The 461373-nt window shown below is 45.3% G+C and carries 425 protein-coding genes, 2 tRNA genes, 1 riboswitch and 2 other annotated features (2 of these 430 running past the window's edge); of the genes, 73 read left to right on the plus strand and 354 right to left on the minus strand.

Features of this window, described 5'->3' with window-relative positions:
• The 27 genes from KAI36_RS15310 to mtrB all read right to left on the minus strand — a co-directional run.
• On the minus strand, positions 1-153 hold the 5' portion of the coding sequence (locus tag KAI36_RS15310) for an IDEAL domain-containing protein (RefSeq protein ID WP_013371655.1). Its footprint begins 27 nt before the window's first position; the window shows 153 of its 180 coding nt (coding positions 1-153); its start codon is at positions 151-153; its stop codon lies beyond the left edge, outside the window.
• Between the two features lie 22 nt (positions 154-175).
• Positions 176-682, minus strand: coding sequence for a gamma carbonic anhydrase family protein (locus KAI36_RS15315; protein WP_025723088.1), 507 nt, complete (start codon positions 680-682; stop codon positions 176-178).
• Between the two features lie 52 nt (positions 683-734).
• On the minus strand, positions 735-1844 hold the full coding sequence (locus tag KAI36_RS15320; RefSeq protein WP_025723087.1) for a hypothetical protein: 1110 nt from the start codon (positions 1842-1844) through the stop codon (positions 735-737).
• A gap of 166 nt (positions 1845-2010) precedes the next feature.
• Complete coding sequence (locus KAI36_RS15325; RefSeq protein ID WP_071641371.1) at positions 2011-2613, minus strand: histidine phosphatase family protein; 603 nt, start codon at positions 2611-2613, stop codon at positions 2011-2013.
• A 69-nt stretch (positions 2614-2682) separates the two neighbouring features.
• Positions 2683-3309, minus strand: coding sequence for an anti-sigma factor (locus KAI36_RS15330; protein WP_220025335.1), 627 nt, complete (start codon positions 3307-3309; stop codon positions 2683-2685).
• Entirely contained in the window at positions 3306-3902 is a 597-nt protein-coding gene (locus KAI36_RS15335; protein ID WP_013310707.1) for an RNA polymerase sigma factor, read from the minus strand. Before KAI36_RS15335 ends, KAI36_RS15330 begins: the two co-directional genes overlap by 4 nt.
• A gap of 711 nt (positions 3903-4613) precedes the next feature.
• The gene (locus KAI36_RS15340) at positions 4614-5702 is read right to left on the minus strand and encodes a prephenate dehydrogenase (protein WP_220025336.1); all 1089 of its coding nucleotides are present in this window, start codon (positions 5700-5702) and stop codon (positions 4614-4616) included.
• A 26-nt stretch (positions 5703-5728) separates the two neighbouring features.
• On the minus strand, positions 5729-6832 hold the full coding sequence (gene hisC / locus KAI36_RS15345) for a histidinol-phosphate transaminase (RefSeq protein ID WP_220025337.1): 1104 nt from the start codon (positions 6830-6832) through the stop codon (positions 5729-5731).
• A gap of 57 nt (positions 6833-6889) precedes the next feature.
• The gene (gene trpA, locus KAI36_RS15350) at positions 6890-7696 is read right to left on the minus strand and encodes a tryptophan synthase subunit alpha (protein WP_220025338.1); all 807 of its coding nucleotides are present in this window, start codon (positions 7694-7696) and stop codon (positions 6890-6892) included.
• Positions 7693-8889: a tryptophan synthase subunit beta gene (gene trpB, locus KAI36_RS15355; protein ID WP_071641375.1), complete on the minus strand. Its 1197-nt coding sequence runs from the start codon at positions 8887-8889 to the stop codon at positions 7693-7695. The genes trpA and trpB overlap by 4 nt, the downstream gene beginning before the upstream one ends.
• The gene (locus KAI36_RS15360) at positions 8886-9557 is read right to left on the minus strand and encodes a phosphoribosylanthranilate isomerase (protein ID WP_220025339.1); all 672 of its coding nucleotides are present in this window, start codon (positions 9555-9557) and stop codon (positions 8886-8888) included. The genes trpB and KAI36_RS15360 overlap by 4 nt, the downstream gene beginning before the upstream one ends.
• The gene (gene trpC / locus KAI36_RS15365) at positions 9554-10348 is read right to left on the minus strand and encodes an indole-3-glycerol phosphate synthase TrpC (RefSeq protein WP_220025340.1); all 795 of its coding nucleotides are present in this window, start codon (positions 10346-10348) and stop codon (positions 9554-9556) included. The genes KAI36_RS15360 and trpC overlap by 4 nt, the downstream gene beginning before the upstream one ends.
• On the minus strand, positions 10338-11384 hold the full coding sequence (gene trpD, locus KAI36_RS15370; RefSeq protein ID WP_220025341.1) for an anthranilate phosphoribosyltransferase: 1047 nt from the start codon (positions 11382-11384) through the stop codon (positions 10338-10340). The genes trpC and trpD overlap by 11 nt, the downstream gene beginning before the upstream one ends.
• A gap of 34 nt (positions 11385-11418) precedes the next feature.
• Entirely contained in the window at positions 11419-12969 is a 1551-nt protein-coding gene (gene trpE, locus KAI36_RS15375) for an anthranilate synthase component I (protein ID WP_071641382.1), read from the minus strand.
• A gap of 386 nt (positions 12970-13355) precedes the next feature.
• Positions 13356-13730: a chorismate mutase gene (gene aroH / locus KAI36_RS15380; protein ID WP_013310718.1), complete on the minus strand. Its 375-nt coding sequence runs from the start codon at positions 13728-13730 to the stop codon at positions 13356-13358.
• A gap of 2 nt (positions 13731-13732) precedes the next feature.
• Positions 13733-14827 carry a 3-dehydroquinate synthase gene (gene aroB, locus KAI36_RS15385; protein WP_220025342.1) on the minus strand — a complete coding sequence of 365 codons (1095 nt, stop codon included), beginning with the start codon at positions 14825-14827 and terminating at the stop codon, positions 13733-13735.
• Position 14828: 1 nt separating this feature from the next.
• Positions 14829-15998 (minus strand): chorismate synthase, encoded by a 1170-nt coding sequence (gene aroC / locus KAI36_RS15390; protein WP_013310720.1) that lies wholly within the window; start codon positions 15996-15998, stop codon positions 14829-14831.
• A 229-nt stretch (positions 15999-16227) separates the two neighbouring features.
• Positions 16228-17028 carry a CheR family methyltransferase gene (locus KAI36_RS15395; protein WP_276572469.1) on the minus strand — a complete coding sequence of 267 codons (801 nt, stop codon included), beginning with the start codon at positions 17026-17028 and terminating at the stop codon, positions 16228-16230.
• A 30-nt stretch (positions 17029-17058) separates the two neighbouring features.
• The gene (ndk, locus tag KAI36_RS15400) at positions 17059-17502 is read right to left on the minus strand and encodes a nucleoside-diphosphate kinase (protein WP_220025343.1); all 444 of its coding nucleotides are present in this window, start codon (positions 17500-17502) and stop codon (positions 17059-17061) included.
• 110 nt (positions 17503-17612) lie between these two features.
• Positions 17613-18587: a polyprenyl synthetase family protein gene (locus KAI36_RS15405; protein WP_013310723.1), complete on the minus strand. Its 975-nt coding sequence runs from the start codon at positions 18585-18587 to the stop codon at positions 17613-17615.
• Positions 18584-19450 carry a menaquinone biosynthetic enzyme MqnA/MqnD family protein gene (locus KAI36_RS15410; RefSeq protein WP_220025344.1) on the minus strand — a complete coding sequence of 289 codons (867 nt, stop codon included), beginning with the start codon at positions 19448-19450 and terminating at the stop codon, positions 18584-18586. Before KAI36_RS15410 ends, KAI36_RS15405 begins: the two co-directional genes overlap by 4 nt.
• On the minus strand, positions 19407-20066 hold the full coding sequence (locus KAI36_RS15415) for a UbiX family flavin prenyltransferase (RefSeq protein ID WP_013310725.1): 660 nt from the start codon (positions 20064-20066) through the stop codon (positions 19407-19409). The genes KAI36_RS15410 and KAI36_RS15415 overlap by 44 nt, the downstream gene beginning before the upstream one ends.
• A gap of 5 nt (positions 20067-20071) precedes the next feature.
• On the minus strand, positions 20072-20938 hold the full coding sequence (locus tag KAI36_RS15420; protein ID WP_220025345.1) for a UbiA-like polyprenyltransferase: 867 nt from the start codon (positions 20936-20938) through the stop codon (positions 20072-20074).
• Positions 20931-21659, minus strand: coding sequence for a demethylmenaquinone methyltransferase (locus KAI36_RS15425; RefSeq protein WP_220028140.1), 729 nt, complete (start codon positions 21657-21659; stop codon positions 20931-20933). The genes KAI36_RS15420 and KAI36_RS15425 overlap by 8 nt, the downstream gene beginning before the upstream one ends.
• Before the next feature lie 9 nt (positions 21660-21668).
• On the minus strand, positions 21669-22538 hold the full coding sequence (locus tag KAI36_RS15430) for a heptaprenyl diphosphate synthase component 1 (protein ID WP_220025346.1): 870 nt from the start codon (positions 22536-22538) through the stop codon (positions 21669-21671).
• A 116-nt stretch (positions 22539-22654) separates the two neighbouring features.
• The gene (locus KAI36_RS15435; RefSeq protein WP_023989175.1) at positions 22655-23206 is read right to left on the minus strand and encodes a hypothetical protein; all 552 of its coding nucleotides are present in this window, start codon (positions 23204-23206) and stop codon (positions 22655-22657) included.
• 98 nt (positions 23207-23304) lie between these two features.
• Complete coding sequence (gene mtrB, locus KAI36_RS15440; protein ID WP_013310730.1) at positions 23305-23535, minus strand: trp RNA-binding attenuation protein MtrB; 231 nt, start codon at positions 23533-23535, stop codon at positions 23305-23307.
• A gap of 37 nt (positions 23536-23572) precedes the next feature.
• Between mtrB and KAI36_RS15445 the strand changes: the two genes are divergently transcribed.
• On the plus strand, positions 23573-23866 hold the full coding sequence (locus KAI36_RS15445) for a hypothetical protein (RefSeq protein ID WP_220028221.1): 294 nt from the start codon (positions 23573-23575) through the stop codon (positions 23864-23866).
• 71 nt (positions 23867-23937) lie between these two features.
• Here the strand turns inward: KAI36_RS15445 and KAI36_RS15450 are convergent, their stop codons facing one another.
• The 5 genes from KAI36_RS15450 to KAI36_RS15470 form a co-directional block, all read right to left on the minus strand.
• On the minus strand, positions 23938-24210 hold the full coding sequence (locus KAI36_RS15450) for an HU family DNA-binding protein (RefSeq protein WP_013310732.1): 273 nt from the start codon (positions 24208-24210) through the stop codon (positions 23938-23940).
• A gap of 247 nt (positions 24211-24457) precedes the next feature.
• Positions 24458-25444, minus strand: coding sequence for an ABC transporter permease (locus tag KAI36_RS15455; RefSeq protein ID WP_013310733.1), 987 nt, complete (start codon positions 25442-25444; stop codon positions 24458-24460).
• Complete coding sequence (locus tag KAI36_RS15460) at positions 25441-26958, minus strand: sugar ABC transporter ATP-binding protein (protein WP_220025347.1); 1518 nt, start codon at positions 26956-26958, stop codon at positions 25441-25443. Before KAI36_RS15460 ends, KAI36_RS15455 begins: the two co-directional genes overlap by 4 nt.
• Positions 26959-27024: 66 nt before the next feature.
• Positions 27025-28140, minus strand: coding sequence for a sugar ABC transporter substrate-binding protein (locus KAI36_RS15465; RefSeq protein WP_013310735.1), 1116 nt, complete (start codon positions 28138-28140; stop codon positions 27025-27027).
• A gap of 333 nt (positions 28141-28473) precedes the next feature.
• On the minus strand, positions 28474-29406 hold the full coding sequence (locus KAI36_RS15470; protein WP_220025348.1) for a zinc-binding dehydrogenase: 933 nt from the start codon (positions 29404-29406) through the stop codon (positions 28474-28476).
• Between the two features lie 131 nt (positions 29407-29537).
• Here KAI36_RS15470 and KAI36_RS15475 point away from each other — a divergent pair, with 131 nt between their 5' ends.
• Entirely contained in the window at positions 29538-30449 is a 912-nt protein-coding gene (locus KAI36_RS15475) for an MmyB family transcriptional regulator (protein WP_220025349.1), read from the plus strand.
• 330 nt (positions 30450-30779) lie between these two features.
• On the opposite strand, the gene spoIVA is transcribed toward KAI36_RS15475, so the two are convergent.
• The 16 genes from spoIVA to KAI36_RS15555 all read right to left on the minus strand — a co-directional run bounded on the left by spoIVA (position 30780) and on the right by KAI36_RS15555 (position 44683).
• The gene (gene spoIVA / locus KAI36_RS15480; RefSeq protein WP_023989182.1) at positions 30780-32258 is read right to left on the minus strand and encodes a stage IV sporulation protein A; all 1479 of its coding nucleotides are present in this window, start codon (positions 32256-32258) and stop codon (positions 30780-30782) included.
• A gap of 38 nt (positions 32259-32296) precedes the next feature.
• Positions 32297-32434, minus strand: coding sequence for a hypothetical protein (locus tag KAI36_RS15485; protein WP_013371690.1), 138 nt, complete (start codon positions 32432-32434; stop codon positions 32297-32299).
• 245 nt (positions 32435-32679) lie between these two features.
• Positions 32680-33030 carry a 2Fe-2S iron-sulfur cluster-binding protein gene (locus KAI36_RS15490; protein ID WP_220025350.1) on the minus strand — a complete coding sequence of 117 codons (351 nt, stop codon included), beginning with the start codon at positions 33028-33030 and terminating at the stop codon, positions 32680-32682.
• Between the two features lie 39 nt (positions 33031-33069).
• Positions 33070-33720 (minus strand): hypothetical protein, encoded by a 651-nt coding sequence (locus tag KAI36_RS15495; RefSeq protein ID WP_220025351.1) that lies wholly within the window; start codon positions 33718-33720, stop codon positions 33070-33072.
• 178 nt (positions 33721-33898) lie between these two features.
• Entirely contained in the window at positions 33899-34174 is a 276-nt protein-coding gene (locus tag KAI36_RS15500) for a stage VI sporulation protein F (RefSeq protein WP_013310741.1), read from the minus strand.
• Positions 34175-34340: 166 nt separating this feature from the next.
• Positions 34341-35381 carry an NAD(P)H-dependent glycerol-3-phosphate dehydrogenase gene (locus KAI36_RS15505; protein WP_276572445.1) on the minus strand — a complete coding sequence of 347 codons (1041 nt, stop codon included), beginning with the start codon at positions 35379-35381 and terminating at the stop codon, positions 34341-34343.
• Entirely contained in the window at positions 35374-35982 is a 609-nt protein-coding gene (plsY, locus tag KAI36_RS15510) for a glycerol-3-phosphate 1-O-acyltransferase PlsY (protein ID WP_220025353.1), read from the minus strand. The genes KAI36_RS15505 and plsY overlap by 8 nt, the downstream gene beginning before the upstream one ends.
• Positions 35983-35993: 11 nt before the next feature.
• Positions 35994-37316 carry a ribosome biogenesis GTPase Der gene (der, locus tag KAI36_RS15515; protein WP_013310744.1) on the minus strand — a complete coding sequence of 441 codons (1323 nt, stop codon included), beginning with the start codon at positions 37314-37316 and terminating at the stop codon, positions 35994-35996.
• A 147-nt stretch (positions 37317-37463) separates the two neighbouring features.
• Entirely contained in the window at positions 37464-38690 is a 1227-nt protein-coding gene (rpsA, locus tag KAI36_RS15520; RefSeq protein WP_220025354.1) for a 30S ribosomal protein S1, read from the minus strand.
• Between the two features lie 120 nt (positions 38691-38810).
• On the minus strand, positions 38811-39404 hold the full coding sequence (locus tag KAI36_RS15525) for a lysophospholipid acyltransferase family protein (RefSeq protein WP_071641411.1): 594 nt from the start codon (positions 39402-39404) through the stop codon (positions 38811-38813).
• The gene (cmk, locus tag KAI36_RS15530; RefSeq protein WP_134904023.1) at positions 39401-40108 is read right to left on the minus strand and encodes a (d)CMP kinase; all 708 of its coding nucleotides are present in this window, start codon (positions 40106-40108) and stop codon (positions 39401-39403) included. Before cmk ends, KAI36_RS15525 begins: the two co-directional genes overlap by 4 nt.
• Positions 40109-40237: 129 nt before the next feature.
• Complete coding sequence (locus KAI36_RS15535) at positions 40238-40897, minus strand: flagellar brake protein (RefSeq protein WP_220025355.1); 660 nt, start codon at positions 40895-40897, stop codon at positions 40238-40240.
• Positions 40898-41061: 164 nt separating this feature from the next.
• Entirely contained in the window at positions 41062-42447 is a 1386-nt protein-coding gene (ypeB, locus tag KAI36_RS15540; RefSeq protein WP_220025356.1) for a germination protein YpeB, read from the minus strand.
• Positions 42448-42712: 265 nt separating this feature from the next.
• Positions 42713-43408 carry a glutamic-type intramembrane protease PrsW gene (gene prsW, locus KAI36_RS15545; RefSeq protein WP_025723061.1) on the minus strand — a complete coding sequence of 232 codons (696 nt, stop codon included), beginning with the start codon at positions 43406-43408 and terminating at the stop codon, positions 42713-42715.
• Positions 43409-43493: 85 nt separating this feature from the next.
• Positions 43494-44108, minus strand: coding sequence for a genetic competence negative regulator (locus KAI36_RS15550; RefSeq protein ID WP_013310751.1), 615 nt, complete (start codon positions 44106-44108; stop codon positions 43494-43496).
• 197 nt (positions 44109-44305) lie between these two features.
• Positions 44306-44683 (minus strand): hypothetical protein, encoded by a 378-nt coding sequence (locus KAI36_RS15555; RefSeq protein WP_013310752.1) that lies wholly within the window; start codon positions 44681-44683, stop codon positions 44306-44308.
• A gap of 94 nt (positions 44684-44777) precedes the next feature.
• Between KAI36_RS15555 and KAI36_RS15560 the strand changes: the two genes are divergently transcribed.
• A complete protein-coding gene (locus KAI36_RS15560; RefSeq protein WP_220025357.1) occupies positions 44778-45710 on the plus strand; it encodes a polysaccharide deacetylase family protein in 933 nt (310 codons plus the stop codon).
• A 142-nt stretch (positions 45711-45852) separates the two neighbouring features.
• Here KAI36_RS15560 and KAI36_RS15565 read toward each other — a convergent pair whose 3' ends face one another.
• On the minus strand, positions 45853-46194 hold the full coding sequence (locus KAI36_RS15565) for a hypothetical protein (RefSeq protein ID WP_025723058.1): 342 nt from the start codon (positions 46192-46194) through the stop codon (positions 45853-45855).
• Positions 46191-46778 carry a type II CAAX endopeptidase family protein gene (locus tag KAI36_RS15570; RefSeq protein ID WP_025723057.1) on the minus strand — a complete coding sequence of 196 codons (588 nt, stop codon included), beginning with the start codon at positions 46776-46778 and terminating at the stop codon, positions 46191-46193. Before KAI36_RS15570 ends, KAI36_RS15565 begins: the two co-directional genes overlap by 4 nt.
• Before the next feature lie 185 nt (positions 46779-46963).
• Positions 46964-47213 (plus strand) — a binding site (T-box leader).
• Positions 47214-47474: 261 nt separating this feature from the next.
• Between KAI36_RS15570 and serA the strand changes: the two genes are divergently transcribed.
• Positions 47475-49067 (plus strand): phosphoglycerate dehydrogenase, encoded by a 1593-nt coding sequence (gene serA, locus KAI36_RS15575; RefSeq protein WP_013310756.1) that lies wholly within the window; start codon positions 47475-47477, stop codon positions 49065-49067.
• A gap of 216 nt (positions 49068-49283) precedes the next feature.
• On the opposite strand, the gene KAI36_RS15580 is transcribed toward serA, so the two are convergent.
• The 6 genes from KAI36_RS15580 to KAI36_RS15605 form a co-directional block, all read right to left on the minus strand.
• Positions 49284-50726: an ATP-binding protein gene (locus KAI36_RS15580; protein ID WP_071641423.1), complete on the minus strand. Its 1443-nt coding sequence runs from the start codon at positions 50724-50726 to the stop codon at positions 49284-49286.
• 1 nt (position 50727) lies between these two features.
• Positions 50728-51444: a response regulator transcription factor gene (locus KAI36_RS15585; protein WP_013310758.1), complete on the minus strand. Its 717-nt coding sequence runs from the start codon at positions 51442-51444 to the stop codon at positions 50728-50730.
• A 109-nt stretch (positions 51445-51553) separates the two neighbouring features.
• Positions 51554-52312 carry a pseudouridine synthase gene (locus tag KAI36_RS15590; protein WP_013310759.1) on the minus strand — a complete coding sequence of 253 codons (759 nt, stop codon included), beginning with the start codon at positions 52310-52312 and terminating at the stop codon, positions 51554-51556.
• A gap of 78 nt (positions 52313-52390) precedes the next feature.
• Positions 52391-52921 (minus strand): spore maturation protein, encoded by a 531-nt coding sequence (locus KAI36_RS15595; protein WP_023989198.1) that lies wholly within the window; start codon positions 52919-52921, stop codon positions 52391-52393.
• 7 nt (positions 52922-52928) lie between these two features.
• Positions 52929-53672 (minus strand): nucleoside recognition domain-containing protein, encoded by a 744-nt coding sequence (locus KAI36_RS15600; protein ID WP_220025358.1) that lies wholly within the window; start codon positions 53670-53672, stop codon positions 52929-52931.
• A 57-nt stretch (positions 53673-53729) separates the two neighbouring features.
• The gene (locus KAI36_RS15605) at positions 53730-54992 is read right to left on the minus strand and encodes a D-alanyl-D-alanine carboxypeptidase family protein (RefSeq protein WP_220025359.1); all 1263 of its coding nucleotides are present in this window, start codon (positions 54990-54992) and stop codon (positions 53730-53732) included.
• A 208-nt stretch (positions 54993-55200) separates the two neighbouring features.
• On the opposite strand from KAI36_RS15605, the gene KAI36_RS15610 reads away from it, so the two are divergent.
• Positions 55201-55923: a protein-glutamine gamma-glutamyltransferase gene (locus tag KAI36_RS15610; RefSeq protein ID WP_220025360.1), complete on the plus strand. Its 723-nt coding sequence runs from the start codon at positions 55201-55203 to the stop codon at positions 55921-55923.
• Positions 55924-56014: 91 nt separating this feature from the next.
• Here KAI36_RS15610 and ytfJ read toward each other — a convergent pair whose 3' ends face one another.
• The 20 genes from ytfJ to KAI36_RS15710 form a co-directional block, all read right to left on the minus strand.
• The gene (gene ytfJ / locus KAI36_RS15615) at positions 56015-56506 is read right to left on the minus strand and encodes a GerW family sporulation protein (protein ID WP_220025361.1); all 492 of its coding nucleotides are present in this window, start codon (positions 56504-56506) and stop codon (positions 56015-56017) included.
• 129 nt (positions 56507-56635) lie between these two features.
• Entirely contained in the window at positions 56636-57349 is a 714-nt protein-coding gene (locus tag KAI36_RS15620; RefSeq protein WP_220025362.1) for a DUF2953 domain-containing protein, read from the minus strand.
• A gap of 165 nt (positions 57350-57514) precedes the next feature.
• Positions 57515-58126 (minus strand): SMC-Scp complex subunit ScpB, encoded by a 612-nt coding sequence (gene scpB / locus KAI36_RS15625; protein WP_013310766.1) that lies wholly within the window; start codon positions 58124-58126, stop codon positions 57515-57517.
• Entirely contained in the window at positions 58095-58889 is a 795-nt protein-coding gene (locus tag KAI36_RS15630) for a segregation and condensation protein A (protein ID WP_025723051.1), read from the minus strand. The genes scpB and KAI36_RS15630 overlap by 32 nt, the downstream gene beginning before the upstream one ends.
• 172 nt (positions 58890-59061) lie before the next feature.
• Positions 59062-59526, minus strand: coding sequence for a 6,7-dimethyl-8-ribityllumazine synthase (ribH, locus tag KAI36_RS15635; protein WP_023989205.1), 465 nt, complete (start codon positions 59524-59526; stop codon positions 59062-59064).
• Positions 59527-59605: 79 nt separating this feature from the next.
• Positions 59606-60289 carry a 3,4-dihydroxy-2-butanone-4-phosphate synthase gene (gene ribB, locus KAI36_RS15640; RefSeq protein WP_220025363.1) on the minus strand — a complete coding sequence of 228 codons (684 nt, stop codon included), beginning with the start codon at positions 60287-60289 and terminating at the stop codon, positions 59606-59608.
• 60 nt (positions 60290-60349) lie between these two features.
• Positions 60350-61015 carry a riboflavin synthase gene (ribE, locus tag KAI36_RS15645; protein ID WP_220025364.1) on the minus strand — a complete coding sequence of 222 codons (666 nt, stop codon included), beginning with the start codon at positions 61013-61015 and terminating at the stop codon, positions 60350-60352.
• Positions 61016-61346: 331 nt separating this feature from the next.
• Positions 61347-61520, minus strand: a riboswitch (FMN riboswitch).
• 68 nt (positions 61521-61588) lie between these two features.
• On the minus strand, positions 61589-62056 hold the full coding sequence (locus tag KAI36_RS15650; protein WP_013310772.1) for an IDEAL domain-containing protein: 468 nt from the start codon (positions 62054-62056) through the stop codon (positions 61589-61591).
• 219 nt (positions 62057-62275) lie between these two features.
• Positions 62276-64564, minus strand: a complete 2289-nt coding sequence (locus KAI36_RS15655) for a thiamine pyrophosphate-dependent enzyme (RefSeq protein WP_220025365.1) — start codon at positions 64562-64564, stop codon at positions 62276-62278.
• Positions 64564-65577 (minus strand): 2-oxoacid:acceptor oxidoreductase family protein, encoded by a 1014-nt coding sequence (locus KAI36_RS15660; protein ID WP_023989209.1) that lies wholly within the window; start codon positions 65575-65577, stop codon positions 64564-64566. The genes KAI36_RS15655 and KAI36_RS15660 overlap by 1 nt, the downstream gene beginning before the upstream one ends.
• Before the next feature lie 251 nt (positions 65578-65828).
• Positions 65829-66263: a peptidylprolyl isomerase gene (locus tag KAI36_RS15665; RefSeq protein ID WP_013310775.1), complete on the minus strand. Its 435-nt coding sequence runs from the start codon at positions 66261-66263 to the stop codon at positions 65829-65831.
• Between the two features lie 162 nt (positions 66264-66425).
• Entirely contained in the window at positions 66426-67793 is a 1368-nt protein-coding gene (gene lysA / locus KAI36_RS15670) for a diaminopimelate decarboxylase (RefSeq protein ID WP_220025366.1), read from the minus strand.
• A 110-nt stretch (positions 67794-67903) separates the two neighbouring features.
• Positions 67904-69598, minus strand: coding sequence for a spore germination protein (locus KAI36_RS15675; protein ID WP_220025367.1), 1695 nt, complete (start codon positions 69596-69598; stop codon positions 67904-67906).
• A gap of 26 nt (positions 69599-69624) precedes the next feature.
• Positions 69625-70047, minus strand: a complete 423-nt coding sequence (locus KAI36_RS15680) for a stage V sporulation protein AB (RefSeq protein WP_220025368.1) — start codon at positions 70045-70047, stop codon at positions 69625-69627.
• The gene (locus KAI36_RS15685) at positions 70044-70697 is read right to left on the minus strand and encodes a stage V sporulation protein AA (RefSeq protein ID WP_023989212.1); all 654 of its coding nucleotides are present in this window, start codon (positions 70695-70697) and stop codon (positions 70044-70046) included. Before KAI36_RS15685 ends, KAI36_RS15680 begins: the two co-directional genes overlap by 4 nt.
• 176 nt (positions 70698-70873) lie before the next feature.
• Entirely contained in the window at positions 70874-71629 is a 756-nt protein-coding gene (gene sigF, locus KAI36_RS15690) for an RNA polymerase sporulation sigma factor SigF (protein ID WP_023989213.1), read from the minus strand.
• 11 nt (positions 71630-71640) lie between these two features.
• Positions 71641-72096 carry an anti-sigma F factor gene (gene spoIIAB, locus KAI36_RS15695; RefSeq protein ID WP_013310781.1) on the minus strand — a complete coding sequence of 152 codons (456 nt, stop codon included), beginning with the start codon at positions 72094-72096 and terminating at the stop codon, positions 71641-71643.
• Positions 72093-72446, minus strand: a complete 354-nt coding sequence (gene spoIIAA / locus KAI36_RS15700; protein WP_013310782.1) for an anti-sigma F factor antagonist — start codon at positions 72444-72446, stop codon at positions 72093-72095. Before spoIIAA ends, spoIIAB begins: the two co-directional genes overlap by 4 nt.
• Before the next feature lie 96 nt (positions 72447-72542).
• On the minus strand, positions 72543-73736 hold the full coding sequence (locus KAI36_RS15705; protein ID WP_220025369.1) for a D-alanyl-D-alanine carboxypeptidase family protein: 1194 nt from the start codon (positions 73734-73736) through the stop codon (positions 72543-72545).
• Between the two features lie 213 nt (positions 73737-73949).
• Positions 73950-75593 carry a glycoside hydrolase family 55 protein gene (locus KAI36_RS15710; RefSeq protein WP_220025370.1) on the minus strand — a complete coding sequence of 548 codons (1644 nt, stop codon included), beginning with the start codon at positions 75591-75593 and terminating at the stop codon, positions 73950-73952.
• A gap of 205 nt (positions 75594-75798) precedes the next feature.
• Between KAI36_RS15710 and KAI36_RS15715 the strand changes: the two genes are divergently transcribed.
• Complete coding sequence (locus KAI36_RS15715; RefSeq protein ID WP_220025371.1) at positions 75799-77010, plus strand: O-antigen ligase family protein; 1212 nt, start codon at positions 75799-75801, stop codon at positions 77008-77010.
• 123 nt (positions 77011-77133) lie between these two features.
• Here KAI36_RS15715 and KAI36_RS15720 read toward each other — a convergent pair whose 3' ends face one another.
• The 7 genes from KAI36_RS15720 to KAI36_RS15750 form a co-directional block, all read right to left on the minus strand.
• Positions 77134-77958 carry a purine-nucleoside phosphorylase gene (locus tag KAI36_RS15720; protein ID WP_220025372.1) on the minus strand — a complete coding sequence of 275 codons (825 nt, stop codon included), beginning with the start codon at positions 77956-77958 and terminating at the stop codon, positions 77134-77136.
• 72 nt (positions 77959-78030) lie between these two features.
• Complete coding sequence (gene xerD, locus KAI36_RS15725; protein ID WP_025723042.1) at positions 78031-78975, minus strand: site-specific tyrosine recombinase XerD; 945 nt, start codon at positions 78973-78975, stop codon at positions 78031-78033.
• A gap of 105 nt (positions 78976-79080) precedes the next feature.
• Positions 79081-79323 (minus strand): YqzK family protein, encoded by a 243-nt coding sequence (locus tag KAI36_RS15730; RefSeq protein WP_023989220.1) that lies wholly within the window; start codon positions 79321-79323, stop codon positions 79081-79083.
• A 166-nt stretch (positions 79324-79489) separates the two neighbouring features.
• Positions 79490-79987, minus strand: a complete 498-nt coding sequence (fur, locus tag KAI36_RS15735) for a ferric iron uptake transcriptional regulator (protein WP_023989221.1) — start codon at positions 79985-79987, stop codon at positions 79490-79492.
• A gap of 99 nt (positions 79988-80086) precedes the next feature.
• A complete protein-coding gene (gene spoIIM / locus KAI36_RS15740; RefSeq protein ID WP_220025373.1) occupies positions 80087-80740 on the minus strand; it encodes a stage II sporulation protein M in 654 nt (217 codons plus the stop codon).
• Between the two features lie 188 nt (positions 80741-80928).
• The gene (locus tag KAI36_RS15745; protein ID WP_075154400.1) at positions 80929-82125 is read right to left on the minus strand and encodes an endonuclease Q family protein; all 1197 of its coding nucleotides are present in this window, start codon (positions 82123-82125) and stop codon (positions 80929-80931) included.
• Between the two features lie 4 nt (positions 82126-82129).
• On the minus strand, positions 82130-82741 hold the full coding sequence (locus KAI36_RS15750) for an NUDIX hydrolase (RefSeq protein WP_276572446.1): 612 nt from the start codon (positions 82739-82741) through the stop codon (positions 82130-82132).
• A 121-nt stretch (positions 82742-82862) separates the two neighbouring features.
• Between KAI36_RS15750 and mciZ the strand changes: the two genes are divergently transcribed.
• Positions 82863-83006 carry a Z-ring formation inhibitor MciZ gene (mciZ, locus tag KAI36_RS15755; protein ID WP_076159536.1) on the plus strand — a complete coding sequence of 48 codons (144 nt, stop codon included), beginning with the start codon at positions 82863-82865 and terminating at the stop codon, positions 83004-83006.
• Positions 83007-83077: 71 nt separating this feature from the next.
• Here mciZ and KAI36_RS15760 read toward each other — a convergent pair whose 3' ends face one another.
• A complete protein-coding gene (locus KAI36_RS15760) occupies positions 83078-84211 on the minus strand; it encodes a tripeptidase T (RefSeq protein ID WP_220025374.1) in 1134 nt (377 codons plus the stop codon).
• Positions 84212-84296: 85 nt separating this feature from the next.
• Between KAI36_RS15760 and prli42 the strand changes: the two genes are divergently transcribed.
• Complete coding sequence (gene prli42, locus KAI36_RS15765) at positions 84297-84401, plus strand: stressosome-associated protein Prli42 (protein WP_023989226.1); 105 nt, start codon at positions 84297-84299, stop codon at positions 84399-84401.
• 121 nt (positions 84402-84522) lie between these two features.
• Here the strand turns inward: prli42 and lipB are convergent, their stop codons facing one another.
• From lipB to KAI36_RS15795, 6 genes are all read right to left on the minus strand, one after another.
• Positions 84523-85221, minus strand: coding sequence for a lipoyl(octanoyl) transferase LipB (gene lipB, locus KAI36_RS15770; RefSeq protein ID WP_025723036.1), 699 nt, complete (start codon positions 85219-85221; stop codon positions 84523-84525).
• 45 nt (positions 85222-85266) lie between these two features.
• The gene (locus KAI36_RS15775) at positions 85267-86658 is read right to left on the minus strand and encodes a dihydrolipoamide acetyltransferase family protein (protein ID WP_220025375.1); all 1392 of its coding nucleotides are present in this window, start codon (positions 86656-86658) and stop codon (positions 85267-85269) included.
• A gap of 87 nt (positions 86659-86745) precedes the next feature.
• On the minus strand, positions 86746-87732 hold the full coding sequence (locus KAI36_RS15780; protein WP_220025376.1) for an alpha-ketoacid dehydrogenase subunit beta: 987 nt from the start codon (positions 87730-87732) through the stop codon (positions 86746-86748).
• A gap of 2 nt (positions 87733-87734) precedes the next feature.
• On the minus strand, positions 87735-88763 hold the full coding sequence (locus KAI36_RS15785) for a thiamine pyrophosphate-dependent dehydrogenase E1 component subunit alpha (protein ID WP_220025377.1): 1029 nt from the start codon (positions 88761-88763) through the stop codon (positions 87735-87737).
• Positions 88764-88903: 140 nt separating this feature from the next.
• Positions 88904-90325: a dihydrolipoyl dehydrogenase gene (gene lpdA / locus KAI36_RS15790; RefSeq protein ID WP_025723033.1), complete on the minus strand. Its 1422-nt coding sequence runs from the start codon at positions 90323-90325 to the stop codon at positions 88904-88906.
• A 126-nt stretch (positions 90326-90451) separates the two neighbouring features.
• Positions 90452-90685, minus strand: a complete 234-nt coding sequence (locus tag KAI36_RS15795) for a hypothetical protein (protein ID WP_220028142.1) — start codon at positions 90683-90685, stop codon at positions 90452-90454.
• Positions 90686-90894: 209 nt separating this feature from the next.
• Here KAI36_RS15795 and KAI36_RS15800 point away from each other — a divergent pair, with 209 nt between their 5' ends.
• Positions 90895-91491, plus strand: coding sequence for a thymidine kinase (locus KAI36_RS15800; protein WP_023989232.1), 597 nt, complete (start codon positions 90895-90897; stop codon positions 91489-91491).
• A 171-nt stretch (positions 91492-91662) separates the two neighbouring features.
• Positions 91663-92439, plus strand: a complete 777-nt coding sequence (locus KAI36_RS15805) for a sporulation protein (RefSeq protein WP_220025378.1) — start codon at positions 91663-91665, stop codon at positions 92437-92439.
• 109 nt (positions 92440-92548) lie between these two features.
• Here KAI36_RS15805 and KAI36_RS15810 read toward each other — a convergent pair whose 3' ends face one another.
• From KAI36_RS15810 to KAI36_RS15980, 35 genes are all read right to left on the minus strand, one after another.
• Positions 92549-92953, minus strand: coding sequence for a hypothetical protein (locus KAI36_RS15810; protein WP_220025379.1), 405 nt, complete (start codon positions 92951-92953; stop codon positions 92549-92551).
• A gap of 365 nt (positions 92954-93318) precedes the next feature.
• Positions 93319-93873 carry a hypothetical protein gene (locus KAI36_RS15815; protein WP_258382179.1) on the minus strand — a complete coding sequence of 185 codons (555 nt, stop codon included), beginning with the start codon at positions 93871-93873 and terminating at the stop codon, positions 93319-93321.
• A 114-nt stretch (positions 93874-93987) separates the two neighbouring features.
• Positions 93988-95688, minus strand: a complete 1701-nt coding sequence (locus tag KAI36_RS15820; RefSeq protein WP_220025380.1) for a methyl-accepting chemotaxis protein — start codon at positions 95686-95688, stop codon at positions 93988-93990.
• Between the two features lie 324 nt (positions 95689-96012).
• The gene (locus KAI36_RS15825; RefSeq protein WP_220025381.1) at positions 96013-96906 is read right to left on the minus strand and encodes an IS3 family transposase; all 894 of its coding nucleotides are present in this window, start codon (positions 96904-96906) and stop codon (positions 96013-96015) included.
• Complete coding sequence (locus KAI36_RS15830) at positions 96903-97199, minus strand: transposase (RefSeq protein WP_220025382.1); 297 nt, start codon at positions 97197-97199, stop codon at positions 96903-96905. The genes KAI36_RS15825 and KAI36_RS15830 overlap by 4 nt, the downstream gene beginning before the upstream one ends.
• Positions 97200-97292: 93 nt before the next feature.
• Positions 97293-98042, minus strand: a complete 750-nt coding sequence (locus KAI36_RS15835) for a class I SAM-dependent methyltransferase (RefSeq protein ID WP_220025383.1) — start codon at positions 98040-98042, stop codon at positions 97293-97295.
• A 430-nt stretch (positions 98043-98472) separates the two neighbouring features.
• Entirely contained in the window at positions 98473-99276 is an 804-nt protein-coding gene (gene spo0A, locus KAI36_RS15840; protein ID WP_023989239.1) for a sporulation transcription factor Spo0A, read from the minus strand.
• Between the two features lie 216 nt (positions 99277-99492).
• Positions 99493-100653, minus strand: coding sequence for a SpoIVB peptidase (spoIVB, locus tag KAI36_RS15845; RefSeq protein WP_023989240.1), 1161 nt, complete (start codon positions 100651-100653; stop codon positions 99493-99495).
• Between the two features lie 123 nt (positions 100654-100776).
• On the minus strand, positions 100777-102495 hold the full coding sequence (gene recN / locus KAI36_RS15850; RefSeq protein WP_028540598.1) for a DNA repair protein RecN: 1719 nt from the start codon (positions 102493-102495) through the stop codon (positions 100777-100779).
• A gap of 58 nt (positions 102496-102553) precedes the next feature.
• A complete protein-coding gene (gene ahrC / locus KAI36_RS15855; RefSeq protein WP_013310809.1) occupies positions 102554-103003 on the minus strand; it encodes a transcriptional regulator AhrC/ArgR in 450 nt (149 codons plus the stop codon).
• Between the two features lie 16 nt (positions 103004-103019).
• A complete protein-coding gene (locus KAI36_RS15860) occupies positions 103020-103496 on the minus strand; it encodes a hypothetical protein (RefSeq protein WP_220025384.1) in 477 nt (158 codons plus the stop codon).
• Between the two features lie 155 nt (positions 103497-103651).
• The gene (locus KAI36_RS15865; protein WP_025723025.1) at positions 103652-104503 is read right to left on the minus strand and encodes a TlyA family RNA methyltransferase; all 852 of its coding nucleotides are present in this window, start codon (positions 104501-104503) and stop codon (positions 103652-103654) included.
• A 76-nt stretch (positions 104504-104579) separates the two neighbouring features.
• Complete coding sequence (gene dxs / locus KAI36_RS15870) at positions 104580-106478, minus strand: 1-deoxy-D-xylulose-5-phosphate synthase (protein WP_220025385.1); 1899 nt, start codon at positions 106476-106478, stop codon at positions 104580-104582.
• A 107-nt stretch (positions 106479-106585) separates the two neighbouring features.
• The gene (locus KAI36_RS15875; RefSeq protein WP_220028144.1) at positions 106586-107509 is read right to left on the minus strand and encodes a polyprenyl synthetase family protein; all 924 of its coding nucleotides are present in this window, start codon (positions 107507-107509) and stop codon (positions 106586-106588) included.
• Positions 107481-107741 (minus strand): exodeoxyribonuclease VII small subunit, encoded by a 261-nt coding sequence (gene xseB, locus KAI36_RS15880; RefSeq protein WP_013310814.1) that lies wholly within the window; start codon positions 107739-107741, stop codon positions 107481-107483. The genes KAI36_RS15875 and xseB overlap by 29 nt, the downstream gene beginning before the upstream one ends.
• On the minus strand, positions 107731-109044 hold the full coding sequence (xseA, locus tag KAI36_RS15885; protein ID WP_258382180.1) for an exodeoxyribonuclease VII large subunit: 1314 nt from the start codon (positions 109042-109044) through the stop codon (positions 107731-107733). Before xseA ends, xseB begins: the two co-directional genes overlap by 11 nt.
• Positions 109045-109107: 63 nt before the next feature.
• The gene (gene folD, locus KAI36_RS15890) at positions 109108-109965 is read right to left on the minus strand and encodes a bifunctional methylenetetrahydrofolate dehydrogenase/methenyltetrahydrofolate cyclohydrolase FolD (RefSeq protein ID WP_220025387.1); all 858 of its coding nucleotides are present in this window, start codon (positions 109963-109965) and stop codon (positions 109108-109110) included.
• A gap of 37 nt (positions 109966-110002) precedes the next feature.
• Positions 110003-110452, minus strand: a complete 450-nt coding sequence (nusB, locus tag KAI36_RS15895; RefSeq protein ID WP_013310817.1) for a transcription antitermination factor NusB — start codon at positions 110450-110452, stop codon at positions 110003-110005.
• Positions 110453-110587: 135 nt separating this feature from the next.
• On the minus strand, positions 110588-110821 hold the full coding sequence (locus KAI36_RS15900) for a DUF2273 domain-containing protein (protein ID WP_023989248.1): 234 nt from the start codon (positions 110819-110821) through the stop codon (positions 110588-110590).
• A 15-nt stretch (positions 110822-110836) separates the two neighbouring features.
• Complete coding sequence (gene amaP, locus KAI36_RS15905; protein ID WP_013310819.1) at positions 110837-111376, minus strand: alkaline shock response membrane anchor protein AmaP; 540 nt, start codon at positions 111374-111376, stop codon at positions 110837-110839.
• A 73-nt stretch (positions 111377-111449) separates the two neighbouring features.
• A complete protein-coding gene (locus tag KAI36_RS15910; RefSeq protein ID WP_013310820.1) occupies positions 111450-111863 on the minus strand; it encodes an Asp23/Gls24 family envelope stress response protein in 414 nt (137 codons plus the stop codon).
• 125 nt (positions 111864-111988) lie between these two features.
• Positions 111989-113332, minus strand: a complete 1344-nt coding sequence (gene accC, locus KAI36_RS15915; RefSeq protein ID WP_023989250.1) for an acetyl-CoA carboxylase biotin carboxylase subunit — start codon at positions 113330-113332, stop codon at positions 111989-111991.
• A 61-nt stretch (positions 113333-113393) separates the two neighbouring features.
• Positions 113394-113885, minus strand: a complete 492-nt coding sequence (gene accB, locus KAI36_RS15920) for an acetyl-CoA carboxylase biotin carboxyl carrier protein (RefSeq protein ID WP_025722274.1) — start codon at positions 113883-113885, stop codon at positions 113394-113396.
• Between the two features lie 138 nt (positions 113886-114023).
• On the minus strand, positions 114024-114848 hold the full coding sequence (locus KAI36_RS15925) for a SpoIIIAH-like family protein (RefSeq protein WP_220025388.1): 825 nt from the start codon (positions 114846-114848) through the stop codon (positions 114024-114026).
• Between the two features lie 62 nt (positions 114849-114910).
• The gene (gene spoIIIAG, locus KAI36_RS15930; protein ID WP_029517255.1) at positions 114911-115552 is read right to left on the minus strand and encodes a stage III sporulation protein AG; all 642 of its coding nucleotides are present in this window, start codon (positions 115550-115552) and stop codon (positions 114911-114913) included.
• 16 nt (positions 115553-115568) lie between these two features.
• A complete protein-coding gene (spoIIIAF, locus tag KAI36_RS15935) occupies positions 115569-116339 on the minus strand; it encodes a stage III sporulation protein AF (RefSeq protein WP_220025389.1) in 771 nt (256 codons plus the stop codon).
• 39 nt (positions 116340-116378) lie between these two features.
• Positions 116379-117569: a stage III sporulation protein AE gene (gene spoIIIAE, locus KAI36_RS15940; protein ID WP_023989255.1), complete on the minus strand. Its 1191-nt coding sequence runs from the start codon at positions 117567-117569 to the stop codon at positions 116379-116381.
• A 12-nt stretch (positions 117570-117581) separates the two neighbouring features.
• Complete coding sequence (gene spoIIIAD, locus KAI36_RS15945; RefSeq protein WP_013310826.1) at positions 117582-117971, minus strand: stage III sporulation protein AD; 390 nt, start codon at positions 117969-117971, stop codon at positions 117582-117584.
• Between the two features lie 8 nt (positions 117972-117979).
• Positions 117980-118183, minus strand: a complete 204-nt coding sequence (gene spoIIIAC / locus KAI36_RS15950; RefSeq protein ID WP_010345636.1) for a stage III sporulation protein AC — start codon at positions 118181-118183, stop codon at positions 117980-117982.
• A gap of 12 nt (positions 118184-118195) precedes the next feature.
• Positions 118196-118714, minus strand: a complete 519-nt coding sequence (gene spoIIIAB / locus KAI36_RS15955; RefSeq protein WP_029517252.1) for a stage III sporulation protein SpoIIIAB — start codon at positions 118712-118714, stop codon at positions 118196-118198.
• Positions 118707-119702, minus strand: a complete 996-nt coding sequence (spoIIIAA, locus tag KAI36_RS15960) for a stage III sporulation protein AA (RefSeq protein WP_220025390.1) — start codon at positions 119700-119702, stop codon at positions 118707-118709. Before spoIIIAA ends, spoIIIAB begins: the two co-directional genes overlap by 8 nt.
• A gap of 409 nt (positions 119703-120111) precedes the next feature.
• Positions 120112-121365, minus strand: coding sequence for an aspartate kinase (locus KAI36_RS15965; RefSeq protein WP_028540593.1), 1254 nt, complete (start codon positions 121363-121365; stop codon positions 120112-120114).
• A 197-nt stretch (positions 121366-121562) separates the two neighbouring features.
• Positions 121563-122120 (minus strand): elongation factor P, encoded by a 558-nt coding sequence (gene efp / locus KAI36_RS15970; RefSeq protein WP_023989259.1) that lies wholly within the window; start codon positions 122118-122120, stop codon positions 121563-121565.
• Between the two features lie 33 nt (positions 122121-122153).
• Positions 122154-123227, minus strand: a complete 1074-nt coding sequence (locus KAI36_RS15975; protein ID WP_061829060.1) for a M24 family metallopeptidase — start codon at positions 123225-123227, stop codon at positions 122154-122156.
• 81 nt (positions 123228-123308) lie between these two features.
• Positions 123309-123890, minus strand: coding sequence for a YqhR family membrane protein (locus tag KAI36_RS15980; RefSeq protein ID WP_220025391.1), 582 nt, complete (start codon positions 123888-123890; stop codon positions 123309-123311).
• A 286-nt stretch (positions 123891-124176) separates the two neighbouring features.
• On the opposite strand from KAI36_RS15980, the gene KAI36_RS15985 reads away from it, so the two are divergent.
• From KAI36_RS15985 to KAI36_RS15995, 3 genes are all read left to right on the plus strand, one after another.
• Complete coding sequence (locus KAI36_RS15985) at positions 124177-125178, plus strand: ABC transporter substrate-binding protein (RefSeq protein ID WP_220025392.1); 1002 nt, start codon at positions 124177-124179, stop codon at positions 125176-125178.
• Positions 125179-125429: 251 nt separating this feature from the next.
• Positions 125430-126422 carry a DUF1385 domain-containing protein gene (locus KAI36_RS15990; protein ID WP_071641501.1) on the plus strand — a complete coding sequence of 331 codons (993 nt, stop codon included), beginning with the start codon at positions 125430-125432 and terminating at the stop codon, positions 126420-126422.
• 7 nt (positions 126423-126429) lie between these two features.
• Positions 126430-126750: a hypothetical protein gene (locus tag KAI36_RS15995; protein ID WP_023989265.1), complete on the plus strand. Its 321-nt coding sequence runs from the start codon at positions 126430-126432 to the stop codon at positions 126748-126750.
• A 117-nt stretch (positions 126751-126867) separates the two neighbouring features.
• On the opposite strand, the gene KAI36_RS16000 is transcribed toward KAI36_RS15995, so the two are convergent.
• From KAI36_RS16000 to mntR, 3 genes are all read right to left on the minus strand, one after another.
• Positions 126868-127857, minus strand: coding sequence for a patatin-like phospholipase family protein (locus KAI36_RS16000; protein ID WP_023989266.1), 990 nt, complete (start codon positions 127855-127857; stop codon positions 126868-126870).
• A gap of 95 nt (positions 127858-127952) precedes the next feature.
• Positions 127953-129695 carry a family 10 glycosylhydrolase gene (locus KAI36_RS16005; protein WP_220025393.1) on the minus strand — a complete coding sequence of 581 codons (1743 nt, stop codon included), beginning with the start codon at positions 129693-129695 and terminating at the stop codon, positions 127953-127955.
• Between the two features lie 136 nt (positions 129696-129831).
• Positions 129832-130257: a transcriptional regulator MntR gene (gene mntR / locus KAI36_RS16010; protein WP_007430946.1), complete on the minus strand. Its 426-nt coding sequence runs from the start codon at positions 130255-130257 to the stop codon at positions 129832-129834.
• A 252-nt stretch (positions 130258-130509) separates the two neighbouring features.
• Here mntR and splB point away from each other — a divergent pair, with 252 nt between their 5' ends.
• On the plus strand, positions 130510-131574 hold the full coding sequence (splB, locus tag KAI36_RS16015) for a spore photoproduct lyase (protein ID WP_220025394.1): 1065 nt from the start codon (positions 130510-130512) through the stop codon (positions 131572-131574).
• On the opposite strand, the gene KAI36_RS16020 is transcribed toward splB, so the two are convergent.
• The 8 genes from KAI36_RS16020 to adhE form a co-directional block, all read right to left on the minus strand.
• Positions 131567-132283, minus strand: coding sequence for a cytochrome c biogenesis CcdA family protein (locus KAI36_RS16020; protein ID WP_220028145.1), 717 nt, complete (start codon positions 132281-132283; stop codon positions 131567-131569). The genes splB and KAI36_RS16020 overlap by 8 nt on opposite strands.
• Before the next feature lie 166 nt (positions 132284-132449).
• Positions 132450-134468: a methionine--tRNA ligase gene (metG, locus tag KAI36_RS16025; RefSeq protein ID WP_220025395.1), complete on the minus strand. Its 2019-nt coding sequence runs from the start codon at positions 134466-134468 to the stop codon at positions 132450-132452.
• Between the two features lie 427 nt (positions 134469-134895).
• Positions 134896-135174 carry a membrane protein insertion efficiency factor YidD gene (yidD, locus tag KAI36_RS16030; RefSeq protein WP_220025396.1) on the minus strand — a complete coding sequence of 93 codons (279 nt, stop codon included), beginning with the start codon at positions 135172-135174 and terminating at the stop codon, positions 134896-134898.
• 1 nt (position 135175) lies between these two features.
• Complete coding sequence (locus tag KAI36_RS16035; protein ID WP_013310843.1) at positions 135176-135667, minus strand: Fur family transcriptional regulator; 492 nt, start codon at positions 135665-135667, stop codon at positions 135176-135178.
• Between the two features lie 253 nt (positions 135668-135920).
• The gene (locus KAI36_RS16040; RefSeq protein ID WP_220025397.1) at positions 135921-138143 is read right to left on the minus strand and encodes a copper amine oxidase N-terminal domain-containing protein; all 2223 of its coding nucleotides are present in this window, start codon (positions 138141-138143) and stop codon (positions 135921-135923) included.
• 219 nt (positions 138144-138362) lie between these two features.
• Positions 138363-139121, minus strand: coding sequence for a pyruvate formate-lyase-activating protein (gene pflA, locus KAI36_RS16045; RefSeq protein WP_220025398.1), 759 nt, complete (start codon positions 139119-139121; stop codon positions 138363-138365).
• Positions 139122-139172: 51 nt separating this feature from the next.
• Positions 139173-141434: a formate C-acetyltransferase gene (gene pflB / locus KAI36_RS16050; RefSeq protein WP_025722256.1), complete on the minus strand. Its 2262-nt coding sequence runs from the start codon at positions 141432-141434 to the stop codon at positions 139173-139175.
• Between the two features lie 326 nt (positions 141435-141760).
• Entirely contained in the window at positions 141761-144373 is a 2613-nt protein-coding gene (gene adhE, locus KAI36_RS16055; protein WP_023989274.1) for a bifunctional acetaldehyde-CoA/alcohol dehydrogenase, read from the minus strand.
• Between the two features lie 258 nt (positions 144374-144631).
• On the opposite strand from adhE, the gene KAI36_RS16060 reads away from it, so the two are divergent.
• Positions 144632-145348 (plus strand): Crp/Fnr family transcriptional regulator, encoded by a 717-nt coding sequence (locus KAI36_RS16060; RefSeq protein WP_013310849.1) that lies wholly within the window; start codon positions 144632-144634, stop codon positions 145346-145348.
• Between the two features lie 139 nt (positions 145349-145487).
• Here KAI36_RS16060 and KAI36_RS16065 read toward each other — a convergent pair whose 3' ends face one another.
• Positions 145488-146255 (minus strand): DODA-type extradiol aromatic ring-opening family dioxygenase, encoded by a 768-nt coding sequence (locus KAI36_RS16065; RefSeq protein ID WP_071641517.1) that lies wholly within the window; start codon positions 146253-146255, stop codon positions 145488-145490.
• 317 nt (positions 146256-146572) lie between these two features.
• On the opposite strand from KAI36_RS16065, the gene KAI36_RS16070 reads away from it, so the two are divergent.
• Positions 146573-146872 (plus strand): hypothetical protein, encoded by a 300-nt coding sequence (locus KAI36_RS16070; protein ID WP_226887755.1) that lies wholly within the window; start codon positions 146573-146575, stop codon positions 146870-146872.
• Positions 146873-146997: 125 nt separating this feature from the next.
• Here the strand turns inward: KAI36_RS16070 and KAI36_RS16075 are convergent, their stop codons facing one another.
• The 6 genes from KAI36_RS16075 to KAI36_RS16100 all read right to left on the minus strand — a co-directional run bounded on the left by KAI36_RS16075 (position 146998) and on the right by KAI36_RS16100 (position 152354).
• The gene (locus KAI36_RS16075) at positions 146998-147342 is read right to left on the minus strand and encodes a winged helix-turn-helix transcriptional regulator (RefSeq protein WP_034095058.1); all 345 of its coding nucleotides are present in this window, start codon (positions 147340-147342) and stop codon (positions 146998-147000) included.
• A 246-nt stretch (positions 147343-147588) separates the two neighbouring features.
• On the minus strand, positions 147589-148320 hold the full coding sequence (locus KAI36_RS16080) for a ThuA domain-containing protein (RefSeq protein ID WP_013310853.1): 732 nt from the start codon (positions 148318-148320) through the stop codon (positions 147589-147591).
• Between the two features lie 20 nt (positions 148321-148340).
• A complete protein-coding gene (locus tag KAI36_RS16085; RefSeq protein ID WP_013310854.1) occupies positions 148341-149309 on the minus strand; it encodes a sugar phosphate isomerase/epimerase family protein in 969 nt (322 codons plus the stop codon).
• A gap of 77 nt (positions 149310-149386) precedes the next feature.
• The gene (locus KAI36_RS16090) at positions 149387-150469 is read right to left on the minus strand and encodes a Gfo/Idh/MocA family protein (protein WP_013310855.1); all 1083 of its coding nucleotides are present in this window, start codon (positions 150467-150469) and stop codon (positions 149387-149389) included.
• Positions 150462-151229, minus strand: a complete 768-nt coding sequence (locus tag KAI36_RS16095; RefSeq protein ID WP_220025399.1) for a sugar phosphate isomerase/epimerase family protein — start codon at positions 151227-151229, stop codon at positions 150462-150464. The genes KAI36_RS16090 and KAI36_RS16095 overlap by 8 nt, the downstream gene beginning before the upstream one ends.
• An 18-nt stretch (positions 151230-151247) precedes the next feature.
• Positions 151248-152354: a Gfo/Idh/MocA family protein gene (locus KAI36_RS16100; RefSeq protein WP_220028146.1), complete on the minus strand. Its 1107-nt coding sequence runs from the start codon at positions 152352-152354 to the stop codon at positions 151248-151250.
• 166 nt (positions 152355-152520) lie between these two features.
• Here KAI36_RS16100 and KAI36_RS16105 point away from each other — a divergent pair, with 166 nt between their 5' ends.
• Positions 152521-153339 (plus strand): AraC family transcriptional regulator, encoded by an 819-nt coding sequence (locus tag KAI36_RS16105; RefSeq protein WP_023989280.1) that lies wholly within the window; start codon positions 152521-152523, stop codon positions 153337-153339.
• An 83-nt stretch (positions 153340-153422) separates the two neighbouring features.
• Here KAI36_RS16105 and KAI36_RS16110 read toward each other — a convergent pair whose 3' ends face one another.
• The 5 genes from KAI36_RS16110 to KAI36_RS16130 form a co-directional block, all read right to left on the minus strand.
• Positions 153423-154907, minus strand: coding sequence for an alpha-N-arabinofuranosidase (locus tag KAI36_RS16110; protein WP_220025400.1), 1485 nt, complete (start codon positions 154905-154907; stop codon positions 153423-153425).
• A 321-nt stretch (positions 154908-155228) separates the two neighbouring features.
• Entirely contained in the window at positions 155229-155507 is a 279-nt protein-coding gene (locus tag KAI36_RS16115; RefSeq protein WP_023989282.1) for a DUF6171 family protein, read from the minus strand.
• 96 nt (positions 155508-155603) lie between these two features.
• Entirely contained in the window at positions 155604-155924 is a 321-nt protein-coding gene (locus KAI36_RS16120; RefSeq protein ID WP_013310862.1) for a hypothetical protein, read from the minus strand.
• Positions 155925-155996: 72 nt separating this feature from the next.
• A complete protein-coding gene (locus tag KAI36_RS16125) occupies positions 155997-156941 on the minus strand; it encodes a Gfo/Idh/MocA family protein (RefSeq protein ID WP_220025401.1) in 945 nt (314 codons plus the stop codon).
• A 163-nt stretch (positions 156942-157104) separates the two neighbouring features.
• A complete protein-coding gene (locus KAI36_RS16130) occupies positions 157105-157794 on the minus strand; it encodes a TerC family protein (protein WP_025722249.1) in 690 nt (229 codons plus the stop codon).
• 351 nt (positions 157795-158145) lie between these two features.
• On the opposite strand from KAI36_RS16130, the gene KAI36_RS16135 reads away from it, so the two are divergent.
• Positions 158146-158763: a TVP38/TMEM64 family protein gene (locus KAI36_RS16135; protein ID WP_220025402.1), complete on the plus strand. Its 618-nt coding sequence runs from the start codon at positions 158146-158148 to the stop codon at positions 158761-158763.
• Positions 158764-158941: 178 nt separating this feature from the next.
• Positions 158942-159913 (plus strand): peptide-methionine (S)-S-oxide reductase MsrA, encoded by a 972-nt coding sequence (gene msrA, locus KAI36_RS16140; RefSeq protein WP_220025403.1) that lies wholly within the window; start codon positions 158942-158944, stop codon positions 159911-159913.
• 105 nt (positions 159914-160018) lie between these two features.
• Here the strand turns inward: msrA and KAI36_RS16145 are convergent, their stop codons facing one another.
• Positions 160019-160822 (minus strand): lipid II flippase Amj family protein, encoded by an 804-nt coding sequence (locus KAI36_RS16145; RefSeq protein WP_220025404.1) that lies wholly within the window; start codon positions 160820-160822, stop codon positions 160019-160021.
• Positions 160823-160973: 151 nt separating this feature from the next.
• Between KAI36_RS16145 and KAI36_RS16150 the strand changes: the two genes are divergently transcribed.
• Entirely contained in the window at positions 160974-161423 is a 450-nt protein-coding gene (locus KAI36_RS16150) for a DUF2188 domain-containing protein (RefSeq protein WP_068941523.1), read from the plus strand.
• Positions 161424-161492: 69 nt separating this feature from the next.
• Here the strand turns inward: KAI36_RS16150 and KAI36_RS16155 are convergent, their stop codons facing one another.
• Positions 161493-162197 (minus strand): YitT family protein, encoded by a 705-nt coding sequence (locus tag KAI36_RS16155; protein WP_013310869.1) that lies wholly within the window; start codon positions 162195-162197, stop codon positions 161493-161495.
• A 462-nt stretch (positions 162198-162659) separates the two neighbouring features.
• Positions 162660-163550, minus strand: a complete 891-nt coding sequence (locus KAI36_RS16160) for a DMT family transporter (RefSeq protein ID WP_023989291.1) — start codon at positions 163548-163550, stop codon at positions 162660-162662.
• Between the two features lie 307 nt (positions 163551-163857).
• On the opposite strand from KAI36_RS16160, the gene KAI36_RS16165 reads away from it, so the two are divergent.
• The 4 genes from KAI36_RS16165 (at position 163858) to KAI36_RS16180 (ending at position 168143) form a co-directional block, all read left to right on the plus strand.
• Positions 163858-164259 carry a YhjD family protein gene (locus KAI36_RS16165; RefSeq protein ID WP_220025405.1) on the plus strand — a complete coding sequence of 134 codons (402 nt, stop codon included), beginning with the start codon at positions 163858-163860 and terminating at the stop codon, positions 164257-164259.
• Positions 164260-164477: 218 nt separating this feature from the next.
• A complete protein-coding gene (locus KAI36_RS16170) occupies positions 164478-165941 on the plus strand; it encodes a spore germination protein (protein ID WP_220028147.1) in 1464 nt (487 codons plus the stop codon).
• On the plus strand, positions 165934-167025 hold the full coding sequence (locus KAI36_RS16175) for a GerAB/ArcD/ProY family transporter (RefSeq protein WP_220025406.1): 1092 nt from the start codon (positions 165934-165936) through the stop codon (positions 167023-167025). The genes KAI36_RS16170 and KAI36_RS16175 overlap by 8 nt, the downstream gene beginning before the upstream one ends.
• Positions 167022-168143: a Ger(x)C family spore germination protein gene (locus KAI36_RS16180; RefSeq protein ID WP_220025407.1), complete on the plus strand. Its 1122-nt coding sequence runs from the start codon at positions 167022-167024 to the stop codon at positions 168141-168143. The genes KAI36_RS16175 and KAI36_RS16180 overlap by 4 nt, the downstream gene beginning before the upstream one ends.
• A gap of 14 nt (positions 168144-168157) precedes the next feature.
• Here KAI36_RS16180 and KAI36_RS16185 read toward each other — a convergent pair whose 3' ends face one another.
• Complete coding sequence (locus KAI36_RS16185) at positions 168158-170683, minus strand: transglycosylase domain-containing protein (RefSeq protein ID WP_220025408.1); 2526 nt, start codon at positions 170681-170683, stop codon at positions 168158-168160.
• A gap of 216 nt (positions 170684-170899) precedes the next feature.
• Between KAI36_RS16185 and KAI36_RS16190 the strand changes: the two genes are divergently transcribed.
• Entirely contained in the window at positions 170900-172168 is a 1269-nt protein-coding gene (locus KAI36_RS16190) for a DNA polymerase IV (RefSeq protein ID WP_220025409.1), read from the plus strand.
• Positions 172169-172319: 151 nt separating this feature from the next.
• On the opposite strand, the gene KAI36_RS16195 is transcribed toward KAI36_RS16190, so the two are convergent.
• The 4 genes from KAI36_RS16195 to KAI36_RS16210 form a co-directional block, all read right to left on the minus strand.
• On the minus strand, positions 172320-172607 hold the full coding sequence (locus KAI36_RS16195; RefSeq protein ID WP_220025410.1) for a stage VI sporulation protein F: 288 nt from the start codon (positions 172605-172607) through the stop codon (positions 172320-172322).
• A gap of 111 nt (positions 172608-172718) precedes the next feature.
• The gene (gene recG, locus KAI36_RS16200; RefSeq protein ID WP_220028148.1) at positions 172719-174767 is read right to left on the minus strand and encodes an ATP-dependent DNA helicase RecG; all 2049 of its coding nucleotides are present in this window, start codon (positions 174765-174767) and stop codon (positions 172719-172721) included.
• A gap of 1 nt (position 174768) precedes the next feature.
• Positions 174769-175638, minus strand: coding sequence for a DegV family protein (locus KAI36_RS16205; RefSeq protein ID WP_220025411.1), 870 nt, complete (start codon positions 175636-175638; stop codon positions 174769-174771).
• A gap of 49 nt (positions 175639-175687) precedes the next feature.
• Positions 175688-177472 carry a DAK2 domain-containing protein gene (locus KAI36_RS16210; protein WP_220025412.1) on the minus strand — a complete coding sequence of 595 codons (1785 nt, stop codon included), beginning with the start codon at positions 177470-177472 and terminating at the stop codon, positions 175688-175690.
• A 509-nt stretch (positions 177473-177981) separates the two neighbouring features.
• Here KAI36_RS16210 and rpmB point away from each other — a divergent pair.
• The gene (gene rpmB, locus KAI36_RS16215) at positions 177982-178170 is read left to right on the plus strand and encodes a 50S ribosomal protein L28 (RefSeq protein WP_013310881.1); all 189 of its coding nucleotides are present in this window, start codon (positions 177982-177984) and stop codon (positions 178168-178170) included.
• Between the two features lie 231 nt (positions 178171-178401).
• On the opposite strand, the gene spoVM is transcribed toward rpmB, so the two are convergent.
• From spoVM to KAI36_RS16310, 19 genes are all read right to left on the minus strand, one after another.
• Positions 178402-178482 (minus strand): stage V sporulation protein SpoVM, encoded by an 81-nt coding sequence (gene spoVM / locus KAI36_RS16220; protein WP_010345573.1) that lies wholly within the window; start codon positions 178480-178482, stop codon positions 178402-178404.
• Between the two features lie 390 nt (positions 178483-178872).
• On the minus strand, positions 178873-179541 hold the full coding sequence (rpe, locus tag KAI36_RS16225) for a ribulose-phosphate 3-epimerase (RefSeq protein WP_023989299.1): 669 nt from the start codon (positions 179539-179541) through the stop codon (positions 178873-178875).
• Positions 179542-179545: 4 nt separating this feature from the next.
• Positions 179546-180463 (minus strand): ribosome small subunit-dependent GTPase A, encoded by a 918-nt coding sequence (gene rsgA, locus KAI36_RS16230; RefSeq protein WP_220025413.1) that lies wholly within the window; start codon positions 180461-180463, stop codon positions 179546-179548.
• A 73-nt stretch (positions 180464-180536) separates the two neighbouring features.
• Positions 180537-182816 (minus strand): Stk1 family PASTA domain-containing Ser/Thr kinase, encoded by a 2280-nt coding sequence (gene pknB, locus KAI36_RS16235; protein ID WP_076292977.1) that lies wholly within the window; start codon positions 182814-182816, stop codon positions 180537-180539.
• Positions 182813-183589 (minus strand): Stp1/IreP family PP2C-type Ser/Thr phosphatase, encoded by a 777-nt coding sequence (locus tag KAI36_RS16240; protein ID WP_025723490.1) that lies wholly within the window; start codon positions 183587-183589, stop codon positions 182813-182815. Before KAI36_RS16240 ends, pknB begins: the two co-directional genes overlap by 4 nt.
• A 6-nt stretch (positions 183590-183595) precedes the next feature.
• On the minus strand, positions 183596-184636 hold the full coding sequence (rlmN, locus tag KAI36_RS16245; protein ID WP_013310887.1) for a dual-specificity RNA methyltransferase RlmN: 1041 nt from the start codon (positions 184634-184636) through the stop codon (positions 183596-183598).
• A 187-nt stretch (positions 184637-184823) separates the two neighbouring features.
• Positions 184824-186239 (minus strand): 16S rRNA (cytosine(967)-C(5))-methyltransferase RsmB, encoded by a 1416-nt coding sequence (gene rsmB / locus KAI36_RS16250; RefSeq protein ID WP_220025414.1) that lies wholly within the window; start codon positions 186237-186239, stop codon positions 184824-184826.
• Positions 186236-187195 carry a methionyl-tRNA formyltransferase gene (gene fmt / locus KAI36_RS16255; RefSeq protein WP_220025415.1) on the minus strand — a complete coding sequence of 320 codons (960 nt, stop codon included), beginning with the start codon at positions 187193-187195 and terminating at the stop codon, positions 186236-186238. Before fmt ends, rsmB begins: the two co-directional genes overlap by 4 nt.
• 6 nt (positions 187196-187201) lie before the next feature.
• Positions 187202-187699, minus strand: coding sequence for a peptide deformylase (def, locus tag KAI36_RS16260; RefSeq protein ID WP_013310890.1), 498 nt, complete (start codon positions 187697-187699; stop codon positions 187202-187204).
• Between the two features lie 132 nt (positions 187700-187831).
• Positions 187832-190408, minus strand: a complete 2577-nt coding sequence (gene priA, locus KAI36_RS16265) for a primosomal protein N' (protein ID WP_220025416.1) — start codon at positions 190406-190408, stop codon at positions 187832-187834.
• Entirely contained in the window at positions 190408-191712 is a 1305-nt protein-coding gene (gene coaBC, locus KAI36_RS16270; protein ID WP_220025417.1) for a bifunctional phosphopantothenoylcysteine decarboxylase/phosphopantothenate--cysteine ligase CoaBC, read from the minus strand. The genes priA and coaBC overlap by 1 nt, the downstream gene beginning before the upstream one ends.
• A 90-nt stretch (positions 191713-191802) precedes the next feature.
• The gene (gene rpoZ / locus KAI36_RS16275; RefSeq protein WP_013310893.1) at positions 191803-192006 is read right to left on the minus strand and encodes a DNA-directed RNA polymerase subunit omega; all 204 of its coding nucleotides are present in this window, start codon (positions 192004-192006) and stop codon (positions 191803-191805) included.
• 122 nt (positions 192007-192128) lie between these two features.
• The gene (gene gmk / locus KAI36_RS16280; RefSeq protein ID WP_013310894.1) at positions 192129-192701 is read right to left on the minus strand and encodes a guanylate kinase; all 573 of its coding nucleotides are present in this window, start codon (positions 192699-192701) and stop codon (positions 192129-192131) included.
• Between the two features lie 14 nt (positions 192702-192715).
• Complete coding sequence (remA, locus tag KAI36_RS16285; protein ID WP_005548256.1) at positions 192716-192976, minus strand: extracellular matrix/biofilm regulator RemA; 261 nt, start codon at positions 192974-192976, stop codon at positions 192716-192718.
• Positions 192977-193032: 56 nt separating this feature from the next.
• The gene (locus KAI36_RS16290) at positions 193033-193920 is read right to left on the minus strand and encodes a YicC/YloC family endoribonuclease (protein ID WP_220025418.1); all 888 of its coding nucleotides are present in this window, start codon (positions 193918-193920) and stop codon (positions 193033-193035) included.
• A gap of 35 nt (positions 193921-193955) precedes the next feature.
• On the minus strand, positions 193956-195842 hold the full coding sequence (locus tag KAI36_RS16295) for a bifunctional homocysteine S-methyltransferase/methylenetetrahydrofolate reductase (RefSeq protein ID WP_028540559.1): 1887 nt from the start codon (positions 195840-195842) through the stop codon (positions 193956-193958).
• Positions 195843-195997: 155 nt separating this feature from the next.
• Complete coding sequence (locus tag KAI36_RS16300) at positions 195998-197023, minus strand: hypothetical protein (RefSeq protein ID WP_023989310.1); 1026 nt, start codon at positions 197021-197023, stop codon at positions 195998-196000.
• 207 nt (positions 197024-197230) lie between these two features.
• The gene (gene dapF / locus KAI36_RS16305) at positions 197231-198064 is read right to left on the minus strand and encodes a diaminopimelate epimerase (protein ID WP_220025419.1); all 834 of its coding nucleotides are present in this window, start codon (positions 198062-198064) and stop codon (positions 197231-197233) included.
• A gap of 108 nt (positions 198065-198172) precedes the next feature.
• The gene (locus KAI36_RS16310) at positions 198173-200971 is read right to left on the minus strand and encodes a calcium-translocating P-type ATPase, SERCA-type (RefSeq protein WP_220025420.1); all 2799 of its coding nucleotides are present in this window, start codon (positions 200969-200971) and stop codon (positions 198173-198175) included.
• A 229-nt stretch (positions 200972-201200) separates the two neighbouring features.
• Here KAI36_RS16310 and KAI36_RS16315 point away from each other — a divergent pair, with 229 nt between their 5' ends.
• Positions 201201-202946, plus strand: coding sequence for an Rqc2 family fibronectin-binding protein (locus tag KAI36_RS16315; protein ID WP_220025421.1), 1746 nt, complete (start codon positions 201201-201203; stop codon positions 202944-202946).
• Positions 202947-203039: 93 nt separating this feature from the next.
• Here KAI36_RS16315 and KAI36_RS16320 read toward each other — a convergent pair whose 3' ends face one another.
• The 9 genes from KAI36_RS16320 to KAI36_RS16360 all read right to left on the minus strand — a co-directional run bounded on the left by KAI36_RS16320 (position 203040) and on the right by KAI36_RS16360 (position 212338).
• Positions 203040-203909, minus strand: coding sequence for a PHP domain-containing protein (locus KAI36_RS16320; protein ID WP_220025422.1), 870 nt, complete (start codon positions 203907-203909; stop codon positions 203040-203042).
• Complete coding sequence (locus tag KAI36_RS16325) at positions 203906-204865, minus strand: selenium metabolism-associated LysR family transcriptional regulator (protein WP_220025423.1); 960 nt, start codon at positions 204863-204865, stop codon at positions 203906-203908. Before KAI36_RS16325 ends, KAI36_RS16320 begins: the two co-directional genes overlap by 4 nt.
• A gap of 209 nt (positions 204866-205074) precedes the next feature.
• Positions 205075-205512 (minus strand): hypothetical protein, encoded by a 438-nt coding sequence (locus tag KAI36_RS16330; RefSeq protein WP_023989315.1) that lies wholly within the window; start codon positions 205510-205512, stop codon positions 205075-205077.
• A 230-nt stretch (positions 205513-205742) separates the two neighbouring features.
• A complete protein-coding gene (locus tag KAI36_RS16335) occupies positions 205743-206003 on the minus strand; it encodes a YlbG family protein (protein ID WP_023989316.1) in 261 nt (86 codons plus the stop codon).
• Positions 206004-206042: 39 nt separating this feature from the next.
• Positions 206043-206483, minus strand: coding sequence for a YlbF/YmcA family competence regulator (locus KAI36_RS16340; protein ID WP_220025424.1), 441 nt, complete (start codon positions 206481-206483; stop codon positions 206043-206045).
• 108 nt (positions 206484-206591) lie between these two features.
• Positions 206592-208616 carry a helicase-associated domain-containing protein gene (locus KAI36_RS16345; RefSeq protein WP_220025425.1) on the minus strand — a complete coding sequence of 675 codons (2025 nt, stop codon included), beginning with the start codon at positions 208614-208616 and terminating at the stop codon, positions 206592-206594.
• Positions 208617-208622: 6 nt separating this feature from the next.
• Positions 208623-210443 carry a DNA repair helicase XPB gene (locus KAI36_RS16350; protein WP_220025426.1) on the minus strand — a complete coding sequence of 607 codons (1821 nt, stop codon included), beginning with the start codon at positions 210441-210443 and terminating at the stop codon, positions 208623-208625.
• 175 nt (positions 210444-210618) lie between these two features.
• Positions 210619-211047 (minus strand): CBS domain-containing protein, encoded by a 429-nt coding sequence (locus KAI36_RS16355; protein ID WP_023989320.1) that lies wholly within the window; start codon positions 211045-211047, stop codon positions 210619-210621.
• A 91-nt stretch (positions 211048-211138) separates the two neighbouring features.
• Positions 211139-212338, minus strand: a complete 1200-nt coding sequence (locus KAI36_RS16360; RefSeq protein ID WP_220025427.1) for a M20 metallopeptidase family protein — start codon at positions 212336-212338, stop codon at positions 211139-211141.
• Positions 212339-212588: 250 nt separating this feature from the next.
• On the opposite strand from KAI36_RS16360, the gene ftsW reads away from it, so the two are divergent.
• Positions 212589-213848, plus strand: a complete 1260-nt coding sequence (gene ftsW, locus KAI36_RS16365; protein WP_025723472.1) for a putative lipid II flippase FtsW — start codon at positions 212589-212591, stop codon at positions 213846-213848.
• A 226-nt stretch (positions 213849-214074) separates the two neighbouring features.
• Here ftsW and KAI36_RS16370 read toward each other — a convergent pair whose 3' ends face one another.
• On the minus strand, positions 214075-214440 hold the full coding sequence (locus KAI36_RS16370) for an Asp23/Gls24 family envelope stress response protein (protein WP_013310912.1): 366 nt from the start codon (positions 214438-214440) through the stop codon (positions 214075-214077).
• Between the two features lie 192 nt (positions 214441-214632).
• On the opposite strand from KAI36_RS16370, the gene cax reads away from it, so the two are divergent.
• On the plus strand, positions 214633-215703 hold the full coding sequence (gene cax, locus KAI36_RS16375) for a calcium/proton exchanger (protein WP_071641588.1): 1071 nt from the start codon (positions 214633-214635) through the stop codon (positions 215701-215703).
• A gap of 141 nt (positions 215704-215844) precedes the next feature.
• On the opposite strand, the gene KAI36_RS16380 is transcribed toward cax, so the two are convergent.
• From KAI36_RS16380 to KAI36_RS16400, 5 genes are all read right to left on the minus strand, one after another.
• Complete coding sequence (locus KAI36_RS16380; RefSeq protein ID WP_007431028.1) at positions 215845-216135, minus strand: Fpa/YlaN family protein; 291 nt, start codon at positions 216133-216135, stop codon at positions 215845-215847.
• A gap of 141 nt (positions 216136-216276) precedes the next feature.
• Positions 216277-216519 carry an HPr family phosphocarrier protein gene (locus KAI36_RS16385; protein ID WP_013310915.1) on the minus strand — a complete coding sequence of 81 codons (243 nt, stop codon included), beginning with the start codon at positions 216517-216519 and terminating at the stop codon, positions 216277-216279.
• 89 nt (positions 216520-216608) lie between these two features.
• Complete coding sequence (locus tag KAI36_RS16390) at positions 216609-217724, minus strand: aminopeptidase (RefSeq protein ID WP_013310916.1); 1116 nt, start codon at positions 217722-217724, stop codon at positions 216609-216611.
• A gap of 76 nt (positions 217725-217800) precedes the next feature.
• Entirely contained in the window at positions 217801-218652 is an 852-nt protein-coding gene (locus KAI36_RS16395) for a hypothetical protein (protein WP_481856490.1), read from the minus strand.
• A gap of 196 nt (positions 218653-218848) precedes the next feature.
• Positions 218849-220834 (minus strand): sensor domain-containing diguanylate cyclase, encoded by a 1986-nt coding sequence (locus KAI36_RS16400; RefSeq protein ID WP_220025428.1) that lies wholly within the window; start codon positions 220832-220834, stop codon positions 218849-218851.
• A 436-nt stretch (positions 220835-221270) separates the two neighbouring features.
• Between KAI36_RS16400 and rpsD the strand changes: the two genes are divergently transcribed.
• Complete coding sequence (gene rpsD, locus KAI36_RS16405) at positions 221271-221870, plus strand: 30S ribosomal protein S4 (protein WP_025723468.1); 600 nt, start codon at positions 221271-221273, stop codon at positions 221868-221870.
• Positions 221871-221948: 78 nt separating this feature from the next.
• On the opposite strand, the gene KAI36_RS16410 is transcribed toward rpsD, so the two are convergent.
• Positions 221949-222818 carry an AraC family transcriptional regulator gene (locus KAI36_RS16410; RefSeq protein ID WP_220025429.1) on the minus strand — a complete coding sequence of 290 codons (870 nt, stop codon included), beginning with the start codon at positions 222816-222818 and terminating at the stop codon, positions 221949-221951.
• Positions 222819-223018: 200 nt separating this feature from the next.
• Complete coding sequence (gene tyrS / locus KAI36_RS16415) at positions 223019-224272, minus strand: tyrosine--tRNA ligase (protein WP_220025430.1); 1254 nt, start codon at positions 224270-224272, stop codon at positions 223019-223021.
• A 66-nt stretch (positions 224273-224338) separates the two neighbouring features.
• Positions 224339-224605, minus strand: a binding site (T-box leader).
• A gap of 135 nt (positions 224606-224740) precedes the next feature.
• Here tyrS and KAI36_RS16420 point away from each other — a divergent pair.
• Entirely contained in the window at positions 224741-227764 is a 3024-nt protein-coding gene (locus KAI36_RS16420; protein WP_220025431.1) for a transglycosylase domain-containing protein, read from the plus strand.
• 123 nt (positions 227765-227887) lie between these two features.
• On the opposite strand, the gene acsA is transcribed toward KAI36_RS16420, so the two are convergent.
• Positions 227888-229603 carry an acetate--CoA ligase gene (gene acsA / locus KAI36_RS16425; protein WP_220025432.1) on the minus strand — a complete coding sequence of 572 codons (1716 nt, stop codon included), beginning with the start codon at positions 229601-229603 and terminating at the stop codon, positions 227888-227890.
• Between the two features lie 246 nt (positions 229604-229849).
• On the opposite strand from acsA, the gene KAI36_RS16430 reads away from it, so the two are divergent.
• On the plus strand, positions 229850-230482 hold the full coding sequence (locus tag KAI36_RS16430) for a GNAT family N-acetyltransferase (RefSeq protein ID WP_061828998.1): 633 nt from the start codon (positions 229850-229852) through the stop codon (positions 230480-230482).
• 12 nt (positions 230483-230494) lie between these two features.
• Here the strand turns inward: KAI36_RS16430 and KAI36_RS16435 are convergent, their stop codons facing one another.
• From KAI36_RS16435 to KAI36_RS16450, 4 genes are all read right to left on the minus strand, one after another.
• Positions 230495-231193, minus strand: coding sequence for a 5'-methylthioadenosine/adenosylhomocysteine nucleosidase (locus tag KAI36_RS16435; RefSeq protein WP_220025433.1), 699 nt, complete (start codon positions 231191-231193; stop codon positions 230495-230497).
• A gap of 114 nt (positions 231194-231307) precedes the next feature.
• On the minus strand, positions 231308-232315 hold the full coding sequence (gene ccpA, locus KAI36_RS16440) for a catabolite control protein A (RefSeq protein WP_023989333.1): 1008 nt from the start codon (positions 232313-232315) through the stop codon (positions 231308-231310).
• Positions 232316-232422: 107 nt separating this feature from the next.
• The gene (gene ytxJ / locus KAI36_RS16445; RefSeq protein WP_013310927.1) at positions 232423-232764 is read right to left on the minus strand and encodes a bacillithiol system redox-active protein YtxJ; all 342 of its coding nucleotides are present in this window, start codon (positions 232762-232764) and stop codon (positions 232423-232425) included.
• A gap of 101 nt (positions 232765-232865) precedes the next feature.
• Positions 232866-233312: a hypothetical protein gene (locus tag KAI36_RS16450; protein ID WP_023989334.1), complete on the minus strand. Its 447-nt coding sequence runs from the start codon at positions 233310-233312 to the stop codon at positions 232866-232868.
• Between the two features lie 338 nt (positions 233313-233650).
• Between KAI36_RS16450 and KAI36_RS16455 the strand changes: the two genes are divergently transcribed.
• Complete coding sequence (locus KAI36_RS16455; RefSeq protein ID WP_220025434.1) at positions 233651-234187, plus strand: type 1 glutamine amidotransferase domain-containing protein; 537 nt, start codon at positions 233651-233653, stop codon at positions 234185-234187.
• Positions 234188-234374: 187 nt separating this feature from the next.
• Here the strand turns inward: KAI36_RS16455 and ptsP are convergent, their stop codons facing one another.
• The 4 genes from ptsP to aroA all read right to left on the minus strand — a co-directional run bounded on the left by ptsP (position 234375) and on the right by aroA (position 240057).
• On the minus strand, positions 234375-236120 hold the full coding sequence (gene ptsP / locus KAI36_RS16460) for a phosphoenolpyruvate--protein phosphotransferase (protein ID WP_220025435.1): 1746 nt from the start codon (positions 236118-236120) through the stop codon (positions 234375-234377).
• Positions 236117-238000: a glucose PTS transporter subunit IIA gene (locus KAI36_RS16465; RefSeq protein WP_023989337.1), complete on the minus strand. Its 1884-nt coding sequence runs from the start codon at positions 237998-238000 to the stop codon at positions 236117-236119. The genes ptsP and KAI36_RS16465 overlap by 4 nt, the downstream gene beginning before the upstream one ends.
• 296 nt (positions 238001-238296) lie before the next feature.
• Entirely contained in the window at positions 238297-238731 is a 435-nt protein-coding gene (locus KAI36_RS16470) for a CoA-binding protein (protein WP_013310932.1), read from the minus strand.
• Between the two features lie 33 nt (positions 238732-238764).
• On the minus strand, positions 238765-240057 hold the full coding sequence (aroA, locus tag KAI36_RS16475; protein ID WP_220025436.1) for a 3-phosphoshikimate 1-carboxyvinyltransferase: 1293 nt from the start codon (positions 240055-240057) through the stop codon (positions 238765-238767).
• Between the two features lie 269 nt (positions 240058-240326).
• On the opposite strand from aroA, the gene KAI36_RS16480 reads away from it, so the two are divergent.
• Complete coding sequence (locus KAI36_RS16480) at positions 240327-240632, plus strand: rhodanese-like domain-containing protein (protein ID WP_010345522.1); 306 nt, start codon at positions 240327-240329, stop codon at positions 240630-240632.
• A 247-nt stretch (positions 240633-240879) separates the two neighbouring features.
• Here the strand turns inward: KAI36_RS16480 and gndA are convergent, their stop codons facing one another.
• Both gndA and KAI36_RS16490 read right to left on the minus strand, forming a co-directional pair.
• On the minus strand, positions 240880-242286 hold the full coding sequence (gene gndA / locus KAI36_RS16485) for an NADP-dependent phosphogluconate dehydrogenase (protein ID WP_069080015.1): 1407 nt from the start codon (positions 242284-242286) through the stop codon (positions 240880-240882).
• Positions 242287-242459: 173 nt separating this feature from the next.
• On the minus strand, positions 242460-243059 hold the full coding sequence (locus KAI36_RS16490; RefSeq protein ID WP_025724013.1) for a hypothetical protein: 600 nt from the start codon (positions 243057-243059) through the stop codon (positions 242460-242462).
• Between the two features lie 279 nt (positions 243060-243338).
• Between KAI36_RS16490 and KAI36_RS16500 the strand changes: the two genes are divergently transcribed.
• On the plus strand, positions 243339-243971 hold the full coding sequence (locus KAI36_RS16500) for a YktB family protein (protein ID WP_220025438.1): 633 nt from the start codon (positions 243339-243341) through the stop codon (positions 243969-243971).
• A gap of 25 nt (positions 243972-243996) precedes the next feature.
• On the opposite strand, the gene KAI36_RS16505 is transcribed toward KAI36_RS16500, so the two are convergent.
• A complete protein-coding gene (locus KAI36_RS16505; protein ID WP_220025439.1) occupies positions 243997-245280 on the minus strand; it encodes an MFS transporter in 1284 nt (427 codons plus the stop codon).
• Between the two features lie 185 nt (positions 245281-245465).
• Between KAI36_RS16505 and KAI36_RS16510 the strand changes: the two genes are divergently transcribed.
• A complete protein-coding gene (locus tag KAI36_RS16510) occupies positions 245466-246941 on the plus strand; it encodes an aminotransferase class I/II-fold pyridoxal phosphate-dependent enzyme (protein WP_220025440.1) in 1476 nt (491 codons plus the stop codon).
• A 114-nt stretch (positions 246942-247055) separates the two neighbouring features.
• On the opposite strand, the gene KAI36_RS16515 is transcribed toward KAI36_RS16510, so the two are convergent.
• Positions 247056-247361: a DUF1292 domain-containing protein gene (locus KAI36_RS16515; RefSeq protein WP_007431055.1), complete on the minus strand. Its 306-nt coding sequence runs from the start codon at positions 247359-247361 to the stop codon at positions 247056-247058.
• Between the two features lie 79 nt (positions 247362-247440).
• Entirely contained in the window at positions 247441-247998 is a 558-nt protein-coding gene (locus KAI36_RS16520) for a hypothetical protein (protein ID WP_023989343.1), read from the minus strand.
• 201 nt (positions 247999-248199) lie between these two features.
• Here KAI36_RS16520 and KAI36_RS16525 point away from each other — a divergent pair, with 201 nt between their 5' ends.
• Positions 248200-248958 carry an MBL fold metallo-hydrolase gene (locus KAI36_RS16525; RefSeq protein ID WP_028540538.1) on the plus strand — a complete coding sequence of 253 codons (759 nt, stop codon included), beginning with the start codon at positions 248200-248202 and terminating at the stop codon, positions 248956-248958.
• A 122-nt stretch (positions 248959-249080) separates the two neighbouring features.
• On the opposite strand, the gene KAI36_RS16530 is transcribed toward KAI36_RS16525, so the two are convergent.
• Positions 249081-249317 (minus strand): DUF3892 domain-containing protein, encoded by a 237-nt coding sequence (locus tag KAI36_RS16530; protein WP_025724007.1) that lies wholly within the window; start codon positions 249315-249317, stop codon positions 249081-249083.
• An 87-nt stretch (positions 249318-249404) separates the two neighbouring features.
• Positions 249405-249848 (minus strand): GNAT family N-acetyltransferase, encoded by a 444-nt coding sequence (locus KAI36_RS16535; RefSeq protein WP_220028150.1) that lies wholly within the window; start codon positions 249846-249848, stop codon positions 249405-249407.
• Between the two features lie 141 nt (positions 249849-249989).
• Between KAI36_RS16535 and KAI36_RS16540 the strand changes: the two genes are divergently transcribed.
• Positions 249990-250061 (plus strand) — tRNA-Val (locus KAI36_RS16540).
• Positions 250062-250350: 289 nt separating this feature from the next.
• Here the strand turns inward: KAI36_RS16540 and nirD are convergent.
• Together nirD and nirB (KAI36_RS16550) are read right to left on the minus strand one after the other, a co-directional pair.
• Positions 250351-250680 carry a nitrite reductase small subunit NirD gene (nirD, locus tag KAI36_RS16545; protein ID WP_025724005.1) on the minus strand — a complete coding sequence of 110 codons (330 nt, stop codon included), beginning with the start codon at positions 250678-250680 and terminating at the stop codon, positions 250351-250353.
• Positions 250681-250692: 12 nt separating this feature from the next.
• Entirely contained in the window at positions 250693-253125 is a 2433-nt protein-coding gene (nirB, locus tag KAI36_RS16550) for a nitrite reductase large subunit NirB (protein ID WP_220025441.1), read from the minus strand.
• A gap of 445 nt (positions 253126-253570) precedes the next feature.
• Between nirB (KAI36_RS16550) and KAI36_RS16555 the strand changes: the two genes are divergently transcribed.
• Together KAI36_RS16555 and KAI36_RS16560 are read left to right on the plus strand one after the other, a co-directional pair.
• A complete protein-coding gene (locus tag KAI36_RS16555; RefSeq protein WP_025718435.1) occupies positions 253571-254173 on the plus strand; it encodes an ANTAR domain-containing response regulator in 603 nt (200 codons plus the stop codon).
• 19 nt (positions 254174-254192) lie between these two features.
• Positions 254193-255266: an anthranilate phosphoribosyltransferase gene (locus KAI36_RS16560; RefSeq protein ID WP_220025442.1), complete on the plus strand. Its 1074-nt coding sequence runs from the start codon at positions 254193-254195 to the stop codon at positions 255264-255266.
• Positions 255267-255392: 126 nt separating this feature from the next.
• Here the strand turns inward: KAI36_RS16560 and nasC are convergent, their stop codons facing one another.
• A complete protein-coding gene (nasC, locus tag KAI36_RS16565) occupies positions 255393-257573 on the minus strand; it encodes an assimilatory nitrate reductase catalytic subunit NasC (RefSeq protein WP_220025443.1) in 2181 nt (726 codons plus the stop codon).
• Between the two features lie 86 nt (positions 257574-257659).
• Positions 257660-259834, minus strand: a complete 2175-nt coding sequence (gene nirB / locus KAI36_RS16570; RefSeq protein WP_220025444.1) for a nitrite reductase large subunit NirB — start codon at positions 259832-259834, stop codon at positions 257660-257662.
• Positions 259835-260253: 419 nt separating this feature from the next.
• Here nirB (KAI36_RS16570) and KAI36_RS16575 point away from each other — a divergent pair, with 419 nt between their 5' ends.
• The 4 genes from KAI36_RS16575 to KAI36_RS16590 all read left to right on the plus strand — a co-directional run bounded on the left by KAI36_RS16575 (position 260254) and on the right by KAI36_RS16590 (position 266742).
• Positions 260254-261495 carry a nitrate/nitrite transporter gene (locus KAI36_RS16575; RefSeq protein ID WP_220025445.1) on the plus strand — a complete coding sequence of 414 codons (1242 nt, stop codon included), beginning with the start codon at positions 260254-260256 and terminating at the stop codon, positions 261493-261495.
• Positions 261496-261874: 379 nt separating this feature from the next.
• Positions 261875-263593 carry an NAD-dependent malic enzyme gene (locus KAI36_RS16580; protein ID WP_220025446.1) on the plus strand — a complete coding sequence of 573 codons (1719 nt, stop codon included), beginning with the start codon at positions 261875-261877 and terminating at the stop codon, positions 263591-263593.
• A gap of 99 nt (positions 263594-263692) precedes the next feature.
• Positions 263693-264652, plus strand: a complete 960-nt coding sequence (locus tag KAI36_RS16585; RefSeq protein WP_220025447.1) for an AEC family transporter — start codon at positions 263693-263695, stop codon at positions 264650-264652.
• 326 nt (positions 264653-264978) lie between these two features.
• Complete coding sequence (locus KAI36_RS16590) at positions 264979-266742, plus strand: methyl-accepting chemotaxis protein (RefSeq protein ID WP_220025448.1); 1764 nt, start codon at positions 264979-264981, stop codon at positions 266740-266742.
• Positions 266743-266838: 96 nt separating this feature from the next.
• Here the strand turns inward: KAI36_RS16590 and KAI36_RS16595 are convergent, their stop codons facing one another.
• From KAI36_RS16595 to KAI36_RS16625, 7 genes are all read right to left on the minus strand, one after another.
• Positions 266839-267891: a glycoside hydrolase family 53 protein gene (locus KAI36_RS16595; protein ID WP_220025449.1), complete on the minus strand. Its 1053-nt coding sequence runs from the start codon at positions 267889-267891 to the stop codon at positions 266839-266841.
• 102 nt (positions 267892-267993) lie between these two features.
• The gene (locus KAI36_RS16600; RefSeq protein WP_276572447.1) at positions 267994-270081 is read right to left on the minus strand and encodes a beta-galactosidase; all 2088 of its coding nucleotides are present in this window, start codon (positions 270079-270081) and stop codon (positions 267994-267996) included.
• 28 nt (positions 270082-270109) lie between these two features.
• Positions 270110-270988 carry a carbohydrate ABC transporter permease gene (locus tag KAI36_RS16605; protein WP_069010559.1) on the minus strand — a complete coding sequence of 293 codons (879 nt, stop codon included), beginning with the start codon at positions 270986-270988 and terminating at the stop codon, positions 270110-270112.
• Between the two features lie 27 nt (positions 270989-271015).
• Complete coding sequence (locus tag KAI36_RS16610; protein WP_025718416.1) at positions 271016-271906, minus strand: ABC transporter permease; 891 nt, start codon at positions 271904-271906, stop codon at positions 271016-271018.
• A 246-nt stretch (positions 271907-272152) separates the two neighbouring features.
• The gene (locus KAI36_RS16615; RefSeq protein ID WP_220025450.1) at positions 272153-273835 is read right to left on the minus strand and encodes a type 2 periplasmic-binding domain-containing protein; all 1683 of its coding nucleotides are present in this window, start codon (positions 273833-273835) and stop codon (positions 272153-272155) included.
• A 121-nt stretch (positions 273836-273956) separates the two neighbouring features.
• A complete protein-coding gene (locus KAI36_RS16620; protein WP_220025451.1) occupies positions 273957-275582 on the minus strand; it encodes a response regulator transcription factor in 1626 nt (541 codons plus the stop codon).
• Positions 275557-277377 (minus strand): sensor histidine kinase, encoded by a 1821-nt coding sequence (locus tag KAI36_RS16625; protein ID WP_076159414.1) that lies wholly within the window; start codon positions 277375-277377, stop codon positions 275557-275559. Before KAI36_RS16625 ends, KAI36_RS16620 begins: the two co-directional genes overlap by 26 nt.
• Before the next feature lie 114 nt (positions 277378-277491).
• Between KAI36_RS16625 and KAI36_RS16630 the strand changes: the two genes are divergently transcribed.
• On the plus strand, positions 277492-277692 hold the full coding sequence (locus KAI36_RS16630) for a hypothetical protein (RefSeq protein WP_220025452.1): 201 nt from the start codon (positions 277492-277494) through the stop codon (positions 277690-277692).
• A 20-nt stretch (positions 277693-277712) separates the two neighbouring features.
• Here the strand turns inward: KAI36_RS16630 and KAI36_RS16635 are convergent, their stop codons facing one another.
• On the minus strand, positions 277713-278150 hold the full coding sequence (locus tag KAI36_RS16635) for a NucA/NucB deoxyribonuclease domain-containing protein (protein WP_209942798.1): 438 nt from the start codon (positions 278148-278150) through the stop codon (positions 277713-277715).
• Positions 278151-278290: 140 nt separating this feature from the next.
• On the opposite strand from KAI36_RS16635, the gene KAI36_RS16640 reads away from it, so the two are divergent.
• Positions 278291-278485: a hypothetical protein gene (locus tag KAI36_RS16640; protein WP_013310963.1), complete on the plus strand. Its 195-nt coding sequence runs from the start codon at positions 278291-278293 to the stop codon at positions 278483-278485.
• Positions 278486-278872: 387 nt separating this feature from the next.
• The gene (locus KAI36_RS16645) at positions 278873-279175 is read left to right on the plus strand and encodes a hypothetical protein (RefSeq protein WP_013310964.1); all 303 of its coding nucleotides are present in this window, start codon (positions 278873-278875) and stop codon (positions 279173-279175) included.
• A gap of 69 nt (positions 279176-279244) precedes the next feature.
• On the opposite strand, the gene KAI36_RS16650 is transcribed toward KAI36_RS16645, so the two are convergent.
• From KAI36_RS16650 to KAI36_RS16700, 11 genes are all read right to left on the minus strand, one after another.
• Positions 279245-281131: an Ig-like domain-containing protein gene (locus KAI36_RS16650; protein WP_220025453.1), complete on the minus strand. Its 1887-nt coding sequence runs from the start codon at positions 281129-281131 to the stop codon at positions 279245-279247.
• Between the two features lie 120 nt (positions 281132-281251).
• On the minus strand, positions 281252-281674 hold the full coding sequence (locus KAI36_RS16655; RefSeq protein WP_023989366.1) for a hypothetical protein: 423 nt from the start codon (positions 281672-281674) through the stop codon (positions 281252-281254).
• A 16-nt stretch (positions 281675-281690) separates the two neighbouring features.
• Positions 281691-282359, minus strand: coding sequence for a uracil-DNA glycosylase (locus tag KAI36_RS16660; RefSeq protein WP_071641636.1), 669 nt, complete (start codon positions 282357-282359; stop codon positions 281691-281693).
• A gap of 259 nt (positions 282360-282618) precedes the next feature.
• Positions 282619-283281: an S-layer homology domain-containing protein gene (locus tag KAI36_RS16665; RefSeq protein WP_220025454.1), complete on the minus strand. Its 663-nt coding sequence runs from the start codon at positions 283279-283281 to the stop codon at positions 282619-282621.
• 119 nt (positions 283282-283400) lie between these two features.
• On the minus strand, positions 283401-284687 hold the full coding sequence (locus KAI36_RS16670; protein WP_220025455.1) for a glycoside hydrolase family 140 protein: 1287 nt from the start codon (positions 284685-284687) through the stop codon (positions 283401-283403).
• 71 nt (positions 284688-284758) lie between these two features.
• Positions 284759-286063 (minus strand): PTS sugar transporter subunit IIC, encoded by a 1305-nt coding sequence (locus KAI36_RS16675; RefSeq protein WP_025718394.1) that lies wholly within the window; start codon positions 286061-286063, stop codon positions 284759-284761.
• A 45-nt stretch (positions 286064-286108) separates the two neighbouring features.
• Positions 286109-287518 (minus strand): glycoside hydrolase family 1 protein, encoded by a 1410-nt coding sequence (locus KAI36_RS16680; RefSeq protein ID WP_220025456.1) that lies wholly within the window; start codon positions 287516-287518, stop codon positions 286109-286111.
• 46 nt (positions 287519-287564) lie between these two features.
• Entirely contained in the window at positions 287565-287864 is a 300-nt protein-coding gene (locus tag KAI36_RS16685; RefSeq protein ID WP_023989371.1) for a PTS sugar transporter subunit IIB, read from the minus strand.
• Positions 287861-288220 carry a PTS sugar transporter subunit IIA gene (locus KAI36_RS16690; RefSeq protein ID WP_025718389.1) on the minus strand — a complete coding sequence of 120 codons (360 nt, stop codon included), beginning with the start codon at positions 288218-288220 and terminating at the stop codon, positions 287861-287863. The genes KAI36_RS16685 and KAI36_RS16690 overlap by 4 nt, the downstream gene beginning before the upstream one ends.
• 177 nt (positions 288221-288397) lie before the next feature.
• Positions 288398-290347: a BglG family transcription antiterminator gene (locus KAI36_RS16695; RefSeq protein WP_220025457.1), complete on the minus strand. Its 1950-nt coding sequence runs from the start codon at positions 290345-290347 to the stop codon at positions 288398-288400.
• Between the two features lie 42 nt (positions 290348-290389).
• The gene (locus KAI36_RS16700; protein WP_220025458.1) at positions 290390-291460 is read right to left on the minus strand and encodes a LacI family DNA-binding transcriptional regulator; all 1071 of its coding nucleotides are present in this window, start codon (positions 291458-291460) and stop codon (positions 290390-290392) included.
• 310 nt (positions 291461-291770) lie between these two features.
• On the opposite strand from KAI36_RS16700, the gene KAI36_RS16705 reads away from it, so the two are divergent.
• From KAI36_RS16705 to glpK, 4 genes are read left to right on the plus strand one after another with little or no spacing between them, the layout of a single operon-like run.
• Positions 291771-293234 carry an L-fucose/L-arabinose isomerase family protein gene (locus KAI36_RS16705; protein WP_220025459.1) on the plus strand — a complete coding sequence of 488 codons (1464 nt, stop codon included), beginning with the start codon at positions 291771-291773 and terminating at the stop codon, positions 293232-293234.
• 54 nt (positions 293235-293288) lie between these two features.
• A complete protein-coding gene (locus tag KAI36_RS16710; RefSeq protein ID WP_220025460.1) occupies positions 293289-294134 on the plus strand; it encodes a transketolase in 846 nt (281 codons plus the stop codon).
• Between the two features lie 2 nt (positions 294135-294136).
• Entirely contained in the window at positions 294137-295072 is a 936-nt protein-coding gene (locus KAI36_RS16715) for a transketolase family protein (RefSeq protein ID WP_220025461.1), read from the plus strand.
• A 12-nt stretch (positions 295073-295084) separates the two neighbouring features.
• Positions 295085-296602: a glycerol kinase GlpK gene (glpK, locus tag KAI36_RS16720; protein ID WP_220025462.1), complete on the plus strand. Its 1518-nt coding sequence runs from the start codon at positions 295085-295087 to the stop codon at positions 296600-296602.
• Between the two features lie 152 nt (positions 296603-296754).
• Here the strand turns inward: glpK and KAI36_RS16725 are convergent, their stop codons facing one another.
• Together KAI36_RS16725 and KAI36_RS16730 are read right to left on the minus strand one after the other, a co-directional pair.
• Positions 296755-296946: a hypothetical protein gene (locus KAI36_RS16725; RefSeq protein WP_220025463.1), complete on the minus strand. Its 192-nt coding sequence runs from the start codon at positions 296944-296946 to the stop codon at positions 296755-296757.
• 46 nt (positions 296947-296992) lie between these two features.
• Positions 296993-299053: a glycosyl hydrolase 115 family protein gene (locus KAI36_RS16730; RefSeq protein WP_220025464.1), complete on the minus strand. Its 2061-nt coding sequence runs from the start codon at positions 299051-299053 to the stop codon at positions 296993-296995.
• 256 nt (positions 299054-299309) lie between these two features.
• Here KAI36_RS16730 and KAI36_RS16735 point away from each other — a divergent pair, with 256 nt between their 5' ends.
• Positions 299310-301253, plus strand: coding sequence for a serine hydrolase domain-containing protein (locus KAI36_RS16735; RefSeq protein ID WP_220025465.1), 1944 nt, complete (start codon positions 299310-299312; stop codon positions 301251-301253).
• Positions 301254-301438: 185 nt separating this feature from the next.
• On the opposite strand, the gene aspS is transcribed toward KAI36_RS16735, so the two are convergent.
• The 16 genes from aspS to KAI36_RS16815 all read right to left on the minus strand — a co-directional run bounded on the left by aspS (position 301439) and on the right by KAI36_RS16815 (position 367870).
• Entirely contained in the window at positions 301439-303208 is a 1770-nt protein-coding gene (gene aspS / locus KAI36_RS16740) for an aspartate--tRNA ligase (protein WP_220025466.1), read from the minus strand.
• A gap of 65 nt (positions 303209-303273) precedes the next feature.
• Positions 303274-305547 (minus strand): ACP S-malonyltransferase, encoded by a 2274-nt coding sequence (gene fabD / locus KAI36_RS16745; RefSeq protein WP_220025467.1) that lies wholly within the window; start codon positions 305545-305547, stop codon positions 303274-303276.
• Positions 305548-305578: 31 nt separating this feature from the next.
• On the minus strand, positions 305579-306532 hold the full coding sequence (locus KAI36_RS16750) for an acyltransferase domain-containing protein (protein ID WP_220025468.1): 954 nt from the start codon (positions 306530-306532) through the stop codon (positions 305579-305581).
• Between the two features lie 61 nt (positions 306533-306593).
• Positions 306594-307469 (minus strand): SDR family NAD(P)-dependent oxidoreductase, encoded by an 876-nt coding sequence (locus KAI36_RS16755; protein WP_220025469.1) that lies wholly within the window; start codon positions 307467-307469, stop codon positions 306594-306596.
• A gap of 60 nt (positions 307470-307529) precedes the next feature.
• On the minus strand, positions 307530-316400 hold the full coding sequence (locus KAI36_RS16760) for a hybrid non-ribosomal peptide synthetase/type I polyketide synthase (RefSeq protein ID WP_220025470.1): 8871 nt from the start codon (positions 316398-316400) through the stop codon (positions 307530-307532).
• Between the two features lie 31 nt (positions 316401-316431).
• Positions 316432-329832: an SDR family NAD(P)-dependent oxidoreductase gene (locus tag KAI36_RS16765; RefSeq protein WP_220025471.1), complete on the minus strand. Its 13401-nt coding sequence runs from the start codon at positions 329830-329832 to the stop codon at positions 316432-316434.
• 50 nt (positions 329833-329882) lie between these two features.
• A complete protein-coding gene (locus tag KAI36_RS16770) occupies positions 329883-349586 on the minus strand; it encodes an SDR family NAD(P)-dependent oxidoreductase (RefSeq protein WP_220025472.1) in 19704 nt (6567 codons plus the stop codon).
• The gene (locus tag KAI36_RS16775; RefSeq protein WP_220025473.1) at positions 349570-360714 is read right to left on the minus strand and encodes a hybrid non-ribosomal peptide synthetase/type I polyketide synthase; all 11145 of its coding nucleotides are present in this window, start codon (positions 360712-360714) and stop codon (positions 349570-349572) included. Before KAI36_RS16775 ends, KAI36_RS16770 begins: the two co-directional genes overlap by 17 nt.
• A 221-nt stretch (positions 360715-360935) precedes the next feature.
• Complete coding sequence (locus KAI36_RS16780; RefSeq protein WP_025723537.1) at positions 360936-361685, minus strand: polyketide synthase; 750 nt, start codon at positions 361683-361685, stop codon at positions 360936-360938.
• A gap of 45 nt (positions 361686-361730) precedes the next feature.
• Complete coding sequence (locus KAI36_RS16785; protein ID WP_075154436.1) at positions 361731-362492, minus strand: enoyl-CoA hydratase/isomerase; 762 nt, start codon at positions 362490-362492, stop codon at positions 361731-361733.
• Positions 362489-363751 (minus strand): hydroxymethylglutaryl-CoA synthase family protein, encoded by a 1263-nt coding sequence (locus tag KAI36_RS16790; RefSeq protein WP_220025474.1) that lies wholly within the window; start codon positions 363749-363751, stop codon positions 362489-362491. The genes KAI36_RS16785 and KAI36_RS16790 overlap by 4 nt, the downstream gene beginning before the upstream one ends.
• Before the next feature lie 15 nt (positions 363752-363766).
• Entirely contained in the window at positions 363767-365014 is a 1248-nt protein-coding gene (locus KAI36_RS16795) for a beta-ketoacyl synthase N-terminal-like domain-containing protein (RefSeq protein ID WP_220025475.1), read from the minus strand.
• On the minus strand, positions 364992-365231 hold the full coding sequence (locus tag KAI36_RS16800) for an acyl carrier protein (protein ID WP_013310983.1): 240 nt from the start codon (positions 365229-365231) through the stop codon (positions 364992-364994). Before KAI36_RS16800 ends, KAI36_RS16795 begins: the two co-directional genes overlap by 23 nt.
• Positions 365232-365280: 49 nt before the next feature.
• Positions 365281-366030 carry a 4'-phosphopantetheinyl transferase family protein gene (locus KAI36_RS16805; RefSeq protein WP_258382183.1) on the minus strand — a complete coding sequence of 250 codons (750 nt, stop codon included), beginning with the start codon at positions 366028-366030 and terminating at the stop codon, positions 365281-365283.
• A 146-nt stretch (positions 366031-366176) separates the two neighbouring features.
• Entirely contained in the window at positions 366177-366698 is a 522-nt protein-coding gene (gene loaP / locus KAI36_RS16810) for an antiterminator LoaP (protein WP_220025476.1), read from the minus strand.
• A 494-nt stretch (positions 366699-367192) separates the two neighbouring features.
• The gene (locus tag KAI36_RS16815; protein ID WP_220025477.1) at positions 367193-367870 is read right to left on the minus strand and encodes an MBL fold metallo-hydrolase; all 678 of its coding nucleotides are present in this window, start codon (positions 367868-367870) and stop codon (positions 367193-367195) included.
• A 730-nt stretch (positions 367871-368600) separates the two neighbouring features.
• Here KAI36_RS16815 and KAI36_RS16820 point away from each other — a divergent pair.
• Positions 368601-369734, plus strand: coding sequence for a hypothetical protein (locus KAI36_RS16820; protein WP_220025478.1), 1134 nt, complete (start codon positions 368601-368603; stop codon positions 369732-369734).
• Between the two features lie 184 nt (positions 369735-369918).
• Here KAI36_RS16820 and KAI36_RS16825 read toward each other — a convergent pair whose 3' ends face one another.
• The 3 genes from KAI36_RS16825 to KAI36_RS16835 form a co-directional block, all read right to left on the minus strand.
• Positions 369919-370704 (minus strand): hypothetical protein, encoded by a 786-nt coding sequence (locus tag KAI36_RS16825; protein ID WP_220025479.1) that lies wholly within the window; start codon positions 370702-370704, stop codon positions 369919-369921.
• A gap of 13 nt (positions 370705-370717) precedes the next feature.
• Positions 370718-371785, minus strand: coding sequence for a thermonuclease family protein (locus KAI36_RS16830; protein ID WP_220025480.1), 1068 nt, complete (start codon positions 371783-371785; stop codon positions 370718-370720).
• A gap of 113 nt (positions 371786-371898) precedes the next feature.
• A complete protein-coding gene (locus tag KAI36_RS16835) occupies positions 371899-372234 on the minus strand; it encodes a YolD-like family protein (protein ID WP_220025481.1) in 336 nt (111 codons plus the stop codon).
• Positions 372235-372395: 161 nt separating this feature from the next.
• On the opposite strand from KAI36_RS16835, the gene KAI36_RS27370 reads away from it, so the two are divergent.
• Positions 372396-373286: a hypothetical protein gene (locus KAI36_RS27370; protein ID WP_258382184.1), complete on the plus strand. Its 891-nt coding sequence runs from the start codon at positions 372396-372398 to the stop codon at positions 373284-373286.
• A 215-nt stretch (positions 373287-373501) separates the two neighbouring features.
• On the opposite strand, the gene KAI36_RS27740 is transcribed toward KAI36_RS27370, so the two are convergent.
• From KAI36_RS27740 to KAI36_RS16880, 8 genes are all read right to left on the minus strand, one after another.
• Entirely contained in the window at positions 373502-373585 is an 84-nt protein-coding gene (locus KAI36_RS27740; RefSeq protein ID WP_277813538.1) for a putative holin-like toxin, read from the minus strand.
• Between the two features lie 109 nt (positions 373586-373694).
• Complete coding sequence (locus KAI36_RS16850) at positions 373695-374084, minus strand: hypothetical protein (RefSeq protein WP_179085378.1); 390 nt, start codon at positions 374082-374084, stop codon at positions 373695-373697.
• Between the two features lie 14 nt (positions 374085-374098).
• Positions 374099-375241, minus strand: coding sequence for a hypothetical protein (locus KAI36_RS16855; RefSeq protein ID WP_220025483.1), 1143 nt, complete (start codon positions 375239-375241; stop codon positions 374099-374101).
• A gap of 255 nt (positions 375242-375496) precedes the next feature.
• On the minus strand, positions 375497-376564 hold the full coding sequence (locus KAI36_RS16860; protein ID WP_220025484.1) for a fibronectin type III domain-containing protein: 1068 nt from the start codon (positions 376562-376564) through the stop codon (positions 375497-375499).
• 168 nt (positions 376565-376732) lie between these two features.
• Complete coding sequence (locus KAI36_RS16865) at positions 376733-377158, minus strand: NucA/NucB deoxyribonuclease domain-containing protein (protein WP_220025485.1); 426 nt, start codon at positions 377156-377158, stop codon at positions 376733-376735.
• Between the two features lie 139 nt (positions 377159-377297).
• Positions 377298-377933: a hypothetical protein gene (locus tag KAI36_RS16870; RefSeq protein WP_258382185.1), complete on the minus strand. Its 636-nt coding sequence runs from the start codon at positions 377931-377933 to the stop codon at positions 377298-377300.
• A 56-nt stretch (positions 377934-377989) separates the two neighbouring features.
• A complete protein-coding gene (locus KAI36_RS16875) occupies positions 377990-378556 on the minus strand; it encodes a hypothetical protein (RefSeq protein WP_076295976.1) in 567 nt (188 codons plus the stop codon).
• A 244-nt stretch (positions 378557-378800) separates the two neighbouring features.
• Positions 378801-379034, minus strand: coding sequence for a hypothetical protein (locus KAI36_RS16880; RefSeq protein WP_220025486.1), 234 nt, complete (start codon positions 379032-379034; stop codon positions 378801-378803).
• Positions 379035-379653: 619 nt separating this feature from the next.
• On the opposite strand from KAI36_RS16880, the gene KAI36_RS16885 reads away from it, so the two are divergent.
• The 4 genes from KAI36_RS16885 (at position 379654) to KAI36_RS16900 (ending at position 381783) form a co-directional block, all read left to right on the plus strand.
• The gene (locus KAI36_RS16885) at positions 379654-379956 is read left to right on the plus strand and encodes a hypothetical protein (protein ID WP_220025487.1); all 303 of its coding nucleotides are present in this window, start codon (positions 379654-379656) and stop codon (positions 379954-379956) included.
• Positions 379949-380500 (plus strand): hypothetical protein, encoded by a 552-nt coding sequence (locus tag KAI36_RS16890; protein WP_220025488.1) that lies wholly within the window; start codon positions 379949-379951, stop codon positions 380498-380500. The genes KAI36_RS16885 and KAI36_RS16890 overlap by 8 nt, the downstream gene beginning before the upstream one ends.
• A gap of 96 nt (positions 380501-380596) precedes the next feature.
• Positions 380597-380893 (plus strand): transposase, encoded by a 297-nt coding sequence (locus KAI36_RS16895; protein ID WP_220025382.1) that lies wholly within the window; start codon positions 380597-380599, stop codon positions 380891-380893.
• Positions 380890-381783, plus strand: coding sequence for an IS3 family transposase (locus KAI36_RS16900; RefSeq protein WP_220025381.1), 894 nt, complete (start codon positions 380890-380892; stop codon positions 381781-381783). Before KAI36_RS16895 ends, KAI36_RS16900 begins: the two co-directional genes overlap by 4 nt.
• A 68-nt stretch (positions 381784-381851) precedes the next feature.
• Here KAI36_RS16900 and KAI36_RS27380 read toward each other — a convergent pair whose 3' ends face one another.
• The 43 genes from KAI36_RS27380 to KAI36_RS17110 form a co-directional block, all read right to left on the minus strand.
• Entirely contained in the window at positions 381852-382469 is a 618-nt protein-coding gene (locus KAI36_RS27380; RefSeq protein WP_258382186.1) for a glycoside hydrolase family protein, read from the minus strand.
• Entirely contained in the window at positions 382469-382735 is a 267-nt protein-coding gene (locus tag KAI36_RS16910) for a phage holin family protein (RefSeq protein WP_220025489.1), read from the minus strand. Before KAI36_RS16910 ends, KAI36_RS27380 begins: the two co-directional genes overlap by 1 nt.
• 2 nt (positions 382736-382737) lie before the next feature.
• Positions 382738-383028 carry a hypothetical protein gene (locus KAI36_RS16915; protein WP_044649346.1) on the minus strand — a complete coding sequence of 97 codons (291 nt, stop codon included), beginning with the start codon at positions 383026-383028 and terminating at the stop codon, positions 382738-382740.
• Between the two features lie 21 nt (positions 383029-383049).
• Positions 383050-383271 carry a hypothetical protein gene (locus tag KAI36_RS16920; protein ID WP_220025490.1) on the minus strand — a complete coding sequence of 74 codons (222 nt, stop codon included), beginning with the start codon at positions 383269-383271 and terminating at the stop codon, positions 383050-383052.
• Positions 383272-383329: 58 nt separating this feature from the next.
• The gene (locus tag KAI36_RS16925) at positions 383330-383683 is read right to left on the minus strand and encodes a hypothetical protein (RefSeq protein ID WP_220025491.1); all 354 of its coding nucleotides are present in this window, start codon (positions 383681-383683) and stop codon (positions 383330-383332) included.
• Between the two features lie 35 nt (positions 383684-383718).
• Positions 383719-384498: a BRO family protein gene (locus KAI36_RS16930; RefSeq protein WP_220025492.1), complete on the minus strand. Its 780-nt coding sequence runs from the start codon at positions 384496-384498 to the stop codon at positions 383719-383721.
• Positions 384499-384741: 243 nt separating this feature from the next.
• Positions 384742-385104, minus strand: a complete 363-nt coding sequence (locus KAI36_RS16935) for a hypothetical protein (RefSeq protein ID WP_220025493.1) — start codon at positions 385102-385104, stop codon at positions 384742-384744.
• 24 nt (positions 385105-385128) lie between these two features.
• Positions 385129-385491: a hypothetical protein gene (locus KAI36_RS16940; RefSeq protein ID WP_137062651.1), complete on the minus strand. Its 363-nt coding sequence runs from the start codon at positions 385489-385491 to the stop codon at positions 385129-385131.
• 468 nt (positions 385492-385959) lie between these two features.
• A complete protein-coding gene (locus KAI36_RS16945) occupies positions 385960-386346 on the minus strand; it encodes a YjcQ family protein (RefSeq protein ID WP_220025494.1) in 387 nt (128 codons plus the stop codon).
• Between the two features lie 267 nt (positions 386347-386613).
• Positions 386614-387210, minus strand: a complete 597-nt coding sequence (locus tag KAI36_RS16950) for a stalk domain-containing protein (RefSeq protein ID WP_220025495.1) — start codon at positions 387208-387210, stop codon at positions 386614-386616.
• A gap of 64 nt (positions 387211-387274) precedes the next feature.
• The gene (locus KAI36_RS16955; protein WP_220025496.1) at positions 387275-389419 is read right to left on the minus strand and encodes a phage tail protein; all 2145 of its coding nucleotides are present in this window, start codon (positions 389417-389419) and stop codon (positions 387275-387277) included.
• A gap of 12 nt (positions 389420-389431) precedes the next feature.
• Entirely contained in the window at positions 389432-390061 is a 630-nt protein-coding gene (locus KAI36_RS16960) for a phage distal tail protein (protein WP_220025497.1), read from the minus strand.
• 33 nt (positions 390062-390094) lie between these two features.
• Positions 390095-390235 (minus strand): XkdX family protein, encoded by a 141-nt coding sequence (locus tag KAI36_RS16965; RefSeq protein WP_220025498.1) that lies wholly within the window; start codon positions 390233-390235, stop codon positions 390095-390097.
• Entirely contained in the window at positions 390232-390591 is a 360-nt protein-coding gene (locus KAI36_RS16970; protein WP_220025499.1) for an XkdW family protein, read from the minus strand. The genes KAI36_RS16965 and KAI36_RS16970 overlap by 4 nt, the downstream gene beginning before the upstream one ends.
• Positions 390588-391562: a pyocin knob domain-containing protein gene (locus KAI36_RS27385; protein WP_258382187.1), complete on the minus strand. Its 975-nt coding sequence runs from the start codon at positions 391560-391562 to the stop codon at positions 390588-390590. The genes KAI36_RS16970 and KAI36_RS27385 overlap by 4 nt, the downstream gene beginning before the upstream one ends.
• A gap of 18 nt (positions 391563-391580) precedes the next feature.
• A complete protein-coding gene (locus KAI36_RS16980) occupies positions 391581-391991 on the minus strand; it encodes a phage tail fiber protein (RefSeq protein WP_220025500.1) in 411 nt (136 codons plus the stop codon).
• Between the two features lie 12 nt (positions 391992-392003).
• On the minus strand, positions 392004-392558 hold the full coding sequence (locus tag KAI36_RS16985) for a phage tail domain-containing protein (protein WP_220025501.1): 555 nt from the start codon (positions 392556-392558) through the stop codon (positions 392004-392006).
• Positions 392558-397960 (minus strand): phage tail tape measure protein, encoded by a 5403-nt coding sequence (locus tag KAI36_RS16990; RefSeq protein WP_220025502.1) that lies wholly within the window; start codon positions 397958-397960, stop codon positions 392558-392560. Before KAI36_RS16990 ends, KAI36_RS16985 begins: the two co-directional genes overlap by 1 nt.
• A gap of 89 nt (positions 397961-398049) precedes the next feature.
• Positions 398050-398229: a hypothetical protein gene (locus KAI36_RS16995; protein WP_014599919.1), complete on the minus strand. Its 180-nt coding sequence runs from the start codon at positions 398227-398229 to the stop codon at positions 398050-398052.
• Between the two features lie 106 nt (positions 398230-398335).
• On the minus strand, positions 398336-398674 hold the full coding sequence (locus tag KAI36_RS17000; protein WP_220025503.1) for a hypothetical protein: 339 nt from the start codon (positions 398672-398674) through the stop codon (positions 398336-398338).
• 67 nt (positions 398675-398741) lie between these two features.
• Entirely contained in the window at positions 398742-399527 is a 786-nt protein-coding gene (locus tag KAI36_RS17005) for a hypothetical protein (protein ID WP_071558614.1), read from the minus strand.
• Between the two features lie 43 nt (positions 399528-399570).
• Positions 399571-399783 carry a hypothetical protein gene (locus KAI36_RS17010; RefSeq protein WP_220025504.1) on the minus strand — a complete coding sequence of 71 codons (213 nt, stop codon included), beginning with the start codon at positions 399781-399783 and terminating at the stop codon, positions 399571-399573.
• A gap of 10 nt (positions 399784-399793) precedes the next feature.
• Positions 399794-400228, minus strand: a complete 435-nt coding sequence (locus tag KAI36_RS17015; RefSeq protein ID WP_220025505.1) for a hypothetical protein — start codon at positions 400226-400228, stop codon at positions 399794-399796.
• Complete coding sequence (locus tag KAI36_RS17020; protein ID WP_258382188.1) at positions 400225-400782, minus strand: hypothetical protein; 558 nt, start codon at positions 400780-400782, stop codon at positions 400225-400227. Before KAI36_RS17020 ends, KAI36_RS17015 begins: the two co-directional genes overlap by 4 nt.
• Before the next feature lie 17 nt (positions 400783-400799).
• Positions 400800-401375 carry a hypothetical protein gene (locus tag KAI36_RS17025; protein ID WP_220025507.1) on the minus strand — a complete coding sequence of 192 codons (576 nt, stop codon included), beginning with the start codon at positions 401373-401375 and terminating at the stop codon, positions 400800-400802.
• A complete protein-coding gene (locus KAI36_RS17030; protein WP_220025508.1) occupies positions 401375-401809 on the minus strand; it encodes a hypothetical protein in 435 nt (144 codons plus the stop codon). The genes KAI36_RS17025 and KAI36_RS17030 overlap by 1 nt, the downstream gene beginning before the upstream one ends.
• The gene (locus KAI36_RS17035; RefSeq protein WP_220025509.1) at positions 401799-402188 is read right to left on the minus strand and encodes a hypothetical protein; all 390 of its coding nucleotides are present in this window, start codon (positions 402186-402188) and stop codon (positions 401799-401801) included. The genes KAI36_RS17030 and KAI36_RS17035 overlap by 11 nt, the downstream gene beginning before the upstream one ends.
• A gap of 17 nt (positions 402189-402205) precedes the next feature.
• Positions 402206-403219 carry a major capsid protein gene (locus tag KAI36_RS17040; RefSeq protein ID WP_220025510.1) on the minus strand — a complete coding sequence of 338 codons (1014 nt, stop codon included), beginning with the start codon at positions 403217-403219 and terminating at the stop codon, positions 402206-402208.
• A gap of 15 nt (positions 403220-403234) precedes the next feature.
• Positions 403235-403615, minus strand: coding sequence for a head decoration protein (locus tag KAI36_RS17045; protein ID WP_220025511.1), 381 nt, complete (start codon positions 403613-403615; stop codon positions 403235-403237).
• Positions 403616-403617: 2 nt separating this feature from the next.
• Entirely contained in the window at positions 403618-404922 is a 1305-nt protein-coding gene (locus KAI36_RS17050) for a hypothetical protein (protein WP_220025512.1), read from the minus strand.
• Between the two features lie 5 nt (positions 404923-404927).
• Entirely contained in the window at positions 404928-406388 is a 1461-nt protein-coding gene (locus tag KAI36_RS17055) for a hypothetical protein (RefSeq protein WP_220025513.1), read from the minus strand.
• 182 nt (positions 406389-406570) lie between these two features.
• Positions 406571-406717: a phage terminase small subunit-related protein gene (locus KAI36_RS17060; RefSeq protein ID WP_346730187.1), complete on the minus strand. Its 147-nt coding sequence runs from the start codon at positions 406715-406717 to the stop codon at positions 406571-406573.
• 273 nt (positions 406718-406990) lie between these two features.
• A complete protein-coding gene (locus KAI36_RS27390) occupies positions 406991-407125 on the minus strand; it encodes a hypothetical protein (RefSeq protein WP_258382336.1) in 135 nt (44 codons plus the stop codon).
• Positions 407126-407151: 26 nt separating this feature from the next.
• Complete coding sequence (locus tag KAI36_RS17065) at positions 407152-407655, minus strand: hypothetical protein (RefSeq protein ID WP_220025515.1); 504 nt, start codon at positions 407653-407655, stop codon at positions 407152-407154.
• Positions 407656-407672: 17 nt separating this feature from the next.
• Complete coding sequence (locus tag KAI36_RS17070) at positions 407673-408140, minus strand: hypothetical protein (RefSeq protein ID WP_220025516.1); 468 nt, start codon at positions 408138-408140, stop codon at positions 407673-407675.
• Between the two features lie 470 nt (positions 408141-408610).
• Positions 408611-409075, minus strand: coding sequence for a hypothetical protein (locus KAI36_RS17075; RefSeq protein ID WP_220025517.1), 465 nt, complete (start codon positions 409073-409075; stop codon positions 408611-408613).
• A 208-nt stretch (positions 409076-409283) separates the two neighbouring features.
• Positions 409284-409511: a hypothetical protein gene (locus KAI36_RS17080; protein WP_220025518.1), complete on the minus strand. Its 228-nt coding sequence runs from the start codon at positions 409509-409511 to the stop codon at positions 409284-409286.
• 251 nt (positions 409512-409762) lie between these two features.
• Complete coding sequence (locus KAI36_RS17085; RefSeq protein WP_220025519.1) at positions 409763-410353, minus strand: restriction endonuclease; 591 nt, start codon at positions 410351-410353, stop codon at positions 409763-409765.
• Between the two features lie 695 nt (positions 410354-411048).
• Entirely contained in the window at positions 411049-411855 is an 807-nt protein-coding gene (locus tag KAI36_RS17090; protein WP_220025520.1) for a hypothetical protein, read from the minus strand.
• A gap of 152 nt (positions 411856-412007) precedes the next feature.
• Positions 412008-412172, minus strand: coding sequence for a hypothetical protein (locus KAI36_RS17095; RefSeq protein ID WP_220025521.1), 165 nt, complete (start codon positions 412170-412172; stop codon positions 412008-412010).
• Positions 412173-412314: 142 nt separating this feature from the next.
• The gene (locus KAI36_RS17100; protein ID WP_346730188.1) at positions 412315-413772 is read right to left on the minus strand and encodes a DEAD/DEAH box helicase family protein; all 1458 of its coding nucleotides are present in this window, start codon (positions 413770-413772) and stop codon (positions 412315-412317) included.
• Positions 413690-414529: a phage terminase small subunit gene (gene terS, locus KAI36_RS17105; RefSeq protein ID WP_346730210.1), complete on the minus strand. Its 840-nt coding sequence runs from the start codon at positions 414527-414529 to the stop codon at positions 413690-413692. The genes KAI36_RS17100 and terS overlap by 83 nt, the downstream gene beginning before the upstream one ends.
• Before the next feature lie 259 nt (positions 414530-414788).
• Positions 414789-415343: a site-specific integrase gene (locus KAI36_RS17110; RefSeq protein WP_220025523.1), complete on the minus strand. Its 555-nt coding sequence runs from the start codon at positions 415341-415343 to the stop codon at positions 414789-414791.
• Positions 415344-415705: 362 nt separating this feature from the next.
• Here KAI36_RS17110 and KAI36_RS17115 point away from each other — a divergent pair, with 362 nt between their 5' ends.
• Complete coding sequence (locus tag KAI36_RS17115) at positions 415706-416311, plus strand: hypothetical protein (RefSeq protein ID WP_220025524.1); 606 nt, start codon at positions 415706-415708, stop codon at positions 416309-416311.
• A 289-nt stretch (positions 416312-416600) separates the two neighbouring features.
• Here KAI36_RS17115 and KAI36_RS17120 read toward each other — a convergent pair whose 3' ends face one another.
• Together KAI36_RS17120 and KAI36_RS17125 are read right to left on the minus strand one after the other, a co-directional pair.
• Positions 416601-416855 carry a hypothetical protein gene (locus KAI36_RS17120; protein ID WP_220025525.1) on the minus strand — a complete coding sequence of 85 codons (255 nt, stop codon included), beginning with the start codon at positions 416853-416855 and terminating at the stop codon, positions 416601-416603.
• 220 nt (positions 416856-417075) lie between these two features.
• Entirely contained in the window at positions 417076-417492 is a 417-nt protein-coding gene (locus KAI36_RS17125) for a MerR family transcriptional regulator (protein ID WP_258382189.1), read from the minus strand.
• 181 nt (positions 417493-417673) lie between these two features.
• On the opposite strand from KAI36_RS17125, the gene KAI36_RS17130 reads away from it, so the two are divergent.
• The gene (locus KAI36_RS17130; protein ID WP_220025527.1) at positions 417674-418795 is read left to right on the plus strand and encodes an NADH-dependent flavin oxidoreductase; all 1122 of its coding nucleotides are present in this window, start codon (positions 417674-417676) and stop codon (positions 418793-418795) included.
• A 335-nt stretch (positions 418796-419130) separates the two neighbouring features.
• Here the strand turns inward: KAI36_RS17130 and KAI36_RS17135 are convergent, their stop codons facing one another.
• The 13 genes from KAI36_RS17135 to KAI36_RS17195 form a co-directional block, all read right to left on the minus strand.
• A complete protein-coding gene (locus KAI36_RS17135) occupies positions 419131-419772 on the minus strand; it encodes a hypothetical protein (RefSeq protein ID WP_220025528.1) in 642 nt (213 codons plus the stop codon).
• 297 nt (positions 419773-420069) lie between these two features.
• Entirely contained in the window at positions 420070-421854 is a 1785-nt protein-coding gene (locus KAI36_RS17140) for a DUF4365 domain-containing protein (RefSeq protein ID WP_220025529.1), read from the minus strand.
• Positions 421855-422027: 173 nt separating this feature from the next.
• A complete protein-coding gene (locus KAI36_RS17145; RefSeq protein ID WP_220025530.1) occupies positions 422028-422420 on the minus strand; it encodes a hypothetical protein in 393 nt (130 codons plus the stop codon).
• Complete coding sequence (locus tag KAI36_RS17150; RefSeq protein ID WP_220025531.1) at positions 422417-422734, minus strand: hypothetical protein; 318 nt, start codon at positions 422732-422734, stop codon at positions 422417-422419. Before KAI36_RS17150 ends, KAI36_RS17145 begins: the two co-directional genes overlap by 4 nt.
• Positions 422735-422782: 48 nt before the next feature.
• On the minus strand, positions 422783-423259 hold the full coding sequence (locus KAI36_RS27395) for a hypothetical protein (RefSeq protein WP_258382190.1): 477 nt from the start codon (positions 423257-423259) through the stop codon (positions 422783-422785).
• A 113-nt stretch (positions 423260-423372) separates the two neighbouring features.
• A complete protein-coding gene (locus KAI36_RS17160; RefSeq protein ID WP_220025532.1) occupies positions 423373-423789 on the minus strand; it encodes a hypothetical protein in 417 nt (138 codons plus the stop codon).
• Positions 423782-423973 carry a hypothetical protein gene (locus KAI36_RS17165; RefSeq protein WP_220025533.1) on the minus strand — a complete coding sequence of 64 codons (192 nt, stop codon included), beginning with the start codon at positions 423971-423973 and terminating at the stop codon, positions 423782-423784. Before KAI36_RS17165 ends, KAI36_RS17160 begins: the two co-directional genes overlap by 8 nt.
• A complete protein-coding gene (locus KAI36_RS17170) occupies positions 423970-424161 on the minus strand; it encodes a hypothetical protein (RefSeq protein ID WP_220025534.1) in 192 nt (63 codons plus the stop codon). The genes KAI36_RS17165 and KAI36_RS17170 overlap by 4 nt, the downstream gene beginning before the upstream one ends.
• Positions 424158-424577, minus strand: a complete 420-nt coding sequence (locus KAI36_RS17175; RefSeq protein WP_220025535.1) for a YopX family protein — start codon at positions 424575-424577, stop codon at positions 424158-424160. The genes KAI36_RS17170 and KAI36_RS17175 overlap by 4 nt, the downstream gene beginning before the upstream one ends.
• 150 nt (positions 424578-424727) lie before the next feature.
• Entirely contained in the window at positions 424728-425105 is a 378-nt protein-coding gene (locus KAI36_RS17180) for a hypothetical protein (RefSeq protein WP_220025536.1), read from the minus strand.
• A gap of 58 nt (positions 425106-425163) precedes the next feature.
• Positions 425164-425601, minus strand: a complete 438-nt coding sequence (locus tag KAI36_RS17185; protein WP_220025537.1) for a hypothetical protein — start codon at positions 425599-425601, stop codon at positions 425164-425166.
• 54 nt (positions 425602-425655) lie between these two features.
• Positions 425656-426030 (minus strand): hypothetical protein, encoded by a 375-nt coding sequence (locus tag KAI36_RS17190; RefSeq protein ID WP_220025538.1) that lies wholly within the window; start codon positions 426028-426030, stop codon positions 425656-425658.
• A gap of 33 nt (positions 426031-426063) precedes the next feature.
• Positions 426064-426777, minus strand: coding sequence for a DNA cytosine methyltransferase (locus KAI36_RS17195; protein WP_258382191.1), 714 nt, complete (start codon positions 426775-426777; stop codon positions 426064-426066).
• A 142-nt stretch (positions 426778-426919) separates the two neighbouring features.
• Between KAI36_RS17195 and KAI36_RS17200 the strand changes: the two genes are divergently transcribed.
• Positions 426920-427486, plus strand: coding sequence for an HNH endonuclease (locus KAI36_RS17200; RefSeq protein WP_220025539.1), 567 nt, complete (start codon positions 426920-426922; stop codon positions 427484-427486).
• A gap of 115 nt (positions 427487-427601) precedes the next feature.
• On the opposite strand, the gene KAI36_RS17205 is transcribed toward KAI36_RS17200, so the two are convergent.
• The 3 genes from KAI36_RS17205 to KAI36_RS17215 form a co-directional block, all read right to left on the minus strand.
• Positions 427602-428273, minus strand: a complete 672-nt coding sequence (locus KAI36_RS17205; protein WP_220025540.1) for an HNH endonuclease — start codon at positions 428271-428273, stop codon at positions 427602-427604.
• A 73-nt stretch (positions 428274-428346) separates the two neighbouring features.
• Entirely contained in the window at positions 428347-428529 is a 183-nt protein-coding gene (locus KAI36_RS17210) for a hypothetical protein (protein WP_220025541.1), read from the minus strand.
• Positions 428526-428714 carry a hypothetical protein gene (locus tag KAI36_RS17215; protein ID WP_220025542.1) on the minus strand — a complete coding sequence of 63 codons (189 nt, stop codon included), beginning with the start codon at positions 428712-428714 and terminating at the stop codon, positions 428526-428528. The genes KAI36_RS17210 and KAI36_RS17215 overlap by 4 nt, the downstream gene beginning before the upstream one ends.
• 269 nt (positions 428715-428983) lie before the next feature.
• Here KAI36_RS17215 and KAI36_RS17220 point away from each other — a divergent pair, with 269 nt between their 5' ends.
• Complete coding sequence (locus tag KAI36_RS17220; RefSeq protein WP_061829347.1) at positions 428984-429193, plus strand: helix-turn-helix domain-containing protein; 210 nt, start codon at positions 428984-428986, stop codon at positions 429191-429193.
• A gap of 28 nt (positions 429194-429221) precedes the next feature.
• Here KAI36_RS17220 and KAI36_RS17225 read toward each other — a convergent pair whose 3' ends face one another.
• From KAI36_RS17225 to KAI36_RS17290, 14 genes are all read right to left on the minus strand, one after another.
• Positions 429222-429449: a hypothetical protein gene (locus tag KAI36_RS17225; RefSeq protein WP_220025543.1), complete on the minus strand. Its 228-nt coding sequence runs from the start codon at positions 429447-429449 to the stop codon at positions 429222-429224.
• On the minus strand, positions 429446-429760 hold the full coding sequence (locus KAI36_RS17230) for a hypothetical protein (protein WP_220025544.1): 315 nt from the start codon (positions 429758-429760) through the stop codon (positions 429446-429448). The genes KAI36_RS17225 and KAI36_RS17230 overlap by 4 nt, the downstream gene beginning before the upstream one ends.
• On the minus strand, positions 429711-430229 hold the full coding sequence (locus KAI36_RS17235; protein WP_220025545.1) for a DUF1064 domain-containing protein: 519 nt from the start codon (positions 430227-430229) through the stop codon (positions 429711-429713). The genes KAI36_RS17230 and KAI36_RS17235 overlap by 50 nt, the downstream gene beginning before the upstream one ends.
• Entirely contained in the window at positions 430229-431359 is a 1131-nt protein-coding gene (dnaN, locus tag KAI36_RS17240) for a DNA polymerase III subunit beta (protein WP_220025546.1), read from the minus strand. Before dnaN ends, KAI36_RS17235 begins: the two co-directional genes overlap by 1 nt.
• A gap of 116 nt (positions 431360-431475) precedes the next feature.
• Positions 431476-432426, minus strand: coding sequence for a primosomal protein DnaI (gene dnaI / locus KAI36_RS17245; RefSeq protein WP_220025547.1), 951 nt, complete (start codon positions 432424-432426; stop codon positions 431476-431478).
• A gap of 6 nt (positions 432427-432432) precedes the next feature.
• Positions 432433-433491, minus strand: coding sequence for a replication protein (locus tag KAI36_RS17250; protein ID WP_220025548.1), 1059 nt, complete (start codon positions 433489-433491; stop codon positions 432433-432435).
• Positions 433492-433518: 27 nt separating this feature from the next.
• Complete coding sequence (locus KAI36_RS17255; protein WP_220025549.1) at positions 433519-433917, minus strand: hypothetical protein; 399 nt, start codon at positions 433915-433917, stop codon at positions 433519-433521.
• Between the two features lie 23 nt (positions 433918-433940).
• The gene (locus tag KAI36_RS17260; RefSeq protein ID WP_220025550.1) at positions 433941-434639 is read right to left on the minus strand and encodes a hypothetical protein; all 699 of its coding nucleotides are present in this window, start codon (positions 434637-434639) and stop codon (positions 433941-433943) included.
• A gap of 60 nt (positions 434640-434699) precedes the next feature.
• The gene (locus KAI36_RS17265) at positions 434700-435083 is read right to left on the minus strand and encodes a hypothetical protein (protein ID WP_258382192.1); all 384 of its coding nucleotides are present in this window, start codon (positions 435081-435083) and stop codon (positions 434700-434702) included.
• Positions 435084-435088: 5 nt separating this feature from the next.
• Positions 435089-435457: a hypothetical protein gene (locus tag KAI36_RS17270; protein ID WP_220025552.1), complete on the minus strand. Its 369-nt coding sequence runs from the start codon at positions 435455-435457 to the stop codon at positions 435089-435091.
• A gap of 105 nt (positions 435458-435562) precedes the next feature.
• Positions 435563-435994: an ORF6C domain-containing protein gene (locus KAI36_RS17275; RefSeq protein WP_076264689.1), complete on the minus strand. Its 432-nt coding sequence runs from the start codon at positions 435992-435994 to the stop codon at positions 435563-435565.
• Positions 435991-437112, minus strand: a complete 1122-nt coding sequence (locus KAI36_RS17280) for a ParB N-terminal domain-containing protein (RefSeq protein WP_220025553.1) — start codon at positions 437110-437112, stop codon at positions 435991-435993. The genes KAI36_RS17275 and KAI36_RS17280 overlap by 4 nt, the downstream gene beginning before the upstream one ends.
• 16 nt (positions 437113-437128) lie before the next feature.
• On the minus strand, positions 437129-437410 hold the full coding sequence (locus KAI36_RS17285; protein ID WP_076264691.1) for a helix-turn-helix domain-containing protein: 282 nt from the start codon (positions 437408-437410) through the stop codon (positions 437129-437131).
• A 66-nt stretch (positions 437411-437476) separates the two neighbouring features.
• Positions 437477-437662, minus strand: coding sequence for a helix-turn-helix domain-containing protein (locus KAI36_RS17290; RefSeq protein WP_068942310.1), 186 nt, complete (start codon positions 437660-437662; stop codon positions 437477-437479).
• Positions 437663-437886: 224 nt separating this feature from the next.
• Between KAI36_RS17290 and KAI36_RS17295 the strand changes: the two genes are divergently transcribed.
• From KAI36_RS17295 to KAI36_RS17305, 3 genes are all read left to right on the plus strand, one after another.
• Positions 437887-438315 (plus strand): helix-turn-helix domain-containing protein, encoded by a 429-nt coding sequence (locus KAI36_RS17295; protein ID WP_076264692.1) that lies wholly within the window; start codon positions 437887-437889, stop codon positions 438313-438315.
• Positions 438316-438333: 18 nt separating this feature from the next.
• Positions 438334-438747: an ImmA/IrrE family metallo-endopeptidase gene (locus KAI36_RS17300; protein WP_254664495.1), complete on the plus strand. Its 414-nt coding sequence runs from the start codon at positions 438334-438336 to the stop codon at positions 438745-438747.
• A gap of 75 nt (positions 438748-438822) precedes the next feature.
• Positions 438823-440133: a tyrosine-type recombinase/integrase gene (locus tag KAI36_RS17305; protein WP_220025554.1), complete on the plus strand. Its 1311-nt coding sequence runs from the start codon at positions 438823-438825 to the stop codon at positions 440131-440133.
• Between the two features lie 76 nt (positions 440134-440209).
• Here the strand turns inward: KAI36_RS17305 and KAI36_RS17310 are convergent.
• Positions 440210-440295: transfer RNA gene (locus KAI36_RS17310), tRNA-Leu, on the minus strand.
• 246 nt (positions 440296-440541) lie between these two features.
• Between KAI36_RS17310 and KAI36_RS17315 the strand changes: the two genes are divergently transcribed.
• Positions 440542-440700, plus strand: coding sequence for a hypothetical protein (locus tag KAI36_RS17315; RefSeq protein ID WP_013311032.1), 159 nt, complete (start codon positions 440542-440544; stop codon positions 440698-440700).
• A 129-nt stretch (positions 440701-440829) separates the two neighbouring features.
• Positions 440830-441018, plus strand: coding sequence for a hypothetical protein (locus KAI36_RS17320; protein ID WP_220025555.1), 189 nt, complete (start codon positions 440830-440832; stop codon positions 441016-441018).
• A gap of 76 nt (positions 441019-441094) precedes the next feature.
• Here KAI36_RS17320 and KAI36_RS17325 read toward each other — a convergent pair whose 3' ends face one another.
• The 3 genes from KAI36_RS17325 to KAI36_RS17335 all read right to left on the minus strand — a co-directional run bounded on the left by KAI36_RS17325 (position 441095) and on the right by KAI36_RS17335 (position 441907).
• Complete coding sequence (locus KAI36_RS17325) at positions 441095-441247, minus strand: hypothetical protein (protein ID WP_179085923.1); 153 nt, start codon at positions 441245-441247, stop codon at positions 441095-441097.
• 96 nt (positions 441248-441343) lie between these two features.
• Positions 441344-441670, minus strand: a complete 327-nt coding sequence (locus KAI36_RS17330; RefSeq protein WP_025723546.1) for a YnfA family protein — start codon at positions 441668-441670, stop codon at positions 441344-441346.
• A gap of 54 nt (positions 441671-441724) precedes the next feature.
• Positions 441725-441907 (minus strand): hypothetical protein, encoded by a 183-nt coding sequence (locus tag KAI36_RS17335; RefSeq protein ID WP_029517708.1) that lies wholly within the window; start codon positions 441905-441907, stop codon positions 441725-441727.
• Between the two features lie 353 nt (positions 441908-442260).
• Between KAI36_RS17335 and KAI36_RS17340 the strand changes: the two genes are divergently transcribed.
• Both KAI36_RS17340 and KAI36_RS17345 read left to right on the plus strand, forming a co-directional pair.
• On the plus strand, positions 442261-442539 hold the full coding sequence (locus KAI36_RS17340) for a hypothetical protein (RefSeq protein ID WP_220025556.1): 279 nt from the start codon (positions 442261-442263) through the stop codon (positions 442537-442539).
• A 31-nt stretch (positions 442540-442570) separates the two neighbouring features.
• Positions 442571-443602, plus strand: a complete 1032-nt coding sequence (locus KAI36_RS17345; protein ID WP_220025557.1) for a glycosyl hydrolase — start codon at positions 442571-442573, stop codon at positions 443600-443602.
• Between the two features lie 71 nt (positions 443603-443673).
• On the opposite strand, the gene KAI36_RS17350 is transcribed toward KAI36_RS17345, so the two are convergent.
• From KAI36_RS17350 to KAI36_RS17375, 6 genes are all read right to left on the minus strand, one after another.
• Positions 443674-443889, minus strand: a complete 216-nt coding sequence (locus tag KAI36_RS17350) for a hypothetical protein (protein ID WP_013311038.1) — start codon at positions 443887-443889, stop codon at positions 443674-443676.
• 186 nt (positions 443890-444075) lie between these two features.
• Positions 444076-445179 (minus strand): glycerol dehydrogenase, encoded by a 1104-nt coding sequence (locus KAI36_RS17355; RefSeq protein ID WP_220025558.1) that lies wholly within the window; start codon positions 445177-445179, stop codon positions 444076-444078.
• Positions 445180-445312: 133 nt separating this feature from the next.
• Positions 445313-445861 carry a GNAT family N-acetyltransferase gene (locus KAI36_RS17360; RefSeq protein ID WP_220028158.1) on the minus strand — a complete coding sequence of 183 codons (549 nt, stop codon included), beginning with the start codon at positions 445859-445861 and terminating at the stop codon, positions 445313-445315.
• 201 nt (positions 445862-446062) lie between these two features.
• Entirely contained in the window at positions 446063-447049 is a 987-nt protein-coding gene (locus KAI36_RS17365; protein WP_220025559.1) for a ketoacyl-ACP synthase III, read from the minus strand.
• Between the two features lie 31 nt (positions 447050-447080).
• Positions 447081-447431, minus strand: a complete 351-nt coding sequence (locus KAI36_RS17370) for a hypothetical protein (protein ID WP_220025560.1) — start codon at positions 447429-447431, stop codon at positions 447081-447083.
• Between the two features lie 175 nt (positions 447432-447606).
• Positions 447607-448260 (minus strand): cell wall hydrolase, encoded by a 654-nt coding sequence (locus KAI36_RS17375; RefSeq protein WP_220025561.1) that lies wholly within the window; start codon positions 448258-448260, stop codon positions 447607-447609.
• 457 nt (positions 448261-448717) lie between these two features.
• On the opposite strand from KAI36_RS17375, the gene KAI36_RS17380 reads away from it, so the two are divergent.
• Positions 448718-449383 (plus strand): cupin domain-containing protein, encoded by a 666-nt coding sequence (locus KAI36_RS17380; RefSeq protein WP_220025562.1) that lies wholly within the window; start codon positions 448718-448720, stop codon positions 449381-449383.
• A 112-nt stretch (positions 449384-449495) separates the two neighbouring features.
• Positions 449496-449726 (plus strand): LSm family protein, encoded by a 231-nt coding sequence (locus tag KAI36_RS17385; protein WP_013311045.1) that lies wholly within the window; start codon positions 449496-449498, stop codon positions 449724-449726.
• A 188-nt stretch (positions 449727-449914) separates the two neighbouring features.
• On the opposite strand, the gene KAI36_RS27400 is transcribed toward KAI36_RS17385, so the two are convergent.
• Positions 449915-450043, minus strand: coding sequence for a hypothetical protein (locus KAI36_RS27400; protein ID WP_013371969.1), 129 nt, complete (start codon positions 450041-450043; stop codon positions 449915-449917).
• Between the two features lie 168 nt (positions 450044-450211).
• On the opposite strand from KAI36_RS27400, the gene KAI36_RS17390 reads away from it, so the two are divergent.
• Positions 450212-450478, plus strand: coding sequence for a DUF2642 domain-containing protein (locus tag KAI36_RS17390; protein WP_025719729.1), 267 nt, complete (start codon positions 450212-450214; stop codon positions 450476-450478).
• Positions 450479-450550: 72 nt separating this feature from the next.
• On the opposite strand, the gene KAI36_RS17395 is transcribed toward KAI36_RS17390, so the two are convergent.
• Complete coding sequence (locus tag KAI36_RS17395; protein WP_220025563.1) at positions 450551-452095, minus strand: GH25 family lysozyme; 1545 nt, start codon at positions 452093-452095, stop codon at positions 450551-450553.
• 238 nt (positions 452096-452333) lie between these two features.
• Positions 452334-453359 carry a YeiH family protein gene (locus KAI36_RS17400; protein WP_023989410.1) on the minus strand — a complete coding sequence of 342 codons (1026 nt, stop codon included), beginning with the start codon at positions 453357-453359 and terminating at the stop codon, positions 452334-452336.
• A gap of 118 nt (positions 453360-453477) precedes the next feature.
• On the opposite strand from KAI36_RS17400, the gene KAI36_RS17405 reads away from it, so the two are divergent.
• Entirely contained in the window at positions 453478-454365 is an 888-nt protein-coding gene (locus tag KAI36_RS17405) for a LysR family transcriptional regulator (RefSeq protein WP_220025564.1), read from the plus strand.
• Positions 454366-454429: 64 nt separating this feature from the next.
• Here KAI36_RS17405 and KAI36_RS17410 read toward each other — a convergent pair whose 3' ends face one another.
• From KAI36_RS17410 to KAI36_RS17435, 6 genes are all read right to left on the minus strand, one after another.
• Positions 454430-456007: a glycoside hydrolase family 43 protein gene (locus KAI36_RS17410; RefSeq protein ID WP_220025565.1), complete on the minus strand. Its 1578-nt coding sequence runs from the start codon at positions 456005-456007 to the stop codon at positions 454430-454432.
• Positions 456008-456023: 16 nt separating this feature from the next.
• Positions 456024-456980 carry a pectinesterase family protein gene (locus KAI36_RS17415; protein WP_220025566.1) on the minus strand — a complete coding sequence of 319 codons (957 nt, stop codon included), beginning with the start codon at positions 456978-456980 and terminating at the stop codon, positions 456024-456026.
• A 25-nt stretch (positions 456981-457005) separates the two neighbouring features.
• A complete protein-coding gene (locus KAI36_RS17420) occupies positions 457006-457890 on the minus strand; it encodes a dienelactone hydrolase family protein (protein ID WP_220025567.1) in 885 nt (294 codons plus the stop codon).
• 23 nt (positions 457891-457913) lie between these two features.
• Positions 457914-459275, minus strand: coding sequence for a glycoside hydrolase family 28 protein (locus tag KAI36_RS17425; protein ID WP_220025568.1), 1362 nt, complete (start codon positions 459273-459275; stop codon positions 457914-457916).
• 131 nt (positions 459276-459406) lie between these two features.
• Complete coding sequence (locus KAI36_RS17430; RefSeq protein WP_190297585.1) at positions 459407-460927, minus strand: extracellular solute-binding protein; 1521 nt, start codon at positions 460925-460927, stop codon at positions 459407-459409.
• A gap of 28 nt (positions 460928-460955) precedes the next feature.
• Positions 460956-461373, minus strand: the 3' portion of a protein-coding gene (locus tag KAI36_RS17435; protein WP_013311055.1) for a YesL family protein. 206 nt of this gene lie beyond the right edge of the window; the window shows 418 of its 624 coding nt (coding positions 207-624); its start codon lies beyond the right edge, outside the window; the stop codon is at positions 460956-460958.

Here is a 461373-nt window from a genome sequence, read left to right on the forward strand (position 1 = left end):
AAGATGACGAAAAGCTACTTCATCTCCGGAGGCTAGCGCCTCATCAATATCCTTGTAGAGTTTTTCACTCCGGTGTTTACGTAATGCCTCGTCCAAAACCATTTCAGCAGACAGGCCCAACATTACTTCATAAGTAACCTTCATTTTATCCATAGGATGCACCTCCAACATGAGTTTAAGAGATCCTATATTCTTTTCCTTTCGCCACATAGCTGAGTGCCGTTCGTGACATCCGCTGCAAATCTGCATCTGTCAATTCGCGCACCACTTTGGCAGGTGTACCGAGAGAAAGAGTATAGGGTGGTATTTTGGTATTTTCCGTAACGACCGACCCTGCTCCTATTAAAGCATATTCACCAAGCTCCGCTCCGTTGAGTACAATGGCCCCCATACCGATTAAAGTGCCTTTGCCTACCGTACAACCGTGGATTATTGCAGCATGACCTACCGAAATGTCATCCGCCAGCAACAGGGGCTGATCCGTGTTCACATGTCCCACGACACCGTCCTGAATATTGCAGCGTTCACCGATGATGATAGGCGCCATATCTCCGCGCAGTACGGCATTAAACCATACAGAGGAATCTTGACCGATCGTTACTTTTCCGACAATTTTTGCTCCTTCTGCCACATAGACAGATGAATGGAGCTGTGGCATGTTTCCGTTATAGTGAATCAGCATCAATTTCACCCTCTCATTTTGGGTGAAATTCTATCAACATGTGTGCTGCTTGTCAATGGAGCCGTATACCCGAGTCGTTCCGCCCAATGCGGCACTCTCCCGCCAACTTCAGCCCCCAGGCCGTCATCTGTACAGATGGTCCCGTCGAATGTTCACCCTGACGAAGCATACCCAAGTGAAGCATCATTCGTATAATCCTCTGATCAAAGACCGAACGGGGCGTATCATAGTAAAACGGTCGAATCAGTGGGCCGATATGTACAAAAAGCGACTCTGAGGACGTCCAAGGCCTGGCACATTCTCCAATCCAGTAGACTAGAGAGAGCAAATTAGGAACGGCTCCTTTATACAATCTTAACCAAAACCTGAATAGCTGTATCATTTCTTGCTCAATTGTATGCTCCTGATGCGCTTCTCCCTTTGCCGTCAGCACAACTTGGTCCCCTTTCTCCTCAATGTACTTGGAGTGACGGGCATAATCATACAGTAGTGCCATTCGGTCTGGATAAAACTTAAAAGAGGAGCCATACCCGAAACGCCATCCTCCCTTACCCAAAAGCGGCTCCGCAATGTGCAAATGCTCCATCAGCTGCTGCTGATTGCGACGATACCAAGCTCCCTCGGGATTTAGCGGAACCTCATGCTGCCCCATGTATTGAAGGAAAAGCCGTAAATCCTCTGCCAGCAGATGTCCTTCATCCCGGTACGACGACGGTTCGCTTACCCGGGTCATTCCGCTTTGGAAGTCATGTACCATAACACGTCGAAAGCGCTCCTTCATATCCAACGGAATTTGGAACAAATACCTCGTATTGTGCGTCGAACCGTTGAACAACCAGCCACTAGAACGCAGACGGGTCACAATATCCCTTGGCCGCTCACCAGGATTCTCGTCCTCTTCAACAGACTGTTTGGCTATTGCAATCAATTCCTCCATGCTGAAATACGGTCGGTCATCGAACAGCAGCGCGTTCAAAAACCTTACCTCTGACAACCTCAGCTCCTTGACCTGCGTCTCAAAAAAACTACTGCTGCCGAGCTTCGTCAAAATCCCCTGGATCAACTCATGTTTGGAATTAGGTTTACAGTCACAATCGTAATACACCGCGATTCTGTTCAAATGCACAATATCCGCAAATGTCAGCATATCCGCCAGATTCATTGTTCCATCGCCTCGTCACTGGACTGTCATCCGGAATTGATTCTTACCTGTTGTACCCACAGCTTTGACGGATTGTTCATACTCTAAACCTCTTTTTTTGCAAAGGTATAATTAAAAAACAAAAAAGACCACGACTCCTACGATAAGTAGAAGCCTTGGTCTTTTACTAACTTTTTGAGTTACAGTCACTTTTCTCTTGCAAATGCTTCGTGCAATTATACAAAAGTGGTGCCCAATCCATATCCTCACGCTGGAGTACACTAAGTGACAAATTGCCGATTCGTTCCGTGAATTTTTCCTGATACAGAGCCTTATACAAATTAGCCAAAAAACCGCCGTGGGAAACGACCAGCAGATTCTTGTCCCGATTTTCCGTCCAAATGGCCTCCATAAAAGCTAGCCCACGAAGCTGAAGATCCGCATCGCTTTCCTGCCCGAGATCCAGCAGATGCCAGTCGACTCCCCACTTTTCTTCACGCTCGGCCTGTGTCATGCCCTCAACCTGACCATAAGCACGTTCTCTTAGTCGATCATCTGGCTCTAACAACGGGAGATGCAGAGCAGAAGCAATAATCTCCCCGGTCTCTTTCGCTCTGGAGAGACTACTTGTAATAAGCCCGTCCCAATGATAAGGCTCTTCCTTTAATCGTGCTGCCAGCAAGCGTGCCTGTCGGCGCCCTTCCTCATTCAACGGAATATCACTGTGGCCCTGGATTTTCCCTACCGCATTCCAATCCGTCAATCCATGTCTGATCAAGCCAATAAGCATCGTGTCGTTTCCTCCGCTGTTTTGTTATTCAGTCATTGTTATGATTCATATTGGAGCCCAGCTGTCCTGCTAACTTCTGACCCTTCTCGCCCGATGGATCCAGCCCAGAGAAAATAAAGCAAGCGCAAGTGCCAATACAGACAACAGCATCCAGTATTGCGGATAAGTAGGAACAATGCTAGCAACCAGCGGGTCCATAATGCCACTATTCACATCTTTAATGTGGTATTGATATTGTGGAGATGTACTTGTAGTTTCCAACAGGCCTGTCGGTAAAATACCAGTGTCCATGACAGGAGCTGCTTGAGGGGGATTTTCCTGAGAGGAGCTTCCATTCCAGTTCAAAAACAAAAAGCTACATAAAAATACGGCCAAGAAGCCGGCGATCCATACAGACATATACTTACGGGCTGCTGGGTTCACACGCGCACGTCGATGCTCGCCCGGAACAAGCCACGGTGATTCTTCATAAATTCGATCCATGACCCTGCGATTCATTGCCTCTAGCTTATCATCTGTTATTTCAAAGGAAATATCACGAATGGCGGATCGATTTTCTTTTGACAAATCCCACTCTTTTTCTTCCGAACCATGCTCCCACCCAGCAGACGAGCTTTTGGCCCGTCTGCGCTCCGAGTCTTGTTTCGATACATTTTTGCCTGTAGCGAACAAATCCTCAGTGTCCCTGGATTTCATTGGCTGCTCATCCCTTCGTTTTCCTCATAGAGAGGCTCAAAAAAATAAGGCTCCAACTGCGTCTTCACACTGGTTCTTGCCCGGAAAAGCAATGACTTCACCGCACTGACCGTCTGTCCTAAAATAGTCGCAATCTCCTGATAATCTAATTGCTCATATTCACGCAAAATCAGCGCAGATCGCTGCTTCTCAGGCAATCTATTGATCGCTTCACGAACCATCTCTACCTTCTCACCGCGAAGGACGGCCTGCTCCGGAATTACATCCGATGGAGCTACCGGTACATAACCGCTCTCCTCCAATGGAACCTGACCGCTACGGTGCTTGCGAAGCTCACTTAGCACCGTATTGCGTGCAATTGTATATAACCAAGTGGAGAACGATGCGTCTACCTCGCGAAAAGAGTGCAGGCTCCGATACGCTTTATAAAACGTCTCTGAGCATAAGTCCTCAGCAATCATTTCCAGGTTCGAACTTTTCAGCATATGATAAACAAAAGCTAAAATTTTACGTTGGTGCCGCCTCATTAATTCTGAATAAACCTCAACATTACCTTGTTTGATTTCCTGAATCATCTGGGAATCTGTCATCATCCGAGTGAGACCCTCCTCGCCCATACATGTGCTGTTTTCCCGTTCGATTCTGTCTATATATACCGAACAGGTCAAAAAAAGTTGCGCCCTCTGCGCAAATGGATGAAACAGCATCATGGAACATTTGTTATTTTCTTACCCTATGTAGTGCCAACATTAACGGTGCTATCCCCAACAATATTCAACATCCAAAATGGACTTACCCATTGTACCACAAAATGACCGCCAGTAAAAAAGTCCAAAATCCCCACGATTTCCATCAATGCCTCCCTAACGCTGGCAACTAATTCATTTATACAGCTTTTCAATGGATTTTAAATTTTTTCAAGATTAAATGACTAACCGATTGAAAGTGTTCTATTCAAATGCACCAATAAGGATAAATACACAAAAAGAAAACGCTTTAAAAAAATATTGACAAAATGAAAACGTATACATATAATAAAAGTACAGTATGGTTTCTCTCCACTCCTATCCTACTCAGCTACTTCACTAAAAGTAGCTACCACCCGGGGCTTTACCCGGGTGGTCTTTTTTTTGTTCAAAAACAGGAGCTTTAAAAAAAGCGGACGAAGAAACCTTCGTCCGCTCTAAATCTTTTCTACTACTTCACTCCCAGAAAGTGTGTGTTGCTTTTAATGCGGTCAGTAGCGCAGAGGTTCATTTGAATCTGGAGAAGCGGCCTCCTTAACGAACATCTCACTTTCCTTCCTATACCACCACTTTATACCCCATCGAATCCAGCAGAATCTTGGCACGCTCCCAATCCTGCTCTTGACGGAAGGAAAGTCGCATGATGCCTGGGACATCCTCCCGGCTTTCAATGATTTGCATATTGCTCAGATTAATGCTGTGATTACCGAGTTCCATAGCAATTCGCCCGATAATCCCTGGGGTATCCGGTACATCAATATACAGATCAAACGTGGAGACGATGACTCCTTTGCGACGCTCTGGCAGTTCACTGCGGAAGTGCCCAGCTGTCAAAAACTCGTCAGCGATTCCCTCACCGTCTTGTATTCTCAGTAAATGGGTAAAACGCTCAATCTGTCCGTTCCATTCTTCCAACAGACCTAGTAAAACTTCACGATTGCTCAATAAGATGTCCCGCCACACAACGGGATCACTAGAGGCTATCCGTGTAATATCACGGAACCCACCGGCAGCCAATGTACGGTACAACGGGTTTTCATCATTGTGCTTTCGCACCTGATTCACCAGCGCCGCTGCAATAATGTGCGGAAGATGACTAATCGCACCGACAATGTCATCGTGCATATCAGGTTGGACACGCACAACATGAGCACTAGTATATTTTAATAAACGTTCCAGTGAACTGTATGCTTCTTCAGGCACACCCTCTGCCGGGGAAAGCACATAATATGCGTTTTCAAACAGCAACGCGGAAGCAGCCTTTACACCGGAACGCTCTGAACCGGCCATCGGATGACCACCGATAAAGTAAGCGTTGCGCAAAGAAATTTCTGTTGCTTTTTTGGCAATTGCCGATTTCGTGCTGCCTACATCAGTGATAATACAACCCGCTTTAAGCGGTAGCCTGCTTAACAGTTCGAGATAATGCTCCAGTAAGCCCACAGGTACGCATAAAAAAATAAAATCGGCATCCGCTGCCGCTTCTTCAACCGAGAGAGTCGCGGTGTCCACGACACCACGGCTTAACATCGGTTCCATCAGTTCAGGGAGATGAGCATGGCCGACAACAGTAATATCCGGCTTCCCTTTAAAACAAAGTGCGAGGGACCCACCAATCAGTCCCACGCCGAAAATGGCAATCTTCATCAATTATCAAATCCCATCTGCGGAAATTATAGGCGTACTTTCGCCGCTTCCGCCCCCAGGACCTGTTCCAGCGCACGAATAAACAACTCATTTTGCGGCTGTGATCCAACCGACACCCTAATATATGTCGGATATTTGTGATGACCTGCGCGAATAATCACACCTTTACGAAGCAACTCCTGGAATACTTCACCGGATGGACGACGTACATCCAGCATAATAAAATTACCATGTGCCGGGAAAGACTCCAGTCCCAGACGCTTCAGCTCATTTTGCAAATAAGCTCTGCCCTCTGCATTACGATCCCGGCATTCTTGAACAAATTCCTGATCTTCCAAGGCAGCAATGGCCGCAGCCTGTGCTACCCGTGATGTATTAAACGGTTCACGAACCTGATTTATCAAGCGAATGATTGACTCAGCTCCCATACCATAACCAATGCGCAGCGAAGCAAGCCCATAGATTTTGGAGAAGGTGCGTAATACAACCAGGTTTTCATACGCTGGCAACAAACCAATGCCGTCGGGATACGAGCGATCCGTCACAAACTCGGCGTAGGCTTCATCCAGTACAACCATGATATGCTTTGGTACTTGGTCCAAAAAAGCAATCAGCTCTGCTTCGGGTACAATCGTGCCCGTCGGGTTATTTGGATTACAGATCCAAATAATTTTTGTACGGTCATTGATGTGGGACAGCATAGCATCCAGATCATGTACACCGTCACGCAAAGGCACCTCAACTGCAACCGCTCCCTCAATTTCCACGTTACTTTTGTATACGGAAAATGTCTGATCGGCCATAATGCTTTCTTCCCCGGGAAGGAGGAAAGCACGCGTAATCAACGCAATAATTTCGTCAGATCCGCAGCCATAGATAAACTGTTCCTCTTTTAAACCCGTCCGTTTAGCTAGTGCCTGTGTCAAAGCTACCGCACTTCCGTCAGGATACACACTAATGTTAGCAAACTCCTGCTGAATGGCCTGCAATACTTTAGGAGAGCTACCATACGGATTCTCGTTCGAGGCGAGCTTGATGACTTCATCGAGTCCCAGCTCACGTTTTACGTCTTCAATCGGTTTACCGGGCTGATATACTGGCAAATGTACAATATGCGGTTTAGGTTGCATGCCCCTACCTCCTCTATCCAATCAGAACATATTTATTACTTTCTATTTTGACAGCCATTACTGCTTTAATTGTGCCACAAAATTATGAATTTGCAAAAGACCTTCTTGCCTGCGCGCAGAATCATTCAGCAATGGAATGGCCTCCTCCACCTGACGTACAATAGCACTGCCGACCACAACTCCATCGCAAATGTTTGAAAACCGGGCTACCTGCTCTTGAGTAGAGATCCCGAAGCCGACCGCTACCGGAATATCCGTATGCCGTTTGACCTGCGCGATAAAGCCCTCTATACCTTCAAAAAAGGAAGCTCTTTCCCCGGTTACACCCAGCGAGGATACACAGTATACAAATCCTCGGGCCTGACGGACAATTCGCTCGATCCGCTGTTCAGAAGTTGGAGCCACCAGAGGAATCAGATGCACACCCAGCTCTGCTGCCCGTCCTCCCAGCTCCTCCGCTTCCTCAAGCGGAAGGTCCGGAATAATCAGACCGCTGATACCGTGCTCCTGCAAGCCTGCGAAGAAAGCATCCATACCCATCTGTAATACAGGGTTATAATACGTGAACAGAATAAAAGGCAGGCTTGAACCTGCCGCCCTAGCCAGAGAAGCTGTCTCCATGCACGTGCGGATGGAAATTTGCCGTTTCAGTGCACGCTCAGACGCGCGCTGAATTACAGGACCGTCAGCCAGCGGGTCGGAATAGGGTACACCCAGTTCCAATATGTCAGCTCCGGCCGACTCTAACTGCCGAATGATCTCTATTGTAGTATCCACATCCGGGTCGCCTACCGTCAGAAAAGGAATTAATGCCGTTTTGCCTTCATTTTTAAGGCGACCAAACGCCTGATCAATTAAATTCATGACGGATTTCCTCCCAAATACTTGATAATGGAGTCCACATCTTTATCCCCGCGTCCAGACAAACAAATAACGATAATATCATCTGCCGTCAACGTAGGTGCCAGCTTGACGACCTGTGCAACTGCATGTGCCGACTCTAGTGCAGGAAGTATTCCTTCGGTACGGCAGAGAAGCTGAAGCGCATCCAACGCTTCCTGATCTGTAATCGGAACATACTTGGCCCGCTCAATATCTTTCAGGTATGAATGCTCCGGTCCAACACCTGGATAATCCAGTCCAGCCGAGATGGAATGCGCAGGCTGCACTTGTCCGTACTCGTCCTGAAGCAGATAACTCATAGAGCCTTGGAAGACCCCTTGTGTTCCCTTGGTCATCGTAGCTGCATGGAATTCCGTTTCGACACCTTTTCCAGCGGCCTCCACGCCAATCAAAGCGACGCCCTGATCCTCAATAAAAGGATAAAACATGCCGATGGCATTGCTTCCGCCACCGATCGCTGCCACGATGACATCCGGAAGTCTGCCTTCCTTCTCTAGGATCTGGCGACGTGTTTCATCACCAATCACACGTTGGAAGTCCCGCACCATCATCGGATACGGATGTGGGCCGACAGCTGAACCCAAAATATAGAACGTATCATGGACATGGCTGACCCAGTAACGCAAAGCTTCATTCCCGGCATCCTTAAGTGTACGTGTACCCGATGTCACCGGAATGACCTCTGCACCCAAAAGCTGCATCCGAAAGACGTTTAGCTGCTGACGCACTGTATCCTCTTCGCCCATAAACACCTTGCATTCCAATCCGAGCAACGCAGCCACAGTCGCTGTCGCGACACCATGCTGTCCTGCGCCTGTCTCAGCAATGACCTTCTGTTTACCCATACGCTTCGCCAACAAACCCTGAGCTAATGCATTATTGATTTTGTGGGCACCGGTATGATTTAAATCTTCGCGCTTCAAGTAAATTTTAGCCCCGTCCAAATGCTGGCTCAGACGCTCCGCATGATAAAGCGGCGTTTCCCGACCAGAATAGTCCTTTAGGAGCCCGTTCAACTCTGCTTTAAACTCGGGATCATCCGCGTACTTACGGTAGGATTCCTCCAATTCAATCAGTGCGTTCATCAACGTTTCCGGTACAAAACGTCCTCCAAATGTTCCAAAACGTCCGTTGTTATCAGGTAATTGTGTCATGCCTGCTTCACCCTTTCTACGAATGCTGTGATTTTTGCAATGTCCTTGACTCCGTTCGTCTCTACACCGCTGGATACATCCAGCCCATCGGGATGATACTCATGAACTAGCTTTTCCGCATTATCGGCAGTCAGCCCGCCGGCTACAAACAAAGGAATTCCATGTTGATGAGTCCAAGCCTGATAGGCAGGAATTCGATCCCACGCAAACGTTTTTCCGGAGCCGCCACCATACAGGGGATCGTATGTATCCAGCAGTAAAGCGTCAATTGTCCCGACATAGGCATCCAATTCGTCCGCCGAGCGTTCTATCTGTCCTTGACTGTCCACAGACCATGCCTTGAATACCTGTATACCAAAATGCTCCCTGATCTCCCGACAGCGCTGCGGACTCTCCTGTCCATGCAGCTGTATGACATCCAAGGGTGCTTTCTCCATCACTTCATTTAACAGTGCATCACCAGGGTTCACAAATACACCCACGCTGCGCGGTCTGCTGCCTGAGGTCCATTCATCCAATACGCGAAGCAGCTCTCCAGCCTGTACGCCGTCAATCCGGCGCTTGCTGTCGGCAAACACAAAACCTATATAATCGACCGGTAAGTTTACCATAGATTTTAGCACTTCAACGCTTTGAAGTCCACAAATTTTTATGCCCGTTTTGTTCATGCTTTAATCCCGTCCATCAATTCGGCTACAGCCTGTCCTACATCTTCCTTGCGCATCAGATGCTCCCCGACCAGGATACCGTGTGCACCTACCGAATGCAGATACTTTACATCTTCCGGTCCCGCAATTCCGCTCTCACTGATGAACGTAACCCCTTTAGGAATTAGTGAGATCAGCTCCTCTGTCGTCTGGAGACGAGTCTCGAATGTCCGCAGATTTCGGTTATTTACACCAATTAAGGTTGCTGTCCCCAGCTCCAGCACCGCTTTAAGCTCCTCACTGTCATGCACCTCTACCAATGTGTCCAGCCCGAGGTCGTTGGCGATCTGTAAAAAGGACCCTAATACACGCGGTTCAAGGATAGCGGCAATCAACAGCACCGCATCCGCTCCCAGCAGACGAGCTTCATATATTTGCCGTTCATCAATGATAAAATCCTTTCGCAGCAGCGGAATCTTCACCTGATCGCGAATTTGCTGTAAATATTCAGGGCTCCCCTGAAAATACGTCACATCTGTCAGTACAGAAATGCAATCCGCTCCTGCTCCCTCATATGCACGTGCAATGTCCACAGGGTGGAAATCCGGTCGAATTAACCCTTTGGATGGGGAAGCCTTCTTCACCTCAGCAATCAGTCCGAGCGGACGGTTGCGTCCGCTCGCGATCGCATTTTCAAATCCTCTCGTCGCAGATAAATCAGCAATTAATCGTTCAGCTTCACTTATTTGAAAATGCTTCTTAAGCTGCTCCACTTCTTGTCGCTTCGTCACCACAATTTTATCAAGATACATATTGATATTCCCCCGTTGCCTGTATTAATTGATCCAGCTTGGAAAGTGCCAATCCCGAGTCAATGGCTTCTGCCGCTCGTGCTACTCCGTCCGTCAAGGTGGCTACTGCGCCTGATACATAAATGCACGCTCCTGCATTCGCTAACACAACATCCCGATAAGATCCATGCTCTCCGTTCAAAATTCGTCGTATGATATCTGCGTTAACCTGTGCGTCGCCGCCCAGCACCTGATCGAGAGAATGCGTCTGCAAGCCCAGATCCGACGGATGAAGCTCGAACGTGTGAACCTTGCCGTCCTTCAGCTCGGATACTCGTGTCGCAGCTGAAATACTAATTTCATCTAGTCCATCCAGACTACTGACAACCATGGCCCGTTTGGAGCCGAGCTGGTTCAATACCTCGGCAATGACTTCCGTTTTGTTGGCGTCATAAATGCCCAACAGCTGCCGATCCGCACCAGCCGGATTCGTCAAAGGACCAAGCATATTGAATACCGTCCGCACACCCAGCTCGCGGCGCGGCGCGGCGGCATGCTTCATAGACGGATGATACAGCTGTGCGAATAAAAAGCAGATGCCGATTCGGTCCAGACATGACCTAGCCTGATCACTCGTCAAATGAATGTTGACTCCCAATGCCTCCAGGACATCAGCGCTCCCGGCACGGCCACTTGCAGAACGATTCCCATGCTTTGCTACCCGTACAGACACCGAAGCTGCGATGATCGCGGATATCGTAGAAATATTAAACTTGTGAATACCCGAACCTCCAGTGCCACATGTGTCCAGCAGACGACCACTGCCTTCTTCAGCTTGCACTGGACTAGCGTAGCTACGCATAGCCTCGGCAAAACCAGTGATTTCATCTACCGTTTCCCCTTTGAGGCGAAGAGCCGTCAGCAGCCCGCCAATTTGCGCCTGTGTAGCACTTCCACTCATAATCTGTTCCATTACGCTACGGGCCTCCGTACGCGAAAGATGCTGTCCCTCAATGATCCTGCTTAACCCCACTTGCATCATGTCATGTCGTTCCATTGTCGTCTCCTCCTCAAAATCAGATTTTTGTGTGTTACGGAGTGTACAAATAATCCTGGTTGATGACGCTGTTATAGGGCTGTGTCGTTGCCGGGAACATCACTTCTGCCGTGCGGATTGCCTTCAGCAATGCCTTTGCTTTGTTTACCGTCTCCTGATACTCGCTTTCCGGAACCGAGTCCCACACAATTCCAGCGCCTGCCTGGACATAGGCCCGGTTCTTTTTAAACACAATCGTGCGAATCGTAATGCAAGCGTCCATATTGCCCGAGAAGCCCAAATATCCAATCGCCCCTGCATAGGGTCCACGTGCTTCCCGCTCCAACTCAGCAATAATCTCCATGGCCCGTAGCTTCGGAGCCCCCGATACAGTGCCAGCTGGCAGACAAGACAGGAAGGCATCGAAGAAATCTTTGTCCTCACGTAGCTCACCCGACACATTGGAAACAATGTGCATGACATGGGAATAGCGTTCAATCTCCATAAACGTATCGCATTTGACTGTGCCAAACTGTGATACACGGCCCAAATCATTTCTTCCCAAATCGACCAGCATCAGATGTTCTGCACGCTCTTTTTCATCGTTTAGCAGTTCTTCAGCAAGTGCCGCATCTTCTGTCTCCGTTACGCCACGCGGTCTCGTTCCTGCAATAGGACGGGTTTCTACCCGGCCGTTTTCCACCTTAACGAGTGCCTCAGGCGAAGTGCCTACGATGATCTCGTCATCCATTTTCAAATAATACATATATGGCGACGGGTTCATCGTGCGCAGCACGCGGTATACCTGTAAAGGAGAGGCCTCTGTATCAATGTGAAAACGCTGGGATAGTACAACCTGAAAAATGTCACCGGAGCGGATATACTCCTTCGCCTGCTCCACGTTTGATATAAATTGTTCCTTCGTCATATTGGATTGGATCTCACCTAGTTCCACATCATCAGGAATGGAAGCCGATCCTAATCGCTCGGGCGGGGTCTGCTTGCGCAGATACTGCGCCGTTTCCTCCAACCTGCGTTCCACATCAGCATAAGCAGCACGAATGTCCTCATCGCGGAACCCTTCGCCTACATGCACATTGCCGACCAGCAAAATTTGCTGTTTCACATGATCAAAGACAATTACTTGATCGCAGAACATAAAACGAATATCATCCATATTCAAATCATCTACCGAATGCTCTGGCAGCTTTTCATAGTATTGAAGCAAGTCATATCCAAAAAATCCGATAGCCCCGCCTGTAAATGGAGGCATTTCTTTCAGTTTCGGACTACGGTATTTACGAAGCAATGCTTTGAGCGCTTCAATCGGCTTGTCGTTTAATATTTGCCGTTTACCGTGTTGTTCCAATATCAAACGTCCTTTTTTACCCGAGACCATTAGGAACGGGTCTGTACCGATGAATGAATGTCGCGCCCACTGTTCGCCTCCCTCTACACTCTCTAGCAGAAAGGCACGGTCCCGCTCGGCATACCGACGGAAAATCCGAATCGGCGTCTCCATATCAGCCAGCACTTTTTTGTACACAGGAATCAGGTTAAATTCACTCGCCATCGTTATCACTTGCTCCACATGCGGCGTTAACATGAGATCACTTCCTTTCCAAATTGGCGCAGAACCAAAGGAGAGAATATAAAAAAGCCTCTACCGGTAAGGTAGAGGCTGTCAGTTATTGAAATTATAAGAATGCTCCATATGTAAAATGACTACAGCAAATAGATAAGTATACACTCATCCCTTTTGTCTAACCGCGCAGGTTGCCTCAAATAAGCTTCTCTGTAGAAGAATATCTCTTCATAGACAAAAGCTTACCCGCTACCGCCGATCTCTGTAATCTCATATGGAATTGGCTAAGGCTGCACTCTTCTCATCTCAACTCTGTCTCTGGCTAACTCTACTCTACTTAACTCTGCTACACACACTATATCTCATGGGATGTTACTTTGGCAACCATCAACTTTAAAAACGGGCACTTATTTCCCTTGGGAAGCCAGATCCGGTCTTAACGCCTGTGCTCCGTTCAAATATACATGTTTAATTTCCCGCTGGGATTTATCGGTGTTCACCTGTACCATCAAACGGATGCACTTGGGTAAACTGCCTGCCACAGGAATTTCTAATGCACACATGAGCGGAACCATATCCCAGCCATCTAGCTGACGAATGGCCTTGGCTGGAAAGGCAGTATCAAGATCATGAGTCACCGTAATCCATACGTTACTAATATCCTCCGGCTGAATTTCATTGTAGGATACAATTTCCTCCAGTAGTTGGCATGTTGCTTCCAAAATTTCGTTTTCTTCATTATTCACTACGGTCGTCGCGCCACGAATTCCCCGATTGTACATCGTTACGCCCCCTCTTTTAACTGTTCAATAACTCGTCGGATGTAAGAGACGGAAATATCCTTCACAACCTCCACGTGCCCGATGCTACGTGGGACGACAAAAGTAATGCTGCCTTCTTTGAACTTTTTGTCATGCATCATCGCGTCCAGCAGCCGATCTGTATCGAGATGTGACGGAAGGGAGGTCGGTAGCCGTAGCGAAGACAACATATCCTTCGTTTCATCTACCAAAGAAGGATCTGCCCCCAGCTTCACACCCAGAAGTGCGGAGCCGACCATACCAATAGAAATGGCTTCCCCGTGTAAAAACTCACCATATCCCGCAATGGCTTCAATGGCATGACCAATCGTATGACCTAGGTTTAGAATAGCGCGTAAATTATTTTCTCGTTCATCGCGCGACACCACTTCAGCTTTTACGGAACATCCCTTTTCCAGACCGTACTCCAGAGCTGTCGCATCCAGCGCAAGCAAATCAGTCGCATGGTCACGGCACCACTGGGCGAAATCAGCATCCCAGATCAAACCATGCTTGATCATTTCAGCAAGCCCCGCAGATACCTCACGAGGAGGCAAGGTAGACAACGTATCTACGTCATATAACACAAGTTCCGGTTGATGGAAGGCTCCTATCATATTCTTCGCCAAAGGATGGTTGATGCCGACCTTACCGCCCACGCTACTATCATGGGCAAGGATCGTAGTGGGGATCTGTACAAACTTGACACCTCTCATATAAGAAGCTGCCACAAATCCAGCCAAATCACCCACCACACCACCACCAAGTGCAATAACGGCTGAATTGCGATCCAAACCGCCCTCAATGGCTGCTGTTATGACCTGCTCAAATACAGCAAGCGACTTGGAGGTTTCACCTGGCTTAACGACAAAGGACACTGTCTTGTAGCCAGATGCCTGAAGATTGCTCTCCAATGTTGCCAAGTAGAATCCCGCTACATTTTCGTCAGAAACAATCAACAACGGGCTTTTTTGCGCAATTCCTCGTTCCTTCAACAACTCTCCGGCTTGATGTAGCAGCCCTCGCCCGATATGAATAGGATAAGAACGTTCGCCAAGCTGTACCGTCAGCGTACTCATCTTAGTACCGCCCCAGTTGTTCTTCGTAGGATGCAATATTCGCGCGAATCTCTTCAATCGAATCCCCACCGAATTTTTCTAGCAAAGCTTTCGCAATCTCCCAAGCTACGACATGCTCCATGACTACGCTTGCCGCTGGCACTGCACATGCATCCGAACGCTCAACCTGTGCGGTGAACGCTTCCTTTGTATCAATGTCGACGCTTTGCAACGGCTTGTAGAGTGTAGGAATCGGCTTCATTACGCCACGAACCACAACTGGCATTCCATTCGTCATACCACCCTCAAAACCACCCAAACGATTGGTACGACGGTGATATCCACGTTCCTCATCATATAGAATCTCGTCATGCACCTGTGAACCGCGCAATTCCCCTGCTTCAAAGCCGATGCCAATTTCCACGCCTTTAAATGCATTAATCGACATGACGCCTTGTGCGATACGTGCATCCAGTTTCCGATCATACTGTACATGACTGCCCAGACCAATCGGAACACCTTCTACAATACATTCCACTACCCCACCGACTGAATCACCTTCTTGCTTGATCAGATCAATGTATGCTTCCATTTTCTTTTCGGTTTCTGGATCGGTTACTCTCACCGAGGAGGCTTCTGTCACGGCAATCAGCTCATCAATCGGCAAATCACGGTAAGGAGCTTCGATTTCCCCAATACGGATGACCTGACCTGCCACCTTGATTCCGAACTCAGCCAGCAATTGACGGGCCAAACCGCCGCATGCCACACGAATTGCTGTTTCACGTGCACTGGAGCGTTCCAGCACGTTACGAAGGTCCTTCAAGTTGTATTTCATTCCGCCATTCAAATCCGCATGACCCGGACGTGGCCGGTGAACCCGACGCTTTTCTTCATCACTGCCTTCAATAGGCTCAATATTCATAATGTTCTGCCAGTGCTTCCAATCGTTATTTTCCACAACCAGCGCAATCGGTGCACCTGTGGTATAGCCGTGACGTACGCCTCCGGCAATCTTCGCCGTATCTTTTTCAATCTGCATACGCCGACCCCGTCCATACCCTTTCTGACGACGATGCAGCTGAAAATTCAATTCCTCAAAATCCAATTTTAAATTGCTCGGCATACCCTCTACAATGGCAGTTAGCTGGGGACCATGCGTTTCCCCCGCGGTTAAATAACGTAAACTCATGACGCGTTCCCCCTTTAAACTGTTAAACTGTGCATCGCTAAAATCTTTAACTGTGCTTCATTATAGTATACGCACCTTTCTTTGACAAGAAAAGCCACGTGTATGCAGATAAACAAAAACACGCCTCTTAGCCAAAGGGGCTAAAGGACGTGCTTTGCTGATAAGCCAACCATCAATTACTCAAGGATATAAATAAGTTCCTACAAAACTTTGGATGATATATGCAGGCTTATGCTTTTTTGCGATAAAAAAAGGTTTCCGTCGATTCTAGACCATATTGGTTAGGAGAAAAGATTTGCTCTGTACTACCGACAAATAACACACCGCCGGGACGAAGACTGGCTGCAAACTTTTGGTACAACGTATGTTTGGCCTCTTCTGTAAAATAAATCATTACATTTCGACAGATAATGAGATCATAGCCATCCTCAAACCGATCCAGCAGCAAGTTTTGCTTTTGAAATTTCACGGCTTGTTTCAAACGGTCATCAATTCGATACATCGCACCATCCGGCTTAAAATATTTGCTAGCCACCAGCTCAGGTACATCCTTGAGCGAACGCTCCAAATATTTGCCTTCCTTGGCTTTTGCCAATGCACCGTCATCAATGTCGGAAGCTGTAATGGAACAATTTCCTAAAATCCCTTTACCGTCGAGAACCATAGCCAGGCTATAAGGCTCTTCACCAGTCGAGCAGGCCGCACTCCACAGCTTAAGCTTCTGCTTCCCCACAAGCAGTTGTGGCAAGATTGTATCCCGTAGTACTTCCCACCGATTGGGATTTCGCCAAAATTCCGAAACATTGATCGTCATCCGATCCAGAAATTCATAGAATAGAGGTTTTTCCTTCATCATGGCATCATAAAAAGAAACAAAACTGGGAAACCCGTTTTTGTTGCGAAGCGTAGTTAACCGCCTTTTCATCTGTGCTTCTTTGTATTGTGCAAGATCAATACCTGTGCTGTCCTTGATTTTGCGGATAAACGCTGTGTAATCGGGGTCCGTCTGACCCAGTTCCATATCCGTCATGCTACCATCCTTCTTCATACGTAATTTAACTTACATCCAGGTCGCCACACTTTTTTCATACCGAACGGATTCTTCCGGCATGAAAAAATTTGCAATCTCGCGCTCTGCGCTCTCCGGTGAATCTGAACCATGAATGAGGTTAAACGGTGTATGTGCTGCAAAGTCTCCACGAATTGTGCCCGGAAGAGCTTCAGTTACTTGTGTTTTACCAATCAACAAGCGGGAAAGCGTAACAATGTTATCCCCTTCCCATACCATAGCAAACACAGGGCCTGATGTGATAAAACTTACAAGCTCTTCAAAAAAAGGCTTGCCCACATGCTCCGCATAATGCCGTTCTGCTTGTTCTCTAGTTACTTGCACAAGCTTACCAGCCGTCATTTTGAAGCCCTTGTCTTCCAGTCGACTGATGATACGTCCAATCAATCCACGTTGTACACCATCCGGTTTAACCATCAAAAAAGTACGATCCATCGGCTCACTCCCAATCCAATCTAATGTATTTATACAGTACTAAACTGTATTGTAACAGAAAGCTTGGAACTGGTTAAAGCATTTTGTCACAGCAAACCCAAAACACAACTTTAGTAGGAGCGGCGTGTTACAAAATGAGCAATATCGCGTAGCGTCTTTTTTGTTTTGACATCTGGTAGTAAGTCCAGCGCGTTTAGCGCTTTATTAATATATCGGTCGGCGAGAATTTCAGCTTTAGCGATTCCTTCACTTTTTTTGATCATATCCACCGCTTTGCGTGCGTCTCCTTGCCCATCTCCATCCTGAATGCGGCGGATTTCAGCCAGTAGATCGGCACGCAACTCAGGCTGTTCAAGCGCATAAATCACCGGAAGCGTAATATTCCCCTGTCTCATATCGCTGCCCGGCGGCTTGCCAATCTTTTTTTCCGTGCCACACAGGTCAAGCAGATCATCCTGAATTTGAAAAGCCATACCTACGTTATAGCCGTAGCTGTACAGCAGGGAATTGACACTTTCTCGTGCCCCTGCAGCCATAGCTCCCAGCTGGCAACTAACCGCAATCAACAATGCCGTTTTGCGCCGTATGCGAAGTAAATAATTACGCACACTCTGATCCACATTAAAAAAATCACGAATTTGTTCCATTTCACCAATCGACATCTGCACCAGCGCTTTAGACAGTACCCGGTGAATGTCGGGATTCGGCAGTCCAGCAGCAATAGACAGCGCACGTGCATATATGTAGTCTCCGGTGTACATAGCCACCCGATTGTCCCATTTGGATTTCACGGTGGGTTGACCACGTCTCATTTCCGCATCGTCAATCACATCGTCGTGAACGAGAGAGGCAGAATGAATCAGTTCCAGAGGTACCGCTATACGCTTAAGCTTGTCCAGATCATATTCTCCAAACTTGCCTCCCAGCAATACAAATACGGGACGCAAACGCTTGCCCCCTGCTTTAAGCAGATGAAGCGACGTATCATTAATCAACGGCTCCGTACTGTCGATACTGCGATACAACTCTTCTTCTATAAAGTTCATATCCTTCTTTAATAAACCGAACAAATCCAATCGTTTCATTCTTTCACCCGTGTCAGCGTATTGTCACTCCAGAGAAGCGGCTTTACTCGTCGGTCAAGCAGCCCCAGTTCATGCGCATACTGAAAATAAAGCTCTAAACCTTGTTGTTGCTTCTCTCCAAAATCATAACACAGATTAGTAAAGTAGCGCTCCCAATAATCTCTCAGACCTCCAATTTCCTCGCATGCTTCAGAAATAACAGGCGTCAGGTCCGACAGACTACGCTGCTTGCTTGCGCGGAACGCACTTGCAATTTCAGCCACCGCCGCGGGATTTTGAGCAGCAACAGCACGTCGTACTGCCCATACAGCAAAAGTCATACTATAGCCCGTCCAGCGCTTCCACTCTTCTCCGAGGTCCGTAACATACAGACCTTCGCTTCGCCAAGATGCCTTAATCGCGTGATCTCCAATCAGTAGCCCTGCATCTGCCTGTTCCAGCATCAAGTCAAGATCCGGTTCACAGTCAAAATAGGAAGGCTGACCTTCCCATGCCTTTTGCATCAAAATTTTCAACAAATTCACGGATGTAGCAGACGTATTCGTTAGTGCAATGGTTCCGTTTTTGATTTCGGCCAGCGGCTTGCGTGAAAATAGTAAAATGGATTGCACAGGACCATCTGCACTGACGGATAAATCCGGCAACAATAGCATTTCCTCAGCACCCGATGCATACGCAAATGAGGACATCGCACTGATATCCAAACTCCCATTCAGCATACCTCGATTCAATTCAGCCGGAACTTTAGAAACCATCTCCGCCGAATGGAGAAGCTCAGAAGGATTAAAATAATGAAAAATAGGCCAAGCGTTTGTATATTTAATTTTTCCGATTGTGATTGTCTTGGTGTCCGGCGTCGGCATCGGAATCCCCCCATCTCGTAAACAGTTGATGTTCTATACGCAAGCTGTCCAATACTTTGCCTACGAGGAACAGCACAATATCATCCAGCGTCTTCGGATGAAAGTAAAAAGCCGGCATAGCCGGAATCATTTTGACGCCGAGTCTCGCAAGCTTAAGCATGTTTTCCAAATGAATGGCATGTAGAGGCGTTTCACGAGGCACAAGGATCAGCGGACGACCTTCCTTCATCATCACGTCCGCTGCCCTCGCCATGAGGTTATCGGATGAACCGTGTGCTACTGCTGACAACGTCCCCATCGAGCATGGCATAATAATCATCGCATCCACCAAATAAGAGCCGCTCGCAATCGAAGCTCCAATATCTGTGAACGGATGGTATACAAGAGAACCGGGACGGCCTCCGAATTGTTCATTCAAAGCCCCTTCCCGGTCAGTCACATTCCAGCCCAACTCCTCTTTCAAAACCCGCCAGCCAGCATTGGAAACGATCAGGTGAACTGTGTATTGCAAGTCCAGCAGAGTCTCTACCAGTCGCACACCATAAATGCTTCCGCTCGCGCCTGTAATGCCAATAACGATTCGTTTGCCTTGATGTCCGCTCACCTGATTATTCATTAGTATTAACGCACCACCAAATCAATCAGTGTAAAAGCAAACACGACAGTGCTAAGTACACCGTTCATAGTAAAGAATGCCGTCTGCAAACGACTCAAATCTTTTGGAGATACGATATAGTGTTCATAAAATAAAATAATGTACGAAATAATCATGCCCGCCAGATACCACCAGCTTAAATCTGCAATAAAGAACAGTACAATAAATCCGATTGCCGTAATGACGTGGAATGCCCGAGCGATGTTCAACGCACCTGCTACACCAAAACGGGCAGGAATAGAATAAACTCCTTCGTTTTGGTCAAAATCTATATCCTGACAAGCATAAATTACATCAAATCCCGCCGTCCAAAAGGCAATCGTGAGATATAGTACGATAGCGGTCAAATCTATTTGTCCCGTTACTGCAACCCACGCGCCGAGTGGCGCCAAACCAATGGTCAGACCAAGTACAATATGGCAAAGCCAAGTGAAACGCTTGGTGTAAGAATAAAAAACGAGCATAAAAAAGGCCAGCGGGAACAGCTTGAACGCCAGCGGACTTAACTTGAATGATGCCCAGAATAACAACACCAAACTGACGATAATGAAAATCACCACTTCGCTCGATTTGAGCAACCCCGCCGGGATAGCGCGTCCTGCTGTGCGTGGATTTTTCCCGTCAATCACCCGGTCAATCATACGATTGAAGCCAAAAGCCGCGCTACGTGCGCCAACCATAGCTAGCAGGATCCAGCCGATCTGCGGCCAGGAGGGAAGGTTGCCTGTCACGATAACAGACCCCAATACAGCCCCCATGAATGCAAATGGGAGCGCAAATAACGTATGTTCAATTTTAATCATTTCCAAAAAAATAGCAATTTTCTTAAACATGCTGACTCTCCTTGATTCCAATGTGCAATGCCGCAATGCCTCCGGTGAGAGAATGAGCCTGAACATCCTTCAATCCGACTTCACGGAAGATGCCAGCTAACTCATCCCTTCCTGGAAAAAGCGCCAACGAATCAGGGAGCCATTTATACTGCTCATAACGTTTGGCGAACAATTTGCCGAGCATGGGCAAGATGTGTTGAAAATATGTGTAGTAAATTCCCTTGAACGGCTGCCAAGTAGGCTTGGACAATTCCAGACATACGACCTGCCCGCCAGGTTTGACGACTCGTTGCATCTCCTGTAACACATGGCGCAGATCAGGCACGTTGCGCAGACCGAAACCAATCGTCGCATAATCAAATGAATTATCTTCAAAAGGTAGTTCCATCGCGTTGCCCTGAACAAGCTTAATTTGCTTTTCACGGGATTCTGATGTAATCTTACGCTCGCCAACATTGAGCATGTTCTGACTAAAATCGAGTCCTACGATGTAACCACTTTCACTTGCTCGCGCCATCGCAAGCGTCCAGTCACATGTACCACAGCAAAGATCAATTGCCGTATCGCCGCGATGCATGTTCATTTTTTTCATCGTAAATTTCCGCCAAGCCTTATGTCTGCGAAAGCTCAGTATATCGTTCATCAAATCGTATTTACCTGCTATGCTTTCAAACACGCCATGAACGAATTGCTCTTTCGGCTTGGTGTCGCTTGATCCCATCACGTTCACCTAACCTTCCCTCACAACTGGGTGCGGACTATTTAGCAGCTTCAGGAAAGGCTCAAGCATGCGTTCAAATTCCTCGATCCCCGTATTTTGATCATCTGACAGGATCTGCCGGATGTGTGTAACAGCCGTGCGAAGCTTGTCCAGTATCGCATCCTCGGCTTTGTATTTCACAACAAGCTTACGCCATGCTTCAGTGTCAGTACCGCTCTCTGAAAGCAATGCCTGCTCGTTCCGATCCCCGTTACCATAAATATGCCAGAACATATATCCGAAACGGGACTTGTCCGGTTCTGTCCGCTTGCCCCATTCCTCCACCAAGGTATCACAGAGGGCAAATTTGTTGAGAAGCTGCTTCCAAATTTCCTGATCCTGTTCTGCTACAAGTGAAGTGAATGATAAAAAAAGCTCCTTTTTGAAACGAACCATCTGAGTTAAATACTGAGTTGCATCCAATCGGAATTGCTTCATCCCCCAGTACAGACTCATTTTCCCTGCGTTCACTTCACATACAGCATCACTCAGCTTCGAAATGGCCGTGATGCGGCCTGCCAGTGCAAGCAGCTGATAAAAACGACTGCTAAAATAGTCCCCAGCTAACACTTTCAGCTGTCTGGAACGCATCTCCTCCGGGCTCCGTATACCGGATAAAGTATCAATCATATCATGCGTATCCAGCCCCATCTGCACAAGTGAGGTTACCAATGCGTACAGTTCGTCCTCACTGGCATGCAGCTCCTGCGCATTCCGGTTCAAAAACACAAACATCAAACGGGTACGGCTGTCAGGAAAAGCCGGCATTTCCGTATGTTGTTGAATCATGTCGTATTCCACATATTTCCTTGCTAATTGGGGTACGCGATACGGTTTCATCCTAAGCCTCCGAGACATGACTTTCTGCTATACTCAAATAATTGCAATGCCTTATATTATATCACAATTTAAAATGATTCGCGACTAAAGTACTGTAGGTCCACCGGCAGAAACATCTAATCTGTATATACACCGTTAAACCTGTTTTGCCACATGGGCGTTACTGTAATGCGGAAACGGGATTTCAAATCCTCTGGCAATTCCGCGCCTTCCCGGCTTCTCAGCTGTTCCAATGCCTCGTTCGTCCACTCGTTCCGGCGTATATCGGATGCAAGCAGCAAATGACGTTCTCCTGACCATTCGTCCTGTGTCACCACCCGAAGCAGCAATTGCCGTACATTCGTCGTTCCGTAAAAGCTAAAGGCGGCAAGCTCCGCCATGTTTTGATAAATCTCTAGTGGGGCAGTTTCTTCCTTGGACAGCTTGACATCCAGGGTCAGGACTGAATGTTCCCAGCTTGCGCTTGCAATCGGTGTGGTCAACGGTAGCTCGTTCAGCGTATCCACCAGATTGTCATCCGACAGCAGCACCCGTTGCTGAGGCGAAATCGTCGCCTGTGTCTCGCGAACTGCTGCGGTTCCTGAGTCCAGCACCTGTAAGGACGGCAGCAACACAGCTGCTGCGATGGTTATGAGAATGGAGCCACCGAATACAATCCAAGGTTTCATCAGAGCCTCCCCTGACCTCTACCTCATAATGTGGGTTTGCTACGGTAAAGGTCCTCACTCTCATTCTACAACAAAAAAAAGCAGGCTATGCCTGCATTTTAATCCTCCGTATCTACTACCCCGTGCTTAGTCATCACAACGGCTTTGCCGCGAATTTTAATAGCAGAAGTATGATCCGTAAATTGGACGATCAGCACCTCGCCCTTGTCCAATTTTTCTGAATGATGCAAGCGTGTATCCTGACCTCTGGTCAGACCAAAAACCTGACATCCGTTGCTTTTCGCTTTAATTACGACGTACTCACTGCTACCCGTCACGTTATCTTCCATGTCCTTTTCCTCCCTGAGAGCCGAAGCTATACTTTTTATGATGGAGATTCAAGCTTGTTTTGTCAACTACATGCTTCCTTCGCTACCTGCAACAATTAGCGTGTCCCGAGCCATACTATCCGTGCAGTCCCATCCATTAAGGAAAGGAACGGATCTGATGAAAAACTATCTTCCCGCCAATCTCAGTCCTGCCCAAATCGAACGACTTCAACAGCTGGAGCATGAATTTGCCGAGCTAACAGGTGAACCCCTAGTGCTGATCGCTTATGCCTCGCGAAACGGCAGAACAGCTTCCTCTTCTTCAGTCCATAGCACCTCTACCACGAAGTAAACAGGACAAAAAGAAAAGGCCGTGAATCAAATTCACGGTCTTTTCAGCGCATTGGGAATATGTAAGAAATCTTATTTAATTCCGTCTTTGAGCGCTTTACCCGGTTTAAATGCCGGAATTTTGCTCGCAGGGATTTCGATTTCTTCTCCTGTTTGCGGGTTACGTCCTTTACGTGCGGAACGTTCACGAACCTCAAAGTTCCCGAAACCTACCAGTTGCACCTTATCTCCGCTTTGCAGCGCTCCAGAGATCGCCTCAAATACTGCATCGATTGCTTTGGTTACGTCCTTTTTGGACAATTCAGTGCTTTCAGAAACCTGATTGATCAAATCCGTTTTATTCATAATATTCACCTCCCAATTCAAGTGTAGTCCAGCATTAAGGTTATCGGTGTTAATGACCGATATGAGGTCGCCTGTATAAAATAACCCGGGCGGCGTACTGCCTTCCATAATGTTATCATCTGTTTCCGTTTCGTCGTTAAATATACATAGAATATACCTAACCTCCGCAATATAGGCCGAAACTGGCGTTTTATGGCACCCTTCTTGCGTGGAACAAGGTTTATAGTAATACAGTCCACAGACAATTTCAAGTACGACGACGGTTTAACACGTAAAAAGTAACGGCCAGCGCAAGTACCAGCACTACTCCTTTGACAATATCATGGGCAAAATATTGCACATTCATCATCGTTAGTCCATTAACCAACACACCGATCAACACCGCACCAATAAATGTACCAATGACATTGGGTTTACCAGCACCAAAGACCGAAAAACCGACGAATACTGCAGCTACCGCCTCCATGAGCAAGGGGGAACCCGCGTCAATTTGGCCTGAGCCTACTCGCGAGGCATACAAAATACCGGCAATCGCCGCAAATACGCCTGAAGCAACATAGGCCAGAGTACGGACTTTTTTTACCCGTATGCCCGACAGACGAGCAGCTTCCTCATTTCCACCCGTTACATACATTTGACGCCCATGCTTTGTATAGGTCAAGAAAACATGCACCGCTGCCACAGCCAGCAACAGTAAAATAACTGAAATCGGGATACCCAACCATTTACCTTGCCCCAGCAAAAGAAATGCAGGAGATATCTCCCCGGGCGCCTTGCTGCCATCGGGAAACTGCATATGATTGTATATGGTATAGCCCTGGGCGTACGTTTTGTGAATCCCGCTTACAATATACATGATTGCAAGGGTTGCGAGCAAATCAGGAATACGCAGTTTAATGATCAATAATGAATTCAACAGTCCTACCAAAGCACCGACAACCAGAGACACAATAATGACCACCGCAACAGGCTGCTCATACCAGACCATCAAAGAAGCTGAAACGACCGTTGTCAAAGATACTGTAGCTCCCACCGACAGGTCAAAACCGTCCACAATAAGTGACAACGTCACACCAATGGCAACGAAAGTCACAATGGCAATTGAGCCAAGAATGTCCATTAAATTATCATACGTCCAGAAATAAGGTAATGTAGATGAAAAAAACGCCAACACACCTATAATGACAACTACGGCACCGTAACGAAATGAGACGTTTAACCATTTTTCCTTCATGAATGCACCTCTTCACCGCCGCTGGCATACAACAGAAGCTGTTCCTGTTCCACTTCGCCCCGCGCAAATTCCTTTATAATTTTGCCATCATACATCACTGCAATCCGATCACCAATGCCAATCCCTTCAGCAAATTCACAGGTTAGATAAATGATCGCTTTTCCTTGCTCCGCCAACTCGCCAATGATACGGAAAATATCACTTTTTGCCCCTATATCTACACCTTTGGTTGGCTCGTCAAAAACAAATACATCCGCTCCAGAATGTAACCATTTTCCAATCGCAACTTTTTGCTGATTCCCACCACTTAAATATTTAACATTCTGGCGGAGCGATGGCGTCTTAATACCGAGAGAGGCGACAATCCCATTACCGTTATTTCGTTCTTTATGCCGACTAATGAAACCAAGGACACTCAGCTTGCCCAAAAGCGGAAGGCTGAGGTTTCTTTCCACACTCTCCTCAATCAACACCCCCTGCTTACGTCGCTCCTCGGGTATGGACACAATTCCTTGAGCTACCGCGTCCGCTGGCTCTCTCAATCGAATGGAGCGACCTTTAAAGGTCAGCTCTCCCTTATCCGGCTTGTCTGCTCCTGTAAGAAGTCGTGACAGCTCTGTCTTGCCTGCACCAACCAAACCCACAATAGAGAGAATTTCACCACATCGGACTTGTAAATCAACGCCGTGCACTCGTAATCCTTTGTGAAGCCCTTTTGCTTCCAATACCGTTTCACCAATCGGCACCTCTGTTTTGGGGAACTCCTCTTCAAATGTTTTCCCAAGCATATGCGTAACGATGTCGCCTACACTTAAATCAGAGGCAGGCCCCGTGAACACGCGCTCACCATCACGCATCACCGTAACATGGTCACTGTGTTCGATAACCTCCGGCAATCGGTGTGTGATGAGGATACATGCAACTCCCTCATCCTTGAGTGTATGGATTGTGCGGAACAAACGTCGCGTTTCTTCCTCGCTGAGCGGCGCCGTAGGCTCATCAAAAATGATGGTATTTGCTTGCTGTGTCAGAATGCGTGCGATAAGCACAAGCTGTTTTTCTGCCAACGTCAATTCAGACACATATCGTCGTACGTCAATATCTACCTCCAGACGTGCTAATGCCTCACGCGCTCGTCTGCGCATAGAACCCGGTGCAGCCCACCATCGACCATCAGGTGCAGACAAATCGTCCATTACAATATTTTCAGCGACAGTTAACTGAGGTACAAGTGCTGAATCGACCTCCTGATACACACAGTGAATTCCCGCTCTTTTGGCCTCCCACGGTGAACTAATGTTCAGTTCCTTGCCACCAACTACGATAGCTCCCTGATCGGAAAGATACGCACCGGACAAAATCTTCATCAATGTGCTTTTCCCTGCCCCGTTGGCGCCCAGCAGAGCGTGAATTTCGCCACCCTGCACCGTAAAATCCACAGCTCGCAGCGCATCTACACCAGCAAACTGTTTGCTGATTTTTTTCATTTCCAATGTATATACTTGTGAACTCATGGTGCCCCCTCACGCCTGCTTATGATAAAAGCGCGCCGAAGCGCGCCTTTGCGTTATGCAAACATTTTATTTGGACGTTTCATATTCCTTCATCCAATCCTTATAACCCTGCTCGCTTTGGCCCCATCCCTTCACATATTGGGACAGCTCGGATGTGGAAATTTGCTTATCTGGCAGCGCTTCGCGTTGCACATATACAGCCTTCAGTACGACTTTCTCCTCCGGATTATCCCCATGCAACTTCTGATATGCATAGCGCACTTGTACGCGCCCGATATCTGTTGGATCTACGGCTGCCGAGGCCACCCAAGGATTTTTCGGGTCCTGGATCATTTGCAAGTCCTCGTCGCTCATGTCAATGCCGTAGACTTTAATTTCCGTACGTCCCGCTTGTTGGATTGCACGGGCTGCGCCTTTGGCAAACTCATCCCACGCCGCCCAAACGGCTGTAATTTCGCCCTTAGGATATTGCTTTAATACAGCTTCCATTTTGGCTTGCGTATCCAACGCAGGATTCTGAGCCGAACCAAAAGTCGCAATTTCTTTAATATCCGGATTGGATTTCAAAAATGCACCATAAGCAACCTGACGACGTTCCATCGGTGCAAATCCGGCAACCCATACTTTCACAATGTTGCCTTTGCCACCGATATCCTTTTTCATTTGCTCCAGCGTCAGCTCAGCCATACTTTGGTCATCCTGTGAGAGCACTACCGCACCCGGAACATTGACGGCAGCATCGAACACGATAACCGGAATATTGCGGGAAATTGCTTTTTTCAGCCCTGTCTCCAGCAATGCATCACCATGATCAGTCAAAATGACATCAAACTGCTGGTTAATCGCACTATCAAGCAGAGAAGCCATTTTTGCCTTATCGTTATCTGCCACAAACTTAGTCAGCGTACCGCCGAATTTCTTAACTTCCTCTTCCACACCTTGAACATACTGTTGCGAAAATGTGCCCGTGTTAAACTCCATGATCAACGCAACCCGTTTACCCTTTAGATTTAAATTGTCCGTTTTTCCGTTTGTTGTATTCGATCCTGCAGTGCTTGTCCCTTGAGTGCCGCTCTCTGTTTTCGGCACGCCACATGCAGTGACCAGCAGAACCAGCACCAGTAGCATGATAGCCCCCAGCCCTAGCTTTTTGTTTCTTTGGAGCTCTTTTTGGATATTCATGATTTCATTTCCCCCTCGTTCAATCCACAAAATGATTCAAATTTGATACTTAATATATCGCGTTAAACCAAGTATGTAAATAGGTTTTATGAAATATAGAAAAAATTCCGACTACATATGACAAAATACGACAATACTACAAAAAAATTAAACAACCGCCCCCGATTGAATAACGGGGAACGGTTGCTGCATAGAGGTGTCTTTTTAGTTCTCTACTTGACAGGGTACGCCACAGGGTCGATTTTTGCTTATGCTTAAAATGTGAACATCATGAGCGGAGACTAGCCTGGAGATACAATCTCCTTGTCATTTTCAATATGAGGACGCTCCCATCTAACTTATTTGGAGCACTGCTTTACCGGAAAACTTCCGATCTATCAGTTGTTGGGCAATAGTTCCAACTTCCTTCCACGATGCCTCCACTTCGATCCTTGGTACTAACTGGCCTTTTGAAACAAGCTCACCTAGTAATTTCAGATCTTCCGCTGGCGAATAGCGATTTATCTCCTCTCCTAGAAAGAAGCTATATAAGGTTCTACCACCTAAGCCCCTGATATTAATCGTTGCGTAAGGTGAGGACGAATGTCCCATGGATACACAAATCCCTTCTGGCACAAGCTGAGGTAGTAATGCAGCTAGCGTATCACCACCTACTGAATCCAAAATTAGATGATAAGGTCCAAATGTATCAACCGATGAAATCGCCGTATCTCCAACGATAACCTCATTAGCACCAGCCTCTTGAACAAGTAGAGCTTTTCCCTTTGTTCTGGCTACACCTACTGTAAAAGCTCCTGATTGCGCTGCTAGCTGGTGTGCAAAAATCCCAACTCCGCCAGTCGAGCCAGTTATCAATATTCGCTTACCGAGCAGCATTCCTCCTTTTCTAAGCGTATAGAGCGCTGACAGACCAGCTACCGGTAAAGTAGCAGCCTGGGCGAAAGTAATATCATCGGGAAATTCAGCCAGTAATGAAGTAGGGGCAGCAACTTGCTCGGCCCATGCTCCCATTGGGAGAAGGCCTACCACACGGCTTCCTTGTTTCGGACCCGTGCCATCTTTGGCCTGCTCGATGACGATCCCAGCAAAATCCCAGCCTGGTCTGATCTGTCTTCCATTATTCCTTGCATCTACAACTTCACCCCGATTAAGAGAGAAGGCCTGTACTTGAACAATCGCTTCCCAAGGCTGGGCCTGTGGGGCGACAACTTCCTTTATCGCGAAATATCCTGAAGCAAACGGATCTGTTACAATTGCACGAATCATACGATCTCCTCCATGATTATCATTGAGAACCCCTTGCAAATAGCTCACCTTTTTCACAATGTAGTATACTGTAGGGAATCATCTGCACCAAGTGTAGAACTACACCTCATTATGAAAAGGATTGAAAAAGGATGACCATGCACAAAGACGAGGGCTTCCAATATAAAACATTAAAAATCGTATTGGGAGAGATTGAAGCTGTTCGCATGAAACGTCAACGGGAATATAATGAGCTATCTCACCCGTTATTGAAACGATTTACTCAGCAGGAGCTTAATGATGAGGCATGTCCTACGTATAAAAATCTATTGGTTGGACGGTCTCATCGAATACCGGATCGGCAAACGATGATCCATATTGCTGAGTATCTGGAGTGCAGTTCAGATGAGCGCAATGATCTTCTCCTCGCCGCCGATTATCTTCCGATCCATTACGAATTGGAAGGACGGTCTCTGGAGCTCGCTCTGGAGCAAACGCAGCAGATCATGAGTAATTTGCCATTTCCGGCAATGATCGTTACTCATACCTTAGATATCAAGGGGTTAAATGAGCCGTTTCGCCATTTATTTGATATCCCCTCCGATTCTTTTATGAATGGCAAACTGAATAAAGTTGATTTCCATTTTAACTCCGATTTTTCCATTCGTCCCCGTTCTACCTTCGATGCTGAGTCGTTCGAACAGTGGGAGTCTCATGCTATTTATGGGATACAAGCTTTCAAAAGATATAACATGTTTTCCCGATACGACGATTGGTATAAAAAGTTAATTGACAAATTTCGAAAATATGACGATCTTAACAAATATTGGAGTATGCAGCCAAGGGACTCATCAAATGAAGTTGAGCACTCTAAAATCATTTTGGCCAGAATGGGAGCCATGGCCGATTTAGTCCCCATTCGCTACAAGCAAATTCATCTTTCTGTAAGCAGTCACATGTATCCTGGAATTGAAGTGTACCTACCGATTGACGAACCTGGACGCAGAGTATTTGAATATTTGGGGTGTCCTGCCGAATGCCAGAACTACGCTTTTAATGAATAGCCAGTCAATTGCTATATCGATTATAAGAATCATTCTTTGCAAATTAAATAAGCCTCGGTGCTACATTGGAAGAGACCAAATATGAAGATGACCACCAGGGTAATTACGTTGTGAAACTCATTAATCGGATTGTTACATTTGAACCTAACTCCCGCTAGGAGAAACGAAAAGCTCAATAAAAACAGAGGTAGTCTAGGACTTTATTTTCTCGTCCATGGCTACCCCTGTCTGGTTTTAGAAGTCAGTCTAATATTTTGTTTTTACGAACCATAGAGAGCCAATTGCTCTCCACGGTATTTCTCTTATACATTTTTTGGGTGTGGCTTAGCCTTAAAGAATAATAGCAATGAGACCGCCGGAGCCTTCATTAATGATACGACCCAGCGTTTCCTGAAGCTTATAGCGTGCATTGTCCGGCATCATAGCGATTTTACCCTGAATGCCTTCCCGTACAATGGAATGCAGCGAACGTCCGAAAATGTCTGACTCCCAAATTTTGATTGGGTCATTCTCAAAATCCTGCATCAGGTAGCGCATAAGCTCCTCACTTTGCTTCTCTGTTCCGATAATCGGAGCAAATTCCGATTCCACATCCACACGGATCATGTGTATGGAAGGTGCTGTTGCCTTGAGCCGCACACCAAACCTTGTACCCTGACGAATCAACTGCGGATCGTCTAGTGCCATTTCGGACAACGAAGGCGCTGCAATGCCATATCCCGTTGTCTTCACCATTTCCAACGCCTCGGCGAAGCGGTCGTACTCCCGTTTGGCATGGGCAAAATCCTGCATCATTTGCAGCAAATGATCCTTGCCGCGAATCTCTACCCCGACGACTTCGACCAAAATCTGGTCATACAGCTCATCGGGAGCATACAGATCAATTTCAGCTACGCCCTGCCCCATATTCATCCCGCTCAATCCGGCCCTGTCGATGAATTCATATTCCATAAACTGGCCGACCACTCGATCTACATCACGCAGACGTCGAATATCTTTAACCGTATCGCGAACGGAATTTTCATAATTGCTACGCAGCCAGTGCTCTTCGTTCAGTACCATGACCCAGCTCGGCAGGTTTACATTCACCTCATGCACCGGAAATTCATACAATACTTCACGAAGTACGCCTGTAACATCATCTTCCGTCATAGTCGCCGCGCTGAGTGTCATAACTGGTATATCGTACTTGGCAGCCAGCTCACTGCGAAGCTGGAGTGTTTCATCACTGCGCGGATGCGTGGAGTTGATAACCAGAACAAATGGCTTGCCAACTTCCTTCAACTCCTCAATGACGCGTTCCTCCGACTCTACATAAGAGCTGCGCGGGATTTCCGCAATCGTGCCGTCTGTAGTGACTACCACACCGAGCGTCGAATGCTCCTGAATAACCTTGCGTGTACCAATTTCCGCCGCTTCCTGAAAAGGAATGGGTTCTTCGAACCATGGTGTGGAAATCATCCTCGGACCATTTTCATCCTCGTACCCTTTTGCTCCTTCTACTGCATATCCTACACAGTCAACCAGACGTACATTCACGTCCAGTCCTTCCGTTACTTTGATCTGGACGGCATTATTCGGTACGAATTTAGGCTCCGTCGTCATGATCGTCTTGCCTGCCGCACTTTGCGGCAACTCGTCTACGGCGCGGGCACGGTCCGCCTCACTTGTAATGTTTGGCAGAACAATCGTCTCCATAAACCGCTTGATAAACGTTGATTTTCCTGTTCGGACTGCGCCGACGACCCCAAGATAAATGTCTCCTCCGGTGCGTTCGGCAATGTCTTTAAAAATGTCCACTTTCTCCAATGAAATCCCCTCCTCAAAAGTCTCCGAAGGAAAAATGCTTAAAGAGCATCCGCTTCGTGTTCAACCAACTGCTTGATCCCAGATGCGGCAGAACAGCCTTTAAAATGCCCGGAAGTCGTCCGCCGCCGAGATTCAGGAGACTGATGGAATCGGCGAAACGGCGTAAACTCGTACATGCATTTGGACTGATACCATCATATGTATCCCCTCCGTAAAATATGTTTAGTTTTTTAAAAAATAGATTACGACACAGCGATCATTGCAGAAACGATATTTTACGTTTGGGTCCACTCACCTAATATATGCGAGGCAAGACTCTCCCATGACTTCGTCGCTAGACTAAATAAAAAAAGGATGTTTCTCCTGACCGTTTAGAGTCGTCGGAAACCATCCTTTTTTTATTCTCCTGATATAATCGGCATTACCACAGTTCATCATCCATCGCCTGACGCTCCAGTTGCCGCCTGATAGCCGCCTTGAGCCTATCCTCCGGTACGGTTACCTGCATATCGCCTTGGACACGCGCCTGGCAGGATAAACGTATTCCTTCATCCAGTAAAGGTCCCAGCTTACGCTGCTCTGCATCGCTGGGTTGGCCTGCGAATTCAGCCCATTTCGGTGATATTTGTACCTTACACATCAGACAGGCTGCTTTTCCGTCACAACGAGTGGGAATATATACACCCGCTTTACGGGCAGCCTGAAGCAATGACGTACCCTGACCGACCTGTACGCGCCTGCCTGACGGCTTGAACGTAATCTGCACATTCATGAACGGTCCTCCAGTCGTCTTTCTCCTAACACATACAGCTTATACTTCATTGCCCATCTGGATGACGGAGTGCAACTCTGGCCAAGGCAGAAGTTCTGTAAGCTTGTCCAATTGCTCCTCATTCCAAATATTACTGAATAGTAGCTGCTTCAGTACAATGATATGACGTCGCGGGTCGCGCTTCATAACATCTGCAATCGCTTTATATCGGTCGGGTCGATTTCGTAATATATTGAATAAAAGTTCATGACTGAGCGGCATCAGACGCAGTGAGGCACTCCCCAGCTCAAGCTGAACCCCAGCCGACCAAAGTAGTCGCTCGATCTCTAAGCGGTATAACGCTCCGCCACATAATACCTCAAACCCTCCCACCAACTCGACTGGAAATCCCTCCAGATCATAGTGGCTCAGCAATGAAACGTAAGAGCCGCTACGGTCAACCTGCTGTCGATCTATACTCATACCCAGGGGGTGCGCATGGAGCTGCTTTGCGGCATAAATATCCGCATAAATATCAATGTCCCGAGGCAGGCGATCCAGTTCAACTTCTTGCACAAGTAGTGAACAGCTCCCGCCCAGCATCCACGGAACCGACACTGTTGACCAGCTCTCAGCCAAGCTACTCAGCGCAACTGCCAGATTGTGAGGAAGCCTGTCTACTAACACTGATGATATTGCCTCCTTCAACATCGTTTCCTCCTTTGCTGTCTTTCCTTCCGTTTCCTGATGGGCATCATTATAACATGTTCGACAGGGCAGTTCGATATTTTGTGTACTGAAAAAGAGGTTAGCTGCTCCAAAATATAAAAAAAACCGCGAACCTTCCCGGTTCACGGTGAATAATACTAACCGGCGTGCGGCCAGCTGTCTATTTTTTCATCATCATTTTCATCAACGCTTCCATATTGGAAGGATTCATTCCGCTCTTTTTGACGGCACCAACGATATCCCTTACTGTATCTTCCGACACCGGAATGTTGGCCATCGCAGACACCTGCTTGATAAGCTGACGCAGTTGCGCTTCGCTTTGAAGCGTGTCCGCCTTTACCGTGCCTGCCAGCTTTTTCACTGCATTTTCGGATATGTTTTTGCCGCCTTTTTTGTTAATGGCCTTCAATGCATCTTTCGGAAAGTTTTTATTCACAATCTCCCCTCCTCCGCCATTGCTCAACTCAGTCTATGAGTGGCGGAGACAAAAGGTGATTAAGCGTACATAAGACATGCCAAACGCCTAACTAAAAAAGGCTATCTCATTATAGAAAAAATCTACCATGAGACAGCCTTTATATTATTAAAGCTCATCCGAGCCCTTAAGAATGCCATTGCTCCCAAGTTTGAAGTGGCATGACTTCCATCTCGGTCTTAGGATCGCGACCCATCAGCGCCTCAACGGCCTTACGGACGTCACGTCCTTCAAACAGTACTCCATACAGTACCTCTGTAATAGGCATCTGAACACCTAATTTTTGAGAGATGGCATATGCCGCTTTTGTCGTTCGAATACCTTCTACGACCATGCCCATAGATTCCAGCACAGCATCAAGCTGCTGGCCCTGTCCCAATAGTGACCCTGCACGCCAGTTGCGACTGTGACGACTCGTTGCAGTGACCACTAGATCGCCAATACCAGCCAGGCCGGCAAAGGTTAATGGATTAGCACCCATCTCAACTCCGGCACGGGTAATTTCAGCCAATCCACGGGTCAATAAAGCCGCTTTGGCGTTATCACCGAAACCAAGTCCGTCTGACATTCCCGCACCCAATGCGATAATGTTTTTTAGCGCCCCAGACAGTTCCACACCGAGCAAATCACGGTTTGTATAGACGCGGAAATAGGAGTTCATAAACAACCCCTGTGCGGCCTGTGCAGCCTTCTCATTGGAGGAAGCTACAACGACCGTTGTAGGACACTTCTTCACCACTTCTTCCGCATGACTCGGACCAGACAGCACGGCAATATCGCCCTCCGCGACTTCCAGTTCTTCCGAGATCACCGTGGACATACGTTTAAGCGTTTCAGTTTCAAAACCTTTAATGGCATGCACTACCAGCATATCCTTGCTAAAATGAGCTTTCAGACTACGTGCTACCTGACGAGCAGCAGCCGAAGGAGATACGATTATCACTGCTTTAGCACCAGATACCGCAGTCTGCATGTCAGTTGTAGCTGAAATGCGATCAGACAAAATGGAGCCGGGTAAATAGTGCTCATTCGTATGCTTCTCATTGATTTCAGCTGCTTGCTGCTCGTTTCTCGTCCAGACAGAGACATTGTTGTTATTGGCCGCAAGAACGGAAGCCAGGGCTGTTCCCCAACTCCCCGCGACCAGCACAGCTATTTTCTCAGACAAGACGATCTCCTCCTTTGGAGCCAAGCTTATTCTCATTCCCCCGTACCAGCTTGACTATGTTGGTGCGGTGTCTCCACACAGCGAACAGACAAATAATTAGAGCCGTCCAGAATAACGGCCATGCATAACCAAGCACGAGTAATATCCAGGGGGTCAAAATGACAAAAATGAGCGATCCCAAGGATACGTAACGCGTCATTACGATTGCAAGTATCGCAATGATTCCGGCATATAGTGCGGGCAGTAAGGCAAGCGATGCCAATACACCAATAGCAGTCGCAATACCTTTTCCTCCACGGAAGTGAAAATATACCGGCCAGTTATGGCCCGCAATGGCCGCAATGCCGCACAAACCCGGTACCCAGGATGATTGTCCACCTAACCAGTGCCCTATTAGCACTGCAATAACCCCTTTAAGTACGTCCAGCAGCAGTACCAGAATAGCTGGGCCTTTTCCAAGCACACGCAGCGTATTCGTCGCACCGGCATTGCCGCTTCCATGCTGGCGAATGTCGATTCCTTTTAATTTTCCATACAGCAAACTAAAGCTGACAGAGCCAAGCAAGTAACTGAGTACGATGGCAATGATTTGTAAAATCAACCTATTCGCTCCTAACTTTCGTCAGACTTGCGCCGTGTAAAGATACGAATTGGAGTTCCTTCAAAATTGAAGGCGGCGCGAATTTTGTTCTCCAGATAACGCTCATACGAGAAGTGCATTATTTCTGGATCGTTTACGAATACAACCATCGTAGGCGGCTTAACAGCAACCTGGGTCACATAGTTAATGCGCAGACGACGTCCCTTGTCTGTTGGCGGAGGATTGATGGCAACCGCATCGGAAATTACATCATTCAGCAAATGTGTCTGAATACGCAACACATGCTGCTGTGCCACATGCTGTACAACAGGAAGCAGCTTTTGTAGGCGTTGCTTCGTTTTTGCAGACAAGAACACAATCGGAGCATATGTCATAAACAGAAAGTGATCGCGAATTTTCGTTTCAAACTGGTGCATCGTTTTATCGTCCTTGTCCACGACATCCCATTTGTTAACGACAAACAGCGATGCTTTACCCGCTTCATAAGCATAGCCAGCAATGTGCTTATCCTGCTCAATAATGCCTTCCTCGCCGTTAATAACGACCAGTACAACATCTGCACGCTCAATGGCACGCATGGCACGCATTACACTATATTTTTCGGTCGTTTCATATACCTTACCACGTTTACGCATACCTGCCGTATCAATCAGTACATACTTTTGACCGTCTTTTTCAAAAGGTGTATCAATTGCATCACGCGTCGTGCCTGCAATGTCACTAACGATAACCCGTTCTTCTCCCAGAATGGCGTTAACCAGTGAAGATTTACCTACATTCGGGCGGCCGATCAAGGCAACACGAATAACGTCTTCATCATAGTGATCTTCTTCCAGCTCAGGCAAATTGGACGTAATGGCATCTAGCAGGTCGCCTATCCCTGTGCCATGACTACCAGAAACAGCGATTGGATCACCAAATCCATAAGAATAAAACTCATAAATCAGATCGGCGCGACTGAGATTGTCCACCTTGTTGACAGCTACGATGATCGGTTTACCCGAACGATATAGCATTTGAGCTACCTCTTCATCTGACTGTGTAATTCCTGCTTTCGCATCACTCATGAATACAATTACATCTGCTTCTTCTATTGCAAGTTCGGCCTGCATACGGATGGATTTTAAAATGACATCCTCACCATCAATCTCAATGCCGCCGGTGTCAATAATACTGAAGGATTTACCATTCCACTCCGATATACCGTATATACGGTCACGAGTGATTCCGGGTTTATCTTCCACGATGGACAAACGATCCCCGATAATCCGATTAAAAATAGTGGACTTACCCACATTCGGACGACCAACGATAGCCACAACGGGTCTTGCCATAAATTCACTCCTCCTGTCAATTCTTCCGCTATCATCATAGCAAAAAACATACCTATTGGCGATATGGTCACGTAACAACAATCGGCGAACCCTCTGGGTCCGCCGATGGTGTACGTTATGCTTATTATAAAATGTATTGATTTAAACTCATTTAAATTTGTTCAGCTTATCGCCAAAACGCTCGCCGAGCGTAATGCTCAGACCGGAATTATTGAGGGAAACGTTAGGATTATTCAGTTCCTCACGAGGTGCACGAGATGTACGTGGTGCTCTTTCTGCTTTAGGAGCAGCTTCAGGAGCTTCCTCAGTTTCTTTAATGCTCAGGCTAACACGTTTTTCGGAAGGATTCATTTCAAGAATTTTAACTTTCACTTCTTGTCCTTCTTCCAGAACTTCTTGTGGAGTTCCAATGTGTTTGTGGGAAATTTGGGAAATATGAACCAAACCTTCCACGCCAGGAGCGATTTCAACGAATGCGCCGAAGTTAACCAGACGTTTTACAACACCTGTTACGATGTCATTGTTGTTGAATTGTCCAGCAGCCGATTCCCAAGGACCAGGCTGTGCAGCTTTCATGCTCAGGCTGATTTTTCCTTTTTCAGGATCTACTTTCAAGACTTTCACTTTCACTTGATCTCCTTCAGAAACTGCATCAGAAGGCTTATCGACATGAGTCCAAGCAATTTCAGATACGTGAACCAGACCGTCCACGCCGCCAACATCTACGAAAGCACCGAACTGAGTAAGACGTTGAACCGTACCTACGATTTCTTGGCCTTCTTTCAGCTCAGCCATTACTTTAAGCTTGTTGGCTTCGAATTCTGCTTCCAGAACGTCTTTTTGAGAAAGGATCACTTTGTTATTTTCACGATCCAGTTCTTTTACAACAACACGCAATGTGCGGCCTTTGTAATCACTGAAATCTTCAACGAAGTGACGTTCTACCATGGATGCAGGGATGAATCCGCGCAGACCTACGTCTACTACGATGCCACCTTTAACGACATCATTTACAACGACTTCAAATACTTCTTTGCTTTCGAACAGTTGCTCCAACTTTTCCCAAGCATTTTCACTGTCGATTGCACGTTTGGACAGAACAAGTTTTTCCTTGCCATCGTCAATGCTGATAATTCTAGCTTCAACCTCTTGGCCTACTTGTACTGCTTCTTCTGCGTTATCCAGACCAGAAGACAACTCGCGAATTGGAATAACTCCATCGTATTTATATCCAATGCTTACTACCGCTTGGTTATCTTCCAATTTCACGATTGTACCTTTAACGGTGTCACCTTTTTTCAGGGAGACGATTTGATCGAGCTCGTCTTGATTTGCCGCTTCAGCAGCTTCTTGATTTTTAATTTCTTCCGACATGTCAATACCCTCCTCAATTCAAAAAAAACCATTTATTTAAACCTGCGCATGGCAGAGTTCAAAACATAAATAAACTTTTGTTCTAGTTTTCCGAGCTTAGACACAATTCATGCAAGCCTTTCAGTTATTCGTAGGCTTACCCGTTTCCTTCATCGTGCGAATACGAGACATAATTGCTTCTGTTGCCAGTTCAAGCGGATCTCCTTCGATATCGGCACCCTTTTGGTAAGCGTCCAAATTGACAGGTTTACCGTATAACACTTTCGTTTTACGGAAAAGCTTGTAATCACCAATAATGGCGACCGGAACGGCAGCCGCTCCACTGCGTAGCGCAAAGCTTGCAGCACCCTTTTTACCGATTCCCCCAGCTCCTCTGGAGCCTTCGGGAAAGATCCCCATAACCTTACCGTCACGCAAAATGTTCAATGCCAGCTTAATGGATTCCTTACTTACACCACCGCGTTTGACTGGAAAAGCTCCCAGTTTCCCAATGAGTGGACCTAGTACAGGAACATTAAACAGCTCGGCTTTTGCCATAAAGTGAACCTTTCGCTTCAGCAAAATACCGACTGTAGGAGGGTCAAGATTACTAATATGATTAGAACACAACAGCACTCCGCCCTCGGCAGGAACATTTTCACTGCCTACCGCCTCAAGTCTAAACAGAACGCGGTAAATGAGACGCAAAATACTGACGCATACAGTATATATCATTGGCTGATCTCTCCATCCTTCTCCGTTAAACAATAAGATACGATCGTATCAACGACATCCTGAATGCCCATATGGGTCGTATCGAGCACGATGGCGTCCTCACTGCAACGAAGCGGGGATACCTCCCTCTCCTCGTCAAGCTTGTCACGTGCCGCAATGTCACGTTCTAGCTGCTCCAGAGTGATATCATCAGTTTCGCTCAGTTCTTTAAAGCGGCGAGAGGCACGTTCCTGAACACTTGCGGTCATGAACACCTTGACTTCCGCATCGGGAAGTACAGTTGTTCCAATATCGCGACCATCCATAACGACACCCTTGCGTGCAGCCATTTCACGCTGGTTTTCAGTCAAACGTGTACGTAAACCAGCAATACTTGAATACTGTGACACGTTGCTAGTCACTTCCATCGAACGGATCACAGTGGTTACATCTTCCCCGTTACAATAAACCTTTTGGCCTGTGGGGTCCGGTACTAATTCAATCACCAGCTCAGGTACATGCTGAAGCACTTTTTGTACATTTTCTGCAGAAATTTCCTTACACATCATGTACCACGTTGCTGCTCGGTACATGGCGCCGGTATCTACATATACATAAGAAAGTGCTTTCGCCACCAGGCGGGCCACTGTACTTTTCCCTGCACCAGCAGGTCCATCAATGGCTACATTTATTTTGTTACTTGAAGATACATGTTGCCTTGCCAACAGGGAATTCCTCCTAACCTAACCTCAAGAAAAAAGCAGGCATTGCCTGCGACGTGAAAATTATACCACACATTTATAGGCGATGCAAAATAAGCGACAGGTTTACTAAAAAAGAAAAATTTCGGATGATTAAGATTTTTTCCGGAATTCCAGCTGTCGTTCAAAACAATATTTAATCAGTTTTTGGCGCTCCTGATCAGCAATTTTCTCATATTTCAGCATAATGAGTCTGCGGCCGTTTTCCATCTGCTGAATACGTACAATTTCAGATTGGAACGGAACATGCTCTTGAGTGCCGTTTTTATAAGGGACCAAAATCCAGCAAGATAATGATTCTCCTTCTTCAAGATGATGAGTTCCCTGGGTCTGAAAAGAAACGCCTCCGCCTCCCACATCATGCGTCTCTGCTACAAATCTGGACTCGTTCTCACCATGCTTTACTGCAATTTCCAAGTTGGCCTTAACCCGAAGAAAGTTTCGGCGCTGAATTTTGCTGATGCTGTCTGGAGCAGGTTTGTGGATGCGAACCATCCGGAGGATATCCTCTTTAAAACCCGTAACGTGGGTATTGAAATAATTTTTAATCCCACCCTCGCTCATAAAAAATATAGACAGCTCTTCCCCTAGAAACAATTTTTTCAAGTGCCCACTTGTTTGTGACATAGGAATTTCAATTAGAAAGTTCTGTGACTCCTCTTCCGCAATACGAGACTTAAATTCAAAAATCTCGTCCTTATGGTCAGTACCAGCCACTTGTATGTATAACACATCATTAATTTTAGGAAACAAATGATCCACCATCCTTGTCCATTAAAAGCTCTAATTAAGGTATATAATACCACGACTTTATGCCTATATTAAGCATTATATTTGTTCGAACTATGACTAAAGCACAAAAAACCTCCTTTATGAAGGAGGTTTAGAGTGACTATTGATTCATTTCATGTAATCAACTACGCATTACTTGCAGTAACCTGAGGTTCATCTGAATCTTTTACCTCTTCAATCGTTTCTTCCATCCCCGTATTGGCGTTAATGTAAATCCGGTAAACGGAACCATTGATTTTACCACCAAATTCATAACACAGAACTTCATTCGACAGTTCATTTTCAATTAAGGCTTTACGGTGGTAAGTTTCACGAAACTCAGGATTCAACTTCGCTCGTGCTGCATTCAAATTCAGTTTCGCCTGCGGAATACGGCGCAGATGACTGTGCTCATACACATAATCACTGGATTGAAAACCAATCACTTGTCCGTTATCAAGGCCTGATCTGACTGTGATTTTTTCTGGATAGACAATCACGTCCCCTTGTTGGCTTGCAAATGTAATGTTAGCTAAATTCCCGCTTTCATCATATGCAACTGGCTTCATTCCTTTGTAACCCTTTTGTTCAAGGTATTCACTAGCATAGCGAATCGCTTCATTGCGGGTTGCCTTTTTAGGACCTACTGCCCTCATGTCATGATAAGAAATAAGCTTGCCGCCTTTTTTCGTAAAATCCATACTGGCCACAGGCTGCTTCTTATTCAGCAGGGTAGCTGTATAAGATGCCCATTCCGTTCCTTTACCGTTTTCGTTCACACGGATCTGACTTTCCGGTTTTCCTGTAAATTCAGCGGCATTTCGTTTAATTTGTCCTGCATCCACTGCAGGTAGACTCAACTTTTTCACAGAGCGCTTGTCATAGATGCTGGCTACAGACGGTCCCCAATCCAGTTCCTTGTAGTTTTCTACCTTTTTGTCCACGGTTTTGAAGCCATCGATAATGGTATTGTCCTTCGGCCCAGTTTGAGAACCTGCCGCCATATCCACATCCATCCATCGCAAATTTTTGCTAAGGACTTTTTGCCGCACTTCGTGCATATTTTTCGAAATTTCTTTGGAATTATTATATAACGTTTTCAGATTCGAAATTTCTTTCTCGTTTAAAGGCTCGTGATCCAGATCACGAATAGCGGTCTGATACGAAAATGAGGATAAATGTGACAGCAAATCCTTAGCATGATTAAAAGGCATTACATTAAGAGGCAACTGATTAACCTCATTTTGGGCCTCACTTGCAATCCTCCACACGTTTATCAAACATTTGCGGTGCATCGAGTGGGAAGTATTATGGACAGCAACCGCATTACCGAGTTGAGAATGTAGCTGATCCATATGAAACGACAAATCGTGAAACGCACGCTGATATTGATTTTCCGCTTTAATCGACATGCTATCTGCCTGAAGAGACACCTCTTTTCTCATCTGGCTTTGCTGATAACCCCACACAAATGCTCCTATCATAATCAGGGTAACCACCGGGAACAATACGGCACTAAGTCGCTTATACATATTGGGAGTCTCCTTTCTTCAAGTACACTACCGATAGTGTGACAAGAAGAAAGCTCTCTTATGCATGGTTTTCCATGACTTCAACAATAAACTCACAGTTATCACAAATGCAGCGTTTAAAACCGGTCTGAATCTGTCCTTGCTCCATGCGTCCTCTCAGCACAAAGCGTTCCCCGCATCTTTTACAATGAATTCTTACTTTTATACGCAAAAAAAAGACACCTCTTTCTCTAACAGGTTTGTCAGATCAGTGTGTCCCATTTCGTTACATATTAACCTTTTCTTCCCGTTTTAACAAACGAAAAGGAGAGCGGTTATTAGCTCGACTGATCTTCGCCATTCCTCCATACCATAGAAATGCCATAAGTGGAATGATAAACCAGATCCAGTCATGCGAAAATTTCGTCAAAATCAAATCGTATACTCCGTGCCAGAACCATGGAAGCACCAATGACAGCAGCAACATGTATTTGCTCCTCAAGCCCTCTGAAAACTTGGCCTTCCCCATGTAGTAGCCCATCATTACGCCAAACATCGCATGACCGGATACCGGTAGCAATGATCTCATCAGCATCATGCTAACCGAAGCATGGCCCGCCCAGGCATATAACAGATTTTCAACCGTTGCAAATCCGAGTGAGACTGCGGCCGCATACAAAATACCATCATAAGGCTCGTCGAACTCGGTATGATTATAGATGATGTGATACAACAGAAACCATTTAAAAAACTCTTCCACCCCGGCTGAAATGCCGAACACCTGGATTAACGTGTGATCTCCTAGCCAAAGCAGCAGCCCGCGTTGAAAAATCATGACAGGAAGAACCACCAAAAAGCCGAGCAAAAACACTTTAATAACCATGTGCAGTGGCTCCGAATCATACCTGTCCTTCAAGTAAAAATACATCAATAAGGCGAGACCCGGCGCTGTGGCTGCCGCTAAAACCGAAAACAGAAGCACCGATCATCCCTCCATAAAAATGAGTCGGCCCTGCTTTCAGCGCAGAGCCGACAAATTCACTTCGATATCACTTTCAATAAAAAAATCAAGAACGGCTGTCAAAATGAGTGCAGATGACAGCAACTGCCTGTTCAGGTATGACCAGCTTACCATACTCTTCCAACATAGCTGGTGTAACGGATGAGCCTTCTCCAAATTCAGCAAGAACCGCGATTAAAGCCGCAAGCTTGGACTCCTCTACTTCTTCTGGTTCCAAATGCAGAATCCATTTTCCTCTATAATGATACAGCTTACCTGCTTCCGTAGTGTTGCTACGAAGCATATGAGCCGCTTCTATGAGTACTTCGAAATCGCTAAACGCGTAAACGATGGAATCGCTATGCTCCAACGTGACTTCCATTTCATAGACTTCCTCTGGAAGCTCCTCATCGGGACCCGAACCATACTGTTGATGGTCATATTTTCCCCGGGTGACGATAACAACCATTCCTTGAGCAGGAAGCGCAAAGACTTCGACAGCTAACGGTCCCGTGGCGTCGAAGCCCAGCTCGCTGTATGCCTGATCCATCATTTCGGTAAACAGCTCATGAACTCTTGGAATTTCTTGCCACATATCGTCTTTTTGAATACCGCGTTCGCTCAAATCGTCAAAGGTAAGGAAAATCCGTATCTTGTCCTGACTTAATCTTTCTATTTTCATACTGGACCCTCCTCCTGGCAGCCGAGTGTTATTAACAGATTATGATGCAATTATGATGCCTGTGATGAAAATGGTTCTATGTAATCATGTTATCATTTTATAATCGTAAATGCACGCAATAAAAAGATAAAAAAAAGAATCATTTGAACGGCTTTTACAAAAAAGCCGCAAAATGATTCGGAATAAAGGTTTCTGGGTTACAATCCCGGTACGGCTGTATGAGTTTCTTTCAAAATTTGCTCGACCTCACGTTTAACATCGGGACTTGTGCTGATGAAGTCTTTAATCAACTTCATATTCTCTTCTTTGTTCTTGGCAGTATGAGCGTTATGAGCGGTTTTATCTGTTTGTGAATGATGGTCTTGATCCTTATGGGTGTCTTCTTTATTGAGCGTAATCTCGCCCATTCCGGGGAATGCCGCGTCCATCATTTTAGTACGGGCTTTCTGCACTAAATTGCCGCCTTTTTTTCCACCCATGTCCATAGATAAGCCCAACATGTTGCGGTTGCGGGAGATCAAAGAGCTTGCGACAGCGCCCAAGACGATTCCCAGGAAAAATGAAGATGTTTTCACAATTAGAACCTCCCTTTGTGGTAGAATCAAGCATAGTGTTCGTCAGTAGTGACAAACTCATACGGTATAAAATACAGGAAGGTGAGATGAAATAATGGGTACAAAAACAGCAGCCATTTTGTTCACCGCATGTCTGCTGCTTAGTGCTTGCACTGCAACCAAGCCGGAATCTGCGGCAACAAGCAACCAGCAAGATTCGGCAGCGTCTGACTCAAGTAACAGCGCCAAAGATCAGAGCAACATCTCTTCCCCAAAAAGCAGCAGTAAGCAAGTAGGCAGTGATGATCATAACTCAGCGGGTAAAACCAATGCACAAAATGATAAAACCAGCGAAAGCAACGAAACAGGAGCTGCGACATCTGCAACATCTGCAACTACCAATAACAAAATGTATCACTTGGATAAAGCCTACAATGTAATCCCTAACCAACAAGGTACCGAAAAAAAAGTCGTGTTACTGACCTTTGATGATGGTCCTAAGGAAGCAGCCATGATTAACAAAATCATAGATGTACTGGACAAACACAAAGCGAAAGCAATTTTCTTCGTAAACGGTTACCGTGTAAAAGAGCATCCTGAGTTGCTCAAGCTTATCCATGACCGTGGGCAGCCCATCGGCAACCATAGCTGGGATCACATCGTGCTGAAGAATAAATCTGAGCCCGAGGTCAAAAAACAGATTGAAACAGTACAAAAAGCTGTTAAGGACATTACAGGGCAAGCCCCTGTATTCTTCCGTCCCCCTCATGGTGCAGGCGGAGACGTAGGTCGCAAGGTCGCTAAGGAAAACGGTCTCCTGTACATGACATGGTCCGTCGGTTCTCTGGACTGGACAATGAAAAAGAATCAGCCTAATAAAACGGAGGCTCTTCTCAAAAACGTAACGGAACAACTTCATCCAGGCAGCAATATTTTGATGCATGAACTGCCATGGACAGCTGAGGCTCTGGACAGTCTATTGACACGCCTTGAGCAAAAGGGTTACCAATTTGTCGATCCGCAAGGCATTGAGGTTCCTGCCAGCTAATAGACACTTGCGTATACTCCGGATTAACTATAGATAATGCAATAAAGGCCTCCATTCTCCGCTATTTATGCGGAGATGGAGGCCTTTTTACCGTATCATTACGTGCCTTGACCTAAGCACAGACGTCCATAATAACTTTATATTACCAAAGCATTTCACTGATGGGTGGTGCACCCTTGATGCCCCACCACAGTAACGCTGCAGTAATCAGCACAAAAAGAGTGCTCAAAAAATTTAAAAACCACTTGCTTACCCGAATACGGCGGGACGGAAACATTTCCGCCCGCGTTCGGTACTCACTGGCAGGAGTGTCATCCTCCATCGTCACAGCAACTTCTGGTGCAGCGGCAACGTGAGCCAATTCTGGCACGGGCCGTGAAGCACGGGAGCGAACTGGTTTAGATTTTGACCTGTCCTCCTCCTTGCCTTTGCGACCATTTCGACGGCTACCATAGGTCTGCACTCTGCTAAGTTCCTGATTCATTCTTCATACCTCCGAAAACGTAACGCTAAACCAGATATAAGGTCAATCACAAAATGACAAATGATCGGTGCCCACAGACTACCGGTCTGCACATATATGTAGCCCAATCCATAACTGCTAAGAAAAACCCAGCCAGTGGGAATCCAATGCCGTAAATATCGGATATGAATCACCGCAAACAAAATGCTTGTCCAATAAGGACCAAAGCTGTACTGAATCGCACCTCTGAACAAGAGTTCCTCACAGATGGAGACGATAGCTGCTATACAAATAATATGCCAAACCGGACGATTTTGAAACAGCATTTGGTTAATACCACCGTCATCCATAGCATCCTCAGGCATAATCCGGGATAGCAACAGATCCACAAGTAACATAGCGGCGGCCAATCCCAATCCCCACCATAAGACGTGCAGAGTGTTCGGCAATGCAAATAGTTCTAACACATTTCTTTTCTGAAAAATAATCCAGATTGCGCCAATCAGCAGGGTCAGCCCCTGAGTTAGATACAAATTGTAAAGCAGCAAGCGGTCATTCAATTCATGAATTTGCGCTCTTTTCCATTTCACTTTAAGCTTTTTCATAGTTAGTTAGTCCTCTGCATAGTCTTCTTTAGCATCATAGCCAAAAAGTCGGACGGATTCAAGAAGACTTAAATCTTAATTTTCCGCATTCTGTAGCTATATATCTAGCCGGCTATCCACACATGTCGCAGAACCTATTGACATGCTCATGTAAGCCATGATACATTATGAAAAAATTATTAGCGACAACAACAATGATGGAGAAAAGGTATTGATTTCGTCCTCAGAGAACCGGTGCTTGGGTGGAAGCCGGTGACGAAGTAACTACTTTCAGCGCTCCTGAGTTATTGCACCGAGGTCTGGGGAATATTTCCCGGCATTAGATGCAATCGGCAGAAAACCGTTATCCTTTCGGTCATTTTATGACCGCTGAAGGCAGTCCATTGCGAAATGGCTGCGAATTAGGGTGGTACCACGATAACTCTCGTCCCTTACTATGGAGATAGTATGTGATTCGGGAGTTTTTTTGATGCCCGAAAACCGCAAAGTGTCTCTGCATAAGACTTTTGGTCGTTAGTTTGGTGCATAATGCTATTTCATCCCTTTTCTGCGTCAATGCGTTATCACACTAGTATTTCACACCGCTCTCCTGTACTTTTAGAAGCATTTCAAGTTTTTTCATGTTCTTTATGGAATGTATTTCAGTTAGAAGTACATCCTGTCCATAAAAGAAGTTAACTTTGAGGAGGAAACCAAATGTTTAAAGTGTTAGTATCCGATCCGATCAGTGACCTGGGCATCCAGCAACTGATGGATGCAGACGATGTCACGGTGGACAAGAACACAGGTCTCAGCGAGGATGAATTGGTTCAAATTATTGGTGACTATGACGCATTACTCGTTCGAAGCCAAACTCGGGTAACCGAACGCATCATGACGGCAGGTAAGAACCTCAAGGTTGTAGGGCGAGCTGGGGTCGGAGTGGACAACATCGACCTTGAAGCAGCAACACAGCGCGGGATTATCGTTATTAACGCTCCTGACGGCAACACGATTACGACATGTGAGCACACTTTTGCGATGATGATGGCTCTAGCACGTCATATTCCACAGGCATATGCCAAAACCATTGGCGGTACATGGGATCGTAAAACATTCCTCGGTGTCGAACTGCGTAACAAAACACTTGGAGTCCTCGGCATGGGACGTATCGGCAGTGAGGTGGCTAAACGTGCCAAAGCATTTGGCATGAGCATCCTCGGCTACGATCCATTTCTAACGGAAGAACGCGCTGAGAAGCTGGGCATTAAGCTGGCGAGCGTGGACGAAATTATCCGCAACGCAGATTTTATGACCGTACACACACCATTAACACCGGAAACGAAACATATGATTGCTCGTCCACAGTTTGAAGTGATGAAAAAAGGAATGCGCATCATCAACTGTGCCCGGGGCGGAGTTATCGATGAAATGGCTCTTGTTGAAGCCATTGATGAAGGTATCGTTGCCGGTGCAGCCTTTGACGTATTCGAGTCAGAGCCGCCAGCACAGGATCACCCATTCCTGAGTCATCCGAAAATTATCGTGACACCACATCTGGGTGCCTCAACTGTCGAAGCTCAGGAGAATGTAGCTATCGATGTGTCCGAGCAAGTGCTGCATATTTTACGTGATGAGCCATTTAAAAATGCGGTCAACATGCCTCCAGTACCATCCAACGTCATGACGCAATTGCAGCCATATTTCTCGCTTGGAGAGAAGCTGGGCAGCTTTGCCGCTCAGATCACGAATCAGGCTGTACGTGAAATTCAGGTAGATTACGCTGGCGATTTGTCCTCTGTGGATACACAGCCGCTGACACGTTATATTTTGAAAGGTGTACTTAGCCGTCATCTGGGCAGCGATGTGAACATTGTAAACTCTGTACATCTGGCCAAAACACGTGACATCCATCTTGTTGTATCTCAGGCGCCCGCCACCAAGGGTTTTACCAACCTGATTACCGTTACACTCAAAACCCAGAGCGGCGAAGAGCAACGTGTATCTGGCACCCTGCTGGCAGGCTATGGCGAACGTATTGTTCGGTTGAACCAGTTCCCAGTAGATGTGGCACCGGAAGCTCATTTCCTGCTCATCTCCCACAATGATAAACCAGGCATTATCGGTCGTGTCGGCACCTTGCTTGGGGAGAACGGCGTCAATATCGCTTCCATGCAAGTAGGGCGTAAAATTGTCGGCGGGGAAGCCATCATGATCTTGACCGTCGATAAAGCCGTGCCTAAAGATGTGCTGATTCAACTCGTTGGTTTGCCAGAACTAAATACTGCCCAAGAAGTAGTGCTAGATTAGTTCCAGACAAAATTGAAAAGTCCATGGTTATATAATAAAGAGAGGCGCCTGGCTATCCAGGCGTCTTTTTCTTATACCGTTATCTATCATGAGAGCAATCATCATGAAACAGGATGTTCCACGTTGAACAAGATAAATGTTGATTTTTCAACAAAAAGCACCCTCTTCCGAGGATGCCTGCAAACCGGGGTATATCAGTTGGGGCTTATAAGCCTGTTACAGACCCAGCTTTGTTTTGTTGGAGATCGGCAGTAAAATAGTAAATTCCGTCCCTTCCCCCAATACGCTGGCTGCAGAGACAGAGCCTCCGTGAGCCTCTACAATATTCTTGACAATAGCAAGCCCCAAACCAGTCCCTTTATCCTCACCACGTACTCTGGCCTTATCTGCCTTGTAGAAGCGGTCGAAAATATAAGGTAGATCCTCGCTGGCAATGCCTACACCTTCATCCTTAATCCGAATACGGATTAACTCATGCCGTTCTCCTAAAATTCGATCCGCCGCAATAGTAACCTTTTTCCCGCCGGGTGTATGTCTGAATGCATTATCAAGCAAATTGGTCAATACCTGCTCCAGTCGGTCTTCATCTGCCTCAGGCAGCAGCAAACGTTGGCCTTGCTCATGATAATCGAGTGTCAGTCCCTGTTCCTTCGAACGTACCGTAAATTTACGATGAACACGCTCGATCAGCTCATTCACATCCACTTCCTGTCGGTGCATGTCTGTATGACCAGCCTCCATTCGGGCCAGATCAAGCAGATCCTTGACTAATCTTCCCATGCGTAATGATTCATCATGGATGACCTGTACCAGCTCCTCGGATTCTTCAGGTGAACCCGCCATACCATCCAGCAACGCCTCACTGTAGCCCTGCATCATAGATAAAGGTGTACGGATTTCATGAGAGACGTTGGCCACAAAATCGCTCCGCATCTTCTCAAGCTTCACTTCTTCCGTAATATCTCTAAGTACAGCTACTGCACCGCGGATTGCATTATCCGTATACAGAGGCGCCATCTGCACCGACCATGAGCCCTTCTTGACATGGATATAGTCTCCGACATCCTCTCCCCTGTCCATAACGGTATGGAACAGAGACTGCAAAGGCTCAGGTACAGAAGCTCCAAACTCCTCCAGATCACGCTCCTGCCACTCCAGCTTTTTCCAGATATCCAACAGACTTTGTGCCGGCGGATTCGTCAAGATGATTTGTCCGCTTCTGTCGAAGGTGATTACTGCATCAGACATGCTTCGCAGTACGCTGGATAAATGGTTTTTCTCCTCATTCAGACTGCGGATCGTTGCTTCCAGTTCCGTAGACATATGATTAAAAGTTTTCGCCAGTTCTCCAATTTCATCACTGGTCACCAGCGAAAGCCGAGTATCATACCTTCCCTCACGAATTGCATTCGCCGCCTGAATCAACAGCTGCATAGGCTGTGTGATTTTAGTAAAAAGGAATAGGGCAAAAAAGGTCGTCAATAAAAATCCGACAATACATGTATAGGTGAACAGATGCTTGATTTCCGTCGATTCATACGCCGCAAAATTTCTGTTGATGTACGGCAATAAAAAAAGCCCTAGAAAAATAAGCACAGAGCCTACAAGACAAATGATGGTGATCCACAGCTTGCCTACCAGCGATCTCCAGAAGTTCACGTTATTTTGGAACCTCCAGCTTATAACCTACGCCCCACACGGTCGTAATCATAGCCGCTGCCTCTGGTGATACCTTATTCAGCTTTTCACGAAGCCGTTTCACATGCGTATCCACAGTGCGCAGATCACCAAAAAATTCATAATTCCAAACGTCTTTCAGCAGTTCTTCGCGCGAGAAGACTTTATCTGGTGACACCGCCAAATAATGCAACAGCTCGTACTCTTTAGGCGTGAGACTGATTTCAATCCCGCCCGCAGTTACCCGGTGCGCATCATGCTCAATGATAAGATTCGGAAAAACGATACTATTGCTTGGTACCGCCTCTTTCGTTAAAAAGGCAGTTTCCGACGAACGGCGTAAAATCGCCTTCACCCGGTAAATGACTTCTCGCGGGCTAAAGGGCTTAACCACATAATCATCGGCTCCGACTTCAAAGCCTTGTACACGGTTCACTTCCTCACCTTTGGCAGTCAGCATAATCACAGGTGTAGCTTTGGTCTGACGCAGCCGTGTACATACCTCAATTCCATCCATCCCCGGAAGCATTACATCGAGCAAAATAATGCTGTAATCGCTTGCAGTCGCTTTTTGGAGGGCAATCTCACCATCCTCAGCTTCGTCAATTACATATCCTTCTTTTTCCAGATACATCCGCAGAAGGCGGCGAATGCGTTCTTCATCGTCTACAATTAATATGCGGTTGCTTTGTTCTGACATATTCCCAGCCCCTTCGCTAAAAAAAGCATTCTCTCTATTTTACTATTTTCCTGTGCTTGGTCAAACTTTACTCTCATCCAACAGTCTCTTTACACCAAAAAGGCCGGGGTTATGACCCCCGTCCTGTCCGTTTCTTTTTCGTGTTGTCTGATTTGGCAAGTTGAATGAGACGGTTGATTTCGTCCTTAGTTAGGGGTCTGGTCAGACCGCGCTTCAAGTTTTGTAGCAAAAGATCTCCGAAGGCAATCCGCTTGAGTCTGATGACTGGGTGTGAAATGGCCTCAAACATCCTTCTTACCTGGCGATTTCTGCCTTCATAAATAGTAATCTGGATCACAGACTCCTTACCATTCGGATCTACATCTTTATATTCTACCTCGGCTGGTGCAGTAATGCCATCCTCCAGCACGATTCCTTTTTTCAGCTTGTCCAGCTCAGTACCATGCGGAACGCCTTTGACTGTTGCCACATATGTCTTGGGCACATGATGCTTGGGATGGGTGAGCAGATTGGCGAACTCGCCATCATTGGTAAGCAACAGCAGCCCTTCGGTGTCGTAATCGAGACGTCCTACCGGATATACGCGTTCCTTAACGCCTTTCAGATAGTCTGACACGATTTTTCGGCCTTCCGGATCGGAAGCACTCGTAATAACTCCTTTAGGTTTGTTCATCATCAGATAGATTTTTTTCTCGGTTTTGATCGGGCGTCCCTTTACCGTAATCATATCTTGATCAGGGTCTGCCTTCGTTCCCAGTTCAGTTACGATAACCCCGTTTACTTCCACGCTGCCCGCCTGAATAAGCTCCTCACATTTACGTCTGGAAGCTACACCAGCTTGGGCCAATATTTTCTGCAATCTTTCCATGTTCGCTAATTCACCTCATGCTAATGATACCCATCCATGAGCAAAATCACAACCCCCGTTCAAAAAACGATACAGAAATTAAAATATAAGCAGGCAAATCGCAATGGCTGCCACAAAACCAACCACATCTGAAAATAGTCCTACCTTCAAAGCATACCGTCCATTGCGGATACCTACCGCACCAAAATATACAGTTAGCACATACAGCGTCGTGTCTGTGCTGCCCTGAATCGTTGAAGCGATCCGACCGATCATGGAATCCGGGCCATAGGTGCGAATTAGATCCGTCGTGAACGCAAGTGAACCAGTGCCCGTCAATGGACGAAGCAAGCCTAAAGGCAATACCTCACCGGGTACGCCCCAGTGCTTAATCCATGGCGTTACCCAGGAGATCAAATAGTCCAAAGCGCCGGATGCTCGAAAAATGCTAATCGCCACCATCATGCCTACAAGATGAGGAATAATGCTGATGGCGGTAGAAAAGCCGTCTTTAGCTCCATCCACAAAAGAATCGTAGACAGGCACCTTTTTGGCATATGCATATAAAGGAATAAAAGCGAGAATAACCGGGATAGCCCAAGTTGATACGAGGTTAATAAAATAAAGCATGCCTCCCTCATCCTTTCCAAGTGGTGTCCCTGCCCTTGGCAGCCGTGATTCCCGTTCGCGGAACGGCAGGTGAAGATACGGACGACGTTGTTGAAGAGGCAGCAGATGTTGGTGCTGGTGGGGTGAGGGGCGCCAAGGATGTCTGGGACGGCGGAATCGCTGGAGGACGTCGACGCAATTCTCGACTACGGTACCAACGGTCCGCTGCAATTGCGGCAAAGGTGGCTATTGCGGTCGCTACCAGTGTTGTACCGACGATTTCTGCCGGATGTGCGGAATGAAAATTAAGCCGTATCGCGATCAACGTCGTAGGAATAAGCGTAATACTGGCTGTATTCAGGGCGAGCAGCGTACACATGGCAGGTGTGGCGGTTTGCTTATCTGGATTGAGCGTCTGCAACTCTTGCATCGCCTTGATTCCCATCGGTGTGGCTGCATTCCCCAGACCCAGCAGATTGGCGCTCATATTGGACAAAATGTAACCCATAGCGGGATGATTACGCGGAACATCAGGGAAGAGAAAGGCAACCAAAGGAGAAAGTAGCTTGGATATTTTCTGTAAGAGCCCGCCATCTTCAGCCAGCCTCATCATGCCCATCCAAAACACCAGCACACTTATCAGTCCAAAGCACACTGTAACCCCCGTAGTTGCCCCGTCAAAAGCCGCTTTCGTCACCACCTCAATATTTCCCTGTGCGGCAGCAAATACAAATCCAATACAAATCAAAGCCACCCATATGAGATGAATCATGGCTGATTCCTCCTTTTCCCAATGATGTGACACGTGCAGCTCTATTTCCTGGTTGCCCTAGGCTCCAAACAAATTTTTAAGGATTTCGTTCCATCTGCTCGTCCAACCTCGTCGCTGAGTATTGTTCACAGGATCTTGTGCAGTTGGAGCCTCCTCCTGTGGCCGTACGGTACTTTGAGCAGGCAGCTTACTCCCTTTTTCATACACAGGAACGGAACCAATAAGTTTACCATCCAATAGGAATTCGACCCGTCCTCGTAAGCCAAAAGATACGTCCGCTCTGTCTGCAGAGGCGGAATTTTTATACAACACTAGTCTTTTGTGCAACTGGGTCTTCTCACTATCATGTAAAGGATATGCAAAGCTTGTACCTGTTAATAGTGGGTAACCATCGATAGGTTGCTGCTTGTCCGTAATCGGAATGAGCGGATAATATCGAAATCCGTAATCAAGCATACGGGCATGATCATTCCAATCGTCCCCGTCATTCAAGGTAACAGCAGCGAGCTGGCGACCTTCCCGAGTGGCCGAGCTGACCAGACAGCGAAACGCTTTTTTGGTAAAGCCTGTTTTCACCCCGTCAGCTCCCTCATACAGCCGCAGCATTTTGTTTTTGTTGTGCCATGAGTAGTCCCAAGAATCGTTGGGATTCGGTGCTTTTTTCAGTTCTGTTTTTACGATACGGGCAAAAGTTGGATTATGCAGCGCATAAGCAGTAAGCCGGGCCATATCATTGGCTGAGGAATAATGTCCCTCGGCATCCAGCCCGTGCGGATTAGCAAAATGTGTATGGCTTAGCCCAAGCTGAACCGCCTTGTCATTCATCAAATGGACAAATCCCTCTTCTGTCTCCCCCACATGCTCAGCAATGGCAGAAGCGGCATCATTACCAGAACGGAGCATTAAGCCGTACAGCATATTTTCCAGCGACATTTGTTCACCCATTTGCAGAAAAAGCGAGGAACCTTCTTTGGCATACGCCGTTGGACTCACCTTTACCCGGTCCTGCAAGCGTCCATGTTCAATGGCCACGATCGCTGTCATAATTTTGGTCAGGCTGGCAATACGTAGCTCCCGGTCACCCTCGGTAGAATAAATGATTCTTCCTGATGTGACATCAATTAAAGAAGCAGCCTGTGCATGGGTTCCTAATGCGGGCGGCGCTGCTTCTGTTTTTATCGCTCCCCGAACGGGCTGCGGACTTAGCAACGTAAGCGGCAATGACAAAATAAGCAGAAGTACCAACGGCAAAACAAATGCGCGTGCCTTATTCAAGAAATGGCTGTGGTCCGCGTGGATGTGTTGCTTTTTTTTAAACATTTGGATTCCTCCGGTTTTGAGCAAGTCTTGTACCATTCTATGTCCAAGCTGTTCAAAGTATGTCCACCTTTATAACAGAAAATTCCTTTACAGGACAGCCATTAGCTGCTCCTTTTTCGCTTTCTTTCTACACAAACTAAGCAACATGCCCCCCTGAACACATATATATTAGTTACTAAACGTTAAATATGGATCGAGGGATTATAACATGCAGCGACTACAGTTTGAAATGATTTTAAGATCGCGGATTGTAGAGTCCGCAGAAGCATTACACCGTAGTGGTGTATCCTTTGCCACTTTTGCTACCGCACGTTGCAACCAGCAATTTTGGGATTTAACGGAAAAAGGTGGCTTTCAGATCAAAGCAGGTGTCACACCGGCACAGGGGATCAGAGATATCTTTTTAAACGGACATCAATACGCTTTTGAATGTGCAACAGCTATGGTTATTGTGCTGTACAAAGGAGTGCTGGATTCCATTCTGGAAAGTGAGTTTAATCGGGTTTTTGCAGATATGCTGCTGTATGACTGGCACTATGACAGCGACCTCAGACTCATACAGGAGCAAGGAAGTCATAAAGCGGCTCCTGGCGATATTTTGTATTTCAACAATCCGGATGTGTCGTCTGAAACATTGGAATGGAAAGGAGAAAATGTCGTTAAGCTGAAGGAAGACTTGTTTTATGGACACGGGATTGGCATCTTGCCGGCGAAGGGTATTATCGATTCCCTGAATCAACATCGTCGACCGGAAGCCACGGTATCTGCTTATTTGACGGATGAAGTGATCTATCCGGACTTCATCTACCTATCGCAGTTTGCTACCGAAGGAAATCGAAAAAATGAAATCTCGCTGCATACTTTGTATCAACAGGAATACAGTCACCATATACATGCTGTCATTGGGGGAAGGCAGTATATTCGGGGATAGGGCCAAGTACAAGCAGAAAAGAAGGTATTCCTTAGCCTATACTCGGCTTTGGGATACCTTCCTGAGAGAACGCTTTTAATTTCAATAACTTTTACAAGTAAGCCGGGCCAGAATTACTGTGATCCGTAGCAACATCTACAGGTACCTGTGGGGGTGGAGTCTGCAAGTTGCCGCCTGCGTTCTGGAAGATAGACTGAACCTTATCAATCAGGTATGGCGTGGAGTCAATGAGCTTCTCAATCAGGTGCGTTTGATTGTCCAATGGAACGATTTGTGCCCCCTGTTTGCCAACAACCAGAAAAGCAATGGGATGAATAGATACACCACCACCGCTACCGCCTCCAAAAGGATGCCCTTCCTTCCCGCTATGATTACCCGACGCCGAGGAAGTTTGAAGTGCCTCTTCGTCTACGTTAAAATCACTTCCCCCGGCAGCGAAACCAAATCCTACCTTACTGATTGGCAAAATAACGGAACCATCGGGTGTTTCCACTGCGTCTCCTACAATCGTATTCACATCTACCATGGCTTTGATGTTTTCCATTGCGGTTTGCATGAGCCCTTGAATCGGGTGATCTGACATGATTTATTCCTCCTCTGCTTATCTCAAGCGTAGACTGCCTTTTCTTTCGCTATTGTGCGCAGGGGTTCAAGGAAATATGTATGTCATTCGATAGTTCAGAAAGGATTGAGTCTCACCTCACTCCACTGTTTAACTTTCACTGGTAGCTTGAGGATCCTCGGTTTTTTTGGAAAAAACCCGTTTCCACGCCTCCGGTCCACCCGGAACGCGCCATATGCGATAAGCTAACGTGAGCATGGAGAAAATTAAATAACCGAGCGACATATTTGCTTCACAGGTCAAGGTGGTAGTAAAACGCAAGCGATCCACCCAATAGGGCACGACAAACAGCTTCGGGATACAGTCCACACGTACAAAACTGGTAGCAAAACCGATCAAGGTCGTTTTCAAACCCCAAAGAATTCCGGTTGAGGTAGCTGTGTAAGCCGCGTCAGCAAGGCTAATATTGGTAGACCATTCCATTTTGGACATCGTCACATGCGCCAATGTATGCCGCAACCATCGATGTAAGGCATTCGTTCCTTTGAGCAAAACTCGTATATCATGTATAAATTGCTTTATTTTTTCTGCATCAATATTACCGCTATCCACGGAAGCATCCGTTTTATGTATATTTTTATTGCGGTCAAGCCGATAGAGAAGCCCTTTTTTTAAACCTGTTATGAGAATGGCCGGAATATCGTAATTCATTTTAATCATCCCGTATAGAAATCTGATCTCTAAATGCGCCCGATCATCATTGTCATGTTTGGCAATATCCAGCTTCAATCGAATACGAGAGAGCAGAATAGCCAGCACAAGTAATATAACGACGATGATGGCGATACTGATCCATTTCCACACTGGCGAGCCCTCCCTACCTTTTTGCTATATATCATGGCAAAAATAGTATGACCGTTCGCCGGAAAATCATGCATCTTAAAATACCAACAGCCAGACCCCAACTACATGAGGACTGGCTGTCTGTTTAAGCTTTTACATAGGTGAGCCGCAAGATCCGGAGCAACTTTATTGGGATTCAAGATCCAAATCGTTGGCCGCAGGCTGGCTGCTCTCCAGACGCTCGAACAATAATTGAGTCTCTTCCTCCAAATTGTCCGAATCCTCGAACAACTCCGGTTGCGGTAGATCTGCCAAAGAGCCCAGACCGAAATAATCCAAAAATGATTTCGTCGTTCCGTACAATATTGGCCGTCCGATGGCTTCAGCTCGACCTTTCTCTTCAATGAGCTCCTTGTTGACCAGTGTATGTATGGCCCGCTCGGATTTGACACCCCGAATCTCTTCGATTTCAACTCTTGTAATGGGCTGGCGGTAGGCCACAATGGCCAGCGTCTCCAAAGCAGCTTGAGACAGTGAGGCACGTGCCGGAGAGTATGCGAGCTTTTCAAAGTAAGGTGCATGTTCGGATAAAGTTGCAAGCTGATAATGACCGGCAATACGGACAAGTTGCAAGCCCCTTCCCCCCTGCTCCATGTCCTGCTTCATATCTTCCAAGCACTGTTCAACCAGCTCTTGCTGCTGCTCTACAATGTCGGCGATCTGCTTGGTGGACAACCCTTCCTCTCCTGCGAGAAACAGCAGTCCCTCAATAATTGATTTCAGCTTCAGATAATCCATTAACCCGTAAATCCCCTCTCCACTCCATTACAATATCATCGAAAAGCTTCTCCTGATAACAGAAAATTTGTTTCATTTTCATCAGTTCAAGGATAGCCAAAAAGGTCACAACCACCTCATGCCGATACATATCCTCATGCATCAGCTTGGAGAACAGCAGCCGTCCTCCGTTCCCCAGCATCTCTAACGCCCCGATAACTTGCCGGATACGGTCCTTGACTGAAATTTCGTCTCGATGAACACGGGTTACCGTCGTACGTCGTTCTGCTTTGCGCAAAGCACGCTGAAAGGCCGCGACCAAATCGCTTGCATGCAGCCCATGCACCGGATTTGCGGGTTCAGCGGGCAGAAATGCGCTTAGATCTTCTGGCTCCTTGCCATAAATTAGACTCCGCTCCCACTCACGTTCACTTAGATGGCGAGCAATCCCTTTATATTTACGATACTCCACCAGCTTGCGGACCAGTTCCTCACGTGGATCATAATCCTCTTCCTCATAAAAATCCAAATCGTCATATTCCATCACAGGTGGCTTGGGAAGCAACAATTTACTCTTAATAGATAAGAGCGTCGCTGCCATCACCAGAAACTCGCTCGTAATGTCCAGTTCCAGCTCCTGCATACTGTGCAAAAAAGCCATATACTGATCAGTAATATCGCTAATCGGGATATCCTGAATGTCGATCTCGGCTTTATCAATCAGATGCAACAGTAGATCCAGCGGACCCTCGAATGTTTCCAGCTTGTAGTTTACGACTGTCAATGTGCTTCCCCCTGCCTTACTCCAATCATCATTCAACAATACCTTTCCCTATAGCACTTATGCTCTACGTTATCAATCCCTCTTTCTGTAGTATATACGTCATCGCCTTGCTTAACAATCCAATCCCTTTTCACCTTGCAGTTTATACCGTTCTATTCAGTTATTCATACAATTAAAATTGCTTGCCGAGATTGGCCATTTCAATCGCAGCCAATGCAGAATCCCAACCTTTATTACCAGCCTTCGTACCTGCTCGTTCAATAGCCTGTTCAATGTTTTCTGTCGTCACTACCCCAAAAATAACGGGTACTCCCGTTTTCAGGCTGCTTGCTGCCACACCCTTGGCCACTTCATTGCAGACGATATCATAATGTGAAGTAGAACCACGGATAACCGTACCCAGCGTAATTACGGCATCATATTTGCCGCTTGCAGCCATTTTTTGTGCAATCAGCGAAATTTCAAATGCACCCGGAACCCAGGCTACATCAATTTCATCTTCCTGCGCACCATGTCGTTGAAGGGCGTCAATTGCGCCGCTTAACAGCTTGCTCGTAATAAACTCATTAAATCTGCCCACCACAATACCATATTTTAAACCATTCGATACGAGATTACCTTCTAGAAAACGTGCCATGTTTAATCAACCTCTCTTTGTTTAATTATTTAGGTACTTTGGATAATACTTCAGATTTACTTGGAACCGAGATGTATTTTTACAATGACAAACGACGACGGTAGTCCACCAAATGCTGAATACTGATGAGCTTCAATTGATGTCGCTTGGCGACCACTGCCAGATCAGGCAGGCGGGCCATTGAGCCATCTTCCTTTATAATTTCGCAAATGACCCCAGCAGGCTTGAAGCCACTGAGTCGGGCCAGATCAACAGCCGCTTCAGTGTGACCAGCACGCTGCAAGACACCACCATCGCGAGCAATCAGCGGGAACATGTGACCAGGCTTGCGGAAATCACTTCCTGTGACTGCTTCGTCTGCCAAAGCGCGTACAGTCAAGGAGCGCTCGGCCGCTGAAATACCCGTTGTTGTCTCCATATGATCTACCGATACCGTAAAGGCAGTACCGTGGAAATCTGTATTTTGCTCTACCATAGGATGCAATTCCAAGGCATCGGCTCTTTGTCGTGTGATTGGCACACAGACCAATCCGCGACCTTCTGTAATCATGAAATTAATGACCTCAGGCGACGCTTTTTCAGCCAAAGCGATAAAATCGCCTTCATTTTCGCGCTGTTCATCATCCACTACAATAACGACTTTACCGTTTTTTAAATCCTCCAACGCTTCTTCGATGGAATCCAAACGAATCTCTTCGTCATGCTCCAACTCGCCATGCTCCATGACGTTTGCCAGTGCACTTGTTTGGCTACCTCTATCCATAACACTTTCCTCCTTATGTCTTGTGCCACGAATGCTCCTAAACAGGTTTACCATTCAATTTCAGGCAAAGCCGTGTTTCGCCAAATAGTCCAAACTGAGAGGAGCTTTTTGTACTCTCTCCGCCTCCGCTACACCTCTGTAATTTAAAAGCTGTTCTACATATTTGCCCAAAATATCACATTCGATATTGACGGTATCCCCCTCACGTTTGGCTTGTAAGGCCGTTTCGGATAAAGTGTGGGGAATAATGGATACGGCAAAGGTATCTCCCGTACGCTGTGCGACTGTGAGGCTGATACCATCAATTGTGATTGACCCTTTGAGTAGAATATATTTAAATAATGTTTGATTTTTAGGCTCAACTTCGAACACAACTGCATTCTGGTCTGATGTCACCCCTCGAATCGTTCCCGTCCCGTCCACATGTCCTTGCACGATGTGTCCTCCGAACCTTCCACTCGCCGCCATCGCCCGCTCCAGATTGACTCGGCTGCCGGACCTCAACTCTTTCAGATTAGTGCTGCGAAAGGTTTCCGGCATCACATCAACCTTAAAGTCTTTCGAACCAATCCGTATCGCCGTCAGGCAAACGCCATTCACCGAGACACTGTCTCCTATTTTCAAATCGCCCAACACTACGGAACCCGAAATCCCCAGCACCATCGCTTCACCGCTTTTGGAAATAGTTTGAATGCGACCCACTTCCTCAACTAATCCGGTAAACATGCCTTCACTCCTTTCCACTACATTTCAGTTTATCCCTAATTCATCAGCTATAAGCGCAAAAAACCCCCAGTTCGGATTCAATCCGTCATGGGGGTGATGAGAGTCACATTTGTAGTATACAAGCGCAGTTCATATGCATCTTAAGACGACATGAAATCATAGGTTTGCCAATAGAAAGCATGACTGAGGATACAACCAAATACGCTCAGAACACCCATCAAAAAGAAAGCTTAAGAAAGCTATCGCCCGATGCTATCCTACAACGAAATAAGCCGTACGCACAATTGGGTATGCTAAAAATCGGCACATGTCACGTCATGCACATGCGCTTCGTATCCTTCTCCCATCCAGACTATACTGTCGGTCCCGGATTTGCACCAGGTCCACCTTCTGCTGATCATTCAGCATCCGGGTCACGGACTAAGCCATGCTGTTTCTCACAAAAACGATCCACAAACATGTCATCACCGCCGGTGGGGAATTTCGCCCCGCCCCGAAGGATCTTGCTCTTATTTAATTGAATTAACATTAAACTTGTTACGTATATTAGCACCGACTTCTAAAAAAAGCAAGTTATCTAATAGAAGCGCCTGCTTTGGTTTTGACATATTGGCTGGAGAGTTCTTCAAACCAGGTTTTATCATTCATATGAAGCGCCAAGTCAATCAGATCAGCCAGTTCCTCGACTCCCAACTCTGTTGCATGATCAAAGGTAATTACGGCTGAAGCAACAGGTCCCCGCCCTTCCTCAGAACATGCTTCATAATCCAGTCGTACATCAACATGTCCGTCAATAAACTCGCATTTCAGAAAATAAATAATTTCGCACATTAAAATGGGGCGTACCTGTGTTTCTAACACGCAATCCATCACCTTGGCAGAATAGTGCTGGTTCGTCAGCGTGAATTTGTGTTCTGTCGCTGCTAGCGATGCCCGTCCAAAATCGTCCGTAAACTTTAGTTCTACTGGCTTGATGTTCATAACCTTAGGGATCTGCTTCTTTATAATTTCGATTATTTCAACTGTATTCAGCTTAATCATTACCTGCACCTCATTGCATCTTAAAATTCAGAAGAAAACTTTTTAACGTGCCTCTTATAGGCCTCCACTCCTATATCGGAAATCATTACCTGTTTTTTTATGCTTCAACCCATAAACGACAAAAAAGATTCTTTGCGCAATAAGCGTAAAGAATCTTGATCGAACCACTACAGTAACAGCGGCTAACAATGCTAATCGATGATTATGCAAAAAACAGAGTTATAGCTCTGAAATTTCATGTTTCTTTTTCAGGGTAGTCCAGCGACGCTCAATCTCCTGCTCAAAGGTAGCCAGCGTAGCCTCCTCCTTGAGAAGATGCTTCGTTTTACCCATTAATTTCAACCATTCTGCAGCTGGGATCCGTTTTCCCTTGTCTTCCGGATTATACGTAACCGTCGTACTGCCTTGCTCTATTTCGTACAAAGGAAAGAAACAGGACTCGACTGCGGCGCCCACAATGCTGGTGCCCAGTCTGTCTTCAGATTTCCAATTCAGCGGGCAGGCGCACAGGATCTTACCATAGGCCGTACCCACGTTGTTCGCATACCATTGAGCCTTGGCTGCTTTGCGCAGCATATCCTGCGGATGACTTTCAGCTGCTGTAAAGGCATACGGAATGTTACAAGCAGCCATGATTTGTACGGTATCCTTGTGATGCCCTTGCTTTCCTTTTTGCATTTTCCCTACACCCGACGTACTGGTCATGTGACCGAGCGGAGTGGAGTACGATTGCTGTGAACCGGTATTCATGTACCCCTCGTTATCATATTCCAGCATGATCAGCTTATGATTACGCAGAGCCGCACCAATCGCAGAACCCATACCAATATCCATTCCACCGTCACCACTGATCATGATAAAGGTCGGATCGTCCGACATCTCAATTTCATTGCGGCGCTTCATTTCCATATAAGCTTCCAGCGCTCCCGAAAGTGTAGCGGCCCCGTTTTGAAAAAGATTGTGGATCATCGGTTGTTTGTGTGATGTATATGGATACCCTGTCGTCGTCACATATACGCAGCCTGTCTGGAACAGCACGACAATATCCCCTTCAATACCTTTGAAAAACAGTTCCAGCGCAGACAATGCCCCACATCCTGGGCAAGCCCCGTGACCTGGTGTAAGACGGCGTGGTTTGGTCGTCAACGACCGCAGGGGTGGTACCTTGACTTTGAGCTTCCCGGTCGCCTCGTCCGGCGTAACCTGAATCAGACCCGTACGGTATGCATTGCCACGTGGCGGCTGCATAACTTGCGGCATCACTTTGTCCGGTGAACCCGGATTAATTCCGTAATAATCAAAGGGCTTCTCCGCTTGTCCGGCCTCTGCCGCCTCAATCGCAAGCTGGAAGAACGCCTCTGCATCTTCCGCATAAAAATCCTTGCCGCCCAAGCCAAAGATACGGCTCAACACAAGCGTCCGGTTCAGCGGATCCTCCTGCAAGGCCGCTTTAATTTCATGCGTTAAATTACCGCCGTCTGCCCCATACGAATCTGCACGTTCACCTACCAGCAGCGCCTTGACATCGCGTAATGCTTCCCGCAGTTGTGCGGCTGGGAACGGTCGGATAATATTCGGACGTATCACACCAGCTTTAATCCCGCGCGCACGGAGTTGATCCGCCACATCCTTGGCCGATTCAGCCGCCGAATTCAACAGGAATACCGCGACCTCAGCATCCTCCATATGATACAGATCCAAAATCGGGTATTCCCGACCGGATAAAGCGGCATATTCTGCTGCTACTTGCTCATATACTCCTTCTGACAGCTTCAGTGCTTCGGATAGCTGAACATGATTATTCGTCAGGTCATCACCGTTCATATGCGCACCCACGGTAACAGGATGATCAAAATCCGTAATATTCGGATAATTTAAGTTCGGGTTAGGACCTACAAAACCGCGCACGGTCTCAGCATCGGCAAAATATTGCACTTTACGTTTTTGATGGGACGTATAAAAACCGTCATATGCGACCATTACAGGCAGTCGAACATCGCTATGCTCTGCGATTTTTAGTGCCATGATGTTCATATCATACACAGCCTGTGGTGTACTTGCCGTCAAAATGACCCAGCCTGTATTCAAACCATAGTACAGGTCCGAATGATCCCCGCGAATATCCAGGGGACCACTGACAGCTCGTGTCACCAGATTCATAACCATAGGAAAACGGGTACCTGACTGAACAGGTAACTGCTCCAGCATGTACAGGAAACCTTGCGAACTGGTGGCGTTCACAACCCTCGCTCCCGCTGCGGCAGCTCCATAACACATCCCTGCCGATCCGTGTTCTCCGTCTGCTGCAACCAGCTTAATATTATGCTGGCCTCTCGTTCTCATCTGATCCAGATACTGCGCTACCTCGGTAGATGGAGTAATCGGGAAATATCCCATCATATGATAATTAATCTGCGCAGCCGCCGTAGCTGCCATTTCATTACCGGATTCGAACGTTGTCACTTGCGCGGCGCCTGTCTGTTTGAGTTCTTCCTCCAGTTTTGCCATTACGCACGCCCTCCTTCATATGCCGGAAATTGGTGGGCAACTCGATTCTGTTCCGCCCATCCCCATTGTTCGCGACGCGAGCTTAATGCCCCCGACGGGCAAATATCTACACATTTCAGACATCCTTTGCAATACTGGTAATCAATCCCTTGCAAAAATGGCATCATTCTTCCGCGTTTGTCTGCTTGCTCTTCCCATACAAAACAGTAATCCGGGCAAATCGAATCACACTTGGCACAATGGGTACATTTATCAGCTTCATATTCAGGCACATACCCCTGACGTGAACCACTAACATCTCTCGTCATACTGTTTCCCTGAGTTGCAATAACGCCCCCCAGTAGTTGGGTTTCGTATCCCAGCAATGGCTGCGGACGTTCAAAAACCCGATCCTCTGCGTCATCAGTAACCGGATATACGTGCAGTTCCATTTCATCATAACCACGGTTAAACGTACGCAGATTAGGTTCCACTAACAGTGGATTTTTCTTTTCAAAGGTACTGCGTATAACCGATCTCATCGCTTCCGGGTCCAAGAAATCACAGACACGGAACAAGGCACCGAGCATGGACGTATTTAGTTTGGTTCGCTCTTCCAGTGCGATGCCCATCGCATCCACCACCGCTAATGTACCGGATACCAGTCCCAAATCAGCCCGTATTTCTTCTGCTGGACGCGTGGAATTAACCACTACAATCCCATCCGCTGGCAGTCCGCTGATTACATTTACCGTTTTGTATAACGTTTCATGGAAAATGCCTACCACATGCGGTTGCTCAATCGGACTGTGATCCCGAATATCGACCTCCGGCTCACAGAAGCGGACGAAGCTTTTAACCGGAGTTCCCTTTTTTTCCGAACCGTAGGACGAAAAATTTGAAGCATTCAGCCCCAGACCAAGCACCCCGGTTTCGGCCAACATTTTGCCAGCCAGATTAGCGCCGAGTCCACCAATGGATTCCAGCCGGATTTCAAAAAATCCGAGTCGATTTGTGCGCGTTAAAATTGACAATGTGATAAGCCCCCTTCTTTTCCAATCCTTACTGAGTTTCAATACTCATATAAAATAAATGGAAAATGCATTCTTATGAAAAGGCTATCACAACACTTACTTTTCGAATGTGATCTTACGCACTGTAATGCCTATGTGATTGCGAAAATCAATAAACCGTCAAACAAAAGACAACAAAAGCCGCCCTGTCCAAAGACAGAACGGCTTAGGTGCAACGCTATTTAAAAAAGATCATGTAATTAACGGTAAAATTACACGTCAAATACTTTAACCTCTTTCATTTTGTCGCCTTGTTTTACTGCATCAATGAATTCCATACCTTTGGTCACTTTACCAAATACAGTATGTACTCCATCTAAATGTGGTTGTGGAGCGTAGCAGATAAAGAATTGGCTGCCACCTGTGTTGCGACCTGCATGAGCCATGGACAGAACGCCTTTGGCATGCTTTGTTGTATTCGTAGCTGTTTCACAGTCAATCGTGTAACCAGGACCGCCTGTACCGTTACCGATTGGACAACCACCTTGAGCCACAAAGCCCGGAATTACACGGTGGAAGCTCAAACCGTTGTAATAACCGCTGTTTGCCAGCTTTTCAAAGTTAGCAACGGTGTTTGGAGCTTCTTCTGGGAAAAAGTCAATTTCGACGATACCGCCGTTTTCAAGATCTATTCTACCTTTTTTCATTGTTTGTATCTCCTTTTCAACCTGTTTTGAGAACTAAATAACATCAAGTTCCAGTTTACTATGAATTGCCGCTCTTAGCAAAGTCTTGTCCAAAAAAAAGGGCCATTGTCCCCGGTGTATTATTACCGACTCAATGGCCTGCTTGATCTTACAATGCTAAAATCAGGACGAAACCGTAATCTTGGCGTTAGGCTGAATCGCCGGACTGGCTTGATCACGAATCAAGCGCTGTGGCACAACATCGTTGCGTACGATATCCTCGTAGGTTTCCCGACGCACCACCAACTCGGCCTCACCGTTGTTGACAAATACAACTGCTGGTCGACGTATTCGGTTATAATTACTCGCCATGGAGTAATTGTAGGCTCCGGTTGAGGCAACAGCGAGCAAGTCGCCGCTATTTATACGAGGCAGCTCTACATCCCAAATAAGCATATCGCCGCTTTCGCAGCATTTGCCCGCAATGGACACCGTCTCTTCGTTCGTATCCTGCGCTCGATTAGCCAGCATCGCTTCATACTTGGCCTGATACAGTGCAGGGCGTGGATTATCTGTCATCCCGCCATCTACCGAGACATATTTACGTACCTGCGGAATATCCTTGATGCTTCCTACCGTATATAAGGTCGTGCCTGAATCGCCTACAATACTGCGTCCCGGCTCAATCCAAATTTCTGGAAGTTCATCGTAAAGTCCTGAAAAATAGGTTTTCACCGCTTCGCCGATAGCCTGCACATAGGTGGATACTTTCAGCGGTGTGTCCTCCTCTGTGTAGCGAATGCCAAATCCCCCACCCAGATTAATCACTTTGAAGGAAAACTGAAGCTGTTCTTTAATTTCTCTGGAAAAAGCTGCAACCCGTTCAGCAGCCATTTGAAAGCCATTCACTTCGAAAATTTGCGAACCGATATGAGAATGTACCCCTAACAGGTTAAGATGGTCCAGCTCGATAGCCTGTTCCACTGCTTGGCGTGCTGTACCATTCCCAATGTCAAAGCCAAATTTCGAATCTTCTTGACCTGTGGCCATATATTCATGCGTATGCGCCTCAACCCCTGGTGTAACACGCAGTAAGATATTCACCTGCTGTTCTTTCTCGGAGGCAAGGGCCTGCAACAAATGCAACTCCATTTCGCTATCGACGACGAAGCAGCCAATTTGCGCATCTAACGCCATTTCAATTTCTTCCGGTGTTTTGTTATTGCCGTGAAAATGGATTCGCTCTGCCGGGAACCCTGCTTGTAGCGCAGTAAACAATTCTCCACTGGAAACTACGTCAAGCGACATTCCTTCTTCAGCAGCTAAAGCACACATCGCCATAACACAAAACGCTTTGCTTGCATAAGCAACTTGAAACTTCAATCCGGTTTCACGAAAAGCTTCTATGAATTCCCGACAGCGCCGGCGGACTAACTGTTCGTCAACAATATATAGCGGCGTGCCAAAACGCTCTTTCAAAAGCGTTGTATCACAACCGCCGATCTCCAAATGTCCATTGCTGTTAATTTTACTGCTTCCATGCAAATACATGTTCTGGCGCCTCTCTTTCTGGAACAAGCTAGTCATATTCCATCGAATGTTTACACCAGTATAGCAAAAAAAACATCAAGAACAATGGATTTTTATGCAGATCATTTATATTAATGCTCCTGTCCATTGCCTGAGTTCGAATCTGTGTCGGCATCCGTATGGGGCATACGCGTATTGTCCCTCGTTTTGTTAGATGACGGGCGGTTAGGCGCATCTAGTACAGGCATACGGAACAAGATGGAAGCTAACGCTTTGGCATTAAAAGGAATGAACGGCCACAAATACGAAGAATTATATGACCGATGCAGCGTCAGCATCAAAATGATCAGTGTCGTACCCACGACAAAGCCCGGTACGTGAAAAATTGCAACAGCAACCAGCAGGAATAGTCGAATCAGTCTATTCGCCAACCCCAGCTCATAGCTCGGTGTTGCGAACATTCCTATGGCAGCGACAGCCATATAGAGCACGACCTCATTCACGAAAAGTCCCGTCTTAACCGCTATATCACCGACCAGAATCGCTGCGATCAAGCCCATAGCGGAAGCCAGTGGTGTCGGAGTATGCACAGCCGCCATTCGCATTAGATCAACCCCTAGTTCTACAATGATAAACTGGGCAATCAGCGGAAGATGTGCTTCCTTTTGCGGACCAATAAAATCAAGAAACGCCGGTTTTAATTCGGGATTGATGACCATTAGTAGCCACATCGGAAGCAGAAACATCGAGGCGAATATACCTATAAAACGTACCCAGCGCAAATAACTTCCCATAAAAGCGGTTTGCCGATTCTCTTCTGCATGCTGACACAAGTCAAAAAAAGTGGTAGGCAAAATCATCACGCTGGGTGAGGTATCGACGAAAATAACGAGCCTTCCTTCCATAATATGCGATGCCACGACATCTGGTCGCTCCGAATATCGTACTAATGGATATGGATTCCAACCTTTATTGATAATCGTCTCCTCTAATTGCTTGTCGGCCAGCGGAATACCATCCAAATTAACATTTTTAATTTTGTCTCGTACAGTATCCACCATCACCTTATCTACAATATCGTCAATGTAGCCCAAACATACGTCTGTTCGTGTTCGGCGTCCGACCTGCATAGCCTCAAATTTAAGCCCTGGGTCCCGTAAACGCCGGCGCACCAGACCTACATTTGTAAGCATTGTTTCAGTAAATCCGTCGCGAGCACCGCGCACAACCCGCTCCAAAGAAGGTTCCTCCGGATTACGCACCGGGTAATTACGAGTATCCAGAATAAGGGAAAAACGCTCGCCTTCCATGAAAAAGGCACTCAGTCCCGTCAGCACCTTGTTAATGACCACAGACATCTTATCCGTCTTCTCCACCTGAATATGTGGAATAAAATTTTCAAAATACGCTTGTAGTCCATCCGAAGAGAGATCATCCGGCGTCAGATAGGTGAGACGCTTTAGCACTTCAAGCATGATCTGATCCTTCGCAAAGGAATTTAGGAACAGATATCCGGTATGACGCCCACCCAGTGTCATTTCCCTGAATACGACATCAAAGGTCTCTCCTAAACCTAATACTGTTTCAAGTGTGTTCTTATTATCCTTCATCCTCGGCGATATATCATCTTCGGCCTGCCAGTAGCGAACGGACTCCTCTACGTTATCAGACCGCTCACTCTCTTTTTTGTGCTTAAAGCGTTCAGATTCCTGCGCCTGCTTTTTCTTCCATGGACTTAACTCTTCTTCGCCAGTATGATTTCCCTTTCCAATTGCCCCGTCTTCTTGATACTGCTCCTGATGCTCTTGATCCGCTCTGTGATCCATATCTCTTGCCCCCTTCACTTTCGTTGTTAACGGTTGTATACAAACCAGTCAAATAAGGATCCCGTTACCTTGCCAAGCACCATTGCCATTAACAGACCGAGCATATACACGGTCATGTGGAGTCGCTTGGCGAGTATAGGCAGGAGATTCAATACCTCCGTTAGAGCCGCGGCGAGCAAGCCAATAAACACTCCGCAAAATAACCCAGGTATCCATGTAAATATGCCCGGTAGTGGCAAGCAAATGTTCCAAAAATCGACCACAGTTCCCAGTACTGAACCTACAATCATTGCCTTTTCGTATGCACGTGATTTTTTATACGTACGGGTGAGTTGTGCTAATCGCGGCATGATATCCAGCACAATAAAAAAAGCAATTACACCGCTACCCACCGCAAGGCCCCCAGCAATACCTAAAATAATCTGAAGTCCAGCCTGTACAAGTATCATGGTTTCTTATCCTTTGTCTGCAGACGGGCCATCTTTTCATATTCCTCTGCCACAACATACTGATCCACATTTTCCTGGTACAGATACATCTCCACCTCCAGCGGCGTCGGCTCCTCGTTCCAATTTTTCTTGAACAAGTGATTAAAAAAAACGATCATGCCAAAGCCGATGCCAATCGAGTAAGCAATTTGAAACAGGTACGGATGCTCATCCTTACGTCCCGTAATCATCTCTACAATCCGAACCTGTACCTCCATCATGCTAACGTCGGCATGAAAATTCATAATTGTCAGCGCAGAGCCAAAAAACAGAAGCACCCATACCAAAACAAACAGTATTTTGGACGGCTTACGGGGTTTCTCCACGAGTTCCACAAGTACATGCGGCTTCCCGAGAGATTCAACTACGACCCCCGGAATATGATCTCTAATTTTTGCTATGATCTGCAGCATGTCTATCAGTATCAGATTACCGTCCTGGTGCTGCGGGCGCTTGAGAACAAGCTCAAGCAGATCCTTTTCCCATTCAGGATTAGTCAGCAGTTGGGCTACATCACCCAAATGTAAATCCTGTCCTTGTATCATGCGAACACGGCTGCGGAGCCGCAAGTAGACAATAGGAGCTACTGTAGGAGCCGGACTATGAGTCATCCGATCCCCTCCTTATCCTCGTAATTATCGATTAGTATGGAACGAAGCAAGGAAACCTATTCTGTGTATTGTCTTTTATTCCACGCAAAAAAGAGTACCCCTGGCCATTAAAATGGCTTTGGAATACCCTTTAGTAATACGTAAGCATAAGGATTTCACTAAGATCCTGACTGTTATTATTGGGCAATCTGATCGCGGATCAGTTGTAAAATCTTTTTTTCCAGCCGTGATACCTGCACCTGAGAAATACCAAGCCGACTTGCAACCTCTGATTGAGTCTGATCCCGGTAATAGCGCAGGTACACAATCAACCGCTCCCGCTCAGATAGTCCGCCAATGGCCTCATTGAGTGCCAGCTTGTCGAACCATCTTTCCTGTGATTCGTCAGCAATCTGATCCATAAGCGTAATCGGATCACCGTCATTTTCGAACACCGTTTCGTGAATTGAAGTAGGCGGCTTATTGGCCTCCTGCGCAAAAACAACATCCTCTGGTGTCACTCCCAGCTCATCAGCAACTTCCTTGACTGTAGGCAGGCGGTTGAGCCGTTTGGATAGCTCGTCCTTCATTTTGCGGACCTTATTGGCCGTTTCCTTCAAGGAACGGCTAACCTTGAGTGTACCGTCATCACGCAGGAACCGTTGAATCTCACCGATAATCATCGGTACTGCATATGTTGAAAATTTGACTTCGTAGCTGAGATCGAATTTATCCACCGATTTTAACAAGCCGATGCAACCAATTTGAAAAAGATCGTCAGGTTCATACCCCCGGTTCATAAAGCGCTGCACGACAGACCAGACGAGCCGGATATTACTATTGACCAGTGTCTCACGAGCCTCATTATCACCGGATTGACTCAGTGCAATAAGCCGCTTGACTTCCGCATCCTCCAAATAGCTGTGCGAAGTTTTTTTTCCTCCTGCTTCCATAGGATCAACTCCTAATTATATAAAGCTTTCTTGGATTCAATCCTTTTCTTCATCCGGACCGACGTGCCTCCGCCCGGCTCACTGACTGCTTCAAACTCATCCATGAAATTTTCCATAATCGTAAAGCCCATGCCGGAGCGTTCCAATTCAGGTTTGGACGTGTATAGGGGTTGCTTGGCCAGCTCTAGATCCTCAATTCCTCGGCCTGCGTCCTCAACAACCAACGTGATCACGTCCGCTTCAATCCCGACTTTGATCGTTACGACACCTGACGGGTCGCTGTCATAACCGTGAATAATACTGTTTGTCACCGCTTCAGACACCACGGTTTTCAAATCGCTTAGCTCATCCATTGTGGGATCGAGCCTGGAAATAAAGGCCGCGACAGCCACACGAGCAAATGCTTCATTCTCCGATTTGGCAGCAAACTGCAAGCTCATGAAATTGTTACCCGTGCCTTCTCTCATGACACTACCTCCAGTTCCGTGAGCGCATTTCCCTCGTTGTCATATATGGGCATGATTTTGAACAGCCCTGACATATCCAGCAGTCGGTGTACTGGCGGATTGACATCACAGACTGCCATTTTTCCGCCCTTTTGCTTGATCAGTTTGTACCGTCCCAAGATAACGCCAAGGCCGGAGCTATCCATAAACTGAAGATTCTTCAGACTGAGCACAATATGCTCGCATTGCCGGCGCTGAATCGCCTCGTCCATTTGCATACGGACCATGTCCGACGTATGGTGATCAAGCTCACCAGACAGCCTTACAATCAGTACCCCCCGGTGATGCTCCATTTCAATTTGCAGGTTCATGCTTACTCACTCTCCTCCCGGTCTTGGACAAGGATTTCTACGTAGCCGCAGACGATTCCTGCCCTCCGACAAAACTAGAAGAAAACCCCGTAAAATCTACAAAGAAAATAGGTTCGACATGGTACGTTTAAACAATTTCCACCATCCGGCCTTTTCGATAGCCACAGGCGAAGTGATATTAAATTCCTTAAGCCGTTGTCCATCCTGATAGACGACCAGCTTACCGACTGGGTCACCAGCCCGGACAGGAGCTTTGAGGCTTGGGGACAGTTGCAATTCATGACGCAACGTTTGTTTGTTGCCACCTTTTTTCACCAGCACACTGTAAGAACGGTCAGCCTGAATTTTCAGCTCTGGCAATACGCCTTTTTCAACTTTTACGTTGCCCAGCAATTCACCCGGCTTGTATATGGATTTCATTGTATATTGAGAAAATGCATAGTCGAACATGGAAGATACTTCGTTGTTGCGTATCTTCGTATTTGGTTCCCCGAGCACGACAGCTACGACACGCAAGCCATCACGCTTCGCAGTAGCGGAAAGACAGAACTTTGCTTCTGCCGTATAGCCTGTTTTCAGCCCGTCTGCTCCAGTATAGAAACGGACAAGTTTATTCGTATTCACAAGCCAAAAGGGTTTGACTGAGGATTTGCGCAAATAGTCCTGATAGGCTCCCGTATATTTCGTAATTTGCGGGTATTTCAACAACTCCCGGCTCATAACCGCAATATCATGCGCAGAAGAATAGTGATTCTCTACGGGTAAACCGTTGCAATTGGCAAAATGCGTATCCTTGAGCCCGAGCTGCTGCACCTTCGCATTCATCATCTCGACAAAAGCCTGTTCAGATCCTGCAATTTTCTCAGCCATCGCCACAGAGGCGTCGTTGCCGGAAGCCATTGCAATTCCCTTCAGCATCTCATCGACCGTCATTTCTTCTCCGGGCTCCAAGAAAATTTGCGAGCCTCCCATTGAAGACGCATATTCGCTGGCCCGAACTTTATCGGTCAGCTTGAGCTTGCCATCTTGAATGGCCTCCATTGTCAGCAACATCGTCATAATTTTGGTGATGCTCGCTGGAGGAAGCTTTTCACGACTGTTTTTTTCATAGATGACTGTGCCCGTATCTGCGTCCATCATGATCGCCGAAAGAGCCTCGGGAGCCAGCTCAGCCGCTGATCCCTCTTTGGTTTTGCTTTCAGGTCTGCTTTCTTCGGCCCAACCGCCGACAGGGACGGCAGTCAAGGCTACCAGGCAAGCCAGGATGAACGCCACCACTTTTTTCTTCACAATCGGTTCCCTCCTCAACATATTGGCGTAAAGCACCGGAGCCCATTTACTTACCCCTCCGGCCTATTCGCGTGCTGCTAACCATTGTCGTCAGAATGAAAGAAAAATATTCCATATGAATAAAAACATCAAATAGCACCAAGCTGAGTCAGCATGGTGCGCATTTTCCAATATATAAAATGACAGAACATCTATCGTCTGTGAAATAATTGTTTAAATTCGGCTTACGGTGAAATATGTGATTCCTCCACCCGGTAGAATATCCATTGAATTTTGACTGAACACCCGTATATCAATAAAAGAATTCGCTTCCAGTCTAAGTTCCATTGCTCCACTCAATGCACTATAGTTCAGTCCACCAATTACCCTATCATCGAGATAAGCATAGGCGGAGCTCCCGGCAAGCTGCTCATCATTCAGATGAAGTGCCAGCCGTGTGCGATTGCCATCCACTTGAGGATCGGTCGAAATGTAGACTTGTATTCTGTATTTCCCAGCTCGCTTGGCTCGCCATCGGCTATTCACCGCATCGAATTCGATCAGCTCATCATGGTTGATTTGATTGAACTTCACCTTCTGCCAGCTACCTGCGGGAAGATTTTGCCTTGCTCCCAGGTAGGCTTTAACAAAGGTTTCGTCCAAATGCTCAATCCCGTTGTTCGAGTATTTCTCGACAAGCAGCAAAGCCTGCCCTGTCCCATTATTCTCGTCATAACGATTATTGCTATAGTTAAAATCCAAATGTGAGCGAAGTGTCACCTGCTGTGTGGAAGAGCTACCAGAGAAAGAAATAAGCTGCTTTAGATTACGGGGATACCCTCCCACCTCGTCCACCAAAACTTTTTTGCCAATGACCACATCCACAAAATAGTTACATACGGATTGGGTGTCATCGAATTTGTCCGCTATCGCTAAAATGGAGTCACGCAAGGCCACATTTTTTGTTTCTTTGGTAGTACCAATTTGAATAAAAGAAGGCACTGTCATCTTATGCTCTCTGCTTAGTCCCTCAAACCAGCAGCCTATAAATTCAGCGTTCATAAAATCATTAATTAAAATGGGAATATCATTGGAACTTCCATCCTTAATGTGCTGGCTAGCTAAAAATCTGGCCCCGTTGGAGCTATTCAGATCCAATGCCGTATCGTTCCCCAATGTAAAAAGCGCTATGCTAGTAAACTGTGAACTTCTGTTCTGCAAGTGAATCCCTGTTTTATTGTAATTAATCTCCGTGCATTTAAATAAATTCACATCACTTTCGTAGCCCCAAAAAGCCGTTTCAAAATGCTCAATTAGGACGTTATCCAGGACAACTCCGCCACCCTTCCAATCCTGAATACCCAAAGTACCTTTGCCATAATATCCACGCTTCACTGACTGCGAAAATGGATTATTTAATGTGCCTCTGTCAGCCCCCTCGTACCGGATCGATAAGTCATGAAACTGCACATTTTGATATCCGCTAAACGATGGTAGACTTTCATCTCCAATTTGAAAACAAGGACCCGTACCATAATATTCAATCGACGTAACACCTTTGCCTTGTCGGTATCTGCCCTTATGAATGCCAAAAATGCGCACACCCTGCTTGCGAATCTGTAAGGTAGAGGTTATTTTGTATCGTCCACTGGGGATGTGAAGAATGGAATAATCGGGGGTCTTATTAATCAATTCCTGCAAAGCTGCCGTGTCATCCTGAATACCATCACCAGCAGCTCCAAACCAGCTTACGTTTACACTGCGTTCAATGAATTCTTTTTCAATAGTTTTAAAATTTTCATTTAATTGCTGCGGCGTTAACTCTTTGCCCGTACCACTCAAATTCAACTTCAAACGGTCTGTAAAATGATCCGCCACCCGAACACCCCCATGTTTAAAAACGTAAAAAGTTCCTTTTTTGACCAAGTAGAAGAATTCTTCATTTTCTTAGCATGGACTGAGTATATGCACAAGAGGGCTTGCTCTAGGCTTGAGAAAAATGAAAATAAATATTTTATTATTATTGTACAAGAAGATACGTTTTGTATATTATAGATACATAATGTATCTAGGTGGTGAAATCGTGAAACATGTACTTACAGTAGCTGGTTTGCTGGCTTTTTCGATTCCTTATGCTTGTCAGGGTTTGTCCCCCAGAGTGATCACGATTTCCGTGCTTATCCTGTTGTTCAGCTATACCATGCTACTACCTTCACTCAAGTCATTGATCGCAACCTTAGCCGACAATCCGTTACTGACTCTACTCACGCTGTACATCGCTGCCTCCTGTTTATGGGCTGAACAAGAACAGACCTCTTCCTTACTGATGGTCCTCAAATTCCTTGCCTTCTCTACCTTTGGGCTCTATTTGGTCACCCATTATACAACACAGGGCTGCATTCGCCTCTTAGTCGTTACGTTAAGTATTTTGAGCATACTCAATCTACTCGCCGTTTTGCTCGTTCCCTCCTTTGCCATTCATGGTGGAGTAGAACATACTGGGCTATGGAAGGGCATCTCTGGTCATAAAAATACACTTGGAACTCTCTCTCTGTTAAGTTTTGTTTCACATGTCATTTATTTTTTCAGGGGTAAACGTAAAGTTTTGCATATTGGCTTTATCTTACTCAATGCCCTATTGCTCATCGAGTGCCAATCTACCACCTCTTTGGTACTGTCATCTTCGCTCTTCGTATTTATATTGTTTATACTGCTATTCAAGAGAATCCGAAGCATTGCGTTGCGTGGTCTCTTCATTAGCTGTTCCTGCTTGCTCGTTCTTTTGGGTTTGGTATTCACCTTTACTTATGGAGATGCAATTGCGTCGGAATTCGGAAAAACAACGACCTTAACTGGAAGAACGGAAATCTGGCAGGGGATTGGTGGTGCTATTCAGAGCCATTACTGGTTCGGACATGGTTACGGCTCCTACTGGGCAGCCCGACCCAGTATCTATGCGAACGGAATTCGATTTGATCTGACAAGCAGCCATAGCGGTTTCCGTGATCTGTGGATCGATGTGGGTCTTATAGGACTACTGGCAACAATTACACTCGCCATAACAACTTTATTTAAATTCAGAATTGGCAAAGCAGATATGTATACATGGCTGACGGCAGCAGTTTTTTTTCTATTTATTGTATTGAACAATATAACGGACAGCCGTTTCCTGAACTCGCTAGCCATTTACTGGATCATTTTTATGGTTATTGTGATCAAGGTGCAAGAACGACATAAACTGGCTGTAGCAGAAAAAGCGAATTCAACTGCATTGAGCACACCCCCTCTTCATTAGGAGATCATACTCAGCTCAACCGCTGATGTAAAAAAGAACCCCATACCCACGCCATCAAAAGGCGATCGGATATGGGGTTCTTGGGATATATGTCCACCGCTTCGGTTGAACATGATCCCCAATCTACATTTGTGGAATAATCGCTAGCACAAGTTTTAAAAATTGCTCACGTACTTTCTCTGCCGTCTCCATCACTTCACCATGGGACAAAGGCTGATCCAGAATGCCTGCGGCCATATTCGTGATACAGGAGAAGCCCAGTACCTCAATACCTGCATGACGGGCTACAATAACCTCAGATACAGTCGACATACCCACCGCATCTGCACCCAGTGTACGCAGCATAACGATTTCAGCAGGCGTTTCATAGTTAGGCCCCAGCAATCCAGCATATACACCTTCTTGCAGACTGAAGCCCTGTTGGTTAGCTGTTTGCTTGGCAATTTCACGCAAGCGGCGGCTGTACGCCTCCGACATGTCTGGAAAACGAACGCCCATACCAGCATCGTTCGGTCCGATTAATGGATTTTGTCCTGTCAGATTAAGATGATCCGAGATGACCATCAGATCGCCTGCTTCGTAGGAAGTGTTTACACCACCTGCTGCATTCGTCACCAGCAGACTTTGAATCCCCAATTGCTTCATCACCCGAACTGGGAAAGCCGTCAGTTGCGGGCCATAGCCCTCATACATATGAAAGCGCCCTTTCATCATGACGACAGCGCGACCTTCAATCGTGCCTAACAGTAATTCTCCCTCGTGACCTTCTACCGTCGATACAGGAAAATGGGGAATATCCTGATAAGGAATACTAATTCCATCCTGAATTAAATCGGCTAGAATACCGAGACCTGATCCCAGAATAAGACCAATCTCTGGACGTATTCCGCTCTTGGCACGGATATAATCTGCTGCTTCCTGAATTGTAGCTTGGTTGGCTGTTGACATTAATATCTCTCCTGACTTGTACAATCGTAAAGTTATAGTCATTATCACATTTTCTATGAAAGCAAAGTATCGTTACGTTCGATCTTTGCTTTCATGAGAAGTGCGGTTGCCGCCGTGCGGGTGATGCTTTTCATATACTTCCTTCATATTCCGTCTGGCCGTCTGCGCATATACCTGCGTCGTTGACAGATCAGCATGACCCAGCATTTCCTGTACAGAGCGTAAGTCCGCTCCGCCCTCCAGCATATGTACCGCAAAGGAATGCCGCAACGTGTGGGGTGTGATATCCTCGCTTATGCCTGCTTCCTGGCCGTACTTCTTAATCATTTTCCAGAAACCCTGTCTACTGAGACGCTGACCAGATACGTTCAGGAACATGGCTTCCTGCTCTACCTGAGCTTCTTCACCCTGCCCGGATCTCAGCAATAATAGACGCTGCTCGTCCATGTAGGCTTGTGCCCACTGTGATGCCTCACGGCTGATCGGTACAACACGCTCCTTGCCTGCCTCGCCGCCACAGTGCACAAAGCGCAGATCGGTGCGGACATCACGCACGTTTAGGGCAATCAGCTCCGATACGCGAATGCCCGTCGCATATAGCAACTCCAGCATCGCCTTGTCTCGCACCCCTTGCGGGGCAGTCACATCCGGCGCGTCCAGCAAACGCTCTATCTCATCCTGCGTTAGCACCGAGGGCTTCTTTTTAGTCGCTTTGGGCAGCTCCAGCAGAACGGACGGATCATGGATCGTAATTCCCTCCCGAATAAGAAAATGAAAAAAGGAGCGAATGGAGGCGACGCTACGTGATATCGTCGCCGCAGCTTTTCCCTGTTCCTTCAAACGGCCCAAATACAGTACCAGATGTGACCGTTGGACGTTATCCGGCTGCTCAATACCACAGCTTTCTGCGAACTCGGCAAACTGCTGTACGTCCCGTTGATACGCTTCCAATGTGCTGCGCGACAAGCCCTTTTCCTCTTCCATATATTGAACGAAAGGTTGAATGTACATTTTCATGAGTTCCAAAAGTCTCCTTGTTCTGCATACAGCGGTTCAGTCTCAGCGTCTGCTTCTTCGTGTGCTGCGTTCATATCATAAGCTCATCAAGACCGATTAATTAGACTATTCACCATACCAGTAAAAGAAACGTAAACGTTCCAACACTGCTATTCGATGCTCGGACCCTTCATTTACTTTTTGCCCGCCAAATACCTTAACTGCATGTCCTTCCGGTATTCGGTAATGATCTACAGGTGTTATCCAATCTGTAAACAGCCTGAGGCTATAAAAGAACATACATGCCAGCACTCCGAACAATATTACCAAACGCAGCCATTTTAGTCCTCTCCGCAACGATAGTACCATGTGGATCAGCCGCCTTTTCCTCAGAATATAGTCCCTATTAGGACTCTCTATGGAAGGGTATGACAAGCTATTCCTTTTTATACCACTTAATCTCGAACAACAGATTCCTAACCAAAAAAGCTCTCCCGAACGCATCTTCGTCGGTGAGAGCTTGGGTAGTCAGCTTTTAGTCCTGAGATTTGTGTTTTCTGGATTTGCCCAAAGATTTCTGAGCCGTCGTATCGTTCTTCGCCTTACAACGATAACAGATACCGTGGAAGTCCAAACGATGATCCACTACGGTAAAATTATATTCCCGTTCCAGACGCTCCTCCAATGGTCCAAGCCAATCTTCCAGTATTTCATCTACACTGCCACACTGCACACATATCAAATGGTGATGGTGATGTTTGGTTGTATCGCCGCGCAAATCATAACGCGCAACGCCATCACCAAAATTAATTTTCTCCACGACATGCAGTTCACTTAGCAGTTCTAGGGTACGGTATACGGTTGCCAGACCGATTTCGGGAGCTTTCTCTTTGACGAGCATAAATACATCTTCCGCACTCAGATGATCATCTTCGTTCTCAAGTAAAACTCTGACGGTGGCTTCCCGCTGAGGCGTTAGTTTGTAGCCCTGGGATTGCAGCTGCTGCTTAATTTTTTCGATCCGTGCTTCCATGTGTCTCCCTCCCCCTGCAAAGCTACTGCCTACTGCACTTTTTTCACTCCTATTATTATAGGGGGTCTATACAAATAAAGTCAAACATTTTGAAACGGATCAAGATGATACGGAAGCTGTCAGCATAGGAGTGACCCATTGCATCATAACCGGGGTGATCCAAGTTTCAAAGGACGCGCTACCGATAAGAAGCACCATCATCACAGCAGTCAATCCTGCATAAGACAGCAACGGACGCAGCATCCCGTCTGACGGCCGGGTAGCGAGTATTTTGGTTTTGATCATATGGATGGAAAAAGTCATCGCAGCCACGCTGCAGACGAGCAGTACCGGAATGACGAGCAGGTTATGGGGAGCAACTGAAACCAAAGAAAATAGCAGTCCTTTCCACGAATATTGCCCCACCAAATAACCTACTGAAAATCCGATTAGCACACCCTTGAGGAAATTCAATACAAGAATGCCCGGTAGACCAATAACCGAAAGGCCACACACCCAAATTAGGCCGACCCATTTTAGATGTAAAGATACGCTATCCCAAAAGGTCGAAGCCGCCTGCGAATCAGCGAAGCCCTGTTCGTTTTGATTGACTGTTACAAAAAAATCCTTCAGGTAACGGGACAAATCCTGTAACTGCTCCAGCGAGAGTGCGTTTACCATAAGTGCGCCAAAGACGACTCCCACCAGAAACAGCACAGCCAAGAAAACATAATACGGCGTCTGATCTTTTAACGTATGACGAAACCATTGCATCGGCGTCCTGCCCCTTTCATCTGCTTGTTTGTCCAAAAAACAACCGTAATCCGACGGCTGATGGCTAGAAATGGGGCAGCTTTCACTGCAGATCAAGCATCACGAATGATGTGCCAAGCCAGCGGCATAGATAATTTATGGTTATGAACAAGCAGACGCTGATATGCCTTTAGAGGGACAAGACTTTACTAGGACTTAGCTATTTTGCCGTATGTTCCACCACCACCGGATACAAGCGACAGTCGCCCCTCGCGTGAAAGCACAATTTGCTCTGCCAGCACTTTTCCGACGACTGCTGCTAACTCCTCCTGTGTAACCTCATGTAAAATATTCATTTCTGTTCCAAATGCAGCCAATAGCTGGTTCAGCTTGGCTTTGCCCAGACCTGGAATAAACTCCAGGGGAATCTGGTAAATGTACGGCGGACGATGGGAAGGAATCATGGGCTGTTCACGGTCGGCAATGCTCCATATTCGATCCAGCACACCTCGCACCAGCTTGGTATGACCACAGTCAGGACAACGTTCATCCGCCATCTGTTGCTCATCAATAATCGTACCGCAGCTTTGACAGTAAGAACGATGGTATTTGCCCAGTTTCGGATTTAATCCGTAGTTGGCACGCACCCGTCGTCCTTCCCGCCGCTCCAAAGCCATTCTGAATTCATCAAAACACGGCTTTGCCAGTGATAATTTGTTGTATTCTCGTCCGATTTTCCCAAGTGAATGGGCATCTGAATTCGTGAGAAAGCTGAAGCGATCCAGTTCCGAAATCAAACCGGCCATAGATGAATCTGCGCTCAGCCCCAGCTCTACCCCGCTAACGAGCTCCATATCCAGTAGTTCCTCCATACGGGCCGCTGAGCTGCCGTATATGCCCTTATGAGGAGTAAACACGTGTGCAGGCACCATAATGCCTCCACGTCCGTAAATTTGCTGCTGCAACTCGCGTGGCGGTGCATAGATTCGTTGTGAGCTAAGATTAACATTTTTCATATGCCGGGCCAGCCATTGGGTAAAATCCTCCATCGCCGCCAGATCTGGAAAATAGGCCAGTACGTGCGCCTCAGGACGACCTTCAGCACGTATTTCCAGCTCCGTGCCAAGGAGAATAACCGTATCCCGGTAAGCGATACCGCCGCCGCTGATTTCCTTCATTTCACCCGTATGTAAATAGGTACGAATATCCTCCTGTACATTAGGTGCATGGCAGTCAATGATACCGATCAGCCCAATTCCTTTGCGACCGGAGGCTTCCTTAGCTATGTTGGCAAAGGTGAGATCGCGGCTGCCACTAATTTTGACCGGATTTCCCTTCTCTGTTCTGCCAATATGAATATGCAAGTCTGCAAAGTAGTCGTTAAGTTCTACTATATTTTCATCCATCCGCTTAGAAGCTCCCTGTATGTTGGCGGAGTTGCCATGCATAGACGGCCAGAATCGTTTTAGCATCACTAATCCGTCCTTCACGAATGAGCGTCTGTGCTTCTTCCAGCGTCACCTCAAACAACTCCAGGAATTCATCCTCATCCAGTTCCATCTCACCTAACTCCAGTTCTTCGGCCACATACAGATGAATGATTTCATCCGCAAAGCCAGGAGAGGTATAAAAGGAGTGCAGCAGCTTCAACGACTTGGCAGTATAACCTGTCTCTTCTCTCAGCTCACGCCCCGCTGCTTCCATCGGGTCTTCACCCCGCTCTAGCTTACCTGCAGGAATTTCTACCTCACAGCGCCCCATCGCCTGTCTGTACTGGTCCACGACCAGCATTTTCCCTTCATGTAGAGCCAAAACAGCCACCGCACCTGGATGCTTTACGATCTCACGCTTTCCAGTGGAGCCGTCGGGAAGCTCTACCGTGTCTACCTGTAATGTAATGACCTTTCCCTCAAAGATAGGCTGTGTAGACATGGTCTTTTCCTCCAGCGCAGGATTGGAATAAGGCTTGCGATGTGCATCGTTTGTTGGATTGTTCAATTGTCCGTTCGTTTGCTCGTTCATCGGTAAGTTTCCTCCTTCATATCTGTCTTTATTAATTATCACCAAAGTTAGTCTAACTTGTCCACTTTGTACATATGCTGGTGGTAGAATAACAAACTTCCTGTCATGAGGAGATGCAGAAATGAAAAGCTACCGTACTGAAAGCACCCTCCATATCGTTGGTAAAGCCTGGCAGATTCAAGCACTCTTGCGTCAGTGGCAAAAGGAACACGGACCTACCGCCACCATCGCTTCGCTAGCTGTTCCAAAAAAGGTTCAGGTCTAAAGACGAAGGAACGCTGTTCCTGTCTTTAACCTGAACCTTTTTTCAGTATGTTGCAAGTGTATGATACAAGTTTATTTTGTGGTTTCTTGAATCAGAGCTATGACAACTTCAGCAACCTTCACCAGGTCATCGGCCTTGATTTTTTCCTCTGTTGTATGGATGTTCTGGTAGCCCACAGCCAAATTCACCGTTGGAATTCCAAGCCCGTTGAATACATTAGCATCTGAGCCACCACCGGAATGGAAGGTCGGCGTTGCCAGTCCCAGTCCTTGAATTGCACGCTGTGCAACCTGTACAACTTCGTCATGCTCCGTAAAGCTGAATGCCGGATAGATGACTTCACTGCGGAACTCTCCCTGTGCACCAAATTCGCGTGTGGTGGTTTCCAGCGCTTCACGCATATGCTGGATTTGATGATTAACCTTTTCCTGCACAATACTACGTGCCTCTGCACTGATCAATACAAAATCGCATACCACATTCGTCGCGCCGCCGCCCTCGAAACTGCCGATGTTAGCGGTCGTTTCCTTATCAATCCGTCCTAGTTTCATTTTAGAAATGGCTTTAGAAGCGACCTGAATGGCACTAATGCCATCTTCGGGATTTACCCCCGCATGAGCGGACTTCCCAGTTATCTTCATTTCAATACGTGCCTGCGTTGGGGCAGCTATACAAATAGAGCCAACTTCACCATTCGAATCCAAAGCATATCCGAAATCAGAATCTAGCACTTCTGGCTTCATCGCCCGTGCACCCATCAAACCAGATTCCTCGCCAGCCGTAATCACGAACTGGATTTGACCATGGGGAATATTCTGCTCGCGCACGACACGAATCGCCTCGAACAAAGCAGCAATTCCCGCCTTGTCGTCAGAACCCAGAATCGTTGAACCGTCACTACGAATCCAGCCATCCTCACCCAACTGTGGCTTAATGCCTTTCCCCGGAGTAACGGTATCCATATGGCAGGTAAAAAATAATTTGGGTGCTTGCTCTACACCTTCCGCTTTCCAGGTGACGATCAGATTTCCTGAACCATGTCCGGTTCTTTCACGAGAATCGTCTTCCATTACTTCCAGCCCGAGTGCATTAAACTTTTCTTTTAGAACACGTGATATTTCCTGCTCATTTTTCGTTTCACTATCCACCTGTACGAGTTCCATAAATTCCTGTACGATTCGGTCTTTTACTACTTTTACTGTCATTAAACTTTCCTCTCTTTCCCGATTACGCTACAATACGGATAGATGTTCTTATCTATGACTTAAACCTATCCTAAAGGAGTTACACATGTCGAACAAAAAATGGGTTCGTTTTTTCGTCTACATTATGCTCGCAGCTATGATTGGTTCTACGCTGTTCATGGTAATTGAGCCGTTTATTATGCCACTATAATAACTATACCGCTCAAGGTATCCGGCTGCTCTAAGGCACTATTGAAGCCTTGAGTGGACGAGCTGTTACGTAAAGCAAACAGGCGGGCTTTCGTGTACATACACAATAGCCCGCCTTACCTTTATTGGAAAGAATGCGTTTGCCATTGCGCAGCAAATGAAAATTGCTGTTCAAAGAACGGTACAATTTCCTTCGCAATCTGCTCCACCGACATAGGCTTCTGTATGCAGTCCTCCAATGATGTCACACCGTATTCCTGAATTCCGCACGGGACAATGCCCTCAAAGCCCTCATGCTGTATCCCTGATTTGATGTTAAAGGCAAAGCCATGGCTGGTTACGAAGCCCCGACGGTGCTTACACTTGTTGAATTTGACGCCAATGGCCGCAATTTTAAGATTCCCGATCCATACCCCCGTATATTCAGGCTTACGGCTTCCCTCAACCCCATAAGATGCCAACAACCGGATGATCACTTCTTCCAGACTTCGAAGGTATCCGTGCAGATTCAGCGCCTCCCGGTTGCCGAGCATAAGTAGAGGATATCCGACAAGCTGCCCCGGCCCATGATATGTAATGTCTCCCCCACGGTCAATCTGAAAGACGCTGATTCCCTGCTCCTTCAGTTGCTCTGGTGTAAGGAGTAAATGTTCAGGATGCCGCTGAGAACCAATCGTATAGGTCGGCGGATGCTGGAGAAGCATAAGCGTTTCTCTTGCCTCTCCCGCATCCAGCTTTCCCACAATCTCCTTCTGGACATCCCATGCATGGGCATATTCCATCCTATTCGTATAGGTTACATCAAGCGGTCGTCTGTTCACGGCCTGTCACTTCCTCTCCGTACATTTCCCCCACTGTTCGGATGATTAGTACAGCTTCGTATCCAAAGTGTAGCCTTCTAGATTTTCTTTAACCCGTTGTAAGAATCGTCCGCAAATCACTCCATCCAAAATGCGATGATCCAGCGACAAGCACAGATTAGCCATCGAGCGAACCGCAATCATATCATCAATAACCACTGGTCTTTTGACAATGGATTCAAAGGTAAGAATTGCAGCCTGCGGATAGTTAATTACCGGATAAGATAAAATCGAACCAAAGGAGCCTGTGTTGTTTACAGTGAACGTTCCGCCTTGCATGTCGTCCAGTTTGAGCGTGCCTTCCCGGGTTTTACGTGCCAAATCGTCAATTTCACGAGCTAATCCAGCAATATTTTTCTGGTCCGCTTTTTTAATAACAGGAGTAAGAACGGAGTCCTCTGTACCCACGGCTAGCGAAATATTGATATCTCTTTTGACGATAATTTTGTCCACAGCCCACACCGAATTCATGATCGGATATTCCTTGATTGCATTCACGACTGCTTTCATGAGGAAAGCCAGATACGTAATATTGATGCCTTCTTTTTGCTTGAACTCGTTTTTGATCTTGTTGCGGAGCATTACCAGGTTGGTCACATCCACCTCAATCGTCGTCCATGCATGTGGAATTTCGGAAACGCTTTGTCGCATATTGCGAGCAATTGCACTGCGAATGGGTGTAACATCAATAAAATACTCGGATCTGTTATTGTTGCCACCCTCAACTTCGATCACAGGAGCTTTTGGAGCCTCCGTCAAATGAATCCCACTGTTACGAACCGGAATAGCAGGGTCCATATTTTGAATCGGTGTACTGTGCTGAGTGGCAGACTGCTGTCTTCCTGCAAAAGGAGAGCCTTGTCCTGATGTTGTCGTAGTCGGCTGTCCAGATACTCCAGTGGGAGCAGAACCGCCCTGCTGCACATAATTCAGCACGTCTTTGCGGGTAATTCTCCCCCCCATGCCCGTGCCTGGTACTTGGCTTAAGTCCACATTATGCTCAGCAGCCAGGGTTTGCACCGCTGGGGAAAAACGTCCTCTCATGGACTGATCCGATCCAGCACTCTGCTGAGATTGTGTTTGTACGGTACTTTGAGATGCTGGTGCAACAGGTGTCGCTCCTGATGCCGCCGCAGGTGCAGCCGACTTCGTCTGGATACGGCAAATTAACTCGCCTACCGCTACTGTCTGACCTTCCTCTGCCAACAGATCACCCATAATGCCGTCCAATGTGGATGGGATTTCTGCATTCACTTTATCTGTAATAACCTCGCAAATCGGCTCGAATTGCTCTACCGTTTCACCAGGTTGTTTGAGCCATTTGGCAATTGTCGCCGATACGAGCGATTCTGCCAATTGTGGCATGGTCACGTCGTTCCATTGTGTTTGGTCTGACATTTTTTCAACTCCTTAACATCATAGGAGGGCGCGTTTTACCGCTGCCCCCGCTATATTTTGGAATGCTTTCGTCCAATCTAGCTTTTATTAATACATTGCAAGACGGCGCATGGCTTCCTTAACTTTATCCTTGTTTAACATATAAAACTTCTCCATCGGTGGACTGATCGGCATGGCTGGTACATCAGGAGCACATAGACGCTCAATCGGCGCATCCAGCTCGAACAGACACTCCTCATTAATAATTGCCGATACCTCGGCACCGATGCCGCCCGTTTTGTTGTCCTCATGCACGATTAATACCTTACCTGTATGTCGTGCAGCCTCAATAATGGCTTTGCGGTCCAGCGGTTGGAGTGTGCGCAAATCCACAACATGTGCGGTAATGCCCTCTTCCTTCTCCAATTCCTCAGCAGCCTGCATGACAAAATGCAAAGGCTGGCTATATCCGATGACCGTAATATCGTCACCCTCACGTAATAGATTAGCCTTGCCAATCGGAACGATATAATCATCCTCAGGCACTTCACCCTTGATCAGCTTGTAGGATTTTTTATTTTCAAAAAACAGCACTGGATCAGGGTCACGAATGGCTGCTTTCAGCAATCCTTTTGCGTCATAAGGTGTAAATGGAGCAACAATTTTCAAACCCGGCGTACCAAAAAAGATAGATTCTGGACACTGAGAGTGATACAAACCACCAAAGATACCACCACCGATTGGCGCGCGGATTACCACAGGACAGTTCCAATCGTTGTTAGAGCGGTAACGGATTTTAGCTGCTTCACTTATAATCTGATTCGTCGCCGGAAGCATGAAGTCCGAATATTGCATTTCGGCAATCGGCTTCATTCCGTACATGGCTGCACCAATCGCAACCCCGGCAATAGCCGACTCAGCTAATGGCGTATCCATGACACGTTGCTCACCGAATTGGTCCATAAGCCCCTTTGTCGTTGTAAAGACGCCACCCTTCACCCCGACATCCTCACCTAATACAAAAACCGTTTCATCCTGCTCCATCTCTTCTTTCATGGCAAGACGAATCGCATCAATATATTCCATAATCGCCATCGTTACCGGCCCTCCCCATCGCTATCTGCATACACATGCAGCAGCGTATCTTCGGGCTTTGGAAAAGGCGCATTATCTGCATATTCAATCGCTTCCTTGACTTCGAGCAACAGCTCAGCCGACAGATCCGCATCCTTGGCCTCATCCCAAATGCCGCATTCAATCAAGTAGCTTTTCATACGGGCTACGCCATCCTTGGCCCAGTTCTCATCCACTTCTTCCTTGGTCCGGTAAGCCAGATCATTATCCGAGGTGGAGTGAGGAGACAGACGGTACATCATGGCTTCGATCAGCGTAGGACCTTCACCGCGGACAGCACGTTCCCGTGCTTCCTTCACCGCCGCATATACGGCCAACGCATCATTACCATCGACTCGAATCCCTGGAAAACCATATCCCAAAGCACGGTCGCTTACCTTGCCTGCCAACTGTTTATGAATCGGAACCGATATCGCATATTGATTGTTCTCGCACATAATGATGACTGGCAGCTTTTGTACACCAGCAAAGTTACAGCCTTCGTGAAAATCTCCCTGATTGCTGGAGCCTTCCCCAAACGTAACAAACGAAACAAAATCCTTTTTCTGCATTTTGGCAGCCAAAGCTACACCCACTGCATGCGGAACCTGTGTCGTCACTGGGCTGGAGCCTGTCACAATACGCAGCCGTTTACTACCAAAATGACCTGGCATCTGGCGGCCACCGCTATTGGGATCATCTGCCTTGGCAAATGCCGATAGCATTAGTTCGCGCGGCGTCATTCCTACCGCAAGCACGAATCCATAATCCCGATAATAGGGAAGAAAATAGTCCTTTTCCCGGTCAAGGCCGAAAGCTGCACCTACTTGTGCCGCCTCCTGTCCAATGCCAGAAACGTGGAAATTAATTTTCCCTGCCCGTTGCAGGAGCATGTTGCGCTCGTCAAATCTTCTTGCGAGCAACATATATCTGTACATATCAATAACTTGTCCGTGAGTAAGTCCCAGCTGTTCATGTCTGAAGCCAGCGTCTACAGCGCCTTTAGAACTCATTGAGGCACCTCCTTAAGTGTCAAACATCCTACTTCCAGTACCTAGTACCATCTTGTCTTAAAACCTGGTACTAAACTCTGGCTAACCCCATTATAATCCTTTTCTCCCCAAAAAGAAAAGCACCGATTTATTTGAAACGTTTATATGCCAATCGCCTGTCCATCAACGGCCAGCATCGCTTCTCCCAAAATCTCCGACAACGTCGGATGCGGATGAATAAGCTGTCCGACTTCCCACGGCGTAGCATCCAGCAGTTGCGCAAGAGCGGCCTCGCTGATTAGATCCGTCACATGCGTACCGATCATATGTACACCGAGAATATCATTGGTCTTCTCGTCGGCCACTACTTTGACGAAGCCGTCCCGACTGCCGTATACTAGCGATTTTCCGATAGCTTGAAAAGGGAACTTCCCTGTCTTCACCTGATGTCCACGCTCACGGGCTTCTTGCTCCGTTAAGCCGACGCTCGCGGCTTCAGGACGTGTATAAATGCACCGCGGAATCAGATGGTTAGGTACACTGTGAAACTCTTCGCCCGCCAGATGATGAACCGCCTGCAAACCTTCATGGCTTGCCGCATGCGCCAGTTGTAAGCCGCCGATGCAATCTCCAATGGCGTAAATATGTGGTTCATTCGTCTGCAAATGCTCATTAACCGAGATAAAGCCACGCTCTACGCGGATATCCGTATTTTCCAGCCCGATATTTTCCACATTTGCCTGACGCCCTACAGAAATGAGCAGTTTGGAAGCGCTGAGGGTTTCGGTTTCTTCCCCTTTTTGCACGTCAATCTGTACGCCTTCCTCATCTTTGCCGTATGTTTTAGCCAGCACTTGTGAACCCGTCAGCACCTTGACACCACGCTTGGTTAATAAACGCTGCATTTCACGCGAAACGTCTTCGTCTTCCGTGGGAATAAGTCGATTCGCGGCTTCAACCACTGTAACCTCCACGCCAAAATCATTTAGCATGGAAGCCCATTCCACGCCAATAACACCACCGCCCACGATAATCAGGGATGCTGGAAGCTCCTCCATAGTTAACGCTTCGTCACTGCTCAGAATAAATTCGCCATCTGGCTCCAGTCCGGACAGCACACGCGGGCGTGATCCCGTTGCAATAATGAGTTGTGCAGGAACAATCGTTTCCATCTCACCATCTTCTAGTTCCACAGCAACTGCCCCGCTTTTTGGAGAAAATATAGACGGCCCAATCACGCGCCCCTTACCACTCAGCACCGTAATTTTATTTTTACGCATCAAAAATTGAACGCCCTGATGCAGCTGCTCCACAACGGCTTCCTTACGCTCCTGAACCTTAGGAAATACAAGTTGTGCTCCCGATGTCTCAATACCGTATTGTGCACTTTCCTTAATCGTCGCATATACTTCCGCACTGCGCAGCAAGGCTTTACTCGGAATGCAACCGCGGTGCAGACAGGTTCCACCAAGCTTGTCCTTTTCGATGATAACCACTTCCTTGCCTAGCTGGGCGGCACGAATGGCTGCTACATACCCCCCGGTTCCTCCACCCAAAATAGCGACATCACAATGTATAGTCATGTTTCTCCTCCATTAACAATTGATTATATATAGCTTATTGTACTCTCTTTATTTCACTGTACAAAATATAGCATTTAGGCATAGGCTACAAAAAAGCTAATCCTTTAATCCAATTATCTTTCCATATCATTCATATAGCGCATCTCGTAATTTGGTAGACATCCTTGAACTTTGTGCTGATTTGGCTCGCAGCGCCTTGCGAAATGATTCATTTTGCTTGCGCAGAAAGTTCAGCTCTGTCTCCAGCTCAGTGATGAGTTCTAGAGCTTGCGGGCTGATCAGCCCTTGCTCCAGCAATGCTCCTTTTTTGGCACTATAATCCGTAATTTTTTCGTCCATGCCTTTCACTCTTCCCTTCATTCCACTACGCTTCACCATATCATGCCAGAGGCGGCAGAGCAATGACGACCACATTTACGTTTTAGGAATAGACATACAACAACATGTCGAAAAAACAATATATTTTCTCTAGTCTGTATGCGGCTGGTTATGGTAATCTATAATGGCGTTTTCTTTCGGAGAAGAAGATTTACAGTGTTATGTACATGTTACAGAGAGGGGAATTCGCTTTGCCTACAGGACGAATTACGATTATTACAGGCCCCATGTTCAGTGAAAAATCCGGTGAATTGATTCGCCGCTGTCAAAAACTAATCCAATACGGGCATCGTAAAGTGGTCGCTTACAAACCCGCTGAAGATAACCGCTATGCCGAGGACGAAATAGTAAGCCGGATCGGATATCGGCTGCCCGCTATCTCTATCCCAAGAAAACTCACAGATGAGCTCGTTCAGCGTATTTTGCAAGAAACAAAAGATGCCGACGTGGTTGCCTTTGACGAAGTCCAGTTTTTCAGTCGTCATATTATGTCGCTCGTACAAGAGTTAGCTTATTGCGGCAAGCATGTAATTGCCGATGGGCTGAATCTGGATTATCGAGGCAAAGAGTTCGGCTATGTCGGTGGTCTGCTCGCCATGGCGGATGACATCGAGAAGCTGACTTCCTTTTGCGCTGTATGCGGTAGCTCGGAAGCAGTATTTACGCAACGTATGGTGAATGGTAAACCTTCCACTGTAGGACCTATTGTGATGATCGGTGACTCTGAGGCTTATGAGCCTCGCTGTCGAAATTGCTTTATACCTCCTCATAAAGTGAACTGCGATTAGTAGACAGATAGATCGACAAGCTGCAATATGCCTACGTGAGTACCAGTGACTTTTTTCTTGCATTTTTTTGGAACGATTTGAACCATTGCCCCGTATATCCGGTTAAGCTGTACAAGTTTTTAGTTTTCGTTTGTATATCATGACCATGAGGTTATCTGGGGGGACGGAATAATGAGTTTTTTTAACAAAATCTTAGCAAGCGCAGGAATCGGTTCAGCTAAAGTCGATACGCTGGTAGATCAAGCCGTATATGTGCCTGGGGAAGAACTTAGTGGCATCATGCGCATCAAAGGCGGCAAAATTGATCAGGAAATCGGCAAAATTGACATTGAGCTCAAGACTGAATATATCGTGGAGCACGATGATAAAAAAACTATCACCACCTGCTGCATTGCACGGATCAAGGTATCTGACGGCTTTCATCTAGAGCAAGGACAGGAGCTTGAAATTCCTTTTTCCTTCAGATTGCCGTTGGAAACTCCTGTTACTCACGCCAAACAGCCCGTCTGGCTGGAAACAGCATTAGATATTGGCATGGCTTTGGACCCAACCGATCGTGATTCACTAAAAATCGAGCCACATCCCTATATGAATACAGTGTTTGAGGCGGTTCACCTGTTGGGCTTCCGATTCCGCTCCTCCACCTGCGAACGTCACCCTAAGCTGGGACGTGGTGTTCCGTACGTACAGGAATTTGAATTTACGCCCGGATCAGAATATGCACGTGATATCGAGGAGCTGGAGCTGATTATGCAGTTGGAACCCGAGGGTGTGCATGTGCTTGTAGAAGTAGACCGCAGAGGCAGAGGGTTATCTGGTTGGCTTGAGACTGCATTTGATATGGATGAGCGTCATGCCTGGTTGAGCTTAAGCCGGGAAGAGCTATCCTATGGACCAGATCACATAGCAGATGCGTTAGAGGAATTGATTGACAGGCAAATTAGATAACACTGTAAAACACAAACAAAAAACTCCTAACCAATTTACTTACATACGGTTGGGAGTTTTTGTTAATTATAAGAATTCTTTTATGATGGTCCTCAATCGTCTGTATAAACTAAAGTGGCAACATATCCTGTCTTTCCGCCTTATGCTTACACTCTTTGCATACCCCATACAGCGATCCATTGTCATCCGCATAGAAGGTTAATTTGTCTTCTTTTTTACAAAATGAGCATTTTTGCTTGCCTGTGCCCTGGATAGAGTCAGACAGTCCAAATCCAGTTGGGGCCTGAATACCTGCTGCTTTTGCATTCGCGCGTGAACCGGAAGACACTTTAGACTTAGATTCATTTCCGATGCGGGATTGTCGAGCGGACTTACGAGGACGAAATTCAACGACATTACTGCCCCGCTGTTCATTCACTTGTTTGTTGCTGCTGCGACTACGCCTTGCTTTAACAATCCAAACCAACGCCACCAACAACACGCCGAAGAACACCCAAGTCAGACTATTCCACATGCTCTCATCCCCCGCCTTTGCTTTAGAATTAATTGGGTTAATACCACTAGCCCGTTCCAATGCGATGACTTAGCCTATAGCTTTATTCATTGAAATATACCCGTTATACAGCCTCTGTGCTGTTCATCCAATTGTCTACCCATATAAAAATCGTACCCTCCATTGCAACATCCGACTCGCCTCTAAGCAAGAAATTGAGCATGTTAGGTAAATCATCTTTTCCTGAGGGGTACATTCACCCGTTTTACAAATTGTACATCATCCTTTTGAAAAACGATAATATCCCCTCTATGGAATTCGTTCTCCTTATCATAATGCTTATCTACTGCCCAATGGTGAGAACAAAAATTCCCCAGATGGCTCCATTACTCCCCTTGATAATAAAAATCAATGAATCTTTTCGTCAACGGATTAAACTTATCAAAGCGTTTGCGATGCGGTAAAAAGCCTGACTTATGTACTTGTTCTGCTAGTGTTTCTACATGTTCAAATCGCTTGAAAAAGGGCAATGCGAAAGTGTAGATATCTTCAATAATCTCTTGGATCACCCGTTCTCTTTCTGCTTCTGTGGACACGAGGTAATCCCTGTTTCCCGTATATTTCTTGGTGAGAGCAATCAGCTCACTGTGAAAACAAGCCCCTGTACTATACTTCTTTTTTATTCTTTTGGATTCTACGATAATATAAACTTTTAATGCACCATATTTCGTCGCACCAAAACAAATTTCAAATATAAATTCCTTGGTTTCTTTTTTCAAAACTTTTCTGCTTTTCAGATATTTAAAATCATTCAAAAATGATGTAGCTATGATTTTTTCTATCGCTAACTGACGTAGGTCACTTGCTTTAAGTTCAGTCTTATTGTCCATGATGTCACTCCAACCCAAAGAATTTCCCACCATTATATCATATCGTTCCAATTACAGGCTCCTCATATCTCCACCCTTTAATCACAATATATTAATAAAAAAAAGAAAAAAGCCGCTCACAATAGAGCAGCTAGTTCCTCTGAAACATAAAAAGCAGTATACGAATTATACTTTGAATTTACCAATTTGCCCTTGCAGGTCCTCTGCCATCGTAGACAGGTTTCTTGCAGACGAAGCAATTTCCTCCATGGACGCCAGCTGTTCCTGAGTTGCGGCAGATACGTGTTGTGTCCCTGCTGCGGCTTCCTCAGCAATCGCTGAAATTTGTCTGACAAAACCAACAATCTCATCTGTACTTGCAGACATTTGTTCTGATCCGGCAGAAACCTCTTCAATTTCACTGGCCACTTTATTTACGGTTTCCTGAATTAGTTCAAAGGATGCGCCTGCATTTTGTACAACTTCACGACCTGTCATGACATCCTTCCCGTTGGACGCTACCGCCTCAATAGCATGTGTAGTATCCTTTTGAATCAATCCCACAAGCTCCGTAATTTGTTGGGCAGAATGAGCCGATTGTTCGGCCAACTTGCGAACTTCGCCTGCAACCACAGCAAATCCGCGACCATGTTCCCCTGCGCGGGCCGCTTCAATCGCAGCGTTCAAGGCAAGAAGGTTGGTCTGACTAGAAATATTGGTGATAACATCAATGATCTTGCCAATTTCGTCTGAGCGCTCTCCCAATCCAGCCATGAGATCTGCCAATCCATTCATCGAATCATTCACGGCATTCATCTGCGTAACTGCCTGTTGAATCATCTGGTTACCTTCGGCCGATTTATGGGCCGCATCTTGCGCAGATGCGAATACATTTTGCGCGCGGATGGCGATTTGCTCAACACCGATAGACATTTCTTCAATAGCTTGGGACGATTTCGTCACCATATCTACCTGATCTCCTGTTCCAGTAGCTACTTCTTGCACCGTTTCGGTTATTTGTGCAGAAGCTTGGCTATTTTGCTCTGCGCTAGCCGTCAATTCTTCTGAGGAAGTGGTTACCAACTCAGTCGTCTTACTCACAGATTGAATCAGTTGACGAAGGTTCTCAACCATGACATTGAAGGAATGTGCCAACGTACTGATCTCGTCCTTGCCCTTCACAATGATAGCTTCACTTGTAAGATCACCCGACGCAATACTTTCAGCAGCACGACTGATCCGCAAGATAGGTTTAGAAATAATTTGAGCTATGATGATTGCCATGATCAATGCTAATATAACGGCTGCTATACTCAAAACGATGACCAATTGTCTCCCTGAAATAAAGTTGTCAACAGCTTCTTTCGTAGTCTGTTTAGATCCATCTGCATTCAATTTAATGAGCTGACTGATCATATCGTTTGAACTATACCACAACTTATAGGACTCTTGATGAAGGATGCTTGATTGAGTGTAATCATTAGCTTTCCCCGCTTCAATCACTTCTGGCAACTTAGCCAAATACTCCGTATAATTTTTGGAGAATTCTTCGTACATTTCGCGTTCTTTAGGGGTAGCAATTAATTTTTCGTATGTTTTGCGGCCTTCCTCAACCTTTTTTAAAACCTTATCATATTCGGCCTGAACCTTCTCCATTTCCTCTGGGTCACGTTCTACAATAATATTTAATGAGAGCCGTTCAACATCAGATACATCACCATTTAGTGTTCCCAGGATGGTCACACTAGGCATCCAATGGCTATCAATTTCCATCGAAGTGTCACCTAGGTTTTTCATTTTTGAGATAGATACTGTACTAATCACGATCAGCAGGATTATTACCGCAAGAAAACCCAATATCAATTTTGTTCGGATGTTAAATTTCATATATTCGCTCCTCAGTTCTCTTTATATTAGATACTATATCGACAAGAAACGACACATTGTTTATATCAAAATTAAAGAGAATTTCAGAACTGTTTACAAAAGGAATATTTTTCTTCGTGATGGATGTTGCAACTGATTCAGATCTATTTTATAACCTCGTGGAGAGCATTATGTTTTAGAATCCCCAACAATTGTACCGTCATATAGCGAGGGAGATGCTGAAAATCTTTATTCACTTATTCCATCAAACTTATAAGTTTTAAAAAAAGGATACCCAGAAATGAAGTGAACCCTGTCAAGTAGACAGCTATCAAAAAGCAATAATTAAGCAGCCTGAGTCCTGTATTCATAAGGAGTCAGGTTGTTTAGTTTCTCTTGAAAGCGTTCATGGTTGTAGAAATGGATATACTTTTGAACAGCATGCTCCACCTGTTGAGCTGAATGGAAGGCGTGGAGATAGAAACACTCGGTTTTAAAATGACTGAAGAAGTTTTCTATACATGCATTGTCCCAGCAGTTCCCTTTTCGGGACATGCTGGCCTGTATTCCGTATCGCTTGAGCAGGTTGGTATATTGGCGAGAGGTATATTGAAATCCTTGGTCGCTATGCAGTAGAACACCTCGCGCATCCTGTCGCTTCCTTGCCTTTTTCACTGTATCCAACACCAGGCTCAAATCGTTTCTGCGGCTGATCTGGTAGGCAACAATTTCGTTGTTAAAAAGATCCTGAATCGCGGAAAGGTAGAGCCTCTGTCCATTGAATATGAGGTAAGTGATGTCTGTTACCCACTTTTGATTCAACTGGTCGGCCTTAAATTCCCGGTTTAGATGATTGCCAGAAATGACATAGGCTTCTTTCTTGCCGTAGTAAGGTCTCTTCCTACGAATGATCGCCTTGATTCCTAGTTCACCCATAAGTCTCCGTACACGCTTATGATTTATATGTATGCCATAGATTCGATTCAACCAAACCTTCACCCTGCGGTAGCCGTATATTCCTTTCAATTTCTCGTAACAAGCCATGATTTTTAGCTTCATGGTTTCATCTTCCCGCTGTTTTTGTGAAACGAACATCTTTCGCTTTATCCATTTATAAAAGCCGCTTTTGGATACTCCGGCCAGTTCACATAGTAGTACGATGCTATGTCCCTTACTAAGCAATTCTTGGATCACCGCAAACTTTTTACTCTTGGGTACAGCCTCCATTCCTCCTTTCACATCTGCAAGAGCTTTTTTAGCATTTCATTTTCTGCTTCAAGGCGTTTCAGCTTGACCTCCGGATCTTCGGGGCGTGTTCGAGGTCTGCCGATGCCAGGCCCTTTTGCTTTGCCTCGTTTTTCCTCTAGACCTTTCATTCCCTCGGCTTTGAAGTGTCTCACCCATCGGCGAACCAGCGAAGCGTCAATCTCCATTTCTCGTGCCACGTTTTTATATCCGATTCCCTTGTTGAGGTACAGATCCACTGTCTTTTTCTTGAAGCTCACATCGTAAGTTTTTCTTATTACTCCCATAGAAAAATCCCCTCCATAATAGACAGATTAGTCGGCTTGCTCTTTTCTGTCTACTATGAGGGGATCATATCAAAACGGATATCCCTTTATGTTTTACTTCCTAGCAATCACCATAAATCGTTCTGAATTTGTTCTTATCCCTATTTCGGTTTGATTGTCCACAATAAATTGTTGGAGTATTTGAAAATCAATTTCTTTTTCTCCGAAGTTAGAAATAATTGGAGTGTGTTTCAAGAGGAATATTAAGTCTGCAGGAGTCTGATAATATTCGTTTGCATTGAATTCAAATGACTGTATATCGTTAAAGCCCGCATCACTTAATTCGGTAATATATTTAGCTTTTAACGAGTCTTTCTTAGCGCCCCATGCCTGTCCTCTTCCAAACGCTTTTTTAATATTTAATTTGTCGTTTTCGCTTACTTGCTGTGTCAGGAACATACCACCCTTTGCTAACACCTTTGCTATTTCTTTTGCATAAAAACATGAATGTCGAGAAGAGATTACATTAAAGAAGTTCTCAGGAAAATTTAGATTATCAGCATCCATCTGGAGAAAGCGAACATTTGCTATGTCTGATTCAGCAGAATTCTTGGTTGCTGTTTCAATCATTCCGGTAGAATGGTCAATCCCAACTAGAAGTAATGCAGAATCTGCTATTGATAAAATTGCTTCCCCGCCGCCAGTACCGATGTCAAGCAATATGTCCGACTTCTTGCATGTCTTCGCTACTTCATTGTAGAAGTCCCATTTTACTCCTTTGGAGATACATTTCACATTGCGGAAATCCCATCCGTTGATTTTTCCAACCTTATCATAAAACTCTTTATACTCTATTGAATTCATTTTTCTTCCACCTTCCAATTAAGGATAAAAACTACGGGTTAGCAGACCGATATCATTCAGAATTTTAGTTTTTGTAGTCAAAAGAATAGACTTCCCCCTTGACGGCTGGTACGCGTTTTTTCCAGCCCGGAAACTAAATACTTCGAACAATACGGAATGACATCCGATTCACCTCATTTGAAAGATTGTTCTAATTATATTTCTTATAGAGCATGTCGATCAAGCAATAGTTCAATAATAATTCTTTACAACTCTCTCCCTTTGTAGAACGACGACTGATAGCAATGAAATGACGATAATTGAAGAACACTTTTAATTATCCAGTTGAAATTGAAAATCGTTCATAAAAAATACCGCTCCTTTACTGGCTCTTGAAAGAACCAATAAAAAGGCGGTATTAGTTGTCTACTTATCAATCATTCTTACCCTTTCAGGACACCTTATTCTCAATCCGCAGCTTATCTGCAACCATCGCTATGAATTCGCTATTGGTTGGTTTGGACTTACTGATATTAATGGTGTAACCGAACAGGTGTGAAATGCTGTCGATATTTCCACGGGTCCATGCTACCTCGATAGCATGACGAATGGCGCGTTCTACGCGAGATGCCGTCGTTTTGAACTTTTCGGCGATTGCCGGATATAATGTTTTGGTGATGGCTCCCAAAATTTCGATATTATTGTACACCATCGTAATGGCTTCGCGTAAATATTGATAGCCCTTGATGTGAGCGGGTACACCAATTTCATGTATGATGGCCGTGATACTGGCATCCAGGTTTTTCGTCTTACCCATAGGTACTACGTTGGACCGCATGGATGAAATGGTCACCGGACTGCTGCTAACTAACTGCGGTCCCACCAATTGGCGAACACGGTTAGCCAGCACTTCCATGTCAAACGGCTTCAAAATATAATAAGATGCCCCGAGCTGTACGGCCCTTTGTGTAATATTTTCTTGACCGAATGCAGTCAGCATAATGATTTTCGGCTGTGGAGTCAGGTTCATTTCTCTCAAACGCTCCAACACACCGAGACCATCCAGGTGAGGCATAATAATATCTAAAATAAGTACATCAGGTATGTTGCGGGATTCTGCGATGCGTTGGAGCACTTCTTCGCCGTTATAGGCGATTCCTGTAACTTCCATATCCTCCTGATCGGAAATATATTCAGCAAGCAAATTCGTAAATTCCCGGTTGTCATCAGCCAACAATACCTCAATTTTTTGCAATGTACTTCCTCCTCATTGAGTGATATTCCATTGTGATATCTGTTTACAGTATATAAATATTTCTTGTCGGAGTATATGATTTCGACATCGAATTATGAATTCCTTCTGTCGAAAATTATTTTTATTTATTTTTTTTAGAGTTTCTATTATAATTAATTCTTTATCTTGCAATTATGAGTTATTCCCCTGCTTTTCGACAAAAAAATCTTAAGGCCACTAGCTCGCCTTAAGATTAGAAGATGATTTCAAGCTTACGTTATTCTGCATGATTCCTGCATCGCGCAGCATCCATTCGATAAAACAACCGTAACCTGATTTAGGATCATTCACAAATACATGTGTTACAGCCCCGATAAGCTTACCATTTTGGATAATCGGACTACCGCTCATTCCTTGCACGATTCCCCCGGTCTTATCCAGTAGCTTTGGATCTACAATGCGTATCACAAGTCCTTTGGTTGCTGGTTTGTCCTGCTGAGAGATGTGTACAATTTCCGCCTGAAACCGCTGAATTTGTTGACCTTCCAGTACAGTCAAAATTTCTGCTGGTCCTTCCTTTACTTCATTCGCAAGAGCCACTGGAATAGGAGTCGAATACAATCCATATTGCGGCTCATCTGACATTTTCCCAAAAATTCCGAAATTCGTATTTCGTTCAATATTTCCTAATACCCGATGATCTTTGAGAAAATGAGCGCGTTTTTCTCCTGGTTCCCCACTTTGGCTTTTCGCAATTGACGTCACATTGGACTGCACAATCTCTCCGCTCCCCACGACAATAGGGGTTTGGGTATTCATATCGGTAATTACGTGACCCAAGGCCCCGTATACACCCTGGTCCGGTGCGTAAAACGTTAATGTACCTACACCTGCAGCCGAGTCCCTAATATACAACCCAAGCCGCCACGCTTTATCATCTTGATCATATGCTGGTGTTAACTTGGTGGAAATGGTCTGCTCCCCTCGACAAAGCGTAATGTCGAGCGGTTTTTTATTCTTACCTGCTTCGTCTACTGCCTCAGCAACCCTTGCCAGGCTATTGAGTGGCTTGCCGTTCATGTGTGTAATTCGATCCCCTAGGCGAATCCCTGCTGTTTCACCAGGTGACACCTTACGATCATTACTTTCCTGAATGATATGGTGACCGACGACAAGCACTCCTGAAGATTTTACTTTGACCCCAATCGTCTGCCCCCCCGGGTATACTTTTAAATCGGGAACTACACTTTCTTGGGTTGTCCTCATGCTTTTAGAGCCGAACAAATCCAAAGAAGCTTGTGGAGGCAGCGCTGCTTGCACATACTGAGCGTTACCGATAGAACACATAAGAAAAACAAGCAAAAGACCGAGCAATTTGATCCTGGAGTAAAAATTCAATGGCTGTCACGCTCCCTTTGCTTCTTTCGCTTGACGAGTAAAGGTGGTCGCCAATTGCGTACCTATAAGGTAACCTTGCCCCCAGGCTTTTATAACTGTTAAACATTACGCCAGCCGCTCTTTTCAGGCTTTCTTTCCTTCCGCCAAATTCAGCATTTCCTGTGCGTGATGCAATGTTTTTTCGGTAATTTCCACGCCGCCCAGCATCCGTGCCAATTCCTTGACACGCCCGTCCTCCGTAAGTCCCTCAATTTGAGTCATGGTCCGTCCATCATGAACATTTTTCTCAATAAGGTACTGATGATCTGCCATACATGCCACCTGTGGCAAATGAGTAATGGAAAACACCTGACAAACGGAAGATAAACGATATAGCTTCTCGGCAATGGATTGAGCTGCACGACCACTCACGCCGGTATCCACCTCGTCAAAAATGAGTACTGGAATTTGATCATGACGCGCAAAAATACTTTTCATCGCCAACATGATACGTGATAGCTCACCGCCTGAAGCGATCTTACCAAGTGGACGTAGTGGCTCACCTGGATTGGGGGAAATAAGAAATTCCGCATTATCTATGCCTTGCTTGGTAGGTCTTACCTTCAGACCTTTATACTCATATCCGCGTGGATCTTCAATTGGATCAATGCGCACCTTGAGTGACGTTCTTTCCATCTGCAGGTCTTTTAACTCCTGCTCCACTTGCTCTGCAAGCTCTTCAGCACAAATTTCACGTGCTTCTGTAAGCTCTTCCGAAATCTCCAGCAAATCGGAAAGCAACTCATCCCGTTTTGCAATGAGCTGCTCCAGCCGCTCATCTTTATTTTCCAGCAGATCGGTTTCCTGCTCAATACGGCTATAGTATTCCAAAATCTGCTCTATACTATCACCATATTTTCGCTGTAATCCGGTAATTTGATTCAAACGTTGCTCCACTTCATGCAGCTTGCCTGGATTAAATTCAATATCCTCACGATAAGAACGTAATTGGAATGCTGCGTCCTCTAACTGGTAAAAAGCAGACTGAATCTGCTCCGCAATGGGCTGAAGGCTTTTGCTGTCATAGCTTTGGACATCGTTCAATCTGGACAATACGTTATTGATCGTATCCAGCCCACCTCTGCCGCTTAGCAGTTCGTATGCTCCTGATATCCCATCCATCATTTTCTCACTATGGGATAGCTTGACCCGTTCCTCTGCCAATAATTCATCTTCACCCAATTTCAACTCCGCCGCAGCGATCTCTTCTAATTGAAATCGGTACATATCCAAAAGCTGATAAGCCTTTTGACTGGAGCTTTGCAGTTCTCTTACTTCTTTTTCCGCTTTGACAAAAGCATTGTAACGCTCACGGTAAAGCGTTTTGACTGGACCGATCACCGAATCACCGAACGTATCCAGCAGCGCCAGATGGCGATCTGCACGTAGCAGGCTTTGATGCTCATGTTGCCCGTGGATATTGACGAGTTGCTCACCTACCTCACGCAGCATCGTTAAATTAACCATCTGACCGTTAATTCGAGAAGAGCTTTTCCCCTGAACCGTAAGTTCGCGACGAATCAGCAAATGCTCCTCCGCATTAGCCTTAATCCCTTGTTCCTCAAGTGTATTCCAAACTGGATGTTTTACCGGCAGCTCAAACAAGGCTTCCATCTCTGCTTTATCACAACCGTAACGCACTAGATCAGCAGAGCCCCTACCGCCTGCAATCAGCCCAAGCGCATCGATAATAATGGATTTACCAGCACCTGTTTCCCCGCTCAAGACATGAAACCCTTTATAAAAATGAACATCGACGGCCTCTACGACCGCCAAATTCCGTATAGACAAAGTGACCAGCATCGTTCTTTCACCTCTATGATGTACAAATTAAAACGCCTAATATGCGTAGCCATTATAATTAGGAAATGTAGCCCATAAGACGATTCACGATAGCTTCGCTGTTTTCTTCCGATCGGCAAATAATCAAAATGGTGTCATCTCCGCTAATCGTACCCATAATCTCGGACCATTCAATATTGTCCAATAAAGCAGCAATCGAGTTGGCTGTTCCCGGCAGACACTTCATCACAATCAGATTGGTTGTGTAGTCAATATGCAAAAAGTTATCGACCAACGTACGTTTCAGTTTCTGGGCCGGATTGTAGCGCTGATCTGAAGGCATTGAATATTTATATCTGCCATCGTCCATTGGAACCTTGATCAGCAGCAGCTCCTTGATATCACGCGATACGGTCGCCTGTGTGACCTGAAAACCAGCCTTACGCAATGCTTCAACCAGATCATCCTGCGTCTCAATCTCATGTTGTGAAATAATTTCCCTAATTTTAATATGTCGTTGACCCTTCATATAATCCTCCTATGGATTAACCTTCATATTCCTCTTCTTCGAGGTCTTCCACTAATGTAATAAGGCGAATACTTCGCTCGTCCGTATCAACGCACACTACACCCGCGCAACCCGGATAGAGCAACAAATACGGCATGAGCCTGTCCCGTAAATCAGGACCACTCCACTCCATTGGTTTCTTGCGGCGTGACGTTTTGACCATATATGTCGAACCGTTTCGTACAGCCACGTAGTCTATAAACAAACGGCTATACACGGTATGTCCATTCACTTTAAAAGCAAGCGGTATTTTCATTTTCCCACCCACTACTTCATAACCTGCTTCTTCGAGTATATCTATAGCAGGCCCTTCATCCAAATCCTCGTTAATCGGTATCGTCTTTAGCACAAGCGGCCCTGGCTCCTTCAACCAGGCACGCAGGCTATATAAAGCCCATATCCCTAATATCACCCCGATTACAGCGATGATAATCGTATCATATCTTGTGTCCATGGACCGATCACCTCATGGACATATTCTAGGACAAGATGTAAAATTCCTTTTCCTTTGTACATCTCATTATAGGCGAACGTGAGTTCTATAATCAATCCCTCACACCAAAAAGAGGTTCCCTTAAGTTCACAGAACTCATGGAGAACCCCTGAATGTTACTTACGTGATGGACCATTATTAAAAGTCTGACCTGCTTCCTGAACGGTACGTTCAATTAGTGGTCTGAAATCCATCTTCTCCAGCTGCGATTCTGCAGCAGGAAGCCCATCCAAACGCCAATGCGCTAAAAATTCAATATTGCCTTCTCCACCTGTAATAGGCGAATAAGCCAAACCTTGCAGCGTAAGTCCAAGCTCATGCGCAAACATCAGAATGGTCTGCAACACTTCTTTATGCGTAGCAGGATCACGGACCACACCGGATTTTCCGACCTTTTCGCGTCCAGCTTCGAATTGCGGCTTGATTAGAGCTACAATATCAGCAGGTTGATGCAACAAGGCAAGCAACGGGGGCAAAATAATACGTAATGAAATAAACGAAACGTCAATACTTGCGAAATTCGGCACAGAACCATTCAAATCCGCAGGTGTCATATATCTGAAATTCGTTTTCTCCATTACGCATACTCGTTCATCATTACGAAGCGACCAATCCAGCTGATTATAACCCACATCAATGGCGTATACGTATTCCGCTCCATGCTGAAGAGCACAATCCGTAAAACCTCCAGTGGACGAGCCGATATCCAGCATTGTCCTGCCCTTCATATTCAGCTCAAATTGACGGATGGCCTTCTCCAGCTTTAATCCTCCACGGCTTACATACGGATGCACCGAACCTTTAACTTTAAGCTCGCTGGCGCGTGGTACCTTCATACCCGCTTTCTCGATCCGTTCGCTGTCCGCCAGCACTAGACCAGCCATAATCGCAGCTTTAGCTTTTTCACGGCTTTCAAAAAATCCTTGTTCTACAAGTAATACATCAATGCGTTCCTTCGGAACAGACATGTTAATCTCCCTTTAGGCAGCCAGGCTGCTCTTGTCATACTTTTTATAAATGTCATGGTCTTCGCTTCAAGTTACCCTATACGGATTGTCCCATGCCATATGCTGGCTCAGCAGCCCATTTACGCAGCTTTAAGCATACATCTTCAATGGTAAGCCCTACTTCAGCACGCTGCTCTTTGATGGAGCCATGCTCCACGAACAGATCGGGAATCCCCATTAAGCGCACCTGCGCCTCTTGGATTTCGGCTTTGGCGTAAAATTCCAGTACAGCGCTACCCAAGCTTCCTGCTTCAGAAGCTTCTTCCAATACGATCAGCTTCGTATGCTGTCGAGCCAGCTCACGTAACATATCCTCATCCAAAGGCTTCAGGAAACGGGCATTCACGACGCCCACTTGCAACCCTTCACGTTTCATCGCCTCCGCAGCCTCTGTCGCCACCTGGAGCATCGGTCCTGATGCAATTACTGCAAAGCCCTCACCCTTACGCAGGAGCTCCCAACTGCCGATGGTAATCGCCTGTAATTCTTTATCCAACGGCACGCCAACCACATTAACACGTGGGTAACGATAAGCAATTGGACCGTCTTCATAGTCGAGCGCTGTTTTCATCATATGGCGTAGCTCGTTCTCATCCTTTGGCATCATAAGCACAAGATTCGGGATATGACGTAGGAATGCCACATCAAACACGCCATGATGAGTTTCCCCGTCAGCCCCAACAAAACCTGCACGGTCAATCGCGAACATTACGTTCGCATTATGACGACAGATATCATGCACAATCTGGTCATAAGCACGCTGCATAAAAGTGGAATACACTGCAAACACCGGCTTCAGCCCTTCCATTGCCAACGCAGCACACATGGTAGCTGCATGCTGTTCAGCAATGCCGACGTCAATCATACGGCTAGGAAACTCTTTACTAAACGGTACCAGTCCTGATCCACCAGGCATAGCAGGCGTGACCGCAACGATGCGCTCATCCTGCTCAGCCAGCTCAATCAGCGTTCGGCCGAAAATTTCTGTATACATCGGATTACCTACAGCTTTGAGTACCTGACCCGATTCAATCTTGTAAGGGCTGATTCCGTGCCATTTGTGTGAATCTGCCTCTGCAGGTTTATAGCCCTTGCCCTTGGTGGTTACGACATGCACCAATACAGGGCCAGTGACATTATCAGCCTGCTGGAAGGTTTCGATTAGCTTCGGCAAATCATGTCCGTCCACTGGACCGAGATACGTAAGTCCCAGTTCCTCAAACAGTACACCAGGCACCATCATATATTTAAGACTGTCCTTGACACGGCCAGCCGATTTGGCAAGTTTACCGCCGATCGCGGGTATTTTTTTCAGCAAAACTTCCAGCTCATCTTTTGCTCGCAAATAATGACGGTCCGAGCGGATTTTACTCAAATAATTATGCATGGCCCCTACATTAGGTGCTATGGACATTTCGTTGTCATTCAGAATGACCATTAAATTTTTGCGCTCATGTCCGATATGATTCAACGCTTCGAAGGCCATTCCCCCAGTCAACGCGCCGTCTCCGATCATTGCAATGACTTTATTGTCCTCGCCCTTCAAATCTCGAGCCAAAGCCATTCCCATTGCGGCCGACAGAGAAGTGCTGCTATGACCGGCTTCCCAAACATCATGCTCACTCTCGCTTCTTTTTACAAAACCACAAAGTCCATCACGCTGACGAAGTGTATCAAAACGATCCATTCGCCCTGTCAATATTTTGTGTACGTAGGCTTGGTGCCCAACGTCATAAATCATCTTGTCCTTCGGACTGTTATAGCAATAATGCAGGGCGATCGTGAGCTCAACCACTCCCAGATTCGATGCCAGATGCCCCCCAGTCACGGACAGCTTCTCAATCAAAAAGCTCCTGATTTCCTCGGCCAGAGAAGCCAACTCCTCAACCGACAGTGATTTCAGATCGCCTGGTTGCTTTATGTGTGGAAGCAGCACGCATATCTCCCCGCTTTCCTTCAAGTTTGTGTGTAAAGTTAACAAGTATTATATCACACTTTTTGACTGTGCTTAAACGCAGACAAGTCAAAACAGCTCTAACGCAACTAATGATCACGCTTCATCAGGTAATCGGCTATCTCCAGCAAACGAGAAGAATCGGGAATACCGCTCTCTGTTATCACTTTTTTAGCAGATGCGGTGAGTTCCTCCACCTGCTGCAAAGATGCGTCCATACCAATGAAATACGGATAGGTAACCTTCTCCTGTTCAACATCACTTTGCGTTTTCTTACCCATTTTGCTCTCATCGCCTATGAGGTCAAGTATATCGTCCTGTATCTGAAAAGCCAGCCCCAAGTCTCGTCCAAAGCGGCGAAGCGCCTCTAATTGACTCTTGTCCGCCCCACCAATCCGTCCACCTGCCAAGAGCGAGAAAATAATCAAATCAGCAGTTTTATGAAGATGGATATATTCCAGTTCCTCGATCCCCGTCATTCCTTGCTCGCCTGACATATCGGCGACCTGTCCGCCTACCATGCCCCGCGCGCCACTCATTTCGGACAAATCCTCAACAATGGACAATAGCGCATCGGATGAAACACCGTGACGCCGTCCTGCTTGCACAATGCTGTAAAAGGCATGGGTCAACAAAGCATCACCCGCAAGGACAGCAACCGCCTCGCCGTATACCTTATGATTCGTCAGCTTACCTCGCCGATAATCATCATCATCCATGGCTGGCAAGTCGTCATGAATGAGGGAGTACGTATGTACCATTTCTACCGCACATGCCACTGGCAGCGCAGCTTCCCTACTTCCACCGAATGCTTCAGCAGCAGCGATCACAAGCAGAGGCCGCAGCCGTTTTCCGCCTGCGGTGAGTGAGTAATTCATGGATTCTCGAAGAACAGCGGGAATGTTCCAATCGGCCGGGAACTGCTCGATCAGTGCGGATGAAACTACATCCGTCGTCCCGGTCAAATAGTCCTTGAACGACGGTCTATTCAAGCCCTTCACCGCCGTTTTCATCCAATCCACCGCCAAAAGGCTTCTTGCGCAAATCTCCATCCTCTTCCACGATCATTTCAATTTTACGTTCAACCTGCTCCAGCTTCTGACTGCAAAGCTGAGACAGCTTCATCCCCCGCTGGAACAAATCAATGGCTTGCTCCAGAGGAACGTCTCCATGCTCCAGTTGTCCGACAATTTCTTCAAGAGCGGCCATAGCCGCTTCAAAATTCAATTCCGTTTCATTCGCCACCGTGCTTCGCGTCCTCCTTCATTCCCCATACTTGGCAGTCCAACTGCCCATCACTTACTTTAATCTTGATGGAATCTCCCGGCTGTACGTCTTTGAGCGACTTAATCAGCCGTTTCTCCTGCTCATCGTATACCAAGCTATAGCCTCGGGCCATTACTTTGAGTGGGCTCAGCGCATCCAGCTGACGAATTCCCGTGTGCAACTGCTGCCGTCCCGTTTTCGTAATAGCACGCATCGCAGACTCCAGCTGACGTTGCGCCATATCCGTCTGCTTGCGTGCCGAACGAATTTGTTCACGCGGATTAAACCGCTCTAGTACCTGACGCATACGTGCGTTCTTTTCTGCGTTCAAACGCGAACGGTTACCCGCTGCGCGAATCAGCCGCTGATGCAGCATGTCCATTCGCTCTGCATGCTGTAGCATATAGCGGCGTGGATGCAGCAGGACTGGTGAACGCTGAAACCTCGCCAAGCGTTCACGGCTGGTTTCCAGCCGCTGCCGGAGGGCGTTGCGCAACCGTTGCTCACGCTGGAGTAGCTGATCCCGTAGCTCTGCCTGATTAGGCACAGCCAACTCGGCTGCTGCGGTTGGCGTTGCCGCACGCAAGTCAGCCACAAAATCGGCAATAGTAAAATCCGTTTCGTGTCCAACTGCCGAAATAACCGGAATGACCGATGCGTAAATGGCGCGCGCAACCGCTTCCTCATTAAACGCCCACAGTTCTTCCAACGAGCCACCTCCCCGTCCGACGATCATCACCTGAACCTCTTGCATACGATTCATAGCTTCAATTGCCTTGACGATCGAGGGTGCGGCACCTTTTCCTTGTACGAGCACAGGATACAACACAATTCCAGCCTGCGGGTATCGCCGTTGAAGTGTCGTAATAATATCACGCACAGCCGCTCCGGTCGGTGACGTAATCACGCCTATGGTTGCCGGATGGGCAGGGAGATTACGCTTACGAGCAGTATCAAACAGTCCCTCTGCATCCAGCTTTTGCTTGAGCTGTTCGTAAGCCAGATAAAGACTTCCTATGCCGTCAGGCTGCATTTGAGTTGCATAAAACTGATATTGTCCATCTCGTTCGTACACGGATACGTTTCCCCGGGCAATAACACGCGTACCTTCTTTCGGTACGAAAGGGAGCCGCTGATTATGGGTTGCAAACATAATCGAACGAATGCGGCTCCCCTCATCCTTGAGCGTAAAGTACATGTGACCACTCGAATGATGCGTAAAATTAGAAATTTCCCCGCGTATCCATACATCAGACAGCACCTGATCCGATTCCAGTTTCATCCGGATATAACGATTCAGGTCCTTTATAGAGTAAATACGTTGTTCAGCCACAGGCAGCTGCCCTTATGCCAAACTGTGCGACCGCTTGGCCGCTACAAGCGTATTTTGCATCAGCATCGTAATTGTCATCGGGCCTACTCCGCCGGGAACAGGCGTAATCGGACCAGACACTTGCTTCACACTCTCAAAATCAACGTCCCCCGCCAACTTTCCGTTCTCCAGACGGTTCATCCCCACATCTATCACTACCGCTCCGGGCTTCACGAACGAAGCATCAATAAAGTTGGCTTTGCCGATCGCAACGACTAAGATATCCGCTTGTCGACTTAGATCCGCGATATTCGCTGTACGGGAGTGGCACATCGTAACCGTAGCATTTTCACGCTGCAACAATAAAGACACTGGCTTGCCTACGATATTACTGCGACCAATAACTACCGCATGTTTACCAGCTATCTCCACTCCAGCACGCTTGATTAACTCAATGACTCCAGCAGGAGTACAAGGCAATAGACTATCGTCACCGATGACCAAATTTCCTACGTTCACCGGATGAAATCCATCCACATCCTTCTCCACTGCAATCGCGTCAATGACAGCTTTTTCATGAATATGCTTTGGCAACGGCAGTTGAACCAAAATTCCATGGATAGTACTTTGATGGTTCAGCTTGTCCACCAGTTCCAGCAATGCTTCCTGCGAAGTATCTGCTGCCAACCGGTGAACCTCTGAGTAATAGCCGAGATCATGGCATGCCTTTTCCTTGTTTTTAACATACACTTGCGAAGCGGGATCTTCGCCTACCAATACAACAGCCAGTCCGGGTTGAAAGCTGTGCTCTTTCAGACGAATGACCTCTTGCTGAATGCTTGCGCGAATATCCTGAGAGATTTGTTTACCATCAATGATCGGTGCTGACATGTTTAACCACTCTCCAACCTGATTCAGTAGTCTCTACTTAAAAACGTGCTTTCAATTGCTCCAGTTCTTGAATCACTCGTCCCAGTACACCATTAACAAATTTACCGGATTCCTCGGTACCAAAGTGCTTCGACAATTCAATCGCTTCATTAACAGCTACCTTGGCTGGAACATCCTCACGGAAAATCATCTCATATGCCGCAAGTCTCAAAATTTGACGATCTACACGTGAAAGTCTGCTGATCTGCCAGCCTTTAAGATAATCCACCAACAGCCCATCAATGGCTTCCTTGTGCTCCCACGTACCCCGCACATGCTCCAAAACATACGCTCTTAACACTGCCGCGTTTTTAACGACAACTTCCGCTTCGTTTTCCTCAGCGGCTTCCTGAAGCAACATGTCTACGGCTGCTGCCGCATCCACTTCATTCATTTCCATATGGTACATACTCTGTACCGCTAATTCCCTCGCCAGACGTCTTTTCATGCCCTGCCTCCTACGCTTGCCTATATCTATTTTTCATTCTAACCAATTTCCACAAAAAAACCTGTGAACGCATCCTCCAAAACGTTGGGCGCAAAGAAGCTACAGCTCTATTTTGGAGAACACGTATCACAGGGTTCATTTAAAAGGACGCCAACGCTGCGACAACCAATCGCCCCATTCCTTCCAAGGGAGGAATGATCCAAGCGCTGAATCGCTACGTCTTCCTAGCGTATATCCGATGAACACCATCAATGCAAAGAACAACATATTCCAAAAGCCTGCCCACAAATAAATAAAACCGAAAAAAATACCAGCCGTGATCCCCATGATCCGGCCCTTGTAACTTCCCCATATTTCTTTCCAGGGCATCAGGGAAAATCACCTCTATTCCACACGACTCTTAAAGCTGGGTGACTGAGAAACATTAGCGATGTACACCGACACATTGGACACAGGAATTCCTGTGATTTCTTCCACATGATCGTGTACCCCCTTTTGTACCTCGGAGGTTAACACCGGAATGGAGCTTTCCCCGTCTACAACCGCCCGAATCGTAATATCAAGTCCCGATTCCAACACGCGAACGCGTGCTTTCAAATCCTGCATCCCGCGAAATCGGGAAGCTGCTTTGAGGCACAGATTTTCAATGGTGTCCACTGAAATCTGAATGTCACCGTATTCCGTTCGTTGATCAATAGAATGCTGTACGGTTTGGTTCCGTCGAATAGAGATATAAAAAAAACGAAGACTCAATAACAACAGAACCCCTGCAATAATCAGGCTGGTAAACCACACCACTCGCTCATCCTCAATACTTAAAACATACGGAATGGCCCCGCTCAGGAGGAGGATGGCGAGAATGGAAATAATTCCGATACTTAAGCTGTACAAGAACAGCAGAAGTCTGTCCATAACTTTAGCCACGAAACGCACAGCCTCCTTAAATTAGAGTAAACCCTCGACCCATAAGGGTCGGGGGTTTGTACAAAGTATCGCTCTATTTAACCCGTCCGGCGCCCAGCACTTCCGGCTCTTCTACTTTTTCGGCATTTTTGAATTGAACATCATGAATTTGCACGTTCACTTCAACAACGTTAAGACCTGTCATGTTCTCAATCGAACGCTTAACATTATGCTGAATAGCAGCAGCCACCTCAGGCAGACGGTTACCGTACTCAATAATGACGGAGACGTCTACAGCAGCTTCACGCTGTCCGACTTCCACTTTTACACCTTTAGATAAATTTTTGCGGCCTAGCAATTCGGCAAACCCACCAGCAAATCCGCCACTCATTCCCGCAACGCCCGGTACCTCAACGGTAGCCAGTCCGGCAATGACTTCAATAACTTCTGGGGCAATTTGAATCTCCCCAATTTCTGTACGTTCGAATTCGGTTGGCACTGTGCTCATACCTTCAACACCTTTCGGTCAAAATAAGTTTCATTCCAGCTTTGGATTTCAAAGCAGACATGCTCACTTATTATCCATACTATATCATTTGGCGTTCATTATGACAAACTGAGGAAATATACCGATTAAACTTCGTTTTCCTCCAAAAATTTAATATCAAAATCGCCTTTAATAAAGGTCGGATGCTCTAGCAAGCGCTGATGAAAAGAAATCGTTGTGGGTATGCCCTCAATAGCAAACTCAGACAAAGCCCGCTTCATTTTGGCAATTGCATCTTGCCGTGTAGGTGCCCACACAATCAGCTTGGCGATCATAGAGTCATAATAAGGAGGAATGCTATAACCTGGATATGCTGCGCTGTCTACCCGTACTCCAGGACCGCCTGGAGGCAGATAAAATCCGATTTTACCCGGTGCAGGCATAAAATTACGATCCGGATCCTCAGCGTTAATACGGCACTCTATCGCCCAGCCATTGATGGTGACTTCTTCCTGCGTAAAGGAAAGCGGATGTCCTTCAGCGACAGAAATCATTTCCTTAATCAGGTCTACACCAGTAATCATTTCTGTTACTGGATGTTCTACCTGAATACGTGTATTCATTTCCATGAAATAGAAATTATTGTCCGGGCCAAGCAAAAATTCGAGAGTACCTGCACCAGAGTATTGAACGGCCAAAGCTGCACGAACAGCTGCCTGACCCATTTCTTCACGAACATCCTGCGATAGTACAGGACATGGTGCTTCCTCCAATAACTTCTGACGACGACGCTGAACAGAGCAGTCCCGTTCGCCCAAATGGGCAACATTACCATGCTTGTCCGCTATGATCTGTATTTCCACATGTTTCATACCGGTCAAATATTTTTCCAGGTACACACCCGCATTGCCAAATGCTTTTTGCGCCTCCTGCTGAGCAGTAGTGATTTGCTGAATGAGGTTATCCTCATCTTCGGCGATACGAATACCTTTACCTCCGCCACCTGCTGTGGCCTTGATAATTACCGGATATCCGATATCACGTGCGATGCTGATCGCATCCTGCAAATCCTCAACCAGCCCGTCTGAACCCGGAATAACCGGAACTCCGGCATCCTTCATGGTCTGCTTGGCTACGGCCTTATCTCCCATTTTGTTAATGGCTTCAGGAGAAGGACCAATAAACGTAATATTACACGATTCGCAAATTTCAGCGAAGTCTGCGTTTTCCGCCAAAAATCCGTAACCTGGATGAATGGCATCACATTCAGTCAATGTAGCAACGCTCATCAGATTCGTAAAATTAAGATAGCTGTCCTTAGATAGCGTCGGTCCGATACAGTAAGCCTCATCTGCGAGACGCACATGTAACGAATCCTTGTCAGCTTCCGAATATACGGCAACTGTCGAAATATTCATTTCGCGGCAAGCGCGAATGATACGAACCGCAATTTCTCCACGATTCGCAATCAATACTTTTTGAAATGTCATGACTTTATCCTCCCTGGGAGCAGTCTTGCCGAACCCTCAAAAGAGGGTTCAAACAAGCTTTTTACTCCGGTTTCACAAGGAACAATGGCTGGCCATACTCGACCAACTGTCCGTTTTCGGCCAAAATTTCCACAATTTCGCCCTTCACTTCAGCTTCCAGCTCGTTCATCAGCTTCATCGCTTCAATGATACATACCGTTGTTTTTTCGCCCACTTTGCTGCCGATACTCACATACGGAGCCGTATCCGGAGATGAAGAACTATAGAAAGTGCCTACCATCGGAGATACGATTTTATGTAGATTGCTTGCATATTCCCTCGAATCCCCAGCAGTTGCAAGTCCAACATCGGACTGTACTTGTGGATTTGGAATAACAGCTTGTGGTGCCAATGCATAAGCAGGTGGTGCCACAGGAGCCTGTACCGTAACGATCTCGCTTTTGCCCGGTTTCCGGATCAACAGGCGAGTTCCTTCATTTTCAATTTCAAGCTCATGCACAGACGTTTCATCCACCAGCTTGATCAATTCCTTAATCTCGCTTAATTTAAACATCTCTATTAATCACTCCTTCAGCATTTTGCCGGTTGCTGATAACATTGTTGAAACAGCTTTATGTATTATATCACAATCATTAAAAATAGAAAGAGCCCGGAATAATGCAGAAATCCGGGCTTTTTCGCGTTTTTTGTCTTATTGTGTAACATACTGGACACTGATCTTATCCTGCGTTACATTCAGTTCCTTCATGACTTTATCGACAATTGTTACCGCTTGCTTAGCATCCAATTTTTCACTCAGAACCACTACTTTGTATTTATCAGCATCTTCCTCACGGACGACCGCATTGGCAAACTGCTGCTGAAGCTCTTCTTCAATTCCAGTAATTTTAGCCTGCTTATCTTCAAGTACATGTAATTCCTTTTGAGCCTCCGCAGCTTTCTTTGGTGTGCTGTCGTTCATTGCGGTAGTCAGTTCATCATTTTTCTTCTGATTTTCCACATCCCGTTCCAGCAAATAGTTGTCAATCACAGCTGCTGCTGTAGGTTGGGCAGCTTGATCGGTTGCCACTTTATCCAGTACCTGCTGATCGGTTTTGGCTGTAGAGGCTGCTTTGTCCTCACTTTGTGCTGTCGCGTCCGTCTTAGTCGCAGTTGTGTTTTTATCGGATGTCGCCGGTTCAGTAGTAGGGGCAGCTGCCGTATCTTTATCGCTTTTTGAGTTTTCTGTTGCTGGGTCAGTTGTGGAAGCCGTATCCGATTTTGTGGAAGTTGCTGATGCTCCATCAGTTACTTCGCCATTCGTCACTACTTCATTTACCTTCAGTTCGTTCAATTGTTCCTCTGCCTTCGTCGTTGCTTCCTGTGCGGCATCCTGCTTAACCTTGCTCACTTGCTCACTATCGGCTACTGGTGGATTTGCAGGGCTCGAGTCCTCCGTAAACAAATAATACGCAGACAGCACGACCATTAAACTCAGCATGGACACCAGCCAAACGGTTTGTCTTTTATTATTCATGTTCCGTCCTCCATATTCATTAATGGTTTAAAATATAAACTTCTTTGTCTCTAAATTCCAAATTATCCCTGCTTGCGCGGTACGACTGAAATTTTGTAGGAAGGTACATTTAGTCCCTTCTGTACAGCATCGACAATTAGCTGCTTCACTGTAGGGTTTTCTGCCCCCATAGCCACAACAAGCACTCCCCTCACCTGCGGTTTTACTTTTTTTGTCACAATCGGGGTGTGCTGACCACCTGATGACTCATAGGTGACAATCTCGCCATCACGTGTATATTGAGTAGTGTGCCGTTGTCCACCATTGGCGTCCGTCTCGTTGTTCTCTTCCTGCATATCTTTTACATTGCGTTGAACGATAACTTCTTCGGTGGAATCTACCGTAACCATGACATCGACGGTTCCTACGCCAACAATCTGCTCCAGCATCTGTTTCATATTGTCCTCAAAAACCTTCTCGATCCCGGCAAAGGAACTTTCTTCACCTGTTGTTGTCTCTAACGTAGGCTCATTTTTCATCACGCCAGGCGGCTCACGCCCTACGTTTTCTGGATCGACCTTTTTCACATTAACGAATGAATTAAAAAGCATGATCGCTACACCGATAAGGCCAAGTATAAGCAGCCAACGAAATGAGTTGAATCTTTTCGCCCCATCCGCCCCTCCACCCAGCCATTGCTCCAGCTTTTTCAGCCATTTACTCATTTCTGCTCACCTCCTGTTACCATTCATGTGTTCCATCCTGCGAAGAAACCACCTGAACATTTTTGCTGTCTATCCCCCATTTTTCACGTAGAAGGCCTGTAATTAAGTCAAAAGCTTTCGTATCCGTTGGCTTTCCGTCCTCAGCAGTTTTATCAGGATTACGATCATCTTCTCGTGTTCCTTCATTAAAATCTGAAGTTTTTGTATGTGTCGGCTCCACACGAATATTCACTGTCTTTTCGGCCACAGGCTCCACCATAATCGGCTTGGCATCTGCACCAGGCGAGACGTCTGTGTTTTTCTTTTCTTTTTCTGGCTGCTGCTCCGCCAATTTGACTACTACCGACTGGACACCCGTTCCTGCCTCCAGCCCCGATTCCTTCTGTTGAATCTTTGCAAGGGTAACTTGGACCGACTGAATTGCTAACCCAGTATACTGTTCCAATTGTCCTTTCATTTCCTTAGCTACCTCTTTGCCAGCCCATTGCATGGAGCTTTGTTCTTGCTGTTGCTTTAACTGGCTGCCTTTTGCCAAAATCTCCTCCAATGTCGGTTCCCTCTTGCCTGTCTCAGCCTGACGTTGAAGTTCCAATGCTCGCCCTAAAACCTCGGAGGGGCTGCTGCTCAGTAAGCGCACGACCGGAGACAGCAACGTCAGCAGAATAAGCAGGCTGAGAACGAGTTTGACATACCTTTCCATAGATCGGCTCGGTAAGATCATATCGACAAAAGAAGCCAGCAACACGATTAGCACCAGTTCCTTAAGCCAACCTCCCAGCCAGGTCACGTCACTCCCCTCCCCCCTTGTTGGTTTACGTGCATTGGTTCACCTCATCATGACCGTCATATTTCCTGCTGCGAGCATGATTGTAATCGCAAGGAAGGACATTAACCCCACTGCCGCCAGTGCCGCGAAAACATAAATCATGCTCTTGCCGATCGCATCGAGACATTCCACGATAGGCGTATCACCCAAAGGCTGCATGATCGCTGCTGTCACTTTATAAATGAGAGCCAGTGTCAGAATCTTGAGAGCAGGAAATGCGCATAGGAACAAAATAATAATGACTCCTACCAGACCAATGGCATTTTTAACGAGCAGCGAAGCCGAAATGACTGTATCTGTCGCATCTGCCAACGCCTTCCCGACCACCGGAACAAAGCTACCTGTAATATATTTGGCTGTGCGGATCGTTAATCCGTCAGTAACCGACGATGTCAAGCCTTGTACCGAAATGACTCCCAGAAATATGGTCAGCAGCACTCCCAGCACTGCTACTCCAGCGTTCCGCAACAGATCGGCTAGCTGGGTCAGCTTGTATTTGCCCGTCAGCGAGTTGACCAAGTACAGCACAGCCGAGAAGAACAGCAGCGGGAAAACCAGCGTATGAATGACTGTTCCGACTGTGTTGATCATAAATACAATCAGCGGGTGGGTCACCGAAACTGTTACGACGTTGCCCATCGAGGCTAACATGGTAAACAACAAAGGCAACATTGCCATCATGAAGTGAATCATGCTATCAATCGCTTCTTTGGCATAACCAATCGCTACACTAAAGCTATTAATCGCCAGAATGATAATGACCATGTATACGATAGCATAGGCCACTTTGCTGACCTGTTTGCTTTCAAAAGCGCTTTGCAGCGTTTCCAGCACCATACTCATAATGCTGAGCATGACGATGGTGACGAGCAACTTGGCATTTACACGGATTTCATGGATGAAAAAATCAGCTATAGCGCTTAATACACCCTTTATGCTGAACCCTTCGCCGCCTGGAAGCAGCATGTCCATGAAGGAAGGCGTTTTCTGATCAGGGAAAAATCCGCCGTATTGCTGCATAAGCCCGTCCCAATAATGTTCTACTTCATCTTTGGGCATTTGCTCTGCTTGCTGTCTGATCCATTCGTTTGTCGGTGTATCTGCAAAGAGGACCGCAGCTGAGGCACACCAGAGACATAGCAGCAACATTGCAATTACTTTGAGATTTGGCATGCCCCCTAGCCTTTTCATGGCATCACCCCCTCAGGCGGGCATCAGCTTCAGAATGGTATCAATAATAATGCTGATAATCGGGATTGCGAGCACCATAATGAGTACCTTTCCGGTAAGCTCAATTTTGGAAGCAATCCCGTCTTGTCCTGCATCCCGAACGATTTGAGCTCCAAATTCAGCAATATAAGCGATACCGATTATTTTCAATACGGTTTTAAAATAGATCATATCCATGCCTGAAGACCGGGCCAGTCGCTCCAGTACAGCAACCACAGATCCGATCTTCCCAATCAGCAGCAAAAAAATGACGATTCCCGCAGCTGTTGCAATCAAAAAGGCAAACATCGGCTTCTGTTCCTTAATGACTAAAATGAGGACTGTGGCAATGAGGGCGAAGCCCACCACCTGAATGATTTCCATGTGTCCACCTACTGAAAAAGAAAGATAGATTTGATCTCTTGCAGAAGGTTATCCAGCATTCGCACCACCATGAACAGGACCACGACGAAACCAATGACCGTTACCCAGTGGGCCATGTCTTCTTTGCCCATTTGCTTTAATACGGTATGAATCATAGCGATAATAATGCCAATTCCGGCAATCTGGAAAATTGCGTTCACTTCTAAATTCATTCGAGCACCCCGCTAATAGATCAAAATGACGATCAATGCTCCGATCAGCAGTCCCAGGCTCCTGCTCATACGCTCGTACCTCACCTGATCTGCCTGCGCCTGCGCTTCCTCATGGGATAACTGCTGGATGGTCAGCGCAATGTGCTTGATCTGGTCTTCACGGTCGCTGGTTCCAAGACTGTAGGCAAGCTGCCGCATCGCTTCCTTCTCGGCTTGCTTCATAGAGGAACGGCTCCACGAGTCTTCAATGGCTTTATGCAAGCTTTCTCTGGCAGTCAGGCCAAAAGAGGGGTGCATCCAGCGTGAGGCTTGCTGAAACAGAGTGCGCAGCGGCTCTCGCAAGGGCTCTCCTGTCTTGGCGAAAGCATCTGGTAGCGGAGACACCCCGTAGGAAACCTCGGTGGTCAATCTTTGCAGCGCAAGAATCAACTCCCTGATTTGCCGCGGCCTCATCGCAAACTGCCTTGCCCGTTGCCAGCCTGCCAGCGTAGCGGCCAGTATAACCAAGGCTGCACCCAGCAGCTTAAGCATAGGAGATGCCCCCATTCTGCCCTTCTCCAGGCAGTGTAAGCCTGCGCTGCTTGGCATCTGCCAGCCGGAATGAGACGCCCCGGCTCGTCCGCTCCAGCATGACGTAGAGTTGAAACAGCTCTTGTCCTGTAGTTAATCCAGCAAAAGCAGACCGGGTCGCCATTTCAGCCACATCGCGGCCATGTGCGGAAGCAATGACTGCAATGCCTGCATGAAGCGCTTCGCGCACCGCCTCCGCATCTTCCAGTCGTCCGATTTCATCAACAATGAGGACATCCGGTGACATCGAGCGGATCATCATCATCATGCCTTCTGCTTTCGGACATCCGTCCAATACATCGGTGCGAGGTCCGACATCAAAACCGGGGATACCTTTGTGACTACCAGCGATCTCAGAGCGTTCGTCTATAATGCCTACCTTGAGTCCATTCCGTCGCCCCCCATTGCTTTCCATCCCTCCGTAACTGAGTTGCCGAGCCAAGTCCCTAAGCAGTGTCGTTTTGCCATGCTGAGGAGGGGACAAAATGAGGGTGTGCCGGATTTTCCCGGACATTCGATCTGCTACATAAGGCAATATCCGATCAGCTATGCCGGGAATTGCACGAGCAATTCTTACATTAAAGCTGCTTATATCCCTCAAATGCTCCACTCGTCCTCGGTTGAGCACGGTTCTCCCTGCCAAGCCAATACGATGACCGCCAGGGATCGTAATAAACCCTTTACGAAGCTCCTCTTCCATGGTATACAGGGAATGATTGCTGATAAAATCCAGCAGTCGGTGGGCATCCTCACGGTCAGGCTTATAGGCTTCCACATGGTTCAAAGTCAGCCGACCAGCAGACGTTACAAAATGATGATCACCATTTGCATTAATTTCCAACGGCCTTCCTTCCCTGACCCGGATTTCTTCCAGTTGCTTAAATACCGTTTCTGGAAGCCTTCCGAGTATACCGTGCAACGGTTCGGGAAATAATTCCAGCCATTCCATACCGATGTCGCCCCCTCACGGTTGTCCTTTTTCTTTAAGACAAGTCTATGGTTGACTCTCGCTTTTTATGCCGAAAATATATTGAAAACCTAGGCAAACTTTTGCTAACTCCTATCAACACTCAACAGACCTTTCTCCCGCTTGTTTAAGCACCATTCTCTAATTCGCACAAATAAAAAAAGGGCCTCTCAAAGCCTTGTCGGCTAAGGGATACCCTTGGGTAGAAAAGATAGATTCAGCAAAAAAAGAGGCTGCCCCTCAGTCTAACTCTCACTGATGGAACAACCTCTTAACCTACTGCTGTATTCTATGATTTATCAAACTATAAATAGAGAGCCTGTATCAACCTTTACCTGTCATAAGCATCGTTCACATTAGACTATTCAGTGTCTAGATCACGTTGCAGTTATTAACGACGGTCCTGCGGTCCACCCACAAACGCTTGCTCCTCGGTGTCCAGGTTATAAGCTGTATGCAGCGCCTGAATAACCTCATGAAGTTTACCCGCTTCAATTACACACGATACTTTGATCTCAGATGTGCTTACCATTTTAATGCTAACGCCTTGCTCTGCCAGTACGGCAAACATTTGCGCAGCAACACCCGGATGGCTAACCATTCCTGCACCTACAATGGATACTTTCACCAGGTTTTCCTCAGACGTTACTTCACGGTACGGAAGCTCTCCACGAATACCTTCCAGCGTCTTCAGTGCTGCTTCACGATCCGTCAGAGCTACTGTAAAGGAGAAATCCGCTTTACCAGCTTCAACCCCGCTCTGTACAATAATGTCTACATCAATTTTGGCTGCCGCCAGTGTTCCAAATACTTTCGCCAGTACACCGGGGATATCGGCGACGCCCAAAATACTGATTCTTGCTACATTTTTATCATATGCAATCCCACTGACTACAACGCCTTGTTCCATTACTGCATCCTCCTTTACGACCGTTCCTTCATTATGGTTAAAACTGGACCGCACAATCAGCGGTACCCGGTTATGTTTGGCATATTCTACCGCACGAGGATGCAATACAGCGGCACCCAGATTAGCTAATTCCAGCATTTCATCATAAGAAATTTCTTTTAGCTTACGAGCAACCTTCACGATCCGTGGATCTGTTGAATATATGCCGTCCACATCCGTGTAAATTTCACAGGCATCCGCTTGAATCGCCGCCGCCAGCGCAACCGCCGTCGTATCAGATCCACCACGTCCCAGCGTCGTAATGTCTCCCTCTGCAGACATCCCCTGGAAACCAGCTACAACAACGATCTTGTTGCTGCTCAGTGCATCCAGCACACGCTGAGGTTGAATATCCGTAATCCGTGCTCGACCAAAGTCAGATTCAGTACGGAAACCAGCCTGCCATCCCGTAAACGATACCGCTTCATGACCCAACTGCTGAATAGCCATCGACAACAATGCGATTGAAATTTGCTCACCTGTAGTCATCAACATATCCAACTCACGTGCAGGCAACTGCTCATTCAACAATTTGGCCTGGTCAATCAGTTCGTCTGTCGTGTCTCCCATTGCGGAAACGACCACTACACATTGATGCCCTTCACTCTGTTTCTCAACAACGCGTTTTGCCACGCGTTTCATGCGCTCCGTGTCACCGACGGAACTGCCTCCGAATTTCATGACATACAAAGACAACGATATTCACTCCCTCAGACTCAACAGTATGTAACCTTGAGATGGCACCAAACGACTTGAACGTGACATCCTGCGGCATAACTTTAGTACAGTATAATACGAAAGTGCTATGTGGAGCCAATGTTTTTTAATATTAGTGTTTATAAAAATATCCCCTGCCCTTAACAAGGACAGAGGATATCTAAAAGCTGCAAAATTTATGCGCGGGAAATGTATTTACCATCGCGTGTATCAATCAGCAATACATCGTCCTGGTTGATAAACAATGGAACCTGAACATTCAGTCCTGTTTCAACTTTTGCATTTTTAGTAGCACCTGTAGCGGTGTTACCTTTAATACCCGGCTCAGTGTCAATAACCTTCAGCTCTACGCTGTTAGGCAGGTTAATCCCGAGAATTTCACCATTATAGCTAATGATGTTTACATTCATGTTTTCTTGCAGGAAGTTAAGTTCCCATTTCAGTTGATCGCTGGAAAGTGTGAATTGATCGTAGGTTTCGTTGTCCATGAATGTATGCTCGTCTGCGCTCGCATAGAGGTAAGACACACCACGGTTTTCAATTTGCGCACGGCCGATCGTTTCACCCGCACGGAATGTACGTTCAACAGTGTTGCCGTTACGCAGGTTTTTAAGCTTGGAGCGCACGAATGCCGCACCTTTACCCGGTTTTACGTGTTGGAAATCCAGCACCGTAAAAATATCTCCGTCTACCTCGACGGTCAATCCTGTTTTAAAATCATTAACGTTAATCACAAAAATACCCCTCCTACAGGACTGTTATCGTTATTAAACGACTGTAAATTCTTTGCTCGAATGTGTTAATACCTTGATGCCGCTATCTGTAATAACGATATCATCCTCGATCCGTACACCGCCCAATCCAGGCACATAAATACCTGGCTCGACCGTTACAACCATGCCCGGCTCCAGAATATCATCGCTTGCCTTAGACAGGCGTGTAGATTCATGTACTTCAAGACCCAGACCATGACCTGTACTGTGCCCGAAATTGTCTCCATAGCCATGGCTCGCAATAATATCCCGGGTCAGTGCATCCGCTTCACGGCCTGTCATGCCCGGCTTAATATGTTCGAGTGCGTGAAGCTGCGCCTTAAGCACAATATCGTAGATCTCACGCAACTGGGGCGCCAAATCCCCTTGTGTAGCCACTGTACGTGTCAAATCGGAGCAGTAGCCATCCAGCAACGCACCAAAATCAAACGTAATCAGCTCGCCTGCTTGTACTAACTTAGCACTGGCTACGCCATGAGGCAATGCCGAACGAACCCCGGAAGCCACAATGGTGTCAAATGAAGAGGATGTAGCTCCCTGCTTGCGCATGAAGAATTCCATTTCCAGATCCAGCTCACGCTCGCTGACACCCGGCTTGATGTAAGGTAAAATGTGTGCAAATGTAGCATCTGCCAAATCCGCTGCCCGCTGCATCACTTCCAGCTCTTCTGCATCCTTGTACACCCGTAGCTTCTCCACAATGCCCGACACCGGAACCAGTGAAATAGGTGACAAATCTTCGCTATAAGCTTTATGCGTCGCAACAGTTACAGCGTCTTGCTCGAAGCCTGTTTCGCTGATCTGATGGGAAGACAGCAATTCTTTCACCGTTTCCATGACCTGTGCAGCGTGCTGCACCACCGTGAAGCCTTCGGCTTGTTCGGTCGCTTGCGTCATATAGCGAAAGTCAGTCAGCAAATAGCTATGGGATTCCGTAATCAGCACATAACCCGCCGAACCTGTGAAGCCTGTCAAATATCGACGATTGACAGGGCTAGTAATCAGCATAGCCCGCAGATTATGCTCGCCCAGCGCCTGCCGCAGCTTTAACACCCGGTCATTCTTCATCTTTCATTCCGCTCCCCTCTGTCAAATAACCAAATGCTATTTTAACACAGGGGATAGGCGCTTGAGAAGTTTTTGTTACGTTCAGCCCTTAGCTTTCTCAGGCTCGCGCTTTCTTTCATCCGTATACTCGACAGCAACGGTATATCCGATAAATAGTCCCCACAGTATAAACACACAAATTTCCGTATATAAGGAATTCCATGTTAACCGATCAGGAGCATTCATCATCCCTAGCTTAGGACCTGTTAATACAAATAAAACAACCCACCAAATCAGACCATACACAATTCCGGGTATAGGACCCTTAAATCTGCGCAGCAACAGAGTGTACACCAGTGAAGCTACGACGGATAATCCAATAAAAAAAAGTAGCCCTACCAGATGTCCCGCCATGGTGTTCATAAACGAATGCTTGAAAAAAGGCTCTGCGAGAAAGCCAGGCGCTACTACCGTAAAGTGCAACTTATAAAACAGCCAGCGCAGCAATCCCCAGAGCAAACCCGCAAAAAAACCCAACTCAAGTGCAAAAGGAATGAGAGGCGTATGTATTTTGCCTGACTGCTGCCTGCCTCTACCACTGTCGTTATGATTACGTTGATCCTGAGATCCGCGAGACTGCTCCTGTTCATGTCCTATCTTGGGTATAGAGTAGGTTTCACTCATGTTGTTTAATCCCCTTTCAATATGCAAACTTTTTCCCATCGTAAAGACAATTGCAATCGGAAATGCATGTACGTCCATCGGATTCTGCATTCCATTTTGCTAGGTAGTATGCTCCAAGGGGGAATAGTTTAACAATGAACAGGAATGCTGAATAATGGCAGCTTTCCAATTGAGGGTACGGACCCGTTTCTTACATTGACAAAATTTCAATACTCTTTCATAATATAATGATGAAAATGATAATCATTATCATTTTCTAAAAACATATATACGGGAGAACGCTTCTATGAAAAAGGGATTAATCGGGATTTTATTGTTAATGGTTTTTACGCTCACTCTGGCAGGTTGCGGAGCAGCCGACAAAGCATCGGATAAAGATCAGGCAGCCACGTCGGGTAGCAAACCGACTGACACAGCGACCGGTCCTGTGACGGTAAAGCATAATCGTGGTGAGGTCACGCTCAACAAGCCCGCACAGCGTGTCGTAGTGCTGGAATGGACATTTACAGAGGATTTAATTGCGCTGGGCGTTCAGCCGGTTGGTAATGCAGACAATGCCAACTACAAGGTGTACGTGACACCGGAGGCGGCTCTCGATAGTAGCGTGGTCGATGTCGGCACGCGTAACGAGCCGAATCTGGAAGCGATTGCTGCATTGAAGCCGGATCTGATCATTTCCAATGTTGATGGGAATGAAGCTATCTATGAGCAACTCAAGGCCATCGCTCCGACGATCGAATATAATCTGAACGATGGTAACGGCTACGATCATGATAAAATGGTAGAAATTTTTAATAGCATCGCAGTTGCTCTTGGAAAAGAAGACAAAGCTAAGCAGGTGCTTGCCGAACTGGATCAGCATTATGCTGAAGCCAAAGAAAAGCTCGCCGCTGCTGGCAAGTCGGATTATCATTATATACTGACACAGGCTTTCACTTCGCAAAATGCGGCCAGCCTTCGTATGTTTTCAGATAATTCAGTCGTCGTGGCAACACTGGCGAAGATCGGCATGATTAACGATTGGAAACCGAGCAAAGTTGAACAGTATGGCTTTTCAACCGTAGGCATTGAAGCTCTGTCTGCCGTTCAGGACAGCAATTTTATCTATATTGTTCAGCCGGACGATAATGTTTTCGGCGCACCCATGAAAAATAATTCGGTCTGGAATGGTCTGAATTTCGTTAAAGAAAAACGTACCTATTCACTGAGCGGTACGACATGGACATTTGGCGGCCCTCTCTCTTCAAAAGGGCTGGTTGACCAGGTTGTCGGGGCAATTACACAATAAGTTGTCTCCGAATATTCATTCGGTTTTATAATGAGTAGCATTTATGTGAGCAGTCTGAGCTCCATAAATGCTTTTTTTTATAAGCCTGTGGCATGAGCTTTCTCCACGATAAGAATTTCTACCTTCTCCGTTAAAAGCAGAATCTTAGCTTGGAGTGGCCTAATTATTACACTCAGTTTCATCTAACTAGATATTCCCTTCCAAATTCGATACAATATACAAAAAAGCATGTATTAAGAGAGGTGAGACGGTTGTCACAAGCATCCAAGCCTGTGAGCTACGGCGGTCAGGCAGTCATTGAAGGTGTCATGTTCGGCGGCAAGCGTGTCAATGTCACGGCAGTTCGCCGCAAAACTGGCGAAATCACATATTTGGAAGTACCACGCAAGGAGCAATCCTGGGTATCCAAATTCCGCAGAATTCCTTTATTGCGGGGGATTGTAAGCATCATCGACTCCAGCGCCAAGGGTACCAAGCATTTGAACTATTCAGCCGATGCGTATGCTGATGATGAAGTAGATCCGGAAGAACGCGCTGAGCAAAAGAAAAAAGAAGAATCTCGCTGGAGTCTGAGCATGATGATCGGTGTGGCGGCGGTCGGTATTTTGTCATTCCTGTTTGGCAAAATTGTATTGACTCTCGTTCCGGTTATTGTAGAGAATTTCCTGTTCGGCAGCTTGTTTCACAGCCAAATTTTGCATAACCTCGCAGAAGGAGCTATTAAGCTGATTCTGCTACTGGCCTATTTGTGGGGTATTTCCCAAACTCCGTTAATTAAGCGACTGTTTCAATATCACGGCGCAGAGCATAAAGTAATTACAGCATTCGAAGCTGGGGAAGAACTAACTCCGGCCAATGTACAAAAATACAGCCGTCTGCATTACCGCTGCGGTAGTAGCTTTATTATGCTGACTGTGATCATCGGAGTACTTGTCTATTCCCTATTTACCTACGATAATCTGTGGGAGCGCATGGGGCAACGGCTTCTACTGCTTCCGATCGTACTGGGGCTTTCTTTTGAATTTCTCAAGCTAACCAATGCTCTTCGTGAAATTCCGGTACTCCGTTATTTAGGTTACCCCGGTCTGTGGCTGCAACTACTTACCACCAAAGAACCGACTGATGATCAAGTGGAGGTATCCATTGCCTCATTTAAGCGTATGCTTGAATTGGATGCTGAGTTGGAAAACGTACCTGTAAAGGAGACCTTCAACAGTCCGGTCCTTGATCCTGTGAAAGGATGAGTGAATAATGAACAGACATGCCGTTATTTTCTGGCTTACCCTTGCTTTGGGTGCATATGGGATTGTGGATATGCTATGGAGAGGAAGCTGGGGCTTTCTCATGAGTTTACTAATTCCCGTCCTTGTTTTTGCAGTTATATTTCTGCTATACAAATACCTGCCAGGGCAACGCAATCGTACTCCCAAAATCAAACCCTCTGTGCGCACCATGGCCAAAACAGCCAACGCACGTAAGCAGCAGACTACAGGCAAGCGCAAAGCGTATCCTTTTCATGTGATTGAAGGTTCCAAGGGCAAAAATGAAGAAGAACAACCTAAATATCATTAATGATAATCATCCTTTAAAATGTAGCACAAAGGAGCCATCACCCGCGTATTCAAATATGACCGGGAAGAGGCTCCTTTTTTACACCCTTTTAAATTAACTTTAACTGCCAGTTAGTGTTTATTTCATAGCGTACATGGTATCCTTCATCAATTGGTACTTGCTATACTGCTGCTGGTAAGAAGTGATGCTCCATTTGTGGAAAAAAGCATCCCCTGCCTGCACACCAGAAGCATACAACAAATCACTTTGCTCTGTAGAAATGTTAAATTGTGCAGTGCGGATACCCAATGTTGGAATTTTAATCGTCCGATACCGATTCTCCTGCTCAATATATCGTTCATCGTGCGCTGATAGCATGGTATCAAAAATAGCCTGCAGCATGGTCAATGGACCCCGTATATAAGAAACTTTGGTCTCCGTCCCCGTTTTGCCCACCATTTGAAACCCTACCGTTGGAATCGTTTTGGCCTCACGTTCATTTACAGGCTCATCAAAAAGCCACAACGGCAAATTGCTTAGTAAAGCCCCATCAACTACAAATACAAATTGCTGAGAAAAAGTCTTTCCCTTGGCAAGTGCAGAATCAAGCCTTAACATAACGGGATCAAAAAAATAAGGGATACTTGTGCTCATCCGAATGGCTTTAGCTACCTCCAGTGAAGAGGGATTGATACCAAAACGTTTGATATCCTCAGGAAGCACCAGAATGCGTCCATTCGTGATATCTGATGCAATAATGCGCAGTTTGCCAGGAGGTAAATCCGCGAACGTACGCACTCCCTTAGCTCGTAACAGCTCACGTACCCAGTGCTCCAGTGCCTCCCCTGAGTAGAGCCCTTTTTTAAGAAAGATACGAGCTGCTGGTCCAACCCACTTAATATTGAACACTGGAGAACGTCGTAACAACTTGACCAAGGGGGTTTTCTCAATTACGGCTTTCATTTCATCCGCAGAGTATCCCGCAGCCAATAAAGCAGCTACAATAGCACCTGATGATGTACCTGCCAAACGATTGAATACAATTCCATGCTCCTCCGCAGCCTTAACTGCACCCGCCAGCGAAATTCCCTTAACCCCTCCACCCTGGAACACAGCATTGATCAGCATAGATCAAAAAACCTCCGTTCTCTTGGGAGTAAGCAGTTCTACTGCTTATGTATGAGAACGGAGGCCCAAATAGAACCTATATGATCCAAATTTTATCACATTTGATAATAATTTTGAAGAAGCTGAATGAGTCCGTATGGATTTTTACGCAAATGCTGTGCACTAAAGTAAATATCCCCTTTGACCTGTTTATAATCTTCGTTCAGTTCAAGCTGCTTAATTAGCTCTTGAGCCGTTTGCCAGCCCTTTTCAGGGGTGCCGATCTTATAAGGAGAATGACCGATATACAGCTTAACATCTGAGTTTTTGACCTCATTGGACCACCATGCGACAAGCTTGTCATATCCCGCCGCTGGGAAACCGATACTCCAGTAAATTTGTGGAGCTACATAATCAATCCATTCTTTGTTAATCCAGGTTCTTACATCCGCAAACGTCGTATCATACGCTGTAACGCCTGCCTTCGTGTCTGAACCCGTTAAGTCCTGAGATTTGTTACGCCATACCCCAAAAGGACTAATTCCGAATTGAACTTTAGACTTGCTGGCATGAATGCTTTTGCCCAAATCGCGAACAAAACTGTTCACATTATCTCTCCGCCAGTCGCCCTTGTTAGAGATTTTGTTGGCATTATATGCTTTGAAGGTCGCATCATCATCAAAAGTCCCGCTGTAAGGATAAAAATAATCGTCCAAATGGACGCCGTCAATATCATATCCGTTCACGACCTCCATAATCGCCGCAATGACATGCTGACGTGCAGCCGGAATTCCTGGATTGATGTACAATTGGCTACCATTCTTAACAATCCAGTCCGGATGTTGATTAGCCACATGGTTTGCAGCCAAACCGCTGGTTGTTCCTGTAGAATTCGCACGGAACGGATTAAACCAGGCATGGAATTCCATCCCTCGCTTATGCGATTCGCTAATCATAAATTTCAAGGGATCGTAGCCTGGATTTTTACCTTGGGTGTTGGTCAAATACTTGCTCCATGGTACAAGACTCGATGGATAGAGCGCATCACCGCTGGCACGAACCTGAACAAATACCGCATTGATGCCCATCCCCTGCAAATCATCGAGCATTTTAGTAAACTCCTGCTTTTGCTTCTCTGAGCTGCTTCGGGCAGCGGAAGAAGGCCAATCTCCGTTAATGGTAGAAATCCATGCTCCACGCATGGAAGTTGAAGCCTTTACCTGAACCACATTTGCCTGTGAAGAACTTGAACCGTCCTCACTAGTAGACGTTGACGGTGAAGTGACAACCGCGTGCTCATCATCGATGGCTCCCTGATCTGTACTTCCACTGTCCTGATTGCCAGATGCAGACGTATCTGATATAGAGCCGCTGCTTCCCGCAGAAGTGTTCCCGCCAGTAGAGACACCTTCCTTACCACTGCTTAACGTAATGACTCGCTCTGAAGCTTGCCAATCCACTTTTAATCCCAACTCTTCCCCAACAAAACGCAGAGGCACCATGACTCTCCCGCTTGTCATACGGGCAGATGCATCCAGTCGAACTGACTTGCCATTCACCGTAGCGCTTTGTGCACCGTTCTCCATAGATATATTTTTGTTCTGTGCTGTAATCGTTACCGTACCGGACGATTCCGACCAGTTGACCTGAGCGCCCAATCCCTCACTAATCACTCGCAAAGGAACCATCGTAACATTGGCTCCCTGTACAATATACGGTGACGCGTCACTTTGCAGGGACTGTCCGTCCAATAAAATTTCAATATCACCAGTTGGAGCTGCTTGAACTCCAGGAACGATGGCAGTCTGCACTGCTAAGAGTAGGCCTGCAGCCAATGCCACTATTTTCTTTCGATTCATATTATTACAATCCTCCGCTAACCCTGTTAATTTTAACCCCTATCTTGTCCTGCTATATAATGGATAGACGCTAATAACCGGATATTTGTTGCGGTCGGGATAAATAAAAAAGCACCGTCCGTAAGGACAGATGCTTTTAGGAATCTCCACTCAATTCCTTGTGTATGTCATGAAGCTGGCGTAAGCGATCTTCATCCCGACGAAAATACTCAACCAATGTTTCGATACGGGTGATGGAATCCCAGCTCAAATGATGCTCAATACCTTCCACATCTTTATATATCAGGTCCTTGTCAACCCCAATCATATCCAGAAATTGCTCTAATAACTGATGGCGATCAACCAACCGTTTGCCGACCTTTTTCCCTTTCGGTGTCAAAATCAGTCCCCGATATTTCTCATATACAAGATAATCGTCCTTATCCAACTTCTGAATCATTTTGGTGACGGACGAAGGATGCACCTCTAACCCCTCTGCGATATCCGAGACACGAGCATATCCCTTCTCATCAATCAGTTGGTAAATGCGTTCCAAATAATCTTCCATGCTTGGCGTTGGCACTTGTTTCCCTCTTTTCTGTTATTGAACGGGCGCTTACCGCCTTCATTTCCTGCGTTAAACCTACTATGTAATGATACATGTTATCATTGCCCATTGGCAAGTCTCATCCCTCCACTCACAGCTATTGCCACGATTTGTTCAATTTAAGCCGGGTACACTAATATCGTCGTCCCTGTATCGTTTATTTCTGCGGCAATATGTTAAAGTTGGACACCAGAGCACTGTGGATTTATTTCGAAAGGAGCGTTAGCCATGTCTACGCTTGAGCGTACTCCTGTCCAAACCAGAGGAACCAAGCCATTCTTGCCTGACCTGGTGTTTTTTGAGCCAGACGCACTGAATTATCCCAAGGGCCAGCGTATTATGGATTGGGTTAAAGCCAAGGATATTCCGTATCGGATGACTACCTCTCACAACCGAATTACCAATTTACCAGGTGAAACTGAAGTTGAAAAGTACCGAATGGCAAAAAAAACTTTGGTAGTCGGTATCCGTAAAACGTTAACTTTTGACCAATCCAAGCCCTCTGCTGAATACGCCATCCCCATTTCGACTGGTTGTATGGGGCATTGTCACTACTGTTATTTACAAACAACCTTGGGAGCAAAGCCGTATATTCGTGTATATGTCAACACTGACGATATCTTATCAGCAGCTAAAGCTTATACCGAGGAGCGTGCGCCTGAAATTACCCGTTTTGAAGCAGCTTGCACCTCCGATCCGGTTGGTTTGGAGCATATCACCGGAACGCTTGGAGACTTGATTCGTTTCATGGCAGATGAAGAATTTGGTCGTCTGCGTTTTGTTACTAAATACCATCATGTTGATCCATTGCTGGATATTAAACATAATGGTCATACTCGCATCCGCTTTAGCATTAATTCCGATTATGTTATTAAACAGTTTGAACCTGCAACTTCACGCTTCGAGGAACGTATTGAAGCCGCTGGCAAAATCGCACGAGCTGGTTATCCACTGGGTTTCATCATTGCACCCATCATCTGGTATGACGGCTGGGAAGAAGGTTACGGCGAGTTGCTGCGAAAATTGGAAGAAGCCTTGCCACAGCATGCTACAAAAGATTTGACGTTCGAATTAATTCAGCATCGCTTCACCAAAACATCCAAAGCTGTTATCGAGAAACGTTATCCGAAAACCAAGCTGGAGATGGACATAGAGAAACGAAAGAAAAAATGGGGCCGCTGGGGACAAAACAAATATGTTTATCCCGATGAACAGCAAAATGCACTGCGAGAGTTTATCACAGAGCGCATTTTTGAACATTTCCCTTTAAGTCGTATTGAATATTTCACATAACTAGCATCCAATCTGGGGTAATCCGTTGTAAAAATAGCGTTACATCGGTCATTTGATCCGTTACCAGTAAAATGCCCGTAATAACTAGTAGTATGCCACCTGTTTTGATGAGGATGGAGGTATAGCGAGAGGATAGTCGAACAGAGCCTACCAGCAAAGCTAATACAAAAAATGGAATTGCAAAGCCAAGCGCATAGCCTGTAATCAGTTTGAACCAAATGTGATGCTCTACTGCCGCCAAAGCAATAATAGCTGTTAGCATGGGACCGATACAGGGCGACCAGCCTGCCGCAAACCCAATTCCGATTACAAAGGAACCGGCGTACCCGGCGGGCTTCCATGTCCAGCGAAACTTATGCTCCCTCATTAGAATCAAAGGACGCAACACACCAAGAGATACCAGTCCCATTAGTAAAATAAGTAACCCCGCTACCACTCTTAGCGCATCCCCATAATTGGCAAACCATTCTCCAAGCAACCCGACACTTGCACCCAGTGAATAGAAAACGACCGAAAAGCCCAATACAAAAGCAAGCGTATGTCCCATCGTACGATAACGAACCTCAGCCTTGTGCCGTCCTTCAGCCAGTTCACGCGCAGACATCCCTGTCATATACGATAAATAAGATGGATACAGCGGTAAACAACACGGTGAAAAAAAAGAAACCAGTCCGGCTATGATCGCCAACCCGGCGTTGATATTTGTCATCATCATTTCCTCCCACCTGTCTTAAGTGAACACGAGCAAACAAGCCCTGCCTACTAAAACATACGTATAGCGGGAGCAAAATATGATGCAAGCCAAAAAGCGTATGCCCAGGAAGAATGATTCCCGGACATACGCTCATTACGTTCTTTTATTTTTACATAGCGTTCTACTTTACAACTGCACCATTCGGCATACCTTCCGGTACGGTGGCCAGCGTAAGCTGATCTCCATGTGATGCTGCCAAAATCATACCTTGCGACAACTCTCCCCGAAGTTTTACTGGCTTCAGATTGGTCACACAGATCACCTTGCGCCCAATGATATCTTCAGGTGTATAAAACTTCGCAATCCCTGATACTACCTGCCGCTGCTCATAACCAAGATCAAGTTGGAGCTTCAACAGTTTATCGGCCTTCTTCACAGGCTCGCAGGCGACGACCTGAGCAACGCGCAGTTCTACCTTGGCAAAATCCTCAATGCCAATCTCTTCCTTTGCCTCCGGTGCTTCCTGGCTTGTCTCAGATGCATTCTGCGGTTGAACTTGTGCTATAGCTTCATCCTGTTTCTTACCCCCAGTCATTGCTTCCACGATAAAAGCAACCTCTTGCTCTGAATCCAGACGCGGGAAGATCGGATTACCTTTAACCAGCTGCGTTCCTTCCGGAATACGACCAAATTGCTTGCCGCTATCCCATGTAGTCAACTCACCTTGGCTAATACCGAGCTGTTCCCAAATTTTATGAGGAGCACGGGTTAAGAATGGCTGGAGCAAGATGGAAGCGATGCGCAAGCTTTCTACCAAATGCAACATAACAGATGACAATTCGCGACGTTTTGCCTCATCCTTAGCCAAATTCCATGGTTGCGTCTCGTCAATATACTTGTTGCTACGGCTAATAAATTGACTAATCGCCGTTAATGCCACGGAAAACTCCATGTTTTCCATGGCTTCTTCTACTTTGCTATAAGTCGATGTTGCCATGTCTTCCAAAGCTCCGTCGAATGCTGTTACATTCGCTTCATAAGCCGGAACCTTGCCATCAAAATATTTATCTACCATCGCCACGGTACGATTCAACAAGTTGCCCAGATCATTTGCCAAATCCGAATTAACTCGATCTACAAAGCTTTCTGGTGTAAAGGTTCCGTCTGCCCCAAAAGGCACCTCGCGCAGCAAGTAGTATCGAAGTTGGTCCAGACCATAACGGTCAATCAACGTCACTGGGTCTACAACATTGCCTTTAGATTTCGACATTTTACCGTCTTTCATGAGCAGCCAACCATGTGCAAATACTTTTTTAGGCAACGGAAGATCCAGCGCCATCAGCATGATCGGCCAATATATCGTGTGGAACCGTACAATCTCTTTACCTACGATATGCACATTTGCAGGCCAGAATTTATCATACAGCTCGGTATTGGAAGAGCCATAACCCAAGGCTGTGATGTAGTTGGAAAGTGCGTCAATCCACACATACACGACATGCTTCGGATCCCCCTTCACCTTAATGCCCCAATCGAAGGTAGTACGAGATACAGCCAAATCCTCCAGACCCGGCTTGATGAAGTTATTGATCATCTCTTTTTTACGCGATTCCGGCTGGATAAACTGCGGGTTCTCTTCATAAAATTGCAGCAACCGATCAGCATACTTGCTCATACGGAAAAAGTAACACTCTTCTTTGACCAGTTCTACAGGGTGTCCACTATCCGGGCTTTTTCCTCCTGCCACATTGCCTTCGGCGTCCTTCACCACGTCAACCAGCTGAGTTTCTGTGTAATACGTCTCGTCAGGGATGCTGTACCAGCCTTCGTATTCTCCCTTGTAAATATCGCCTTGCTTCAGCAAACGATCAAAAATTTCCTGTACGACAGCCTTATGACGTTCTTCCGTAGTACGGATAAAATCGTCATTGGAAATATCGAGCTTCCGCCACAGATCTTGAATACCTGCCACAATATCATCCACGAAACGTTGCGGCGTTTTGCCTGCTGCACTCGCTTTTTGCTCAATCTTCTGGCCATGCTCATCCGTTCCTGTCAAATAACGCACTTCATAACCGCGTAGCCGCTTGTAACGGGCCATTGCATCTCCCGCAACCGTCGTGTAAGCATGACCTATATGTAGCTTGTCGCTCGGATAATAGATCGGTGTCGTAATGTAAAATGTGTTGTCATTGGACATGTGTGTTGCCTCCTGTTTTGTTCACGGCAGCTTGATAAGACCTGCTACCATGATAGGTACTCCAATTCATGAATTTGGCACAAATTGGGCACAAAAAAGACCCCCGCCCCTATGGGACGAGAGTCACCTCACGCGTTACCACCCAATTTTCCTGTATCCTCACAGACTACAGGCTTCACCGGTCACATCTGACCGCCCATTAACGCTGGAACACGCCTCCCCCTTACGATTGCCTCCCAGCACTGTTAAACTGTGGCAAATACGCTCGAAGAAGGTTCCTCCAGGACCATATTCAGGCTTCGCTCCAGACCGGTTTGCAGCTAACCCCGGCTCTCTGTACTGGGCGGTTTACCCTACTCATCCCTTCGCAGGAAAACAGTATTAACCAAAATATAACCAAATCCGCATAGCGCTGTCAAGTCAGACCCTACTCGGTATGGGTAGCCAAACGATCTTCGCTAGACCTATATGTCTCCTTTTTTGCAGCAGGAACCAAATCTACGCCACCCGGATGAAAGGGATGGCACTTAGCTATACGCTTAGCAGCCAGCCATGAACCTTTGAGCGCACCATGCACCTCTACCGCCTCCAGTGCGTACGCCGAACACGTTGGATAAAATCGGCAGGTAGCCGGCTTTAACGGTGAAATATAGAAACGATAAAACTTAATCGGAGCCTGTACCACTCTGCGTGTGGTGATTTTCATTTCAGTAGCCCCCGTGGCTGTGAGTGTGACTGCTCGTCTGTCTGAATCCCCCATCCGAATTACTGTCAGTATGCCCATTCTTCTGTTGACAATCTTTGCAATAACCAAAAATTTCAAACTTATGCTCGACGATTTGGAATTGATCCGTCGTATCCGTCATTTGCATTGGGCAAAAAGAAATCGGTAATGTTTTTTGACAGCTCAAGCAAATCATATGGTGATGGTGATGATGCTCATTACAGCTCACCTTAAACTTCATTCCATCCTCAAAAGATACCTGTTCCAGCACACCTAATTCCTGCATTACACGTAGATTACGATAAACCGTATCAAAGCTAAGTCCACTGTACTTCTTACCCATATATTCATAAACGTCTTTGGGGGACAGATACCCTTCATTCTCGGAAAATAACGTGGCCAACGTCTTGCGCTGATCTGTAATACGCAGCCCCTGAGCGGACATTGTTGCGATAATTTCATCCTTTGTCAGCATGCGTTTCACCCTCCCCTGTCTGTAGTTTCAGGTTTTCTGATGCAGGCTTAGGCTTGCATCTATTTATTATACCACGATTAAAGTCAATATTATAAGAGATATTCGTATCTATACATAAGAAAAAGACGCTCTCCGGCGCTACGATTAAATTCGCAGCAGGAGAACGCCTATATTCTGCAAGTGACATCGACTTTTAAACGGTGAATGACGAGACCCAAGGTCTAAGCCGGTAAACAGCACCGGTTAATTCATATTAATTTTTAATAGCTGGTAAAGGCATAACTACTACGGAAACAGGCAAGTTACTTCCCGCGGCTGCAGTGAAATACATCTCTACACTTTCCTCGATATGACCTGTGCGATACAGCACACTCATCTCATTTGGAGCCCATACCGCGCCGTTCGTCGGGATACCCACAACCTGATTGTTTACCATCGCATAGCCGGAATATTCGCCTCCACGCGGGTTGAACGTAATCAGTGAATACGGCGCTACATGATCCAACTTAACTTTATATACAACACCAAAATTACCAGCATTGGAAGCAGAAGAGCCGTCCAGACCGTCCGTACCAATCAGGTTCGGGTCTACCTTATTATCACCAAGAACGATACGTTGAGCTGTTTTACCAACCTCTTCGGTATAATTGAGCGAGATATCCGCATTAGCGTACGTTCCACGGTTATGAATACCGTCCTTAGGCAGTTTTGCCAAAGTAGGCAATACGGTCAACGGATCTGCATTTGCATCTAACACAATAACCGTGTATTGAATAGGTTGATCCGTATACAAATCGGATAACAGAGATATGACCTGTTTTTGCTTGATTTTTTGTGCATTCAAATCCTCTAAAATAATGCGGCTTTCACCCGGATTTAGAACTGTGCTAGAACGCTTGCTTCCATCCTGCATGGATTGAAAATATCGTTGAATCGAGACTTTACCCGCAGCCGTGGCAAATTCAGATGGTCCAGCAAAACCAGAATTTTCGACATTCAGGTTGGTAGCAGTAATATTGTTATTTGTCGCAATCACGTACATTTTCACATCTCGACCCGTTTCATTCACATGATGGACGAGTATGCGCGTGCTGCCTGATCCGGTTTCCTGATACACAATTCCGTCCTGAAATACACGTTCCGGGCTGTTAGCACGGATCAAAAGACGCGGTGAAGATGTACTAGTCAAAGGAATGGTAGCCATGGTAGGCACCTGACTACCGTCTACAGTATATTTGTCACCATAAGGTGTGAAGATTTTGTTGAAATCATCTTCGTTGTATAGCAGTTCATTCGTAATTTTAATTGTTTCACTTTTGGTACCTGTTGCGCCGTGCTTATCAGTCACGGTTAACGTAATTGTTACATCACCTGGTTGGAAAAAGGCTAGTTTCTTGTTCTCCCAATCACGCTTAGTGATAGCATTCTCATCATCTGTACTCAGGTCGGTAATGGTGATTTTCTCACCCATCTTGTACTCTTTTTTATCAGTTGTAAACAGAGCCACTGGCGGCTGATTTGGTGGTCTTACTGTAAGTGTAACTGAGTAAGGATCACTCCAGTTCCCAGCAGAGTCAAGAACAGAATAGGTAACTACATATGTACCCGGCTCCTGAAATACGTCCTGCTTCCCTTCCCAACGTTGGTTCACAATCGGTAGACCTGTAGGAGAGGATTCCTTTGTCAAATACGTAACCTGGGTTTCGCCTGCATAGATATCTTTTTGTTGAACCGTAAAGGAAGCTTTAGGCTTCTGATTCAAATCCATGATAACTTGTTTAGTCGTATTATTCACAGTATAAGGAATATTTAAGGCCTGTGTAATCGAGGTCAAAGGCACCATAAATACGTTCTTTTGCTGAAAAGCCGGTCCCTTCATTTGTCTGGCTTCACCGTTAACCGTATAAACCTTGCTGTCTGTTTTGAAGCGCATGACATTTGTTCCTTGTGTGATTACGGTTTCTTTGGTGGCAGTGTCATAACTAAACTGCAATCCGACACGGCTGACAAGAGAACGGATAGCTACATAGGAAACTCCGTCCTTAACAGTCATCGGCTGAGTTGCTGTGTACACCTGTCCGTTTTGTTCCATTTTCGCGCTGTTTAAGTACAAAATCAATTGATTAGCACCCATGGATGTTGGAGCTCCACCAGGATTGGTGATCGTTCCGTCTCCACCGTATACATCATTGGATACGTTCGATCCGTTGGTTGTATCCGTAGGCAGGCCAGTCAATGGATCATTGGATACGCCTGTGTTATTAGGTGTCACCGTGTCATTTTGTGTGCTAGTTCCATCTTGATCTCCGATGCTATTCTGAACGCCTGAATCAGCAACATTGGCCTGAGCCTGCTGTGCGCTAACCGAATCGGTGGATTGAACGGTTGTTGATGCTGCTTCTGCTCCTACAGGGGCTACTGCGGCCACCTGAGCCACCGCAAGGGCGGTGAGCATGGTCCATTTCTTGAAATTCATTGTCTGTCTCCTTCTATCACCAAATTATTATCATTCCCGTAAAAAGTCATACTATTAGACGCGTCAGTTGTTAAAAAGTTTCTGGAAATTTTGCTGATCATGAAAAAAAGGGAACTTTCTCCTGTGACTGCAAAAAATTCAACAACAAAAAACCGCCGCCCATCTGACCTGATGTGGCGGCGGCTTCATTACTAGGAAATAGCTTTTGAACCATTTACATTATGATGGACGACAGACAGCATTCTTTCCTGCAGTCTCCAGACGACCCTCTTCAATGAGTCGGTAAGCACGTTGAACTTCTTCATCTGTAGGAGATGGAACTCCCTCCAACGGATACTCCTTACCGAGCATTTCCCACTTGTAAACACCCATTTGATGGTAAGGTAATATTTCGAATTTCTCGACTCCGTTCAACGTTCCGATAAACCGTCCCAAATTCAATAAATCTTGCTCGTCATCATGAATACCCGGTACAAATACGTGTCTAATCCACATTTTGCGCCCTTGCTCAGACAACCAGCGAGCGGTACTTAGCATACGGTCATTAGACTTGCCTGTAAGCTTAATATGTTTGTCATTGTCAATATGCTTAATATCCAGTAGCACCAAGTCTGTTACGTCCAGCAGTTCATGGATACGGCCCGCGTCATTAAAGCCGTTACTGTCCAATGTCGTGTGCAAATTCCACCGACGTTTCACTTCTTTGAACAGCTCTGCGACAAAATGAGCTTGCAGCGTCGGTTCTCCACCGGATACGGTCAATCCGCCTCCTGAAGAACGGTAATAGGTTAAATACGGCTCAATCTCAGCCAATACCTCCTCCAACGTCATCGGATTACCTTCATTCAAGGCCCAAGTGTCCGGGTTATGGCAATATTGACATTTCAACAAGCATCCTTGCATAAAGAGCACGAAGCGGATGCCGGGACCATCGACGGTCCCGAAGGTTTCCAATGAGTGTATGTGACCTTTCAACATGTTGCATCATCCTTCCCGCATCCGCTATGCGTGCGTCATTGTAATACTTATTTACATTGTACCGTGGAAAGTACGGTTAATAACATCCAATTGTTGTTCACGAGTCAGCTTGATAAAGTTAACGGCATAGCCGGAAACACGAATCGTCAGCTGTGGATAGTTTTCTGGGTGTTCCATTGCATCCAACAGTTGTTCGCGAGCAAACACATTGACATTCAGATGATGTGCGTGGCTTCCAAAGTAGCCATCCATCATCGAAACAAGGTTTGTTTTGCGTGTTTCTTCTTCTTTACCCAGTGCTTTAGGCACGATGGAGAAGGTGTTCGAGATACCATCCAGACTGTGTTCATAAGGCAATTTGGCTACGGAACTCAGAGATGCCAAAGCACCTTTTTTATCACGGCCGTGCATTGGGTTTGCCCCTGGTGCAAACGGTTCGCCTGCTTTACGTCCATCCGGTGTTGTACCTGTTTTCTTACCGTAAACCACGTTGGAAGTAATAGTCAGTACAGATTGAGTAGGAACCGCATTACGATAAGCTTTATGCTTGCGAATCATGCTCATGAAGCTTTCTACCAGTTCCACAGCGATGTTATCTACACGGTCATCGTTGTTACCGTAGCAAGGGTATTCGCCTTCGATTTCAAAGTCAACAGCAATCCCTTTTTCGTTACGGATTGGTTTAACTTTTGCAAATTTAATGGCACTCAAGGAGTCGGTAGCAACTGACAGACCCGCAATACCACAAGCCATGGTGCGGAGAATATCACGATCATGCAACGCCATTTCAATGCGTTCGTAGCTATATTTATCATGCATGTAGTGAATAACATTCAAAGTGTTCATGTACAGTTTTGCCAACCATTCCATCATAGGTTTGAAGCGGCTCAACACTTCTTCATATTCCAGAACTTCACCTGTAATGGCTGGGAATTCAGGCCCTACTTGGACGCCAGATTTTTCATCTTTACCACCGTTAATTGCATACAGCAGAGCTTTAGCCAAGTTGGCACGAGCACCAAAGAATTGCATTTGTTTACCAATTTTCATTGCCGATACACAACAAGCAATACCATAATCGTCTCCATAAATCGGACGCATCAGATCGTCATTCTCGTACTGAATGGAGCTAGTTTCAATAGAAACTTTCGCACAATATTTTTTGAAGCCTTCAGGCAATTTTTCTGACCACAGTACAGTCAGATTCGGCTCCGGTGCAGGTCCCAGATTGTAGAGGGTGTGCAGGAAACGGAAGCTGTTTTTAGTTACCCGAGTTTCTCCAGTTACGGACATACCACCAATGGACTCAGTAACCCATGTTGGATCTCCACTGAACAGTTCATTATAGTCAGGTGTGCGCAAGAACTTAACAATACGCAATTTCATAACAAAATGATCGACCAGTTCTTGAGCTTGTTCTTCTGTCATTGTACCCTCTTCCATATCACGTTGAGAGTAAATATCAAGGAAGGAAGATACACGTCCTAAGGACATTGCTGCACCATTTTGTTCTTTGATTGCTGCAAGATATCCAAAATATACCCATTGGAAAGCTTCTTTCGCATTGTTAGCAGGTTTTGAAATATCAAAACCGTGCTCAGCAGCCATTTGTTTCAGTTCATTCAAAGCACGAATTTGTTCGGAAATTTCCTCACGCAGACGAATTACGTCTTCTTCCATGGAATCAACTTCAAGGCTTTTCAATTGCAGCTTTTTATCTTGGATCAAGAAGTCTGCACCATACAAAGCTACACGACGATAGTCACCGATAATACGACCACGACCGTATGCATCTGGCAGACCAGTAATGATACCAGCTTTACGAGCTGCTCTCATTTCATCTGTATAAGCGTCAAATACACCTTGGTTGTGAGTTTTACGAATATGAGTGAAGATATCAATGATACTTTCTGGTACTTCAAAACCATAGGCTTTGCAAGCGTCGATCATCATCCGAATTCCACCAAACGGCTGCAAAGAGCGTTTGAATGGAGCATCTGTTTGTACACCGACAATTTGCTCTTTATCCCGGTCCAGATAACCCGGCTTATGTGAAATAATAGTGGATGGCGTATTCACGTCTACATCAAGCACGCCGCCGTTTGCCAACTCTTTTTTGGTAAGATCGGATACAATATCCCACAATGCAGTTGTGTTGGCGGTAGGACCAACCAAAAATTCTTCATTGCCAACATAAGGTAAGATATTGGTTTCAATAAAATCGTTGACGTTGACTTCTTTAGTCCATTTGCCTTTTTTAAAACCTCTCCAGCCAGATTGTTGCTCTTGTAATTCTCTCTCAATCACCGACATGTAAATCCCTCCAAATTGTTTGGTCTTCCGGACTTGTGATTTTTTTCACGATAAAGCTATTTCTTGAGCCCGGCCTGTTCACCGATGCCTTACGCTCAGTGTCGGGACCTTTCTTACACCCTTATTGTAGAATAATGATAGAGTGTAGTATGTGATAAAAATCACAATATGAGTGATTTTTATCACTTTATTTTCCCTAGCTTCGCGCCTATCCTTAGCCTTGCCGTTCACCTCCCTTCCCAAACCAACAGGCCCTCTATATAGAGAGCCTGCATCGGTATTGAACGAGAAAATGCTTTTTCACAAGCCTCTTCTTACCTATTATATTATTGGTCAAAACGTCCGTAGAAGGCATTGCGATAGACATCAGCCAACTCCGTAACCAGTGGCAACTTCGGATTCGCAGTTGTACATTGATCTTCAAATGCGCGGTCAGCCAGATAGTCTACACGTGATTCGAAATCCTTCGCATCGAAACCGATTTGTTGGAACGATTCCTCGATACCGAGTGTTTTGTTCATCTTACGGATCGCTTCGATTAAGCTGTTAACCCCTTCTTCAGTGGTGCGTGCAGGCAGTCCCAGTATGCGCGCGATTTCTGCATAACGTTCATCCGCAACAAAGTGCGAATATTTAGGGAACGAAGCAAATTTTGTCGGTTTTTTCGCATTATAGCGAATGACGTGCGGCAGCAAAATGGCATTCGTGCGGCCATGCGCTGTATGGTATTGTCCACCCCATTTATGTGCAAGACTGTGGTTAATACCCAAGAATGCATTAGCAAACGCCATACCAGCAAGTGTGGAAGCATTATGCATTTTTTCACGAGCCAGCTTATCACCGATCAGAGCCGATTGTTCTAGGTATTGGAATACCAATTGAATGGCTTTAATTGCCAGACCATCTGTGTAGTCATTAGCCATTACGGACACGTAAGCCTCGATAGCATGTGTCAGAACGTCCATACCTGTGTCCGCTACAGCTGTTTTAGGCAGCGAATATACAAACACTGGGTCAATAATTGCCACATCAGGAGTCAACTCATAGTCAGCCAGCGGGTACTTCGTGTTGCCCAGGTTTTTGTCCGTAATTACTGCGAAAGATGTAACTTCGGAACCTGTACCCGAGGTTGTAGGGATCGCTACAAATTGTGCTTTTTGGCCCAGACGTGGGTACTTGTAAATCCGTTTACGGATATCCATGAATTTTTGTTTTAAGTTATTGAAATCAGTATCTGGATATTCATAGAACATCCACATGCCTTTAGCCGCATCCATTGGTGAACCGCCGCCCAGTGCGATGATGCAATCCGGTTGGAAACGTCTCATCATTTCTGTACCACGTTCTACCGTAACTGTCGATGGATCTGGCTCTACTTCAGAGAACACTTCGATAGCTACCGGTGTTTGGCGTTGATGCAGATAATGAATAACACGATCCACATATCCCAGTTTTACCATCATAGGGTCCGTGATAATGGCTACACGTGTGATATCAGGCATTTTAGCAAGATACTGTGTCGAATTTTTTTCAAAATAGATTTTGGAAGGTACTTTGAACCATTGCATATTCACCGTCCGTTTCGCCACCCTTTTCACATTAATCAAATTGACTGCCGATACGTTCGACGAAGTCGAGTTACGACCGTACGAACCGCAACCGAGTGTCAACGAAGGAAGGTTGGTGTTGTAAATGTCGCCAATCGCACCATGTGTGGAAGGTGCATTTACAATGATACGTCCTGTTTGCAGACGGTTTGCGAAGCGAGCGATAACGTCCTCATCGTTCGAATGAATAGCGGACGAGTGGCCCATGCCCCCGAATTCCACGACTTCAGCAGCGCGTTGAATACCTTGTTCCGCATTTTTTACTTTATAGCAAGCCAATACAGGACTCAATTTTTCCGCAGACAATGGGAATTTTGTTCCTACCCCTTCAATCTCAGCGACCAAAATTTTAGTTCCTGCTGGTACTGTGATACCACTCATTTCAGCAATTTTCACAGCAGACTGCCCTACGATAGCTGGGTTCACTGCACATTTCTCGACATTCATAGCTCCTTGAGTGAGCTTAGCTGCTTCTTCTTTATTTACAAAATAGCAGCCGTTAGCGATCATCAATTTTTTCACTTGTTCGAAGATTGGCTCTTCGATAATAACCGCTTGCTCGGAAGCACAAATCATACCGTTGTCAAAAGATTTAGAGAGGATGAGATCGTTCACGGCCTGCTTGATGTCTGCTGTTTTTTCAATAAAGCAAGGCACGTTACCTGGGCCTACACCCAGAGCAGGTTTACCGCAGCTATATGCCGCCTTAACCATGCCTGATCCACCAGTTGCCAGAATCAGAGCCACATCCGGGTGATTCATGAGTGAATTTGTCTTATCCATCGATGGAGCTTCAATCCATTGAATACAATCAGCTGGAGCACCATGTTTGACGGCTGCTTCGAGCAAGACGCGGGCTGCTTCCGCACTACACGATTGAGCAGATGGATGGAAACCGAAAATGATTGGGTTACGTGTTTTAATGGCAATCAACGCTTTGAACATCGTAGTCGAAGTTGGGTTTGTCACTGGAGTGATCCCCATGATAATGCCGACTGGCTCTGCTATCTTTTGAAAACTGTCAAAATCATTGTCCTCAATGACACCGACGGTTTTTTCATTTTTGATACTATGATAGACATATTCTGTTGCAAACATGTTTTTGGTGATTTTGTCCTCGTACACACCGCGTCCTGTTTCTTCAACAGCCAACTTCGCCAGGTACATGTGTTTATCCATCCCTGCGAGTGCCATAGCTTGTACGATTTCGTCAATCTGTTCCTGATTCATACTCATGAAAGCTTGCTGTGCCCGGTTCCCCCGGTCAATCAGCGTTTGAATATACTGCTCTGCGCTTTGCTCTTTTTGGATAACCTCGTTTTTAACAGCCATTTCCCTCATCCTCCTGTTATCTCGTGTACTATCTCTTGTTCACGCACTGATCGTAACACAGCTTTTCAAGATATATTGTGATTTTTTTCACAATCTATTTAAAATTTTATTTTATGAAGTGAATTAAATCACAAAGTTTGGAATTCTGCCACTTTTACCCCCTCTTCTTGCCCCAAAAACGCATTGCGCAGGTATATAATGAATTTGAATTGATCAAGTTGCAGATAAAAAACATAGGATACAAAGGGGAAATGGACGATGAGAAACCCTACAAATGTAATGGAAGCCCGCGGCAACACCTGTTGCTTCTCGGAGGCCAGCTTCAACCGGTTGCAAGTGATGATGAAAGATCGAGTTATGCCAGAAAGCTCGCATCTGTTCTGGGAAGGAGATACAGCGGATAAGCTGTTTTATATTAAACGCGGACGCGTGAAAGTAACCAAAACAACGGATGAGGGTAAGGAACTTATTCTATATATGTATCAAAGCGGCGATCTTGTTGGTCAAGCCGATCCATTTTTCGGTACTAAGCATTCTTTTTCTGCTGAGGTTCTGGAAGACAGTGATATTGGCGTAATCGATCATACAGATCTGGAGTTGCTTATTTGCCAGCATTGTGATTTTGCGATTGACTTTATGAAATGGATGGGTTCGCATCATCGCATTACTCAAACTAAGTTCCGCGATTTGATGATGTACGGCAAGCCCGGCGCTTTATGTTCAACACTCATCCGTCTATGTAATACCTATGGTGAGCCTCACGGCGAACATATCCTGATTCATAAGAAAATTACTCATACTGACTTATCAAATATGATCGGTGCGACCCGGGAAAGCGTAAACCGGATGCTTAGTGATCTACGTAAGAAAAATGCAGTTGAATATGATAATGGCATGATTGTTGTCAAGGATTTGGAAATGCTGCAAGGCGTATGTCATTGTGAATTGTGCCCTCGTGAGATTTGCCGGATATAATAAATCGTTTTTTATGTAAAAGGGAGTGTTATAAGCCATTATAGCTTATAACACTCCCTGATTTATTTCCACTCCCCTACTTATACAGAAGCAGTTGCGAAGCATTTTAACACTAGTCCTTCTTCTGGCAACACACTTTTTAAAACTGTAAGCATAGATAACTTAAATTCCCCATCTCATAGCTTCTATGGATGACCTTGGCTTTGTTTGCAGGATTGCCACTCCCCATTGCAATAAACAAGGGTACGAAGTGCTCTGCTCTTGGTACGGCCTGGCGAGCATACGGTGCTTCGCTTTCATAGTGATCCAAAGCCTCTATATCTCTACTTTGCACTTTTTCAATAATCCAATCATCAAAATCTATAGCCCAAGGTTCTGTTTTCGTTTCCCCCCATTTGACGATACGCAGATTATGAACAGTCACTCCACTGCCAATGACCAGAATATCTTGTTCTCCCAGTCCACGCAGCACTTCACCAATGGCATATTGTGCTTTGGGCGAAAGATATGGATTTACTGAGATCTGAACTACCGGAATGTCTGCCTCAGGATACATACGATGCAACAATGTCCATGATCCATGATCCAGTCCCCTCACCCGGTCAGTTTGTACGTCAATGCCCTTTTGTTCATATAATTTTTCCAGCTTATTGGCCAGTTCCACAGAACCATGTGCTGGATATTTCACCGTGTACAGTTCTGGTGGGAAACCGCCAAAATCATAAATAGTATCGTACACGTCATCCATCGAACTGATCGTCAACGTCTGCGCTTCCCAATGAGCAGTAAAGATAACAACCGCTTTAGGGCGAATGCTTTTCCCCAGTTGCTCTAAAAATGAAGTATAGTCCGTCTGTTCAATAGCAAGCATCGGTGAGCCGTGGGCCAAAAATAAAGATGGCATCATATAAAGATCCCCTTATCATCAATAGTTTATTTTATTCATCAAGTAACTTTATGTAAGTAATAATACATAAGTAACAAAGTAATGTCAACACGGATTTCAACATACACTTAAAGATCAGAGATTCCATAAATAAAGATTGATATAGGTATAAGGTCATAGTAATATATAACTAATAAATTTAAAATTTCATTATATTTCGATACAAAGGACTGGTTTCTATGGAGATACATACTTCTAATTGCCCAAAATGTGGTTCCGTTTTTCGTCAAAACCTTAGAAACCTGTGTAGTTCTTGTATTCAGGAAGAAAATATATTCTTGGACCGCTGTTCTAATTATCTATGGAAGCATCCTTCTACTCATACTCGCCAGCTCAGTGACGTAACCGGCACACCTATAGAATTGCTCACAGATTGGGTAAGAGCAGGCAAGTTTCCCTCCACATACAGTCAGCTTGATTATCCTTGTGAATCCTGCCGTTCCCCCATTTATGCAGGAAGACTATGCCATTCATGCTTGGGTACATTCCGTTCGGCCGCGCTGGATATTCAAACCCGTGTGCCCCGCCGTGCAACAGCAGGATTATTCTCAGTTGCAGGGCGCGTCAAAGGCTATTAAGCCGTGCTGCCTATGCACATCATTTCTGTAAAATGGATAAGTAGTCCTATACACAAAATAAAAAAACAGCCTTTTTCCTAGGAAAAGGCTGTTTTGCTATGAGAAACGCTTATTTAGTTTGGTGCTCATCTAATCCATTCCTCAGCCCAAAATTGAATCTGTTCCATAACCGGCTGAAGTGCACGGCCTTTGGTTGTTAGCTCGTATTCAATGCGGACAGGAGTTTCCGGATATACATGACGTGTAAGAATTCCTTCATTTTCCAAATCTTTCATCCGCTCTGATAACATTTTGTCACTCATTGTGGGAATCAGATTGGAAATATCCTTAAACCGCTTAGGACCGCTCATCATGGATTGAATAATTAATCCATTCCAACGCTTACCCAAACATGAAAAGGCGGTTTCAAAACGCGGACACATTTTTGTACATTGCGGTTGACTCTCCAAATTTTTCACCTTCTTTTGCATTTCGGTTTGATAAAGCTTTCCTTTTGTTAGTATATATCATTTTAGCATACTTTATCCCGAAAGAAAACACTTTCTTCTTAAATTAAATACCTGCGCTGATAAAGTTGCCATGACCAAAACTGATTATACAACAAACCAACACAGCAGGTATATGTCTAAATCGTTAAATACAAAAAGGCGGAATCCCAAGAGGTTCCGCCTATCAATCTGTTCATTATACAGCTCATCAAAATGTGATGATTGTCATTATACCAACACTCCACCGAGAGGTCTTACAGGTTCACTTCTACCATATATTGGTTTGTTAATACTTGTCGGAGAAGTCCAACGAATGCTGTTGGCGATAACTTTCAAAATATCAGGCTGGTAATAAGTCGGATAGGTCTCATGACCTGGGCGGAAATAGAATATCTTACCGCTACCTCGGCGGAAAGTACATCCAGTTCTAAATACTTCGCCGCCTTCAAAGTTACTAACAAATACCAATTCATCCGGCGCTGGAATATCAAAGAACTCGCCATACATCTCTTCCTGCTTCAACAAAATTTTGGCGTCTATGCCTTCTGCAATAGGATGTGACGGATTCACCGACCAAATAATCTCCTGTTCACCTGCCACCCTCCATTTCAGATCACAGCTAGTGCCCATTAGGGCTTTGAATGGTTTTGAAAAATGGCCCGAGTGCAGCACGATCAAGCCCATTCCTTCCTGCACTCGCTTTACAACACGCGCCGTAACTTCATCGCTCACCTGATCGTGGGCTTTATGCCCCCACCACAGCAGCACATCTGTGGAATTCAGGATCTCTTCTCCCAAACCATGCTCGGCATCATCACGAAGAGTAGCTGTTCGAATGGCAAATCCCTCTCCTGCCAGGCCGTCAGCCAACGCTTTGTGTATCCCGTCAGGATATATCTGTTTGGCTTCATCATTCAACTTTTCGTTCAAAAATTCATTCCAAATGGTGACGTTAATCATCAACGTTTCCCCCTATTAGGTTAGACCCACCACATCTCGCTCAGCGGTTCTTCAATCAATACCTGGCGAAGATTGTGGACAGCCTTAGTAAAGCCTTCCTCCACGGACATCAGACCATCTTCATGCTCAATACTCACTACATAATCGTATCCCACCAGACGCAGAGCACTGATAATATCTGCCCAGGTTTTTACATCATGTCCATAACCAACAGTACGGAACTGCCAAGCGCGATCTAGCATTTTCGTATATTCCTGCATATCGGTAAGTCCATATTTATTTACATTGACCGGATCAATCGTCGTATCCTTGGCATGAAAATGGTGAATGGCTCCCTCTCGGCCCAAAATTTGAACCGCCTGCACTGGGTCAATTCCCTGCCACCACATATGGCTCGGATCCAGATTAGCACCAATGACCTCTCCCGCAGCTTCACGCAAACGAAGCAAGGTCGCTGGTGTATGAACGGAGAAGCCTCCGTGTAGCTCCAGCCCAATTTTAACATGATGATCTGCTGCAAATTTTCCCGTCTCAGTCCAGTAAGGAATAATTTTATTCTCCCATTGCCACTTCAACACTTCCTGAAAATCATTAGGCCACGGAGCCACAGGCCAATTTGGATATTTCGCATCCTCATGATCACCCGGACAGCCAGAGAAAGTGTTCACAACTGGAACTTCCAGCTTTTCTGCCAATCGAACGGTTTTAAGAAACGTTTCATGATCAGCTTGGGCCAAATGCTTTTGCGGATGAAGAGGATTGCCGTGACAGCTAAGCGCACTAATCGTTAGTCCGCGGGACTCTACTGCCTTTTTAAAATTTTTGAGCGCTGTATCATTCTCCAGCAACTCATCCGGCTTACAATGCTTATCTCCTGGGTTGCCGCCTGTTCCGATTTCTACAGCATCCAATCCTTGAGAAGCCACATAATCCAGTGCCTCCTCCAGCGAACGTCCGCCAAACAACACCATAAATACTCCAAGTTTCAAAAGAAATCCCTCCCTGTATCATATGTGAAAAAAGCTGCTTTCATTATAATGATGGTCTATTCGGGATAATTACGGGCTTAGTCAAAATAGACAGCTTTCCCGGTACGGGCCGATTCATAGATAGCTTCCAAAATTTCAGTAACAACCAGTGCCTGTTCCGGCTTCACAAGAGGTTCTTTGTCGTCCAGAATAGATTCGATCCACAGACGGGCTTCGCGGTCTGCTTCATTTTCCGTTTCTCCAGAGTAAAAGGCAACACCGCCTGCATCCAGATCTATTTTCGTATCAAACAAGCGGCTGTTCTTTTCCCCGTTAATGCGCAATCCATCCTGCATATCGGCTCCGCCTTCGGTTCCGCATAACAGCGTCTTCGCTTCGCCAAACTCTACAACGTTCAATGCCCAGCTGGATTCCAGTACAATCGTAGCTCCATTTTGCATCGTAATAAAACCAAAAGCTGAGTCCTCTACCTTAAATTCCTCAGGATTCCAAGGCCCAAAGGCATTTGCCGCATCTTTACGATCCCCTAGCTTATGGAAGGTTGAACCTAGTACACTTTTAGGCTTGTAATTATCCATCAGCCAGAGTGTCAGGTCGAGTGCATGCGTGCCAATATCAATAAGAGGACCACCGCCCTGCTTCTCTTCATCCAAGAATACTCCCCAAGTCGGAACCGCGCGACGGCGTAGAGCAATGGCTTTGCCCAGATAAATGTCTCCAAGCTCTCCTTGCTCAACCAATTGTTTCAGATACAAACTGTCATCACGATAACGGTTTTGATACGCAATAGACAGCTTCTTACCTGTGCGGTTGGCTGCATCGAGCATCTCCCGTGCTTGCTCAGCAGTTTTAGCCATCGGCTTTTCACACAGCACATGCTTACCTGCCTCAAGCGCCGCTACGGTAATTTCTGAGTGCGAGTCATTGGGTGTACACACATGTACGACTTCAATGTCTTTATTTTCTAGCAACTGGCGGTAATCACTATAAACTTGCGACCCTTCAACTCCAAACTTTTCTGCTGCTTCTTCAGCGCGCTCCTGAATGATGTCACAGAATGCAACGATTTCTGCACGCTTCTGCTTGGCAAGACTCGGCAAGTGTTTGCCGTTGGCAATGCCTCCACAACCAATAATCCCGATTTTAAGTGTTTTAGACATGAATATTTCCTCCCTGAGCTGCGTATTGTTGGAGCCATTTAATGCTGGTTTCAATGCTTTCGATTGGAGGGTTTGAGCAGAAATCCTGTTCCACGACGACCCAATCCACACCTGCCTGAATAGCGGCGTCTGTAATGGCCTGAAGCTGCACTTCGCCTTTGCCAAGCTCTACAGTCACTGCTTTTTGTTGCTCGTCACGTGCCATATCCTTTAAGTGAATGATAGGCAGGCGTCCATTATAACGTCCGATGTATTCCACTGGATCATAGCCCCCATAGTATACCCAACAAGTATCCATTTCGACCTGTAACAAATCATCGGAAACCGCATCATATAAAGCATCGAATACCGGGCGATCATTGATTTTTTCTGTCAATTCAAAATCATGATTATGATAAGCCAGTATCAAACCCTGTTCTTTCACTTTTTCACCAATACAATTCAAATTAGCAAAAATTTCATCCCACTGTCGCTGTTCTTCGGTTAAATAAGGAACGATTAGGTACTTATTGCCCAATTCTTTGTGGTATGCAATCTCCTCATCCAAATGATCCAACAAACGAGAATATTGTATATGAGTTCCGACAACTTCCAGATTTAGCTCATCCAAAAGCGCTCTGACATCCTTGGCATTGCGTCCGAAAAAGGTATGAAATTCTACCCCTTTATAGCCAAGCTCAGCTACCTTGCGCAATGTACCTTCAAAATCCTGTTCAAGCTCTTCCCTTACTGTGTACAATTGCAATCCTACTTTAGCCATTACCCTTCACCTCTTTAATTAGGATGAATTTTCCATTATATCTGTTCCATAATACAAATCCTCGTCCGGCTTGAACGTGCTTTCCATCGTAATGTGATTGCCTTCCAATGATGAGCGCTGAAAAGCATGCATGGCTTCTAACACATGGTAGGCCAGTTCATCATTAGCACGATGGTTCTTTTCACTGCGTATGGCTCTCACCATCTCGCCCGCGCCTATTCCACGTTCGTTTTTCCCGCATTCAAAAAGGGGCTTTAACAGCTCTGCTTTTTCCTCGCCAGGTCGGCGAATTTTGACATCTCCGTTAAAAAAATTCGGGTCCGGCAAGTTCAAAGTCCCTTCCGTTCCGTAAATTTCAATACGTGGCAGGTCTGATGCTCCCTGAATATCAAAGCTGGTAATCAAGGTTGCGATGGCTCCGTTATGAAAATCCATGGTCCCGGCCAAGTGCGTTGGTGTTTGCACCCGTAATGGCGTGCCGCTTTTGGGACCGAAATGTATATGACGTTCTGGAATCTGAATTCCTACGGAGCCGCTAATTCGCCGGATCGGCCCCAGCACTTGGATCAACGAGGCTAAATAGTAAGGTCCCATGTCAAACATCGGTCCTCCTCCAGCTGCATAGAAAAATTCCGGATTCGCATGCCACCATTCAGGGCCTCTACTCATTAAAAAGGCAGTAGCGGCTACTGGCTGACCAATCATTCCAGTCTGTATGGCATGACGTGCGGTCTGAATAGCCGCCCCAAGAAAAGTATCAGGAGCACAGCCGACACGCAGATTTCTTGCTTTGGCTAAATCCAGAACGCGTTTTCCGTCCTCCAAAGAAACCGCCAAAGGCTTTTCACTGTACACATGCTTGCCTGCCTCTAGTATCGCCACATCTGTCAGTGCATGGCTGCCAGGCACGGTCAGATTAAATACAAGCTCAATCTCAGGCTGACGAAGCAATTCATCCACCTTGTATACGTTTTCAATGTTGAATTCATCGGCCCTCTCCTTGGCCCTCTCATCTAGTAAATCAGCGACGGCCACCACTTCAATAAGTGGGCTCTTTTGGAGATTTTCAAGATATACCGAGCTAATAGTACCGCATCCGATAATCCCGGCCTTCATTCGTTCCACGTCGTCACACTCCTTGGCCTCCAACATGTACTTTCTCATCTAACATGTAAGCTTTACAGTTCACATAGTATTCTATTTCTGTTTCGTTTAAAATGAATAATATGATTAAAACATGAACAATCTGGTCAATATTTGAAACAGCCATATGCCCAAAGGAGTCATCATCATGTCTATCGTCGAGCCTTGTCAGGTTCTTACCGCAGGCTATTCCTTCCATCGAAAGCCCTTTTATTCGAACCAGCCTGATGGGATCAAAAATTATTTATTCCGTTTGCAAACAGATGGACGCTGCCAGGCCCGCATTAACGGGGAAATGACACGGATTGAGGCGGGTGACCTACTGCTATTCAATCCTACCGAGCCTTATGAACTGGATATTCATAGTGAGTTGAATCCCATGGGAGATCTGGTCGTGGAAAGTGGAGATTATCACATTTTTTTCGGTGGTTCCTGGGTAGATGAGTGGTGGAACCATCATAAACGACCCAACAGAATTAAGGTTCAGCTCACAGAAGCCCTGCTTGGCCTATTTCGTCAGCTTGTGATGGAGCAACGACGTATTTCTAATCCTTACCCGGAAATATCAAGTTATTATATGCGCATTTTATGTTTGGAGTTTGACCGTATGCTATCCGATCATCCTATCGCTACCCATCATAACTATCTTGCTTATCAGATTAAAAATTATATTGAAGAAAATGCATCCTCTAACTTCAAGCTAGATGACGTGTCTTCACACGTAGGTATCAGCGTATCCCGAGCAGTACATCTGTTTAAGGAAACATTCGATACGAGCATTATGCAGTACACGCTGGACATCAGGCTTAACATGGCGAGAGAACGAATCATTTTCAGTCCCATGTCACTGGAACAAGCCGCCGAATCTTCAGGATTTGCAAATTACACGTATTTTCACCGTGTATTTCGTTCCCGCTTCGGTATGTCGCCCAAGGAATTCAGGGTGATTCACCGCGAGCAACTGTAGGTAAAAGAGAGCGTTCACCTGAACGCTCTCTTTGTTATAACCAATAATGGGGGATACTGCTTACATACCACGACCCAGCTTTTTTACGGAGCAATTGTCAGCATCACTACCGACATTGGTGGCAGTGTAACATCCAAATGCTGACCTTGCAGCTGATAGGATGTGAAAGCTTCCTTTTTTACACGCTCTGGCTGATCAAACGTATTATGTGCCTGCATATTGTCGCTGGCAAGGACAACACCGCTGATCTTTTTAACCTCTTCCAGTCCTCTTAGCTCCAAATTTAAGTTTGCCGACTCGCCCGGATGGACGTTGCAAAAGCTAATATGAATATTGTCATCCTGCGCCTTGGAGGCGGACACGCTTACTTGTGGGATGGAATCCCCATCATATTCATAATCGTCCACCTTTACATGAACAGCCAGTGCTTGCGCATCCTGATGCACTTTAAACATTTCAAATATATGGTATGTCGGCGTCAACAGCATAGCAGGGCCTTCGGTCAGAATCATTGCCTGTAAAACATTGACCATTTGAGCAATATTCGTCATCTGTACTCGGTCATGGTGATTATGGAAAATGTGTAGGTGCAGCCCAGCTACCAGCGCATCGCGCATCGTGTTTTGCTGATACAGGAAGCCCGGATTGGTTCCCGGCTCAGTCAGGAACCAGGTTCCCCATTCATCGACGATCAGTCCGACCCTTTTGTTAGGATCATATTGGTCCATAATGGCTGAATGACGAGTAATCAATTCATCCATATGCAATGATTTTTTCATCGTCTCGAACCATTCCGCTTCATCAAAGCCGAGTGCTTGCCGTTTCCCTTCCCAGTTTCCCGGGATCGTATAGTTATGCAGGCTCAAACCGTCCATAAGATGCCCAGCTTCGCGCATCAACACTTCGGTCCAACGATAATCATCCACATTCGCCCCACCTGCGATGCGATAAATGCGGTTCTCGCCATAGTTACGGACATATGTCTGATAGCGGCGATACAGGTCGGCATAATATTCTGGGCGCATGTTACCGCCACAACCCCAGTTTTCGTTACCCACTCCAAAATATTTGAGCTTCCATGGTTTCTCACGACCGTTTTCCTGACGCCATGCAGCCATAGGGGACTCTCCATCGAAGGTCATGTACTCTACCCATTCCGACATTTCCTGAACTGTACCACTGCCGACATTTCCACAAATATAAGGCTCTGCATCTAACAGTTCGCACAATTGAAAAAACTCATGTGTGCCAAAATGATTATTTTCAACCACACCGCCCCAATGCGTATTTACCATTCTCTTACGATCTTCTTTTGGTCCGATACCATCTTTCCAATGATATTCATCGGCAAAACAGCCTCCCGGCCAGCGCAGCACAGGAATCTTCAGCTTTTTTAACGCTTCCACCACATCATTACGAATTCCGTCTGTGTTCGGAATCGGAGAGTCCTCTCCAACCCATATGCCTTCATAAATGCAACGTCCAAGATGCTCAGCAAATTGTCCATAAATATTTTTATTAATAATGCCTTGTTTCCAATCGGTATTAACAACAATAGAACCCTTCACAACAAACCCTCCCCAAAAATATTAAGATTGTTGGAACACCCGTACGAATGTTTGCGCTTTCATTTTTGGTCTAAATATCACTCATACCATCGATCTTCTTTCGATCTTAATTTTTACGCACCATCACATCTAGAAAACATTAATATAAATATTAATAATTAAACAAAAACATTTCACGTGTTTAATATATTTTATTGCCTACTTTTTGTCAATCGTTAAGAAAAGGTCCAATCAAACCAAAAAGCCTGCCATTAAGGCAGACCAAGGTATGACTACTTTAACCCGTAATCCAGGTTCAGCCGAGCCTGAGCATTGTATCTTTTAGGCTGTTCCTATCCAGCGTGAACCATGGTAACTGGGACAATTTTGAGCTGCCGCCAAAGCACGTACACGAACAATACTTCCGCTGATGCCACATGTATGCCCGGACATTAACTCTTCACATTGTGAGCAGGCCAACAGTCTGGCTTCGTACACTTCATCGTTTACACATTCCATTTTGGGTCTCATGTTGGTTAGAATTCTGGTAATTTGCTCTTCCGATATCGAGATGTCTCTTTCACAGCCTTTACAGGTACTTGGCATAGGTATATCTTCCATCGTAAGCTTACCCTCCCCATCAACAATGTCTTAAGTAAATACAGTGAGTCCATGATGCCATAAATGATAACAGTATATTCTTTATTCTGGCTTGCCCTATTTCCGTTCCGACGGAAGGCTGGCAGCCGCCTCAGATACGACCATCGCCAAGTCCTCATTTCCGAACATGGACAGTACCCCTAATACCGTATCCAGCGGAATATCACCCGCTTCTTCACGCGATACAGTCAACTTGCGTACTCGTAGCAGACGCTCGTTGCTATCCTGATGCGGATACGCTACACGATATAATTCCTCTGGCTCCAACCCGTGATTGATACACCATTGCGCAAATACAAGGATCATCATATCTTCTTCTTGCTTATAATTTTCAATGATGGCTTCTTCTAGCTGTTTACCACGGTTATCTTCTTCCATTCATTCATTTCTCCTTCAACCTAATTCTTGATGTCTGTCTGGACTGTTAAGATCACGTTCGGACGTTCCATATTAAACACTCAAACGGCTGATCAGTTCGTCAGCCAGCATATGGCTTTCCAATACTTTTCCAGCCCGTACAGCACACTCCTCCGGACGATGAATATGCTCCAGAAAATGATTCACGACTCCAGTGAATCCCCGTCTTTCCAAAATCGTATCCCAGCTTCCAAAAGTTTGCGTTAGTGGTGAATGATTTTTTTGCATAAAAACAGCCTGTTCCATATTTATTACTTCAACAGACCGTCCTGCCCCGTGAAGCTCCAGCTTCTCTATGTCAGCCCCTGCCTGTCTACTCATACTGTAGCTTCCGGTAGCATTCCCCAAACGTACGGTCCCGAACGCAGCATCCATATATCCATCACTCGTCGTATTCAGACTACTATGCAGCAGCTCATAATCATCGCCACCCAGCCACAAAAGCAAATCAAGCATGTGAATTAAATCATCATACACCGTCTGTGCCGCCGGTCTTCGACCATATCCAGTACGGTGTTTAATGGCCGCACATTGACTGAATCCACCTGCTTCCTCTAACCATGCTTTAGCAGCTACATAATGCGGGGCAAAACGTCGATTAAAGCCTACCGCCAGCAGCACGGCCTGCGCTTCCGCAAAAGCGGTCATTTCCAGATTCTGACGAACATCATAGGATAACGGTTTATCCACATACACAGCAATCCCTTTTTCAATACACGCCATAACTAGATCAAAATGAGCTTCGGTCGCGGCATGTATAAATACAGCTTCCGGTTCCCATGCTAGCATCTCCTTCACATCAGTCGTTCCTCTTGGCAACCTATATTGCTCCATAATGGAACTCACCGGCTCCTGTGAACGGTTCATGACACCTACAATGTCTACACCTTGGTGTGCTGCCAGTAACGGTAAGTATACTTTATGAGCAATACCACCCAGTCCTGCAATAGCTACTCTTGTCTTCGTTTGCTTATCCATATCGTCCCCACCTTTAATCACTCTTTCATCTGTTGTCTAGTTTACATGGAAGTCTGCTGACAAGCAAAGAAAAGAGACTGCTCCGGGTCCAGTTGGACCTAACGGAACAGCCTCTATGGCATGAACGTTCAGCTTCAGCTAAGTTTACTTAATGTAAGTTAGCTTAGGCGTGCTGCGCTTGCTTTCTTGTTTTTTCACTTTTAATTTTTTTAACACGCATCCCAATGGCTACAACCAGAACCACAACCAGAACCTCAAAGCCGTATTTAACGACCCCGTTCATAAACCAGTGTGCAATCAGCGGTTCCGCCACCACCATTTTGGCGGCAGTATAAGCCAGTACAGCAGCACCAATCGTAATAACTACTGGGTAACGTTCAGTCAGCTTCAAGATAATCGTACTTCCCCACACCATGATTGGAACAGAGATTGCCAGACCCAGTATAACAAGCAGCATGTTTCCATGAGCTGCTCCCGCAACAGCAAGTACATTGTCGAGGCCCATCATCGTATCCGCGATAATAATCGTGCGGATCGCTGCCCACATTTGATTCGTAGCTGAAATTTCATGTTTTTTCTCTTCAACCAGCAGCTTATAGGCAATATAGATAAGTGCGAGTCCCCCAATCAAACGCAATCCATAAATTTGTAATAAATACGTGACCAGCACTGTAGCAATCACCCGAATGATGACCGCTCCGACCGTCCCCCAAATAATGACCTTCTTTTGATTGGCCTTATCAACATTGCGAGCCGCCAAACCGATTACGATCGCATTGTCACCAGCTAGCACCAGATCAATGATAATGATGGATACTAATGCGGTTAAAAACTCAATTGACAAAAAATCCATACGTTTCTCCCACCTTTTTTATTTATTTGTTATACTGTACATAGTTCAGCGCTTTATACTAAAAAAGCGCCATTTCACGGAATCCGGAAACGGCGCTTGACCCAAATTTGGCATCAAAAAAAGACCATTTACCCGGATTCCTAAAATCCTGGCAAAGGTCTCGCTTACAACATTACGTTGCCAATAAAGCCGGGGATTAAAAATCCCGTAATGACGACTTTACTCGTTGAGCTACTCCCCTTTGGGAACTATTCTATTAGTGGCAGTATAGCACACATTATTGGGAATGTGAACCCTATTTTTTTCTGTATAAGCGATAAGCCGAACAGGGATATTGAAAGAGGTATGTAAATGAAAAAATGGCTACTCGTCGCGGCTTATGTTTCGCTGCTTTGCATCGCGTTTATCTACAGATATGATTGGCTCGCCTGGGCGGACAAGCAAACCTCCTTTCCAGTTCTGCTACTGCTCGCATTTTTATTCGCGTTAATACCGTTTGTGCCGTACAAGCTGATTATCGCTTCTATTGCTTATGCCGCAGGCCCCTGGCAAGGTGCTCTGATCTGCTGGCTGGGCACTACCTTGGCTGCGCTGGTCGTTTTCGCTGCAGTACGTACCCTGTTCCGTGACAAAGGACGTGCCTATTTGAAGCGGGTTCCCGCATTGGAGCGCTTCAATCAGGTTATGGAGAGGGAGCCTTTTGCTGCTGTTCTGCTGGCTCGCCTGATTCCGGTCATCCCCCAGGTAGCGGTAAATGTATACGCTGGAGTAGCAGGGTTTCCGTTCTGGAGTTTTATCCTAGGTACAGCTATTGGCAAGCTTCCCGCAATTGCGGTGTATGCTTATGCAGGCGGCACCTTTGCAGAACATCCAATCACCGGTTTGCTCATTTTGGTGCTATATACTGCACTGGTGGGCGGCGGCTTTATGCTCTACCGAAAAAGGCTTCAACGCGCCAATAGAATATAATGCGATAGTTTGCACCGTCTCTGTAGGATGTTTCGTTGCGATTTTTGAGGACAGAGCCAGTTACACTGCTGTTTGGTTTCTGACGTTTCGTTGGAATTTGCAAAAATCTCGTATATAATTTAATTGTAAGCTATTTAAATAACAACTAATTAAACATTCTCAGATTGGAGTGACAAATATGAGCACCAACAATCCACACACAGTAGAAAAAGCAACTTTTGCAGGTGGCTGCTTCTGGTGCATGGTTTCCCCTTTTGAGGAATTACCCGGTATTTTGAAGGTTAGATCTGGATACACAGGGGGACATACCGAAAATCCTACCTATGAAGAGGTGTGTTCTGAAACAACGGGGCATGTAGAAGCCGTACAGATTACATTTGATCCGCAAGTTTTCCCGTATGAAAAACTGTTGGAGCTATTCTGGCAGCAGATTGACCCGACGGATGAAGGTGGACAGTTTCACGATAGAGGTTCATCTTACCAAACGGCTATTTTCTATCATAATGAAGAACAGCGAATCAAGGTAGAAGCTTCTAAAGAAGCTTTGGCTCAAAGTGGCCGCTTCGACAAGCCCATTGCTACACCGATTCTGCCTGCGGCCACTTTTTATGAAGCAGAAGAATATCATCAGGACTATCATAAGAAGAACCCCGCTCATTACAAGCGCTACCGCAAAGGTTCGGGACGTGAAGATTTTATCGAGCAAAATTGGTCCGGCAAGATTGATAAATCCGATCTTAAAGATCGGCTGACGCCTATTCAATACGAAGTAACACAAAAAAACGCGACCGAGCGCCCTTTTCAAAATGAGTTTTGGGATCATGAGGGTGAAGGCATTTACGTGGATATCGTATCAGGAGAGCCTTTGTTCAGTTCATTGGACAAATTTGACGCAGGTTGCGGTTGGCCCAGCTTTACCCGTCCATTGCGCAGCTACAATGTCAAAGAAAAAACTGATCTCAGCCATTTTATGATCCGTACCGAGGTGCGAAGTCGTGAAGCTGACTCCCATTTAGGGCATGTATTCGATGATGGTCCTGGTCCAGATGGTTTGCGTTATTGCATAAATTCCGCCGCGCTCCGCTTTGTGCCTCAAGAAGACTTGGAACGTGAAGGATACGGAGCATATAAGTCATTATTTGAACAGTAAATAGCCATAGAATCATTGGGGCTGACCCGCGATCTATCTTTAATAGATGATCACGGGCCAGCCTTTTTTGGGATGTGGCAGCACATCATTACGTAAGCTAGCAATTTAACTCATTACCCATCCAAGCCAAATTGCTAGCGGTACTAGCAATAGCTGGGCTAATAAAGTACCTGCCAAGCGCGAGATGATCATCCAGCCGTACATGCTGTTCATCCAAGTTAAGGGTAGCTCCCCTCGTAGCGTTTTCTCCGACAGAACCGCCAATCTTGGATCAATTAACAAGGTCAGTAATACCGTTGCGACGCCATTGATTAGACCTGACGACATTGACATTGCTGTACCTTGAGCAGGCCACAGAAATGATGCATATAAAGCGGATACTACTCCTGTTGTATAAATCGCAGTGACAGCTATATTCAGAATAATTAGACGCTTGGGTATCGCTCCGCTAATCAGTGAAGTAAGCATTGACCAGGTGGGGCGCTTTATGTAGTAGCCTGCATGTTTCCAGCGACTTCGCAGCATTAAATGACGCACCAAAGCCGGAATAGATCCGGTATGCTCCAAATGCACAATCCATCTGGCTGACATGCGTACCACTGTTGGATACAGTAATATAGCAAGCATGGTTCCAACGGTTGCTGCCAGCAGTACCCCATGCATATATAGTTCCAGTCTAATGTCCGTTCCGCCCACTTGTGTTGCAGCTTTAGCCTGATCGACCATCCCTCCCAGTAAAGGCCCCTGCGCCATGTTAGAGGTGCGTGAAACCAACAGCAGCATTCCCGCAACGGTTAACGCCAATCCAATCCGACGCGCTCGCAAACCACCAAGCCGAAGAGCATAGGACAAGCTATCTGTAGTATGAATGATGATAGTCAGCAAAAAAACAAAACCCCAGGCAAGCAAATGCTTCACTCCTTTTTCTGGTATTCTGCACACCATTATACGCTTTTTCTCAAGATACATTTTACAATATATTCATTTCTTTGATTTCCGTTTGTTTAAGCCGACAACGGGTAATACATAATACATCATCTGTTATAAGGAGTGTGCAACTATGCCTTGGAACAAACATGATTACCCTCCATCCATGAAAAATCTGGAGCCTCGTGTGCGAGAAAAAGCCGTCGATATTGCTAACGCCCTACTCCGTGACGGCTATGAAGAAGGGCGCTCGATTGCGATTGCCACTTCCCAAGCCGAGGAATGGAACGATAATCATCCAGCCGAGCAAGATGAGAAACCGACAAAACATGAAAAACAGCATTCAAGCGAAAATCTGCACAACCATCATTCCGCTTCTTCCGATGCAAAGGAACCCATTCATGTGGTGCCGCACGAGGATCGCTGGGCAATCAAAGAAGAGGGACACAACCAGCCCATTTCAACCTTTAAACACAAAAATGAGGCGATTGACGAAGCTCAAAGTTTTGTAGAACGCCAACAGATTTCTGCAATTATTCATGACCGGAATGGACGCATTCATTCAACTTTAAAGCCTTCCTGATAGAAGCAGCTGAATACAGCGAAAGGGTGTTACGTAAGAAGATTTCTCTCCTGACGTAACACCCTTTCCTTATTGACGAAGGCTGTGGACGACCGGCACTGTTTTGGCAACCACCTTTTTAGCGGGAATAGCCGCTGGCAGTACCTTTTTCACAGGTCGGTGCAGTTGGAACGTGGTCGTCCATGTAATTATTTTTCCGGCAAGCCACACAGCCAGTATTGTAAACATTGTTTCCTTCATAGGCAGATACAACAATGATAATCCCAGTACGATGATGTCACTGACAATAAACACGTTGCCGATTTTCCACCCGCGCCACTCACTGATCAGCAGAGATAAGATATCATCGCCCCCGGTTGCTCCACCGAATCGCAGTACGATTCCGGCTCCCAAACCTGTAAGCACCCCACAAAGTAGAGCAGCTATCAGCAGATTTCCATGTAGATCTATAACCAGAGTCGAATACTTCTCAAATCCTGCATAAAACAGTGAAAAAGCAACGGCTCCAATTAACGCAAGCAGCATAAATCTTCTGCCCTTCAGTACCCATGCCAGCAATATGACGGGAATATCAAGCAGCAACATACTCCATGCTGGAGATATGCCAAACGCGTAATGTCCCAGCAGGGCCAAGCCTGCAAATCCGCCTTCTGACAAATGATTTTGAGCATTAATGTGATAGTACGTAAAAGCTAAAATGCATGTTCCGAGCAACATGACAGCAATCTGTCTCAGTGCTCCATTGTTCACGATAGATTCGTAAGTTTTCCTCATACAGGCTCCCTCGGTTTCTCGTAAGTTTGATGTGGATGAACCCACTCTTACGGAAGCTACCGGGTAAGATGTGCCTGGAGGACTTGGTCCTTCGCATGTACAATCCCCTCTTCCGCAGAGTTGGCTTTCGCAACTTGACGTTACTCCGCGGAAAAGCTAAGTATAAGACAGATCAAATCGTTTCCAAATCGTCCTTTGGGGAAGTATCCTTCGGGGACACATGGTATCCTGATCCTTTCTTTTGTGGAATAAAACTCCGACATTTCTGTGGTACATATAATTCTATAATTTATTATACCACACCTTGTCACCTGCTAAACAGCTTGCTTTTTTGCTGCACCATATTTTATTTTATGTGTGAGCATGCTTTATTGTATGTGCGAATTAACGCATTATACCGAAGGTTTGGCGAATGCACATTTAATATAATAACCAAAGCGTATTTTATTTCTGTTTAGATTATTATCCACTTAATTTGGCGGTTCTACGCTGGTTGGCCATAAACACGCCTCCAAGTATAAGGACCAGCCCGGTCAGAACGTTCCAGCCGATATGTTCATTCAAGAGCAAAAAGCCCCATACAATGGCACTTACTGGTACAAAATACGTCACCGAAGAAGCAAATTCCGCACTCCCCCGCAAAATCATGTAGTTGAACAAAATATATGCTACTCCTGATCCCAAAACTCCCAGTCCTATAAGAGAACCCAATACACCTGGGTCAGAAACAATCGACAAATCAGGTCTCTCCACAATTGCCATCATAATACCACCCCCTACCGCAGCACCAAACAGTGTCGAAAAAGTAGCCTGATACATGGAAAGATTGGAGAGAAAACGTTTGGAGAGCTGTGTTCCAAATCCGTAGCAGAGAGTCGCAAGCAGCATACATCCAAAACCCACAGGATCAACAGAAATAATAGATGCAGGATTAATACCCAATAAAATAATGATTCCTACAAAAGCGAGACCCATTCCTAACCACTGCATTCGATGAAAAATAGCCCCGAAAAAAACAAGCCCCACCAACATGGTCCATATTGGCGTGGTGGCATTCAATACAGAAGCCATGCTGCTAGCTATTCTGGTCTCGCTAAAACCGATCAATGTCCATGGCAGAACCATGTTGACCAAAGCTACCAGAATAACCGATTTCCACGGAATGCTTTTGATTTTAAACGGCCTGCGCATAAGTAGCATTAATAAGACGATAAAAATAAATCCAAAGCTGGATCTGAGAAATACAATCGTCCACGGCCCTACTTGATGTAGCAACAACACCTTGATAAACATAAACGAACCGCCCCAAATGAGGCTCAACAATAATAAAGCTGCATATAACGAACGTGACAATATGTATACCTTCTTTCTCCACTTTCTTAATTTAAATAGTAAAGGCTGACCGCAGTCAGAACGATCTCCCCTTTTATGTAAGTTTTTATCCATTAGCTTAACATAAACTCTGTTTAACTGTCATTGGCGATAAACGCATGAATTCTTTACACAATGGCACATAGGGTATCGCTCCCTACCCCTTTTCCAATAATTGATGATTGCTTTAGCCATAGAAAAATTCCTATGATGAGGGAGGTATAAACAGAACATATGTTCTATACACTAATTATATATTGTATTCTTACTCGGAGTAAAGGAGATTTTTATGCCAAACCAAAAGATACTGAACTACAAGAATAAAGCTCCTTTGCCTTCTGAAGAAGACGCAGGGCTGATCAAGATCTGTGTACTTCTAACTCTTGTGCTGGATGTGCTGGAACGAGACATTCGTATTATAAATACCTCTCCTCTAAAAATGCCCGATTTGTATGTTCGTAGCCTGACTGGAGTACAACAGCGCGTAGCTGTTCAATTAGCAGAGACAAAGGCGCGAATGAAAACACTAGGGGTTAAAATTTACAGCGAAATCCGAAATCATGAAGGCATAGAGGTTTTGTATGTGTGCCGCGGCTATCAAAGGCGATTTTTCATGCTTTCATCCTTTGCCCGCAGCGAGGTCCGACGGAAACTGGGACATTATCTGGGAATTGACCCCTCCCAAGATTAAGCCCCCTTGTAATCTCGTCTCTAGTTCTTGCACGATTAATTTTCATTCCCTGCAAAATAACCAACCCACTTCCCATTTATCAACCTAAATTCTAGTATAAAACTATTGCATTACGTGAAGTGAAGGTGATTCAAGAATGGATAAGTCACCAGATCATGGATAAACTCAGTCCATTTGGCACACATTATGCCTATCTCATCCAAAATGGAGGTGCTCTCTTGGCTGGACATGACGCAGCTTCCGTTGAATTAAGCAGAAATATTTCCTTTATTGAGCAAGCACTTTTTTACACGGATGATTTAAAAAAGCAGGCGATTTCCGTTGACGGCAAAGACGGTATGCTGCTCTATATTGATTCGCTCGTAGATCAGGAGATGATTCAAACTCATATCCTGAGTGCCTTATATGAGAAAACCGATGCAGTCTCTCATCAAATGTTCACCACCTTAAGCAGTCAAAAAGACACCGACCTTCAAAATGCTGCTGATTCGCTTATTCAGGGATATTGCATTTTTATGATAAATGGAGCGGAAGAATTTTTTATCCTTTCTTCCGAAAAGACGTATGCTCGCAGTACAGACGAACCAGAAAACGAAGGGATTATTCGCGGACCGCACAATGGATTCATTGAGCAGTTATCCATCAATCTAAATCTGATTCGCAAACAAATTGTCACACCGTCACTGGTTGTACGCTACTTTTATGTGGGATCTAAAACCCGGACTAAAATCGCTATTGTCTATGTTCAAGACTTGGCTAATCCTGAGCTAGTGGAAGCAGTGAAAACGAGAATTAAAGCGATCTCCTCCGATATGGTGCTCCCCCCCGGTTTTATTCAAGAGTTTATTGAGGACAACCCTTTTTCCCTCTTCCCTCAACAGCTCAGCACGGAACGACCGGATCGTGTGACCGCCAATCTAATGGAGGGACGGATAGCGATTTTGGCTGAAGGTAGCCCAACTGCTCTAATAGCTCCCGTCTCTTTTTTTGCATTTTACCAAAGCCCAGATGATTATCACGGCCGTTGGATTATTAGTTCATTTCTAAGAACGATTCGAATGATGAGCTTTTTGATCGCTTTTACGCTGCCTGCCATTTACATTGCGACGATTGCTTTTCATCCAGCTATTTTGCCATTAGAGCTGGCGCATACCATCAAAAAATCACTGGAAAATGTCCCATTCCCAGCGATTGTGGAGGCTATGCTGCTTGAATTGATCTTTGAGGTGCTGCGAGAAGCCGGGGTTCGTCTACCCAGTCGGGTTGGTCAAACTATTGGAATCGTTGGCGGTCTCGTCATCGGAGATGCTATCGTTCGGGCTGGTCTCGTGTCGTATACGATGATCATTGTCGTCTCGTTGACAGCCATTTCTTCTTTTTTAGTGCCTTCTCATGAAATGAGCTCAGCGGTTCGTATCCTTCGTTTTCCGATGATGATTGCTGCAGCCTTGTTTGGATACATTGGCATTGCTTTCGGTTTACTTTTTCTTACTATCCACCTTTGCAAGCTGGAGACCTTTGGTACGCCCTACTTTGCTCCTCTTGCACCATTCCGGCTCGGTGATATGAAAGATGTTTTTATCCGCTTTCCGATTTGGACATTCCATCAGCGACCATATGATTCCCAAGCCCAAAAATTGAAGCAGCAGAACGACTCTAGGAGCTGGAAACGACGTGAATAAAGAAAGTACCATTGCATCGGGTCAACTGTTTTTTCTCATCATTAAGTTTGAGATTGGCGTAGACATTTTGTCGCTTCCCTATCAGATGCACCTTTCAGCTAAAGGAGGGGGTTGGATATCTGTCATTATTGGCGGCCTTCTGATTCAACTCATTATTTTGATGTGCTGGCTCCTGCTAAGACGTTTTCCCTCATCTTCGATTTATCAAATATTAACCCAGATTACTGGTTGCTGGATTGGAAAAGCATTGACTGTGGCTTACATTGCTTACTATCTGCTCATGGGTACCTCGGTTCTTGTGAACGCTTATGACGTCATTAATCGCTGGATGCTGCAATATACTCCCCGTTGGGCTATACTTGCCCTGTTTTTGTTCAGTAGCATATACCTGGTTCGCGAAAATTTAAGAACGATTGCCCGAGTACTTGTTTTAATTTCATTTCTGATTTTTCCCATGATGCTGTTAATTAGCTATGGCATAAAGCAGTCCAACCCGCTTTATCTGCTACCTCTGACTGAGGCGGGATGGCCCCGTATTATTTTCGGTTCAAAAGAAACGCTCCTAGCGATGTTTGGTTTTGAGTTCATTCTTGTCGTCTTTCCCATGGTTGAGGGCAAAAGTATAGGCAAGCTCAAGTCCATTCTGGCAGCTAACGCGATCGTGGTACTATTGTATTGTTTTACCGTATTTACCTGTACAACCGTATTCAGCCCCCAACAGCTTGAATTAATGCCGGAGCCAGTCATTTATTTGCTCAGATCCATTCCACTGGGAACGATGGATCGGGTCGATTTTATTTTTCTGCCGATTTGGCTCATTTCGATCTTTGGCGCTATAAGTGGTTATTATTATGCGGCGTCTTACGGAATAAGCTATCTATTCAAGCAAAAGAGTCACAAAAAGGCAGTTCCCTTTGTTGTGCTCGCCTCATGTTGTATTGCCTATTTGCCTCAACGAAGAGAAGATTTCGAGCTTATTGGTTCCATAGCCAATAATTCTGCTTATATTTTCCTAATTGTATTCCCTTTTCTGCTGCTGATCCTATCCTATCTCTTCAAAAAAAAGGAGGGACCTGAAACATGAAAAAAAAGAGCAGAGCGCTTGGAATGCTGACTCTACTCATTTTTATAACAGGCTGCTGGGATCAGGACAATTTGAAGGATGCCCGATTGGCAAATGCATCGGCTTATGATCTCACTCCTGAAGGCATATTGTTGCAAACGCTAGAAGTTGTAGACGATTCTCAAAGCAATCAAGGTAAAAGTACCAATGAAATTCATTCAGGTACCGGCCATTCTGTTCGGCAAAGTACAGACAAAATCCGGGCCAAAGTAACCGGGGATATCCGCTTTTTCAAATACGGAGTTATTTTGTACGGTACCAGCTTGGCCCGAAAAGATTTATATCCCTATCTGGATGTGCTGTATCGTGAGCCTGACCATCCGACTTCCCATGTCAAGGTAGCTATTGTAGATGGATTAGCTGGGGAAATAATAGATCAAAAAAGCATAGGTAGCCTCTTGATTGGCGAATTTATAACCAAAAAAATCAGGAGCCTTGAGGAAATGTGTATGTTCCCAGAAATGACACTGGAGACACTGCTTCCCCCAATGCTTGATCCGGGTCAAGATTTTGTACTTCCCTATCTTTCCAAAGAAGGAGGAGATATTACAGCACGTGGAATTGCCTTATTTCACGGACAAAAATTCACAGGAAGCCTAAGTAGTGAGCAAGGTGTTTTATATGTCTTAATGACTGGAAAGTGGAAAAATACAGCTCGCTTTGTAAAAAGGATACATCCCGGACCTGTCGGTGATGTGCAAAACTTTATTACGTATCAGGCTAAAATCCAGAATGTCAAACGTAGCCTTAAAGTGAACGTTCAGCGCGATGGACAAATTGATGTGGAGCTTAACCTAAAATTGCCTGTCGATATTGTTGAATATGCACGAAACCATCTTCAAGATAAAGCTAACGTACAGCATCTGAACCGTCAACTTTCCGAAATCATGACCCAGGATGCGGAACAAATTATCCGTACACTTCAGGAAAATGGATGTGATGCCTTTGGCGTAGGCAGACAGTTGATCGCTCATTATCCAGCAGTATGGAAAAGTGTGGATTGGAATAAAGAATACCCCAATGTCCGTTTTCATCCGCAGGTCACTGTAGACATTGTCGGGAACGGCATTTTAAACTAGGCCGTTTCTGTCGTTTAGTTTTTGGGTTGATCAGATATTATTTCTGGATAAATAACTTCGTCAGATTGGGTTTTTGGAGTCTCATTCTGGCTTTCCGATTCAGAAGGAGTCCCCTGTTCGTTTTCAACAGAAGGTTGCGAAGTATCTGTTGATGGCACATCGTTATTCTCATCAGGCATATCTAGCTCTGTGTCTACGTTAGGAACAGTAGGAGCCGTTTCCTCTGCTGGAATCTTCTCTTGATCTGTTGCAGGTACTTCATCCTCTGGGACTTCTTTTTCCTTGATATCTGGTTTGGACGGGACCACTGGTCTAGCAGAACGCGGAAGCTGTTCTCTTCCAACTTCGGTAGGCACATACTTTTGATTAAACCAGTCAGTCACGAGTTGACCCGATTGACGGGAATAACGCCCTGGCAGCTTACCTGTAAGGCTAGAAACCGTAACTCTTACAACACCTTCCGGCCGTATAAAGTGCTTATTCTTAAAAAGCTCAGGCTGGTCCTTGACCGCCTCATTCATGATCAGTGCCCACACTGACTGTGCTCTGGAATGGCCTTCTTGAGATAATGTATTAACCTGTTGGCGGTAACCAGCCCAGACGCCTAGTGTAACGTCAGGTGTGTACCCCATAAACCACACATCACCAAAGTTTTGTGTCGTACCGGTTTTACCGGCGATATCAATGGCACCGTAGCTTTTAAAAGCATTTTGCAGGCGTTTACCAGTTCCCCTTGGATCTGATATAACAGTTTTGAGCATATCCGTCATCAAAAATGCGGTTTGCTGCGAATATACACGCTTCGTCTGCGGTTTAAATTCATACACGATCTTCCCGTTGGCATCCGTAATTTTGCTGATCAGATGAGGTGCATTATATACACCCATATTGGGAATCGTTCCATATGCTGCGGTCAGTTCCTCGACGGATACTCCTTTGCTTAGTCCACCCAAAACCCCTGTCTGAGCATGTTCATCCTGCGGCTGAATCGTCGTAATTCCAAGAGAACGCACAAAATTCCAAGCGTTTGGAATTTTAACTTCATATAGAAACAGTCTCAGCGCAGGGATGTTGATTGACCGATTGAGTGCTTCACGGGCTGTCATAAGCCCCTCGTACCGTCTGTTATAATTTTTAGGAATATGATAGCCTTTACGCCCGTCTTTCAATATGATTTGTGAATCATCAATAAGACCAGCTGGCTGAGTGTAGCCCTTTTCCAAAGCAGGTAAATAAGCAGCAATAGGCTTCATGGCAGAACCGGGCTGACGTGTCATTTGAGTTGCATAGTTCATTTGCTCGGTATTAAAATCCCTGCCCTCGATCATACCGAGTATAGCCCCTGTTTTATGATCAATCATGATTGCTGCAATCTGCTCTAATCCCTTCTTCTTGCTGTATGGAGAAAAATTTTGTGGATTGGCTGCAATCTGCCGCATATTGTTATAAATTTTCTTATTTATCGTTGTATAAATTCGATATCCGGACCGTTGCAACTCTTCTCGCGTATTTTGAAGAAGCTCGGCATGCTCAGGCTTGGAAATCTCGGCTGCCGTGATATCGGGATTTTGCTGGAGCGCTAACAATTGGGCGGCCTCCCGCTCTGTCTCCAGCATCAAATAAGGGAATGTGTTATAACTTTTTTCGCGATGTGGCGCAAGAGTGGCTTTCACATCAAATTGAAGCGCCTCGTTATATTCGGATAGCGTAAGTTTACCTGTTGCCAGCATTCTTCCCAACACGACACGTTGGCGCTCCATCGCTTTATTGAAGCCTTCTTCATCAAAGTTCCCTTTACCATCAAAAGCGGAATAAACAGATGGCAGTTGCGGGAGACCTGCCAAATAAGCCGCCTGAGCAATATGAAGCTTATGTAGATCACTTACATTGAAAATTCCTAACGAAGCAGACTTGATTCCATATAAATTGTAACCAGCGGAACCATTACCAAAAGGCATTTTGTTTAAGTAAGCCGTTAATATTTTATCCTTGCCCATAAACCGTTCCATACGCAATGCTAGCAGCATTTCCTTCACCTTGCGACTGTCCGTCTTATCCAGACTGAGAAAAACCCTTCGGGCTACCTGCTGCGTCAGTGTGCTGCCGCCTGTTTGTCGGTTTTCATTCAAAAGCTTCTGCTTAACGGCACGAGCTGTTCCCTTTAAATCCACACCACGATGCTCATAAAATTGGCTGTCTTCCGTTGAAATGAGGGCGTCCACAATAGACTGAGGAACATCCTTCAGATCAACGAGCTGTCGATCCTCCTCCATGCGCATTCTTCCAACCGGAGTTACCTGGTCATTAAAAAACACAAAGCTGGTCAGAGCGTTCTCATTTACCTTTTCATATATCAACTGACGTGATCGTACAGGTTCATCATGAACCAGTGCCGCCACATAACCAGATATAAGACCTCCAGCAAACAGCACTCCAAGTACACCCGCAAACGAGAACCACTTGATATTAATCAGCAAAACTCTGCCAAAAATACGCCACCTACTGCGTTTTTGAGATGATGGTCGACGTTTTGGATTCATAAAAATGGTTTTCTCCCCTCAATATTCATTCATTTCCACTTGTTTTTGCTCAAGATATTATGATACGCCATGTTAGGTTTTACGTAAACTGTAACGTTCCAAAAAATACATTTGTATTAGGAACACTTGTTCTGTATATAATACTACTATAAGAGTATACATTCAAGAATATTTTGGAAGGATGATCCACACATTTCAGGAGAGGAGGTCGGATTTTTGAAGGAACGCAGAAATAGAACCATATTCTTATCGGACTGCCAAAGTTTTTATACCAGCATCGAAAAAGCAGATGAGCCCAAATACCAACATAAGCCACTCGTTGTGGCCGGTGACCCTGCACTTCGTTCAGGCATTATTTTAGCTGCGTGTCCGCTGGCCAAAAAATACGGTATATCTACAGCAGAACGTCTGGGAGAAGCGGTGAAAAAATGTCCTGACCTTATCATTGTACGCCCGCGTATGCAGCATTATATCGATGTCTCATTAAAAATAACAGAAATCTATAATGAATATACGGATTTGGTTGAGGTTTTCAGCATTGATGAACAGTTTCTGGATATGAGCGGAAGCCTCTCCCTGTTCGGGGATCCGGTAAGTATTGCAAGTGAAATCCAGCAAAAGGTACTGGCACAAACAGGAGTATGGATTCGAATTGGCATCGGCTCCAACAAAATGCTGGCTAAAACCGCAACAGATATATGGGCTAAAAAAAATGACAGTGGCATTTTCTTGTTGCCTACATCCGATATTGCAGCATTGCTGTGGCCTCAGCCAGTACGCCTTATGTTCGGCATCGGTTCGCGCATGGAACGGCATTTGGAGAAGCTTGGACTACACACCATTGGAGATATCGCACGTACTCCCTTACCCCGGCTACAGGACAGATTCCGGTCTCATTTCGGCAAGCAGTCCGATATTCAGGCAGAGGTGATATGGCGAACTGCTAACGGGATCGATCACAGCCCGGTCAAGCCGGAAACATTTAATACACCTCCCAAATCCATCGGTCATATGATGACTCTTCCCCGCGACTATCTCCAGCCCGCGGAAGTGGAAACCATCCTGCTTGAACTAACAGAGGAGGTGTGTCGGGACGCTCGCCGCAAAGGATATATGGGCTCGGTTGTGACTGTTCATTGTATATGCAGTCCCTACGAGGCACCAACCGGATTCTCCCGACAAATGAAGATACCCGATCCTACAAACCATACCCAAAAGGTATATGAAACCGTTAAAAAAATCTTTTATACTTTTTGGAATCATATGCCCGTGAAGCGCGCAGGGGTTACTTTAAGCGGATTGGTGGATGATCAACTGTATCAGCTGGATTTTTTTGAGGATCAGGAGCGATCCCGTGCTTTGGAAAAGGTGACGGACACTTTAAAGGATCGGTACGGTCAGTCCATCATCATGCGCGCATCGTCGTTAACAGATGCCGGGCAGGCCATGGAACGGTCTATCAAAATTGGCGGTCATTACAAATAAAAAGTCTCATGATAAGCACACACTAGCTATTGCCCGGGGAATGAACTAATACAAACCAAAAAGGATCGCCTGATATCAGGCAATCCTTTTTTTATCTGTGCTTCACAAAAAAAACATGGAGAGCGCTTTGAAGCACCTCTTCAAATAGCAATCAACGGAACATTCCCCACAGCTTGATTAGATGGAATGTATTGGACGGATCAATTTTTTGTGCCAATACGAAGGCGGTCAATTGCTCCTCCTGCACAGCTGTCAAACGCTCGTTTAAAATAGCAGAAGTGGACTTCACAAGATGACGCACCTTAGCTTTATTTTGCAGGTCCGCTTTAGTCACACCTTCAATCTGCTGCTTAACCCGCTCCTTGAGCGCACGATTCTTCATTTTCAACTTAATCCGCTCCACCAGTTGCGGACTGATTCCATATTGCTGATAGCTCAATGTTGCCACACCTCCCATATCATTCGGTCATTCCCAAATATATGACGGCCAGCCTGTCCATTGTGCCTATCTGTTTAAAACGTTTAGAACAACCTCATGATTCATGGTGGATTAGTCGATGAGATCCCCCTGGAAAATCTGTTCTTTTTGCAAATAACCGCGCAGTCCTTCATACTGCGGAGATGTCCAAAAGGACGAATCCTTGATCAGATCGGTTGCATCCTCCCGCGCCTTTTCCAGCACCTCAAAATCCGCTACCATATCTGCTAAACGAAACTCGGGTAGCCCACTCTGCTTGGTGCCAAAAAAGTCACCCGGCCCTCTCAAATCCAGATCGCGTCTAGCAACCTCAAAACCATCGTCCGTATCGGTCATAACCTTCATCCGCTCCTGACCAACCTCCGACTTAGGATCAGCGATCAGTACACAATACGAGGCATGTGCTCCTCGTCCGACTCGTCCACGTAATTGATGTAACTGGGATAATCCAAAACGATCCGCATCCATAATGACCATTAGCGTCGCATTTGGGACGTCTACCCCCACCTCCACAACCGTCGTTGAAACGAGCAACTGAACCTCATTCGCATAGAAAGAACGCATAACTTCTTCCTTTTCTGCGGGAGTCATTCGTCCATGTAATAGCCCAACGCGGTAATGTGGAAAAGCCTGTTGCATTTGAATATGCAAATCGATGGCATTCTGTACGTCCAGCTTCTCCGACTCTTCAATCAACGGGCAAATCAGATAAGCCTGCCTTCCCTGGTCTACCTCGCGGGAAATAAAACCGAGTACCCGATCCATCAGTTCGTGCTTCACCCAATAGGTAGAAATTGGAATACGCCCCTTCGGCCGCTCTGACAACGTAGAAACATCCATATCGCCAAACGCAGTGATGGCCAGCGTACGTGGGATCGGTGTGGCCGTCATCGTCAGCACATCGGGATTATAGCCTTTGCGACGCAGTACACTACGCTGATTCACTCCGAATCTATGCTGCTCATCCGTTACAACAAGCCCAAGCTGGCGAAAATATACATCCTCCTGAATGAGAGCATGGGTGCCTACTACAATGTCCAGCAGACCCATTTGGAGAGCAGCTAGCAGCTCCTTACGCTTCTTCCCGGTTGTACTCCCAGTCAGTAGGCCCACACTGATTCCAAAGGGTTCAAACAGCTTGTGAAGCGATCGCATATGCTGCTCGGCCAATATTTCGGTTGGCACCATCAGCGCTCCCTGAAAACCGGAACGTACTGTGGCAAATAAACCGATGGCAGCAACAACTGTTTTACCTGACCCAACATCTCCCTGAAGAAGACGGTTCATACAATAAGGTGAGCGTAGATCGTGCAGTATTTCAAGCTCTACCTTCTTCTGTGCATCCGTTAATTCAAAAGGCAAAGCCCTTACAAATTCACGAATCGTGGCGTTATCCACGGTATGTACCACCCCGTCTGCTCGACCACGATTTAGCGCCCGGAATGCCTGCATTTTCAGCTGAAATAAAAATAGCTCCTCATACACCATCCGCCGACGAGCCTCTTGCCCCTCGCGGTTGTCCTGAGGCTGGTGTATACCTGCAATAGCCTGCTTCCGCGGCATCATACTATATTTACGCACAAGCAACTCAGGCAATAGTTCGGGGATCATTTCACCAAACTGCTGGAGTGTCTGGCTCATTGTTTTTCGCATCCAGCTTTGCGTAATCTTGCCGCCTATAGAGTACACAGGTTGAAGTGTCCCCGAGCGGGCTACTCCTTTATCAGGAAACTCAGAATCTGCAACAGTCATCTGCATCCGTTTGAGATCCCATTTACCAGTCACCACAATTTCACGACCTGAGGTTAGCTGCTCCTTCATGAAATGCCGATTAAACCACGTCGCGGTAAACATCCAATCCTCGGCCATCAATTTACAAGTCAACCTTGATTTGCGCCCGTAACGCTGAAGCACCGGAATGCCCATAATTTTGGCCTGTACTGTAATCTTATCTCCATCCTTCACTTCGCTTAGCGAGCGCAGTCGGTAATCTTCATACCGAAACGGATAATATTCCAGCATGTCCTGTATGTTAGAAATGCCAAAAGCGTGAAGCTCTCCCTCTTTGAGAGCACTCACGCCATGTATTTGTTTTAAAGGTATTTGATCCAATTGCAGCATATTACCTCTCATCTCCGGCCGGCCATACAAAAATGCCAATCGTTCCTGGCCCTACATGGGTCCCAATCACAGCGCCAAGTTCAGTATATATTCGATCTCCCAGCTCAAAATGCTCTGCCAGCTGAGCCACGAACGCTTCTGCCGCTGAGCGATCTGCCGTATGACCCACAGCAATATTAATTTTTTGGCCTTTTAAATCCCGCTCCAGTAGTTCAATTATACGTGCTGTCGCTTTTTTATACCCTCTCGCCTTATCAACCGAATAAATAGTGCCTTCTTTGTCAATCGAAAGAATCGGCTTAATGTTAAGTAACGTACCAACCATTGCCGCTGCCTTGCCAATACGTCCGCCTTTTTGTAAGTATTCCAGGGTATCCACCAGGAAATACAAACGACGGCGCTCCCCACGACGTTCCACAGCCCGAACGATATCAGCCGGGGAATGCCCGGCAGCCGCCAGCTCTGCCGCATAAACCACTAGCATGCCGTATCCGTATGAAGCTGATTTGGAATCCACCACAGTCACTCTATGTTCATGCTTCTCCAGCATGGATTTGCCCAGCAGAGCAGACTGATACGTTCCGCTCACACCCGAGGATAAATGGATAGAGATAACCTGGCTCTCGGGGTATTGCTCCAACAGCGTCGTGTACGTCTCCAAAAAACGAGCTGGTGAAGGCTGTGACGTCGTAGGTAGCTCATCAGCCCGTACTAGTTCGCTGTAAAACTGCGACGCTGACATCTCAATGCCGTCCAGGTAAGCTGTGCTGCCGAACATCACTGTCAATGGTACAACAACTATACCGAGACGGTCTGCTAATTCCGGTGGAATATCAGCCGTGCTATCCGTCAAAATGATGGTACTGCTCATCAGTCAGACCTCCTTTTGTTGTGGACTTCCATGGGCGTGCTAAAGCACATCAGGTTTCCACTGAGAACAAATAAGGATAAATCGGCTGACCACCTTCATGAACTTCCACTTCAGCATCCGCATAATTTTCTTCAAGCCATGCAACAAGCTGATCTGTGTCTTCTTGATTCGCGTCTGAACCTGTGAGAATCGTAACAATTTCATCGCCATTCACCAGCATTTTCGCTAGCAAAAGACGAGACGTTGCCATTAAGTGTTCCTCGGTCGCTACAATCTTGGAATCCTGAATACCAATGTAGTGCCCCGCTGTAATATGCAGGTCATCCAGCGTCGTATCCCGTACCGCGTAGGTCACTTGCCCAGACTTCACCCGGGTGACTGCGTCACGCATATTGTCCTGATTCACCTCAAAAGCCTCTTCCTCCTGGAAGGCAAATGCTGCCGCAATCCCCTGAGGAATTGTTTTGCTCGGAATAACCGACACCATACGTTCCATCTCTAGCAGTTCACGTGCCTGTTCTGCCGCCAAAATAATATTGGAATTATTCGGAAGAATAAAAATATGTTGAGCCGCAATCGAGCGCGCCGCATTAACGAAGTCCTCTGTGCTCGGATTCATTGTCTGGCCGCCAGAAAGGACAACATCGACGCCTAAACTTCTGAAAATATCAGCAATTCCTTCACCGGAAGCCACAGCTATAAAACCAAAGGATGCCAGTTCATGAGCGGGGGGCTCAGACGGCTCTTCCTCACGTGCAGGCTCTGTTGGTATTTCAGCAAACCACTCAGGCTCAGGAGCAACATCCATACCCGCAGACAACAAATCACGATGCTGCTCGCGCATATTTAAAATACGAATCTGTGTAATTTCTCCGTAGCGCAGTGCCAAATTCAGCACTTCACCAGGAGCCTTAGAATGCACGTGAACCTTGATGACATCATCGTCTGAAATTACGATAATAGAATCACCATCTACTGATAACGCTTTCCGGAAGGCTTCCTCATCAAAATCGGTACCTTGCGCTTCGCCCAATTGTCGATTAATAAAAAACTCCATATCATACAAAAATTCAATATTATCCGTTTCGAGCTTCGCTTGCGCAGAAATCGGCGCATCTGGGGAAGGAACAACTGCAGTAGCAGTAGGTCTCTCCGATACGTGAGGAGCAAAAACCGTGCGTACATTATCACTTTTTGCAGTTGAAGACGTCACCAAGCCGCTTCCAAGATGCTGCATAAAACCTTCATAAATGTACACAAGACCTTGCCCACCCGAATCTACAACTCCTACTTGCTTCAATACAGGGAGCATGTCCTGCGTCATGGCAAGCGTTTCCTTCGCTTTGGCAAGCACTTCTTCCATCAGTTCCGTGATGTCGTTCGTCCGGCGCGAGAAAAACACAGCATGCCTGGCCGCTTCCTTCGCCACGGTAAGAATTGTACCCTCCACCGGCTTAACAACCGCCTTGTAGGCCGCATCCACCCCGCTCTGCAATGCCGATGCGAACTGAAGGGTATTCAATTCCTCGTATGGGGCAGCGTAACGGCTGAAGCCACGAAACAACTGAGACAGGATAACCCCTGAATTGCCGCGGGCTCCCATCAGCAAACCTTTGGATAATATGCCGGACATGACACCGATGGAGGAAGAGTCCCCCCTCTTTAATTCCGTTACGCCCGCGCTCATCGTCAAATTCATGTTGGTTCCCGTATCACCGTCTGGCACTGGGAATACATTTAGTGAATTGACATGTTCCGCATGCTGCTGTAATTGTTCCGCCCCGGCTAAAACCATTGCGGTAAAATCTGTTCCATTCAAAGAACGATTACTCAAGAGAATTCCCCTTCCTAGCTTAATACACTTGTTTTACTATCAACCTTCACAACACCTTATTCAACTGTGCGTACAGGTTCAATTGAATTATACTAAAGCCAGACGACGAATACGAATGTCACACTTTCGTAAGCTCTTGTACTCACGTCTGGTCGTTCTTCTACAGGTCATATAAAATGAAAAACCAGTCAACTGCCTAACAATAAATCATCGGCTGGAATGATAACTATAGTCCCGCCTCTGAACTGCCGGCATGACTGGAATAAGAATTCACATTCCATTTAAATACAAAATAATCGCAGCAATAACTATCCCATATTGTACTATAATGCGAAAGAGAAATAAATAAAGTTTTTGAATCAGTTGACGGAGCTTTTTTGACTATGATATTATATATAAGTATTGTTTTGTTCAGGTTAGTGACTTACAAAGTCCGGCTGACCCAGTCGGCCTGAAGAGAGACCCGTTCCGTATGGAATTTGGTTATTTTCAGAATAGGAGGTGGAATCATGTCTCGTAAATGTTCTGTAACAGGCAAAAAGCCTGGCAGCGGTAACCACGTATCTCACGCTAACAACCGTAATCGCCGTACTTGGGGCGTCAACGTACAAAAAGTTCGCATTCTCGTTAACGGTAAACCGAAACGCGTTTATGTCAGCACTCGTGCATTGAAAGCCGGTAAAGTGACTCGCGTGTAGTCGTAAAAAAATATCGTTATAAACAAAAGGCACCTCGTTTTGAACGGGTGCTTTTTTGGTTATTCGAAAAGTAATATCCATCTGGTTCAGGAGAACAAAATGTCAGGCACCTTCCCGTGCGTTCCTATCTTTTACTGCCGAGCTACCTATCTGTTGTGCCCGGGAAGCGTGCCCTGTGTACTGTGTACCTCCAGCTTTCATCCTACATCCTGTGTTTACATTACGCTGAATTCAGTTTTTCTGGAATGTATTCAAAATGGCTTTAACGAATCCACCCAGAAATTTTGGTAGCTTGATTGTGTAAAACTTCATGCCTCACCCTCCCCATCATCCTCCTGCATCCGTTCTCTGTAGTTTATGCAACCTGTCAAGGGTTGTTGCCCCACAAAAAAAGGCTACATGAGAATCCCGCTCATGTAACCATATTTATGCGCAACCATCCCAGGCTATACCATCAGACAAGTCCGCGAACATAGAGATATGCTGAGAGTATGAAAATAAACAGGATATAATAAAGTACGCTGCACACCACAAAACCTATTCGTAAACCACGCCGTTCATTTTTTCGAAAATAAAACAGTACAATTAGAACAGCCAAAAGTGAAAGAACAGCATTCCAAGGAGCCTTCACTAGCGAGAAACAGCTAAGGGTCAACCCCGTCGCCATGCTCGCTACAGTCATCCACAATGCTTCAGTCAGCTTCACTTGGACAAACGAGCTGCACTGTCCCGAATCGCAGCAATAGCCGCTGCGCGGTCTGCTCTACCGAATACCGCACTACCAGCCACTAACACGTCAGCCCCCGCTTCAAATACGGCTGGTGCCGTCTCCTCCGCAATACCTCCGTCTACTTCGATATGTACGTCTGGACGACCCAATTCGTTCAGCCAAGCACGGATTTGTCTGATTTTATTTAACGTCTCTGGAATGAAGGACTGACCTCCAAAGCCAGGATTGACCGTCATCACCAGAATCATATCCACATTTGGCAGCACTTCCTTGATCGCGTATGGTGAAGTACCCGGATTGAGAGCCACTCCAGCCAGAGCGCCTTGCTGCTTGATCAAGTGAAGGACACCATGCAAATGAACACAGGCCTCAGCATGAACAGTGATGATATTGGCTCCTGCTTTTACGAAATCGCCAATATAGCGTTCAGGATGCTCAATCATCAGATGAACATCCAAAGGAAGAGTCGTATGCGGACGAATAGCCTGAACGATAGGTGGGCCCAGTGTAATATTAGATACAAAATGTCCATCCATTACATCCACATGAATCCAGTCTGCCCCTCCTGCCTCAGCTTCCGCAACTTCACTGCCCAAGCGAGCAAAATCAGCGGATAAAATCGACGGTGCTATTTTTAACATATACTCAGTACCTCCGCTTTTTTTCTTTTAATTCCTGATAGAACTGCAAATAGCTATCATATCGGCCCTGTGAAATATGGCCTTCTTCCAGGGCCTCTCTTACTTTACAGCTAGGCTCGTGAATATGGGTACACCCCCGAAATTTACATCCTTCCGCATACTGCTGGAATTCACGAAAACAGGGAGATAACTCATCCACACCTAGCTCCAGAAAATCCAGCTGGCTAAACCCTGGTGTATCTGCTACAAACCCTCCGTTGTCTAGAGGAATCAGCTCCACATGACGAGTTGTATGTTTTCCTCGGCCCAGCTTATTGCTTATGGCGCTCGTCTCCAGCGTTAACCCAGGCTCCAGAGCATTAAGCATGGAAGACTTTCCTACACCTGACTGCCCGGAAAACACGCTGATTTGACCAGCCAACAGCTTCTTAAGCTCAGCCGTCCCTTCTCCGGTACGGGCACTGGTTACCAGCACCTCATAACCGATCTTCCGGTACATTTCCTGAACGGTCAGCACGGTGTCATCCTCTGAAGGGCTGCCTTCATACAAATCGCGCTTAGTCAGACAGATAATCGTATCCAGCCCGGCGTGCTCAATATGGACTAAAAATTTGTCCAGTAAAGGCAGGTTTAAATCTGGCTCACGCAAGGAAAACAGTAGCACGGCAAGCGTGGTATTAGCTACCGGAGGACGAATTAGCTCTGTCGTACGCTTTCTAATCTCCTCGACCATACCTTCCCCGTTCTCAGTCAGTTCGTAAACGACCCGATCACCGACAAGAGGCGTAATCTCTTTTTTCTTAAAAATGCCGCGTGCTCTGCATTGTACCGTAGCTTCGCCAGATACCGGACGCCCATCCTGATCCAGGCTGGAGACATAATAATATCCGCTAAGCGCCTTGACGATCAGACCTTCAGGCATGTGTAAGATGTCCTCCTTCATAATGTTCAAGTTTCATTGCGTATAACAGGTTGAGCATCTTCCTATTGCAAGTTTACTGATGCTGAACAGCCTCAATCACTTTTTCCTTCTTTTTGTGGGAAGCGTGGCCTGGGTTGTTTTTATGACTAACTGCCAACTCACTGCGCGTACCCCCCGTGGAATTCGTTCCAGGAACAAAGGCGGAAGGGTCACCATTACCTCCTGTGCCCTCCTGATTGTTCGAGTCGCCCCCACTATTACCACTATCATTAGAAGAACCCCCGCTATCACCTTCCTCGCCGTTTCCACTTCCATTCTGCGAGGAAGTACCATCAGGTGTATCCGTTGGTGAAGTTCCGGCAGGCGGAGCAATTTGAGGCATCGTCACCGTTCCATTTTTCGCCTCAATATAAGAGACTGGATACGTATCAATAAAGTCACCATCTCTAAATACTGAGACGACACTGTCTTTGTTCGGAGCCATTAACAGGTTGATAGTGAACACCTGTGTCGTATTAATTGTACGGCTTCCCCATTCCTGATTTTCTCCACGTGCATCCGTATAAGTGATACGAATTTTGCTGTTTTTACCCTCTTCCTTCGGCGCAACTGGCACATTAAATGGCAGCGTAATCGCTTCTGGTGGATAACCAGTGCTTACATAAAACGTAATTTCCGTATTTGGTGGCAACTCACTGCCTGCCTCTGACGGCCACTGTTTGGTTACTCTTCCTTTTTCCTGCTCATAGCTAAATTCTTCTTTAATCGAGCCAACCTTCAGCCCTGCCTTTTTGACCTCATTTTCCGCTTGATTCTGCGTCTTCCCTACGAGACTTGGCATTTTCACAGTGTCAGCGCCCTTGCTGACTGTGAGCACAACCTGGACTGAATCCTTATCAAATGGCTCATTTGCAGCGGGTGTCTGACTAAGGACAGTCCCTGCGGCCTGATCACTAAACTGCTCATTTTGCTGAATCTGCGTTTCCTTAATTTGCTGGGCGGTCAGCAGCTTAACAGCATTCTCGTAGCTTTGGCCTTTGACATCAGGCATCGGGGTGAGCGGCTTGGCAATCCCGACTTTCAGACTAATCTTGGTTCCTTCCTTGACTAAAGAATCTGCAGGATAGCTTTGATAAAATACAACTCCAGGCGCGATTCCTTCTTTGTACTCATGCTGGATTGGCTCCTCAATGAGTAATCCCGCTTTACTGAGATTAACCTTCGCTTGGTCTTCTGTTTGTGTCAATACGCTCGGTACTTTTACCTCAGGCACGACGAGTACACTTTGCACATAGTACACCACTCCGCCCATGCACAGAAGTAGCACCAATACTAGTGTTACCCACAAGATCGCTTTTTTTCTACTTTTTTTGGACGATTGCTTGCTCGAAAGCTGTTCAGACTCACGCGGTTGGGCAGGTACATCATCGCCACTAGAAGACATCCCTAATTGTTGAGGCTTAATAGCCGGAATAACCCGTGTTTGATCCTCATCATCCAAATGTGTAAACTCCAGCTTGGATTCATTACGCCGTCCCGGCAGCAAACAGGTTTCCAGATCTTTTAGCATTTCGTCTGCCGATTGATAACGCTCTTCTGGATTTTTGCGCATGGATTTTAGAATGACATTTTCCACACTTTGCGGAATCAACGGATTAATTTTACGCGGTTCCTCAAATTCCTCTTGCAAATGCTTGAGCGCTACACTAATTGGACTTTCTCCCAGGAAAGGGAGCTGTGCCGTCAGCATTTGATATAAGACAATACCTAAAGAATATAAGTCCGATTTTTCGCCGGTGACGACACCCTTTGCATGCTCAGGTGAAAAATAATGAACAGAACCCACAACAGAACCCGTCTGGGTAATGGTCGTTGACGTAACAGCTCTAGCAATCCCAAAATCAGTTACCTTAACCCGTCCATTACGTCCAATTAATATATTATGAGGCTTAATGTCTCGGTGAATGATCTGATTTTGATGGGCATGCTCCAGCGCATCACAAATCTGGGAAGCAATCCGTACTGCTTCATCCACTTGCAATGGCGCACGTTCTTTAATAATCTCATTCAAATTTTTACCTTCGATGCACTCCATTACAATATAATGGATTTCATCCTCTTGACCGACATCATAAATACTGACCACATTCGAATGCGAAAGCGAGGCCGCAGACTGCGCCTCACGCCGAAACCGGCGAATAAATTCCTCATCATGAACAAATTGCTGGCGCAACACTTTAACTGCGACATTGCGATTCAGCAAAATGTCTTGAGCCTTATACACCAGCGCCATACCGCCGCCACCGATACGCTCAATAATTTCGTATCTTCCCCCTAGCAGGTGCCCGATCATGCGTCACACCCCTTTTCACTCAATGAAACCGTGTCGTCGGGCAATTCAAACAAGGCTACAGTAATGTTATCGTCTCCTCCGGCAAGCAACGCCAGATGTAGCAGACGATCCGCGCGCTCCTCCAAAGGATTCTCTGCGGCACCTACTACTTTGCTGATTTGTTCTTCCGTTACCAGATTGCTTAATCCGTCACTACACAGTAACAGTACATCGCCTTTTTCCAGCGCAATGGAGTCAATATCCACTTTCACCTCGGAATCAGTGCCCAGCGCCCGTGTCAGTACATTGCGACGAGGATGGTTCTCCCGTTCTTCCTTACTGATCTGACCGTTTTTGAACAGCTCATTAACCAAAGTATGGTCTTCTGTAAGCTGACGTACCGCTCCTTTAGAAATGACATAAGCACGACTGTCACCGATATGTCCGATAATTCCGGATGCGTCGTTTAATAAAACCGCAACAACTGTCGTTCCCATATTATGATACTTTTCATCGCGTGCAGCCGTCTGGAAGATGACTTCATTGGCATGCAAAATAGCGTCGCTGAGCGCCGCCGTCAAAGAATGTGCGGATAATCCGCTCTCCAGCGTCGCCAAATCAGCGGCAAGTGTCTCTACCGCAAGGCGGCTGGCCGTATCACCGGCCAAATGCCCCCCCATACCATCGGCAACAATCCCAAGAATATAGCCTTGCTCCAAGTGCCTGATCCAGGCAGAATCCTCATTCACCGAACGTACACGTCCGACATGGCTGACATGAACTGTTTTGATCAAATGGTTTCACCCCAACTCCATATGCTTTGCACGCAACTGGCCGCAAGCAGCGGCAATATCGTGACCCTGTTCACGCCGGATCGTCACATTGACGCCTTTTTCGGCAAGAATACGTTGGAAATTAAAAATATCGCTGCGTGATGTGCGTACATACTTGCGCTCAGGCACATGATTGACTGGAATCAAATTGACGTGACAAAGCATGTCCTTTAACACATCCGCTAGCTCTTCAGCATGTTCTGCCTGATCGTTTACCCCACCAATCAGGGCATATTCAAACGAAATTCTCCGCCCCGTCTTAGCAAGATAGTAACGTAGAGAATCCATAACATCCTTAAAGGGATAACGCCGATTTACAGGCATCAGCTTCGAACGAAGCGCATCATTAGGCGCATGAATGGATATTGCCAGATTAATCTGGGTATCCTCGTCGGCAAATTTATAAATATTCGGTACAATACCGCTGGTCGACACTGTGATATGACGTTGACCAATGTTCAGACCTTTTTCATGAACCATTGTACGTAAAAACGTCATGGTCGCTTCATAGTTTTCAAAAGGCTCGCCCGAGCCCATAATCACGATGCTGCTCACTCGTTCATTGGTTTTATCCAAAATTTTCTGAGCCTGCACCACCTGTGCAGTAATTTCACCAGCCGTCAGGTTCCGTTTGAGGCCTCCAAGCGTCGAAGCGCAGAAAGTACAACCAATCCGGCAACCCACTTGAGTCGTTACACAAATGCTGTTTCCGTAATTGTGTCTCATAATGACCGTTTCAATGGCATGATCATCGTGCAAACCGAACAGGAATTTTACTGTACCGTCCTTCGATTCCAACTTTGTAATTTCACTAAGCGTCACAAAACTAAATTGCTCCTCAAGCTTCTCTCTCAGCGCCTTGGACAAATTCGTCATCTCGCTGAAATCATTGACCCGCTTCACATACAGCCAGTCAAAAATTTGTCCTCCACGAAAAGCAGGCTCGCCATTGTTCTTGGCCCAGTCCTGAAGCTCCTCCAGAGTTAAATCATATATAAAAGGTTTCATCAATGTTTGCACCCGTTCCTTCTTCATTAAGTTCTGTTTGATCGCAGATAGTATTTTTCAGTCTTCCTATTTTAGCACAAATCCCTGAGGGGGTAAAAATTTTTCGTCTTCATGCAAAAAACCGCCGGAAATGTTCCGGCGGAATGTGGAAATACTGGTGGAAAGCTGCCTGGAATTCTCTTCCGCGCTATTTCACCCGACGCAGGCGCGCGATATAAAATCCGTCGCTGTGGAAATGCTGCGGTAACAGCTGTACCGAGCCTCCCTGTATACTATCCTTTTCGCGGCTCACGTCCGGGAAGGAATGACCCTCTCCCAATTCATACTCTGGATGTTCGCTTAAAAATTGAGTCAATTGTCCTTCATTTTCGTCCGGTTCAATCGTGCATGTGCTGTATACCAAAATACCACCTGGCTTCAACAGTCCCGCCACACTATCCAGCAGCTCATGCTGAAGCTGTGTAATGTCGCGAACATCCTGCGCAGTTTTGCTCCAACGCAGGTCCGGTTTACGACGAATCACTCCAAAGCCAGAGCATGGCGCATCCAGCAAAATACGGTCAAAAGAAGCTGGAGCATATCGTTCCTTTAGTTCTAGCGCATCACCAGTGACTGTTTCCACGGCATCCAGGCCAAGTCGATTAGCCTGTTCACGAATTAATTGATGCTTATGGGCATGCAGATCATTCGCAACTATCCGTCCGTGATCCTTCATCAGCTCAGCCATATGAGCTGTTTTGCCACCTGGAGCGGCACAGCAATCCAGTACCAGCATGCCAGGCTCAGGAGCGACTGCTTCGGCAACGAGCATGGAGCTTTCATCCTGTACGGACAGCAAACCGTCCGTATACCACGAGGTAAGCGCCATATTTCCACCGCTACGAACAACAATCCCATAGGGACTAACTGCCGAAGGAACGGCATCAAGCCCTTTTGAGTTCATCTCGTCCAGCAGCTGATCACGGCTGGTCATTGTCGTATTCACCCGTACGCTGACCGCAGGGGGCTCATTATTAGCCTGACAGATAGCCTCAGCAGTATCTGCACCGTATTGCTTAATCCAGCGCTTAACCAGCCACTGTGGATGGGAATGTTCTAAAGAAATCCGTTCCTCCGGTGACAAATCGTCAGGAATACGCAGCTTGTCCGGCTCACGCAGCATGCTGCGGAGCACGCCGTTGACCATACCGGAAATCCCCTGATGCCCACGCCGCTTGGCAATGGTCACCGCTTCACTAACGACTGCATGATCCGGAACTCGATCCAAATACACCACCTGGTACACACTCATCCGCAGCAACGAACGTACCCAAGCCTGAAGCTTGGCCGTTCCTTTTTGAACAAATTTATTCAAAAAATAATCTAGTGTATTTCGGCGTGCGACTGTACCGTATACAAGTTCTGTCGCCAAACCAGCGTCACTTGCAGATAAACCTGCCTGCTGAAGCCGACGATTTAGCTCAAGATTGCTATACGCACCCTCTTGCTCCACACCAATCAACACATCAAGTGCAACTTCCCGCGCCGTCTGATTGCGAGTCTTGCCGGTTCTCGCACCCACTCCCTTGCCTTGGCCTCCCTGGCGGGAGTGACTCCCGCTCATCCGAGCACCATGCCTGGCTTCATCTGTCCGCCGCGTGCAAAGGTTCCGGCATCCATAACCTTTTTGCCAGCTGGTTGAACCTGGGTCAGCCAGAGAGTGCCTTCGCCTGTCTGCACCTCAATGCCACGAGCGGTCAATTGAAGAACCGTCCCGGGTGCTGGAGCATTTGAGCCACTCACTTCATTATTTATGAAAGGCAGCTCAGCAGCCCATATTTTAAAAACATTTCCCTCCCAAAGCGTAAACGCGCCGGAAAAAGGAACAAGGCCGCGAATCCGGTTGTATATCTGCTGTGCATTGTCATTCCACGAAATACGCTCATCGTCGCGGTTCAGGTTAGGGGCATAGGTAGCCTCGTCCTCATTTTGCGGCGTACGGTCTGATTGGCCTGCCAGCAACTTAGGCAGCTCGTCCTGCAAAAGCTTTGCTCCAGCTACGCTTAACTTCTCAAAAATCGTACCGGAGGTATCCTCCGGCTCTATAGCAATCTCAACTCGCGATATCATATCGCCAGTATCCAGTCCTTCCGCCATATACATCAGCGTCACACCCGTCACGGTCTCACCGTTAATAATCGCACGCTGGATCGGTGCACCTCCCCGATAACGGGGAAGTAACGAACCATGTACATTCAGACAGCCGAACCGAGGCAGGTCTAGTACGGACTTAGGCAAAATTTGCCCATAGGCTGCGGTTACAATCAGATCAGGACGCAGCTCTGCCACCTGAGCCACCGCTTCTGGCTGGCGCAGGCGGGTCGGTTGCAGTACAGGTAATCCGCGTTTTTCTGCCGCTTCCTTGACTGGTGTAGGCGTCAATATTTTTTTTCGTCCCTGTGGCTTATCGGGCTGTGTAATCACACCGACCACGTTATAACCGTTGTCCAGTAACATGTTCAGCGATGGCACTGCAAACTCAGGCGTACCCATAAAGATAATACGAATGTCTTGACTCATCGAACCTCACTCTCCTATCTGACGGTTTGGTCCTGGCTGTTCCAGCGCAACCTCATATACTTTTTCTGCAATATCCGTGAATAAAATTCCATTTAAATGGTCAATTTCATGCTGAAAAGCACGAGAGAGCAACCCTGTCGCTGTAACGGTAATAGCCTTACCCTCGCGGTCCAGTCCCTTGACTGTAACCTTCTCGGCACGACGCACATCCCCGTTCAACCCAGGTATACTCAGGCAACCTTCAGGACCCAATTCCTCCCCTTCTTCGGCCACGATCTCTGGATTGATCATTTTAATCAATCCATGCTCATCTCCAGCATCTACAACGATGAGACGCTTCAAAATACCTACTTGCGGAGCAGCAAGACCTACTCCCTCCGCTTCATACATCGTATCTGCCATATCGTCAAGCAGCTTTTGCACGTTAGGCGTAATTTTAGTGACTTCCTTTGCTACTTTGTGCAATACGTCATCCGGCTCCAACACTATAATTCTAATTGACATGACAACAGAACACCTTCCTCTTTATGCTTCATTTAGGCTTAACTGTATTCATCACAAACGCGACTGCTACATTATCCTATGTACGGACGGCTTGTCCGCATTAATTGTGCTAATAACTTTTGTGGCAACGCTCTACATGAGCATTTGCGGATCAACATCCAGACTAATCAGCAACTTTTGTGCCTGTGCGGATTCGGCCATTTCATCAGCTACTTGCTGAGCCAAACTAATCGCGTCGATATTTCCACGCCATTTTATCATACATTGAAATCGGTATCTATTCTTGATTCTCGAAATGGGTGAAGCCACTGGCCCCAAAATGTCGAGTACATCCGATGTAAGACGATCCATATTCCCGAACCAGCCCCGTTGTCTGGCCCGTCCCTGTAGTGTTGCTGAATAATTCTCAGCCAGTCGGACTAGCACCGGGAGTTGTTCATGAGAAAAGGTCACCAAAATAAGACGACAATATGGTGGATAGTGCAAATTGCGGCGGTGTTTCAATTCTTCCCTCACAAAAGAAGCATAATCATGGCGACTTGCGTGAATCACCGAATAATGCTCTGGAGTATAGGATTGTACGAATACTTCCCCCGGCAATTGATGTCTCCCAGCCCGTCCAGCTACTTGTGTTAACAGCTGAAATGTCTTTTCCGCAGCCCGAAAATCCGGTAAATTGAGAGCCGAATCCGCAGTAATGACACCAACCAGTGTCACATCGGGAAAGTCCAGGCCTTTGGCAACCATTTGAGTACCGAGCAGCACGTCCGCTTTTTTATCACGAAATTGCTTGAGAAGCTTTTCGTGGGCATTTTTTTCTGTCGTTGTATCAACATCCATTCGAACAACACGTATACCGGGAAATAGCTTCGCCAGCTCTTCTTCCACTCGCTGGGTACCTGTACCGAAATAGCGAATATGCTCACTACCGCACTCAGGGCAAGTCTGAGGCACGGGCTCGGAATAACCACAGTAATGGCAACGTAAATTGTTCGACCGCTGATGATACGTAAGCGAAATATCACAATGTGGACAACCCGCGACATAGCCACAGCTACGGCACATGACGAACGTGGAGTGCCCACGCCGATTCAACAGGAGTACCGTCTGCTCCTTACGCTCTAACCGCTCTGCAATTCCATTATGCAACGCACGGCTGAACATAGAGCGGTTGCCAGCACGCAGTTCCTCACGCATATCCATGATATGTACTTCGGGTAACGTGTTCCCCAATGCGCGAGTTGGCATTTCAAGCAGCAACGGAGCAAACTCGTCGTTGCTTTGTGAGCGAGCCGCATAGTAGCTTTCCAGCGACGGTGTAGCCGAGCCGAGAATAACGACAGCCCCATGCTGATGGGCTCTGCGAATGGCAACATCACGCGCATGGTATTTAGGTGTCTCTTCCTGCTTATAGGACGTTTCGTGCTCCTCATCCATAATAATAAGACCTAACTCACGAAAAGGCGCAAATACTGCCGAGCGAGCACCAATCGCCACTTTCACACGGCCTTCGCGTATTTTGCGCCACTCATCGTACCGTTCCCCCCCGGACAATCTACTGTGCATCACTGCTACCTGATCGCCAAACCGGCCTTTAAAACGCTCAACCATTTGTGGGGTTAACGATATTTCAGGTACCAGCACAATGGCCTGCCGATTCTGCTCGATACAACGCTGAATCGTCTGCAGATAGATTTCCGTCTTACCGCTCCCTGTGACTCCATGCAACAAATAAGCTCCCTGCTCACGCGTGTCCAGCTGGCGAATAATCCGTTCATATACCGACTGCTGCTCTGCTGTGAGGGGGAGTGGCTCTGTAGGCTTGAAGTGTCTGCCCCGGTACGGGTCGCGGAACACTTCGACATCTTCTAGCAACACATAGCCCTTATCTTCCAGCGCCTTAACCGTTGCAGCAGACACACTCAGTGAGGTCATGACTTCCTTCAGCGACAGAGGCAGAAACTCGCTACGTTCCAGCAAAAAAGCAAGTACCTCCCGCTGACGCTGCGCTTTCGCAGAAAATTGCTCCAGCGCCGTTGATGCCTCGTCTATGCCGATAGCCAGATCAACGGATTTCATGGTCTTTTTGCCAAGTTTGTCTTTAATAACTTGACTTTCCTGAAGCACACCCCGGCGTAACAGTGATTTAATAACCTCTGCTTCCTCAGGGAAACGTCGACTGAGTTGCTGCAATGGGACTTGCTCCTTCTCCTGAATGAAGCTAACAATCCGACGCTCCGTCGGATCACTCATACCATCGTCAGTCAGAAGTGCCCATTCGAGTTCATCGCCCTGATTCGGTTGTATAGTACGCTGTGGATGCGTTAACTCATGCTGTTCCGCAATTGAGATATAACGTTCTGCTTTGCCCTTGAGCGCGGTAGGAATCATCACTTGCAGTGCCATAATTTGATTACAAGCATAACGTTCGCTCATCCATTTGCCCAGTTCGACTAGGTCGACAGATAAGGGTGGTACCAAATCCAGCAACTCCTGGATTGCTCTCATCCTGTATTTCGGTGGATCATCAGCTGGGACTACCGAGATGACAAAAGCCTGCACCGTCCGTTTGCCAAATGGCACAGCTACCCGGCTACCCGGCTCAATCCAAGGTCTCATCGAGTCCGGTATCAGATAATCAAAGGTACGGTCCGTATCCTTGGCAGGTACATCGACAATGACCTTGGCAACTAAATTGCCCGTCTCCATTAATGCAGCACCCCACCCATGCGTCCCGCGGCTATAGTAAGCAACTTACGCGCAACCTCTTCCTTTGACTGTACAGGAATACGCTCTATCATCCCGCTTCGGTCATAAATTTGAACAGCATTCGTATCGACGCCAAAACCAGCACCATTCACAGTTACATCGTTTGCCGCGATCAAATCACAATTTTTACGTTCTAATTTATCTATCGCATACGTCTCCAAATGTTCGGTTTCAGCTGCAAAGCCAATTAAAAATTGATGTTTCTTACTCCGTCCGAGTGATTCTAGAATATCGACGTTCTTCACTAGCTCTAGCGTAAATACACTATCTTTTTTCTTGATCTTGGTCTGTGCTATCTCACGTGGTCGATAATCTGCAACTGCAGCAGCCATAACGACCATATCGCTTGTTTCCCATTGTTTTAATACAGCGGCGTACATGTCTTCAGCTGACTGGACTCTTTCAAGCATAATACCAGCAGGCGGTTCCGCGCTGGTATTGGCAGCAATCAAGTGCACCTCTGCCCCCATCTCCTGAGCCACTTTTGCAATAGCAAAGCCCATTTTGCCAGATGAATCATTTGTAATATAACGCACTGGATCAATTCGCTCGATCGTGCCCCCAGCCGTTACAATGACTTTTTTGCCTGATAACACCGATTCATTCTCATTCACAAGTGACTCAGGCACTTGAGCCTCCATAGATTCGCCACCAAACCATCGTGGTTCAGACTTGATGTTGGTTTTTTGTTCCTGAGCTTGCTGATCAAAAAAGTGCTCTATGGTTTGCACAATTGTGTCCGGCTCTTCCAAACGTCCTTTGCCAACGTAACCGCAAGCCAGTAATCCTTCACCAGGCTCAATCATCTTCACGCCACGTGATACAAGCGTCTCCATATTTTGCATGACTGCCGGATGAGTGTACATATGTACGTTCATCGCAGGGGCCACCATAATAGGCGCTGTTGTAGCCAGCAGCGTTGTAGACAGCATATCATCAGCAAGACCATGCGCCATTTTCCCGATAATATTCGCAGTTGCAGGAGCAACAAGCACCAAATCAGCCGCATCCGCCAGATGAATATGGGATACGACTGACGGCTCTCTTTCATCAAATGTGTCACTGTACACCGGATTACGAGAGAGCGACTGCAACGTAAGTTCGGTAATAAACTCCTTGGCAGAGGCCGTCATAATCACATGAACATCGGCTCCCTTTTGCGTCAACCTACTGCACAGCGCAGCCCCTTTGTAAGCAGCAATTCCGCCAGTTATACCAAGAATAATAACTTTCCCCTTCAACATCGTTAACTCCCCCTGACCTAAAAAAATAACAACCTTGCGGTTGTCAAAGGAATTGGCATTGCGCCCGGTTATAATAGTTGTGTATAATTCTTACTCGTCTTCGCCGCTTTCAAGACGCAGATGATCCGCGTAAATCTCTTCCAACGCCACTCCAACCTGTTTGTGGGATTTAGGATTCTTAAGAGTCGTCTTTTCACCCTCGCGCAACTGTCTGGCACGGCGTGAAGCCGCTACAACCAACGAATACTTACTATCTGCCTTTTTCATCATTTCATCAATGGAAGGATACAGCACGAATAGACACCTCTTCATGTAGTTTTGGGACTGTATAAGCTGAACTCCAGTGTACACCTTCAAGCTCAGCTTATACAGTATTATTTCTCTTTAGGTACGCTTGGCATATGTAAAGCCCTCGTTTAAGGATGAACCTTACAATGTTCGGCGATAATAATGGATTCTATTCGTTTACAAGCGAAATCAATCTCATCATTGACGACCGCATAATCATAGTGACGCAACAGATTCATTTCATCCACAGCTACCGACATACGGTGGTCTATGGTCGCTTGAGTTTCTGTGCCCCGTCCCCGGATTCTATCCTTTAATTCGTCTAGCGAAGGCGGAAGCAGAAAAATGAATATGCCTTCTGGAAATTTTTCTTTAACCTTTAGCGCTCCCTGAACTTCAATCTCCAGAAAAATATCTTTTCCCTGCGCAAGCGTCTGATCTACAAAATCACGTGGAGTACCATAATAGTTCCCTACATACTCAGCATACTCCAGCATTTCATCTCGTTCAATCATACCCAAAAATTCTTCACGCGTTTTAAAAAAATAGGTCACTCCATCCTGTTCGCCTGAACGAGGTGTTCGAGTTGTAGCAGAAACGGAGTATGTTATCTCTGGTAGCTTGTCACGCAATGCGTTGCCTACCGTCCCTTTACCGACACCCGAAGGTCCGGATATTACAAATAATAATCCCTTAGCCATAGTACACTCCATTTTTATTCGTCATTGTCATCATCTTTAGTGGATAGGCGATGAGCGACCGTCTCCGGCTGCACCGCAGACAGGATTACATGATCACTGTCTGTAATAATAACAGCCCGCGTCCGGCGGCCATAGGTAGCATCAATTAGCATATGACGGTCCCTGGCTTCCTGTATAATCCGCTTGATCGGAGCAGACTCCGGACTGACGATGGAGATAATTCGGTTGGCCGACACGATATTGCCGAAACCAATATTGATCAATTTGATTGCCATATTCAGGTCTTTCCCCCTATACATGTGACTCTTGCAGCCGTGCCGCTACCAGGTAGCTACTCAATATTTGCAGCCTGCTCACGAATTTTCTCGAGCTCTGCTTTCATCTCAACGACCAAATTAACCAATGTGAGATGATTAGCCTTGGAGCCGATCGTGTTGACTTCCCTGTTCATTTCCTGGATTAAAAAATCTAATTTGCGACCGGCCGGCTCGTCCGACAGCAGCAACCCCTTGCACTGCCCAAAGTGACTTTGAAGCCGGGTAAGTTCCTCATCAATATTGCTGCGATCCGCGAATAACGCAATCTCCATTCCGAACTTATGTTCATCAAGCGTAAATGAACCGTCCTGAAGCTCTTTAAGCCTGTGTTTCAGCCTGTTACGGTAGTCGCTCACAACATGAGGAGCCAGCACCGTCATTTCATGATGCAGGGATTCCAGACGTAAAATACGGGATTCCACATCTTGCGCCAAATGCCCGCCTTCTCGCCTTCTCATCTCCAGTAAACCTTGCAAAGCTTCATTCAAAGCTCGCTGCAGTTGCTCTTCCCAGTCCTCTTCGTCTCCATGGCAAGCCTCTCCAGGCTCACCCAGAACGTCAGGCAAAGCAAGAATATCGCTTATCCCTAACGTTCCTTTCACTCCATAACGATCCGCCAGCTGCTCCGCTGCATGCAGGTAAGCCTGCACCACAGTGTCATTCACCCGCGCGGCGGGCATCTGTTCTTCATCACGTTCTCTGTGGATGAAGACATCGATACGACCGCGTTTAATCTGCTGTTGAACCGTTCTTCTCAAGCCATCTTCGTATCGAGTCCATTCGCGCGGAATTCTCATCATCACTTCGCAATAGCGGTGATTCACCGATTTCAATTCCAAGCGCACTTTATAGCCCTCATAATGAAGGATGGCTTGACCGTATCCGGTCATACTCAATGACATCGGCATCACATCCATTATACTATTGTAATTGATTATTATAGTCGAAACAAGGGGGCCTGTACGCGGCCTGATTTTTGCCATACGTAAGAAGTCAATTCAGCTGTCATTTCATAGAACATAAATGGAGTCATAAAATAGATACCATTAAAATGTTCCATTGCCGTATCGAGTAACTCCTTGGCAATAGACACGCCCATTGCTCGTCCTTCCGGACCCTCAAGACCAGACATACGTGCACGTACCTCATCGGATAACTGAATGCCTGGCACTTCATTGTGCAAGTATTCTGCATTGCGCCCACTAGCCAGCGGCATAATACCGATAAAAATCGGTACTTCCAAATGTCGTGTCGCTTCCGCGATGGCTGCAATAAGCTCGTGGTCGTAAACGGGCTGAGTCATAACATAATCAGCTCCAGAGGCAATTTTCTTCTCTAATCGCTGCACGGCTTTACCCAAATGCTTGACGTTAGGATTAAATGCGGCGCCTACCACAAAATTAGCCTTCTGCTTCAGTGGCTTACCGGAAAATGCAACACCATCATTTAATTGCTTGATCATGCGTATGATTTCAAAAGAGGTCATATCATACACCGAACTGGCGCCTGGCAAATCACCGAACCGCGCCGGATCTCCAGTAACCGCCAGTACATGGTCAATACCGAGCGCGTCAAAACCCATCATGTGGGATTGAGTACCAATCAGATTGCGATCACGACATGCTATATGAATTAATGGGCGCAAGCCTGTTTCAATACTGACCAAATGTCCAAGTGCCATGTTGCTCATACGAGTAACTGCAAGCGAGTTGTCAGCCAGTGTAAGTGCATCGGCCCCGGCTTTCTTCAACGCATGAGCACCTTGCATAAACCTCGTAATGTCCAGATCGCGCGGAGGATCCAGTTCTACAATGACCGTATGTCGTTCCTTAACCAGATCCACAATATTAGGCTCGCTGGTATGTCTGCCATTTCCTCGTTCCCCTTCATCTGCAATCTGCTCCGCCACTTGAAATGACTCTTTCGACAAAGCTTCTTTTGAAGCCAGCGGAGGCGGTTGCAAACGGTTCAAAGCTTTTGAGATAGCTGCAATATGGTCCGGTGTAGTTCCGCAGCAACCACCGAGCAGCCTCGTCCCCAGGTCTACAAAGGACTTGGCACATTCTCCAAAATACTCAGGTGATGCACCGTATACATAGTGACCGTCCACATAATCTGCTAGTCCCGCATTCGGATATACGGACAGCGGTACAGACAAAGGGCCATCCAGCTGCTCCATTACACTCATAATTCCCTGCGGACCCGAGTGACAGTTAAATCCAAGGATGTCTGCCCCCTCATTACGCAGCACCGAAAAAGCTTCCGCAACTAAAAAACCATCCTGGGTACGACCAACCTGATCAACTGCAAACTGACAAATTACCGGAATGTCACTGTATTTACGTACACTGTGAAGCGCAATGCGTATTTCATCCAGTGAATAAAACGTTTCGCACAGAATGCCGTCGACTCCTTCGGAGAGAAGGGCATCAATTTGCTGCTCATAGTTTCTTGCCAGCTCCAGCTTGGATATGTTAAGCCGTTTGCCCCCACATATGGAACCCACCGCACCTACCACATAATGTTCAGGTCCGGCCGCAGCTCTGGCAATTCTCACACCGGCACGATTGATCTCTTCTACCTTAGATTCCAGTCCAAACCGGGCTAACTTATAATCATTTGCAGAAAATGTATTAGTCTCCAGCAATCGAGCTCCTGCACTTAAATATTGACCATGCACGTCTGATATAACGTCAGGCGAAGTGATGTTCAGTTCTTCGAAAGACGTATTTACTGGAAATCCTAGCTGATATAAAAAAGTCCCCATTGCGCCGTCTCCGACAATAATTTCACGATTCAGCACAGTACGCAAATCCGGTTTCATGTCCTCTGCTCCACCCCGCTCTTTATTTTCATACTAATGTAACATAAAGAGACTACAAACATAAGCCAAAAACAAAAAAAGCCGCCCCACTCCCCGACAATATGATCTCAGGAGTGAAGCAACTTGATTTATCTTTTCTATTTCCTACTACATTTTCATGGCATTTTCCCATCGGAAGAATGGAGAGAGTAAGCGTAAAAAGTCCCTTTTTTATTCACTTTAGCCACAATAGAATCCGTTCCCTTTTGCTGCTTGGAGAACGTATATTGATTCCCTTGAACTTTCACTTTATAGCCGGACAAATTGATATTAAACAACATCTGAGCCTTGGGCTTGACTAGCTTCAAAGCTTCTGAGGCAGTATATTTCGGGCTTGCAAATGTTTTTTTGAAATCTGCGTCATCATTCCAATCCACCCCATAGGTGGATACGGCCAGCACTTTACCGGTTACCGCGCTAATTTTGACCTCACTCGCCTCGTTTGCATCCTCGAACGACCAATATGAAAGTCCCTTCGTCTCGTCCTTGTACCGTGAAGCGTGCTGTACCTTGATTCGCTGTCCACTCACACGCTTAAATGTGTTCATTGCACGGTTCAGTAACAGAGGGTCCACCTGCTTCAGCGCGTAGTCCGCGTTGATGGTAATAGCGTTACCTCGATCCACATCTACATACAAGGAGGAAGCTTGTTCTCCTGCGCCCCAAAATACCCAGTAATTTGAAGGCTTGTTGGACTGATAAGGGGATTTGACCCGCCAGAATGCTTCAAATTGCAAAGGACGCTTGCTGTCAAACGCTTTGGCGCTGTTTAGCACTTTCGTCTTGAGTGGCGCATTCATCGCCTTTCCCAAGCTACTTATTTTATATCGTATGGTTGTAGAATCCACTCTGTTTTTTTCTTTATTATATTCTGTCTGCAACGTCGCAGTTCCATCTTCCAGTTCGCCCTCTACAATCCAAGTTTTCCCCATATCTGTCACATCGTCAAATTGAAATGCTGTCTTTGAACCGATGAGTTCTTGCACCGCTTTTTCTAAACGGCTTACCACTGTCGGAGTTAGCGAGCCAACCTGCTTGTCCGTCGTTTCCGCGCCAGCAGGAATGGTCGCTGCCTGAACCGGAAGCGCGGTGGCTACAAATATGAGGACTGCAACTGCTGAAATCCAACGAAATTTCCGCACTATGAACGGCCTCCTTATTGTTTTCTCATTTTCTATATTATACATCGTTCAGGCGCCAAAAAAAGACAGAATGTTGCTTTGTTCATCGTATTCCTTGTATACAGTGGCATGTAAGTCCAAAAAAAGAAGACCTACTAAGGTCTTCTTTTCACTCACTTCTATACGCTTTATAGACCACTTGCACGCTATTTTTAAAGTTCACATGATTTAGAACAGACGACCTTCGTACACGATCTCAGCCGAACCCGTCATATATATGTGATTATCGTCCTCGCTCCATTCGATATCCAGATCGCCGCCCTTCAGGCTTACAATGGCGTGGCGGTCGCTGTACCCGTTTAGTACAGAAGCAACAAGTGTAGCACAGGCTCCGGTTCCACAAGCTAGCGTTGGTCCGGCTCCCCTCTCCCATACTCTCATATCTATATGCTTCCGGCTACGTACCGTGGCGAACTCAACATTTGTTTTTTTAGGGAACAGCGGATGGCATTCCAGCTTCGGCCCCCAGGCTTCCAGATCAAAGCTTGGCGCATCCTCCACATAAATGACACAGTGCGGATTCCCCATAGATACAGCCGTAAAGCGAAAACCACTCCCGCCAGCTTCAACGGGCTCATTAATTACGCTGGACAGATCCAGTGTAGTTGGAATCTTCAAACCCTCAAGAATCGGCTCTCCCATATCCACCTTCACCATACGAACAAGTCCGTTCTCTACAGTTAGTTCGACCTGCTGTACCCCTGCACCCAGTGTCTCGATCGTGATCTGTTCACGATTGATATGCTTACGGTCATATACGTATTTAGCAGCACACCGGATAGCATTACCGCATTGCTCGGCCTCCGAGCCGTCCGAGTTAATGATACGCATGCAGAAATCCGCTTTTTCTGACGGCAATATATATACCAACCCATCGGCACCAATACCAAAATGTCGATCACATAGCCGAACAGCTAATTCCGAGGCGTCAGACGGCAAATCCTGATGCCCAAACCAAACGATAAAATCATTACCTAGACCGTTCATTTTTGTGAATTCCATAGCTTACCTCCGCCGTTGCTGCTGATATCATGTTCCTCTGAAGCTTTGATCCCATGATATCATACAGGGCAATAGTGGGAAAGCGATGCGGTATACATGACCCGATTTCTAGGCTGAAAACTTCGTACGTCCCGCTGAAAAGTGTGTATTTCCGCCGCGACGACGGTTGCGTCGACCGCCCCATACACTTCCCGCTCCCATCAGAAACGTGGGAATCCCGGCTGCCACAATGGATAGCGCCCACTCACGCAAACCGAGCGGTACCGTTTTGAAAATAGGTTGCAGCATAGGCACGTACATAACCACTAGCATTAACACTACGGAAGAGAGCACGGCAAGCACGAGATAACTATTTTGAAACGGATTACGATGGAAAATAGAACGGGAACTACGGCAATCAAATACATGAATTAACTGTGCCAGGACTAGCGTAGCAAAGGCAACGGACTGTGCTTTGATCAATTGTCCTGCGTCATCCGGTGCAATACGTAATGTCAGCCAGAAGGCCGCTAGCGTACATAAACCAATCAACAAGCCACGACTAATGATTTTCCAGCCCAGTCGACGAGCAAAAATATTTTCCTTTGCGCCACGAGGTTTGTGCTCCATGAGATCCTTTTCTGGCTGGTCCACCCCCAGAGCCATCGCTGGTAGGCCATCAGTCACCAGATTCACCCATAAAATCTGAATCGGTAACAAAGGTAATGGCAGCCCGGCCATCATGGCAAAGAACATCGTCAAAATCTCACCAACATTGGAGGCGAGTAGATAACGGATAAATTTACGGATATTCTCGTAAATATTCCGTCCTTCCTCAATTGCGGCTACAATCGTTGAGAAATTATCATCACTCAGTACAAGCGCAGCCGCTTCTTTGGTTACGTCCGTCCCCGTAATGCCCATCGCAATACCGATGTCCGACGCCTTTATCGCCGGAGCATCATTGACGCCATCTCCGGTCATGGCTACGACATGTCCGCGTCTTTGCAGTGACTTGACGATCCGCAGCTTGTGCTCCGGCGAAACCCGTGCATACACAGAGACGGTATCAACGGCTTTGTCCAGCGCTGCATCATCCATCACAGACAATTCCTGTCCTGTCAACACATGGGATCCGCGCTGAAGAATGCCCAGCTGCTGTGCTATGGCTTCTGCAGTTGTACCGTGATCTCCGGTAATCATCACAGTGCGAATGCCAGCACGACGACACTTGCCAATGGCTTCGCGAACCTCGCGACGTGGCGGATCAATCATGCCTGTCAGCCCGATAAAAATCAGCTGTGCTTCAGCCTCCTCAACCGTAGAGACACGCTCATGTGAGCGGATGTCACGGTAAGCGACACCAAGTACACGCAGCGCCTCTGAGGCCATTCCTTCGTTAGCTGCCAGTACCTTTTGGCGCAGCGTGCCCGTTAACGGAACGACATTTCCTTCCCATAAAATGTAGGAGCACTGACCCAGCAGCACATCCGGCGCACCTTTGGCAAAGACGATGTGTCCTCCCTGGTGGCGTACGAGTACCGACATTCGCTTCCGATCCGAGTCAAAAGGGAATTCTCGCTCCCTTGTGTACAGCTCATATAGCCCTTGTCGCGTGACTCCGCCCTTGGCAGCTAACGTGACCAGTGCTCCTTCCGTCGGGTCACCCTTCAACTCCCAAACGGCGGACGGCGTCGGCTCTTTAGTCTTCTTTTTCGAACGCAACTCCTCTGTATCAGCTTGAACAATTTCAGCATTGTTGCAAAGTACACTGGCTTGTAGCAGTCTACGCAGAGATTGTCCGTTTTTAAGATCAGCAGGAAGGTCTCTATCCATAATATGCCCGTGTGGGTCGTAGCCCTCTCCCGTAACTCCCCAGAAGCGACCGTCCAGCCATAGCTTGGTGACTGTCATTTTATTTTGGGTCAGGGTGCCCGTTTTGTCGGAACAAATGATAGATGCACAGCCGAGCGTTTCAACAGAAGGCAGCTTACGCACAATCGCCTTTCGTTTAATCATACGCTGCACACCCAATGCGAGCGCAATCGTCACAATAGCCGGCAATCCTTCCGGTATAGCCGCCACAGCCAAGCTCACTCCGGCCAAAAACATGCTCATGGCTGGCTGTCCATGTAAAATGCCTGCTACCACAACGAGCACCGTTAGCGCCAACGCTACGATAATCAAAATTTTGCCCAATTGCTCCAATCTGTGCTGCAACGGTGTCTCCTGCGACTCCGTATTTTCAATCAAGTCTGCGATCTTACCCATTTCGGTACTCATACCTGTACGTATAACCATTCCTTGTGCGGTTCCTCTAGTCATCATCGTGCCCATAAAACCGATGTTTTTTTGATCCCCGAGTGGTACTTCGGCGGCATGAATAGGACGGGAATGCTTACTCACCGGAACTGATTCACCTGTCAGGGCGGACTCCTCTACATCACAGCCGTTCGTACTCAACCACCTTACATCTGCGGGAATGCGGTCACCACTTTCCAGCAGCACGATATCACCCGGTACCAGTTCTCTGGCTTGAACTTGAATTCGTTTGCCACCCCGCAACACTTTGGCGGTTGGAGCCGACAGTTGTCTCAAAGCTCGCAATGAACGCTCAGCTCTGAATTCCTGTACAAAGCCGAGAATTCCATTCAGTACAACAATAGCAATAATGGTAATCGCGTCCAAATATTCGCCAAGCAGGCCAGATATCAGGGTCGCTCCCATCAATACGAGCATCATAAAATCCTTGAACTGGTTGAGCAGCAGCAAGATTGCCGAAACTCGCTTCCCCTCGCTCAGCTCATTCCATCCTGACCTTTCTCTTCGTTCCGCAAGCTGTTCCTCCGAAAGACCCTGCTTCGGGTCGACTTCCAGACTTGTTGAAAGCTGTTCATTGCTTAATTGGTGCCAATGTGCTTGTTCCATTCTCCCCAATTCCCTCCCGGTCAGATAGTCCGTTTCCGTCGGTTGTGCGTAGGATGGCTGCCCGTTATTATATTTTTGTGCCGCGATTGCTGATAAGCTGGACAGACTTTCTAGATTCAATCTATTCGGACAGGACCTGAAATATCACAAAGCCGCTTAAGTTTTGTCCCAAAGTTATGTATCATAGAAGGAAGGCGAAAATACATTTGCTTCAAAGGAGAACATAATTATGGCATTGGACGGAATCGTAACCCGCGCTATCGTACACGAACTGCAAGGCATCCGGGGCGGGCGCATTAATAAAATACATCAGCCAAATGATCGCGATATTGTGCTGAATCTGCGGGCACAAGGCGGAAGCGTAAAGCTGCTGCTGTCGGCTAATCCGACCTTCCCGCGTGTACATTTTACAGAACAAAGCTTTCTTAATCCGACAGAAGCCCCTATGTTTTGTATGCTCCTTCGCAAGCATTGCGAAGGAGGCGTTATTGAGAAAATCACGCAGGTGGGCATGGAGCGTATTATTCACATGGATATACGTCAACGTGATGAACTGGGAGATATTTCACTCAAACGAATTATCATTGAACTGATGGGTAGACACAGCAACATTATTTTGCTTGACCCAGAAACAGGCGTGATGCTGGATGGCATTCATCATGTCACACCGTCTATCAGCAGCTATAGGGTCATTATGCCTGGCTTTCAATACACGGAGCCTCCTGAACAAAACAAGCTGAATCCACTAGAAACGGAAGAGGCAGCCTTCATATCCTCGTATCAAACAGCGATCGAGGCCGAAGAAGCTCCCAAACGCTGGATCGTGAACACTTTTACTGGACTCAGTCCCCTCATTGCTGAGGAGATATTAGCTCGAGTAACTAATGAAGTATCTGGTGATAGTGATCGTTCACTATGGAGGACATTCAGTCACATCATGGATGACGTGCGGAATCATCGTTTTCAGCCGGTATCTGGACTAAACGCACAAGATAAAGTGATATTCTCAGCCATTCCACTGACGTTGATCCAAGAAGGACGTAAGGAGTACGCTACTATCAGTGAGTGTATGGAGGACTTCTTCGGTGAAAAAGCAGAAAGGGATACGGTTAAGCAAAAGGTCAGTGACCTACTGCGGTTTCTGCAAAACGAGCGGAGTAAAAACCTAAAAAAACTCGACTATCTCCATCAGGATTTGGCCGAGGCGGAAGATGCCGATCAATTTCGTATTTATGGAGAGTTGCTGTTCGCTTCGCTGCATGAGGTGAAAAAAGGTGACAAAGAAGTGACGCTCATCAACTTTTATGATGAGGAACAGCGTCCAATAATCATCCCACTGGACCCATTACTCAACCCGTCGGATAATGCACAACGGTATTTTAAAAAATACAACAAATATAAAAACAGCTTGGCTGTCATTGATGAACAACTGGAGAAAACGCACGAAGAAATCCGTTATATGGACAATCTTCTTCAGCAGCTAGCCTATGCCTCTATGAATGACATTGAGGAAATACGTGAAGAACTGGTTCAGCAGGGCTATCTCAGAGATCGGGTCAAAAAAGGAAAGAAAAAGAAGAAAAACGACCGTCCAACCCTGCACGTCTATACATCATCCGAAGGTATCGAGTTACTGGTCGGCAAAAACAACTTGCAAAATGAATATGTGACAAATCGACTGGCCGGACCAAATGACACCTGGTTGCACACAAAGGATATTCCGGGGTCACACGTCGTTATACGTGCTGAGCAATTCGGGGATACGACGCTGGAGGAAGCAGCTCAACTCGCTGCCTATTTTAGCCAGGCCAAGCAATCCAGCAGTGTACCTGTGGACGCCACCCTGATTCGGCATGTACGTAAGCCCAGCGGAGCCAAACCCGGCTTTGTCATCTACGACCATCAGCGTACGCTCTTCATTACACCCGATGAGGAACTGGTCAAAAAGCTACCGAATCGCATCAAAAACGGCTAAGTTTCACTAGCCTATTGAATCCACAAAAAAAGCCCTTTGTTCTTTGCACGGTACACTTCTTGTGTTCCATGCATAAGGCAAGGGGCTTTTTATTTACTTTTGTCCAACAGCAGCCTTCCTCAATTCCTCGACAACCTGACCTTCCACACTACGGCTACCCAGATCACCGTGGAAAATAACACCTTGGCGTGCGCCGTGAAAATCCGAGCCGCCAGTTGCAATAAGCCCATATTGCGCCGCCATCACAGTATATCGGCTCTCAGCCTCAGCATCATGGTCCGAATGTCGCACCTCCAAGCCCACAGGCTTCACCTCCTCTATAATAGAGCGAACCAGCTCATCATTTCCGTACAAGCCAGGGTGGGCCACCACAGGTACCCCTCCTGCTTCACGAATCCAGTTTATGGCCTCCGCAGGCTCTACACGGGGTACAGACACATATCCGGGCGCTCCTTCCGCCAAGTAACGGTCAAACGCGTCTCGCATATCCTTCGCATATCCCTTTTGAACCAGCGTATCCGCCATATGCGGACGTCCAATGCTTTCATCTGGTGCAAGCGGTCTGCCCATCGTAGCCACCACTTCATCCAGTGTGATTTCCACGCCCAGACTACGCAATTGACTTAAAATCAAATCATTACGGGTTTCCCGCGCCTGGCGAAGCTTTTCCAACCGCTCCAAAAACACTTTATTGCGGTAATCCATAAAATAACCGAGTATATGAATATCCTTACCGCCAGCTCGAGTACTAATTTCCACTCCTGGCACCACAGTAATTCCTATGCGTTTTCCCTCCTCCAGAGCTTCTTCCAGGCCAGCTACCGTATCATGATCTGTAATGGCCACACCTGCCAGTCCTTTTTCCTTGGCCCAGCGCACATTATCTGCAGGTGGCTGCATACCGTCAGATGCTTGGGTGTGTGTATGTAAATCATATCGTTTTACGTTAATCTGCTCCTTCATTGTTCATCCTCCTTCTCTTTCAACTTTGCAAGCTCGTCCTGCGAGTCCCTCAGCACGTCCGTTCCCTGATCATGACGACGCAAGTAAGACAGGAAGGTTACTACCGGAATCGGCAATAATGCCGACTTCAAATGAATTGCATAAAATTCTCGTTTGAACGTGATATCTGAAATGTTTACAATTTTCAACAAACCGAGCGCAACTTCATGCTTCACTGAAGAAGGTGATAGCATGGTAATACCCAGTCCAGCCTCCACCGCCGATTTGACCGCTCCAGTGCTCCCCATCTCCATTACAATACCAAGTCGGGAGGCATCCACACCACGACTTTTCAGCTCATCTTCTATCACTTGACGTGTACCAGATCCCTTTTCTCTGGCTACAAAAGGATGCTTAAACACATCTTCCAGAACCACTTTTTTAGCCTTGGCCAGCGCATGTCCTGAAGGCACAATCAGTTTCAGTTCGTCCTGCATCACAGGTTCCACCACGATATCTGGATGCTGGACTGGGGCCTCAATCAGTCCTAAATTCAACTGATGTTTTAGTATATCATCCATAATTTGAGTCGTATTCATCACATTCATCGCCATACGTATATGAGGGTATTCCTGGCCAAATGGCCCCAACATTCTTGGTACAATATACTCACCAATCGTTAGGCTGGCGCCAATATGCAATCTTCCCTCCAGCATGTGAGTAAAAGCAGACATCGCCTCGTCAGCTTCCCTGATCAGTTGCATGCTTTTTTTCGCAAAAGGCAGTAGTGTCGCTCCCGCCTCTGAAAGCTCGATTTTTTTAGTCGAACGTTGCAGCAGCTTCGTGCCGAAATAATCTTCCAAAGACTGAATTTGCATCGTCACCGCAGGTTGTGTCATATGCAGCGCTTGTGCCGCCGCCGAGAAGCTTCCGCGCTCCGCTACGGTATAAAAAATGTGCAACTGATGAAAGTTCATACTGACAGCCCTCTCCCCTCTGATCTCCCTATTTTAACATAAGAAAAACATCTGTCGAAGCATTTCCAAGTAAACTTACCAAATTGGAGAGTTATATTGTTGGAAATAAAAAAAGCATGCAGCTAATAACTGCATACTTTCTACTTAAAGTTGACGGTAATCATAAGTTCGGAGATTTTTTCATCTAGGGCCGACCGCCCAATCACCGTCTATTTTTGCTTACGAGTGCTTTTCATCAGTGTCATGCGCCGCGAATGGCGTAGCCATGAATAGTATGACTTCAAATCCCTTAATTCAATGGTCTCCGACATCCGGCCCAAAAAGGTAATGACAATCATCTTGTGCAGCGGATTCCCCGCAATATCCATCTCGCCGGGCAACTCTCCAAATTCGGCCACGACGACCAGATCACCATCAATTAAATATACATCCTCTTCGTTATGATAGTAGGACTCCATCCTGTTTTGCTTTAGGCATTCCCAAAGCCAGGCGGCGATATGATTCGTCTCGGACTGTTTCTGCTCTATCCGATCTAAGTAGCGAGTTTTCGCATGATTTGTAATCACGATATCGGCGACTTTTTTATCGCCCATCTCCACGTAGAACGGTTCGTATGTACTCCATCGCTGCATTGCTTTGTCACGCACGGGATCACTCTCCCCACCAGATAGGTCTTTATATCTACCAATATATTCATATGTTACCTCAACAGACCCGGGACTACAAGTTACAAAATTGAAGTTTATGGGTGATTTTTAAAGATTTTTTAGGTCTAACAGCATTAAGACCATTATGCAAAAGTCCTGGCTTTACAAAAAAAAGCCAGCCCGTAGGCTGACCTTTTAAGAAAATTTTACAATTTATAGACATTAGAAGCTTATATTTCATATTCTTTCATCTTTTCCTTATCGTCGTTGTACTCCGTCCTAATCTCATTTCGAAAAGAGCGCTCAACCTTACGCACATAGGAAAGTCTGCGAATATTTTTAACGGTGTCTTCTGCCCGATCCGCATTCATATATATAACTACATAATGCATACGCTTTGAAATAAAGTGGACATTTCCGTATTTCTCCAGATTACGGGCAGCCTTGATATCGCTTACCCAAATGATGTACCCTGTCCGCTCGGCAAACATTCGCTTCATCTCCCCTCCACTCGGTATCATTCCTATGACCTATCCACAGGAGCATTTTCCTCCGCTGCCACATCCGCCCTTTTTCACATTCGGATCGTTGCTCGGCACCTTAATGGTCTCGGACACGGAATATGCAATTGTTTCAGACATGGCATGAAGCATATCATCCAGCGCCTTTTCTGCCCGTTTGAACTCCTTAACATCCTCGAATTGTTCCAGTTCCAGCTCAACGACCTGCACTGCATCCTTCGCTTCATGATAGTTCGGATGAAAATGCCCAAAACGCTCCGTTTCCGCGAATAGCTCCTTTTTGGCATCCAGCTTGCGTACACACGCCTGAATAGACGGGTTCAATTCCACACGCTGTTTCCAATATAAATAATCCGATACCTCAAAGGATCGGTTGACCATATCGCCCAATTCATAGGCGTTAATAAGCACTTCTGCCATATTGACCGTATTCAATTCGGCTACGCTCATGAATGTTCATCTCACTTTATATAAAGTTCTACCCTGTAAAAGTAGACTCATTTATCATACCACATCCTTCTTTTGAGAAGAAGGAGTTTCATGCACTTCCTGGCTCTACTATGTAAAAGGAACCAGCAGCCGCATGTCTGACCATTCACTTGGCTGTAAAGCCGCAGGAGAAGGTGCTTCGTCATCCATTCCTGAGGCGTACCAGCCTGTGACAATCCATGGTGCACCGGGAACCACCGCCTCCGGTATCCATTTAACCTCTTTCCCACCGATTCGCAGTCCCACAGCAGCCTGCCAACGAATCGCTTGCTCGATCAACTGCCGGGCAGTGGAAGTATGGTAACTCCTCCATTCTTTTGTCCATGAGGAGGGGACTGTAGATCTTTCTGGAAAATAGTCAGACGGATCAGGCAGCGTGTGCTCTTGTTCGTAAAAATGCAGCGTGCGCCCAGTATAAACAAAACCTGCTCTTCCCTCTTGGGAAAATATAGAACGGGCTTGAGTAGGGTCGGACTCCATTTCACTGTTGGGGCTGCCTGAACTTATGTTCTCTGGTTCCAAAATCAATGGATAATGATGAGTCGGATCGTCCACACCTTCCAGTTCACGACGTGGACCTAATCCAATTGCAGCAAGCGTTTTTCGTATTTTGACAGCAGAGCTCGTCGGAATAATAAAGTCCCTGTCACCGAGCCGTTCCAGCAATCCTTCCAGTGCGGGATGGCGTGCAACCATGTCTGCATCCTCCTGTGTGCCACATCGCAAAAGTGTTACCGTTGCAAAAGCCGTCCGTCCGACATCGCCTGCCCACTGTTCTACCGCCATACGTACATGATCAGGCACACCTGTCCGGCTGAACTTGTCCAGAAGAGCAGGAATTGCTTTGGCTTCCATTCCTAACTCGATTGCCTCTGTAACACTTTCTCTGGTGATCCGGTATACTACCATCCGATCTCCTGTCACACGTTCACAGCAGCATTCCAGTCGCCAGCGCACATCATATGCCACATCTGGTGGAACCAATATTTCAAAATCAGGTTGTACATAAAAAGTACCTTGTTCTTGATGTGTATCCTCGTAATTATTGGGACGAAGCATATCTATCACAGATACATCCCAGCGAAAACACAGTTCGCCCGAAGCAGTCTGGCCCCAATCACCCATTCCAAAAGCAGTCAGGGCCTTCAGCCAACCCTTCAATTCCTCCATGAAAGGTCCATTGAAATTAAAATCAGATACCGTTTCTCCCGCAAACCCTTCCGTATTTGAGATTGTAGGAACAAGGTCTAAAAGGGCCCCTTTCTTGGAATCAGCTCCGTTCGTAATCTCCTGCTGGATTAGACCTACCTGAAGCATCCATTGCAGCAGACACTTGATAGATATCCACCCTTCTGTTCCTACATACTGGGAGACGGCACACAGCATATAGCGAAAATGCTGCATAGACGCTTCGGCCTTGCCGTATCTTTCCATGAGTGTAGCAAAAATATGCTTGCGCATTTGCCAAGCAGACAAACGAATCCAAGTCGCCAGTTCCGTTTCCTGAATGCGAAAAGACACAGTTTCTTTCACTAACAGACCCAAACTGAGTAGCAAATCCATCATTACCACCGTTTGAACTGGATACAGCTCTGCATGCGCATAATGCAACCCAAGACCCATCAGGTCCTCTGGGCGAAAGGGAGTCAGTTCATTCAATTTTTGCAATGACCGCTTATGTATAGTTCCTTTGGCCGTCAAAGGAACGCCCTGTACCGCAATACGTGACAATACATGCAGCAAGTCCGACTCCAGGCCTGTCATTGATTCATGTACCGTTATCGGATGATCCGAATGCATCATGTTCATTGGATTTTGCTCTAACAACATATCGTACAAATCCGGTAGCCGATGAACCGGAATATATAAAATTCGTTCGCCCCACGATTTGGTAACAGCCTCCAGCCAGCCTCGGACACGTAATCCACGTAGTGCCAGCTTCGTTTCGACTCCGCTTAACGCTCCCCGGGTAAGCTGTATTGGTTCTTCTTCCTTCATGGGCTGTCCCGCGTACCGGATAAAGCATCGTCTAAGCACCAGCAGCTCATCTGATGAAAGCTCATTCCAGCTGTCTTGCGTGTTCGTTACGCCCATTCTTGATTAGGCCTCCTTTTTCTTTCCACAATCAGGCTTATCATCCCGGCCTTCGATTGCCTCTGTCACACTAAATCTGCGAACCGCATATTCATAGCCTTGCTCAATCAGAAACAGCTGACGACGAGCTGCAAAATCTGTCTCCTTGCTATTCTCCGTCACTAGAGCATAAAAATAAGCTTTATTCTCGCCCGACTTTGGTCGCAAAATGCGGCCCAGTCGCTGCGCTTCTTCCTGACGAGAGCCAAAGCTACCCGATACCTCTATGGCTACTGCCGCATCCGGCAGATCCACCGCAAAGTTTGCAACCTTGGATACCAATAGGGTCCGAATTGTACCCTTGCGGAACGCATCAAACCAACGCACCCGCTCCGTCTGGCTCATTGAACCCGTAATCAGTGGGACACCGAGCTCCTGAGCCAATATACGCAATTGGTCCAAATATTGACCAATAATAAGCGTGGGCAAGCCACTGTGCTGCTGCACCAGGCTACGTACCGCCTCTAGTTTGACCGGATTTTCGGCTGCAATTCGGTACTGCTGTCTACCCTCGGCACGCATACTGCGCTCCAAAAGTTCAGCTGTCATTGGAAGCCGTAGCTCCACACAATCGACCTGAGCGATCCAGCCCTGTCGCTCCAGTTCCTTCCACGGCATATCATACCGTTTGGGTCCAATTAAAGAGAACACATCGCGTTCACAACCATCCTCTCGAACCAGCGTGGCTGTTAACCCTAAACGACGAGTAGCCTGAATGTCAGCCGTCGCCCGGAATACTGGCGCGGGCAGCAAATGAACCTCATCATATATAATGAGTCCCCACTTCCGCTCACTCAGTAGTTTCATATGCTCAAAATCCCCATCTTTGGTGCGACGGTGTGTCAAAATTTGGTAGGTCGCCACCGTAATCGGGCGCACCTCTTTTTTCTGACCACTATATTCCCCGATGGAATCGGCAGGAATATCCGTCTTTCGCTTTAACTCTTCTACCCATTGCCGTACAGAAGTAGTATTAGATGTTAGAATAAGCACTTCGCACTGAAACCGATTCATTACCGCCATACCTATCACTGTTTTTCCGGCTCCGCATGGAAGTACCAGTACACCACTCCCCCCTAAGCCGTCCGCTCCTTCAAACGCATCAGCGGCCTTTACTTGATAATCACGAAGCTGCAACTTCGTTTGTCCCTTTCCCAAGGTAAAACTAAGCTGATTCCCTTCAAGATAGCCTGCCGTATCCACAACGGGATATCCCAAGCGCGTTAATTCCTGCTTGAGCAAGCCCCGATTTTCGGGCGGGACCGATGCGCTTACCTCATCAACGCGAAGTAAACCAAGCTGTTTGAGCTCTTGCTTGGTCAGTAGCTCACCCAGTAAAGCGGGGGTCTCTGCTGCCAAGATCAAGCGATCACCCATTGTATAGCTGTTGGCTTTCCCTGTCTTTATACCTCCGTCTGGCTCATGCTCAGCACGGTATGCGCCAATCGTATCTGTGCTATAAGTTCGCTCTTCTTCCGTACTCTCCCGTGAAAGTGTCAACGTCCCATAACGAGAAACGAGCTGTTCAATATCCTTCAACAAATCACGTGGAATATCCCAACGGGACATGGAGTGCAAACTATTTTGAATGTCCTCAGCACTCCATCCGAGGGCAGCTGCGTTCCACAAAGACAATGGAGTGATGTGGTATGTATGAAAAGCGGACGGGCTTTTAACCAGCTCCGCATAAATCTGCAACTGTGAACGAGCCCATTCTGAACCGGGCAAGCCCATTTCCAGCAGAACGGTAAAATCACGTTGTACAATACAAGGATGATCTGGATTCATAACTACCTCCTGATAATCTAACAATACTCATTTTAAACTTATATAATAAATAGCTTATCCGTTTATTGGCATATCAACCAGAATAGCAAGGAGCCCAACCCATATTCGGGTTGAACTCCTGATTAGAAGCTCGGGGTAAAGACCTCCCCAAACTAATGCCTACTTAATTATTCTTCTAGTGGACCTGCTCGGAAATATGACTAAGCGCCTCTCCAGCGTTGTCTGCAAAAATATTACGAACAGCCAAATCACCGATCGAGACAATCCCGATCAGACGGTCTCCTTCCGTTACGGGCAAACGACGGATTTGCTGCTCTGCCATCAGTTCAGCTGCTTGGTCCACCGACATGTCCGCACTAGCTGTACGAATACCTGTCGTCATAACCGTATCGACCGAACCCGAACCCGAATTTTTAGCCGCATAACCGCGAACGACAAGATCACGGTCCGTTACTACACCGATCAACTTATCACTGCCTTCGCTTTCCACAACCGGAATAAAACCAGTATCATTGTCCTTCATTTTGACCGCAATTTCATAAATATTGTCCTGCGGGGTAACCGTTACGCATTTTTTAGTCATAACTTCCTGAACCTTTTTCATGGGTACTCCCTCCTTTTCAAGAGTAGGGTACCCCATTTCATTCAGCTCATACTCCAGATTGAACCGTTCCCAATTCAACTCATTTTAGCCCTTAATTGCCCCCTGCTTTTCGTTCCGCAGCGTATCCCGTAGACATCGCAATAAACAAACGAACCGCGTTAATCATAGCATCTTCATCAAAATCAAATTTCGGATGATGGTGTGGATAAACTGCTCCTTTAACTGGGTTACCCGCTCCTACGAACATGAAGCAACCTGGCACACGTTCCAAATAATACGCAAAATCTTCAGCAGGCATCAGCTTCGACGCTTCCTGTACATTCTCCTCGCCGAAAACTGATTTTGCTTCATTAAAGAAACGAGATGCTTCATGTGTGTCATTGACAACTGGTGGGTATCCCATAATATAGCGAAGCTGTGCTGTTGTACCGTATGTTGCGGCTGTAAGCTCCGTCACCTCATGCAGTCGCTCCTTCATTACCGTTCGTGTCTCCTCATCAAACGTACGAATCGTTCCACTCAAGCGACACGTTTCTGCGATCACATTTTGCGCAGAGCCCCCTTGGATGGTTCCCACCGTCAGCACGGCAGGTCGTAATGGGTCGACTGAACGGCTTACAACACTTTGCAGTTGCATTACAAGAGCTGAACCTGCCACGACACTATCATTCGTGGACTGGGGCATCCCAGCATGTCCACCCTTACCTGTGATTTCAATATAAAAATCGTCTGCCGCCGCCATCAACGGCCCTGCGCAACTCGCGGCCGTCCCGACCGGAAAAGGTGTCCATAAATGGATGCCATAAATGACATCCACACCTTCCAATATACCATCCTTTATTACACTGACCGCTCCGCCAGGCAGCAATTCCTCCGCAGGTTGGAACAACAACCGAATTTCTCCCTGCAGCTCGTCCCGGTTCAGACTGAAATAGTAAGCCGTTCCAAGCAACGCGGATGTATGTCCGTCATGGCCGCAAGCATGCATGGCTCCGTCCACGCTGGAGCGATATTCACATTCCTTTTCATCCTGAATAGGAAGAGCATCCATATCGGCGCGCAGCATGACGACAGGCCCGGGTTTAGCACCACGAATGGTGCCTACAACACCGTGTCCCCCTACCTGACGGCGAATCTCGATTCCCCAACTCTCCAACTTATCCGCTACAAAAGCTGCGGTTTTGCTTTCTTGAAAGGAAATTTCGGGATTCTTATGTAAATGTCTACGCCACTCCACCATGTTTTCTTGCAAACGATCAAACCAGATCTTATCTATCGCATGTTGTGTCATTCTGCTCCACCTCTCCTTTTAAAGCACCGGGCAAGTTCCCGAATTAATCTTGCAGCGTCACCACGTATGCACCGCTGCTCTCAAGTCTTCATTTTCATCCTATTGTAGCAGATATGGAATTGTTGCGATATCTGTTGCTCCAGGGAGGTTGCAGAAGCCCAACAAACATAATATGATAAAATGGATAAACGATAAAATGATAACCGTCTGCGAGGAATATACCTTGTGGCGAATACCGGGGGAAGCTGATATGAGAAATACGAAGCCGGAGACTCGAAGAAGAGGCACACCGGATTTTCAATTGCTGATCCTCACTTTGTTATTGGTTGGATTCGGTGTAATTATGGTATTTAGCTCCAGCTCCAGCGTAGCTCTGCTGAATAAAGAATACAATTTTGACTCTTTATATTTTGTGAAGCGCCAATCTGCATTTGCTGTACTTGGACTTTTTATTATGTTGGTAGCTATGAATATTAAGATGGAAAAATATAAAAAGCTTTTTGTACCTTTATTTTTCATAACTATATTACTGCTAATCATCGTTCTTTTTACAGGCTCACTTAACGGCGCAAAAAGCTGGCTCAGGTTTGGTAGTGTTGGCTTCCAGCCAACGGAGCTTGCGAAAATTTCCATCATTCTTTACTTATCCGCACTGATCGTCAAAAAAGGAGATCGTTTTAGAGATCTGCGAACTGGCTACATACCTGTAACAGTCATTGTAGGCTGTGTTGCAGGACTCATCATGCTTCAACCTGATTTAGGCTCCTGCTTCATTTTGGTTGCTACAAGTGGTCTGATTATTTATGCCGGGGGAGCCAGTGTAAAGCATATTACAGCATCAATTGTTCTGCTCGTGCTAGGCGCTTCCATCGTATTTGGCATTGGGTCGTTGTTTGGAGGAGATTCTGGAACCACAGATGGACAAGCTGCTGCCAAGCAAGATTACAAAATCGGACGCTTTCAAGCCTTTCTTAATCCCGAGAAATATAGACAAGGAACAGGATACAATCTGGTACAGTCCTTGCAAGCTATAGGTGAAGGCGGCTTAAACGGGTCAGGATTTGGTAAAGGTATTATCAAGCTTCACTATCTTCCTAATTCATTTAATGATTTTATCTTTTCTGTAATTGGTGAAGAATTCGGATTTGTCGGAACAGCCATATTCCTGATGCTATATTTGTATTTCATTTGGCGAGGCATGATCATTGCTCTGCGTTGCCATGATCCGTTCGGAACGTTGGTAGGCACTGGCATTATGGGTTTGATCGCCATTCAGGCCTTCATTAATATCGGCGGTGTAACCCAAACGATTCCAATCACTGGTGTAACGCTTCCATTTATCAGCTTTGGTGGCTCCTCCCTACTTGTCATGATGTTTTCCATGGGCATTATGCTCAGTATTTCTCGTGAGAACACCAAACAAGCGGTACAGGAACGCACCACAGGGGTAGCTGTCCGTAATGAAGTACCCAATCGCTTTCAAACGCGTAGAACCAACCGTTTTCGTTAAAAAAAAGAACTTCCATGGACCACTTACAACGGTGGCTTTGGAAGTTCTTTTGGTTATGTATAAAATACGGGAACCCTCTGCAAAAATGGCTATACTGTTGATTCACAAAACGAAAACTGGCGATTCTATAACCACCAGTTTTCGTGTTTTTATTCGGGTTATCCCACGGAATTCCCGGCATGTATACAATTGGTGAAAAACGTCAATTTATCGGTTCCTGATTCTTTTACACTGCGTCGTCCTTGAACGCGACACCTTCCACTTTTACGTTCACTTCCACGACCCGCAAACCCGTCATACTTTCGACGGCTTCTCGCACATTTTGCTGAAGAATTCGGGACACCTCATGAATAGGTGTTTCGTAGAGCACGATAATACGTAGATCAATGGCAGCTTCCAGCTGTCCAACCTCCACTGATACGCCTTTTTGCACATTTTTACCGCTCAGCCTTTTGGCCCAGCCTTCCGATAAACCGCCTGACATTGCAGCAATGCCCGGTGTCTCTAATGCGGCCATCCCGGCAATTTTACCTACGACATCGTTGGAAATCTTGATGTTTCCTGCTTCCAGTTGTTGAATTTGCTCTGCCATGACCTATGTCCCCCTTCATCCATCCTTTATTTGTATTGTAAAGCCTCAACCACTCCAAATGCAAACCCTACGTATGAAAAACAACTTTCGTTTACAACCTATATCATTTTGGGTATATTAATTTAGAAAATCCATACAAGTGACAGCTTTCACCAAACTTGTACACATCTATTGATATCGAGGTGCTCTTCATTGAAAAAATGGTTATCTCCCGCTTTGCTTATAGCGACATTTGCTCTTAGTGCAGTCGCTCATTACACGCATTGGAACGCTATAGCCCAATTTGTCATTTGTGCAATTTCTGTTGTTTTCGTAGCCGGTTTTCTCGGCAGGGCGACCGAAAGTGTCGCGCATTATGCTGGCCAACGTTTAGGCGGATTCTTAAATGCCACCTTTGGTAACGCAGCCGAACTGATCATCGCCATCTTTCTTGTTAAAGAAGGTCTTTACGATATGGTAAAGGCCAGTCTTACCGGTTCCATCATCGGTAATCTGCTGCTGGTGCTCGGAGCAAGTCTGTTCGCTGGCGGTTTGAAGTACAAAGTGCAAAACTTCAATATATCGCTGGCTGGATTAAGTGGTTCTCTGATGATTGTGGCTGTTATTGCCTTGTTCGTTCCAGCTGTCTTTCTGAACACACACGTTATCACGGATGGCGAATCAGATACGCTCAGCCTTATTGTCGCAGGCACGCTCATTGTCGCGTATATTGCGTGGCTTATTTTTTCTATGATTACGCATAAGGACTATTTAGCTGATGTGACCGAACAAAAAGATGAAGAATTGCCACATGAGCATGCCCCTGTGTGGTCCAGAAACAAATCCATTGCCTATTTGGTACTCGCTACCGTCATGGTCGCTTTTGTCAGCGAATGGCTGGTAGGTACACTGGAGGTATTTACGACCCAATTTGGGCTCAGCGAATTGTTTGTAGGTGCCTTCCTCGTTGCTATTATTGGTAATGCAGCAGAACACAGCGCTGCTATTTTACTGGCGATGAAGAACAAAATCGGTGCATCTGTCGAAATAGCTATCGGCAGCAGTTTGCAAATTGCACTATTTGTTGCCCCTGTGCTGATTTTTGTCAGTTACTTTATGGGAAACACGATGAATATTGTTTTCACCACAATTGAGCTGGTCGCCATTGCTGTCGCTGTATTTATCGCCAAATCCATCACCCAGGACGGCTCAACCAACTGGTATGAGGGACTCATGCTACTGGTAGTGTATGTATTGTTAGGTGTATCCTTCTTCCTTGTGTAGCTTTTAAGGTTTTAAAATGTGCATTAGGATGGTGGAAGGGCGATGCGCTTTCACCATCCTAAAAGAACATTTTTTTTAAAAAAGGCATCAAAAAAAGCATGCTCTCAAACTCCGCATGCTCTCATCAATTCAACCGTCTTCCTAATTGGCCTTATTATTCATGGCCTCATATAGAATAGCCAGATTGCGTTCCAGCTCACTGACCAGCTGTTTACCTACCATTTCCGGAAGAAGTCCAGCGCGAACCGCAAAATCCACTTCCTTGGAAAATCCGTACATCTGAGTATCCAGCACTTCCTCATAGAGAGGGCAATAACGGGTTGCCAGATTCTCCATCTGTACTTCAATAAGCTTCTTTATTTTATCTGCATCTTCCTGAAGCAGATTAATAGCCTTGATATTCAATTGTTCCTGCAAATCAGATGAAGTCATGGATTCTTCCCCCCTATGTCTCAATGTCGCACAAGACGTCCTATCCTTAATATTAGACCAAATTGCAGGCTAATACAAGAACCTGACAAAAAAAGCATCCCTACAGTTACAGGTAGGGATGCTTTTGCTTTAAGAATAAAGTTAGCTGGCTACTGAAATATGAAGTCCGTGCTTCTCGAACACCTCGATGATCGCTTTCTTAGCTTCCTCCGCATCTGGTCCATGAACGTGTAGTTCATAGCTATGGCTGCTGACTAGGGTCGTAAACAAGCCCAGTATACTTTTCACATCAATATACTTATTTTCGGAATGAAGGACGATGGAAGAAGTGAACTTGCTCGCCGTCTGTGCAATTTCAACAACAGCCGCGTTATTATTGGACATAGAGATCCCTCGCTTTACTGAATTGTCATGTATCGTTACTCATCCATAATAATACATTGAAATCGCTTTCTCAGCAAGAACGGATATCGTTATTTTAAATTTTCAGGGTTTAATGGTTCCAGCTCAGGCAGTACAAAGATGCCGTCTTTACGAATCAAAACATCGTCAAAATAAATTTCACCACCGCCATATTCTGGACGCTGAATCAACACCAAATCCCAGTGGATGGATGAACGATTACCGTTATCCGCTGTTTCATAAGCTTGACCTGGTGTAAAATGTAAGCTGCCGGCGATTTTCTCGTCAAACAAAATATCCTTCATTGGATGTAAAATGTGCGGATTAAACCCGATGGCAAACTCACCAATATAACGTGCTCCCTCGTCAGAATCGAGAATATCATTCAGCCGCTTCGTATCGTTACTCGTCGCTTCCACGATCTTACCATTTTCAAAACGGAATTTAACATTTTCAAAAGTAATACCATTATACAGGGTTTGTGCATTGTAGCTGATAGTTCCGTTAACGGAATCACGTACAGGCGCGCTGTATACTTCGCCATCCGGGATATTGCATTGACCTGAACACTTGATAGCTCCGATTTGCTTAATAGAAAAATTCAAATCCGTACCCGGTCCGCTGATCCGTACCTTGTCCGTCCGATTCATCAGGTCTGCTAATGCATCTTGAGCTTTGTCCATTTTTGCATAATCCAGATTACACACATCGAAATAAAAGTCTTCGAACGCTTCTGTGCTGATATTCGCCAATTGAGCCATGCTGTCATTCGGATAACGCAGCACTACCCATTTGGTGTGTTTCACCCGTTGTTCGCTATGTACCGCATGCTGATAAATGGAATTATACATTTTCATTTTATCTTCCGGCACATCTGACAGATCATTTACATTTTCACCTGCACGAATTCCGATATAGCAGTGCATTTGCTTCATCCGATTAAGGTCAATCTCAGCCCAGGTCTCCAGCATCTCCTTTGTCGCGTGACGAAGCATGGCGCTCTGTACCTTACGGTCTGTAAGTTGTACAAAAACATTTCCACCTTTTTTACCAACTTCATGAATGATGGCGTTGAGCAAGTCGCGCTCTGTACCAATCATTTCGATCAGTACATTTTCTCCAGGCTGCACTTCAACAGAGTAACCTACCAAATTTTCCGCCAGCTTAAGTATTCTAGGATCTTTCATGTAGTGTCTCTCCTTCTCTATTTCATTCTTTTTGAACAATGGTTAATTCAAAATTCATTGTATCACGCCCGCTCCGTTACTTGTAGTCCTCAAAAGTAACTCTGGTTATCAAAGCCTCTTGATGCAGCTCTTCATTTACTCCCTCTCGGGAAATCCTGCATTCCGATGAAAGCTTTAAGGGTAAACCTGTTTGGCGATCTATGGTCAGATGATACACAGTACGCACAATAGATTGCTCCAGCTGGTTGCTCATATCCTCACAACTTTGTGACCATATTTGAGTCAGCTTCTTTTGCAGTTCTCGATTCGTTCCTGTATGCTGCGTTTTTAATATCCCGATTTGAGGGTTTAAAGTATTCATTTCTTTTATTAAACGATCTTTCAACCAGCGCTTTGCCGAAGCAGATTCCGGTTCAATCCTCAATACCCAAGTTCCCCGGGGAGCTCCCGTTTCCATTCGAATGCTCTTATTCAGTGTATTTAATTCCTCAAGCTCCTGAATCGGATTGAAGCGATTTAACATACCATTTCCAACCAGAGGGGGATAACCGGATGTCAGCGCAACCCATTTTCCACTCTGACGAAGAAAACGTTCTTGTGTAACATCATGCTCGGACTTACCTTGTTGCAGGGCCACGTAGCCACCTTGCTTACGAAAAGCTTCTGTAGAGCCCCAATGCATGATCAATTCATCGTGATTTCTTAGCCTACCGCGATATTCAAACTGCTTATTCGTTGGCAGACCACTGTCAGCTCTAATTGCAGTCCGTCCAGTAAACGTTACCATCTCTTTGCCGGCCATTCCTGCAACAGATCTCTTAAAAATCTGCTCAGGAGTATATTGTCGATCCAGTGCACAACCACTTAACACACCTATTACAAGGAACACACCACAAACCTGCATCACCCATTGCTTTTTCCAATGCATCCCATCATCCGTCCTATCCTGAACATAACTGTACTCATGAGCAATAATCCTGCTTCAAGGCAGTTATGCTATCTGGTTCACTTCATCGTGTTATCCCTATAGTTCAAATCATACACACGATATAGTCACATTTAGGATTACCTGTCTGCAATGGGTTATGCAAGACAAAAAGAGAACATTCCCTAAGGAATATTCTCTACACATTGGCTACATGATCAACAACTGTTCGATTGCGTCCTTCATTTTTCGCTTCGTACAAGGCCATATCAGCCCTATAAAATAAAGATTCAATACTGATCTGCTCGTCCAGCCAGTTCCATTCAGCAATCCCGCAAGAAACAGTCACCTGAGGCTCGGTTTCATGCTGTACACGGTAACGTATTTTTTCTGCATATCCGAGCGCCTGCTGCACCCCCAGCTGCGGTAAATAAATGGCAAGCTCCTCGCCGCCCCATCTGGCACATACATCCTCATCGCGAGTCGCCGAACGAACGATATTGCTGACGCTTTTCAAAATTTCGTCACCCGTCTGATGCCCATGCGTATCATTCACCTGTTTGAATTGATCAATATCTACCAAAATAAGAGATCCACAGAAATCCTTTTCCTGATGTTGCTGAATGATTTGGTCCACATAATGACGTACATACAGACCTGTTAACATATCCATATTAGCCAGCCGCCGCACCTCAGCGTGCAGCATAGCATTGGTTACCGCCAACCCGATATGAGGGGCTAGCATTTGCAGCATTTTGTAATTATCGTAAGAGAAAAAGTGTGGAAGCTTGCTGGACAATAGTATAACCCCTTTAGGAGTACCGCTGGTCTTCATAGGTACAGCCATCAAAGACTGGGAGTCCGTCGCATCCATAAAATGAGAGGTTATCTTCCCATCCTTTCTATAGTCCGACACAATCACTGGTTCTCCTGTTTTGCGTATCAGTCCAGCAAATCCATCTTCATGAGGGTAACTTTCCAGTCTTAAGCTTTCCACATTGCTCGACATGACCTTAAAACAGCTTCCATCCTGATCAAGCTGTACAATACAACAAAAGTCCGCCATGAACATTTTTAATAACTCCTGCACGGCAAATTCAAATATTTCATTTAACTTCAGGCTCTGATTCAAGCGCTGAACCAGTTCATTAATGAGACGCAATTCATGGATAAGTACATTCGATTGCTCAAGCAGCTTCGCATTTTCAAATGCAGTGCCAGCCGTATCCGCCATCATGGCAATCAGCTCTAAATCCACTTTTTTCATACTATCCGCACCCGATGGAAGGATCATATGGAAAACACCGTATACACCCTGCTTGCCACGTAATGGGATGCCGATTTCAGTCATTTCATCTTGTGTACCGACAGGCTCATTCACAGCCATTTGCCCTTTCATAAATGCACGGACGCATACATCTTCGTCCCGTTCATGCAACAGCAAAGGTTTGACCTGCGGATTGCGACTGTGTCGATCCTGACTCATATACAAGGTGATATCTACATGGGGAAACAAATAGGCGATGCTCCCGAATACCTCATCCAGCACGCCTTCCACGTCAATTTTGTCATGCATCCGTTTTACAATCTGAAATAAAATAGAACGGCGTCTACCTTCACGATCGCTTCGATTCTGCATCCCAAGGATATCTTCCATAAATATATACTCAAACTTCGAGTAAAAGCAGGATTTAAAATGTAAAGCAGCTGCTAATAATGTGTCCTGATTTGAAACAGAATGTTGAGCAGGCCGTGTAAAACGAAGAGCGGCAAAGGGCTCCCTCTTGTAATTACGGCATAGTATGGGAACCATATACACAAACGCAAGGCTTCCATCACGAAGTTTGCGCTGACTCACTTCCATCTCTCTAGATATGCAACAACGTTCGACCAAATCCAAATCCTCGTCATCATCTTCTTCCCTACCAGCAACACGAACTCCTATAAAATTAAAAACAGCAGTATATTCTTCGTTAATCCAGGATATACCATTGCTCTGCTGTAACCAACTCCGATATCCTTGGACAAGCAGCTGGTTAATATAGGGGAAATCATAGGGTGTCATATCCATGTTCTGGAGCCAGGCAAAAGACGTATATCCTTTATCATCAAACAGCGGAGCACCGCCAGCCTGGACTGTTTTACTGTCAAGCATTTGCTGATCCGTTGTTGAAAATTCCGACATATTAAGGCGCTCCTTCACAGCAAAATTAGCTGTACCAAGACAGCGGCTATACACCACTATAGCTCATAATATGATCTATTTTACTCTCAACTCTAGAAATTTGCATCCATTTTTCAGAAATTCGTCCCACTTTTTTAGTTCTTAAGCCCTATCGACAAATTCTGACGTTTTCATTCTTTTTCTTTTCTTGACATTGACCCACTCTTACATATAGTATATATTAATGAAAAAGACTGTACGGCAGAACTATCTACTGTGCGGATCTTAAATTTTGGGCGTAACAGTTTGTGTCACCCTCATCTTTTTTGTTGCTGACAGGACAGCGGCTGAACTTTTCTGTCAGTAGTGCGTCTCACCTTAATAGGTAGCGCCGAACAAATTGGAGCGCAAAGAGAGCCCCAACTCAAATTTTAATTATGAAGGAGTTAACTCTATAATGGCACGTTACACTGGTCCTAAATTTAAATTGAGCCGTCGTCTCGGTATTTCCCTGAGCGGCACAGGTAAAGAATTGAAACGCCCTTTCCCTCCGGGACAACATGGTGCAAACCAACGGAGAAAAATCAGCAACTACGGTATGCAGCTTCAAGAGAAACAAAAGCTGCGTCACATGTACGGCTTGGGTGAAAAACAATTCCGTACCCTGTTCAACAAAGCTCAACACATGCACGGTATCGCTGGTGAAAACTTTATGTTCTTGCTGGAAAGCCGCCTGGACAACCTTGTGTTCCGTCTTGGCTTTGCTAATTCCCGTGCAGGCGCACGTCAATTGGTAGCTCACGGTCACGTTACTGTGAACGGTAAAAAAGTTGACATCGCTTCTTACCAAGTAAGTCTTGGCGACGTGATCGGTCTTCGTGAAAGAAGTCGTTCCCTGTCTTCCATCAAAGAAGCTTTGGAAAACCGCAACCACTTGGCAGCTTACCTGGAGTACAATGACGCAGCTCTGGAAGGTAAATTCATTCGTTTGCCTGAGCGTGGCGAATTGTCCCAAGATATCGATGAAAAACAAATCGTCGAATTCTACAACCGCTAATCCTTGCATTAGCACCAAAAAGCACCCGAATTTATTCGGGTGCTTTTTTATATTCCCTATGCATCGAGCCTGAGGGTTTTATTCAATGGGGATGTATACCTTCATACTCAAATGATCTGGATAGGAGGAATTCATCACGTCCGTAATTTCAAAATCAGGCCCCTCCCTCCGTTCAAAATTAGAATTAGGGAGCCATGTGCCATAGATAAAGTCTCGTATATTCTGAACCCGTCCATCTGAACCCGAAGCGTCAAACTCAGCATACTTCCCTGCTGGAATCTCCATATATATGAAACCCTCTGCCAGTTCTTTTGACTCTTTTTCAACTGCCTCGCCTACCACAAATGAAAATGCACCGTTGTCTTCAAATCGACAGGCAACCCCATACGACATTCCCGGTGCAATTTTGTTCGGGATACACATAAAATATTCATTTGCTCCAAAGTGCCCATAAAACCCTGGGATTTCTTTATAGTGCTGCTCATTATTCAGATTTGTTTTATATTCATATCCTACAATTTTGACCGAATCGAGCTGCAATATCACCGGCTTATTCACATCCAAATCCCCCATCGTATTTTTTTGGTAATCCAGAAAATTGATTTTACTTTGCACAGGAAGCTCAATATCACCGTTACGATACTTCCCAGGGGTGATCCCAAAATTCTTTTCAAAAGCGCGGGTAAAAGCTTCTTGTGAGTTGTACTGATACTCAATAGCAATGTCCAACACTTTTTGATTGGATTGTTTTAGCTGTTCAGCCGCCTCGGACAATCTTCTTCTTCTTATATATTGTTGAACCGTAAAACCCGAAATGGCCTGAAAAACCCGCTGGAAATGAAAAGCTGAAAAGCATGCCTGTGAAGCAATCTCGGCAATTTTTAAATCCTCCCGGAGATTCAATTCAATAAACTCAATCGCACACTGAATTCGTTTAAAGTAGTCCATATAATCCTTCCCCGCACTTGTAATTGTTTTGGTTGTCTATCCTACACCCAAATTGTGCAACCCACGTTTTCATTATGTATAACTCTTTACCTACATGTTTGATTATTTGTGCTAAGTTTATCATGACTTTTCACTTGGCAGAAATAAAAAAGCAACGCTGAGATCGATACAATCTCAGCGCTGCTTTTGAATATCTTTCATTATCCAAGCTTGATTTTAGCAAATTTCCGTTTACCTACCTGGACAATGTCGCCTTCCTTCGGCGTGTATGCTTCGTTCACATCGGTCCATTTCTCTTCGTTAATTTTGACCGAACCCTGCTGAATACTGCGCTTGGCTTCACCATTAGATGCTGCAAAGCCCAGATGAGTCAGCAATTGGATCACACGAATGCCACCTTCTTCTAACTGATCAGCCGTCAAGGTGAACTCTTCAATATCGTCAGGCAGCGCACGTTGCTGGAATACGGTCACAAAATGCTGCTTTGCTGCTTCCTCTGCTTCTTCACCGTGGTACATGCGCACTAACGTTCCAGCCAGCTTCATTTTGGCATCACGTGGATGTACTGAGCCATTCTTAACACCTTTCGCCAGCTCTGCCAGCTCTTCGTTGTTGATATCCGTTGCAAGCTCAAAATATTTCAGCATCAGCTCGTCAGGAACGGACATGGATTTCCCGTATATTTCGTTCGGCTCCTCATCAACACCAATGTAGTTCCCCAAACTTTTGCTCATCTTCTGGACGCCATCCAGCCCTTCAAGCAATGGTAATGTAATAGTAGCCTGCGGCTCAACTCCGTATTCTTTTTGCAGGGTTCTGCCCATCAGCAGATTAAATTTCTGATCCGTCCCCCCCAATTCAATATCGCTTTGGAGAGCCACGGAATCCATGCCCTGCATCAGCGGGTAAAAGAACTCATGGATGCTGATCGGCAATCCGTTTTGGTACCTTTTTGTAAAATCATCTCGTTCCAACATACGGGCAACCGTTACTTTGGCCGACAGGGTTACTACATCAGCAAAAGACATTGGCCCTAACCATTCGGAATTGTAGAATACCTTTGTTTTTTCAGGATCGAGAATTTTAAAAATTTGTTCCTTGTACGTTTGTGCATTACGCTGTACATCTTCCTCAGTCAGTTGCTTACGAGTCTCCGATTTACCTGTCGGATCACCAATTCTGCCTGTAAAATCTCCGATAATCAGTTGCACTTGATGGCCTAATTCCTGGAACTGGCGCAGTTTGTGCATAACAACCGTATGTCCGATGTGAATGTCGGGCGCAGATGGATCAAGACCCAGCTTAATTTTGAGCGGCTCGCCGCTAACGACCGATTTAATTACCTTACGCTTCAGCTCATCCTCCGGTACAATTTCCGCCACACCCCGCTGTATCACCTCTAGCTGTCGCTCGACCTCTACCTGTTGCTCCGGCTTCAATTCTTCCCACTTCATCCTGTATACCTCCTATTTTTCATCCAAAATATTACATATTATATAAACCAAAAAGCCCCTTTCATCCCAAGGGACGAGAAGGAGCTACTCGCGTTACCACCCTAATTAAAGAAACGCATATCAAAGACAGACATTTCTTTCACTTCATTCCTATAACGGGCCTACACCCGGTACTGGATTACTATGGTAGCTTCGCAAACCTGCAAATGCTTTCCATTCATCCAGACAGCTCCAGACGGTAATTCAAAGGAGGGACGCTACCGATTTACACCACCCATCGGCTCTCTGCACAACGTGATTCCGCCTTCTACTGAAGTCTTTCTCTGCTTTTCACGATATTTACTTTGACCTATTTATAACACACTGCTTTTATGTAGTCAACGACACCAAAAGACAGGCTTTTTAGCATATGGGTTCATTTTGTAATTTTATGCTATAATAATGGCTGTTATAAAGGAGGAAGACTTAATGGTTGAAGAAAAAAACAATGTATCAACGCCAAAGCCTTCCCGCTTGAGGACAACCATGCGAAGGCTCGGCCGTGTCATAAAGTGGGTCATCATCATCGGTTTTATGGGGGCACTATTTGCAGGAGGGGCCGCCGCCGGCTATGTTGCTTCTATTGTAAAAAGCGAACCCGTGCGTTCCAGATCCATGATCTTACAGGAAGTAGATAAGAATGCAATTACAGGCTTCGCTTATTTCAATGACGGCTCTCCCATCGGACAACTTCGGACAGAAGAAGATCGAAGACCTGTCACGTTTAAGGAGATTCCACAACTCGTCATTGACGCAGTCATTGCCATTGAAGATAATCATTTTTATGAGCATAAAGGTGTCGATCTGTCGGGAACGCTGCGTGCTGTGAAGCAAAAGGCGCTGCATGAATCCGTACAAACCGGGGGGAGTACCCTCACCCAGCAGCTTGCGCGTCGTGTCTTTCTAAATCTCGATCGCACGGATGACCGCAAGGTCAAAGAAATTTTGCTGTCTCTGCGCCTTGAGCGCTTCCTGAGCAAGCAACAAATTATTACAGCCTATCTCAATAAAGTACCTTTTGGTAACGGTTCAAGCGGTTACAACGTCTTTGGCATTAAAGCAGCGGCCAAAGGTATTTTTAATGAGAATGATCTGAACGAGATTAATGTAGCCCAGGCCGCCTATCTGGCAGGTTTGCCACAGCTTCCTTCTTCTTATTCTGCTTACAACGGTAAGGGCGAGTTTAATGAAGCTGGCTTTAAAAGAGCCATCAACCGCCAGCACCTGGTGCTCAGTCGAATGCTGGAGGAGAACAAAATCAATAAAGCACAGTATGATGAAGCGATGGCTTTTGATATCAAAAAATCTCTCGCACCACGCACTGTTAAAGCTTATAACACCTATCCATACCTTATGATGGAAACAGAACGACAGGCTGCGCAGGCACTCATGTCTGTCACCAATCCGGGTCAAGCAGCTAATGCCAGTGCAGATGCCAAGACCAAGGACGATAACGATTTACTCAAAGAAGCCGAACAGCAGCTTCGCACAGGCGGTTATATGGTGTACACCACCATTGATAAGAGCGTCTACAAATCTATGCGTCAAATTGCAGAAAATAAAAACAACTTCTCTGCCACTAGTAAAACCAAGGGTGACGAACAAGCAGCGGCTATTCTGATTCAGCATAAAACAGGCGCCATTCTCGGAATGATGGAAGGTCGGGACTTCCAAAAGGAGCAGATGAATTATGCCACCCAGATGGTACGTCAGCCGGGTTCGGCAATGAAACCGATTGCTGCCTATCTCCCTGCATTGGACAGCGGTCTTGTGCAGCCTGGTAGTATCGTGGATGATGCCCCTATTATTTTGAAAGATGGCAGTAATGGATATCACATTCCGAAAAATTCTAACAACCGCTATCAAGGATTGGTCACTGCGCGTTATGCATTGAATCAATCGCTAAATACGATAGCACTCAAGCTGTTTAACGAAAAAGTAGGGATTAGCAATGCTTGGGCTTTTGCTAAAAAACTGGGTATCACCACCTTGGAATCCAGTGATAACAACGCACAAACGGGTGTACTTGGCGGCTTGGCCCATGGGGTGACCGTCGAGGAACTCACGAATGCATATGGAGCCATTCCAAATGGCGGTGTGTTTAATGACGCCTATATGATCGAAAAGATTGTGGATTCGCAAGGCAATATTGTATATAAGCATCAGGCTAATCCTGTGCAGGCCTTCTCACCGCAAACCGCCTACCTGATGACGGATATGTTGCGTACAGCCGTGTCGGAAGGCACAGGTAGACTGGCGAAGCGGAACTTTGATCAATCCGGCAAGATTCCGATTGCCGGCAAGACAGGCACTACGCAATCCTACACTGATGTTTGGTTCGAGGGCTTTACGCCTGACGTCACGCTGGGTGTATGGGTTGGTTACAAGCAACCTGTCAATAAGCTTGAAACGAAAGTCCAAAAAGAGCGGGCTCGTCGCCTATGGGCTCTAATCATGAATGAAGTAACAGCTAAAGATGCTCAGTTGTTCCAAACGGACAGCTTCAAGAGACCTGACGGCATTGTAAGCCGTACAGCATCCGCGTACGGTTCGGACATTTATAACAGTAAGTATCCACCTAAAAACAGTGAAAATGGTGTGAGCCGTGCGAAATATATTACCTACCAAGGTGTGAATTATATTCCACGCGATGGTACACCGGATGATATGTTATATGAACGGACCGTTAGGAAACGGGAAAAGCCCATCTCAGAATTGATTAAAGAGCTTCAGCAAGCCTTCAAGGTGATGAGACGACATAATTCGTTGTCCTACTATCTGCCTCAGGATGCAGATAAGGAAGCTCCTACTCAGATTGATCCACGCAAGGACGATGGAGCAGCCCCTAACGCTCCATCTAGCGTCAACGTAAGCTATAGTGACGGCAAAGCCATAATCAGCTTTAGCCCAAGCGGAAACAGCGACGTCGTAGGATACCGTCTGTATCGTTCTACAGATGGGGGTAGCTTCCAACGGCTTGGCAAGGTCGTTATGGCTGACGGCTCCAAGGTGTTCTCTGACAGCCCTGGGGGCAGCAGCTCCAGCTACTACGTGACCGCCGTTGATGTAGGCGGCCATGAGTCCGATCCAAGCACGAAAGCAAGCGCAGCACCTGTGGTGCCACCTGCAGATTCTGAGTCTTCAGACGTTCCGGGCGAGGGAGATGGAACAGGTGTGCAGCCTACAGAGGTTCCTACTGCCCCTGGACAGCCTCAAGCTAAAGCCGCAGGCTCATCCGTAGCGCTCCAATGGAGCGCAGGTAAGTCTGCGGACGCTATTACAGGCTATAACGTGTATTACAGCGAAAGCGGTGCGGAGCCTTTTACAAACATAGGCTCTACCGCATCTACCAGCTTTGAATATAAGTCAGGGAAAAAGCCAAAAGGCTGGTTTCGTGTCACTTCCATGAATACCATAGGGGAATCGGCTCCTTCCGGAGCCGTCCGTCCATAACTGAAGACAAAAGCAGAAAGTGATAGGTTGGGTGAATATGAGATTCACCCTAACAAAAAGGGAGTCCCCTTAGCCATTAAGGCTTTGGAGACTCCCTTTTTTAATTCTAATATGCACAGCACTTCAATCCTCTATGGTAGATAAGTCACCTGTAGGAAGGTTAAGCTCCCAGGCTTTCAACACGCGTCTCATAATTTTACCAGAACGGGTTTTGGGTAGCTTTTCCTTAAACTCAATTTCGCGTGGAGCAGCATGAGCAGACAGCCCTTCCTTAACGAAGCGATAGATGTCCTGCTGTAAAGCTTCAGACGGTGCATAGCCTTCACGCAGTGCAACAAAAGCCTTGATAATCTCTCCCCGCACGGTATCTGGTTTTCCAATGACTCCGGCTTCCGCTACAGCAGGATGCTCCAGAAGCTTGCTCTCCACCTCAAAAGGGCCGATTCGCTCCCCGGAGGAGTTAATGACATCATCAATCCTACCCTGAAACCAGAAATATCCGTCCTCATCCATGTAAGCTGAATCACCCGATACATACCAACCGGGAAAGCGGAAATATTCCTGAAACTTGTTCGGATTGTTCCATATACGATTCATCATGGATGGCCATGGTGTACGGATCGCCAAGTGGCCCATCCGGTTAGGAGGCAACACCTGCCCTCTGTCGTCCAAAATAGCAGCCTGAATACCTGAGAGTGGCTTCCCCATCGAACCCGGCTTAATCGGCAGCTCAGGGTAATTACAGATCAACTGTGCTCCTGTTTCCGTCATCCACCAAGTATCATGAATGCGCTGTGTATACACTTGCCATCCCCATCGCACCACTTCTGGATTCAACGGTTCCCCGACGGATAATACATGCCGCAGGCTGCTGAGATCATATTTGGAAACAACCTGCTCCCCTGCGCTCATCAGCATTCGAAACGCTGTAGGAGCACTATACCATATGGTCACTTCGTGACGCTCAATCGTGCGGTACCAGTCTTCCGGGCTGAAACGCCCCCCACGAATGACATTCGTCGCTCCATTTAGCCATGGAGCAAAAATACCGTATGATGTTCCCGTGACCCAGCCAGGATCAGCAGTACACCAATACACATCATCTTCCCGCAAATCCAGCACCATTTTGCCAGTATAGTAATGCTGAATCATTGCATTTTGCACATGATACACGCCTTTGGGCTTGCCTGTTGAGCCTGATGTATAGTGAATAATTAATCCATCTTCACGATTCAACCATTCTGGCTCAAGTTCCTCTGAGGACGTAAGCATTTCTGTCTCGAAATCGATAATTCCCTGCTCACGTGCATCCATATCACCAACCACAAAAATATGTCGCAGCTCAGGAAGCTCCTCACGTTTTACCCGTGACAGAAGCGCAGGTGTGGTCACTAATGCCACCGCCCCACTATCCTCCAATCGATCCTTAACCGCAGTTTCCATAAACGCCTCAAACAATGGACCGACAACAGCCCCTACCTTTAGAACACCAAGTAAACTAATAACCAGCTCGGGTGAACGTGGCATGAAAATAAACACCCGCTCCCCTTTACCAATACCGTATTTCCGCAGCACATTTCCGAACCTGTTAGAGCTAGCACGAAGCTGAGAGAAGGTGTAGGTTTCGTGACGGTTTGCGTCACAATACAATAGTGCCGCTTTCTCACCTCGTCCTTCCTGTACATGTCGATCAATGGCTTCATGTGCCATATTTACCTTGCCTGTTTCATACCACGTAAAATGACGCTCTGCATCCTCCCACTGAAAGTTGTTGTAAGCTTGTTCATACGGGCCCATGTTGGATGTGGGAACTACAGTCTGGAGTTCTTCAATCTTCATGCGTTAAGCCTCCTCACAATGGATTAATGAGAATCACACAGAACAAGATAACGCTTACAAAATCAATAAAGCAGATGAAGTTCTTTGATGTACTGGTTGATTTAAGCACTTAATTGTGAACATTTTATGTCTAAAACAGTATATCATAGGTCAGGATGTGACGACCATCCTTTTCATTTAATTGTTTTTTTGCTATAAGTAGGGGATATGAGGAACAAGCTCATGGCGAACAAGGAGGGCGTACACATGCAGCATTTAAAACTGTACCACTTGGACACGCTGGATCATAACGGACAAACAATCTATGTAGAAGGTCCCGTATCCGCGGATCAACTGCGTTCATTTCAAATGCACAAGCAATTAGATGCCTTTCGCAAACCAAAGGAACAGTTCGACGCGTTGGTGGACATTTCGGAACTGCCAGAAGGCAGAATTATCATTGCCCACAACGGGGAAACCCTTCTGGGATACGTTACCTTTCATTATCCAGATGAGATGGAGCGCTGGTCGGAAGCTGGCATGAAGGATTTACTGGAACTTGGAGCTGTTGAGGTAGCCGATGACTATCGTGGTCTGGGCCTGGGTAGCCGAATGATTCGGATTGCCTTTGAGGACGGACAGCTTGAATCCTATATTATTTTTACCACCGAATACTATTGGCATTGGGATTTAAAAGGCAGCGGTCTCTCCGTATGGGAATACCGCCGCATGATGGAACGTCTGATGAAAACTGTAGATATGGTCTGGTACGCCACGGATGATCCTGAAATATGCTCACATCCTGCTAACTGTCTGATGGTACGAATGGGAAAGGATGTGCCCCTCGCATCACAGGAGCAGTTTGACCATATCCGGTTTGTCCGAAGATTCATGTATTAAAAAATTATACCCTTAGCCCAAATGCTTGAGCATGAACTCCACAATACGATGCGAACGATGTGAAGCCTCTACCGTAAATTCAGCATAATTAACGTGAGCCGATCCATCAGCCTTATCTGACATAGATCGTAGGACAACATAAGGCACAGCGTTCATATGAGCTGTCTGAGCCACAGCTGCACCCTCCATTTCGGTACAAGCACCGTCCATTTCCTGATGCAATGCAGTCACTAACTCACGATTTGCAACAAATTGATCGCCAGAAAGTACCTTGCCGACAATATACCGATCGCCAAACGATTTACAGGCTTGCTCAGCTAGACTTACAAGCTCGGGATCAGCCACAAACTCTGAGGTGTCCTGATAAGGAATGACCCCTCTGGCATAACCCAAAGGCGTTACATCCATATCATGCTGCATACATGTTGATGAGATGACAATATCCCCAATGTTTAAATCGGGATGAACTGCCCCTGCCACTCCCGTAAATATAATCTGTTCTACACCAAAATGATCAATCAGGATTTGTGTTGTTACCGCAGCATTAACCTTGCCTACACCGGATTTGCAGACAACGACTCTTTGCCTGTGAATGATTCCTGTAGTGTACGTGATTCCAGCCTTGACCGTCTTGCTCGCTTCCGTCATCGCTGCCAGCAGCAATTCAATTTCTTCATCCATAGCACCCATTAATCCATAAAGTCGGCTCATTACGCATCCCTCTATTCTTGGTTTGATGATGATGTCCATAAGAAGCTTTATATCCGCGAAAAAAGCTCCATCAAAGGAGCTTTCATCGAAGGTATATCCTATTCAGCACTGCGTCTAGTCTAAATAATTAACTGACAACCGCAAAATTGTTTCATGCGGCAAAATAACGCGAGGATTCTCCACGTTTTCCTTTTTCATCAGCTTGGTCAGCAAACGCATCGCTACCGCACCCAAATCGTACATCGGTTGCGCGACGGTTGTCAGCTGAGGACGAACCATAGAGGCCATACGAATATTGTCAACACTGATTACCGAAAAATCATCAGGAACTTTCAATCCCTCATCCTGAATACTGTGGATCGCACCAATTGCCATTTCATCCGTAGCAGCAAAAATCGCACTTGGCTTCTTCTTCAGGCCGAGAAAATATTTCATTGCTTCGACACCGGATTCATAACGGTAGTTCCCGATTCGCACGAGATCCTCCTGATAATCAATTCCGGCTGTTTCCAGTGCTCTCTTGTAACCTTGGAAACGTGCATAGCCGTTTGCAGGGTCTTGAAGCGTACCACTGATCATTGCGATTTGACGGTGTCCATGGCGGATCAGCGTGTTTACTGCATCAAAAGCAGCGGCTTCATGGTCGATATCGACCGAAGGATAGCTTCCTTTTTCATCACTCGTTGCACATAGAACGATAGGGACCGCAGCTGTATGGAACGCCTGAATATGCTCGTCCGTTACTGTACCACCCATGAACAGAAGACCATCCACTTGCTTTTCAAGCAATGTGTTGATGACACGAATCTCTTTTTCTTTTCGCTTGTCGGCATTACACAAAATAATATTATAGTGATACATATTCGCTATATCCTCAATACCGCGCGCAATTTCTGCAAAAATTGAGTTCGATATATCCGGTATAACCACGCCGACGGTCGTTGTCTTCTTGCTGGCCAGACCTCTAGCGACCGCATTTGGACGATATCCCAATTGTTCAATCGCTTCGTACACTTTCTTGCGGGTCTGAGGTTTCACATTAGGATTATTGTTAACTACGCGGGACACTGTGGCCATTGAGACACCAGCTTCGCGAGCTACATCATAGATCGTTACCGTCACATTCCTTCTCTCCATTGCCAATAAATTTTCAACCGAATCCTAGATCAACTAATTAGAACCATGATACGACAAAATACTACTTTATGCAACGACAGCACACATTCTATCTATGTGAGATGATCGTGGAGTGCACGGGCTGTAATATTCGAATGGGATGTATGCCAAACAGCCTCTCCGCCCTTGATTAAAATGGCCTGCGGGGATTCATGCTTCACCTGAAGCCTGTCCGCGGTTTCATTGGACACCGGCCGATCTTCTACTACATAAATGATACCGTATTCAATATTTTCGTTGGGAGCGCCATGCAAATAGGACTCCACTTCCTGATATGCGCCTGCACTTATCGGACAACGTGTGCTATGTTTAAAGAGAAGCAGCGGCTTGTCTGATGACGCTTCCAGAGCCGTATTTAATTGTTGAACAGTAGTCATTTTTGTCATCGTCGCCATTGGATATACATTCCTTTCTGTGTCTTGTCGTATGGCCTATTCACATCGTAACAAAAAGAACATGTAAAATCCAATGGTGACCATGAAAATTTTCATATTTTTTAGTTTTTTGTATTCGTAAATACCGATTCACTGGTAAAACCGGATAATTGAACCAATTTTTTCTCTACATCATTCATCCAATCTTCGTCTCCCAGACTTCTCGCATAGCGATAAAGATCCAGTAAGAGATTAATTCGAAGCTCCATGCGCTCCTCCAAAGCAGATTGCCAATCCACATTGGGATTGTCCGCTTCCTCCAATACAAGCTTGCGAATTATTTCTGCCAGTTCATTGTTGCGAGCAAAAGATATTCTCCGTGCCGTAGGTTTGCTCCCTAGACTTTGTAATAGTGCCTTAATGTCCTTCGTCACATGCTGCAAAACCTCACTGGAAAAGCATGACGAGCATGAGAATACAGGGACGTGCAAAATTTCAACCTTGCCCGCATAGATTACCTTCCGCAGTTCCAGTCCCATCGGTTTGCCACATTGACATTGCTTCTGCATTTAACCACCTCATTACGTAGGATCAAACTATATGAGGATCTCATCAGAATCCAAATATATCTATTTACTAGTCTAATAAATATTTGTTAACTCCATTAAATCTATCATACCTTGTTTTATTTCGACTTTGGGACCTCAAATCCTTCCACAGATTGCAGCTATGAACAAATTACCAAAGCTTTGGCGGGTCAGAAAATGACGACAATTGCTGTCAAAGAGCAGACTACTAACATAAGAATCTGCGAAGGAATGGACTTCGAGCGTTCTTTTTCTTAAGATGTAAAAGTACAGATTACAAAACAGAGGTGTCATCATGTGACGCACGAAAGGATGGTTGGATGTCAAGACTTGCCGGAAAAAAGGTTATCGCCCTAGTGGATGAGGAATTCGAGGATCTGGAGCTGTGGTATCCGATTTACCGTGTTCGTGAAGAAGGCGCAGAAGTGCATTTAGCCGGTGCGGAAAAGGGTAAAAAATATATTGGAAAATATGGCGTACCTGCTGAAGCGGAATATGCCTTTGAGGAACTGAGTAGCAGTGATTATGACGGGATTCTCGTCCCTGGCGGTTGGGCACCTGATAAACTGCGCCGCTATCCCAAGGTAATTCAACTCGTACAGGAGTTTCATGCTGCTCATAAGCCGATTGGACAAATCTGCCATGCAGGCTGGGTACTGATTTCTGCTAAAATTTTGGATGGTGTTACGGTAACCTCCACACCAGGTATTCGTGATGATATGGAGAATGCAGGAGCTATTTGGAAGGATGAGGCAGTTGTGACGGACGGACATATTGTATCTGCTCGTCGGCCGCCTGATCTTCCACCTTACGGAAAAGCTTTCTGCGATTTGTTAGCAGATAACACCCGAAAATAAGAGATTAAGTTAATTTTCCGTAATCTCAAGAGGCTGTCAACAAGATGAAAAAAAGAACCTTCAAAACCATGAATAAGTGGTTTTGAAGGTTCTTTTTCGTCCAAGCCGTGATACGACATTAAGGTTTGCTACGACAAGCCCAACAGTACGGAGTGTTGGCTGTGCAAAGCTTTGCGGACATTACATATTACTGCCGTCCAGGCCCGGCCGGAGTGCAGCTGACATTAGCTGCAGTCAGCTTGTCTTCGATCGCTGCACCAGTGGACATGCCAAAGCAAACCTGAGCGACTGTCGTTGCCTCAGATGCAGTCGTATTCAGCACACGATGCTTGACCCGCAACAAAGATTGGGGAGACATGCTGAGTTGATGTATCCCCAGTTCCAGCCAAAGAGGAACGGAACGTTCATCTCCAGCCATCTCACCACATACACTCACATCAATTCCTGCTTGATGTGCCGCTTGTGCAGTCATGCGCAGCATTCGAAGTACAGCTGGATGGTATGGATGGTACATATGTGCAATCTGCTCATTCATACGGTCTACAGCCAGCACATACTGAACCAGATCATTCGTTCCGATACTAAAAAAATCTGTTTCAGCTGCCAATAGCTCAGCGATCATCGCCGCAGCCGGTACCTCAATCATAATTCCTCGCTGAATGTTCGGATTATAGGCAAGCCCTCTTGCATCCAAATCCGCCATAGCCTCCTTCAAAAGAGCATCTGCCTGGCGGACCTCCTCCACGGATGAGATCATCGGATACATTACCTTGATATTTCCCGTTGCACTGGCTCTTAAAATTGCAGTCAACTGGGTTTTAAACAATTCCTTCCAATCTAGACTGATCCGTATAGCACGGTAACCTAGAAAGGGATTTTCTTCCTCTGGTAGTTGAAGATAGTCCAACGGCTTATCTCCACCGATATCCAATGTACGGATGACTACAGAGTGGTTTCCTGCCTTTTCCGCTATCAGCCGATATACTTCATACTGCTCCTCTTCATCTGGAGCAGATTTGCGATCCATGTATAAAAATTCCGTGCGGAACAGTCCCACACCTTGAGCGCCATGCTTCAACGCTGCCTCCAGCTCTTTAATCGAACTAATATTGGCCGCCAGCCTCAGGGTGGTTCCATCCTTGGTCACGGCATCTACAGAAGCAAGTACCTGAAGCTGCTCTTTTCTGCGTCGCTGCTCGTCGCGCAAAATTTTATAATGATCAGTTACTGTTTTTTCCGGATTCACATAAACTTTGCCCAGGTCTCCGTCCACAACCATCATATCTCCCGTTTGAACGGGCAAATTCAGATTGCTCTCCAGTCCTGAAACGAGTGGAATACCAAGTGCGCGGGCCATGATCGCAGAATGTGATGTTTTACCACCATTCATAGTTACAATCCCTAAAACATAGCTAGGATTCAAGTGTGCTGATTGGGAGGGTGAGAGCTCCTTGGCTACCAGAATATAGGGTTGTGTATCCTTGGGCAGAGTCACTTCCGGTGCACCCAGCAAATGCTTGAGCAGCCGGTTCCCCACATCTTTGATATCGATTGCCCGCTCCTTCATATATTCATCGTCCAGTAAATCAAACATTGTCACAAAATGATCAATGGCTTCCTTCACGGCCACCTCAGCCGCCTTGTACTGACGCTCAATAATTCCGCGAATTTCATTCATGAATTCCGGATCTTCCAATATCGCAAGATGAGCATCAAAGATGCTGGATTCCTCTGGCCCCACCATCTCTCGAAACTCATCCTTAATAAACTGGATTTCACTTTTGGATGTGCGTATCCCTTCATACAACCGTTCAAATTCCTTTGCAAGATCTACCGCATCCATTTTTTGATCAGGTAAATCCCACTCCCAGCTCGGCAGGACAAATGCCTTCCCGATTGCCACACCTGCTGCGGCGCCGATGCCTTCTATCATGTTTCTACCCCTCCAACATTCCTGTCATGCAGCACAACGGACATTACCGAGGCCTGACCTTTTTTCACTGTTTTAAACGGAGCAAAGCTCCACGACTTGACGCGATCCGGATTCGTGATGACCATAGGAGTCACCAGCGATGGAGCTTGCTCTCGCAGCGCCTGCAAATCAAATTTGATTAGCAATTGCCCCGGTTCCACCGTATCGCCTGCTTCTACCATAGCAGTAAAATTCCCTTTTAGCTGTGAAGTATCAATCCCTATGTGGAGCAGAACCTCAAGTCCCTCTCGTGTGGAGATGCCTAAAGCGTGCATAGTCGGATACAAGTGCATCACAGTACCATACACTGGAGACACAAGTTCACCACGTTCAGGAACAAAAGCAACACCGTCCCCGACCAGCTTCGTCGCAAAAATTTTGTCAGGCACTTCATGAATCGGGAGCATTTTTCCATGTACAGGAGCGTTGAACAAAATTTGAGGGAGATCACGCTCCATCAGCTTCGCGATTTCCTCACGAATCAGTTCTGAATACGTTCCGAATACAACCTGCAAATTACCCCCACCCAGATTGATAAGCCCGGCCGATCCCAAAGCCTTCATCGCTCCGGTATCAATCAGCCTGTCATTGTGGACGGTCAGCCGCAAACGTGTGATGCAGGCCTCTACCTGCACAATATTTTCCTTCCCGCCAAGTGCTTCCAAAATAAGTGGAGCACTATAAGGAATATTGCCGGCCCAATCCTCCAGAACCGAACCTTCCTCGCGCCCAGGAGTTGGAATACGGAACCGCCGGATAGCCCATCGAAACAGTACATAATACACAAGCCCGTACGCCACTCCCACTGGAATTAACAACCAGGCGTTATGTGAGAGATGAAAATTAAGGACATAATCTATAAAACCCGCCGAATAGGAAAATCCGTGATGAATATCCAGCTCAAAGGTAAGCCACATGGCCAGCCCAGACATAACCGCATGAACGAGGAACAAATAAGGTGCTGCAAACAAAAAGGCGAACTCGATCTGTTCCGACACTCCGGTAAAAAAGCAGACAAGCGCAGCCGTCAAAAATGTTTTTTGAACCTTTGGCTTCAAGTCTTCACGTGCTTCCTGAATGATCGCCAGCGCAATGGCAGGGATCGCAAACATCATAATGGGGAACAACCCGGACATGAAATAGCCCGCTGTCGGATCGCCAGCAAAAAACCGGGGTAAATCTCCCTGCACAACGTTGCCAGACGGCGTTTTATATGTACCTAGTTGGAACCAAAAAATATTATTAAGCAGGTGGTGCAGACCAAAGGCCGCCAGCAACCGATATAGAATACCGTAGATAAACAGTCCAAAGCCACCCAAGCTCGATTCTAGACCTACTATAAATTGCAGCCCTCTCTGTATGAGTGGGGCAATAATTAGCATGAGTCCTGCAAACACAGCCGAGAAGAGACCAATAAGCAGCAGAACAAATCGGGTACCCCCAAAAAACTGAAGCACCTCGGGCAATTTGATGCTTTTGAAGCGATTATAGGCCACCCCTGAAATGACCCCCAAAATGATACCAATGAGCGTCGCCGGTTGAATGAGTCCGTTTCCAAATCTCAATGTGACCTGATCATATATAGCCATACCAGCTAATGCTGCCAGTCCCGCCTGACCTGCCTGATTCGACATCCCCAGTGCAACACCAACCGCAAATAAATATGGCAAAAAATAAAAAATCCCGTGTCCCGCCGCATTTGCCATATCAGACACCATAGGGAATCCCCATGTAGACCAAGGAAGGCTGCCGAGACTTAGCAATATTGCAGCGGCCGGTAGCACCATCGTCGGGAGCATGACAGCACGACCGAGCTGTTGTAAGGATCCGAGCCAATTCATGGCATTCCTCTCCTTTCTATCCCTGATGGTAAGCCGAATAAATACTTTTGTCAAAGCAATGATTCCATCTGCCAAAATATTTATTTACGCTTCTACAGGTCAAAAAACTTTATCAACAGATAACACTATGAATCCGTCTAGACCATTTTCATCATCAAGGCATACATACATTATATGGATTGCTAAAAGAATAATATACTTTACCATATTCCTCATTTCGCACCAAAAACCTTCAACCCTGTGAAGCAAGGGAAGAAGGTTTTCATGTGCGTATAGCACGGGTCACTGATCCTTGTTTATCCTTTACGTACAGCCTGGGTCACTGAGTCCTCCACCTTAATGCAACGATCCATAATAACCGTCATTCCATGCTCCTGCGCAATGTCAGCGGCTTCCTGGCTTATAATTCCCTGTTGAAGCCACAAAATCTTAGCTCCAATAGCTGCTGCTTCACGCGCAACCTCTGCACAGTATTCACTGCGGCGGAATACATTGACCAGCTCCACAGGCTCAGGTACTTCAGCAAGACTGGCATAACAAGTCTCCCCAAGAATCGTTTGCCCTGCCGCCGCAGGGTTAACCGGAATAATCCGGTATCCCCGCTTCTGCATGGCATAAGAAACCATATAAGAGGTTCGATCTGATTTATCAGACAAACCAACAACCGCAATATTGCCTACTTGTTCCAAAATGGTTTTAATCTCTTCTCTCGACGGATTTTCAAAAGCCATCCTGTTCCCTCCTATTCGCATCTTCGTTTGCTTTTATTTTACCCATTCTACAGAAGCACCAAGCGTCGTTAGATGGTCAAAATACTGCGGATACGATTTGGCGACATGATGTGCATCCTTGATCACTAACGGCTTCTGTGCGCGCAAACCTACAATCGTCAAGGCCATAATAACACGGTGATCAAAATGCGCGTTAATTTCCACGCCACCTTCGACACCCTCCGGTCTGCCATGTACGATAATTTCCGCCTGGCGTTCTTCTACCCGAGCTCCAGCCTTGGTCAGCTCATTCAAATAATCGGTAATGCGGTCACATTCCTTATACCGTAAATTCTCCACGTTATAAAAGCGGGACGTGCCTTCAGCAAATACAGCCGCAGCCACCATTGCAAGCACAGCGTCTGTTGCAGCATCACCGTCAAACTCGACAGCTTTCAATCGGCCATTGCCCTTCACGACAACGGTATCGTTCTCATGTGTCAGTGGCACTTCCATCATGCGCAACACATCTACGATAGCGCGTTCTCCCTGTTTGCTCTGCTCTTTAAGACGATGGATGGTAACATCAGAATTTGTTACTGCAGCAGCCGCTAGCACCGCTGCACTCCCTGGATAGTCTCCCTGTACAGTATACGTACGTGGCTGATAGGATTGCCGCCCCGGGATACGGAAAGACATGTAATCATCGCTTGCATGAATGATAATACCAGCTTCTTGCAATACCTCCAGGGTCTGCCCAATGACCACCTTGGATTTCAAATCATGCAGCACTTCGATTTCGCTGTCTTCCTTCAGTAAAGGCGTGAGGAATAGCAGGGCGCTCAAATATTGTGAGCTAACCGAGCCGGACACCTGAATTTTACCGCCTTTCGCCTGACCACCCTGAATACGAATTGGCAACTTACCTTCACGATGATCTACTTTCACGCCCAGTTGCCCCAGTGCATCGATTAGATCATCATGTGGTCTCTTGCCCAATGAGTCGGGATATGTATTAACAAATGTAACATCCGGACATAGAGATGCAATACCCATCAAAAAACGGAGCACCGCTCCTGCGTTTCCCACATTCAATTCCTTCACAGCTTGAGGATGTTTACCAAAACCTGTAATAACTATTTTTTCATCGTCCTCTTCCAGTACTGCACCCAGATCGGCGATACAACGACGCATAGCATCACTGTCTTCACTATGGGCTGGATAATAAATGGTACTTTGTCCCTCAGCAAGTGCCGCAGTGAGCAGATAACGAGTAGTGTAGTTTTTGGAGGACAGGGCCCCAATCTCTCCTTGCAAGGAAGGGGTAGGTCTAACGATAACATCCATAATGTACATGCTCCTTTTCAGTTCAAACCATCCTATTTTACGTTAATTATACAAGTTGTAGCATTCATTTCTCCACCCAAAAAATAAGAAATATTAATCTAGGTCGCCCAAGTGAATCCCGTCGGTTAATTAATCTATACCTGCCTTCAGGATTAAGCCGATTGACAGCCTAGAGATAGCTTAGCTATCATACATAGAGTGTGTGTGACATTTTGCACACGTCAAAAACATACGTATCACCCATTATTTATCAGAAAAGAGGTCCGGCCATGACGCAAATCGCCCTGATTGAACCTTCTGAGTTGCGCGCACGTCTGCAAGCAGGAGAGCAATTGCAATTAATCGACGTCCGCGAAGCGGAAGAAGTGGCGGAAGGCATGATTGAAGGTGCCAAGCACATTCCGCTCGGACAGCTTCCGGGTCGTCTTGAAGAAATTGAACGCACCGGTGAAATTATCTTTATTTGCCGGAGCGGTTATCGCAGTGAACGAGCCTGCGAATATTTACAGCAGCTAGGTTATGAAGGCTGTACTAACATGACCGGCGGCATGCTGCAATGGTCACAGGAGCAATAGAAAACCTACTTAACAAAAGAGACGGGAACTTCCCGTCTCTTTTGTTTTAGCTCAAAGCTTAGACGCGGTAATGCATTAAAATATTCTGTCCCTATCATACCATAGCGTCAAAAGATTACACAATCCTCTACTACCATCAGAATGATATCCATAATTAAAAATTAAAAAACGGAAGCTTCTTCTACCCATAGGGCAAAAAAGCTTCCGTTGTATTACATAATGCTATTCATGCAAATCCGTCCGTTCATTAGAACCATTGATGATGGAATACGCCTTCTTTGTCCACACGTTTGAACGTATGGGCACCGAAGTAGTCACGTTGTGCTTGCAGCAGATTTGCTGGCAAACGCTCAGTGCGGTAGCTATCGTAGTATGCAAGCGCGCTGGAGAAGCCAGGCACTGGAATACCTTGGGATACAGCCACGGAAATCACTTGACGCCATGCATCTTGATATGTTTCAACTACATTTTTGAAGTAAGAATCCAGTAACAGGTTTTTCAAGGCAGGGTCGCGGTCATATGCATCCTTGATGTTTTGCAGGAATTGCGAGCGGATAATGCAACCGCCACGGAAGATCATAGCGATTTTTCCGTATTTCAAATCCCAATCATATTCATCGGAAGCTGCACGCATTTGAGCGAAACCTTGAGCATAGGATACGATTTTACTTGCAAACAGTGCTTTACGTACGCTTTCGATAAATTCTTTTTTGTCGCCGCTGAAGGACTCAGCTTTAGGACCGCTCAGCACTTTGCTTGCCGCAATGCGCTCGTCTTTCATAGCAGACAAGAAGCGGGAGAATACGGATTCGGTAATCATGGACAATGGCACACCCAGATCCAAAGCGCTTTGGCTTGTCCATTTACCTGTACCTTTTTGACCAGCAGCATCCAAGATAACGTCTACCATTGGCTTACCTGTTTCAGCATCGTATTGGGAGAAGATGTCAGCTGTAATTTCGATCAGGTAGCTGTCCAGTTCCCCTTTATTCCATTCCGTGAAGATTTCATGAAGCTCTTCCGCATTCACGTTCAGGACTGATTTTAACAGGTGATAAGCTTCACCGATCAATTGCATGTCGCCGTACTCGATACCGTTATGCACCATTTTCACATAGTGACCAGCACCGTCGGGACCGATATATGTACAGCATGGGTCGCCTTCTACTTTAGCAGAGATTGCCGTCAGAATTGGCTCTACCAGTTTATAGGCACTTTCTTGTCCACCCGGCATGATGGCAGGACCATTCAAGGCACCTTCTTCACCACCGGATACGCCTGTGCCAATAAAGCGAAGTCCTTTTTCCTCCAGCTCCTTGCTGCGGCGCTGTGTATCAGGGAAGTAGGCATTGCCTCCGTCTATAATAATGTCGCCCTTGTCCAGATGAGGCACAAGCTGTTCAATCGTGGCATCTGTTGCTTTACCAGCTTGAACCATGATCAGGATTTTACGGGGTGATTCCAGTGAGTTCACAAATTCTTCAATAGAGAAAGTACCCGTCAGTTTTTTACCTTCTGCTTCTTTGATAAGATCGTGCGTTTTTTCTGGAGAGCGATTAAAAACTGAGACGGTGAAGCCTCTGCTCTCAATATTAAGGGCTAAATTCTTACCCATTACCGCCAGGCCGATCACACCAATTTGCTGTTTTGCCATCTGGTTCCTCATCCTTTGCAACATATTTTGTCTTCTATATCGCCGCTTTACCGCATTACACTTTATGTGAATCGGAACACGTGCACTTCTATTTTAACGTTTTTGGTGTAAGAAGTGAACCCCTGTCTATTCACAGATCAAAACACCTCATTTTCATGAGGTGTTCAGATGTACTACGCTTCCATCATCAACAGTTGGTGGGATAGCGTTTGCAGGCGTTCATGGCAATTCCCGATTTTAGCTGTATCTCCCGCTGTCATCGCTGTGAACAGTTTCTCCAATTCATCGTCCACTTCCATTTTAAGCAGCAGCAGCCGGGTTTCCCCTTCATTGGAAGCGTACATATCCTCCATTTCCTGTGCGGACAGCACCGGTCCTTTCTGATAAATGACACGCTGTTTAAAGCCTGTAACCTCGACCAGACGAATGACCTCACCGAACAAAATATTTTCTACTAAAATATGATGATCCTTAACTCTTTTGACAATGGCATGACCTCGGGTGCTTCCAATCAGCTTCTCCAACCACTCAGCCAGCTTGGCATCGCGGATTACATAATCTCCAGCCAACTTGTAGTGTCCTGTGCGCAGCTGTTGAAAACGGAGCTTCACCAGCTTGCGCCCGGTTCTCACCGACAAAACCAGGTACGACTCATCCTCGCTCCAGTACAGCGAATACCCTTCCGATATCAAATCCTTGATCAGATTATGGATATGCCGACGGCTAAACCGGAGCTCTAGATTGCAATATTCTACCTCACAGCCCTTGTTCACGGCATTCCCTCCTTTTTCAAGTCCGATTCAAGAAGTCCGGCTACAGCATGCCTGCGGCTTTCCCGCTTGATCTTCCCTTGCTCTATTTTATACTTCATTTTATGTAAGGGTACTTGGTTATTTGACCTATTTTTATGAGTAACAGCGCACAATCCTACTTTTGCCTTATATGCTTGTTTCAAACCTGGTCTAAAGTCGGCCAAGCCCGGCGGCATTATGCTATAATCGGACATATTACGCCACACGACATGGCTTAACCCAGTTACAGGAGGAAAAGGAATGACATTTAGTGGATTTACTGCAAAGGACTTCGATGTTTTTGAAATACCGGGGTTGGAGCCTCGTATGGAAGTGCTGATTCAGCAGGTTCGGCCCAAGCTGGAGGCAATTGGCGAGGGATTGGCCCCGTTCCTGACAGACTTATGTGGGGAGCCTATGCACGTTCACGTTGCCAAGCATGCACGACGCAAAGTCAATCCCCCCAAAGATACTTGGGTTGCCTGGGCGGCAAACAAGCGCGGATACAAGGCGCTGCCGCATTTTGAGGTAGGCATGTTCGCTTCCCATCTTTTCGTCATCTTCGCAATTATTTATGAAAGCCCGAACAAAGCTACATTTGCCCAGGCGCTCGAAGCCAACCTGAGTGATGTACGTTCTAACCTACCGGATCATTTTTACTGGTCCATGGATCATATGGCTCCAGAAGGCACAGAACAACAACACATGGATAATGAAGATTTTCAAACGATCATCCACAAACTGCAACAGGTAAAAAAAGCGGAGGTCATGTGTGGAATCCGTATTGACCGAGAAGATCCACTTGCCAGCGACGGGGCTGCATTATTACAGGCAGTGCGTTCTACCTTTGAGCATTTGCTGCCGCTGTACCGAATGTCTTTCTCGAAAGAGTAGCCCTCGCCGCTTTTCAAGGCGCTGTTCAGGCCTCCACAGTCTTCCTGCGTGGATTACGCGCCAGAGCCAGGTGGCAGCCAAACATGAGCAGCATCACGACCCCACTGATGATAAATGGAACTGTGTGTCCGGCACGGTCCCATAGCACTCCTGAAACGAGCGGGCCTATAACCATGCCGGAGCCTTGAAGTGTTAAAAAAAAGCCCCATACCGTTGCCCGCTCGCTTTCCGGAATCAGTCGGGCAAGAAACGTGTTCCATGCAGGCAAAATGAGCGCATATCCCAAACCAATAAGCGCTACGGATACAAACACCAGCGGAATAGATCGAACGATTGAAAAGAGAAACAGCGTAATTCCGGCTAGCAAAAAGCCAACATGTAGAAAATACTCCGTTCCAAGTCGGTCGACCAACTTGCCGCAAGGGATCAGTGCCAGCACAGTCACCCCACCGCCTGCAATCAGGAGCACGCTGTACAGGTTTGGTGAAATCCCGAGGTCTGTCCGAGCGTATAGCGTCAGTACCGGGCTGATTAAACCGATAACAAAAGACTGCAAAAACAGCGCCGGGTAAATTAACGGATTGACGTTAAGCTTTGTTTTGAGCACGCCGATCGTCTCCTGGATTCCTTTCAGAACTCCCCGCTTTTGCTTTATGTGCCCATCAGACGACACTAGAGCGCTCTGTTCGAGGTCACCTTTGTCAGCAGACCTTTTCGTTCCTGGCAGCATGAGAGCAACCAACAACAATACAACACTGCATCCTATCAAAATCATGAACACCATGCCGTAAGAATGCCCAAAGTGGGATATGGCGAAGTTCATAATGAGCGGACCCAATCCCGTTCCGCCCATAGACGCAATTTCCAGTGTGCCCATCGCCGCGCCATTGCTGTTATTAGGCCCAGACATTTCGGTCGTTCCGGTCATAACACAAGGCCAGAGCGGAGAAGTACCCAGACCAAGCAGCAGACACGCGACGACGAGCCACACTGGCTCTGTCAGTACGCTCAGCATAATAATTGCTACAAGTGTAAACAACAGCGCGGCCGACATCGTTCCACGGTAACCGAGCCGTTCAGCCATCCAGCCCGCTGGTGCCCGGAACGCATTGTCTCCAAAATACTGAAGTGAAAAGGCCAAACCAATAATCCCGGCCGACAAACCCAGCGTTTCTCCCATATATACCGGCAGGATAGATACGAGAAGAGATCCTTTCATAAATTCGACCAGAAATACCAAAACCCACAATTTTGTAAAAAAAGGAGTCCATAACCGCTGCGGAGCTTTTTTTCGTCCCATTTGCCTCATCTGATCCACATCCTCCACTTCATTTTTTAGCTATAAAGACCGGGTTCTCCGCCTACTCCACTCTTCCACAAATAAATGCGCCTCAATCGCTTGCATTCCTACTTCAAACTGCTATACTCAATTTTGTTCTATTATCAATTGCACAGGATTGTCGAAATCCTGCATGAAAGGTTGTGACAACACTAATGAATCAAAGCAACACCCCGCTTTTTACTGCTTTGAAAAAGCATGCTCAGAGCAACCCGGTTCAATTTCACATCCCAGGTCATAAAAAGGGAGTGGGAGCAGATTCGGAATTTCGCGAATTTATGGGGGATAATGCCTTTTCCATAGATATGATCAACATCGCTCCATTGGACGATCTGCATCAGCCATCAGGCGTCATCGAAGAAGCTCAAAAGCTTGCAGCAGAGGCCTTCGGAGCTGATTATACTTATTACAGTGTACAGGGGACAAGTGGAGCCATCATCACCATGATTATGTCGATTTGCTTGCCAGGTGATAAAATTATTGTACCCAGAAACATACACAAATCCATAATGTCTGCCATTATCTTCGCTGGTGCGAAGCCGGTGTTTATATCTGCAGTCAGTGATGAGAATCTCGGTATTCACCACGGGGTTACTACCAAGTCCGTACGCCGGGCATTGGAACGCCACCCTGACGCCAAGGGCGTCCTTGTTATCAACCCGACATATTACGGTGTGTGCGCCGACTTAAAAGAAATTGTAGATCTCGCTCACAGCTATAATGTGCCGGTCCTGGTCGATGAGGCTCACGGAGTACTGATTCATTTTCATCCTGATCTACCGATGTCCGCCATGGAGGCGGGAGCAGACATGTCAGCTACAAGCGTCCACAAGCTGGGTGGTTCCTTGACTCAAAGCTCGATTCTGAATGTAAATACGAAAAACGGATACGTGAATCCACAGCGTGTACAAACGATTTTCAGTATGCTGACAACAACGTCGACTTCGTATATTCTGCTGGCTTCGTTGGACACATCCCGACGTAATCTGGCCCTTAACGGTCATGAAATAGCACAACGTGCTCTTGATTTGGCTGAATATTGTCGTTCAGAGGTCAACAAGATTGAAGGGCTATATTGCTTTGGCAGCGAAATTCTTGGCACGGAAGCTACCTATGATTATGATCCAACCAAAATTACGGTTCATATCCGCCATCTGGGCCTTACTGGATACGATGTGGAAAATTGGCTGAGAGATCACTACAATATCGAGGTTGAGCTTAGTGATATGTACAATATTCTCTGTTTGGTGACCCCTGGTGATACCAAAGAGGAAATTGAAATTTTATTGAAAGCTCTGCGTGAGCTGGCTTCTCTGCACTATTCCACAGGTCAGGAGCATGAGCTGGTTGTAAAGATACCGGATATCCCTCAGCTCTCCCTCATTCCAAGAGACGCTTTTTATGGAGATACGGAAACCGTGCCTTTCAAGGAATCTGCAGGTCGCATTATTGCAGAATTCATTTATGTGTATCCACCTGGTATTCCGATCTTACTGCCAGGAGAAGTTATTTCGCAGGACAATATTGATTATATTGTTGATCATGTAGAAGTAGGCCTGCCTGTTAAAGGACCTGAGGACCGAACAGTACATCAGGTGAAGGTTATCGTCGAAACTGACGCTATTTCATAATATTGATCTGTCAACACATGCTTACAAAATATGTTGGTAGTCAACAAAAAAAGCCCCTATTTAGGGGCTTTTTTTGTGTGTCTCGAAGATCTTTATCAGCTGCTACATCCAATTCTATTCGTATTGGGCAACAAGCTCGCTATATGCGGCTTCTACACGTTTCCACTCATCTTCGTCCTCAATATTGTAAAGCACCATTTCTTCGTTTTCTTCTTCCATACGAAGAATAATGCCATCCGCTTCGGGATTGCCTCGCTCAAGCAGAAGAGCATAAACGTGATCTTCTACGTCAAAGGTCTCTACCAGCACCATTTCTACATCTTTACCATTTTCATCAGTTAGCGTAAGAACCATTTCTTCATGTTCGTGGTCATGATCGTGGTTGCAGGCTTCACCGTGTTCATGTTTGTGATCACTCATGGAAATACCTACCTTCAAATTGTTTTATTTTCCCCCGTATCGTAACATGATCAAGGGTGCAGGTCAATTTGTGGTATGCCTAATTTATCGCTGTAATGACTTTTTCGGACACCAGGGTATAGCTGCCGTCTTTGCTCTCTTTAATGTAGAAACCAACCCGGTAATTCCCTGCTGTTTTGAAATCATACGTAAAGTCATTCGTACGGAACCAGAAGTTATCCTTTTGCGCTCCTTTGATATCTTGGGACTGAATATCCTTCACGTTGCCCGAAGGGTCGGTGATCGCTACCTTCACTCCGGAGATATCTGTTTTCAAGGTATCAATTTGACTGAATACATTAAATTTCACTTTATTGCCTTTATTCACGTTACCAAACACCGTATCTCCCTTGAACAGGAACATATGCACGTTAGGCTGGTCGAAAACAACTTTCCCACCGGATGGATCAAAATTTACAAGTCCGTTAAAATCACGGATGGGTACATAGGTTTTCCCATCAATGACAACTGCACCATCTTTTGACACTTCTCCATTAATAATCAACTGCACTTGGTCCTTGGCGGATTCCGCCGAAATGGCGGTCCCTCCCATTATTGAAAAGGCCATCACTAGGGCCATCACTTTTCTCCATTTCATCACTACTAATCCCTCCATCGTTATCTGTTTAAAACCTTCTGTCGTACATTTATACCTAGCTCAGCCGCACAAGTTGCGCTGTGTTTCACAAATTGTCCAAAGTTTTTACATAAGGAGCCAAATCTTTAGTTCCAGCAGCATAGGTGATAAAATACGACTGTAGAATGTCCTAGTACACAAAGTCCGGAGGGATAATCCATAATGAGCCTAACGATACAAATGCTTGGCACAGGCAGTGCCTTTGCCAAGCATTATTACAACAACAACGCGCTGCTGGACAGCGGAGAAGGCAAACTGCTGATCGATTGCGGTACAACCGCTTCTTTAGCATTACACCAAATGGGCGTCCCTTTGCCTGATATTGGCGCAATTTTAATCACACATATTCACGCAGATCATGTCGGAGGTTTGGAGGAATTCGGTTTTCAAATGAACATTCTCCATCGTCGCAAGCCTCTACTTTATATCGCCGAACCACTAATCCACCCTTTGTGGGAACATACGCTCAAGGGCGGAATGTCACAGCAAGGTATGATTGACAAGCTTGAAGATGTATTCGAGGTAAACGTAATAACGCCTGGTGTACCCACTACATTAGTATCGGGTATCCAGGTGGAGCTAATCCCTACAAGGCATATTCCGGGTAAAAACAGTTATTCCATATTCATTAATGACCGCCTTTTTTATAGTGCAGATATGGTTTTTGACCCTGATTTGCTTCATCATCTGGTGCATGAACGAGGATGTCGTGGTATTCTGCATGAGGTTCAATTACAAGGCGCTGGAGAAGTCCATACGACGTTGGACGAGCTGCTAAGCTTGGCGCCATCTCTTCAAGAGCGGATTCATCTGATGCACTATAGTGATGATATGGAACAGTTCAGGGAGAAGGCAGGAGTCATGTCCTTTCTGGAGCAGCAACGAGTATATCAACTTACAGAGTTGGAACGTGCAGAGTAGCATGCTAAATACAGTTTGAACAATTAACAAAAAGCCGCCTGGCTTTCCTACAAAGGGTAGCCAGGCGGCTTGCTGTTCTTGAATATAATGATGAACTTGCATTCTAATGTTGCGAGTTAAGGTCAGAACAATGGCAGTTGATCCAGGTTATTAGATGGATCTCCATCGGCATCTCCCCGAATTCGTTTGCTTCCATCCTTGGCCTTGAAAACGTTAACGCCTGCAATTGAGCCTGCTTCAATCTCGTTCAATGCTTGGCTATAATCTAAAACCCGACCAGTAGATGTCTGAAAAGACGTAAGGTCGCCATCCCCGTTTTTACGTACTGCTGTAATTTGCTCCCGTTCTGTATCAGCCATACTGTATCGCTCCTTATCCATAGTATAGTGGAGGAACTTTTACTAGCATGCACATTGTACAGATTTGTATGCACCTTACGCTGTCGACTACAACTTTTTGCGCATACGTACATGCGGTATTCCCGCATCGTCAAAAGGTTCATCGGAGATCGTCTCATAACCGAGCTTTTCGTAAAACTTCTCGGCTTGACATTGGGCATCTAGCAGCGAGTATCTTAACCCCAATTCACGTGCACGTTCCTCCAGCGCTAGCAGTAATACACGTCCATAGCCTGCGGCACGATGCTCCTTGAGAACGGCAATACGTTGCATTTTAGCTGTATCTTCGTCATAGTATGTCAATCGACCAGTGGCCACCATTTCACCATGTTCACAAATTAGCAAATGATGGGCCGTATCTCCCAGCTTGTCATAATGGTCAATTTCTAAATCGAGAGGAACCTTCTGCTCTTCGACAAACACTTTGGTACGGATCGATATTGCCTCCTGTAGCTGTTCCTCTGTTGTTACACTTATAATTTCTGCGGCCATCATCTGTTCCCCCTATCATTAATTCCAAATTGCAAACTCGCTAAATTCGAATTATATATATAAATGGTCATGAAGTACAGGCTGACTTCTATTTTTTCACTTTACATATATGCTTAATACATGATATTATCTAGTAACCGCAGGACGGTAGCTCAGCGGGAGAGCATTATCTTGACAGGGTAAGGGTCATGGGTTCGATCCCCATCCGTCCTATTCGTCAAAAGCCTTGATTCTCAAGGCTTTTTTATTTGTCTAGAAATAAAGCGAGTTATCCTGAGAAAAGAAAACAGGTCATTCACTAAGATTTAATCAAGAAATATTTTTAAATTAAAATCATACTTATAAGATAAAAAAGCCGCCCGGAAAAATAGGGTCGACTTTTCTGTATACTCAGATCATTGCATTTTAACAGCACCACTTCTTCAACAAAGCCTTTCACCTTGATCCTTCTATTATATAGAAGAAAAAAAACAGAACCATCAGCACAATACGTATAGAACTCTTAGATTACGATATAAACCGCCCCGCTCTCACTATCAATCTCCGTGGGGTAAGCAGTCACACATCCAGTATCCGGCTCTTGCACTCGACCAGTGGAAAGGTCGACTTTCCAGTCATGGAGCGGACAATGGACCGCTGAGCCACATATCATTCCTTCGGATAACCGCCCCCCTTTGTGCGGACAACGATTCTCAAGCGCATGCACGCTGCCATCGCTCAGACGGAATACAGCTATCTCTGTATTATGAATGCGAACTGTCCTTGCTCCACGTCGGTCAATTTCGTTCAGATCAGCTATTCTGACTCTGTTGGTTGTCGTATTGGTCTCCATTTTGTCAGCCCCCTATTCCATTACTGGCTTAAGTTTCGGCAACTGCACAAAATTTTTGCGCAGCTCTTCGTTGTGAATAATTTCGTGCCACGGATCAGTCGTCGTGCTTAACGTCTCCTCAATTCTGGTCACCAGTTGCTTCCTCGTCTCTGCATTCGCGAGTGCCTGTTTGATGGATTCAACTCCGACCCGTTCCACCCAACGGGCTGTGCGTTCGTTCCAATTGGCCTGCTCGCGATAATACTGCAGATAGGCACCGGTCCATTCCATCACTTCATCCTCGGTTTTAACGGTACAAAGCAGTTCAGCTGCCCGAACCTTAATACCGCCGTTACCTCCAACGTAGATCCCCCAGCCACCGTCAATAGCAACGACGCCTAAATCCTTGATCGTCGCTTCAGCGCAGTTACGCGGGCAACCAGACACAGCCAGTTTGACTTTGGATGGCGCATTCAGACGCTCAAATGCCTTTTCCAACCGAATGCCCATACCCATAGCATCCTGAGTGCCAAAGCGGCAAAAGGTGTTACCTACGCACGTCTTAACCGTTCGCAGCGTCTTTCCATAGGCATATCCAGACGGCATATCCAACTCGGCCCAGATCCCCGGCAAATCCTCCTTTTTCACACCAAGCAGGTCAAGACGTTGGCCACCCGTAAATTTAACCAGAGGCACATTGTATTTCTCTGCGACAGCAGCAATTTTCTTCAGGTCGGCAGGTGAAGTAACTCCTCCATAAATGCGGGGCACGACAGAATAGGTGCCATCTTTCTGTATATTGGCATGGTACCGTTCATTCGTGAATCTGGATTCCTTCTCATCCTCATAATCCAGTGGCCATACCATACCTAGATAATAATTGAGGGCCGGCCGACATTTAGTGCAACCTTCCGGTTCGTTCCATCCCAGCACATTCATCACTTCTTTGACGCTCTTCAATCCCATCTCCCGAATGCCATCAATGATCGCTTCCCGGTCAAGCGTCGTACAACTACAAATCCCCTCTTTCATCGTTTCTCCGGCTTCTGCGCCTGCATATAGCAGTAAGAGTCCCTCCACTAATGGCTTGCAGCCGCCACATGATGCCGATGCCTTCGTGCATGCCTTAATCTCCCCGACACTCCGGCAGCCAGCGGCAACCGCCTCTCCAATGTCACCCTTGGATACACCATTACATCCGCATACAATTTCGTCATCAGGCATCTGCTCCAGCATCATGGCGCCACTAGCTTCAGGTTGACCGGGATTGAAGCCAAGTAATAACTCTTTCTCTCGGCCAACCACCGACTCGCCACTTTTGATCAAAGAAAACAGCATGACTCCGTCAGACGTATCCCCAAACAGAACGGCTCCGATCAGTTTTTCGTCCTTGATCACGATTTTTTTGTAGACGCCGCCAATATCATCCTGATACCGCAAGGAACGTGTTTCCGGCTCGTCCTTGTAACTCCCTGCTGAAAACACGTCTACGCCCGAAACCTTCAACCTTGTAGAAGTGACGGAACCACTGTAGCCGGGAGTCTCCATTCCCGCGAGCCGCTGAGCCAGCACACCACCCTGCTCATATAATGGAGCTACCAGTCCGTAAGTGATTCCCTGGTGTTCTGCACATTCGCCAACGGCGTAGATGCCGGGGATATTCGTTTCCATGTGATCATTTACGATGATGCCGCGGTTTACAGGGATTCCCGCCGACACCGCCAGTTCAATGTCTGGTTTGATGCCTACCGCCATAACGATCAGGTCTGCTTCCAGCTCACTGCCATCAGCAAATTTCAATCCTTCCACGCGACGACGGCCCGTAATTGCCGCCGTCCGCTTATTGACCAGAAAAGTCATTCCCTGCTCCTCCAGCTCGCGCCGTAGCATAAGGGAAGCTGCCTCATCCAGCTGCCGATCCATAATATATCCGTTAATATGAATAACCGTGACGTCCATCCCCAAGTTAAGCAGCCCCCTAGCTGCCTCTAGCCCAAGCAATCCGCCGCCGATAACGGCTGCTTTTTTGTGCGTCTTTGCCGTCTCCATCATCGTTTCACAGTCACGAATATCCCGGAAACCGATAACACCATCCTTGTCGGCCCCTGGAAGCGGCAGAATAAAGGCTTTAGAACCTGTTGCCAACAACAACAAATCATAAGAGATGCATACGCCGGAGCGCGACGTCACCTGCTGCTTTTCCGTATCGATGGCTGTGACAGGATCATCGGTATATAATCGAATATTGTTGTCTTCATACCAACTCCAGTCATTGATGACAATATCCTGCAAACCAGCCCCTCCCGCCAGAACGGAGGACAGCATGATCCGGTTATAGTTTGGATGGGGCTCGGCCCCGAATACCGTAATCTCATAGCTACCTGGTGCAAGCTTCAGCAAATGTTCGAGTGTGCGTATCCCTGCCATTCCGTTGCCGATCAACACTAACTTTTGAATACCGTTCATCAGGTCACTCCCCTTCCATTTGTATCCTCAAAACATAAAAAGCCTGCTTCACATATGGGGATTCAAAATATCCCTCCACATGAGAAAACAGGCTCCATTGCCGTTTCATCGAATACGCCGTTGTATCCATCAGAGTATGGAATTAAAAAGTATTGTAGCTAATATATAATGGTTCAAATGATATGTCAACATTCCTTACGCATTAACTTATAAAAATTTTTATTTTATCACCATGTAACATATCTATGACGTATAAAATATCACTCCCCTACAAAATTAGGATTGATTTTCAGTCCAAAACACGCCAAAATGGTTTAAAAGTCCGTTTTAACTTGATGATGATGAAAAAATAAGCAGGCAGACAAAATCTTATGTCATATTTGTTATCAGTGATTACTATCCCCATCGCTAACTACCCTTCATGTTACAGAGAGGAGGAGCCCGCTTGCGTTCCTTGTTGGTAATTCACTTACATTCTGACCATGTATCTGAGCAGACACACGCCGTTTCCTCATGGCAGGCAGGACCTGAGCACCTTTTAGAGTCCAACGGATACCTAACTCTGCCCTGCCGCAATGAATCTGAAATCAAACAGCTAATCCTTAATGCAGACGCGGCGGTACTAAATATACCTGTCGGCACTATCAGCATGTGGGGTGGCAGGCTGGAGCAAGCCAAAGCGGTCCCGTTGCTCTGGTGGTGCAGCGCAGAATCAGCGCTATCATCGACAGAGGCTTGTGAAGCTGATGTCACTGTCGATGGCATTCTAACTCCTTCTATGGCAGCCCATGAGCTGAATTGGGCTCTTCATTTTAGTGCCAAACGCTTTTTTGAACGCCAGCACTGGCAAAGTGAACGCAAGCAACTGACCGCTCGGCTGGAAGAACGAAAATGGATTGATATGGCGAAAGGAATACTTGGGGAAGTAAACGGTATCCCGGAAGCGGAAGCATATGATGTGCTACGCAAAAAAGCAATGAACGAACGCAAACGTATCGTTGATGTGGCCATCTCCATCGTCAAAGCACAGCAAATGCTAAAAGCATAAATCTGAAAGGGGCCTGAACATGAATATCATTGAAATATTAAAAGAAGTGGGTCGCGGCAAAAGGGGCGCCCGGGATCTGAATTACGCCGAAGCCGAAGCTGCCGCCGAACTTATTATGACCCAGTCAGCAACCCCTGCTCAAATCGGAGCTTTCTTTGCCGCGGAGCGCATTAAAATGGAGAGTGTTGCCGAGCTGGAAGCATTCGTAAACATCTGCCGTAAATATACCCATCGCTTTCCGATGCAGGAAGGTATTGATTTCGCCGGTCCGTACGATGGCAGGAAGTCTTCATTTATCGCCACCTTCGCAACGGCCTTTCTACTCGCCTCATGCGGAATTCCTGTAACGATGCATGGCAGTGCACCTCTCCCTCCCAAATGGGGTGTTACACTCCCGCTTTTACTGCAGGAAATGGGGGTAACGTCCCGGAACATGACACGTGAAACCGCCATTCATGCCGCGAAGCTGACTGGTGTACTGTTCGTAGCCTCCGAACAGTGGTGTGCGCCCCTGCGAGATATGCGGCCCATTCGCGAAGAACTGGGGCTTCGCACAGTGCTGAATACTGCCGAGAAACTGGTTGATTACGGTTCTTCCCCGTATATTGTATTCGGCGTTTTCCACAATACTGTGTTCGAGAAGACGGCGAAACTCATGCAAAATCTGAATTACCGCAGGGCTCTGATCGTCCAGGGGAGCGAAGGATCGGAGGATCTGTTCATCGATCGACCGACCCGGACTTACCTGCTTGCTAACGACGAGGTATCACTACAGGTTATCGATCCGGAAATGTACGGGCTGGATTCGGTGGTACCCGAGCATAACTGGACCCCCGCTGAACAACTACGCATTACGGAGGAAGTGCTACAAGGCACAGCTTCTATAGCCTTTTCGAATCAGGTGTTACTCAACAGTGCGGTCCGACTGTTCGTTGCAGGGCGAGTCGACTCCATAGAGGAAGGTTTGTATACCTGCAAACCGCTGCTAGAAAACGGGGACGCCTGGGATTTGTATTGTCACTGGCGGGAAGCTATGCTCAGAAAAGAAATAAAAACAGGAGCAAGCAGATCCGAAACCCGAATGCATTTATAATTATTGGCGTCACGCAGTCTAGCGATTGTGGGCCCTAAACTACCCAACCCAAAAAGGCCAGCTCCCTCACTCATACAAAGGGACTGGCCTTTTATGCAAAGAAAAAGTCACTTACTCAATCCTGCTCTAGAACTCAGGCCAATCACCGTTATCTGCACTGGTTGCGGCTGCAGCCAGGTGAAGGGGACGGATGCGCACAGCAGCCGTTTTGAATCCAGGCATCCGGCAGAACGGATCGAGATCGGGTCGGGTCGCCCGATTTACATTTTGTATCCCACCCCAATGCATGGGCACGAAGAGCGTATCTTCGCGGATATGTGGTTTGATCCGGCTGCGGACAGTGAAGCTCCCGCGCTGTGATGCTATTTCTACCCACTCCCCGTCCCTGATATGCCAGCGTCGCGCTGTCCGCGGATGAATTTCCACATAATTCTCAATCTCTCGTGCGGCCAGCGACGGACTTCTGCGCGTTTGTGCACCGGTCAAATAGTGAGCCAACACGCGGCCGTTCGTCAAAATAAGCGGGTACTCCTCTGATATCTCCTCTCCTGCTCCACAGCTTTCAACCACCGTAAAAACAGCCTTTTGATCGGAATGGGCAAAGGTTTCCCGAAACATCGTATCCATACCGACTCTGTCCGTAGACGGGCATGGCCAATATACTCCTTCTTCACGACGCAACCTGTCATATGTGATCCCATAATAATCGGCAGGACCGCCCCGGCTGGCAAGCCGCAGTTCTTCAAAGATATGCTCAGCATCCCTGTAAGAGAAATAGCTGCCCTTGTTTAGCTTTGCAGCCACCTGACACAAAATGTTCCAGTCATCTCTAGCCTCGCCCGGCGCGGGCCTCGCCGCTTCCCGTAGCAGAACGCGGCCCTCCAGATTGGTCATCGTCCCCATATTCTCCAAATAAGACGTCACAGGCAAAACAACGTCGGCCATCCGCGCGGTTTCAGTGAGAAACATATCCGCCACAACCAGCAGATTCAGCTTTTTGAGGGCTTCCTCCACCAGCGTGACATTTGGGTTAGATACAACAGGGTTAGAGCCCATCACGAACAAAGCTTGGATTTCTCTCTGATGGACAAGCTCCATCATTTCATAGGCGGACACTCCTTTTCCCGGCAAACTGCTTGGTTCAACTCCCCACACGGAAGCCACATAGACTCGATCCTCTTCATTCTCAATCGATCTGTAACCAGGAAGCTGGTCAGCCTTTTGGCCGTGCTCTCGCCCCCCTTGCCCGTTTCCCTGACCTGTAATAGCTCCATAACCGCACCCTTCCCTTCCAATCTTGCCAGTGGCCAGCACCAGATTAAGAAATGCACGCACCGCCATATGTCCATCTGTCTGCTGTTCAACACCCCTGGCCGTAAAAACGATGCCGGTCTCCACACCGCCAAAGGCACGTGCTGCCTGCCGGATCATTTCTACCTCAATTCCGCACAACGCAGCCGATTCTCTCAGATCCACACTCTTCAAATGAGTCAACAGCTGGTCATAGCCGTTGGTCCGCTTGCGGATAAACTCTTCATTCGCAAATCCTTCGTCCACGATGACCTTTAGCATGGCATTGGCCAGTACAGCATCCATACCTGGCTTGATCTGCAAGTGCAAATCGGCGGCCGCCGCCGTTGGTGTCGCGCGCGGGTCAATTACAATGACAAACGCGCCGTTTTCCTTCGCCTGATGAAAATAAGGCATTAACGTCGGCTGACATTCAGCGATATTCGTGCCTGCAAGCACAATACAACGAGCTAATGGAATATCAGCCAGTCTGCAGGTCAGTCCGCGATCAACGCCAAACACTTTACTGCCAGCGGATGCCGCTGCCGACATGCAGAAGCGCCCGTTATAATCGATATATCTCGTACCTACAGCCACTCTTGCAAATTTACCGAGTAAATAAGCCGTTTCATTGGAGAGTGAACCTCCGCCGTAAATTCCGATTGCATCGGGACCCTGTGTGGACAGTAGCGTAGAGAAACTGCTAGCTATAGTATCCAACGCCTCCTCCCACTTGACGGGAACAAGTTTGCCCTCTTTGCGTATGAGGGGCTGTACCAACCTTTCCGCATGAGTCGCATGCTGATGCGCATTCATTCCCTTAATGCACAGCCTACCCTGCGAGGCTGCATTAGGCTTCCCCTCCGCCTTATACACTGTACGGTTGATACCCGCGAGTGTCTCTGTACCCGTGCTAACGGTCATCTTACATTGCACGCTGCAAAACGGGCACTGCGTATCCATTACTGACGATACATGTAGCCCAGCTTCCGGTTTGCCTTCTCCTGACTGACACATCAAAGTCACCTCCCCTTCGCCATTTTTCGGAATCTTATTGTCTGCACACGATAGAATATCGCCACAACTCAACTCAACCCATCACGTCATCCTGTCAGCATTGTGGTCCGCAAGCTACCCGCCAGTCCACTTCGAAGAGCAGCGTCAAGCACACTTTCCCGTAATGCCAGAACGCCAGTCCTTTCAATCCACTCCCACATTTTCTCCCCATACCGGGCACTATGTCGGTATATTTGCAAGCAGGTTGCAGCCATCAGGACCGCTTCTGCCGGGACTTCCTCCAATCCAAGCAGCTGCCCCTGGCGAACCGGATGCTCTGCATGGCCACCGGCATAAACCTCCCAGCCTGCTGGAGATCGGGATATTCCAATATCGTGGACAAGTACACCTCCGGGATACGCCGATCCAGGACAAATAGCAACTGTAACCAACGCGGGCAATGCGAGACTTCCCCATAAAGTTGTCAACCGCTCTCTGAGCCAGGCTACTTCTACAAATGCCTGATCCATCAGGTCCGACTCAACAAAAGCCCGATTCTCGGCATTTAGGTTCGTAAAGCGCAGACCCGCAGAGTGCGCTTCTCCTCCGTACTGCGGTGTGACCTGAACCGCAACACCAGCACCTAATGGATTTGTCGCAGATCTGTCGCGCAACCCGAGGGATTCCAAGTAATAAAGTACAGCCGGACGACATAATTCACACCCCTGCTGTCTAGTCCAACCGAGACGGGACACTACTTCATCTGGAGTCTGACAGACTGCGTCCACCATAGCTGTTTTAAGCGAATCATGATCGTAATGCGTACATCCACACACAGGGACAACTTCTTGGGCGGTCGGAGTAACTACAGGCCCGGAAACTGTCGATCGGGACAAACTATTTTTGACCAGTGCAGCCACCAGCGGCCGACAGCCTCCACAGGAACCGGATGCTTTGGTCCGGCTCTTCACCTCTTCCACCGTCTTCAGCTTATCCGTGGCAATCGCTCGCAAAATATCCCCCTTACTCACGCCGTTGCACGCACATACCGTTTCCTCTTCCGGCAGTGCGGCTGCCGCATCCTCTGCTCTGCTTCCGCTGTTATCCCGGGATGTAAGCTCTGTAGCGGGCGCGCCGCGCCGTACCATTCCGAGCAGCGAGGTGCTCTCCGCCGTATCTCCGAACAAAATGGCGCCAGTGACAGCGCCGCCGTGCATCATTACTTTTTTGTAAACCTTCAGCATCCCGTTATATTCCATGACTGCTGTCTCGTTTCCCTCATCGCGAATGTCTCCTACGGAAAACACATGGATCCCCGCTACCTTGAGCTGCGCATACGGAACCGTCCCTTCATAGGGAGCCGTTTCACGACCACAAATAACTTTTGCCAGCACTTTGCCCTGCTCATATAGCGGCGCCACTAGCCCGTATGAAATCCCGCGGTGCTCAGCACATTCGCCGACGGCATAAATACCGGGAATACTCGTGCGCATATAATCATCCACGACAATGGCACGGTTTACGGTCAGACCGCTGTCCTGAGCTAATTCGATATTCGGTCGGATACCAACCGCCAGCACAACCAAATCCGTTTCCAACCTGTTCCCGTCCGCAAACATCAGTCCTTGCGCCCTGTTTCGGCCTATGATGTCGACCGTTTCCTTCGCCAAATGAAACCTCATGCCCTGTTGTTCCAGCTTTCGCTGCAGAAGCACAGCCGCCGTCCGGTCAAGCTGACGGTTCATAAGGTACTGCGCATTATGAACAACCTCAGTTTCCATCCCTAGATTCAGCAGGCCTTGAGCGGCTTCAAGTCCTAACAGCCCCCCTCCGATAACCGTGGCCTTACGGTATGTTTTGGCAAATCTCGCCATGGTTTCACAATCATTCACATCACGAAAAGCGATTACTCCCTGTTTTCGAGCTCCGGGAATGAGCGGCATGAAAGGCAATGAGCCCGTTGCCAATATGAGCATGTCATAAGGTTCTTTCATGCCGGATTCCGTTTCCACCATCCCGGCTGCAACATCAATACGACAGACGCGTTCACCCGCGTACAGCTTTACCCCGTTCTCTTCATACCAGTCCCAGTCATGGGTAACGATATGTTTAAATGAGCTCTCCTCCTGAAGCATTTTGGACAGGAGCACTCGGTTGTACCCGGGACGGGGCTCTGCACCAAATATCGTGATTTGGAACCGCTCTGGCTCCAAATCGAGTATTTCCTCCACACATTTGATGCCTGCCATACCGTTGCCGACGACGACCAGTTTTTTCATCATATTAAACCAGCCCCATTCTCCGAATAAAATAAGACAGAAAAAGCCCTTCTCCATTCAATGGAAAAGGGCACCGTTGCCGTAAATGTCGGCACATCGTTGTGCCGATATGTATCTAAGATTACTGAATTGTGAATGTCATGTCAACATTCAATACATGAAAGCTATATTTTTCACCTTATATTTAATTTTTTTGCGATTTTGCGTTATGTATATTGACATAAAACAGTTCCTTTTTTATAATTTGATTAAAATCACTCCAACGTGATCATACCATCTCGACTCACAATGAGGTGTGTCAACCACGGCAATGAAGCCGCAAACCGTTTCCTAGATACCATGTAGGGGCGATTTGCGGCTTTTTCATGTTCAAATTACATTTTGCAGACAAAGAACAACAATTAGAACAGGAGAGATGGAGAATGAACAAAAAAAATTTCTGGAAAAGCGGACACAAGCCCACCCTATTTGGCTCCTTTCTGTATTTTGATATCAGTTTTATGATATGGGGAATGATCGGACCGTTGGCCGTTGTAATTGCCAATGATTATCCAATGGACCCTGTACAAAAAGCCAATCTTGTCGCCCTACCCATACTCGGTGGTTCCCTGCTGCGGCTCGTGCTCGGATTCATGTCGGATTATATCGGTCCGAAGCTCACGGGACAGATTGGTATGCTTGTTACGATAATCCCTCTCTTGCTCGGCTGGCTGTGGGTTGATTCGCTGGAGCACTTGTACGTTGTTGCCCTGCTCCTGGGCGTAGCCGGAGCATCATTTGCAGCTGCGCTGCCGTTGGCCAGTCAATGGTACCCCAAAGAGCATCAAGGCTTGGCTATGGGGATTGCCGGTGCTGGTAATAGCGGTACCGTCCTTGCGACTTTGTTCGCCAACCGCATTGCTCAACATTTTGGCAGTTGGGAAGCCGTTTTCGGATTGGCCATCCTCCCCATCTTAACCGTCTTCATTCTGTTCAGTATTTTTGCCCGCAACAGCCCTCACCGCCCGGCACCAAAAAGTCTGTCGCAATATGCTTCGGTGCTCAAACAGAGGGATGCCTGGGTATTCTGTGCCTTTTACTGCGTGACTTTTGGTGGATTCGTTGGCCTTTCTAATTATTTGACTATTTTCTTCAATACCCAATATGGCCTCTCCGCGGTACATGCTGCCGATTTTGCGACCGTTTGTGTGATTGCCGGAAGCTTCTTTCGTCCTGTAGGTGGCTTTTTGTCCGATCGGATTGGTGGTTCACGCATGTTAATGTACTTGTATGCGGGAGCCGGGATTATGCTCGCCGGCATTGCGTTTTTACCGCCACTTCCCGTGGTAGTTGTGCTGCTGTTCGTAGGCATGATGTGCCTTGGCGCTGGCAACGGCTCCGTATTCCAACTCGTTCCGCAGCGGTTCGGCAACGAAATCGGGCTCATGACCGGCATTGTCGGCGCTGCTGGTGGCATAGGCGGGTACTTCCTCCCCCTTATACTGGGTCATCTGTACAAATCAACGGGTTCCTATATGCCAGGCTTCATCTCTCTGAGCCTAATCACGTTCTGTGCCTTTACCCTCGTCATCATAATGCAATTGAAATGGCGTAACAGCTGGATGCAACGCTCTGCTACAGTTACTGATGAAGCCGTCAATCGCATCGGAGAATTAAATGCCTGATGTTCATTAAACATAGAGCTGCGAAGCATTAAATTTTGTCCCTCAACCATCCCTATAGCCAAAAAATAGCTTAACTTCGTTTATATAAAATGAAGTTAAGCTATTTTTCATGCACACTTAATCGAACTGTGCCTATAAAACTATGATAATTATCACATTTAATAAAAATTTTCCGAAAATATCATGAAAATTAAATGAAATTTTCATTCGAAAAACATTGAAAATTGCTTTCATTTTCATATTTTTTCTTATGTAAACACTTATATAACCATTTTTCACACAACATACTTGTTCACTTGGTTTAAAATAAGGCGTATACTTGTTCACGAATTGTTCAAGGATTAATTAAATGTAATTTTTTAGAAAGAAGGAATTGGAAATGCGTGCTTTTCATTTTACGGAAGACGGATCTATCGAAACTAAATTAACCGGAAAAGATCTACTTGCCAACCCACTGCTGAATAAAGGAGTAGCTTTTACCCTGGAAGAACGGAAACAGCTTGGACTTGACGGTCTCCTTCCTCCTACGATATTAACTATTGAGGAGCAGGTTCAACGAGTTTACGAGCAATTTCAGAGCCAACCGGATAATTTGCGTAAAAATGTTGCCTTAAATGATCTTTTTAATCGGAATACGGTCCTTTATTATCGTTTGCTCTCTGAGCACCTAAGCGAAATGCTCCCGATTGTTTATACACCAACAGTAGGCCAGGCTATACAGGAATACAGTCATGAATATCACAAGCCTGGTGGTATGTATTTATCTATTGATAATCTGGCGGGTATTGGAGAGGCTTTTAAGAATTTGAACCTAGACCCTGATGATATCGACCTGATCGTAGCCACAGATTCCGAGAGTATTTTAGGAATCGGGGACTGGGGAGTCGGAGGTATTAATATCTCTATTGGTAAGCTTGCTGTGTATACAGCTGCTGCTGGTATAGATCCTAGCCGAGTACTGGCAGTTGTTCTTGATGCAGGTACAAACAACGAGAAGCTATTGGAAGATCCTTTATATATGGGGAATCGTCATAAACGTGTACGTGGAGAACAATATGACCAATTTATTGACACTTATGTTCAAGCTGCACTTTCCTTTTTCCCGAATGCCCTGCTGCACTGGGAAGATCTCGGCAATGTCAACGCACGGAACATTATCAATAAATATGGAGATAGTATTTTGACTTTTAATGACGATATTCAAGGTACTGGAGCGGTTACACTCGCAGGTGTGAAGTCCGGTGTTCAATTGTCCGGAATCCCACTGAGCAAGCATCGGGTTCTAGTCTTTGGCCCAGGAGCTGCTGGAATCGGCAATGCAGACCAAATTAGCGCAGCCATGATGCTGGAAGGACTGTCGGAAGCAGAAGCAAGACGTAACTTCTGGGCTTATGATTACCGCGGCCTGCTTACCAACGAAACAGAAGGACTTTTTCCATTCCAAGTCCCTTATGTGCGTGATGTTGCAGAATGCCGTGACTGGGAACATGCTGAAGATGGCAAAATTCCACTGCTTGAAGTCATTCGCCGCGTAAAACCGACGATTATGATCGGTACTTCTGGTGTTACTGGGGCATTTAGTGAGGAAATCGTTAAAGAAATGACCAAGCATACAGAACGTCCTATTATTATGCCTATGTCCAACCCGACTCCACTGGCAGAAGCAACTCCGCAAGATTTGATCCACTGGACCGAAGGAAAAGCCCTCATTGCAACAGGAAGTCCTTTTGAGCCGGTGATCTATAACAATATTAAGTTTGAAATTGGGCAATCCAACAATGCTTTCGTGTTCCCGGGTCTTGGTCTTGGTGCAATCGTGGTAAAATCCAAAATTATAACAGATAGCATGTTTGCAGCTGCTGCCCATGCAGTAGCTCAAATGGTTGATTTGTCGCAACCTGGTGCTTCCCTGCTACCAAAAATCAATGAATTACGCGAAGTATCTGAAGCTGTAGCCGTCGCCGTGGCTAAGGCAGCAGTTCAGGATGGAGTAGCGCGTCATCAACCGGACGATATCGCACAAGCGGTTCGAGATGCGATGTGGGACTGCAAATATAAACCAATCAAACAATATGGTCAGGAAGCGGTCCTGGTTTAAAAAATAGCGAATAACATCAAATTTGTATTTGCATACGCAAAGTGATTATTTAACTGATGTCCGCCATTTTTGGCGGACATCTTCATTGGAGGCGACATCATGGCTACAGGTCATATTTTTATTATCTTAATCCCCATTTTCTTTGTCATTTTAATTGGTTATTTCGCAGGATTGTTTAAGGCTTTTAACCCTGCTTCTTCTAAAGGATTAAATACACTCGTAACGAAGTTTGCTCTGCCTGCACACTTGTTTATTGGTATTACGACGACACCAAGAGAGACGTTGATTCAAAAGTGGCCCTTTCTTGTGGCTTTGCTACTTGGTGTGATCGGCTTTTATATTGTTTTGCTCATTGTTTATCGCTTAATTGCCAAAAAAGGCCTGACTGAATCCTCCATATTCGCATTGAATTCAACACAGCCTTCTTTTGCATTCATGGGAATTCCGGTTTTGGGAAGCCTGTTCGGAAGTGCGGCAGTCGCCATCCCGATTGCGATTACTGGGATCGTCGTTAATGCCATTCTTGATCCGCTTGCAAGTATTTTGGGAACGGTCGGCCAGCGCAAAACAACAGAATCCGACGGCACTAAAGGCAACTTATTTAAAGTCACTATGAAATCAGTCCTTCATGGACTCAGCGAGCCGCTTGCCTGCGTACCCTTGTTTGGTGTCGTATTGACTCTATGTGGATTCCACGCTCCGAAACTTTTGCAATCCATGTTTGATCAAATCGGCAATATTACTGCTGGTACAGCCCTATTTGCCATTGGGGTAACCATTGGTATCAAAAAAATTACGTTCAGTCCAAAAGCACTTAGCATCGCTGTGCTGAAAGCCATCGTGATGCCTATTGTTATGCTCGGTATTGCTGTTCTGATAGGACTATCCCATGAAGATGTAACCAAAGCCGTACTGCTTGTCGCTTTTCCCGGCTCGGCTGTGGCCGCTATGATTGCTACCCGTTATGAAACACTGGAAACGGAAGCTGCATCTGCATTTGTTATTAGCTCAGTCTTATCGCTTATTTCATTACCCTTGCTCATTTCACTTCTTTTATAAGGGACAGAAACTTAAGAACCCTCAATGCAATCCAGGTATTTATAGGTATAAAGCATACCCGTTCGCTCTCATTTATCTTATTTTTTAAATATTGTTTGAACAATAAACTGATTTAGTAAGATTATTTGGAAAAACAACATAAAATCCAGTTTTGCCGACAAGCGGCGGTCCCATCGTTTCATTCACTAGGGGGCCGTCGTTCTTTTTGAATAACCTTCTTCTCTCCCTTTTAATAAATACCTAACATTTAGAAAGCAAATTGTCGAAATATATATGGGGTAGGTTGTATTATGAAACTAAATTGCTAATTCAAAGGAGAAGAAAACGTGAAAAACTTGAAGTGGAGAACTATGTCCTTTTTTGGTAAAAATCTATTAATCTCTTTTCTTAACATCGTATTAATAGGTGCTATTCTCATCACATCCAGCTATATACTTCAAAAGAATATTCTCACCACGCAGCTGCAAGACCAAGTTAAAGTATTGACTAAAAAATGGGCAGAAGATGTTGACAAAACAAAAGTACAACAAGCATTAAGCGAAAAAGATTATAACGGTTCTGCTCAACAGGATTTACGCAAATTCCTAGATTCTATCCACACATTTTATCCTAATGTTGCCCAAGCTTACATATTTGGCACAGAACTAACAGAAGGAAATCAAACCTCCATTATTGGCGTTCCTACAAATTTAGTCCAAGCTTTCCAAGACTCGAAGATGAATATTGGGGATATGTACACTCTTCCAGACGAAAATGTACAAGGTGTAAATAAAATGCTTCAATCTAAAGACTCAGCGTTTAGCAGCTTTTATACTGACGATTTTGGTACATGGACTACCATTGTTTACCCAATTACAGATGAAAGCGGTAAAATCACAAGTGCGATATACTTTGACGTAGACGCGAGCTCTGTACCTACCGGACTTCATAAATTACTTGTATATGGTGTTTCATTGCTCATTCTGTTCCTTGCGATCTTCTTAACGATCCAATATTTATTGGTAAAACGGACCTTATCCCCGATTCGTAGCTTGATGAAGGGAATTGAGGAAGTCAGCGAGGGTAATCTGAATGTAAAAATCAAGACAGGCGAGGACGACCTTGGCATTATCAATCAAAAATTTAATTCTATGATCAAACGCCTTAACGATACAATGGTGAAAGTACAGGATACGACGCAAGAAGTTACGGGATCTGCCCAGGAATTGTTAAGCATTAGCGAGAAAAACAGTACGAATACGAACGTCATTAACAGCAATATTCAGGAAATAACCCAGGGGCTTGAAGCTCAGGATCACGCAGCACTTGAAAGCTCCAGAGCTATGAATGAAATGTCGACAGTTATCCAAACGATTGCCGAGAGCTCCTCTTCCGTAGCGGATCAAGCTTATTCTATGGAGAAGCGCTCCGTTGAAGGCAACCAGGTAGCCCAAAAGCTTTCTACTCAAATGGACTCCATCTCCACTACAATGGAAAGTACAGCTGATTCCGTTAATGCGCTGCAGAACCGTTCTAACGAAATCAGCAATATCGTTAGCATCATTACAGGCATTGCCAGTCAAACGAATCTGCTTGCACTGAACGCTTCTATCGAAGCTGCCAGAGTCGGTGAAGAGGGCAAAGGTTTTGCAGTCGTAGCGGGAGAAGTGCGTAATTTGGCTGAACAGTCTCAAGAGTCTGCCAAACAAATTGCAGAGCTCATTGAAGAAATCCAAAGAGAAATTGAGCAGACTGTAAAAAGCATCAGCCTTGGTACAAAAGAAGTTCACATTGGGCTGGAAGTTACGAAGCAAACAGGTGAAATGTTCTCTGAAATTTTAGATGCGTCTAATAAAGTGTCGTCACAAATTCAAGAGGTATCCAGCGCAACGGAGCAGATCTCGGCCAGCACGCAGGAAATGTCAGCTACCTCTGACGAGCTGTCTTCGACAGTTAGCAAAACAGTCGGCAGCAGCAAACAAATCGAGCATACCATTGGAGAGCAGGCTGAGTCTATGGCTTCTATTGTCCAGGCTTCTGACAAACTTACATTGATGTCCGGGGAGCTGGAAGAGCTCATTTCGTTCTTCAAGGTGAACCGGGAAGCCTAATTTTATAACTTCCAAGTAACTCAAGATAACAATAAAGAACCTCTAGTCTGCATAGAATGCGAACTAGAGGTTCTTTGATATACTCTTACGTACTTCTTAATTTATAAACCCTTCCAAAGCTGAGGTTGGCTTACCGTCAGCCTGCCAAGCACCTTTGTTATAACCTTGATTGTAACCTGGAGTTGCAGCCGGCTCCCAATAAAATACCCCTGTACCTTTGCCGCCTCCGATGTTCCGAACCTTCGTTTTGATTGCAGAAATAAATGCCTTGGAAGCAACAGGTTCGTTATATTCCATCCCGATTTCACTGATGACAATGCCTTTGCCGTATTTTGCAATGAGGTTATTGGCATTGGTAATCGTCTGATCCACCTTGCCCTGCCAGTCAGAAGGAGACGGATACAGAGACAGCCCGATGAGATCAAACTGAGCTCCATTGTCAATCAGTCCGCCGATATTCCAGTTCAACACGGAACCGTTATCCCCGTTGGCTAAATGTACTATCGTTTTAGTACTGCTGCTTACCGATTTTACAGCATTATTACCTGTATTGACGAGCCAGGCATAGTTTTTCATGTTCACCGAAGCTTTGCCGTCTTCCCAGAGCATTCCATTGTTCGTCTCATTACCGATCTGCACCCAGTCCGGTGTTACCCCCTTGCTTTTCATCGTGTTCATAACATAGACCGTATGAGACCAGACTGCATCCATGAGTTGTGTAAATGTGAAATTGCGCCACGCATAAGGTTTGTTCTGTTGCCCTGGATCTGCCCAGGAATCACTATAATGTAGAGTCAGCATAACGCTCATACCCAATTTTTTAGCTCGCTGCGCCAGTTCTGCTGCCTTTTCGGCATTCATGTATCCGCTTGCATAATCTTTCATGTCAGGGTTTACCCACACACGGATACGTACCGAGTTGATCTGATAGTCATCTCGCAAAATTTGCAGTATATCTCGACGAACACCCTTTTTATCCTTCCAAGTCATACCTTGCGCTTCCATTCCTGCTACCCAGCTTATATCTGCTCCTTTGGCGAAAGCAGGGGCGGCCGAAGCCGCACCCAACCCTACAGAGCCGAACGGATACAATAAGCTGGATAGCAAGATCAACATCGCAAACACGATAGTGCGGTTACCTGTTTTCATAAGTCATCTCCCATCCGAATTGTATACTTCTCATTGCCTCTGACCAATCTACCAGTTCCCTCACTCGGGAAAACGACAGAGATCACACTTTAATATCATGTTCTATTTATTGCGCTCTGTCTTTAAAACCTTAACAGTGTAGGCATCCAATTGAACGCTACCGTCTTCTATCGCATGATTTTCAAGCATATCCGCATAAGTTCGTCCATCCAACGTAATCTTTTGCGACTCATGCGTGAAATTCAGTATAAAAATATAATCATGAACCCCATCGGTACGAATCGCCGTATTCACTCCATGAGGCAACTTCACATTGAGCGCTTTACTGATTCCTGCATCATCAATTAAACTTCTGTAAAAATGACTGTGGAACAGTCCGGTGTTGCGTGATGCGATGTAATAAGCCTTTCCCTCTCCCAAACGGTTCACCGTCAAAGCCGGGCGTCCTGCATAAAAGTCTGAGCCGTACACAGCCAGTACCTCTGCACTCTCCGTATGAATGAGATCACACAATTCTACAGCTTCATACTCCCCTTGCAGATCCAGCTCATTGCCTTCAACCGGCAAAATGTGATTACGGTCATGATCATGCAATCCGTCAATCTCTTCCGACCAGATCCCCAGCGTCTTACGAAGCGGCCCCGGAAAGCCTCCAAGGAAGCACAAATCATGTTCATCTACAATACCAGACCAATAGGTTGCTACGAAAACGCCACCGTTTTCAACAAACTTCTGTATACGCTCCCCCACACCGCTGCGGACCATATACAACATCGGAGCTACCAAAAGTTTGTATTTGGAGAAATCTGCATCCATATGAATGACATCTACAGGTACACCCTGCTCCCAAAGTGCGAAATAATGCGCTTCAGCTGTCTCTTCATATTTCACACCTTTGTTGCGTGGTCCCTGTGAATCGTTGATTCCCCAACGATTCTCCCAGTCAAAAATGACTGCGGCCTCCGCCGGTACAGAAGTACCGATAACCTCCTCCAGTTTTTCCAGCGCATTGCCGACCTCTGTCACATCTCCGAATACACGAGTGTGCTCATGTCCAACATGATCGACGACTGCACCATGCAGCTTTTCACTTGAACCGCGGCTTTTCCGCCACTGAAAATATTGAACGGTGTCTGACCCATGTGCCACAGCCTGTAAAGACGATAGCAGATGCATTCCTGGTCGCTTCAGCTTGCTTACGTCTTGCCAGTTCGTCAAACTCGGCGTACTCTCCATGAGCATCCAAGGCTTGCCTCCCTTGATTGAACGAATAATATCGTGCATCATGGCCACTTTAGCAGCCTGACGGCTATCATCTCCCTCACGGTCATGCCACGTTGGGTAACTATCCCAGGATATAACATCGAGCAGATCAGCAAACTTCCAGTAATTCAACCCTTCAAAAAACTCCATTAAATTGGTTGTGACCGGAATTGCTGGATTTGCAGCCTTGAGCGGCACAATCTCATGTTTGATAAAATCTGCGGTCTGATCGGTCACAAACCGTCTCCAGTCCAAATTCAGGGCATGGACCTGTGTTTCACCGTGAGGTGCCGGGGACTCAACTTGGCTCCAGTCCGTAATCGTATGACTCCAAAAGGTCGTCCACCATGCGTGATTAAGCTTGTCCAGCGTACCGTATTTCTCCTCGACCCAAGTACGAAATGCCTCCTGACAATAATCACAGTGGCAATCTCCACCAAATTCATTGGAAATATGCCAGCCAATAACAGCCGGATGGTTAGCATAACGCTCGGCTAGCTTCGTATTCATGATACGTACTTTTTCCCGGTAAACAGGCGACGTAGAACAGTGATTATGGCGAAACCCATGCAGGTTACGGACACGGTTAGCCTCCACACGCAGCACCTCAGGATATTTTTGTGACATCCAGGCTGGTCTTGCCCCACTAGGAGTGGCCAAAAATGCATAGATTCCGTTCTCAGCAAACGAATCTAGAATACGATCCAGCCACTCAAACGTAAATACACCTTCCTCAGGCTCCAATGAAACCCATGAGAAAATACCGACAGACATCACGTTGCATTTGGCTAGTTTCATTAGACGGATATCCTCCGCTAACACCTCAGGGTAATGCTGCCATTGCTCCGGGTTATAGTCCGCGCCATGCAGCATACGTGGAACTCGCTCACTAATGGGAGGGTACTTGATTATGTTTTGATTCGTCACTACAAATCATCTCCTTCTATGAATTCTGTTACTCTTTGACGGAACCTAGCGTCATACCTTTAACAAAATACTTTTGTAAAAATGGATATACAATGAGAATAGGTGCTGCACCAATGAAAATTTGCGCTGCATTAACCGTCGTTTGAGAAAGTAATTCCATCTCTTTGGGACTCATGCTCATGGAACTCATGTCCTTCTGGATAATTACAGTTTGCAGGAACGTCGCCAGCGGATAATCCTTTGCATTGCTCAAATAGAGCAGACCATCAAACCAGGAGTTCCAATGAAATACCATACTAAACAGCGCAATCGTGGCAATGGAAGGCATGGATATCGGTAAAAAGATACTAAACAATGTCCGAAAATGTCCTGCTCCGTCGATCAATGCGGCCTCTTCCATCTCTTTGGGAATTCCTCTAAAAAAGTTCAACATGAGGATGACCAGAAATGTATTGACCGCTCCTGGCAAAACAAGTACCCAGAAGCTGTCCATAAGATGGATCTTTTGAATAACCATATAGAATGGAACCAGACCACCGTTAAAAATCATGCTGAATACGAACAACCATGAATATACGTTTCTGCTACGGAACACAGATGTTTCCTTTGAAAGTGGATAAGCAGCTAAAAAGGTAATAAGCAGTGTCAAGCCGGTTCCCAATACAGTCCGACAGACAGAAATCCAGATGGAGTGCAGAAAAATCGGGTTATTCATCGTCTTCTTATAGGCTTCTAATGAAAATTGCACCGGCCACAGTCCAACCAGATTGGCATCTGCTGCTGATTTAGCACTAAATGATACCGCCAACACATGAATCAGCGGAACGATACACATGATGGACAAAATCACAAGCAAGCAAATGTTAAACACATTGAAGATGCGGTATGGCGTTGTTTTATGATACATGACTCTCCCTCTTTCAGCCTCGTGGAATCAAAATATGCGGTAACCTGCCCATTTGTAAGCAAGTCGATAAGATATCAGAATGAGAATCATACTGATAACGGATTTGAACAAGCCGATTGCGGTGGCAAAGCCCATTTCCCCATTGATTAACGCTGTCCGGTAGACGAATGTATCAATAATATCGCCTTTTTGGTAAACCAGCGGATTATAAAGGTTGAAAATCTGGTCAAAACCAGCATTCAGTACATTGCCAAGTGCAAGCGTTCCAACAACGACTACCATCGGAATTAACGAAGGTACAGTGATGTGCAGCGTCTGTCTCCAGCGGCTCGCTCCATCCATTTCAGAAGCCTCATACAACGAAGGATTAATACCCGCCAGTGCAGCAAGAAATACGATGGTGTTGTATCCGAACTCCTTCCATATATCCGATACAATGACAGTAAACCGAAACCAGTTATTTTCTCCCAGAAAAAAGATAGGCTGGATCCCGAAACTACCGAGAATACGATTCATAAATCCATCTGTAGCCAACAGGTCAATCAGAATTCCGCCCAAGATGACCCACGAAAGAAAGTGTGGCAGATAAACCAGTGTCTGAATGGATCGCTGAAGGCCGACCTTGCGAATTTCATTCAGCAGTATAGCAAAAACAAACGGAACCACCAGATTGAAAAACATCTTTAACACAGCAATAATTAGTGTATTCCAGACGACTTGAAGACTGTCCTCCCGTTGAAACAAAAAGCGGAAGTTATCCAGTCCAACCCACTCGGAACCAGTTATGCCTAGCCAAGGTTTGTAATTTTGAAAGGCCATCACGATGCCGCCCATCGGAATGTAGCTGAATACAATTAAGAAAATGATGGCTGGCAGCAGCATGATATGAAATGGCCACGTACGTTGCAGACTTCTCATTGCAGTTCCTCCTGTAACTCTCATGGTATACTTCAATTATAAAAGCGTTTTCGCTGTCCCAACAGTTCAAAAAACCAACATACATGGCACAAAAGCAATCATTTTTTAAGCTCGCCAAACGAATAAAACTTTTTTTCAAACACACCATGATAGCGCATTCATTTCCACTCGATACGGGTGAAGCTGTAGTAAAAAGGCTGCCCACCTCGGGACAGCCCTCCTACTCTGTTACAACATCATTGGTTTTTACTTTTCGACGCTTTTATACCATTCGTTTACTTCTTTAGTAATTTGTTCGCCACCAGCTGTTTTCCACGTCTGTACAAAGGTATCAAAAGCAGAGATCGGCTGCTTGCCATAAATAATTTCATTGAAGGTCTGACTTTCAATCTTATCCAGATAGTCCTTTTTAGCCTTCATGGTTGGCGTAGTAGGGCCTGTGAACTGATCTTTCATGGAGATATCCTTCTGTTCCATAAGCACTTTGGCAGCTGCGGGAGTATCTTTCCCGTAGTTCACCATTACATCTTTCTCCAGACGGGTCTTCGGTTCTGCGCCGTTAGCCAAACTTAACAAGGCCTTCATTTGGGCATCAGGTATACGCGCACCATCACGAACCAGCAAATAACGAAAAGAGTTTACATAACCGCCTGGTATTTTATCGATAGACATTAGCTTTCCGCCCGCATCCAAATCATAATCGTAGCCCTTAAACAGCCCATTCGACAAATCGCCGTCCGGTTTGGCATTAGCATAATGGTCAAACAAATAATTTTGATAAGTGAAAAAAGCTTCAGGATGCTGCATTTGTTTGTTGATTAATACAACACCATTGGTATATTGCGTTCCGTGACGCATGGCTTTATTGTCAGGACCCGCTGGAATCTTGATCGGCTTCCACACGGCACCCGGCGCATTTTTGACTGTATCCTGAAGCGGCCAGCCGCTCATCCAATATGGCCCAGGAATCATACCGGCTATGCCTGCGACTGTAGGTTCTGACGTTTTATTTTCATCCCACAATGCTGCTTCCTGAGGGATGTATCCCTTTTTGAGCCACTCGCTCAGCTTTTGCAAACCCGGCTTCATGCCAGGCTGCACGGAGCCATATTCCAAACTGCCATTCGTGCCTTTGTTCCATTGCTGAGGTAGAGTGCCATATGCCCCGAAAATCCAGGACGGGTCACCCATCCAAGTGTTCATGGATGTTTTGAAACCGATGCTGAGCGGAATCACTTTGTTCGGAGCCAGTCCGTCCGGATTTTTATTTTTAAAGGCATCCATCACTTTTTCCAGATCATCCATCGTCTCTGGAGCCTTCATACCCAGCTTATCCAACCAATCTTGTCGTACCCACAATACATAATCATGGTTATAGGCAAAATCAAGCACAGGAATGCCCATTTTTTTGCCATCTCGGCTATACTGATTCCATACGTTTGTATCCTGATTCATCGCCTGCTTCCAGGAATCCGAAGCGTACTTGTCAAACAACGGACCAGCCTCTGCAAACATACCAGAATCGATCATGTCCTGTGCCAGTTGCTCATTCTCCGTCCCCAGTACAACGACGTCCGGCATCTCCTGGCCGGAGGACATAGCCAAACGCAGCTTCGTAGCAAATGCGCCATTCGTATCCGTGACGGACCAAAGTGATTTGATATTAATACCGAATTTCTCTTTAGCCCATTTTGTCGCAATGTTATTTTCGATAGATTCACCATTTTTAAATTTTAAGGCGGGATCTACACCCCATACCGTGGAAATTGTGACTTCTGGATTGTATTTTTCTTTGTATACGTTTTCAGTTTTAGCTGTGCTGTCCGCATTCCCATCATTTCCCGCACCTGAGCAGCCCACAAGGCCAACTCCTAATACCATAGTTGCGGCGAGCAACGACAACAACTTTTTTTTCGAATGAACTCGCATATTGTTCCCCCTCTAAAAATCATTTTCTACTCTTTTATTATAAGAGGGCTTTTCTTCGCAGCCTATGTCACAAAATAAATATTTCTGCACCTTTCCCAACTGATCTTTACTCATCTCATTTTTACTGGTCCCTAAATTCATGCGGAGTCATTCCGTAATGCTTTTTGAACATCTTACTGAAATATTGGGGATTCTGATAGCCCAGTTCCGTCGTAATTTCGTATATTTTTTTATTGGAATATTTGAGCAAATAAAGAGCCCGCTCCATTCTCATTCGGATAATATAGTCACCCAAACCTTCTCCGGTTTCAGCTTTATAAATTTTAGACAGATAGACTGGATGAAGATAAACCTGATCGGCAATCGTCTTAACAGACAGCTCCTGACCTTTATCCTGGGAGATGAGCTCCTGAACCTGCTTGACCACATAGCTTTTAGCGCTTTGCTCGCTTGCGGACCATTCAGATTTAAGTTTGTTCATCATGGAAAGTATCCACTCTTTGAGGTGGGGAAACGAATGAACCATTTTCTGCGCATGTAACGGATCGAAGCCTACTTGATCCATCTGTGTAATGAAACGTCCTTGTTTGTGCGCTGTATACATAAAGGCACTCGTCACCGAAATAAACAGCTCATATAAATGCTCGCGTGTATATCCCACCTCTTCCATTTTTCCAAATACACGGTTCACTTTCGCTTCGGCCTCTTCCCATTGCCTGGACTCTAGCAGATGGGTAAGCGTAGGGTGCATATAAAGCCCCTCCAGTGACTTAACTGAGCTGTGTGGCTGTTCTGTCTGTTCTTCTATGAATAGCAGTGTATCCGTCTCCTCCTGATGGTTCCAGTATAAGGATCTAATCGCTGTCTGATATAGCTTAGGCAGCTCCTCTGGAAACTTAAACCATCCGGTTAATGCAACGTAAATTTCCCCTTTCAAGTAATTGCTCACATTTTTTCGAAAGGTTTCAATCGCCGCACTCAAAAAACGATTCTGCTCATCCACACTCCGTTCAGGAAATGAATTCCAATTCCCTTCTATTAATACAATTAAGCAGTCATGCGGCGCTTTGCAATGCCAAACGTGAAAATCAGGTGCGAACACTTCTTCGGCAATATTTCCAATCGCATACTCAATTAAGGAGACTGAATGATAGTCCATATCAGAAAAATGCTTCCCTAGCTGAATAAGCAGCATACTGGCAGGATGTCCCGTGCGTAGCTTGATTTCGTACTCGGACATTTTGCTCTCTATTTTTGGTACTGGCAAATCACGCCCGAGTAGCAAATCATGCATCAAATGGGTCCGCAGTACACCAAAATCGTTTCTGCGGCTATATTGTAATTGATGAACCTTGTCAAATGCTTCCCATTCTTCCTTTAGAGAATCCATGGCAGCTGACACACATTTGATAAACTCTTCATCATCCACCGGCTTTAAAATGTAATCAAAAGCCTTAAGCTGGAGCGCTTTTTTAGCATATTCAAAATCGGCATAGCCTGTCAGTAACAAACTTCGGATATGTGGCCATCGTTCGTTTACCTCAACAATCAACTCCAGTCCCGTCATGCCAGGCATACGAATATCCGTAACCAGAATATCAATATCGTACGCTTCCAGCACATCCACCGCTGCTAATGCGGAAGCCGCTTGATGAACCCTCTCGATGCCTAGCGTCTCCCACGGAATGGTAGCTGCCAGACTTTCTGTTACATAACTCTCATCATCTACTAGTAATATCTGAACCATCTGGTCCCTCCGTTTTAACTATATTCGAATTTGGCGAAGGCTCAATTAAACCATTCGCATGCTCTGCTTCTGTTGAGATCGACCATTTTAAAACTGCACGCAATCCTCCCAATGGAGACAAAGAGAATTCCAGTCCTGCATCTTCCCCAAAATGTAATCGCATGCGTTGATGCACATTCCACAAACCGTATCCATGATCCTCTTCCACAGGCTTGTCAAGCGTTGATGTCAGGGCAGTTATAGCCTCTCTACTCAAACCGAGTCCGTTATCATCCACAATCAGGTACATATACGAGCCAACACGCTCGGTTAAAATATGAATTATACCATCCTCCGCTTGAGGCTCTATCCCGTGCAGCACCGCATTTTCCACCAGTGGCTGCACTACAAGCGGGGGAATCAGCAGACTGCTGGCCTGTGAAGAAACATGAATTAAGAACGTTAGCCTTGGCATACGCATCTGCTGTATGTTCAAATAATATTGAACAAACTCGACTTCCTCTGACAATGGAACCAAATCCCGCTCCTGTCTTGTCGTATACCGATAATACCTGGATAAATTATGAGCCATGGCAACAACCGCCTCATGATTGCGCAGCTTTGCCATACTTGTAATAAACGAAAAACAATTATAAAAAAAATGCGGATTGATTTGTGACTGGAGCTGCTTTAGTCGCGCTTCCTTGACATGTAGCTGCTCAACATACACCTTCTCAAACAGCTCCTGAATCTGTTCGACCATCAGATTAAATTGACTAGACAGGAAAGCAAACTCGTGACTCCCCCTTAGACTTAATCGAACAGCATAGTCTCCATCCTTTAGTCTCCGAAATGCCCGCACAAGCTGAAGAATCGGCACTTGTACCTGTGAATGAAGCAAGTAAGCGCCAATCAAGCCTACCAGCAGCGAGCCAACAACAGTTATATAAAACAGTCGATTCGATGAGTAAATCGGAGACATCATATCGGACAAAGGCATGTAATCAATCAAATACCAACCAGTCGTTTGCGAAAGAACGGCATGTACCAGGTAGCTTTCTTCTCCAATTTTCACGGTCAGATTATCAACTTCATGGAGTCCCATTTTTTCCAATTTAGAAATCAGCTTTCCAGACAGCTCTTCATTTGCAGTACGATTAAAGATCACTCCTACACCTTTTTTATAATAAAAAGGCTCCTTTCGACCATCACCTTTGAAACGGTCAAGCATGTCCTGAATATTACTGCTGTCAAATTCAACCTTAATAATCGTGTTAGCGGTTTCTGGATTACCAAGTGAAGAAAACGGGGATAATGTATACAATGAAAATATAAATTGGTCTTTCCCGTATGACCTTTTTTTTGATACCTGCCAGCCGTCTTTTATCAGCTGATTTAGTTTTTTCTGGTCATACAAGCCTGCTCCATTCTCCGATACAACCCGTCCAAGCGAAGGAGAATAGATACTCAGCCCGGTTCTCCAATTAGAAGAGCTTTCCTGAAGCCCAAGCTTGGTTTGGATCCGTTTGACAAGATTAATTCCATCCAGATTGAGAACCTTGTCCTTCAAAAAAATCGCTTGAAAACTGGCTACATCGGGATCATGAATCAGCAGATGCGGCCAGGAGGAAATCATTTCAATATTCGTATTCACCTGGTTTTGAAAAAAAGTCAGCTGATTATAATTAGATTGATTCAGCTCCTCACGTAATACACCTGTCGTTGTCTGATTAGAATAGACATACAGGATCAGCATAGGTATAAGCAATACGATAACGATGGAGACGATTTTAGTATAAAAATTAAATTTAAACATGAGTTCTACACATCCTCTGCACAAAAAACAGGCATACTTAAATGGTATGCCAGAGCCCTGACCTTCGTTGCCGTCCGTACATACTATACATTACTAATGGTTGGCGGTGATAAAATGTTTGATACTAAGCAAATGGAATGGTTCAGTCAACTATCCGCTGAAGATTTGGCTATTTTAGGTGCCGGCTTCACTGCACTGGGTGATTTTTTCGCTTTTTTGGCATTGATTAAAGCCAAACAGGAGCCTAATAAGGGAAATAATTTTGTGGCTCTGGTTAGGGCCAAGCAGGAGCCTACTAAAGGGAAAAAAAAGTAACGATACGATCCCATAACATATTATTTGACGACAAATTTTACGCGAGTTCCATCTTCAAACTCATCCAGTTGGTGACTGACCCATGATCCTGCCCCACGATTATCCTTAGGGGCTATGTATTTGATATTTGCACCTTTGCCTCCTTCTGAGCACATAGCCATCGGCCATTCGTCACGATCGTATCCTTTACGAGTGGGAACACCTGCAAGCGAATGCTTGCGATTTTGCTCGGCTCCTTCACGGTCTATTGTGCATACCGGAGATTTTCCCGCCTGAATGGCTTCCTTAATATGCTGCGCCGTTTCAGGGTAACGACCTGACGGGAATTGCAGCGTAACCTGAGCCGATGAAGGCGGGTTCTCTCCTGTCATTTTCGTAAGAAGATTGCCTCCTTCAAACCAGTACGCACCCAAAGCTAGCAGCACTAAAGCTATAAAACTTAGCAACTTTTTCTTCAATTTCCCTCTTCCCTTCAAGCTATTCCAGTAGATTCCTTCAACTAAGGTAATCCCCGGATTTTATTTTTTGTAACCCCTTACTGACTATAAAAAAAGGTTGAATACTCGACGACAAATAGTATAGAGAGGAGGTTGTACGAATGAACGATGAGATCAAACTGGCCGTGAGCCAAATGCAAGCCGTTGTAATCCGGTTACTGAATGGAAGTACCGTAATTGGCTGGCCTAAGCTCCTATCTGACCAAGAAACTCAGCAATTCAAGCTCTATGATGACGAACACGTATATACGATTTCCGTTAATGACGTGGATACAGTCGCAAGAGTTATTGTATAAGATACAGGAAGCGACTTAATGAGACATCCAGCGGACAAGCCCAAACAAGGCGCACCACAGGAGAAGACTGATCAGAATCCCCCAAAATAAACCTTTAAAAAGCTTCATACCATACTGACAACCTTTCCTACTGGGCTTTTTCCCCATTATAACATGTCAGAAAGACAGCTGTCGCAGCTTGCTCTTATATCATCTTCGCATCATATATATTAAATTTTAAAATCACGACACAACGGAAAGAATGAAATAATTCCGAAAATTAGGCCTGATCACCAGTGAAAATGCAATCATGACATAATAAAAGTCACATTTTAATCAAAATTTAATGAAAGTTTTCCGAAAATAATGTATAATTATTGACATAATAAAACGCACGAGGTGATCATCATGGCATTATTAAACAGAGTTCATGAATTAAAATTGCAACTGCCTAACGAGCATCATAGCATTTCCCAATACGTGGAGCATGCATTGCATTCGATTGACAGTTTTGTGGAGCAACATCGTCAGTTTATAGCCGCTCAGGCTCTATATGGGGAAAAAATCAATGGTACGGAAGAAAGACTGTTCCGAGACACAATTTCTGAGATTAAAGCCCAACTGGTAGCTACCTTGGAAAAGACAGTTGAAGACTTCGCACACAAAGGCGATAAGCACTGGAAAAATCATTATCAGGACGGCGTAGAATAAGCTGAAAATAACCCCTGGTCTTTGGACCGGGGGTTATTTTGTATAAGTGGATGTGGCAATATGCGTAGACTATTTTAACACTCTGGCCGATGTCGCTACAGTCTTACCACCATAGACTACTTTGATACTGGAACTTCCGGTATCAATCGCCTTCACCTGACCGCCATTAACCTGTACGATCGACGGTTTGGAAGATGTCCATACCGCTGAGCTTGTCACATTGGTAGTAGCGCCTGAATCATAAACTGCATTCACACTAAGCACTTGAGAGGAGCCTTTAGGCAGCTTCAGGTTTTTATTGCTCAATACCAGTTTGAGCAGCTTAGGTGTGACCTTGATCTCAACGTTAAACGACTTATCTTGATATGTGCCCGTAATCGTTGCTGTTCCAATTCCAACGGCTTTAATGGAAGAGCCTTTTACGATCGCTACGGAAGCACTCGATGATGTCCATTTCACTTTACTGCTCAGCGTAGCTTTTTTACCATCCGTATATATGCCGATGACTTTGATGGACTTACTTCCTTTCAAATTCATATCAGCACTCGAAAAGCTTGGTGTCAATGTAGAAATGGCTCCTTCCACAATGACAGGTACTTTCACATATTTGTTCATATACATAGCCTTGATTCCAGAGTTACCGCCATTTACCGCTTTTACTTTACCATTTGCTACTGTAACTGCGGCTGTTGTACCTACCCAGCTTACCTGATTGGTAACATCCAGGATTCCGCCACCAGCCATGTGTGCTTTTACTGTCGGAATACTTGCTTCTTGGCCTGCAACCAATACATATTTTTTCTCAGAAGCCGTCAGCTTGAGCACTTTGTATTGCACAGTCACTGGAATATCCAGTTTGAGCGCACCTACCGTTGCTGTCAATGTTGCACTGCCTGGGTTCACTGCAATCAGCTTACCATTTGCTATTTTAACTGCACTTTCACTGCTTAAGCTCCATTTTACATCGGATTGAACTGCTTTTTTTGCTCCATTGACCAAATAAGCAGATATACTCGGAAGAGAAGTTTTGCCTCCTGTTTCGAGAGTCAGACTGGCTTTGCTTGAAACCAGTTTTTCAACCGTCGGAAGTACATTAATCTTCAGAGTCTTGCTCAAACCGTGATAGGACGCTGTAATCGTCGAATTGCCTGCATCCATCGGTGTGATTTTACCTTGCTCGACTGTGGCAACCAGCGGATTGGAGGAAGTCCATTCTGCCGTGTTGGTCACATCTGTCTTGCCGCCAGTCAGGTTGACATCGGTTGCACTAACCTGAATTGGGGAGCTACCCAGAAAGACCGATTTGGACCCAGTTTCATTCAATACTAATGCCTGAGAAGAAGAACGCACATACACAATCGTTTGTGCTTTGAGTTCATCTTTACTTGCTTTAATGTAAGTCACGCCTTTGGCAAGTGGACGAACCAGACCATCTTCAACGGTAGCAACAGCCGCATTCGAAGAAGTCCATTCGACACCGGATACACTTTCCGTCCCACCTCCAGTAAGTACACCTTGAGCAGTCAATTGTTTTGATTCTCCGCCAATCGTCAAATTAATGGGACTAGACGGATTTAATTGCAACTTGCTGTAAGGCGATTTTACTGTAATCGTTGTACTTACCGTTTGCTGCTCATATGTGGCAACAATCTTAATCTGCCCTTTTGACACAGGAGTAATGAGTCCCTTATCTACCTTTAAAATGCTTGAATCCCCAGAGATCCATTCTGCCTTTTGTGTAACATCTTCTTTGCCCTTTTCTGTCAATGACCACACTTTTAATTGAGCGGGGCTTCCACCCAGATTCAATATAGTCGGATTTTGACTGTCCCACTGTACCGTGGAGGTCGTGCTCTCCTCAGCCCGGATCAAACCCGCTGGCCATGCTGCAAATACAAACATTAGCAAAGCAAGTAAGAAGGTACTCCGTTTGCTCATACGTTTCATACGCTCCATTCGTTTCTCTCCCTTAGTTTCATCTCTATAAAATAGGATATAATTAACAATCCCATTACTTTTATCGGTTAGCAGCTAACTAAATTGAACCCTTCATCAAAAAAAGGTGAATAATTACAGTTAAAGTTCTCCACGCAGTGACCTTACCACAAACAGATGCTCTTCTTTAGATAAGGTTTGTCCATCTTCAAGAATTACATCGTGTGCCGAGTGACTGACCAGCTTTACATTATAAGCAATCAACTGATCCTCTCTCCAAATCGTCACCGCCGACTGAAAATGAATGGCATTATCAAACTGTAACGGAACGCTCATTACATAACCGATAGCGTTCAGCTTCGCCGGATGGCGGCTTCTACGCTCACGCCCCGGAGGAAGCATGGTAATATGCGTAATATTTTCAAAAGGAATAGCCAGCATTTTCGGGCCTAAAATAACACACTTTCGTATATCATCCCATTTTTCAAGCGTGCCGCGCACCTTCTGGGTATGACCGTTGTTGCCGTGATATAAAATGACCTGACGTCCCTTCCACTGACGCATGTCCTCACCTCCAGTGCTAGCGGTTAGGAATCTCCCACCGAATAGGCTCCATTCCATGCTCCTGCAAAAATGCATTGGTACGCGAAAAAGGCTTGCTGCCAAAAAAGCCTCTGTGAGCCGCCAATGGACTCGGATGAACGGATTTCAGCACCAAATGCTTGCTGGTATTCACGAAGCTTGCTTTTTTCTGAGCATGGCTCCCCCACAAAATAAACACTGCTGGCTGCTCGCGCTCATTAATCGCTTCAATGACAGCATCCGTGAAACGTTCCCAACCTATTCCCTGGTGAGATTGCGGTTGTCCTTCACGTACGGTTAACACGTTGTTTAGCAGCAGCACACCTTGCTCAGCCCAAGGAACGAGGTATCCCTGATTCGGAATGGGAGTGCCGATATCATCGCGAAGCTCCTTGTATATATTTAGTAGAGATGGCGGTGTTCGCACACCAGGTCTAACAGAAAAGCTCAAACCGTGAGCTTGTCCCTCTCCATGATATGGATCCTGTCCCAATATAACCGCTTTGGTCAGATGAAATGGCGTTAATTTGAGTGCGGAAAACAAGTCTTCTTTTGGAGGATATACCTTATGTAACTTGTACTCTCGGGCTAACGTATACCTTAATTCATTAAAGTATGGCTTTTCGACCTCTTCTCGTAGTACATCATCCCAGTCATTCTCAAACATACCCCTGTCTCCTCTCAATATGTAGATCTGTGAAAACGGTAAGCTTTTTGATCCAAAAAAATAAGCTGAACTCCTCATCCGGAGCCAGCTTATTTATTCGTTACCTGTGTTATATGCCGAAGGACCAGGAAAATATCCTTACGGTAATCAGCTACCGCAGGTCTAAATTCGATTTCCTTATTATAACATTAACGATAATGATGTCAAGTAACTGAAAGCTTAATTCCCTCAGAAGAAAAGCTCTTTATTGCTGTATTTATTACGATTTTGTATGAGCATTCAGGTATTCCAATGCATTATATAACATAACAGCAGCTTCGGCACGTGTAATCTCGCTTTTTGGATGAAATTTTTCACTTGCATCCAAGGTATTGACCTTGTAGACTAGCGAGCGTTGAATACTACCTTGGTAAGAAGGCTCCAGTTCGCTGTCATCCGCTATATTCGCAGGTGCGATTTTAATCATCGGAAGAGCGCCTGCTTTTTCCATGCCCTGAATCAACATGTGGGTGAACTCTTCCTTAGTCAGGGTTTTTGAAGGAACGATATCTTTTGGAATCTCTACGCCATTATAATGCGCGTTGATAAAGGCTTCGGCATACCATGCAGTATCCTTAACATGGGTAAACAGTCCGCTGGCCTGTGGCGCCTTATTAAAATCAATAGCGGCCAAACTAAGCTGGAGTCCGCCGGAGATCAACTGAATGCCCTGGGCAGCGGTCACTTTAGATGACGGGAGAAACTGCGTATCAGAGACCCCTTTAAGCAAACCCTGATTTTGAAGGAAGATGATTTTGTCTTTACCGCTTACGCTGTCCAAATCCTTGAACTGATTGCCCGCCGCAAACATTTGACCTCCAAAAGAGAAGGAAAGAAGCAATACTGTGGTCATGGCTGCGAATGCGCTTTTTCTCATATTCATGTAAGTTCCACCTTGTAGTTGAATTAGCCCCCCTGGCCATTAACAACCTCTTTGACGTAGTTCAGGATGGAAAGGTTGCAAGCGATCTAACAGAGATTCGGATGAAGATTGCAGAACGCTCAATCCTTATCTTTCACGCCAATCACGATGACATCCCCCTCAAAATTATGCATATCAATAACCGTTATATTGTCCTGAAACGCTACCGAAGCTGCTGCAAATCGGCGGTATTCCAGGTCGATAATCGTAAAGTCATATTCTCTGAGATCGGCGTCTAGCTTCAGGGCCGTGTTCACCGGCACATAAATAGCAATTTTTTCGAAGCCTCTGGTTGAGGCAACTCGAATCTCTTCCGTGTTCTTAAGTACTATGTTCCAAGGCAGCAAATCTACCAGTCCGTATATCTGGAACAGCCACTTCGCGAATCCATAATCCCACGCTCCCTCAAATTTAAGGGCAACCTGCCATTCATAGGGGCTATCAAAACCTTCCCCAGTAACTCCAAATCGTTTCCCTTTTTTGTGCCAGCTCCATATTCCATGTGCTCCGTAGGTTACGCCGGCTCCCGCACCGGACAAAAGACTTTGCCATGCAGCTTTACGCACGTCGGCACGGCTGAAACGACCGTATTCTCTCCGGCTGTATCCCATCATCTCGTAGCAAGGTTCCGAGTTTAGCACAGGCCGTGTTACCCGCTTGTTGTAGAAGTCCAACGCCAAGGTGTAGGCCTTCGACTGAAACTGCGAATTGTGACCTGATTGGTACATGTAAAAGTCCAAATTAGGATCGTTAATGAACTCATCCGGCAGATCCGCCAGTCTCCCCTGAATGTGGAGAGTAGTCAAACACTCCGGACTATGTGTCTTCACAACGTGAAGTGTGGTGCGGTAATACTCGTTCGCTCGCTCTGACGGGAAGTCGGTATCCCCGCTCACAATATAGATAGGGTGATATTTTGAGAATCGGTCTGCCGCGTAACGCACATACGGTTCTACCGCCTCCAGAGGCATCTTTTTCTCATCACGAAGCTTGGCCGCCCATGTATCCGGGATGTAATTGCACCAAAGCAAAACAAGCGCGGGTACAAAGCCCTTGCTCACCGCCATCTCGACCATTGTCTCCGCCCTGTCAAAATAGTCTGGATTCAGCGAATAAAAATCGTAGCTCCCGTCCTCAATCCGTACGAACGGTTCGTAATCCAAATCACTGCCGCTGGCATCCCACTGACGCAGCAAATTGATTTGCAGAACATTAAACCCCTGGCTACTTCTGTAGTCAAGATAATCAGCCCATTCCTCCAGTGAGATGTTGGTAAATGCGCTCCAGACGGTATCGGCCAGATAAAAAAATGGAACTCCTTCATTGACAAAGTAACGTTTGTTCTCCGCTATGCCAAGCTTTATCATACGGCATCCCCCTTATTGCTGTAATGACAGAAAACGGCGAACAGTTCGCCGCTTTCCCTTTTATTGCTCTTTTATGAAGTAACGATACTAGTTTGGGCTCCAGCCGTTCCCTCCTGCTCTGACTTCTCCTGCGCTTCGCGTTCCCTGTTCAACGCTTGTTTATCAAGCGTTCTAAAGAACGGATAGTAAATCAACATACAAACGGGAATGAGCAAAAGCTGTGCAGCTGCAAGTCTCCAGCTCCCCTCAATAAAGCCAAGAGCAAAAATCGGAGTGCCAAATGCCGGGTAAATTCCGATGGGTGCAGGCAGCAAGCCCGCAGTTGTCGCAAAATAACCGAGGACCGCGCAGACGATAGGAGCAACGATAAACGGAATAGCCAGGAGCGGATTCAAAACAACTGGAATTCCGAAAATGAGTGGCTCGTGAATCGAGAAGAAAGTCCCCGGAAGACCGAGCTTGCCAATTGTGCGTAATTGCTTACTCTTGGCCAAGAAGACCAGCAGGAGAGCGAAGCCCAACATCGGCGCATAGTTTGAGAAAATATACCAGAAAGCCAGCCCGATAATGTTCGGAAGCGGAGCTCCCGCCTGGAAAGCGTCGAGATTGGCAAGATCCAGGCTCATCCAGATCGGTTTGACGATGGCAAGCGTTACGATTGCACCGTGGATTCCGAACATCCAGAGCACCTGCATAATGATGAGGGCGACAATCATAGCCCCCAGTGATCCACCCAGTCCTTCCAGTGGCACTTGCAGATAGGTATAAATAAACTCATGGACCGTACCGAATGACGTATGCATGAACAGACCGGAAACAATAACGAATACCATAGCTACGAGTATCGCCGGAATTAATCCTGAGAATGTTTTGACAACGGTAGGCGGTACTCCTTCGGGCATTTTAATGGTCCAGTTGCGATCGACAATCCAGATATACAATCGGGAAGCGAGCAAGCCAACCAACATGGCGACAAATAAACCCTGCGCACCGAGCCACTGAAGTGGAAGCGCCCGGACTTTATCGAATGTTTGAATCGGCGTCAAAATAAGAAACGAGAGCAGTGCCGTTGCTGCGGGAACCAGCGGGTCCTTGTCAAAAGCTTGCGCCAGTCTGTAGGCGATGAAGAAGACTGCATAGAGGGCGATGATGCCAGTTGTCATCGTCGATCCTAATCCGATAATACCCTTAATGGGTGCGATGAGGTTCTGGTAAGGCTCCCAGGCAAGTGCGGAGAAAAGCGTCGAAAATGCTCCAATAATCAAAAAAGGAAGGGTGGACATCAGTCCATTTGATATAGCGCTCATATAGCGATTTTGCTGAATTTTCCCAGCGTATCTTTGTAATTTATGCGATAGTTTTTTTTCGTTAGCCATATTCCTTCAACTCCTGCTTTAGAGTTTCATCTGTTGTACTATAATCTAGAGAACGCTTCCATTTGAGGAAATCACATTTTTGTACCAATGGAAGCTGTTCTTGCGAATCCGCCGCAATTGTCTCAGGTTGAACTCATCCCGGTCAACATAGACGAATCCGTAACGTTTACTTACTCCCTGGTGGGTGCTGACCAGATCAATTGCGGACCAAGGACAATAACCAAACAGCTCCACCCCGTCCGTAATAGCCAGCTGGCATTGCTCGATATGCTTGCGCAAGTAATCGATGCGGTAATCATCTCTTACGACATCGCCCTCTTCCAAGGAATCAAAAGCCCCCAGTCCATTCTCGGTAATGATCAGCGGTAGCTGATAGCGGTCATAGATCTTCCTAAGAGTAACACGCAAGCCTGCCGGATCAATTCCCCAGCCGAACTCCGTTCGTTCCAGGTACTCATTTCCACTCCCAGCAAAAACACCCACTTCTCCAACTGAGATTTGCTGATCCCCCATCCCGCCTTTTTCTGCCGAATTCTGGGTACTGGCTTTGACCGTTGCAGAGCTGTAATAATTAAAAGCGATAAAGTCTGGCTTTGCGGCGGACAGAATACTCATATCACCTTCTTGAATCTCAGGCGTATAGCCTTTTTCCTCGAAGTATCTCCAGACCAGCGTATTGTAACGGCCAAACACCGCCATATCAAGGTATAACCAATTGCGGATTGCGTTGAAGTTATCAGCCGCCAGCACATCTTCCGGACGCGAAGACGCTGGATATACGCACGAGATGTTAGGAGCCGGTGCCACTTTAGCTTCAGGTAACATTTCTTTGCACAGAATCATCGCCCTGGCTTGAGCCAGAAGCATATGATGATTTTGCTGATACAATTCCTTTTTCGGATTCTTCAGGTTCGGGTCCAACGTTCCCAAAGCGGAACCGTGCAAAATCATCATGTTTTGTTCGTTAATAGTTAACCAATATTTCACCCGGTCCCCAAAGTGTTCGAACAATGTCTTCGCATACGTTTCAAATGCGTTGATTGTACTACGGTTCGACCATCCGCCTTCTTTTTCCAAAGCTGCTGGAAGATCAAAATGATACATGGTCACGATCGGTTCGATCCCGTATTTTAATAACTCATCAATTATATGGTTGTAAAACTGTATGCCTTTCGGATTCAATTCCCCTGTTCCCTGCGGATAAATGCGGGTCCAGGCCACCGAGAAGCGATAAGCCTTGAAGCCCATTTCCGCCAGTAAGGCAATGTCTTCCTTATAGTGATGGTAATGATCGCTTGCCACCTTATAATCAGTGATCCCTTCCCGGGGCGGACGGGTGTCAATAACAGACGGCCCTTTTCCGTCCTCGTTCCATGCTCCTTCAAACTGATAGGCCGAGGTCGATCCACCCCATAGAAAATTGGAGTCAAACGCTTTCAATTTATGATATTTCATTTTGACCACCTTCAATGAAAAAGTGTTGATCTATTTGTACAGACAATTATAGATTTAAGGCTTCGGCAAGTACCTTTTCACCATTCATCATGCCATAATCCATTCTGTCGATTACGCTTACCTTGATGCCTTTAGGCTCGTATTTGGTTTTAAAATCGTCTTCCAAATAGCCGACCTGCGGTCCAATCAGCAGTACATCCGTTTTGTCCGCATACTCTTTAAAGGAGCTTTCGGAAGTAGCTCTGATCTCAACCTCAACATTTTGAGCCTGTGCAGCCTTCTGCATTTTCTGCACCAGCATACTTGTAGACATTCCCGCTGCACATACAAGCGTAATTTGTTTCATTGGTTATTCCTCCCCGATAATGGTGTGATGGATACTGCTGCTTCGTAACGGTTCAATCTGCTGTAAAGTTCCACGATATGTCTCGCCAGATCCTTGGTCGTAATGGCAGACATAAGATGGTCTTGTGCATGCACCATTAGCAGTGTCACTTCATGAGCTGTTCCACCCGCTTCCTGCTGGATCAGTCGCGTCTGCGATTTATGCGCTTGGACCAGTTCGTTCTTGCATTCTTCAAGACATTCTGCTGCCTGCTCCGCATTACCCTTCTCGGCAAAGCTGATGGCTTCCATAGCTTTACTCTTCGCAATACCCGAATTTGTTATAAGTCCCATTATGATTTCCTGATACTCATCCATTGAATTCACCCCATGCATTTCATCTCTTTAGCTTACAGATTCAGTGTATACGATTCTTGCCGACTTCTAAACGCAACCCTTTTCCACTAGAAGCGGAAATGCTTACAATGGAAAAAATAGCAAAACTCCGCACGATGCTTGTTCAAAATCCAAGCAGATGTCGTGCAGAGCTTTATTTTAATACAGTTTATGTTTGACAATAATTTGAGCAAAATCCCCGTAGGTTTTGCATTCCAGCATTTGCTGGATAATATCCGAGTCGTCGAGTAGTCCCATCAGATGCTTATACATTTTCGCCGGAGGCTCGTCGCCGTTTTTGTTAATACTGAGCAGGCAGACGAACTGCACGGGCTTGCCGGACCAATCTATGGGAGATTTCAATGTACAGACCGCCCATACCGTCCGGTTGCTTTGCGGAATAATAGGATGAGGAATGGCTACCAGATTTCCGTAAGCCGTAGGAGCAGCATTTTCCCTTTCCAGCACCAATCCGATGAATCCCTCGGAAGAGCGGATCAATCCGGAAGCATGCATTCTTTCTCCCAAAAAAGTAATAATCTCTTCTTTTGTAGTGAAGTTATGTCTCAGAAATACAAGCTCTTCCATAATGTAGCGGAAAGTAAATTCGCCTTCATCCGTCAGCAGCTCTTCAATCTTATCGATGTCACCGCCGCCAAGCAGAGTCTGAACTACCACGACCGGAACGGATAATGTCTGCGGGATTGGAACTGTGCTTACCACAAAATCAATGCCATGCAAAGGAACCTGCTGCAACTTGTAATACTCGGTCGTGCCAGCAACCTCAAGCCTTTCACCGAACTTGCTACGTAGCTTGTAATACAGCAGGCGGGCACTTCCAACACCCGAAGTGCATACGACAAGGCAGCGTTTAGGTCTGTTGTTCATCTGCTGCCTTTCCATGGCGGCCCCGATATGAATCGCCAAATAACCCATTTCTGTCTCTGGTATAGTCAAATTCAGTTTGCTCTCGATCAACTTGGCACCTATGACCCCCGCCTGAAAAGCCAAAGGATAATTATTCTTCACATGATCCAGCATCGGATTACGGATATTCATCCTATATTTCACGCGGTTTAGCGCCGATTTCAGATGAAGACATATGCCCATTAACAGTTCTTGATCCCGGCTGATATTCAGGTTAAAGCCCCTGTCAATTTCAGCCAGCATTTCTCTGCCAAGCTCATAAATTCCCCGATCCAAGAGTTTCTGAGGCCCCGCCTCTTCTGTCTGTTGCTCCGTAACTCCCTCAAACCACTTGTTCCCGGCCAGATGCATGGCGATATAAGCAACCTCATCCTCCGGAAAGATCAAATCCATTTGCTTTTCAATGTGGCTAACAATATGTTCAGCGGCTCGAAATTCCTCGGTAGCCCGAAAATCTTCTCTTTCTTCGGAAAGCATCGCGACCCGGTTCCCATCGCGAATACGCTTGCAAGCTATAGCAATATGAATGGACAGGTTGTTGAAGGCAACATCCGACAAAGTGACCCCGTGATTCTGGATTTGCTCCAGAATAATACCGCGAATGAGTGTCATTTCCCAAGGGGTAACCATTCTCGATGCGGCCTCCACGCCCCCAGTCCTTTCTTCTTCAGAACGGTTGACGATGAATTCAGACATGCAGAAACGTAAGCGAACCTCGTCGCCCCTCAGCTTGACACCGTAATTCGGGCGCTTATCAATGCCGATTCCGTAAGCCTGTAGCATATGCTTAACCTCTTTGAAATCATTTTGTACGGTGGATTTGCTAATGTATAACTCATCCGCCAACTCTTCCAGCTTCAAATAATTTTCTGTAAGCAGGAGGCGCGAGATTAAATAACGCTGTCGGTATTCAGGAGAATTGGGATCATCCGGTTCGTTATACAGGAACAACTGCTGTAGGAGCGTACGAAAGCTGCGGTCGTCCGTGATTTTCAGTTCATACCCCCTTGAACGAACAGGCTGAATCGATGCTCCATGCTTGGCCAGAAATTCATCCAGTTCTCTGATATCGCTACGTACGGTACGTGAAGTAACCTGGATCAACTTTGCCAGATGCTCGCTGTTGACAGGAGTATCCGCAGCCAGCAAATGCTGTAGAATCGAAACCATTCGCGTATTCATTCAAGGTGACCCCCCGTTCTTTTGTCCAAATCTATCCTCTACTCAGGCCTGCTCGGTTAGCTCGCCTTTAGGTACGAAAGTGGCAGGAGCAGCACAGGAATTGCGCTCTACAAATTTCGTATCCACTGTGATTTTTGCTGTAACCTGCGTTCCCTGCTCAATAGTATCGGTCAGGAGATCGACAGCCAGAACGGCCATTCTTTCTTTTTCTACATGAATGGTCGTTAGCTCCGGCGTAACAATGACCGATTCCGTAATGTTGTCAAAGCCGATAATTGAAGTATCCTGCGGCACCCGGATGCCAAGCTCGCTCATGGTCTTCATAGCGCTGATAGCAATATAGTCGCATTCGCAGAACCAGGCCGTCGGCAAAGTTTTCCCGCTCTCCAGATAAACGGTTAACTGCCGATTCAGATCCTCCTGCGAAGTAAGAATGGTTGGCGCTACAGCCAGCATTTGTGCCTCCGGAATCTTCAGCCCCCGTTCCATAAGTGCCCCAAAAAATCCGCGTTTACGTTCCTCAAAATTATGAATTCGTACATTTGAAGCAATATAACCGATTGAAGTATGACCCATGTCGCATAAATAAGCTCCTGCCTGATAAGCACCCATAACATTATTAATCTGGATAAATTGTACGGGAAGCGTATCAAAGCAGGTATCCAGCACAATCAGATTCGGCAGCTTGCCATGAATATCACTGATCTGCTCTCGGGTCAGATTGGTTCCCAGAACAATGGTGCCTGCACTGCGTTTCTCCTCTGCAACCATCTGGATATCCCTCTGGAAAAATTCTACGTCGACCGTCGAGAAGATCAACGAATACCCTTTTTGTCGGCAACGTTCCTCAATAAACTGGATTAATTCTTTAAAAAATGGCTGTTGATAGTATTCCTCAAGGACAATGCCCGAATTTGTACACACGAGAAAAAGCAAGGACTTATCACTTCTTGAAGGCGTTATCGTCTTGCTTTTGGGACTGTATCCTGCCTCGTAGGCTACCTGGAGAATACGTTCACGCGTATCCAGGCCAATACCCGGCTTGCCGCTGAAGGCCAGTGAAACAGCTGATTTGGATACGTTGGCCAGCTTAGCAATGTCTTCCATTTTCATGCCCTAATTCTCCATTCTAAATAAGATGAACACAGCAGTAAAGTGAATAGATGAAGTTTACACCGATTTGAGATGCGATGCAATAATTAGCTAAATTTATTTATATTTGTTTAGTTATTTTTTAGTTTTCATAACTAAATATCACTAAATAATTCATTGACACCGTTTTAATTCAATGTTACTATGGCCTCGACATAGAAATAGTCATTAAATTTAGTTTTTATAACTAAACTAATTTGATTTTGTTTAGTTTAGTTATTCTATTTTGTTCAGCAAATGTTGTTTATTCAAGTACAGAGGAGACATGATCATGAAGAAACTAAAGTTGGGTTATGCTCCGACGCGCCGATTTACGTTCAGCGCCGACGATGCCTTTAAGTACAAAGTGGAAATTCGCAAGAAAATTGAGAGCTTTGGCATGGATATCGACATTGTAGACCTGGAGGGCCTTAATGAGGAAGGCTTGCTGTATGATGACCATATAAACGCGGATTTAATTGCAAAGCGATTCAAAGAAGAAGAAGTCGACGCTGTTTTTTTCCCACATTGCAACTTTGGTACAGAAGATACTGTAGCTCGTGTAGGCAAGGCGCTCGGCAAGCCTGTCCTGCTGTGGGGACCGCGGGATGAAGCGCCGCTTGCGGACGGCATGCGCCTTCGCGACACCCAATGCGGTATTTTCGCGACAGGTAAAGTGCTGCGAAGATTCAACGTTCCCTTCACCTATGTAACGAACAGTTGGGTGAATGATCCGGTTTTCGAAAGAGGCTTTACCAACTTTGTGGCGGCCGCCAACGTCGTGCGCCAATTCAAGAGCTTACGCATTCTCCAGATTGGCCCCCGCCCCGCTTCGTTCTGGACGATGATGTGCAATGAAGGCGAACTGCTGGAACGCTTCGGCATTGAGATTCATCCCATTACCATTGTCGACATTCAGCTTAGAACCAAAAAAATCGCCTCCAGCAATAGCTCAGAGCTTCTGGAAACGATGGATTACATTAAAGAAAAACTCGATTACAGTGAAGTGACCGAAGATGATGTAAGACGGATAGCTGCTTTAAAGGTCGCCATGAAATCCTTCGCCCGTGAGACGGGAAGCAGCGCTATCGCAATTCAGTGCTGGTCCTCTTTGCAGGATGCCATATCTATTATGCCGTGTCTGGCCAATGCAATCCTGACTGACGAACAAATTCCGGTTACTTGTGAAACAGATATCCACGGAGCCATTACTTCCATTATGGTGCAGGCTGCATCCATGAACACATTGCCAACCTTCTTCGCAGATATTACCGTTCGACATCCTGAGAATGATAACGGCGAACTTCTCTTCCACTGTGGCAATTTCCCGGTCTCGCTCTCCGTAGAGAACAAACCGAAGTTACGCAAACATTTTCTCTTCGACGACCATTCTCCCGGAACGCATGAAGGCGAAATCCGCGGTGGCGGTATGACCATTGCCCGATTTGACGGCGACCACGGTGAGTACTCCATGTTCCTCGGGCGTGCCCGGGGTATTGAAGGTCCTTATACCCGCGGCTCCTACGTATGGGTGGAAGTAAACGATTGGCCGCTGTGGGAGGAAAAACTCGTAAAAGGGCCTTACGTCCATCATTCCGTAGGTATCCACGCCAATGTGATCCCGACCATTTATGAGGCCTGCAATTATATACCCGGCCTGACGCCTGATCCGGTCGATCCCACGGAACAGGAAATTCAAAGCTGGCTTAGAGGATCCGATCTCGCCCGTAATAAGCGCCCGAACCTTCACGTTTGAGACGTCTAAAGCGACAAAGCCCATCCCTATAATACCTATCTTGAGGAGGACATTATGGAAATTCAGGAACTGAAAGTCAAAGCCGCACAAATCCGCATGGACCTGCTAACCATCATTCACCGCGCCAAAACGGGACATACGGGGGGATCGCTGAGCAATACAGACATTTTAACGGCTTTATATTATGAAATCATGAACGTTGACCCTGCTAATCCAAAATGGGATGACCGTGATCGCTTTATCGCCAGCAAAGGGCATTCCGTAGAATCTCTATGGTGTATTCTGGCCGACCGGGGCTTTTTCCCAAAAGAAGAGCTGGAGACCTATAGCCAGTTCGGCACCCGACTCATTGGCCACCCGAACAACAAGGTTCCAGGGATTGAAATGAACACCGGGGCCCTCGGCCACGGCCTGCCCATTTCCGTAGGCATGGCACTAGCTGCCAAGCGGGATGACCGTCCTTACCGTGTATTTTGTTTAATGGGAGACGGCGAACAGGCCGAAGGCTCCAACTGGGAAGCCGCTATGGCAGGCTCTCATTATAAGCTGGATAACCTGATCGGCATTATCGACCGCAACCGACTCCAGATCAGCGGTGCTACCGAAGAAGTCATGGGACTGGAGCCGCTGGAAGAGAAGTGGACTGCCTTCGGCTGGAACGTCGTCTCTATCAACGGCAACAATATGGAAGCATTGCTTAAGGCATTCAGGTCCGCCCCTGAAGTAGCCGGAAAGCCAACGTTAATTATGGCCAATACCACCAAGGGCAAAGGCGTATCGTTCGCCGAAAATGTCCCGGCATGGCATCACCATGTGCCTAATGATAAAGAGTTTGAGCTGGCTCTCACAGAGCTAAAGGCAACGATCGAAGAATTGACGCAGAAAGGGCAGGTGCATTAAGCATGAATAAAATTCCTAATCGCCAAGTAATCTGTGACACACTGCTGGAGTTGGCCAAAGACGACCGTGATATCATGGTACTGGCCAGCGATTCGCGCGGTTCTGCTGCAATGGCTCCCTTTGCCAATACGTTCCCGGAGCAGTTCGTCGAGGTCGGCATTGCCGAACAGAATATCGTAGGCATGTCTGCAGGCCTGGCCCACAGCGGTAAAAAACCGTTTGTGACTTCACCAGCCTGCTTCCTCAGTATGCGCAGTATTGAACAAGTCAAAGTTGACGTTGCTTATTCGCGGACAAATGTAAAGCTCATCGGCATTAGCGGAGGCGTCAGCTACGGGGCGCTTGGCATGTCACACCACTCCGTGCAAGATATCGCAGTAGCCCGGGCAATTCCGGGACTGGCGATTGTCCTGCCTGCTGATCGTCACGAAACGAAGAAACTGACTGAAGCACTTGTAAAATATGACGGCGGCGTATACGTGCGAATCGGGCGTAATCCCGTTGAGGACGTTTACGAAACCGATGATTACCCATTCGAAATAGGCAAAGCTATAACTGTGAGAGAAGGCAACGACGTTACAATTATTGGTGTCGGTGAAACCGTGCGAATCGCGCTCGATGCCGCCAAGGCACTCAACGACGAAGGCATATCCGCCCGGGTAATCAACATGCATACAATCAAGCCGCTGGATGAAGAGGCGGTCATTACCGCTGCACATGAAACTGGACGCATCATTACCGTTGAGGAACATAGCATTTACGGCGGTCTCGGCGCAGCTGTGGCAGAAGTTGTTGTGCAGAATCACCCGGTTCCTATGAGAGTGCTCGGCATCCCTGATGAGCCGGCGATTGCCGGTAAATCGGCGGAAGTTTTCCAACACTACGGCATTACGGGTGACAATATCAGACAAATTGCATTCGAATTGATTAATAAGTAGAGGGCGAAGCATATGGAGCACAATCAACAATATATATTGGCCATCGACCAGAGTACTTCAGGCACCAAAGCACTCCTTGTAGACCATCAGGGTACAGTAATCGCCCGTAGCGGGATGGAGCATAAGCAATATTACCCCCAACCCGGCTGGGTAGAGCATGATCCGCTCGAAATTTATGAAAATGTCAAAATAACGGCCCGCAGCGTATTGGAGCAAGCCTGCGTCCACCCGTCCGCACTAGCTGCGCTGACAATCACCAATCAACGCGAAACGGCACTGGTGTGGGATAAGGCGACTGGTCAGCCAATATATAATGCTGTTGTCTGGCAATGCCAGCGTACGGCGGACCTGTGCGCCGAGCTAAAGCAAGCTGGCCACGAAAGCACCATCCACGCCAAAACAGGACTTATGCTTGATCCTTATTTCTCCGCTGCCAAGTTCAAATGGATCATTGAACATGCGGAAGGAGCTGCCAACCTGCTGGCTGAAGGGAGGCTACTTGCAGGGAACATGGACAGTTGGCTGGTCTGGAAGCTTACCGGCGGCAAAAATCATGCAACCGACTATACAAATGCCAGCCGTACATCGCTGTTCAATATCCACACGCTGGAGTGGGATGAAGAGCTTGCCCAGTTGTTCTCCGTTCCTTCTTCCCTGCTGCCCGAGGTTAAACCATCCGACGCTATTTTCGGATATACGGCAGATTGCGACCTTTTCAATGAGAAAATACCGATTTCGGGCGTCATTGGGGATTCACAAGGGGCATTGTATGGGCATCTGTGTTTCAAGCCCGGAACAGCCAAAGCAACCTTTGGCACGGGCACCTCTGTATTAATGAACGTAGGGAATCATCCGGTGGATGGTGGTGACGGACTTGTAACCGCTATCGCCTGGGGGGCCGGTGGAACTGTTACGTATGCACTTGAAGCCATCATCCGGACAACAGGTGACAGCATCAAATGGACGCAGGACAACTTAGGACTGTTCTCTACCTTTGAGGAAATGCAGCGCTTAGTCGAAAGCGTTCCTGCAAACGATGGCGTCTATCTTGTGCCTGCCTTTGTCGGAATGGGCGCTCCCTATTGGAATCCCTACGCCCGGGCGGCAATTATCGGTATGAACCGTGGAACTGGCAAAGGACACATTGTCCGGGCTGCGCTGGAGAGCATCGTTTACCAAGTACGGGACGCTATAGAGTTTATTCAGGAACAGTCCGGTATTGAGTTGGTCGGCCTGCGCACGGACGGCGGGGCTTCATCCAACACTTGGCTGATGCAATTTCAGGCCGATATTCTGGGCAACCTTGTGAGCCGATCCACATGTGCCGAGCTATCAGCCATGGGGTCGGTCTATCTCGGCGGGCTCGGCACAGGCTTTTGGTCCGATCCAGATCAAATCGCTTCCAATCTTAAAATGTATGAGACATATGAACCAAAGATGGATGACGCTACCAGAGAGAAATATTATACTGGCTGGCAGCGGGCTGTTCAGTCTATAGTGCAACAACAGCATGATTCTCCCGTTTTATAAATAAACTCTATACTTCAATCCTCATATCTCCCAAAACAAACCATACAAAAGGGCCCTTGCTTTTGCAAAGGCCCTGTTTTATTCATTACTCATTCGAACGATATAACTGACTCAATGCTTTCACAAACTCACGAGCTGCCGGGGTTGCTTCATCAAAAGAATGTGCGATAATTCCGATATCCTGCGATGTCTGGCCAGACTCGCATTTCTTTTCCCACTTCGGTCAGTACGAGTCCATTCTGCTTGTCGCGAATAAACAATTTTACCTGCAAAGTATCAGATGTGGTGCTGCTTATTTTTGGAATAACTTCGGTTGCTGGAATCGGGTTGATCGGTGTATTCATTGACCGCTGGCTGCGTATCAGAAGTCATACAAGTTCTAAGATCCTTTTAATATAATACCTTCTCCAAACAGCGTGCCAAGTCATCATCGGGAAGGGGCTTGCGATGCGTATTCTCCAGGTAGATATATTTCTCTGTTTCTGGCATTAAATATTGTTTGGACCACAGGAACATATCCGGACTGTCTCCCTGAAGACGAAGAAATCTCCGCACTGTGTCCGCATGAGAAATAGTGTTATCTAGATTGGTTAACCAATCTGCCCGGTAGAAATGCTCCCATCTTCCAGTTCCTGCGAGCGAGAGCGCTTCTTTACCCATCCGGTAGCTCCAAACGGCATGAGAAGCTTGTATAAAAGCTCGTGGATAATCTTTTTCAAGGAACAGCCCATAAGCGCTACATAAGCTTGCCAGTCCACGTGAACCACTCAGATGCAGTTCAATCTGCACAAGCAGTTGATTATACAGCCTGCGACATTCATCTTCAGACAACTGCTTCATTATTCGTAGACACCGCTCTCGCAGTTCAACCCAGTCCGGGATTGCCGACTCGGCTTTTTCCTTGAACCAGCGTACCTGTTCAGGAAAAGGCCTTTCTCCAGTAGCCCAGTACAGCCGTTCATCACTGCCTTCTTTGCCTTGTAGCCAATACCCCATAATTTGCCGAGCCGGATGGTGATAGAATTCCTCCCCTGCTCGATCATCCTTATGCGGGCCATAAATGATAGTGCAATGGGAATAATCCCGGGTTAATTGGGAAATCTCTTGAAGCTGACTACTGTACAGCCGTCCGATAAAATCAGTAAGCTGCTCTTCAGCATCCACTTTACCCTTCGTCCATAAATTTGCTACTAAATCCAGCGTATATACATGTGGCAAAATATTTCCTGAATTGACCAGCAGGTACTCGTCCGCCCCTGTAGTAAACGCTGCTGTCAATTCCTCTACAATCAAGCTGGCTGAGGAGGGAAATTGGGTAAGATGGTTCGACGCTTGCAAGTCGTGGAAGGTCACATGGTAATATACTCCATTCTTGCCCCCATCCTGCGCCTCAGGCAATGCTGGTACACGATAATTAAGATTCCCATGGCGCCGAGATACCATTTTACCGTAACCATTGTCCGCCCATATTTTAATCACCCCTTCGGGTACCTCAATATGCCCCTGCTTGTATAACTCGGCAATCTCACCATACATCGCCATACAGCATACAGGATGCTCCACAAATTTACAGATCATTTGGTACTGCTTGCGAACCACATACGATATTAATTGTCCGCGTTTGTCCGGCGTATTAAAGGAAGGATCATCTTCCCAAAAAGGCTTGTCACCCTGCCCTCGAAAAGATAATACCCATACAATCTTCTCTTCCTTCTGCCGTTCAATCGCTTCCTGCCAAAGCTGTTCAAACAACTCGGGATGCTCTCTGTAGCTAGCTTGTTTACCCGGAAAGGCGCGCAAAAACATCTCCGCCCCCAACGGTTCAGCATGATGATGTGTGATCCATAAGCCCATGTCTGCTGCAAGCTTATGATGGATCCCCGTGCGTGGTAAATCGGTTCCCGGAATCACCATATTTCCACCGCAGCGCAGTAACGCTTCAAAAACGGGCTGCCACACCTGCTCCGTTGGTGGATAATCTTCCTTCCAGCCAATCAAGCATACCTCATCATTGACAAACCATCCCCGATACCGGACCTTGGACGGTATACTGTCAACATTCTGACTTGGCAAAACGATGGTATCCCGCTTAGGCGGGAGAAGCTCCGCCCAGAACCAGAACGGCTCCACACCCAGAGCGAAACGGCTGTAATGAAGCAGTCCATAAATAATTCCTAATTCATCACGGCCAATAATATGGAGTACCGTTCCCTTGCTACCAGCAACAAAACGCAGACAATAGCCCTCTGGCCAATGCGGACAGCTATCTCCTTCCTGCGCATAACGGATAATGATCGAGGGCTCTACTTCTGTTTGCAATGGCTCGCGGCCAAACACTTGCTTATGATCTCGCGCAATCATGTTCCAAGCGTGGGCAATTGGCACACTTTCATCGGTTTGAAGATTGTATCCGCTTTCAGATGAAATAGTTAGAGGTTCACAGGCTATCATTTATTGTCATCTCCTATTTTTTTCAACTATGAGGATTCTTCTTGTCTTTATTTTATAGGTTGGCAACATACATATAAAGCTGTCCCAACGTAAATATAGCTTTTTTTCGGTAAATCATTTGAGAGTTGAAGCTTAATTCGAGAAAGAAAAAAGTAAGGAACAGGAGAGAAATAAGAAAGACTTGATTGCTACACTAAAAATGTTCCAAAAAAACAGACTGCCCTTAAAGATTCAAGCGCAGCAAAGGAGACTTGATATGAAATTAAAAAAACGATTTGCCTCTTTGTTCCTGTTGGCATTGATGGCATTTATCCCGGTCCAGGCATATGCTTCTGGGTCCGTTCCAACCACTCCCTCTGGAATTCCGATTTCCGAAATCGAAAACAGAACAGATCAAATTATGAAGAAATATATAGGAACAGCGATTCCTGGTGCTGCGGTTTCCATAGTAAAGGACGGGAAAATTGTTTTTTCAAAAGGTTACGGATACTCAAACATCGAGAAACAAACACCCATGAGTACGCAAACAACCTATATGGAGGCCGGTTCCGTATCGAAATTGTTCACCTGGACGGCAGTAATGCAACTGGTTGAGCAAGGAAAGCTGGATTTGAATACGGACATCCGCACATACTTGCCTGACGGCTTTCTCAAGCCTTCTTTTGATAAGCCTATTACCCTGAAATCACTGATGAGCCACACGGCAGGTTTTGAGGAGCGCCTGGAAAAACTTTTGGTTCATGATCCTGCTGATCTTAGACCTCTCAAGGAGCATATCGCACCCGGAAATCAGCCTGAACAGATTTATGAGCCTGGAACAGTGATTGCTTATTCCAACTATGGGACCAACCTGGCCGGTTATATTATAGAACGTGTATCTGGAATGCCTTTTGAAACCTATATTCAGAAACATATATTTGAGCCTCTAGACATGAAACATTCTTACTTTACACAACGGTATGATCTTATCCCAGAGGTTATCGAACATAAAGCAACAGGCTACTCCAAGAAGGATGGAAACTGGGTGGCAAAGCCGAATGTTTACTTTAATGATGTGCCGGCTGGTGCGTTAAACATTACTTCGGAGGACATGGCTCATTTCATGCTTGCTCATCTGAACATGGACCATTCCTTAAAATATTCGCTGTTCAACAAGAATGAAACCCTGCGAGAAATGCATGAGGCTTCGTATACCCACTATCCCGAGCTTCCGGGGAATGCCCATGGCTTTTGGGAACGGTTCGCGGGGGATTATCGTGTTATCGAGCACGGTGGAAATACAGATTCATTCTCCTCTCTGGTCTCTATCGTACCGGATCAAAACTTTGGGATCAGCATCCTGACCAATGTCGAAAATGAAATGTCCGGTGCGAGAAGCGAACTCATTGACCTGTTTGTCGGGGATTCCCACGCTACTCCGCAAGCGGACAGCACGTTGAAGCATAGCGCGGATGTGGCGGGGAAATACCGCTCTGCTCGCGCAGTATCATCTGGTATATTGAAGCTTATACCCGTATTATCTAATGCGGAAGAAGTGGTCACAGCCAACGGCAATGGCGGAATCACTCTGAGTATTCCATCCATGAATATTCATGTTGATTATGTAGAAACCAAACCCTATTTTTTTGAACGCGCGACTCCCGGGAGCACTCCTTATGATTACGCAGGCTTAAACATCAGTCGTCTTTTTTTCTTAACCAATGCCGATGGCAAAGTGACGCAGTTGTCATATGGAGTGATCGATGACCAATTGCCGATATTCTTCCTACAAACATCCATTTTCAGTTATATTCTGGTCGGGGGATGCGGTATTTGGTTTGCGTTTGGGTCTATTTTCGGTATTATTGGATGGCTGCGGAAGCTCAAGGACGCAAGAAAGCAGAAGAGTACTTCGCGGTTTCCCTTCCCTGACAGTGTAACCGTAATACCATTGCTGGGTCTGCTTGTGATCGTCAATCTCATTGCTTCCAGCATCCAATTGATAGGCGACCCCTTTCAGCCTATGTCCAATTTCAATTTGAATATTATCTTTTTCTGGGTACTTGGGCTTGCCTTTGTACCGGCCGCTTATCTTGCTGTAAGAAGATGCAATGTTACCAAAACTACATTGTTAAGAAAGGTGTACACCGCGACGCTGATTCTTTCGTTTCTAGCTATTTCGATTTTCCTGTATTCCTATAATTTCCACTTTTTGGCATAGCTCCACTCGATAAGCCTGCCATACCATCCAGTATACCGATGAAGATTGTCATCGTGAACAACCCCAATCTGAGCTAAATAAAAAAACTCTCCTCTGCATCTAGCAGGGAGAGTTTTTAACACACTCAATGGGATTTAAATACGTGTCGGATTCAGCCTTTGCTTTCAGTATGTTGTTGAATCTGTTTATTCTGTTTCTGGCTGAGTATTTACCAATTTTATATGAACATCTCTCAATTGTTTCTCAGTAACCTCCGAAGGTGCTCCCATTAATAGATCCTGCGCTTTGCTATTCATTGGAAAAGCAATAACCTCTCGGATATTCGATTCATTTGCAATGATCATAACAATCCTATCAATTCCAGGTGCTATACCTGCATGAGGCGGCGGCCCAAATTGAAAAGCATTAAAGAGTGCAGGAAATTTACTCTTGATATCTCCATATGTATAACCTGCAATCTCAAAGGCCTTTACCATAATCTCCGTATCATGGTTACGGACAGCACCAGAGGACAGTTCAATTCCATTACATACAATATCATATTGATACGCAAGGATATCAAGAGGATTCATATTCAGCAGCGCATCCATACCACCTTGTGGCATCGAAAAAGGATTATGGCTAAACCCAATTTCATCAGTATCAGGATCCAATTCAAACATAGGAAAATCAACTATCCAGCAAAATTTATATATATCCTTTTCCAGCAAATCCAGTCTTTTTCCTAATTGATTTCTGACAGCACCGGCTATTTTTTCGACATTTTTAAGTTGCTCAGCAGCAAAAAACAGTGCATATCCTGAACTAGCTTGCGTAACATGTATTAATTCGTTTTTCACCTCTTCAGAGATGAATTTTGCAATAGAGCCACTAAGAGACATATCATCATTGAACTTAATCCATGAGAGGCCTTTTGCTCCAGCCTCAACAGCAAAGTTTACTATATCGTCATAAAAGCTTCTTGGCTGTGTTCCACAACCAGGAACAGCAATAACTCTTATCGTTTTATTTTTAAATACTTTAAAATCAGTCTCTGTAAACAGCTTTGTAACATCATGGATAATTAATGGATTTCTTAAATCAGGTTTATCGCTCCCGTATTTGAGCATGGCTTCTTGATATGGAATCCTGGTAAAAGGCTTTGAGATTTTAAAATTTGTAAATTCAGAGAAAACTTCATATAGCATATTTTCAACTACATTAAAGACATCTTCCTGTGTTGCAAAAGCCATTTCCAAATCCAGCTGATAAAACTCGCCGGGTGATCTGTCTGCCCTTGCATCCTCATCTCTAAAGCAAGGAGCAATTTGAAAATATTTATCAAAGCCCGAAACCATTAATAATTGTTTAAATTGTTGAGGTGCTTGAGGCAAAGCATAAAATTGGCCTGGATGCACTCTACTAGGAACTAAATAGTCTCTGGCGCCTTCTGGAGATGAACTTGTCAGGATAGGTGTCTGGATCTCTAAAAAATTCAAATCGATCATCTTTCTTCTGATACTTTGAATTACTTTAGAACGAAGTATAATATTATTGTGTATTTTTTCATTCCGTAGATCCAAGAAACGATACTTTAATCTTAAATCCTCCCGAGCTTCATTTGCTAAAGATACTTCAAAAGGTAATGGATTCACTACCTTCCCTAAAACTTTTATCTCATTAGCAGCTAACTCAATATGCCCGGTTTTCATAGTAGGACTAATTGTATTTTTAGATCTGTTACATACAGTACCTGTAACAGAAATAGTTGACTCTCTGGTGATCTTTGATACAAAATCTTTCAATTCGTTATTATCAGAAACAACAATCTGCGTTACTCCATAATGATCCCTAAGGTCAATAAAAATAACCCCGCCATGGTCACGCATATTTTTTATCCATCCTGCAATTCTCACTACTTCGCCGACATGTTTTTGATCCAGTTCTCCACAGTTATGAGTCCTATAACTATGCATGAAAAACCCCACTTTCTTTTATTCCCTATCATCTTAATGATTTCTATTTTTCTCCACACTTATACTCACATTATCGTTAAAGCTTTATACCTTTCATTCAGGTATTCCGCAGTTTCAACCATTATTTTTTGTCCTATTTCATCAACATGCCTGTTCTTCCAATTCTCAAAGATTGTTCCCTTGACCCATTGGTTAAAAGCGCCGAGGGCTGGTCCGCAGTGTACTTGATAATCAACCTTACTGTGTTTGTCTCCATTCATTGCAAGTCGTGTAGAATAAGTAAAGTACCATCTAAATATCAACGCCATCTTACGTTTAGGAATTCTTTCAGCTTTTTCAATGATCTCAGCCGGGTAATAAGCTTTAATATCTTCATATACTTGTTCAATACTCTTCTTAAAATACTTTTCTTCAATATATTTTTTGGTTCCGCTATCAATTTCATCTATGGAGTTATAATTACGGTAAAGATCATATAATTTATTTGCCCTGGCCGGGAAAAAAACTCCTTTTTTCATAACCTGAATTTTCGCTCCCATTTCAAACATATCCCCTGCGGGAGCGTAGTCTGTATCCTGTATATTTAACTGCTGGAGCAAATCCTTTACATCATCACTTGTCCCTGCTTCAACCGTACATTGGTTGATTGAGCCTGTCATGATAAAATCCGCACCCAGTATAAACGCTGCCGCAGCTGCTTGTGGAGTCCCTATCCCCCCGGCTGCCCCTACCCTTATACTTTTATTGTATTTATACTTAAGTAACGCTTCATCCCTCATTTTAAGCATTAACGGAACCAGTACATATGCAACCGCATGATCCGTATGCCCGCCTGAATCAGCCTCGACGCACAGATCGTCTACCATAGGAATTTCCATCGCCATCCGGGCCTCATCCCGGCTTATCCTATTTTCCTCAAGCAGTTTATTTACGATATTCTGAGGCGCAGGACTCAAGAATGCCTCCACAACCTCGGGTCTTGATACTTTGGCTATAATCCTGTTCTGCGGTGTTACGATCCCCTTTTCATTTCGTTTCAAACCCTTCAATCTGTACCTTACCAAAGAAGGCGTTATACTCATAAACGCAGAGGCTTCAATAGTTCTAACACCGTATTTTATGTATAAATCAACGATGTTATTTTCTATTTCCAGGTGATCAGGAACATGAATAAGATTCATTCCATAGGCTTCGCCTTGGTTCAATTCTTTCTGTATATACTTTATAGCTTCTTCAAGGGCCTCAATCTTGACTCCCCCTGCCCCAAAGAATCCCATCATTCCTGCCTTACCTGCCTTTACGACCATCTCTTTTGAAGATATTCCCTTATACATCGAACCCATAAGATACGCGTATTTAAGTCCATAATATTGTTTGAATTCGCCATGACCAAGAGACTCCGCCGTAAATCGTTGGCCGGCTATACCATTCTTCGACTTTACCTCCTGTACCTGCTCGCTACGTTCTTCATCCTCCCTCACAATCAGCGGTTCTGCTTCTCGTTGTATTGCGTTAACCAACCCTATTATGACTTTTCCAGGCCCAACCTGTATGAACTGGGTTACATTTTTACCCATTAGATATCTTATACTTTCCGACCACTTGACTGGACTTACGATCTGGTCGATCAGCGTACTCCTTACATCTTGCTGCCTGTAGGGTCTGGCATAGATATTTGAAATGACCGGTATTTTCAATTTTGAGAATTCGAACTGTGACGCATAGGCCTCAAATCTCTGTCTGGCATCTTCCAAATACCTGGAGTGAAATGCTCCGCTTACATTTAAAATCACATAGTTTGTGGCTCCTGCATCCTCAAAAATTGGCTGCGCCTGCTCAATCATATCCTTCGGTCCTGAGATGACAATCTGGCTTGGCGAATTAAAATTGGCAACATCAATCTCCCTTAAATTATTTTTCTCGATAACTTCTCTAAATGCTTCCTTGTTCAAGCCTATGACCGCTGCCATACCACCACCGGTAGCCTTGACCATCAGTTCTCCTCTTTTTTTAACCAGCTTCAAGCCAGTTTCAAAGTCAAATGCCTCTGCGGCAAATAAGGCATTGTATTCACCTAGGCTATGTCCTGCAACATAATCGGGTTTTCTTCCAGTCTCTTTTAATTTATTAAGATAACTCAAAGCGTTTACGACAAATAGCGCCGGTTGGGTAAAATCCGTTTGTCCTAGTTGATTGGCAGGATCTTCAAGACACAGTTTCTTAATAGAATAACCAAGAATAGCATCCGCTTTTGCAACCAATTCCTGAAATTCGTCAAACAGCCCTACTCCCATGCCTTTGGCTTGAGCCCCTTGTCCAGGGAACAGATATGCGATCATTTGTGTCCTCCTTTTTGCTAGTGAATGCATATTAGTCGAATATTTCAAATAGACGATCCAAATTTTTCATATCGTTTTGAAAAGGTGAAAGAATAGAACAAATACTTTCCATTTTCTTGCTACCAAAATTGTACTTCACAAAATTAGCAAGAGTGCCCGAAGGGCCAAGGTCAATATAGATAACCCCATCCCCGTCTCCCAGACATTTTAAAGCGTTTCGAAAACGGATAGGTTTTCTAGTGACATCCCAAAGAAAACGGTTGTCAAGGGATGTCGCCTTGCCTCCGTACATAGATGAGACCATATTTATAGTCGGATTCCTTAGGGTCTTAAGCTTTAAATACGCTGTATATTCCAAGGCTATAGGGTCCATTAAGGAAGAGTGAAAAGCAAACTGGACCGGTAACCTTTGACATATAATCTCATTTGCTATCAAGTAGCGTTCAATTTCTTCAAGTTCCTCACAGCTGCCAGAAATGACAAAATGCGAGTCATAGTTGATTGATGCTAACTCTGAGTTGGCATTCAATACGGATATTTGGTCATACAGACTGAGGTCGCCAATTACGGCCAGCATGCCACCCTTTGGACAGTAGGTTTCTACCATTTCTGCTTGCTTGACAAGGCATTGAAGAGTATCTTCATAACTCATACAACCAGCCGCAGCAACAGATGCAAACTCACCGAGGCTGGAACCTAAAACATAATCAGGATAAATCCCTTTTTCCAGTAATACCTGTGTGAGGGCATACTCCACCATGAAAATTGCAGGGTGAGTATATAACAGGTTATCAAACACGTCTCCTCTCCCACGGTTGTCGTCGTACAGCATTTTTAATACGGACCTGCCTGTAATATCCGTATGAATCTCATCCAGCTTGGTCATCCATTTTCGGAAAACTGGATTTAACTTATATAATTCTCTTCCCATGCCGTAGTATTGTGAGCCTTGGCCTGAAAACATAAAAATCACAGATCTGTCCATTCTAACCTCCCACAACATACTCATTGATAAAATCCCAATAACACCATTTAAAATACATATTTCACAGTAAATTGCGAACTAATTGCATTTGGGAAGGTGTGGGATTGCTTTCGTTAAGAACATTCTCCATATGTTGTCTTATTGCAGGTTTGAATTTCGGCTCTGTTATGATATATAGCTGCCCTTTTTTGATTCCCTCAAACATCTGATTTGCTACATCCTCTGGAAGTATTCCATTCTGGACAGCCTTGCGGGCCAATTGATTAATGGCTTGTCTTTCCGGGGGAAGATTTCCTAGTCCGGTCTGCTTACTCAGCTCCGTCGGTCGGTTCCGTTCCGCATCCATGATTTGGGTACGTACGAACCCGGGGCAGACAACTGAAACTCCTACATTGGAACCTATCAATCTGAGTTCTTGGTGTAGTGTTTCAGACAAGCTTAAAACGGCATGTTTTGACGCGCTATATATGCCATTACCAGGGCCGGACAATAGCCCGGCGATGGAAGCTGTATTCACAATATGACATGCGGTTTTCTGTTTCAGCATAATAGGAACAAAAATTTCAGTTGCAAAGAGAATCCCCCATATGTTTACGTTTATTACCCACTGCCAATCCGCCACCGTATTTTCCCATAATAAGCAGCCCGTGCCGGCGTCCACTCCTGCATTGTTGAACAAAAGATGCACAGCTCCAAATGTCTGAACCGTTTTTTGCGCTAATGCACGTATATCAGCTTCTTTGGAAATATCCGTCACTACGGATAACGTTTCTGCGCCCATGTCTTTCAATTGTTTTTCGGCCCTTAGAAGGGCTTCCTCCTCAATGTCCGCGAGAACGACCTTCATGCCCTCATTTACACATCGGTCCGCAATAGCGCGGCCAATCCCACTGGCAGCTCCTGTAACTACGGCTATCTTATCTTTAAATTCCCTCATGATTTACCTCCAGAATAATTTGTAATTTCCATCTGATAGTGATCGGTTCCCTATTTATGTTTAAAACTGGGTTATCGGTAGGGGGATCCTGCGGACATCTTTATCCTTATGGAGTGCCTCCCATGAAATCCTGCCCCCCTGGGTCCAATACATCGCTATATTTTCCATATTTTTCTCCTCTAGCAGCAATTGAGAAACGTTCTCTCCTATTTTCCCTGAGAGAAGCACACTCGTGTTTGAGTCTTCTGCGCTTTCTCCTATAAATAAAGGAATGGATGCCCCTTCGGGCCCGTTGCCGCTATCGGCTATTTCGAGAAGTTCCCTAAGACCCGTGAGTAGATCCTGCTGCGTACTCGCTACGATTGCCGCCCGGCATGTCATCGCTTCCCGGCCTGTCTGAAGTGTAAAGGCAATATCTTGTAAAGCATCATCGCTCTGCTGCTCCAGATATCCCAGTAATTGATTGGCAAGCGCCATCAGTCTCTCACGATTTATGTCCGAGAGAATCACCACTTGGGGCTGATCTGCCACTCGTAAATGAATGTTGTCTTTTTCTGAAGGGATATATTCTTCCAGAATGAAATGCACATTAGAGCCTCCCGCACCAAAGGAGCTTACGGTTGCCCGCAACGGGAATTCCCGTTCTTCTCCCTGAATCTCAATTACAGGCCGCTCCCATTCCTGAACCTCCCGCTGCAAATAAAATGGAGTATTACTGAAATTAATATTAGGGTTAAGCTTCTCGGCCTTAATGGTAGGAACCAGTTTTCGATGCCACAATTGCAATATGACCTTGGTTAGCTGTGATATCCCCGAAGCCGCTTCTGCATGCCCTATATTGGATTTGACTGAGCCAATGGCACAAAATTGCTGCTCGGTCGTAAATTTCTGGAATGCTTTATTCAAAGCAGCAAGTTCAATAGGGTCTCCCAATGTAGAACCATTTGCGGCTGCCTCTACATAACTGATCGTCCGGGGGTCTATACCGGCTTTCAAAAAGTTTTCTTCGACTAGTTGCGCCTGCGCATTCGGGTTAGGGATTGTATATCCATTGCTATGTCCCCCATGATTGGTTGCCGTGGATTTAATAACCGCTAAAATGCAATCTCCGTCCTGTACAGCCTTATGAAGGGGTTTTAAGAGTACCGCTCCAACTCCTTCCGCTGGAAGGTACCCATCCCCATCCGCAAAGCTTCTGCTATCTTCATGACTTCCAATCAACTGATTTTGACTGGATTCAATATACTTTTTGGGGCTGGTCAATAGATTCCCCCCGCCAGCTACCGCTATTTGACACTCTCCCCTGATCAGGCTTTCACATGCCATATGGACAGCTACAGCTGAGGAAGAGCTCATCGTATCAATGGATATGCTCGGTCCCTGGAAATTGAAATAATGCGACATGGGGTTTGCGACTGCAACAGACCCAAATGATGTTACCCGTTGGCCAGAGTCCGGTTCGATATCACAGGAGCAGTATTTGTGATACGTAGCGCCCACATAGACGCCAACTTTGTTCTGGTGTTTCTTCTGTATTGCCTCTCGCGTATATCCTGCACTTTCAAGCAAATTCCATATTATCCCCAGGAAGAGTTGCTCCATCGGGTCCATTAAACTGATCTCATAAGGGGTGAGATGAAAGAATGCTGGCTCTGACAGGCTTATTTGTTCCATGAAACCGCCCCACTTGCAGTAGGTTTTTCCCGGCTTGTTTCTCTCCTTGTCAAAATAAAGATCGTGCTCCCAACGATCTTTTGGAACTTCGGTAATGCAGTCCTTGCTTTCTTGGAGATTGCTCCAGAACTCCTGAAGATTTTCCGCACCTGGATATTTCCCTGACACCCCGATGACAGCAATGTCCATCGCTCCTGTTTCTTGTTTCTTCTCCTCCTGAGGCTCTACCTCGGTTGCCGAAAATTGGGGACGACGGAATATCGGAGAAGGGGCTTTTACCTGCTCCATACCAAACCATTCAATCAATTCGCCTCGATGCGATTCCAGGAAATATTCTATTAAACTCTGGATATTTGGATATTCAAAAAGTAGGGTCCTCGATAGCGGTCCGAAGTTTTTTTCCAGCTCATCGGTTAATTCCATTGACTTTATGGAGTCAACACCGTAGTTTTCCAGGTTTTTGTCCTCTTCAATGCGATGTTCCGGCAGTCCAGTGGACGAAGAGAGCAGGCTCTTTAGGTAACTTGTCATTTTTTCACGCAGCAGCTCTTCTTCCTGGCTGGACACTACCTTATTTGTTATAGAAGTTGTGTTGGCTTTTGCACCCGCAGCTGCTGCCTGACCTATGCCAAACAAAGCGATCAACTCGTCTCGATAGGCCTCCACAAAATATTCCGTCAAACTCCGAATATCTGGATATTCAAAAAATAGAGTCCTCGACACCTGATAGAACGTTTTCTCCAGCTGGTCGGTCAACTCCATAGACTTTATAGAATCAACCCCATAATTTTCAAAAGGTGTATCCTCTTCGATTCGATATACGGGCAGGCCAATGGACGATGAAAGCAGAGTCTTCAAGTAATGGATCGTCTTTTCACGCAGCAGGTCCCCTTCTCTGCCGGACACTTCCTTGTTTGCTGCAAAAGTTGTGTCGGCTTTCGCGCCTGCAACCGCTACCTGATCTATGCCAAACAAAGCAATCAATGGGTCTCGATAGGCTTCCACAAAATATTCCGTCAAACTCCGAATATCTGGATATTCAAAAAATAGAGTCCTCGACACCTGATAGAACGTTTTCTCCAGCTGGTCGGTCAACTCCATAGACTTTATAGAATCAACCCCATAATTTTCAAAAGGTGTATCCTCTTCGATTCGATATACGGGCAGGCCGATGGACGATGAAAGCAGAGTCTTCAAGTAATGGGCCGTCTTTTCACGCAACAGGTCTTCTTCCTGGCCGGACTCTGTCTTCTTTGCTGTGGAGGAAACGATGTATGCTTCAGCTTCTGATCCGAGCGCCTGATCCCGGGATGCTTTGCCGCTTTCTTCAAGCTGTCCCTCCATGATCATCATGTTGCTGATTAGCTCTACGTCTCCTTCGATCACCATGACCTGATCCGGTATGCAGGCTATGCTTTGGTACAGAGCACTCATTCCTGTCTCTGTCCTCATCGCATACATACCCACCTTCTGCATGGCCTTCTCCGTCTCCTGGTCAGGCCGCATTCCGCCATCTTTCCATAACGGCCAATTGATGGACAGCGTTTTGCCTGTACGCTCTATGGAGGATACCAAGGTATTGCGGTACCAGGCATATGCGTCCATAAAAGCATTCGCGGCAGCATAGTCAGACTGACCTGCATTACCACCCACTCCCGAACCTGACGAAAACAGGATAAAGAAGTCAAGAGCAATGTCTTTACTGGCTTGGTCCAAATTTACCAGTCCCGCAACCTTGGGCGCCAGCACTGCCCTGAATTCCAGGCTAGTCTTTTTAATAATGTAGTTATCCTGGATTATTCCAGCACTGTGCAGGATGCCGTTGATTCCGCCGTATGTCTGTTTGATATCTTCAAATAAGCCAACCACAGCTTCCTTCCGCGTGACATCCACCTGCCTGTATTCCACCCGGGCGCCCAATGCCTTCAATTCCTCCAATGAGGTCTGCTTGTCCTGGTCCAGTAGGGAACGTCCAGTAAGAATCAAAGTCACTTCCTTGGCCTGAAGCGCAATCTCTTTTGCAAAAATAAGACCTAAACCCTTTGCTCCTCCAGTAATCAAATAAACCCCGCGGTCTTTCCATGGAATACCCGGTGTCTCTGACGGCATTTCTGCTTTACTCCAGACAGGAATCCAACGTTTGCCTTCTACAAACCGGATGCGGCTATCCGCAGGGTGTCGGCTGCTCGTCTTTAGTTTTTCAATGAGCCCTTCCATTTTTTCTGTACCCTCAACTTCAATTAACTGACCATGGATCTTTGGATTTTCCTTTTGCGCAGTTTTGAGTATGCCGCACAGCCCAGCGAAGAGCAGCTTTTCATGTTGAGGCATCGTTACAATCTGCACCAGCACCTTGCCTTTGGGTTTGTCATTCAGGATACTTTTTATTTTTTCAAAAACCTGGACAGCATACATTTCGAAGCGGCGATCGACCTCCTCCATACCGGATTGCAGAGTGATACATTCCACTCCTGCCAAGGAGGACTCGATATCTCCAGCAGCAATGGTATCTGTTTCGCAGAGCATTACCACATGTCGTTCGTAGATGGGAACCATCGTGTCCTCCGCAACCGCCTGTTCTTTCCAAAAGGGTTGGAGCATCATTACACCAAGTGTTTGCTCACATGCACCCACTTCCTTGTAGGAGCATCCTTTTATGCGCACGCAGACCTGGCCTGCCTCATCACACAAATCAATGTCATACTTCTGCGTATTATGACCAGCCCCGCTTCCTCTGCTATACCGGATCAACACCCACATTTCACAGCGACATTCCCGAAATATTTCGAGTCCCTCAATGGCAGTCGGCCGTATTTTCTGTAGAGGATCAATGCCTGAAGGCCGCATGATATTTTCATCATTCGAAAACAAGTATGCCGGCGGCATTTGCAAAGCAGCGTTTATTATAAAGGGATGCAAAACAAATAAGCCCTCAGTATTCCTTATACCGGAAGGCAACGATAGCTTGGTCAGCACTAACCCCTGTCCTATATGCACTTGTTCATTGACCTGATGTCCCGGACTGCAGTCGGCTCCCATGTCCCACACTGCTTCGTCGTCTATCCTAGGCGAAACATGCTGAAAGCACTCCATCTGCAAAGCCTGTATATCCCACGTTTCCGCTTCATTTAACATCTCCAGTTCGGCACTACCCTGGCTGTGTAAGACAGGGTCCCCGGCTTCTGTTAATCTGCTGTAGATTTTGAAGCCAATCGCCCCTTGATCTCCCGGAAAGAGCCCTATATGTATTTCTAACGGCTGATCTCCTATAGCGGGAGCATGTGTCCATACAATATCTTTAATAATGATGTTTGACTGACCCTTCTCCTGTACTGTTAACGACTGCTCAACCGCTGCCCGCACCATTTCAAGGCATGCCGCTTCTGACAGGACAAGCTTTCCGTCAACTACGGAGTTTTTCAGATAAAACTCCTGGCCGCTAAAGGTTGAACTAAATCTTTGCTCAGAAAGTACGGAGGTGTTTTGATGCAGTAATGGATGTAGATGTGCAGCCGCATTGGCGACAGGCTTTTCTTCATCTACATGTATCCAATAGCGTTCTCTAGCAAAAGGATATGTGGGTAAAGGGATACGGCGGGGCTGGACATCACCGTAAAGTCTGCTCCAGTCCATATGGATACCCCTGACCCACAAGTCTGAGATTCTGCCGTACTTTTCCGCTAGAATCTGTAAATCAACCGTTTCATCGAGCGTTTTCTCCTCTGAGGCCATGTTCAAGCTCTCCTTGTCCCGCTTGGCCTGTCCCCGGTAAAGGTGTGCAATACTCTGTCTTCCTCCAATAAAGTCCCGCAACTTGTTTTTAAGTTCCTCCACTGACTCAACGACCACAGCGAGGCGCTCTTCCATCGCCTCACGTCCTGTCTGCAAGGTATAAGCCACATTCACCAGATCGTGATCGGAAAACTCATTCCGATCCATTGCAGCAACCAATTGGCTTACCTGCTCCTTCAATGCTCCATCACTTTTTGCCGACAGAACTACGACGACCAGTCTTGGAGGATTAAAGGCATTTTGAAATTCATCCTGTTCCGCAGGGAGGTATTCCTCAAGGACGATATGGGCATTAGCCCCACCGGCTCCAAAGGAAGATATCCCGGCGATCCTCGGGTATTCCCGTTGCTCGCCGTCCTCCTCCACTATCGGACGCTCCCATTCAGAAAGCCCCTGTTGGACTACAAATGGCGTTTTGGAAAAGTTTATATTAGGGTTCAGTTCTTGGGAATGCAGGCTGGGGGCAATTTTCCGGTTTTTCATTTGCAAGATGATTTTAGCAATGCCTGCAATCCCTGCGGCCGCCTCTAAATGGCCTATGTTTGATTTTACCGAGCCGATAGCGCAAAACCTCGTGTCCTGCGTATCTTTCTTAAATGCCTGGGTAAGCCCGGTGATTTCAATAGGATCGCCGAGCTCCGTTCCAGTACCGTGGGCCTCAATATAACTGACTGCCCGGGCATTTACGCCTGCTTTATCAAAAGCCTCTCTAATCAGTTCACCCTGTGCTACCGGGTTAGGCACGGTATACCCGTTTGTTTTTCCTCCATGGTTGATACGGGTTCCCCGAATAACGGCATAGATATGGTCCTTGTCTGCAATGGCTCGTGATAAAGGTTTGAGCAGTACGACCCCTGCACCTTCGCCAGGGACAAATCCATTCCCGCCTTCCCCAAAGCTTTTACACCGTCCCTCAGGCGATAGCATTCTCATCGTACTGAGAAAGATATAGCTTGAAGGATGAAGATATAAGTTGACTCCTCCAGCAACAGCCATCTCGCATTCACCGTTATAAATATGCTCACAGGCCTCGTGGATTGCAGTTAATGAGGAAGAGCACATGGTATCAACCGGGATACTGGGTCCCTTTAAGTTCAAGAAATAGGATATTCTGTTGGCTACCGAGCTGAAGGAGGTTCGCGGAAAGACGGGTTGTCCTTGTTCCCACAGCTTTGGCCCGTATAAATTGAACCCCGTTCCGGTAATTCCTGCAAAGACGCCAATCCGGCCATTATACTGTTCGGCGAGCTGTTCCCTACTATATCCTGCATCCTCGAAAACCTTCCAGCATTCTTCCAGGAATATTCGCTCCTGAGGATCCATACTCATCGCTTCCCGGGGAGATATATTAAAGAAGAGAGGATCAAAATCTGCAAAATCCTCCACAAATCCTCCATATTTACTATAGCTTTTGCCCTTCTCAACAGCTTCTTTGATGTCGGAACAGTAGAACCCTTCCCTCTTCCAGCGTTCCGCAGGGATTTCTGTTATACAGTCTTTGCCCTGTTCCAGGTTGCTCCAGTACTCTTCCATATTTTTGGCCTGCGGATATCGTCCGCTTATACCAATGATGGCTATTTGCTCGTGTTTCACACGGTCTCTGTTAGTAGCCGTGTTGCAGATACGATTGTTTTCTTCCTTTGGCAGGGGTGACAAAGAAAACTCGCTGGCAGCATGCAAGGTTGCGGAAATGGAGACGGATTTCTCTTCCGTCTTTATCTGGCTTCCGAGTCCTGTCCACCGTACGCATTCCTTGTGATAATCAGCAATAAAATATTCGGCCACTGCCTCCAACGTCTGATATTCATAAAACAAGGTCATTGGTATTTCTCCAAAAATGCCCTGCAGCTTTTGATTAAGCCTTGTAATCATGATGGAGTCTATGCCATAGCTCTCCAAAGGCTCACTGACATCAATCTTGTCAATGCTCAGCTTGGTAACTTCTCCAAACAATAGTTTTAGCTGATATAAGGTTTTTTCCAGAAGCAGTTCAAGATTCACCTCTGAAGAAGCTGACTCTTCAACATATTCTTTCTCCTGCGGTCGGGACTCCAGGAAATACTTTTGCAATCTGGATTGCTCGCCTTCTATTACTAATAACTGATTCAGACCAGCGGCCAGACCGTTATATAAAGCCTGGATACCGTTTGAAGCTTGCATGGCTACCATGCCAATACTTTGCCAAGCCCTCTCCGTGTCATCGTCCACATGCATGCCTCCATCCTTCCAGAGAGGCCAATTGACAGATAGCGTCTGCCCTTTGCGCTCCTTTGAGGATACAAGGCTGTTTCGATACGCGGCATAGGCATCCATAAAGGCATTTGCGGCAGAATAGTCGGCTTGACCGGGGTTGCCCATAATTCCAGCTATTGAGGAGAAGAGAATAAAGAAATCCAGATGTAGCTCCTTGGTCGCCTGGTCTAAGTTCACCAGTCCGGCAACCTTTGGTGCCATTACTTCCGCGAATTCTTCCTGTGATTTATTCATAATAAAACGATCCTGTATTACTCCAGCACTATGAAGGATACCATCAAGGCCTCCATACTCTCCCCTGATCTCAAGGATCAATTTGGAGACCTCTTCCTTCTGTGCTACATCTACCTGTTTGTACTCAACGCGGGCCCCCAACGCCTTCAGCTTCTCCAATATGGCCTGTTTACCTTCGCCTAGATTTGAACGACCTACAAGAACTAGCGTGGCTTCCCTGACTCGCTGGGCGATATCCTCCGCAAAAATAAGTCCTAAACCTCCTGCACCGCCCGTAATCAAATAAGTCCCCCGATCCTTCCAGGGTACTCTTCCCGTTGTCTCGGTGGGTTTCATCTCGTTCCAGCCGAGAACCAAACGTTTGCCATCCTCATACCGTATCCTTTTATCCTTTGGATATTGACTGTTCTCTTTTAAATTCTCAATCATTTCTTCCAGACCAGCTGATTCCAATTCTACGAATTGCCCTACGATTTTCGGGTTTTCTTTCTCAGCTGTCTGCAGTAATCCCAACAGTCCTGCGAAAGGTTGCTGAGCGCTTTGTGCGGCAATCTGTATCAGTACGCTACCCTTGGAGTCCTCTTTGAGAACCATTTGCACTTCCGTGAGCAGCTGGCGGGCATACGCCTGAAAGCGTTCATCCATGCTGCTTTGGCTGGCATGCAGCTTGATGCAGCGGGTTCCTTTCATGAGCGATTCAATACTTCGCTCCGCGAAATGATCCAGTTCGCAAAGCACCACCAGATGCTGGCTAAATTCAGGGCGTGCCACTTTCTGGAGAGCAACTTGCTCTTTCCAGAAAGGCTCAAGCATAAGGACTCCCGTATCCGCCAAGGACCCCGCAGTCCCTGCTCCGCTTTGCGGGGCCTCATGTGAAGCCATTTGAGCTTGAAATTGGCGTATTTTTACAATGGCATCCTCTTTCTGTATCCGTCCGCTTTTTACCTCGCCTAGAATATATTGAAAAAAGTCCTTCATCTTCTATTGCCTCCCAGCACGTAGAAACTTCTCATTTACGTATACATATATTGAGGATTTCACTGGCAGCCTCATCAACAGACAGGGTATCGTTCATCATTTCATCCAAGAGTCTGCCGCACAATATATCATCAAAGTCTACATCGCTCTCACCTTGCGAAAATAATGCATAGGCTTTTACTTGATCCTTGCTTTCAGAAGTCCAGTAATGCTCTTTAGCAAAAGGGTAGGTAGGCAGGCTGATACGATGAGGCATCTTCCCTGTGTAAAGTTTTTTCCAATCCAAATTTATCCCTTTGGCCCACAGCTCCAAAAGCTTGGTATATTTCTTTTTGGAAATCCAAAGATCGATCATTTGTTGCAAGTCTTCGTCCCCCGAAAAAATAGACAACGATTCTCTGTTGCGTTTAGCCTGTCCCCTATATAGGTTGAGCATGTTATGACGTCCATCCACAAAACTCTTTAATTTTCCCTCAAGCTCTGTGGTAGATTCCACAAGTACGGCTAAACGCTCCTCCATCGCTTCGCGCCCCACCTGAAGCGTGTAGGCAATATCCGATAGGCTTGCGAAGGATAGCTGACCCTGAAGAGCATTCAGCAGCTGCCGTCCCTTTTCCTTAAGCTGCTCCTCGCTCTTGGCTGACAACACGATCATGACAGGTCCCTGAGAAGCGGATTCTGTTCCAGACTGTTCCTGATACTCGGGAATATACTCTTCAATCACGATATGGGCGTTTGCCCCGCCTGCACCAAAAGACGATATTCCAGCCCGTCTTGGATATTCTTTTGTGATTCCATCGGTTGTAATTACCGGTCTCTTCCATTCCTCCAGGCTTTGCTGAACGATAAATGGAGTGTTGTTGAAATTAATTTCAGGGTTCAACTTCCTTGAATGTAAGGATGGTACTAGCTGGCTGTACTTAAGCTGCAACAATATTTTAGTCACTCCTGCAATGCCTGCTGCACTCTCACAATGTCCTATATTGGATTTGACCGCCCCTATGGCGCAGAACTGCTTATCCTTTGTAAATTTTTCGAATGCCCTTGTCAGTCCTGCAATTTCAATAGGATCTCCCAGAGCTGTTCCGGTTCCGTGGGCTTCAATATAACTAACTGTCCTTGCATCGACATCCGCACGCTGGAGCGCTTCTTCAATCAACCAGGATTGAGCTTGAGGGCTAGGTACTGTATAACCGCTGGTTTTACCTGAAGCATTAAGCATGCTCCCTTTGATTACTCCATAAATATGGTCGCCATCTGCAATGGCCTTCTCCAACGGCTTCAACACGATCGCGCCGACACCCTCTCCGTCGACGAATCCATCTGCCTGATCTCCGAATGACTTACATTCACCCGTTTTAGAAAGCATCGTCATAGCCGACAGCTTGATATAGTGGATAGGGTCTACAATCAAGTTGACTCCCCCGGCAATGGCACACTCGCTTGTACCGCTATACAGACTTTCCAAAGCCAAATGGATCGCCGTCAATGAGGAAGAGCAAGCGGTATCTAAGGACATACTCGGACCTTGGAAATCCAAATGATAGGAAACTCGGTTCGAGATGGAATTATATTGAGGTCCCAAACCGTAATTTCCGTTCATAACGCCTGCAAATACACCGACTCTTCTACTCTCACAAAGATTAGCAGGGGTATACCCAGCATCCTCTATGCTTGCATATGCTGCTTCCAGGAAAAGTCTTTCCTGCGGATCCATTGTTTCGGCTTCTGCGGGAGAAATCTTGAAAAATAGCGGATCAAATAAATCAATGCCTTCGATAAAACCGCCCGATTTCGTATAGATTGTGCCCCTTTTCCCTTTTTCTTGGTCAAAGTAGGTCTTCCAATCCCAACGGTCTTTCGGAATTTCAGTTATGCAATTTTTACCTTCTCTTAGATTGTTCCAATATTCCTCTATATTACGAGCTCCCGGATAGCGTCCTGCCATCCCAACAATCGCAACATCCCTGATATTGGAGGATCGTATCGTTGGCTTTTCCATTGTGCTGTCAGAAGGCTTAAGGAAACGACCTCCCCGGTCAAACTTCATTGGGACAGTAGCGAGTAATTGCGAAGCAGGGACCTCTTCAACTCTGGAAGTCTCTTCGGTTAACTCCTGTTCCTTCATCCCTACCAGCTTCTTCAACGAGTCCTTTTGCGTTTGAAGAAGGTATGCTACTAGATCATCTATGGTGTTGTACTCAAAAAACAGCGTGCTGGCAAAATCCTCGATGACTTCACGCAAAACATTTGTGATTTGCACAACCAATATCGAGTCGATTCCATACTCTTCCAGGGCAACCGTTGAGTCGATACTTCCCGGTTCCATTTTTAGCGTCTCACCAAGCAAATGTTTAAAGTACGCCGTACTTTTTTCACGCAGCACATGTTCTACCTCTGCTTGTGCTACCTCTATTTTGGATTGAGTTCGTTGTTTCACTGATACCGTTTCTACGGTTCTTTTCTCCACCGATATTGATCTTCGTTTGTGCTGTCGCTTTTGCCGAACCATGCCATCGCTTTGGGCTGCAACAATCTGCTGGCCCCAATCATGCGCTTCTTGCGCCGGGAAGAACGCTGCATGGAAGCCTTCTTTGTCCAATACGGTTTTCCATATTTGAGGGTGAAGCCCTGGGCATCCAGGAATACGCCATTCCGGATCCTCATACGCCCACCAGCCATCTAGCAATCCGAAGGTAAGGTGGGTAAATACGCTACTACCTGTGATTTCATTGAGCAGGAGCAAGCCGTTGCTTTTCAAAACCGCTTTAGCATTACGTAACGCCTGGCGGATGTCTTTTGCGGTATGAAGTACATTAGCGGCAATGACAATATCATATTTACCCGTCTCAATACCTTGCCCGGCAATAGGTTCTTCAACATTAAAAATCTGATAGCTGAGATACGGATTATGCGGCCCATACTCTTTTTCCGCGTGCATCAAAAAGGCTTTGGAAATATCGGTATAGCAGTATTCCTCAATGTGTTTGCGGTATGGGCGTAATTTCAGGAAAAGCGTAGCACTGGTCCCTCCGGTGCCTGCGCCGATTTCCAGAATTCTGATTTTCGCAGTGGAGTCGGCCATAATCCTCTCCTGAATATAAGCGGCAGTAGTATCGGCAAGTACTTCATTAAAGTAGTCCACCACCAGATTGTTCTTATAAATCCCTTCCACTAGTTCCATTGAGGAATTGGGAAAGATGACTTCAGTCGCAGGCGATTTTCCGGTAAGCACTTCCGGTAAAGCCCGTAGCGTTGTCTCAACCAAATTAACCCTTGCTCTCATCTGCGGATATTGCAGCCAAGTACGCTTACGCTCTTCCCATTCCTGCCAGACATCATCTCGATCCGTCAAGCTGGGGTTTCTACCTGATAGGTCGTTATCCATCTGTGCCAAAATCGCCATGCTCTCTTTCAGCCATTTGCCATATAGCTCAGGTAGTCCGAGTTTATTTTTGAACTCGTCGACAGACTGACGATCTGTCCCTGATAACCCTATGGACAAGAGCTGCTCCTGCAACAACCTGCGTAGGAGATGTTCCATCTCCCTTTCCTGGAGGTCGCCCATATCGTCTGCGGCATAGTTTTCGATAAAATGGCTTCTTGATTGTATTGCTGTAGCAATATTTTCCTGTATATCCCTGAGATTCGGATCCGAATTAGGCGGGTAGAGATCAATCTCTTCCGTCGGATTAGTCCCTTCCATCTCCAAATGTCTTGTTGTTTTCATAAGCCCCATTTGGTCCACCGGTGAGGCAAGAAGCGTCTCAAGCGCCTCCATCCCCTCCTGCGGGTCAATGAGCCCAACACCTATTTGCGCCAGTCTGGAGTAATTTTCTACCTCCTGCCCTCCATTTTGAGAGGCATTGTTTTCGCCGCTCCCCCAGTATCCCCAGTTCATGACCTTCACCGGACAACGCCATTCCTGCGAAAGACGATGCGCAAACGCGTCTTTAAAGGTACTTCCGGCAGCATAGCTACTTTGTCCCGGATTCTTTACATAGGTAATAATGGAAGAGAAGAACAATACGAAATCCAACGGCTCATTTTGGAAGACCTGAGCCATGCGTACACTTACATCAACCTTTGCTGAAAGCCCTGACCGGAGCTCTTCCTCCGTCAAATCTTCCAAGCCCTTCTCCAAAAATGAAATGGCTGAGTGGACCACTCCGTTTATGTTGGAGTACCGCTGTTTTATTTCCTCATATGCCCGCTGCAGCTCCCTTTCGTCTGCTACATCCGCCGTGATATAGCATGGAACAGGTCCCAGGCCTTCAAATCCGTCCAGTTTGGCCTGGATAGAGGCATCCTTTTGCCTTCTGCCTAGCCACACCATCTGGGCCTGGTAAGTACAGGCCATATACTTGCTCCAAGCCTCTCCGATAGTGCCAGCGCCTCCAATGACCACATAGACGCCTCCGGTTTTGTATAGCGTCTGTCCTTTTAAACCTGAAGTCTGTTTGAATGGGATCAAGTGCTGCCGGTACCACTGCCCATTCCTGAAAACCCACATCCGTCCTTGCCGGTCCGAAGGCAGCGTAAACATATCGGATAGCGGCCAGTCAGCATCGGATTGCAGGTCAAGGATACGGATTTTCCAGTTCGGATATTCTTTGGCCATGGTGCCTACCAGCCCATGAAGACTTGCGTGAGTCGGGTTGACTGTATCGTTCTGATCCATCGGCTGAGCTTGATTGGTTATCGTTGTCCAGCCTAGCTTTTTCGTCCCATATCCCAATAGAAGCATCGCTTTGACCATTCTAAAGAAGAGAAGGACTCCCTGCTCCTGTTCCTTGATCAAGGATTCGGCAGTCACCGATTCGACGGAAGCACAGGGTGCAATCCACAGAATATGGTCAACGGCTCCATATTCTTCTACCTTTGAGGCAACTGTTTCAATGGAATCGTGCGCTTGAAGCTCCAAGAAATGCGCCCTAGGATAATACTCCCGGATGGCCTGTCTGTCTTTGTCAGTACCACCTGCAATGACCAATCGGTCTGTCGGTGACGGGGAAACGACATCTTTTTTTACAGCAGCCGGGTCCCATTTCGGGATGAGCAATACGGATCCTACAAGCGGATCGGCGGCACTTTCTCCTGCCGCTGCGCCTTGTGCATCCTCAATGCCGACTTCTCCGTCCAGCGCCCGGGTGGATAATCCTGTTATTCTGACGCAAATAGTTCCTTCCTCATCACACAAGTCAATATTAAGCTTCTGTACCTTGTCTTCTTTCTTGCTGCCCTCGCTGTATTGAATCAACGACCACATGGTCGGGGTGCATGCCCCATAAATCTCAATCTCTTGGAGGGCAAACGGCATATGAGGCGTAGCTGGTACAGTGCTGCCCGGTAGCCCTCCGTTCTCTTGGCCCATGATTAGCCCGATGGATGCATGCAAGGCCGAATCCAGCAAGCTAGGGTGAAGGACTAAGCTGTCCGCCATATTAGAAATGAAGGAAGGCATTGCCAGCTTGGCTAGCACCCTGCCCGGATGTGTATATACCTTCTCCACACATCTGTATGCCGGGCCATAATCCATTCCCATTTCCTCGAAGATTTCATAACATTGCGATCCGTTAAACCTATGTTGACCAAAATCTTCCTGTAACGCCCTAAGGTTTAGTGTCGGTTTTTGCTCTACGTAAACCTGCACCGCATCACCTTGGCTATGCACGGTATGCCCTCTTTCGCTTCCTACTTGCCCGCTGTACACTTCAAAGCTGATTTTTCCGGTGTCTTGCAGGGAGAGCCTGGTGTGTACAGAAACTGGCTGGTTGTCCACCACAATAGGCCGAATCCAGTTTACATTTTTCAAACGGATTCCTGTTGTGCTGTTGTCCATATCTCCTGTGGAACGTTCTACAGCCGCCCGTACCATCTCAAGATAGGCTACGCCAGGCAGAACCTTTTGACCTTTCACAACATGATCCTTGAGGAAAAATTCCTCGCCTGTAAACGTTGAACTGAACCGTTGCTCCAAAAAGTCTGAAGTGTTCTGATGCAGTAAAGGTGTCAAAAAGGAAGATTGGAACGAAGCGGCTTCTGTTATTGCGGCGCTCTTTTCCTCATGTACGGGTATCCAATAGCTTTCTCTGGCAAAAGGATAGGTTGGCAGACTCATCCTGCGAGGCTTCACATCCTCATAAAGCTTGTTCCAATCCAAAATCAGTCCCGTAACCCAAAGTTCAGCGAGCTTTCCATACTTCCCTTTGTCCACCCATGCATCAATCATTTTAGCCATATCTTCATCGACTTCCTGAGTGACAAGCCCTCCTCTATTACGCTTTACCTGTCCTCTATACAGCTCTTCTACGCCTTCTTTTTTTTGTAGGAAGCCTTCCAATTTCCAGTCAAGCTCTTGGATGGATTTTGCAATGATCGCCAGACGTTCGTCCATCGCTTCTCGCCCGATTTGCAGCGTGTAGGCGATATCTGAGAGACTTGTATGCGGGTCATTCAGCTCTCTGATTGCAGACAGCAATCTTTGCACCTGCTCGTCCAGCCTTTCCTTATTTTTGGCCGACAACACGACTATGACAGGATTCAGGGATGCAGGCGCAGCTTGCTGCTGACTAGCTTCTTCTGGAATATATTCTTCGATGACCACATGAGCGTTAGAGCCCCCAGCACCAAAAGCCGATACTCCTGCTGCCCTTGGGTATTCTCTGGTTTCACCGTTGATGGCAACTACAGGTCTTTTCCACTCTTCTAATCCCTGCTGAACTTTAAAGGGACTATCGCTGAAGTCGATATTGGGATTTAAAGTACTTGCATGTAGCGAAGGCACGATTTGTTTATATTTCAACTGCAAAAGCACCTTTGTCACCGCGGCGATACCAGCGGCGCTCTCACAATGCCCAATATTAGACTTCGCCGACCCGATTGAACAGAACTGCTTATCCCCGGTATATTTACGGAAGGCCTTTTGTAAGCCTGCTATTTCAATCGGATCTCCCAGTGGAGTTCCTGTTCCATGGGCTTCTATATAGCTGATGGTTCTGGGGTTGATTCCTGCCTCCTTCATTGCCTGACCAATCACACGGGCCTGTGCGTTGGGGTTAGGTACGGTATAGCCATTGGTTTTCCCCCCGTGGTTCACTGCAGTTCCTTTGATAACTCCATATATCCGGTCTCCGTCTGCTATGGCTTTCGCTAATGGTTTGAGCAGCAATGCCCCGACTCCTTCTCCCGGTACATATCCGTCTCCTTGTCCGAAGCTTTCACATCTCCCATTGCTTGATGCAAAACTTCCCTGTCCCAACAATAGGTATTTGTTAGGATGGATGGAGACGTTGACCCCTCCTGCTACTGCCAGTTCGCATTCTCCATGCTGTAGTCCATGACAGGCCATATGAATTGATGTCAGTGACGAGGAGCACATGGTATCTACAGCGATACTTGGCCCTTGAAAATTACAAAAATACGATACCCGGTTGGCAACCGCCGAGGCATTCCCGAGAAGTCCAATCATCCTTCCCTTGGCTTGTTCCTGGGCTCCATAGAGTTGATACTCATGGTACATCACTCCGACGTAAACCCCGACATTGCCTTCTATGCCGCCAAGCTCCCGCTCTGCACAAAGGGTTTCTCTCGTATAACCCGCATCCTCTATCGTTTCATAAACGCATTCCAGGAATAAGCGCTCCTGCGGGTCCATCGTTTCCGCTTCCCTTGGCGAAATATTGAAAAACAACGGGTCAAACCAGTCCACTCCATCGATGAACCCTCCCCACTTGCTGTAGGTTTTTCCGGGCTTGCCTCTGTTTTCATTAAAGTACAGACTGTGATCCCAGCGTTCCTTGGGAATCTCTGTAATGCAATCCTTTCCATCCCTTAGGTTTTCCCAGAACTCTCGGATACCCAATGCTCCCGGATATCTTCCTGACACGCCGATAATTGCAATGTCTAATGCCTTCTTCTCCTGATGTGGCTGTATCCCTGTCGGGAGAAGCCATGGACGCCTACGATTAGCCGATATCGAGGCTAAAGGCTCTATGGTTGCTTTTATAGGTACTTTCGGGCCTGCATCAGGAGCCGTATTCTTCTCTGTCGCTTCTACAGCATCAATCAGCCGACCGCGATACGATTCAAGAAAATAACTCGTCAATGACCGGAGATTCTGGTATTCAAAAAATAATGTTTTCGGTAGTGAGCCGAAAGTCTTTTCCAATTCATTGGTAAGCTGCATAACCAGTATGGAGTCAATCCCATACCTGTCCATTGGTGCATTTACATCTATACTTTCAGCGGGCAGCTTGATCACGGTTGAAAGTACCGTTTTCAAATAACCCTCCGCTTTTTCCCTTAGCCATTCTTCTCCGATAAGCGGTGCTCCCCCGCTTTCTATTACAGATCGGCCTGAGACATCCGTTTCCGAGAGCTGGCCTAAAATTGCCGCTTTAATCCTTTGGGGATACCCTTCGATCACCATAACCTGACTTCTGCCGGAAGACAGGCTTTGATACAAAGCTTTGATTCCATTCTCCGTTTGCATGGCAATCATGCCCAGACCTTGCATCGCCTTTTCCGTTTCCAGGTCGACATGCATGCCTCCATCCTTCCACAGAGGCCAGTTTATCGACAGCGTTTGCCCCTGGCGCTGCTTTGCTGTCACCAAAGCATTTCGATAGGAGGCATACGCATCCATGAATCCATTAGCAGCGGAGTAGTCAACCTGTCCTACATTGCCAAGGCTTCCTGCGCCTGAAGAAAATAAGATAAAGAAGTCCAGAGGCAGGTCTCTGCTGGCCTGGTCCAGATTCATCAACCCTGAAACCTTCGGAGTCAGCACTTCTCTAACCTCTTCTTTAGTCTTCTTGATGATGAAGTTGTCCCGAATCACTCCGGCTGTGTGCAAAATACCGTTAAGGCCGCCAAATTGCTCGACGATGCCATGAATTAACCCGGTAACCGATTCGTTGTGGCCCACATCCGTCTGTTGATACTCTATATGACCGCCCAGCGCTCTCAGTTCGCTTAACAGAGCCTTTTGGTCCGCAGAAAGTGATGACCGACCCACCAATACGACGGTGGAGTTTTTCACATTGCGCACAATGTCTCTGGCAAAAATAAGTCCCAGGCCGCCTAAGCCACCTGTAATGAGATAGATCCCACCATCTCTCCACGGCAGGTCTGCATCTTCACGTAAGGCTCCAATTTCTTGCCACATTAAAGCCTGTCGTTTGTCCCCTTGGTACCGTATCCGTTCGTTATGCCGGCCACTCCGGTTCCCTTGTAGTTTCTCAATGATTCCTTCGACATCATCTTCCACATCAAGCTCAAGCAACTGACCCATGATATTCGGATTTTCTTTTTGAGCGGTTTTCAACATTGCAAAGAGCCCGGAATAAACCTGTTGGTCCTTCCGAGCGTGGGTTGCCAGCTGTATCAAAACTTTCTGTTTGGGTATGTCTAGCAGGATGCTTTGCAATTCTTCAAATATCTGAATGGTATAATCTTCAAACCGACTGTCCATATCCATGCTGGAGGACTGTAAAACAAGGCAGCGAGTACCATCCATGTGGGCTTCAATATCCTCCCCGGCGATACCATCAAACTCACACAGGATCACAACATGCCGGATATCGTCGTTAGCGTTCACCCCTGTGGTGACAGGCGTCTCCTGCCAGACAGGCTCAAGCATCAGTGTACCCATATCCTCAGTGATGCTGGCTTGCCCCACATCTCCTTCCAAAGCTCTGGATAAAAGTCCTTTGAGCTGCACGCAAATCTTTCCGGTCTCATCGCACAGATCAATATCCACCTTGCTTAATCCATTCGACGTCTCTTCACTCCCATCGTGAAAGATCCGGGCCCACATCACTGGAGTGCATTTTTCGGATATCTTCAGTTCCTCCAAAGCAAAGGGTAACGCAGGCTTGCCTACAGGCAAATTTTCTTCCGAACTCATTACCAAGCCGATTGTGGCCTGCAAAGTTGAATCCATCAAAGCTGGATGCATTACAAATTCACTTTGAGTATGGACTACAGCGGATGGTAGGGACAGCTTGGCCAACACGTAATCCTTTCCTCGAAAGATTGCCTCAATGCCACGGTGTGTTGGTCCATAGTCTATCCCCATGGCTTTGAAAGCTTCATAGCATTGGCTTGAAGAGAGTGGTGTGAGGGTACAGTTTGCTCGTAAGACATTCAGGTCCAGATACTGTAGCTCGCCAGCCCTCTCCAACACAGCCATTCCCTGACTGTGTATAATACCTTCAGCGTCGGCTCCTTCCATCCCGCTGCATATTTCAAACGCAATCTCTCCATTGTCCTGGGGATATAGACTGATGAGTACCCTGACCGGTCCGTCTGCTACAACCACAGGCCGAGCCCATACGATATTTTTCAGCTGAATATGGGTCTCGCCTTCTACTACGGCTCCCACTGCCTCTTCTACAGCTGCTCGCACCATTTCGAGGTAAGCCACCCCGGGTAATGTTTGTTGACCCTTGATTCTGTGGTCTGACAGGAAAAATTCCCGGCCTGTAAAAGTAGAGCTATAACGTTGTCCGGAGAGATCGGAAATATTCTGATGCAATAAAGGATGAATTTGGGCAGTCACAGCCAGATTTACACTGCCTTGTCCAGTGTCTGTTTCGGATAACCAATAGCGTGCCCTTTCGAAAGGATAGGTCGGCAGACTGATTCGTCTGGGCTTGATATCTCCATACAGTGCGTCCCATTCAATGCTTGCACCATTGGCCCACAATTTGGGTACCTTATCAAGTCTTTTCTTCTGAGTCCAGGCCCGAACCAGGGTTCCGGTGTCTTCGTCCGAATCCAAGAGTTCGATTCCGCCACCTACATAGTTCACACGGCCGATCAGCACTTTTTCCGACGAGTTTCCGTTAATAAAATGTTCAAGTTCATCTATCAGATTTTCTCTTGAATCCGTCAAAAACGCGAGACGCCAGTCCATAGCCTCTCTTCCCACTTGCAAGGTATAGATCAGGTCCGTCAGATTAACGCTTTCGTGCAACTTAACAAAATTCATCATATCTGCTGCATAGGTTTTCAAGGAATGTTCACTTTTAGCAGACAGCACAAATAGTCCCGGGTTGTCTTTCCCCACTGGGGGTAGATTCACCGCAGAGACTACAGGAACATATTCTTCAATAACCATATGAGCGTTAGTGCCGCTAAATCCGAAGGAACTTACGCCCGCACGCCGGGGTACTCCCGGTTCGGGCTCCCAGCTTTGCAGACTGGTGTTAATGTAGAACGGGCTATCTTCCAGAGAAATATGCTCATTTAAGGATTCGAAATGAATGGTAGGCGGCAATTGGCGGTGCTTCATGGCCAGCAGCACTTTCATCACACTGGCCACCCCGGCCGCAGTCATCATATGACCCATATTGCTTTTCAGTGACCCCAATGCGCAATAGCCCTTCTTGCTTGTATAGGATCGGAATGATTCCGTAAGTCCCTCCACCTCGATAGGATCACCCAGCTTTGTTCCTGTCCCGTGGGCCTCGACCATGGAGATGGTTTCGGGATGAATGTTAAACCGTCGATATACGTCTTTTTCTAGCGAGATTTGTGAATTTACACTCGGGGCAGTTATTCCGTTGGTTTTTCCATCCTGGTTCATTCCCCATCCCCGAATAACTCCATATATGGAGTCCTTGTCTCTGACTGCATCAGAGAGCCGTTTTAATAAAATGACCCCCACTCCTTCTCCGGGTACAAACCCGTTTGCACGGGCATCAAAGGTAAAGCACCGTCCATCCTTGGACAGCATTCCTGCCTTGCTAGTCATAACATGCATCCCCGGACCAGCCATAATCATGACTCCGCCTGCCAAAGCAAGGTCACTTGTTTCTAAAAGGAGACTGTTGCAGGCTTCAGCAATAGCCACCAGAGAGGAAGAGCATGCTGTATCAATAGCCAAAGAAGGACCTTTCAAATTTAGCAGATACGAAATCCGAGCGGATAGAATTGAAGGCGACCCTCCCATAAGAACCTGCGCATTTAACCCCTGCCCACTCATGGACCTCCCATAATCACTGGCTGCACAACCTACAAAAACACCGCAACGGCTCTCCGACAGTGAAGCTGGATTTAATCCGGCATCTTCAATGCATTTCCAGCTGCTTTCAAGAAACAGGCGCTGTTGAGGGTCCATCATCTCTGCTTCTGCAGGGGATATATTAAAGAACAACGGATCAAATTTATCTACATCCTCTAAAACACCCATCCATTTGCTATAGGTTTTTCCCTGAGCCTTGGGATCGGTATCGTAATATTCATCGATTGACCATCGCGTTGAAGGGATTTCCGATATACAATCCCTGCCCTGAGCCAGATTGTCCCAAAATTCAGCCAAAGTCCTGGATTCGGGGAATTGCCCTGCCATACCAATAATTGCGATAGACTCCTTATGTTCCTGACCGTGCGGCATAGATGGCATAGCTTTTTTAGAATCAGCATGCTTGACCGGTTTGTGGGAATCATTGCTATTCGGCAGCTGTCCATAGGCGAATTGAATCCGTTCTTTAACCTCTTGCTGATTCACAAACGTTTTATCCTGCATTTTTATTTCTTTTTCAATAGTAGCCGCCAGCTTTTCTCTTATCGATTGGGCCATATGGTTTTTCAACTCAATTAATGACTCCCTGGGAGACTCAGACAGTTTTCTTGCCAGTTGCATGGAGTACGGCACCACTTCATTCCTCGGTACAACCGGAAAAGGAACCCCTTTGGTTTCCAGTTCCGAACCACTATATCTAGTACCTGTAAATAAAATTTCCTGTGCCATACTAACCCCGAATTTCTCAGGGAAAATCAGGGTCGAACCCGCTCCGGGAGTAAAGCCGTACTTCATAAAGTTAGTAGTATAGATGCTTTCCCGACTCATCACGATAAAATCGCAAAACATCCCCATGCACCAGCCAGCACCAATCCCATGTCCCTGCATAGCAGCGATGACGGGCAGCTTGCAATCCAAAGCAATCTTGTAAACATTGGTATCGCTATATTTCGCCTTTCCCTCATGGATAGCCAGCAATCCCTCTTGGGTGCCTCCTGTGGCAAAGTAGGTGTCATATCCCGTCAGAATCACAACTTTATAATTCTCGTTAGCCTGGACCGTTTCGAATGCTTGATTCAGGCCAATAATCAGTTCATCGGAAAATGTATTTTTGTGCGCCGTGTCCTTCATTTTCAACAGGACAATCCCGTGCTCAAATTCCTGCAATTCAACCACAGACTGTACCTTTATTTGGGGGGCGCTTATCTCCTGCCCATCCTCCGGCGTGTGAAAGCTGTCCAATGGTTGCAACGTGAAAGCCCGTCCTTCTGATAATTCCTGTGGACTGGCTTTCAATGATTTATCCGGGAGCTCGCCAATAAATTGAAGCAATTGTTTTTCAGCATCTTCATAATTTATTTCCCCTGCTTGCACCGCACGAAAAATATCTTTTGAATCCATAAACATGTCCTCCTAGCTGTATGAAATAGGACAAATATCGTGTTGGCTGTCTACGAGTGTAATTGGTTGAATAACTGGTCGGCCTGTTCAAAATCTAACTCACCCTGCAGTACTTTCTGTAACAAGGCTTGCATGGGCTGCTTAGGGTTCGGCTCTGTAGGAGCCTGGTTTGTATCTCCCGCCAACTTGTTCAATTCCTTTGCCAAAAATTTGGAAAATTCTTTAATGTTAGGATAGTCGTACACTCTGGTAGCTGGAATAGCTGTTCCAAAACGTTTATTCACAGCCTGTACCCACTCTACGCCTATAATGGAGTCCAGTCCCATATCAATAAATTGATCATCCCGGCCAATATCCTTTTCATTCATACTCAAGGATTTCGCAAGACTTTCTACCAGTTCCTTCTCCAATGTTTCTATCCGTACAGCCGTTGGCGCATATGTCGACCGCTTTGCCTCATCCCTGGCAACAACGGGCGGCGGCGAAGAAGGCTTGGCCTCAGGTTGCGGCGGGGCAGGCTTGGATTCTGCCAGCACGGCTGACTTTTCTGGCTTATCTGCTACCATCTGGATGTTGGAAACGGAGCTTAGCAAAATGCCCTGCGGTTTTTCAGGTACTTTCGCCAAAGTCTGTCTCTGCACATTATCGTTGCTATGGTTAACTGCAGGAGGGCTGGAAACGAACTCTTGTACCGACACATCGACTACAGGAGATTCCGTCTCGACGTCCCGGGATTCGCCCCCACGCGCGAAGATCCAATAGCTCTCCTTGGCAAATGGATAAGTTGGCAGACTAATCCGACGAGGGCTAATATTCTCATAAAGTCTAGTCCAATCGAAGAGCAGCCCCTTCACCCAAAGCTCCGCCAGCTTTGTATACTTACCCTTGTTTATCCAACTATCCACCATTTTTGCCATGTCTTCGTCTGCCTCAAGAACAGCTAGGATGTCTTTATTCTTCTTTGCCTGACCCAAATACAGCCCGTCAATATCCTCATTCCCCGCTAAAAAACTCTCCAGCTTTTCTGTAAGCTCACGGGTAGACTTAACTATGATTGCTAACCGTTCTTCCATGGCTTCCCGTCCCACCTGCAGAGTAAATGCTATATCCTCCAGGCTGGTTTGCGAGTATTCCGGCTCTTTGAGTTCAGCAAGCAGTCTTTGCACCTGTTCATCCAGTCGATCTTTATTCCTCGCCGACAGCACGATCATTAAAGGATTTTGCAGTGGAATGGTAACTTGTCTAGTCTCCTGCTCCTCAGGGATATATTCCTCAATGAGCACATGTGCGTTGGAACCTCCGGCGCCAAAGGAGGAAATACCTGCCACTCTTGGGTATTCAACTGTCTTCCCATTCATTGTGACGACGGGTCTTTTCCACTCTCCCAGCTCCTGCTGAACTATAAAAGGACTATCGCTAAAATCGATATTCGGGTTTAGTGTTTTTGAATGCAATGAAGGCACGATTTGTCCGTATTTGAGCTGAAGGAGCACCTTTGTAACTCCGGCAATCCCAGCCGCGCTCTCACAATGCCCAATATTTGATTTTGCCGATCCGATTGCGCAAAATTGCTTATCCTCCGTATATTCCTGGAACACTTTTTGCAATCCGGCGATTTCAATGGGGTCACCTAAAGATGTCCCGGTGCCATGCGCTTCGATGTAACTAATGGTTCTGGGGTTAATTCCTGCTTTCTTAAAGGCCCTTCCAATTACACTGGCCTGCGCATTGGGATTCGGAACTGAGAATCCGTTTGTCTTCCCTCCATGATTCACCGAGGTCCCCTTTATGACCCCATATATATGGTCGCCATCTGCAATAGCTTTGGCCAGTGGTTTGAGCAGTACGGCTCCTACGCCTTCTCCCGGCACATATCCATCTCCGCCTTGTCCAAAGCTTTCGCACCGTCCTTTACTCGATACAAACCTGCCTTGCCCAAGCATCAGGTATTTGTTCGGATGAATGGATACATTCACGCCGCCAGCAATGGCAAGCTCACACTCGCCTTGTTGCAAGCTTTGGCAGGCCAGATGAATGGTCGTCAATGAAGAAGAGCACATGGTGTCCACAGCCATGCTCGGACCGTGGAAGTTACAGAAATAAGATACCCGGTTTGCGATGGAAGCCGGATTGCCAGGAACGGCAATCATTCTGCCCCTAGCTTGTTCCTGTGCCCCATAAAGCTGGTATTCTTCATACATGACCCCGACAAAAACACCCACATTCCTATCCTGCCCAAGGCCCCGCTCCAGTCCAAGCGCTTCCCGGGTATAGCCTGCATCCTCTATCGTTTCATAGACGCATTTCAGGAATAGACGCTCCTGAGGATCGATTATCTGTGCTTCTCTAGGAGAGATATTGAAAAACATGGGGTCAAACTGATCCACACCTTTGATAAAGCCTCCCCACTTGCTGTAAGCTTTTCCGGACTGGTTCCGGTCCTCGTCAAAGTGCATGCTGTGATCCCAGCGATCTTTGGGAATTTCCGTAATGCAATCCTTCCCATCGCGCAGATTGTTCCAGAATTCCCGTATGTTTTCTGCATCGGGATACATGCCCGACAAACCGATAATGGCAATTTCCTCTGATCCGCCTGCTCGTTCCGGTTGCGGTTGGAAACTTGCCTGAACTGGCATGAAACGCGATTGCTTCCGACTATCAGAAAGTGACCTTACCGGGTCGCTTTCCACCGTAGAAGGCTTGAAATCTTTCGTAGCGTCCTCTGTCTCGATTCCAAGTAATTTAATCAACTGCTTCTGGTGGACTTTAAGGAAATATTGGGTCAATTCCCGGATATTCTGGTATTCAAAAAATAAAGTTTTGGGCAGTGTTCCAAATGTTTTCTCCAACTCACGGGTTAGCTGTTTAATCATAATGGAATCAATGCCATACTTCTCCATAGGGGCATCGGTTTCAATCTGCCTTGCCGGCAGCCTGATGGATGTAGCGAGCAATTGCTTTAAATAATTTGCCGCTTTTTCGGCAAGCAGGTCTTGTCCGATGACCGAACCCATCTCGCTTTCCCTTATCATAGAGGAGGCATTTCCAGTCTGATTCAGGGACGGTTGCTGCAGGAGCGTTTCTCTTAGCTGACTGGCATGCCCTTCCAACACCATGACTTGATTCTTTTCGGAAGCCAGGCTCTGATACAAAGCCCGAATTCCTGCACCAGTCTCCATTGCAAACATCCCCATCCCTTCCATGATCTTTTCTGTTTCCCCATCAATACGCATTCCGCCTTCTTTCCAGAATGGCCAATTGACTGAAATCGTCCGCCCCTGGCGTTGTTCTCGCTCTACCAGCGTACTACGGTACTTGGCATAGGCGTCCATAAAGGCATTGGCAGCAGCATAGTCAGCCTGTCCTATATTCCCGAGGCTCCCTGCAACGGATGAAAAAAGGATGAAGAAGTCCAGCGGGATTTCCTTGCAAGCCTGATCCAGATTCACCAATCCCGTAACCTTTGGTGCCAAAACGTTTTGCAATTCCTCCCGTGTTTTTTTAATAATGAAATTATCGCTAACCATTCCTGCGCTGTGCACAATTCCGTCCAGCTTCCCAAACTCTTCCTGAATATCCCGAATCAAAACTTCAACCGCCCTTTTATCGGCGACATCGGCTTGTCGGAATACTACTCTTGCACCTAAAGCCTCTATCTCCTCAATCCTTGCTTTGGTGTCACCACGAAGCGGTGAGCGTCCAATAAGAATTAAAGTAGTATCTCTGGCCTGTCGTGTAATTTCTTCGGCAAAAATCAAACCGAGACTTCCGGTCCCGCCAGTAATCAAATATACTCCCCTGTCCTTCCACGGAATGCTGATCGCTTCCCCAGAGGCTTTAATTTCCGTCCATACGGCAACATGCCGTCTACCCGATTGATAGCGAATATGTGGTTCTATAGAACTGCGACTGTTTTCTTGCAAGATATTTATCATACCTGCTGAATTCTGCTCCACATCCATTTCTATCAGTTGGCCAACCAGTACTGGATTCTCCAGCCATGCTGTTTTTAAAAGTCCGGAAAGTCCCGAGAATACCTGTTGGTGATCCTGCACCGGAACGACAAGCTGAACCAATGTTTTGCCTTTGGATTCCGTTTTAAGAATATGTTGAATTGCCTCAAACACCTGTGTCGCATAAGTCCTAAACCGTGCATCAATGCTCTTCTCTTCGGATTGGAGAATGAGGCACTGCACCCCGTTCATCTGTGATTCAATAATTTCCCCGGAAATATATCCCGGTTCGCATAAAATTACCAGATGCTGTTGATAGTCAGGTGCTGTTCCTTCCAGAGCAACCGCTTGTTCTTCCCACACAGGCTCAAGCATCAAAGTCTCAGGTGCAGTCCATTCATCTGGGCCACCTGTTCCTCCTTCAGCAACTCGTGATGAGAATCCCTTCATCCTCACACAAACATTCCCCTGCTCGTCACACAAATCGATATCTAACTTTTGCAGCGGGCCATCTTGCCTGCTGTCTTCACTATTACGAATCCAGGCCCACATCTCTGATGTGCATTTGTTAAATACCTCTAACTCTTCCAATGCAAATGGTAAAGCTGGCTTAATGGAAGCTTTGCGATCACCTGCACTCATAATCAAGCCTATCGTCGCCTGAAGAGCGGAGTCCATCAAACTGGGGTGCATCACAAAACGTTCCATCGTATGGTAAACGGAAGAAGGCAAGGACAACTTGGCAAGCGCTTGACCCACTCCGATATATATTTTCTCAATTCCCTGGTGTCCCGGCCCATAGGAAATCTGCATCGCCGCAAACGCCTCATAGCACTGACGGGATGAAACGGAGCCCAGACTGCACTGCTCCAGCAAGGTTTTAATATCTATAGCAGGGACCTCTGCCACCGGAACAATTACTGCCCTGCCTTCACTATGCACCGCCAGTCCCTTGTCCGTTGCTCCAGACTTGCTGTAAATTTCATAGGCGATCTCCCCGCCATCTTGCGGATAAAGCCCAATACTGACATCAACCGACTCCTCCCCAACCACAACAGGCTGGATCCAATCCACATCTTTTAGCCGGATGGACGTCCACTTGTCTTCCGGAGATCCTGAGACCTGCTCTACTGCCGCCCGCGCCATTTCAAGGTAGGCCACTCCAGGCAAGAGCTTCTGCCCCCTTATCACATGGTCAGACAGGAAAAATTCCTTCCCCGTAAAAGTGGAGCTGAACTGCAATCCATAAATATCGGACGTATTGCGCTGAAGTAAGGGATGAATGCCGTCTGCTGTCTCCCGTTCCAACACAACACCGCTTGCTCCCGTCCGTTTATTGATATCGGTTATACAATATCGTTCTTTGGCAAAGGGATAGGTTGGCAGACTGATACGGTTTGGTTTAGCCTCTCCGTACAACAGGGCCCAGTCAATTGCGACTCCTTTTACCCAAAGGTCTGCGATTTTGCCATAGCTGCCTTCGCTAACCAACACATCAATCGCCGTGCCCGCACCCTCTCCGTCTTCACGAGCTCTATTTTCTTCTTTATGGCGTTTGGCGTGTCCCAGGTGTAAGCCGTGAATACCATCCCGGCCTTCCACAAATCCTTTCAATTTCTCTTCAAGCTCCCGGAGAGAGCCTGCAACGAAAGCCAAACGTTCTTCCATCGCTTCGCGCCCCACCTGAAGGGTATACGCTATATCTACCAGACTACTGTCTGTGAACGGATGCTCCCCGATTGCAGCTAGTAATAGCTGCGCCTGCTCTTGCAATTGTCCTTCACTCTTGGCTGACAGCACCACAATAGCCGATTTTGGGGTGGTAAGGGTAATAGAATTCTGCTCCTGCTTTTCAGGAATATATTCTTCGATTATCAAATGGGCATTGGCACCCCCGAATCCAAAGGAGCTAACACCCGCTCTACGAGGAATATATTTCCCTTGAGTATCCCGCTGTGGCTTCCAATCCCGCGCCTCCTGAACGATATAGAACGGACTACCTTCAAGTTTTATATAGGGATTAATTGCCTCGCAATGAAGGCTTTTGACCAGCTTTTTATGCTTTAACTGAAGCAGTACTTTTATGACGCCCGCGATTCCAGAAGCCAGTTCCAGATGTCCGATATTGGTCTTCACCGAGCCCAATCCGCAATGGGATTCTGTGATCCCGGGTCCCTCTGTATTCTCATAAAGCTCTTTGAAAGCTGCTTTCAGCCCGTTAATTTCAATCGGATCGCCCAGCTCGGTGCCTGTCCCGTGGGCCTCAATGTAAGAGACAGTCCTTGGGTCGATTCCGGCCTTTGTATATGCATTTACCAACACATCCGCCTGAGCCCTCGGATTAGGAGCTGTCAGGGAATTGGCCCGGCCTCCGTGATTGACGGCAGTACCCCGAATTACACCATAAATATGGTCTCCATCCTTCTCTGCATCCTTCAGCTTTTTCAGGAAAAGCATGCCGGCCCCTTCACCACGCACGTAGCCATTGGCCTTATTGGAGAAGGTTTTGCACCGACCGTCCTCACACAGCATTCCTGCTTTGTTGAAGCTGATATGGAGTTCAGGTGTGATAATCACATTGACGCCGCCTGCAATCGCCATCTCGCAGCTTCCATCCTCTATGGCCCTAACGGCCCGGTGAATGGCCACCAGCGAACTGGAGCAAGCCGTTTCGATAGGCTCGCTCGGACCATGAATATTAAGGAAATAGCTCATTCGATTGGGCCCAACAGACGGTGCCATACCGCTGGAGGAATACGCCTCGACACCCACATTTCCCTGATAGATCATACCGCTGTAGCCACTGTTCGCGGTACCTACAAAGATTCCTGTACGGGTCCCCGACAGACTCCCTGCCTGAATGCCTGCATCTTCAATCGCCTTCCAGATATAGGTCATCAACAGCCGTTGCTGCGGGTCCATGAGTGCGGCTTCCCGTGGTGAAATTCCAAAGAATAGCGGGTCAAACTCATAGATCCCGTCAATAAACCCGCCCCACTTGATGTTTGTTTTATTGGCCTCCTGCTCAGGGTCACCGTAATACGTCTTCCAATCCCAGCGATCTTCAGGGATTTCAGTGATACAATCCCTGCCTTCCTCAAGATTTTTCCAAAACTCATCCACATCCCGAGCCATGGGAAATACACCGCTCATTCCCACAATGGCAATGGGTTCAGGAACAGCCTGAGTCTGTTGCGGCGTGGACAACACATTCCCGCCTGCAAACCGGAAACGCTGCCGTCTAACGTGGGCACTGTCTTCCCTATCATCCTCCACGGCCTGGACAGCAGGCTCAGTCCGGGCATGCACGGCAAACTGCTCGCCAAGCACGGCATCATATTCGTCCACAAAATACCTGGTGAAGTCATGAATCGTTGTGTATTCAAAAAATATGTCCGGCGTCAGTTCAAGCCGGTATAAGTGATTGATGTTGTTGGTAAATTGTGTAAGCAGGATGGAGTCGAAGCCATACTCACTCAGTTCTACATGTTCATCAATATCTTCAAGTTTGACTTTCAGCAATTTTGACACGGCCTGTATCATAGCGGCCTGCACCTTGTCCAGCAGATCCGGTACGGCATTGCTTTCAGGGGAAGCTTCTGAAATTCCCGTCACCTTTTCAGGCTGCCTAATCTCTGGAGTCGTGATTAAATTCATGGTTTTCTTCATTTTTGCGAGATTGCCTTCCATCACCATAACCTGATCAACGCCCGCGATCATGCCACGATACAAGGCCTGAATGCCGGAAGAGGTTGACAAGCCGCTCATGCCTGTACGCTGCCTTACCAGCTTCTCCGTTTCCTCATCAATACGCATCCCACCCTCTTTCCATAGCGGCCAATTGATGGATAGCGTTTGACCTTGGCGCTGCTTAGATGCTATCAGAGTGTTCCGGTATCCGGCATAAGCATCCATAAACGCATTAGCTGCAGAATAGTCGGCCTGTCCCTGATTACCTAATCCTCCGGCTACAGACGAAAATAGAACAAAGAAGTCAAGCGGCAGGTTCTTGCTTGCCTGATCCAGATTCACTGTCCCTATTACTTTGGGAGCGAGAACCTCCAGCATTTCCTCGCTATTTTTTTGGAGTATGCGATTGTCACGAATAACTCCTGCACTGTGAATGATGCCATTGATGCTTCCGAATTCCTCCTGAATTTCCTGGATTAAATCGGTCACCGCCTGCTCCTGAGTTACATCGACCTGTCTGTATATTATTCGTGCCCCTAATGCCTCCATTTTCTTTATCTCAGCCCGTTTGCCCTCATCCAGCGCGGAACGCCCCGTTAAAATCAAGACGGCTTTATGGACTTTATCCGTAATCTCTTTGGCAAAAATGAGTCCCAATCCACCGACACCGCCAGTAATCAGGTACACTCCGCCATCCTTCCACGGGTTACCCGCTGCTTCCTGAGAGATGTGAACTTCGTTCCAGCAGGAAACCCACCGTGTGCCTTTCTCGTACCGGATCTGGATATCCCCGAGGCTACGGCTGTTTTCTTTTAAAATGTCTATGACTGCTCCCCAGTCCTCATCCTGTCCCAATTCTATTAACTGACCTACCAGTTTTGCATGCTCAAGCCGGGCCGTTTTTAAAAGACCGGAAAGTCCCGAGAAAAGCTGCTGCTCCTCCTGTCCGCTTATGGCAATCTGGATCAGCACCTTACCATTGGGTTTTTTCCTGAAAATGCTTTGAATCTCTTCAACCACCTGGACGGCGTAACGCTGGAACTGTTCCGCGATTCCGTTTCGGTCGGGTTGCAGTACAATGCATTGCACGCCGTCCATTCGAGCTTCAACTTGTTCACGGGAAATCCCGGACGGCTGGCAGAGTAACACGACATGGCGATCATATACAGGCATTTCGGCCTCTAGAGCAATCCCTTGCTCTTTCCATACGGGTTCAAGCATCAAGTTACTGGAATTTGACTGAACATCCGAAGAAATCGAGTCCCTACTCAGAATTCTTGATGAATATCCTTTTATTCTGACACAGATGGCTCCGGTCTCGTCGCTCAGATCAATATCCAGCTTCTGTGCCTTTTCCTCAGCTAGACCGTCTGCATTGTAGCGAACCAACGCCCACATGATGGAGCTGCAATTTTTTATAATTTCAACTTCTTGAATGGCGTAAGGCAGAGAAGGTTTGATCTCGCCAGACCCCAGCGTCAAGCCTACGGTTGCCTGCAAGGCCGAATCTATCATACTTGGATGCAGGACAAATTTGCTTTGGTTGTCAGAAACGGAAGACGGCAAGCATAACTTAGCCAGCACTTGACCCTCTCCCGCATACACCATCTCAATCCCTTGATGTCCAGGGCCATAATCAATTCCCATATCCCTGAAAACTCTATACAATTGTGTGGGGTCGAAGTTCCGACTGCATACATTCTGCAAGTCTTTAATATTCAGTGCTGGGACTTCCGCAGCCGATCTTCGTGTAGCACTGCCGTAGCTATATATCACAATCCCTGCATCAGCTTCTTCGCTCTCCCCATATATTTCATAGGAAATCTCTTGATGATCATCCAGGAAAAGTCCGATGTGTAACTGCAGTGGCCCATCCTCTACGATAATAGGCCGTGCCCAAACCACGTTTTTAAGGCAAATTTCGGTTGGCCCACCCTCATCAGATCCTGTTGCTTGATCCACGGCCACCCGAACCATTTCAAGGCAAGCAGCCCCGGATAAAACTTTGTGTCCATTCACCACATGATCCTTCAGGAAAAACTCCTGGCCTGTAAAAGTCGAACTGAACCGCTGTTCCGAGAAATCGGAGGTGTTTTGATGCAGTAAAGGATGGAGCGAAGCGGCAGTGATAGAAGTCATGCCTTTGCCTGCCTTGCTGTCAAGCTCAGGTGCCCAGCAGCGTTCTCTCGCAAAAGGATAGGTCGGTAGACTGATCCGGTAAGGTTTGATGTCCCCATACAGCTTGTTCCAGTCAATAGTTAGCCCCTTTACCCACAACTCCGCTATTTTTTTCAGTTTTCTCTTCTTGATCCAGGTTTCAAGCAACGATTTGGCATCTTCATCCGCCTCAAACATCACAATCCCGTCTTTGCTCTTTTTCACCTGAGCCGTTAGGACGCCAGCAAGCAGATCATGATTCGCAAATCCTTCGAGCGCTTTTAGCAATGCCTCTTTTGAATCTGCCACAAAAGCCAGCCGGTAATCCATCGGCTCGCGGCTCACTTGCAGCGTATACCCCATATCCGAGAGGTTAAGATTTTCCCGGGATGCAATAAAGCTCCTCATTCTTTCGGCATACGTTTTTAGTTGCTTTTCACCTTTGGCAGACAAAACGAAGAGAACGGGATTATGGATATCGGCGGCTGCTGGTGATGTCGCAGATGTTCCAGTCCCGGGACGATATTCTTCAATAATAAGATGGGCGTTCGTACCGCTAAACCCGAAAGAGCTCACAGCGGCGCGCCTTTTGTTCCCGCGGGAAGGTTCCCAGGCGTTCAATTCTGTATTGACATAAAAAGGAGAATTATCAAAATCAAAATGCTCATTCGGGTTCTTGAAATTCAGCGTCGGTACTAGTTTTCTATGCTTCATGCATAGCAACACCTTTTGCACGCTTGCTATGCCCGCTGCTGCAGAAGTATGTCCGATATTGCTTTTTACCGAACCTATGGCACAGTAGTTCTTCTGATCGGTTTTCTCTTTAAAGGCGGTTGATAAAGCTTCCAATTCAATAGGGTCGCCCAGCTTGGTTCCTGTCCCATGCATTTCAACATAGCTAATGCTTTCAGGCTCAATCTGATATTTGTTGTATATTTCCCGCTCCAGCTCAATTTGGCTGTTTGTGCTTGGAGCGGTAATCCCGTTGGTTTTTCCATCTTGATTGATTCCGGACCCGATAATAACTCCGTATATGTGATCCCGATCAGCTTCAGCATCCTTCAGCCGCTTCAGAACCAGCGCCCCTACTCCTTCCCCCGGAACAAAGCCGTTGGCGCTATTGTCAAACGTTTTACACCGGCCATCTGGCGACAACATTCCAGATGCAGACATGCCTACATACGATTCAGGAGTCAGATATAGCGACACCCCGCCAACCAACGCCATTTCTATCTCTCCGTTAGATAACGCTTGGCAGGCCAGATGGGTTGCCACCAGTGATGAGGAGCATGCCGTATCTACGGATATGGCTGGACCTTTCAGATTGAGGAAATAAGAGATGCGAGCCGCTGCAATAGCGTTGCTGTTCCCAGTAGTATTGGTGAACTGCGCTTGATGCTTGTACCGCAGCATACTATATTCATTATTTAAAATTCCGAGGTAAACCCCGCATTTTTTATTTCCCAACTGTGAGCCACTATAGCCTGCATCCTCAATTGCCTTATATGCTTCCTGCATAAAAATGCGCTGCTGGGGATCCATCCCTTCCGCCTCGGTAGGAGAAATATTGAAAAATAACGGATCAAAATATTCCATATCCTCTAAAACACCCAGCCACTTACAATTGATTTTCCCCTCTTGCGCTGGACGAGGATCATAATATTGGCTTACATCCCAACGGTCCTTCGGGATTTCAATAATGGAATTTTTGCCTAGAGCGAGATTATCCCAATATTGCTGCACATCTTCCGCACCAGGATATCTTCCCGAAATCCCGACAATTGCAATTACGTCTTTATTTTCCGAAGGCATAGGCGATGAATCCTCTGCTACCTTTACCAGATGGAATGGCTCGGAATCCTCCTTAGGCGATAGCCTTGGAGAGCATTGTAGCGTGTCAGGTCCCTTCGAATGGACTTTCGCAATAGGCTTATCCGTGTCCGGGACTGTGCTCAAGGATTGTTGATTGGAGCTTCCTCCACGCTTATTGATTTCTTGTGCCAAAAATGTAGCGAATTGGTGAATGGTCGGATAGTCGTAGACCTTGGTCGCTGCTATAGATGTACCATATCGTTTATTAATATTTTGAACCCACTCTACGCCTATAATGGAATCTAGTCCGGTATCTATAAAGTTTTTATCCGCCTCAATCTCGCTCCGTTCCATATACAAAGCCTCAGCCAGGCTTACCGTCAGTTCTTCCTGTAAAAGCTCTGCCGAGGCGCTGCACTCAGCCATGCTGGCCTGCGTCTGCTTTTCAAACGAAATCGGCATCAAATTCACCTGAATGGAAGCCTCTGCCGATTTCTCCGGCTCTAATGCAACCGATGACAGTGAATACTCTGCTGGAGAATGATCCGAAATAGACTGGGCAGAGAATGGCGCAATTGATTTGCTCAACAATTCCTTCTCTACAAATTTGCTAAAATCCCGGATGGTTGGATAATCGTAGACTTTTGTCGCTGTTATGGCTGTATTGTAATGCTTATTAATGCTACGAACCCACTCTACGCCTATAATGGAATCCAATCCAAGATCAACAAAGTTTCTATCCGAATCGATATCGCTCCGATCTATATATAAAGCCTGCGCCAGGCTTGTTGTCAGCTCCTCCTGCAATATTTCCGCCGATATTGCAGATGGAACAGACGACAGCGCTTCCGTCTTCTTCTCATCCTCTAATGTGTGCGATGTCTCCTCCAGTGAAGTTAACATGATCGTTGTCCCCTCCTGGTTGGCAGACTTGCTTAGGTGCGGCTGACGGTCCAACAAATTCGGTAAGGATATGGCGCTTGGTTTTTCAGAACTATTCAAAAAACCGGGTTGTATTAGGGCTGTTGGCTGCATCGCATGAGTCTGGACGGGAATTGCCTTTTCCTGAGCTTCCGTAACAGCTCTTTCTACAGAAGAGACTCTTTCTACAGATGGACTCATAATATCCGTGATCCAGTACCGCTCCCTCGCAAAAGGATAGGCCGGCAGGCTGATTCGCCGCGGCTTGGCATCCCCATAAAGCATGTTCCAATCCATCGACAGTCCCTTGACCCAGAGATCAACAACCTTCGAATATTTTCTTTTCCCTATCCAGGCAGCGATCGTTTTGTCCATGTCTTCATCTTCTACCAGCGCCGTCAGCGCCTCCTTATTCCGTTTGACCTGGCCCCGGTACAACTCAGGGATTCCGTCCCGTCCTTCCAGGAATCCTTCCAGCTTGTCCACCAGCTCCTGCATAGACCCTGCAATCACTGCCAGGCGCTCTTCCATGGCTTCGCGTCCCACCTGGAGCGTGTATGCCACATCGGCCAGACTGCTTTCGCTTAGCTTTCCTTCCCGCATAACGGCTAGCAATCTCTCGGCCTGCTTTTTCAGTCGTTCTTCATTTTTGGCCGACAATACGATGATCGCAGGCTTTTGAGCCGTAACGCTCATCGGCACCTTCTCTTCTGCAATGTACTCTTCGATGATGACATGTGCATTGGAGCCTCCCGCTCCAAACGATGAAATCCCGGCAATCCTCGGATATTCCCGCGTCTCTCCATCGATCTCAACCACCGGCCGCTTCCATTCCCCCAGCTCCTGCTGGACGACGAACGGCGTCTGATCGAAATGGATGTTCGGATTCAATTCTTGGGCATGCAGGCTGGGAACCAGCGTCTGGTTTTTCATCTGCAAGATGATTTTCCCAACCCCGGCAATGCCCGCTGCCGCCTCCAGATGTCCGATGTTGGACTTCACAGAGCCTATGGCGCAGAATCCCGTATCCGGCGTATCCTTCCTGAATGCCTGGGTCAGACCCGTCACTTCAATCGGATCCCCCAGCTCCGTGCCTGTTCCGTGGGCTTCAATATAGCTGACCGTCCGCGCATGTACCCCCGCTCGCTCCAGTGCCGCCCGAATCAGTTCCCCTTGGGCTGTTGGGTTCGGCACCGTATAGCCGTTGGTCTTACCTCCATGGTTGATGCTTGTCCCCCGGATCACTGCATGGATGAGGTCCCCATCAGCGATCGCCTTGGACAGCGGCTTTAATAGGACGACCCCCGCGCCTTCTCCAGGGACAAATCCATTGCCTCCTTTGCCGAAGCTCTTGCACTGCCCGTCTGCTGACAGCATGTGGTTGGCGCAAAGTCCGACATAGCTGAGCGGATGGAGATACAGATTTACTCCGCCTGCAATAGCCATTTCGCATTCTCCACGGTACAGATGCTCACAGGCTTCATGAATCGCGGTCAACGAGGACGAACACATCGTATCGATCGGCATGCTTGGCCCTTGCAAATTAAAGAGATACGAAATCCTGTTGGCCACTGAACTAAAGGATGTGTGAGGGTATATTTGTGTTCCTTTTCTCCATAAATCCAGTCCGTATAGATCAAAACCCGTTTTGGTAATTCCGGCAAATACGCCTACCCGGCGGTTATGCCGCAACGCAAGCTGTTCCCGGGTGTAACCCGCGTCCTCCAGCGCTTCCCAGCAGGCTTCAATGAACAACCTTTCCTGCGGGTCCATACCGAGTGCTTCCCGTGGCGAAATATTGAAAAAGCGCGGATCGAAATCCGCAAATCCTTCGATAAAGCCCCCCCACTTGCTGTAGCTTTTTCCATTCGCCACCGCTTCCTGTGAATCAGGATGGAAGAACCCTTCCATCGTCCAACGCTCACGCGGGATTTCGGTGACACAGTCCTTCCCTGCTTTTAGATTTTCCCAATATTCGTTCATGTCCCTGGACCAGGGATACTTTCCAGCCATCCCAATGATCGCTATTGGTTCACGCATTTCCGCAGGGGCAGACCCGGCCAAGCTTCGGACGGGCTTCGCTGCCGCTTTTGCCGCAGATGGCACGGCTTCTTCTTCGACATACAGCGGTGCCGCAAGTGTTTCTTCCACAGGCTGTATGTCATGGTTCATCCCGGTCCACTGCATGCACTCCTGCGGGTATTCCGCTACAAAATATTCCGTCAAGGCGCGCAAGGTCTGGTACTCATAAAACAGCGTCTGGGACAGCTCTCCAAAGAAGCCCGCCAACTTGGCATTGAGCTGGGTAATCATGATCGAGTCGATTCCATACCTCTCCAGCGGCTCATGGGCTTCGATGCTGCTGACGCTCAGCCGAGTCACCTCTCCCAATAGCACCTTGAGTCGATATAAGGTTTTATCGTAGAGCAAGTTCGAATCCAGCTTAGGTGCAGTTGCCTGGCTAGGGACAGCTGCCTGGATAGCATGGACATCGGGCTGTGAAACAGCTTTTGCCAGGTAGGCCTCAATTTTCTCAGGTTCTCCTTCCATGACCATCACCTGCTTCTTGCCAGAGGTCAAGCTTTGGTACAACGCCCTCATTCCCGACCAGGTCTGCATGGCAGTAATACCCATGTTTTGCGTCATGATCTGTTCCGTGTCCGCATCAATCCGCATTCCGCCCTCTTTCCATAGTGGCCAACGGATGGATAACGTCTGTCCCCGCCGTTGCTTGGCCCCTACCAGGGCATTCCGGTATTCGGCGTAAGCATCCATAAAGGCATTGGCGGTCGAATAGTCAGCCTGTCCCGGATTGCCCAGGCTACCCGATATGGAAGAAAAGAGCACAAAGAAGTCCAGGTTCTGGCCACTGCTTGCCTCATCCAGATGGACCAGTCCGCTTACCTTCGGTCCCAGCACCTCCATAAATTCTTCACTAGTTTTTTTAATGATGAAATTATCGTGAATCACCCCTGCACAGTGGATAATCCCATGAACACGTCCAAATTCCTGCTGAATGCTGTTCAATAAATCGATAACGGTGTTTCTATGGGTGATATCTGCTTGCCTGTACACCACGCTGGCTCCTGAAGACTCCAGCTCCTGTAGCCTCGTCTGCTTGTCTCGGTCCAGCGGCGACCGCCCCGTCAAAATGCAGGTCGCTGCTTGCGTCTGCCGGGCAATCTCTTCTGCAACCAGCAGCCCCAGACTGCCGGAGCCGCCGGTAATCAGATAGACCCCACCATCTCTCCATGGAAGCCCCTCTTCTTGCCCAGATGTTTCAAGCCTGCTCCAGCAAGCGATTGTCCGTTGTCCGTTCTCATAGCGAATCCAGCTATTCATCGGGCTACGGCTGTTGTCCTCCAGCTTCGCCAGGATGCCTTCCGCCTGTTCTCCCTGATCCACTTCGATCAGCTGCCCGATGAATTTCGGGTTTTCCAGCCGGGCTGTCTTCAACAGTCCCGAAAGTCCCGAAAAGAGCCGTCCTTCCCCGGCGTTCCGCACCACAATTTGGACCAGCACCCTCCCCTCAGGCTTGTCTTTGAGTATGCTTTGAATGCTCTCAAAGGCCTGAATAGCATAGGCCTGGAACCGTTCATCAACCCGGCTCTTCCCGGATTGAAAGGCAAGCACCTGCGCAGCTCCGTTCAAACTCGCTTCGAGTCGCTCGTGCAAAGCTTCGTCTGGCTCACAAAGCAAGACCATTCGCCGATCATAGGCAGGGACTTCGGCTTCCAGCGGTACATTCTTCTTTTTCCATGTAGGTTCAAATAGCAGTGTACGGCTACTCGTAACGGCAGGCGCTTCCGCAGCTCTGGCGACCGTAAATTTTGGTTCACGCTCTGCCGCTCTGCCGCCTGTAATTTTGTCCTCACTCCTAGGCGCCCAATACTGCTCTTTTGCAAAAGGATAAGTTGGCAACGGAATCCTAGAGTACTGTTCATTTGAAAACAAACATTCATAGTCTAACGAATATCCCTGAACATACAAATCTGCAATCGTAGTCAAAAGCTCCAAATACTCGCGGGTATCGCTTGCGTTTTGACAATTGTAAATACATTCATCCCCGTATCTTTTCAAAGATGTTTGTATGCGTTGATCTTTTTCGTGCAGTTCAGAATGATAAACTTGAGAAACACTGCCTTTTTCCAGCCACTTTTTAAGGGACATGACAAGCTCGCCTTGATTACGGGCAACACAGGCAAGACGATGATTACAGTGCTTTCTCCCAAGCAATAATGTATAACTCATATTACCGCAATCCGCCTTAGGCTCCTGTTCACAATAAGCAAGCAGTTGCTCTACCTGCTGGCGCAATTGTTTTGAAGTCCGTGCCGACAGTGGAATGAAATAACCTGGCTTTTCGGAATGTCTCCGTTCCGTCTGTGGAGCCTCTTCTATAACCATATGAGCATTCGTACCGCTGGCACCAAAGGAGCTGACCGCAGCACAGCGTCTGACTCCAGGCTCAACCTCCCAGTCCTGCAGATACGTATTGACATAAAAAGGACTATCCGCAAACTGAATATTTGAATTGCCCGACCGGAAATGAAGTGTAGGAGGAATTTGCTTATTCTTTAATGACAATAACAGTTTGATCATTCCCGTAATTCCTGCCGCAATTTGCGTATGGCCAATATTCGTCTTGATGGACCCTATGGCGCAATATTCCTTCTTGTCGGTATACTTTCTAAAGGTTCGAGTCAGTGCCTGATATTCAATGGGATCTCCCAATTTGGTGCCAGTTCCATGTGCTTCCACCATCTGGATTTGCTCTGGGTGGATATGAAATGTATCGTATACATTTTGCTCGAGTCGCTCCTGAGATTTCTGGCTTGGCGCAGTAAGTCCATTCGTGGTACCGTCCTGGTTGATCGCTGAGCCTGAAATCACTCCATAGATGTGGTCTCCATCAGCAACAGCTTCATGAAGACGCTTGAGCACAATCGCGCCAAGCGCCTCTCCCGGAACCATTCCATCTGCCCTGTCATCAAAGGTATAGCAGCGTCCCGATCGAGACAGCATCCCTGCCCTGTCACCATATAAATAGCAGCGAGGGGTCGTATGAATATAGACACCACCCGCTAAAGCCATATCCGTTTCTCCAGTCCATAAGCTTTGGCAAGCCAGATGAACTGCAACTAACGAACTGGAACAAGCTGTATCTACAGCTATTGCTGGTCCGTGAAGATTCAAGTAGTAGGAAATTCTAGCCGGAATCACGGAACCCAGATGACCCCAAAGCGCTTGTGGAGGCAGGTCTTCACCCAGCAATTGTTGGTAATCTCCCTCGGCACAGCCCACATACACTCCACAGCGGCGACCCTCCATCCCTGTACCTGCATAGCCAGCATCCTCCAGAGCATGCCACGCTTCCTCCAGAAACAATCGCTGCTGCGGATCCATATAGGTCGCTTCCAGTCCCGAGATATTGAAAAAAAGCGGATCAAACTTATCAATATCCCCCAAAAAACTGCCGTGATTGCAGTAGCTTGCATGTTTTTCCTGGTATTTCGAAAGATCCCACCGGGTTACCTCTTCCACTAAATCGTCACCGTTCTTAAGGTGATTCCAAAGCTCATGTACATTATCTGATCCAGCAAACCGCCCGCTCATTCCAATAATCGCAATGGGCTCCCTTGGTGTTAAAGCTTTCTCTTTATCCTTCTTATTGGGTCTCTCCGGCTCAAAGGATATACTTGCCGTTTCAACAGGATGAATCGTATAATCCGTGTCTTTAAGTTTTTGGATGTCGCGACTAGCATCTTCCATGTTGTCTATTGGATTAGCGCTCTGGTCCAAGACTTGTGAAACTTTATCTCCATATTGGCTTAAAATGTATAGCGTCAGTTGTTTTACCGAACTGTAATCGAAGATGTCGGTGGTTTGCAAATGAATCCCCAGCCCCTGATTGACAGCCTGCACAAAGTTAACGCCAAGAATGGAGTCCAGTCCATAATCTGCGAATGACTCATGAATATCAATCATAGTAAAGTCCACATTCAAAGCCTCTACCAGCTTCCCTACGATAAGCTCCTGGACATACTCTTCAGCCATCTCGCTTGTTACATCAATATCTGATCGAATTCCTTCGTCACGCTGTTTCATTTGAGATTTGTCGTGTTCAGGCTCCTGTTTGTTCAGAATCAGACCATCGCTTTCCGCCACAATAATTTGTTGACCTATATCATGCGCTTCCTGAGCAGGGAAGAAAACGGATCGGAAACCCTCCATTTCCAATACCTTTCGCCAACTTTCGGGATATAACCCGGGAGAGCCTGGAATGCGCAGCTCCGGGTCATTATAAAGCCACCATCCCTCTAAAAGGCCAAAGGATAGGTGGTTTAACAGAGAGTTACCGCTGATTTCATTTATAAGAATTAGACCGTTTTCTCGCAGCGCCGCTTTGACATTGCGTAACGTTTGGCGAATGTTCCGGGTGGCGTGCAATACATTGGTGGCAATCACAATATCATATCCACCTGTATCGATATCTTGTCCCTGAGCCGACTCTTCCACATTAAAAATCTGATAAGTCAGGTAAGGGTTTTGCGGACCGTACTCTTTTTGTGCATGTAATAAAAATGCTCTGGATTTGTCGGTATAGCAATATTCTTGAATATGCTTCCGATAAGGTTCGAGCTTCTGGAAGATCAAAGCGCTAGTACCTCCAGTGCCTGCGCCAATTTCAATGATTCGAATCGGTACCGACGGGTTATGCTTAATCCTCTCATTCAGATAGGAAACTACGATATCTCCCAACACTTCATTAAAGTAATCCGCTGCAGGACTGTTCTTATATATACCTTCTACCAGTTTCATAGAGGAATTAGGAAAAATGATATCGGTGGCTGGTATTTTCCCGGTTAAAATCTCCGGCAGCTTGCGCAAGGTTGATTCTACCAAAAATACCCAGGCTGAGAGATCCGGATTTTTCAGCCATGCCCCTTTCTTCCATTCCCACTCCTTCCATACAGCCTGCAGATCGACCGAAGCGTTACCCGCTACACTATATGACTCTCCATTGCAGTACAAATACTGATTCCGTACCAAAATCTCTATGCTTTCTTCAAGCCAACGATCGTATAAACTCAGTAAGGCGGTTTTTGTTTTAAAATCTGCGATCATAGCTTTCTTTTCCATTTGCGCATATGGACATAATCCCATCAAGCGCAAATGGCTCCATAACAGCCTGCATAAGATATCATTCATTTCCTTCATCTGTAAGCCTCCATTCCCGTTCAGTCCCTCGTGTCGCTCCATCCTGTTCCGAGTAAGCTTTGCTGTCGACTGTAGTCGAGGACATTGTCTCGTATGCAGCCGCTAGATAAGAAAGATCTGGCATCTTCTTTATTTTTACACTGGCAGAAATATGACTCTGGATGTTTTGGATATACGAAGGAATAGCTTCGGGATTTGAAGCATCGATGTCTTCCTTATTCATTTCCGAAACATTTGCCGTTTTGGCAAGTGTCTTTTGGGCAATGAACGAATCTGTTGGCTTTACAGCATCTGCAGATTCAATGAAAGCCGATTTAGTTTTAATATCCGTGATCCAGTACCGCTCCCTCGCAAAAGGATAGGCAGGCAGGCTAATTCGCCGCGGCTTGGCATCCCCATAAAGCATGTCCCAATCCATCGACAGTCCCTTGACCCAGAGATCAACAACCTTCGAATATTTTCTTTTCCCTATCCAGGCAGCGATCGTTTTGTCCATGTCTTCATCTTCTACCAGCGCCGTCAGCGCCTCCTTATTCCGTTTGACCTGGCCCCGGTACAACTCAGGGATTCCGTCCCGTCCTTCCAGGAATCCTTCCAGCTTGTCCACCAGCTCCTGCATAGACCCTGCAATCACTGCCAGGCGCTCTTCCATGGCTTCGCGTCCCACCTGGAGCGTGTATGCCACATCGGCCAGACTGCTTTCGCTTAGCTGTCCTTCCCGCATAACAGCTAGCAATCTCTCGGCCTGCTTTTTCAGTCGTTCTTCATTTTTGGCTGACAATACGATGATTGCAGGCTTTTGAGCCGTAACGCTCATCGGCACCTTCTCTTCTGCAATGTACTCTTCGATGATGACATGTGCATTGGAGCCTCCCGCTCCAAACGATGAAATCCCAGCAATCCTCGGATATTCCCGCGTCTCTCCATCGATCTCAACCACCGGCCGCTTCCATTCCCCCAGCTCCTGCTGGACGACGAACGGCGTCTGACCGAAATGGATGTTCGGATTCAATTCTTGGGCATGCAGGCTGGGAACCAGCGTCTGGTTTTTCATCTGCAAGATGATTTTCCCAACCCCTGCGATGCCCGCTGCCGCCTCCAGATGTCCGATGTTGGACTTCACAGAGCCTATGGCGCAGAATCCCGTATCCGGCGTATCCTTCCTGAATGCCTGGGACAGACCCGTCACTTCAATCGGGTCTCCCAGCTCCGTGCCTGTTCCGTGGGCTTCAATATAGCTGACCGTCCGCGCATGGACCCCCGCTCGCTCCAGTGCCGCCCGGATGAGTTCCCCCTGGGCTGTCGGGTTCGGCACCGTATAGCCGTTGGTCTTGCCTCCATGGTTGATGCTCGTCCCCCGGATCACTGCATGGATGAGGTCCCCATCAGCGATCGCCTTGGACAGCGGCTTTAATAGGACGACCCCCGCGCCTTCTCCAGGGACAAATCCATTGCCTCCTTTGCCGAAGCTCTTGCACTGCCCATCTGCTGACAGCATGTGGTTGGCGCAAAGTCCGACATAGCTGAGCGGATGGAGATACAGATTTACTCCGCCTGCAATAGCCATTTCGCATTCTCCACGGTACAGATGCTCACAGGCTTCATGAATCGCGGTCAACGAGGACGAACACATCGTATCGATCGGCATGCTTGGCCCTTGCAAATTAAAGAGGTACGAAATCCTATTCGCTACTGAACTAAAGGATATTTGGGGAAATATTTGCGCTCCCTTCTTCCATAATTCCGGCCCATAGAGCTCGTAGCCCGTCTTAGTAATTCCGGCAAATACGCCTACCCGGCGGTTATGCCGCACCGCAAGCTGTTCCCGAGTATAGCCCGCGTCCTCCAGTGCTTCCCAGCAGGCTTCAATGAACAACCTTTCCTGCGGGTCCATACCGAGTGCTTCCCGTGGCGAAATATTGAAAAACAGCGGATCGAAATCCGCAAATCCTTCGATAAAGCTTCCCCATTTGCTGTAGCTTTTTGCATTCACCACCGCTTCCTGTGGATCAGGATGGAAGAACCCTTCCAGCGTCCAGCGCTCACGCGGGATTTCGGTGACACAGTCCTTCCCTGCTTTTAGATTTTCCCAATATTCGTTCATGTCTCTGGACCAGGGATACTTTCCAGCCATCCCAATGATCGCTATTGGTTCACGCATTTCCGCAGGGGCAGACCCGGCCAAGCTTCGGACAGGCTTCGCTTCCGCCTTTGCCGCAGCCGGCACGGCTTCTTCCTCGGCATACAGCGGTGCCGCAAGTATTTCCTCTACAAGCTGCATGTCACGGCTCATCCCGGTCCACTGCATACACTCCTGCGGGTATTCCGCCACAAAATATTCCGTCAAAGCACGCAAGGTTTGGTACTCATAAAACAGCGTCTGGGACAGTTCTCCAAAGAAGCCCGCCAGCTTGGCATTGAGCTGGGTAATCATGATCGAGTCGATTCCATAGGTTTCCAGCGGTTCATGGGTTTCAATGCTGCCGACGCTCAGCCGGGTCACCTCTCCAAACAGCACCTTGAGACAATGCAAGGTTTTGTCGTAGAGCAAGTCTGCATCCAGCATAGGTACGCTTGCCTGGTTAGGTACAGCTGCCTGGATGGCACGGACGCCGGCCTGTGAGAAGGCTTTCGTCAGGTAGGTCTCGATCTTCTCGGGCTCCCCTTCCATGACCATCACCTGCTCCTTGCCGGAGGCCAAGCTTTGGTACAACGCCCTCATTCCCGACCGAGTCTGCATGGCTGTAATGCCCATGTTTTTCGTCATGATCTGTTCCGAATCCGCATTGATCCGCATTCCGCCCTCTTTCCACAGCGGCCAGCGGATGGATAACGTCTGCCCCCGCCGTTGCTTGGCCCCTACCAGGGCATTCCGGTATTCGGCGTATGCGTCCATAAAGGCATTGGCAGTCGCATAATCAGCCTGTCCCGGATTTCCCAGGCTGCCTGATATGGAAGAAAAGAGCACAAAGAAGTCCAGGTCCTGACCGCTGCTCGCCTCATCCAGATGGGCTAGTCCGCTCACCTTCGGTCCCAGCACCTCTATAAATTCTTCCCTTGTTTTTTTGATGATAAAGTTATCTTGAATCATCCCTGCACAGTGGATGATCCCATGGACACGTCCATATTCCTGCTGAATGCTGTCCAGTAAATCGATAACCGTCTTCCTATCGGTGATATCGCCTTGCCTGTACACCACGTTGGCCCCTGAAGCCTCCAGCTCCTGCAGCCTTGTCTGCTTGTCTCGGTCCAGCGGCGACCGCCCCGTCAAAATGAAGGTCGCTGCTTGCGTCTGCCGGGAAATCTCTTCTGCAACCAGCAGCCCCAGACTGCCGGAGCCGCCAGTGATCAGATAGACCCCACCATCTCTCCATGGAAGCCCCTCTTCTTGCCCAGATGTTTCAAGCCTGCTCCAGCAAGCGGTTTTCCGTTGACCTTCCTCATAGCGAATCCAGCCATCCATCGGGCTTCGACTGTTGTCCTCCAGCTTCGCCAGGATGCCTTCCGCCTGTTCTCCCTGATCCACTTCGATCAGCTGCCCGATAAATTTTGGATTTTCCAGCCGGGCTGTCTTCAACAGTCCCGAAAGTCCCGAAAAGAGCCTCCCTTCCCCAGAGTTCCGCACCACAATCTGGACCAGTACTCTTCCCTTCGGCTTGTCTTTGAGCATACTTTGGATGCTCTCAAAGGCCTGAACAGCATAGGCCTGGAACCGCTCATCGACCCGGCCTTTTCCGGATTGAAAGGCAAGCACCTGCGCAGCTCCGATCAAGCTCGCTTCGAGTCGCTCGTGCAAAGCTTCTTCCGGCTCACAAAGCAAGACCATTCGCCAATCATAGGCAGGGGCTTCGGCTTCAAGCAGTACGTCCTGCTCCTTCCAGGCAGGCTGAAATAGCAGTGTACGGCTACTCGTAACGGCAGGCGCTTCCGCTGTTTCGGTTCTTACTGCTCCGGCCTCAACCTCAGGAGCCCAACAGCGCTCCTGAGCAAAAGGATACGTAGGTAGACTTATTCTTTTCGGTATGACATTGGAATATAGCAATCGCCAATCTATATAGAAGCCTTTGGTCCACAACTCTGCCAGCTTGTTCATTTCACGATTTGCAATCCATTTGCTCATTAATTCCTTGAAAACTTCTTCCTGTTCAAATAATTGCACTGAATCTTTTGACTGATTGTTTTCACCCCTCCAACAGTTCTCGATAGGTTCTTGTTCATTCGTGAACGATTTGAGCTTTTGTACCAGCTCGCTCGTATTCTTTACAATAAAAGCTACCCGGTTTTTCATTACCATTCGTCCTGTCTGAAGCGTAAAGGATACATCCGACAAATTAATGTCTTCAGAAGCTATCAAAAAATCTGAAAGCTCTTGTGCATACACTTTAAGACGATGATGATGCCTTGCAGATAATGGAATCAGATAGACAGCTTCTTCGTTCACAGAACTATCTTTAAATCGTTCTGATTCAGCATTGACTACAAATTGTTCAAAAATGGCATGAGCGTTAGTTCCGCCTATTCCAAAGGAGCTTAATGCCGCCCGATGAGGAGCCGACGCATTCTCCCATTTTTGGAGACTATCAACAACATAAAAAGGTGAATCGGGCAAATTAATATCAGAGTTTGGTTTTTCGTAATTAAGTGAAGGAGGAATCTCATTATGGTATAAGCTTAAAGCAACTTTAATGCACCCCGCCAAACCTGCTGCAGTATCCAGATGCCCGATATTGGTTTTGACCGATCCAATACCGCAAAATTGTTTTTTGGTTGTATACTGCCTGTACGTTTCATTTAAGGCGGAAAATTCAACAGGATCGCCCAATTTTGTTCCGGTTCCATGCGTCTCGATATAACTGATAGATTCGGGATCAATTCGGGTTGATTCTATCGTCTTCTGAATAACCTCAGCCTGACCTTTGACACTTGGGGCATAAAACCCTAATTTGTCGGTTCCATCGTTGTTCACACCTACTCCCCGTAAAAGCGCATAAATATGGTCACCGTCTCTAATGGCATCTGGCGCTTTCTTCAGTAGAACAACCCCAACCCCTTCTCCGCCAATCATTCCATCTGCCGACTCGTCAAAGGCTTTAATATGTCCGTCACTGGAAAAATTCAAGCCGGGTTGATGCACATAGCCTAAACTGGTGAAAGGAAAGATCGTGGATGCTCCGACTAAAGCGTATTTGGCTTCACCGGATAGCAGGCTTTGCGACGCCAGACGCAATCCGACTAATGAGGAAGAGCAGTTCGAGTGCACAAACAGACTCGGACCTTTAAATCCCAATTTATGAGAGATCATGGTAGGAATTGTCCCACCCTGTGCTAAAATCCAGGTTACATATTCATCCGCGTTCTTCAGGACATTAGGTGATTGCGACGCCAAATTTGGGATAAATGCTTGATAGAAACTGCTGCTTGCCGACATAAACACACTGGTTTCAGGAATTTCTTTGCTAATATAGCCAGCATCCTCAACGGCTTTCCATGAATGTTGCAACAGCAATTTCATTTGAGGATCCATAAACTCTGCATTTTTCTGTGATAAGCTGAAAAACTCAGGGTCGAAATACTCTTTTCCTTCAATTGTGCATCGTCCGGGAACATAGCCTCGATTCCCGACGATTTCTTTTTCCAGCCCTAATCCAACTAATTCTTCCTCGGAAAAGAAGCGGACACTCTCCACCCCTGCCCTCAAATTGCTCCAAAACTCGGCATGGTTTTTGGCCCCCGGAAAATGGCATGAAATCCCTATAATTGCAAGACTATCCTCAAAATAATCTGGGTAGGGTGGCTTGAGGTCATCTTCGCCTGAATCCATTTTCGGTAAGGCTGTATTTTCAGCTGTATCTGTTTGTTCCGGTGTATGTGACTGTTCTGTTTGAAAATCAACATTCTCGCTTCTTGTTTCTGTAATGTAGGCACTGAGTTCCTTAACTGTTGGATACTTGAACAATGCTGTCACCGAAATATCGCATTCCAACAATTCTTTGACCCTTCCGATCATCTCTGCTGCTGAAAAAGAATTCCCGCCTACGTCAAAAAAAGCATCATCTGTACTTAGATCATCAACATTCAGAAGTTTTTTCCACACCGTTAGAACCTGATGTTCAACATCCGATTGTGGTAAATGGATCTTTCTTGTTGTTGCTAACTCGATCCTGCGATTCATTAATTCTTTTCGATCTATTTTCCCATTAGGGGTCAAAGGCAGCTTATCTAGCTCTATAAAAAATGCTGGTATCATATAATAGGGCAAGAAAGTTTTTAAATATTTTCGCACTTCCTTCGGATCGAGAGGAGGCTTACCGGACTCGGAATTGTTCAGCAAACAGTAGGCAACAAGCTGCTTATTCCCCCCCTGTTCCTTGGCAATCACAACACAATCATCGATTCCTGGATATGTTCTGACCTGACCTTCAACTTCACTCAGCTCGATCCGAAACCCGCGAATTTTCACTTGATAATCCATCCGTCCCACATACTCAATAGAGCCGTCCGAAAGCCACCTGCATAAATCTCCAGTTCTGTAGAGCTTGGTTTCCAGATTGAATGGGTTGTCTATGAACTTTTCAGCCGTAAGCTCTGGCTGGTTCCAATAGCCTCTGGCCAATCCGCTGCCCGAAATAAAAAGCTCTCCCGGAAGACCGACAGGCACAGGTCTAAGATGTTTGTCCAAAATGTAAATCTGGGTGTTTGCGATAGGCTTACCGATCGAAATAGGCTTATCTGCGTCGATCTTTTGAATTGTAGACCAAATTGTGGTTTCAGTCGGACCGAACATATTCCATGCGTCACAACTGTTATGAACAAAACAAGATTTTAACGTTTCCGAAAGGGCTTCCCCTCCGCAGAGAACTTTCATGTTCTCTTCGTTCTTCCAGCCGGCTTGAAAGAGCAAGGTCCAAGTCACAGGAGTAGCTTGCATGATTGTCGGTTTTATTCTTTGAATTTCCCGCTTAAGTCTTTCGGCATCCTTTATGTTTTTGGAACTGCAAATATAGCATTGTGCCCCCTTAATCAAAGGCAGATATAATTCCAGTCCCGCTATATCAAAGCAATACGTTGTCACTGCAAGTAGTTTGTCCTGCTCTGTTAAACCGGGCTGTTCTCCCATGGAAATAAGAAAGTTGGTCAACGCTTTATGTGGAATCATGACCCCCTTGGGTTTCCCTGTACTTCCAGAGGTATATATCACATATGCCAAATGGTGAGGTTGCACTTCCCGTTTGATTGTCTTTCTACCCTTCACATCACTTTTCAGATGATCCCAGTCTTTATCAAGGACAATACAGCTAACGTTGTTCCCTTCCAAGCGTGACACTTTCTCCAACAACCCCGATTGCGTAATAACCAGTGAAACATTGGAATCCTGAAGCATATACTCCAATCGGTCTTCCGGATATTCCGGATCGAGCGGCACGTAGGCTCCACCGGCCATCAGGATTCCTAACAGCCCAATCACCATATCTAAAGAACGTTCCATGCAAATCCCCACAAGAGTATCAGGAGTTACCCCATGTTTCTGCAAATATAAGGCCAGCAAAGTGCTCTTTTCTTTTAGTTCCCCATAGGTAAGCGATCCCTTTTCATATACAACTGCAATAGCTTCAGGTGTTTTTCTTGCCTGTTTTGCGAATAATTCAGGGAAGCACTTATCAGGATAACTTGTTCCGGTAGCATTCCAGTCATTAAGGATGATGTCCTTTTCCTCTGGTAAAAGTAACGAATGCTCCTCCAAGGGCCAAGTGGGATTCTCCATAAGTGCTTCCGCTAATTCTATATAACGCTCTGCCATCTGTATGATGGTTGAATGATCGAACAAATTGGAGCGATATTTGATATTTAATATCATTTCCTCTTCCTGCTCTTGCAGTTCCAATACCAACTCGTATTCGCCTTCCTGGTGAATTTCTTCAACCAATTCGACAAAAAAGATATCTTTATATAGCTTGCAAAGTTGCTGAAAGCTTGAAGTTGAAAGGAAGTTTTGATATGAAAAGGCTGCTTGGAAAATAGGTGAGCTCATCTGCATCCGCGGCACATTCAATTCTCGGACCAGAGCCGGAAAAGGATACGAGGCATGATCCATTCCATCGATTACTGTCAGCTGCAATTTTTTCATGAAATCCAGGAATGTCTCTGTTTCCGATATCTGACTCCGTATTGGAAGCATATTGACAAAATAGCCGATTAACTTATCAAAACGCTGCTCCGGGCGTACCATAACTGGCATTCCAACAATGATATCTTCCTGTCCCGAATACTGGTTAAGCAATACCGTATACATGCCTAACAAGACTGTGGACAAGCTCGTATATTGCGCTTGGGCAAAAGACTTTACCCGTTTGACCCATTTAAGCGGAAGCGGCTTGGAATATGTTTGTGCTTCCATGCTTTGAGCCGGAAAACCAGAGCGGTCATATGGCAGCTCCAGGGTCGGTAAAGCACCTGACAGCTGTTGTGTCCAGTAGGAACGATACTTCTCTCCTTCTGCACTCGCTAACATCGTTTGCTCCCATTTAACAAAATCGCCGTAGCTCGCTGCGGGTGGCACCACTGTCGATGTCTTTCCCTGTACCACGTTCTTATAGGCATCTAAAAAGCTTTGTGTAAACATGCTGAAAGAACTTCCATCAAAAATAATATGGTGGATGACAACCAGTATGAAATGTTCCTGTTCAGATCTGGACATAACATAAATACGCATCAAAGGATCCTGTTCCAGCATGAATGGTTGCTTCGCTTTATCCCTAATAAATGGAATAATCTCATCTGCTTCCAAGGCTGAAATATCCTCCATTTGCACATGAAGCGGCTGCGTCGGCTGCAGCTTTTGATAAGGTATCCCATTTTCCTCTTCAATCACACTTTTTAAAATAGGATACTGTTCTAAAACGATGTGAAAAGCCCGTTTAATGCTCTCAATCTCAATCTTCGTATTAAACCGGAGGCATATTGGTATATTGTAAGCATTCATCTCAGGGGACATTTTATGTAATAGCCACAACCCTTTCTGAACTTCAGAAAGCGGATTCCTTCGGAAACTGAGCGAATTTTTCTCAGTATTGACCTGTACAGTGGATTTATCTTCTTCCACCTTTTGGGCTAAATATGCCGATAATAGTTGAATCGTCGGGTTCTCTAAAATTTCTCTTGCTTTAACCTTGATCGAATAGGACTTCTCAAGGCCGCGTATAAGCTTCATGACAAGAATAGAATCGATGCCATAACCATGAAGATTTGTATTCAAATTCATTTCCTCGTGCTTGAGATTCAGTTCCCAACACAAAAATTGCACTATATACTCCTGAATCTTCGACTGAGCCAACGAAACGGCATTTATGCTACTGTCATGGTTTTCTGCGGCGGTTTCTTCCATATTCGAATGTGATAGTGAAAACGCACTCCGATATTGATAAAGTGCTTGAAGCTCTTGTTTGATGTAAGCATTGCGGCAGATCTTTCTCTGGATTTTCCCACTTCCCGTTTTGGGTATACTTCCCTTAAGTAGAAAATAAATATCGTAAATTTCAAGTTGATGCGTATTGGATACGGCATTCAGTATGTTTTCGACCAGACGTTTATATTCCTGCTCATGAAGGGGCGCTTCAATTTCCTGTACGACGATTACTTTTTCCTGACCATTGATTTCAGAGGAAAATACAGCGATAGGCAAGGTCAATTCTGGCATATTCTTTTGGATGGTCCATTCAATATCGACGGGGTGATGGTTTTTGCCGCGAATAATGATGACTTCCTTCTCTCTGCCGATGACATAGATATGATTATCCGCAATGAAGCCAAGGTCCCCGGAACGAAAAAAGCCGCCTTCTTTTGTATCAGAAAGGGCTACCTCAAAAGTGCTATTCGTTTCTTCCTTCCTGTTTAAATATCCCTCTGCCATCCGTGCGGATTTAATCCAAATCTCGCCGACTTCCTCCGGTAAGCATTGTGTATGCCTTTCTGGATGAACAATCCGTATTTGCGTCGGATCTTCGATCTCCCCACAGCTCACTACAGACTTCGATTTATTCTTTTCATCTGTGTATTGGACTCTTCGTTGCTCCAAGCTAGGGATATCCAAATTAAGGAACCTCATCGACTGTCCTGGTTTTATACTGGCGACAGGGCACAGCTCCGATAAGCCAAGGAGGGGACAAAATATATCCTCTCGTAGTCCTAATGCCCGGAATTTATGGATGAAGTTCTCGTAAGTTTCCTTCCGGATGGGCTCACCTGCACATATAATCGCTTGGAGATGGCGAAGTGAATATTGCTTAATTGAAGCTATGTCCAGTGTGGAGCAGCAATAATCGAACGCAAAATTTGGCGCTGCCGTATGGGTAGCCTGATACTTGTCAATCATATGAATCCAATTTTCCGGGTTTTTAGCGAAGCTTTCTGGCGGGAGAATAATGCTCGACGCCCCGTTTAAAAGTGGGACTAAAATATTGTTATGCAGTCCAAAAGCATGAAATTGTGGCGTCCAGGAAACAACACGACTATTCCGGTCAATTCTCCATTGCTCGGCCTTGGCCTGATTCATCAAGCAGCTGTGACTAAGGATTACGCCTTTTGGCAAGGATGTTGAACCCGATGTATACATCAAAAGAGCGGTATCCTGCGGCGCTGGCATTCTCATCTCTATCTCAACGTCAACGGTGTCTTCTTGAAAGATTTCATCAATATTCAGGATACGGATTGAATTAAACTCCCTCCGTGTTTGGAGAAATGCTTTGAAGTACGTATTAGTTATAATACATACGGCTTGGGAATCCCTATAGATAGGTATCATCTTCTCAAAGATTTTTTCATCCGGCTCCGAATCTGTAATAGGTGTAGGTATGGCCACGATATTTGTATAAAAACATGCCAGCATGCTGCTGATATATTCCAGGCCCTGAGGAAATACAAGAAGTGCCCGTTCCTGCTCAGCCAGTTCTTTCAATAGGATACTGCCCAAAGCCTGTATTTGATGTAGAAGCGTATTTCCGGAAAGAATTTGAGGACTCTGGTCTTCTTTCTCAAACGTAAATAACTCTTTTTCAGGAAATTCCCGGCAAGTTTCAATAAAAGAAGCGATCGGAATATCAAGGTTCCATGTTTGGTCATGTTTTCGCATCATTCTCCACCAACTCCTCAAAACACAAAGTTTATATAACATGAGCTAAAGGCTTGTCACCCTGTCCATTTTGAGCTATTATTCACGTTTGAAGCATTGCCAGGAGTTGCCTGCTAAAATATATCAAAGAAAAAACGAGTGATGAGGAAGGCTATATGCCTCTTTCACACTCGTTGCTGGTTCGCATGAACAACCGCAAAGGCGTTCAACGAATCTCTATTTGGTTATTTTCCAAACAAGTTGATAATTCGTTCTTTAACCTCCGCTTGATGAAAGGTCTTCTCATGCATGATAAGCTCTTGTTCTACGATTTTGGGAAGCTGTTCCCGGAGTGGAGCAACCAAATGATCCTTTAGCGTGATTAAAGAAAATCTGGGTTTCTCGGCTAGCTGCCGGGCAAGATCCATTACATAGCCCATCACTTCTTTGCGGGGCAGAGTCGGAAATGGAACTCCCCGTTTTTCCAGTTCAACACCTCGATAATTGCCCCCATTTAACAATAACTCTTCTCCCAAGCTGAACCCTAGTTTTTTAGGAATAATATACGTGGCACCCATTCCCGGTGTGAATCCGTATCTCATAAAATTAGTCGTGTACACACTTTCCCTGCTTAGGACTACAAAGTCAGAAAATAGCCCCATTACAAAGCCTCCGCCCACCGCATGTCCCTGCATGGCAGCTATCACTGGAACTCTGCAGCCCAATGCAAGTGAGTAAATATTTTCATCGGTAAACTTCGAGATTCCTTCATGTAAAGCCAACAGTCCCTCTTGCGTGCCACCCGTGGCAAAGTAATTATCGTATCCTGTTAGAATTACGACTTTGCATGTTGAATCTTCTTGGATCGTCTTGAACGCTTGTCTTAGTCCATGGGTCATTTCAAGCGTAAATGTATTTTTATGAACTCTATCTTGCATTTTCACTTGAATAATACCTCGTTCGATTTCAAGTAATTCAACCACGGATTGTGACATTATGATCTTCTTCCCTCCTACATCCCCATCTTGTGGCGTACGCCATCAGTCCATCCACGGAAATTGCCCCGTTTCGACGTATCGGAAAATGCCCTTAAGATTTTGAGCGTCTGAAAACACCTCTTGATTGGACGCCAACGCTAGTGGTTTACACTGACGCAAATCGTTGAGTTCATCCATAAAGCGCTTGTAGCGTAAAATCCCATGCTTGCTCAATCGTCTGAGGCGTAATAAATGCTTGCGTAGCACCATCTCGCTCTGAGCATCGTACGCATCAACCAACCCCCATACATGGGCCTGTTGAACCGAAACGGGCTGCGTCATTAGTGTTAAATAATGCGCTTTTTGGAATCCAATCCTGCGGACTAAAAACGGTAGAACGCAAGCAGGAAAAAGTCCGAATAGCAATTCTGACAAGCTGAACTGTGCCGTCTCGTCGGCTATCACAATATCGCTGGCAGCAATAAATCCGACACCACCAGCGTTTGCTTTTCCTCGCACGTGAGAAATCGTGATATAAGGACCGGTTGCTAGTTTCAGCCACAGATCATACATAGGTTCTGGACTCATTGCATGTTCTTGTCCACTTTCCACTTTTTCACGCATTCCCTCAAAATCCGCCCCAAAACAGAACACCTCTGGCAGACCCTCCAAAACTACGATCGTAACTGACTCCTCACACAGCGCAAGTACATGCAAGCACTCCTCGATGAGGGTATTATTAATCGTATTATTTGCCTCCGGTCGGTAAAAGCGAATATAACAAATCGATTCTTGAAAGCGAACCTGAATCGTTTGATAACTCATGATTCCCACCTGTATTTACGGTGGAATTCATAGATTTCTTCCAAATACAATCGCTGTCTACCTTTCCCGGAAGCTATCACCCCCGGAATCAATTGAAAATCCAGCTTGGCGTTGCGGGTTCCAAACCGTACGGCGCCACTGCCTTTTAGCAGGGATTCATATTCATCCATAGTTAACTGATAGCGATCATTCAAATTACGCTCAATTTCAAAACGCCGCAGATGTTCCTGGCTTTGCGGCATAACAACCCCGCTATAAAATTCAGAGCAGCAGCCTGACCCGTAGGAAAAACAACCGATTCGCTTTGGAGCATCGAATGTACCCTGATCAATCGTACCTGCCAAGGAGAGGTACAAAGTCGCCCCCATAATATTACCGACTCGTTGGCAATACGCCAATCCGGGCTTAACACGTTGTAAATAATCTGCCTCAATCTCATTTGGTTTGGATTGAGTTATCCTTCGCATCATCGTGCGATGCGCCCCTTTTACCATTCCGCCAAAAGGAGTATGAAAGGCAAGATACTGAAAGGTATCTTTATAATCCACTCCTTTCACCCGTTTTTGATATTCCAAAAACGCTTGCTCGCAACAGTCCAGATAGGACATTAAAGACAAATCTGCATCCCCAGCCTCGCTATCTGGAATCGGCCGGCAAGTATCCATCACCTCATAGCCGTAATATCCATTAGCGCCTGCATCGATTTGAAAAACTTGAGGATTTTCACTAATGAGCATTGCCACGGCCCCTGCGCCTCCACTTGGCTCAGCATAAGACCAATCCTCACTCAAGACATCCCCGCCTTCAGCAGCAATAAATCGTGAAATATCACTGGCAATTACAAGCGCTTTTGCTCCTGGTGAGACCTGAGAAAGAATAAAATTCACCGCCATTTGGAGTCCAGCAGTACCGGAATAGCAGGCTTGCTTGAGCTCGAATAATCTGCAATTCCGATTCAACCCCAAATAGTGGTGAATATATGTACTGATTGATTTCCCAAAATCAATACCTGATTCCGTACAGGTGATAAGCATTTCGATTCGGTTTTTTTCCGCTTCTGAAAGAGCGTCCACCAGCGGTTTTGCCGCATTTACTCCAAAGGTAACCGGATCTTCATAAGGTAGGGCAACCGCCTTTTCTTTCATTAATAAATTTTCGAACCTTGCAGGATCCAATTGCCTGTGTTGGGCTAATTGCATAACATCCAGATAGGCAGAGCCACCAAAAACGTTCATTGCCTCAATTCCCACGACAACCATAATCGTCCCCCTCTCTCAAATACGCGACTCACATTTTTGCATACAAATGGCAGTATTGATTCCACCAAACCCCATGCTCAGATTCATAGTATTGTGAATAATTGCTGGTACGGACTCATTCTTCACCCAATTGCAGTCCAATTGGATAGGCTCCTCCAAATTAAGGGTAGGGTGAAGTCTCGACTCCGACATTTGTAAAAGAGTAGCAATAATTTCAACCGTTCCTGCCGCGCTCAAGCCGTGACCGATAATGGATTTAGTTGCATTGATATAGGCATGTGACAATTTACAATCCTGTAATGCCTTTATTTCTATCTCGTCTCCAACGACCGAGCCTGTCCCATGGGGATTAATATAATCAATCTCTTCCGGTAGCAGCTTTGCTTTCTCCAAAGCTCTTCTAATCACTCGGGCTTCGCCTTCGCAGGAGGGATTGGGATTCCGGTTTCGATCCATTCCCATATCCCATCCTGCCAGTTTGGCATAAGGTTTCTCCCGACGCCTCACGGCAGAATCGGCCCGTTCTATGACTACAACCCCGCAAGATTCCCCATAGATGAACCCGTCCCGCGACTGATCAAATGGTCGACACGCCATTGCAGGTTCATCGGCATATCGGTCGCTTCCCATCGCTCCCAAGGATCGCAATGCCTGGCATTCCATATACGAAATATCCATCAATGCCCCCATTGCAATGCAAACATCAACACGATCTGCTTGAATGGCCTCAATTGCTTGAATGATTGCGACTTGTCCACTCGCGGATGCACCACCGACGGTATAAGCTAACCCCTGAATGCCGAACTGTTCGGTACATAGTCCGCACAAATCAGTATCCATAAAAGAAACCCCATAGGTTGGCGGTACAAAGCACTTTTTTTCCCGGTAGGTCTCATAGGTCTGAAATAGCTCCCGTTGCTGAAAATTGGAGCCTCCAACCACCAGTCCAATACGGCTAGGATCAACGTTATCCAATTGGGAATCATCCCAGGCTTCTTGAAGGGTTACCATGGCCGCCTGCCCCGAAAAGGATGCTGTACGTAACATTCGTTTGGATAATGCCTTCGGATAAGACAAGGGTGGCAGCTCCGCACCTATAAATGAAGCTTCACCTCTTCTGCCAGGGCGTTGCATGACGCCAAATGCATGCTGCCCTTTGAACAACGCCGAGGCAAAAGCAGCCTTCCCCTGCCCAATCGCCGAAGTCACGCCAATCCCCGTAACGACTAACTCAGGTTTTTCATAATTTTGCATAAAGTGCATCTGTCAATTCCCCTATATTTTTCACGCCAGACAATTCAACGCGCGGAATATTAAGAGATAATGTTTCCATCGTCTTGTTTACAATTTCAGCCCGATCTACTGAATCTGCACCCAAATCCACCAATCGATCGCCATACTCGAACGTGTGATCTTGTAATTCGGGAAGCACTTCACGAATACAACGTTTAACGATATCGAATACTTCTTCCTTATGCATGGGTATCCTCCTAAAAAATAAATGATTTAAAACTCAACAAACCTGGTATTCAGTAAACATGACCTACAAACGGATTTCGATGAAAACTTGCATTGAATTTCTCATAAAGCCGAGAAGTATTCATACTCCATTCCGTCTTCCTCGGTGCTACAATCGTGCAGATATAGTCACCTAACCGGTAAGACTGGGCAGCATATTGTGGAAAATGTGAAAATGTACTTTGGAAGCATTCATCCACAAATCTGGTCTCATTCATTTCAAGTACATGCAGCGATGTTGTAAAACCTGTGCGCAATATTTTGGACAGGGCCTCCTTCACTGTCCAAAAAACCGTCAATAAAGCTGAGTACTCCTCTATTCCCCGCACGACAGAGATTCTTCCCTTTTCTTCCGCCGTCAGTTGGCTTTCAATTGTCTTATTTCGCTTTGAATCAATCCTCTCAATATCAATACCCATGGGATGTGCTTCGGGAAAAACAACAGCCGCTCCGATATAGTCGCAGTGGGCAATGCTCACCTGATAGCTGTGGACACCATTGATTCGAAGCATGGGCTGGCCGAAGACACCTGACTCCACACTTACGTTGCGCAGGTCTGGCTCGCTTAACAGCACCGAAACTGCTTGTTTGGCACTTAGCCTGCCAAGCACAAAGTTGGATTTCCGCCGATGGAATACCAAACTCTCGAAGTAACTACACTCATCCGAATGAAAAACTTCCCGATCAAGGGGAGCGTCTGCATTATAATCTGCATGGACAAAACTGACGGCCGCCTTCATCACGACATCTTCCCGCTTCAATATTAGTTGTTCTGCATACGAGGCTACGCATATCCCCCCCCTAGTAAACTACTAACTTAGCAGTCCAAATCAAAAAAGGCCTTCAAATCCCTTAAGGGTTCTGAAAGCTTCCTCATGGAGTATGAACTCGTCACGAGTTCTCCACTTTAAACCTTACTTATAATTTCCAAAGCTACTCTCACTAACCTAATATCACCCATAAATTCCAACTGAATGACCGCTTGTCGTTTATGTCTATCTATTTTCTTAACTATACTCCCCCTTCCTTTAAGTGGGCCATCTAGGATACGTATATTGTCTCCTTCAATAATTCCTGTTGACGATTCTATACAATAGCTATCATTGCATAGACTTTCTAACATTTGTTTCTCCGAATCTCTCATTGAAGCTTCAACCTTCGAGTATCTCAATAAACGAATGATATCACTAGAAGTGCAAATCATTGAATTTGTACTGGTTACGAACTGCAAGTCAGGTAAATTCGACTCAATAAATACATAGCTTGGGAACAAAGGAGCCCATTCTTTCTTTACTATTCCTGCTACTTTAAAGAGTCTCTCTTGGAGCGGTATAAAGGGTTTGTAGACTTCAGAATCCAACCACTCATTAATAAGCTGCTTGACCTGTTCTTCCCTACCCGTTCGCACAAAAAACACGTACCAGCTCACTTAACTCATCTCCTATAAAAACGTACTGCCAAATCATCTCCTATAATGTCTACTGCCCATATACATAGCTTCGCCCTTTCACTTATCCTACTTGATAAGCTACAATCTCTCACAATATATCCCTCTTTGATGGTTAACGTGACCCGCCAGCGATTAACCACAGAAAAGTTCCTTTATTTTTCATATAATCATATAATTGGAATAATGTTTTTCCATTATAATCCTCTACTCAAACCCTGTCAATTCACAGTTGATTGGAAACGGACAAGTTCAGCATTAGATTCGCAAACCTTTCTGAAAATGCTCAATTTGAAGTCATTATTATCTTTCGAATACAGCTTCAACGTTTCTGGCGGCTTATAAAAGAACTGATCAGAGTGTTTTACTCTAGTTAACTTGAGCATCTGGGGCACAAACAAGCGATAGATCGTTATGTACTATTTTTTTATATTCAATATTTTCTCTCACCATTAGAACTGAGCCACAATACAGACTCATTTGAAATCGAACAGGCCCTTTTGGTTCGGACGCATTCTAAATTTAATAAAAGATTCCTTACTTGTAAATTGAAAATAAATATTTTCATCCATAAGGTGATTGAGTGTAAAACCAGGCGCTTTACCAAATGAATGAGCAGGATAAATTTGAATAGAGTCATCAATTTCTCGCTTTATTTTTTGAACACTATTATATAATTCTATTGGATTTCCTCCATTTGGGTCACAAAAGCCACAACCTTCAATGAATATTGTATCCCCAGTAAATAAGCGATCTGATAAAAGATAGCATACACTTCCCGCGGTATGTCCGGGAGTCAAAAGACTTTTAATTTCTGTTTCACCGACTTGGATTGAATCCTTGTCTTTAATTGAATGTAAATTTCTACATCTAAAATGATAAAAATCGATTTCGTTTGTTGACATGAATACCTGCGGGTTATATTTTTCCAGGAGTGGATTTACCAAATTAATATGATCCCAATGTGAGTGAGTTAATAGTATCGCTTTGAGATTGCCATTCAATTGTTGAAGATAGGACTCTACCTTTAATAAATCCCATGATGGGTCAACAATAGCTATGTCTCTTGTTTTCTCATCCATTACAAAATATACATAATTGATGAAATTCATAAAACAGACTCTTAACTGTTCCATATGAAAAGTCAGATTCATTCACCGAACCACCTTCCCAATGGTTAATTAAAAACAACAACATTCTGATTTAAGGTTTTGGGCCCCTTCATTTTTTTGGAATTACTTACCATTTAATTATAAAGGCCTAATTTCGTTGTCCTATGATTATAACAATTTATGCAATAGAAAGGCTCCAACTCTCTGTTACAAGATCGCTTAATTTTACCAAAATAAAAAACGCCTCTCCGCATATTAACGGTGAGACGCTTTTGTTGGTTCTGTGTACCTGTTACGGAGTATTCCGCAGGTACACAGAACCTCGCATTATTTTCATTCATTTAACTTTGATGTGGCCGTTATAATTCAAGAATGCCGAGGACCGGGATCGAACCGGTGCGGTAGTCACCTACCGCAGGATTTTAAGACATGAGTTTTTAATATACTGTAGTGGCATACAGTTCCAAAATCCAGCATTCACAAGGCTTTTGTGTGTTCGTATATGTTCTCATTTGGACTGTATTCTACACAAAATACTACAGTCTGTCCCCAATTTGTCCCCAATAAAAAGAGCAGAAGGATTAATTCCTTACTGCTCTTTTTGCCTTCTACTAAACGCTGCCGTATGTGTTGTCCTGCCTCTCTGCCAGTATCGTTTGCTGCACACGGTTATAGAAAAATATTCCTACCTTTGATAAACTATCCTTTGTATAAGTAAGTTGAAAAGTAATGTGAATAGATTTCTGATTTGAGGAAGGTAGGAATAAACGAAATGGATTGTGATAAGTGTAAAAAAGAAATACCTTTGGGAAGTACCTTCTGCAATCATTGCGGCAAGGAAGTGAGCGTGAATATTTTACCGCAGAAAAATCAGTCTGGAAATAAGAACGATGATCCTACCTCCAAGAAAAATAGTTATAGAAAGAAGATTTTCATTAAGATTGCTCCATTCCTTATTATAACCTTTCTTTTGATGCTTCTGATCGTAGTACCTTTATTTATCAATCCCTACATCCAATACTATCAGGCTAAGTCATCAATGAGTAATGGAGAATTTGATAAAGCGATTCAAGCTTTTACCCACTTGGATAAATTCAAGGATTCTAATGAAATGATTGACGAAGCCGAGTATCTCAAAGCAAAATACCTATTAAATAATAAAAAATACGAAACAGCAGCTGAATTGTTTATAAATTTAGCTAACTACAAAGATAGTGTCGAGCTAAAAACAGAGTCTAAATACTTATTAGCAAAGCAAAATGCTTCGCAGGGTAACTATGCTTCAGCAATTGAAATATTTGAACAAATTCAAGACTACAAAGATTCCTCTCATTTATTTCAGGAAGCGAACTACTGGGAAGGATTAAAACAATTTAACAACCATAACTACCATGAGGCCGAAAACTTATTTTCCGTCAGTAAAGATTTTCCTGGATCGAAGGAGTATTTAGCTAAAATCTCTTTGCTAAATAGATTTGAAGGCATTTGGAAAAATCAGTCTGGCTATGAAAAGCTGACTTTCAAAAATGGAGAAATGATTAAGGTATACTTTCCAGGATCACAAGATGAAAGCAGTTCTACCTGGTCAGTGTCACTCGCTGGCAATGAACTTCATGCTGATAACGGAACAGTATACTCTTTAAAAAACGATAAATTGGTTTCAAAAGATGAAAACCTTGGTTCTGACTCATATGTTAAGATCGGAGACTATGATGCTATTCCAGCTGAAAAGTCTGATCCTCAAATCGGCATGACGGAACAGGAAGTGATATATTCGAAATGGGGACTGCCAAAACATGTAAACAAAACCACAACTGCATATTATGGCATAAGTGAACAATGGGTCTATGATAATTACAAATACATCTATTTCGAGAACGGAATCGTAACGACTATTCAAGACTAATTTATTATATGTTAACGACTTGACAAGCCAACGCGAGTTATAAATTTAGCTAACACACTTTCGCCCAGAGGTTTTCGCGCATCCTTCATGTGGTCTATATATCGGGTAACTACTCAAATATACAGAAAATAAAGGCACATACCATTTAAGTTGGTAAGTACCTTTATTTTGATTCACTAAATTGCTAAAGAAGTTTTGAATTTTTAGAAGTTTCTATATAATCTATTTTATCTACATTAATAATGACTTTCGAATTTTTTTCTTTTTCAAACACTAAGAACTTACTATTGAGAGAGCTATCTAGGTACATTTCCTCCATTAATGTAGGTATACCAGTAATCTTAATATTAAACTTATTCTTTGGCTTGCTGTATATCTGTAAAATTTTTATTGGATATGCTGTATACACGCGTGCAAGAATATATAGAGCAGCATACAAGATGATAATTGCATAAGCCGAATTAGGAGATTCGTCGTAAAATTTGGCATGAATTAAAAAAATACTGTTCTCTTTTAAACCATAATATTCAGTAATAAAAATTGAAGATGTTGCGATTAATTGGGCATATAGTAATCCCACCAAAAATATCTGTACAAGCGACAATGTTATTTTGAAATTCTTCTGGCTTTTAAAGATAGGTCTAAAAAGATTAAATAATTTAATTTCGATTTTAGGTATTGAAACATCATATACACAACTAGTGTATATATAAAGAAGTATAACAGCAATGTATTCCCATAATAAGCTATATCTATTTGCATCAAATACCATAGCAATAAACAACGTACTGAAAATAAATATTAAAGCCTCACTAATAATCCATCTTGTAGTCCTTAATCTGCTGACTTCAAAATACTTCTGCAAATCTGTTGACTTAAAAAAATCTACTGCTCTAATTATTATAATAAAAATAGCGACAATACAAAGAAGAAGTCTTGAATTAGGTACGAATTTTAACAAATCCATCATATTTCACCCTCTTTTATCTTTCGCAAGCTATACCATCACCATCACGATCCAGCTTTCTACTGTAACCTGGTTCTCCTTCATAGATTGGATCGGCGCCAGCAGCACGAACCGCAGAGCAGTTTTTATAGTACACATCGCTTGATGACTCTTTTGGTTCTGAATAATCTTGAACAACTTCTTTTTTAGGAGTAGCAACTTTAGGCTTAGACTCTTTCTCGCTAGAGTCACTTTTTGGTGATTCAGCCTTGGCTGTTACCTCTTGAGCTGCCTTCTGATTGAATCCATCTTCTTGCGCATAGTTTTCAATACTCCAGATGCCTGTTCCACTCTTTTGAGCAGTAGCTTGAATCTCCTTGAATTGATCGACATATTTAACGTTTGGAGGATTTATGTAGGCCACCCGAGCATAACCTTTCTCGATTAACATTTCATTCAACATCTTATCTCCAACCCATACATAACCAAGTAGACGACCATACTTATCTCGTTCTGAAACATCAAGCTCTAGGGAAAGATTACCCTGCTTTAATTGCTTCAGCGTAAAAGCCGAAGCTTCTTTTGCGAACGGTTGGACTGGTGTACCCTGTTTTACGCTTTCTGGCGTATCTACTAGGAGTAGTCGAATCTTTTCCTCTTTCCCTTGAACTGATGCTTTAAATGTATCTCCATCCGTTCCCGCTATTAAAGTTATAGAAATACGTTTTGGTTGTTCAGAATCCGCCTTTTCGTTAGATGCTGAGGTAGAAACAATGTTTGAAGTTTGCTCAGATTTAGTTGTAGTAGGCACCGCAGAAGTTTGTTCTACTTTAGCTGGAACAGCTGGTACTTTATTCGCTAATTCCTGCTGCTTAACAATAGACAGATTGCCGATGAACGCTAGAAAGAAAATTCCGGCAAGTGAAAATAAAACTATAGCTAGTTTGCTTTTTTGATTTGCTCTCTTAGCATTCTGATATTTTTTATAACCCCAGTAGCCAAGCCCTCCTGCGATAATAAGCAATCCTAAATACTTAATAACCGCAACAGCTATAATTACTGCAAAGATAATTCCTATGATCTTTCCCTTTCCATTACTTCTCATGATATCCCCCTAGGTATTTAGTTCTAGGATAAATATACCATGTACATTTTCCAATATATACACTTTTATTACAATAATCGCACGAATATTTTGCTATTCTCTAGATTTATCTACTAGATACTTGCTGAAATGATATCCTCCAACTTGATCCAACTAAAATCATCCTCGCCACGAAACAGTTTTACTTCCCTGCGAGCAGTATTTATAGACGTGATTACACCTGTGAGTTCTTCGTCATCAAACGGGCTAAAAACCACTATCGATATAGGTTGACGTGTGTTGTAGGACTCTATAAGCGCTTGCTCGATCAACCGGACTTCCTGATCGTCAAGTTCCGGCTTGCCTCTCCGCTGGCGGTCTTGCATGAGTTTTAAGTATGCTTCCTTGTGTTCTGGTATGATAATCCGGCTGCTTTCCCATAAGCCGTTACCTTCTAATTTTTTCGACATGTATGTAGCCTCCTGATGTAATATGTTCAAATTATATCCCGAACATTTGTTCCTTACAAGGGCTTTTGTTTTCTACTTCTAAGACTTTTGTGCTAGAAAATTATTCCTAGGTCATATATACTAATTTTACTATAATATTACCAATAGATAGGGGTTATGTAATGACTGCAATTGCTGTGATTGCTTTGCTGGCTTTTTTTGTGTTTTTTGTTTTGTGGGCTATAGCTTTAATAAGAAAGAACGGCAAGGCTAAAAAAATGTTTCTCTTTGGTTTAGCTGCTCTCTTAGTATTTATTATTGGAATATCAGTCGCTGACACTCAGAAACCAACCGAAACTAATTCAAAATCAGTAGCTACTACGCCTGTTAAAGAGAAAGAAGTTACTACTGAATCAGTACAAAAAGAACAGACTGACGCTAAAAAACCATTGATTGACACATCGCTTCCTTTTGATAAGTTTTCATCTGCACTCTTTGCATTGCCAGTATCCAAGCAAGGGGAAACATTCGACAGTGTAAGAAATCAAGTTGTTTCATGGTCAGGTGTTGTTATTGAAGCTGGATCTAGCAGCCTCTATGTCTATGGTAAACCAGCAGATTACAACGGTGAACTATGGTCAGATATTAGCGCTGAAAAGAAAAAACTCGGGGATGTTATTGTTGTAAAAGTTTCAGATCGTTCAGAATTGAATGGTCTTAATCCGGGGGATATAGTTACCTTTAAGGGTGAACTTGGTTCCCGTGGTGTTAAGGGAGAAGCCAATTGGAAACTATATAACGGAAAAATAGAGGGTCGGACAGTAGCAGAATCGCCAAACCTCGGAACCATTACCAAAGCTAAATATAACAAGATTAAAAATGGAATGACTTATGAGGAAGTTGCGAAAATTATCGGTGGTCCCGGTGAGGCTCTTTCAGAGGTTGGTGAAAAAGGAGACGAATTTTATACTGTAATGTATTCGTATAAAGGTGAAGTCGGACCTGGTGCAAATGCCGTTTTCACATTCCAAGGCAACAAACTACAAGCAAAAGCACAATTTGGTCTCGAATAAAACAGCCCCGGAGCAATCCGGGGTTTTAATATTTCTATAACCATTATGACTATTGTCAACAAAGGTAATTCCATTGCCTGAATAAAATGAATATGATAACATAAGAATAGAAAAAGGGAACGGCAGCCACCGTCCCCTGTACGACTTACCGCTATAAGAGCGGTCAGCAATTGAGGTTTGATCCAGAAAATAGACCGGTTCCTCACCAGGGCGGTCTATTTCCTTTTATGGAAAGAAAGTATCAGGATCACCAACGTTGCGAATTGAATCATCAACATTAGCGCGTCTTTAACTTCCATGGCATCACCTCCCTTCCGGGAGATTAGCCGACCGCCCTTTATAGCCGTTTTGTCGCACAATCCAGATTATACCACAAACAAGCCCTAGGTAGGTCCGGAGACTTGCCTTCTATTTTTCCATTAATTTATTAAATATCTCTCTATCTTTGGAAGTAAAGTCGGTAATCCGTTTCTTTTGCTCGTACGTGTTGGTACTTGAATCTAATTTAATGAAGCCATTTTCCCCAACCACATAGACGATATTTTTTTTTATCTTATATGACACAATATTATCAACAGCTTTTTCTAGTGGATCAGCAAGATGATTATAAAGTATTAAAGGGTCTTGCGGCCCCCCTCTCAAAATTTGAAAAGTCCCGTCACCAAAATATTCTACGGTATCTTTGCCTGATGGGTATTTATACTTCGTATTATCCCCGGAATTCACCAGGAAAATTAGAGTAGTAGTTATAACTAGTAGAGAGATCAAGATCAAAATAAAGATATATCTACGCTTCATCTGCATTTCACACCTCACTTCCAAGCTTTTCTTGTATCAGTTACTGTTACATAAGACGTATACTCATTTAGTGTTCCCCATGATTCCATTAAATTTGTTAGGTTTGCTGCAGCCCAACCAAGTTTGTTGTTCCCAGTAAACATTTGCTTAAAATTATACTCAAAATTATAGACATCAGAATACGTTGTAGTAATTTTCCATTGCCCGTTTACATATGTTCCATCTATTTTGTACTTCATTTTGTGAAAAGCATTATATAAATCTCTATCACTTTCTAATTGCTCAGATCCATTATAAGAAAAACTTTTAACTTTTTTAGCATTAGCTTTTTTGACTTCATCATTAACTATTGCGATGTGCTCTTTAGATTTTTTAACTTGCTGCGCCTCATATGACCATTCGTTAAAGTTTAAATTTCCTGGTTTGTACTCAAGTGAATGTTTAAGTAAATTGGCTGTGATGTCCCCGTACTTCTTTCGAGCTATAGGAACAGCTACTAATGTAAATGCTTTACGATCAGGATAATGTATTACAGTGTCTGTCGAATCTTTTACCTTCTCTACGCCTCGCACCCAAGTCTTTTCTAGTTCTACCATCGGATTTTCAAACGGAAAAGTATTATTTCCTGCATACACTAACATATTCTTACTATATGCGCCTTCCAGCACTTTTTGCGAGACATCAGACTGATCCTTTTCTCTTGTTTCCTTAGGTTCTACCTGAGGACTGTATTGAATTTTTCCCAATTGATCTTCTTTTTGTTTTAAAACAAGTTCAAACTCAAGGATCTCTTTGCTGGTATCAATCTGTTCTTGATACTTATCTACATAAGCGTGTGTAAACGTAATATCTCGGATTGTGTTTTCATTTCTAACGATTTGGATATTACATTTGCGATAGTAATCCTCAGTATCAGGTTCATATTCTGTGTTTGCCCATGTATACAGCATGTTGGAATTATCCGCATTGTCTACAACTGAAGGAAGCGAATGAAGCGGAATTTTGCTTCGAATATGTAGCGAATGATTCAAGTTTGGAGACTTAGCTGAAAGCTTTATGGAACTATTATTCTTATAAGTAAAGCCAATGATTTCACCTTTTACAAACTCGATTGGTTCACCACCGGATTTGCGTTCTATTTTTAATGAAATGCTCATTGAAATAATCTCCTCTGTTAATTTAATCTAGTTTTGTAGGAAATATTTGTGAAAAGATAATTTCCAAATATTAATATATACGAAAAATATTAAATAGTAAACATATTTTCAACGTGGTAAAGGACGACAATTGAGTTTCGTAACTCGGCAAATTATATGAAGAAGCTAAAACGAAATATAATCCAGCCTAACACGGGCCTCTGTTAGAAACGTTAAAAGCTCTGCCGACCAATTAAGGTTAGCAGAGCTTTTAATTTATTTAGAGTATTCACTTACTTCAAACGTTAGGATACGATCATATAACATATAGTCCTTACGGCTGCTGAATGGGCCTTTATTGTTATCGTGCTTATTGATTGCGTATGAAGCTGATCCAGAACCAGCCTGTTTGCCTTCATACCAGGCAATAAAGTCATTGACCTCTTTCATACTCAAATCAAATTCCTTCTCCAATCCTGTTGTCATAGTGACCACCAATATTGCACGATCTCCAGTAGTTGGCTCTGGATCAGGTTGACCGCCTCCTCCTTGTGGAGTGGCAGATGCTTCATTGGAGTATTCAGAATCAACGCCATTCGCCTTAGCACTCACAACAAAGTAGTATTTCGTTCCGTTGGTCAGACCTGGAATGATAAAATTTCCATATGCATCTTTTGTAGCTGTTGCGCTTTCAGTGTATTTGCCCGATTCTGTTCCGTATTTGACTGTATAGCTTTCAGCGTCTTTAGTTTGATCCCATTTCAGAGTAACCTGACTGTCTCCAGGCGTTGCTTTAAGATTAATTGGAACATTCATATCTATTAGTTGGCCATTTTCATCAATGTCTATTGCGTCAAACTGAATATCACCATTTTGGATTTTAGCTACGATTGGCGGAGTTTCTATTGTGACAGTATGAACTGTATCTGATAAACCTGTCTTTTCATAAAGAAGAATTTGACCATATACTAAATTACTACTATATCCACTAAATGTCTCAGTAACATTATCGATAGTAATTGGAATTTCAGTTGGCTTATTGACATTCGTAGGTCCTATTATTCTTAATTTTGTTCCTTTAAACTTAAATACCAACTTCGAATCTGTATTGTTAAATTTAGAATACTTGGATTTTCCATTTAAAAATGCTGTATTACTTTCATCAAGCCAAATACCTTCATATTTAATTTTCGGGGAACTATCATCATATCTCTTCCATCCATTTTCTGGTGAAGTTAAGCTTCCACCAACAGAAGCAGCATATATAGTAGTTGAAGTAAGAGCAAAAAAAACAAATACCAGTGCTCCAAACAATAGTTTTATTTTCTTAGACATTTGATTCATTAAATTTCCTCCTAAGTACTTTTATACTATTAAGGGTATACGTCACTAAAAATTTTGTCTAAACATAAACTTGCTAATCTATAAATATAATCTAAATATTTGCATAATTATTTTTTAATGGGTATAAAAAAGACTCTATTGGCCGCTAACCGTTAGAGTCTCTCTTCTTTATTTCACTATAAATCTTATCTTTATTCCATCAGCATACTTATCTAACTGATGACTTACCCATGATCCTGCTCCCCTATTATCACTAGGGGTTATGTATCTGATATCAGCACCTGCGCCACCTTCAGCACACATTGCCATCGGCCATTCATCACGGTCATATCCTTTTTTAGTTGGATAGCCCTTAAGTGACTCCTTTCTGTTTTCTTCGGCTCCATCTCTGTCAATCGTGCAAACGGCGGAATGTCCGGCTGCTATTGCATCTCTAATATGCGCCCCGGTTTCAGGGTAACGTGAACTTGGGAACTCCAATGTATACCCAGTTGCTTGTTGACTGATTGCTGTCGGTTCAGCATAAACGCCTTGAACGGAAAAGATAGCCGCCAGTAAGAATACGATTAATCCTCTTGCGATTCCTTTTACCATATGACACCTCCGAAATATGTTAAATCTTCTAAATACTATACTGAAATATATGTCAAAGTATCGGGCGTATTGTCGCAAATTAAAAAGACTCATACCAGTTATTATTACAAACTAATATAAGTCCTATCTGAGATTAAATTTAGGTATTAGGAGGGAGTGTGCTCACAAACTCATAAACACCTACTATACGTTTAGCCGGGTAATCCGGATTTTCAAATACAGTTATGGAATATCCTTGTGGTTTATTAATCATAGAATTAATAACATCTTTTGGTAACCCCTTTTTTAGCGAGGCTTTGATATCAACTTGATATTTCAGACTATCGTCATCTGAAATTAATTCTTCACCCTTCACTGGTATAGTTTCAGGCAAAGTATAATATTTAGCTAAACTTTCTGGAACACTTATATAAAAATAATATGGATGTTTACCCTCCAATATATATTTTCTAGGCTTGTCTCCAAATTTATAAGTCACACGAAAGGAGACTGAGTTATCAGAGGAATCGTGAGACATTTTAAAATCATAGACAAGAAAGGCGTTAGGGTCTTCAAAATGAGTCCCCGTTAAAAAAGGCTCACTCTTTTCATTGTTCTGATCTTTATTTCTTTCTTCACTTTTGCTCTTATTTGTCCCGTTGTTTACATTATTGCTAGGATTAAGTTTATTATTAGCTGTATCCATCTCTTTATTATTACTGCTACAGGCAACCAGAGTTATAATTACAAATACTAAAATCCATAAACTAGTTTTTCTTAAAATGATCTCTGTCACCCCCTTGAAGTATAAAAAAAGGAAACCAGTTTGGATATTGGTTTCCTATAAAATTATTACAATTTTCTTACAAATATACTATCGGAAAACTCGGAAGTAGTCCAATTTCCAGAGTTATAAGTGCTGCTAACTACCACACCAGAACTATTAGCTCTTTCGATATAGCCACTTGTTTTTACCACTACACTCCCAGCTTTAATAGTATAAACACTTTTCGCTGGAATAGACCATGTAATACTAACTGATTTAGTAGAATCAACTCCTGCATTTACATCAAGAGATGCTTTAACTTTTTGGGCCATAATCTTTAGCTCAGTCTCACCACCAATGGTGACATTTGCAAACTTGCGTATACTTACCGTTCTCGTTACCGAAGTTGTTCCCCCTCCAGTATTAGATACTTCCATAGAAAAGTCTGTAGATTTTTCTCTCGTTGTCTGATAGGGCTCATAATAAGTCCCTGGCCCGGGATATTTAGCCTCCGCAAAAATTACTATTCCTGAAGGGTCGATCGCTTTCTCATACGTTGCTTCAGTAACACTTTCTGCATAAACTGAACTAGAACCTAATGACAATAAAGTTATTACACCTAACAAAGATAAACTTTTTAATTTCTTTTTCACGTGTTATCTCCTATTCTTATTCTTTATTTTCACACCCACAAAATTCAATATTATGGATATACGCTCATTATAATCAAAATATGCTACAATTAAATAAGAATAATTACTCATTTTACAACGGTTCAATATACCTAATACTGTAATATTATATATATATATGTCGAATTTTCTGATCTCTGATTGTTAAAATATTATATAAAAACATCTGCAATTTATTAGTTCTAATAAAAAGACTCCATACTGGTTACATACCAGCGGAGTCCTTTTTCACATCTACTCTAAATTCAAACTGATTACGGAAGAAATAAGATCCGTTAATCTTAATCGACTCTGGTGTAATCTTCTCCACTACTCCACCGTAATCCACAATGTCTATCAAATCCTCTCCCAACGGCTGTACAACATATACTCTTACCTGGCTTAATGCAGCTGCAAATAGTTCCATATCCGACTTTAACACTTTAAATGTATGGTTCATGCTGATCACCTCAGTCATTCATTCGATGAATGATATGAGAAATCCTTCAATATAATATTCCCCTGTCGACAAAACCCAACAAGCGTATAGGCTATTCCCAAATACGCTTGTTGGGCTCTACTTTTTACCATTCTTAAAAAAATGAGTCAAGTCAAGTGAAGTAGTATTATCCAACAATTCTTTTCACAAAATTAAATCCAACACGCTTTAGTAATTATGACCAACAGGATAAAGAGCACCAAAATTGCACCCGTCGATGTGAAAGGACAAAAATGTTTTGCCTTATGCTCATGTCCACATTCACTCACATGAACTCCTCCTTTTTTAAGTTACGGTATATAGTATGTGTCCTTAAAGAAATTGACAGGGCTACACGGCAAATCACAAAAACACCCCACCAGCTTAGCTAGTAGGGTGTCACCGATGCTTTCGGATTGCACAACGGTGCTTCCGTATGTGTTGTTATCAGTATAATTGGTATGGGTGATTCTGTAAATACTTTTACAATCGCGGTTGTTAAACGCCATTCAAAATTTACTATATTATAGTGGAAGATATAGCCAAATAGAGACTTTTGATTTACAATGGGACTATTATCTTACATATGGGAGTGCTGTTGATGGGTAAGGAATTTAAGGTGAAGTTTGTTAAGGATAAAGATTTAAAAAGATTTCATACTACAGGTGTTCTAACATCATATAGTAGAAACATGTTCGTAATTCACCTTCTTGAAGAAGTATCACCTATACTTCAGGAATTTACTATCGTGGATGGCTCCACTTCTGATATGACCCTTGAGGATGGAGATGCAATAAATTATATTCATGCCGCGTTGTCAATAGCTCCAGAAAATTTGCCAAACATTATCGAGTCCTTGCAGATACTCTACGATAATTATATAAGTCAATCTGACGGTGAATAAAATGGGAAATGCAAATAAAATATACGGCCTTCCCTTTAGTGAGGTTCAAGCTATTGCTATAACTATGCAACAATACCAACTATATATCGACGACACGATCAAACGTGTTAAAATGGATGTAGGGGATCTAGCCCAGGATAGTGAAGCAATAAAAATGGCTATAAAAGAGATTTTATCAAGCAATCAAATTTCCTCTACAAAGGAGGACGGAAATATGCAAGAATCAATTGTTGAGTTAAAACAAAAAACATCATCTATTGAAAAAACTGTTGGGGATATTAAAACAGACGTTGCCGTTCTTGAAAATACAGTTAAATTAAGTTTTGAGACAGTAAATGCTACTCTCAGCGAAATCAAAAAAAGTCTGGACGATATCAAAAAACCACTTGCCGAAATGACTGTTCAGATCGCTGAGGTAAATAAAGATGTTTCAACAATAAATAGTAAGCTCCAAGAGCTAGTAACAAACAAAAAATTCTATATCACATCAGGTCTGACTATTCTCGGTCTAGCGGTAACTATTTACAGATTATACTTTGTGTAATAAAAAGCAGGCCCCAAGCGATTATGATATGATCCCCTCATAGTAGACAGAAAAGAGCAAGCCGACTAATCTGTCTATTATGGAGGGGATTTTTCTATGGGAGTAATAAGAAAAACTTACGATGTGAGCTTCAAGAAAAAGACAGTGGATCTGTACCTCAACAAGGGAATCGGATATAAAAACGTGGCACGAGAAATGGAGATTGACGCTTCGCTGGTTCGCCGATGGGTGAGACACTTCAAAGCCGAGGGAATGAAAGGTCTAGAGGAAAAACGAGGCAAAGCAAAAGGGCCTGGCATCGGCAGACCTCGAACACGCCCCGAAGATCCGGAGGTCAAGCTGAAACGCCTTGAAGCAGAAAATGAAATGCTAAAAAAGCTCTTGCAGATGTGAAAGGAGGAATGGAGGCTGTACCCAAGAGTAAAAAGTTTGCGGTGATCCAAGAATTGCTTAGTAAGGGACATAGCATCGTACTACTATGTGAACTGGCCGGAGTATCCAAAAGCGGCTTTTATAAATGGATAAAGCGAAAGATGTTCGTTTCACAAAAACAGCGGGAAGATGAAACCATGAAGCTAAAAATCATGGCTTGTTACGAGAAATTGAAAGGAATATACGGCTACCGCAGGGTGAAGGTTTGGTTGAATCGAATCTATGGCATACATATAAATCATAAGCGTGTACGGAGACTTATGGGTGAACTAGGAATCAAGGCGATCATTCGTAGGAAGAGACCTTACTACGGCAAGAAAGAAGCCTATGTCATTTCTGGCAATCATCTAAACCGGGAATTTAAGGCCGACCAGTTGAATCAAAAGTGGGTAACAGACATCACTTACCTCATATTCAATGGACAGAGGCTCTACCTTTCCGCGATTCAGGATCTTTTTAACAACGAAATTGTTGCCTACCAGATCAGCCGCAGAAACGATTTGAGCCTGGTGTTGGATACAGTGAAAAAGGCAAGGAAGCGACAGGATGCGCGAGGTGTTCTACTGCATAGCGACCAAGGATTTCAATATACCTCTCGCCAATATACCAACCTGCTCAAGCGATACGGAATACAGGCCAGCATGTCCCGAAAAGGGAACTGCTGGGACAATGCATGTATAGAAAACTTCTTCAGTCATTTTAAAACCGAGTGTTTCTATCTCCACGCCTTCCATTCAGCTCAACAGGTGGAGCATGCTGTTCAAAAGTATATCCATTTCTACAACCATGAACGCTTTCAAGAGAAACTAAACAACCTGACTCCTTATGAATACAGGACTCAGGCTGCTTAATTATTGCTTTTTGATAGCTGTCTACTTGACAGGGTTCACTTCATTATGCCTAGGGCCTACTTTTTATTTTACTTGCTTACTGTAGCCGTATTAGTCTTGCCATCCCAACCAACAGTAGCTCCTAATGCCTCTCCTAATGCTCGTAGCGGTACATATGTTTTTCCACCAATCAGCAAGCCATCTGCAATAGGCTTTCCGTTTACAAGCACCTTTGCCTTGTCCATTGTCTCATCCTCCTTAGTATCTGCGACAGGCTTGTTGAACAAGCCCCACTCTGCATTCCTACGCCGTGTCAGGCCTGCCAGCACCTTACCCCCAGCCTTATCGTATTTCATGATGCTCTGAGCGATCTGGGAAGCTGTACGACCTTTGCATAAGGACTTCAAGTTTCCAGCTCCGCAGTTATAGCAAAAGCTCACCAGTGCATCGAATTGATTTTGATTGAGGCTGTCTGTTATTGGCACATAGGCAGGGTTGTTTACATAGAACTCATATTCAGCCATATCCTTAACTAGCATTGCATCAGCCTGAGCTTGAGTGATGACGGATTTAGGCTCAACATCTGGACCATAGTGCCCCCATCCGATAGTCCAGAATTGCTCAGTAGGTACAGGCTTGTAGGCGTACAGTCGGCAGCCTTCAAAATGCTTGATTAAATCAAGGCCCGCTTTCGATATTTTCCGCATTACTTGTCAGCCCCCTTCTTTGTTTGCTTTACCAGTTGGTTGCCATAAACAGCAAATGCCCCCGCCAGCACGCCCTGGATAACAGCCTGTGGACCCCAGCCAACTATCCAGACCGTTAGAATCACAGCAACACCCGTGACGATATATACAATGCTCCAGTCCGGCACTTTAGGCGTTTGCTTGATCCCTATACCAATAACCCAACAAACAGCTACAACGATTAACAATTTAGGGTCGATTAACGACCATACTGTATTCCAATCCATTGTTAAATTCCTCCCGTTTCTTCTTTTCGATCAAGTCGTTTATGAGCCTGTTTCGCTGATTCTTCAACCCGCGTAACCCGTTCGGATAAGGCATCAATCCTTTGGCCCTGCACCCGCTGTTCGAGCCGAATGTCGTCCACGCCGCGCTTGATGTAATCAACATCCGCACGCTGCAAAGCTTCCGCTCCCGCCTCTTGAATGATGTCTTGCCGCATTGACCTGCTGCGCCCGGCCCAACCTAAAATAATCCCACTAATCGCAGCAATTAACGAAAAAATAACTGTAATATCCATCGTGTTCCCCCGTCTCTCTGTTCAGGAAACTTTTCCTGAGCTATCATCATCTGTTTTCTGATCTTTTTCTTCTTGGGCCTGTATTTCTGCTAAAGCACTTCCTACTGCTATATCCAAACCTATAAGTATTTCTTTCCGGCGTGCTGGCTGCGAAGCAATGACAGCAGAAATAACCTCCGTCAATTCCTCAATCGGTCTGGTTAGATCTAGTTGTATATCCAATGTAGATTTTATTTTTGCCACGGGTTTCATCACCTCCTCAAGACGCAAAAAAGACACCTTTTTAAAAAGTGTCTTATCGTTATTGATTTGCCATTAAAACGCCTTCTGCCGGGATAACGCCGCTATTGAACCAGACAGCATATCCTTTACCTACAATACACATAATGAATTGAGACTCGGTTATATTTTTCGAAAATTTATGTTTTTCAATTTCAAAGGAAAAAGTAGTGGACCCCAACTCCAGAACTATTGCGGCTCCATTCCCATCTCCTTCATAAAGCTCAGGAACAATTTTTTCATCAACCATCCCCATCAGCGGATCGGCTTGTCCCTCGACTTGAAACTCCAAACTACAGGTCGATCCGAACTGATTGATGATTTCAAACAGGCGCACAATTTCCTTTGGTTTAGATTCAATCATTTTGTCTGACACAATTCATCTTCCCTTTCTTGTAGGTTACGTGTATGTTACCTTACGTTCAAATCATACAGTTCCTGAGCAAGCTCTTTCACATCATTCTCATAGAGCTTTGCCGCAATTTCATAAAGCTCTGGAACCTTCTCCATCACTTTGTCGATATAGTCAATTTTGTTCTTAAGCTTCGGCTTATTACTCTCGTTATAACGATCCAACCGAGCAGACAAATTGATGTGATATTTCATCTCGAATTGTTTGTATAGCTCACGCCAGCGCTCTTGATACCTTTTTCCACCTCTACGGACAACCCTGTTCAAAATTTGTCGTTTGGCGGCAAGGTCGATATCATCAACCAGCCCGACGATAACCGTCTCTTTATATTCAATTTCTTCACGCTGAGACTTGATTACTTCGTTCTGTTGTCGCACGACCGCTAAAGTCTGTTTGAACATGGCTCTGGTTTGATCATCCGCAAAAGGGAGATATGTTTCGATGAATGCATTTTCGTTCGCTACGTATCCTCCGGTCTTTCTAATGGAAGGTAGGATCTCATCTGCCACCTTAGCCTGAAATACTTCAGCAGCTTCATTTCTCGCTTTCATTGCAAGACGATAGAAAACATTCTCAGGTATAAAACCATCTTTCTCAACTTGTTGGGAAAATCCAATTTCATTCAGATATCCCTGTACCCTTGACCAGCGAACAACTTCGTTGCCACTTGTGGCTACGGTAGTAAATCCTAGGCCACGCGCCACATCCTCTAAACTCAATTGTGCCGTACCGTTACCGTCAATAAATCCTCGCACTCCGTGAATTGTAAGTATATCCATTACTGATCTCACCTTTCTTTGTACGCAAAATAAGCCCCTGAGTTATCAGAGGCTTTCATACTTGTATCTTAAATTGGTTCGATTGCTATAACGCTGCGGATTTTTAAGGAAAGAGCAAATTATTCGTTTTACAGGAATTCTAACGGGCAGGTCTTCAGAATAGCAACTACCGGCTGTCATATTATTGCTTATTTTATTCAGTGCACACAGCATTGCACCGACTCCAACTCGCGTTGTTATTCATTAGGGAACTGGAGTAAACGCCGCAGTTGGTACCGTTTCCGAGCCGAGGACCCTTTGAGCGTCAATTAGATTGCCATTTTCATCCATCGTGAAGATGTTAGCCGTAAAATCGCTGCCTGAGGTTGTATCTGCTTGTAATTCATAACCCAAGGCTCCGGCAATACTATAAGTCTTAATAATATTAGAAAGCGGAGGCACTGAAAATAGTTCATGAGCAATAGGTGTTTTCGGCAGCCCGTTGCCAGTGATTATGAAAACTTCTAATTGAACCATAGGTATTTGCACCGTACTGCTATTTCGGATTGCCAAAATGAGTGTTGTTGCCAACCCATTATTCTGAATGGGTCCCGACGTCCTTGGCATCTGTGTCCCCTCCAAACCATTATTTTATGGAACAGGCGTTAATTGAGATATTTCCTGGCTCTCGCTGCCCAGTACTCGCTGGGCTCCAATTATACTGCCATTTACATCTGTTGGGAATATATTTACTGTTAAGCTGGTCGTGCCCGTGACATTATATTGAACTTCATATGCGGCAGCACTAGAAAGATTGAAAGTTCGAATAGAAGTAATCAATGGAGGCACTGAAAAAAGCTGATGGGCTACGGGTGTTGAAACACCCTGAATCGTAAGAAACACTTCAATTTCGACAACACCGGCAGTGCTGAGATCATCATTGCTTAGTAAAATCGTTACAATTTCAGCTGGATCGGAAATATTATTCCATATAAGACTAGTGGTATTTGCCATATGCTTTGGCTCCTTTCCGGGTGTACTTTGAAATATATAAAGAGTATATGCCAGCAGAAAATAATCGGATTGGATGAAGCACGAATTTTAAACGGATGCGTTAGTTGAACAAGGTTAGATTTTGAGCTGGGATGATTGAAGTTACGCCAACTTACCAAACAACTGACTCGATCACCACGATGTTCTATTGAACTATTGGGAAACGATAGTTCAATAGAACATCGGCAGTCCAGGATTTTATTTTCTCGTCTATGGCTTCCGTTGTTTCAATTATTGGAGGCATTCTAATAGTTATTTCACTAAGACTGAGAGGCTATATTATTCTACAGCGGGTTTTGCTTCCATAATATCGTCTACCTTTATAAAAGACATAAAAAAACCTCTCCAAACCTAAGAGGTTTTTTTATGTCTTTATTGTATTTTGATTATAATGTGGTAATACTACAGATCTCATACGATGTGATCGTATTATTTGAGCATTTCCGACACTACTCTAGCCCCGAAATCTTTAAACTGGTCCCATCCCCATTTCCCTGTTTTCTCCAGCAGACCCTTTACTTTTTGTTCTCCAGAAAGCGTTTGGTCTAATTGAGCCTTGCTCTCTATGTAATCTATGCCGAATCTGGTCATTTTGCAGTATTTAACGTTAACCATTAAAGGAATAGTACCATTTCCTCCATGTGTAATAGTGGCATCAGTTATAAAGCCTTCATTGACAAGCTTTTCAACTGCAACCTTAAATACATCGTTTTCCAACCCCAAACTACTAAAAGTGATATTCGCCATTTCAGGTATATCCTTTTGATATTCTGTGTATATTGCAATCAATACCTTTTGTTTAGCATCAACTTCCATGTGATCGCCTCCTGAATTACTTAATTCTAAGGCGAGAGCGGCTTTCCCTCTAAAAATCATTCTTTCTTATTCTGTCCAAATGAATATCTCTTTTCATGAGATGATAATGTCTTGATTCATTATGATAGCGAAGCCAAAGTTTATTCCACCAAGAGGCAAGGATTCTCATACGTCGTCACCCTCTCTCATAATAGTAAAAGCCCTCCGTTTAAGAGGGCTTTTGTGTATACAGTATATAATTTGTTTGTTGCTGGATAACTACGGATTTTATTTAAGGGAAGCTATAGCTTTATTTATTTCTTCTAGTTCAGTCTTATATTTAGCAATAGCGCTCTCAATGCTGTCTAATTCCTTCTTTGTTTTGGCCACATTCGATTCTCTAATGGCTAATGTTGAAGAACTTACTGATGTTTTCGACAATTTATCAGCAATCTCAAGTTCATGATTTAGCTTTTCTTTACTGTTTTCAGACTCTGAAATATATTTTTCTAAATCAGATTTCCTCTGTTCCAACTTCACTATGCTCCAACCCGCATACTGTCCTTCTGTTTTTATCACTCCATCAGTTTCTGACAAAGAAGTTGTTTTTGTATCAGTAGATGAATCTGTACTTATTTGAATTGTTTTTCCGTCCAATTTTAGATTCGCCCCTAATGAGTCGGTTACAGCTCGTAAAGGAACATGTGCCTTTCCGTCTACCACAATGGCATTTTCGGAAAGAGAATTTCCATTTACCTTGACTGAATATTCCCCAGCTACCTTTTCTCCGACTAAAGATTTGATTTGATCAGCAAATGCGCTGCTAGCCGTAGCAACAACCGCGCCGATTAATACACCACTAAGTAAATAAGACCATTTCTTCATGAACCGTGCCTCCTACATAGTATATATGTCCTAATATTACCATTGGTAGGAGGTGCAGTAAACATTATGTTGTCGAACTAGTACCAGCAGGAATTTTAACAGTTGCAACTGTCCTTGTTCGACTAAACAGTTTCAAATTTCTTGATGATGGATCAAATGTAGCGTTCACAATCACATCATCGTACATATCACCCCTCAATGAAGCAGCATCGTTCCTCAATTCTCTAATTGTATCCCCGAGATTTTCAATATTTTCAACTCCAAGCTTAAGCCCGCTTACAGTAGCGTCAGTAAAATTAATCTCATTCTGAAAATAAACCATATCATCAGTAGACTTAATATATACCCCGCCCATATTGCCTACATGAAATCCGTTCGAGTCTCCGAAAATACTTCCTCTTGGACTTCCATTATCCATAAACAGCAGCCCGCCACCATCATTATACTGCCCCAAAGAAATAGACTCCCCACCCCTTGAGTTATAAGCAGTCAAGCCATTGGAGTTTATCTCTATGCGTCTGCCTTCCCTGGCTGTACGAAACAAAGCCCCTGTAATAATACCGCCTTCTATTTCATTACCGATCAGTTTACTACCACGTATTGTACTTGCATTAACTGTACTGGCTCTAATATCTGAAGCATTCATTTCTGAGTTTTCGATCTGGCCTGTAAGCTTGATTGATCTTGCTACTACATTGCCCTGCATATCTACCTTGAACGGTGCAATAGTATAGTCGTCGTTTCCGGCACTAATTCCGTCGGTATTGATTTTGGTTACGTTATTACCGCTACCAATAACCAAAGAAACGAAACTACCAAGTTGTCCAATAATCTGTTCTGCCAATACTCCACGAGCGGTTATAGCAGCACGGATCGTTTTCCATCCATCTGTTGATATGCCTATCCCTTTTGAGGTCAGACGTACTTGTTCCAATGGATTTGTCTTTTCTTGAGCCAAGATTCCGCCTTCTGGTGGATAAATCAATTCCGTTTTACTATTATTGATATCAATGACAGCTTGTTTGGCATAGGCTTCAAAAACTTCTGTTCGGATCTTTCCGTTACTAAACGAGTTGTTAACAATGTTCTTACTTCTCTCTAAGTCACTGATAATATCCGCATAGTCCCGTAAATTGACATTGGATATCGTAGGCTCACTGTGTTTGTCACGGCTATAGGGATACTCTGTAAGCTCTGTGATCCGAGCTTTGAGTTTGTTCATATCCATAGCCGGGTCAATGCACATTACATTGTCGCCCAAAGCTGGTTTAGGTTCAGTATTGTCTATTTTGAACAGGTCCGCCGTCGATACAGTTACCTCCAGTGTCACGTTTTCCTGTTCAGCAAGCGCCTTGCGTGTAGCCTTTAGCAAGTCCTCTGGTTCCTCTATGTCCTGTTCAATGATTTCCCCATCATAAAAAGGAACTGACTCGCTGGCCCAATACTGAGCATAAGGAGATATCAAATAGTTCACCGCCAGCTTTCCATTTACAATCGTTCCTGGTACGCCGGAAAGCAAACTCCGCTCCTCGTCGGTCAGTCTGGACGCATCCATTCCAATAAATGTGCGTCCATCCTTCATCTGAGCGAACATTCGTGTGACCAGAGACTCACCCTTGTCTTTAAAGCTACTGGATACGATATTCTTTTTAAGCCGGTACTGTAATACGCTGTCGGTTCCAATCTTTTTTCTCAGGTTGATAGTGAAGTTGTCTGGTTCGACCTCGCACTCATACATTTGAATGATCTTGTTAAGCGCTTCAAGACAAGTGCCGCGTCCGAAGTCCTTAACGTCATGAAGGTCGAATGTGTCGTGTATAACAAACTTGAATCTTCCACCTGTAGCCGTTGTAATCAGGTCAGTAAGCTGGCTAATATGGATACCATAGGCTTCTGTGATATAAGACGCATAAGAGAATTTGAAATCATTTAATTTAAACATGACATGGTTACAATAGATATTCGCCGTTAGCTTCCTTCCCTCACGTGATCGGCTACGAGACTGAATGACATAAAATTGACCACGCTCATCTCGAACGTGGCCCTTGATTGCTATTTTCTCACGATAATCCTCACTGGTCATCGGTACCATAAATGTTAATTCGTAATCGCTGTTAATCCTGCGCCGCCGCTGAATGTCGTAGCTATTTACTAGCGTCCCAACGCGCCGCATGTTTTTATCAAACACTTGCATAGTTGGAGTAGCCATAAGTCACCTCACTTAATATAAGAATTTATCCCGGTGTGTAATACGGAACACAACCGTCCGGCCTGTCTCTGGGTCTGTCCAAGTAAGATTGTTATTGCCGAGATTTAAGTCAAAGAAATCACCATTATACAAGTGAGAAACGTTTTGCCCATTGCGAGTGATCTTGAACTTACCTGAGTCAATGACAATTACCTCTCCCGGCCTGAACACATCCGTGAATTCAATGTAGTCGGTATGGAATTTCGACAGTTCTGTCGATATCCTTCCTTCCCCGGACATAGGTACAGACTGCACCAAGATTTCGCGGATATAAACAGCATCTGACATACGTCCCTCGCCCGACATCGGTACAGCTTCCAAGGCATACTCACGTACAAAATCAGCCTGCGCCTGACCTTCACCGGACAGATTAGCTGCTGCTGTCATGTCCAAATTAAAGTCCAAAATGTATTCCGTTACTGTACCGGGTTCATCCACATTAAATGACATAAGATTGAAGGCATTGTCGCCCTCAGATCCATCCGTCTCCAGCTTCCGCGAATACATTTGCCCGGAACCAGAAAGAGATGCAGAAAGGTCAATAATGTTCCCCTCTACATCTCCTGTATTAAAACCAAGGCTATTAAATGCACCATTAAACATAGCGTCCTCCTAACTTGCTAAGGAAAATTTTCCTTATGCAAAGTCCAAGCCTGTTATGGTCTTGTATTCTTCTGGACTGATCTCTCCAAACTGATTACCTTCCGTTTTGACTGCACCTTTAAGCTGCTCCGCTGTTACCCAACGCCACTTAAAAGCAAGGCTCCAAAATGTCATTTACTTTCAGCTCCTTTCAGGTTTATAAGTTCCAGTTTAGTTGTTGCCAACTCCGCGCCCATACTGGTTAGTAACTGATTCTGCTGCATGGTTTGAAGCTTCAACTGTGCAAGCTCCTGACCAAGCAGCTCCGCACTGGTCGGCTGTACGGAGCCCTTTACGACCAAGCCACCATCTTCTGCTGTTTCGATCTCACGCTCTTCGATTACTGCGCCTTCGGGTAGCGGATTAGTCGGTTGTTCCTCATAAATTGGTTTCCCTTGTTCGTCCAATCCAGTCATTATCGGTTGTACTCGGTAATCCCAAGGGCCAATATTAATCACTTCTCCATTTAGCATCACGCATTCTTTTATCATATGCCTCTCCACCCCGTATTCCCCGTACCAGTCTGTTTAACATAGAGCGTGGTATTCGCTCCACCGTTTAGGTTTCTGTACAAATATCCAGTAGGAGCAGTTATGCTACCCTCGGGACTCCCCACGCCTGATAAAATTGAAACTGAAGCATCTGTTAAATCTCGCGACCATGGATACCAAGTTGCATCTCGCCGTGTTCGCATAAAAGTGGATATTCCGTTCGTAGAATCAAACTTAATTGCTATCTGAATCACAACATCCCGATCAGATCCACCGCGCAATACAATAACAGTGAAAGTCCCTGTTGTCCCATCTGGGGAATCTGTAAATCCTGTACCACTGTAAAAACCTGTATCCGTTAAAGTGTTCATGCTTACCAGATATTTTGGTATAGTTGCACCCGTGTCTCCAGTAAGCTTAAATTTCTGCCAAGCTTTTGCATCGACGTAATTCTTGGCATTCGTCTCCGCCGTATTTGCTTTAGCCTGCGCCCCCGATACCGTTTCTCTACTGCTAGCCAGATCATAGACGACTTTTACCACACTCTCAACAGCCGCTACATTGTCCCGTGTTCCATCAACAGCCTTGGATAGCTGAGTGATGCCTTTTTGGGTTAAAGAGGCGTCTTGAGTCTTTTCAGTTACAGTGGTATTTAAAGTAGTAACCTTCCTGTCGATCTCCAGAATGTTATCCTGCGCCACCTTAAAATCCGATGCTGTAAAATTACGTGCAACCCTTGTACCAACAGGCCACGCACGGGCTACACCCTCAAATCCTCGCACACAGCCTTTTAACACGTTTTCCTCTACTGAGGTGTATGTGATAGTTTCTGCCACGTCCCCATTGCCCAAAACAGCGATTCCCTCGCCTTGAAGCAGTACAGACGCATTAGCAACTGTAATTTCCGTTTGTTTGTCCGTAATCAATTCGGTCAACTCTGTTTTAGGAGAATTAACAACTGGTGGATACATTTTTTCCACGCTTAACACCTACCCTTCGTCTACTTTGATTTGCCCTGCTAAGAAGCGCAGCGTGTCATTTGTTTGAACCGTGCGCGGCGTTTTGACAGCGCCGTGATATACAAGATTGCCCCCGGTTGCCGCTGTGCGGATACCAATATGAGTTACCAAGCCCCAATCTGCTCCAGCGATAGGGAAAGAGACATCACCCATGCTGGAAGTAACAGCCCTGCGATCCGCGATAACTGGTTCAGAAAACGTCACCGCTCGCCGCGCATAGCCGCCGCCGCTTACCTCCTGTCCTGTATCCGCATCCGTTGGACTACTGGTGTACAAGGCAATGTACAGCGTCTGCGGTGACGCAAAATTAATACCACGCAAAGCGGCGTTGATGCAGGCCGTTTTCCACCAGTTGCTTTTACTTAAAAGTATGTCTGCCAATATAAAGACCTCCTATTCTACTTGATATTCATTAGCAATACGAAAATTCCGTATGTCGTTGTTTCCAATGTTGGTAAGCACTATTACAGGACTCGCCCGTTCATCCCCGGTAGAAATAACTGACACTGTTTGTGGAGACTGTGTGATAATGACCTCTTTTATATTCTCCTCCGACTCAGGAAACGGATGCTCACCCATCTTAATCGGGATAGTCAGTTCTCCATCCCAAAGTATCTTTTCGATATCCAACGTGCCAGCATACCGACCAATGTATCTCCTTCCCGGCAGGTCGGAAAACGTGAATACGATATCTCCTTTTTTGGCATTAAAAAGAGCCGCCACTTGGGCGACTCTCCTATGGTAATCAAAGGTTGTATCATCAGCCATAACCACACATTCAAGGTTAATTGTCCGCGCTCCGTAAGTACTACCAAAGTCTAATTCCCCATCCCTCTCGGCTATTTCAAGAGAATGGTCCTTTGTTGGCGGTAACACAGGTATATTGTGAGTTTTAAGCCCTAATCCAATGGATTTAAAGGACTTTCCATCTGCCGTAGCATTAATCATTAAGACTTACCTCCCCTCGTCTGCAACCTCCGTACAAAGTTGTCCCGTTCGTTCCAGAACACCTTTGCTGCGGATTCGTCTTCAATATAAGTATCGCCTGATTTTATTACGAACTGGTTGCTGATTTGCTGCGGATTTGAACCGCCCGAAGCCATTGGCATAGAAAAGTCTGGCATGGAGAAATTAAGCGCTGGCATTTTGAAATTGATAATTTTGAACAAGTTGCTCTGCTGTTGATCATTCAGGTACATTTCTCCTGCGCGAGCAATGACCGGAACTTCTGCGCCCCTATCCCCCTGAACGACACCGCCTGAATGGAATTTTTGAAGCTTGCCTGTGTCCTTTTTGATACCATACTTATTCCGCAGAGTGGCATTTTCCTCGTGCAGCTTGGCCTTCTCAGCAGCGCCTGCCGAATACCATTTATCAATATTAGAATTGTATCGCGCCAAATCGCTGTCCTTTTCTGATATTGAGGAACCTGTATCCAAGGATGCAGACAATGAGGTGGCATTGATTTCAGCCATCTTCATCTGATAGTCAGCAATAAACTGATCCAACTGACGCAAAATCTCCGCGTTCTTCTCGGTTTCTTTTGAGATTTGGGTATTTTTCAAATCTTCTGCTTTGGATTCAACTCCATCTGAATACTCATCATATTTCTCGGCTAGCTGATCATAATGTTGTTTGGCTGCTTCAATCTGGTCATTGTAGTCCTTTTCCCGTTCAGTCTTCTCGTCTTGGAGCTTCTTCTTCTGATCCTCCAATCCACGCTTAGCAAGCGTCCGGTTATGTTCCCGCTGCATATCTTCAATATCTTTTTCAGTCTGTTTCCGTTCAGCAATACCTTCGGGACCCACAGCAGACTGTAGCAGGGCAAGGCGCGCTTGTTTCTCCGCCATTGCACGTTCATAATCCTCGTCTTCGTTAGCTGTCTGCATTTTGGCAAGCAAGTCATCTATGGCCTTAATTTTAGCGTCCTGAGCCTCGATAAAAGCATCCCGTTCCGCCTCAATCCGCTTTACTTCATCATCCCGAGTCTTTTCAAGTGCTTCCTTTTCCTTCTTGGCAGCTTCAGAAGCAGCCTTCTTCTGATCCTCCAAAAGTTGCTTCTTCAAATCATGGACCTGTACATCAATTTCCATCCGCTGTTCTGATCCTTCTTTATAAAGAGCCTGCATTTTTGTCCATAAATTGAGCTGATCGGAAACAGATACAGCTTCCATACTCTTTTGGTAATTGATTCGTTTTTGGAAGTCGGACAGGAACTCATCTTCCAGAGCTTTACGTTTCTCATAAATCTTCTGCTGCAACTCAAAACTCTGTTCGGCGGTACGATCCTTTGCCTTACTCATACGCATATAAGCGTCATATTCCATTTTGAGGATAGCAATCTGGCTTTGGCCTGCCATTTCCATTTTGGAAGTCTCTTTATCAATCCATTTCTCTGAGTTTTGGTATCGAAGCTCGTTATACTTCACGGTCAGATCATAAATTTGCTTTTGGATTTCACGCCTATTTGCTGGTAGCAAGTAAGATTTAGATTGTTCCTTCTTGTAAAAATCCAGGCTGGTTTTAACCATTTCAATTTCCTGTTTATTGGCCTGTCGCATGCGTTCGCTTCTTCGCTCTAGGTTCTCAACATCTTCCTGATACCTGGAATCGTTCAGTTTCTGAACATCTCGGCTCCATTGCTTCATTGCATCCTTATCTTCCAATAGGTACTGCTTATGTCGCTGAGCCAATCGTTTGTACCCTGCTACCTGTTGGTCTATAGACCATTCATTTCGTTCAGCGATATATTTGAAATTATCCATATCATCGCTGTAAGAATCCTTACGAGCCTCAGCAGCTTCCTTGGCTGCTTTTTCAGCCGATTTTTCTGCATCACTCTTTCCTTTTCCCCCTTTTTTATCTTTGCTTGATGAATCACTAACTCCGAATTTAGGATCTTTGTAGAGCTTCGATAAAGCGTTAATCCGAGTGTCAAAGGATTTTGCTTGATTTTCATATTCAGTGTATATTTCATCAAGTTTTTTTTTGTTATCCAGTTTTTTCTTATCGACATCAAGTTGATTCTTGAAAGGAGCGTTTAAAACTGATCTAATACCAGTCATGCTATTAAGTTCAGTTTGTCTTTTCGCAACCTCCAACGAACTCTGGGCCATTACACCATTGAGAGCGGCTTTTAGTTGAGCTAAATTTTTAATAGCTTCTGCTTCAATGCTATAAGCTTTTAATCGTTCATCGGTGGATACTTTTGTGTTGAATGCCGAAGCTTTCTCGGATTTCAAATCGTCGATTGCTTTCTGGATTTTTGCTTTTCGTAGAACTTCCACAGCGTCTTTTTCAAATTTCCATCCATCACTTGTCTTATATATTTCTGCTGCCAGTTGAGGATATTTTATAATTAGATCTGCCGCGGCTGCGGCATTCATGGATTGCCCTTTTGTAAGATCGTTTAGTATATTATTCATTTCTGAAACAGCAGTACCGTTCCCTTGAATTTGCTCTCTTAAATCAGCAAGAGCTTCTTCTTGAGCTTTAACACTTTCGGCTGCTGTACCTGCTTTACCAGCAAATTGGTCAGTTTCCACAGCCGCTTGACCTAGAGAAACGCCCACTTCCGTTATAGACAATGTAAGCTTATTGTTTTCTTGCTCTAACGATTTGATTTTTTCTTCTAATTTTGCAGCGTCTTCCTTGAATTCACCTGTCCCTAAAAAATCCCCGATGGGATTAGCAATGATCTTTTTTACTCGTTCCAGTTCTTTAGTAGCTTCTGTAATCTCATTTATCTTCTGTTTTTGTTGGTCCAATAATTGTGATTGCTGATCTTTCAGTACATTTTTTCGCGCTTCATTCTGCTTATCAATGAGGTCGGTTAAAGCATTTACTTGTATTTGTACGGCTTCATCTGTATAACCCGCAGATTCAAGCTGTTTTGCCCCTTCTTTTCCTAAAGTGATGACTAAAGCCTTGGAAACTTCTTCAAGCTGTTTCTTTACTTGGGTTTCCTTTTCTGCCGATCCAGTACTGAGCTTTAGCGACTGTTCAAGAGAACGATGCGCATTTGCAAGTTTAGGTAAAAGTTCAATCTGTCTTTGATACTGACTAACCATTTGCTGTGACGCCGAGTCCTCATCTTTTAAACTCTGAACTCTATCACGAGCAGCCTTTTCTTCTTTACCGCTATTCATTGCAACTAGAGCAATTGCACCAACAAGTAAGCTCAATCCCGCCGTTGCTGCTGCTGTGGTCACAGTCGCTGTCGCTTGAGCAACAGACAATGATTTCGTGGCAACTGTAGCTCCCTCGGTTGCCACCGTTAACGTTCCTTGCGCTACTGTAGCTCCCTCGGTTGCCGCGACTCTTTGAACTGTTGAAAGAGTTGCTCCTTGTGAGGAAACGATATTAACGTTATTAGCTACCGTATTAGCGCCAATAGCGGCGGTTTCCGCTGCCTTCGCTGTGGTTAACACTTTCACAGCAGCAATTACATTCATGATTGGGCCGCTCAGAGCTTTATAAGCAAGTAGTAGTCCACCTATAGCCGCGGTTCCCTCAAATACACCAGGAGGCACTTTTGTAAGCCCGATCAGCAATTGGTCAATAGCATCCAATACATCCTTGATTGTTCTTCTCAAACCATCGTCACCAGCATTGTTGAATATCTCAAGTAAAGATGCCTTGGTTTGAGCTGCTTTACGTTGAATCGTGTCCATCTGGACTTTAAGATACTCCATTGTGGACCCTGTAGATCCGATGGATGCTGCTGTACCCAATAGAATGTCTCCAGCATTTAAGGAAGCTGCGAGTTTTGCGTATTGGTATACACCGCGTGAGATATCGGCATAAGACTTTGTGAGGTCATAATTCTTATCAATGACTTTCGTCGATAGGTCCAGCAAGATATCTTCTGCTCGTCTCCACTGTTCCTGTCCGTTAACGACTTCCTTGGTTGCAACGCCTAAACGCTCAATTTCTCCAACAGCCTTGTCTGTCCGAATTGTACCTAGGACTGTCTTCCACATGTTCCCTAAGTTTTCCCCGCTGAGAGCCGTGTTACGAACACCTGCTGAAATCAAGCCGTTCATAAAATCAAATGAAACGCCTGTTTCTGCCGCTATCTTACCTGTCCGTTCGAAGGCGGCTCCCAAGTCTCTCGCTGGTGCCATCGTGTCATGGGCAACCTTGGACCAGGAATCCAGCACGCGACCACCAAGCACCATGGCGTCGTTGCTGTCTTTAATCTGCACGCCATATTGAGCAAATGTGGACTCCATTGATTTAGTCGCGCCTTCAAGAGAAACCAAATCGACAGTCGAGAGCATCGTAGACTTACGCACCATTTCCTGAACTACGCCTGCGTCCTTATACATCCGGCCCCAAAGACGTGCTGATTCGGTAACGTCCATAATTTCCGAACCAAGGTCATGCGCCGTTCGAATAAATTTGGTCGTCTGGTCATGAAGCTTTTCGGTGTTCATCACCATTTCTTTGGTGCCTTCGTTGTACTCCAAAAAATAGTGCTCATTGGTTTGGATATAACCCGCCATGTTGGACTCAATACCAACTAATCCCTCTTTAAGTGCCTCCTGCGCTTTATGCATAGCTGCGTATGCTGTATTAAATACCAGGGCATGTGTAGCCATATCTCCTACACGACTCATCCAATTAGGAGTTGTATTAAAAGTCTGCTTCATTTGCGCTTCGGTTTGGCTCAGTGAACGACGGATTTTCTGTTCTTCTTGAAGCACCTTTTCGCGAACCTGTGCTTCTTTCTGCTCTCTAGCGCGCAGAGCACTTAGCCAGAACTTTTCATAATCCTGTGCGTTTTTCCTCGCCTGCTGCGCTTCCTTATCCGCCATTTGTTGCAGCTTTATGCGGATAGCCTGTTCTTGCATAAGAACACGTTCACGCGTCTTATCATCCGTTCCTGCCCCTGAAACTTTAGCAGCTCTCTGCCCGGTTGATGTCGCCTTATTTTGAAGGGCTTCCATCCGTTTTAGATGCTCTCGTTCCTGCTGTTCAATTGCATCCTCACGCTTTTTTACAATGGCCTGCTGTGCTCTAAGCTTCTCATCGGTTACCTTATTGGCCTGATCTAATTGATTCTTCCGGGCCGTATTTAATTCAGCCTGTGCAGTACGCTGCTTAACCAGAGCTTCGGATTCAGCTAATATTTTCTTTCGTCTATCCTCTGCTGAAAGAGCAAACTTGTCTGCGTTACTGGCTAAGGATTTGAAATTCTTTTCGCTGACTCCCAATTCAGTATTCAATACTTTGAAGGATTCGGCGTTGGCTCTTGCTCCATTGTCGATAACCTTGAATGCAGGTAATATCTTGCTGGTATCCAGGTTTATTCGTGCGCCTACTACGTCCTTATTTAAGTCTGCCACTTAACTCACCTCACAAATGGTTCAGGAAAAGTTTCCTGACCTAAATACAGAAAAAGAGGCATCCTGCATGATTGCGGATGCCTCTTAATTTACTTGGCGAAGAAACCAAGATCAGATAACGTCTTGACCTTCTTCGGCTTTTTGTTTTCCACATTGCCACCGTGAAGAATGATTTCAAATTCCCGGTTTCTGTTCTTGGCTTTCATGAGCGCTCTAATCTTTGGAATGGTCATATTAGGCCACTCTGAATCAGAAATACCATTACTCACGCATAAAGCCCAAAGTTCTAACCAGTCCGTCTCATGATCATTCTCGGCAGGATTAGACTCCTCCTGTTCATCTTCCTCATCTGACTCTTCATCTGGAGGAAACGACTCAGAATAGAAATCGGTCTAACAAATCATCCAGTTCTGCAATACCGTCCTGGTCAATCTGTTCGTACTCTTTTTCCGTTATTTCCTCAACTAGCACGAGATTAAACGCCTTTTTGTATGTTTCCTCCACTTTAGGCCAGTCAACAGCCTCCCGTTCCTCGGTAGCTTCCCATTTCTTGCGACCGATAGAAAACGAAAACTTGTGTGCTACACCGTTCATCTCTTCACGAACCTGACGGATCAATGCAATGGTCCCGATCTTCACGTGCTTTTTGATGCCCTCTGCTAATCGAATTTCAGTTCCGACATTAAGCGTCTTATCCAATTGTTTGTCTGTCATTTGTATTTCCTCCTCAATGTATGTAACCCCCAACCTGATTCGGCAGAGGGTTGGGTTTAATTGTTGGTTAGATACCGAAAATGATTTCTACAGCGTACCCGTTAGGATTTTCTGGCGTGATGTCCGGCTCCATGATTTCCAGCGACAACGTGTTACTGGTAGGTTTTTTACGTTCTTGAGACACGTCCAATGTACCACCGCCAAGTGCTTTCCAAATGGTAAGCTGGCACGGTACCTCCTTACCATCCCGATCATCTACCAGAGAAAAACGGTGAACCAGTTTAAATGGTTTTGGACGGCGTTTTCCACTCAAACTGCTTCGTGTTGCATTTTCTTTCGACCATTTAAATGTAACGACAATCAATTTGCCCTCATTCGCGACATCGGATTTGATTGTGCCATCAGCAGTGATAACGTATTGTTCTGCTGTAGGAGTTGAAGCAACGCGAGTCAGCTCAGTGAGTTCACTCGCACTATCTTTTAAATAAACCCTGTCGCTTGCAGCTACTAAGGTTCCACCAAATTTCGTCGGAGCCTTGATTTTGTAACCATCAGTTGTATTCAGGAAACCTTGTTCCGTTTCATCGAAAAACACTGTCCCTTTCTCCGATTCAGCACCTTGAGATAGCTCTGCTAGGATGTCCGAGTAGCGCGGTACCTCCATAGAAGCTTTGTCTCCTAAATCTTTGGCTGTGTAGTGGAAAGCGTATCCGCTGTCACCGCCCATCACCTTGTCCCAATCAAATTGGAGTTGCAATGTTACTTTGGAGATTCTTTCATCAAGAAACTTGAGTTTTCCTCCCGTCTCGTACACTTGAACAATCCCTACTCCATCAAATACTAAAGGTTGCATATTTCATCCTCCTCAAAAGTGAACAAAAAAGAACTGATCAGGATTATTTGACCAGTTCCCATAAACGCTTATCAATTTCGTGAATCCGCCGGTACTCCTCAGTTTCGCCGTAAGCCTGAATTGGTTCCAGGTTACCCATGATACCCAGCTTTTTAGCAAGGTTGATCTTCTCCGCAATCAGTTTTTCTAGCTCCGATAGTGGTTTTTCAATATTAACTGGAGCTTGCGTTTGTTGCTGAACTGCTTCCTCAGCCATTATTCTCACCTCAATTCATCCTGAGATAATCCACATCAAAAATTGCTTTGTAGCCTTTCGCACCTTGTATTCCAGTAGCAAAGTCTGTGTCATAGGTCAGAACACACAGATATGAAGCAAAGCCCTGAGCTGTCAGTCGTCTGTCGTGCAAAATCTTGAATGAACGTTCAAACAGTAATTTCGCTTCACGTGCTGTCTTCCCGTAAAAGTCGATACAGAACTTGCCCTCAAAGACTAACGGATTAACTGCATATCGTCCCGGCATGACGTATTGGCAGATATGAGGAATTGTATCCTTGCTAACCGTTATTTCAGGCTCCATGCCTTTGGTGAATCGTTTTACAACTTCGTCAGGAGATGATGAAGAAGTGAGCTTCAGCATGGACATAAGCTCTGTATCTGTCTTCAAGGCACTCTGAACGGCATCAATAAGTTGCAAACTCACTCCTTAACCTCCTTGAAGTATCTGTGATATGGAAACTCAGTTATTACACGGCTAATGCCATCCAAAATACGTTTCCGGTTAGACTGAATTGCAATACGCAGGAAGTAGGTTGGTGGTGTGGCCCTAAATGAAGGATCAATATCACCGCGCTCCGCAAGCTCCTCCAAGTCTACTCCAGCATACCCACCGCCAGATTCCCTCATAGTTCCGTCTAATGCTCGATACTTACCACGGGAACGACCCACAATTATACGATCATCTTTGGACCTCAGACGGTTCCATGCTTCACTGTTCATGTAGGTCACCAATCCGGGGTTTTGGCTGCTATCTGCCATCTTGGACCCTTTGCCAAACTGTTCAAGCCATGCCTGCCAATAGTCAGCGGTGATATCTCCTGAAATCATTTGATTAGCAAGTACAAACATGTGCATTTCCAAATGGTCCCGAACTGCCGGATAGTACCGTATGCCGCTTTTGGCTGTCAGCATGACCAGTTTCGTTAGCCCGGTAATTTCAACAGCGAGCTTATTCTCCAGATCCTTTGCAGCTTTCATTGAATCGTACCCTGTAATCATCGGCGGTCCTCTGAAAGCTGGACATGCAGCAGATTAGGATACTTCTTCCTATCAACTGCATCTACCTGGTATGTCTTCTCGCCCATAACGATTCGGTCAGGAATAGCAGTAGTTGTCTCCTCTGGCCTCTTTACATCAACAGTCGTTTGCATCTGCAAAACAAATACGGTACTCGGTAGTAATCCCGGTTCCTGCTGCTGAAGTTGCGCTGTAACATACTGTGCAAAGCAAACAACATCAGCAGCAACCGATGTAAATTCAGCATCGCCCACCGGATTATCGTTTGCATCATAAGCTTGCTGGTATCTCTGAACCTCGATTAAAGCGTTCGTTTTAATCAGAGAACAGTACTTGTCCTTCTCAGTTGTTGTACGTAGAGTCTGTACCAAATAAGACGATTCGTTCTGAACTATATCCCCCGGCTTTACAGATGATTTCGAAGAAAACAAACCATTGTACATATACTCTTTTCCGATAACCGTTGTGGCTTTCGTTTCCCTAGACAATATAACGACATCGGGCTCACCATTGACAGTACAAGGTGAATGCCTATGAACGAAGTCTTTAAACATTAGTGACGCCGCCTTTCTCTCGCCCGGGTCGGCCCAGCTACACCGAATACCGGAACATCTGTCCCATGCTGCACTGTTGATATGGACTCGATAAACTCATAGGCTTCATCAACAAGCTGAACAGCGTACTTTTTCCAATCAACAACCTGATTTTCAAAAGAGAAGTCAAAGTCCTTTTTAGACTTCTTGATTCTCGCTGTCATGGAAGGGGCCAATATAGCAGCAACCATACAAACGGCTGCTGCATACACATAAGTTTGATCATCACCAGTTAACTCAGCATAATCAGGAACGGCTTTTACAATCCTCGACTCTCCAATCGGCAAAACAGAAAGAGCGTCTATGTCAGCATTGGATATTACATCCTCACCAACGCCTAGACGCCCTCTAATTTCCTCATGGTATGTTTCTGTAATGAGTATCTTATTTGCCATCTGCTGCACCACCAGCAGCACTGATAGCTTGTTTCATTTCTTCAATACTCATTTTGGTGTATCCGGGTATTTTCAATTCCTTAGCTGAGGCTTTCAATTCTTTCAACTCACCATCGGACTGAAGAATATCAATTTGCTCAAGTAATTCTGCTTCTCGCGCTTTGGACTGTTCTAATTCGGCCTGAAGTTGCAACTCCCGTTCTGAAGGAGAACCATCAAGAGCCCCATTACCATCTACAATCTCCGCAAGCAATTGTCCGGTTGCGGCGTTACGGATTTCTTTCTTTGCGATATCTACAAGACCATCAGGGGCATTTGTTACGATGTCCCCCGAATTGTATTGCCCAACAGCATCAACCAATACTCTTACAGTTGTCATAAATTCGACCTCCTCCCTTACGCCACTGTTGCGAAGATATGCCAGTTGACGTATTTCAGACGCGGTAGCACTGTTGCACCATTGATGGCTTGCCATTGATCGGGGTCTCCTTGGATCAACTTAGTCAGTGCAAACTTTCCTGTATGACCGGTGAAAATGTCTTCATAGTTATTCGGGCCGGTCACAAGATCCATAATTGAGCCTGTCATACCTTGGCCGATTATGATTACTGCATTATCTGGAATGAACGGATAGAATACGCCAGAGTCATCAATGTAACCACCATCGTAAACTTCATACTTAAGACCATTCAAATTTTGGCTGACAATTTCAGCAAGCGAACCGTCAGTGACAACATCTTTACCAAAAGTGTACTTGATCAATTCGCGGATTTTAGCATTCTGCTTCAAATAGATATCGACTTTCTTATTAACAATAATTTTAACAGGACGAGCCCCACTTCCTCGGAATCGAAGTGACCAGCCATCCAAATCAGCCAATGGATCTGCTGTTTCGGTATTACTCCACAATACGGATGCTGTTGGCTTGTTACTAGCTGGAACACCATAGTCAATCGTTCTGGCTGGTTTGGTGGATGTGGCTGGTACAATAAGTTTTCCTGTTAATGACTGCCATCTCATCCACTCAAACCGAGTTTCGAGTCGAAGGTTCAGACCAACCATTTTCTCAATCATGTATTCTTCGCCCCACTTTTGCTCAAGACTGTTGCCTGGCTTTCTCAAAGTAGCAATCTTTTCACGGTCGATAACAACCTTTTCTCTCCATTCTTGGTTCGTGAAGTTCATGTGTTTCACCACAGGTGGAGTATGAATAGGTGAAGGATCATTCAACCCAGTAGGTGGCGTCATACCTGTGTCGTCATAGGTGATGTCATACTCGATCGTTAGTCCAAGTTCCGGTTTGAAATCTACGCCATTTGTCAGGAGTTGGGCACCGCGAAAACTGTTAATATCCGTCCGAATGTTCTGGACGACTTCCGTGAGAAAATATGGATCAAGTACGTTTGCCATGTATTTTTATCCCCCTTATACAAAGTAGCAAAGCTTCAGCGCTGTTTTAGCTGCCGTATCAATGCCTGTCAATTTAGATGATTCGAAAATGCCTGCAATCCATGCGGATGCACCGATATCAGAAAGTGTTGTGTCATGATCATTATCAAGGATACACAGTGCCACTTCAGAGCCGTTGGTTGCTGCGGAACTATAAGCTACCGCTTTATCCTTATCCGCTCCTTCTGCTGTGATCTTGCCTATAATCGTCCCCTTTTTCAGGATTCCTTGCCCTTGTTTCAGCAAAATCCCTCCTGGTAGTTTAGCCTGAAGGTCAGTAGACGCTAGAACCTCCGTAAACTCTTGAGTAATAACCTGACCGGGACCAGGAGCGCCATTATACTGAGATTGCATCATAATTATTTATCCTCCTTCAGCAGATTACCTCTGCCTGTGTTCTTAAGTGCCGCCCGAGCTTCTTCACGAGCTAATGCTTTAAGTTGTTCTGGCGTTTTCTCGCCACCATCATTTTGTGAGTTAGTTGGCGGCGCTCCATTCAGAGCTCCTTCAGGAAGGTTTACATCTTCTCCTTGTGTATGGCGACCACCTCCGCCTAAGGCGGCTTGTGCCTGCGCCTCATACGTTGCACCGATCTTTTCAATTTCAGATACCGGGAGATGAGACAGTGCTGTTTTCATCGCCTCTACATTAAAGGCTTCACCAAGAGCACGTACGCCAGCTCCGCATGCTTGTTCAGTGACCTTCACCTTGTACATTGCTCCGTCAGCAGCTTGAACACTCAGCGCCGTAAGCTTCGCTGGGATTTCTGCGTCACTCTCAACGCCCAATGCAGCCCGTACTTGTCCAAGCATGCCATTAGCCGCTGCCAGTGCAGTTGCTTGGGTTTGCGCTGCTGCCAAAGCAGCTTTTTGTTCTTCATTCATAGTGTCATCTCCTTGGGCCAGTGTCTCGGCCTGTTCTTTTGTTTGATGCTGCTTAGATACAAAAGCATTCATACCGCCTTTGTTGCTGAAAAAATAAAAGACGCGTCCATCGCCATCAAGCGACTTCGCATCTAAAGGTAATGGTTCGTATTCAGTTTGTCGCTGCTGCTCAGCTTCAGCATGTTGTTTCACCGACAGAGATTCACGTGTTATTCCAGCACCTTCATATCCTCCATCAAATACAATGGAGTTTTCCATGATATATCCATCATCCGCGAGAACAAGACATTCTTTGTCATCGTACGTTTGCCCACGAATGTGTGAACATGCTGAGGAACCATAATAATCACTGCCACAAATGCTACATGTATGCTTCGTAGTAACAAACCCTGCCGAGGTATCAAAGATAGTTCCTGAATCAATACCGGTAGCAAGTTGATCCGTTGAGATCCCATTAGCTTCTAGCCCCTTTGCCATGTAATGATCACCGTAAAGTTCCAATTCCCCTCCCTCTTCGATAATTCGACTGTCAAAAGTTCTGCCATACGGGAAAGATAAGGCTTCCCACTTCTGCCACGGATGGTCAACCAGCAAGGCGACTCCTTCTTTAACCTGATCTGCCATTTTGCGTAGGAAGTTTGGGGTAATTTTCATTTTGTACTTATCAATACGCTTGGTTCCTATGATTCTTGCTTGAAACACATGAGTTTGTTCATCGGTTAAAGGGACCAATGCTTTTTGATTGATCTTCGCCAATTGTTCGGATGTAGGTTTAGCCATATTGTTTATTCACCTCCCTCCGGTGGAGTATTTTCTTCATTCGAATCAGATTCATGCTTCTTTACAAGCAAAGGAAGTAATTCAGCAGGAATTTTGGCATTAATACCAAGTGTCCAACGTATTTCCTCAGCAGCTTCCAACGGTGTGATGTAGAAATTCTTCTCCGCTATGATGTAGTTATCGATCTTTGAACGGCGGTCACGTTCAATCTCATTTTCAGAGCGTAGATCAATGGGGAGATAGTCAGCTTCAACTTTTGTTTGAGTCCCCTTTACTCTTGCAGACAACGAAAAAGCCCGCTGCCAGAAACGTTTGGTTACGCTCCGCGCGGACTCTACATTTTTGATATATATTTGAGTGTCAATCGAACTGTATGTTTCAGTGGATCCTTGATGCCTAGAAAGAATAGTGAGCAGCGTCTTGAGTGAAGTAGCCATTTGGGTATCAATGATGTCGATTAACTTCTTAATATCAATCATCGGCCCTGAATTACCGCCTTTGAGATATTCGACTTTTACACTATCCCAGTGGACAAGGGCATCGTCTGGATTGAGTGAGTTGAAATGGTTTAGCATCTCATCCATTCGCTCTTTAAGCCATTTTTGCTGTCCATCTGGATTACTCTTTAAGTTATTTGGCATATTCTTCAGCATGATTTCTTCCAACATAGAGATATCAAGCCTTGGATACCCTTGGTTGTGCACAACCGCTTTTAGGTCAGCCAGTACTTGTAGATGGAAAAATACTACTTGAAGCACCGGAAGCATGGGCGTTCGTCCATAAGGATCATCAACCATAGGGTCGAACTCTTCATAGATGAACGTTGGCGTGTCGATCTTCTTATAATTACCAAACCACTCTTCGTTCGCGTTCCTTCGTGGGTTCTTCACATATTGCCACGGTGTAAGTCGATTAGTATCCGGCTCCCTACGAAACCATATTAAAGCCGGATCAACCGGAACGATATCAATTACATCGTTACATCGCTCATTTAGTACTACTTCCCCGGCACAAGCACCACGAACCATGATCATCATCCGCTGAATCGTATCCAGTTTATTCAATGACCGTCCATGCTGATATCCTGGCGAAGGCAACGGTGTGTTTAGCATGAACTTAAGTTCGTCCAGCACCCGTTGTCCATTCTTATCTACATTCCCGTTTGGCTTCTTAGCTGTAAATGTTAAATCGGTATCTCCCATACGTAAGTATGTGTATAAAGCATAGGATACGTCTGGATGAACAGATATTAGAAGTTCAAGTAACTCCTCTGCCGTGTAGCTCTGCAACTTAGTAAGGTCAATATTGTGAGCCTGTTGATGCTTCTTAGGCAACCAGTTAAAGATTCCCCATGGGTTAGAGTTCTTTGGGACTGTCGTCCTGCCCACACCCATCATCTGTCGCTTTACTGCAACTGGAAGAACGGAATTTGCTAATGAATATATGGCTTTATGATACCATTTCAAGATTTCACCGCCTTTCTCTGCAAACTTCTATGAATACAAAATAACATCGTTTTTATTCGGATTTACTACTGATTTTCGACTACGACTAGCTAAGGTATTGATCTCACCATAACAAGCTCTTTTAAAAGATACTGCTGATCTCTAAAACAATAAAAAAAGATCAGGAAAAGTTTCCTGACCCTCTATATTCCCTCTTCTTTATATCCTACAATAGAGAGCCGTAAAACGTCCTTTAGCTTTATCATTCCGCCACTCTCCATCAACATCTGTTTTGCTTTGTCCCGCTCGGGACTGCGTTCCCTTTCCATCCTACATGTCACCACCCCCATATTGACATTTCTTTATTCTAGCTATATAAGAAGTGTAGTTGTTCGTTTTACTCGATTCCCGATAACGGTCTTCTACGTCTGCCTATGATTAGGCTCCAAGCAACAATTAAAAATTTGGAGGGAATCGCTATGAGTATTGTCAAAGCAATTAGGTTCAAAGGTTTTGATGTCAGACTTCCGTTCTTGTCTATCAAGTTTGAAACCCATCACCCAGTTGTTTGGAGGTCGGGTAAAGCGAATAACTAACCGTCCTATTGGTAAAGGGCGGTTTTTTTATATTTCATCCTTCTGAAGCTTAGTATCCAATTCAATCAGCCGATCCAGATCCTGCACCGTCTGCACTTTTATATTTCCAGCCTGTAGGTCTTTGACTTTTGTCCACGAAAATAAATCATGCAATAGGCCCATACAAAAAACAGCACCAATAGATGCTGTTAAAATCCATGTGCCATTATATGTGTCAACTTCTCATTAACAACTGAGATTGCAATTCTTAAGGTCTTTAATGATGTTCCTAACAAACCAGTAGATAGTAGATCTTGAGGAATGGGCGAAACCACCCTCAATTTACTCCTTTGTTTGGCCTTCACAACTTTGAACAAAGTATTGATTTTAACTGCATTCTCCCAGACTAATATATTAGATAGTTTGGTGAAACGAGAAACAGTAAAAATAAATGTAAAAGGACTAAAAATAATCAAGGCAATAAATAACGCTCCCCTTTGTACGAGGTTATATTTACGTTTTTCCATAAGAAAGGCGAAAGGCATTACGAATGGTACTACAATAATGCTACCCATCAGAATCAAAAAGAGGATTAATACATAATTCCATGTTTTCACCAAATAACCTTCCTGATAACATCTAATCAAGATGCCTGTAATCGAACCCAAGATCATAGCAGCAGAGAAGAATATCATTGTTTGAGTTAATGTCATTTCTTTCCCTCCTATCCTTAAACGACCTTCTGCTGAGCAGATTTAACGGCAGCCACCTTATCAGGTTTCAAAAAATATTCTACGCAAACCAAAAAAGGAAATATCAGCATCCAAGGTACAATGTAATAATAATCAAATACTATCTGCTCAGGATGCGGCATTGGTACCTTTTCCCCTAAGCTGAAAACAAGACTTTTTATGTCTAGTTTGACAAAACCAAAAAAACCACCCAGGGACATGACACCATACAACGCTGATATCCAAGTTCCCACTACTGATATTATACTTCTTACGCTTTCATTTGTTTCCAAATAAATTATAACATATTCATACAGAGATGTTACAGAAGACACAAACAATACAGTAAAAAAAGCAGATTCACTGTCGGGTTTCGTAAAAGTGACAACCCAAGTGAATAAAACAATAATCAGACGAAATGTTATTTTTACCTTCGCCCCTTTGTTAATATCAACTTTCTCGGACAATTCGAACGCTCCTTTGATACTAAGTACCCTTAATTCTAACCCATCATCCAATATATAACAATATATTTTCGAATTCCAGTATTATCAGGTACCTCGCATATTTTTTCAGCGCTCACTCTATACGAATATTTAAACTTCGATTTTCATTACTCATCAACCACCTGATAACTAAAATAAGCAACCTACAACGGCCTGGCGGAATGTCAGTTCATCCATCACCATAATTTCATCTCCATTAGCACCGGTGATGCGCATATCCTTTTGGTCTTTCGGTTCAAAATTATCTGAGTAACCCCCTATTTGAGTTGATTTGGTTTCCGCTATTCGGGTGACAGGCTAACAGGCTATCATAGCGTGTGTATGCCCTCTCTCTGCTCTCCTTCCGGGAATCGTCTGAGCCAATAGAAAGAATGCTCAAAACGGCTCATAATTTATCGTATGAAGGCAAAAAAAGCACCACAACGGGTGCTTTACTTAGAGAGCATCTTCTCTTCTATATCCTTTTTAAAAGCTTCTACTGTAAATAGTTCCTGCGGTTGACCAAAATCAAAATTTGTTGCAATGATCCATTTCCCAGACGAATAATTAAGCCTTGTAGTATTCGTTGGTGAAGACTTAAGATCTGATATTCCTGAATATTCCTTGTAATAATTCAAATGGACATAGAATTCATTCTGAGGATAGCTAATTTGTGGTCTTACTGTTACATGATGTATCTTAGTAAATATAATATCAAGCTCGGTATAGCCGCTTGTAAAATCAAATACTTCTTTCTCTTTAATCTCAACAAGCTTTTCCTCTTCGTACTTACTCAACCACTGTTTCAAATCATCATAAAGCAATTTCAAAGCTTGAATTTGTTCTTTTCTCAAATTTATTAAACGTTCCGCATCTTCCCCTAAATTCTCTAAAACCTGCAAAAATTCATCCTTCATTATTAACAGCCCCCTCTTAATAAAACGCTTTGCCTATAATAATTCGACATTCAGGAAGTTTTTTCCTCTTTAACACACTTGCGAGGCTTAGAACAAAATTGTTTAACACCATCCCATCTATATCTATCCCATCCTCAACCTTTGAAATTCTTCGGCCGTTTAAGCTGATTCATTTGAGTATGATAAAAAAGCCACTCATTTGAGCGGCTCAGTATTGTTTCCCTTTGTAATCTTTTAGCGTATCCCATACTATCTCTTTCAGGTCGGAATGTTCTTCAGGTAATTCAACACCGGTGAGAGCCTGCAAAGACAATACATGAATTATTTCTTGTACTTCGAAAAATTGTACAAGGTTCATCTCTCCAGCTTTTAAAGTGTGACGAATATTATGTACATCCAAATAATCTAATTTCAAAACATTATTTATCCTTTCCAAGATATAGTCCTCCCTTTTTAATTAAGATACTTTAATAATTGCATTTTCCGAACACTATACCATATTACAAAAAAATAGCTGGTGTAAGTACGCTACACTCTTTGCTTAAAGCATTTGAGTTTAGTTACTAAAGACGAATAACAAGACCATTCTACAAACTGCCAGGAATGACCGTCAAATGAGGTGAATAGAGAATAGACTCAGAAATCGAAGTCAGTTTATTCATTCTCTGGACTCCTCCTTTCTCGCTTCTATCCTGCTTTCTTGGTTGCGGAATTACTTTGCTTAACCTGCAGAATCATTTCAATAAGCTGTTCCCTGTTAATCAAGCGAACGTTATTGGACCTTGCCAGTTTGTAGGCTTGCTCTGTGTAATCGCTATTTGTCACAACCCATGCTGAAGATGCACGATAATGAGCTACCGCACCGTAAACCTCCTGAACCGCTTTAAGCCCAACATTTTTACTGTACCGTTTCGCCTGAACTACGATACGCTGACCGCTTTTTGTAAGAACCAAATCAGCACCGTAATCTCCAGCAGCTTGTGTAACCTCAGCTTTGTATCCTTGAGCACTGAACAAAAGTCCTAAATATTTCTCGAATTGACGGCCATCCATTTTATCAATTTCAGCAATCCCAGAGTTACGCAGTCTTGTTGCAGCAACCATTTGACGATAGATAATAAATGCTATGACTATTGCTACTGCCAAAAAAGATGCAAAAACAGAGGCACCGATTGAATCTGTAACTGAATAGATAAAGAAGAACGGGGCTATTAGCGCAATTCCTGCAATAGCCTCCTCAATAGAGCTTTTCTGTTTTCTTCTCCGTCTTCTAGCCATTAATAATTCCCCCTTATTCTGTATATATCGACAATAAAGAGATTGGAATTAATAGGTAGAAGAAAAACCTCTACGAATTGAACCGCACTAGAATTCTGATCAGACTGTTAATATTTCCACTAGTTAACGTTACCTTGTCGCCTACCCGGGCTATGTAAAGAGGCCGGCACATTGGCCGACCTGATCCCCGAAGCTAGAAAGCTGCGGTGTATTACTTAATTGATTTTCCATGATACAAATTTACCATATCAATAGTCCAGTGGCGGGTCAATTTTCATTCAAATAACGGTCATTAAATAGGCTTTCTCTTATATTTGTTTGTTCTAATTTTTCAAATTATATCTCATAGGAAAGAAAATTAATGATCACCTTTTCTTGTTTTTATTTTCCCCATTGATAAACAAAAAAATAAGCACAATAAAAACTCCTATAAACACAAAATTCATAGCATTGTAGTGACTTAAATGCAGCATATAAATTGTGATTATATATATAATACATATCATAATATTTTCTGTATTGAACTTTTTAAACCTGTACTTTCTTATCCGATAAATCAACAGGATTAAAACTAGAACTGTGATTGCAAACAAATAATAAACCATAGATTCTCTACCTCCTTCATTGAATACTACATTACTATAATATAAAAAATAGCCCGCTAATTAGCAGGCTATTTTGAAGCAAGCGCTAAATTACATTTGTCTTACATAATTATAGGACTTAGTTAGAGTTGCATGTGCTGCATTATAATTTTCATATACTAACCCAGCTTGCCCCGCAAGAGCTCCCCCAGCGGCTATAGCACCTAAAACATCAGGAATGTTTATAACAGTTAAACCTAATGAACTAGCCAAAGCAGCAGCGCCAAATCTCATATTATTGTGATTAGTTGCGAAAGAATCTATGCTGGCAATAGCTAGTGGGACATAATTATTTGTAATAGAAATTCCCGATTTACTTATCTGGCTTCCAGCCGGTCCCCAACTAAACCAAAAACCAAAATCATTATAGACTCTGAAAGAATAGGTTTTATAGTTACCGTAATAATGAGCGATTGCAGGTAGTCCTCCAGTATCTTCACTGGCCGCTAAACTAAAGTCATTCGGTTGAACATTAGAGCTATAAATGGATTGATTACTTTGTGCGGTATCTACTTTTTGACCATCAACAAAGTATTCATTATTTATTTTTTTGATTTCGGTCTTATTTACATCATCCGTGAATACCTCTTTTTGGGCTTCAGTAGCGGTATCGTTTAAATCATAATGTGTCTCGGTAACTAGATTTACAACAATATTGTCTCCCTGTACTTGTCTTTCGATCTCCATACTAATTGTTTTTGTACCGATTTTCGCTCCCTCAGCTAATACATCATAGGTTTGTTTAACATTTTGGTTATCTTGGTTTTGAGTGACCTGTGCTGAAGCGTTTACTGGTGCAACAGATAAAATAGTCGAAAACGCCAGAGCAGAAGCTATTGCTAATTTCATTCTTTTCAAATCCTTACCTCCAGTAATTTTTATTTTCTAACAGTTAAATCATTCCATATAATTACATAAAAGTACATAGTTCATAATAACTATATATTTTTCGACATATTACTACATAAACAAAGTAAGCTCTTCCTCTTCATCTGTATAAATATATGCGTTTAATGATGTGGCAGTATAGCTATAGCATCAAATTTTAATCTTCGGAATGTACTATTAATAATCCCCTTCTCTCCGCAACTGATGTAATCAAACTCCTCCTCATCATCCAGATAACTCCGTTGGATGGCCTCGCGCTGGTCACTGGACAATTGGCCCATTGCCATACCAAGCAGACGATCTTTAGCCTGAAACTATGCCTCCTTGTCCACGTTGTAAACAGCAATGTTCTCTGTTTGCTTGCTGATTTCATTATAAAATACGTCTGCGTAATCGCCGCCTCACGCTGAATAAAACCAATCATCCTATTCATCTTTTTACTGCCACACTACCTATTGAAGGAATCATAATGTGTTCAGGTGCTTCAACTAAGAACTCTCCGAAAGTCAAAACAAAAGCGTCAGCTCTATCAGGAGACTTGAGTCCTCGTTTCTTCATATCATCTTTACTTTCAAGAATCATCTTCCCTTTTGAGGTCATTCTCCACTTTCTTGTGGCTAACTGAGAGATTAAAGTGTCGTCATCGGGTAATTCCATAACTCCTGGATCACCGTTTATGAAGTTGGTCAGATTGGTTTCTAAATCTGTTCTGATGGATTGCCACATCTCTGTGACCAGATTAGCGCAATATTCATCCAAAGAAGATGATCCGTTATTGATCGCGACGACTTCCCAACCGAATCCTTCTTCATTGATAACCTCAATCAACCGATCCGTGACACCGCCGCCAACCCCTGTATCATCAACATTAAACTTTACATGTTCAACTTCTGGATGTTTCAGAAGCATTTCTTTGGCTAAGCGTATGGCATTACCAACAGTAACCATTGTGCTTTCTTTGAAATGGCTGTGCTGTCCAACCGCTTTTTTACCTATACCAGCATACATGGCTGTTTCGTCATCTCCATATCGTGCAACGTCAACTCCAATGACAAGTGTTGTTCCAGTAGGCTCAATATGAACTTCCTTTGCCGCATGCTCCGTTGCTTCCAAAGTGATGAATGTTCCAGCTTCCCCTCGTGGGAACTGGCCTTGGACACGAACGCGGTATACGTCACTGCCCTCGCCATACTTTCGCTTAAGCATTTCAATGTTTTCTTTACTTGTACGCGGACTATCAAGGCACGAGACCTGATGAGTCCTATATATCGCTCGGTCTCTATTATGAGAATCAAAAAAGAACCCGCTCGTTTTGGTCGGGTTCCCACACATAAAAAGCTTATTGTAATCTCCTGATAGCGTACCAAATATTGCAGCCATAATTCTGTCGTCTACCCCTGAAGCTTCATCCACAATAAAAAGCAGGTAGTCCTCATGGAATCCCTGCATATTCTCAGGTTTGGTTGCTGTCCGGGCCGTAGCAAACCAGCGCTCCTCATAGTTTTTCATATATATCTTAGTTTTGGTCCATTTGAGGATGCGTTTCAAAATCGGGCTTTGGGACTGCCATTTGCTAATCTCTGCCCACAGTACGTCATTTAACTGCTGCCGTGTTGGAGCTGTACAAACAACACGAGGGAACGGGAAACAACATAAAAACCATAGCGTTATAGCCGCTTCAAGTGCTGTCTTACCGACTCCCTGCCCGGATCGGACAGAAACAAAACGATATTTTGCAATATCATCCGAAACGCTTTCTTGCCACTTATCAGGATTAAAATTCAGGATCTCTTTAAAGAATGTTTTAGGACTCTTCCGGTACACTGGCAGCCTCTTCTTGAATGCCGCCATCCGTTTCGTCACGCTCTCCACTTTCTTCGCCATCATTCATTACCGCCTCTACCCAATCATCTATAAGGTCTTCTTCCGAATCGCCTTTCCCGTTCTTCATTTCCTCAATCTGGAGCTGCGTCTTTTCAACTTGTGCTTGCATTTGGTCAAGTTTCAGACGGCGTTCATCTTCCTCATCCGCAATCGCCAGAAATTGCTTGATAGCACCACGCAATTCAGACATGGCTGTGGATTGAGCTTTCAAGTAGGTAGCGTAACGATCCCAAGAAAATTGAAATTCATATTCTTCCTTGATTGGCACTTGCTCAAGCTTTTTCTTTTTGGAAGTACCTGTATTGTGTATTTCATACTCGACTTTTTTAAGTTCTTTAATCATTTCCTGTTTATTTTCAACAAACATGATCCGCTGCGCCCAAATTATCGCCTGAAATTGAGTGGTAATGTTGTACCAGATCATGTCTACTGGGTCCATTTCTTGGACAGCATCCATTATTTCAACGAATTCTGGGTTCTGTGGCATGAACTTACGAAAAAATCCGTGTGTAACAGCTTTGTCGTTTCCGTATGGGCCTCCAGCTCCTCCTTTATTTCCTTTTGCATTCTTATTGCCAGTTTGTCCGCCGCGCTTTCTTTTCTCCGGTATCTCATCCCATTTGTCCAATGCCTTCCATTTGCGAATACTGGAGTCGCTGACACCAAGCTTCATCGCAATATCCTTTAATTTCATATCGCGTCCGCTGTCAATCCACATTTTTAGTGCCTTTTCCCTATTTGGGCTTCGTTCTCTACTCACTTCATTTTTCACCACCACCAAAGTATTCGAGTTGGTTTTAACGCGGATGTCTAAAATAAATTTAGCGCTCCACTTGCATTTATTTCTCATGTTGTTCTAACGATTAGAAATCTAGCACTTATTCAACCAGATACTGTAAAACTAATTCACTATAATATATATTCTCGGTAACTCATAAAACACGTAGATTGCTTGGTGCTATTTGTTTTGTTGTCCTTTTCCCATTTTGAATTCACGGTTACCCTATTGTAGAGAATTGCTACAGCTCAAAATCCTTCAAAACATCGTCTAAAGTGTCCTGAAGGATGCCGACATAGCGTAAAGTCACCTTCTGCTCGGTGTGATTGAATAGATCCATTAGTAACGCTATATCCTTCGTTTCATTGTAAAAATAGTAACCAAAGGTCTTTCTCATGGAGTGGGTTCCAATTTCCTTTAAACCAAATTTTCGGGCAACACCATTTAACATCTTGTAAGCCATGCTGCTACTGATCGGCACGACCTCCGATCTCCTCTTTTTGTTCCTGCTCGGAAATAAATAATCGCTATCCAATTTACCGGATATATATGCATCAAGTTCTTTGCGAAGGTTTTTGCGAATAGGAATGTTCTTTCTTTTCTTCGTTTTCTTTTCTGTAATTACAATATGGCTTCCTTTGACTGAGCTGACTTTCAAGGGCAAAATATCCGATATCCGCAATCCTGTGTTGATTCCAACCAAAAACAAAATGTAGTCCCGTTCATTTTTCTCTTTCAAATATTGCTTAATGGCCTCCAGCTTTTTAGAATCGCGGATCGGCTGAACGAAGTTCACTGCATTTCGCTCCTTTCATGTTTGTTTGAACAGAGGATGGAAACATACATAATTGTTTAGTACCAGTCCAATTGCCCCAAACACATCCATTGCATAAAGCAGGTTGACGTGGTGACCTAGCCAGAACAGGCGGGGGTCTCCGTGAAGATTTAATTGGCATATCACTTTCCTCCAATGCAAAAAGGCCGCTTTTCAGCGACCTCTAATTTACGTTATTTTATGGATTCAATATATCATCATTCTATTACTTATTTACTTCGGATTATGTGGTATGTATCAAATGCCAAGGAAAAATTTCCTGAACGAGCATAATAAAACCTCTTTTTAAGCCGATATAAGGATAAAAGGAGTTGTATATAAACTTGATATATATTTTAGGTTTCATTATAATCATTGCTTTGCCCATACTTGTTATTCTCAAACATCTCAAAAGCAGGCCGCTTAGAAAAAGTTATAAAAAAAATTTTAAAGATCCTTTTAAAAAGCATATAAAGAAAAATATGAATAGTAAAAACAATAATTTTTATCTTGAGTCGGATAAGAGATTCAACAATCTTTTAGAGTTTTATAAAGATGAATCTTTTAAAATTCTTTCAGATAAACAGAAAAGTATCAATTTTCTTATAAGTGGAATTAATTTGAATTCGAACTTAAATAATTCAATGGTCTCTTTTTTTATTAGCACTTTTGCCTTAATATTTTCTTTAGTATCGGTTTTTAAACCAGTTATTAACGCAGATGACCAAGCTTTAATAATCGTAACTATCAGCTCGTTTATTCTTTCCATTCTCATGGATTCTTTATTAGAATATACTTTTAAATCCGACATCTTAACAGACTTAAACGATCATCTATCAGCAATAAGTCATTTGATTGATTTAAAAGGTGCTGACAAATATAGTTTGTTAAACTTAAATTTCGACAGCGAAATTTTAAATAAAATTAGAATTATAAACCAAAAAAAATAAATATTAAGTAAGTTTGAAAAACCAATAAATAATAGCTTCTTTACGAGTTGGCATTGATTTAGTTCGTATAAGAAATTTATAATGCGATTTTTTAATCCCAAAATATGTGCCTATACTATATCGGCATAACCTTAATTCTTTTCTATGTATAAGATTGCGGTAATTTATAATATGCGGCTACCGCTAATCCGCCATGCCCGGTATGGGCCTCTTATGGACATCCTTCTTGCTCCGGGGTTATATTACCCTCTGAGTCCTGTCTCCGATTTAGTTTTAGTTTTGGAAAAAATTACTGAAGCTGACCAGCTAGTGCTTTAAGGCCACTTGGTACAGCGATTTGTTTACCATCATGTTCATTTCCGTTTACATAGGCTGTGTCTTTGTCCACATAGTAAACTACACCTTCGCCTCCGATAATCGGAAAGCCGCTTTCGTCGTAATCCAGATTTGTACCCACATACTTGCCATGCTTAACTGCTTCATCTTCCAATGGATGGAGATGGAGAATTTTTTCCTTATCCAAGTAAGCGTAACTATGTGCCATGTTTATTGCCTCCTAGAATAGATTTAATTTGTTCCTGAATAAAGTATAAATCCTTTCTACTACGCGCCTACTACGGATTTATTAGTTCCTACTATCAGCAGAAAATAAAGTAGTAGACTGAGCCTGGAAATTGAAACAGCGACAACCAAGGACGAAAAAAAGTCCTAGACTGTCGCTGTTCCATTGAACTAACGTTCCCCGTTAGCGCAAGTACATTACATTAATTCACCGTCTTAATCTCCAGGCCGTGACCGTGACATTTAAAGTTATAGTTAGGGTTTTTCATAACCTCTTCTTTCTGAAGTTCATACATGGCTAGTTTATAGTTTATTTCTTCCAAGTGTTTTTGACTTTCGTCAATTTTCTTCTGAACTTCCAATTTATGATGCATCAACATTTCTTCTCTTTGCAAATAGGTGCTATTTCCCAATTCATAAAGTTCCTTGTAATCCTTGATTTTTGAAAGAGGCATTCCTGTCTCTTTGAGACAACGAATAAAAGAAATCCAATCTATTTGTTGTTGGTTATAAACTCTACGACCTTTTTCGTCACGAGATATATTTGGTAATATCCCCTGCTCTTCATAAAACCTAAGTGTCTTTGCAGATACATTTAAATTCTCCACTACATATGTCATTGAATATAACATCTATTTGTCCCACCTTTAGTTACAGTTACTGTAACTAAATATATATCATGAAAAGATCGAAAACACAACAATTCTACATGTAATCATATAAAAATAAATCCTTGACCTACTGTAACGGTAACCAATTACACTGAAACAGAAAATAAAATATGATAGCGAGGTTAAAGAAATGAATCAAATATATAGAAGGTTATTTGAATCCTTCACATTCAGAAGTGGAATAACAATGAAGAATAGAATTGTTATGGCACCTATGACAACCTGGTCAAGCAATGACGATCTTACCATTTCGGATGACGAAGTAAAGTATTACAAACAAAGAGTGAATGGAGTAGGACTCGTCATTACAGGGTGTACTCATGTTACACCGAATGGACAGGGTTTTACGAATGAATTCGCCGGGTACAATGATGAATTTACTCCAAGTTTACGAAAATTAGCTGAGGCAGCGAAAAGTGGAGGCGCTCCTGCGATCCTACAGATTTTCCATGCTGGCAATAAAGCCGTGCCTGGATTGGATGCAGTTAGTGCGAGTGCATTGCAACCCGAAGTTACTAATTTAGGTTCAACTTCAGAAACAAGAGAACTATCACATGAGGAGATCTTGTCGATTGTACGTGCTTTTGGAGACACAACAAGACGAGCAATTGAAGCCGGATTTGATGGCGTCGAAATTCATGGGGCTCATGGATTTTTAATTCAGAATTTTTGGTCGCCAGCGACAAATCAACGGACGGACCAATGGGGAGGATCACTTGAAAATCGCTTGCGTTTTCCTTTGGCAATTATTGAAGAAATCAAAAATGTCATTGAAAAACATGCTACAAAACCATTCATTATAGGATTCCGACTTTCTCCTGAAGAATCCTCCAAAGTGGGCGGATTACGTATGAAAGACACGTATGAATTAATTGATTTCCTTGTTGGACAGGATTTAGATTATATACATGCTTCATTGGATAATGTGTCTTCAAAGCCAGTAGATAGTCAAGATGAAAAAACACGACTTGAATTAATTCTTGAAAGAGCAAACGGTAAGGTACCTGTGATGGCTGCTGGTTCCATAATAACACCGGATGATGCTCTTAAAGCTATGGAATTAGGTTTGCCGCTAGTCGCCATTGGGCATGCGTTAATTATGGATCCTAATTGGGTTGAAAAGGTCGCAAATGGACGTGATGCCGAGGTAGATTCTGAATTGAACGTTTCGAAACTCGACCAGCTTAATATTCCAGAAAAACTTTGGAATGTATTTCAAGCAATGCCAGGTTGGTTTAATATTAGTAAATAAAGAGTAGTCCTAAAGGCTACTCAGATTGACGAGAAATCCAAGTCTTTTATGAGACTTCGGGTTTCTTTTGCTGATTCTAAGGTGCTCCGTTCATCCGTAGTTCGGTAGGGCAATTCTTGCTGTTGCGGACACACATACCGCGTATATTTCGATCTTGAAGGCCTTTGCAAATAGAAGGCGTTAAATAACCTGAATCTAAGGCTACCGCTCCAGAATATTGTTGCGTTAAACTGCCCGTTAGCTTAATGAAGCATCGTCAAGACTATTACTTTATTTTTCAGTCTAGAACTTTAGACACCTACAATAAAGACCGCAAAGGCTTAAGCCCTTACGGTCTAATTTACTTCTGGCATCCTTAGTCCAATTTCACCTTCCTTGTTTCGTCCCCGTCCATAGTCGATGGTGACAAAATCCAATGTACGGTTAACTTTAAGACTTTTTGCTATACTTTCTATGGCCTTACGTCTTTTGTCTGCAAACGTAGTCGCTGAGATGCCTGGTATATCCTTACGATAACCCTTCTCTAAATATTGTTGTGCTTTGAGGTACTTCATTCCATCCAGAAACAGCAACTTTGCAATTAACCCTTCATGTTTATCGCGTATATTATTTATTGCAAATTTAATGTTATTCGTAAGGAATTGATAGAATTTGTAATTTACATGGCGCTGGTCTTTGAGTAGAACGGCATTTGCTGTCACATCTGCTGTCAGTTCTTGTCCCGAGACTCGCTTAGCAACCGATCCCTCTGCCGAAAGCAGATCATATGCAGCCATGCCGTTTTCCAATTGTTGAAGTGAGTATTCATAGTTTTTGATTACATCAATTAAGTCAGTATATTTGTTTAGCAGCCATTTTGTTTTTCTTATATCTACTACATCTACATCATCAAAGAAGTTTACTTGAACTATTTTCTGTTTATCAGAAGGATCTTCATTAGACTGAGCACTTAATACTACAGACTGAGTTAGTTCCATAAACATGTATCCTTTCAAAGGAAAATTGATTTTTTATATTTTGTCTCAAAATAAGTATAGCTATCTAAGAGTGATTAAGTCTGCAACCAACAATCTTAGAACAAAAAAACAAACAAGAATTATTTTTCAGAAAAAGATAAGTAAAAATATATGCAGGGACTTGGGTGTTCTCCCTATATCTCTAATGTAAATCCAAATCATAAACGTTGTGCTGATGTGCACTCCGACCTAACTCAGAAGTAGAAAAAATGATCAGAAGAACGAATATAAACCTCGGGTAATAATAGGCCTCTCAAATTATAATTCAAGATATAGTTTGTAGATGGGTAGATCTTTGTAAAACTCCTGTGTTTCAAATTTCAATTGTTTGAACCCGATGCTTGCTTCAATCTTAATTTCTAATAAAACGTTAATGCAAAATAGAAGATCTTTGTCACTACGAGATACTGCCTCATATTTTAATTCGATCAACTTTTCATTCATAGTTTCGTCTAATGTTCCATTTAACCGTTTATGAATCTGAAGCCGATTTATGAATATTACCAGATCTGAACAATCTCCCGCATCAAATTCAGTTGAGTATTTATCATAAACATAGTTGGCTAAATCTAGTAATTGCGAATTATTACCCAGATCATAAGCTTGTATGCATTTTAAGCAAAATTGATTCGTCCAATTGAAAGTTTCCATGTTGATAAATGGATCGAACTTATCAAAAGACCTCCTAATAATATCATAGTCAAAATTTATAGATTTCCCCAAAGCCTCTTCACTAAGTATAGTGTAGACACTATGAGGAAAACCTTCTCCTTCTTGATTTGTATGGATGACACAGTCTATCTTCAGAACCTCCTCGGAGTATCCATTAATTAACAGTCTATCGTCCTTTGGATTGTAGAGTACAACAATCGACTTATCTCCCAACTTAATATTGAGTAATGATGTATTGTCAGGCTTCTCTATTATTATCCCATTCAATGAATTTTGGTTCACAGTCTTTGTGATTGCTAGTAATTGCGGATAAACATCTCTAATATCGGAACCACCAAAAAATGTATTTTCAGGGACGCCTAAACGTTCAAATGCAACAGTCATATCAAGGAGATTCTGTTGGTATACCTGCATCTCTTGAAGATCGCCTGATATCTTCTGTACATTTAGTTTGAGAACAAACCCGTAATCCTCAAACTCTACAGGATGACCGGCCAATAAATCAATTACTAAAGGAATAACTTTCAATTGCGTTGAAAGAGACCGAAATCCCATAAAATGGAGATTGTATTTTTGTTCCCTTTCATAAATATTAATGGTAATTACTTCTTCAATAACAACTGTTATTTTATTTTGTTCAAAGGATAATTTCGATGTTAAAGAATATAAATCCCCATTAATATTTAATCTTGTTAAACTAGATGTACCCATGGATTCAATTCTTCCAACTTTATAGGGAAAATGAGTTTCATTTATAACACCATATATATTAAAATCGTGTTCGAAGATCGAACTTGTTTTTGGGTTCGATGTATCAAAAGTCATACTAGATAATCTGTATTCTTGGAATGCTTCCGGGGAGAAAATTTGTTTCTCGACAAGCATTCTCGGTTGATGTTTCTGTTCCCTCAGAAATTTATAGCAGACTGTATAGAGATTGGTTTCTTCTAGTGGCCGCAGTTCAACTGACTTTGTCTTTTGGTGACCATAGATACGAATAAGTTGATTGAGTTCCATTCCTAATAGCGACTTGTAAAATATTTTGCTATCTCCATCTGACTTTACTTCCACAACTAGCAATAGCACCCCATCACTGTTCAAGTAATTTCTATAGTGGCCCATATCCAACGAAAACGATCTTACCCCTTTGTGAAAATGAGCCACTTCCGTCCCTTTAACTTGTACCGGAACAATTCCAAGCAATGATTCTTTTTTCTCTGAACCGTCGGTGAAAACAGAAATGTTGCCGTCAAAGGATATTCCCTTGTCGCCTACAGGAATATTTGGAACTAAAAAACACCCTGGTTGATTTGCGACGTTCGTGATGGCTCCTACTGCTAAGCGTTCAATTTGTCCATTTGACAATGTCATAGTTCATCTTCCTTTTGTGGAATAAAGATAAGTTAACACTCTTTATTATAGAAGTGTACGTTATATTTAGCCAAGCAAACGGACAACATATAACTGAAGCAGCACTTAGTATAGAGGTATAAGCGTAATTCATGAGTCACGCTCTACTGAATCGCTTATATTCCGCTGTTCTTCTAGACTGTAGAAACATCTTGGAGGCGAGCTTTGAGCCTGGCTATATCTGCATCCTTTTGTTGTATAAGGGATTCAGCGGCGGTTAAATCATCATTCCAGCCCTTAGCCACCTGTTGAAAACGTTCATATTCTCGTTGTAGCTCTGCATATTGTTGGAGCCAGTAAGGAAGGGCTTCAGGGGCATTAATCATGAAACGCATGAATGCTTCTTTTCTGACATTTCCACCAAGCAAATCATCAAAAATATACTCACACTCACTACCAATGACTATTTCCTGGTTAGAATCTTCAATCCATTCACCTTCATCCGTTTCAACCCATGCCCACGGCGTTGGTGGTAGGCCAGCGCATCCATTCATATCCTCTTGCCAGTTACGTGGTTTATCTGTCATTGTTGTTCCTCCCCAGGTTCATATTTACCGAAAGCAACATCAGAAAAAAATTTATTTGGCCTACGGTCGTGCTTTTCCTGAATCAATTTGTACAACTGCACACAAGAAGGGCAAAATTCAAATCCTGCGTAATTCGTAGCGCATTCCTTGCACATTTCGTTATTACAAGTCTGGTGCTGCCCTCCGATCATGCGGCCTTTTTCGTTTTTCATAGTTGTCCAACTATATCCGATGACGAAATCGCATAGCTGTGTAGCTTCTCTCTTTTTACAGAATGCACATGGATACTTTGGCATTTTAAATACTTCCGGCATACCATTTATCCTCCCTTAGTGGGTGTAGGTCCTACACCCTGTATAGGCTTAATCCTTACTGTCCAAATACCTGAAATAATCAGGGTAGCTTTTGATTTTCCCGTTCTTTATCAAATCATCTATTGCATCCCACCGCTCTTGTGGCAGGGTTATTGTTACGGATTTCTTCGCGCCAAGAGATTTACGTCCAGCCCCTTTTCGGGCACCACCTCTTTTTTCAACCTTTGCCGCATCTGCCTCACGCCTTTTGGTGAATCCTATTGGATCAGCACAAAAAACAGCGTAGTCTTTAAAAAACTTATCTTTTTTATTTATTAAATCCGTTGATTTTGAACGAAGTGAATTAATCTTTACATCTTTATTTGTGCGTAGGTCGAATAACTTATCAGCAAGCTGATCCCCTGCCTCGACAAAATAATCGCGACCTTGCGTTGAAATCTGTTTAATTCTAAAAAGTAGTCTTTCTACTTCCATTTGAGTAGCTTTAAGCTGCTTGATGAGTTCTTCCCGAGAATTAACCTCCATAAATATCACCCTCCATTTGATTTAGGTTGTCTAAATCAAATATTACCATATCACCATTTGAAAAAGAACACCTATTTCAAGCGAAAGATATAGGAGCGTATTGTATTGGTGGGTTACTCCCCTAGCTCGTTAGTAAGCCACGTTATTTTTTGGTCCTTCTCTGCAATCTGCTGCTGCACTTGGTCCAACGCTTCTTGAAGTTTATCTCTGTCCACTCTCAATGTGCGCAAGTCTTGGACAAGCTGTTTCGCTCCCGAAGTATGGAGTCTATCCATTTCTTGCAGCTGGGCTATTGTCCGGTCCCTCTCTGCCAGCTCCTTTTTGGTAGCCAATAGGTCAGCCTCCAGTAGAGCAGTAACCATTCCGCTTTCATCCGCCTGCTCCCGAAGCTGTTCACATTCCAACATGTATTTTTCAGCCATGCCTATAATCATATCAACTTGCAAATTGGATAAGCCATCTTTCAGGGCTTTGTTAAAGTCTGATTTAGCCAGCATAAGGGCTTCTTTTTCGCTAATATGTTTACTCACCTTTACCGCCTCCATTGAAATTTTTATAGAACAATACTGACAGCATCGTGTATTTATCCGTATCAAACGTGCAGTATCTGTAATGCACGTATCCATCTATATCCTCAAAAAGTGCAAAAACCAGTTCTCCATCTTCATCCACGTAAAAGCGCTCTATGCGGCGTTTGAGGTGTATACCAGTCAATCACACATACCCGGACCTGTTTGCGGAGGGCGACTGTAAAATGTTAAATGTTCACATTTCATGCGCTTTGTCCACGAGACGAAAAGTACATCTGCCCATGTCTGACGCTTCGACACACGCTGTACAATACCTAAATCACCAGTCTGGACCTTTACCCAATCTCCCCGCTTTAACTCCATTGTGGTCATTGCTTGTTCCCTCCTTGGGGCTGTAGCAGCTCCGGGTTATCGTGTATGTTTCCTATTACCTCAAGCATTAAGTTTGAAGTTTCCATATCTACATAATCGTTAATTAGGAACGTGCATCCCCTCGGTAAAACATGGTCACATTTAATCACTTTCGCTCCGAATTTTGTGTATTTTGCATCCCATACGATTTGGTATATGGTGTTTCTTAGTTGGCACAAATCATCTTTAAATATCTTCTGGTCTTTGATATTATCCAAGCCAATGTATTGGCCTACTGTTTCGGGATGCACTTCATCTGCGCTAAAATTGTCACCGATTCGTTTTACGATCCAAGCTTTATCACCCTCAAATACAGGCGCACCATAAATCCATTCGCCGGAATTGATCTTTTTACCACGGAATTTAATATCTCTCATGCTTATCGCTCCTTATGGGTTATAAGAGTGGTAATTTCATTTTTGGAAATAACCACTTACTGCTGCGCCGCGGTCTCTGCATTGCCTACGATTATCCATACCTCCGCTCCTTATATAGGGGTATAGGGTAAGAGGCCAGAAGGCCCCTGTTTATGCGCTCGGTTGATCCAGCGTGTCAATAATTACTTCCGGACCGTCTAACATCCAGTATTTTGTTGCGTGGTCACTGCTGAATGCTTCGTTAAGCACAGCCTGAATCCGCTCATAATGTTCTTGCTTCAAGCAATCAAACGCCCTGTCATCCCAATCTTCGTACATTTCGTCATATTGTGTTTCGATGTACTGACGGAGCATAGCCTTTGCGTCCGGATGCCAGCGATGTTCCTTAGCGACATACCATGTGTGCAGCAGCAGGTCTCCATCCTCTTTCGCTTGTTCACGTAGTTGATTGGGCGTAAGTGTGCAATTAGAATCCTCATAACTCAACATTGTTTCACTTGGCAGCTCAGACAATTTCACGTTTTCCATTTCTAAATCGCTCCTTTGTATTTGGTAGGGTAAGAGGCTGTTATGCCTCATCCCAAATTTATAAGTTTAGTACAGCCAATAGTGCAGCCTTACAACGTTCCTCTGGTGTGGCGTGGATCAGTTTGAAATCTTCCCTGAATGCTGGCTGCTTGTCTTCCCATCCGGTTACCAGCCTCAATCTCCATACATACCTTGTTTGCACACCAGGATGTTTCAACAGCATATTCTCTTCTACTTTCCATGCTGCTGATATGCTCTTCGACCAATGGCGATTTACGAAGTACGTAAAGGGGATGCTCCCCTTTGGTGGCATCATTCGTAATGCCTCGTCCGTACTGGTGTTTGGAGGTATCAGCACATCTCCATGCTCCACAGGACCGTGGTAATCTTGTGTTGGTCCGGTTATACGAGTCCATCCAAAAACGAATTCGGCCACCATTGCATCTAAATCTACTCCCAACTCCATCCCCAGCACTTGCTCTCTTGTCAGTGACATGTATATCTCTCCTTTGGTATAGGTAGTAGGGGGTAAAAGGCTGTTATGCCTCAATTATTCGACTGGCTCAATGTTAACGACTTTGAAAAATGTCGGTTGGTATCCATGCCGGGTAATCCATTTTGTAATTACGTCTTTCAACTCATTCTCAAGTTCTTGATCATGCTCCGGCGCCGTGTACGTGAGATAGTCATCAGCAGCTTCTCCCGCCTCATCACACATATTCTGATTGATATATTCGAAGATGGATTCTACATCCACCATTACGCCCAACCCACATTCTGCAACCTGACCAACGTAGAGGGCATAATCGTCATCAGCGAAATACTCCTTACCTGCGGCAATCGCCTCTTTCTTAGTGTCGAAGTATTCTCCGTAGTTGAAAAACTCTTCATTTTCACTGAACGTCCATTTTCCGTTTTTACTCATTGTTATCTCTCCTTTGGTATAGGGGATTCCCCCTTATAGACTGTCATTTATGGCTTTTATAGCTGCTAGGATGGGGTAAACCTGATAGGGACTTACTGTGTTGCCGAGTGCGTAACATCTGTCCACCCTATCGGGAATCCCATCAGACTTTCTTGAAACCGGGGGTCCAGATATGCCCCAATCAACTCGGGGTATCGGTCGCCAACTACGCCGACGAGCATCTTTCCATGCTTCCCAGTTCGCTCCGATGGTGATAACGGCCTGACGGGCTTGTAGTCCTGACTTTTTGTTGGAGTGGGCCACAACGAATACCCTATATCGTTCATGGTCCGCATCAACGGCGAGAGCTGGTATATGAAACGCCCTTGAGGTGTACTGCAAGTGTTCCAGATCATTAAATACCGTGTCGATCCCCATTGTGATGTGTCCACTAACGTTTTCACCAACAAACCAAGGGGGTTCGAATTCATCCAAGAGGCGTGCAGTTTCCGGCCAGAGCCATCGGTCATCTGCCGCGCCTTTTCGCTCCCCGGCATAACTTTCACCTTGGCAAGGATATCCGGCGGAAACAAGGTCAATTGCTCTACCTGGTCCAATTACTCCATCCTCCTTGAGCCTTTCGGCTGTTAATGTGCATACATCGTCATAGATAGGCACGTCAGGCCAGTGCTTACGTAACACGGCCTGCGGAAACGGCTCCCGTTCGCAAAAAGCGACCGTCTCCATGCCTGCCCACTCAGCAGCCAAATCAATTCCTCCGGTTAAATACCGGAAAATAGGCTCAATTTTCGCATTCTATTTTCCGTGGTCATGGGCATCACTCTCCTTTTATCTACTACTGGAATTGGTGGTATAATATAATCAATCTCATCCCTCTAGGAGGATTATTTTGGCAAATAAATATACTTATTCAGTCCCTTTCACAGAAGAAGAGTTGTACACCGCTTATGTCATAGATGGTTTAAGTCAGGATGAATGCGCTGTAAGATTCGGAACCACCCAAAAGGTCATATGGCGTGCAATGAAGAAAATGGGTGTTCCGACGAGAAAAGCAATTAAGCGGAATCAATATGGTGAAAACAATTCTTCCTGGAAAGGCGGTCGAGTGCTAGTTAATCATAAAACTCCCAACGGTCACCGTTTCCTATCGAGTCGCAATGAATCAAAAGGTTATTATATGGTCAGACAACCTGATCATCCTCATGCGAATAAAAATGGTTATGTTTTTGAACATATAGTTGTTGCATTGAAAGCTGCTGGTAGAGAAAAATTAGACCCCGATGAATGCGTTCATCACATCGATTTCGTCCGAACAAACAATTCTCCTGAAAATTTGATAATCTGTTCAAAAAATAAACATCGTGAATACCATGGAAAATTAGAATCCCTTGTTGGTGAAATGTTAGATAAAGGATTGGTCGAATTCGATTCAGATTTGGGTTACTATATCAAGTAGCCCTTTTCCTCAATTCCACCTATACCGCTGAACAGGCTTAATTTACGCATATGTGTCTCTCTCCCTTATGGAGGGTTGCCCCTCCTTCTTGTCCCCTATGGGGCCGTGCTGCTGTTTAATCCTCAAACCGTTCTCCATAACCATATGAAGGAGCTGGTTGAGTGAAATTTTTCAAAGCGTCAGATATCATGTTTGTAAAAACAAGCATTTGCTTATCATCCATAGCTTCCAATAGCCGTATCTCTTTAGTCTTCAAAGTTCGGCCTGCCGCTGAAGTAATCAGTTCAATGACTGGCTTTATGCTCTCCAAGCGTTCATTTTTATCGAATTCCACACGCTGCCGCGCCGCCAGTTTACGGTTGTGCTCTTCCCAATCCTGTTCATCGAACCAAAAGTAATCGCCGTATTTATCACGGAATGCCGATATCCAAAATTGAAGGAGTTCTTCATTTATTTGTATCCGATCATGGCAAGGCCAGCAGAGTCGTAGTCCGTTCGTCTTTACGCCACGTCCTTTCCTGCCGCGTGGGTAAACGTGATGAGTAGTTGTAGCTTCGGCAGCTTTACAGCATTCGCAGATTCCGTTTGAATCAGCAATCAGTTCCGCTATTACATCCTTCGGGAATTCTCCACGCTCCTTGGTATTAGGCCGTGACTGGTGGTGAGAGAGAATATCTTTCTTCCATTCAGGAGCAGGCTTTTTATCCCTCTTGCGCTGCCTGAGGCTGCTAAACGCTTTCTTATCTTTGACTTTTTTCTCCGGCTTCCAGAACGTTTGATGGGACATTCCCTCTCGCCACCTTTCCAACAATTTAGTTTCGTATTTCCTGTGCTTATGCTTATATTTTGAGCCTAAACCACTACGGCTCCACTACGGATTTTAGAGGTTCAAGCAGTCCTGCTTCCTCTAAAATGGAATAATATTTATACCTTTCTTCCGTCGTTACGCGCACTTCACTTATTGTGTGAGATGCATAGAAGGCCACGGCCTGCTGCACTTCGATCGGCTCTTCATCAAGCTTGTTCAAGTCGAGCTTTTTCACGAACTACTCTCCCTTACAAGGTGATCATATTTCTCTTCAAATTCGCTCTTTATATCTGGTGGTAAGGTTTCAATAACCCCTTCCCACAAACTCAACAATTTATTGTTATCAGAATTACATTTCTGAATCTGAGTGTATCGTTCCGACAAAGCTGTGGTAAATTCGTCAGCCTCTTGTTTCGTCATATCCGTCCTCCTATATGTTTTCAGTTCCAGTACAATGTTACTCGTTCGAATACAGTGTTGAGCGTAGGAAAAGTTTCCTGAGTTGATCATTTGGCTTGTATTAATCTCACCTGAGAATCTCCGCAATGCTGCGGGTTTGAATCTGTTATTCCATATCGTATATCGAATTATGACTCTTGACCTAATAATATACGATATCGAATATAGAGTCAATGCATGTTGCTAATAAATATTCGGTATCGTATAATTCGACTGAGAGGTGAATTGCATTGCTTAAAGTGAAACCGAATTTGACGCCTTTGTTAAAAAAGAAAGGTATCATTCAAATGGAATTGTCTGAAATGACTGGAATTCCACAAGGTTCAATTAGTAGATTTGATAAAAATAGTCGCCATGAAGCCTGGCATTTATTTGCTATCGCTAAAGCGCTAGATGTTACCATTGAAGATTTGTTTATTACTGAGGAGCAAGAGGATTGAGGACCTCTATGCTCCTTTTGTTTTCCTCTTAGATCGGGTTTAGCAACCTTTCGAGTCGAATGACTTCTTTCTGAAGGTATTGAATCAAATCAGCTGCCTCTTCCAAGGCCATGAGTTTCCAGTCATATGCTGTATCGGATACCTGGTCTATGGTGGTTCCATACTTCTTTAGACCTTTCTCGTTTTGCTTGTCCAGCAATTCTATGATCCGTTGTGTTACTTCTGGACGTTCAATTTCATTTTGAGAGTGCTTCATTTAATCGCCTCCTCCGTCTCCGATAGAATAAGCATATCTCCGTCATACTTCAACTCCGCCTGATTAGGGTCAATCACTGGTCCCCAATGGTTATTAGCCTGCATGATGCGGACTATATCAGCCGCATATGTTTCGTCGGTGTTAACTACCAGATAGGTATTTAAAGCTGGCTTTCCATTCAGATGTCGCAACTCTTGGATTTTCCAAAGGATGCGGGATAACTCACTTTTATCCTGATCATCAAGGTAATTCTCAGCATCCTCATTTTTGATTACGGTGAATCTGACTTTTATTCCGGCCAGTTCTGACATTTTTAATCTCTCCTTCGGCTCGTTTTACTAATTTATTGATTGCTCGCTTTCGATCTGCCCGTTCTTTCTTGGCCTGCTGTGTAGGGATAAATTCTCCACGCCGCTTTACAAGTATTTCAATTGGTAAAGTCGGGTATTTTAGTAGGAAAAGCTTCAGCTTCACTCTAAAGGTAGCCGTTTCAACTCCCTTTATGTCAATTACTCGCTGGCTTCCGTCAAGATCAGTAACAAGGAAATCTGCGATGTAGGTCACCTTCGGGCTTTCCTGTAGGACGTATTTGGGCTGACAAACAAAACCCTTTATTTCCCCAAGCTGCTTCTGCATGAGCAATTCCTGATAATACTCACCTTCCATTTTGCTGTCGAAGCGAATACCAGTCACATCAAGGTTATATTTCTTTACCAACCATTCCTCGAATAGTGTTCCATTGGCTGTAACAATCACTTTTTTAGCATTGTATTTACTCATTAATCTACCGTCCTATAAGGTTGTACAATATGAATGCTTTGATTATCTTCATTGCTAAGAATGAAAATAGACTTCGTTTTGCCTGCAAAAACCAAGGTAACTTTTTCCCCATCCAAAGCTTTTAAAGCATCTATAGCATACTTAGAATTCAAAGATATAGATAACTCCTGTCCCGTAAACTTAGTGGGCACAATACTTTCGCTTGCCTTGCCCGTTTGCTTTCCTTTTCCACGAATATTTATTTCTTTTTCAGTTATATCAAGCTTGACCATATTATTTTTTTCTTCTTTTGCCAGAGTGTAAATAAGTTCAACTGATTCCAAGAATTCTTGTTTATTTATCTCAATCCTCGTACCACTATCAGGTACAATAACCATCTGGTGTATGTCTGGATACTCACCCTCTAGAACACGAGAGTAAAAAGTGAATCTCTCTGTGCGAGCAAAGGCATAGACTACCCGATCATCCTTCCCCTTTGAAAAGCCAAATTGGACATCGTCCTTATCTGTAATGATCTTCTGTAGTTCAACTAGTCCTCTCGCCTCGATCACGGCACTACCAAAATCGCCTGATTCAATATCCTTTTCTGCTTTTGAAAGGCGATGCCTATTGGTTGCTTCCATTCCTATTTTTCCATCCTTGAGGTAGACATTTGCTCCAGTTAGTATAGGCATGCCTTTACCATCAATGTCCGCTGCAAAGATAGCCTTTTTGAATAGTCCCCTTAGGTCTTTCCCTGTAATTTCAATATATTCATCGTCATTTATAGTAGGTGGTGAAGGGAATTCCTCAGGGTCCAATCCTGCCATTTCAATTTCTTTATTCCGGGACGTGATAATCACATTCATACCATCTTTAGACTCAATCCGAACGTCACCACTTAATTTCTTGAGCATTTTCAAAAACAATTCAGGCAGAACTACCTTTCCACTCCGTTCGATTTGAACATGCTCCTCGAAAATATATGATTGTATTGTTGCTCTATCATCAGTTCCTGTCACAGTTAACCCCTCTTGATTCGCTTCGATCAAAAAGCAACCAAGTATCGGCATGATACTTTTGGCTGAAATAGCTTTACTGGTATCTTCTAAAGCCTCAGCTAATAGAGAACTGTCCACTACTATATTCATAAGGTTTGATCTCCTTTTTCGCATTAGGATTGCACTCCGGGCAAGGTCCCAGCATTACAATTGAGCCTTTGAACTGATATGCCACCTTACTGCCGCTGCAAGTTCTACACATACCCTTAATCCCTCCGTCTATTTCTACCACCCACCGGCAGTATCTTTACAAATGGTTCTATTCGCTCAATGATCCGGGCCGCCTTTTTATCATTCTGTTCACTCGGCTTGCTGTCTTTCGGATTCGCCAAATGATGTTTCAACTCACTCATGGTTAAATTCGATGTGTAGATCGTCGTTAAGCGTTCCATACGCCGCTGAAGTATCGGTCCCAGCACTTCATCCCTTGTCCAAGTCGTTAATGACTCGGCCCCAATATCATCCAATATCAACACAGGAACTGTTCTCAAAGCATCAAGTTTGCTTTCAACAGTCTCTGTCTTTGAGTTAATTGCATCCTTAACCTCCAGTAGGAAATCGGGAACATAGACCATCAGTACGCTTATGTCACGCTTAGCCAACTCTTGGGCAATGGCTCCAACAATCCGACTTTTGCCTACACCCATTTGCCCGTAAAAGTACAAACCTTTTGTTGTTTCACCTGGTACAAACTCATCACAAAAGTTTATTGCCGCCGCAATTGCAGATATCCGCTGCGGGTCAGGTTCAATGTCTTCGAAGGTGGCATTCAGGATGTGAGCCGGGATGTAATGGCTCTTGATCCTCTGACCGATTCCTTGTTCTCTTTCGTGAGCGACCAACAATGGGCATTTCCGAAGTCGGAAGACCAGTTCGTCAGCTTTGGTCGGGTTAGGCTCCGCAACGCTTGCATGCCCCTTCTGTTCGTTCTGGCAAGCAAGCAACCCTGGACACTCGCTGCATTTATCGCAATAGGTTATATGCTGTGACAAATCTCTATATCGTTTTGGTTCGGTCAGATCCTCGGTTCGGTCAGGAAATTCACTTTTTAACCGCTGAACCTCAGGATGGTTTGCTAGACGTTCCAGTACCGCGGCCTGTCTCTTGGCAAAACCAGCGGGTATTAATGCCTTTAGTTCTTTGCCGAAGCTCTCCATATGGCATTAACCTCCCTGTTTAGCCCTCAATTTTGCAAGCATGTTCTGAATGTCCACTTGGGTATATTCGCTTGTTCGGACTTCTATTTCCGGTTCCACCTCATCCAGTGGTGTTTCATCCTCTTTGCTCTTGCTATCAACTTCTCGCAATGCATGCAAGGAGAAAATGATCGTCGCGCAATAACTCACACTCCGTATCTCGTCGCGCTTATGCTTGGGTTTGAAATTGTCAAAAGCTTGGTCTATGCCATCTAAAGCAGTTTGAAGTGGTACACCTTCTTTGATTAACTCGTCGATGGCTTGATCATCAGCAATCGTTATTTCCAAGCCCTTCCCACGACGACGAAGGTATTTATCAGCTACGGCCTGTCGATAATCAATATCCGAAGATGATATTTCATTCTGTTCAGAGTCAGTATCTGTTTCAGAAGTGGCAGGAACGGTACCTTGCCGGGAAGACGGTATCCCCTCATCTTTGGAATTGATTTCATTTTCAGGCGTTAAACAACAACTACTGTCTTTAATATTGTCTTTAAACATGTCTTTAGGAGTGCCTTCGTCCTTACTCCCACAAGGTTTTTCATCCTCTTTGACTTCCACTTTTCGTAAGTCGCCACTTACACTTTTCGTAACTCCTGACTTACATTTTTCGTAACTTCCCACTTCTTCACCCGCCTGTTTACTTACACTTTTCGTAACTTTATATACGGCAAGATTTATTGAAATAAGTTCTTTGAATTTTTCCTCGTTCCATTCTTTAACAAGACTTACACGCCATTCATCATAATTTTTATTTAAAGAATAGATTTGCTTACCGTCCCACTCTATTACTTTGCACTGCTTCAGATAGGTAATTTCCTTCTTAGCGTCCTGTATACGTACACCACACAGCTCAAAATTAGTTAGTAGAGGGATTGTTGCACTTTTCTTCTGGCATCCGTAGGAAAGCCGCAAAATGAGTTTTAATATCTTTTGCTGCCTCTCAGTAAACTTCCGGCTTATGATCTCATCCCAAATACTGTTGGCTATTCCTATGAACCCGTCTTTTAATTGGGGACTTACCACTCACCTCACCCCGGTACTTTCTGAATACTATCTAGTCCCGCTGGCGTTGTTTCCAAACTCCGCTAGCAGAACCTTGAGGCTATATTTTAAAGAGTTTATTACCTGGTCATTACTTTCTACAGCATTATTCCAGCGGACTTTATCAGCTTCTGCATCTGCTTCTTGAATGCGAAGTTCAATTACCGCCAATTCCGCACGCTGCTCTCTTAGGTTCTTTGCTGCAATATATGCTTCAGCATAAACGCGTTTCCTCTCAGCATATTTCTTCTTATAATCCCTTACGGCCTCAGCTGCCTTGCGCCCCAGGAGAATCTGGACTTCGGTCAGCAATTCAATCTTACGTGCCAGTGTAGCAGGGTAATCATGGCTGCATTGATCCGCAAGACTATAAAGCTCCCCGAGCGTATATTGTTTTTGTAGAGACAATGCAGCCACTCCTTAACCCTCTATTAATATTCTTCGCCGTAATAAGTATCAACTTCGTCTTCATCCACGATAACCTTGGCTCCAGTCGCAAAAATTTGGAACATCAATTTTTCAAAATGGTAGAACGATGTCATAATATCTTTGTTATTGGAAAGGTTCTGACCATCAATTTTAGAGTCATAGACGTGTCCTTCTTTGTCCAAGTGGAGTTGATATTTGTATCTGTACTTTGACTTTTCAGAACCCCACGAATCTCTACTTTCGCTTTCTGGATCAAAATAGATGTGACGATACCCATCCTCCTCGCCTTCCAAAATGAAAGATATTTTTTCACCATCTCGTTCATGGTCATCATTCTCATCTTTCTTCATTGCTTCAATCAATTCAGACAACTTGTATTCAGGTTTAATACCGACAAGCATTTGTTCCATGTTTTCTTTAATTTTTTGCACACCTTGAATATGGAGAGCCGTATTCAGCTGAGATTTAACTTCATTCAAAACCATGAGGTTATATCCGCTTATACCCAGTTTTCTCATATCGATTTGCAATTGCTCTTTTACATGATTTTCTAACTCTTTACGGAAATCTCCGTAACTGCCAAAGTAATCTTCTATCACTTTTTTGATAGTAGTCTCAAGTTGCTTTTTAATGACCTCCTCAACAAAACCGTTTTTTTGAATTGTTTGCATCGCATCATTTACCAAATTATTTAAGTTCATATTATTACGCTCCTATTTTCAATTTTTAAATTACGTGATATACTGCCGTTGAAATGTTTCTTAAATGATCGTGTTGGTAGCACGATTGTTTGTCTGGGCTTCTCTGTCTTTTCTTTTGCGGTATAACTTACGGCAATAGTAATTACAGAAAAGTCCTTCTTCTTTTGGATTAGGAATTTTTTGTCCTTCAAAGACTTCTTTTTCACAATGCTTGCAGCATCCTATTTTTTTACCGGATATCTTGTATCCCGATGGCTTAGGAGCCTCTAGCCCTTCATATTCTTCGTTTTTAAATTCCTCAAGTTCACTTAGTTCGGCAGTAAGCATGCCTATTTGAGCATGAATTTCGTCAGTCGGTAGTCCAAATTTAACAGCGTCAATACTGTCCTCATATAGCTCGCGTAATTGTGCTCTAAGCACCCTAGATTGTTTATGCTCGTCCAACTCTCTCAGCTCCATATCTCCGCTTCAAGTTCGGATATTTTAGCTTTCAAACGTCTTTCTTGTTCCTTAAAATGTTTCATCTTCTGAATACAAACGTGATTAGGCCACGGACTATCTGTAATAGCATATTGAGTTTTATAAATGGCCTGAAGCTTTTGTTCAGTAAGTTCCTTTTCCTTTTGAAGAGAAAGCTTTTCCTTATCCTGCTCTGTTAGCTCTAGCATCTCAATATCTACTGAATGTTGACAATTCAACCAGCGATGCATGAGTAATACAGCGGCTATAAGTGAGTCTGCTGGTTGATCTAATGTAAACTTGATGCCTTCATCATCCACGATTGGAATTGAATAAGTGGTTTGAGTTTGGTAACTCATTTTGCCTTCGCCTCACGCTGGATATTACGAACGATAATGGCGTGCTGCAAAGAATTCTTAGACCACAACTCAGCCAATTCTTCAAGCGTCATAGCCAACTCCCCTTTAAATGTAGTCTTCTGGACGAAACTCTTTAACGAAGTAAATGGAATCATCAAAATCTATGCGCCGGATGTGACTGTACTTTGCAACTGAGAACAAAACTTTCAACTTACTCCAAATCATGCGGCGATATTTCCCGACCGTTTCGTTAAATTTTCCATCTGTCTCCTTGTAACGATCTTTTGTGAGAGTAATGGACCTGATTCTTACTGCATCCTGTAACTGATAGCATTCAGCATCTGTAAGCGTCACGCTATCCCGAACCTCTTGAACCATCATCTGAACTTCTTCCACTTTTTCAGTAACATCCAAATGCATTTGCTTGATACCGTCCACAAGGCCACGAATTGCCATACCTTGAGCCTCCGTAAGCTGCATCTGCTTTTCGACAACAGACAAAAAATCAGGCTGCTGATTAGGATTAATTAATGTCATTTCTCTACCGCCTTCCTGCCGTTCACGGCTGGTCGAATCTGTTCAACAAAGGCTTCCAGCATGTCCAAGCTTTCGGACAACCGCTTCTTTTCAGAACTACTAGCACTACCTATTGCACCCAGCATGAATGAAGTAATTCCGACCTTTTGTAGAAACTGCTTTACATGGATGCTGACTTGAATCGTATTGCTATCAGCCTCAAAACGAAGTTTCTTCATCTGAGCTGCTGCCTGCTGTTCGTCGAAGTCGTCTGGCTGCTGGAGCTTGATAGTCTCAAGTTCTTCCTTAGCTCTTTGATAGCCACCTCGCAACTGTTCTATTTTAAGGCGCTCAGCCTCCAAATCTTCTTTAAGCTTGCCTTTCCAGTATTCGTCACGCTGCTTGAGTTGTACTTCAGCTTCTTTTTCCTTCTGTCGGATGAACACGGTGGTTTCTTCCTCATGCCGCTCTACTGCGGCAGACACGGCATCCTCAAGTTGATCCGCAGGAATGGCATCCTTGTACTGTCTTTGCAGCTCAAGCTTGTCAAGTTCTGCTTGCTCCGCTCTCTCTTCGGCTTCACGGACAGCGGCCTCCAATCGGTTTTTTGTCTCCACGAACGCTTTATGAGTGCTAATCAATCCTTCATCAAGCTGCTGGATAATCTCCGGTGTGGCATTCTCAGCGATGAACTTCGCCTTATCGTACTGTCTGCCAGAGCCGAACCCTGCTTGATCCGCTACAATGTCTCGTACTTGCCCGGTAGGTTGGTCAGGAAAATTTTCCGTACCTCCAGCCATGCGCTCTTTGGCTTTCAAACGTTCGGCCTCTTCAAGTCGCCGCGCCCATTCTACTCGTTCAGAAAAAGTGAACTCTTTACGATGTTCATTTTCAGAAATCTCAAGCTGAAGCTGATGTTCAAAGTCTTTGATTTCCATAATTCTTACTGTCACTTCTGAGCGTCCAAGGAACTGATGCGCTCTCAAACGCCGCTCTCCGGCAATAAGCTGATAATCCGGTGTTACTACAATAGGGTTAATGAGTCCATTTTGTTCTATATCTTGGGCCAATTCTTCGATGCCGCCAAAGTCCTTACGGATACGATCACTGACTTTGATTTTGTTGATATCAATGAGCAATCTAATTCTCCTTTCTTCATTTCTTAGCTCTTTGTTCAGCTCTCCAGGCCTCCAAATCAGATAAACGAATCTTTATTGTCGGTCTCCGAGAACCGGAAACTCCATATCTTTCATGAGGAATATCATTTGTTTTGCATAAGCTATAAATCAACTTTTCTGAAATACCAATATGTTTCGCAGCTTCACGGACATCTAGAGTTCTATCTACATGAGCCGGAAGCAATGCCGTAATTCGTTGTTCAGCTGCTGCTACTTCCTCAGCGATAATTGCACGAATTGCATCTTCTAAACCCATCATGATGCTTCACTCTCTCATTCTCATTTAAATACGTTGGGATTTAATTACCTTGCTTTCGTGTGGCGATTAGGACAAAAAATAATCAACAGTTACTCCGAAATAGTCAGCCAAAATCTTAAGTTTATCTGTTTTGGGCTTATATCTTCCCTGCTTCCAATTTGTCAATGTCGCCGTAGAAACACCCGTGTCTTTAGAAACTTGATACGGTGTTTTTCCATATTGTTCTAACAGAACAAGGAATTTCTCGTACAAGTCACACACTCCTTTCGTAAAAAACATATTGACTGGTAGCTAAGATTTCTTATATAATCAAAGTGCCACCTAAGTTATATAAGATTTCTCAGCTAACAACCTTTGTTATTAACTCAGTTTTCTAAGTTATGTTTGTATATTAGCATAGTTTTCTGAGTCGGTCAATGGATATTAGCTTAGTTTTCTGACTTTATTTTTTTAAATAAAAATTACGGAGGAAAACTATGTACGAAATATTTGATGAACTTCTAAAGAAGCACAACGTTACGGCTTATCGTGTTGCGAAAGAAACGGGAATTACTACAGCTACCTTTACTAGTTGGAAGCAAGGGAAATACACTCCGAAACAGGATAAGCTTCAGAAAATCGCTGACTATTTTGGAGTTACTGTAGATTATTTAATGGGGAACTCAGACAACGATATACCCAAAGAGAACCCCTACCATACCCTTACGAAAAAAGATGAAAAGGACATCGCCAAAAAACTTGAGGCAATGATGAACGACCTTGATTCTGATTCGTCGTTATCTTTTATGGGGGAACCAATGGACGAAGAGGATCGAGAGTTGCTTCGAATTTCTTTAGAGAATACTCTTCGTATGTCGCGTGAGATGGCGAAGAAGAAATTCACGCCTAAAAAATATAGAAAATGAACTTCCGGGGGCACCGAGATGATAGAAAAGAAAAAAGCTCGCGAACTCATTCTAACCCACGGAACCAATTCACCTTTAGAGATTGCAACTGAGAGAAAAATTGTGGTTCTTTTTGAACACTTAGGGAAACAAACATGGGGGTATTATTCTAATACTAATCGCTTACCTGTCATACACATCAACAATCGACTTAGTCGAGAACAAGCCATTTACACAAGTGCGCATGAGCTTGGACATGCAATTCTTCACCCAGGTATAAATACGCCGTTCCTTAGAAGCAACACTTTTTATTCAGTGGACAAGTTGGAACGGCAAGCGCATCGGTTAGCTGTCCACCTGCTAATCGGTTTTAATGCGCCGGAACAAGGCGAGACTAAACAACAATTCCTGCTTAGATGTGGGATTCCTGAAATATTTCATATTTTTTATTAAACTTTGCGCTTTCCAGCCGCAAGGCTGTTTAATCATAAATAAATATCGAACATATGTTTGTTTGGAGGGATTATTTTGAAGGGTAGTATTGAAAAAAGAGGAAAGTATACATGGAGGCTCCGGGTTGATCTTGGGTATCACGCTGACGGTACTCGGAACCGGCCTGATAAGACCCATGAAATCGATGACCCATCCCTGATGAAGCTGTCTGAGAACTGCCCGAAGTACAAAGACGCAACACGAAAACTTAAGGATTATTTGGACGATCAATTAGCTGCTTTTAAAATTGAAGTATTAAGCGGTAACTACATCAAACCCAGCAAGCTGACGTTTAAAAATTTTTATGAAAATGAGTGGGTTCCGAAGTACGCCGTAATAGAATTAAAGAACGGAACTACCTTGGAATCTCACTGCTCCAAAATCAACAATCACGTTCTGCCGAAAATTGGCCATATGCCTATTGATGAAATTACAACCATGATTTTAGTGAAATTGTTCGCTGATATGAGAAAGCCCGGCGCCCGTGTTGATAAAAAAGGTGAAAAGTCTACTCTTGCATCGCGTACAATCCAGTATGCTTACGATGTAACAAATAGCATATTCCAACGAGCTGTAGAATGGCGTGTACTGACCAAAAATCCCCTGGAAGGTGTTAAACGTCCACAAATTAGCAAAGAGGATAAAAAGGCCCGCAAAGACCGCAAAAATTACTTTGAAGAAGATGAGGCAGTCGAGGTAATTGATAAATTACTTTATACAGACTCTAAATGGAGACTTTTTTTCTTGGGGGCGATAATGGGAGGATTCCGACGCGGTGAGTTAATTGCTTTAGACGAAGACGATTGCGACTTTGAAAACAACAGATTGAGGATTGACGAGAGCATTTCAAGCACCAAAAATGGCCAGGCGGACATTACAGATACCAAGAATGAAGCATCTAACGATTATGTAGATATGCCACAATGGTATATGGAGGAACTGGCCGTCCATGTTAAAGGCATGCGTAAACTAAGGTTTGAGGCAAAGGCAAATGGGACATGGCAAGGCGGGGATCGCAACTTTGTTTTTCACTCAGGTACAGGGAAACCCTATTACCATACAACGCCGTCCCAGCAGTGGAAAAACTGGTGTGAGCGGCACGGCTTCCGTAATGTATCACTTCATGGTCTCCGCCATACAAATGCAACGTATTTGCTTGGCCAGGGAGCATCTATCAAGGAGATTCAACATCGATTGCGACATTCCACATCTCAGGTGACTTCAGATACCTATGCTCACGTCACCAAGAAGCTTAGTCGTAAAACAACAGCACACCTCGATGTCTTCGATCCAAAAGTTCGTCCCCAATCCGTCCCCAAGAGCGAAAAAGGCGCTCGCTCCCTGTGATATGGAAGTCATGATTTCAATCACTAAAAAATAAAAAATCCCTTGATAATCAAGGGATTCAAGAAAAAAACGATAGTGCCGAGGACCGGGATCGAACCGGTACGGTAGTCACCTACCGCAGGATTTTAAGTCCTGTGCGTCTGCCAATTCCGCCACCCCGGCATAAATTTAGGAACGCTAATCTTCACACTTACTTGTCTTACAAGTATCTGAGAAACACACATCTGATTAAGAAGTGTTCTCGTTATGTAAATGTCGTTCAATTGGGCACCAACATATAATACGATAATTTTATCGAATTGTAAAGTGTTTTTTTTAAAAATAATAAAATTCTCTTTTTGTATAACTTGTGCACATTTGAATTACACTAATAAACGTCTTTCCAAACTACCAGAAGGGGTGTTACGAATGCGTGAAGGTATGATTCCAGCTGTTCTTGGAACGGTAGTATCGGCTTCAGGCGCTGTGTTGCTGAGCAGTAAGTACAAACTTGCAGCTACAGGCATTCTCGGTTTCGGACTGGCTCATGTAGTTCTGGGAGCGATTGATCTGATTGAGCATCGCTAGTTGTTTGGGAAGTGCCGGGCGGGATTTACTCCCCCCGGTTTTATTTTTATCAACGTTTAGTCTGAAGCACAAGCGTTTATGTAAAGTATAGAAGCTGAATGTACCTAATAAAAGGAGCTGTGATGTGCTATGAGAGATAATAACTCTGAAAAGAATCGTACTGACGATCAAATCGAACATAAACAATCCCTGGACAAGCGCGAGCCAGGATTTAATCGCATTCCTGACACCGATGAAGATACACCTGCTACTACTGATATGATTGATGAAGCCATAGGTCGCGGGATAGACAAGTTACGTAACGATTTCACAAAATAAAGCATGGGTAATAGGACACAGGTTTGTGAGCAGTCCTTAATTCATTTGTTTTGATATGTACAGTGATTTCGTAAAATCACTTAAAAATCAGCATGATCCAGCCAATGATTGATATCCACAGCACGATGCTGATTAAGAGTCCACATATGATACCAAAAGAGAAATTACCTTCACTCTTCGGTACAGCACTACCAAATTTCAATCTAAGCTTCATTTGATTCCAGTTCATAGAACCCCCTCCTTAAGTTCTATTTCGGAATATGAAGCTTATTTTTGTAGACCTATAGTCATGTTTTCAAAAAATAAAATAGGGTTTTTCGTCCTATCATCCTGGTCGCGGAAACAGGATTACAGCTATACCGACCAAACAAATCAATCCACCAATGAAATCGTACAAGTCAGGTGTCTTTTTATCGATCCACCAGCCCCATGCAATGGAAAGAACAATAAAGACACCTCCGTATGCTGCATATACACGCCCAAAGGAAGAAAAAACCTGAAAGGTAGCAATGATTCCATACACAGCCAAAATTACTCCGCCGCAAAGTCCAACATACCATGTCTTCCCTTCACGCAGCCACTGCCAAATCAAATATCCTCCTCCAATTTCAGCGATGCCAGCCAATATAAAAAGTAAAGCTGCCTTTAACACCATTTCACATCCCTAATTCTTCAAATTCTTTTCGGCTTCTTTGGGATATCTCATTCAGAGCACTCGACCTAAAATGATAATCAATGCAATCACGCCAACCAGAATCAGCAGGTTGCTGACCTGACGCCATAAGCTAGGCACTCCCTCGGAGTGAAGCTTCCGCTGATTGGCATCAAAGTTCGCTTTGGCTCCTTCAGCATCTGCTGATCTAGAGAATGGTCTGTTTTCTTCATTCATAAGAGCACCTCCTTTTCAATCCACTTTAATCATACCAAACTTTTCCGTCGATTTCGCGTTGCTCTTATGCATATACTTACCATATATTTCTGATTGCATCTTCATATATGTGAAGTGTACATCCATATGTCAATATTTCGCTGAATATAAAGTATGATGTCGAATCAAGGTAGAGTGGGTATTTAGACGTCTTTCATTGCAGGACGGTAGTTATGGTATAATTTAGTCAACTTGTTCAAGATCGTAACCAGCGCTCAATTGTTTACTCAACCTGTAATTAAATTGACATCTAAGAATCCACATCCCGGTTACAACCTGCATATTCTGTTTGTAAACCCAGGAGGAGGATACCGATGTCCCCAATCTTTATAGCAAGTTTAATGATGATGGGCATATTTTTATTTCAGGCAGCCATAGTTCTCGGCATCATACATTGGATTTCAAAACGAACCCAACGTCCAGCACAAACCAAAATGTATCTTGCAATGGGTTTGCTCGTTGTAATTTTAGTCTTCCTTGTATGGGACAACTGGATACACTCACAGGAATTCAATGGATGGGCCACGATTAGTCTGCTGGTGATTATTATTAGCGCCTATATACAGCTTAGAAAGCAAAAAGAAAAATACTAATCCCATTACCATGCATCAAAGGAGGAGCGCCATGAAATCTCACTCAACACGCTTTTGGTTACAGAGGGTGCTACTGCTAATGCTTGTTTTACTCTTCAGCGGCTCTCAGCAATCATTCATTGTTGCCGATGCCGCCCCGCCAATTAATGTTCAGGCCTCTGCCAAAGCCAAGCAATTACTTGCCTACCTATCTAATGTACCGGATGATATGCTAATTTCCGGGCAGCATGATTACTTAGAGGCACCGGATGAACAAAATAACAAGCTACAACAAATCAGCGGACAATACGCAGGACTTCACGGCTATGAGTTTGGAGGATTGGCTAACCAGTCCCGTACGGCCCTACGAGAGCAACGTCAGCATGTTGTGAATAGTGCTATCCAATGGAGTCAGGACGGCGGAATCGTAGCTGTTACCTTCCATCAGGCGCTACCGGGCAAACCCAAAACGTGGAAAAACGTACAAGCAAAAATTACTCAAGCTGAATTTAATCGTTACATCACGCCGGGTACCCCGCAATATAAACAACTGATCGCCGATCTGGATGAGGTGGCTCTGTCCCTTAAGACCTTACGAGACGCGGATGTACCTGTTTTATGGAGGCCCTATCATGAAATGAACGGCAACTGGTTTTGGTGGGGGAACAAGCAAAATTACGCTAAGTTGTGGAATCTAATGTATGATCGGTTCACTCATGTCCATCATCTGAATAACCTGTTGTGGGTGTGGAGTCCCAATGCTCCAAACGCATATAGTACTCCCTATAATTTGTCCTTCCCAGGTATTAACCGGGTAGATATTCTTGCAGCTGATATCTATAACAATGATTACAAACCCTCCTACTACACCGAATTGCTAAAGCTTGCGCAGGGCAAGCCTATGGGAATCGGAGAAAGTGATATTCTGCCGAGTGCGAAGGTGCTGCAAAATCAGCCAGCCTGGGCCTATGCCATGACATGGGGAAAGGAGCTGTCTGCAACCAATTCACAAGCAGCAATCAGGCATTTTATGAACCAAAATAATATCATCACACGAGACCTTCTTCATGAGTCCCTACGCTGAAAGAAAAAAGCTTCCACTTCGCTCTAGGAGCAAAGTGGAAGCTTTTTTATACCAAATCCAAATAAAGCACTCTAACTATTTCTAATAACCTCTTCTAGATCAATATCGGCATACGCCTCTTCGCCAAGATGTACGGATACAATGGTGTAGATCCGCTTGGACAGTCTAGACATCAGCCGATCACCCGGTGCTACAGAATATTCTTCCCGATAATCTCCAATTTTGTGAAAACCGCTGGACATATGGATGTACAAGTTGCCCCTACGTGTTTTACCATGCACCAACATCAAATCTCCTCCTGCTGTGTAACCAACCTAATTTCCCTGTTACATGTATATCGGTCAGAACAAGATAGGATATAAGTCCCTGGTACCCTCTTTCGTTTCACATGTTAGTGCACGTAAACGAAACGGGTCTGCCAGTGATGTGACAGACCCGTTTTTGTAAACCCATTTTCGTGATTTAGGAAGAAACTATTCTTGATAGGATTCTGCTATTGCATTCGCTGCAATGATTGCATTGTACACGTCAGTAGGACTAACCGGGAACGGCATGTTGACCATTGTATCATTCGATGCACAAGCAGCTTCAGCCACTTGGCGCCATTCAGCCTCAACAAATTCCTCTACACCCAAGTCACGAAGCGTCAATGGAAGCCCTACATCCTTAACCAGTTTAATCACGGTTTCCAGTTCTTCCTTCGGTGCATTTTCCAGCACTAGCTGGGTTAACAAACCGAATGTAACTTTCTCACCATGCTGTGCTTTATGAAGCGAAGGAACAGCCGTCATGCCGTTATGAATGGCGTGTGCTGCTGCCAACCCACCTGATTCTGCACCAACACCGCTCAGATAAATGGTAGCTTCAATCGTATCCTCCACCGCACGAGTATATACTTTACGATCTACAGCACGTTTGGCCTTCACAGCATTTTCCAGCAACGTATCATAACAAAGACGAGCAAGTCCCAGTCCTGTAGTGGAAGGCTTGTTCAGAACCAGGTTATCCCCGTTAGCCTGATAGCAAGCACGAGCTTCAAAATAAGTGGCCAGTGCGTCACCGATTCCAGCTGCAAAGAAACGTGCAGGCGCTGCTGCCAGAATGCCTGTATCCGCCAGTACAACGTCTGGATTAGTAGGCAGGAACAGATATTCATCAAAAGAGCCATCTTTTTTGTATATAACCGCAAGCGCGGTGCAAGGAGCATCTGTAGAAGCAATCGTTGGGAAAATAACAACAGGCAGCTTTTCATAATAAGCCGTTGCCTTGGCGGTATCCAACGTTTTTCCCCCGCCAATCCCTATGATAATGTTCGAACCATGTTTACGCACCAATTCGCGGTTACGACCAATCTCTTCTTTTGTACATTCATATTGGAATTTCTCGAAGACCACCTGGTTACCAGCTGCTTCAATCGAAGCACCTGCCTCCTTTTGGGCCCTTTCAAGTATGAACTCATCACAAATAACAAAGGCTTTATCTCCATAATCCTTAATATAGTCATTTAACGACGAGAGCAGATTTTGTCCAGAAATAAATTTCTTGGGTGAAGTGACGGACCTTACAACGTTTGCCATGTAAATTCCTCCTCAGCTTTGACTCATACTCAAATTAATAATGATTTGGGCATGTGACCCCTTAACTATAAACCTCTTTTCACGTTATTAAAAGGCTTATTATGGAATATTTTATGAACAAATTGTGTATCTATTATACTTGAACAGTCGAGCTCCATTCAGAATACAGGATACCCATCATGATACGATCATAACTGTTACCATCACGAAGAACAGCGGAACGAACTCTACCCTCAAGCTGGAACCCCGCCTTCTCATAAGTTCGGATCGCTTGTGTATTGTACTCAATCACATCCAAGCCGACCCGATTTAAATTGAGCTCATAAAACGCATAACGTAGAATGAGACCTACAGCTTCTGCCCCAAAACCCTTGCCACGGTAGTCCGTATTACCTATACCTATTGCCAGCTGCCCGCTGCGATTATTCCACTCAATTCCGTGGATAGCAACAAATCCGATCAAGACATCATCTGCCAATGTTCTTAATCGAAAATAGACCTCGTTAGAGCTGGGAGATCCTTCTGACTCCATCTGTTTCAACGTGTAAGGGAGCGCCAAATCCGTATCTACATTTCGCAGATACTTCGCATCCTCACCCCATTTGAACATCACTTGGGCATCTTCTTCCCTGACTGCGGCTAGTTTTATTCGTTCTCCATAAAATAAATTTTCGATCTTAATGACCCTTCAGCTCCTATTATGAATTGTGTGCCATGTTTTCTGTCATAATTGTCATGCTATCCGATGTCCGCAATATAAGCTCTCCCTTATGTACTCAATGCTTAAATTTTACAAAACAATCAAACATAACACAACCAAATCATTACAATTGTCAATTTGTGATACACAAAAAGACCTTGCAGCTGCAAGGTCTTCATATTCCTAGTATTTAAATAACATAGCAACTAGTTGATATCCAGCTCCAATCGTCCAGAACAGTACATAATCACCGCGCCGGATACGACCCGATTCAATACCTTCATATAGAGCAATGAACGGGCTACTGGTACCTGTGTAACCATATCGATCACCCACATAAATCATTTGGGCATCCTCTAGCTCCAAGTGATCCTGAATCTTCAATACATTTGCTAGCGAGAACTGAGACAGACAATAAGCCCGTACATCGCGAGGCGTCAGCCCATTCTTTTTTAAAATGCGTTCAAGCAGATCAAATGTTGGAGGCAAAGCCATATTGGCGTCGAACGGAAGCCACTGAATATATTTTCCGGGGGCGTTCCTTTGGAGTGTTGCCGCTAACCCCTGAGCCGGGTACAAAATTTTATCTATATTGACTGGGTCCGTAAAATACATAGAATCTATAAATCCGGTGTCTTCTTCTGTACGCTCCAAAATAGCCGCACATGCAGCATCTCCATAGTTCGCATAAGTAATCTCATCCTCCGGACCGGAAATGAGTGAATTATAATCCGAACCGATAATAAGCGCTGTCCGCACGTCAGGATTAGATAACATCGACCGACTGGCTTGATCGACAGCGACTGTCATCCCTGCACAATTCGCGTTGGAATCCATCACGGCCACATCATGTCTGGCCCCAATCGCCTGGTGAACAAACAATGCATTCATCGGAAACAGTGACTCAGGAACTTGAGTGGAGAACACGATCATATCCACGTCACGGCCTGTCATACCAGCCTGTTCCAGAGCTTTTTGCGCAGCCGCAATTCCCATTGTTAGACCGTTTTCGTTCGGATCATCAATGATATAACGCTGTTTTCTACCCATATGCTCCATGAAGCGTCGAATATCTTTGCCCCGCTCGTCAAAATGGCGAACATAGTATTCGTTATCCAACGAATGGGACGGATGGTACACACCCAGTGCTTTTATTTTGATATGGCTCATCAGGCTTCCCCCTTACACATACGTCAGCGCATTATTGTACAACAATATCTACGTTGTTTAATCCTGCTTCGCGTGCTACTCGACCAAGCTGCATTTTAATAATGGTTTGTTGAAGGCTGATGCCAAAGATTACTTTGGTAAATCCAGTTTCTTTATAACGTACAAATGAGCCCTTCAATTTTTCCACTTCTCCCGGACCCAAAAGTGCCATCTGGGTACAATCTACCTTGAGTGTAAAGCTGGACGCCTGAATGGATGAGGTTTTGGCTACATAATCTTTTACAAAGCTATCATACTCCTCCTGGCTAAAAACTCCATTCACCGCCATATGTACCATTTTCATGGCTTGATCTACTTCGATAGTGTAAGGATGTTGACTCATTTTAGAAGGACTCCTTTAATTTCATTTTTTTGTCTATTAAGAGTATCGGAATAATAGGTAGAATTTTTAATATTAAATCAGATAAAACACAACTAAAATATTACAAATTTGTGAATATAAAAAACCGTCACTGCTCCTAGAAGAAGCAACTGACGGCTGGTATTCTCATGTGAAATTAATTCGTAAACGTATGGCGACCGAGTGAGATGACAGCCGGACGACTTTTACTCCATTTGGCTGTGGCAATGGCCGGGTTGTAATAAAACAAGGACCCATTGGTCGGATCAGCACCATTAAGTGCCTGTCTGGCTGCACGGTACGCAGTCTTGTTTGGTTTCAGACGGTATTGACCATCCTGTACAGCGGTGAATTGGCCAGGCTGCAAAATAACGTCCGGGATCGAGCTTGGAAACTCGCCGGACTGAACACGGTTTAATACGACAGCGCCGACAGCCACTTGACCTTCAAACGATTCTCCGCGCGCCTCAGAATAAATGATACGAGCCAGTTGATCCAGCGCGGTTACGCGCACCTCTCCGAAGGATTCCAGCTTGGCTTGTGTAGCCGCTCCGGCTACTCCATCAGGTGTCAGACCGTTATCCCGTTGAAAACGAGCTACCGCTTTACTGGTCAGAGAACCATAGTACCCAGTAAACCCGGCTTTGAAATAACCGAGCGAATGAAGCTGCTGTTGAAGCTCCAGCACCCGTTCGCTTTGAACCCCTTTCTTCAAAGCTGACGATTGTGCTTGTGCTTGTCCTGGTGCGACTGACAATACAGTACCTAACATACATGCGCAGGACAGGATTAAAACAGATAACTTTTTCATATTCCAGACAACCTCCTCTTTCATGTTCTGTCCGGTGCAACCATTCCGGCCTGTACAACTCAGGGACGTTTATCCGATGATGTTTCTTATGACATAACTTATGCCTAGCTGCAGAAATGACGCGTGGCTACATACGGAATGGGACAATCATGCTTTCACACGTCCGTTGCAGTATACCACAAGCCGCATTTACGTATCATCCGGCTCTGGTCCTAAGACTACCCAAGCAAATAAAACGCCATCCCTAAAGGGATGACGTGTATTAAGAGCAATGGATCATGTTCTGACCACACTTGAATACGTGACTTTTTTCGCTATTTTTCGCTTCAACTTGCCCGGGACCGGAGCCTGATTTTTACTAATTCAAATCACATATCCGCGCACACATACATGGGCGTATGCATAGGGTAGCGTACGATCATCAAATTTCGAATAATAGAAAGGCAGGAAACGACGCGTGGATTCATATATGGATTACACCTCCCCTACTGTACAATTCACCTATGATTTAAGAGACAATGTTTTGTTTCAGAAGGATGCTCAAAACTCGATCAACGAGCTGTCGATCCAGCAGCTGAATACATTGGCAAATGTATCGCTGCTGGATATTCGCCTTAGCACAGCTAATGTTGTGGAGCCTCACTATCACCAAAATGCCACAGAACTGGTATACTGCATCTCTGGAGCAGTAACCGTGTCACTGATTAACCCCTTCACCCTCGAGTTACGACATTTTCCGATCACACCTGGCCAAGTGGCTAACGTTCCTCAGGGATGGTGGCATTATCTGGTCGCTACGATGGACAACACTCATTTGTTGACCATTTTTAATGCTCCGACCCCTGAATTCATACTGGGCTCCGACATTTTGCGGCTAACGCCAAGTAACATTCTGGCTCATACTTACTGCCTGAATGAGAATAAGATTCAGGAAGCACTCGCCCCAATTAAAAAGCCTGTCATCATCGGTCCTCCCAATGACTGCAAACAGCAGCCCCCCCGAAAACCTGGGATACATGTAAGGCTTGCCGATACTTCAGCACACCCTCAGCTCGCTCCCCAAAGAGGTTATGCCCATACCAATGGATATCCTGGCTTCTCTTTTAATCCCTATCAAGAATAGGCTAACTCTAGTGAGGCTTTAAGTTCGAGGGAATACCTTTTCCCTGTATGTTCGCCGTTACCATAAGACCGTCCCTCTCATAAAATGCCAATGTATAAGAGGGGGTGATGGAATGGACGCTTATTACAACTGTTTGAACTGCATGAATAAAAAGGTGCGTATTCTCACCATTGACGGAAAACGGTACGAAGGAACCATTATGGATGTGGATCGTAATAATGTGTACTTAAAAACAGAACGGAACGGACGTGTACAAACGTCTGCCTTTTATCCTGGCTACGGGTATGGGAATCAAATCTTAACTTTGAGCCTGTTCACCCTGCTGGCGATTGCGTTAATTTAATCCTGATCCATTGTCCGTTCCTGTCTATAGATGCCAATGTAACTCAAATAACAGCTGCCCAGCCCGGCACAGTTTGTGCAGGGCTGGGCAGCTGTTATTTGAGGTGTTTTATCATACGTTCCATCCTCTAAAACACTTAACCCCCCATCGGTTATATACCGATGGGGGGTTAAGCTACTCATTTCAATTTAAACCCATAAAGACTTAGTAATGATAACGAGCAGAATGAACAGTACCAGAATAGCTCCTGTCGATGTCCATACTCCTGGGTAGCCCCCTACTGAACCGCCACCACAACCTCTTTCACATTCACTCATGGTCATTGCCTCCTTCAATTCAAGGTACAACATATCTTATGTATTGAGCTTTCCTACGGACCGGGCTTTTCGGCAATGTTATGAATGTTTTTGCTGATGGGCATTAGCCTACACCTTTCCTAGGCAGGAGCATAGGATAACACAACTAATCTTGAAGGAGTGAAGCAATTGAATTCAAATCAAATGCTCAATTACAACGTTAATCAACCTTTCCCTCACCATCCTACCTCTCACCACGTCGTGGTGCACCCTGTAGATCCGTACGTCGTAGAAACATTAAAATCGGTGATCGGCAAGTACGTTGTACTTGAGACAACACGTGGCAGAATTGATGGATGTGTAGTGGACTGTAAGCCTGATCATGTCATTTTAGATGTATACGGAAAAAAATTCTTTGTTCGAATCAGCGAAATCGTATGGATCATGCCCAACTAAACAAATTAGACATTAAAAATCCTCGCAAATCCTGTTCCGGATTCGCGAGGATTGATTATAACGTTGATTATGCTAATCAAGCTCTCCTGCCAGTGAAGCCCGGAGTTCATCTATCGTTCCGTTGTATTCATCCAAATCGACTTGGCCTTGAATACCCGGAACACTGCCTGTGCTACTGTACTGCCAAGCCCACCAGCTATTCCAAGCTGGGACTGCGGTCGGCTTTTGCGTAGTGCTGTATCGGGCTACCCACAGCTTATACATAGAAAATGTAGGATCAAACTTGGAAGCAAAAACATTGCCGGTGTATACGATCGGCTGACGCCCGGTAAGCCTCTCCATTTCATCCAAAAAAGCATGCGCCACTTCACTAATCTGTGCAGGAGTAAGACCTTTGGGGTTATTTTCATAGTCCATCACAGGGGGGAGATCCAGCCTGCCTCCTGCTGAATCTATAGCCCTGGCAAAATTAGCTGCTTCCTGACGAGCTCCATCCGCAGTAGTAGCGTTCAAAAAGTGGTAAGCGCCAACCAGGATGTTAGCATCTCTGGCACCCTGCACATTCACTAAAAATTGATTATCTTGATATTTTGTACCCTCTGTAGCTTTAATAAAAGCAAATGTCTTGCCTGCCGCCGCCACTTGCTGCCAATCAATATTGCCATTATAGTGTGAGACGTCAATCCCTTGCGCGTGTCCATCAGAAGAAATCGCAGGTACAACAGGTATGGTAGGTATAACGTCCTCGGTAGTTGATGGCTCCTCCGTTTCCTGATCCAACGCTACAACAACCTTACCATCATCCGCATCGAGTACATGAAAGGGTGTGCTGTGATTAAGATCAACCACAATACGTACCGATGCGGGGGTTGTACTAAACATGGAGTATCTTACTTGGGAAACATCTGGATCTTCTGTGACTGGAAAACTTCCTTGTCCACTACTATCAAATGATTGCGATGCTAGAAATTCCTCAGAAAAAGTTGAACTAGATATGTCTACAACAATACGGTCTGCATGAGTCAACGTAGTTACTTTGGGGTTTGCTTTTCCATTAACAGCTATAGTCAATTGGTGATTAGCGAAGCTAATTTGGTTTATAGCCGTACGCGCACTCTCTTTAGGATTACTTACAGCTGGAGTAGCAGAATGATCATGAGTGGACTCGCTATTGCCGCTTGAAGTAGGCGGAGTCGTCAGGAACACAGTTTTAAGCTCGTTGTTCCAGGCCACATCAATCCCTGTCTGTTCGGACACAAAGCGAAGCGGAACATAAGTCGTCCCCTCTCTAAGCAAAGGGGCTACAGCCAATCCCATTTGATGATCATTGACAGAGGCTATGGGATTGTTGACCTGAAGACTGAGGTTAAGATTTTGCTTATGTATAGTTATGGTCCCTGTCTTGGACTCCCAATTCACGCTATAACCCAATTCCTCTACAATGAGACGGAGTGGAACCAGTACATTCCCCTTTACTTCTTGAATCTGAACACCTTTGCCAACACTTATATCTTTACCATCCAACTGAAGATGTGAACTCGAAGATGCAGCATGACTTTCTCTTGGAAATGCTAGTAGAAACAGAAACAAAAAAGCAAATAAACAAATTTTCTTCATTATGTACCCTACCATTCTCTAAATTTTCGCTTATGAAATTCTTGCAATCTATGATTCTCAGGACCTCCATTTTGATAGACGCGAATCATATGTAAAAAGTTACGATTGATTCAGTACAATTTCAGTCTTATCATACAAAAGTACTAAAAAACTCTGCCAGCTATACAGCAAGCAGAGCTTTTTCCAGTTTTATTAATCTAGTTTACTAGCAATCTTATCACAAACGAATACTTCATGTTCACACTGTTAAAAATGTTAACCCTATAAGAATGATCGAGGTAACAGACAGTACCAGTAAGGGAAGCATTGCTTTCTCCCGCAAAGCCTTAAAGCTCACATTTAGCCCCATTCCTACCATAGCCATCGTTAACATAAAGGTGGTAACTTGAGAAATTCCGTTCGTCAGACTAGATGGAACTACAATATATTTTCCAAAAACATAGCTGCCCACAATACTTGTAGCCATAAAGCCGATGAGGAACCAGGGGAACTCCACTTTAGCGTCTGTACGAATTTTTCCGGTTCGTTTCATCCAATACATTAAAACAAAGCTGAGCGGTATGAGTAAGAAAACACGCCCCAGTTTGGCTAATAAGCCCATTGCAAGTGCATCCTGTCCGGCAGGCGCTGCAGCTAAGGCCACATGTGCAATTTCATGTAAACTGATACCCGACCAGATTCCATATTGCATATCCGTCAAAGGAAGCCAGGGCCGAAGCACAGTAAACAAAATGGCAAATACCGTTCCAACCAAGGCAATGAGTCCTACCCCTATGGCTGTATCCTCATCTTTGGATTTTAACAAGGGAGAAACCGCTGCAATCGCTGCTGCACCGCAAACTCCTGTTCCAATACCAAGAAGAAGCGAAAGCGAAGCATCTGCCTTGAAACGTTTTGCCAGCCAAACCGTAAAAAAGATGGAAAATACAACAGTGCCCACATCACGCAAAAGTAAACCAAGTCCATGATGAATGACAACATCCATGTTCAACTTCAGCCCAAATAACACAATAGCTCCACGTAGTATTTTCTTTGCTGAAAACTCAACCCCCAAGCGCACAGCTTCAGGGTATCCCCACAACTGTCGGTACAGAATAGCGAGAAACATGGCACAAGCCAATGGACCTACATAATGAAAGCCTGGCAATTCATTCAGGCCATAGCCTGCCAAAGCAAATAACATCGTGAGGACAATGCCAAATATACGCTGGAATAATCGCCCTCTGTTCGAAAATAATTTGGTGTGTTGTGTATGACTGTTCATGGTGAACCCCTCCAATTCTACATGCATCCAGCTTAATATGTTTTTTGTCATAAGAAAAATAAATCATTATAATAATGATAATAAGTAAATAGATATGATGAATTTGGAGGAATGGGCTTTGGACCAATCTTTAATCGTATTTGTTATGGTCGCGGAGAAACAAAACTTCACACGAGCTGCCGAGGTGTTACACATGACCCAACCTGCGGTAAGTCAATATATTCAAACGCTGGAACGTAGCGTAGGAACCCGCCTCCTGGAGCGTAGCAATAAGTATGTACGCTTAACCAAAGCAGGTGAAATTGTGTATCATCATGCTCAGGAGATTATCCGTCTCCATACACGGATGCAGTATTTGGTGGACGAGCTGATGCATACAGCAAAAGGAAACCTGTCGATCGGCGCAAGCTACACGTATGGCGAATATGTGCTGCCACATGTGATCGCGCAAATGAGGGTCCGGTATCCACTCATTCAGCCCTCCATTACCATCGGCAACACCCAGGAAATTGAAAAACTCATGGTCCATAATCAACTGGATGTAGGCATTATCGAAGGAGAATTTCAGCATGACCATTTACACATCGAATCATTTGCTGATGATAGAATGTATATCGTCGTTCCGCAAAATCACCGTTTGGCTGGTAAATCTCAAGTGGATGTAAGTGAGCTGCAAGAGGACATCTGGATTCTACGGGAAGAAGGTTCTGGAACCCGGGAAGCGGCTGATAAAATGTTTGCACGGTTTCAGTTCTCCCCTTCTCATATGATGAATTTTGGCAGTACACAGATCATCAAAGAGTCTGTAGAAGCAGGCTTGGGGATTTCTTTGCTGTCCCAATGGGTCATTCAGAAGGAACTTGCTCTGGGAACATTAAAAGTACTGGATATTCGTAATCTTCCGGTTATTCGAAAATTCTCCTTCCTAACTCCTTCTTCGACATTTGAAACGAAAGCAAGCACCGCTTTTTTGGAGATTTTGCGAAGTTATAATGTGAAAAGATAAAGTGCAGAAACAACGAAAAAAGCACCCATTAAGGTGCTTTCAACATAATCATTATCATGTTTTTTTATGAGGAAAGATGATCCTTACCATGATAGAAGAAATGAGAAAAATCAGCGTAGCTTCCTTGGAATTGTTGCATATCATGAGCAGCAATACCTACAAAATTTCCTGTAAAACCACCGGATAAAAAGCTGATATCCTGCATTTCAAAAAGCCGCTTCCAAGCAGGTGTGTCTCCGACTCCATAATAAAATTGCCCGTGGGATGCATGGACTTCCACAGCTAAATGTATAGGAAGATCGTCCTGAAGCGTAATCGCTTGGGGAACTAAGGTAAATGTATTGGCTTCACATCGCATCATGCGCAGTACCTTCCCTTGTCCCTCCTCATAGCTAACATAGGCGTACAAATAATCTTCTTCATTAAGGTACAGTAGAAGCCCCGCCATTTGTAAATAGCTTGTTGGCTGATACTCTAATGCTGTTTCTACCCGGAAATGATGATCCGTTTGCCGAATGGCAAGCACGTGATGCTGGAACAGGCTTTGAATGGATTCTCCAGCCAGAATGCGAAGGTAGCCTGGGCGCTGGCTTAATGAACACCAGCTATCGTCCGCCAGGATACGCAATGTGTTCCACGTTTTATCTAATGTGGGTCCCTCGAAAAAATCCTCAAAAACATAACTCTGCTGCTCTTGCTTAACCGAGAACATCCCCTGAGGTGCGGGTACCTCCAATTGAGGTGTATGGCCCCCAGCAGTTAATCGCAGCCAGCCTTCATCATTCCAGTACACTTGCTGCAAGGCTGTTTCCCGTCCTAAAATGGCATATTTCCCCTCTACTGGACGTGTGCATAAATGAGCCATGTACCATTCGCCGTCTGGTGTTTGTACAAGACTGCCATGTCCTGCGCATTGTAACGGGAAATCAAGTTGATCACGTGACGTTAGCATTGGGTTGTGCGGGTCCACTTCATACGGCCCGGATATCTGCTTGGAGCGTGCTACGGTAACGGCATGCCCCGTACCCGTTCCGCCTTCCGCTGTAACAAGATAATAATATCCGTTTTGCTTGTAGATGTGAGGCGCTTCTGTTTTCTTCAAAGGAGTACAATCAAAGATTTTAACAGGCTCGCCAATGAGCTGTTGTTGCTTGCTGTCATACTCCTGCATGACTATACCGGAAGATTTATTGCTTTCCAACATACGGTAATCCCACAACGCATTCAACAGCCATTTGCGTCCGTCCTCGTCATGAAATAAAGACGGATCAAATCCGCTACTGTTAAGATAAACGGGGTCCGACCACGGTCCTTGGATCGTAGGCGCCGTCATCACAAAATTATGAACATCCTTGAACGGACGCTTGGTGCTTTTCACATCCGTATAGAGCAGATAAAAAAGGTCATCCGCATAGCTAAGCTGCGGTGCCCAAATGCTACAATTTTTAGGATTACCTCTTAAGTCAACCTGATCGGTCAAAATATCTGTGCAATGCTCCCAATTTGCCAAATCTTTGGACTGGTACACCCGTACTCCAGGCAGCCACTCAAACGATGACACCACAATATAGTAAGTATCCTCGACTCGTGTAATACACGGATCGGGATTAAAGCCTTTTAATATGGGATTTTGGATCATCATGAGACCTCACTTCTCCTTACTTCCAAAATGTGACTTTAGCAAAAACCTGTTCCTTGCTCCATGCTTCTGTTCCCGCTTCAAAACAATCCGCCCACGGAACACGCTGCTTACGTAACGTAGCAACTTCATCGTGTCCGTTATATTCCTGATAACAGACCGTTTTCTCGTTCGCAACATTGTTCCAATTGTCCCAGCCACGTGGGTCAATATGGTCGCCCATTTTACAATTGACAAATACGGTCTTGGCATATTCCCGCCACGGACGCCCCAAAAAAACCGGAGTAATATCAGGCTCTGCGGTTAAGTAGCAATGGTTGAATACATAACCATACGCCTGTCCTTGCGGCGTAGAGGCAGCTGTAACGTAGCTCGTTTGGTTCTTATGATGGCGTAAACTGCGAATTTCGCAATCTTCAAAATACGCGGTAGCCCCACCAAAAATAAAGTCCACCGTACCCTCTATATAACAATGCTGATAGAGCTGCCGATAGTGCCTATGATGCTCCTTCAAATGGATTCCACCAAACTGGAGTCGTTCTTTCGGTGCAGGAGGTAGAGGGCCTGTAAATAAAGTATCCTGGTGCCCTTTAAAGGTACAGTTTCTAAAGACTGTTTCATCACAATGAGCGTATACCGCAACGGCCTGCCCAATGGCTTCTCCCTGTCCTGCCGTGTTGGAAATCGTGAGATTTTCCAAGATCAGATGGCTACCGCCTAAAAATAAAGTAGGTGTCGCAAAGGTCCCTATTTCCTCACCCGCTTCAGCCCGCTCCTTGGCATACCGATCCATTCGAATCTCTACCTGCCCGATGCCTATAATATGAAGATATGAACGGTAAATTCGTACCTCTTCCTCATAAGTACCTGATAAAATAGTTAGCGTTTCCATTTCGTTGGAAGCCGACTGCTCCAATACAGCAATCGCCTCCTGAATCGTATGGAAATCACAAAAGGATTCTTTTCCAACTAGCATGGTTACCCCGATCCCTTCATTTGATTTACAGGTGTTCGGCTAAAAATGACTGCCACGCCGTTCGCATTTCCAACGTCTCCATATGTCCACCGCCCGCAATCACAGGCTGCCAATGCTCAGGGTGACCTGCCTCCTGGTAAGCTTCCAGCAGCCCTTTTGCCAAATGCTCGACTCCTTCAATAGGACACATCCGATCATTTTGACCTGTTATACTCATCCGTGGACGAGGTACGATCCGCTTTTGAATATCCAGGGTGGTAAAATGCTTCAGCAAGCCGGGGACATAGGAATAAAAGCCATGATGATCTAATCCCCTTTTAGCGATTAGCGTATGGGCATCTACCTGTCCACAAATATCAACCGTAACCTGTATCCGTTCATCTAACGCAGCCATCCACCATGCCATGAGTCCGCCCATCGACATACCGATTGTTGCGATACGGGAAGCATCAATGTCTTCACGCTGGCACATATAATCCACCAAGCGACGGTTATCATACAGCATCATGCCCCACAGCACTTGGCCCTGCCAGAGCATTTCTTTTACCAGCTCGCTCTCGGTTTTGCCCCCACGTTCATTGAAGCCCCACATGTCAATGCAGCATACGCAGTACCCCATGTCTGTCAGGGTTGTAGCAAACGAGGGCTGCTGCAAGTAAGAGCTGCTATGGATCAGTTCCTTGCGCCCGTTCGTATAATTGCCTCCATGCGAATGGTTAAAAACGACCAATGGGAACGGACCGTTCCCTTGTAAGGGTGTAGCTACATAAGCGGGTACAGACTCGATCCCGTTCAAGTCCAGCAGGAGACACTCCAGTCGATATCCCTCACGCTCTTCTTGATTCAGCAGAGTTGCCGTTACAGGGCGATCTGCCGGAAGGTCTCCCAACAATGCTTGCAACTTATCCACGTTGTACCTCCTTTCATGGCCTCCTAATTCATCATATTTTGTTCAGAAGGTTGTATTGTTACTTGTTCTATCAGCTTTTCGGGCTGAGCTGTATTCTTCGAATGGCAACGATTGATTTCAACGTCTTCCCCATTTTCAATATAAAAGGCAGGACCTTCATGATTCTCAATCGTCACATGATGAAAACGAATATCCTTCACGTTACCTAGATAAAAACCACGGTTGTTCATATCTTCTATCCCTGTCATCATGGCCGGACGACCGGGAATTGCATTTTTAGCCATAGAAATATCAATATTGGAAAATGTAATTTCAGCAATATATTGTTCTGCAAGTCCGTATAAGAACCCAGCAGCCGCATGAACCTGTCGTGCCGTAATATCGGAAAAATGGATTCGTCTAAAGCACGGGGTTTCATCGGTAATCGGATAGGGATTTTTGTCCCACACATATTTGTCTTTGCCCCGAGGGCCGCAAAAATAATAAAGATTCAGAATAAATGGACAAATTACATCTTCCATCACAATGTTGCTGACGCGAATATCCTCGATGGTTCCGCCACGTCCTCGTCTGGATTTCAGACGTATACCCCGATCCGTTTGCTTGAACACGCAATTGCTGATCGTAACATTACGAATGTCACCACTCATTTCGCTTCCCAGTACGACTGCGCCATGTCCATGCACCATCGTACAGTTGGTAATCGTAATATTTTCACATGGAATTCGCTCTTGTGTATCTTCGGTTCCTGCTTTGATCGCAATACAGTCATCGCCCACATCTATATTGCAGTTGCTAATACGAACATTGGAACAGGATTCAGGATTAATGCCATCCGTATTGGGGGAGTCCGCCGGGTTAAGAATGGACAAATTATCTATCGTAACGTTATAGCAAGCGATGGGGTTTACAGTCCAACTGGGGGAATTTTTTAACATAACATCTTTAATGGTAACCCGCTGACAACGGTCAAAGCTGATTAATTTGGGTCTCGGATACTGTAACTCCTCTGCATGATGGCGGTGCTTTTCCCACCACGGCTGACCATTTCCATCCAGCGTTCCGCTACCTGTAACTGAAATATTCTCAAGGTTCTGCCCATAAATGCATGACGCATGCACTTCCCGCTGAACGCCCTCCCATCTGGATTCTACTACAGGGTAATCAGCCAGTTCCGTACTGAAGGACAGAGTTGCGCCAGGGCTTACATGCAGCTCAATGTTACTTTTCAGAAAGATAGCACCTGTCAGATACGTCCCAGACGGAACAAAAACGGTTCCTCCTCCAGCATTGCTGGCCGCTTCAATGGCAGCCGCAATCGCTCCCGTAGCCAGCGTTGTGCCATCCTGAACTGCTCCATAATCTACAATGTTATACAATTGCATTTCGTTCTCTCCTGTCTTTATATTTTGAGAATGTTAGATCCATTTTGTATTGGGAAAGCATAAGCTGCCCCCGGATTTCAACATCCAAGAAATCATTCAAGGAGTCAGGGGGCAACAGCCATGCTCAGCTATTATTTTTTCGTTTTCTTATACGCTTCCTCATACTCGGCAGTAATCCGTGATCCACCAGAGTTTTTCCAGTTTTCTACGGCTGCTTTAAACCCGGCTTCGTCAAGCTCACCCATAATAAATTTGAAGGAGGCGTCGGTAATGATTTTCTCCAGCTCTGTTCCTTGCTCATTGGCGGTGACTGAATCCAGTGGCACGGTCGGGTCCAGAACAGCAAATTCATTATTTTCTCGGACTAATTCATTAGCCAGTTCCTTTTCTGGATTGGCATCTTTTAAGTTGTAGGTCACTTCACTTGGTCTGGAGCTTGAAAACGGCTGAACATCTGCTTGCCACAAATCTGTATTCGTAATTTTGAAGGCTCCATCTTTTTCGATCTTATAATGAGTGCCTTCTATACCGCCGGTCATATACATATATACATCTTTGTCAATTAAATCATCTACAAATTGCAGCAGTCTCTTCAACTCAGCTTCTGTTTTTACTTCGGATTTCGGAAATGCCAGCAAACCTCCTACCCCGCTTCCCTCAGACCATACGTGGTATTTGCCATCTCCATTCGAAATCTTGTTAACAGGTACCAGCTTCAGCCCCTTTTGTAAGCCTTGGGACAAGGTTCTGAGGTTAGAGATATCGATCATGCCTGTATAAATACCTGCTTTACCTTGTGCAAATTGTTGCTGCTGGTCCGTTTTAGCGGTTACAGCAAAGTCTTTAGAGAGATATCCATTTTTGTATAATTTATTGGAATACTTTAAGGTCTCCAAATATTGAGGAGTATCAAATTCCGGCGTAAATTTTCCGCTTTCATCAACTTTCCAGCCATTAGGTGTGCCAAAGTAGGAACTTAAAGTCTTGAAGCTGCTGTAGCGTAGATCCGATCTGTCAACAAACCCAGTCGTATCCTTTTTTCCATTTCCATCCGGATCATCTTCTGTAAACGCTCTCGCAACTTCATACAACTCATCCAGTGTCGTCGGCACCTTCAGTCCTAAGCGATCCAGCCAATCCTGGCGAATGACCAGACCCGCCCGAGCCAGATTCTTCTGGAACGGAACGCCATACAGTACCCCTTCAATGGATGCGGCTTCCCGAACTTCAGGCGGGATTTTTTTCAAATTTTCATAATCATCCAAATACTTTCCTACATCCCAGAATAGTCCTGATTTCAAAGAGCTTCGTACTGAAGAATTTGTCATCATCGTCAGAGTCACCATATCGGCCAATTCGCCAGATGCAAGCGCGGTAGTGATTCTCTCTTCTTTGGAAGCGTCAGGCACCCAATTGAACGTGATTTTAGAATTGGTGTATTCTTCAATTTTGCTTTTGATCGTTTCTGTAGGCGGAGAAGCTGTATGCAATACGTTTAACCAGGTAAATTCCAGTTTGGACTTCGGATCATAGGTTTGGCCGCTTTGATCCTCAGCTCCCTTGTCACCGCAAGCAGCTAAAAAAACACTCATGACCATTAGTACAGCAAGAAGGCCCGATACTCCCTTTTTCGTCGTGATTCCCTTTTTCATCGTGTTTGCTCCTTTTCTGTTTATATATTTATGCCATATCTTCCTCTTTCACCAGAACCTCTCGCTCTATTTTGCTGAACACCTGATGCGTCATCCACATCACGAGATAACCCATAATACTTGCTCCGGCAAAAGTTAGAATTCCTGGGTACAAGCCTAGAATCAATGCAAAAAGCACGACAATGGCTACAAAAAGAACAAGCGTATATTGTAAATACGAAAATCCAATCACTATCGACATTTTGACCTTCAGTCTGATACCTTTCCAATCATAGTGAGCCAGTAGCGGGAAAATGTAGGCCAAAGAGATGAGATACAAAAAGGCTCCAATAAGCGTCACCACACGAACATACCAGGACGAGACGTTGACTATATCCACGTAGAGCACGTAACCCACAAGGCTGTAAAGTCCGCCAATGATTGCTGCTTCTTTAAAGCTTTCTCTA

The sequence above is a fragment of the Paenibacillus sp. S02 genome (assembly GCF_019454065.1).
In the GTDB taxonomy this organism is placed as follows: Bacteria; Bacillota; Bacilli; order Paenibacillales; family Paenibacillaceae; genus Paenibacillus; species Paenibacillus polymyxa_B.

Coding starts and splice junctions, on each gene's coding strand:
- KAI36_RS15565 (WP_025723058.1), bottom strand. CDS start 46,194: ATGAATCAGGAACTTAGCAGAGTGCAGACCTATGGTAGCCGTCGAAAT.
- KAI36_RS16940 (WP_137062651.1), bottom strand. CDS start 385,491: ATGGCAAATACCACTAGTCTTATATGGAATAATATTTCCGATCCAGCT.
- KAI36_RS16390 (WP_013310916.1), bottom strand. CDS start 217,724: ATGAAAGATCCTAGAATACTTAAGCTGGCGGAAAATTTGGTAGGTTAC.
- lysA (WP_220025366.1), bottom strand. CDS start 67,793: ATGTATTTGCATGGAAGCAGTAAAATTAACAGCAATGGACATTTGGAG.
- KAI36_RS16355 (WP_023989320.1), bottom strand. CDS start 211,047: ATGAAAAAGGTTCAGGAAGTTATGACTAAAAAATGCGTAACGGTTACC.
- KAI36_RS16580 (WP_220025446.1), top strand. CDS start 261,875: ATGCGTGCTTTTCATTTTACGGAAGACGGATCTATCGAAACTAAATTA.
- pflA (WP_220025398.1), bottom strand. CDS start 139,121: ATGTTGAAAGGTCACATACACTCATTGGAAACCTTCGGGACCGTCGAT.
- KAI36_RS17185 (WP_220025537.1), bottom strand. CDS start 425,601: ATGTCACTGACAAGAGAGCAAGTGCTGGGGATGGAGTTGGGAGTAGAT.
- KAI36_RS16690 (WP_025718389.1), bottom strand. CDS start 288,220: ATGGATGAGTATCAGGAAATCATAATGGGACTTATAACAAATTCGGGT.
- spoIIIAA (WP_220025390.1), bottom strand. CDS start 119,702: ATGGAATGGCTGGAATTATTTCCCGAACCGTTGCACGGTATACTCGGA.
- KAI36_RS16360 (WP_220025427.1), bottom strand. CDS start 212,338: ATGACACAACATGCGATAGATAAGATCTGGTTTGATCGTTTGCAAGAA.
- KAI36_RS17000 (WP_220025503.1), bottom strand. CDS start 398,674: ATGACAGACAAACAATTGGATAAGACGCTTAATGTCGGAACTGAAATT.
- KAI36_RS17340 (WP_220025556.1), top strand. CDS start 442,261: ATGTCCCCAATCTTTATAGCAAGTTTAATGATGATGGGCATATTTTTA.
- aspS (WP_220025466.1), bottom strand. CDS start 303,208: ATGCATAGTTATAGGACTCATAACTGTGGAGAACTGGATCAAAAACAT.
- dapF (WP_220025419.1), bottom strand. CDS start 198,064: ATGGAATTCACAAAAATGAACGGTCTAGGTAATGATTTTATCGTTTGG.
- KAI36_RS16945 (WP_220025494.1), bottom strand. CDS start 386,346: ATGGAAGTTGATGCTAAACAAAAGGTATTGATTGCAATATACACAGAA.
- KAI36_RS16295 (WP_028540559.1), bottom strand. CDS start 195,842: ATGAAACCGGATTTGCGTACTGTGCTGAATCGTGAAATTATTGTCGGA.
- trpD (WP_220025341.1), bottom strand. CDS start 11,384: ATGGAACGACATGACATGATGCAAGTGGGGTTAAGCAGGATCATTGAG.
- KAI36_RS17170 (WP_220025534.1), bottom strand. CDS start 424,161: ATGACCACAATGGAGTTAAAGCGGGGAGATTGGGTAAAGGTCCAGACT.
- KAI36_RS17300 (WP_254664495.1), top strand. CDS start 438,334: ATGATAGAAAAGAAAAAAGCTCGCGAACTCATTCTAACCCACGGAACC.
- accC (WP_023989250.1), bottom strand. CDS start 113,332: ATGACATTTCAAAAAGTATTGATTGCGAATCGTGGAGAAATTGCGGTT.
- KAI36_RS16095 (WP_220025399.1), bottom strand. CDS start 151,229: ATGGCTAAAGTAGGATTGCAATTGTACACAGTAAGGGAAGAGCTTGAA.
- KAI36_RS17215 (WP_220025542.1), bottom strand. CDS start 428,714: ATGACGAAACAAGAGGCTGACGAATTTACCACAGCTTTGTCGGAACGA.
- spoIIIAC (WP_010345636.1), bottom strand. CDS start 118,183: ATGAATTTAGAAGTGAACGCAATTTTCCAGATTGCCGGAATTGGCATT.
- KAI36_RS17395 (WP_220025563.1), bottom strand. CDS start 452,095: ATGAAGAAAATTTGTTTATTTGCTTTTTTGTTTCTGTTTCTACTAGCA.
- KAI36_RS15560 (WP_220025357.1), top strand. CDS start 44,778: ATGGGTACAAAAACAGCAGCCATTTTGTTCACCGCATGTCTGCTGCTT.
- KAI36_RS16525 (WP_028540538.1), top strand. CDS start 248,200: ATGAGCCTAACGATACAAATGCTTGGCACAGGCAGTGCCTTTGCCAAG.
- KAI36_RS15820 (WP_220025380.1), bottom strand. CDS start 95,688: ATGAAATTTAACATCCGAACAAAATTGATATTGGGTTTTCTTGCGGTA.
- ribH (WP_023989205.1), bottom strand. CDS start 59,526: ATGGCACGTTTTCTAGAAGGTAATCTCGTATCGAATGGTTTAAAATAT.
- KAI36_RS16135 (WP_220025402.1), top strand. CDS start 158,146: ATGAAAAAATGGCTACTCGTCGCGGCTTATGTTTCGCTGCTTTGCATC.
- KAI36_RS16290 (WP_220025418.1), bottom strand. CDS start 193,920: ATGTCATTGAGTATGACCGGATACGGTCAAGCCATCCTTCATTATGAG.
- KAI36_RS17270 (WP_220025552.1), bottom strand. CDS start 435,457: ATGAGTTACCAAACTCAAACCACTTATTCAATTCCAATCGTGGATGAT.
- KAI36_RS17060 (WP_346730187.1), bottom strand. CDS start 406,717: ATGGGGGTGGTGACATGTAGGATGGAAAGGGAACGCAGTCCCGAGCGG.
- serA (WP_013310756.1), top strand. CDS start 47,475: ATGTTTAAAGTGTTAGTATCCGATCCGATCAGTGACCTGGGCATCCAG.
- KAI36_RS15360 (WP_220025339.1), bottom strand. CDS start 9,557: ATGAACAAAACGGGCATAAAAATTTGTGGACTTCAAAGCGTTGAAGTG.
- KAI36_RS17025 (WP_220025507.1), bottom strand. CDS start 401,375: ATGTTTAAAGACTTCGTTCATAGGCATTCACCTTGTACTGTCAATGGT.
- spoIIIAE (WP_023989255.1), bottom strand. CDS start 117,569: ATGAAAAGGCTAGGGGGCATGCCAAATCTCAAAGTAATTGCAATGTTG.
- KAI36_RS16340 (WP_220025424.1), bottom strand. CDS start 206,483: ATGAGCGTAGCCGAATTGAATACGGTCAATATGGCAGAAGTGCTTATT.
- nirD (WP_025724005.1), bottom strand. CDS start 250,680: ATGGAGACCAATACGACAACCAACAGAGTCAGAATAGCTGATCTGAAC.
- KAI36_RS16005 (WP_220025393.1), bottom strand. CDS start 129,695: ATGAATCGAAAGAAAATAGTGGCATTGGCTGCAGGCCTACTCTTAGCA.
- recG (WP_220028148.1), bottom strand. CDS start 174,767: ATGCTGCAATTGGATCAAATACCTTTAAAACAAATACATGGCGTGAGT.
- tyrS (WP_220025430.1), bottom strand. CDS start 224,272: ATGAAGTGGGAAGAATTGAAGCCGGAGCAACAGGTAGAGGTCGAGCGA.
- KAI36_RS16770 (WP_220025472.1), bottom strand. CDS start 349,586: ATGAAGGAAATGAATGATATCTTATGCAGGCTGTTATGGAGCCATTTG.
- KAI36_RS16860 (WP_220025484.1), bottom strand. CDS start 376,564: ATGAATCAAATGTCTAAGAAAATAAAACTATTGTTTGGAGCACTGGTA.
- KAI36_RS27390 (WP_258382336.1), bottom strand. CDS start 407,125: ATGGGCCTATTGCATGATTTATTTTCGTGGACAAAAGTCAAAGACCTA.
- KAI36_RS15745 (WP_075154400.1), bottom strand. CDS start 82,125: ATGGATGAAAATATAGTAGAACTTAACGACTACTTTGCAGACTTGCAT.
- KAI36_RS15435 (WP_023989175.1), bottom strand. CDS start 23,206: ATGAAACCTTGGATTGTATTCGGTGGCTCCATTCTCATAACCATCGCA.
- ptsP (WP_220025435.1), bottom strand. CDS start 236,120: ATGATAGAAGGCATCGGCGCCGCAGCAGGTGTGGCAATCGGGAAGGCA.
- KAI36_RS16825 (WP_220025479.1), bottom strand. CDS start 370,704: ATGATGGATTTGTTAAAATTCGTACCTAATTCAAGACTTCTTCTTTGT.
- xseA (WP_258382180.1), bottom strand. CDS start 109,044: ATGAAACTGGAATCGGATCAGGTGCTGTCTGATGTATGGATACGCGGG.
- KAI36_RS16315 (WP_220025421.1), top strand. CDS start 201,201: ATGGCATTGGACGGAATCGTAACCCGCGCTATCGTACACGAACTGCAA.
- KAI36_RS16960 (WP_220025497.1), bottom strand. CDS start 390,061: ATGTTTAATGGTGCATTTAATAGCCTTGGTTTTAATACAGGAGATGTA.
- KAI36_RS16785 (WP_075154436.1), bottom strand. CDS start 362,492: ATGAGTTATCAAACGATTCAGGTTCGCTTTCAAGAATCGATTTGTTAT.
- ribB (WP_220025363.1), bottom strand. CDS start 60,289: ATGGATAGAGGTAGCCAAACAAGTGCACTGGCAAACGTCATGGAGCAT.
- KAI36_RS16790 (WP_220025474.1), bottom strand. CDS start 363,751: ATGGTTGTCGTGGGAATTGAGGCAATGAACGTTTTTGGTGGCTCTGCC.
- spoIIIAB (WP_029517252.1), bottom strand. CDS start 118,714: ATGCTTAAGCTGCTGGGTGCAGCCTTGGTTATACTGGCCGCTACGCTG.
- KAI36_RS17400 (WP_023989410.1), bottom strand. CDS start 453,359: ATGAACAGTCATACACAACACACCAAATTATTTTCGAACAGAGGGCGA.
- KAI36_RS16605 (WP_069010559.1), bottom strand. CDS start 270,988: ATGTATCATAAAACAACGCCATACCGCATCTTCAATGTGTTTAACATT.
- KAI36_RS15340 (WP_220025336.1), bottom strand. CDS start 5,702: ATGAAGATTGCCATTTTCGGCGTGGGACTGATTGGTGGGTCCCTCGCA.
- KAI36_RS15490 (WP_220025350.1), bottom strand. CDS start 33,030: ATGAATGTGCAGATTACGTTCAAGCCGTCAGGCAGGCGCGTACAGGTC.
- KAI36_RS16765 (WP_220025471.1), bottom strand. CDS start 329,832: ATGGATTCAAAAGATATTTTTCGTGCGGTGCAAGCAGGGGAAATAAAT.
- KAI36_RS16500 (WP_220025438.1), top strand. CDS start 243,339: ATGACATTTAGTGGATTTACTGCAAAGGACTTCGATGTTTTTGAAATA.
- nusB (WP_013310817.1), bottom strand. CDS start 110,452: ATGAAAAGACGTCTGGCGAGGGAATTAGCGGTACAGAGTATGTACCAT.
- spoIIIAD (WP_013310826.1), bottom strand. CDS start 117,971: ATGGAAATCATTCAGGTGGTGGGCTTCGCCCTCATTGCCACAGTCCTC.
- KAI36_RS17040 (WP_220025510.1), bottom strand. CDS start 403,219: ATGGCAAACGTACTTGATCCATATTTTCTCACGGAAGTCGTCCAGAAC.
- KAI36_RS17120 (WP_220025525.1), bottom strand. CDS start 416,855: ATGGCACATAGTTACGCTTACTTGGATAAGGAAAAAATTCTCCATCTC.
- KAI36_RS16675 (WP_025718394.1), bottom strand. CDS start 286,063: ATGGCTAACGAAAAAAAACTATCGCATAAATTACAAAGATACGCTGGG.
- ndk (WP_220025343.1), bottom strand. CDS start 17,502: ATGGATCGTACTTTTTTGATGGTTAAACCGGATGGTGTACAACGTGGA.
- KAI36_RS15730 (WP_023989220.1), bottom strand. CDS start 79,323: ATGGTACTATCGTTGCGGAGAGGACTAAAATGGCTGCGTTTGGTAATA.
- KAI36_RS16895 (WP_220025382.1), top strand. CDS start 380,597: ATGGGAGTAATAAGAAAAACTTACGATGTGAGCTTCAAGAAAAAGACA.
- KAI36_RS17345 (WP_220025557.1), top strand. CDS start 442,571: ATGAAATCTCACTCAACACGCTTTTGGTTACAGAGGGTGCTACTGCTA.
- KAI36_RS16410 (WP_220025429.1), bottom strand. CDS start 222,818: ATGGACTACTTTAAACGAATTCAGTGTGCGATTGAGTTTATTGAATTG.
- KAI36_RS17425 (WP_220025568.1), bottom strand. CDS start 459,275: ATGCAATTGTATAACATTGTAGATTATGGAGCAGTTCAGGATGGCACA.
- KAI36_RS16885 (WP_220025487.1), top strand. CDS start 379,654: ATGGGTAAGGAATTTAAGGTGAAGTTTGTTAAGGATAAAGATTTAAAA.
- KAI36_RS17285 (WP_076264691.1), bottom strand. CDS start 437,410: ATGATGGGTTTAGAAGATGCAATTCGTGCAATTATCGCTGAGGAAGTA.
- KAI36_RS15900 (WP_023989248.1), bottom strand. CDS start 110,821: ATGCCCTGGAAAGAAATATGGGGAAGTTACAAGGGCCGGATCATGGGG.
- KAI36_RS15685 (WP_023989212.1), bottom strand. CDS start 70,697: ATGACTCATAGTCCGGCTCCTACAGTAGCTCCTATTGTCTACTTGCGG.
- priA (WP_220025416.1), bottom strand. CDS start 190,408: ATGGAGACGGGCAATTTAGTTGCCAAGGTCATTGTCGATGTACCTGCC.
- KAI36_RS16705 (WP_220025459.1), top strand. CDS start 291,771: ATGAAGAAACTAAAGTTGGGTTATGCTCCGACGCGCCGATTTACGTTC.
- coaBC (WP_220025417.1), bottom strand. CDS start 191,712: ATGTTGAAGGGGAAAGTTATTATTCTTGGTATAACTGGCGGAATTGCT.
- rpsD (WP_025723468.1), top strand. CDS start 221,271: ATGGCACGTTACACTGGTCCTAAATTTAAATTGAGCCGTCGTCTCGGT.
- KAI36_RS15775 (WP_220025375.1), bottom strand. CDS start 86,658: ATGTCAGACCAAACACAATGGAACGACGTGACCATGCCACAATTGGCA.
- adhE (WP_023989274.1), bottom strand. CDS start 144,373: ATGGCTGTTAAAAACGAGGTTATCCAAAAAGAGCAAAGCGCAGAGCAG.
- KAI36_RS16320 (WP_220025422.1), bottom strand. CDS start 203,909: ATGAAGGAGCAGATTAACGTAAAACGATATGATTTACATACACACACC.
- KAI36_RS16370 (WP_013310912.1), bottom strand. CDS start 214,440: ATGGCAGAGCAAATTCAACAACTGGAAGCAGGAAACATCAAGATTTCC.
- KAI36_RS17325 (WP_179085923.1), bottom strand. CDS start 441,247: ATGAACTGGAATCAAATGAAGCTTAGATTGAAATTTGGTAGTGCTGTA.
- KAI36_RS16730 (WP_220025464.1), bottom strand. CDS start 299,053: ATGATAGCCTGTGAACCTCTAACTATTTCATCTGAAAGCGGATACAAT.
- glpK (WP_220025462.1), top strand. CDS start 295,085: ATGGAGCACAATCAACAATATATATTGGCCATCGACCAGAGTACTTCA.
- KAI36_RS15395 (WP_276572469.1), bottom strand. CDS start 17,028: ATGACGGATATGGAACTGGGTCAGACGGACCCCGATTACACAGCGTTT.
- KAI36_RS15780 (WP_220025376.1), bottom strand. CDS start 87,732: ATGGCGATTATGGAATATATTGATGCGATTCGTCTTGCCATGAAAGAA.
- KAI36_RS16680 (WP_220025456.1), bottom strand. CDS start 287,518: ATGAAATATCATAAATTGAAAGCGTTTGACTCCAATTTTCTATGGGGT.
- mciZ (WP_076159536.1), top strand. CDS start 82,863: ATGAAAAGCTACCGTACTGAAAGCACCCTCCATATCGTTGGTAAAGCC.
- KAI36_RS17130 (WP_220025527.1), top strand. CDS start 417,674: ATGAATCAAATATATAGAAGGTTATTTGAATCCTTCACATTCAGAAGT.
- trpE (WP_071641382.1), bottom strand. CDS start 12,969: ATGTTAACGCCGCATGTGGAGCAAGTGATAACGATGGCGAGTGAATTT.
- KAI36_RS15805 (WP_220025378.1), top strand. CDS start 91,663: ATGAGTTTTTTTAACAAAATCTTAGCAAGCGCAGGAATCGGTTCAGCT.
- KAI36_RS16075 (WP_034095058.1), bottom strand. CDS start 147,342: ATGCAAAAGAAGGTGAAAAATTTGGAGAGTCAACCGCAATGTACAAAA.
- KAI36_RS17430 (WP_190297585.1), bottom strand. CDS start 460,927: ATGAAAAAGGGAATCACGACGAAAAAGGGAGTATCGGGCCTTCTTGCT.
- KAI36_RS17230 (WP_220025544.1), bottom strand. CDS start 429,760: ATGTCAGAACTGGCCGGAATAAAAGTCAGATTCACCGTAATCAAAAAT.
- nirB (WP_220025444.1), bottom strand. CDS start 259,834: ATGATGAAAAAACTGGTCGTCGTCGGCAACGGTATGGCAGGCATCAAA.
- KAI36_RS15980 (WP_220025391.1), bottom strand. CDS start 123,890: ATGAGTGAAACCTACTCTATACCCAAGATAGGACATGAACAGGAGCAG.
- prli42 (WP_023989226.1), top strand. CDS start 84,297: ATGTCGAACAAAAAATGGGTTCGTTTTTTCGTCTACATTATGCTCGCA.
- KAI36_RS17065 (WP_220025515.1), bottom strand. CDS start 407,655: ATGACATTAACTCAAACAATGATATTCTTCTCTGCTGCTATGATCTTG.
- KAI36_RS15445 (WP_220028221.1), top strand. CDS start 23,573: ATGATGGAGATTCAAGCTTGTTTTGTCAACTACATGCTTCCTTCGCTA.
- KAI36_RS16325 (WP_220025423.1), bottom strand. CDS start 204,865: ATGAACTTTCATCAGTTGCACATTTTTTATACCGTAGCGGAGCGCGGA.
- KAI36_RS17150 (WP_220025531.1), bottom strand. CDS start 422,734: ATGCCGGAAGTATTTAAAATGCCAAAGTATCCATGTGCATTCTGTAAA.
- KAI36_RS15595 (WP_023989198.1), bottom strand. CDS start 52,921: ATGCTTTATTTTATTAACCTCGTATCAACTTGGGCTATCCCGGTTATT.
- KAI36_RS16695 (WP_220025457.1), bottom strand. CDS start 290,347: ATGAATACGCGAATGGTTTCGATTCTACAGCATTTGCTGGCTGCGGAT.
- KAI36_RS16560 (WP_220025442.1), top strand. CDS start 254,193: ATGAATATCATTGAAATATTAAAAGAAGTGGGTCGCGGCAAAAGGGGC.
- KAI36_RS16385 (WP_013310915.1), bottom strand. CDS start 216,519: ATGTCCAATAATAACGCGGCTGTTGTTGAAATTGCACAGACGGCGAGC.
- KAI36_RS15655 (WP_220025365.1), bottom strand. CDS start 64,564: ATGGCAAAACTGGAGGAAGAACTCAAACAGACAGGCGCCGCGCAAGTG.
- KAI36_RS15875 (WP_220028144.1), bottom strand. CDS start 107,509: ATGAAAACGGCGGTGAAGGGCTTGAATAGACCGTCGTTCAAGGACTAT.
- KAI36_RS16820 (WP_220025478.1), top strand. CDS start 368,601: ATGGATTGTGATAAGTGTAAAAAAGAAATACCTTTGGGAAGTACCTTC.
- KAI36_RS15525 (WP_071641411.1), bottom strand. CDS start 39,404: ATGATATATACTGTATGCGTCAGTATTTTGCGTCTCATTTACCGCGTT.
- KAI36_RS16450 (WP_023989334.1), bottom strand. CDS start 233,312: ATGCAGAAGCAATGTCAATGTGGCAAACCGATGGGACTGGAACTGCGG.
- KAI36_RS17315 (WP_013311032.1), top strand. CDS start 440,542: ATGCGTGAAGGTATGATTCCAGCTGTTCTTGGAACGGTAGTATCGGCT.
- KAI36_RS16755 (WP_220025469.1), bottom strand. CDS start 307,469: ATGAGGGAATTTAAAGATAAGATAGCCGTAGTTACAGGAGCTGCCAGT.
- KAI36_RS16430 (WP_061828998.1), top strand. CDS start 229,850: ATGCAGCATTTAAAACTGTACCACTTGGACACGCTGGATCATAACGGA.
- KAI36_RS16400 (WP_220025428.1), bottom strand. CDS start 220,834: ATGTCGGAATTTTCAACAACGGATCAGCAAATGCTTGACAGTAAAACA.
- KAI36_RS16795 (WP_220025475.1), bottom strand. CDS start 365,014: ATGCACTTTATGCAAAATTATGAAAAACCTGAGTTAGTCGTTACGGGG.
- KAI36_RS15425 (WP_220028140.1), bottom strand. CDS start 21,659: ATGGGATCAAGCGACACCAAGCCGAAAGAGCAATTCGTTCATGGCGTG.
- gmk (WP_013310894.1), bottom strand. CDS start 192,701: ATGGCTAAGGGATTATTATTTGTAATATCCGGACCTTCGGGTGTCGGT.
- KAI36_RS15720 (WP_220025372.1), bottom strand. CDS start 77,958: ATGTCAACAGCCAACCAAGCTACAATTCAGGAAGCAGCAGATTATATC.
- KAI36_RS15680 (WP_220025368.1), bottom strand. CDS start 70,047: ATGATACTTGTACAGGCTGGACTTCAGATTATTTTAGGTATTGCTGGG.
- KAI36_RS16700 (WP_220025458.1), bottom strand. CDS start 291,460: ATGAAAATGGAAGACATTGCTAAGCTGGCCAACGTATCCAAATCAGCT.
- KAI36_RS16955 (WP_220025496.1), bottom strand. CDS start 389,419: ATGGCTACTCCAACTATGCAAGTGTTTGATAAAAACATGCGGCGCGTT.
- KAI36_RS16335 (WP_023989316.1), bottom strand. CDS start 206,003: ATGTTTGCCGAGCGGACAGGGTACATCATTTGGGTAAGCGATATCAAG.
- KAI36_RS17235 (WP_220025545.1), bottom strand. CDS start 430,229: ATGAGTAAATACAATGCTAAAAAAGTGATTGTTACAGCCAATGGAACA.
- rlmN (WP_013310887.1), bottom strand. CDS start 184,636: ATGAAACCTTTTATATATGATTTAACTCTGGAGGAGCTTCAGGACTGG.
- KAI36_RS16715 (WP_220025461.1), top strand. CDS start 294,137: ATGAATAAAATTCCTAATCGCCAAGTAATCTGTGACACACTGCTGGAG.
- KAI36_RS16800 (WP_013310983.1), bottom strand. CDS start 365,231: ATGCATAAGGAAGAAGTATTCGATATCGTTAAACGTTGTATTCGTGAA.
- KAI36_RS16685 (WP_023989371.1), bottom strand. CDS start 287,864: ATGAAACAAATTACGCTTGTATGTGCAGCGGGAATGTCTACAAGTATG.
- KAI36_RS15485 (WP_013371690.1), bottom strand. CDS start 32,434: ATGTACGAGTTTACGCCGTTTCGCCGATTCCATCAGTCTCCTGAATCT.
- KAI36_RS15415 (WP_013310725.1), bottom strand. CDS start 20,066: ATGAATAATCAGGTGAGCGGACATCAAGGCAAACGAATCGTTATTGGC.
- KAI36_RS17180 (WP_220025536.1), bottom strand. CDS start 425,105: ATGGAAAACGTGAAATTGTCTGAGCTGCCAAGTGAAACAATGTTGAGT.
- KAI36_RS16065 (WP_071641517.1), bottom strand. CDS start 146,255: ATGATGCCATCTTTATTTTTGGCCCACGGCTCACCGATGCTTGCTATT.
- KAI36_RS16710 (WP_220025460.1), top strand. CDS start 293,289: ATGGAAATTCAGGAACTGAAAGTCAAAGCCGCACAAATCCGCATGGAC.
- KAI36_RS27400 (WP_013371969.1), bottom strand. CDS start 450,043: ATGAGTGAATGTGAAAGAGGTTGTGGTGGCGGTTCAGTAGGGGGCTAC.
- KAI36_RS16655 (WP_023989366.1), bottom strand. CDS start 281,674: ATGCGTCAGTGGAAGGGACGTCAGGTCATTTTATATCACGGCAACAAC.
- KAI36_RS17050 (WP_220025512.1), bottom strand. CDS start 404,922: ATGGCTAAACCTACATCCGAACAATTGGCGAAGATCAATCAAAAAGCA.
- KAI36_RS16115 (WP_023989282.1), bottom strand. CDS start 155,507: ATGGAAGATATACCTATGCCAAGTACCTGTAAAGGCTGTGAAAGAGAC.
- KAI36_RS15650 (WP_013310772.1), bottom strand. CDS start 62,056: ATGATTAAGCTGAATACAGTTGAAATAATCGAAATTATAAAGAAGCAG.
- recN (WP_028540598.1), bottom strand. CDS start 102,495: ATGCTGGTCACTTTGTCTATACGGAATTTGGCGGTCGTAGAGGCCGTC.
- ytfJ (WP_220025361.1), bottom strand. CDS start 56,506: ATGTCAGATCACCCGATTCAAGGGCTCATGCAAACCGCAATGGAAAAC.
- scpB (WP_013310766.1), bottom strand. CDS start 58,126: ATGGATTATCTGAAGCTGAAATCAATTATTGAGGGACTGCTGTTTCTC.
- KAI36_RS27385 (WP_258382187.1), bottom strand. CDS start 391,562: ATGTATCCACCAGTTGTTAATTCTCCTAAAACAGAGTTGACCGAATTG.
- KAI36_RS16625 (WP_076159414.1), bottom strand. CDS start 277,377: ATGTTTAAATTTAATTTTTATACTAAAATCGTCTCCATCGTTATCGTA.
- KAI36_RS16855 (WP_220025483.1), bottom strand. CDS start 375,241: ATGAGCATTTCATTAAAAATAGAACGCAAATCCGGTGGTGAACCAATC.
- ytxJ (WP_013310927.1), bottom strand. CDS start 232,764: ATGGCGACGATGACAAAAATGACTACTGTTCAACAATTAAATACGGCT.
- KAI36_RS16310 (WP_220025420.1), bottom strand. CDS start 200,971: ATGGAACAAGCACATTGGCACCAATTAAGCAATGAACAGCTTTCAACA.
- KAI36_RS16150 (WP_068941523.1), top strand. CDS start 160,974: ATGCCTTGGAACAAACATGATTACCCTCCATCCATGAAAAATCTGGAG.
- KAI36_RS16185 (WP_220025408.1), bottom strand. CDS start 170,683: ATGAATCCAAAACGTCGACCATCATCTCAAAAACGCAGTAGGTGGCGT.
- KAI36_RS17035 (WP_220025509.1), bottom strand. CDS start 402,188: ATGACAACTGTAAGAGTATTGGTTGATGCTGTTGGGCAATACAATTCG.
- KAI36_RS16505 (WP_220025439.1), bottom strand. CDS start 245,280: ATGAGGCAAATGGGACGAAAAAAAGCTCCGCAGCGGTTATGGACTCCT.
- KAI36_RS16965 (WP_220025498.1), bottom strand. CDS start 390,235: ATGACATTTTGGAGCCTTGCTTTTAAGTGGCGTTGGGTAACAGCGGAG.
- KAI36_RS17375 (WP_220025561.1), bottom strand. CDS start 448,260: ATGAAAAAGTTATCTGTTTTAATCCTGTCCTGCGCATGTATGTTAGGT.
- yidD (WP_220025396.1), bottom strand. CDS start 135,174: ATGAAAATCACCACACGCAGAGTGGTACAGGCTCCGATTAAGTTTTAT.
- KAI36_RS16040 (WP_220025397.1), bottom strand. CDS start 138,143: ATGAATTTCAAGAAATGGACCATGCTCACCGCCCTTGCGGTGGCTCAG.
- KAI36_RS16880 (WP_220025486.1), bottom strand. CDS start 379,034: ATGAACCATACATTTAAAGTGTTAAAGTCGGATATGGAACTATTTGCA.
- KAI36_RS16455 (WP_220025434.1), top strand. CDS start 233,651: ATGTCAAGACTTGCCGGAAAAAAGGTTATCGCCCTAGTGGATGAGGAA.
- KAI36_RS16930 (WP_220025492.1), bottom strand. CDS start 384,498: ATGGATATACTTACAATTCACGGAGTGCGAGGATTTATTGACGGTAAC.
- KAI36_RS16090 (WP_013310855.1), bottom strand. CDS start 150,469: ATGTCTAAAACACTTAAAATCGGGATTATTGGTTGTGGAGGCATTGCC.
- KAI36_RS16515 (WP_007431055.1), bottom strand. CDS start 247,361: ATGAGTGATCACAAACATGAACACGGTGAAGCCTGCAACCACGATCAT.
- KAI36_RS15665 (WP_013310775.1), bottom strand. CDS start 66,263: ATGAAAAAAGGTAGAATAGATCTTGAAAACGGCGGTATCGTCGAAATT.
- KAI36_RS15795 (WP_220028142.1), bottom strand. CDS start 90,685: ATGAAGGGAAGAGTGAAAGGCATGGACGAAAAAATTACGGATTATAGT.
- KAI36_RS15430 (WP_220025346.1), bottom strand. CDS start 22,538: ATGAAACCGTATCGCGTACCCCAATTAGCAAGGAAATATGTGGAATAC.
- KAI36_RS16835 (WP_220025481.1), bottom strand. CDS start 372,234: ATGTCGAAAAAATTAGAAGGTAACGGCTTATGGGAAAGCAGCCGGATT.
- KAI36_RS17415 (WP_220025566.1), bottom strand. CDS start 456,980: ATGCTAGTTGGAAAAGAATCCTTTTGTGATTTCCATACGATTCAGGAG.
- KAI36_RS16610 (WP_025718416.1), bottom strand. CDS start 271,906: ATGAGAAGTCTGCAACGTACGTGGCCATTTCATATCATGCTGCTGCCA.
- KAI36_RS17145 (WP_220025530.1), bottom strand. CDS start 422,420: ATGACAGATAAACCACGTAACTGGCAAGAGGATATGAATGGATGCGCT.
- KAI36_RS15330 (WP_220025335.1), bottom strand. CDS start 3,309: ATGAAATCCAGGGACACTGAGGATTTGTTCGCTACAGGCAAAAATGTA.
- KAI36_RS17135 (WP_220025528.1), bottom strand. CDS start 419,772: ATGGAACTAACTCAGTCTGTAGTATTAAGTGCTCAGTCTAATGAAGAT.
- KAI36_RS15810 (WP_220025379.1), bottom strand. CDS start 92,953: ATGTGGAATAGTCTGACTTGGGTGTTCTTCGGCGTGTTGTTGGTGGCG.
- KAI36_RS17205 (WP_220025540.1), bottom strand. CDS start 428,273: ATGTCCCATCAAACGTTCTGGAAGCCGGAGAAAAAAGTCAAAGATAAG.
- aroB (WP_220025342.1), bottom strand. CDS start 14,827: ATGAGTACGCTGACGGTACAGCTTGGCGAACGTTCTTATCCTATTCAT.
- KAI36_RS15420 (WP_220025345.1), bottom strand. CDS start 20,938: ATGTTTAAGAAAATTGCTATTTTTTTGGAAATGATTAAAATTGAACAT.
- KAI36_RS17095 (WP_220025521.1), bottom strand. CDS start 412,172: ATGGCAATGGGCCAATTGTCCAGTGACCAGCGCGAGGCCATCCAACGG.
- KAI36_RS17355 (WP_220025558.1), bottom strand. CDS start 445,179: ATGGCAAACGTTGTAAGGTCCGTCACTTCACCCAAGAAATTTATTTCT.
- metG (WP_220025395.1), bottom strand. CDS start 134,468: ATGTCCAATGACAACACATTTTACATTACGACACCGATCTATTATCCG.
- KAI36_RS16575 (WP_220025445.1), top strand. CDS start 260,254: ATGAACAAAAAAAATTTCTGGAAAAGCGGACACAAGCCCACCCTATTT.
- KAI36_RS15985 (WP_220025392.1), top strand. CDS start 124,177: ATGAAAAAGGGATTAATCGGGATTTTATTGTTAATGGTTTTTACGCTC.
- KAI36_RS15750 (WP_276572446.1), bottom strand. CDS start 82,741: ATGAACGAGCAAACGAACGGACAATTGAACAATCCAACAAACGATGCA.
- KAI36_RS15405 (WP_013310723.1), bottom strand. CDS start 18,587: ATGAAACGATTGGATTTGTTCGGTTTATTAAAGAAGGATATGAACTTT.
- KAI36_RS15925 (WP_220025388.1), bottom strand. CDS start 114,848: ATGAATAATAAAAGACAAACCGTTTGGCTGGTGTCCATGCTGAGTTTA.
- KAI36_RS17275 (WP_076264689.1), bottom strand. CDS start 435,994: ATGACATTAATTAATCCTAATCAGCAGCCTGATTTTTTGTCTGTTGTC.
- KAI36_RS16850 (WP_179085378.1), bottom strand. CDS start 374,084: ATGAAGCGTAGATATATCTTTATTTTGATCTTGATCTCTCTACTAGTT.
- KAI36_RS15835 (WP_220025383.1), bottom strand. CDS start 98,042: ATGAATTCAATAGAGTATAAAGAGTTTTATGATAAGGTTGGAAAAATC.
- der (WP_013310744.1), bottom strand. CDS start 37,316: ATGGCAAGACCCGTTGTGGCTATCGTTGGTCGTCCGAATGTGGGTAAG.
- KAI36_RS16935 (WP_220025493.1), bottom strand. CDS start 385,104: ATGCCAAGGACGTCGGGACCCATTCAGAATAATGGGTTGGCAACAACA.
- KAI36_RS15860 (WP_220025384.1), bottom strand. CDS start 103,496: ATGGACACAAGATATGATACGATTATCATCGCTGTAATCGGGGTGATA.
- nirB (WP_220025441.1), bottom strand. CDS start 253,125: ATGAACGGTATTCAAAAGTTAGTGTTGATCGGCAACGGAATGGCAGGG.
- KAI36_RS16620 (WP_220025451.1), bottom strand. CDS start 275,582: ATGGTTCAGATATTACTAGTAGATGATGAGAGTTATGTAACAGAAAGT.
- KAI36_RS15320 (WP_025723087.1), bottom strand. CDS start 1,844: ATGAATCTGGCGGATATGCTGACATTTGCGGATATTGTGCATTTGAAC.
- rsgA (WP_220025413.1), bottom strand. CDS start 180,463: ATGCCTGAAGGTCTGATCGTCAAGGCGCTTAGCGGATATTATTATGTC.
- KAI36_RS16125 (WP_220025401.1), bottom strand. CDS start 156,941: ATGGATAAGCAAACGAAGACAAGAGTAGCTATTGCAGGACTGGGTGGT.
- KAI36_RS17030 (WP_220025508.1), bottom strand. CDS start 401,809: ATGGCAAATAAGATACTCATTACAGAAACATACCATGAGGAAATTAGA.
- rsmB (WP_220025414.1), bottom strand. CDS start 186,239: ATGAGCGGGAGTCACTCCCGCCAGGGAGGCCAAGGCAAGGGAGTGGGT.
- KAI36_RS17385 (WP_013311045.1), top strand. CDS start 449,496: ATGGACGCTTATTACAACTGTTTGAACTGCATGAATAAAAAGGTGCGT.
- KAI36_RS15605 (WP_220025359.1), bottom strand. CDS start 54,992: ATGTTTAAAAAAAAGCAACACATCCACGCGGACCACAGCCATTTCTTG.
- KAI36_RS15585 (WP_013310758.1), bottom strand. CDS start 51,444: ATGTCAGAACAAAGCAACCGCATATTAATTGTAGACGATGAAGAACGC.
- KAI36_RS15995 (WP_023989265.1), top strand. CDS start 126,430: ATGAACAGACATGCCGTTATTTTCTGGCTTACCCTTGCTTTGGGTGCA.
- KAI36_RS16510 (WP_220025440.1), top strand. CDS start 245,466: ATGAATCAAAGCAACACCCCGCTTTTTACTGCTTTGAAAAAGCATGCT.
- gndA (WP_069080015.1), bottom strand. CDS start 242,286: ATGGCAAAACAGCAAATTGGTGTGATCGGCCTGGCGGTAATGGGTAAG.
- fmt (WP_220025415.1), bottom strand. CDS start 187,195: ATGAGTCAAGACATTCGTATTATCTTTATGGGTACGCCTGAGTTTGCA.
- KAI36_RS15975 (WP_061829060.1), bottom strand. CDS start 123,227: ATGAAGAATGACCGGGTGTTAAAGCTGCGGCAGGCGCTGGGCGAGCAT.
- KAI36_RS15675 (WP_220025367.1), bottom strand. CDS start 69,598: ATGGATCACAGAGCGGATCAAGAGCATCAGGAGCAGTATCAAGAAGAC.
- folD (WP_220025387.1), bottom strand. CDS start 109,965: ATGTCAGCACCGATCATTGATGGTAAACAAATCTCTCAGGATATTCGC.
- def (WP_013310890.1), bottom strand. CDS start 187,699: ATGTCAATTAGAATTATAGTGTTGGAGCCGGATGACGTATTGCACAAA.
- ypeB (WP_220025356.1), bottom strand. CDS start 42,447: ATGTATAAGCGACTTAGTGCCGTATTGTTCCCGGTGGTTACCCTGATT.
- KAI36_RS16665 (WP_220025454.1), bottom strand. CDS start 283,281: ATGAATATGAGAAAAAGCGCATTCGCAGCCATGACCACAGTATTGCTT.
- KAI36_RS16645 (WP_013310964.1), top strand. CDS start 278,873: ATGGCATTATTAAACAGAGTTCATGAATTAAAATTGCAACTGCCTAAC.
- KAI36_RS16435 (WP_220025433.1), bottom strand. CDS start 231,193: ATGAGCCGACTTTATGGATTAATGGGTGCTATGGATGAAGAAATTGAA.
- KAI36_RS17020 (WP_258382188.1), bottom strand. CDS start 400,782: ATGAAAGCTGCAAAGGATCTGGAGAATAAGCTCGCTGTTGAAATTACC.
- KAI36_RS15785 (WP_220025377.1), bottom strand. CDS start 88,763: ATGAGTTCTAAAGGCGCTGTAGACGCTGGCTTCAGACATGAACAGCTG.
- KAI36_RS15590 (WP_013310759.1), bottom strand. CDS start 52,312: ATGGAAAGATTGCAGAAAATATTGGCCCAAGCTGGTGTAGCTTCCAGA.
- KAI36_RS16000 (WP_023989266.1), bottom strand. CDS start 127,857: ATGCTGATCAATGCTGTGTTCCAGGGTGGAGGGGTTAAGGGAATTTCG.
- aroA (WP_220025436.1), bottom strand. CDS start 240,057: ATGGATGTTATCGTTAGACCTACCCCTTCCTTGCAAGGAGAGATTGGG.
- rpmB (WP_013310881.1), top strand. CDS start 177,982: ATGTCTCGTAAATGTTCTGTAACAGGCAAAAAGCCTGGCAGCGGTAAC.
- KAI36_RS16815 (WP_220025477.1), bottom strand. CDS start 367,870: ATGAATCTGACTTTTCATATGGAACAGTTAAGAGTCTGTTTTATGAAT.
- spoIIIAG (WP_029517255.1), bottom strand. CDS start 115,552: ATGAGTAAATGGCTGAAAAAGCTGGAGCAATGGCTGGGTGGAGGGGCG.
- KAI36_RS17365 (WP_220025559.1), bottom strand. CDS start 447,049: ATGAGCCATATCAAAATAAAAGCACTGGGTGTGTACCATCCGTCCCAT.
- KAI36_RS16395 (WP_481856490.1), bottom strand. CDS start 218,652: ATGCATTGGAAAAAGCAATGGGTGATGCAGGTTTGTGGTGTGTTCCTT.
- KAI36_RS16650 (WP_220025453.1), bottom strand. CDS start 281,131: ATGGAGCGTATGAAACGTATGAGCAAACGGAGTACCTTCTTACTTGCT.
- KAI36_RS16020 (WP_220028145.1), bottom strand. CDS start 132,283: ATGACAAATATCAACGCCGGGTTGGCGATCATAGCCGGACTGGTTTCT.
- KAI36_RS17225 (WP_220025543.1), bottom strand. CDS start 429,449: ATGAAGCACTCTCAAAATGAAATTGAACGTCCAGAAGTAACACAACGG.
- KAI36_RS16180 (WP_220025407.1), top strand. CDS start 167,022: ATGAAAAAAAAGAGCAGAGCGCTTGGAATGCTGACTCTACTCATTTTT.
- pknB (WP_076292977.1), bottom strand. CDS start 182,816: ATGATCGGGCACCTGCTAGGGGGAAGATACGAAATTATTGAGCGTATC.
- spoIIAA (WP_013310782.1), bottom strand. CDS start 72,446: ATGAACCTGCAAATTGAAATGGAGCATCACCGGGGGGTACTGATTGTA.
- KAI36_RS27370 (WP_258382184.1), top strand. CDS start 372,396: ATGACTGCAATTGCTGTGATTGCTTTGCTGGCTTTTTTTGTGTTTTTT.
- KAI36_RS16105 (WP_023989280.1), top strand. CDS start 152,521: ATGTCTATCGTCGAGCCTTGTCAGGTTCTTACCGCAGGCTATTCCTTC.
- KAI36_RS15910 (WP_013310820.1), bottom strand. CDS start 111,863: ATGAGCACAGTGCCAACCGAATTCGAACGTACAGAAATTGGGGAGATT.
- KAI36_RS16530 (WP_025724007.1), bottom strand. CDS start 249,317: ATGGCTGATACAGAACGGGAGCAAATTACAGCAGTACGTAAAAACGGG.
- KAI36_RS15450 (WP_013310732.1), bottom strand. CDS start 24,210: ATGAATAAAACGGATTTGATCAATCAGGTTTCTGAAAGCACTGAATTG.
- KAI36_RS16830 (WP_220025480.1), bottom strand. CDS start 371,785: ATGAGAAGTAATGGAAAGGGAAAGATCATAGGAATTATCTTTGCAGTA.
- sigF (WP_023989213.1), bottom strand. CDS start 71,629: ATGGAAGCAGGAGGAAAAAAAACTTCGCACAGCTATTTGGAGGATGCG.
- aroH (WP_013310718.1), bottom strand. CDS start 13,730: ATGTACAATCGGGGAATTCGTGGCGCGACGACCGTAGTGAATAATGAA.
- KAI36_RS17320 (WP_220025555.1), top strand. CDS start 440,830: ATGAGAGATAATAACTCTGAAAAGAATCGTACTGACGATCAAATCGAA.
- KAI36_RS15600 (WP_220025358.1), bottom strand. CDS start 53,672: ATGATTCATCTCATATGGGTGGCTTTGATTTGTATTGGATTTGTATTT.
- KAI36_RS16640 (WP_013310963.1), top strand. CDS start 278,291: ATGAACGATGAGATCAAACTGGCCGTGAGCCAAATGCAAGCCGTTGTA.
- KAI36_RS16775 (WP_220025473.1), bottom strand. CDS start 360,714: ATGATGCGAAAACATGACCAAACATGGAACCTTGATATTCCGATCGCT.
- KAI36_RS15610 (WP_220025360.1), top strand. CDS start 55,201: ATGCAGCGACTACAGTTTGAAATGATTTTAAGATCGCGGATTGTAGAG.
- KAI36_RS15335 (WP_013310707.1), bottom strand. CDS start 3,902: ATGATGACAGATTCCCAGATGATTCAGGAAATCAAACAAGGTAATGTT.
- KAI36_RS16345 (WP_220025425.1), bottom strand. CDS start 208,616: ATGGGCGTAACGAACACGCAAGACAGCTGGAATGAGCTTTCATCAGAT.
- KAI36_RS16595 (WP_220025449.1), bottom strand. CDS start 267,891: ATGAAAACAGGTAACCGCACTATCGTGTTTGCGATGTTGATCTTGCTA.
- KAI36_RS16130 (WP_025722249.1), bottom strand. CDS start 157,794: ATGGATTTTTTGTCAATTGAGTTTTTAACCGCATTAGTATCCATCATT.
- KAI36_RS16465 (WP_023989337.1), bottom strand. CDS start 238,000: ATGAATTGGCTCGGATCCTTACAACAGCTCGGTCGTGCTGTCATGCTC.
- aroC (WP_013310720.1), bottom strand. CDS start 15,998: ATGAGTTTACGTTATTTAACCGCGGGGGAAACGCATGGTCCCCAGCTA.
- remA (WP_005548256.1), bottom strand. CDS start 192,976: ATGGCAATCAAATTGATCAATATTGGTTTCGGCAATATCGTGTCGGCC.
- KAI36_RS27395 (WP_258382190.1), bottom strand. CDS start 423,259: ATGGAGGTTAATTCTCGGGAAGAACTCATCAAGCAGCTTAAAGCTACT.
- KAI36_RS17100 (WP_346730188.1), bottom strand. CDS start 413,772: ATGATGGCGAAGAAAGTGGAGAGCGTGACGAAACGGATGGCGGCATTC.
- KAI36_RS15475 (WP_220025349.1), top strand. CDS start 29,538: ATGACCATGCACAAAGACGAGGGCTTCCAATATAAAACATTAAAAATC.
- trpB (WP_071641375.1), bottom strand. CDS start 8,889: ATGACACAATTACCTGATAACAACGGACGTTTTGGAACATTTGGAGGA.
- KAI36_RS16780 (WP_025723537.1), bottom strand. CDS start 361,685: ATGTCACAATCCGTGGTTGAATTACTTGAAATCGAACGAGGTATTATT.
- KAI36_RS17085 (WP_220025519.1), bottom strand. CDS start 410,353: ATGGCTAGAAGACGGAGAAGAAAACAGAAAAGCTCTATTGAGGAGGCT.
- KAI36_RS15865 (WP_025723025.1), bottom strand. CDS start 104,503: ATGTCTGTTCCGAAGGAACGCATTGATGTATTACTTGTAGAACAAGGA.
- KAI36_RS17140 (WP_220025529.1), bottom strand. CDS start 421,854: ATGACATTGTCAAATGGACAAATTGAACGCTTAGCAGTAGGAGCCATC.
- lpdA (WP_025723033.1), bottom strand. CDS start 90,325: ATGACTATACATTGTGATGTCGCTATTTTGGGTGGAGGAACCGGGGGG.
- ribE (WP_220025364.1), bottom strand. CDS start 61,015: ATGTTTACCGGATTAGTTGAGGAAGTGGGTCGCATTCAAACTATTTCC.
- KAI36_RS16585 (WP_220025447.1), top strand. CDS start 263,693: ATGGCTACAGGTCATATTTTTATTATCTTAATCCCCATTTTCTTTGTC.
- KAI36_RS17005 (WP_071558614.1), bottom strand. CDS start 399,527: ATGCAACCTTTAGTATTTGATGGAGTAGGGATTGTTCAAGTGTACGAG.
- fur (WP_023989221.1), bottom strand. CDS start 79,987: ATGGAAGCACGGATCGAAAAAATTAAGCAGCAGCTGCAATCCCAGGGC.
- KAI36_RS17350 (WP_013311038.1), bottom strand. CDS start 443,889: ATGTTGGTGCATGGTAAAACACGTAGGGGCAACTTGTACATCCATATG.
- KAI36_RS17295 (WP_076264692.1), top strand. CDS start 437,887: ATGTACGAAATATTTGATGAACTTCTAAAGAAGCACAACGTTACGGCT.
- rpe (WP_023989299.1), bottom strand. CDS start 179,541: ATGTTAAAAATAGCACCGTCGATTTTATCCGCTGATTTTGCTCGCTTG.
- KAI36_RS16480 (WP_010345522.1), top strand. CDS start 240,327: ATGACGCAAATCGCCCTGATTGAACCTTCTGAGTTGCGCGCACGTCTG.
- KAI36_RS27380 (WP_258382186.1), bottom strand. CDS start 382,469: ATGCGGAAAATATCGAAAGCGGGCCTTGATTTAATCAAGCATTTTGAA.
- spoVM (WP_010345573.1), bottom strand. CDS start 178,482: ATGAAGTTTTACACAATCAAGCTACCAAAATTTCTGGGTGGATTCGTT.
- KAI36_RS16155 (WP_013310869.1), bottom strand. CDS start 162,197: ATGAGGAAAACTTACGAATCTATCGTGAACAATGGAGCACTGAGACAG.
- mtrB (WP_013310730.1), bottom strand. CDS start 23,535: ATGGAAGATAACGTGACGGGTAGCAGTGAGTACGTCGTAATTAAAGCG.
- KAI36_RS16615 (WP_220025450.1), bottom strand. CDS start 273,835: ATGCGAGTTCATTCGAAAAAAAAGTTGTTGTCGTTGCTCGCCGCAACT.
- KAI36_RS15455 (WP_013310733.1), bottom strand. CDS start 25,444: ATGAAGGAAAAATGGTTAAACGTCTCATTTCGTTACGGTGCCGTAGTT.
- KAI36_RS16165 (WP_220025405.1), top strand. CDS start 163,858: ATGCCAAACCAAAAGATACTGAACTACAAGAATAAAGCTCCTTTGCCT.
- KAI36_RS17335 (WP_029517708.1), bottom strand. CDS start 441,907: ATGAATGAAGAAAACAGACCATTCTCTAGATCAGCAGATGCTGAAGGA.
- KAI36_RS16380 (WP_007431028.1), bottom strand. CDS start 216,135: ATGACTTCATCTGATTTGCAGGAACAATTGAATATCAAGGCTATTAAT.
- KAI36_RS15325 (WP_071641371.1), bottom strand. CDS start 2,613: ATGCTTATTGGCTTGATCAGACATGGATTGACGGATTGGAATGCGGTA.
- KAI36_RS17410 (WP_220025565.1), bottom strand. CDS start 456,007: ATGATGATCCAAAATCCCATATTAAAAGGCTTTAATCCCGATCCGTGT.
- KAI36_RS16060 (WP_013310849.1), top strand. CDS start 144,632: ATGAGAAACCCTACAAATGTAATGGAAGCCCGCGGCAACACCTGTTGC.
- KAI36_RS16760 (WP_220025470.1), bottom strand. CDS start 316,400: ATGAAGGACTTTTTTCAATATATTCTAGGCGAGGTAAAAAGCGGACGG.
- dnaI (WP_220025547.1), bottom strand. CDS start 432,426: ATGGAGAGCTTCGGCAAAGAACTAAAGGCATTAATACCCGCTGGTTTT.
- acsA (WP_220025432.1), bottom strand. CDS start 229,603: ATGAAGATTGAAGAACTCCAGACTGTAGTTCCCACATCCAACATGGGC.
- KAI36_RS16910 (WP_220025489.1), bottom strand. CDS start 382,735: ATGGATTGGAATACAGTATGGTCGTTAATCGACCCTAAATTGTTAATC.
- pflB (WP_025722256.1), bottom strand. CDS start 141,434: ATGTCGGTGATTGAGAGAGAATTACAAGAGCAACAATCTGGCTGGAGA.
- KAI36_RS16520 (WP_023989343.1), bottom strand. CDS start 247,998: ATGAAATGGAGAAAAGTGATGGCCCTAGTGATGGCCTTTTCAATAATG.
- spoIIM (WP_220025373.1), bottom strand. CDS start 80,740: ATGCAATGGTTTCGTCATACGTTAAAAGATCAGACGCCGTATTATGTT.
- KAI36_RS16470 (WP_013310932.1), bottom strand. CDS start 238,731: ATGGCTTTTGAAAATCCGTCGAGAGAAGAGATTAAAACCATTTTGGAA.
- KAI36_RS16670 (WP_220025455.1), bottom strand. CDS start 284,687: ATGATAAAGCTTGGCATAGCGGAGAACAAACGTTACTTTGTCAATGAA.
- hisC (WP_220025337.1), bottom strand. CDS start 6,832: ATGCAACCTAAACCGCATATTGTACATTTGCCAGTATATCAGCCCGGT.
- KAI36_RS16350 (WP_220025426.1), bottom strand. CDS start 210,443: ATGAATCCAGATCATCCTTGTATTGTACAACGTGATTTTACCGTTCTG.
- KAI36_RS16535 (WP_220028150.1), bottom strand. CDS start 249,848: ATGGCCGCAGAAATTATAAGTGTAACAACAGAGGAACAGCTACAGGAG.
- KAI36_RS16035 (WP_013310843.1), bottom strand. CDS start 135,667: ATGCTGACAAAGGATGAAATTATCGCAACAATGTCCGCTCAGGGGCTG.
- KAI36_RS17175 (WP_220025535.1), bottom strand. CDS start 424,577: ATGAGAGATATTAAATTCCGTGGTAAAAAGATCAATTCCGGCGAATGG.
- nasC (WP_220025443.1), bottom strand. CDS start 257,573: ATGTGTCAGTCAGGAGAAGGCAAACCGGAAGCTGGGCTACATGTATCG.
- ahrC (WP_013310809.1), bottom strand. CDS start 103,003: ATGAAGGGTCAACGACATATTAAAATTAGGGAAATTATTTCACAACAT.
- KAI36_RS17125 (WP_258382189.1), bottom strand. CDS start 417,492: ATGACATATGTAGTGGAGAATTTAAATGTATCTGCAAAGACACTTAGG.
- KAI36_RS17045 (WP_220025511.1), bottom strand. CDS start 403,615: ATGATGCAATCTCAGTATAATGGCGCTCCTGGTCCCGGTCAGGTTATT.
- KAI36_RS15315 (WP_025723088.1), bottom strand. CDS start 682: ATGCTGATTCACTATAACGGAAACATGCCACAGCTCCATTCATCTGTC.
- KAI36_RS16950 (WP_220025495.1), bottom strand. CDS start 387,210: ATGAAGAAATGGTCTTATTTACTTAGTGGTGTATTAATCGGCGCGGTT.
- KAI36_RS27740 (WP_277813538.1), bottom strand. CDS start 373,585: ATGGAAGTTAAAGACGCGCTAATGTTGATGATTCAATTCGCAACGTTG.
- trpA (WP_220025338.1), bottom strand. CDS start 7,696: ATGAATTTAATTGATCAGGCGTTTGGTCGCCTTAAAAATGAAGGCAAA.
- KAI36_RS16970 (WP_220025499.1), bottom strand. CDS start 390,591: ATGATAAAAGAATGCGTGATGCTAAATGGAGAAGTGATTAATATTGGC.
- KAI36_RS17075 (WP_220025517.1), bottom strand. CDS start 409,075: ATGAAGGATGAATTTTTGCAGGTTTTAGAGAATTTAGGGGAAGATGCG.
- KAI36_RS16420 (WP_220025431.1), top strand. CDS start 224,741: ATGGTTGAAGAAAAAAACAATGTATCAACGCCAAAGCCTTCCCGCTTG.
- KAI36_RS15465 (WP_013310735.1), bottom strand. CDS start 28,140: ATGAATATCCAAAAAGAGCTCCAAAGAAACAAAAAGCTAGGGCTGGGG.
- ftsW (WP_025723472.1), top strand. CDS start 212,589: ATGAGAAATACGAAGCCGGAGACTCGAAGAAGAGGCACACCGGATTTT.
- KAI36_RS15830 (WP_220025382.1), bottom strand. CDS start 97,199: ATGGGAGTAATAAGAAAAACTTACGATGTGAGCTTCAAGAAAAAGACA.
- KAI36_RS16630 (WP_220025452.1), top strand. CDS start 277,492: ATGTTTGATACTAAGCAAATGGAATGGTTCAGTCAACTATCCGCTGAA.
- KAI36_RS16205 (WP_220025411.1), bottom strand. CDS start 175,638: ATGAGCAGTACCATCATTTTGACGGATAGCACGGCTGATATTCCACCG.
- KAI36_RS16915 (WP_044649346.1), bottom strand. CDS start 383,028: ATGGATATTACAGTTATTTTTTCGTTAATTGCTGCGATTAGTGGGATT.
- KAI36_RS16725 (WP_220025463.1), bottom strand. CDS start 296,946: ATGAATACACCGATCAACCCGATTCCAGCAACCGAAGTTATTCCAAAA.
- KAI36_RS17010 (WP_220025504.1), bottom strand. CDS start 399,783: ATGGCTGAGGAAGCAGTTCAGCAACAAACGCAAGCTCCAGTTAATATT.
- KAI36_RS16660 (WP_071641636.1), bottom strand. CDS start 282,359: ATGTTTGAGAATGACTGGGATGATGTACTACGAGAAGAGGTCGAAAAG.
- KAI36_RS15470 (WP_220025348.1), bottom strand. CDS start 29,406: ATGATTCGTGCAATTGTAACAGATCCGTTTGCTTCAGGATATTTCGCG.
- KAI36_RS16750 (WP_220025468.1), bottom strand. CDS start 306,532: ATGGACAGATCTGTGATTTTTATGTTTTCAGGCCAAGGCTCACAATAC.
- splB (WP_220025394.1), top strand. CDS start 130,510: ATGTCTACGCTTGAGCGTACTCCTGTCCAAACCAGAGGAACCAAGCCA.
- KAI36_RS15460 (WP_220025347.1), bottom strand. CDS start 26,958: ATGAGTTCACAAGTATATACATTGGAAATGAAAAAAATCAGCAAACAG.
- KAI36_RS16985 (WP_220025501.1), bottom strand. CDS start 392,558: ATGATTAATGCTACGGCAGATGGAAAGTCCTTTAAATCCATTGGATTA.
- KAI36_RS16120 (WP_013310862.1), bottom strand. CDS start 155,924: ATGGAAGAAGATAACCGTGGTAAACAGCTAGAAGAAGCCATCATTGAA.
- xerD (WP_025723042.1), bottom strand. CDS start 78,975: ATGAAAATGTACATTCAACCTTTCGTTCAATATATGGAAGAGGAAAAG.
- KAI36_RS17260 (WP_220025550.1), bottom strand. CDS start 434,639: ATGAACTTAAATAATTTGGTAAATGATGCGATGCAAACAATTCAAAAA.
- KAI36_RS16865 (WP_220025485.1), bottom strand. CDS start 377,158: ATGGTAAAAGGAATCGCAAGAGGATTAATCGTATTCTTACTGGCGGCT.
- KAI36_RS16080 (WP_013310853.1), bottom strand. CDS start 148,320: ATGATTAACGTCACCATTTGGAATGAATTTTTGAACGAAAAGTTGAAT.
- KAI36_RS15410 (WP_220025344.1), bottom strand. CDS start 19,450: ATGCCGACGCCGGACACCAAGACAATCACAATCGGAAAAATTAAATAT.
- KAI36_RS15760 (WP_220025374.1), bottom strand. CDS start 84,211: ATGACAGTAAAAGTAGTAAAAGACCGAATCGTACAGGAATTTATGGAA.
- dnaN (WP_220025546.1), bottom strand. CDS start 431,359: ATGAATATAGTAGTGGACAGTTCTCTATTAGCTGAGGCTTTAGAAGAT.
- rpsA (WP_220025354.1), bottom strand. CDS start 38,690: ATGTCGGAAGAAATTAAAAATCAAGAAGCTGCTGAAGCGGCAAATCAA.
- msrA (WP_220025403.1), top strand. CDS start 158,942: ATGAGCACCAACAATCCACACACAGTAGAAAAAGCAACTTTTGCAGGT.
- KAI36_RS15570 (WP_025723057.1), bottom strand. CDS start 46,778: ATGAAAAAGCTTAAAGTGAAATGGAAAAGAGCGCAAATTCATGAATTG.
- fabD (WP_220025467.1), bottom strand. CDS start 305,547: ATGATCGCATATCTGTTCCCTGGACAAGGGGCTCAAGCCAAAGGCATG.
- KAI36_RS15495 (WP_220025351.1), bottom strand. CDS start 33,720: ATGTTGAAGGAGGCAATATCATCAGTGTTAGTAGACAGGCTTCCTCAC.
- KAI36_RS17190 (WP_220025538.1), bottom strand. CDS start 426,030: ATGAGTAAAAACGGAAAATGGACGTTCAGTGAAAATGAAGAGTTTTTC.
- spoIIAB (WP_013310781.1), bottom strand. CDS start 72,096: ATGAGAGAAGGCACGGGTAACAATTTCATGAGCTTGCAGTTTGCTGCC.
- accB (WP_025722274.1), bottom strand. CDS start 113,885: ATGTTTAAATTAAGCGAGATTAAGGAATTGATCAAGCTGGTGGATGAA.
- KAI36_RS15550 (WP_013310751.1), bottom strand. CDS start 44,108: ATGAAAATAGAAAGATTAAGTCAGGACAAGATACGGATTTTCCTTACC.
- KAI36_RS17370 (WP_220025560.1), bottom strand. CDS start 447,431: ATGAGTCAACATCCTTACACTATCGAAGTAGATCAAGCCATGAAAATG.
- trpC (WP_220025340.1), bottom strand. CDS start 10,348: ATGTATCTTGATAAAATTGTGGTGACGAAGCGACAAGAAGTGGAGCAG.
- KAI36_RS16735 (WP_220025465.1), top strand. CDS start 299,310: ATGAAATTAAAAAAACGATTTGCCTCTTTGTTCCTGTTGGCATTGATG.